The 461,373-nt window shown below is 45.0% G+C and carries 407 protein-coding genes, 1 other RNA gene, 7 pseudogenes and 2 other annotated features (1 of these 417 cut by a window edge); of the genes and pseudogenes, 346 read left to right on the top strand and 69 right to left on the bottom strand.

The window, feature by feature from the left end:
* Nucleotides 1-52: 52 nt before the first annotated feature.
* The 17 genes and pseudogenes from NLX73_RS00470 (at nucleotide 53) to NLX73_RS00550 (ending at nucleotide 18,786) form a co-directional block, all read left to right on the top strand.
* Nucleotides 53-583, top strand: a complete 531-nt coding sequence (locus NLX73_RS00470) for an FHA domain-containing protein (protein ID WP_254325068.1) — start codon at nucleotides 53-55, stop codon at nucleotides 581-583.
* 35 nt (nucleotides 584-618) lie between these two features.
* Nucleotides 619-1,449: a PP2C family protein-serine/threonine phosphatase gene (locus NLX73_RS00475; protein ID WP_254325069.1), complete on the top strand. Its 831-nt coding sequence runs from the start codon at nucleotides 619-621 to the stop codon at nucleotides 1,447-1,449.
* A gap of 22 nt (nucleotides 1,450-1,471) precedes the next feature.
* On the top strand, nucleotides 1,472-3,349 hold the full coding sequence (locus tag NLX73_RS00480) for a serine/threonine protein phosphatase (RefSeq protein WP_254325070.1): 1,878 nt from the start codon (nucleotides 1,472-1,474) through the stop codon (nucleotides 3,347-3,349).
* 47 nt (nucleotides 3,350-3,396) lie between these two features.
* Nucleotides 3,397-4,716, top strand: a complete 1,320-nt coding sequence (locus NLX73_RS00485; protein ID WP_103049361.1) for a normocyte-binding protein — start codon at nucleotides 3,397-3,399, stop codon at nucleotides 4,714-4,716.
* Nucleotides 4,713-5,402 (top strand): iron-dependent peroxidase, encoded by a 690-nt coding sequence (locus tag NLX73_RS00490; protein ID WP_103049362.1) that lies wholly within the window; start codon nucleotides 4,713-4,715, stop codon nucleotides 5,400-5,402. Before NLX73_RS00485 ends, NLX73_RS00490 begins: the two co-directional genes overlap by 4 nt.
* Nucleotides 5,403-5,433: 31 nt before the next feature.
* A complete protein-coding gene (locus NLX73_RS00495; RefSeq protein WP_254325071.1) occupies nucleotides 5,434-8,085 on the top strand; it encodes an Hsp70 family protein in 2,652 nt (883 codons plus the stop codon).
* A 62-nt stretch (nucleotides 8,086-8,147) separates the two neighbouring features.
* Complete coding sequence (locus NLX73_RS00500; RefSeq protein ID WP_367997083.1) at nucleotides 8,148-8,660, top strand: RDD family protein; 513 nt, start codon at nucleotides 8,148-8,150, stop codon at nucleotides 8,658-8,660.
* A gap of 68 nt (nucleotides 8,661-8,728) precedes the next feature.
* Nucleotides 8,729-9,307, top strand: a complete 579-nt coding sequence (locus NLX73_RS00505; RefSeq protein ID WP_254325073.1) for an RDD family protein — start codon at nucleotides 8,729-8,731, stop codon at nucleotides 9,305-9,307.
* A gap of 33 nt (nucleotides 9,308-9,340) precedes the next feature.
* Complete coding sequence (locus NLX73_RS00510) at nucleotides 9,341-10,117, top strand: DNA and RNA helicase (RefSeq protein ID WP_254325074.1); 777 nt, start codon at nucleotides 9,341-9,343, stop codon at nucleotides 10,115-10,117.
* Between the two features lie 25 nt (nucleotides 10,118-10,142).
* Complete coding sequence (locus NLX73_RS00515) at nucleotides 10,143-10,742, top strand: hypothetical protein (protein WP_254325075.1); 600 nt, start codon at nucleotides 10,143-10,145, stop codon at nucleotides 10,740-10,742.
* Complete coding sequence (locus NLX73_RS00520; protein ID WP_254325076.1) at nucleotides 10,739-12,151, top strand: phage tail protein; 1,413 nt, start codon at nucleotides 10,739-10,741, stop codon at nucleotides 12,149-12,151. The genes NLX73_RS00515 and NLX73_RS00520 overlap by 4 nt, the downstream gene beginning before the upstream one ends.
* Nucleotides 12,148-12,795, top strand: a complete 648-nt coding sequence (locus tag NLX73_RS00525; protein ID WP_254325077.1) for a hypothetical protein — start codon at nucleotides 12,148-12,150, stop codon at nucleotides 12,793-12,795. The genes NLX73_RS00520 and NLX73_RS00525 overlap by 4 nt, the downstream gene beginning before the upstream one ends.
* Nucleotides 12,777-13,301: a hypothetical protein gene (locus NLX73_RS00530; RefSeq protein ID WP_254325078.1), complete on the top strand. Its 525-nt coding sequence runs from the start codon at nucleotides 12,777-12,779 to the stop codon at nucleotides 13,299-13,301. Before NLX73_RS00525 ends, NLX73_RS00530 begins: the two co-directional genes overlap by 19 nt.
* Before the next feature lie 15 nt (nucleotides 13,302-13,316).
* Entirely contained in the window at nucleotides 13,317-13,709 is a 393-nt protein-coding gene (locus NLX73_RS00535) for a DUF4280 domain-containing protein (RefSeq protein ID WP_013311459.1), read from the top strand.
* 21 nt (nucleotides 13,710-13,730) lie between these two features.
* Nucleotides 13,731-16,478 (top strand): hypothetical protein, encoded by a 2,748-nt coding sequence (locus tag NLX73_RS00540; RefSeq protein WP_254325079.1) that lies wholly within the window; start codon nucleotides 13,731-13,733, stop codon nucleotides 16,476-16,478.
* 34 nt (nucleotides 16,479-16,512) lie between these two features.
* The gene (locus NLX73_RS00545; RefSeq protein ID WP_254325080.1) at nucleotides 16,513-16,956 is read left to right on the top strand and encodes an SUKH-3 domain-containing protein; all 444 of its coding nucleotides are present in this window, start codon (nucleotides 16,513-16,515) and stop codon (nucleotides 16,954-16,956) included.
* Between the two features lie 900 nt (nucleotides 16,957-17,856).
* A pseudogene (locus NLX73_RS00550) lies at nucleotides 17,857-18,786 on the top strand (DUF2167 domain-containing protein).
* Nucleotides 18,787-18,961: 175 nt separating this feature from the next.
* Here NLX73_RS00550 and NLX73_RS00555 read toward each other — a convergent pair.
* Nucleotides 18,962-19,992, bottom strand: a pseudogene (locus tag NLX73_RS00555) (PocR ligand-binding domain-containing protein).
* Nucleotides 19,993-20,181: 189 nt separating this feature from the next.
* On the opposite strand from NLX73_RS00555, the gene NLX73_RS00560 reads away from it, so the two are divergent.
* The 4 genes from NLX73_RS00560 to NLX73_RS00575 all read left to right on the top strand — a co-directional run bounded on the left by NLX73_RS00560 (nucleotide 20,182) and on the right by NLX73_RS00575 (nucleotide 25,582).
* The gene (locus NLX73_RS00560) at nucleotides 20,182-21,315 is read left to right on the top strand and encodes a glycerol dehydrogenase (RefSeq protein WP_061828720.1); all 1,134 of its coding nucleotides are present in this window, start codon (nucleotides 20,182-20,184) and stop codon (nucleotides 21,313-21,315) included.
* A gap of 1 nt (nucleotide 21,316) precedes the next feature.
* Nucleotides 21,317-23,077 carry a dihydroxyacetone kinase subunit DhaK gene (gene dhaK, locus NLX73_RS00565; protein ID WP_254325082.1) on the top strand — a complete coding sequence of 587 codons (1,761 nt, stop codon included), beginning with the start codon at nucleotides 21,317-21,319 and terminating at the stop codon, nucleotides 23,075-23,077.
* Between the two features lie 223 nt (nucleotides 23,078-23,300).
* Nucleotides 23,301-23,552 carry a hypothetical protein gene (locus NLX73_RS00570; RefSeq protein ID WP_254325083.1) on the top strand — a complete coding sequence of 84 codons (252 nt, stop codon included), beginning with the start codon at nucleotides 23,301-23,303 and terminating at the stop codon, nucleotides 23,550-23,552.
* Between the two features lie 407 nt (nucleotides 23,553-23,959).
* Complete coding sequence (locus tag NLX73_RS00575; RefSeq protein ID WP_254325084.1) at nucleotides 23,960-25,582, top strand: cellulase family glycosylhydrolase; 1,623 nt, start codon at nucleotides 23,960-23,962, stop codon at nucleotides 25,580-25,582.
* Between the two features lie 321 nt (nucleotides 25,583-25,903).
* On the opposite strand, the gene NLX73_RS00580 is transcribed toward NLX73_RS00575, so the two are convergent.
* Nucleotides 25,904-26,908 (bottom strand): LLM class flavin-dependent oxidoreductase, encoded by a 1,005-nt coding sequence (locus NLX73_RS00580; protein WP_235308923.1) that lies wholly within the window; start codon nucleotides 26,906-26,908, stop codon nucleotides 25,904-25,906.
* A 152-nt stretch (nucleotides 26,909-27,060) separates the two neighbouring features.
* Here NLX73_RS00580 and NLX73_RS00585 point away from each other — a divergent pair, with 152 nt between their 5' ends.
* Nucleotides 27,061-27,384 (top strand): DUF3817 domain-containing protein, encoded by a 324-nt coding sequence (locus NLX73_RS00585; protein ID WP_025723814.1) that lies wholly within the window; start codon nucleotides 27,061-27,063, stop codon nucleotides 27,382-27,384.
* 168 nt (nucleotides 27,385-27,552) lie between these two features.
* On the opposite strand, the gene NLX73_RS00590 is transcribed toward NLX73_RS00585, so the two are convergent.
* On the bottom strand, nucleotides 27,553-28,503 hold the full coding sequence (locus tag NLX73_RS00590) for an acetylxylan esterase (RefSeq protein ID WP_254325085.1): 951 nt from the start codon (nucleotides 28,501-28,503) through the stop codon (nucleotides 27,553-27,555).
* 36 nt (nucleotides 28,504-28,539) lie between these two features.
* Nucleotides 28,540-28,802 (bottom strand): annotated as a pseudogene (locus NLX73_RS00595) (YkgJ family cysteine cluster protein).
* A 296-nt stretch (nucleotides 28,803-29,098) separates the two neighbouring features.
* On the opposite strand from NLX73_RS00595, the gene NLX73_RS00600 reads away from it, so the two are divergent.
* Nucleotides 29,099-29,356, top strand: coding sequence for a GlsB/YeaQ/YmgE family stress response membrane protein (locus NLX73_RS00600; protein WP_023989828.1), 258 nt, complete (start codon nucleotides 29,099-29,101; stop codon nucleotides 29,354-29,356).
* A gap of 128 nt (nucleotides 29,357-29,484) precedes the next feature.
* On the opposite strand, the gene NLX73_RS00605 is transcribed toward NLX73_RS00600, so the two are convergent.
* The gene (locus NLX73_RS00605; protein ID WP_254325086.1) at nucleotides 29,485-30,786 is read right to left on the bottom strand and encodes an MFS transporter; all 1,302 of its coding nucleotides are present in this window, start codon (nucleotides 30,784-30,786) and stop codon (nucleotides 29,485-29,487) included.
* 278 nt (nucleotides 30,787-31,064) lie between these two features.
* Here NLX73_RS00605 and NLX73_RS00610 point away from each other — a divergent pair, with 278 nt between their 5' ends.
* From NLX73_RS00610 to NLX73_RS00620, 3 genes are all read left to right on the top strand, one after another.
* Nucleotides 31,065-31,916: an amino acid ABC transporter substrate-binding protein gene (locus NLX73_RS00610; RefSeq protein WP_254325087.1), complete on the top strand. Its 852-nt coding sequence runs from the start codon at nucleotides 31,065-31,067 to the stop codon at nucleotides 31,914-31,916.
* 73 nt (nucleotides 31,917-31,989) lie between these two features.
* The gene (locus NLX73_RS00615; protein ID WP_013311442.1) at nucleotides 31,990-32,658 is read left to right on the top strand and encodes an amino acid ABC transporter permease; all 669 of its coding nucleotides are present in this window, start codon (nucleotides 31,990-31,992) and stop codon (nucleotides 32,656-32,658) included.
* Between the two features lie 14 nt (nucleotides 32,659-32,672).
* Entirely contained in the window at nucleotides 32,673-33,425 is a 753-nt protein-coding gene (locus tag NLX73_RS00620) for an amino acid ABC transporter ATP-binding protein (protein ID WP_061828725.1), read from the top strand.
* Nucleotides 33,426-33,545: 120 nt separating this feature from the next.
* On the opposite strand, the gene NLX73_RS00625 is transcribed toward NLX73_RS00620, so the two are convergent.
* The 3 genes from NLX73_RS00625 to NLX73_RS00635 form a co-directional block, all read right to left on the bottom strand.
* On the bottom strand, nucleotides 33,546-34,700 hold the full coding sequence (locus NLX73_RS00625) for an MFS transporter (protein WP_254325088.1): 1,155 nt from the start codon (nucleotides 34,698-34,700) through the stop codon (nucleotides 33,546-33,548).
* A gap of 262 nt (nucleotides 34,701-34,962) precedes the next feature.
* Nucleotides 34,963-36,243 (bottom strand): AAA family ATPase, encoded by a 1,281-nt coding sequence (locus tag NLX73_RS00630; RefSeq protein ID WP_254325089.1) that lies wholly within the window; start codon nucleotides 36,241-36,243, stop codon nucleotides 34,963-34,965.
* Between the two features lies 1 nt (nucleotide 36,244).
* Nucleotides 36,245-37,702 carry an RtcB family protein gene (locus tag NLX73_RS00635; protein ID WP_254325090.1) on the bottom strand — a complete coding sequence of 486 codons (1,458 nt, stop codon included), beginning with the start codon at nucleotides 37,700-37,702 and terminating at the stop codon, nucleotides 36,245-36,247.
* A gap of 546 nt (nucleotides 37,703-38,248) precedes the next feature.
* Here NLX73_RS00635 and NLX73_RS00640 point away from each other — a divergent pair.
* The 5 genes from NLX73_RS00640 (at nucleotide 38,249) to lpdD (ending at nucleotide 49,132) form a co-directional block, all read left to right on the top strand.
* The gene (locus NLX73_RS00640) at nucleotides 38,249-38,578 is read left to right on the top strand and encodes an ArsR/SmtB family transcription factor (RefSeq protein ID WP_061828729.1); all 330 of its coding nucleotides are present in this window, start codon (nucleotides 38,249-38,251) and stop codon (nucleotides 38,576-38,578) included.
* 29 nt (nucleotides 38,579-38,607) lie between these two features.
* On the top strand, nucleotides 38,608-40,389 hold the full coding sequence (locus NLX73_RS00645) for a SulP family inorganic anion transporter (RefSeq protein WP_254325091.1): 1,782 nt from the start codon (nucleotides 38,608-38,610) through the stop codon (nucleotides 40,387-40,389).
* A 519-nt stretch (nucleotides 40,390-40,908) separates the two neighbouring features.
* Nucleotides 40,909-42,534: a S8 family serine peptidase gene (locus NLX73_RS00650; RefSeq protein WP_069290144.1), complete on the top strand. Its 1,626-nt coding sequence runs from the start codon at nucleotides 40,909-40,911 to the stop codon at nucleotides 42,532-42,534.
* Between the two features lie 566 nt (nucleotides 42,535-43,100).
* Complete coding sequence (locus NLX73_RS00655) at nucleotides 43,101-48,605, top strand: S8 family serine peptidase (protein ID WP_254325092.1); 5,505 nt, start codon at nucleotides 43,101-43,103, stop codon at nucleotides 48,603-48,605.
* Between the two features lie 179 nt (nucleotides 48,606-48,784).
* The gene (gene lpdD / locus NLX73_RS00660) at nucleotides 48,785-49,132 is read left to right on the top strand and encodes a prenylated flavin chaperone LpdD (protein ID WP_023989817.1); all 348 of its coding nucleotides are present in this window, start codon (nucleotides 48,785-48,787) and stop codon (nucleotides 49,130-49,132) included.
* Between the two features lie 11 nt (nucleotides 49,133-49,143).
* Here lpdD and NLX73_RS00665 read toward each other — a convergent pair whose 3' ends face one another.
* Nucleotides 49,144-49,731: a hypothetical protein gene (locus tag NLX73_RS00665; RefSeq protein WP_254325093.1), complete on the bottom strand. Its 588-nt coding sequence runs from the start codon at nucleotides 49,729-49,731 to the stop codon at nucleotides 49,144-49,146.
* Nucleotides 49,732-49,954: 223 nt separating this feature from the next.
* On the opposite strand from NLX73_RS00665, the gene NLX73_RS00670 reads away from it, so the two are divergent.
* The 5 genes from NLX73_RS00670 to NLX73_RS00690 all read left to right on the top strand — a co-directional run bounded on the left by NLX73_RS00670 (nucleotide 49,955) and on the right by NLX73_RS00690 (nucleotide 53,486).
* Nucleotides 49,955-50,326, top strand: a complete 372-nt coding sequence (locus NLX73_RS00670; protein WP_025720792.1) for a DUF4190 domain-containing protein — start codon at nucleotides 49,955-49,957, stop codon at nucleotides 50,324-50,326.
* 93 nt (nucleotides 50,327-50,419) lie between these two features.
* A complete protein-coding gene (locus tag NLX73_RS00675) occupies nucleotides 50,420-50,647 on the top strand; it encodes a hypothetical protein (protein WP_254325094.1) in 228 nt (75 codons plus the stop codon).
* Between the two features lie 67 nt (nucleotides 50,648-50,714).
* Nucleotides 50,715-51,311: an RNA polymerase sigma factor gene (locus NLX73_RS00680; RefSeq protein WP_250260722.1), complete on the top strand. Its 597-nt coding sequence runs from the start codon at nucleotides 50,715-50,717 to the stop codon at nucleotides 51,309-51,311.
* On the top strand, nucleotides 51,286-52,488 hold the full coding sequence (locus tag NLX73_RS00685) for a DUF4179 domain-containing protein (protein WP_254325095.1): 1,203 nt from the start codon (nucleotides 51,286-51,288) through the stop codon (nucleotides 52,486-52,488). Before NLX73_RS00680 ends, NLX73_RS00685 begins: the two co-directional genes overlap by 26 nt.
* Nucleotides 52,489-52,529: 41 nt before the next feature.
* Nucleotides 52,530-53,486, top strand: coding sequence for a DUF5643 domain-containing protein (locus tag NLX73_RS00690; RefSeq protein WP_103049391.1), 957 nt, complete (start codon nucleotides 52,530-52,532; stop codon nucleotides 53,484-53,486).
* Nucleotides 53,487-53,674: 188 nt separating this feature from the next.
* Here the strand turns inward: NLX73_RS00690 and NLX73_RS00695 are convergent, their stop codons facing one another.
* Both NLX73_RS00695 and fabV read right to left on the bottom strand, forming a co-directional pair.
* Complete coding sequence (locus NLX73_RS00695) at nucleotides 53,675-53,827, bottom strand: DUF1540 domain-containing protein (protein ID WP_013311427.1); 153 nt, start codon at nucleotides 53,825-53,827, stop codon at nucleotides 53,675-53,677.
* A gap of 298 nt (nucleotides 53,828-54,125) precedes the next feature.
* Nucleotides 54,126-55,313 (bottom strand): enoyl-ACP reductase FabV, encoded by a 1,188-nt coding sequence (gene fabV / locus NLX73_RS00700; RefSeq protein ID WP_254325096.1) that lies wholly within the window; start codon nucleotides 55,311-55,313, stop codon nucleotides 54,126-54,128.
* A gap of 189 nt (nucleotides 55,314-55,502) precedes the next feature.
* On the opposite strand from fabV, the gene NLX73_RS00705 reads away from it, so the two are divergent.
* From NLX73_RS00705 to NLX73_RS00725, 5 genes are all read left to right on the top strand, one after another.
* Nucleotides 55,503-61,229 (top strand): WIAG-tail domain, encoded by a 5,727-nt coding sequence (locus tag NLX73_RS00705; RefSeq protein ID WP_254325097.1) that lies wholly within the window; start codon nucleotides 55,503-55,505, stop codon nucleotides 61,227-61,229.
* A 157-nt stretch (nucleotides 61,230-61,386) separates the two neighbouring features.
* A complete protein-coding gene (locus tag NLX73_RS00710; RefSeq protein ID WP_254325098.1) occupies nucleotides 61,387-61,893 on the top strand; it encodes a hypothetical protein in 507 nt (168 codons plus the stop codon).
* 168 nt (nucleotides 61,894-62,061) lie between these two features.
* Entirely contained in the window at nucleotides 62,062-62,772 is a 711-nt protein-coding gene (locus NLX73_RS00715; RefSeq protein ID WP_061828739.1) for a response regulator transcription factor, read from the top strand.
* Between the two features lie 2 nt (nucleotides 62,773-62,774).
* Complete coding sequence (locus NLX73_RS00720) at nucleotides 62,775-64,154, top strand: sensor histidine kinase (protein WP_254325099.1); 1,380 nt, start codon at nucleotides 62,775-62,777, stop codon at nucleotides 64,152-64,154.
* Nucleotides 64,155-64,368: 214 nt separating this feature from the next.
* Complete coding sequence (locus NLX73_RS00725) at nucleotides 64,369-65,436, top strand: ABC transporter ATP-binding protein (protein ID WP_013311421.1); 1,068 nt, start codon at nucleotides 64,369-64,371, stop codon at nucleotides 65,434-65,436.
* Nucleotides 65,437-65,582: 146 nt separating this feature from the next.
* Here the strand turns inward: NLX73_RS00725 and NLX73_RS00730 are convergent, their stop codons facing one another.
* Nucleotides 65,583-66,866: a pectate lyase family protein gene (locus tag NLX73_RS00730; RefSeq protein WP_254325100.1), complete on the bottom strand. Its 1,284-nt coding sequence runs from the start codon at nucleotides 66,864-66,866 to the stop codon at nucleotides 65,583-65,585.
* Nucleotides 66,867-67,228: 362 nt separating this feature from the next.
* On the opposite strand from NLX73_RS00730, the gene NLX73_RS00735 reads away from it, so the two are divergent.
* Nucleotides 67,229-67,966 carry a cyclase family protein gene (locus NLX73_RS00735; protein WP_165178643.1) on the top strand — a complete coding sequence of 246 codons (738 nt, stop codon included), beginning with the start codon at nucleotides 67,229-67,231 and terminating at the stop codon, nucleotides 67,964-67,966.
* A 151-nt stretch (nucleotides 67,967-68,117) separates the two neighbouring features.
* Here the strand turns inward: NLX73_RS00735 and NLX73_RS00740 are convergent, their stop codons facing one another.
* Nucleotides 68,118-68,531, bottom strand: a complete 414-nt coding sequence (locus tag NLX73_RS00740; protein ID WP_250266444.1) for a DUF4183 domain-containing protein — start codon at nucleotides 68,529-68,531, stop codon at nucleotides 68,118-68,120.
* 465 nt (nucleotides 68,532-68,996) lie between these two features.
* Between NLX73_RS00740 and NLX73_RS00745 the strand changes: the two genes are divergently transcribed.
* On the top strand, nucleotides 68,997-69,668 hold the full coding sequence (locus tag NLX73_RS00745) for a DUF4183 domain-containing protein (protein WP_302055241.1): 672 nt from the start codon (nucleotides 68,997-68,999) through the stop codon (nucleotides 69,666-69,668).
* A gap of 50 nt (nucleotides 69,669-69,718) precedes the next feature.
* On the opposite strand, the pseudogene NLX73_RS24880 reads toward NLX73_RS00745, so the two are convergent.
* Nucleotides 69,719-69,928, bottom strand: a pseudogene (locus NLX73_RS24880) (oxidoreductase); the annotation flags it as partial.
* Between the two features lie 181 nt (nucleotides 69,929-70,109).
* Here NLX73_RS24880 and NLX73_RS00755 point away from each other — a divergent pair.
* A complete protein-coding gene (locus NLX73_RS00755; RefSeq protein WP_254325102.1) occupies nucleotides 70,110-70,694 on the top strand; it encodes a TetR/AcrR family transcriptional regulator in 585 nt (194 codons plus the stop codon).
* A gap of 74 nt (nucleotides 70,695-70,768) precedes the next feature.
* On the top strand, nucleotides 70,769-71,350 hold the full coding sequence (locus NLX73_RS00760; protein ID WP_235308961.1) for an NAD(P)H-dependent oxidoreductase: 582 nt from the start codon (nucleotides 70,769-70,771) through the stop codon (nucleotides 71,348-71,350).
* A gap of 434 nt (nucleotides 71,351-71,784) precedes the next feature.
* Here the strand turns inward: NLX73_RS00760 and NLX73_RS00765 are convergent, their stop codons facing one another.
* Together NLX73_RS00765 and NLX73_RS00770 are read right to left on the bottom strand one after the other, a co-directional pair.
* Nucleotides 71,785-72,420 (bottom strand): LysE family translocator, encoded by a 636-nt coding sequence (locus NLX73_RS00765; protein WP_254325103.1) that lies wholly within the window; start codon nucleotides 72,418-72,420, stop codon nucleotides 71,785-71,787.
* A 302-nt stretch (nucleotides 72,421-72,722) separates the two neighbouring features.
* On the bottom strand, nucleotides 72,723-73,916 hold the full coding sequence (locus tag NLX73_RS00770) for a glycoside hydrolase family 5 protein (protein ID WP_254325104.1): 1,194 nt from the start codon (nucleotides 73,914-73,916) through the stop codon (nucleotides 72,723-72,725).
* 338 nt (nucleotides 73,917-74,254) lie between these two features.
* On the opposite strand from NLX73_RS00770, the gene NLX73_RS00775 reads away from it, so the two are divergent.
* From NLX73_RS00775 to NLX73_RS00820, 10 genes are all read left to right on the top strand, one after another.
* Nucleotides 74,255-75,277 (top strand): substrate-binding domain-containing protein, encoded by a 1,023-nt coding sequence (locus NLX73_RS00775; protein ID WP_061828751.1) that lies wholly within the window; start codon nucleotides 74,255-74,257, stop codon nucleotides 75,275-75,277.
* A gap of 325 nt (nucleotides 75,278-75,602) precedes the next feature.
* A complete protein-coding gene (locus NLX73_RS00780; protein WP_226887745.1) occupies nucleotides 75,603-76,847 on the top strand; it encodes a PTS ascorbate transporter subunit IIC in 1,245 nt (414 codons plus the stop codon).
* 74 nt (nucleotides 76,848-76,921) lie between these two features.
* A complete protein-coding gene (locus tag NLX73_RS00785) occupies nucleotides 76,922-77,263 on the top strand; it encodes a cupin domain-containing protein (protein ID WP_023989787.1) in 342 nt (113 codons plus the stop codon).
* A 216-nt stretch (nucleotides 77,264-77,479) separates the two neighbouring features.
* On the top strand, nucleotides 77,480-77,923 hold the full coding sequence (locus tag NLX73_RS00790; RefSeq protein WP_013311410.1) for a HEAT repeat domain-containing protein: 444 nt from the start codon (nucleotides 77,480-77,482) through the stop codon (nucleotides 77,921-77,923).
* A gap of 213 nt (nucleotides 77,924-78,136) precedes the next feature.
* Nucleotides 78,137-79,129, top strand: a complete 993-nt coding sequence (locus tag NLX73_RS00795; RefSeq protein ID WP_254325105.1) for a Gfo/Idh/MocA family protein — start codon at nucleotides 78,137-78,139, stop codon at nucleotides 79,127-79,129.
* A gap of 279 nt (nucleotides 79,130-79,408) precedes the next feature.
* On the top strand, nucleotides 79,409-81,175 hold the full coding sequence (locus NLX73_RS00800) for a cache domain-containing sensor histidine kinase (protein ID WP_254325106.1): 1,767 nt from the start codon (nucleotides 79,409-79,411) through the stop codon (nucleotides 81,173-81,175).
* A gap of 2 nt (nucleotides 81,176-81,177) precedes the next feature.
* Nucleotides 81,178-81,978, top strand: coding sequence for a response regulator (locus tag NLX73_RS00805; protein ID WP_254325107.1), 801 nt, complete (start codon nucleotides 81,178-81,180; stop codon nucleotides 81,976-81,978).
* A 134-nt stretch (nucleotides 81,979-82,112) separates the two neighbouring features.
* Nucleotides 82,113-83,456 carry an extracellular solute-binding protein gene (locus NLX73_RS00810; RefSeq protein ID WP_254325108.1) on the top strand — a complete coding sequence of 448 codons (1,344 nt, stop codon included), beginning with the start codon at nucleotides 82,113-82,115 and terminating at the stop codon, nucleotides 83,454-83,456.
* Between the two features lie 32 nt (nucleotides 83,457-83,488).
* Nucleotides 83,489-84,370, top strand: coding sequence for a carbohydrate ABC transporter permease (locus tag NLX73_RS00815; protein WP_039273005.1), 882 nt, complete (start codon nucleotides 83,489-83,491; stop codon nucleotides 84,368-84,370).
* Nucleotides 84,371-84,425: 55 nt separating this feature from the next.
* Nucleotides 84,426-85,307 (top strand): carbohydrate ABC transporter permease, encoded by an 882-nt coding sequence (locus NLX73_RS00820; RefSeq protein WP_254325109.1) that lies wholly within the window; start codon nucleotides 84,426-84,428, stop codon nucleotides 85,305-85,307.
* A 472-nt stretch (nucleotides 85,308-85,779) separates the two neighbouring features.
* On the opposite strand, the gene NLX73_RS00825 is transcribed toward NLX73_RS00820, so the two are convergent.
* The gene (locus NLX73_RS00825) at nucleotides 85,780-86,202 is read right to left on the bottom strand and encodes a hypothetical protein (RefSeq protein ID WP_061828757.1); all 423 of its coding nucleotides are present in this window, start codon (nucleotides 86,200-86,202) and stop codon (nucleotides 85,780-85,782) included.
* Between the two features lie 372 nt (nucleotides 86,203-86,574).
* On the opposite strand from NLX73_RS00825, the gene NLX73_RS00830 reads away from it, so the two are divergent.
* From NLX73_RS00830 to NLX73_RS00845, 4 genes are all read left to right on the top strand, one after another.
* Nucleotides 86,575-87,537: a helix-turn-helix transcriptional regulator gene (locus tag NLX73_RS00830; protein ID WP_254325110.1), complete on the top strand. Its 963-nt coding sequence runs from the start codon at nucleotides 86,575-86,577 to the stop codon at nucleotides 87,535-87,537.
* Between the two features lie 113 nt (nucleotides 87,538-87,650).
* The gene (locus NLX73_RS00835; RefSeq protein ID WP_254325111.1) at nucleotides 87,651-88,277 is read left to right on the top strand and encodes a type 1 glutamine amidotransferase family protein; all 627 of its coding nucleotides are present in this window, start codon (nucleotides 87,651-87,653) and stop codon (nucleotides 88,275-88,277) included.
* A 51-nt stretch (nucleotides 88,278-88,328) separates the two neighbouring features.
* Nucleotides 88,329-88,853 (top strand): VOC family protein, encoded by a 525-nt coding sequence (locus NLX73_RS00840; protein ID WP_254325112.1) that lies wholly within the window; start codon nucleotides 88,329-88,331, stop codon nucleotides 88,851-88,853.
* A 620-nt stretch (nucleotides 88,854-89,473) separates the two neighbouring features.
* Nucleotides 89,474-90,598, top strand: coding sequence for a serine hydrolase (locus tag NLX73_RS00845; protein ID WP_254325113.1), 1,125 nt, complete (start codon nucleotides 89,474-89,476; stop codon nucleotides 90,596-90,598).
* A 551-nt stretch (nucleotides 90,599-91,149) separates the two neighbouring features.
* On the opposite strand, the gene NLX73_RS00850 is transcribed toward NLX73_RS00845, so the two are convergent.
* The 5 genes from NLX73_RS00850 to NLX73_RS00870 form a co-directional block, all read right to left on the bottom strand.
* On the bottom strand, nucleotides 91,150-91,509 hold the full coding sequence (locus NLX73_RS00850) for a putative zinc-binding protein (protein WP_013311396.1): 360 nt from the start codon (nucleotides 91,507-91,509) through the stop codon (nucleotides 91,150-91,152).
* Between the two features lie 664 nt (nucleotides 91,510-92,173).
* Nucleotides 92,174-92,872, bottom strand: a complete 699-nt coding sequence (locus NLX73_RS00855) for an Imm3 family immunity protein (protein WP_254325114.1) — start codon at nucleotides 92,870-92,872, stop codon at nucleotides 92,174-92,176.
* Nucleotides 92,873-93,156: 284 nt separating this feature from the next.
* Nucleotides 93,157-93,282, bottom strand: coding sequence for an immunity protein YezG family protein (locus tag NLX73_RS25040; protein WP_367997071.1), 126 nt, complete (start codon nucleotides 93,280-93,282; stop codon nucleotides 93,157-93,159).
* Between the two features lie 431 nt (nucleotides 93,283-93,713).
* The gene (locus NLX73_RS00865) at nucleotides 93,714-94,283 is read right to left on the bottom strand and encodes a hypothetical protein (RefSeq protein WP_254325115.1); all 570 of its coding nucleotides are present in this window, start codon (nucleotides 94,281-94,283) and stop codon (nucleotides 93,714-93,716) included.
* On the bottom strand, nucleotides 94,276-97,416 hold the full coding sequence (locus tag NLX73_RS00870; protein WP_254325116.1) for a zincin-like metallopeptidase toxin domain-containing protein: 3,141 nt from the start codon (nucleotides 97,414-97,416) through the stop codon (nucleotides 94,276-94,278). Before NLX73_RS00870 ends, NLX73_RS00865 begins: the two co-directional genes overlap by 8 nt.
* Before the next feature lie 671 nt (nucleotides 97,417-98,087).
* On the opposite strand from NLX73_RS00870, the gene NLX73_RS00875 reads away from it, so the two are divergent.
* The 12 genes and pseudogenes from NLX73_RS00875 (at nucleotide 98,088) to NLX73_RS00930 (ending at nucleotide 114,120) form a co-directional block, all read left to right on the top strand.
* Nucleotides 98,088-100,562: an ATP-binding protein gene (locus NLX73_RS00875; protein ID WP_254325117.1), complete on the top strand. Its 2,475-nt coding sequence runs from the start codon at nucleotides 98,088-98,090 to the stop codon at nucleotides 100,560-100,562.
* Between the two features lie 19 nt (nucleotides 100,563-100,581).
* A complete protein-coding gene (locus tag NLX73_RS00880; protein WP_254325118.1) occupies nucleotides 100,582-102,465 on the top strand; it encodes a hypothetical protein in 1,884 nt (627 codons plus the stop codon).
* 114 nt (nucleotides 102,466-102,579) lie between these two features.
* Nucleotides 102,580-104,262: a DNA adenine methylase gene (locus NLX73_RS00885; RefSeq protein ID WP_254325119.1), complete on the top strand. Its 1,683-nt coding sequence runs from the start codon at nucleotides 102,580-102,582 to the stop codon at nucleotides 104,260-104,262.
* Between the two features lie 269 nt (nucleotides 104,263-104,531).
* Nucleotides 104,532-104,837, top strand: a complete 306-nt coding sequence (locus NLX73_RS00890; protein WP_254325120.1) for a hypothetical protein — start codon at nucleotides 104,532-104,534, stop codon at nucleotides 104,835-104,837.
* A 440-nt stretch (nucleotides 104,838-105,277) separates the two neighbouring features.
* On the top strand, nucleotides 105,278-106,672 hold the full coding sequence (locus NLX73_RS00895) for a TldD/PmbA family protein (protein ID WP_254325121.1): 1,395 nt from the start codon (nucleotides 105,278-105,280) through the stop codon (nucleotides 106,670-106,672).
* Between the two features lie 3 nt (nucleotides 106,673-106,675).
* Complete coding sequence (locus tag NLX73_RS00900; protein ID WP_254325122.1) at nucleotides 106,676-108,019, top strand: TldD/PmbA family protein; 1,344 nt, start codon at nucleotides 106,676-106,678, stop codon at nucleotides 108,017-108,019.
* A gap of 215 nt (nucleotides 108,020-108,234) precedes the next feature.
* Nucleotides 108,235-109,626: a threonine synthase gene (gene thrC, locus NLX73_RS00905; RefSeq protein WP_254325123.1), complete on the top strand. Its 1,392-nt coding sequence runs from the start codon at nucleotides 108,235-108,237 to the stop codon at nucleotides 109,624-109,626.
* Between the two features lie 381 nt (nucleotides 109,627-110,007).
* The gene (gene gdhA / locus NLX73_RS00910) at nucleotides 110,008-111,384 is read left to right on the top strand and encodes an NADP-specific glutamate dehydrogenase (RefSeq protein WP_254325124.1); all 1,377 of its coding nucleotides are present in this window, start codon (nucleotides 110,008-110,010) and stop codon (nucleotides 111,382-111,384) included.
* Nucleotides 111,385-111,666: 282 nt separating this feature from the next.
* Nucleotides 111,667-112,059 carry a MarR family winged helix-turn-helix transcriptional regulator gene (locus NLX73_RS00915; RefSeq protein WP_025718154.1) on the top strand — a complete coding sequence of 131 codons (393 nt, stop codon included), beginning with the start codon at nucleotides 111,667-111,669 and terminating at the stop codon, nucleotides 112,057-112,059.
* A 44-nt stretch (nucleotides 112,060-112,103) separates the two neighbouring features.
* Complete coding sequence (gene dmpI / locus NLX73_RS00920; protein ID WP_254325125.1) at nucleotides 112,104-112,286, top strand: 4-oxalocrotonate tautomerase DmpI; 183 nt, start codon at nucleotides 112,104-112,106, stop codon at nucleotides 112,284-112,286.
* 100 nt (nucleotides 112,287-112,386) lie between these two features.
* Nucleotides 112,387-113,148, top strand: a pseudogene (locus NLX73_RS00925) (transposase); the annotation flags it as partial.
* A gap of 318 nt (nucleotides 113,149-113,466) precedes the next feature.
* Nucleotides 113,467-114,120 (top strand): nitroreductase family protein, encoded by a 654-nt coding sequence (locus NLX73_RS00930; RefSeq protein ID WP_254325126.1) that lies wholly within the window; start codon nucleotides 113,467-113,469, stop codon nucleotides 114,118-114,120.
* Nucleotides 114,121-114,254: 134 nt separating this feature from the next.
* On the opposite strand, the gene NLX73_RS00935 is transcribed toward NLX73_RS00930, so the two are convergent.
* The 3 genes from NLX73_RS00935 to NLX73_RS00945 form a co-directional block, all read right to left on the bottom strand.
* Nucleotides 114,255-115,409, bottom strand: coding sequence for a VanZ family protein (locus NLX73_RS00935; protein WP_254325127.1), 1,155 nt, complete (start codon nucleotides 115,407-115,409; stop codon nucleotides 114,255-114,257).
* A 7-nt stretch (nucleotides 115,410-115,416) separates the two neighbouring features.
* Entirely contained in the window at nucleotides 115,417-116,760 is a 1,344-nt protein-coding gene (locus tag NLX73_RS00940) for an amino acid permease (RefSeq protein ID WP_254325128.1), read from the bottom strand.
* A 269-nt stretch (nucleotides 116,761-117,029) separates the two neighbouring features.
* Nucleotides 117,030-118,295, bottom strand: coding sequence for a VWA domain-containing protein (locus tag NLX73_RS00945; protein WP_254325129.1), 1,266 nt, complete (start codon nucleotides 118,293-118,295; stop codon nucleotides 117,030-117,032).
* A gap of 179 nt (nucleotides 118,296-118,474) precedes the next feature.
* On the opposite strand from NLX73_RS00945, the gene NLX73_RS00950 reads away from it, so the two are divergent.
* Nucleotides 118,475-120,469, top strand: coding sequence for an ABC transporter substrate-binding protein (locus tag NLX73_RS00950; RefSeq protein ID WP_254325130.1), 1,995 nt, complete (start codon nucleotides 118,475-118,477; stop codon nucleotides 120,467-120,469).
* 116 nt (nucleotides 120,470-120,585) lie between these two features.
* On the opposite strand, the gene NLX73_RS00955 is transcribed toward NLX73_RS00950, so the two are convergent.
* Entirely contained in the window at nucleotides 120,586-121,638 is a 1,053-nt protein-coding gene (locus tag NLX73_RS00955) for a 2,3-butanediol dehydrogenase (RefSeq protein ID WP_028542246.1), read from the bottom strand.
* A 340-nt stretch (nucleotides 121,639-121,978) separates the two neighbouring features.
* Between NLX73_RS00955 and NLX73_RS00960 the strand changes: the two genes are divergently transcribed.
* A complete protein-coding gene (locus tag NLX73_RS00960; protein WP_023989739.1) occupies nucleotides 121,979-123,016 on the top strand; it encodes a LacI family DNA-binding transcriptional regulator in 1,038 nt (345 codons plus the stop codon).
* A gap of 65 nt (nucleotides 123,017-123,081) precedes the next feature.
* Nucleotides 123,082-123,732 carry a hypothetical protein gene (locus tag NLX73_RS00965; RefSeq protein ID WP_254325131.1) on the top strand — a complete coding sequence of 217 codons (651 nt, stop codon included), beginning with the start codon at nucleotides 123,082-123,084 and terminating at the stop codon, nucleotides 123,730-123,732.
* Between the two features lie 160 nt (nucleotides 123,733-123,892).
* On the opposite strand, the gene NLX73_RS00970 is transcribed toward NLX73_RS00965, so the two are convergent.
* Complete coding sequence (locus NLX73_RS00970; protein ID WP_254325675.1) at nucleotides 123,893-124,822, bottom strand: AraC family transcriptional regulator; 930 nt, start codon at nucleotides 124,820-124,822, stop codon at nucleotides 123,893-123,895.
* Nucleotides 124,823-125,021: 199 nt separating this feature from the next.
* Here NLX73_RS00970 and NLX73_RS00975 point away from each other — a divergent pair, with 199 nt between their 5' ends.
* From NLX73_RS00975 to NLX73_RS00990, 4 genes are all read left to right on the top strand, one after another.
* The gene (locus NLX73_RS00975; protein ID WP_254325132.1) at nucleotides 125,022-125,300 is read left to right on the top strand and encodes an Atu4866 domain-containing protein; all 279 of its coding nucleotides are present in this window, start codon (nucleotides 125,022-125,024) and stop codon (nucleotides 125,298-125,300) included.
* 39 nt (nucleotides 125,301-125,339) lie between these two features.
* On the top strand, nucleotides 125,340-126,077 hold the full coding sequence (locus NLX73_RS00980; protein WP_254325133.1) for an SDR family oxidoreductase: 738 nt from the start codon (nucleotides 125,340-125,342) through the stop codon (nucleotides 126,075-126,077).
* A gap of 222 nt (nucleotides 126,078-126,299) precedes the next feature.
* The gene (locus NLX73_RS00985; protein ID WP_013311367.1) at nucleotides 126,300-126,578 is read left to right on the top strand and encodes an ArsR/SmtB family transcription factor; all 279 of its coding nucleotides are present in this window, start codon (nucleotides 126,300-126,302) and stop codon (nucleotides 126,576-126,578) included.
* A gap of 72 nt (nucleotides 126,579-126,650) precedes the next feature.
* Entirely contained in the window at nucleotides 126,651-127,823 is a 1,173-nt protein-coding gene (locus NLX73_RS00990) for an MFS transporter (RefSeq protein WP_254325134.1), read from the top strand.
* On the opposite strand, the gene NLX73_RS00995 is transcribed toward NLX73_RS00990, so the two are convergent.
* Nucleotides 127,813-128,475, bottom strand: coding sequence for an acetyltransferase (locus tag NLX73_RS00995; RefSeq protein WP_254325135.1), 663 nt, complete (start codon nucleotides 128,473-128,475; stop codon nucleotides 127,813-127,815). The two genes, NLX73_RS00990 and NLX73_RS00995, sit on opposite strands and share 11 nt — an antisense overlap.
* A 453-nt stretch (nucleotides 128,476-128,928) precedes the next feature.
* On the opposite strand from NLX73_RS00995, the gene NLX73_RS01000 reads away from it, so the two are divergent.
* Complete coding sequence (locus NLX73_RS01000; protein ID WP_061828782.1) at nucleotides 128,929-129,300, top strand: hypothetical protein; 372 nt, start codon at nucleotides 128,929-128,931, stop codon at nucleotides 129,298-129,300.
* Nucleotides 129,301-129,529: 229 nt separating this feature from the next.
* On the opposite strand, the gene NLX73_RS01005 is transcribed toward NLX73_RS01000, so the two are convergent.
* Nucleotides 129,530-130,534 (bottom strand): chitosanase, encoded by a 1,005-nt coding sequence (locus NLX73_RS01005; RefSeq protein WP_254325136.1) that lies wholly within the window; start codon nucleotides 130,532-130,534, stop codon nucleotides 129,530-129,532.
* Between the two features lie 268 nt (nucleotides 130,535-130,802).
* On the opposite strand from NLX73_RS01005, the gene NLX73_RS01010 reads away from it, so the two are divergent.
* Genes NLX73_RS01010 through NLX73_RS01025 form a run of 4 tightly spaced genes read left to right on the top strand, consistent with a single transcriptional unit; the run spans nucleotide 130,803 to nucleotide 132,988 of the window.
* Complete coding sequence (locus NLX73_RS01010) at nucleotides 130,803-131,585, top strand: isocitrate lyase/PEP mutase family protein (RefSeq protein ID WP_254325137.1); 783 nt, start codon at nucleotides 130,803-130,805, stop codon at nucleotides 131,583-131,585.
* 42 nt (nucleotides 131,586-131,627) lie between these two features.
* Entirely contained in the window at nucleotides 131,628-132,188 is a 561-nt protein-coding gene (locus tag NLX73_RS01015; RefSeq protein ID WP_254325138.1) for a bifunctional transcriptional activator/DNA repair enzyme AdaA, read from the top strand.
* A 25-nt stretch (nucleotides 132,189-132,213) separates the two neighbouring features.
* Nucleotides 132,214-132,699: a methylated-DNA--[protein]-cysteine S-methyltransferase gene (locus tag NLX73_RS01020; protein WP_254325139.1), complete on the top strand. Its 486-nt coding sequence runs from the start codon at nucleotides 132,214-132,216 to the stop codon at nucleotides 132,697-132,699.
* Between the two features lie 13 nt (nucleotides 132,700-132,712).
* Nucleotides 132,713-132,988 carry a hypothetical protein gene (locus NLX73_RS01025; protein ID WP_250260768.1) on the top strand — a complete coding sequence of 92 codons (276 nt, stop codon included), beginning with the start codon at nucleotides 132,713-132,715 and terminating at the stop codon, nucleotides 132,986-132,988.
* An 86-nt stretch (nucleotides 132,989-133,074) separates the two neighbouring features.
* Here NLX73_RS01025 and NLX73_RS01030 read toward each other — a convergent pair whose 3' ends face one another.
* Nucleotides 133,075-133,632: a YdhK family protein gene (locus tag NLX73_RS01030; RefSeq protein WP_165178607.1), complete on the bottom strand. Its 558-nt coding sequence runs from the start codon at nucleotides 133,630-133,632 to the stop codon at nucleotides 133,075-133,077.
* A 289-nt stretch (nucleotides 133,633-133,921) separates the two neighbouring features.
* On the opposite strand from NLX73_RS01030, the gene NLX73_RS01035 reads away from it, so the two are divergent.
* The 3 genes from NLX73_RS01035 (at nucleotide 133,922) to NLX73_RS01045 (ending at nucleotide 136,759) form a co-directional block, all read left to right on the top strand.
* Nucleotides 133,922-134,761 carry a MetQ/NlpA family ABC transporter substrate-binding protein gene (locus tag NLX73_RS01035; protein ID WP_053325891.1) on the top strand — a complete coding sequence of 280 codons (840 nt, stop codon included), beginning with the start codon at nucleotides 133,922-133,924 and terminating at the stop codon, nucleotides 134,759-134,761.
* A 69-nt stretch (nucleotides 134,762-134,830) separates the two neighbouring features.
* Nucleotides 134,831-136,006, top strand: a complete 1,176-nt coding sequence (locus tag NLX73_RS01040; protein WP_254325140.1) for an aminotransferase class I/II-fold pyridoxal phosphate-dependent enzyme — start codon at nucleotides 134,831-134,833, stop codon at nucleotides 136,004-136,006.
* Nucleotides 136,007-136,048: 42 nt separating this feature from the next.
* A complete protein-coding gene (locus tag NLX73_RS01045; RefSeq protein WP_254325141.1) occupies nucleotides 136,049-136,759 on the top strand; it encodes a 5'-methylthioadenosine/adenosylhomocysteine nucleosidase in 711 nt (236 codons plus the stop codon).
* Nucleotides 136,760-136,777: 18 nt separating this feature from the next.
* On the opposite strand, the gene NLX73_RS01050 is transcribed toward NLX73_RS01045, so the two are convergent.
* The 4 genes from NLX73_RS01050 to NLX73_RS01065 form a co-directional block, all read right to left on the bottom strand.
* Entirely contained in the window at nucleotides 136,778-137,263 is a 486-nt protein-coding gene (locus tag NLX73_RS01050; protein ID WP_254325142.1) for a DUF5381 family protein, read from the bottom strand.
* Nucleotides 137,256-138,092, bottom strand: a complete 837-nt coding sequence (locus tag NLX73_RS01055; protein WP_254325143.1) for a hypothetical protein — start codon at nucleotides 138,090-138,092, stop codon at nucleotides 137,256-137,258. Before NLX73_RS01055 ends, NLX73_RS01050 begins: the two co-directional genes overlap by 8 nt.
* 33 nt (nucleotides 138,093-138,125) lie before the next feature.
* Nucleotides 138,126-139,211, bottom strand: coding sequence for a WXG100 family type VII secretion target (locus NLX73_RS01060; RefSeq protein WP_069290106.1), 1,086 nt, complete (start codon nucleotides 139,209-139,211; stop codon nucleotides 138,126-138,128).
* A 272-nt stretch (nucleotides 139,212-139,483) separates the two neighbouring features.
* Nucleotides 139,484-140,230 carry an MORN repeat-containing protein gene (locus NLX73_RS01065; RefSeq protein ID WP_254325676.1) on the bottom strand — a complete coding sequence of 249 codons (747 nt, stop codon included), beginning with the start codon at nucleotides 140,228-140,230 and terminating at the stop codon, nucleotides 139,484-139,486.
* 311 nt (nucleotides 140,231-140,541) lie between these two features.
* Here NLX73_RS01065 and NLX73_RS01070 point away from each other — a divergent pair, with 311 nt between their 5' ends.
* From NLX73_RS01070 to NLX73_RS01090, 5 genes are all read left to right on the top strand, one after another.
* On the top strand, nucleotides 140,542-141,120 hold the full coding sequence (locus NLX73_RS01070; RefSeq protein ID WP_254325144.1) for a cell division protein ZipA C-terminal FtsZ-binding domain-containing protein: 579 nt from the start codon (nucleotides 140,542-140,544) through the stop codon (nucleotides 141,118-141,120).
* Between the two features lie 11 nt (nucleotides 141,121-141,131).
* A complete protein-coding gene (locus tag NLX73_RS01075; RefSeq protein ID WP_254325145.1) occupies nucleotides 141,132-141,842 on the top strand; it encodes a DUF1963 domain-containing protein in 711 nt (236 codons plus the stop codon).
* Between the two features lie 100 nt (nucleotides 141,843-141,942).
* Nucleotides 141,943-142,248, top strand: a complete 306-nt coding sequence (locus NLX73_RS01080) for a DUF6097 family protein (RefSeq protein WP_254325146.1) — start codon at nucleotides 141,943-141,945, stop codon at nucleotides 142,246-142,248.
* A 20-nt stretch (nucleotides 142,249-142,268) separates the two neighbouring features.
* Nucleotides 142,269-142,736 (top strand): hypothetical protein, encoded by a 468-nt coding sequence (locus NLX73_RS01085; protein ID WP_039274394.1) that lies wholly within the window; start codon nucleotides 142,269-142,271, stop codon nucleotides 142,734-142,736.
* A gap of 78 nt (nucleotides 142,737-142,814) precedes the next feature.
* Nucleotides 142,815-143,612 (top strand): hypothetical protein, encoded by a 798-nt coding sequence (locus NLX73_RS01090; protein WP_254325147.1) that lies wholly within the window; start codon nucleotides 142,815-142,817, stop codon nucleotides 143,610-143,612.
* Between the two features lie 29 nt (nucleotides 143,613-143,641).
* Here the strand turns inward: NLX73_RS01090 and NLX73_RS01095 are convergent, their stop codons facing one another.
* Nucleotides 143,642-144,064 (bottom strand): hemerythrin domain-containing protein, encoded by a 423-nt coding sequence (locus NLX73_RS01095; protein ID WP_025718091.1) that lies wholly within the window; start codon nucleotides 144,062-144,064, stop codon nucleotides 143,642-143,644.
* 169 nt (nucleotides 144,065-144,233) lie between these two features.
* On the opposite strand from NLX73_RS01095, the gene NLX73_RS01100 reads away from it, so the two are divergent.
* From NLX73_RS01100 to NLX73_RS01230, 28 genes are all read left to right on the top strand, one after another.
* Nucleotides 144,234-145,022, top strand: a complete 789-nt coding sequence (locus NLX73_RS01100) for a YwiC-like family protein (RefSeq protein ID WP_254325148.1) — start codon at nucleotides 144,234-144,236, stop codon at nucleotides 145,020-145,022.
* Nucleotides 145,023-145,036: 14 nt separating this feature from the next.
* Nucleotides 145,037-146,152: a TIGR04053 family radical SAM/SPASM domain-containing protein gene (locus NLX73_RS01105; protein ID WP_254325149.1), complete on the top strand. Its 1,116-nt coding sequence runs from the start codon at nucleotides 145,037-145,039 to the stop codon at nucleotides 146,150-146,152.
* The gene (gene hemG, locus NLX73_RS01110; RefSeq protein ID WP_254325150.1) at nucleotides 146,136-147,557 is read left to right on the top strand and encodes a protoporphyrinogen oxidase; all 1,422 of its coding nucleotides are present in this window, start codon (nucleotides 146,136-146,138) and stop codon (nucleotides 147,555-147,557) included. The genes NLX73_RS01105 and hemG overlap by 17 nt, the downstream gene beginning before the upstream one ends.
* A gap of 109 nt (nucleotides 147,558-147,666) precedes the next feature.
* Nucleotides 147,667-148,386, top strand: coding sequence for an iron-sulfur cluster repair di-iron protein (gene ric / locus NLX73_RS01115; RefSeq protein ID WP_254325151.1), 720 nt, complete (start codon nucleotides 147,667-147,669; stop codon nucleotides 148,384-148,386).
* A 29-nt stretch (nucleotides 148,387-148,415) separates the two neighbouring features.
* The gene (gene modA / locus NLX73_RS01120; RefSeq protein ID WP_254325152.1) at nucleotides 148,416-149,267 is read left to right on the top strand and encodes a molybdate ABC transporter substrate-binding protein; all 852 of its coding nucleotides are present in this window, start codon (nucleotides 148,416-148,418) and stop codon (nucleotides 149,265-149,267) included.
* Nucleotides 149,264-149,941: a molybdate ABC transporter permease subunit gene (modB, locus tag NLX73_RS01125; RefSeq protein WP_254325153.1), complete on the top strand. Its 678-nt coding sequence runs from the start codon at nucleotides 149,264-149,266 to the stop codon at nucleotides 149,939-149,941. The genes modA (NLX73_RS01120) and modB (NLX73_RS01125) overlap by 4 nt, the downstream gene beginning before the upstream one ends.
* Before the next feature lie 198 nt (nucleotides 149,942-150,139).
* Entirely contained in the window at nucleotides 150,140-153,814 is a 3,675-nt protein-coding gene (locus NLX73_RS01130) for a nitrate reductase subunit alpha (RefSeq protein WP_254325154.1), read from the top strand.
* Nucleotides 153,804-155,381, top strand: coding sequence for a nitrate reductase subunit beta (narH, locus tag NLX73_RS01135; RefSeq protein WP_028542275.1), 1,578 nt, complete (start codon nucleotides 153,804-153,806; stop codon nucleotides 155,379-155,381). Before NLX73_RS01130 ends, narH begins: the two co-directional genes overlap by 11 nt.
* Nucleotides 155,374-155,940 (top strand): nitrate reductase molybdenum cofactor assembly chaperone, encoded by a 567-nt coding sequence (gene narJ / locus NLX73_RS01140; protein ID WP_039274409.1) that lies wholly within the window; start codon nucleotides 155,374-155,376, stop codon nucleotides 155,938-155,940. The genes narH and narJ overlap by 8 nt, the downstream gene beginning before the upstream one ends.
* On the top strand, nucleotides 155,940-156,623 hold the full coding sequence (narI, locus tag NLX73_RS01145) for a respiratory nitrate reductase subunit gamma (RefSeq protein ID WP_081330765.1): 684 nt from the start codon (nucleotides 155,940-155,942) through the stop codon (nucleotides 156,621-156,623). Before narJ ends, narI begins: the two co-directional genes overlap by 1 nt.
* A 45-nt stretch (nucleotides 156,624-156,668) precedes the next feature.
* On the top strand, nucleotides 156,669-157,121 hold the full coding sequence (locus NLX73_RS01150) for a GAF domain-containing protein (protein WP_029515512.1): 453 nt from the start codon (nucleotides 156,669-156,671) through the stop codon (nucleotides 157,119-157,121).
* Nucleotides 157,122-158,186, top strand: a complete 1,065-nt coding sequence (locus NLX73_RS01155) for a PAS domain-containing sensor histidine kinase (protein ID WP_039274412.1) — start codon at nucleotides 157,122-157,124, stop codon at nucleotides 158,184-158,186. It abuts the gene before it with no gap.
* A gap of 7 nt (nucleotides 158,187-158,193) precedes the next feature.
* On the top strand, nucleotides 158,194-158,841 hold the full coding sequence (locus NLX73_RS01160; RefSeq protein WP_023989699.1) for a response regulator transcription factor: 648 nt from the start codon (nucleotides 158,194-158,196) through the stop codon (nucleotides 158,839-158,841).
* A gap of 22 nt (nucleotides 158,842-158,863) precedes the next feature.
* Nucleotides 158,864-159,394, top strand: a complete 531-nt coding sequence (locus NLX73_RS01165; RefSeq protein ID WP_254325155.1) for a hemerythrin domain-containing protein — start codon at nucleotides 158,864-158,866, stop codon at nucleotides 159,392-159,394.
* A 165-nt stretch (nucleotides 159,395-159,559) separates the two neighbouring features.
* A complete protein-coding gene (locus tag NLX73_RS01170) occupies nucleotides 159,560-160,714 on the top strand; it encodes a nitrate/nitrite transporter (RefSeq protein WP_103049478.1) in 1,155 nt (384 codons plus the stop codon).
* Nucleotides 160,707-161,726 (top strand): ThiF family adenylyltransferase, encoded by a 1,020-nt coding sequence (locus NLX73_RS01175; protein WP_254325156.1) that lies wholly within the window; start codon nucleotides 160,707-160,709, stop codon nucleotides 161,724-161,726. The genes NLX73_RS01170 and NLX73_RS01175 overlap by 8 nt, the downstream gene beginning before the upstream one ends.
* An 85-nt stretch (nucleotides 161,727-161,811) precedes the next feature.
* Entirely contained in the window at nucleotides 161,812-162,255 is a 444-nt protein-coding gene (locus NLX73_RS01180; RefSeq protein ID WP_039274531.1) for a molybdenum cofactor biosynthesis protein MoaE, read from the top strand.
* Nucleotides 162,248-162,481: a MoaD/ThiS family protein gene (locus NLX73_RS01185; RefSeq protein ID WP_069290094.1), complete on the top strand. Its 234-nt coding sequence runs from the start codon at nucleotides 162,248-162,250 to the stop codon at nucleotides 162,479-162,481. Before NLX73_RS01180 ends, NLX73_RS01185 begins: the two co-directional genes overlap by 8 nt.
* 37 nt (nucleotides 162,482-162,518) lie before the next feature.
* A complete protein-coding gene (gene moaA, locus NLX73_RS01190) occupies nucleotides 162,519-163,535 on the top strand; it encodes a GTP 3',8-cyclase MoaA (protein ID WP_254325157.1) in 1,017 nt (338 codons plus the stop codon).
* Nucleotides 163,536-164,121: 586 nt separating this feature from the next.
* Nucleotides 164,122-164,955, top strand: a complete 834-nt coding sequence (gene licT, locus NLX73_RS01195) for a BglG family transcription antiterminator LicT (protein ID WP_069290091.1) — start codon at nucleotides 164,122-164,124, stop codon at nucleotides 164,953-164,955.
* 106 nt (nucleotides 164,956-165,061) lie between these two features.
* Nucleotides 165,062-166,975, top strand: coding sequence for a beta-glucoside-specific PTS transporter subunit IIABC (locus tag NLX73_RS01200; protein ID WP_254325158.1), 1,914 nt, complete (start codon nucleotides 165,062-165,064; stop codon nucleotides 166,973-166,975).
* A 31-nt stretch (nucleotides 166,976-167,006) separates the two neighbouring features.
* Nucleotides 167,007-168,464: a glycoside hydrolase family 1 protein gene (locus NLX73_RS01205; protein WP_254325159.1), complete on the top strand. Its 1,458-nt coding sequence runs from the start codon at nucleotides 167,007-167,009 to the stop codon at nucleotides 168,462-168,464.
* 227 nt (nucleotides 168,465-168,691) lie between these two features.
* Nucleotides 168,692-168,814 carry a hypothetical protein gene (locus NLX73_RS24885; RefSeq protein ID WP_302055246.1) on the top strand — a complete coding sequence of 41 codons (123 nt, stop codon included), beginning with the start codon at nucleotides 168,692-168,694 and terminating at the stop codon, nucleotides 168,812-168,814.
* Between the two features lie 80 nt (nucleotides 168,815-168,894).
* Complete coding sequence (locus NLX73_RS01210) at nucleotides 168,895-169,527, top strand: methyl-accepting chemotaxis protein (protein ID WP_254325160.1); 633 nt, start codon at nucleotides 168,895-168,897, stop codon at nucleotides 169,525-169,527.
* Nucleotides 169,528-169,640: 113 nt separating this feature from the next.
* Complete coding sequence (locus tag NLX73_RS01215) at nucleotides 169,641-169,958, top strand: hypothetical protein (RefSeq protein ID WP_254325161.1); 318 nt, start codon at nucleotides 169,641-169,643, stop codon at nucleotides 169,956-169,958.
* Nucleotides 169,959-170,076: 118 nt separating this feature from the next.
* Nucleotides 170,077-170,883, top strand: coding sequence for an alpha/beta fold hydrolase (locus tag NLX73_RS01220; protein WP_254325162.1), 807 nt, complete (start codon nucleotides 170,077-170,079; stop codon nucleotides 170,881-170,883).
* Between the two features lie 24 nt (nucleotides 170,884-170,907).
* Nucleotides 170,908-171,891 carry a sensor domain-containing diguanylate cyclase gene (locus NLX73_RS01225; RefSeq protein WP_254325163.1) on the top strand — a complete coding sequence of 328 codons (984 nt, stop codon included), beginning with the start codon at nucleotides 170,908-170,910 and terminating at the stop codon, nucleotides 171,889-171,891.
* 140 nt (nucleotides 171,892-172,031) lie between these two features.
* The gene (locus NLX73_RS01230; RefSeq protein WP_367997073.1) at nucleotides 172,032-172,997 is read left to right on the top strand and encodes a helix-turn-helix domain-containing protein; all 966 of its coding nucleotides are present in this window, start codon (nucleotides 172,032-172,034) and stop codon (nucleotides 172,995-172,997) included.
* An 89-nt stretch (nucleotides 172,998-173,086) separates the two neighbouring features.
* Here NLX73_RS01230 and NLX73_RS01235 read toward each other — a convergent pair whose 3' ends face one another.
* A complete protein-coding gene (locus tag NLX73_RS01235) occupies nucleotides 173,087-174,334 on the bottom strand; it encodes an S-layer homology domain-containing protein (protein WP_254325165.1) in 1,248 nt (415 codons plus the stop codon).
* 306 nt (nucleotides 174,335-174,640) lie between these two features.
* On the bottom strand, nucleotides 174,641-176,401 hold the full coding sequence (locus NLX73_RS01240; protein WP_165178575.1) for a methyl-accepting chemotaxis protein: 1,761 nt from the start codon (nucleotides 176,399-176,401) through the stop codon (nucleotides 174,641-174,643).
* A 380-nt stretch (nucleotides 176,402-176,781) separates the two neighbouring features.
* Here NLX73_RS01240 and NLX73_RS01245 point away from each other — a divergent pair, with 380 nt between their 5' ends.
* The gene (locus NLX73_RS01245) at nucleotides 176,782-177,984 is read left to right on the top strand and encodes an MFS transporter (RefSeq protein WP_254325166.1); all 1,203 of its coding nucleotides are present in this window, start codon (nucleotides 176,782-176,784) and stop codon (nucleotides 177,982-177,984) included.
* A gap of 80 nt (nucleotides 177,985-178,064) precedes the next feature.
* Here the strand turns inward: NLX73_RS01245 and NLX73_RS01250 are convergent, their stop codons facing one another.
* The gene (locus NLX73_RS01250; RefSeq protein WP_254325167.1) at nucleotides 178,065-179,225 is read right to left on the bottom strand and encodes a hypothetical protein; all 1,161 of its coding nucleotides are present in this window, start codon (nucleotides 179,223-179,225) and stop codon (nucleotides 178,065-178,067) included.
* Nucleotides 179,226-179,534: 309 nt separating this feature from the next.
* Here NLX73_RS01250 and NLX73_RS01255 point away from each other — a divergent pair, with 309 nt between their 5' ends.
* From NLX73_RS01255 to NLX73_RS01315, 13 genes are all read left to right on the top strand, one after another.
* Nucleotides 179,535-180,545, top strand: coding sequence for an ABC transporter permease (locus NLX73_RS01255; protein ID WP_254325677.1), 1,011 nt, complete (start codon nucleotides 179,535-179,537; stop codon nucleotides 180,543-180,545).
* A gap of 36 nt (nucleotides 180,546-180,581) precedes the next feature.
* Complete coding sequence (locus tag NLX73_RS01260) at nucleotides 180,582-181,490, top strand: ABC transporter permease (RefSeq protein ID WP_061829644.1); 909 nt, start codon at nucleotides 180,582-180,584, stop codon at nucleotides 181,488-181,490.
* 35 nt (nucleotides 181,491-181,525) lie between these two features.
* A complete protein-coding gene (locus NLX73_RS01265) occupies nucleotides 181,526-183,118 on the top strand; it encodes an ABC transporter substrate-binding protein (RefSeq protein WP_061829645.1) in 1,593 nt (530 codons plus the stop codon).
* A gap of 134 nt (nucleotides 183,119-183,252) precedes the next feature.
* The gene (locus NLX73_RS01270) at nucleotides 183,253-184,524 is read left to right on the top strand and encodes a M20 family metallopeptidase (protein ID WP_254325678.1); all 1,272 of its coding nucleotides are present in this window, start codon (nucleotides 183,253-183,255) and stop codon (nucleotides 184,522-184,524) included.
* 13 nt (nucleotides 184,525-184,537) lie between these two features.
* On the top strand, nucleotides 184,538-185,473 hold the full coding sequence (locus NLX73_RS01275) for a DUF1177 domain-containing protein (protein WP_254325168.1): 936 nt from the start codon (nucleotides 184,538-184,540) through the stop codon (nucleotides 185,471-185,473).
* A gap of 63 nt (nucleotides 185,474-185,536) precedes the next feature.
* Nucleotides 185,537-186,526, top strand: coding sequence for an ABC transporter ATP-binding protein (locus tag NLX73_RS01280; protein WP_061829731.1), 990 nt, complete (start codon nucleotides 185,537-185,539; stop codon nucleotides 186,524-186,526).
* Nucleotides 186,510-187,511 carry an ABC transporter ATP-binding protein gene (locus NLX73_RS01285; protein WP_254325169.1) on the top strand — a complete coding sequence of 334 codons (1,002 nt, stop codon included), beginning with the start codon at nucleotides 186,510-186,512 and terminating at the stop codon, nucleotides 187,509-187,511. Before NLX73_RS01280 ends, NLX73_RS01285 begins: the two co-directional genes overlap by 17 nt.
* A gap of 214 nt (nucleotides 187,512-187,725) precedes the next feature.
* Entirely contained in the window at nucleotides 187,726-188,169 is a 444-nt protein-coding gene (locus NLX73_RS01290; protein ID WP_250266386.1) for an Hsp20/alpha crystallin family protein, read from the top strand.
* Between the two features lie 339 nt (nucleotides 188,170-188,508).
* Nucleotides 188,509-189,516 carry a phosphotransferase gene (locus NLX73_RS01295; protein WP_254325170.1) on the top strand — a complete coding sequence of 336 codons (1,008 nt, stop codon included), beginning with the start codon at nucleotides 188,509-188,511 and terminating at the stop codon, nucleotides 189,514-189,516.
* An 84-nt stretch (nucleotides 189,517-189,600) separates the two neighbouring features.
* Nucleotides 189,601-190,752, top strand: a complete 1,152-nt coding sequence (locus NLX73_RS01300) for an immunity 26/phosphotriesterase HocA family protein (RefSeq protein ID WP_254325171.1) — start codon at nucleotides 189,601-189,603, stop codon at nucleotides 190,750-190,752.
* A gap of 35 nt (nucleotides 190,753-190,787) precedes the next feature.
* Nucleotides 190,788-191,306 carry a hypothetical protein gene (locus tag NLX73_RS01305; RefSeq protein ID WP_254325172.1) on the top strand — a complete coding sequence of 173 codons (519 nt, stop codon included), beginning with the start codon at nucleotides 190,788-190,790 and terminating at the stop codon, nucleotides 191,304-191,306.
* 36 nt (nucleotides 191,307-191,342) lie between these two features.
* Nucleotides 191,343-192,002: a DUF2625 domain-containing protein gene (locus NLX73_RS01310; RefSeq protein ID WP_250260801.1), complete on the top strand. Its 660-nt coding sequence runs from the start codon at nucleotides 191,343-191,345 to the stop codon at nucleotides 192,000-192,002.
* A gap of 56 nt (nucleotides 192,003-192,058) precedes the next feature.
* Entirely contained in the window at nucleotides 192,059-192,595 is a 537-nt protein-coding gene (locus NLX73_RS01315) for an SMI1/KNR4 family protein (protein WP_254325173.1), read from the top strand.
* Between the two features lie 79 nt (nucleotides 192,596-192,674).
* Here NLX73_RS01315 and NLX73_RS01320 read toward each other — a convergent pair whose 3' ends face one another.
* Nucleotides 192,675-193,259: an RBBP9/YdeN family alpha/beta hydrolase gene (locus NLX73_RS01320; RefSeq protein ID WP_061829653.1), complete on the bottom strand. Its 585-nt coding sequence runs from the start codon at nucleotides 193,257-193,259 to the stop codon at nucleotides 192,675-192,677.
* A gap of 287 nt (nucleotides 193,260-193,546) precedes the next feature.
* Here NLX73_RS01320 and NLX73_RS01325 point away from each other — a divergent pair, with 287 nt between their 5' ends.
* Nucleotides 193,547-195,292 carry a methyl-accepting chemotaxis protein gene (locus NLX73_RS01325; protein ID WP_254325174.1) on the top strand — a complete coding sequence of 582 codons (1,746 nt, stop codon included), beginning with the start codon at nucleotides 193,547-193,549 and terminating at the stop codon, nucleotides 195,290-195,292.
* A gap of 114 nt (nucleotides 195,293-195,406) precedes the next feature.
* On the opposite strand, the gene NLX73_RS01330 is transcribed toward NLX73_RS01325, so the two are convergent.
* Complete coding sequence (locus NLX73_RS01330) at nucleotides 195,407-195,976, bottom strand: DUF1697 domain-containing protein (RefSeq protein WP_254325175.1); 570 nt, start codon at nucleotides 195,974-195,976, stop codon at nucleotides 195,407-195,409.
* A 33-nt stretch (nucleotides 195,977-196,009) separates the two neighbouring features.
* A complete protein-coding gene (locus NLX73_RS01335) occupies nucleotides 196,010-196,660 on the bottom strand; it encodes a hypothetical protein (RefSeq protein ID WP_254325176.1) in 651 nt (216 codons plus the stop codon).
* 212 nt (nucleotides 196,661-196,872) lie between these two features.
* Here NLX73_RS01335 and NLX73_RS01340 point away from each other — a divergent pair, with 212 nt between their 5' ends.
* From NLX73_RS01340 to NLX73_RS01395, 12 genes are all read left to right on the top strand, one after another.
* Nucleotides 196,873-197,865, top strand: coding sequence for a hypothetical protein (locus NLX73_RS01340; protein ID WP_254325177.1), 993 nt, complete (start codon nucleotides 196,873-196,875; stop codon nucleotides 197,863-197,865).
* A gap of 2 nt (nucleotides 197,866-197,867) precedes the next feature.
* Nucleotides 197,868-198,059 (top strand): hypothetical protein, encoded by a 192-nt coding sequence (locus NLX73_RS01345; RefSeq protein WP_081112441.1) that lies wholly within the window; start codon nucleotides 197,868-197,870, stop codon nucleotides 198,057-198,059.
* Between the two features lie 129 nt (nucleotides 198,060-198,188).
* Nucleotides 198,189-199,127, top strand: coding sequence for an ADP-ribosylglycohydrolase family protein (locus NLX73_RS01350; RefSeq protein WP_254325178.1), 939 nt, complete (start codon nucleotides 198,189-198,191; stop codon nucleotides 199,125-199,127).
* A gap of 233 nt (nucleotides 199,128-199,360) precedes the next feature.
* Nucleotides 199,361-201,748: a polyprenyl synthetase family protein gene (locus NLX73_RS01355; RefSeq protein WP_254325179.1), complete on the top strand. Its 2,388-nt coding sequence runs from the start codon at nucleotides 199,361-199,363 to the stop codon at nucleotides 201,746-201,748.
* Nucleotides 201,749-201,976: 228 nt separating this feature from the next.
* Nucleotides 201,977-202,516, top strand: a complete 540-nt coding sequence (locus tag NLX73_RS01360; protein ID WP_254325180.1) for a CueP family metal-binding protein — start codon at nucleotides 201,977-201,979, stop codon at nucleotides 202,514-202,516.
* 284 nt (nucleotides 202,517-202,800) lie between these two features.
* Nucleotides 202,801-204,864: a methyl-accepting chemotaxis protein gene (locus NLX73_RS01365; RefSeq protein ID WP_254325181.1), complete on the top strand. Its 2,064-nt coding sequence runs from the start codon at nucleotides 202,801-202,803 to the stop codon at nucleotides 204,862-204,864.
* Between the two features lie 309 nt (nucleotides 204,865-205,173).
* Nucleotides 205,174-205,872 (top strand): tyrosine-type recombinase/integrase, encoded by a 699-nt coding sequence (locus NLX73_RS01370; protein WP_254325182.1) that lies wholly within the window; start codon nucleotides 205,174-205,176, stop codon nucleotides 205,870-205,872.
* A 133-nt stretch (nucleotides 205,873-206,005) separates the two neighbouring features.
* Nucleotides 206,006-206,767, top strand: coding sequence for a hypothetical protein (locus NLX73_RS01375; RefSeq protein ID WP_254325183.1), 762 nt, complete (start codon nucleotides 206,006-206,008; stop codon nucleotides 206,765-206,767).
* A 183-nt stretch (nucleotides 206,768-206,950) separates the two neighbouring features.
* Nucleotides 206,951-207,571 (top strand): hypothetical protein, encoded by a 621-nt coding sequence (locus NLX73_RS01380; RefSeq protein ID WP_254325184.1) that lies wholly within the window; start codon nucleotides 206,951-206,953, stop codon nucleotides 207,569-207,571.
* A gap of 6 nt (nucleotides 207,572-207,577) precedes the next feature.
* Nucleotides 207,578-207,919: a hypothetical protein gene (locus tag NLX73_RS01385; RefSeq protein ID WP_254325185.1), complete on the top strand. Its 342-nt coding sequence runs from the start codon at nucleotides 207,578-207,580 to the stop codon at nucleotides 207,917-207,919.
* A 197-nt stretch (nucleotides 207,920-208,116) separates the two neighbouring features.
* Nucleotides 208,117-208,872 carry a DUF4145 domain-containing protein gene (locus NLX73_RS01390; RefSeq protein ID WP_254325186.1) on the top strand — a complete coding sequence of 252 codons (756 nt, stop codon included), beginning with the start codon at nucleotides 208,117-208,119 and terminating at the stop codon, nucleotides 208,870-208,872.
* A gap of 322 nt (nucleotides 208,873-209,194) precedes the next feature.
* Entirely contained in the window at nucleotides 209,195-210,436 is a 1,242-nt protein-coding gene (locus tag NLX73_RS01395) for a hypothetical protein (protein WP_254325187.1), read from the top strand.
* 192 nt (nucleotides 210,437-210,628) lie between these two features.
* Here NLX73_RS01395 and NLX73_RS01400 read toward each other — a convergent pair whose 3' ends face one another.
* Entirely contained in the window at nucleotides 210,629-210,916 is a 288-nt protein-coding gene (locus NLX73_RS01400) for a DUF6809 family protein (protein WP_179033033.1), read from the bottom strand.
* Between the two features lie 153 nt (nucleotides 210,917-211,069).
* On the opposite strand from NLX73_RS01400, the gene NLX73_RS01405 reads away from it, so the two are divergent.
* From NLX73_RS01405 to NLX73_RS01450, 10 genes are all read left to right on the top strand, one after another.
* Nucleotides 211,070-211,294 (top strand): helix-turn-helix domain-containing protein, encoded by a 225-nt coding sequence (locus tag NLX73_RS01405; RefSeq protein ID WP_254325188.1) that lies wholly within the window; start codon nucleotides 211,070-211,072, stop codon nucleotides 211,292-211,294.
* 181 nt (nucleotides 211,295-211,475) lie between these two features.
* Nucleotides 211,476-212,114 carry a COG1361 family protein gene (locus NLX73_RS01410; protein WP_254325189.1) on the top strand — a complete coding sequence of 213 codons (639 nt, stop codon included), beginning with the start codon at nucleotides 211,476-211,478 and terminating at the stop codon, nucleotides 212,112-212,114.
* 165 nt (nucleotides 212,115-212,279) lie between these two features.
* The gene (locus NLX73_RS01415) at nucleotides 212,280-213,095 is read left to right on the top strand and encodes a hypothetical protein (RefSeq protein WP_220029944.1); all 816 of its coding nucleotides are present in this window, start codon (nucleotides 212,280-212,282) and stop codon (nucleotides 213,093-213,095) included.
* Between the two features lie 186 nt (nucleotides 213,096-213,281).
* On the top strand, nucleotides 213,282-214,103 hold the full coding sequence (locus tag NLX73_RS01420) for a DUF6602 domain-containing protein (protein WP_254325190.1): 822 nt from the start codon (nucleotides 213,282-213,284) through the stop codon (nucleotides 214,101-214,103).
* 207 nt (nucleotides 214,104-214,310) lie between these two features.
* Nucleotides 214,311-215,042 carry a hypothetical protein gene (locus NLX73_RS01425; RefSeq protein ID WP_220029942.1) on the top strand — a complete coding sequence of 244 codons (732 nt, stop codon included), beginning with the start codon at nucleotides 214,311-214,313 and terminating at the stop codon, nucleotides 215,040-215,042.
* Nucleotides 215,043-215,264: 222 nt separating this feature from the next.
* Nucleotides 215,265-216,683 carry a caspase family protein gene (locus tag NLX73_RS01430; protein WP_254325191.1) on the top strand — a complete coding sequence of 473 codons (1,419 nt, stop codon included), beginning with the start codon at nucleotides 215,265-215,267 and terminating at the stop codon, nucleotides 216,681-216,683.
* A gap of 219 nt (nucleotides 216,684-216,902) precedes the next feature.
* Complete coding sequence (locus tag NLX73_RS01435; protein WP_209943039.1) at nucleotides 216,903-217,556, top strand: hypothetical protein; 654 nt, start codon at nucleotides 216,903-216,905, stop codon at nucleotides 217,554-217,556.
* Between the two features lie 136 nt (nucleotides 217,557-217,692).
* On the top strand, nucleotides 217,693-218,223 hold the full coding sequence (locus NLX73_RS01440; protein WP_254325192.1) for a hypothetical protein: 531 nt from the start codon (nucleotides 217,693-217,695) through the stop codon (nucleotides 218,221-218,223).
* Between the two features lie 146 nt (nucleotides 218,224-218,369).
* Complete coding sequence (locus tag NLX73_RS01445; RefSeq protein WP_254325193.1) at nucleotides 218,370-218,834, top strand: hypothetical protein; 465 nt, start codon at nucleotides 218,370-218,372, stop codon at nucleotides 218,832-218,834.
* 174 nt (nucleotides 218,835-219,008) lie between these two features.
* On the top strand, nucleotides 219,009-219,404 hold the full coding sequence (locus NLX73_RS01450; protein ID WP_254325194.1) for a hypothetical protein: 396 nt from the start codon (nucleotides 219,009-219,011) through the stop codon (nucleotides 219,402-219,404).
* 365 nt (nucleotides 219,405-219,769) lie between these two features.
* On the opposite strand, the gene NLX73_RS01455 is transcribed toward NLX73_RS01450, so the two are convergent.
* Nucleotides 219,770-220,519 (bottom strand): SDR family oxidoreductase, encoded by a 750-nt coding sequence (locus NLX73_RS01455; protein ID WP_254325195.1) that lies wholly within the window; start codon nucleotides 220,517-220,519, stop codon nucleotides 219,770-219,772.
* A gap of 239 nt (nucleotides 220,520-220,758) precedes the next feature.
* On the opposite strand from NLX73_RS01455, the gene NLX73_RS01460 reads away from it, so the two are divergent.
* From NLX73_RS01460 to NLX73_RS01515, 12 genes and pseudogenes are all read left to right on the top strand, one after another.
* Entirely contained in the window at nucleotides 220,759-221,328 is a 570-nt protein-coding gene (locus NLX73_RS01460; RefSeq protein WP_254325196.1) for a TetR/AcrR family transcriptional regulator, read from the top strand.
* Nucleotides 221,329-221,456: 128 nt separating this feature from the next.
* A complete protein-coding gene (locus NLX73_RS01465) occupies nucleotides 221,457-221,669 on the top strand; it encodes a hypothetical protein (RefSeq protein WP_250260822.1) in 213 nt (70 codons plus the stop codon).
* Between the two features lie 218 nt (nucleotides 221,670-221,887).
* Complete coding sequence (locus tag NLX73_RS01470) at nucleotides 221,888-222,337, top strand: GNAT family N-acetyltransferase (RefSeq protein WP_250260823.1); 450 nt, start codon at nucleotides 221,888-221,890, stop codon at nucleotides 222,335-222,337.
* Nucleotides 222,338-222,425: 88 nt separating this feature from the next.
* Nucleotides 222,426-222,839 (top strand): GNAT family N-acetyltransferase, encoded by a 414-nt coding sequence (locus NLX73_RS01475; RefSeq protein WP_250260824.1) that lies wholly within the window; start codon nucleotides 222,426-222,428, stop codon nucleotides 222,837-222,839.
* Nucleotides 222,840-223,009: 170 nt separating this feature from the next.
* The gene (locus NLX73_RS01480) at nucleotides 223,010-223,594 is read left to right on the top strand and encodes a hypothetical protein (RefSeq protein ID WP_250260825.1); all 585 of its coding nucleotides are present in this window, start codon (nucleotides 223,010-223,012) and stop codon (nucleotides 223,592-223,594) included.
* A 510-nt stretch (nucleotides 223,595-224,104) separates the two neighbouring features.
* Nucleotides 224,105-224,554, top strand: a complete 450-nt coding sequence (locus tag NLX73_RS01485; protein WP_250260826.1) for a hypothetical protein — start codon at nucleotides 224,105-224,107, stop codon at nucleotides 224,552-224,554.
* Between the two features lie 110 nt (nucleotides 224,555-224,664).
* On the top strand, nucleotides 224,665-225,162 hold the full coding sequence (locus NLX73_RS01490; RefSeq protein WP_076264712.1) for a GNAT family N-acetyltransferase: 498 nt from the start codon (nucleotides 224,665-224,667) through the stop codon (nucleotides 225,160-225,162).
* Nucleotides 225,163-225,369: 207 nt separating this feature from the next.
* Nucleotides 225,370-225,987 (top strand): hypothetical protein, encoded by a 618-nt coding sequence (locus NLX73_RS01495; RefSeq protein WP_104411475.1) that lies wholly within the window; start codon nucleotides 225,370-225,372, stop codon nucleotides 225,985-225,987.
* Between the two features lie 191 nt (nucleotides 225,988-226,178).
* A pseudogene (locus NLX73_RS01500) lies at nucleotides 226,179-226,436 on the top strand (GNAT family N-acetyltransferase); the annotation flags it as partial.
* A gap of 105 nt (nucleotides 226,437-226,541) precedes the next feature.
* Nucleotides 226,542-226,997, top strand: coding sequence for a DinB family protein (locus tag NLX73_RS01505; RefSeq protein WP_250260829.1), 456 nt, complete (start codon nucleotides 226,542-226,544; stop codon nucleotides 226,995-226,997).
* 21 nt (nucleotides 226,998-227,018) lie between these two features.
* Nucleotides 227,019-227,645, top strand: coding sequence for a class I SAM-dependent methyltransferase (locus tag NLX73_RS01510; RefSeq protein ID WP_250260830.1), 627 nt, complete (start codon nucleotides 227,019-227,021; stop codon nucleotides 227,643-227,645).
* Nucleotides 227,646-227,739: 94 nt separating this feature from the next.
* A complete protein-coding gene (locus tag NLX73_RS01515; RefSeq protein WP_250260831.1) occupies nucleotides 227,740-228,105 on the top strand; it encodes a hypothetical protein in 366 nt (121 codons plus the stop codon).
* Between the two features lie 299 nt (nucleotides 228,106-228,404).
* On the opposite strand, the gene NLX73_RS01520 is transcribed toward NLX73_RS01515, so the two are convergent.
* Together NLX73_RS01520 and NLX73_RS01525 are read right to left on the bottom strand one after the other, a co-directional pair.
* Nucleotides 228,405-229,253: a sulfurtransferase gene (locus NLX73_RS01520; protein ID WP_254325197.1), complete on the bottom strand. Its 849-nt coding sequence runs from the start codon at nucleotides 229,251-229,253 to the stop codon at nucleotides 228,405-228,407.
* A 75-nt stretch (nucleotides 229,254-229,328) separates the two neighbouring features.
* Nucleotides 229,329-230,273 carry a DMT family transporter gene (locus tag NLX73_RS01525; RefSeq protein WP_254325198.1) on the bottom strand — a complete coding sequence of 315 codons (945 nt, stop codon included), beginning with the start codon at nucleotides 230,271-230,273 and terminating at the stop codon, nucleotides 229,329-229,331.
* A gap of 234 nt (nucleotides 230,274-230,507) precedes the next feature.
* Between NLX73_RS01525 and NLX73_RS01530 the strand changes: the two genes are divergently transcribed.
* The 7 genes from NLX73_RS01530 (at nucleotide 230,508) to NLX73_RS01560 (ending at nucleotide 237,530) form a co-directional block, all read left to right on the top strand.
* The gene (locus NLX73_RS01530) at nucleotides 230,508-231,416 is read left to right on the top strand and encodes a hypothetical protein (RefSeq protein WP_254325199.1); all 909 of its coding nucleotides are present in this window, start codon (nucleotides 230,508-230,510) and stop codon (nucleotides 231,414-231,416) included.
* Nucleotides 231,417-231,628: 212 nt separating this feature from the next.
* Nucleotides 231,629-232,342 (top strand): 2,3,4,5-tetrahydropyridine-2,6-dicarboxylate N-acetyltransferase, encoded by a 714-nt coding sequence (gene dapD / locus NLX73_RS01535; RefSeq protein WP_013311259.1) that lies wholly within the window; start codon nucleotides 231,629-231,631, stop codon nucleotides 232,340-232,342.
* A 182-nt stretch (nucleotides 232,343-232,524) separates the two neighbouring features.
* A complete protein-coding gene (locus NLX73_RS01540; protein WP_254325200.1) occupies nucleotides 232,525-233,661 on the top strand; it encodes an N-acetyldiaminopimelate deacetylase in 1,137 nt (378 codons plus the stop codon).
* 76 nt (nucleotides 233,662-233,737) lie between these two features.
* On the top strand, nucleotides 233,738-234,847 hold the full coding sequence (locus NLX73_RS01545; protein WP_254325201.1) for an ABC transporter ATP-binding protein: 1,110 nt from the start codon (nucleotides 233,738-233,740) through the stop codon (nucleotides 234,845-234,847).
* Complete coding sequence (locus tag NLX73_RS01550) at nucleotides 234,837-235,649, top strand: ABC transporter permease (RefSeq protein ID WP_254325202.1); 813 nt, start codon at nucleotides 234,837-234,839, stop codon at nucleotides 235,647-235,649. The genes NLX73_RS01545 and NLX73_RS01550 overlap by 11 nt, the downstream gene beginning before the upstream one ends.
* Nucleotides 235,639-236,460: an ABC transporter permease gene (locus NLX73_RS01555; protein ID WP_254325203.1), complete on the top strand. Its 822-nt coding sequence runs from the start codon at nucleotides 235,639-235,641 to the stop codon at nucleotides 236,458-236,460. The genes NLX73_RS01550 and NLX73_RS01555 overlap by 11 nt, the downstream gene beginning before the upstream one ends.
* Nucleotides 236,457-237,530, top strand: a complete 1,074-nt coding sequence (locus NLX73_RS01560; RefSeq protein ID WP_028542540.1) for an ABC transporter substrate-binding protein — start codon at nucleotides 236,457-236,459, stop codon at nucleotides 237,528-237,530. Before NLX73_RS01555 ends, NLX73_RS01560 begins: the two co-directional genes overlap by 4 nt.
* A 523-nt stretch (nucleotides 237,531-238,053) precedes the next feature.
* Here NLX73_RS01560 and NLX73_RS01565 read toward each other — a convergent pair.
* Nucleotides 238,054-239,217 carry an aminotransferase A gene (locus NLX73_RS01565; protein ID WP_254325204.1) on the bottom strand — a complete coding sequence of 388 codons (1,164 nt, stop codon included), beginning with the start codon at nucleotides 239,215-239,217 and terminating at the stop codon, nucleotides 238,054-238,056.
* 183 nt (nucleotides 239,218-239,400) lie between these two features.
* Here NLX73_RS01565 and NLX73_RS01570 point away from each other — a divergent pair, with 183 nt between their 5' ends.
* The 11 genes from NLX73_RS01570 (at nucleotide 239,401) to NLX73_RS01620 (ending at nucleotide 254,509) form a co-directional block, all read left to right on the top strand.
* Nucleotides 239,401-242,781: an S-layer homology domain-containing protein gene (locus NLX73_RS01570; protein WP_254325679.1), complete on the top strand. Its 3,381-nt coding sequence runs from the start codon at nucleotides 239,401-239,403 to the stop codon at nucleotides 242,779-242,781.
* Between the two features lie 115 nt (nucleotides 242,782-242,896).
* Nucleotides 242,897-243,298, top strand: a complete 402-nt coding sequence (locus NLX73_RS01575; RefSeq protein WP_061829696.1) for a VOC family protein — start codon at nucleotides 242,897-242,899, stop codon at nucleotides 243,296-243,298.
* Between the two features lie 109 nt (nucleotides 243,299-243,407).
* A complete protein-coding gene (locus NLX73_RS01580; RefSeq protein WP_061829697.1) occupies nucleotides 243,408-243,938 on the top strand; it encodes a GNAT family N-acetyltransferase in 531 nt (176 codons plus the stop codon).
* Between the two features lie 200 nt (nucleotides 243,939-244,138).
* Nucleotides 244,139-245,548: an aspartate ammonia-lyase gene (aspA, locus tag NLX73_RS01585; protein WP_103049539.1), complete on the top strand. Its 1,410-nt coding sequence runs from the start codon at nucleotides 244,139-244,141 to the stop codon at nucleotides 245,546-245,548.
* 174 nt (nucleotides 245,549-245,722) lie between these two features.
* A complete protein-coding gene (locus NLX73_RS01590; protein ID WP_254325205.1) occupies nucleotides 245,723-246,313 on the top strand; it encodes a restriction endonuclease in 591 nt (196 codons plus the stop codon).
* Nucleotides 246,314-246,484: 171 nt separating this feature from the next.
* Nucleotides 246,485-247,489, top strand: a complete 1,005-nt coding sequence (locus tag NLX73_RS01595) for a BMP family lipoprotein (RefSeq protein ID WP_254325206.1) — start codon at nucleotides 246,485-246,487, stop codon at nucleotides 247,487-247,489.
* A gap of 27 nt (nucleotides 247,490-247,516) precedes the next feature.
* Nucleotides 247,517-249,172: a methyl-accepting chemotaxis protein gene (locus NLX73_RS01600; RefSeq protein WP_254325207.1), complete on the top strand. Its 1,656-nt coding sequence runs from the start codon at nucleotides 247,517-247,519 to the stop codon at nucleotides 249,170-249,172.
* 214 nt (nucleotides 249,173-249,386) lie between these two features.
* Nucleotides 249,387-251,792: an AraC family transcriptional regulator gene (locus tag NLX73_RS01605; RefSeq protein ID WP_254325208.1), complete on the top strand. Its 2,406-nt coding sequence runs from the start codon at nucleotides 249,387-249,389 to the stop codon at nucleotides 251,790-251,792.
* A gap of 165 nt (nucleotides 251,793-251,957) precedes the next feature.
* Nucleotides 251,958-252,965: a tripartite tricarboxylate transporter substrate binding protein gene (locus NLX73_RS01610; RefSeq protein ID WP_250260846.1), complete on the top strand. Its 1,008-nt coding sequence runs from the start codon at nucleotides 251,958-251,960 to the stop codon at nucleotides 252,963-252,965.
* Between the two features lie 48 nt (nucleotides 252,966-253,013).
* Nucleotides 253,014-254,015: a 2-keto-3-deoxygluconate transporter gene (gene kdgT / locus NLX73_RS01615; RefSeq protein WP_254325209.1), complete on the top strand. Its 1,002-nt coding sequence runs from the start codon at nucleotides 253,014-253,016 to the stop codon at nucleotides 254,013-254,015.
* 140 nt (nucleotides 254,016-254,155) lie between these two features.
* Nucleotides 254,156-254,509, top strand: a complete 354-nt coding sequence (locus NLX73_RS01620; protein WP_013311244.1) for a hypothetical protein — start codon at nucleotides 254,156-254,158, stop codon at nucleotides 254,507-254,509.
* Nucleotides 254,510-254,591: 82 nt separating this feature from the next.
* Here the strand turns inward: NLX73_RS01620 and NLX73_RS01625 are convergent, their stop codons facing one another.
* Both NLX73_RS01625 and fdhF read right to left on the bottom strand, forming a co-directional pair.
* On the bottom strand, nucleotides 254,592-255,074 hold the full coding sequence (locus NLX73_RS01625) for a helical membrane plugin domain-containing protein (protein ID WP_061829711.1): 483 nt from the start codon (nucleotides 255,072-255,074) through the stop codon (nucleotides 254,592-254,594).
* 12 nt (nucleotides 255,075-255,086) lie between these two features.
* The gene (gene fdhF, locus NLX73_RS01630) at nucleotides 255,087-258,029 is read right to left on the bottom strand and encodes a formate dehydrogenase subunit alpha (RefSeq protein ID WP_254325210.1); all 2,943 of its coding nucleotides are present in this window, start codon (nucleotides 258,027-258,029) and stop codon (nucleotides 255,087-255,089) included.
* Nucleotides 258,030-258,669: 640 nt separating this feature from the next.
* Between fdhF and moaA (NLX73_RS01635) the strand changes: the two genes are divergently transcribed.
* The 9 genes from moaA (NLX73_RS01635) to NLX73_RS01670 all read left to right on the top strand — a co-directional run bounded on the left by moaA (NLX73_RS01635) (nucleotide 258,670) and on the right by NLX73_RS01670 (nucleotide 266,220).
* Nucleotides 258,670-259,683, top strand: a complete 1,014-nt coding sequence (gene moaA / locus NLX73_RS01635) for a GTP 3',8-cyclase MoaA (protein WP_254325211.1) — start codon at nucleotides 258,670-258,672, stop codon at nucleotides 259,681-259,683.
* 40 nt (nucleotides 259,684-259,723) lie between these two features.
* A complete protein-coding gene (fdhD, locus tag NLX73_RS01640) occupies nucleotides 259,724-260,536 on the top strand; it encodes a formate dehydrogenase accessory sulfurtransferase FdhD (protein ID WP_165178516.1) in 813 nt (270 codons plus the stop codon).
* Between the two features lie 133 nt (nucleotides 260,537-260,669).
* Nucleotides 260,670-260,918: a MoaD/ThiS family protein gene (locus tag NLX73_RS01645; RefSeq protein WP_165178515.1), complete on the top strand. Its 249-nt coding sequence runs from the start codon at nucleotides 260,670-260,672 to the stop codon at nucleotides 260,916-260,918.
* 55 nt (nucleotides 260,919-260,973) lie between these two features.
* Nucleotides 260,974-261,705, top strand: coding sequence for a molybdenum cofactor biosynthesis protein (locus NLX73_RS01650; protein ID WP_165178514.1), 732 nt, complete (start codon nucleotides 260,974-260,976; stop codon nucleotides 261,703-261,705).
* Between the two features lie 63 nt (nucleotides 261,706-261,768).
* Complete coding sequence (locus NLX73_RS01655; RefSeq protein WP_185156298.1) at nucleotides 261,769-262,848, top strand: thiazole biosynthesis adenylyltransferase ThiF; 1,080 nt, start codon at nucleotides 261,769-261,771, stop codon at nucleotides 262,846-262,848.
* 102 nt (nucleotides 262,849-262,950) lie between these two features.
* Complete coding sequence (gene modA / locus NLX73_RS01660; RefSeq protein WP_165178513.1) at nucleotides 262,951-263,772, top strand: molybdate ABC transporter substrate-binding protein; 822 nt, start codon at nucleotides 262,951-262,953, stop codon at nucleotides 263,770-263,772.
* A 27-nt stretch (nucleotides 263,773-263,799) separates the two neighbouring features.
* Nucleotides 263,800-264,465 (top strand): molybdate ABC transporter permease subunit, encoded by a 666-nt coding sequence (gene modB, locus NLX73_RS01665; protein WP_165178512.1) that lies wholly within the window; start codon nucleotides 263,800-263,802, stop codon nucleotides 264,463-264,465.
* Between the two features lie 248 nt (nucleotides 264,466-264,713).
* The gene (locus tag NLX73_RS25190) at nucleotides 264,714-265,043 is read left to right on the top strand and encodes a right-handed parallel beta-helix repeat-containing protein (RefSeq protein WP_483311695.1); all 330 of its coding nucleotides are present in this window, start codon (nucleotides 264,714-264,716) and stop codon (nucleotides 265,041-265,043) included.
* Nucleotides 265,006-266,220, top strand: coding sequence for a right-handed parallel beta-helix repeat-containing protein (locus NLX73_RS01670; RefSeq protein ID WP_483311696.1), 1,215 nt, complete (start codon nucleotides 265,006-265,008; stop codon nucleotides 266,218-266,220). The genes NLX73_RS25190 and NLX73_RS01670 overlap by 38 nt, the downstream gene beginning before the upstream one ends.
* Nucleotides 266,221-266,466: 246 nt before the next feature.
* Here the strand turns inward: NLX73_RS01670 and NLX73_RS01675 are convergent, their stop codons facing one another.
* Nucleotides 266,467-267,777 (bottom strand): amidohydrolase family protein, encoded by a 1,311-nt coding sequence (locus NLX73_RS01675; protein WP_254325212.1) that lies wholly within the window; start codon nucleotides 267,775-267,777, stop codon nucleotides 266,467-266,469.
* A 156-nt stretch (nucleotides 267,778-267,933) separates the two neighbouring features.
* On the opposite strand from NLX73_RS01675, the gene NLX73_RS01680 reads away from it, so the two are divergent.
* Together NLX73_RS01680 and NLX73_RS01685 are read left to right on the top strand one after the other, a co-directional pair.
* Complete coding sequence (locus tag NLX73_RS01680) at nucleotides 267,934-268,362, top strand: MarR family winged helix-turn-helix transcriptional regulator (protein WP_250260857.1); 429 nt, start codon at nucleotides 267,934-267,936, stop codon at nucleotides 268,360-268,362.
* Nucleotides 268,363-268,481: 119 nt separating this feature from the next.
* Nucleotides 268,482-268,829, top strand: a complete 348-nt coding sequence (locus NLX73_RS01685; RefSeq protein WP_134903409.1) for a Na-translocating system protein MpsC family protein — start codon at nucleotides 268,482-268,484, stop codon at nucleotides 268,827-268,829.
* A gap of 110 nt (nucleotides 268,830-268,939) precedes the next feature.
* On the opposite strand, the gene NLX73_RS01690 is transcribed toward NLX73_RS01685, so the two are convergent.
* A complete protein-coding gene (locus NLX73_RS01690; RefSeq protein ID WP_416381845.1) occupies nucleotides 268,940-269,374 on the bottom strand; it encodes a DUF4395 domain-containing protein in 435 nt (144 codons plus the stop codon).
* Between the two features lie 235 nt (nucleotides 269,375-269,609).
* Between NLX73_RS01690 and NLX73_RS01695 the strand changes: the two genes are divergently transcribed.
* The 3 genes from NLX73_RS01695 to NLX73_RS01705 are packed head-to-tail and all read left to right on the top strand — an operon-like array spanning nucleotide 269,610 to nucleotide 271,349.
* Nucleotides 269,610-270,053: a tRNA(His) guanylyltransferase Thg1 family protein gene (locus NLX73_RS01695; protein ID WP_254325213.1), complete on the top strand. Its 444-nt coding sequence runs from the start codon at nucleotides 269,610-269,612 to the stop codon at nucleotides 270,051-270,053.
* A gap of 2 nt (nucleotides 270,054-270,055) precedes the next feature.
* Nucleotides 270,056-270,508 carry an AAA family ATPase gene (locus NLX73_RS01700; protein WP_254325214.1) on the top strand — a complete coding sequence of 151 codons (453 nt, stop codon included), beginning with the start codon at nucleotides 270,056-270,058 and terminating at the stop codon, nucleotides 270,506-270,508.
* A 10-nt stretch (nucleotides 270,509-270,518) separates the two neighbouring features.
* Nucleotides 270,519-271,349, top strand: a complete 831-nt coding sequence (locus tag NLX73_RS01705) for a siderophore biosynthesis protein (RefSeq protein WP_254325215.1) — start codon at nucleotides 270,519-270,521, stop codon at nucleotides 271,347-271,349.
* 37 nt (nucleotides 271,350-271,386) lie between these two features.
* On the opposite strand, the gene NLX73_RS01710 is transcribed toward NLX73_RS01705, so the two are convergent.
* Nucleotides 271,387-271,875 carry a hypothetical protein gene (locus NLX73_RS01710; RefSeq protein ID WP_165178503.1) on the bottom strand — a complete coding sequence of 163 codons (489 nt, stop codon included), beginning with the start codon at nucleotides 271,873-271,875 and terminating at the stop codon, nucleotides 271,387-271,389.
* Nucleotides 271,876-272,180: 305 nt separating this feature from the next.
* Here NLX73_RS01710 and NLX73_RS01715 point away from each other — a divergent pair, with 305 nt between their 5' ends.
* The 3 genes from NLX73_RS01715 to NLX73_RS01725 all read left to right on the top strand — a co-directional run bounded on the left by NLX73_RS01715 (nucleotide 272,181) and on the right by NLX73_RS01725 (nucleotide 279,503).
* Nucleotides 272,181-273,653 (top strand): Ig-like domain-containing protein, encoded by a 1,473-nt coding sequence (locus NLX73_RS01715; protein ID WP_254325216.1) that lies wholly within the window; start codon nucleotides 272,181-272,183, stop codon nucleotides 273,651-273,653.
* A 203-nt stretch (nucleotides 273,654-273,856) separates the two neighbouring features.
* On the top strand, nucleotides 273,857-274,735 hold the full coding sequence (locus NLX73_RS01720; RefSeq protein WP_254325217.1) for a hypothetical protein: 879 nt from the start codon (nucleotides 273,857-273,859) through the stop codon (nucleotides 274,733-274,735).
* Nucleotides 274,736-274,928: 193 nt separating this feature from the next.
* Complete coding sequence (locus NLX73_RS01725) at nucleotides 274,929-279,503, top strand: fibronectin type III domain-containing protein (RefSeq protein WP_254325218.1); 4,575 nt, start codon at nucleotides 274,929-274,931, stop codon at nucleotides 279,501-279,503.
* Nucleotides 279,504-279,552: 49 nt separating this feature from the next.
* On the opposite strand, the gene NLX73_RS01730 is transcribed toward NLX73_RS01725, so the two are convergent.
* Nucleotides 279,553-280,062, bottom strand: coding sequence for a discoidin domain-containing protein (locus NLX73_RS01730; protein ID WP_250268874.1), 510 nt, complete (start codon nucleotides 280,060-280,062; stop codon nucleotides 279,553-279,555).
* Between the two features lie 793 nt (nucleotides 280,063-280,855).
* On the opposite strand from NLX73_RS01730, the gene sigK reads away from it, so the two are divergent.
* Nucleotides 280,856-281,557 carry an RNA polymerase sporulation sigma factor SigK gene (gene sigK, locus NLX73_RS01735; RefSeq protein ID WP_013311218.1) on the top strand — a complete coding sequence of 234 codons (702 nt, stop codon included), beginning with the start codon at nucleotides 280,856-280,858 and terminating at the stop codon, nucleotides 281,555-281,557.
* Nucleotides 281,558-281,883: 326 nt separating this feature from the next.
* On the opposite strand, the gene NLX73_RS01740 is transcribed toward sigK, so the two are convergent.
* Both NLX73_RS01740 and NLX73_RS01745 read right to left on the bottom strand, forming a co-directional pair.
* The gene (locus NLX73_RS01740) at nucleotides 281,884-282,858 is read right to left on the bottom strand and encodes an alpha/beta hydrolase (RefSeq protein ID WP_254325219.1); all 975 of its coding nucleotides are present in this window, start codon (nucleotides 282,856-282,858) and stop codon (nucleotides 281,884-281,886) included.
* Nucleotides 282,855-283,484: a TetR/AcrR family transcriptional regulator gene (locus tag NLX73_RS01745; RefSeq protein ID WP_061830394.1), complete on the bottom strand. Its 630-nt coding sequence runs from the start codon at nucleotides 283,482-283,484 to the stop codon at nucleotides 282,855-282,857. The genes NLX73_RS01740 and NLX73_RS01745 overlap by 4 nt, the downstream gene beginning before the upstream one ends.
* A 188-nt stretch (nucleotides 283,485-283,672) precedes the next feature.
* Here NLX73_RS01745 and NLX73_RS01750 point away from each other — a divergent pair.
* A pseudogene (locus tag NLX73_RS01750) lies at nucleotides 283,673-283,818 on the top strand (sigma factor); the annotation flags it as partial.
* Nucleotides 283,819-283,991: 173 nt separating this feature from the next.
* Entirely contained in the window at nucleotides 283,992-284,453 is a 462-nt protein-coding gene (locus NLX73_RS01755; protein ID WP_061830393.1) for a 2-thiouracil desulfurase family protein, read from the top strand.
* Between the two features lie 103 nt (nucleotides 284,454-284,556).
* Here NLX73_RS01755 and NLX73_RS01760 read toward each other — a convergent pair whose 3' ends face one another.
* A complete protein-coding gene (locus tag NLX73_RS01760; protein WP_254325220.1) occupies nucleotides 284,557-285,306 on the bottom strand; it encodes a YdcF family protein in 750 nt (249 codons plus the stop codon).
* 217 nt (nucleotides 285,307-285,523) lie between these two features.
* On the opposite strand from NLX73_RS01760, the gene NLX73_RS01765 reads away from it, so the two are divergent.
* The 5 genes from NLX73_RS01765 (at nucleotide 285,524) to NLX73_RS01785 (ending at nucleotide 291,224) form a co-directional block, all read left to right on the top strand.
* A complete protein-coding gene (locus NLX73_RS01765) occupies nucleotides 285,524-286,411 on the top strand; it encodes a DMT family transporter (RefSeq protein ID WP_104497103.1) in 888 nt (295 codons plus the stop codon).
* 242 nt (nucleotides 286,412-286,653) lie between these two features.
* On the top strand, nucleotides 286,654-287,430 hold the full coding sequence (locus NLX73_RS01770) for an NAD-dependent epimerase/dehydratase family protein (protein WP_254325221.1): 777 nt from the start codon (nucleotides 286,654-286,656) through the stop codon (nucleotides 287,428-287,430).
* Nucleotides 287,431-287,664: 234 nt separating this feature from the next.
* On the top strand, nucleotides 287,665-288,660 hold the full coding sequence (locus NLX73_RS01775; protein ID WP_061830390.1) for an ABC transporter permease: 996 nt from the start codon (nucleotides 287,665-287,667) through the stop codon (nucleotides 288,658-288,660).
* A gap of 18 nt (nucleotides 288,661-288,678) precedes the next feature.
* Nucleotides 288,679-289,572, top strand: a complete 894-nt coding sequence (locus tag NLX73_RS01780) for a carbohydrate ABC transporter permease (protein ID WP_061830389.1) — start codon at nucleotides 288,679-288,681, stop codon at nucleotides 289,570-289,572.
* 110 nt (nucleotides 289,573-289,682) lie between these two features.
* Nucleotides 289,683-291,224 (top strand): extracellular solute-binding protein, encoded by a 1,542-nt coding sequence (locus NLX73_RS01785; RefSeq protein WP_254325222.1) that lies wholly within the window; start codon nucleotides 289,683-289,685, stop codon nucleotides 291,222-291,224.
* A gap of 126 nt (nucleotides 291,225-291,350) precedes the next feature.
* Here NLX73_RS01785 and NLX73_RS01790 read toward each other — a convergent pair whose 3' ends face one another.
* Nucleotides 291,351-293,612: an AraC family transcriptional regulator gene (locus NLX73_RS01790; RefSeq protein WP_069290038.1), complete on the bottom strand. Its 2,262-nt coding sequence runs from the start codon at nucleotides 293,610-293,612 to the stop codon at nucleotides 291,351-291,353.
* A 225-nt stretch (nucleotides 293,613-293,837) separates the two neighbouring features.
* The gene (exlX, locus tag NLX73_RS01795; protein ID WP_254325223.1) at nucleotides 293,838-294,551 is read right to left on the bottom strand and encodes an expansin ExlX; all 714 of its coding nucleotides are present in this window, start codon (nucleotides 294,549-294,551) and stop codon (nucleotides 293,838-293,840) included.
* Between the two features lie 351 nt (nucleotides 294,552-294,902).
* Between exlX and NLX73_RS01800 the strand changes: the two genes are divergently transcribed.
* Nucleotides 294,903-295,619, top strand: coding sequence for a metal-dependent hydrolase (locus NLX73_RS01800; RefSeq protein ID WP_254325224.1), 717 nt, complete (start codon nucleotides 294,903-294,905; stop codon nucleotides 295,617-295,619).
* 99 nt (nucleotides 295,620-295,718) lie between these two features.
* Here NLX73_RS01800 and NLX73_RS01805 read toward each other — a convergent pair whose 3' ends face one another.
* Nucleotides 295,719-296,798 (bottom strand): M42 family metallopeptidase, encoded by a 1,080-nt coding sequence (locus NLX73_RS01805; protein ID WP_061830384.1) that lies wholly within the window; start codon nucleotides 296,796-296,798, stop codon nucleotides 295,719-295,721.
* Between the two features lie 185 nt (nucleotides 296,799-296,983).
* Here NLX73_RS01805 and spoVAC point away from each other — a divergent pair, with 185 nt between their 5' ends.
* The 15 genes from spoVAC (at nucleotide 296,984) to NLX73_RS01880 (ending at nucleotide 309,878) form a co-directional block, all read left to right on the top strand.
* A complete protein-coding gene (spoVAC, locus tag NLX73_RS01810) occupies nucleotides 296,984-297,490 on the top strand; it encodes a stage V sporulation protein AC (RefSeq protein ID WP_025723396.1) in 507 nt (168 codons plus the stop codon).
* Entirely contained in the window at nucleotides 297,487-298,509 is a 1,023-nt protein-coding gene (gene spoVAD / locus NLX73_RS01815) for a stage V sporulation protein AD (protein ID WP_023989537.1), read from the top strand. Before spoVAC ends, spoVAD begins: the two co-directional genes overlap by 4 nt.
* The gene (gene spoVAE, locus NLX73_RS01820; protein ID WP_013311204.1) at nucleotides 298,506-298,862 is read left to right on the top strand and encodes a stage V sporulation protein AE; all 357 of its coding nucleotides are present in this window, start codon (nucleotides 298,506-298,508) and stop codon (nucleotides 298,860-298,862) included. Before spoVAD ends, spoVAE begins: the two co-directional genes overlap by 4 nt.
* A gap of 213 nt (nucleotides 298,863-299,075) precedes the next feature.
* Nucleotides 299,076-300,035, top strand: coding sequence for an AAA family ATPase (locus tag NLX73_RS01825; protein WP_254325225.1), 960 nt, complete (start codon nucleotides 299,076-299,078; stop codon nucleotides 300,033-300,035).
* A 3-nt stretch (nucleotides 300,036-300,038) separates the two neighbouring features.
* On the top strand, nucleotides 300,039-301,286 hold the full coding sequence (locus NLX73_RS01830; RefSeq protein WP_254325226.1) for a DUF58 domain-containing protein: 1,248 nt from the start codon (nucleotides 300,039-300,041) through the stop codon (nucleotides 301,284-301,286).
* Complete coding sequence (locus NLX73_RS01835; protein WP_254325227.1) at nucleotides 301,283-303,529, top strand: transglutaminase TgpA family protein; 2,247 nt, start codon at nucleotides 301,283-301,285, stop codon at nucleotides 303,527-303,529. Before NLX73_RS01830 ends, NLX73_RS01835 begins: the two co-directional genes overlap by 4 nt.
* Nucleotides 303,530-303,674: 145 nt before the next feature.
* On the top strand, nucleotides 303,675-304,205 hold the full coding sequence (locus NLX73_RS01840; RefSeq protein WP_013311200.1) for a YqeG family HAD IIIA-type phosphatase: 531 nt from the start codon (nucleotides 303,675-303,677) through the stop codon (nucleotides 304,203-304,205).
* On the top strand, nucleotides 304,198-305,325 hold the full coding sequence (gene yqeH, locus NLX73_RS01845; RefSeq protein ID WP_039272319.1) for a ribosome biogenesis GTPase YqeH: 1,128 nt from the start codon (nucleotides 304,198-304,200) through the stop codon (nucleotides 305,323-305,325). Before NLX73_RS01840 ends, yqeH begins: the two co-directional genes overlap by 8 nt.
* A 105-nt stretch (nucleotides 305,326-305,430) precedes the next feature.
* The gene (gene aroE / locus NLX73_RS01850; protein ID WP_254325228.1) at nucleotides 305,431-306,300 is read left to right on the top strand and encodes a shikimate dehydrogenase; all 870 of its coding nucleotides are present in this window, start codon (nucleotides 305,431-305,433) and stop codon (nucleotides 306,298-306,300) included.
* A gap of 68 nt (nucleotides 306,301-306,368) precedes the next feature.
* Nucleotides 306,369-306,665 (top strand): ribosome assembly RNA-binding protein YhbY, encoded by a 297-nt coding sequence (yhbY, locus tag NLX73_RS01855; protein WP_013311197.1) that lies wholly within the window; start codon nucleotides 306,369-306,371, stop codon nucleotides 306,663-306,665.
* 17 nt (nucleotides 306,666-306,682) lie between these two features.
* Nucleotides 306,683-307,273 (top strand): nicotinate-nucleotide adenylyltransferase, encoded by a 591-nt coding sequence (gene nadD / locus NLX73_RS01860; RefSeq protein WP_071641885.1) that lies wholly within the window; start codon nucleotides 306,683-306,685, stop codon nucleotides 307,271-307,273.
* Nucleotides 307,257-307,853 carry a bis(5'-nucleosyl)-tetraphosphatase (symmetrical) YqeK gene (gene yqeK, locus NLX73_RS01865; protein ID WP_039272316.1) on the top strand — a complete coding sequence of 199 codons (597 nt, stop codon included), beginning with the start codon at nucleotides 307,257-307,259 and terminating at the stop codon, nucleotides 307,851-307,853. Before nadD ends, yqeK begins: the two co-directional genes overlap by 17 nt.
* The gene (gene rsfS / locus NLX73_RS01870) at nucleotides 307,850-308,197 is read left to right on the top strand and encodes a ribosome silencing factor (protein WP_025723405.1); all 348 of its coding nucleotides are present in this window, start codon (nucleotides 307,850-307,852) and stop codon (nucleotides 308,195-308,197) included. The genes yqeK and rsfS overlap by 4 nt, the downstream gene beginning before the upstream one ends.
* Nucleotides 308,194-309,102, top strand: a complete 909-nt coding sequence (locus NLX73_RS01875; protein WP_254325229.1) for a CvfB family protein — start codon at nucleotides 308,194-308,196, stop codon at nucleotides 309,100-309,102. The genes rsfS and NLX73_RS01875 overlap by 4 nt, the downstream gene beginning before the upstream one ends.
* A gap of 2 nt (nucleotides 309,103-309,104) precedes the next feature.
* Complete coding sequence (locus tag NLX73_RS01880; protein WP_103049581.1) at nucleotides 309,105-309,878, top strand: class I SAM-dependent DNA methyltransferase; 774 nt, start codon at nucleotides 309,105-309,107, stop codon at nucleotides 309,876-309,878.
* Between the two features lie 72 nt (nucleotides 309,879-309,950).
* Here NLX73_RS01880 and NLX73_RS01885 read toward each other — a convergent pair whose 3' ends face one another.
* Nucleotides 309,951-310,340, bottom strand: a complete 390-nt coding sequence (locus NLX73_RS01885) for a tautomerase family protein (RefSeq protein ID WP_254325230.1) — start codon at nucleotides 310,338-310,340, stop codon at nucleotides 309,951-309,953.
* Nucleotides 310,341-310,524: 184 nt separating this feature from the next.
* Nucleotides 310,525-310,781 (top strand) — a binding site (T-box leader).
* Between the two features lie 61 nt (nucleotides 310,782-310,842).
* Here NLX73_RS01885 and leuS point away from each other — a divergent pair.
* Nucleotides 310,843-313,281, top strand: coding sequence for a leucine--tRNA ligase (gene leuS, locus NLX73_RS01890; protein WP_250260885.1), 2,439 nt, complete (start codon nucleotides 310,843-310,845; stop codon nucleotides 313,279-313,281).
* Here the strand turns inward: leuS and comER are convergent.
* Entirely contained in the window at nucleotides 313,262-314,107 is an 846-nt protein-coding gene (gene comER / locus NLX73_RS01895; RefSeq protein WP_254325231.1) for a late competence protein ComER, read from the bottom strand. The two genes, leuS and comER, sit on opposite strands and share 20 nt — an antisense overlap.
* A 295-nt stretch (nucleotides 314,108-314,402) precedes the next feature.
* Between comER and NLX73_RS01900 the strand changes: the two genes are divergently transcribed.
* The 8 genes from NLX73_RS01900 (at nucleotide 314,403) to holA (ending at nucleotide 323,088) form a co-directional block, all read left to right on the top strand.
* Nucleotides 314,403-315,050, top strand: a complete 648-nt coding sequence (locus NLX73_RS01900) for a ComEA family DNA-binding protein (protein WP_254325232.1) — start codon at nucleotides 314,403-314,405, stop codon at nucleotides 315,048-315,050.
* 88 nt (nucleotides 315,051-315,138) lie between these two features.
* Nucleotides 315,139-315,657, top strand: a complete 519-nt coding sequence (locus tag NLX73_RS01905; RefSeq protein ID WP_025723414.1) for a deoxycytidylate deaminase — start codon at nucleotides 315,139-315,141, stop codon at nucleotides 315,655-315,657.
* A 180-nt stretch (nucleotides 315,658-315,837) separates the two neighbouring features.
* Entirely contained in the window at nucleotides 315,838-315,990 is a 153-nt protein-coding gene (locus NLX73_RS25045; RefSeq protein ID WP_254325709.1) for a hypothetical protein, read from the top strand.
* The gene (locus tag NLX73_RS01915) at nucleotides 315,920-318,493 is read left to right on the top strand and encodes a ComEC/Rec2 family competence protein (protein ID WP_254325680.1); all 2,574 of its coding nucleotides are present in this window, start codon (nucleotides 315,920-315,922) and stop codon (nucleotides 318,491-318,493) included. The genes NLX73_RS25045 and NLX73_RS01915 overlap by 71 nt, the downstream gene beginning before the upstream one ends.
* 126 nt (nucleotides 318,494-318,619) lie before the next feature.
* Nucleotides 318,620-319,609, top strand: coding sequence for an iron-hydroxamate ABC transporter substrate-binding protein (locus NLX73_RS01920; RefSeq protein WP_254325233.1), 990 nt, complete (start codon nucleotides 318,620-318,622; stop codon nucleotides 319,607-319,609).
* Between the two features lie 228 nt (nucleotides 319,610-319,837).
* A complete protein-coding gene (locus NLX73_RS01925; RefSeq protein ID WP_013311184.1) occupies nucleotides 319,838-320,386 on the top strand; it encodes an RNA polymerase sigma factor in 549 nt (182 codons plus the stop codon).
* Complete coding sequence (locus NLX73_RS01930; RefSeq protein ID WP_254325234.1) at nucleotides 320,383-321,843, top strand: zf-HC2 domain-containing protein; 1,461 nt, start codon at nucleotides 320,383-320,385, stop codon at nucleotides 321,841-321,843. Before NLX73_RS01925 ends, NLX73_RS01930 begins: the two co-directional genes overlap by 4 nt.
* Before the next feature lie 213 nt (nucleotides 321,844-322,056).
* Nucleotides 322,057-323,088, top strand: a complete 1,032-nt coding sequence (gene holA / locus NLX73_RS01935) for a DNA polymerase III subunit delta (RefSeq protein WP_254325235.1) — start codon at nucleotides 322,057-322,059, stop codon at nucleotides 323,086-323,088.
* Nucleotides 323,089-323,230: 142 nt separating this feature from the next.
* Here holA and rpsT read toward each other — a convergent pair whose 3' ends face one another.
* The gene (rpsT, locus tag NLX73_RS01940; RefSeq protein ID WP_013311181.1) at nucleotides 323,231-323,503 is read right to left on the bottom strand and encodes a 30S ribosomal protein S20; all 273 of its coding nucleotides are present in this window, start codon (nucleotides 323,501-323,503) and stop codon (nucleotides 323,231-323,233) included.
* Nucleotides 323,504-323,701: 198 nt separating this feature from the next.
* Here rpsT and gpr point away from each other — a divergent pair, with 198 nt between their 5' ends.
* The 6 genes from gpr (at nucleotide 323,702) to NLX73_RS01970 (ending at nucleotide 330,842) form a co-directional block, all read left to right on the top strand.
* The gene (gene gpr, locus NLX73_RS01945; protein ID WP_039272306.1) at nucleotides 323,702-324,703 is read left to right on the top strand and encodes a GPR endopeptidase; all 1,002 of its coding nucleotides are present in this window, start codon (nucleotides 323,702-323,704) and stop codon (nucleotides 324,701-324,703) included.
* A gap of 223 nt (nucleotides 324,704-324,926) precedes the next feature.
* A complete protein-coding gene (locus NLX73_RS01950) occupies nucleotides 324,927-326,186 on the top strand; it encodes a stage II sporulation protein P (RefSeq protein ID WP_254325236.1) in 1,260 nt (419 codons plus the stop codon).
* Nucleotides 326,187-326,213: 27 nt separating this feature from the next.
* Complete coding sequence (locus tag NLX73_RS01955; protein WP_254325237.1) at nucleotides 326,214-326,726, top strand: hypothetical protein; 513 nt, start codon at nucleotides 326,214-326,216, stop codon at nucleotides 326,724-326,726.
* Nucleotides 326,727-326,797: 71 nt separating this feature from the next.
* Entirely contained in the window at nucleotides 326,798-328,612 is a 1,815-nt protein-coding gene (lepA, locus tag NLX73_RS01960; protein WP_029515362.1) for a translation elongation factor 4, read from the top strand.
* Nucleotides 328,613-329,020: 408 nt separating this feature from the next.
* Nucleotides 329,021-330,208 carry a radical SAM family heme chaperone HemW gene (hemW, locus tag NLX73_RS01965; RefSeq protein WP_039272303.1) on the top strand — a complete coding sequence of 396 codons (1,188 nt, stop codon included), beginning with the start codon at nucleotides 329,021-329,023 and terminating at the stop codon, nucleotides 330,206-330,208.
* A gap of 157 nt (nucleotides 330,209-330,365) precedes the next feature.
* Complete coding sequence (locus tag NLX73_RS01970; protein WP_013311174.1) at nucleotides 330,366-330,842, top strand: N-acetyltransferase; 477 nt, start codon at nucleotides 330,366-330,368, stop codon at nucleotides 330,840-330,842.
* 83 nt (nucleotides 330,843-330,925) lie between these two features.
* On the opposite strand, the gene NLX73_RS01975 is transcribed toward NLX73_RS01970, so the two are convergent.
* Nucleotides 330,926-331,492, bottom strand: a complete 567-nt coding sequence (locus NLX73_RS01975) for a hypothetical protein (protein WP_254325238.1) — start codon at nucleotides 331,490-331,492, stop codon at nucleotides 330,926-330,928.
* Nucleotides 331,493-331,819: 327 nt separating this feature from the next.
* Here NLX73_RS01975 and hrcA point away from each other — a divergent pair, with 327 nt between their 5' ends.
* The 10 genes from hrcA (at nucleotide 331,820) to NLX73_RS02025 (ending at nucleotide 342,859) form a co-directional block, all read left to right on the top strand.
* Nucleotides 331,820-332,851 carry a heat-inducible transcriptional repressor HrcA gene (gene hrcA, locus NLX73_RS01980; RefSeq protein WP_013372178.1) on the top strand — a complete coding sequence of 344 codons (1,032 nt, stop codon included), beginning with the start codon at nucleotides 331,820-331,822 and terminating at the stop codon, nucleotides 332,849-332,851.
* A 122-nt stretch (nucleotides 332,852-332,973) separates the two neighbouring features.
* The gene (grpE, locus tag NLX73_RS01985; protein ID WP_013311172.1) at nucleotides 332,974-333,546 is read left to right on the top strand and encodes a nucleotide exchange factor GrpE; all 573 of its coding nucleotides are present in this window, start codon (nucleotides 332,974-332,976) and stop codon (nucleotides 333,544-333,546) included.
* 87 nt (nucleotides 333,547-333,633) lie between these two features.
* The gene (gene dnaK / locus NLX73_RS01990) at nucleotides 333,634-335,478 is read left to right on the top strand and encodes a molecular chaperone DnaK (RefSeq protein WP_013311171.1); all 1,845 of its coding nucleotides are present in this window, start codon (nucleotides 333,634-333,636) and stop codon (nucleotides 335,476-335,478) included.
* 247 nt (nucleotides 335,479-335,725) lie between these two features.
* Nucleotides 335,726-336,856 (top strand): molecular chaperone DnaJ, encoded by a 1,131-nt coding sequence (dnaJ, locus tag NLX73_RS01995; protein WP_023989511.1) that lies wholly within the window; start codon nucleotides 335,726-335,728, stop codon nucleotides 336,854-336,856.
* A 156-nt stretch (nucleotides 336,857-337,012) separates the two neighbouring features.
* Nucleotides 337,013-338,668, top strand: coding sequence for a DcuS/MalK family sensor histidine kinase (dcuS, locus tag NLX73_RS02000; protein WP_254325239.1), 1,656 nt, complete (start codon nucleotides 337,013-337,015; stop codon nucleotides 338,666-338,668).
* Nucleotides 338,661-339,368, top strand: a complete 708-nt coding sequence (gene dcuR, locus NLX73_RS02005) for a two-component system response regulator DcuR (protein ID WP_069290023.1) — start codon at nucleotides 338,661-338,663, stop codon at nucleotides 339,366-339,368. The genes dcuS and dcuR overlap by 8 nt, the downstream gene beginning before the upstream one ends.
* Before the next feature lie 121 nt (nucleotides 339,369-339,489).
* On the top strand, nucleotides 339,490-340,836 hold the full coding sequence (locus NLX73_RS02010) for a 2-hydroxycarboxylate transporter family protein (RefSeq protein ID WP_254325240.1): 1,347 nt from the start codon (nucleotides 339,490-339,492) through the stop codon (nucleotides 340,834-340,836).
* 63 nt (nucleotides 340,837-340,899) lie between these two features.
* Entirely contained in the window at nucleotides 340,900-342,096 is a 1,197-nt protein-coding gene (locus NLX73_RS02015; RefSeq protein ID WP_103049596.1) for an NAD(P)-dependent malic enzyme, read from the top strand.
* A gap of 178 nt (nucleotides 342,097-342,274) precedes the next feature.
* The gene (locus NLX73_RS02020) at nucleotides 342,275-342,649 is read left to right on the top strand and encodes a hypothetical protein (protein WP_013311164.1); all 375 of its coding nucleotides are present in this window, start codon (nucleotides 342,275-342,277) and stop codon (nucleotides 342,647-342,649) included.
* Between the two features lie 24 nt (nucleotides 342,650-342,673).
* Nucleotides 342,674-342,859 carry a YfhD family protein gene (locus tag NLX73_RS02025; protein WP_069290020.1) on the top strand — a complete coding sequence of 62 codons (186 nt, stop codon included), beginning with the start codon at nucleotides 342,674-342,676 and terminating at the stop codon, nucleotides 342,857-342,859.
* An 84-nt stretch (nucleotides 342,860-342,943) separates the two neighbouring features.
* On the opposite strand, the gene NLX73_RS02030 is transcribed toward NLX73_RS02025, so the two are convergent.
* A complete protein-coding gene (locus NLX73_RS02030) occupies nucleotides 342,944-343,363 on the bottom strand; it encodes a hypothetical protein (protein ID WP_039272296.1) in 420 nt (139 codons plus the stop codon).
* Between the two features lie 195 nt (nucleotides 343,364-343,558).
* On the opposite strand from NLX73_RS02030, the gene prmA reads away from it, so the two are divergent.
* The 5 genes from prmA (at nucleotide 343,559) to NLX73_RS02055 (ending at nucleotide 348,055) form a co-directional block, all read left to right on the top strand.
* Nucleotides 343,559-344,524, top strand: coding sequence for a 50S ribosomal protein L11 methyltransferase (gene prmA / locus NLX73_RS02035; protein WP_069290019.1), 966 nt, complete (start codon nucleotides 343,559-343,561; stop codon nucleotides 344,522-344,524).
* Between the two features lie 2 nt (nucleotides 344,525-344,526).
* The gene (locus NLX73_RS02040) at nucleotides 344,527-345,219 is read left to right on the top strand and encodes a site-2 protease family protein (protein WP_254325241.1); all 693 of its coding nucleotides are present in this window, start codon (nucleotides 344,527-344,529) and stop codon (nucleotides 345,217-345,219) included.
* A gap of 187 nt (nucleotides 345,220-345,406) precedes the next feature.
* Nucleotides 345,407-346,171 carry a 16S rRNA (uracil(1498)-N(3))-methyltransferase gene (locus NLX73_RS02045; protein ID WP_254325242.1) on the top strand — a complete coding sequence of 255 codons (765 nt, stop codon included), beginning with the start codon at nucleotides 345,407-345,409 and terminating at the stop codon, nucleotides 346,169-346,171.
* A 1-nt stretch (nucleotide 346,172) separates the two neighbouring features.
* Nucleotides 346,173-347,516: a tRNA (N(6)-L-threonylcarbamoyladenosine(37)-C(2))-methylthiotransferase MtaB gene (gene mtaB / locus NLX73_RS02050; RefSeq protein WP_103049601.1), complete on the top strand. Its 1,344-nt coding sequence runs from the start codon at nucleotides 346,173-346,175 to the stop codon at nucleotides 347,514-347,516.
* Between the two features lie 104 nt (nucleotides 347,517-347,620).
* Nucleotides 347,621-348,055 carry an NUDIX hydrolase gene (locus tag NLX73_RS02055; protein WP_013311157.1) on the top strand — a complete coding sequence of 145 codons (435 nt, stop codon included), beginning with the start codon at nucleotides 347,621-347,623 and terminating at the stop codon, nucleotides 348,053-348,055.
* On the opposite strand, the gene NLX73_RS02060 is transcribed toward NLX73_RS02055, so the two are convergent.
* The gene (locus NLX73_RS02060) at nucleotides 348,045-349,067 is read right to left on the bottom strand and encodes a Na/Pi cotransporter family protein (protein ID WP_254325243.1); all 1,023 of its coding nucleotides are present in this window, start codon (nucleotides 349,065-349,067) and stop codon (nucleotides 348,045-348,047) included. The genes NLX73_RS02055 and NLX73_RS02060 overlap by 11 nt on opposite strands.
* Nucleotides 349,068-349,424: 357 nt before the next feature.
* On the opposite strand from NLX73_RS02060, the gene NLX73_RS02065 reads away from it, so the two are divergent.
* The 32 genes from NLX73_RS02065 (at nucleotide 349,425) to rnpB (ending at nucleotide 390,819) form a co-directional block, all read left to right on the top strand.
* The gene (locus tag NLX73_RS02065; protein WP_254325244.1) at nucleotides 349,425-350,804 is read left to right on the top strand and encodes a class I SAM-dependent rRNA methyltransferase; all 1,380 of its coding nucleotides are present in this window, start codon (nucleotides 349,425-349,427) and stop codon (nucleotides 350,802-350,804) included.
* Between the two features lie 237 nt (nucleotides 350,805-351,041).
* Nucleotides 351,042-354,608, top strand: coding sequence for a helicase-exonuclease AddAB subunit AddB (addB, locus tag NLX73_RS02070; protein WP_254325245.1), 3,567 nt, complete (start codon nucleotides 351,042-351,044; stop codon nucleotides 354,606-354,608).
* Nucleotides 354,605-358,615 (top strand): helicase-exonuclease AddAB subunit AddA, encoded by a 4,011-nt coding sequence (gene addA / locus NLX73_RS02075; RefSeq protein ID WP_254325246.1) that lies wholly within the window; start codon nucleotides 354,605-354,607, stop codon nucleotides 358,613-358,615. The genes addB and addA overlap by 4 nt, the downstream gene beginning before the upstream one ends.
* A gap of 28 nt (nucleotides 358,616-358,643) precedes the next feature.
* Nucleotides 358,644-359,828: an exonuclease SbcCD subunit D gene (locus NLX73_RS02080; RefSeq protein ID WP_254325247.1), complete on the top strand. Its 1,185-nt coding sequence runs from the start codon at nucleotides 358,644-358,646 to the stop codon at nucleotides 359,826-359,828.
* Nucleotides 359,825-363,220, top strand: a complete 3,396-nt coding sequence (locus NLX73_RS02085) for an AAA family ATPase (RefSeq protein ID WP_254325248.1) — start codon at nucleotides 359,825-359,827, stop codon at nucleotides 363,218-363,220. The genes NLX73_RS02080 and NLX73_RS02085 overlap by 4 nt, the downstream gene beginning before the upstream one ends.
* 261 nt (nucleotides 363,221-363,481) lie before the next feature.
* A complete protein-coding gene (locus NLX73_RS02090; protein WP_254325249.1) occupies nucleotides 363,482-363,886 on the top strand; it encodes a hypothetical protein in 405 nt (134 codons plus the stop codon).
* A 329-nt stretch (nucleotides 363,887-364,215) separates the two neighbouring features.
* Nucleotides 364,216-365,559, top strand: a complete 1,344-nt coding sequence (locus NLX73_RS02095) for an aminotransferase-like domain-containing protein (RefSeq protein WP_254325250.1) — start codon at nucleotides 364,216-364,218, stop codon at nucleotides 365,557-365,559.
* Nucleotides 365,560-365,721: 162 nt separating this feature from the next.
* Nucleotides 365,722-366,081, top strand: a complete 360-nt coding sequence (locus NLX73_RS02100; RefSeq protein WP_025722131.1) for a histidine triad nucleotide-binding protein — start codon at nucleotides 365,722-365,724, stop codon at nucleotides 366,079-366,081.
* A gap of 171 nt (nucleotides 366,082-366,252) precedes the next feature.
* Nucleotides 366,253-366,426 (top strand): 30S ribosomal protein S21, encoded by a 174-nt coding sequence (gene rpsU, locus NLX73_RS02105; RefSeq protein WP_005547957.1) that lies wholly within the window; start codon nucleotides 366,253-366,255, stop codon nucleotides 366,424-366,426.
* A gap of 16 nt (nucleotides 366,427-366,442) precedes the next feature.
* Complete coding sequence (locus NLX73_RS02110; RefSeq protein WP_013311146.1) at nucleotides 366,443-366,886, top strand: GatB/YqeY domain-containing protein; 444 nt, start codon at nucleotides 366,443-366,445, stop codon at nucleotides 366,884-366,886.
* A 280-nt stretch (nucleotides 366,887-367,166) separates the two neighbouring features.
* Nucleotides 367,167-368,534: an NfeD family protein gene (locus tag NLX73_RS02115; protein ID WP_254325251.1), complete on the top strand. Its 1,368-nt coding sequence runs from the start codon at nucleotides 367,167-367,169 to the stop codon at nucleotides 368,532-368,534.
* A 43-nt stretch (nucleotides 368,535-368,577) separates the two neighbouring features.
* Complete coding sequence (gene floA, locus NLX73_RS02120) at nucleotides 368,578-369,579, top strand: flotillin-like protein FloA (protein WP_348620123.1); 1,002 nt, start codon at nucleotides 368,578-368,580, stop codon at nucleotides 369,577-369,579.
* A gap of 44 nt (nucleotides 369,580-369,623) precedes the next feature.
* Nucleotides 369,624-370,202 carry a hypothetical protein gene (locus tag NLX73_RS02125; protein WP_254325252.1) on the top strand — a complete coding sequence of 193 codons (579 nt, stop codon included), beginning with the start codon at nucleotides 369,624-369,626 and terminating at the stop codon, nucleotides 370,200-370,202.
* Between the two features lie 422 nt (nucleotides 370,203-370,624).
* Complete coding sequence (gene bcaP, locus NLX73_RS02130; protein WP_254325253.1) at nucleotides 370,625-372,034, top strand: branched-chain amino acid transporter BcaP; 1,410 nt, start codon at nucleotides 370,625-370,627, stop codon at nucleotides 372,032-372,034.
* Nucleotides 372,035-372,413: 379 nt separating this feature from the next.
* Nucleotides 372,414-372,707 (top strand): sporulation protein YqfC, encoded by a 294-nt coding sequence (gene yqfC, locus NLX73_RS02135; protein WP_254325254.1) that lies wholly within the window; start codon nucleotides 372,414-372,416, stop codon nucleotides 372,705-372,707.
* Nucleotides 372,704-373,897, top strand: coding sequence for a sporulation protein YqfD (yqfD, locus tag NLX73_RS02140; RefSeq protein ID WP_254325255.1), 1,194 nt, complete (start codon nucleotides 372,704-372,706; stop codon nucleotides 373,895-373,897). The genes yqfC and yqfD overlap by 4 nt, the downstream gene beginning before the upstream one ends.
* A 6-nt stretch (nucleotides 373,898-373,903) precedes the next feature.
* Complete coding sequence (locus NLX73_RS02145) at nucleotides 373,904-374,875, top strand: PhoH family protein (protein ID WP_029517794.1); 972 nt, start codon at nucleotides 373,904-373,906, stop codon at nucleotides 374,873-374,875.
* 95 nt (nucleotides 374,876-374,970) lie between these two features.
* A complete protein-coding gene (locus tag NLX73_RS02150; RefSeq protein ID WP_039272278.1) occupies nucleotides 374,971-377,217 on the top strand; it encodes an HD family phosphohydrolase in 2,247 nt (748 codons plus the stop codon).
* A gap of 55 nt (nucleotides 377,218-377,272) precedes the next feature.
* Nucleotides 377,273-377,770 (top strand): rRNA maturation RNase YbeY, encoded by a 498-nt coding sequence (gene ybeY, locus NLX73_RS02155; RefSeq protein ID WP_254325256.1) that lies wholly within the window; start codon nucleotides 377,273-377,275, stop codon nucleotides 377,768-377,770.
* Nucleotides 377,770-378,144: a diacylglycerol kinase family protein gene (locus tag NLX73_RS02160; protein WP_039272277.1), complete on the top strand. Its 375-nt coding sequence runs from the start codon at nucleotides 377,770-377,772 to the stop codon at nucleotides 378,142-378,144. Before ybeY ends, NLX73_RS02160 begins: the two co-directional genes overlap by 1 nt.
* A 49-nt stretch (nucleotides 378,145-378,193) precedes the next feature.
* Nucleotides 378,194-379,096 (top strand): GTPase Era, encoded by a 903-nt coding sequence (era, locus tag NLX73_RS02165; protein ID WP_039272276.1) that lies wholly within the window; start codon nucleotides 378,194-378,196, stop codon nucleotides 379,094-379,096.
* Between the two features lie 512 nt (nucleotides 379,097-379,608).
* On the top strand, nucleotides 379,609-379,746 hold the full coding sequence (locus NLX73_RS02170) for a YqzL family protein (protein WP_254325257.1): 138 nt from the start codon (nucleotides 379,609-379,611) through the stop codon (nucleotides 379,744-379,746).
* Nucleotides 379,747-379,788: 42 nt separating this feature from the next.
* Complete coding sequence (gene recO, locus NLX73_RS02175) at nucleotides 379,789-380,541, top strand: DNA repair protein RecO (protein WP_254325258.1); 753 nt, start codon at nucleotides 379,789-379,791, stop codon at nucleotides 380,539-380,541.
* Nucleotides 380,542-380,944: 403 nt separating this feature from the next.
* A complete protein-coding gene (gene glyQ / locus NLX73_RS02180) occupies nucleotides 380,945-381,832 on the top strand; it encodes a glycine--tRNA ligase subunit alpha (RefSeq protein ID WP_023989480.1) in 888 nt (295 codons plus the stop codon).
* A complete protein-coding gene (gene glyS / locus NLX73_RS02185; protein ID WP_254325259.1) occupies nucleotides 381,825-383,900 on the top strand; it encodes a glycine--tRNA ligase subunit beta in 2,076 nt (691 codons plus the stop codon). Before glyQ ends, glyS begins: the two co-directional genes overlap by 8 nt.
* A gap of 120 nt (nucleotides 383,901-384,020) precedes the next feature.
* A complete protein-coding gene (locus tag NLX73_RS02190; protein WP_254325260.1) occupies nucleotides 384,021-384,497 on the top strand; it encodes a YaiI/YqxD family protein in 477 nt (158 codons plus the stop codon).
* The gene (gene dnaG / locus NLX73_RS02195; protein ID WP_180984627.1) at nucleotides 384,490-386,364 is read left to right on the top strand and encodes a DNA primase; all 1,875 of its coding nucleotides are present in this window, start codon (nucleotides 384,490-384,492) and stop codon (nucleotides 386,362-386,364) included. The genes NLX73_RS02190 and dnaG overlap by 8 nt, the downstream gene beginning before the upstream one ends.
* 43 nt (nucleotides 386,365-386,407) lie before the next feature.
* A complete protein-coding gene (gene rpoD, locus NLX73_RS02200; RefSeq protein ID WP_007431230.1) occupies nucleotides 386,408-387,541 on the top strand; it encodes an RNA polymerase sigma factor RpoD in 1,134 nt (377 codons plus the stop codon).
* 87 nt (nucleotides 387,542-387,628) lie between these two features.
* Nucleotides 387,629-388,468: a hypothetical protein gene (locus tag NLX73_RS02205; protein WP_254325261.1), complete on the top strand. Its 840-nt coding sequence runs from the start codon at nucleotides 387,629-387,631 to the stop codon at nucleotides 388,466-388,468.
* Nucleotides 388,465-389,226, top strand: coding sequence for a tRNA (adenine(22)-N(1))-methyltransferase (locus NLX73_RS02210; protein WP_254325262.1), 762 nt, complete (start codon nucleotides 388,465-388,467; stop codon nucleotides 389,224-389,226). The genes NLX73_RS02205 and NLX73_RS02210 overlap by 4 nt, the downstream gene beginning before the upstream one ends.
* The gene (locus NLX73_RS02215) at nucleotides 389,202-390,317 is read left to right on the top strand and encodes a Nif3-like dinuclear metal center hexameric protein (RefSeq protein ID WP_254325263.1); all 1,116 of its coding nucleotides are present in this window, start codon (nucleotides 389,202-389,204) and stop codon (nucleotides 390,315-390,317) included. The genes NLX73_RS02210 and NLX73_RS02215 overlap by 25 nt, the downstream gene beginning before the upstream one ends.
* A 103-nt stretch (nucleotides 390,318-390,420) precedes the next feature.
* Nucleotides 390,421-390,819: RNase P RNA component class A (rnpB, locus tag NLX73_RS02220), an RNA gene on the top strand.
* A gap of 414 nt (nucleotides 390,820-391,233) precedes the next feature.
* Here rnpB and NLX73_RS02225 read toward each other — a convergent pair.
* Complete coding sequence (locus NLX73_RS02225) at nucleotides 391,234-392,454, bottom strand: aminotransferase-like domain-containing protein (RefSeq protein ID WP_254325264.1); 1,221 nt, start codon at nucleotides 392,452-392,454, stop codon at nucleotides 391,234-391,236.
* Nucleotides 392,455-392,570: 116 nt separating this feature from the next.
* Here NLX73_RS02225 and pdxR point away from each other — a divergent pair, with 116 nt between their 5' ends.
* Together pdxR and NLX73_RS02235 are read left to right on the top strand one after the other, a co-directional pair.
* Nucleotides 392,571-394,046: a MocR-like pyridoxine biosynthesis transcription factor PdxR gene (pdxR, locus tag NLX73_RS02230; RefSeq protein ID WP_254325265.1), complete on the top strand. Its 1,476-nt coding sequence runs from the start codon at nucleotides 392,571-392,573 to the stop codon at nucleotides 394,044-394,046.
* Between the two features lie 88 nt (nucleotides 394,047-394,134).
* On the top strand, nucleotides 394,135-394,365 hold the full coding sequence (locus NLX73_RS02235; RefSeq protein WP_081112406.1) for a hypothetical protein: 231 nt from the start codon (nucleotides 394,135-394,137) through the stop codon (nucleotides 394,363-394,365).
* A 57-nt stretch (nucleotides 394,366-394,422) separates the two neighbouring features.
* Here the strand turns inward: NLX73_RS02235 and NLX73_RS02240 are convergent, their stop codons facing one another.
* Entirely contained in the window at nucleotides 394,423-396,303 is a 1,881-nt protein-coding gene (locus NLX73_RS02240; RefSeq protein WP_254325266.1) for a S8 family peptidase, read from the bottom strand.
* A 186-nt stretch (nucleotides 396,304-396,489) separates the two neighbouring features.
* On the opposite strand from NLX73_RS02240, the gene NLX73_RS02245 reads away from it, so the two are divergent.
* The 6 genes from NLX73_RS02245 (at nucleotide 396,490) to thiI (ending at nucleotide 401,296) form a co-directional block, all read left to right on the top strand.
* Nucleotides 396,490-396,996 (top strand): YpuI family protein, encoded by a 507-nt coding sequence (locus NLX73_RS02245; protein WP_029517778.1) that lies wholly within the window; start codon nucleotides 396,490-396,492, stop codon nucleotides 396,994-396,996.
* A gap of 187 nt (nucleotides 396,997-397,183) precedes the next feature.
* Nucleotides 397,184-397,411 carry a DUF1540 domain-containing protein gene (locus tag NLX73_RS02250; RefSeq protein WP_061828536.1) on the top strand — a complete coding sequence of 76 codons (228 nt, stop codon included), beginning with the start codon at nucleotides 397,184-397,186 and terminating at the stop codon, nucleotides 397,409-397,411.
* A gap of 44 nt (nucleotides 397,412-397,455) precedes the next feature.
* Entirely contained in the window at nucleotides 397,456-397,848 is a 393-nt protein-coding gene (locus tag NLX73_RS02255; protein WP_061828535.1) for a hypothetical protein, read from the top strand.
* 221 nt (nucleotides 397,849-398,069) lie between these two features.
* Nucleotides 398,070-398,762, top strand: coding sequence for a lytic transglycosylase domain-containing protein (locus NLX73_RS02260; protein ID WP_069289995.1), 693 nt, complete (start codon nucleotides 398,070-398,072; stop codon nucleotides 398,760-398,762).
* A 157-nt stretch (nucleotides 398,763-398,919) separates the two neighbouring features.
* Entirely contained in the window at nucleotides 398,920-400,068 is a 1,149-nt protein-coding gene (locus NLX73_RS02265; RefSeq protein ID WP_254325267.1) for a cysteine desulfurase family protein, read from the top strand.
* 1 nt (nucleotide 400,069) lies between these two features.
* The gene (thiI, locus tag NLX73_RS02270) at nucleotides 400,070-401,296 is read left to right on the top strand and encodes a tRNA uracil 4-sulfurtransferase ThiI (protein WP_254325268.1); all 1,227 of its coding nucleotides are present in this window, start codon (nucleotides 400,070-400,072) and stop codon (nucleotides 401,294-401,296) included.
* 71 nt (nucleotides 401,297-401,367) lie between these two features.
* Here the strand turns inward: thiI and NLX73_RS02275 are convergent, their stop codons facing one another.
* Nucleotides 401,368-402,063, bottom strand: a complete 696-nt coding sequence (locus NLX73_RS02275) for a TerC family protein (RefSeq protein ID WP_025722107.1) — start codon at nucleotides 402,061-402,063, stop codon at nucleotides 401,368-401,370.
* Nucleotides 402,064-402,280: 217 nt separating this feature from the next.
* Here NLX73_RS02275 and NLX73_RS02280 point away from each other — a divergent pair, with 217 nt between their 5' ends.
* The 5 genes from NLX73_RS02280 (at nucleotide 402,281) to NLX73_RS02300 (ending at nucleotide 408,548) form a co-directional block, all read left to right on the top strand.
* Nucleotides 402,281-402,940, top strand: coding sequence for a TerC family protein (locus NLX73_RS02280; protein ID WP_254325269.1), 660 nt, complete (start codon nucleotides 402,281-402,283; stop codon nucleotides 402,938-402,940).
* Between the two features lie 160 nt (nucleotides 402,941-403,100).
* A complete protein-coding gene (locus tag NLX73_RS02285; RefSeq protein WP_103049630.1) occupies nucleotides 403,101-403,592 on the top strand; it encodes a hypothetical protein in 492 nt (163 codons plus the stop codon).
* A 292-nt stretch (nucleotides 403,593-403,884) separates the two neighbouring features.
* Entirely contained in the window at nucleotides 403,885-405,726 is a 1,842-nt protein-coding gene (gene typA, locus NLX73_RS02290; protein ID WP_061828529.1) for a translational GTPase TypA, read from the top strand.
* A gap of 126 nt (nucleotides 405,727-405,852) precedes the next feature.
* Nucleotides 405,853-406,914 carry an LCP family protein gene (locus NLX73_RS02295; protein ID WP_254325270.1) on the top strand — a complete coding sequence of 354 codons (1,062 nt, stop codon included), beginning with the start codon at nucleotides 405,853-405,855 and terminating at the stop codon, nucleotides 406,912-406,914.
* Nucleotides 406,915-407,216: 302 nt separating this feature from the next.
* On the top strand, nucleotides 407,217-408,548 hold the full coding sequence (locus tag NLX73_RS02300; RefSeq protein WP_023989462.1) for a PhoH family protein: 1,332 nt from the start codon (nucleotides 407,217-407,219) through the stop codon (nucleotides 408,546-408,548).
* Between the two features lie 99 nt (nucleotides 408,549-408,647).
* On the opposite strand, the gene NLX73_RS02305 is transcribed toward NLX73_RS02300, so the two are convergent.
* Nucleotides 408,648-409,733: a hypothetical protein gene (locus NLX73_RS02305; protein WP_254325271.1), complete on the bottom strand. Its 1,086-nt coding sequence runs from the start codon at nucleotides 409,731-409,733 to the stop codon at nucleotides 408,648-408,650.
* 297 nt (nucleotides 409,734-410,030) lie between these two features.
* Between NLX73_RS02305 and NLX73_RS02310 the strand changes: the two genes are divergently transcribed.
* The 37 genes from NLX73_RS02310 (at nucleotide 410,031) to NLX73_RS02490 (ending at nucleotide 451,511) form a co-directional block, all read left to right on the top strand.
* The gene (locus tag NLX73_RS02310; protein WP_254325272.1) at nucleotides 410,031-410,681 is read left to right on the top strand and encodes an RsfA family transcriptional regulator; all 651 of its coding nucleotides are present in this window, start codon (nucleotides 410,031-410,033) and stop codon (nucleotides 410,679-410,681) included.
* Nucleotides 410,682-410,807: 126 nt separating this feature from the next.
* Nucleotides 410,808-411,767 carry a ketopantoate reductase family protein gene (locus tag NLX73_RS02315; protein WP_254325273.1) on the top strand — a complete coding sequence of 320 codons (960 nt, stop codon included), beginning with the start codon at nucleotides 410,808-410,810 and terminating at the stop codon, nucleotides 411,765-411,767.
* A gap of 4 nt (nucleotides 411,768-411,771) precedes the next feature.
* A complete protein-coding gene (locus NLX73_RS02320; RefSeq protein WP_165178389.1) occupies nucleotides 411,772-412,161 on the top strand; it encodes a DUF3397 domain-containing protein in 390 nt (129 codons plus the stop codon).
* A 153-nt stretch (nucleotides 412,162-412,314) separates the two neighbouring features.
* Nucleotides 412,315-414,015 (top strand): peptide ABC transporter substrate-binding protein, encoded by a 1,701-nt coding sequence (locus NLX73_RS02325; RefSeq protein WP_254325274.1) that lies wholly within the window; start codon nucleotides 412,315-412,317, stop codon nucleotides 414,013-414,015.
* 197 nt (nucleotides 414,016-414,212) lie between these two features.
* The gene (locus tag NLX73_RS02330) at nucleotides 414,213-415,145 is read left to right on the top strand and encodes an ABC transporter permease (RefSeq protein WP_023989458.1); all 933 of its coding nucleotides are present in this window, start codon (nucleotides 414,213-414,215) and stop codon (nucleotides 415,143-415,145) included.
* Nucleotides 415,146-415,149: 4 nt separating this feature from the next.
* Nucleotides 415,150-416,100 (top strand): ABC transporter permease, encoded by a 951-nt coding sequence (locus tag NLX73_RS02335; RefSeq protein ID WP_013311103.1) that lies wholly within the window; start codon nucleotides 415,150-415,152, stop codon nucleotides 416,098-416,100.
* Nucleotides 416,101-416,111: 11 nt separating this feature from the next.
* The gene (locus NLX73_RS02340; RefSeq protein WP_013311102.1) at nucleotides 416,112-417,050 is read left to right on the top strand and encodes an ABC transporter ATP-binding protein; all 939 of its coding nucleotides are present in this window, start codon (nucleotides 416,112-416,114) and stop codon (nucleotides 417,048-417,050) included.
* A 122-nt stretch (nucleotides 417,051-417,172) separates the two neighbouring features.
* Nucleotides 417,173-418,804, top strand: coding sequence for a bacillithiol biosynthesis cysteine-adding enzyme BshC (gene bshC, locus NLX73_RS02345; RefSeq protein WP_254325275.1), 1,632 nt, complete (start codon nucleotides 417,173-417,175; stop codon nucleotides 418,802-418,804).
* A 63-nt stretch (nucleotides 418,805-418,867) separates the two neighbouring features.
* Nucleotides 418,868-420,133, top strand: a complete 1,266-nt coding sequence (locus NLX73_RS02350) for an adenosylhomocysteinase (protein WP_165178386.1) — start codon at nucleotides 418,868-418,870, stop codon at nucleotides 420,131-420,133.
* 331 nt (nucleotides 420,134-420,464) lie between these two features.
* Nucleotides 420,465-420,902, top strand: coding sequence for a division/cell wall cluster transcriptional repressor MraZ (gene mraZ, locus NLX73_RS02355; RefSeq protein ID WP_013311099.1), 438 nt, complete (start codon nucleotides 420,465-420,467; stop codon nucleotides 420,900-420,902).
* Between the two features lie 17 nt (nucleotides 420,903-420,919).
* Nucleotides 420,920-421,870, top strand: a complete 951-nt coding sequence (rsmH, locus tag NLX73_RS02360; RefSeq protein ID WP_061828520.1) for a 16S rRNA (cytosine(1402)-N(4))-methyltransferase RsmH — start codon at nucleotides 420,920-420,922, stop codon at nucleotides 421,868-421,870.
* A gap of 24 nt (nucleotides 421,871-421,894) precedes the next feature.
* Nucleotides 421,895-422,275 (top strand): hypothetical protein, encoded by a 381-nt coding sequence (locus NLX73_RS02365; RefSeq protein ID WP_254325276.1) that lies wholly within the window; start codon nucleotides 421,895-421,897, stop codon nucleotides 422,273-422,275.
* Nucleotides 422,276-422,335: 60 nt separating this feature from the next.
* On the top strand, nucleotides 422,336-424,690 hold the full coding sequence (locus tag NLX73_RS02370) for a penicillin-binding transpeptidase domain-containing protein (protein WP_254325277.1): 2,355 nt from the start codon (nucleotides 422,336-422,338) through the stop codon (nucleotides 424,688-424,690).
* An 81-nt stretch (nucleotides 424,691-424,771) separates the two neighbouring features.
* Nucleotides 424,772-426,688 carry a stage V sporulation protein D gene (locus NLX73_RS02375; RefSeq protein WP_069289990.1) on the top strand — a complete coding sequence of 639 codons (1,917 nt, stop codon included), beginning with the start codon at nucleotides 424,772-424,774 and terminating at the stop codon, nucleotides 426,686-426,688.
* 55 nt (nucleotides 426,689-426,743) lie between these two features.
* Entirely contained in the window at nucleotides 426,744-428,231 is a 1,488-nt protein-coding gene (locus NLX73_RS02380; protein WP_069289989.1) for a UDP-N-acetylmuramoyl-L-alanyl-D-glutamate--2,6-diaminopimelate ligase, read from the top strand.
* Nucleotides 428,231-429,634: a UDP-N-acetylmuramoyl-tripeptide--D-alanyl-D-alanine ligase gene (locus tag NLX73_RS02385; RefSeq protein WP_254325682.1), complete on the top strand. Its 1,404-nt coding sequence runs from the start codon at nucleotides 428,231-428,233 to the stop codon at nucleotides 429,632-429,634. Before NLX73_RS02380 ends, NLX73_RS02385 begins: the two co-directional genes overlap by 1 nt.
* Before the next feature lie 22 nt (nucleotides 429,635-429,656).
* A complete protein-coding gene (gene mraY, locus NLX73_RS02390; protein WP_254325278.1) occupies nucleotides 429,657-430,625 on the top strand; it encodes a phospho-N-acetylmuramoyl-pentapeptide-transferase in 969 nt (322 codons plus the stop codon).
* 4 nt (nucleotides 430,626-430,629) lie between these two features.
* On the top strand, nucleotides 430,630-432,051 hold the full coding sequence (gene murD, locus NLX73_RS02395; protein ID WP_254325279.1) for a UDP-N-acetylmuramoyl-L-alanine--D-glutamate ligase: 1,422 nt from the start codon (nucleotides 430,630-430,632) through the stop codon (nucleotides 432,049-432,051).
* Nucleotides 432,052-432,100: 49 nt separating this feature from the next.
* A complete protein-coding gene (spoVE, locus tag NLX73_RS02400; RefSeq protein ID WP_061828513.1) occupies nucleotides 432,101-433,198 on the top strand; it encodes a stage V sporulation protein E in 1,098 nt (365 codons plus the stop codon).
* Nucleotides 433,199-433,204: 6 nt separating this feature from the next.
* On the top strand, nucleotides 433,205-434,314 hold the full coding sequence (gene murG, locus NLX73_RS02405; RefSeq protein WP_061828512.1) for an undecaprenyldiphospho-muramoylpentapeptide beta-N-acetylglucosaminyltransferase: 1,110 nt from the start codon (nucleotides 433,205-433,207) through the stop codon (nucleotides 434,312-434,314).
* Nucleotides 434,315-434,460: 146 nt separating this feature from the next.
* Nucleotides 434,461-435,366, top strand: a complete 906-nt coding sequence (gene murB, locus NLX73_RS02410) for a UDP-N-acetylmuramate dehydrogenase (RefSeq protein ID WP_061828511.1) — start codon at nucleotides 434,461-434,463, stop codon at nucleotides 435,364-435,366.
* Nucleotides 435,356-436,666: a UDP-N-acetylglucosamine 1-carboxyvinyltransferase gene (gene murA / locus NLX73_RS02415; protein WP_250260937.1), complete on the top strand. Its 1,311-nt coding sequence runs from the start codon at nucleotides 435,356-435,358 to the stop codon at nucleotides 436,664-436,666. The genes murB and murA overlap by 11 nt, the downstream gene beginning before the upstream one ends.
* A 56-nt stretch (nucleotides 436,667-436,722) precedes the next feature.
* Nucleotides 436,723-437,487 carry a cell division protein FtsQ/DivIB gene (locus NLX73_RS02420; protein ID WP_061828510.1) on the top strand — a complete coding sequence of 255 codons (765 nt, stop codon included), beginning with the start codon at nucleotides 436,723-436,725 and terminating at the stop codon, nucleotides 437,485-437,487.
* Nucleotides 437,488-437,686: 199 nt separating this feature from the next.
* Nucleotides 437,687-438,958 carry a cell division protein FtsA gene (gene ftsA, locus NLX73_RS02425; protein ID WP_013311085.1) on the top strand — a complete coding sequence of 424 codons (1,272 nt, stop codon included), beginning with the start codon at nucleotides 437,687-437,689 and terminating at the stop codon, nucleotides 438,956-438,958.
* A 67-nt stretch (nucleotides 438,959-439,025) separates the two neighbouring features.
* Nucleotides 439,026-440,150, top strand: a complete 1,125-nt coding sequence (ftsZ, locus tag NLX73_RS02430) for a cell division protein FtsZ (protein WP_013311084.1) — start codon at nucleotides 439,026-439,028, stop codon at nucleotides 440,148-440,150.
* A gap of 188 nt (nucleotides 440,151-440,338) precedes the next feature.
* Nucleotides 440,339-441,325, top strand: a complete 987-nt coding sequence (gene spoIIGA, locus NLX73_RS02435; protein ID WP_250260938.1) for a sigma-E processing peptidase SpoIIGA — start codon at nucleotides 440,339-440,341, stop codon at nucleotides 441,323-441,325.
* A gap of 106 nt (nucleotides 441,326-441,431) precedes the next feature.
* On the top strand, nucleotides 441,432-442,172 hold the full coding sequence (gene sigE, locus NLX73_RS02440; protein ID WP_013311082.1) for an RNA polymerase sporulation sigma factor SigE: 741 nt from the start codon (nucleotides 441,432-441,434) through the stop codon (nucleotides 442,170-442,172).
* 96 nt (nucleotides 442,173-442,268) lie between these two features.
* The gene (sigG, locus tag NLX73_RS02445) at nucleotides 442,269-443,051 is read left to right on the top strand and encodes an RNA polymerase sporulation sigma factor SigG (protein WP_007431182.1); all 783 of its coding nucleotides are present in this window, start codon (nucleotides 442,269-442,271) and stop codon (nucleotides 443,049-443,051) included.
* Nucleotides 443,052-443,163: 112 nt separating this feature from the next.
* Nucleotides 443,164-443,508 carry a YlmC/YmxH family sporulation protein gene (locus NLX73_RS02450; protein ID WP_172828260.1) on the top strand — a complete coding sequence of 115 codons (345 nt, stop codon included), beginning with the start codon at nucleotides 443,164-443,166 and terminating at the stop codon, nucleotides 443,506-443,508.
* A gap of 82 nt (nucleotides 443,509-443,590) precedes the next feature.
* Complete coding sequence (gene pgeF, locus NLX73_RS02455) at nucleotides 443,591-444,475, top strand: peptidoglycan editing factor PgeF (RefSeq protein ID WP_254325280.1); 885 nt, start codon at nucleotides 443,591-443,593, stop codon at nucleotides 444,473-444,475.
* An 8-nt stretch (nucleotides 444,476-444,483) separates the two neighbouring features.
* Entirely contained in the window at nucleotides 444,484-445,185 is a 702-nt protein-coding gene (locus tag NLX73_RS02460; RefSeq protein WP_254325281.1) for a YggS family pyridoxal phosphate-dependent enzyme, read from the top strand.
* Complete coding sequence (locus NLX73_RS02465) at nucleotides 445,176-445,628, top strand: cell division protein SepF (RefSeq protein WP_013311078.1); 453 nt, start codon at nucleotides 445,176-445,178, stop codon at nucleotides 445,626-445,628. Before NLX73_RS02460 ends, NLX73_RS02465 begins: the two co-directional genes overlap by 10 nt.
* 7 nt (nucleotides 445,629-445,635) lie before the next feature.
* Nucleotides 445,636-445,893, top strand: coding sequence for a YggT family protein (locus NLX73_RS02470; RefSeq protein WP_023989436.1), 258 nt, complete (start codon nucleotides 445,636-445,638; stop codon nucleotides 445,891-445,893).
* Nucleotides 445,894-445,901: 8 nt separating this feature from the next.
* Nucleotides 445,902-446,684, top strand: coding sequence for a YlmH family RNA-binding protein (locus NLX73_RS02475; RefSeq protein ID WP_254325282.1), 783 nt, complete (start codon nucleotides 445,902-445,904; stop codon nucleotides 446,682-446,684).
* 172 nt (nucleotides 446,685-446,856) lie between these two features.
* Nucleotides 446,857-447,366, top strand: a complete 510-nt coding sequence (locus NLX73_RS02480) for a DivIVA domain-containing protein (RefSeq protein ID WP_254325283.1) — start codon at nucleotides 446,857-446,859, stop codon at nucleotides 447,364-447,366.
* Nucleotides 447,367-447,528: 162 nt separating this feature from the next.
* Nucleotides 447,529-447,808, top strand: a binding site (T-box leader).
* Between the two features lie 79 nt (nucleotides 447,809-447,887).
* Nucleotides 447,888-450,977, top strand: a complete 3,090-nt coding sequence (ileS, locus tag NLX73_RS02485; RefSeq protein ID WP_254325284.1) for an isoleucine--tRNA ligase — start codon at nucleotides 447,888-447,890, stop codon at nucleotides 450,975-450,977.
* Between the two features lie 186 nt (nucleotides 450,978-451,163).
* Nucleotides 451,164-451,511, top strand: coding sequence for a DUF5665 domain-containing protein (locus NLX73_RS02490; RefSeq protein ID WP_165178377.1), 348 nt, complete (start codon nucleotides 451,164-451,166; stop codon nucleotides 451,509-451,511).
* A 22-nt stretch (nucleotides 451,512-451,533) separates the two neighbouring features.
* On the opposite strand, the gene NLX73_RS02495 is transcribed toward NLX73_RS02490, so the two are convergent.
* Nucleotides 451,534-452,268 (bottom strand): TraR/DksA C4-type zinc finger protein, encoded by a 735-nt coding sequence (locus tag NLX73_RS02495; protein ID WP_069289977.1) that lies wholly within the window; start codon nucleotides 452,266-452,268, stop codon nucleotides 451,534-451,536.
* Between the two features lie 235 nt (nucleotides 452,269-452,503).
* On the opposite strand from NLX73_RS02495, the gene lspA reads away from it, so the two are divergent.
* From lspA to carB, 7 genes are all read left to right on the top strand, one after another.
* Nucleotides 452,504-452,995 carry a signal peptidase II gene (lspA, locus tag NLX73_RS02500; RefSeq protein WP_254325285.1) on the top strand — a complete coding sequence of 164 codons (492 nt, stop codon included), beginning with the start codon at nucleotides 452,504-452,506 and terminating at the stop codon, nucleotides 452,993-452,995.
* Between the two features lies 1 nt (nucleotide 452,996).
* Complete coding sequence (locus NLX73_RS02505) at nucleotides 452,997-453,968, top strand: RluA family pseudouridine synthase (RefSeq protein WP_069289976.1); 972 nt, start codon at nucleotides 452,997-452,999, stop codon at nucleotides 453,966-453,968.
* Between the two features lie 505 nt (nucleotides 453,969-454,473).
* Nucleotides 454,474-455,040 carry a bifunctional pyr operon transcriptional regulator/uracil phosphoribosyltransferase PyrR gene (gene pyrR / locus NLX73_RS02510; protein WP_023989428.1) on the top strand — a complete coding sequence of 189 codons (567 nt, stop codon included), beginning with the start codon at nucleotides 454,474-454,476 and terminating at the stop codon, nucleotides 455,038-455,040.
* Nucleotides 455,037-455,951, top strand: coding sequence for an aspartate carbamoyltransferase catalytic subunit (locus tag NLX73_RS02515; protein ID WP_061828498.1), 915 nt, complete (start codon nucleotides 455,037-455,039; stop codon nucleotides 455,949-455,951). The genes pyrR and NLX73_RS02515 overlap by 4 nt, the downstream gene beginning before the upstream one ends.
* A 58-nt stretch (nucleotides 455,952-456,009) precedes the next feature.
* Entirely contained in the window at nucleotides 456,010-457,332 is a 1,323-nt protein-coding gene (locus tag NLX73_RS02520) for a dihydroorotase (protein ID WP_254325286.1), read from the top strand.
* A gap of 61 nt (nucleotides 457,333-457,393) precedes the next feature.
* The gene (gene carA, locus NLX73_RS02525) at nucleotides 457,394-458,530 is read left to right on the top strand and encodes a glutamine-hydrolyzing carbamoyl-phosphate synthase small subunit (protein WP_025718621.1); all 1,137 of its coding nucleotides are present in this window, start codon (nucleotides 457,394-457,396) and stop codon (nucleotides 458,528-458,530) included.
* A gap of 1 nt (nucleotide 458,531) precedes the next feature.
* Nucleotides 458,532-461,373: the 5' portion of a carbamoyl-phosphate synthase large subunit gene (gene carB / locus NLX73_RS02530; RefSeq protein ID WP_254325287.1), read on the top strand. It continues 374 nt past the right edge of the window; the window shows 2,842 of its 3,216 coding nt (coding positions 1-2,842); the start codon lies at nucleotides 458,532-458,534; its stop codon lies off the right edge, out of view.

The following is a 461,373-nucleotide window of genomic DNA, read 5'->3' on the forward strand; positions in this document are numbered from 1 at the left end:
AATCCTCAGATCGCTGAAAAGACAATCATGACAATGGGGGAAGGAACCGACTATGAGTTTGACAAGATGCCCGAACGGACACATGTTCAGTACACGAAAGCACGGAAATACGTGTCCTTATTGCAACACGGTAGTAAATGTAGCTGCACCCAAGAGCGCAGAGCCAGTGGCAGCGAAAACAAACGTCGTAGGAGATAACGACAAAACAATGCCGTATTTGGGCGAGACGGTGGGCATTCATCCGGTAACCGGATGGCTGGTATGCATCGAAGGAGCACAGGTGGGTCAGGATTATCGCATTATGGCGGAGAAAAACTTTATCGGGCGCGCAGAGGAAATGCATGTCCGCATTATCGGGGACAACACGATTTCCCGTAGAAATCATGCGGTCATTGTGTATGATCCGAAGAAACGTAACTTTTACTTGTTGCCAGGCGATTCATCAGGTTTGGCGTACCACAATAACGAGGCGGTATATTCACCAGCAGAGCTGGCTGCCTATGACGTGATTCAGCTGGGACACAGCAAATTTATCTTTATCCCGCTGTGTGGCGCCCATTTTGAGTGGGATAACGAAAACTAGGACGGAATTGGGCAATGGTGCAGGGAGGTAACGATATGCAGCCTTATTTTGTTGTAAGTGGAGCTGCGGTACTATTCGCTGTTCTGCTCATGATCCGTATACGACTGACGCGAAGTTCCGGTAGCCGTATCATGAGTGGAATTGAGATCGGAAATGGTCAAACGATCGGGAGCCGGAGCGAGCAGGATGATTATTTCTCCAGTATGACGACACCTGTCGGTACGCTGGCTGTTGTCGCAGACGGTATTAGTGGACTGGCCAATGGACGTATGTCCAGTACCTTGGCTGTGACGACTTTTACGAAGGCGTTTGCCAAGCTGGAAGATGCAACGAATTTGAACGGATATTTTGCAGAGGCGGCAACTCAAAGCAATCGCGGCATTTTGCAAAATTTGAATGGACAGGGCGGAGGAACGACGCTGGCTGCGGTCATTGTGTGCGGCTATCAGCTGTATTACGGAGCAGTGGGCGACAGCTTGATTACGATTTACCGCAATGGTCATTTCCAAACAGTCAATTCCAAGCATACAGCAGAAACACTGCTGGAGGAACGAGTGCTTGCTGGACAAATGACCTCGGAGGAAGCCAAAACGAGTCCAGTGCGTAATCAACTGGTCAACTACTTGGGCTATGAGGGCTTTGAGAGCATGGAACTGGGTAATGCACCGATTCGTTTGTATTCAGGCGATCATGTGCTGCTGTGCAGCGATGGCATTCAGGAGGCGCTGACGGAGATTGAATTGGAAGAGATTATGCGCAAGGGTGGAACACCGCAGGAAACAGCGGATGCCATGATCGATGCCATCAATGATAAAGGCTTTAAAAGTCAGGATAATGCGACAGTACTTATTTTAGCGATAGGATGAAACAAGAAAGACGGGGGTAGCGATGCGCAAGGACAACAGCGATTTTAGTACCGCCTTTGTGTCGGAAGCGGGCTCTTACATAGACAACCGGGACTATTTTGCATTCATGGAGACGGACGACATGGCCTGTTATGTCCTCGCAGACGGTCTGGATTCGGATCAGGAGCTGCGCAGCGCAGAAATGGTTGTCAAAACGGTGCTGGAAAACTTCATGGAGAAGCCTTCCATGTCCAAACGGCGCTTGATGAGAGATCTGCGTGAAGCGCAGGAATGGCTGCAATTTGAAAGCCGTCGTGTTCGGCTCAAAGCCAGTCTGCTGATGGTAGTGACCAACTATAACAAAATGGTGTATGTTTCGTGCGGTAATGTGCGGCTATATCATTTTCGCAATGGAAGGCTTAATTTTCGCAGTAAGGATCATAGTCTGGCTCAGTCATTGGCAGATGATGGACGCATTCCAGCCGAAGCGACCAGCACACATGAGGAACGAGGTAATCTGCTGGAATACTTGGGAAATCCGAATGGAGTTCATGCCCATTACGCCAAAAAGACGCAGCTTGCAGATGGAGATGTAATCCTGCTTGCCACATCAGGGATGTGGGAGGATGTTGAGCTGGCGGAAATGCTGGGGGCGCTGGAGGAAGCGAAGGACCCGGTCATGCTGACGGACACCTTGGAAGAGGTTCTGCTAAGCAAACAGCACCGGACGGTGAATAATTACACGGCTGCGGCCATTTATGTAAATAAAGTTTTTCAGGAAAAGCCTAAAAACCGCCGCAAGTTGATCAAACGGATTTTGATTGCGTTGCTTGTTTTTATTGTTGTGGGCGGGGGAGCATGGATTACGCTGGCTCGTATGGCTGCGAATAAGGCAGCTGCACTGGAAACGATGATCGAATCAGCCCAAGCCGCAGACGATTATGCAAGGACAGGAGATTATGCGAAGGCGCTCAAGTCCTACAGCGAAGCGAAAAACGCGGCGGTTAAAATTAACGATAAGATTCATAAGCGACTGTATACAGCCGAGCAGAAACTATCTCAATTGCTGGTGGACGGAGACGGCTACGTGGAAAAGGCGGACTTTACCAAAGCTGAAGCCAGCTACGAGAAAGCACGGAAAAGCGCCGGGCTATATCCACCATTTAATGTGAAGGATATTGAGCATAAAATCGACCAATTGGACAGCTATGCCGAGACGGCGAGCTGGATGAAGGACGGAGATTTAAAATTTCAGGGCGGCGATTACACGAATGCGCTTAAGCTATACAAGAAAGCAAACAAGGCTGCGATGGAATCCGGTTATACGTCCGCGCAAAAAGAACTGGAGAAGAAAATTACCGAGGCCAACGATAAATTGACAGCTATTCAGCAGCAGCTCAAGGAGATTCAAGCTGGAAAACTTCAGGCCAAAGGGGATCGGATGATGAAGGATCTCGATTATGAAGGAGCCATTGATGCCTATAGCGGGGCACAGGAAATTTATCAGGAGATTGATAAGCTCGAAAGTGTTCTGGCATTGGAACGGAGCATTGCCAAGGCGGAGGAAAAGCAGAGCGCGGAACAGCAGAAAAATGGTCAGCTTCCTGCTGGATTGGGATTGTCTGACGGAGCGTTGAACGACACGGACGCAGGGGACACAGCGAGTGAAGCTTCATCTTCCGCTGCTGCAACCCCTGCTGCAGAATCGCAAACGAAGGCTGCGCCAACGGCTTCAGCGGGAACTACACCCGCGAAGAAGGAAGCCACTTCAGCTGCAAAGAGCATGGGTACAGGCGATGGAACTGCCCCTTCGGCCAAGGTGGATACCAACAAAGAGCAAGGAACTGCTGATTCCGCTTCTAAAGCAGCAGGGGCGTCTGATTCAGAGAACCAAGATCGGGCTGCTGCGAACGGAGGTTAAGTTTTTCATGTTCAATGAATGCTGGAGCCGGAAAGGAGTGAGACGTCGTGAAAGAGCTGGTACAGGACCGTTTGAGCAAGATGGACGATTTAGAGCAGAGACGTTTACTGAAAAATATGATGGCGGGGGTATTTATGAACCTCGTCGAATATCAGGAAGAAATGACCCGCCAGCTAGAACGGCGGGTATTTGAGGAAATTGAGAATACAGAAGAAAAGATTGATGTGTACGTGTCATTGACATCGCGTGAGGACTATGACCCGATTCATGAATTTTTATATCCTGTGTTACCGTCTGATACGGAGGAAAAGCAGATGGACATCAGCCGTGTGGCAGAGGTGGTACGCGAAGGCGGTGCGATGCCGCTGTTTACGCTTTTTCTTGAGATGGAGACCGAACGTATCTCAGCGCTGGTGCGCAGCAAGCGTATTTTCTCAGGAATGTTGGTCACGGAAACTGGCAATTATCCGATTCGTTTTCGTCTGGAGCATAACCGTTCTTATATTTTGGAGATTGAGCAGTTATATCACACGTTTATGCAAAATGGCATGCCATGGAAAACAATTAATCACCCGTACGCTTATAAGTTTGTGGACTGTGTATTGATTGGTGGAGACGGCGAGCCGGCCGCCCATGAAGAAATTCATGAAATTACAATTTCATTGGAGGAATTCGACGTTTTTAAGAAGGGCGACGTTTTTCCGCTTTGGAACATTGAAAGGCTATCTCTAAAGAACAGCGGTTTTCCTATACCCGCTATGGATCGTGTGAACTATGAGCATGTGCTGCCTTTGCGAAAAACAGGTCCTGAGCATGGTTATTTGATTGATGGGACTGAAGGCGATATCCGGTATATCAAGCGTACAGAAGAGGAACTGACGATTGTCACACCACGTGATAAGTCTGGCGAATGGAATGTGTTGAAGGTTACGAAGCCTGTTACAACGAGACTTAGTCGTCAGACTTATCCGTTATTGTCCAATCGGCGACAGGACAGCTTTTTGGGCCGCTATGCAGGAAAACAGGCCGTGATTGTCCGTGCCAAGGCGGAAATCATGCGTATCGTAAACTCGTTTGAAGCAGCGCAGGGGCTGGAGCTGGAACGTGTGGACATCTGGGGAGGTGCAGGGAGAAATGATGTAAGCAACCTTGTAACCAAAACCCAGACGTATCCGTTAAATCCGTTTGTCAGCGATAACGTACGTACAGAGGAAGGCAAGCAGATTATGCGTTTGGGGTTCAGACGTGGTTCTGACGATGTTTTGCCCACCGCGCCTGCTTATATTTTATCCGATTTAATGAGCTTTCTGGTATCGGAAGTGCAGATGTATTTTCCAGAGTACAAGTGTGAAGGAGAATGGGTGTGAATTACGTCTGGGATTTGCTCATGCGAGCGAGAGAACAGGGGCTGGATGTAGATAAATTCCGCTTCGTACCCGCTGTCAGCTACTCTCCGTATATGGAGCTTAGTCTGGCAGAGTTGAATACTTCCCATTTGGAGCAGGTAGTGGAAATCAATCCGTACTACCGCTTTTATTCTATTTTTCGGGATCTGTTTCCACCGGATGCTGAAGAGTATCTGGAGCTGAGAGAATCGCTATTTGATATTATGATGCATTTTCTGGCGGAAATGGACTTGTATCAAGGGATGAATCGGCGGGAGTACCATATCCAGTTTGTTCGGCGTGATATTGCAGAGGGCATTTTTGGCCCGAAGGTAAAGGAAGGCTTTGGACAATTAAACCGTGAGGATCAGGACGCGATTGCTGAAGGATTGCTGCGCCTGTATGAGACGGGAGAAGCCGTACATCTGCTAAAAGAAACGATGCGGCGCGTCTTTCATCGCTCAATCATTTATACCAATTGTGAGGAAAAGGACGAATTACTCATCTATATCGGCCAAGAGGAGACGCCGTTGTCACGGATTAAGGTGGATTTGATTCTGGATCTGTTTCTTCCGGCACGTTTTACGACGGAATTGTATTGGACAAGTCATTTCGGCATTTTAGAGGAAGATCCTACGATGAAAATAGACGCTATCGCCCTCTATTAAGGCTAAATGGCTAAGAAAGGACATGTGAACGATGAACGGACCCTATACATACAGGTTGCTAGACCCGCTCACCGATCGAAAAAGCATACGCTTCACGGCGAAATACACGCGGGCGGAATTGGAGCAAATGACGACCTTTCAGTTACGCGGGATATGCGATAAGGAACGACTGGTCGAGGGATTTGCCAATCGCCTGGCACGTGAAGAATTGATTCGCGTGATTTTGCGATTTCGGAGTGCGGAAGAGCATTTACTCATCACAAGGCCGAACCCTGGCGGTTTTGAACGCATGGAATCGGCACTACAGCGAAACTGGAATGACCGTCGGCAGGAGAGCAGCGGTATCCGGGTTCCCGCCAAAATCACACTGTATCAGGGTGTACGCACAGGTCGCATGGACAACTACCGGATTGAATCCGATTTGCCTTGGCTGAGCTCATCTAATGTGCTTCTGGTGAATGCGACAGGAGAACTGTGCGGTGTTTTGAATTTGGTGAAGGATGAGGGACGAACAGGCGTATATTATCTTTCTCGTCATCGTGATGCTGAACTGCGAGAGACGTCCAATCATAGTTATAGCCTATTATTTCTGCGAAGACAGGAATCAGAATATTTTTATAACCTCTACTATGGAGATAAGCCAATGCTGCCGCTGAAGCTTCAAGGTCACCGGATTCCGGTGGCAGAGCTGATCATTCGGGGTACGGAAACAACAGATGCGGTACTTGCGATTGATTTTGGCACCTCGAACACCACAGCAGGTGCTTATTTGGATAGCTCCTACGTTACGGCTCCTGATACAGGTATGAGCAGCACGGTAAGGCTGAACGCCATCAATTATGTGTCATTCCCCGGCCCAGAAGGGGCAGAAGGCGACTGGATCGAAGTATTGCCGACTGCTATTCGCGTCGCAGACTGCTCCAATCCAGAACATATCCTTTATGTATTTGGGGAGGGTGCACTACGTGGATCTGACGTGGCAGGCAGCCGTGCGACAGTATTGCGAGGGATCAAGCGGTGGGTCAACGATTATAAGCGAATCGAGGAATTAATGGATTCCGAGGGGAATACAGCAACCGCTTCCCGCAGTGATATTTTAGCTGCTTTTATCCGTTATGTGATTGCTACAGCCGAGCAGCAATTTAAGTGTCGGTTCCGCAACCTGCACTTTTCTGCTCCGGTCAAGCTGCAGCCCCAGTTTATAGAGATGTTTAGTGATATTTTGCCTGATTACCAGATTGAAGCGGAGGATGCGCTGGACGAAGGGCTGGCTGTACTGTACAACACGCTGGCAGACCAGATGGAACGAGGGACTTTTGCGGACGGTGAGGAGTATCAGGCACTTGTCATTGATTGTGGTGGAGGCACGACAGATTTGTCTTCCTGCCAATTCCGAATTGAGGACGGACGTATTGCTTACAAGCTGGATATTCACACAACGTATGAAAATGGGGATACCAATTTTGGTGGAAACAATCTGACGTATCGGATTATGCAGTTTATGAAAATTGTATTTGCAGGTTATTATGCTGCCGAGACTCGTTTGCCTGACACCGATATTGATGCCCTGATCGGCATTCCTTCGGGAGATTTGTACCGTCATGTGGATGAGTTTGGTGTAGATGCTGTATATGCGGGACTGGAGGAACGCTACCGTGAGGCAGAGGCCATTTTGCCTACCGCGTTCAAACAGTATGAGCATGCTACACGGGATGAATATCAGCGGGTACTGAGTAATTTTCATCTGTTATGGGGCGCGGCAGAAAATATGAAAAAGGAATTTTTTCTACGTACGGGGATCTTGCGCAGTCGCTTCGAATCTGAGCAGGTATTATCTGCTGAAAGCGACCTGAACATTGCAGTGATGGACCGTTGGCTGGTATCAGTCATCAAGAACGGACGGTTTCGTGATGAATATGGTTTGCCTGATGTAGTGTTTAACATTCGGGAAATACAGCAGCTTCTTAAGGCAGACATCTACAATATTGTGCGCAAGTTTTTGGATGAATTTTATCTGGAGGGGCGCTTGCAGGAGTATTCGATTATCAAGCTAACCGGGCAGTCCTGCAGGATTGACGTATTTCGCGAAGCACTCAAGGAATTTGTACCAGGGCGCAGTATTGAGTTCCGTCAAAAGGCAGAGGACCTCAGCCGGGTACCTGAGTTGAAAATGGCCTGTCTGCGCGGGGCTATCCGTTACCTGAACGCTAAAAAAATGGGCACGATTGAGCCTGTTATTACCAATCATATTCCGGCTATTCCGTACACGGTCAGCGCATGGACGCATACGGGACGCGAGAAGGAGTTGATTGCGAGTTTGGAAAGCAACCGGGTACGCGGTTCCATTTCCCGGCCGTCTCATGCGGCTGAGGTAGAGTTCTTCCTGACGGCCGACGGCGGCAAGCTGCGTCAGCGTCATGTGTACCGTAGTCGGCCAGAAGCTTTTGAACCCATGCCGTATGAGGAAATTGCCGTGCTGTACGGGCGGAATATCCCGCAGGATGATACGGACTCCATCCGTAATGGGGAAACGAAATATTTTGTTTTTGTCGGAGATAGCCGCTGGGGCTTTTATGTAGTCCCGATTACCCGCCGAGATGAATTGCTGCATCTGGGACCCAAACGCTTTTTTGCTTTCGAAAATGATCTCTCCGAGCTGGATTTCTTTGACGGCACGAAATAGTAAATTAAGGATCTCACAAAATGCTGAAATCAGAAAAGTACACAACACTTGGAGGGGATAACGTGCTGTATGCAGGTTTTTGGAAGCGAACTTTGGCTTATATCATTGATAGCCTTATTTTAGGATTTGTATTTATGATTATTGGATTGATCTGGGGTGTAATTCAGCTTTTTGGGAACTGGGCGCCATCTCCGGCAGAAACCTCTATGCTGACAGATGGGTCGACTTATATTTTTACAATGAAAACAATAGGACAGACCTTGCTGAATTGGGGAGCTATATGGCTATATTATGCGCTTATGGAATCGTCCAAATGCAAAGCAACGGTGGGCAAGCTGGCTCTCGGCATCGTTGTGGTAGATGAGTTTAACCATAAGCTCAGCTTTGGACGTGCAAGTGCACGCTACTGGAGTAAGCTTCTATCAGTCATCATTTTGTTCGTCGGTTTTATCATGGCAGGCTTTACGGCTAGGAAACAGGCTCTTCACGATCTGATCGCCCGTACCTATGTTGTGGACAAACGCGAGCTGGACTATATCCTTCGTGAGCAGGCTGATCGCGGAACCGGGATGTGATATTTAGGTTGGCACACAGATTCAAAGATTCTGATGAACAGCAGGCTTTAAACAGGAGGAGCAGCAGGATGTACGCTGGTTTTTGGAAAAGATTTTTAGCCCATTTGCTAGATTATACTATTTTATTTGTGACTATTCGTTTGATTGATACGTTGCCGTTTGTGACGATAGGGTTTGTCTCTGCGTTCGTAAAAATGCCGAATTTTTTGGAGTTTGTTTCACACTTAGACGATGTGTCGGTGAGAATTTTGGGAGCTATTATTATTTTTGGCCCTCTTTTATTGGATTGGCTTTACCACACCATCATGGAATCATCAAAATGCAGAGGAACGGTCGGCAAGCTGGCTGCGGGGCTTGTCGTTGTGGATGAAAATAATGAAAAAATATCTTTCGGACGGGCCAACGCCCGCTACTGGGGTAAGATCATTAGCTTGGTCACTATATTTGTCGGTTACATCATGGTGGCCTTCACAGCGAAGAAGCAGGCGCTGCATGACAAAATCGCTTGTTCCTATGTGGTAAACAAAAAATGGCTCAATTACTCGGAGTATATAAAGCTTAACTCACAGATTCCAGAGGTGACTGTTCCGGCTCCTGCGCCCGGCGTAAATCGGTTGTCCGTTCCCTTGAATAAAGAAGAGCAGTAATGACGTCGCAGAGCGAAGAGAGGAGGAAACCACATGTTAACGCATATCGTTCCGAAGTTTGAGAAGGGCCGTATTCTAAAAACCGAAATGCTAGAAAATTTGCGAGACTATCCTCGCAGTTTTCTGGATATCCGGTATCAGGATTTTTCGGATGGTATTATCACCGGAATGAACGTAACTGTCGGGGAGAACACGCTGACCATTGGTAGAGGCATCGTGAAGCACAAGGATAGATTATACCTGCTGGAGCAGGAGCAGGAAGTACCGTATACAGCCACCGGGCGACTGTCGGTGTTGAAAATGCTCTTTTTGGAACAAACAGATCGCCCGGATTTCACCGCTCATCATGCAGATATCGTGCTGGAGGATGAGGCAGAGATCGGTCTGGATGAGATAGAGCTGGGCCGATTCAAGCTCAAAGATGGAGCCGTGCTTCGCTCGGATTATCAGGATTTTGCCGACATGGCAACCGAATTCAATACATGGAGTGATATTCATGCTCCTTTTGCGGGTTTGAAGCAGAGTACATTGCGCCCAGAGACGATGCGCTACTTCGCATCTGAGCTGCTTAAAAGTGGTGCCACAGATCCGATGGATTGTATGTTTGCGCTCATATGCCTGAACTCAGAAGCCGTAGACAGAGCTTCCATTCAGCATTACATTGCAAACCGAAATGGTGCGGAATACAGAGATTATTCTCATGCTCAGTTGCATAGACAGCTAGTTCTTATTCTAGAAGGCGCCGGACGTGGAAAACGAACAGCAGGCCGTTGGCAGGGCGGCGGCGCCGGACGGATGATTGTGGATTAGAAAATCAGGTAGAGGAGTGTGCATTATGAAATATGAGGATGAAAAGATTTTGGATCAGCTCCGCGAGATGGAGAAGCTGAAGAGGCCTAACAATATTTTAGCAGGACCCATAATCATTGACGGTCAAACCTATGTGTTTGAAGAGCGATCTTTCTTTAAAGATCGGCTGAAAATGCATGTCCCCTCTATCTTTAGTCCAATGCCCAAGCATTTGCAAAAGATTAAATATCCTCATGAGCAACGTCCAGAAATGATTTTGACGAATGATTTGGGCAGTGTGGATGTTACCCTGAATCGGGTGGACCAGACGCTACAAGATGAATGGGTGGAACAGCTCACTTCTGGCATGAAGGCAATGATGAAAAATATGAATCCTGCCCATGTATTTTATGAAGAAAAAATAGTAGAGGTACATGGTAAGCAGATTGGCTATTTTGACTTTAAAAGTCCTGCGCTAGACCAGCCCATCTACCACAATATGTTCTACTTTGAGCTGGAAGGAAAGACGGTCATGGGAACATTTTGTTGTCCGTATAAGCAGTATGCTGAATGGCGGGATGTCGCCCTGCAGATGATTCGTACCATTCAAACGGTTGACGAGGCAGAAAAGGAGGGATATGAATGAGTGACCCCATTTACACCACAGCAGATGTTCAGGTGGCCCCTTATCAGTTTCAGCGTGTATTAAGTATCCATCTCATTAAACAGTTAAACGAACATGTGAGCTTCTGCATACGTGGAATTGTTTCGGAGGACAAGCTGGATCAATACGTAGAAAAAGCAGATGAAGATGAGCACATCGAAGTCTTCTTAAAAAGTGAAGGCAAGGAGATTCGTTTTTTTCAGGGAATCGTCACGAATATTGCTGTAAAAGCTGTAAACGGAGTACGCGAGCTTACGATTGAGGCTAGCAGTGAAACCTTAATGATGGACATTCGCCCCAAACGTCGTTCATTCCAAAAAACAGGCGATTCATATAACAATCTATTTTCGCATGTTACAAGTTCATATACTGATGCAGAAGTGATTGATGAGGCTTCTCATGGCGCAGCTATCGGTGAATTATTAGTGCAATACAATGAAACAGACTGGGCTTTTGTCAAAAGAATTGCTTCTCGGCTACATGCTGCTTTAATTCCAATTACGATGCAACAAGGATTGAAATATGTGATTGGTGTCCCCCATTCTAGTGCCCCTCAACCGCTGAACGAACATAACTATTCCATAAAAAAAGACTTGAAGGAGCACAAGCTCATGTCCCGTAACGGACTGCCGGAATATGGTGAGTCTAACAGCTTGAGTTATGAAGTGACCAGCAACAAAGTGCTAGAGCTCGGTAGCTCCGTCATTTTTCATAAAAGAACGCTTTACATAGCTAGGGCGGAGACGACCACAGAAGGAAATCTGATTGTTAATCGTTACATTTTACGGGATGCACATGGGTTAAAATGCCCAACCGTCTATGCCTATGATCTGTCAGGAGCCTCTCTGTTTGGCAAGGTGATTGATATTTCCAAAGAAAAAGTGAAAATCAAGCTGGAAATTGATCAAGGCTCGACTGCATCCGGGGCTATGTGGTTTCCCTATTCTACGGTTTATTCTTCTCCTGATGGCAGCGGCTGGTATGTTATGCCGGAAGCAGGGGATCAAATTCGTCTGTACTTTCCGGATGAACGGGAGCAGCATGCTTTTGCCGCCAGTTCTGTCGATCTTGCCTCCTCTGATCCCGTTAAAAGAAGTGATCCTGCGGTCAAAAGTATCAGCACCAAGTACGGCAAACAAGTCGTTTTCAAGCCTGGTGCAGTAGAAATTATCAACAGTGGGCAAATGCTCATGCGCCTCACGGATGAAGGCGGGATCGAAATTAACAGTAACAAAAAAATAACCCTGTCTGCTCAGGAGGATATCCAAATTACAGGTGGAGCGAAAATTATTATGGAGGGGAAAGAAGGCGTGAGTTTTATTCAATCCGGAGCCAAACTCGACATCATGGACGATGTGAGATTAACCGGGGGTAAGGTGAACATTGAATGAAGCTCATGGATCGGGATGCTGCGTTGCAGGATTTGCTGGAAAAGCACGTATTCACGGAATGGATACATGATTTGGCTCTTATTGAAAACAACTTTCTGACGCGCCAGCAAGCCATTGAAGACGAGCTTATAGTAGCTTTAGAGTCGCTATGCCAGCTCGCTACCCTTCAGCACGAGCAAGGTCGTAAGGGGGATATTCGATATATTTATATCTCCTTACTCAGAACTCGTGTTATGAAAAATAAAGCGGTTTATCGTATAGATGCCTATGATGAAAATTGGTTTCTGGATGAGACTGAATGCGCTGTGGAATGGTCGGCAGACTTTGTTTTCGAGCCTCTGTTCAATCGCATGACTAAGCTGGAACAGCTTAAATCAGATTATGCCCGTAAGATCACGACGATGGATATTGAACAAATTCAACAAATTGAGGCGGTCAAATACCATCTGCTTACTGTTGAGTTCTTGAAAAGCCAGATGCCAGTTTTTATCGCTTCCCCTTCGTTAGAAAGGATGCCAAAAGCAAATGCATGCACGATATTTGCTGGAGAATATCGAGATGATAGCGAAATATTGTGCCGTTTTACGCATAGTGAGGGAGCCGAGACACGAGAGGGGGAATCTTCATGGATTATTTCCTCTTAAAGCAGGATGTGCGGTATACCCATGTTCCTACGCTACAAAAGGTGATGGAAACGATTGATCCGTGGAAGCTGTATGATTTGCAGCCGGAGGATATTGTCAAGCCATTGATGTTTCACGTGAAGGCAGATGCAGAAAGTATTTTTATTGATTATCTAGAAAGTCCCATTCCACTCATTTCAGATGCTTTAAAACGCCTTGTCCAGGCCTATGTGCCAGAGCTGCCTATGAAATTAACGATACTTACTCAGATCGAACAGAGGATACAGAAAAATTACTATATTCCTTTTATGGAGCGGCTTGCAGCAGTACATCCAGAAAGCGAATGGAATTTAGATCAAAGTGTGCTTAGAAAGCTGGTATTACGTGCAGATGCTATTCGGAGCCACAAGATATTTACAATCCAGGAGAGTTCTACCCCGATGATCATCGTCCGTTTGGATGTGGCGGAAAGTATATTGCGGCGTGATTATACCGGGATCGCTTTGGAGCAAGTCGAGGTGAAATAGGGAGGGAAAGGGAACATGTCAGATAATGAGTATTATGTCGTACGGGGGGCCTGTATGCGTTGCACTTGCGGGACACATCCTCGAAAGATCAATTTGCCGAACAGCCACGGGGCTTTTGTTAATGGTAAACCCATGATGAATGAAGGAGATTATTCTCCTGAGAATGTCCCTCATTTTGGAATTTGTACCAGTCCAGAACAGCCGAGTGCCGAGACTATATATCTGATCGCCGAAGATGGCTCCACAATCTCAGGGAAGCCATGCCTACCAATGCTGACGGATAAATGGAAAAACACAAAAGAACCGACAAAGGTGGAAGGCCAGCCAGCCTTGACGACCTCTTCATTTCAGACTTGTTTATATCATGGATTTATCGAATTTCATACGAATGGCCAGCAGGAGGAGTAGCTGGAAGGGAGGTTTGAAAACATGATAGGATATGATCAGATTCGAATAAATTCCCCCTACCCCATTCAGGTCTTAAAGGATGTTCAGATCGAGTGGAAGCCGGGTGAGCATGGGCGTATTACACTCACAGGCATTTGTAAGGAGTCGAGTCATGCCACGGCTGCGCTAGATGCGACCTCAGAGGATCAGCTACATGTGTATGCGCAGAATGGACAAGAGGAAATCAGCTTATTTAAGGGTGTCGTCCATACGGTGGAAGTTGAGAACCATAATGGAGTATATACACTTACACTGGAAGGAATCAGTGGCTCATTTGAGCTGGATATTGTCAAAAGAAAGCGGTCTTTTCCTGAGGAAAAACAAACATATAAACAGTTAGTGAGTAAGCTTGCTCAAGGCTATGAGCGAAGTGATGTCTTGTTCCAGACCGGAGAGCAGTCGGTAGGCGAAGCCATTTTACAATATGATGAAACCGACTGGGAGCTTATGAAACGGATGGCGAGCCGTTTACATACAGTGGTGGTCAGCGACATATGGGAGTCCGCAGCGCCGAAGCTGTATTTCGGCATGCCAGCTGGCACCCAGCGAACGATTCGGAAGGATACGCCTTATACGGCAAGTAAAGATTTAAAGGGCTATCAGCGGGCAGGCGGAACGTCAGCCGGGCTACATGATACCGACTTTTTCAAATACGAGATCGAAAGCGGAGAACGGTATGCTCTTGGAGACGAGGTGCAATTTCGCCAGAAAACGATGATTGTAACTGAATTGCGAAGCCGCATGGAAAAGGGGCATTTGCTATTCAGTTATGTGTTGGCCCGTGCGGAGGGCATTCACAGCGATTTCATCCCCAATCCCAAAACAATCGGAATTTCTCTGGAAGGAGAGGTTCTGGCGGTGCGGGGAGAGGAAGTGAAGCTGCGGCTGGCGATTGATAAGGATGATGGAGTATCTGAGCCGCATTGGTACCCGTTCGCTCCCCCAACGGGAAGTGCGATGTACAGTATGCCGAAGGTGGGAACACAGGCCAGTCTGTATTTTCCAGATGCGTCTGGTTCCAGAGCAATGATTTTGGGTGCGGTTCGTACAAATGGAGACGGTTGCGCGAAAACGAGTAATCCCAATGATCGATATTTTGGTACGGAGCATGGAAGTGAGCTGAAAATGGCACCGGGTCGCATCCATATCATGGGTGATCCGGGTGGGACATTGCAGATGAGTCTGGACGATGCTACTGGGATTGAAATAACTAGTCCCAAGAAGTTATCGTTAGAAGCAGAGCAGGAAATCATTCTGAATACGCCGAAGAAAATCATTATTGACGGAACCAGTCAGGTCATGGCGTATCAGACGGGAGGAAGCACGGGGCTTTCGGTAGAAAACGAATACCACGTGTTGGGAGGAAACGTCTGGGCGGACGGTAGCGACCGAACTGCATACCCGCCGTTTGATGATGAACCGAAGGAAGGCGAGCCACCTCCACCGCCGCCACCCCCTGAACCGTTTAACTGGGGCAAGCTGGGGATGAATATTTTGGGCGGTTTGGCGGTTGTGGCAGCTGTAGCCGTGGTGGCGGCCATTACGGTAGCGACGCTTGGAGCGGGTACGGTGGTCATTGCGGCGGTAGCCGGAGGAGCACTGCTTGCAGGCGGCTTGGGCGTAGCGAGTTTGGCGGCATCGGATATCGCCCGAGGGGAAGTGAGCGACTTTAGTGACTATGCCCTGACCGGCTTAAAAGAAGCGGGGATCGGGGCAGTGTCTGGAGCGATCTTTGGTCCACTCGGTGTAGGAGGAACGTTGCTAAGAAAAGCAGCGATCGGCGGTGTAACAAATGCCGCGGAAAATTTGGCGAGTCAGGTGCTAAGTGGTGAAAAGATCAACTGGGGTTCAGTAGCAAAAGACGCAGGACTGGGTTTTGTCACCGTGGGCGTACTGGATTCCAAAGTAGGCAAGGCCATCGGCGGATTCGCGGAAAAGGTAAGCAGCAAGGTTACACCGCAATGGATTAGCAAAGGTGTAGATGCGGTCGGGGCAGGCTTTGGTAAAGCTGTAACCAAACTGGAGCAGACCGGCAGTAAACTGGGTCAGAAGTTCAATGAGCAACTAAGTAAAATGGCAGACGGCCTCAACCCCGGGAAGTTGGCCACAGCCAACGGAGCGCCAGTTCCGCACGTTAATAAGATGGACAGTGGACCACTTCCACAGACAGATGTGCAGAAGAATTACAACAAGGTCATGAAGGAAATGGAAGAGAACTCGGCGAAAAAGGTTGAGGGGCCAGTAGGAAGTAAAGATATAGAAGAAGCTAAACAGGCTGCAAGAGAAAAATTGAATAAGGAACTGAAAGAATTAGATTCTGGGAAGTATATTGATCCGGTAACAAATGAACCTTATCAACCTCATGTTATTACCGCCGCTACTGACGTTAAGAGCAAAGAAATTTATATAGGTTATAATGGTGTCGGGAAAGATACTAGGACAGGAGTTGAGAGGTTTAATCCTTCTGCATCTAATGAATTAGACCCTCGACTTGCAGAGTTAGTGAAGAAAACTAAGCAAGCTGCAAGAGAACAAAAGGGAAAAGAGAGTTTCGAAAAGTGGGAAGTTGAAAACTGTGCAGAAATACAGGCAGTTAATCAAGCATTAAAAAATGGAGCTAAAATAGAAGATATTCTGCTCAATACCATTTCATTCGAGACTGGTAAATTTAAAAAAATGTGTAAAAATTGCAAGGAAACATTCAAGGACTTTATGGTTGATAAATGGTAACTTAAATGATAAATAAACTGAGTGAGGTTAACATATGAATTTTTCACAAAGAACTATTGATATTTTAAAGGATGCTGGTTGGTATCCCGAAAGAAAAGTAGAGATCAGCTCAACAATAAACTTTTTAGAAAAAAAGGGATTTGAAGTATTTGATCTTGCTAAAGAGGCATTTGAACATTTCGGAGGACTAGAGTATTCAGTGCCTAGTGACGAATCAGATGACTTTCAGATAGGTCCTGAATTTTTAAGGGAAGGAATCGAAAGGAAACACTATAGCAGGTATGAAACGATAATTGGAGAAGAGCTAGTTGTGATCGGATTGGCATATGACGATAATGCAACTATGTTTATGTCTAAGACTGGGAAAGTGTACGGTATCATGGACGATTATTATATTTGGAAATTTGGCAATAATATATATGAAGCTATGAATAATTTATGTGAGAGTAAAGAGCTAAAGGTAATTAGTGAGGAATAAAGCTAAGTATTTAACAAAGTCAACTAAGCAACAAATAACTTCAGTTTTAATAAACTTTTAAAGCTTATTCCGTTATGAATCAATGAAGGAATAAGCTTTTTTTTCTGTATGCCCAAAATAAAAGGGTAAGGAACAATAAGGCTAACGTATTAAGGGGATTTGGAGGGATAAAGTATAGCTTTAATCGACCTAATGGAGATAAAGACTCATTTCATATAATTCCAGAGGAAACTTATGGGGATTACTATGAAAAAGAAGACTTCGAAGAAATAGAAATGCGAGCTAATGAATCATTAATTGCAATTGGTCAAGCGAGAGATGATAATATGCTGATGTTTATGTCTAAAAACCACCTTAGGGGTGTTTTTTCAATAATTAGCTTATTTCTAATCAATCAACCTTATGAAAGCCTATACATTCTTTTAAATAAAAAAGTTGACATATATCTAAAAACAGGTAAAAAGTCACTAAGACTAAAGTCGCTTGTTAGATGAATTATACATTCCTTAATTTGCTGGAATTCTACATTTTTATGCAAGACGGATGTGTTCGGAATTAAGCTAGAAGTCAACGGGGTTGTCGTATCAAGGAATAAGCCCTTTTTAGGAATTCATAAATAGGAAGCTAGAACGGATAAGTAGTGCCATTGCACAATTGTGCTTGTCCTTTATGAGTTTTTCTTATCGCTCATTCACATATTATAAATTCAGTTCGTTTAGATTAGAATATTTGCATACATATGTATAAAAATGAGTATTAAGTCTCGGGAACTCCCTTTGCTACTGTGAATTGACAAAATATAAAGCGTGGCTAATATGGTTGGGAACACGGGAGATATTGGAATTTATAAAGGGGTAATGAGTTTTGAACAAGAGACTAGATAACAGAGGTAGTAGCAAAATGAAATGGGGCCAAACGATTTTTGGAGCGCTGTTGGCGCTTAGTCTGGTGTTACTCAGTGGGGGTAACGCGTGGGCCTTATCCAATGAACAATTAAAAGGGATTGAGGGTGGCCGAAAGGTAGACTTGGGAAAAATGGCTGCGGTTGAACTGAACTCATCTCTTCTTTTCTTGGATGCAGCTAACACAGCAAAGGTAAGCGAGATGAATCATGAGAAGCCATCCGGCAAGGAGATTGGGAGTATATTCCCGAAAGATGAAAACCAAAATTGGGAAGTTGTTTTTGAATATTATGAACTTGGACACATCAAGGATGATGAAAAAGAAGACATCGATGCGGATGCCATTCTAGATAGTTATAAAGAGGGTACGGAAGAGAGTAACAAGGAAAAAGCGGAAAGTGATCGTCTGTATGTTACGGGCTGGGATGTGGAGCCTTTTTATAATGAATCGACCCATAATCTGACCTGGTCTATGTTGGCGGAGGATGGGAACAAGGAAAAGTTGATCAATTATAATGTTCGTTTGCTCACCCGTCAGGGTTATATCTCTGCAATATTAGTGTCCGATCCTGCGCATTTGGACGCAGATAAGAAGTTTTTGAATGAGAACATATTACCCAAGCTGACAGTCAAATCAGGTGAGCGGTACGAGGATTTTAATGCTTCAACGGACAAAATTTCCGAATACGGCCTAACCGGATTGATTTTGGGAGGAGCAGGCTTGGCAGTAGCTAAAAAAGTAGGCTTGTTGGCATTACTCATTGCTTTTTTTTAGGGCGCGGGAATTAAGGTTATCATACTTATTGGTGCTGCTTGTGCAGGTGTGTTTGGTGTGATAGGCAAGTTTTTTACCAAATTATTTCGCAAGAAAAAATCAGCCATGCACAATGAAACGAACGTTCAGGATCAGTCAGAAACACTACAGTAAAGATAAAAAAACACTCCAATATAAAATTGCTGATAAAAAGGGGATGGTGATTGAGCGCAAATCACAATCTCAGGCAGCCTGAGAAGCACGACATGGATACGTAACTTGAGTAGAACAATATGAACAGATGATCATGGTGACGTTAGACTCGTGAATCATCTGTTTTTCGTTTATTTTATCCTTTGTAATACTTTCGGTACACCGCGGGCGTTGTGCCTTCATACTTTTTGAATATTTTGATGAAATACCCCGGCTCATTGAAGCCGAGCTCGCTACTGATCTGGGATACCGGAATATCTGTAGCTTCGAGCAACTGCTTCGCCCATTTAATCTTCAGGCGGGAAAGATAGCTGGAAAAGTTCTCCCCCGTTTCCTTCGCAAACAGCCGACTAAAATAGCTTGGGCTAATGTGGCACAAGTCAGCCATGGCTTTAAGAGAAAAAGTTTCACCCTTTGTACAAAAATATATTCAAAGGCGGGTTTTAGTACGGGATTTCCGCACGAAATATCCACATCTCCTGAGGAATTCAGATAGGCATCTGCTAAGAAATTATTCATTTCTTTCTTAAGGTTTTCGATATGCTCCAACGAGTAGCCAGGAAGGATCTCGGACAACTGCGGAGTGGACTGTGTGGCCGACGCCTTCTCGAACATTTCTGCGAGAAGATTTTTGTTCATCGCTTCTTCAACAATATAATTACACAATAAGGATAACATGCTGGAGATCGTCTGAATTTCCTGATAGGTCATGGACGGCAGATCGGCGTAGTCGTTCTTAAGTTCTTCCCATTTGGAACTGTACAGTTTTTCATTTTTTGAGGTGAGGATTTGCTCGAGCTGTAAGGCGCTCGAAGGATCGGCTAAACGTACCTGACCTGCCATGACGGCGCCGATGTACTTATCGTCGATAATGATCGGTACCGCGATGTCGACGATGTCATAATGACAGAGATAAATATAAGGTTTGTTGGAACGCACCGCTTCAAGTCCACCGCGAGAATCACATTTTTGGCAGTAGGGAAGGAGATTCTCATCCTGGCGAACCTTTTTGCAGAACGATTGGCATTGGCTGTGGCTAGTTACGGGATTCCCTTTATAATCGACGGTGAGAATGGCTAATTTGGTAACGGATGCTAATGAATCCTGCAACTGCTCCCACTTTTTCAAATCAAAGATTTTCTGGATGCTCAAATGTTCACGTATCAAGATTCTCATCCCTTAATGGTAAATTATCCTGTAAGCAATAACAAAAAAGTACAATTCGTGATCTTCAGTGCAAAAAAATACGATTGTAGATTATAATATATTCCTTGATTCCTCCAATGTAAAGTTTACATGGTTCGGTTATAGTTTTAATCAGAACGAAGCCAACACGATCATAAGGAGGAATTATAGATGAGAAAAGCTTTTATCAGCCCAAGCAAATATGTACAAGGTGAAAACGAATTGTTGAATTTGGGTTACTATGTGAGCACTTTCGGCAAATCCGCTTTACTGATTGCGCATCCTGATGATGTGGCGCGGGTAAAAGATAAGCTTGATTCCACTTTGGGTAAATATAACGTAACCTTTATTGAAAGCGGTTTTATGGGTGAGTGTTCCAGACAGGAAGTGTCTAGACTTCAGGAAATTGCTACTGCGAATGGATGCGATTGTATCGTAGGTCTCGGCGGTGGGAAAGCGATCGACGCGGCGAAATGCGTGGCTCAAGGGGAAGCGCTAATCATCTGTCCGACGATTGCTGCGACGGATGCACCGACAAGTCACTCGGCCGTTCTTTACACCCCAGAAGGCGCTTTCGACGATTACGCCTATTTTAAGCAAAGTCCGAGTGTCGTATTAGTCGACACTACCGTTATCGCTAATGCACCAACCCGATTCCTTGTATCAGGCATGGGTGATGCACTGTCAACTTACTTTGAAGCCCGTGCGACCTCCCGTTCTTACTCCAGGGTCAATGCCGGACTGCCTAACGGAGTGCGCGAAGGACAGTGTGCGCCAGCAGTAGGTACAAATGCGGCGATTGCACTTGCAACGCTATGCTATGAAATGCTGTTGAAAGACGGTGCCAAAGCAAAAGCGGCATGTGATGAAAACCAAGTTACGCAAGCACTCGAAAATATCATTGAAACTAATATTTTACTCTCAGGCCTCGGCTTCGAAAGCGGCGGACTTGCGGCGGCCCATGCAATTCATGATGGACTCACGATTTTGGAAGGCACGCATCATTATTATCATGGAGAGAAAGTTGCATTCGGCACGATCGCACAGCTGGTGCTCGAAAACGCACCGACGGAGGAATTGCATCAGGTACTTGATTTCTGTTTAGCCGTCGGTTTACCGGTCTGCTTGGCTGATATTGGCGTCGATCATATCAGCCAGGAAGAACTCATGGAAGTAGCTGCAAAGGCCTGCATTCTGGAGGAATCGATTCATTCCATGCCGTTTCCGGTCACAGTGGAGCAGGTTGCAGCGGCAATCGCTGCGGCCGACCGTATCGGGAGCCAGTACAAAGCGGAGGTAAAGTAGCATGAAAAAGGTCATCAACCGTGCGGAAAATTTGGTCCTTGAGATGTGCAGTGGTATTGCACTTGCGCATCCCGAATTGGAATTTCTGCCAAAATACAAAGTGCTCAAGAAAAAGGAATTGAACGCGGAGAAAGTAACGCTCATCAGCGGCGGTGGCAGCGGGCATGAGCCCGCCCACGCCGGCTTCGTTGGCAAAGGGATGCTCGATGCCGCGGTCTGCGGTGATGTCTTCGCCTCTCCTTCACAAATTCAAGTATATCAGGCCATCCGAGCAACAACTGGGAAAAAAGGTGCGCTGCTGATTATTAAAAATTACAGCGGTGATATTATGAACTTTAGAAACGGCGCCCATTTGGCCACTGAAGACGGTCTGGAAGTGGGCTATGTAAAGGTTGAGGACGACATCGCTGTAGAAGATAGCCTATATACAGTCGGACGGCGCGGGGTGGCGGGAACGGTACTCGTCCATAAGATCGCGGGTGCAGCGGCGGAAGAGGGCCGGAGTCTAGCGGAAGTTAAAGCAGTGGCCGAGAAAGCCGCTGCGAATGTACGCAGTATCGGATTCGCATTGACTTCGTGTACCGTGCCGGCGAAGGGCACGCCAACATTAGAGCTCGGGCATGATGAAATCGAGTACGGCGTCGGCATTCACGGCGAGCCTGGGACCAGCCGCGAGAAGCTGACGGATGCGGATACGCTGGCAGGCAGAATGGTAACCGATATCCTTCGAGACATGCAGATCGAAACTGGCTTCAGCGGAGAAATTGCCCTGTTGATCAATGGTTTCGGCGGTACGCCTCTGCAAGAACTGTACCTTTTCAACCATTCGGTCACTCGCGAACTAGCAGCGAAGGGGATCACGATCGATCGCACTTTTGTCAACAATTATATGACGAGTATCGATATGGCAGGTATCTCGGTTTCCATCATGAAGCTGGACAACGAACTGAAAACGCTCCTCTCTTATGAAAGCAACGCACCTGCGTTCAAGGTGGCTGGACCTGTTGATCATGTCGAATTCACGGATATTTCAACTGTAGCAGACGAAAATCGGCAAGTATCCTTTGAGGTAGAAACGGACCCTGCCTTCGCGGTTATTGAGAACAACAAAGTTACGTTTAACAATCTTATCTACCTAGTCGATAAGATGAGTGAGGTTATCATCAAGAATGAAGTATCTTTCTGCGATCTTGACTCTCATGCAGGCGACGGCGACTTTGGCATGAGCGTTGCTAAGGGATTTCGTCAGCTGAAACGGGAATGGGGAGACATCCTGAATCAAGATTCTTTGACGATGGGAGCCTTTCTTCATTCATGCTCGCTCGTCATCATGGAGTACTGCGGTGGCGCTTCGGGTCCGATCTGGGGCTCAGCATTTCGGGCAGCGGCACGATCTGCGGGCGAACGAACCGAACTCACCGTTTCTGAATTCGCAAATATGATGCAGGCTGCGGTGCAAGGCATACAATCGACAGGCGAACGTTCTTTCGGTAGAGGAGCCGTCGTTGGCGATAAAACGCTTATAGATGCATTAGTGCCATGTGCGGATAGCTGGGTGGAGAGCGCGAAATTAGATTTTGACGTGAAGACAGCCTTTATAAGAGGTGCTCAAGCCGCTGTATCAGGGGCCAAAAAGACGGAAGACATCGTGGCGCGCATGGGCCGTGCCGGAACGGTAGGAGAGAGAAGCCTTGGTTATCCAGACGCAGGGGCTTATGCCCTTGGGGTGATTTTTACGGAACTCGCTGAATGTTTGAACTGATTCTTTATATATCCAAATTTACTGTCGCGAACACTTCGTTTAGATATCCATTCTGTAACACTCGCTAATTCTTAAAAATTCAAGGTTTGTTCATTGCAATTGATGTGCATTAGGTTTATAATTTCAGACGGATTCAAAGGGCTTATCCCGGAATCCATGGGAGTTCATCCCATCTGAGCTAGCTTACTGCATGCTCAAATATGAATTAAGCGAGGGATTTACAATGAAAACCTGCTGCACCATCCAAGTTGACGAAGACAGTTTAGTTATTGATTTGCCAGAAGAAGGAACCACGCTAGAGTCCCTGCTCGGTGATATTGAGAGCTGTGGAGGTAGTGAAGAACCTTGGCTGCAACTTATTGACAAGGTAATAGGTAACTCATCTGAGACTGTACTGACAGATCAAGCGACGGATGGCGGCGATATGAAGGAAGATCAGACGACCAAAGAACCTCAAGCAACTGCTCAGAGGTAATAGGGAGATCCTACGTTAAGACGAAATTTGTAACATTAATCGATCACATATAAGATCATCTATAAGACTGCTATACCGAGCCAAGGCATCGGGAAGCAGTCTTTTTTTATCAAACAACTAAAAATTCTCCGAATTTTGCAATCGGTAAATGAGTCTTTTGTCCCTTTAGTATTCTATAGTAGCCAACCAAGCAGAACACATCCCAAAACCGTGACTTCCTGTTCATTTTTTATCATAAAGTCGAAATGTAACATGAAACTAACTATAATAGTAGTATCATCCATATACAGGTAAGTGACATCGATGTTTGGACCTGATCCTCTTGTTGTATGAAGGAGGGGGCGAAAGAGCGGAGAACAACGTACTGATAAGTCTCATCTACTTTATAAAAAGGAAGGAATGTGTAAATGATGAATGGGCAATGGGTCCTGCCAAGGATCGCAAAAAGAGTAGCGGTGATGCTAACAGCAGTATTGCTATTAACGTTAACGAACGGATTCAACTGGAATACGCAAACAGCAGAGGCTGCCAGGACGACCCCTGTGGAACGTTACGGACAACTTTCGGTAAAAAATGGTAAACTGGTGGATAAAAACGGTAAAACTGTACAACTCAAAGGGATTAGCTCTCACGGTGTCCAATGGTTTGGGGATCTGGTAAATCAGGACTCTATGAAATGGCTACGGGACGATTGGGGCATTTCCGTATTCCGGGTTGCACTGTACACTGAAGAAAATGGTTATATTGCCAACCCTTCTTTGAAAAATAAAGTGAAGGAAGCGATTGGGGCAGCACAGAAACTGGGCTTGTACGTCATTATTGACTGGCACATTCTTTCAGATGGCGATCCGAACATTCATAAAAATGAAGCCAAAGCTTTCTTTAATGAATTTTCGACTCAGTACGGCCATTTGCCTAACGTAATCTATGAACTTGCCAACGAGCCGAATGGGAATGTGAACTGGAACAATCAAATCCGACCTTATGCGTCTGAGGTATCTCAGGTTATTCGAGCTAAGGACCCGGACAATATTATTATTGTAGGAACAGGCACATGGAGTCAGGATGTACATGATGCAGCAGACCATCCACTTCCAGACAAGAATACAATGTATACCGTACATTTCTATGCGGGTACGCATGGACAGTACTTGCGCGATCGGGTCGATTATGCGCTGAACAAAGGAGTGGGCATATTTGCTACCGAGTGGGGTACAAGCGATGCTTCGGGTAACGGTGGTCCGTTCCTGAATGAATCCAAAGTATGGACTGATTTTCTTGCAAGCCGTGGAATCAGCTGGACTAACTGGTCGCTGGCAGATAAAAATGAGACCTCTGCTGCGCTGTTGCCTGGTGCTGACCGTAAGGGCGGATGGCCTGATTCGCAATTGTCGGCTTCCGGCAAATTCGTAAAACAGGCGATTCTGGAAGGCTCCAGCAACAATGGTGGAGGCGGAAACAACGGTGGGGATAACGGCGGAGATGGCAATACTGGCAATACTGGCGGTGATAACGGTGGTGGCAACAACGGCGGCAATAACGGCAACGGAGGAAGTACACCCGGCAGTAACGATCAAGGGATTGTGCTTCAGTATCGCACTGGTGACACGAACGCCAAGGATAACGCAATCCGTCCTGAATTTAATATCAAAAACACAGGAAAAACAGCTGTGAAGCTGAGTGATCTAAAAATTCGCTACTATTACACAGATGAAAGCAAACAAGCTCAACAGTTTTTTGTGGACTGGGCTAGGATTGGCACTGAAAAGGTAAAAGCAACTTTTGTAACATTGCCGAATCCAAAGGCCAAGGCTGATAAATATGTGGAGATTTCTTTCACAGATGGAGCGGGAACGATTCAGCCCGGCGGGGAAAGTGGAGAAATTCAACCCCGGATTCATGCTGCAAATTGGAGCAATTTTGATGAGACCAACGATTACTCCTATGGTGCTACCCAAACAGCATTCGCAGACTGGGACCATGGCACTGTATATCAGCAGGGTAAGCTGGTTTGGGGTATAGAACCTTAGAATTTAACCGTTACTAACTTTATCAAAACGAGTAAAGATATGGGACTTTAGGGTGCAATCTTTCCAAGCTTTGGAGTATAAAGCATACGTCTTTGGTATATGGATACTGGAACTTTAGGAGTGGATGACCCACCCTTTAGTGTCGGTTTATGTACTACCAAAGTACCATATGATATTCGACTTTTGTGGTGCTTGAATTACTTCCATAGTGCAGAGGGGTTGGTTCCAATGAACCCTTCTTTACGACAAACCCCCGCTGTTGCCATCATAGGCACGCGGGGGTTTTAATGTTTCAGAAACTCAGCCTCCGTTCAATTGCGTCTATACCAAAGCAAAAGCTTTGGCCAGCAGACGGTAGGACTGAATACGTTTATCAAAGTCATGAATGGATGAAACGACCAGTAACTCATCGGTACGATACTGCTCAGCCAGTCTTAGCAGCTGTTCTTTACACTGTTCAGGGGTACCAACAACACGCCAGGCTGCAGACTGACGCAGCCGCTCACGATCCAACTCCGTGTACGGATAGGACATTGCTGTTTTCACCGACGGAAGAGAACTCATTTCTTTACCTTGCATGAGCAAAAGGAAATACAAACTAGCACTGGACGCCAGCTGCTCAGCTTCCTCTTCGGTTTCCGCGCAGGCCACCGTAACTGCCGCCATGGAATGGGGTTTATCACCCAGGATCGAAGGCTGGAATTGCTCGTGGTAACGTGCGGTAGCTTCTACACCACCTGGAGTCCCGAAAAATTGGGCAAAGGCATAGGAGGCACCCATCATCGCGGCCAATCTGGCGCTCTCTCCGCTGGAGCCGAGCAACCATAATTCAGGAACGGTCGATATCATCGGGGAGGCATGAAGACCGGCAAATCGATGATTGTCAGGCACCGAATCATGGAAGTAATCGATTAAATCGAGAATCTGCTGTGGATATTGTTCGACAGATTGATACTTGCCTTCCTGCAGGGCACGAGTAGCCAGGGGTAAACCACCGGGAGCACGTCCTATTCCCAGGTCGATGCGTCCTGGATGAAGCGCCTCCAGCAAGCGGAAGTTTTCGGCGACTTTATACGCGCTGTAGTGTGGCAGCATAATACCGCCTGAACCCACACGAATGCGTGATGTGTGAGCAGCCAAATGCGCAATCAGCACTTCAGGGCTGGAGTGCGCTAGTGTTTTGGACGCATGATGTTCGGATACCCAATAACGGCTATATCCCAGTTGATCAGCTTCACGCGCTAAATCTGTTGTATTGGATAATGCATCCTGAGCAGTACCGCCTTCAGGAATATGAGACTGGTCCAGTATACCCAGTTTAAGCATTTATAATCACCTCTTACACAACTGTATCAGACACAACTCATTAGGTCAAAACTCAAAAATGGATAGGTTGGAGTTTGGGGACCTTTTCGTTATAATAAAGGATGTGTAAAGGATGAGAGAACATCCTTGCTTATGGAGAGGGGATTAAATTTGTGTTAAGAACACCTTTGGGGCGTGTCCGACTCATGCTCTGGATTCAAGCAATAGCTTATTTGGCGATACTATTCACCCACCAGCCCCTGCAAGCTGCGGGCATGACCCAGGCGGTTATGGTGATTGGTAACATATACCGGGTGAGCTTTTTGTTGCTCCTCGTTGCTTTAATCTATGGAAAAACAGCACTGCACTGGTCTATACGGCGGCCTCTTTTTATTATGTTTGCCTCCTTCATCCCGTTTGGTCTGATGATTATGGATTTTGTTTGGGTGCGAAAATGGACAGGGGATTCGGCAGCAGAACAGCGAGCTGCATCGTAATCTTAGAAGATTTGTTTCGTGTGAGTTGTCGAGGAGTCTGTCGGGCGTAAGCGGGACTGGACCCGATGCAGTAGAAAAGAACATTACGCAGTTTGATGCGTGGTGTTCTTTTTTTGTGCACCGGAGGAATCATTCTATATATTGTACTTTCGAGCGTTGGAAATCGAATTAAGAAAAATGCTGAACTAAAAATTCTGCCGTTTTGCGTCTTTGAAAGCCTTCAACCCAATGTCCGGTAAACGGATAAATTTCAATCGTTTTCGGTGATTCAATACGGTTATAAGCGGCGAAAATCGTCTCTGGCATACACACCGTATCCTTGAACCCTACCGATACCATGATCGGGGTACGAATGCGATGAGCCAGATTCATCACGTCAAAATAACTTAATGTATGTAGTACCTGCTCCAAATGCTCCGGAAATCGGTTGGCGAATTCAGCTGCTTCCGTCAGTGAACTGGTAGAATTCATCATACCAAAATCCATATGACACATATTGGGGATATCCGCTACCGTAATGGCAGCTTTATCGCTGAGCGCAGCCACCATTAATGAAAGTCCGCCGCCCTGACTGGCGCCACTGATTGCGATTTTAGCCGAATCGACATCCGACTGCTCCGCTACCCAATCTACGGCTCTAAGGGCATCGGTTGTAATCGTTTTGTAGTAGCAGGTATCCTTGTCCAATATTCCTTTCGTTACCCAGCCTTTAACCGTACCATGAGGATCACCCAGACGGTCTCCCGTTTCTCCTCCCTGGCCACGCACATCTACGGCCAATACCGCAAAGCCAAGCATGAGCCAGGAGGAATAATCTTCAGGATAGCCTTTTCCGCCTGTATAGCCATGAAACAGAACGATACACGGCAGTTTTTGATCTCCGGCAAATTGGGGGCGTACATACCAGGCATGCAGAGGCGTATCATCAACACCCTCAAAAGTAACCCTATAGGCAAGCATATGAGGATATGGTGTTTCTACGGGAGCTTTGAACGCACGTACAGGTTTGGTGTGGACTTCTTCCAGTGTTTTGGCCCAGAATAAATCGATATCCTTCGGGGCGGTAAGATCGGGCCGATATTGCTTCAATTCGGCAATTCTTTTTTCAATAACATTCATAATTAAAATTCTCCTTCATATAGAATGAACTTCTCCTTAAGCTTTACCCGGTAAAGTTGACTCCTCCAGCTCTCTCAGCAGTTCAAATGCTCTTTCATTAGTGCTTCCACACGTATCCTCATCAGCATGGAATCCACTGCATACAACTGGCGCTCAGGTTTGCCAAACAATCGGCAACGGTAATCGGAAGTTAGCTGAGGGCAAGGAACACCAGCTGGTTTTCCATCTGGCATGCCGGGAATAGGGGAAGAAATCGTAATGGCAATACAGCAGGCGGCACATCCTACTCGACACTCCAGTTGGGGTCACTCCTTAAAATCTGTTATTTTTGTAACTTATGCATGAAGTGACATTAATGAAGCCATAATGTGAGGATGGCACAAAAAAAGTAGGAATACAAGGATAAACGCATATGAGACACACTTTTCACACAAGGGGTATAAATAGTCGTAGAGGCACGTAAGATGGTATCAAGTCCCTAAATCAGTGTTTCATTCGGTGGTAATATTAACCAATTGTCTTTTGTGTGTTCAAAAGGAGTTCGAGTGGTTAATAATAGAACACAACGATAAAAACTTAAACGAGGTGACGCAAAATGAGTTGGTTATGGGCATTGATTGTTGGTGGTATTATTGGTTGGTTGGCAGGAATTATTGCAGGTCGTGATGTTCCGGGTGGCGTGATCGGTAACATCATTGCTGGTTTTATCGGCGCATGGTTGGGTAGCTTGATTCTGGGAAACTGGGGTCCTGAGATCGGATCGTTCTACATCGTTCCTGCATTAATTGGTGCGATTGTGCTGGTCGTGATTGTAAGCTTGATCTTCCGTTCCGTTGGACGGAGTAGAGGCTAACTTTACGAATCATTGAATAGACTAGCCCCTATGGGGATTAGGACTAAAATGAAAAGAAGCTGCTTCCGCAAGGTTCGAAAATGAACCTGTGGGAGCAGCTTTTTTTGAGGAAAAGTGGCGAATTTTTCCTATTGAAAACGCCTGATATGAGGAACACTTAGAACGCCCAGCACGATACACATGCCGATGGTTGCAAACATGCCAATTGTGAACATACCACCAAGCTTATCCGCTACAGCACCTACGGCCAGATAGCCGACAGGGAGCAGGGCAAAGGAAAACATTAGATCCAGACTAGCTACACGTCCAAAAGACTCGGACGGGACTAATTCCTGGAGGCTTGTCTCCCAGATAATCGCAAATATCATAATGCCAAATCCTTCGAGCATCATGCTCATAATCAGTCCTGGCATCCAAGTGACTACAGACAACAGTAGTAAAGCAAGACCGCTGACAAAAGCTCCTAAGTATGCGAGTAGACCGCGATGCTTCCAATGCTTGCGTGATCCATACACAAAGGCCCCCAGCATGGCGCCAATGCCGCTACTTGCCATCGCAATGCCGTATACGACTGGACTGTAGCCATGATGAACCTTGAACAGCCACGGAATGAGTACAGCGATAATGCCTGAATAACAAATATTAATGAAGGAAAAGGCAAGAATCGTAATCCATAGCCAGGGGTGGCTTTTGAGGATGGTAAAGCCTGCGATAAAATCCTTGAGAAAATGCTGTCCACCCTGATCTTGCTGTTCTGGATCTACCTGACCTTTGCCGATGATGGAGGCCAAATGAGCGCTCAGCATCCAAAAACAGGCGAAAGATATGAGATAAGCGATAGAATCCAGTCCAAAGCCGATGCCCGGTGAGGAAAAAGATACAATGAAGCCTCCTAACGGAGGGCCAAGTAGACGGACGGCTTGTATACTGATCTGACTAAGCGCGTTGGCTGCATTACGTATGTCCGGTGTGAACACCTGTGCACGTAAGGCAGAATAAGCAGGATTAAAGATACCGTCCATCAATCCGTACAACGCTAGGCCAACGAATAAAACCGGCAATTTCATTCCGCCTGTAAACATCAGCACCGCCGCAATGAACATCAGTCCAAACCGGGCGATATTCGTAAACAGAAGGAGACGAATTCGGTCAATTCTATCCACGATCATGCCTGCGAAAGGCAGAATAAGTACGTTAGGCAACATATAAACAGTCATCGCCAGTCCCATAATAGTAGTAGAGCCTGTTAGGGAATAGATAACCAGTGGCAAAATGACTGTGGTGACTGAGCTCCCCAACATTGCGATCCAATGTCCAAGCCACAACAAAGTGAACGCTTTGGATTGTTTTAAAGGTGAAGTGAAGGTAGCCCAGGCCGAGTGACTTCCTTCAGGTGATGTAGAGGATAAGGTTGATTTTTGGGTATCCATGATCACACTCCGGTATATTTCTAAACTGCATATTAAAACCTATTATACGAAATCTCTAACGTAAGGGTACAGAAAAAGTTGCAGTGAGGGGAGTTATAATGAATAGCCTGCCAATGAAAGAGTCAACCTAGAATAACTTTAGGCTGCAAAGATATATAGCTTACCTTTTGCATAGGGATTATTGGATAAAAGCATTGACGCGTGAAAATGAATGATGTACTATTCAATGACCAGCCGCGTGCTAGGTTATCAAGAAAAAGGGAAAGAGTGTGGATACCATGAAAAAATTTAGTTTTTTGCCGATTGTACTCATCGTGATGGCATTGCTAATTTCGGCCTGCGGTAACAACGATAAAGGCGCCAGTAACAATAATGCATCTACCGGAGATAACGGATCTAATAATGGAAAAGCAGATACTACTGCTACAGCTACTCTTGAATCTGTAAAAGCAAGCGGCAAGCTAAGAATTGGCACGGAAGGCACCTATGCTCCGTTTACCTACCACGATGCTGCAGGTAAACTGACAGGCTTCGATGTCGATATTGCGACTGAAGTGAGCAAACGCCTGGGTGTACAACCGGAGTTTATCGAGACGCAATGGGACGGCATATTCGCAGGGTTGAACTCCAAGCGGTTTGACACGGTGTTCAATGAAGTATCCATTACAGATGAGCGCAAGCAAAAATATGATTTTTCTGATCCGTATATTGTCTCCAAGGCAGTTCTGATCGTAAGCGAAGACAATACAGACATCCAGAAATTTGCTGATCTAAAAGGGAAAAAGGCTGGTCAGTCCCTGACCAGTAACCTGACTCAAATCGCGAAAAGCAACGGCGCAGAAATTGTGGCAACAGAGGGATTCAACCAAGCCATTGACCTCCTGACTTCCAAGCGGGTGGATGCGACCGTCAATGATGGATTATCCTATCTTGATCTGAAGAAGCAAAAGCCTGACGCACCAATTAAAAAGGTGGACGAATCTTCAGATGCTTCACACAGCGCAGCTGTATTCAATAAGGGCAGCGAAGATTTAATCAAGGAAGTAAACAAAGCGCTGGCTGATATGAAGGCTGATGGTACGTACCTGAAAATTTCCGAGAAATATTTTGGAGCTGACGTATCCAAATAATAAATGAAGACCCAACGTTCGCCAAGTCGAACCGAATCTTCCCAAACCTATCTTTTCAAAGGATGTCTGTACAATGGATGATCGCCAAATACAAATCATTATCGATTCATTATTGCCTCTGCTTAAAGCAGGGGTTTCTTTTACGATTCCGCTCACGCTTATCTCCTTTGCTCTTGGACTCGTGCTGGCGCTGATTACAGCGTTGGCCCGGCTGTCCAAATGGAGAATACTCAAGCTGATTTTCGGCTTCTATGTATGGGTGATTCGAGGAACTCCTTTGCTGGTGCAATTGTATATCATTTTCTATGGTTTACCTTCCGTAGGTATTACACTGGACCCGTTTATTGCTTCAGTGATCGGCTTTACTCTCAGCGTAGGGGCTTATAGCTCTGAAATTATACGTGCGGCTATCATATCCATTCAGGAAGGCCAATGGGAGGCGGGGTACTCCTTGGGGATGACGCGATGGCAAGTATTGCGTCGTATCGTGCTTCCGCAAGCATCCCGTGTGTCCGTACCTCCGTTGGCTAATTCATTCATCAGCTTGGTGAAGGATACCTCACTGGCTGCGACCATCACCTATGTGGAAATGTTCAGAACGGCTAACCAGATTGTAGCTACCACATACGAACCGCTATTGGTGTATACCGAGGCGGGAGTTATTTACCTGCTGTTTAGCACCATTTTGACTGTGCTGCAAAATTACCTGGAGAAGCGACTAGGCCGTTTTTCCGTCAGATAAAGGAGATTGTACCGGTGATCCAAATTCGGAATATACACAAATCGTTCGGCTCGCTGGAAGTGCTTAAGGGTGTTGACGTGACGTTGGATAAGGGGAAAGTGCTTGTTATCATTGGTCCTTCCGGCTCTGGTAAAACAACGCTTTTACGCTGCTTGAATTTGCTGGAGGTTCCTGACCAAGGAGAGATCCAAGTAGGGGATATTGCACTGAATTTTGCGAAAGGAACGAAGCTCCGGCAAGAAAACATTTTGGCGCTGCGAAAGCGGACAGGGATGGTATTTCAATCCTACAACCTCTTCCCGCATATGACAGCCGTACAAAATGTGATGGAGGGACAAGTCACGGTTCAGAAAAAGAGCAAGGACGAGGCGCGCAAACGTGCATTGGAATTGCTAAAAAAAGTGGGGTTGGCTGATAAAGCGGAATCCTATCCTCATCAGTTATCGGGAGGACAGCAGCAACGAGTCGGTATTGCCCGGGCAATGGCGGTCGAACCTGAGGTACTATTGTTCGACGAACCGACCTCTGCGCTTGATCCTGAGTTAGTAGGTGAGGTGCTTAAGGTCATAAAGCAACTGGCTGCTGAAGGGATGACCATGGTTATTGTCACCCATGAAATGAAGTTTGCAGCTGAGGTGGCGGACCATGTGATTTTGATGGATCAGGGTGTAATCGTTGAGCAGGGTACGCCGCATGAGGTTTTGGAGCAGCCGACCAGTTCGCGGGCTATTCAATTTTTGAATCGTCTAAGCGGGGAAGCAGAATAAAGGGAATTTGAGTGTTTGTTAAATATAAGCGATTAGACTGAATAAAAAGGCAGCTACAGGCGGGCGTTGAAAAATAAGCCCCGCACCCGTAGCTGCCTTTTACTCATCATTTGTCCTCTTTTATTTCATTTTTAATGTAAGCAAAAAAGTACCCAATAGAATACAACAGCCTGCTATGAATGGTGCGAACATATTTGTATCAAATAAAAATCCCGCTAGAGTGGGGCCGACAATATTTCCGACACTCATATAGGCATTATTCATACCAGCTACATATCCTTGCTCATTCCCTGCCATCTTCGATAATTGTGTATTAAGAGCTGGACGAAGCATAGCGGTAGCAAAGAAAATAAGGGAAGTGAGAAGGAAGATACTCCAAAAATCTATGGTGAAGAGAAACAAAATATAAGCAGCTGAGGTGAAAAGAAGCGAACCTTTGATCACCCTTTGTTCACCAAACTTATTAATTATTTTAGCAACAACTAGTGCCTGCATACCGACTCCGATCACAGCACCTGCGGTTAGAATAATTGAAATATCTTGCGGCGAGAATTGGAAGCGGTTCGTTACATATAAACCAAGAACAGATTCAAAATTAGCGAGTCCAAAGGTCATCACCAGAACAAGTACAAAGAGCATCGCATACTTTGACTTTAACGATCTCACATATTGTTTGTACATAGATTCCTTCCGAGTAATTCTTGCCCGAGCTGCCTTCATTTGTTCTTTCGTCAAACTTTCAGGTAAACAAATCATTGAAAAAATAACTGCAATAATAGCCGCACCCGTTGCTATATACAGCGGCACTCTCGTTCCATATCCTGCAAGAAGACCACCAAGTCCAGGACCGATGACAAATCCGAATGACATGGCTGCGGCTAGCAGGCTATTTCCTTTGGCGCGTTCTTCGGTTGTTGTAATATCCGCCACATATGCCATCATGGGCGGAATAATCAGGGCTGCTGCCATTCCTTCCAGAAGTCTTGAGGTATACAGCATCCATAACTCATCTCCGATAGCAAAGATAAATTTAGCTACAGCAAAAACAATGCCACCTACGACGATGAATGCTTTTCTCCCATATCGATCAGACAGTTGCCCAGTCATTGGAGAGAGCAGGAATTGTGTCACTCCATAGGCTGCTACCAATAAACCGATCGCCCGCCCACTGGCACCAAATTCAATGATCAGTTCTGGCAGGATGGGGGTAATTAAACCAACGCCCACCATAACGATGAAGATATTAATCATTAGGATTCCAAGTATTCTTTTCATGCAAAAAACCTCCTGATCCATTGGTTTCTGGATAGGAGGTAGACGTACGAACAAGAAGATACACTGCTCCCGTCAAAGAAGCAATGCTCTTATCGTTAATACCCAAAAGCCTACACTAATCCTATCCAGAAAATTCGTAAGATTACGATTTTTTTCTTTGGTGGAATAGGATTAGTAGATCATTGGCTTAAGGTCACCCTTTCGATACTTTATTGTTTATCAACGTAACATAAATTTCTTGATAAGGCAATGAAAGGATAAATCAGAAGAACCCGACTCGTCCTTCGGCCACATTTTTTAGCCAGTCCTGCTTACGGCTCTTATCGAGCTCGCCTCGCATACCTTTAATAATCAGCTCAATATCGGCTTTTCCCTGCTCATGCCACTCCAGAGCAGTGCTGACATACAGTTCTCCGAGCTGAGCCAAGGAAAAACCGTCAGTCATGGCTGCCGCCTTCTGTGTACCTGTTTCCCCTGCAAAAACAAGGAAGTTACGCAGCTTGAGATATGCCAGTCGCAGCGCTTCGTCAGGCAAACTAATTTCATAAGCCCGGTCGAAACGCCCTGCCCGGTTCATCAGACCCGGGTCGATTTTTTCGGGATAATTGGTCGTTCCGATTAGGAAGATGCCCTCCTTGGATGTAGCACCGTCGAGGGTATTCAGGAAAAAGGAACGCACCTCCTGAGGCATGGAATCAATGTCCTCAATGACTAGCACCATTGGAGCCAGGCGAGTAGCCGCCTCGAACACCTCTTTGACCGATTCACTGGTTGTATACTCCGTAATTTGCCAGTAGGCTGCCGGACCCGGTACACTGCTGGCAATAGATTTTACAAGTGTTGTTTTACCGTTGCCCGGATGGCCATATAGCAAAATACCACGCTTATAAGGAATGTTATAAGTCTGATAGAAGGTACGATCCGCTTCAAAAAACTGATCGAGTGATCGGAAAATATCCCGTTTGATTTCCGCTTTCAAAATCACGTCATCCCTCGTAATTGCGCGGGTTATCGGCTCTGCCTGCCGAGAAAGTCCACGGCTTGTGTCGGTAAAAACGGTGACACGCATCATATTCTGCTTACGTTCACGACCGCGTACTCCCGCGAGGAAGCCTTGCAGCTCCTGGTCGCCTATCGCAAATACGTAATCTTCATTGTACACGCCATTCTCACGGAAAAAGGGAACTCGCGCCAGCGCGATGCCCCACTTGGGATAGGCGAATACATTATTACGCATCGACAGATGCACGCCGTATTCAGGAGTCGGTCCGTCATCGTCATACTGGATGGTGCGTTCCTCCAAACGATCGAAGACTCGTGCCACATGCTCCAGATCGGGACTGCCTGAACGAATGTCCTCCTCCAGCAGATCCCAATACTCAATATTGGGATCATCGCTGGCATACAGCACGTATTTTACGCCGTAGCGGTTATAGAGTGCTTCACTGATACCGTCAATCAGACGAGCATAAGCGGCATAACCGGTAATGCGTCCATCTGTACGTTCATCAAATTCGTAAATAGCTGGGATGTCTATACTCAAATTATTTGGCTCCTTTCAGGGCGGCCAGCGGCTTGCATTTGGCTACAACTGCTGCGAGTCCTGCCCCGGTGACACTTTCGATAATATCATCTACATTTTTGTAGGCCTGTGGAGACTCGTCGATAATGCTTTCCAGTGATGCCTGATTGACCACAATTTCATCGTCTGTCCCTACACCCAGGGCCCCTGCAAAATCGTCCACACTGACGAGTCGTTTGGTCGCAGAACGCGAGCGAATCCTGCCTGCTCCATGGCAAATGGAGTGGAAGTTATCCTGACCGCCCGGTAAACCTACCATAATATAAGAGGCTGTCCCCATAGAGCCGGGGATCAGGGCTGGATGCCCTGTCGCCTGATAAGGCCGCGGATTGTCAGGGTGTCCTGCTGGAAGAGCACGCGTAGCACCTTTACGATGCACAAACACGCTGCCGTGATCCGGATGGGATTCCTCCCAAGCATAATTGTGCATTAGATCGTACAAAGTACGCAACTCGCACTTTGTACCAAAGACATCGCGGAAGGCTTCACGCACGGAGTATGCGATGAGATGTCGGTTCACCACAGCATAATTCAGCGCCGAATACATCATATCGACATAATGTGCAGCCTCGGGGTGATCCAGCGGTGCGAATACTAGTCTCGGGTCGGAGGTACCGAGCCCGAGACGGCTCATTGCCTTGGCAATGGCAGATGAACTGGCCTGGCTGACTGCTCCCCCCCAAGCCCGTGATCCCGAATGAATCATCACAGCCACCTGACCGTCGAACATACCCCAAGCTTCAGCTGTTTCGCGGTTTTCCTCCGCGATTTCAATCGCCTGGATTTCGACGAAGTGATTGCCTCCACCCAGCGTGCCGAGCTGTCGGTGAGCCCGATGCCACGTACGATCTTCGACAAGATTCAGCACCTCCTCGTCAAATGAGAACTTACTGTGTTCTACATGGGTGAGTGAGGTGGATTTCTTAGGAGTGTAGCTGTCCGGAATATATTTGTTGGGTAAGCCGTGCAGACCCTTGCGTACAATATGCTCCAGTCGGATATCCGAATAATGCCCGCGCTGGTGGGCTTCCATAGGCAAGTATTTGTCGATGGCTTTGACCAGCTTACGGCGCAGCTTGGTTTCCTTCAAAGCATCCTTGTGCAGATTGGTCAGGTGTACGCGCATGCCGCAGCCAATATCACTGCCAACGATGGAGGGAGATACATAGCCGTCCTCTATTCCCCATACAGCAGTCGTACCGATGCAGGTTCCGACGCCTACATGTACATCTGGTGTGTATCCCATATAGCGGATACCCGGAATTTGTAAATTGTTATTAGCCATCTCGAACACCTTGTAATCTAGTGAGGAGAAAAGTTGCTGAGAAGCATATACGGTTAGATCACCTGCCGGAAGCTTCATCAGATGGCTGTATGGTCCTTTATGCAAGGACGAGTCGGTTGTATGTTGTATATTCATATAAATGGGTAGTTCCCTTCTTCAAGTAAATTCATAAATACTTGCATAAAAAGATATAAAAAAAACAAAAAAGCCGCAGACTTGTCGTCTACGGCTTCCTGCACCGAAAGTGTCATTACATTTTATGATCAACACATCATAAATACGTAAAATAACCTGTTCTTCCAATAGCATAAAAAAATAAAAAAGCCTGGCTAATCACGCCGTCAGACAGCGTGATATCACCCATCATGTCGCCCGAACGGGGCCGATGAGACGAAAACTCAAATATGTGGTTGTGCTATGCTGCCTGTCTGTCGTTATCATGTAAAGCTCAGTCATGTCTGTCGGCCCCCTTTTCTTAAAGTTAATTGCTATGTTAATGGAAACCTGTGGAAGCTGTCAACCCTGAAAGGTAGAAGTGTGGGGAAATGTGACTTTACTCACGGTGAAGTGTGAGTAACATCATAGTTCAATTGGCCCAAAGCTGATATTGTACTAAATATTCAAATATTCAGATATTGTTGAACGTTTATAGGACAATTCTGTGAGGGGGACGGAGCAGGCATGGAAGGAGATCTCCAGAAATTTAAGGCCGACTTTTTCAAAGCATTGGCTCACCCTCTGCGCATCCGCATTTTGGAGGTGCTGAGTGAAGGGGAACGGAATGTGAACGAGCTACAGACTGCGCTCGGTTCCGAAGGTTCTGCCGTATCGCAGCAATTGGCCGTTTTACGAGCCAAAAATTTGGTGAACAGTTTCAAGGAAGGTACATCGGTCGTGTATTCACTACGTGATCCGCTTTTGAAGGAGCTGCTTGCGGTGGCGCGGCGGATTTTTGACAATCATTTGGTCGAAGCGATCTCGTTGCTGGAAGGTATACGTAACGAGAAGTAATGCTATTACAGAAAAGAAGGGTTACAGGAATGAAGTGGATAGGAAGGTTCGAAGGCTATAACGCAGGAGCTTTGCGTAAGGATCTCATTTCCGGAAGTATTGTAGCGATTGTGGCGATTCCGCTTGGTATGGCGTTTGCCATTGCATCAGGAGTAAAGCCGGAATATGGGCTGTATACGACCATTGTTGCGGGAATTTTGGTTTCGCTACTGGGAGGGTCAAAATTCCAGATCGGAGGACCTACGGGTGCATTTATTCCGATTTTGCTGGCTATTGTCATGCAATACGGTTATGAGAACCTACTCATAGCCGGTTTTATGGCGGGCATTATGCTCATTTTAATGGGTGTGCTAAGGCTGGGGGCACTGATTAAGTTTATTCCCAAGCCAGTAACAATTGGCTTTACGGCCGGAATTGCCGTGACGATATTCAGCGGTCAGATTGCTAACTTTCTCGGCTTGCGCGGGGTAGAGCGGCATGAAACTTTTCTGCCTTCCATGGCAGAGCTCATCCATCGACTTCCTTCACTGAATGTATATAGTATCCTGACGGCTTGTATCTGTCTTGCCGCGCTTATTTTGGTGCCTAAAAAATGGCCCAAGATACCCGGCTCACTGGTTGGTCTACTCTTGTCAACACTGGTGGCAGCTTTACTTTTTCCAGGGCAGGTGGCTACGATTGGCTCTGCGTATGGCGCAATTCCAGCATCTTTGCCTGAGCTACATATTCCTGTGATGACGTGGGATTTGATCGTGAAACTCTTGCCGCCAGCACTTGTTATTGCAATGCTGGGAGCTATTGAATCTTTGCTTTCAGCGGTGGTAGCTGACGGTATGACGGGAGCCCGGCATAACAGCAATCGTGAACTGGTAGGACAAGGGATAGCTAATTTGCTGACACCGCTGTTCGGTGGCATTCCTGCGACAGGTGCAATTGCCCGCACCGCCACAAATATCCGTAACGGTGCTGTTTCTCCTATGTCAGGCATCGTACATGGGTTCGTGGTGCTCCTCATCCTGGTGCTTTTCGCACCTTATGCGTCCAACATTCCGTTGGCCAGTATGGCTCCGGTGCTGATGGTAGTAGCTTGGAATATGAGTGAGCGCAAGCATTTTGCACACATTCTCAAAACGCGGACAGCGGATTCTATTGTGCTGGTTGTCACCTTTTTGCTGACAGTTTTTACGACGCTGACAACGGCTGTGGAGGTAGGTTTAATTCTGGCAGTTGTATTGTTTGTTAAACGCATGAGCAGTACACTTTCAGTAGATAAGGTACTTCCTGATCCTTCTGTAAAACATGAAAAAGTAGGAGCCCATATGGTCACAGATCAGCATGATTGTCCACAGGTGGCTATTTACAATGTGGAAGGCCCTTTATTTTTCGGTGCAGCCTCGGTATTGGAAAACTCAGGTGTGGGAGGTCGGACTGACCACCTACAAGGGATTTTGTTGTTGCGTATGGGGAAGGTCCCTTTTATGGATATGACGGGAGAAGGTAACTTTACCGCATTAATTCAGAAATACCGGCAGTCTGGCGGAACGGTGCTTGTTTCCGGGCTTCAGCCTCAACCGCTGGCATTACTACAGAAAACCGGATGCTACGACATGATTGGACAAAAGCATTTTTTCGAACATACAGGAGAGGCCCTGACGGCTGCCCTTGCGCTGGTCAATCAGGATCATTGCTGTGGATGTAGGCAAATGGCTTTCCGAGAATGTACGAGTCTGTGCCGCAGATCGCAGCAAACCAAATCTTCCTTTCCAGATGGAGCCGTTTCGGTTCCCATACCTGTAAATAGCGGCAGATAACACTCTTTTAAATTTGTTGCTGAATGCCGAAAAATCTCTTCTAATCCTTGAAACCAAGTGCATAACAAAGACTTGCATTTGCTTCGAAAATGGAAGAGATTTTTCTCTTCTTCAAGAAAAAAAGGAATAAAATTCAAAAAAATGCTTGAATATCTGATTTTATGACACTATACTAGATTCAAAAGATACCATATGTTTCATTCTTTTGTTTTAAATTGTATTTTAATACTTGCACATTAACCTCCTCGATTACTTCTAAATTTCTTATCCTACCTTTCTCTTCATTTTTTTCACTTATCATTTTCAAACTTGTCCACCTGTTTCTACCCGATGCTCGTTCTTTACGGTCTGCACCAAGGGTTGTTCACCTCAGAATGATGACCTATGGATATCACCTCGGCGGAATCTATATTTTTTAAAGGAGGTGAGTACCAGAGGCTATTTTGTGAGCTTTTGACGTAGCTGCCCGGAAGGCTGTCCTTGAGAATTAAAAAACCAAGTAAAGGGAGATGGAAAGTATTGATTAAGTCGAAAAATATCAAAAAGACGCTGTCGGTCAGTTTTACCGCTCTTCTTGCTTTTTCTCTGATTTCTCCGGTATATGGTGATTCCAGCACAACCACCTCAGCAGGAGCATCGACGATTTCCGCCAAGGTTTCTGCCAAGCTGAACCAACAATTCAGTGCCAGTGAGTATGTCACCTATCTGGTTAAATTAAAAGATCAGGTGGATACGGAGTCAGTTGCCAAGCATGCTTTTCAAAAGGCCTCTGCAGAGCAAATTTCACCCGCTGCTGCTAAGCTTTCTGTACGTACAACGGTTGTGAACTCTCTCATGGATACAGCAGAAAAAACGCAACAATCCGTGGAGGAATACTTAAAGAAGGAAGTCAATAACGGAAACGTCAAAAAGTACAAGAGTTACTTTATCGTGAATGCATTTGCGGTAACCAGCACGAAAGAGGTCATGGATAATCTCGCCACACTTCCTGAGATCGACAAAATTTTACCGGACGAAAAGCGGGAACTGCAAAAGGTAGAAATAGATAAGGATGCCCAGCCCGTAGTTGAGGAATCTACAGCTGACCAAGCGGTTGCAGATCAAGCCGCTGTAGATACGGCTGTGACCGAAGAGAATGCGCAAAAATCAGTGGAAGAATCCGTGTATAAGGATGCTGTAACGCCGAGCCGTGTCGAGTGGAATATCTCTAAAATCAAAGCACCACAGGTTTGGGCCAAAGGCATCGACGGCAAAGGCATTGTAGTCGCCAATCTGGATACAGGCGTTGAATATACTCACCCGGCGTTGAAAAGAAAATGGCGTGGTCTGAACGCTTCCGGTCAGGTCGTTAATCCAGAACTGAGCTGGTATGATGCGGTTGATGGAGCATCACTGCCAACTGATTCAAATGGACATGGTACACATACGATGGGTACGAGCGTTGGATCGGACAGCAACGGTACGAATGAAATCGGTGTTGCCCCTGGCGCCAAATGGATTGCGGTTCGAGTATTCAATCCAGATACGACCGACTCCATCTTACTGGACGGTGGACAATGGATTCTTGCTCCTGTAGATAAAAACGGTAAAAAGCACCCTGAGCTTGCACCGGATGTGGTGAATAACTCTTGGGGCGGCGGACCTGGTCTGGATGAATGGTATCGTCCAGTCACCAAGGCGTGGAGAGCGGCTCAGATTTTCCCTGAGTTCTCCGCAGGCAACACAACATTGTCCAATCCGGGCGGACCTGGGTCTGTAGCCAATCCGGCAAATCTGCCGGAAGCCTATGCGACAGGAGCCACGGACATTAACAACAAGCTGGCCAGCTTCTCACTGCGCGGTCCTTCTCCTTATGGCGAAGTGAAGCCTGAAATTTCGGCTCCTGGTGTCAACATCCGTTCTTCTGTACCGGGTGGAGTGTATGAGGGGGGATGGAATGGTACCTCCATGGCAGGTCCGCATACTGCTGGATTAGCGGCATTACTGCTTCAGGCCAAGCCATCTTTGACTGTGGATCAACTGGAGGATGTTATTTCAAAAACAGCGACGCCGCTGACAGATAGCCAGTATCGGACTTCACCGAACAATGGTTACGGATATGGTCTGATCGACGCGCTTGCTGCGGTGAACTCCGTACTTAAGTGAGGATTTTGCAAAAATCCCATAAGCGACTTCCAATGAACAAGATATAGAGCGAAAGATAGGATTAAGAAAGACCCCCGAAATCCCTTTGAGCGGCTCGTACAGAGATTGCATACACCTGTTAACCGTGTAATGCACTATTACGTAGCCGCAAAAAAGGGGTTTCGTACATAAAAGAATATAAAAGTCATAGAATTTCAAGAAAAATGCAAAAAAATGACTTGTATATCTGTTTTGATAACTTTATACTATTCCATAATATATGATTATATATCAATTTTTAATATAAACTGTAATGATATAACATGTCTTTTCTTCGAAGTTCTCCTGCTTTTTCTCCTTGGTTTCTACTAAATTTCATCGCTTCCTATTGGGATTGTAAACTCACCTATGAAGTACCACCATCTATGAACAGCCAAATATTTTTGTGCCTCTATATTCTATGAAGGAGGTGGTCGCCAACCACATCGTGTTGCGCAACCCGTGTGTTTGATGTGTAAGGTATGAGGTCTTACTCTGTACAGGTTATTCCAGAAACATTAAACCTAGTAAAAGGAGTGGAGAAGTAATTGATTAAACCTAAACGATTCAAGAAACCACTATCTATCGGACTATCTTTGCTAATGGCCTTTTCCTTTGTTCAACCTGCTTTGGCGAATAACACACCGGATGGCTCCAAGCTGGAGCTGAAATCCGCCTCGCACAAGGTCACGACCGCGAAGGTGTCCCCGAAACTGACCAAACAGTTTGAGGAGAATAACTATGTTACCTATCTGGTCAAATTAAAAGAACAGGTAGACACCAACAAGGTTTCCAAAAATGCACTCCAAAAGGCCTCACTTGAGAAAATAACACCTTCCGCTGCAAAAATGGCTGCGCGCAGCCATGTGATCAGTTCTCTGCGTGAAACGGCTTCAAGAACCCAATATGGGCTTGAAAATTATTTGGATAAGCAATCAGAGAGCGGCGGAGTGAAGGAATATAAAAGCTTTTTTATTGTCAATGCATTGGCTGTAACAAGCACCAAGGAAGTGCTGGATCATATTTCGCAGCTGCCTGAGGTCGATAAAGTCTTGCCGAATGAAACGCGTTATCTGCAAAAGGTGACGGTTGACAAGCAAGCAGAGGGAGCAAATGCCAAAACGGCTGAAACAGCCACAGCAGCAACGGCGAAGTCTGCAACGGTAGAGAAGGCTGTTGAGCTGGAGAAGGACGATGGCAAAACATCGGCTAAGCCTGGCAATGCAGGTAAGAACGCTGTAGACCCATCTACGGTGGAATGGAACATATCCCATATTAACGCGCCACAAGTGTGGGAAAAGGGAATTGACGGAACCGGAATCGTGGTTGCCAATCTGGATACAGGTGTAGATTATACACATCCGGCCCTTCATCGTAAATGGCGGGGTTTGGACGCGGCAGGCAATGTCGTGAATCCCGAGCTGAGCTGGTACGATCCGCATAGTCATGCGACGCTTCCGGTCGATCAGGAAGACGATTCCCATGGTACACATACGATGGGCACGATGGTCGGCTCTGAGGAAAACGGAACGAATCGAGTTGGCGTTGCACCTGGTGCGAAGTGGATTGCGGTTCGGATTTTTAATCCGGAAACGACGGATGCGATTATACTGGATGGTGGTCAATGGCTGCTTGCGCCAAAAGATGCTCAAGGGAATCTTCATCCCGAGCTTGCTCCAGACGTAGTGAACAACTCGTGGGGAGGTGGACCGGGTCTTGATGAATGGTTCCGCCCTGTGGTTCAGGCATGGCGGGATGCTCAAATCTTCCCCGAATTCTCCGCAGGTAATACCTCTCTTTCCAATCCGGGCGGACCTGCCTCGGTAGCCAATCCGGCGAACTATCCGGAATCCTTCGCTACTGGAGCCACGGATAGCAATGATAATCTGGCCAGCTTCTCATTGTTAGGACCATCACCCTATGGTGAGGTGAAGCCAGAAGTTTCCGCACCGGGTGTTAATATCCGGTCATCTGTCGCTGGTGGCGCCTATAAAGGCGGGTATAACGGTACTTCCATGGCGGGACCTCATGTTGCGGGCCTTGCAGCTCTGTTGCTGCAAGCGAATCATTCGCTTACCGTAGATCAGCTTGAGGAAATTTTGATGAACACAGCTACACCGCGCACGGACAGCACATATCCTACTTCGCCAAACAATGGCTACGGACATGGTGTCATTAATGCGCTGGATGCAGTCGGTTCGGTCATGCAAGGTCTAGGTTCCGTGTCTGGTAAAGTTGTAACGGGTGGCGACGATCTGGAAGCACCTGTTCTCGAGCATACACCGCCCGCAGCGGCATTCGAGGGTATTGATATACCTCTGACTGCTCATGTAACGGATGATGTCGGCGTGACAGCCGTTGAGGCATTTGCCAAAACAGCAGGTACGTCAAACTATGTATATATTCCGTTGGAACGGACCTCCGGCGACAGCAAAGATGGTACATATCAAGCGTCTATCCCGACTTTTTTGGTGGACAGCGCTGGTCTGGAATATTATATTCGTGTAAATGATTATGGTAATAATGGATTTGAAACTGAAGTATACAAGGTTAAAATCTCCAAAGGCGTAAAACCAGGCTACACACAAGACTTCGAAAAAGACATTGCCGGTATTAATATCGGTGGACAGGGCAGTGTTTGGAAATGGGGAACTCCGACAAGTGGCCCTAAAAGCGCACATTCGGGTACAAAGGTCATCGCGACTAATCTCGAAGGCCAATATCAGGCCAACTCCAACAGTTATTTTATGGCCCCTCCGATTGATCTGACCGAGAGCTCAAAAGGGGCACTGGTCAGCTTCAAGCATTGGTACGATCTTGAAAACAATTCTGATTTCGGCAAAGTGTACGTAGCGACCACAAACAATCAGAATGCGTTTGAGCAGGTATTATCGTTTACTGGCACCAGCAACGGCTGGAAAACACAATATCTTGATTTGCGGGCATTCGCGGGTCAAAAGGTATACCTCCTGTTCAACTTTACGAGTGACAATACGGTTGTGAAAGATGGCTGGTATATTGACGATCTGTCGATTCAGGAGCCAGACACCGTTGCACCTGCTGCGCCGAGCAATTTGACTGCTGAAGCAGATACTGTGGGCAACGTCACACTGGCCTGGAATGCTTCCTCCGATGATGATGTAAAGCAGTACAAGGTGTATCGTTCTACCCAATCAGGCAAAAATTATACTTCCATCGGTACAACCTCAGCACTGACACTCACAGATACCATCACGGTCGGTGGAGCGACCTATCATTATGCAGTGGCGGCTGAGGATTATAGTGGCAATGAAGGAATCAAGTCGAATGAGGCTTCTCTGAGAGTAGACGTGCCAGATACGCTGTATAGCGATCATTTTGACGGCAGCTCGGATAATGGCTGGACTCATTCCGGTACCAAGGATGAGTGGGAACGCGGCATTCCCAAGGAAGTAGGACCAGAGAGCGCAGCGTCCAGACCCAATGTGTGGGCAACCGATCTTGATAGCAATTATGAGAACGGAGCTGAATTTTCGCTGGTTTCTCCCAAAATTAATTTGCAGGCTGTACGCAACGCAACACTGACCTTCAATCACTGGTTTGAAATTGAGGCCGGCTATGATTACGGTTATGTGGAAGTGTCCAAAAACAATGGCGACACGTGGAGCGAGCTGGGCAAGTTCTCTCACAACACGAACGGGAAAAAGTGGACTCCAGTTTATTACAATCTGGATAGCTACACCGGCAATGAGATTCAAATTCGCTTCCGTTTGAAATCGGATAACAGTGTGAACAAGAACGGCTGGTACATTGACGATTTCCGTGTGCTGGGCATTCCAGCTGCGACAGTGACCAAGGACATCGTACCTGAGTCGAATATCAAGCTGGAAAAAGCGGAAGAACAATTCCCGCTGTACAAAATTACAAGCACTGAAAAGAGTGAATTCCAGGAGAAAGTGAAGCCGGCAGAAACAACGGTGGATAGTGGACGTGTCGGGCTCGACAGTCTTCCAGCCAGCGCTACGGTTACGGTATTGGAAACCGGACGTTCGGTGAAAACGGATCCGACCACGGGCAAATACAGCTTCACCCATGTAGCGGGCGACTATACGCTGAAGGCTGAAGCCTATGGTTACGTGCCTCAGACGAAATCAGTCACGATTGAGAATAACAAAGTCATCAGAGCAAACTTTAGTCTTCAGGCCGTACCTCACGGTACGATTCACGGGGTCATTACCGACAAGCAATCCGGTGAACCGATCCAAAAAGCGAAAGTGTTGGTGCTGGAGGATGCACGTATTGCTCCGGTAGAGACGAATGAGGCTGGAGAATTTACGCTGGACGTGCTGGAAGGAACATACACATTGTCCATTTCAGCTGAGAATTATTATAGCGACAGTGTATCCGTTACTGCTCCTCCGAACGGTAGTGTGGAAGCGAATGTCACGTTGAAACCTTTCATCGGGTTCCAAGGAGGCATTGCCTACGATGACGGGACAGGAGAAAATGCTAGAGCCTTTAACGCGGCAGGCAATTCATGGGCAGTCAGAATGACGCCTGAGTCGGAAGTGGCTCAAGTGACAGGAGCATCGCTATTGTTCTGGAACTCTGCCTTTCCGAATCCGGGAGGAACGGCATTCCAATATTCTATCTATGACGCCTCCGGTGCGGCAGGAGCACCTGGACGATTATTGGCTGGTCCATTCGACGGGACTGCCGTAAGGGATGAGACACAATGGACGACGGTGCAGCTTCCAGAGCCGGTGACGGTTCAAGGTGACTTCTACATCGTATATACACAGTCTGCTGTAGGCACACAGTCGCCGGGTCTTGCTACAGATGAGAGTGGCCCGAATGCACTTCGCAGCTGGCAAGGTGTAAGCGGAGCATGGAGCCAATCACCTGAGGAGGAAGGGAACTACATGATCCGGGCTATCGTCAGATATCCGGTGAATGCTCCAACGATTACGACTCCTACGAAGGCTACGTATACGCAGGAAGAGTCGATTACCGTAACAGGAACTTCCCCGGCAGAAGGAGCCGATATTCAGCTCTTTAACGGTAAGGAGCTGGCTGGCACAACGAAAGTGAAGGATCGTCAGTTCAGTTTGTCGGTTGATCTTCAGCCAGGTGCTAATCCGCTAAGTGTTCAAGCAGCGGTATACGGCAAATTAACGGATCGTTCCGAAACGGTAGTTGTGACGCTCGATCAGACTAAACCGGGTCTGATCCTGACTTCTCCTGATGAAGGAGCCCGTACGAACGCGGGTGTAGTTAGTGTTATCGGTACCGTGTACGACGAGTTCCTCACCGAATTGTCGATTAACGGTGAGCCCGCTGAATTTGGAAGTGATGGAAGCTTTAACAAGCGATTGCTTATCAACGAAGGCGAAAATCAAATTACGGTGACGGCCAAGGATCTTGCCGAAAACGAAACAACCGTTACGCGCTCGGTGTATGTCGATTCAGCTCTGCCGAAGCTTGAAAACATTAGCCCTGCGGAGGATGTGCGTATTACTCCAGGGCAGCCGGTACGAGTATCCTTTGACAGTGCATCCGGTTTGGAGGCGTCCTTCCATGTGGAGCTGCCTTTCAACCTGTCCACTTTGGGCCGCAACGATATTCCATTAAATGAAACTTCGTCAGGCCACTATGAAGGCACTTATTTCACTTCATCTTCTCTGAACCTGGAAGGCGGAGTCATCGTGATCCGGGTAAGGGATGCAGCGGGAAATGAAGTGGAGACGGAGGCGCCAGGAAAATTGTATGTAACCAATGGTGGAGGACAGAACCCTGATCCGAATCCACCTACATCCAATGAAAAGCCAGTAGCCATTATTCAGGCTAATGAATCAGCTAAGAAGAACAAAAATGTACAATTTAACGCCAAAGCTTCCCGTGATATAGATGGTGAAATCGTCAGCTACAGCTGGAATTTTGGCGATGGCGATACGGCGGTCGGTTCCAAGGTGAAGCATAAATTCACCACAGCTGGAACGTATACCGTAGAGCTAACGGTGACGGATAATGACGGCGCAAGCGGTAAGACTGTGCATACGATCACAATCCGTTAACAGCCAGTAGGAAAGGGAAGGCTTCTTTTAGAATAGCAATGAAGGCCCACAGCAAGCCACGGTTTATAGAGGCTGCTGTGGGCCATTTTTAATTGTCGAGCCGTTCAGGAAGCGATACAATGAATAATGCTCATAAAGTGAATCATTTCACAATAATATTTTTAGCAGGAGAGGATTATATGATTCATTTGCAAAAAGAAAGCGGACGTATCCGTCTTGTGCTGGATGCCTATTTTATGGGGGAAGATATCATTGTACTCATTTCTGGCGGTGATCAGCCGCATTTGGGAACGATTACAGCAGGGGCTAGGCTCGAGCCGATTCAAACTGTGCAATTACAAAACCATAAGGAATTTTATATTACCGAAGAAATTGCAGTTCGCTTGCGAAAAGAGTTTGCGGGCAATTTTGCCATTTGCTGCGGCGCACATTTGGACCATGCAACCAAGGACGAAATCAGAGTGCTGACAGATATGGCTATACAACTGGGAAAAGAGCTCATTGGAGAACTCAAGCAAGCACGCTAGTAGCGACCTTTTTAAGTGAACTCCTGAAAGAGCAGATTGCGATAGGGATACTTGCTAAAGGGATACTTAAAAAGCAAGGCAAAGCCATCATCCTCAATTTGTACGGATTTCAGTGCAGAGGATGGAATCAAACTACGGATCATGACATGAACTGCACGCTGGTCTTGCCTGTTGATCGCTTTAGCTAAGGCAGAAGCAAAACATGGATTACGTGCCAATTCGCGATACAGCGGAAAAACGGCTTTTGCGATGGCACGATGAACTCTCGGCTCAAACGTAAACTGCACAGTCCCCGGTGGAATCGTCGTTCCATTCGTATAATAGAGCATCGGTGGCTGAGCTAAAAAGGAAATGAAGTAGCCGATGCCATTTGTGCCTAAGCCTTGTTTGGCGGCAAATGGCGCTACTGAGCAGAGAAGGGATTTCATCCGATCCAAATTGCCCTGAACGACAGCTCGTGACCATTGGACGGCAAAAGCACGTCGGGTTGCAATAGCTTTGTAAAAGGGTAGCATGGCAACGGATATTTTCCTAAGTGTATCTGCATTTAAACGTTTGTGAGGCGAGCCCTTTCTACGGGATGTTGCATGATATAACATAGCTCCGACCTCCTTGGCAGGATGCTCTCATGGAGCGCAATTGATCTGTAACAGGTAAAATACTGTATGCCCGGTTACCTCAAAAAGTGCTAATATCGCTAGGTTTCTTCTTTTTAACGTTCTAATTTAAAAAATTGAAATAAGTACTGTCCTGATTTGTAAGATTGTGGTACCCTAGAACTTATATAATTGCTATTTTACTTATTGGAGTTGAATTTAACGGATGAGTGATTTGTACAAGGAGCCTCGATCTTCCGATCCTTTTCAGGAGACGAACGATTATAACGCCCCATTTAACCCGCCCCCAGTAGTTCCACCTACGAATAGTAAAGCTGTTGCCTCGATGGTGCTCGGGATTTTATCTGTGGTCATTCCCTATATCGGGTTGATTATCGGAATTGTGGGTATTATTTTGTCCAGTCTTTCCCTGAAGGAAATTAACCGTCATGGCGAGCAAGGCAGAGGTATGGCCATTGCTGGATTGGTATGTAGTATTATCGGTACACTGATTTATACACTGATCATCATTTTTATAGTTATTGTTTTTATTGTAGCGGCCTCCAGTGGCGATCCGGATATTTTTTCAGACATTTAATGAATTGAAGAATGCTTGAGTCAGACAAACCATTCACGATTTGACTATTGGATGTTATGATAAAAGGAGTCCAATGAAGGAGAGTGAAGCCGTATGGCACGTACTCAAACACAAAAAGCGCTGAGCAAGGCAAAACGCGCTGGAATCTATTGTGCGGCACAGAGCCGCAAAACGAATGACCATTATGGCGAGATTTCACAGCACATACGAATGAAGCCGACCAAGCAAGAACAATTACAAAAGGTCAAGCACAAGAAGCGAATCGTTCAGAGCGACGCTTCTTTTTTTTTGTCTTTAGCGAGAATTTTTTTGATTTTATAGAAGTTGTCACAATCAGGAGACAGTATTCGTTATACAGATAATGACGGACACACAAGGAGGTGATCCTATGGAACGGTTCAGCCCCGGGGCCAACGACCATACAGAACATGTAGAATCCGTCGTGGAACGCGTCAAAGCTGGCGATCAACAGGCTTATGCCACCATCATACGTACTTATGAAAAGCAGATATATATGTACTGCTATTACATTCTGAAAAACCGCGAGGAAGCGGAGGATGCGGTACAGGATATATTTATCAAAGTATATCAGGCAATAGGTAAATATAGACAGCAGGTTTCCTTTTCGGCGTGGCTTTATAAAGTAGCGTACTATCACTGCCTGGATCAAATTAGGAAAAAAAGCCGCTGGCATCGATTAATATCGATCCAAAAAGAGCAACAGCAACAGCAACATCTAGATGATTACTATCCATCCGATGATGAACGCGAAGTCGATGAGCTTCTAATGAATCTGAATTCGGAAGAAAGAAATCTTGTGCTGTTGAAAGCTGTTGAGCAGTACAGCTTTGAGGAGATCGGAGAAATTATGGATTGCAAGCCCGCGACTTTGCGAAAAAAGTATGAACGGTTACGCAAAAAGCTGATTCAGCAGAAAATGAAAAAAGGAGGGCTAACGAATGAGCGCATGGCAGGATCAAACTGAACACGAGCAAATGGAGCAAATCCGTCGCACGGTCCAAAATAAGAAGATGCCTCAGGTTAGCTATACGGATGATATTATGAAGAGGTTGGGGGAAATGGACGGGGGGAGCGGGAAGTTAACGTACAAAAAAGGCACATGGACCAAAAGAGTGGCCGTTAGTGCGTCTGTAGCGGCAGTGTTGGGAGGACTGGTGTTGGGAAGCGGTTTTGTGTCCCCAGCTATGGCCGAAACGTTAAAAAACATCCCGTTGATCGGCAGCGTATTCCAATATAATTTTGACAGAAGCTTGCAGCAAGCCAGTAAATCTGGATTGACGACGACACCCCATTTGAGTGTATCCCGCGATGGAGTGACCTTGAACATCAAAGAGGTTATGTTTGACGGAACACGGCTGGTGTTCATGATTGAACGCCAAGGGGTAGAAGATGAGAGGATTATGTCCCCTTATTTGCCCGAGGAAGCCGTGAGTGTCGAGGGGAATACATTGGAGAAGGTACCCGTGGAAAAGCAAAAAAAGGGGTATTTGTTCACACCTAAGGTCTTTATTGAAGGACAAAAGATGGTGTACGGTTCGTTTACGGACGCGGTTGGCAAAAAGGAAGACGGCAAGCTCATCGACAATATGGCTATGTTTGAAATCACCAAAGGACTGTCGGAGAAAAATCTATCTGACGAATTTGAGATTACAGTAAAAGTGAATGTGAGCGGCTTCCATGAGCCATTTGAATTTCAGGTGCCGGTGAAGAATTTATCCAAAAACAAAATTTTGCTGAAGCCTGATAAGACACAGGGCAGCGGAACGTTCAGTTACACGGTGAAGCAGATCGAGCTGACTACGGTAACAACCCGTCTTATTGTGGACAGCAAGGGCAAAGTACCGAGCACCGCGGAGCAATCAGGCGATTTAAGTGCGACTAAAATGTATTACGACATTGTGGATCAGGACGGAAATCAGCTGGAGCAACATATGTTAGGTCTGTTCCATCGCAGTCCTGATTCCGAATACCATGAGGATGAAGCATACAGTCCATTTACAAAAACACCGACCTCCATTACGATCAAGCCGTACACTATGACGGTTAAGAAGGACTGGTCTGTGATAGAGGATCAAGAGGGAAATTGGGCCAAAACATATCATAAGGATTTGGAAATGACGATCCCAGTCCCATCTCAATGATAAAACAACCCAACCCGGACGATAAAGGAGAGGAAATACGAATGAAGCAATATATTAAAGTGAAGCGTATAATATTCAAATCGGCTATTCTAGCTTCAGTAACTATGATTATGGGTACAGGAGTGACGATTTCCGATACTGCATGGCAAATCCAGGCAGCAGCTGCACAATCAACTGCCCCGGCGGCAAGCGCAAGCAGTCTGACACGGGATGGCGTCACACTGACGGTCAAAAAGGTGAAATATGACGGGATTCGTCTGACCGTGCAAATTGAACGCAAGGGGATCAACAAGATCAGTACAATGCCTCCTTTCAGCAAGGACAAATCCCGGAAGTTAGAAAAGGGTTACCTAATAGATCCTCAAATATCTATTAATGGAGAAAAAATAAGTTTATTGAGAGTCTCAAACGCGGTATTCGACGAAAATAAAAAAATGTTGGATAATACATTAGAAATCGCAATAGACAAAGGATTATCTGAAAAAAATCTGCCAGACTCATTTGAAATGGCATTAAAAATCAATGTTAGCGGCATTAAAGAACCATTTTCATTTAAGGTGCCTGTGCAGAATACGGTGAAGGACAAACTGGTCCTTAAGCCGGAAAAAACGCAGAGCAGCGGAGATTTCAGTTATACCGTCAAGCAGATTGAGCTCTCCTCGGCCAATACCCGGATCATTATTGACAGCAATGGTAAAGTGCCGAGTACATCCAAACAGACTGGAAATTGGAGTGCAACCAAGATGTATTATGACATTGCGGACCCGCAAGGCAAACTGATTGCTCAAGAATTGATGGGAATTTATAACAAGGCTCCGGCGCTCAATTATCACGAAGTTGAAATGTATGCTCCGTTTGCAACCAGACCCTCTTCCATCACCATCAGGCCGTATACGCTGACCGTCAACAAGAAGTGGACGCCTATGAAGGATGCCCGGGGTAAAGAGGTCAAAACATACCATAAAGACTTAGAAATGGTAATCCCGTTGAGTAATTGACCTTACAGAAAAACAAAAGAAGCGGAGCGAATCGTTCAGGCAACGCTTCTTTTGTGCTTCGAAAGATTCAATCCATTACTGCGAAAAAGGACTTGATAATAATTATCATTCTTGTTAGAATATCATAAGAAAGAAGGAACCCGGGCATGGGCTCCTTCATTATAAAGCTTAGGCTTGAAATCAAAGATTTACTTGGCTTCGAAGGTTTTGCAGTCTGTTTCTTCGGATTTGTGAGTGTCTTCAGGTCTGTTGCTTACGATATAAATGGAGCTAGCGCTACATTTATTTTCTTGGGCCCAGTACGTACATGAATTGACTTCACACAGAACGTCTTTTGCCATGTTGTACACCTCCTTATATGGATGTGATGGGCTGAGCAAATAGTATCACGGTCAGTCAAGGTAGGACTTGTCCAACTGTGTTTACCCTCTTGTCAGGAAGAGGGATTTTGCTATGCCTACTTGTACAATATCAAATGAAATTTAAAATTGCAATGTTTGCTTCATTTTGCAGTTCGAAGCGGACACAAGTGTCCCTTTTAATTAAAAAACAAAAGCTGTCCTCCATGCAGAACGAAATGTTTCTCTGCTGGAGAACAGCTTTTTTTGTTTTTCTGACATAATGACGATATGAAAAGACTTAGCGCACGTTAGGAATATTTACGATGGGATCGATGTCAGCATCATAGTCTACGCCCTCGAACTCAAAGCCGAACAGTTGGAAAAATTCGTGACGATATCCTTCAAGATCTGACAATTCGTAGATATTGTTGGTCGTCAGCGCCTCCCATATCTTCTCAACCTCTGCCTGTACGTCTTCGCGCAGTTCCCAATCATCAATACGAATACGTCCTTCTTCATCTACAGGAGTTTCTGGTGCGTACAGACGCTCAGCAAACAGGCGGTAGCTCTGTTCTACGCACCCTTCATGCAGCCCTTTTTCCTTCATTACCTTATATAAAGCAGAAATATACAGAGGAACGACAGGGATAGCGGAGCTAGATTGGGTAACGAGTCCTTTGGTGACTGCGACGAAGGCGCGTCCGCCTGTAACTTTCAGCTGATCGTTCAGCTGATGCGCTGTCTCCTCCAAATGATCCTTTGCACTTCCGATACTGCCTTCTCTGTAGATGGCTTGCGTAATATCTGAACCAATATACGAAAAGGAGAAGGTTGTTGCAGTATCAGCCAATACACCGCCTTCACGCAAGGCGTCAATCCACAATTTCCAGTCCTCACCACCCATAACCTCTACCGTTGCTTGTACTTCTTCTTCTGTTGCGGGTTCAAGCGTCACGCTGCTGACTTCCCCGGTGTGGAAGTTAACGGTCTTGTTTGTGTAAGGCTTACCAATAGGTTTGAGCACGGAATTAAACGTTTCGCCTGTGCGAGGATTTGTACGACGACCTGAAGCGACACTGTAAACCACCAGATCGACTTGTCCCAGTTCTTCGCGAATGGCTTCCACCGTTTTGGCTTTGATCTCATCCGAGAAGGCATCGCCTGTCACGCTTAAGGATTTAAGCCCAGCTTCCTGAGCAGCTTTTTCAAATGCAGCAGAATTGTACCAGCCTGCCGATGCTGTACGTGTGGCCGTAGCATTACTAGGGCGATATACACCAATTGTATTGGCACGCGCACCGAAGGCGGCAGTAATGCGAGAAGCCAACCCATATCCGGCAGATGCCCCGATCACAAGTACATTACGGGGTCCCTGGATAGCAGGACGGGCCTGTACATAGTCAATTTGCTCCTGAACATGTTGGGCACAGCCCACCGGATGAGCAGTGGTGCAGATAAAGCCACGTGTTCTTGGTTTGATAATCATGTTATTGTAATTCCTCTCTTCTTGTAGCGATCTTCACCCTTACTATTTTAACTTTTAACTATTTTTTTTCAAACGTGGATTTCAGTAAGTATCCTTTTTACCCAAAAGTGTATCCTTGCACGGGGTGGCAAGTGCCTAAGGGCCTGCATATGATGCTGTAACGATAAATACGAGAAGGGAGAGAGCTGCTTGAAGAATAAGAGCCGCAAAACCATAAGAAACAAAAAGCCGCTCTATAGTGTAATTGACCCGGATATGAATGAATTAAGTATGATACAGCGCGTGAAGCCACAGCCTGCGGAGAGGGAGACAGAAGCAAGACTTCATCAAGTTGCTTCTCCGCCTCCCCCAACCAAAGAGGAGCCGGAGCTACAGACAGTTGTCGAACCTGAAATCGAGGTTTCGCATGAGACAGAGGTTGAAGGTGCGGATGCAGAGGAGACTCAAGTGTCAATGGAGGAACCCCAAGAGCTAGAACCAGAACCACAACCAGAGCCGGAGCCAGAACCAGAACCTGATCCAATTGATGTGGAGGAAATTTTGAGCAATAAGAAGGCCCCACATGTAAACAATGCTTTCATCTATACAGACGATTTGAGCGATTTCGCTGTGACGGGTGAGAAGATCGCTCCCGCTTCCATAGATTTCAGCAAGCTGAAACAAGAGAGCATCCACACGGAATCTCTGGCGGATTATGCCGTTCAAACGATTAAGATAGCCGACGGTGCTGTGACTTCTTCGAAGATTGCCGCAGACTCCATTACGGTGGAACATCTGTCGGACGCATCGGTGTCAGGCAGTAAATTGCAGGATCGCTCCATCGGTGGTGAAAAGCTTCGAGATGGCAGCATCACTCCTGAGAAGCTGGCTGATAAGATTATCAGCGGTGATCATATTGCGAATGGCTCCATTGAGAGCCGTCACTTCAAGCAATGGATCGTGTCTTCAGATATGCTTCAAGATCAGTCGGTCACCTCGGATAAAATTCGCAGTGGTACGATTCAATCGAACAATTTGGCTAATGAAGCTGTCGACAGCTCCAAGCTGGGCGATCAATCTGTGACCACTTCCAAACTGCGGGATGGTGCTGTGGATGGAGCTAAAATCCAAGCTGGCAGCATTGAGAGTGCACACCTGACCGAGCATGCCGTTCATGCAAGGCATCTGGCCCCCGGTTCGATTAATCGCAAGCAGCTATCCAATGGAATTGTGGGTAAGGAACAATTGGAGGAAGGCGTTGTTAGCGGGCGCCATCTGGAGTCTGAGGCAGTGACCAGTGCGCACATTCAGGCTGGAGCGATTGAAAGAAAGCATCTGAGTCCTGGCTCCATCGGGGAAGAGCAGATTGGAACGGGCCAAGTGACAGCCCGCCACCTGGCGGATCGGAGCATTCAGTCCAATAAACTGGCAGATCAGTCTGTAGGCTCATTGCAAATTGTCGATCAATCCGTCACTTCATCCAAGATATCGGATCAGAGCATTTTACCACACAAAATTGCCGACGAGGCGGTACTTACCAGACATATTGCTACAGCAGCCATACAAGGTCCCCAAATTTCTCCGGAGGCAGTCTCTTCCGTACACCTCCAGTCGGAAATCATTCGAAAAGATCATATTGCATCGGAGGCGGTTACGGAGCAACATTTGCATTCCGGGGCTGTGACGAGCGAGAAATTAGGGAAGGGGGCAGTGTTGGAACACCATGTGGCGAATCAGGCTGTCAAGGAAAATCACATTGCCTCGAGCGCGATTAAGTCTGACAAAATTGCTGACGAAGCAGTGACAGAACCTAAAATTGCCACAGGAGCGGTAACTGGAAATAAGATTGCCCCTCAAGCCATTACACACGCACACATTGCAACGGGGGGGATTCGTGAAAACCACCTTGCCGACAACAGTGTGGGTGGAAAGGCATTGCAGGCTCAATCTGTCGATTCGACCCATTTGGCCCAGAGTTCTGTGCTGAGCAAACATCTTGGGGAAGACAGTGTTGGAACCTCGGCTTTGCAAGAACAGTCCGTTACCGCAGACATACTAGGGGAAGGCGCTGTTCAAACCGCGCATTTGGCCAGCGGAGCGGTGTACTCCCATCATTTGCAGGACCATGCCGTTACTTCACTGAAACTATCGCCGGAAAGTGTGGCCACGGATAAAATCAATGATTTGGCGATTACGGCTCCTAAGTTAGCTGAGGGTAGTGTCACTTCCTCTAAGCTGTCTGCTCGTTCCGTGCAGCCGTGGCATATTACGGATAAAGCGGTGCAGAGTAACCATCTGGCTGTTGAAGCGGTGGAGGCGAATCATCTCGCTCCAGAATCGGTCACCTCTAATCATTTGCAATCTGCATCGGTCCAAACCAAACACCTCGCCCCCGACAGTGTATCCGGTCATGCACTTCAGTCAGAAAGTGTCACCTCTGAGAAGCTAGCGGCCCGTGCTGTGCAGGCTTCTAATCTGGCAGAAAACAGCGTGGGTCCCGGACATTTGGCTGCGCAAGCCGTACACACTCAGCATTTGGCTGCAGGAGCAGTGCAGGAGACGGAATTAGCCCAGAACGCTGTAAAGTCTGTACATCTTGCGCCCGAATCCATCCAATCGGAGCACTTGCAAAGCGGGGTCATTCAGGGAGAGCATATCGCATTGCAGGCTATAGCGACTCCGGCCTTACAGGATGAATCGGTCACCTCTGCCAAACTGTCGGAGGGAAGCGTAACTCCCACCAAACTGTCTGCCCATGCCGTGCAGTCCGGACATATTATGGACGAAGCTGTACAAAGCAACCATTTGGCTGTGGCGGCCGTGGATTCGGCACATCTGGCTGCAGGAGCGGTCACCTCAGTGCATCTACAGGCTTCCTCGGTGCTCACGAGACATTTGGCCCCGGATAGTGTGTCCGGTCGTGCGCTTCAAGCGGAAAGCGTCACCTCGGAAAAGCTGGCAGCCCGCTCGGTACAAGGAATGAACCTCGCGGAAGGCAGCATCGGCCCTTCACATCTTTCTGCGCAGTCGGTGCACACTCGGCATCTGGCAGCTGGAGCAGTACAGGATAGAGCACTGGCAGAGGGTGCAGTGAAGTCCGTGCACATCGCACCGGAATCCATCCAGCCACATCATCTGCAAATTGGAACCATTCAGGGAGAGCACATCGCGTCACAGTCCATATCAACCGATGCTTTGCAGGATGAGTCTGTTACGTCCGATAAACTGGCGGATGAGGGTGTGACTGCCGCCAAGCTGTCAGCCCACTCGGTCCAGCCGTGGCACATTACAGACGAAGCGGTGCAAGCCAAACATCTGGCAGAAGAAGCCGTCCAGTCCAATCATCTGGCCCGGGAATCTGTCACCTCTGCCCATTTGCAGGCTTCAGCGGTGCTTGCAAGCCATCTGGCTCCAAATAGCGTATCTAGTAGTGCGCTTCAAGCAGAAAGCATCACCTCGGAAAAGCTGGCGGCACACTCGGTGCAAGCGACGAATCTCGCGGAAGGCAGCGTTGGCCCTCCACATCTGTCCACGCAAGCGATACACACCCGGCACTTGGCAACGGGCGCAGTACAGGACAGAGCGCTAGCAGAAGGGGCAGTGAAATCCGTGCACATCGCACCGGAGTCCATCCAATCGCATCATCTGCAAACGGGAACCATTCAGGGTGTGCATATCGCCTCACACGCGATATCGACCGATGCTTTGCAGGATGAGTCCGTTACGTCCGACAAGCTGGTGGATGAGGGCGTGACTGCCGCCAAGCTGTCAGCCCACTCGGTCCAGCCGTGGCACATTACAGACGAAGCGGTGCAAGCCAATCATTTGGCAGAAGAGGCTGTCCAGTCCAACCATTTGGCCCGGGAATCCGTCAGATCTGCCCATTTGCAAGCTTCGACGGTGCTTGCGAGCCATCTGGCCTCGGATAGCGTATCCAGTAGTGCGCTTCAAGCAGAAAGCGTCACCTCGGAAAAGCTGGCGGCACACTCGGTGCGAGCGTTAAATCTCGCGGAAGGCAGCGTCGGCCCTTCACATCTGTCTGCGCAGGCGATACATCCCCGGCATTTGGCACCCGGCGCAGTACAGGACAGAGCGCTGGCAGAGGGGGTAGTAAAGTCCGTGCATATCGCACCGGAGTCCATTCAGCCGCACCATCTGCAAACGGGAACCATTCAGGGTGTGCATATCGCCTCACAGGCCATATCGAACGATGCTTTGCAGGATGAGTCCGTTACGTCCGACAAGCTGGCGGATGAGGGCGTGACTGCCGCCAAGCTGTCTGCCCACTCAGTCCAGCCGTGGCATATTACAGACGAAGCGGTGCAAGCCAATCATTTGGCAGAAGAGGCCATCCAGTCAAACCATTTGGCCCCGGAATCCGTCACCTCTGATCATTTACAGGCTTCCTCGGTGTTTGCGAGACATCTGGCCGTGGACAGTGTGTCCAGTCGTGCGCTTCAAGCAGAAAGCGTCACTTCGGAAAAGCTGGCGGCACGCTCGGTGCAAGCGACGAATCTCGCGGAAGGCAGCGTCGGCCCTTCACAGTTGTCTGAACATGCCGTACACCCCCGGCATCTGGTACCTGGCGCAGTACAGGATAGAGCGCTGGCAGAGGGAGCAGTGAAGTCCGTGCATATCGCACCGGAGTCCATTCAGCCGCACCATCTGCATCTTGGAACCATTCAGGGTGTGCATATCGCATCCCAAGCAATATCAACCGATGCTTTGCAGGATGAATCCGTTACGTCCGACAAACTGGCAGATGATGGTGTGACTGCTGCCAAAATATCTCCTCATTCGGTCCAGCCGTGGCATATTACGGACGAAGCGGTGCAAGCCAATCATTTGGCAGAAGAGGCCGTCCAGTCGAGCCATCTGGCTCCTGAATCTGTCACCTCTGCCCATTTGGAGGCTTCGGCAGTGATGACCCGGCACATTGCCCCCGGGAGTGTATCGGTTCACGCGCTCCAGGCAGGCAGCGTGAACGCTGAGAAGCTTGCGCTTCGGGCGGTGCGTGCTTCGAATCTGGCAGAAGCCAGCGTAAACTCCGTGCATTTGACGGAGCATGCCGTACACGCTCAGCATTTGGCCGATGGGGCGATCCAAGGGTCCGCACTGGCAGAGGGCGTGGTGCAGTCCAGGCATATCGCGCTGGATTCAATCCAGTCGGAACATCTGCAAGCAGGGGCAATTCAGCCGCAGCATGTAGGCTGGCAGGCGGTGGCTGAGGATGCTATACAGGAAGGAGCGGTGACGTCCAGCAAGCTTGCAGATGGAACGATACAGTCCCGCCATGTGGCTGAGGAAGCTATTGAAAGCCACCACATTGGAGAGGAAGTTATTGATTCGCATCACCTAAAACCGGGCTCGGTGACACTGGCTCAGCTGTCCACAGATATTCATCTCTCCGGACTTTTGCCAGAGGAAGGTGTCAGTGGCGACAGACTTCAGGCAAACAGTATATCTCGCAGCCATCTGCAAGCTCAGGCCGTCGACAGCGAGGTACTGAGCCCGGAAGCTGTGGGTCCAGAGCATCTGCAGGCTGCTGCGGTACAAAGCCATCATGTGGCAGAGCAGAGCATTGAAGGTCATCATCTGGTGGAAGGCTCTGTAGGCTCACGTGAGCTGGAGCTAAACGCAGTGAAGCCGGAGCATTTGAGCATCACTCCGGTCCGTACTTGTGCGAATCAGCCCGCATTGCAGCAGTTTGGCAGAGCGCCGTTTCTTTTGAAAGGTAGTGAAGGAGAGACGGAAGTGACCATTGTATTCGGGGAGCCTTTTGTAAACCCAGACTACACGTTGGTAGCGATGACGAACCACCCTCTCTTTCATGCAACGCTGAAATCTCAGACACCGAATGGAGCAGTGATCGTCGTAACCAAGTGGAACGAAACCGCGCATAATTATGGTATTATTTCCTGGATCGCCATTGGCTAGTGAAGATGGTTATTGTAGAACTCATAGCGTGCAGACTCATGTATTTTCTAAATACAGGGCTGCACGCTTTTTCATATACTTTTCACACATTTGCTCCACAATTATCCCGAATTCTCCTGATAAGCTAAAGATACTTTAAAGGAGAGGTGATTCAATCATGAAAAAATGGACTAAAAATGCAGCAGCCGTATTGACCGTAGTAAGTGTACTGGGAGGAGCAAGCAGTGCATTCGCCGCTACAGCAACAACGACTCCAGCGAGCACTGCACCAGCGATCAAAGCTCCTGTGGTTACGACTCCGGCTACCAAAACACCGGCAAAAGCACCTGTGACGAAAACACCTGTGGTGAAAGCACCTGTTAAAAAAGCTGTAACAGCTCATAAAACAACAACCAAAGCGAAGAAAGCTCCTGCTAAAAAATCCGTTGCGAAAAAAGTGGCTAGCCACAAAACAAAAGCAGTGAAAGTGCAGCACCGTACAGTTAAACATCATGCAAAAAAACATAATGTTGTTAAACACAAAGCAACAGCTCATAAAACTCGTGCACATCATGTCGTAGCTAAAAAAGTGACTCACAAAGCTCCAGTTAAAAAAGTAGTCCCAGCAAAAACAGTGAAAACAGCGCCAAAAACAGCTGCTAAAGTAGTAACAACCAAGAAATAAGATTGATGTGTAATTAGCTTTCAGCTCGCCTGGCATATACAGCAGCGATTCATGATAAGAAAGACGGGACCGGGAACGGTATACCCGTCTTTTGTCTATTCTGCTGGGCTTCTGTTAAGCTTAAAGAGAGGATGGAAGCATCCAGAACAACGGCAAGGGGTTAAGGCCATGACAAAAATAGTAGTAGTGGATGACGATGTGTTCATTTTGCAATTAATATCTGAATATTTGAAAAAAGAATCCTACGAGGTCACTTCCTTTTCCAGTGGTAAAACACTGGTAGAGCATATCCGTACGAACCGTCCGGATTGTCTCGTTCTTGATATTATGATGCCTGGCATTGATGGGCTTTCTCTACTGACTCAGCTTCGTGATTTTACAGAAATGCCGATCATTATGATCTCTGCCCGTGGAGAAGAAAACGACCGTATTCACGGGCTGGAGCTGGGATGCAGCGATTTTTTGACCAAGCCCTTTAATCCAAGAGAGTTGGTAGGAAGGGTTAAAGCGATGCTGAGACTGAGCAAGGCCGGAATGTCTGCATCGGACGATAGGCAAGCGGCAGGAAGCGCAGATCTTTGCCATGCGGGCAATCTGTGTATTTTTGCTGACTTTCGTAAAGTCACAGTGGACGGACAAGAGCTAAATTTGACCTCACGTGAATTCGACCTGCTGCTGTTTCTTGCGAATCATCTGGAAAGACCTTTTGGCAGGGAACATCTGATTCAGCAGGTGTGGAGCTATGATTTTATAGGTGATGTGAGAGTCGTGGATGATCTGGTCAAACGGATTCGTAAAAAGTTAGCTGAATATCACTCTACGCTCGTCATTAACACCGTATGGGGTTTCGGATATAAAGCAACGGTTCAGGAGTTATAACCATGCGTACGATGAGAGCTAAAATACTGCTTTCCCTGTCCATCGCCATGCTTATTACCGTCTGTATTACGGTCGTTTTATTCATCAGGCTTATCGACGACATTCTGGTGAATCAGGCTAAATCCAAGCTCCATGAGCAGGCGCGCAAAGCCGTCCATATTATGAGCGACGGAGGCTTTGATCGACTGGATAATGCTGAATTCAACTATGTTATCAAGGGCGTGCTTTTATCTGCCGACTACTTTATTTTAAGTACGGATAACCGTATCATCGACTCAAGCGTCTCTGGAATGGAAGGCAAAAAGATCGAGCGTTTGCTTTTGATCCGCCAGGGATTTTTTGCATCGGTTCATCCGTCTCTCCAGGATCTGACCGCTACACATGAAGGGGTAGCTGTGCTTCAAGGTAAAAAGGTACTGTTTACGAATGAGGAATTGCCCGGACAACCTTTTCGTATTTTTGTATACTCACCCTTATCTTCCTTGAGAGCACTGTATGTACCGTTAATGAGAACCACATTACTGTCTATCATCGCGGGTTTTTTGGTGATTCTCGTCATTGGTCTGATGGTTGTCTCACGTCTGGTGCGTCCACTCAAACGATTGAAAGAGGCGGTAGGCAACTACGAACCGAATCAGCCACAGGATAGTGATTTTCCGCAGGCGGATAAAAGTGAGATTGGCGAGCTGATCGGTACCTTTCATTCCATGTCCGCCCGTATTCAGCAGCACCATCAGGGTCAAATTGAATTTCTACAAAATGTATCTCACGAGCTAAGGACACCGTTAATGTCCATTCAAGGCTATGTATATGCCATTCAGGATCAAGTGGTATCCCAGGACGAGGGGCTGAGTATCATCAAAGTGCAGTCCCAGCGGTTAATTGATATGGTGGAAAAGCTGCTGCAGCTATCAAGGCTGGAAGCGCTGAATGAGGAATGGCCTGTCTCTCTCGTTGATCTTAGAAGCATGGCGGAGGATGCTGTTCATCTATTGATGCCGGTGGCTGCTGAACGTTCTATCTCGCTTCGAGTGGAGGGAGAGGGCCTGCATGTGGCCGTTCCGGCCGAGCAATTGTTCCGTATAATGTTGAATTTGTTGCAAAATGCAGTTCGGCACACCTCTACGGAGGTTGTCATTCATTTGGAGACAGGGACAACACCGGAGGTTGTATGGGTTATGCATGTGGATGATGATGGAGGAGGGCTGACCGAACAAGAGGCAGCCGAGGTGTTCGGAAGATTCTATGCGGGCTCGAATGGTGTCACAGGTCTTGGATTGGCTATTTGTCGTCAAATTGCTACCCGATTGAACGGAGAACTACTCTGCACCCGTTCGCCATTGGGTGGAGCACGCTTTAGCTATATCCAGCACATGTTATAAATGAGTACAGAAATGGGTAAAAATGATCGTTTTTTCGGCCTAATATCCCATTTATCTAACATAGTATGAGAGGTTTTTGGTGATATTTTAGATATAGCTTGACTGGTAGGTACAAAACTGAGTAAAATTAATCGTATATACCTTGACTCCTGGACGTCGTTTTTTTAGATAGTGGTCAATAATAGTGATGAATAATAAATGAAAGAGTGATGAGATGAACCGCCTTTTGGAAGTGAAGGACTTAACGATATCTTTCAAGACCCGTCAGGGACTAGTGCAGGCCATTCGTGGCGTAAACTTTCATGTCAATAAAGGAGAGACGCTGGCGATTGTGGGCGAATCCGGCTCAGGCAAAAGCGTAACCTCACAAGCTGTTATGAAGTTGATTCCGACCCCTCCGGGCATCTATCAAAAGGGTCAAATTATGTTTGACGGACAAGAGCTGATTAATAAAACAGAAAAACAGATGCAAAAAATTCGTGGTAAGGAAATTGGCCTGATTTCTCAGGACCCAATGACTTCGCTTAACCCTACGATGAAAGTCGGCAAGCAGATCACGGAAGTGCTTTTCAAGCATGAAAAAATATCCAAGGATGCTGCTCGCAAGCGGGGTATTGAGTTGCTGAATCTGGTAGGTATTCCACATCCTGAACAGCGTTTTAACCAATATCCGCATGAATTTAGTGGCGGTATGCGTCAACGTGTCGTCATTGCGATGGCATTGGCTGCTAATCCGAAACTTCTGATTGCCGATGAACCGACGACAGCGTTGGACGTAACGATTCAAGCTCAAATTTTGGAGCTGATGAAGGATCTTCAGAAAAAGATCGATACTTCCATCATCTTTATTACGCATGACCTCGGTGTTGTGGCGAAGATGGCGGACCGTGTTGCCGTTATGTACGCAGGACAAATCGTGGAAACAGGTACGGTTAATGAAATTTTCTATAACCCGAAACATCCATATACATGGGGCCTTCTCGCTTCTATGCCAAGTTTGGACAGTCATGGTCAGAAGCTGGCAGCTATTCCGGGAACACCTCCGGATCTGCTTCACCCACCTGTAGGGGATGCTTTTGCAGCCCGCAGTTCTTATGCTATGAAAATTGACTTTGAGAAAGAGCCTCCACTCTTTCAATTATCCGATACGCACTTTGTAAAATCATGGTTGCTGCATCCAGATGCGCCTGCGGTTGAGCCACCAGAAGCGGTAAAGGCTAAACTTCGCAAGCTGGATAACGCATTTGAAAAGCCGGTTTTGGTAGAACAATACGGCAGTTAATGCGCAACGTAATTTATAACTAAACCAATGAGAAATAAAAAAGGGCTGTTCTCTCCGTGTGGAATCATTCTACGGAGGAAACAGCCTTTTTGGTGTAATATCGCAGGTTGTATGCGCCTGTGGTTATTGGTGTTAGCGGGCAGTGCTTACAGCTTACCGGAACCAGCTTGGGAAGTGACTTCTGTCTTCACACTGGCGGATGGGGAAATTTTATCGTTCAGCGATGGTTTCCAGCCTACAGAGGAGCTAAGACCCGCGCTGGAGCCTGCGTTAACAGCTTGTCCATTCAGGATTGTGCCCGTATCTGACAGGGCAGTTCCTCCAAAGACAGTCACGATTTTAGCTGCAGATAAACCGGCAACGTCAATGACATTGTTTTCGGCGAAGATTTTGGAGGATTTACCTGCACCCCATATATACAGTAAAGGATATTCGGAGCGTTTTACATCACCTGTATAGTAATTGTTGTACAGATGGACTTGTCCATACCGTACACGTGGTGTGCGTTGTACCGTGTTTTCATAATAGTTGTGATGCAAGGTTACACGTAAAGCTCCTTCATCTGCTGTTTTGCTGTCACTGTTGCCAATAATCGACGATTTATCATGATCGTAAAAATGATTGTAAGAAACCGTAACCAGATCGCCTTGGTTAATCACATCGAGAAGTCCATCATGATGCTGGTATTCTTGACCGTAAAAGGTACCGTTTTGGCTATCGGGGTGAGACCCATCATTGAAGGTATTGTGATCTACCCACACATGTGTGGCGCCGTTAACTGTAATACTGTCATATTCCGAATTCCAATTGCCTGTGCTGCCGTCTGTTGGGTCCCACTGAGGGAAATAATCGTAGGCATCCTGAAATTCAATATTACGGATAATAACGTTGTCTGTCCCTTTTTTTAGCTGGAGGTTTGCGCCGTTAATGACGGCGTCGCTACCCAGCCCGACAATGGTTGTATTGGACGGAATATCAATAATGACACGACTGGCTTGATTTTTTTGTGAAGCTTCGCGTGCCTTTTCCAAAGTGCCGGACGGAGCCTTTTTACCCCAGGTGGATGGGTCATACGCTTTGAGGTAGGCGTCAAAATTATATTCAGTGTCCTTGTAGTCGTCCAATCCTAACGGTTTATTATTGTCATCGACGTTGGCATTGATCGTGCCTTTGACATAAATAATTTTAGGCACTGTGTTGCTGCTTTTGCCTAAGGCATCGACAAGTTGCTTGCGATTCGTTACGGTGAAAATATTGGAGGTAGTCGCCGTAGCTCCACCTGTTGTGCCTGTAGAAAAGGCTGCCCATCCGTTTTTGCTGCCGAGCGTCTCCTTGCCAATATCGCTGGCTGCATGAGCAGGTGCACCTATAGGAGCCAGAGTAGTGAACAGTAGAGCCGCTGCGATTCCGAGTGAAAATCTCTTTTTCATAAAATACCTCCGTATATTGGATTAATGGAGTAGATGAACGAAGGGAGTCCCGGGTGCTCCTGTGGTTTCTACATTTTCTATCATACTTCGTGTTCCAGTATTTGTTAATATAATAAAAGTTACATACTAAAATTTTTGTCGAATTTTTTATATAATTCAATAGACCCCTTCTTTTTCCAATCAAGACGTATATGTAATAATGAAAACGTTAACAATCACACGGAATAGGAAATGTATATATGAATATATGGAATTGTTTATGTGTTTTTCTCAGAATGTTAACGATTTCATTTCGATTTATAGATTTTTGAAGAATCCTCAAGTAAAATGGCTTGTAATAAAGCTGAGGAGGAATGGGCATCATGGCAGAGCATTTAGCAGATATCTTGAAGTTGTTGAAGCAAAAAGAGTGGGTAGATTTGTCCCACGCTTTTTATCCTGAAATCCCTCATTTTCCCGTATTCGATAATGTTCAGGTGGATACCCTGTTTACCCACGACGATGGCTTTTTTGTAAAACAATACTGCTTTCCCGGTCAGTATGGGACTCATATTGACGCACCCGTTCATTTTGTGAAGGGCAAACGTTACTTGCATGAGCTTTCGTTGAAGGAACTGGTTTTGCCGCTAGTTGTCATTGACCGTTCAGCAGCCGTTGCAGCCAATTCTGACTATGAACTTACGGTTGCGGATATTTTGGACTTTGAGAAAGAGCATGGACGCATTGCTGATCAGTCCTTTGTCGCTTTTCGCAGTGACTGGAGCAAACGTTGGCCTGATTCAGATGCCTTCTCAAACAAGGATGACGCTGGAGATGCACACTGTCCGGGCTGGTCGCTGGAAGCGCTACGCTTTTTGGTAGAAGAACGGAATGTAGCTGCCATTGGACATGAAACACTAGATACTGATTCCTCTGTAGCTTATCGCAATGCTGGCAAGCTGGTAGGGGAATATTACATATTGGAGCAGGATCGGTATCAAGTTGAGGTGCTGACGAATTTGGACAAGCTACCCCCGACGGGCGCGGTCATATATAATATTGTTCCGAGCGTTCAGGATTCCCCTGGATTTCCGGTGCGCTCCTTTGCTATTTTGCCTTAATCATACAGTACCCAGTCATTTGAAAAAGATTATATAATTTAAAAGACCGATTCAGATATCGACATCTGAATCGGTCTTTTCTAGCTTATACGGGGTAATGTACAGCATAAATGACCGTTCAGTCCATCTTGAATCAAAAATATGAAAAGTGTTAAGTGATAATAGTGACCGTAGGCGCAGAGATGGTAGGCGGAGTTGTGATAGTAGAGGTCGTGCCGCTAAAGTCGGATATTTCTATAACAACTGGGACACCTGGTGTAATATCTACGGAGGCAATGACCAAACTTGCTGTGGTTAGAGTGAATAAGGAGCTCTGCTGAATAACTCCGTTAATATAATAATTAGAAGAATCCGTAGCCGCTAATGTCGGCAAAGCAACAACTGGAGCATCTGCGTCATCAACAAAGCTTGCGGCAGGAACAGTTGTTGTTGTTGCGCCGATCATCCCGGCTGTAATGGTTGCAAAAAAACGAGTCACGGCTGGGGTTACAGTCGTGGTTACGGCACCACCAGTTGCTACGGGAGCAGTAGCTACTGCTGTATATACAGGTTTTATGATTGGCATGGTTCTTATCTCCTTTCTTTGTGGTATGAACCATTTTGCTGGCTCTTAATCAATAAATGATTTTTTAACCTATTTGGAAACGGCATATTAACCTTTCTATTAATAATAGGGTAAATGGAGAAGCCCTATTTTGCTACAAATATAAATGGAAGCGGATACTTGGGATCGGCATGCTACAAATGCCTAAAACCCTAAAGGGGGATATGCATACAATACATAGCATGAGAGAAGGAGGTGCATACGGCTGGTATGAGGAGACGCGATTCATCACTAAGAAGGCAAGGAAAGAGAACCGTACATTGTAAGATCATCAGTCGAAGTAAGATTATCAATCGAAAAAAATGTAAAACAAGTCATCCACTCAAAGGCAGAAGAAAAAGAGGACTCCATGCCCAAAAGCATCCAAAGCTAAACATACAACGACGGTATTACAATATTCATGGACGGCATCGGAAGAAAAGGAACTTGGTAGATGCGCGAGAGATCAAAGAGCTGGATGGTAAGCACAGGACTGCTGGTTTAAGGGGAGAACAAGGCATTCCCGGTTTGACAGAACAGCAAGGTCAAGCCGGAACGACAGGAGCACCGGGTGTTCAAGGTTTGGCAGGAGTGCAGGGCGTACCAGGTCCAGCGGGAGCACCGGGAGTCCAAGGAATACCAGGAATACAGGGTCCAGCAGGAACACGGGGAGCGCCAGGAGTGCCAGGTCCGGCTGGAGTCCAAGGCAGTCCAGGTACAACAGGTGCACCTGGCCCTACTGGAGCGCAGGGCATGGCGGGTCCTACTGGAGCCCGAGGTATAACAGGGCCAACCGGCCCGGCAGCTGACATTTCAAATATTGAAATTGTTCCTACGACTGAGCGGTATTTTTATTTTGCTCCTGACCAGATTGATTCTTCAGTCACGATTATGGCGGATCAATTTTCTGTAGATGGTGTGCAGAAGGCTTTTCAACGGTTTAATGTCGGAAGTAACAGTTATGCCAATCTATACATTAATGGAATGATACAAGAAAGCACATTGTACAGCCTGACACCTGCATCGCTGACGATTCGCCTTAACGAAGGGGAGGCAATTCTCTCCGGCACACCTATTATTGTGGAAATTGTTCGGTTTAGTGTGCGATCCAGTGGATGATACTGTTCGCGGTGAGGCAACCCAGAGGCAGATATAGCTGTTTCTTGGGGCAACGAGCCTTTGCGTCCGACATGCCAAAGCTGTAGACTATCTTTGGAGCCTTGGTCATGGATGGCTTGCACGACTTTTTGCAGCGGGGAAATGTGCTCGTCGCTCCATATACCGAGACTGCCTGAGTCTTTTCCCTGCTGGGTGACTGCATGCACCTCAAGCATAATGAGTCCCACCTGTCCTAGTGCCCGTTTTATTCGGTTACATATCTATTTTATATGAATAAAATGTGGTGATACACGTATGATTTAAGGTGTTCATAACTTAATCACGTATAAAAACATGGTGTATTAGGTTAAAATCAATATATTTTAAATGAAGGTATGAAGAGGGAATGAGCCTGCATAAATATAATTTGCATTTTAGTTAGTTATCGCTTACTATAAGCTTATGAATAAGAAAACACATATAGACAGCAAAAAGAAAGATATTCTGCAGGCAGCGATGTGCTTATTTGCAACCAAAGGAATTGACGGGATTTCGGTCAAAGAAATTGGAGAGGCTGCCGGTGTGACGGATGCCGCGATTTATAAGCATTTTAAGAGTAAAGATGCGATGGCCTTGGAAGTATTCGGGCAGTATTGCAATAGCTACACCACATTAATTGACTTCTATCGCAAGCAGAGTGGGAGCTTCGTCAGTCGTTTCCATCAACTGGTGGATGAAGTGCTGAATATGCATGATGAGGACCAGTATGGTTTGCTTCTACTATCACAGCATCATGAGCTGTATGTTGAAGCAAGCCAGAGCCAGAGTGTGCGTCAGCCGCTGGAGGCGTTGACTGAATTCATCGAACAGGGGATTCAACAAGGTGAACTGCCGAAGCAGGATGCTCAGCTATCCGGTGTGCTCATCATTGGAGCTATTACACGCTTGTCCGTGTCCAGCCTGGAAGGTGAACTTCCACAGCAGTTGGTCCCATTTGCAACAGAGGTCAAACAACGTTTAACTGCTTTATTAAGTAAAGGTCAGTAGTGACCTTTTCTTTTTAAATATAAAGTTAGTGTTTTCTAACTAAAATCATAATATGAAGGTAGGAATTGGTTTATATGTCTAAAAAAATATTGGTAATTCAAGGGAATCCTGTCGCTGGCAGTTATGGAGAAGCGTTGGCTCAATCCTATGTAAAAGGAGCGAAGGCTGCAGGGGCAGAGGTTCGTTTGTTGCAGCTATCCGAGCTTGATTTTAATCCAAATCTATTAGGTGGATATCGTAATAAATTGCCGCTGGAGCCTGATTTGATCCAAGCACAGGAGTCGATTAAATGGGCAGAACATCTCGTTTTTGTCTTTCCGATCTGGTGGGGCAGCTTGCCTGCATTAATGAAAGGATTCATTGACCGTACTTTTATGCCGGGATTTGCGTTTAAGTATCAAAAAGGAAAACCCCTGCCTGACAAGCTTCTAAAAGGAAGAACGGCCCGCCTCATTACAACGATGGACGGTCCACACTGGTACTACCGATTTTTCCAGGGACAGCCTGGGCATCGAATGATGAAGGATTCCACGCTGCATCTATGTGGTGTCAAACCAGTGCATTCTACTGCGATTGATCTCATGAATAAATTATCGGATCAGCAGCGCAACGATTGGCTGAGCAAGGTGGAGCAGCTGGGGCGAAACATGAGCTAGATTTTCACCTGCCTGCCCCAAATCCATTGGCTACAGGTAAACCATGGTGGTATCTGATCATAATTGACCTGCGAAAAGGAAAAAGACCACAATGGGAGCAACTGGCTCGCATTGTGGTGTTCGGAATAGCTTATGTTTGCAATCAACGTTATATAAATATCGATGCAACGATTAAAATAAATCCGATCGCTAGACCGGCAGGGCCCCAATAATGCATAGGGATAAAAAAACAGACTGTGCTGGGTTCCCATTCGATGGGGAATTTACAATGTGTAAAACTGGAAAGAAGGCGTCAAGAAGGGGAGGAAAGCTTAGCTGTTATTGTACTGTGTTGATTCTTGAAAAAATATGACCACCATTTAGCTATGTAGGTGGTCATATGATGAATTCAAAAATGTTCCTGTTAGTGGAACACTGTGAACAATTAATCAAGTTTATTGAGGAGCCTTTGCTCGAAGTAGATTTAATCCTAATCCAATGAAGATAATCCCGGTTATTTTGTTTAAATAGCTGCCAAGCCTTTGGTTGACTTTTATTTTTTGGGTAATGTAAGAGGAAAAATAGGCAATAAACAAGCACCATAATAATCCGGTGAACGAAAATGTAAGTCCTAAAATGATAAATGGAATGGGACCAGAAGCCTTTGTATCAATAAATTGTGGAAGAAAGGCAATGAAAAACAAAGAAACCTTGGGATTGGTAAGACTGGTCAACATCCCTTGTAGATATGTTTTTCTGTTGCTGTGTTGTTTATTGGATTCAGATGCTCTAAAACTTGCATTTGTTTTATCTAATAGCATTCTAACCCCTAGATAAACTAAATAAATAACTCCAATTATTTTAATCATGTTGAACACGATAATTGACTTTGTAAGTATAATTGATAAACCAAAAGCAACTAACAACGTATGGATCAAAGAACCACTAATGATACCGAAAACAGAATACACACCGGCTTTTCTCCCCTGTGCAATGCTTTTCCCAATTATATACATTGTGTCTGCACCAGGAATTAGATTTAGGAGGATTCCAGTAAGCAAAAATACTTCATAATTTACAATTCCAAACATTTTTGAGCACCACCTCTTCATTATGAAATACATTAAAAGGTAATGATAATTTAGTAAATAGCTCATTGTCAATCTTCAATATCTGTTATACGTTTATGTAAGTTTACCTAAAAAAACCGCTTTTCACCCCTCCATAGGTCTGGCATGACCTGATCCTAAAGGAGGGAAAGCGGCTTTTACAATGAGAGTATACTACGTAGTTACTCACTCACGATAATCAGCAAAAAACATGGGCAGCCTGTCCTGTGTCAAATGCCCAAAGGATGGGCCGTTGTCATATACCCGTGGAGCAGGCGACAGGCCTATTCTGCGGTTGCTTTCGCTTGTTCCGCTACGAAAACAACAGGCTTCATAATTCGACTCAGCATATCTTGCTTCGGACGATTCCAGGTAGTCCAGTCATCCAGCAGCAGACCGCCTGTGTCACCGCTATTCGGATTCAGGGACCAGTACGTAAAGTACAGGTTGTTGGCACCAATATAGTCTACGAGTGCATTTTGCCATTTCCCCTCAGAAGAAGACAAATCAACATTACGACCGCCGAATTCACCAACCAGCACCGGAGCTATGTTTTGCTTGCTGATGTAGCCCCAGGTTTGATCCCAGATCGCTGGCAAGTTGGACGGGAAGGCCGGATCGTTGAACCATGGCTGCGAAGACACACCAGGGCCGTAATCATGTGGAGAATATACGACACGGTTCGGTACGTCCAGAACGACAGGATAGTTGGCTACACCTGTCAGGTTGCCACCCCACCAGTATTGGCTATTGTTGCCTTGTACATTGTGGTCTACACCTTCTACGAGAATCAGCCAATTCGGATTCACGGACAGAATCGCATTCCCTGCACGTTGTGCCGCCAGACGCCAGTCTGTGGAGGCATTGCCTGTGCCCCAGCTTGCTTGACCGTGTGGCTCATTGTGTAAATCCGCACCAATGACGGTAGGGTTTTTTTTATAACGATCAGCCAACATTTTCCAGTCGCTAATCCAGCGAGACTCAGGGTACTGGGATGTGTACCACAGCTCGGATTGCCCACCTGAGCTTGGACGGTGACGGTCAAGGATAATCTGAATACCGCGTTGTCCAGCTTTTTCGATCAGCTTGTCCATAATTTGAATCGGAGTTAATCCGACCAAATCAGGGTTTTTGTGATAATCAATACTGTCTGGACGGGAACTGGAATCGAATAACTGATTGCTGTAAGGCAGACGAATCAGATTGTAGCCTTCTTTCTTCACTTGATCTAGCATGTCGTCCATTGAGCGGCTCCACAGTCCATGCAAGGTGTAATTAGGGGTTTCCAAACCGAACCAGTTCAGACCGTTAAATGCCGCCTCTTTCCCGGATTCGTCTACAATCTTGTTTCCTTGGGTATGATAATATCCTTTCACACTGGCTGCATCTGCTGAAGCGGGAGTATAGCCATACAGTGTGAAGCCCATTACGAGGGAGGCAATGACGAAAAATGTTTTTTTCATTCCTTTTTTCTTCATAATTCTGCTTCCTCCTTTATTTAAAAGAAATTGTAACCGATTACATTTTTATTTTATGTTCAAATCTTCCATCAAACAAGTTCATAAAATTCGTATCTTTCTAAGATTTCGTTCGAATTCAATAGAGTCGTAACAACGGATGGTTAAGCTAAGTGTCCAGCTTTTGTGGGAGCGGTTGTTTATGGGCTGGATGGCACGCTCTAACTCTTTATTTATTATATTTTCCTGCTGTAAAAGAAGGTATATAATAAAGTGAAATTCACTTTACATACAGGTTGCAGAATATATATATTTGAAAATTAACACGCATGACATGCAAAAAAGAAAGGAGGGTAATTATGGTAACAACGATGAAGGAAGTTGCAGAACGTGCCGGGGTGTCGAAGAGTACAGTTTCGCAGTTTCTACAAAAGAGATACAACTATATGAGTGAAAACACCAAGAAGAAGATCGAGCAAGCGATTGAGGATCTCAGTTATATACCCAATGAGGTGGCACGTAGTCTCAAGCAGAAGAAGACCTTCATTGTGGGAGTTATTTCTTCAACCATTTTATCGAGATTTACTACAGAAGTCGTGCGTGCCATTGAAGATGAATGCCAACTGGAAAATGTCCAGGTCATTGTCTGCAATACCGATGATGATTCGCTCAAAGAGAAAAAGTATGTCCAGTCGATGATTGCTCGGCAAGTGGATGGACTTATCATTTTCCCGACGGAAGAGAACAAGAAATTATATGTTTCCCTTGTCAAGAATGGCTATCCTTTCGTGTTTGTGGACCGGAAAATCGATGAAATCAGCGTAGATACGGTGCTATTGAATAATGAAAAGGCCAGCGAGCTTGCGGTTGAAGCACTCATTGAGCATGGTCATAACAACATTGGGATTATCACGTTCCCCTTAGGCAAAAAAGCGATCACTACACGAAGTGAGCGACTGTCAGGTTATCGAAATACGTTGGGCAAACATGACATCCCAGTGAATGAAAACTACATCAAAAGCGGCAGGTTGGATGAAATGCCCAATCTGATTGGACAACTATTCCACATGGAGAATCCGCCCACTGCAATTATTGCTACGAATGACATGATTTTGGAGCAGGTACTGATTTATGCCAAAAACAATCATCTGACCATACCTAATGACTTTTCCTTGATTGGCATAGATGATGTATCCTTTGCATCTTTTTATAATCCACCGATCACAACCGTTTCCCAGCCGAGTTTTGAAATGGGGAAAAGAAGTGCGAGGCTGCTGCTGGAGAAAATTGATCAAAAAGAACAGGATCATGAGGAGCTGTCAGAAATCATCCGAATGAATCCGGTCATTAACCACAGAGAATCTGTCCAAAAACTGAACTGAATAATTGAATAAGTCCTTTTTATCTTTTTGAAAACGTTTTTATGAATTCTATTGTAAAAAGAAAATAAAGAGCTATAATGGTCTTATGATTCGAGTCATGAATACCCTTTCATTTATGTATGTCCTGATTTTAGTGATGTTGCGATTGAAGAGAGGGGAGGAATGGAGCTTAGACGAATAATGTATGGAGTTAGTTGTGATTTAATTCACAAAAATGATTCTGCTTCTTTTTACATTCCCGGAAGGGAAATTTTTTTCGTGTATTACTAAATCGATTTAGTAAGAATGGAAAATAAATAAAAGAAAGTCGGAGATCACTATGGAAATGTTTATGAGCATTATCAGGGAGCCATCCATCATTATCGCGATTGTGACATTACTCGGCCTTATATTCCAGAGAAAGAAAGTATCAGAAATTATTACGGGAACTACCCTTTCTTTTATGGGCTTCACCATGATCAAGGTCGGCGGCGGCATTTTAGGTGGCGTTCTCACTAACTTCAGCCAAATTTTTTCTTATGCGTTCAACCTTAAAGGTGTCGTACCCAGCAATGAAGCCATTATGGCACTGACCATTGATCAGATCGGGGCGGATGCTGCGCTCATTCTGCTCTTTTCCATGATCCTTAACATCGTGCTTGCACGCCTGACCAAGTTCAAGTACATTTATTTGTCTCTTCACTTGATTTTGTTTATGAGCTTTGCCGCTACAGCCGTTATGAAAGGTCTGGGTCTCAGTTCGCTGACTACGATCATCGTCGGTTCTTTGGTAATTGGGAGCTATATGGCGGTGTTTCCTTACCTCCTCCGGAATGCCAGCAAAAACATTATTAAATCGGATGAATATACGATTGCTCATGCTTCCATGACCTCTTACATTCTAGGTACCTATTTAGGGAAAGTTTTTGGCAACCGTGAAAATGACACCGAAAATGTGAAAATTAATGACCGCATCAGTTTTTTGCGCGACCCCAATGTTGCAACGACCTTGACGATGCTTGTGCTTTTACTGGTATCTGGACTGGTTGCTGGTTCTGATTATGTCAGCAAATTATCGGATGGGAAAGAATATATCGTCTTTATCCTCGAACAGTCAGCTATTTTTGCTGCCGGCTTGTATATCGCAAAAGCAGGTGTTAAGCTGTTCACAACTGAAATTGTACCCGCTTTCAAAGGCTTCTCCCAAGTGTTCGCACCTGGAGCAATCCCTGGTGTGGATGTTCTGGTACTGTTCGATAAATCACCCAATTCCGCGTTGGTAGGCTTCTTGGTCAGCTTCTTCACAGGCGTTGCCTGCGTCTTTCTTTTCCCGTTTATCGGATTGCCTGTCATTGTGCCGGGGATCATGGCCTGCTTCCTTGCTGGTGGTGCAGCCGCGATATTCGGCAATTCCAGCGGTGGTTTCAGAGGAGCTGTTATTTCCAGTTGTCTTAATGGATTCTTGCTCTGTCTGCTGCCGGCTCTCACCTTGCCGCTCTTTTCTTTTTTGGGTGCCGAAGGGGTAACGTTCGCCGATCCCGACTTTACTACCCTTTCCGGAGTACTTTGGCTTATTTTTCGCTGGTTTTAAACTAAATCGATTTATGAGTTTTTTCAAAATAACTTATCTAAATCATTTGTGCTTAAAAAGAGGAGGAATTATCCATGTTTTTTAACGACCAAGATATTCAAATTGACATCGTTGACAGTAATACCACCCGGAAAGTGCTGGCCCACAGCGACCAGCTTATGTATGTCAAAGTGATGTTTGCTAAAGCCCAAACAGGGGAGATCCTGTTGCATAAGCATGTCCATGAGCAAGTCACTTATGTAATAAAGGGAAGTTTTAAGTTCATGATCGATAATGGCGAAACCAAGGAAGTCCAGACCGTCAAAGAAGGAGACAGCATCCATTTTCCATCCGATACTCTTCATGGCTGTATCCCACTGGAGGATGGCGGTATTCTGCTAGATGCATTTACACCAGCACGTGCAGATTTTCTGTAAATCCCCTTACAAAATACGGTTTATCTACCCCGAGATCTGGAGGGATTTACGAAGCCTTTCCGCGGCAACCAACTGAGGCGGATGATGCCTTCTGGCATGTCCAATACATTTCATTTTTATCTTTTTTAGAAGAAGACCTGCAAGTATGTTATATTTAACAAACGGCAATCGTGATGAACAGTAATATAGTGATTTTTAGAAAAGGATGAGATGATTTTGGAAAACAACGAAACTCAGCAAGAATTTGCAGAAGTATATGAGCAGCTTAAAGTAGCTGCAAACCGAACCTCCGATTGGAAAACACGCCTAGCCGCGGTAAATGATCTGGGTGCATGGAAGAACCAGCAGACGATTGACTTGCTGACACACCGTTTGAATAATGATACGGTATATGCCGTTCAGGAAGCCGCTTACCGCAGACTTCAGGAATGGGGCGAGAATGTACAGCCGCCTGTGCGCAAAGAGGGTGAACTTGTTAAGGGTCTGACGAAGATTCTGGTGCGGATTAAAAAAAGCCTGCCAGCCGACCATACCTATAACGATTTTCGCGAGAAGCTGCACAAGATGAGAGTCGATATTTATGACATCTATGAAGGCGACAAGGGTGCTGAATTTGATCAGTGGCTGGAGCAAAAATGGGCTTCGTTATCTACAAGATAATGTCTGAACCCTGTAATTGAATGTGTATTTAAGGATCAATACTGGTGATGCAGACAGAGCCTTAACAAGGATAAGGGATTATCTTTGTTAAGGTTTTTTTAGCTTGTTCTCCTTAAGAATCACGCCCTTTATCTTTATGCCACTGTATATATACTTCGGCAATATGGTACGATGGGATCGGATTATTTTAGTGTGTACATGGGAGGGACTAACATGAGCAAGGCGAAGCTGTGTTTTATCGGGGCGGGCTTTCACGCTTCAACCAATATATATCCTGCTGTTATTGGGGCAGGTGCTGAAATTCAGGCGATTGCGACTAGAGATCTAAGCAGATCGAAGACAGCACTTCAGCGGTTTGGAAGCAGCGGCACACCTTATGACAATTACAAGGCTATGCTGGAGCAGGAAGACTGTGATGGAGTTGTCGTGATTGCACAAGCGGCAGATCATCCTTCGCTCGTACTAGACTGCATTAAGGCTGGAAAACATGTCTTTGTAGACAAGCCACTGGGTTGGAATGCGGAGGAAGCGGCCCAAATTGCAGATGCGGCAGAAGCAGCAGGCGTTGTTCTGATGGTCGGCTTCATGAAGCGCTACGCACCTGTATACATAAAATTAAAAGAATGGATTGAGGGTGGCTCGCTTGGAGCCGCACGCTCATTTCAGGCGAAATTTCTCGTGGACAGTACCCTGTTTTGTAAAACCGGCGAAGATTTCATGAAGCTGGCGGCGGTCCACATGGTCGATCTGGTACGTTATTTGTTCGGGGAAGTGGTACAGGTTACCGGATTTGCGAACGATAACGGTGAGTGTATTTCCCATACGATTGCCCTGAAATTTAAAAATGGTGTAGTGGGCAGCGTATACTTCGCAGGTATGACAGCATGGACACGCGAGAGTGAAGGGATCACGGTAACCTTTGATCACGGTTTTGCGAACGCGGATGAAGTGAACACACTGATCATTCACAAGTCGGAGAGTCATACAGAGCTTCCTTGGAAATCCCTTGCGGAAAATGATACGGTTCTGACACCGTCAGCCTCCGCGATGTCGGGCGGATACCGTGATTTGTACTTGCGCGGTTTTGTTGGTGAAATCGCACATTTCATGAACTGCTGCCAAGAAGGACGGACGCCTGATTCAAGTGGACGGGACAACGTGAAAACGATGGAACTGTGCGACCGCATTTTGGCTGCGCTCCAATAGGATACCCATTTCATATACAAGTTTCGGAGCCTGGACGGTACCTTAGTTTGGGTGATTTGAAAGAAGCTTCGGTTTAACTGGTCAGTAGATGGCTCCTGCATTTGTCGGGAGTCATTTTTTTCGTTTACCCTACGATCTTTCTATTTCATAGCATTCCTGCCCATTTTAATTAATCTCTGCTGAAAATACGCCAACAAAGACGAATGATGCGATAGAATAAGAAAAGGAAAGCGTTATCATCACCCATTTTTTCTGCGATGGTTCAGGGGGAGAAGGCATATGCGTTCAAGGTCAAGGTTTCAACCATTAAACACATTACGTAATCAGATTTTTATCGGATTTATACTAGTGATGCTCATTATGATGAGTGTAGCAGGGGCGTTCATTTATCTCAATGTATCTCACCTGTTAAAAGACAGTGCCGAGCGACATATTGGTCAGACCGCGGTACAAGCAAGCGGTAGGCTGGATGCATTAATCGGCCAGATGGACAGCTTGACGGAGCAGGTCGCGAATCACCCGTCTGTTCAGCATATTTTGCTGGAGGAGCGTAACGGGGGCAAGGTAAATTTTGGACAGCGTCAATCCCTACTGCAAGTGATGCATAGCTATCAGGCATATATGCCGAGTGTCGGCTCACTGGAGCTGTATACCGCCGAAGGAAAGATGTTGTTTCCGATTAGAGAGGGCAGCCTGGAGGAACGTATTGGACAGGCAGACATCCGGGAAGCGAATCAGATGAAAGGAAGACTGGTCTGGATCGGTATTGATCCCGAAGACCCTCGGTCACTGCTGGCAATTCGGCAGGTGAGCCTGGTGGATCGCTGGTTCTCACGAGGAGGGTACTTGATTACCCGTATGGAGCGAAGTTATTTTGGACTGAATGGTGCGTCAACAGTCAATGAAGAAGCGGATGAAACCATGCTGCTTGTAGATCGTCAAGGCCAGCTGCTGTCGGGTGAACCAATGAACCAGACGGATTTGTCAGGTGTACTGCATAGCAAGACACAGACGGTTCATATTGGGGAGCGGGAATATGTGAAGGCGGTTCAGCAGTCGGAGCGGACGGGCTGGTCGCTGCTGATCCTGATTCCAGTTAGCGTCGTCACAGACGGAATTACGGTTTTACGGACTACACTTATCATTTCTGCGTCTCTTGGTGCCGTGCTATTCCTATTTATGTCCTTTATGTTGTCTACGTTGATTACAAGACCGATAGGTCACTTGATTCAGGCGATGCGTCGTTCACGGGAAGGGGCATTGGCCCTGAATCCAGAACCGGCAGCAGCAGTCGAGCTACGAGAATTGAACGCAGAGTACAATACGATGATTGTCGATATCAATGAATTGATCCGGGTTATTTGCGAGAAGGAGGTTTTACAAAGCCAGACCGAGCTTAAAGCTCTGCAGGCACAGATCAATCCGCATTTTCTTTTTAATACGCTGGATGCTTTCAACTGGTCGTTACAGGAGAAGGGAGAGGAGGAGCTTGCGGGACTGATGGTGTCCATGTCGCGGCTGTTTCGTTATGTTATCGAACCGGCTCATCATGACTCTTGGGTGACCCTCGGGGAAGAAATGGCGCAAATCCGTCGTTATCTGGAACTGATGGAGATGCGTCTGGGTGAACGTCTGAGCTGGCAAATTCATATGCCTTCAGAGGCAGCCAGAATTCCGCTTCCTAAACTGCTGATCCAGCCTATTCTAGAGAATGCCATTTTGCATGGTGTCGAAAATCGCATCGGCAACGGCCGCGTTGAAATCAGTGTCACTCCTTCGACCAGATCGGGTTGGACCAAGATCGCGGTCATAGATAACGGACCTGGAATGACAATGGAAGAACTTGCAGCTGTGCGTACAGCGTTGATGGGGGGAGCAGCCTGCCAGAGCAAGGGAACCGGTATGGGACTAGTGAATGTGCAGCGCAGGCTCACGCTCTATTATGACAGCGCATCTTATCCAACGGACGGTGTGCTGATACATAGTGCTGAGCAGGAAGGAACTGTGGTCGCTTTTGAAATTCCTGATGAATATGGAGGGCGGTAGGAATGAGTGTTTCATCCAAAACCATTGTCATTGTAGACGATGAACAGCGAACACGTCAGGGGATACACCAGACATTGGAGCAATGGGCCGCCGGGAAATACCGGATTGTGACATTCGATAATGGTTTGGAAGCATTAACTATACTGCGAGCGGAGACGGTTCATCTGTTGATTACGGATGTCCGGTTGCCGGAATTCAGTGGGCTGGATTTAATCCGCTCTCTGCAACGAGATTCACGACGACCAGCGATCATTGTCATCTCGGGTTATGCGGAGTTTGATTATGTCCAGCAGGCTCTTCGTCTGGGAGCCGTCAATTATTTGCTCAAACCGATTGATAAGCAGGAGCTGCTGAATGCGGTCAATGAAGCGCTTCGGCTGGAAGAGGAGCGGCAGCGGTACGAGAAGCTGGACAAGCTGGCAGACCCTGTTCTGCTAGAGCTTGATCTCCAGGCGGCTACTCTTAGTGATGCGGTACGACGTGCCTTCACCTATATGGCGGAGCATCTTCACGAATCCATTACGATGGCGCAGACTGCCGCGCATTCACACCTGAATGCGAGCTATTTTAGTGTTTTATTCAAGGAGCAAAGTGGTTTGTCCTTCAGCGAATATCTGCATCGACTGCGGATTCAACGAGCCAAGGAGCTGCTGCTGCATACCCAGTTGACGATTGCCCAAATCGGCGAGCGATCAGGCTACCGGACAGATAAATATTTTATTAAAGTATTCAAAGCGACCGAGGGGATAAGTCCTAGCCGCTACAGGCAGCAGATGCGTACAGGACCAGAGAATATTGACTGACAGTAGGCAGATCAAACCCAATAAAAGTGGAATTATACCCAATGAGTGTACCCTGTTGGAAGCAGGAATGAAGTGCTAAACTTACAAATGATAACGGTTACAAAAATATAAATACAATAAACGGAGGTCTAACGATGTCCAACGAGTATGGTTTGCGTAAGCGCTCACATCAAAAATGGTTTGCTGGGTTGACCCTGCTGCTGTCATTTATACTGGTGCTATCCGGTTGCGGTGCTGGCAAGGATGGTCAAGGCGGTTCCAGTGGAGAAGGGGGAAAGGTTACACTTAAAATGATGCACCTGTGGCCAGAGGGAAGTTCGGCACAGCAGAGCAAGCTTGTGACTCAGATTATAGATCAATACCAAGAGGATCATCCGAATGTCGTCATTCAGCAGGAAGTGCTGGAGAATGAACAATATAAAAACAAACTCAAAGTCCTGTCAGCTTCCAATGAATTGCCGGATATCGGCATCACCTGGGCAGCGGGTTTTATGGAGCCTTACGTTAAAGGTGGATTATTTACGCCGATGGATGACCTGTTGAATGGTTCCAAGCTGAAGGACAAATTCGTACCGGGAACGACCGAAGCTTATGCGCTGAATGGCAAAACGTATGCGCTTCCGATTGAATTGAACATTACACCTATTTATTATAACAAAGCCATATTCCAAAAATACAACTTGAAGGTACCTGCGACATTTGACGAATTTAAGCAAGTTGTGAAAACACTTACGGATCATGGAGTTGCACCGATTGCATTGGGCAATAAAGACCGCTGGACCGGCTCGCTCTGGTATATGTATCTGGCGGACCGTATAGCAGGTAACGAAACGCTGAAAAAAGCGATTGACGGCTCAGGATCGTTTGATGACCCTGGTTTAATTCAGGCGGCCTCCGAAGTCCAGACGCTTGTGGATATGAATGCCTTTAACAAAGGATTTAACGGCTTGTCCAATGATGAGGGAAAATCCGAGTTTATGAACGACAAAGCGGCTATGTATTTAATGGCTACTTGGGAATTGCCGAATTTTACGACCAATCCTGCAATCCCGCAAGCATTTAAAGATCAAATTGGCTTCTTTAAATTCCCGATGGTTGAAGGCGGCAAGGGCAACGAGAACAGTTGGGTAGGAGGTCCGGGAGTAGGTTTGTTCGTTTCGGAAAATTCCAAGGTAAAAGAAGAGGCCAAAGCGTTCGTTGAATACTTCGTAGTCAAGTGGGGAGAGCAATCGGTCACACAGGCGGGCGTAATTCCGGCGACGAAAGTGGACACCTCCAAAGAAAAATTGCCCAAGCTGTATGTCGATTTGCTGAACGGACTGAATCAAGCCAGCAGCATTACATTGTTCGCCGATGTACAGATGAAGCCGAATGCAGCGCAGGTACATTTGAATATGATTCAGGCGTTGTTTGGTAAAGCGGTGACACCGCAACAATTTGCCGAGCGGCATAAGGCTGCCATCGAGAAAGAAAATTGAAACTGAAATTGACCACCTAAGGAGGTCCGACCGTGGAAAAGGTCATGTCCAATAAGCTTGTCATTGCTCTATATGTATTGCCTTCTCTGCTGCTGTTATTCGCCGTAATATATGTACCCATCGTACTGACCGGCTATTACGGCCTGAATCAGTGGAATGGAATCGGCTCTATGACTTTTGTGGGGCTGGACAATTATCAACATTTGCTCACTGACAGTGCATTCTGGCAAAGTGCCTGGCATTCGCTGCTGTTGGCCTTGTTTTCAGGCATCAGTCTGATCGGTTATCTGGTCATTGCGATGATTTTGTCAGGAAAAATCAAGGGAGCGAATCTGCTGCGGAAAATTTATCTGATTCCCATGCTGTTGTCATCTGTAGCGATCGCACAGCTGTGGCTCAAAATGTATCATCCAACGAACGGAGTGTTCAATTCCATACTGGCGTCGGTCGGAGTCCACAATCCGCCTGAATGGTTAGCTAATCCGTCCTTGGTGCTGTTTGCTTTGTTCATTCCGATTATTTGGCAATATGCAGGCTTTTATATCCTGATCTATTATGCCGGGCTGAAAAACATTCCCGAAACGCTGATGGAGGCTGCCCGAATCGACGGGGCCAGTGCCTGGCAGATTGCGACTCGTATCAAATTGCCCCTGCTGCGCGAGGTGATTAACGTTACGATCATATTGTCCATTGTCGGCTCGCTCAAATATTTTGACCTCATCTACGTCATGACGGACGGTGGACCGAATGGAGCCAGTGAAGTGATGGCCTCTTACATGTATCACCAGGCATTCCGCAGCTTTGATTTTGGATACGGCAGCGCCACAGCCTTTGCCCTGCTGCTCATCTGTCTGATCGCTACGTGGCTGATTCGCAAGGTTACGGCTACGAGTGACACCATCCAGTATTCATAATGCAGTCTTGCTAATAGATGAGGGTAACAAAGGACAGGAAGAGGGAGGAACGGATATGAAAACCCAGGCAGCCGCCAACTATCCGCTTAGAGTCGCTACCCGCGGCAAAATGTTAATTCGGGTCGGTTATGCCGCTTTGTATATCATTTTAATCATCTTGGCGGTGACGCAGCTTTTACCGCTGGTGTGGCTGATGTTGTTCTCGCTTAAAAATAATCAGGAAGTGTTTAACCTTCCGCCGTTTGCACTCCCGTCCCAGCCGCATTGGGAGAACTATATGAATGTGTGGACCAGCGGCAATATCGGGCGGTATTTTTTCAATAGTGTGTGGATTACGGTCATATCCGTGGCGTTGACGGTGCTGCTGGCCAGCTTTGTAACGTTTGCCATTACGCGTATGCGGTGGAAAGGAAGTCAGCTGGTTCTCGGGCTATTTATGGTCGGACTAATGATTCCAGTCCATTCCACCTTGATTCCGTTGTTCAGTATGTTTCTCAAATTGCATTTAACAGATACTTCACTCTCCATCATCCTGTCGTATGTTGCTTTTAATCTACCGACAACGATGATGATCTTGCTGGGCTTCTATTACGCCTTGCCCCGTGAAGTGGAAGAAGCGGCCGTTATGGACGGCTGCTCCGTCAACCGGATGTTCTTCCGAATCGTGCTGCCCATGACAACCCCTGTCATGGCAACGACATCTATTATTAACATGATCTATAACTGGAATGAGTTTATTTTCGTTAATACGTTCATCAGCTCGGACGAAAACAAAACACTGACCGTTGGTGTCCAGAACTTTATCGGACAATATACGACCGACTGGGGAGCTATCGGAGCTACGTTGATGATCAGCATTTTGCCCATTTTGCTAGTGTTCCTCATCATGAGTGACCGGATTGTGGAAGGGATCGCGGCCGGGTCGGTTAAGGGGTAAAACAAATTCCCCTGATTAGAAGAGCACCCTCTAGTGTAGACATTGGAACAAACCTCTTGGTTTGTCCGGTGAATACTAGGGGGGCATTTTTGTGTAAGTCTGGTTTTGAATTGAAGGGAATACTTAATGAAGTAGCTCCATAATTTTAAGTCCTTTCAGAAATTAAATGGAAAGCAAACGAACGTGTTGATATTTATTTACCGACCAATTGTGTGAATGGATCAGAGGTTATGATGTGGTTGGTAACCCTGATAGGGAGGAATGGCAAGTTGTGTTATACATATAGGAATTGGGATTCATTCTGCTAATTGACTGCTTATTTTTGGCATGAAAAAGGCACATTCCTACTCGTATCTCAAGTGGGACTGTGCCTTTAAAAGGCTATCATATTTGTGTTAAGTTGTTGGTTTGCATATCTGTTAATATTATAAATTAAATTTGTCCGAAGTTATTAACAAGCTATTGACATGGCTTATTTGAATCTTTCTAAACCATGATATGGATTCGAAATATTTTCACCAACTTCCTCAATTGCTTCTATTATTTCTTCCAATATTAATTTATTTATATTCTTATCTTGATTTATTGAATCTTTAATTTTTTGAAAGCAATTCTTTAGTCCGAGGTTTACAACAATTGAAAGAATGATATCTACATCATCATAAGAATCAGTATTCCATAACCTGTGAAGAATCTTATCTATACTATTTCTTACTTCACTTTCCAATAACTCGTAGGTCATAACTTGTCTATCTGTTAATTGGCTAAGAATTAATAAAAAATCCTTTTTCTCAATTTTACCAGTATTAAATTCATTCAATACGTTTTGAAACATCAATGCTAATGTTTCTGTTGGTAATACATCTGGTAATTTCTCAATTTCTTTAAGATTCATTTTTTTATTTCCCCTCTATGGGTATTTCCAAGTAAAGCACGTCATCTTGCATTCGTTTCTGATTACAGAAGCAGCAGATGAGTACAAACTGTGAGTCAAGATAGATATGTAATGTATTACGGGGGTTGTTTGGTATTAAGAAACGAGAGGTGATATTTAATAAACAACCCAGCATATGTATTTATCGGTTAAAAGAGAGATTTAGTTTACAGAATGAACCATTGGAAGCGGTATTTACAATGTGTATTTCTGGAAGTAGGAGATACCGGAGGGGAGTTTTGAGTAGAAAAAAGCATATAATAGGTAGTAAGAGAGAGTATAAAAAGATATTTATAAAAGATTGAACTTTAATGAGAGATGAGGGTTCATATTATGCCAAAAAACGATAATATGCTGGCCATTCTATGGATGCTGAATTCGGGCGTAAAAATGACTGCAAAACAAATATCCGAAAAGTTAGAAATAAATATAAGGACAGTTTATCGTTATATTGATGCACTATGTGCCAGTGGAGTGCCTATAATATCCGACCCAGGTCATAATGGCGGGTATAGCTTGCTGAATAATTTTATCAGAGCGCCTCTACTATTTGATATGGAGGAAAAAAAGGCACTCCTTCATGCTGCTATTTTTGCAAAAGAGGCTGGATACCCTTTGAGTGAGGCATTAGGCAATGCGACATCAAAATTGAAAATGTATTCGAATCAAGAGCAGGAAAGTATACTTAGCCGTCATTTAGCCGGATTTGAAGTGATTAACCGCATGGGAGACCCTTCTCTTCAGCCGATATTGGCGGAATTGGAGCAAGCTGTAGCCAACGAATTCTCTGTAGAAATGGATTATCGCACAAGCCATGAAGAACAACCCAAGAATAGGGTGATAGACCCCTATGGAATGGTTTACTGGAACAACAAATGGTACACTGTTGCATTTTGTCACCTAAGAAATGAGATCCGTAGCTTTCGGGCAGATCGGATTCTACAAATCAAGCGTACTCCAACCCTATTTAAGCGTTCCGAAGCTTTTTCGGCCCGTGAATTTTTTATGCACAATCTGTTACCTGATTTAGTAGGCAAGGACGGTTTAATTTCTTTAATGATCGAAGGCAGGCCAGAGGCATTGGATGACTTATGTCTGCATTGGTTTTTGGGGCATCATCTGAAAGAGCGGACATCCAATCAAGCCATCTTTTTGCTTGAGGAAAAATCACTTCATACATATGTCCCTTATTTACTCCTACCCTACGGGAAGTCCATTCAAGTCATCGAACCACAGAGTTTGAAGAAAAAGCTTGTTGCTGTTGCGTCGGAGTTAATGGAATACTATCAACGTTAATAGCTTCACTGACAGCAGATGTCAGTGAAGCTTTTTTATAATGATGATAATCATTGATTACCGAAGGATGATTGGTATCACTTGATAAATTATAAAATAAGGAGAACTTGCAAATGAATAATACAGTATATCTTTATGTGTTTGACACAATGGCAGACTGGGAGATCGGTTACTTAACTGCCGAACTGAACTCGGGAAGGTATTATAAAAAGGGGCTGGTCCCATCCAAAATAGTTACCGTGGGAATGGAGAAGACTCCTGTCACTACCATGGGCGGATTGAAAATCCTGCCTGACATCACACTGGATGAGTGCAGCATTGAAAGTACAGATATACTGATTTTACCTGGTGGTAATACATGGACAGAAACCATTCACCAACCCATCTTAAAAATCGCTGAGAGGTGTTTAGAGGAAGGGATATGGGTTGCAGCGATTTGTGGTGCTACCATGGGACTTGCCCAGGCAGGATTGCTGAATTCACGTTGGCATACAAGCAATGATCTGGAATACCTTAAAATGATATGTCCCACCTACACGGGCGAAAATTATTACAAAATGGAGTCTGCTGTAACGGATGGAAAACTGATCACTGCATCTGGAACAGCTCCGTTGGAATTTTCCGTACACGTTTTGAAAGCTCTGGGTGTGTTTTCTTCTAAAACATTAGAAGCCTGGTATAGTCTAAATAAGACTCGCGCATCCAAATATTACTATGAGTTGATGAATTCAATCCAATAAAGGTATAAGCATAAAATTGAACTGTTACGATCATTTAAAGGAGGAGTAAAAATGACTGAAAGCAGAGAATATGTGGGAGTGTCAGGTAAATATACAAAGAAGGGAATACCCAACGGTTTTACGTCTATTACCCCGTTTATTACAGTGAAGAATCCTTCGGAAGCAATAGAGTTCTATAAAACGGTTTTCAATGCAAGGGTTAAGGATATTACTGAATATCCTTATGAGAATGGCAATAAAATAATTGTTCATGCTGAATTAGATTTTGGGAATGGTTTTTTGCAGCTGGGAGCAGCGAATCCGACATATCAATTGGTCTTGCCGCCAGATGCAGAGAATGCGTGTTATTCTTTCGGAATTTACGTAATGAATGTTGATCAGGTAATTGAAAATGCGGTAGCAAGAGGAGCAAAAGTAAGGGAACCAGTTACAAACTTTGTTTCAGGTGATCGATTCGGAAGTATATTGGATCCTTGTGGAGTAAGATGGTCTATTATGACCAGGATCGAGGATTTGTCCGAAGAAGAAAGTAGTCGTAGGGTTGCTGAATGGGCCAAAAGCTTTAGTGGAGAATAAATGCAATCACTTTTTTGATGAAAAGTGTTAAAAGTGACTATCTGCTAAAATGATGTTAAGGAAAGATTGAATATAGGAAGCATTGGTATTTTGCTCTTCAATGAGGATCTAGTTGATAAATGGAGAGAGGCTCTTCAAGTCTGGTACATAAGGCTTGAAGAGCAATAATAACGATTAATGCATAGCAGAAAAAGTTTGGAAAAGGGGTTCGATTTGAAAATATAAAAAGTTATACCATTTTATAAAGATCAGTTTCCGGAAAATATCAATTACAATTCGAAGAAAAACAAGAAGATTAGGATATGTAAGCTTTCAACACAAACAAATTCTGGTTTTCTATGATGGTTGGTGTCCTGTTTGTTAATGAATTAGAAAGGCGAATGCATAGTTTCTAACTGAATGATCCCAATAAAATACAACGCGAAATTGACTCTGTTGCACAAATTTGTACAATAATACCATATCTATGGTGGGCGGTTCCCTTTATAATTATTTTCAAAAAATGGGTATAGGCGGTTATTTGTATGATTATATAGCTTCTAAAAGAAAAGTGATCCCTGTGGGGAACTGTGATGATTTATGTGAACTTCAGCCTAAGCGTGTCCATTAAGGAGCAAAGTATGAAAATAATTTTATTGTTAGTAGCTATAATTTTAATATTTGTTCTCATATGTATCCTGTTTTTGTTCATTGCGAAGCGCCAAAATAATAAGAAAACAGAAATGGATGTTCTGAACTTTTTAAAGGAAAATCCGAGTAAAGCATCTTTGTATATGGTCAAAAATGGTATGGAGAAAATCAGCTATAACTCAGAAGTTAAAATGCCGCTTGCCAGCACGGCCAAAGTGATCATTGCTATCGAATTTGCTCGCCAAGTTGCGGCGGAAATATTAGACGAGCAGGAACTTGTTCCTTTAGAGGAATTAAATAAATTTTATATCCCTGGTTCCGATGGTAACGCTCATCATAACTGGATCAAATCCATTCGCGCAAACCATAAAGAGGTTCAAGGTAAAATTACGTTATTGGATATTACTCACGGTATGTTAGCATATAGTTCCAATGCTAATACAGAATTTCTAATGGCGAAAATGGGTTTGGATAAGATAAATGAGAATATTATGAAACTCTCACTTTCTTCTCATGATAAAATCTTTCCTTTTTCATCTGCGGGATTCATGTCTCCTTATATCCAAGAGACCGAAAACATAGGCTTTAAAGAGTCGATACAAAAGATAAGTGAGATGAGCTACGAGGAATATATGAAAAAATCTATTGAAATTCATCAGATTTTAAATCGTGATCAGGGGTTAGAATGTATTCAGAAATGGAACACCAGGCAGAATTATGTACGAAAGCTTCAAGTGCTGGAATCGCGCAAGCTTCCTCGTTCAACGACTAAAGAATATGCTTACCTCATGAAGCTCATACACAAGGAGGAGTTGGTTCCTTCTACTATAAATCCATATCTAAAAATGCTAATTCAGCGACAAGTGGATAACTCCAAGTTAATAGAGTTCGGAAACAAAGGTGGATCTACCATTTCTGTTCTAACAGAGGCTTTATATTGTACGGATCGGGAAGGAAATGACATTCAACTAGCCATGTTTATTCAAGATGATTCTGGGGTGGATCATATTTGGCTCAAGCAGAAGCTGGATTTGTTTTTTTACAAATTATTAACGGATACTGCATTTCAAGAAGAGGTAAGAAGCAAATTATCATATGATAAGGGAAGTAATTGAATGTTTTTTTATTTTGTAAAAATGCTGCTGATTCCACTTATACTTTACTGGATCATGGCTTACTTTCCATTTAAAAATCGTATTTCGTGTCTCTTTATGGTTTATTAGCGATGTATCAAGTTTTTATTTGTATTTTATTTAGTATTTCATACATTATCTCCACTCCTTTAAAACGACGGTTTGAGAATTTGTGTACCAGGTTTCTAGGGGCTGCAGTAAATACCACTACGATCAATGGAACATTACATGTTGACATTAAGAAATAAAGCTTGATAGTTTAGGAGTAGTTAACAAACTAATTGCTCTTTAAGTCTGGTACATAAAAAAATCTTCTTTTGTACAAGGACGCATAGGAATTTTGTCAATTTTAAATTGTGAGACAAATTCATTTAAACATTCGATAATTATTCTCTTATTAAAAAGATGTTGCTGTATAAAAAAATACTGGTGGCCCTTAAAGATGTGTTAGGAGCCACCAGTAAAAACTAATTTATGATATTGTTACATAATAAGAGCCATCTTTCGATACACACCTTAATTTTGACTAAGAATTATTGTCCAATTTGTTCTAAGATTTGTGTGTAAGCATTCCTATAATGATCGGGGTTAGGATCTTCACCTATTATCTTGGGTACGTCAAAGTCAGACAGCAAGAAATGGTGTTTGGGTTGAACTTCATGCCTTGCTAAGCAACTCTTGCAACAGGACAAGGGACAGCCGTCAATTGCAATAATGTCACGTCCCGATTTTGCTGTTCTGACAAGTGGTTTGACATCACCACCAACACCAGCTATGCAGGACATTTCAGCGACTTTTTCTCGATCCATTTGTATAGCGATCATGTTAGCGGTTTGTGCTGCGGAGGAACATCCAGAACATGAATAGACAAGAGGTAAATCAGTTCTTTTCATCTTTGTACACTTCCTTGTTTTTTCTTTGTGATCCATCACAGTATCTTTGGTTTTAGATGAAATAAAATTTAAAATTGTTTGTATTTTAACTTAAATTTACAGTCTAAACCGTGATCATGATCACGACAACATTTTGTAAAATCCTTATAGGGCTAACTGTGTGTATACAATTCAGCCAGATCCCCCTTTTTAACTTTAATTTTTCTAATAGAGAATTAGCCCTATCTAAATATAAATCTGGATAGTCTTCCTTAATCACCATTAAAATTTCTTTAAGTAAGAAATTACTAAATCTTTTGAATTTAAAAGTGTCCGACGGATTCTCTCTGCCCAAAATTCTGCATGGGGCAACATTTTGAAAGTACCCAAAGCCAATTTTGGTGAATAGATGCTCATCTTTTGATGAACATGAATTCTGTTGTTCGCTGGCGTAGTGCTTCCTTAAACCAATCTGGCCAATTTGACATAACATATTTGCCCACCGTAGTTTAGTGTGTTTATGTTAAACTCTGATGAGGAGAGATAACAAGTCATTGTTTTTGTGTAAAAAAAGCTCATCCCTACTCAAAGATTCAAGTTGGAATAAGCTTTGGAAAATTTTCGTTTAGTTATGGGGGAATTGTAGTAGTAACTGATCAATGAAGTTTTAAACCATCTATTACTACTATGAGGAAACTTGGCTTAATACGTTTTTAATTCGCTTATCTAGTTCTAATTTTTCTTTTTCTAACAATTGTTCTTCAAAAATATCTGCTATGTTAAACTGCTGTAATTCTTGTTTAATTAGTTGTAGCCCATCAATCTTTGATAGCCCTTGGTCTAATAAGTTTTCAGCTAGTGTTGTGTACACGATTAATTTTTCACTTAATGTATTTTTACAATCACGTTCAAATCGCTGAAATACACTAGAAATAACTTCATCCGCCAAGACATTTTCTTCGTTAACTTGTTTAAAGAAAACATTAACTTCATTTGTCAATTCATCGTAATACCAACATACTCTTGGATAATAGTCTAATATCTTATTTTCCAACTGTTGTAATACAAAATTCTTACGATTAAATAAGTCTCTGTATTGCTCGGAGGTTAATTTTTGTTCTTGCTCAATTAAATTAAAATCTAGTTCAGACAATCTTTTGCTTAAATTGTTTTTAACAGTATACAAAACTCTTGGAAGAGTTAATAATATTTCCCCGTAAACGACATTAATTAAAGCTTTGTCTGTTTCACTTCTATTCATCAATCCTTCAAAATCATAGAATGTTCTTGCAATTGCTTCTTTACTACTCATCATTTCTTCATTTTTATAATCTTGGTAATTTTCATTGATGTATTCTAAATATTCTTCATATCCATAAACCATTTATAAAAACCTCCAGAGTTATCCTATCTATACGCAATATTATTTAATATTTCATACTTTGTTTCAGCATCTCTTAAGCAAATATTTCTAGCAGCATCAGGAGCCTCTCGGTTGCCTTAAATATTGGATTGTCAGGTTTAAAAGGAAATTCGTCAGTTTGTATAAGTGGTTTGACTTGTAACTCTAATAACAAGTCATTATAAACTTTCTCACTTACGCTATATGTTTCAGGGATATCATGGAAATATATAAAATCTCTATTCTTAAGAAGTATTAAAATAAAATTATGCATTACTAGAGTCGTCTAATATTTCAGTATACCAATAAATCTCATGCCATTTGTCGTCAGGTATCATATCTAAAGCATGCTCTGCAACTTGAGGATACAACCGATCCATTTGGTTCTCCATAACTTTCTTGACCTCCACTTTTATTTTTTACTGTAACTTTTTGAGTTCTACCGCCATTTATTGAGTACGTACTCACTATTAACTAACGGATCTAATAGAATTATGACTGTATTTATGAAGGGGAGGGATGGTAAGTTACTATTTTGTGTAGGAATTAACTTGCTATGTTATGTAGTTACTAATTTTGACATGCAAAAGGCTTATTCCAACTCATTAGATTGAGTTAGAATAAGCCTTGAAATTTTACCAAGCATGTTTGTCAAGTTGTTTTATGTTTGGTTTGTTGTATTATACGATCTTGCTCTCACAATGTAACTGCCGTGTAATACTACAATAGATTCCGTCCGTTTTTAAAGAAAGTTTTTAGCTCTGCTATTCAACCAAATAGGTTGGTAGTGACACATTTCAAAAAGTAGCATACAAAATATTTCTTAATCATCTTCATCTTCATCATCTTCTAAATGAGGGGTAACCGGGTACCCTGAAGGATCAAACATATATTCAACGCACTCTTTTTCATCTGAAAGAACAAGACTTATCATATCACCACCACCAAACGGTGAAGGTGGTACTTTTATATCAATAATCCAAGAGTACCCTTCAACACCTTCAAATTTCTCATAAAAAGCTATTGACTCGCCAGAATTGGAATTGATTACTCCCTCTAATTGGTACTCGTCATTATAAATTCTAGAAATTTGGAGCAATCTGTCTATGGTTAATTGAGTATATATTTTAGGTAGTTTATTTCTATCAATCCCTAATATAGAAAAGGAAATTACCTTTTCTTCATCAGAAATAACCAGAAACTCTTCAAAATCCTTGAAGTCTACCTCAACAACCCAAGCACCACCAGTCAATGCAAAAAAATTATCATAATACTGAACAGATTTGTTTGTGTCACTATCAATAGTCCAATGATTGTAGTTATTGTTACGTTTGTTGATGTACTCTTGTGCAACATTTAACGCTTGCAATGCAGAAAATTTTGGATTACTCATCTAAACACCCCCTAAATATTTCAGAATTTGCAGGTGGCCATCCAAATGGCGCCTTACGTCCATTATTCCTCAGTTTATAAATGTATCGTTCAGTAGCAATTAACTCAGCTCTTGTAAAATTCTTTTTATTCTCCATTATTATTTTGTAGACATGTTCTTCTCTTTCTAAGATACTTTGTTTTAAATATTTATTTTTACCCAATTCTAACCATTGCTTTGCATGTACGCTTTCATGAAAGGCCGCTATTTGAGATGGTTTTCCTCTAAAATACATGATTCCTGTTTCAGGGTCAAAACCTCCAGCTTTATTTTTTGGTACCTTTTCTTTGTCAATTACAACTTTAATCCCTGATTGATCCATATCTTTTTTGAATTTTTTAAAGTCTGATGTACGTATTTTTCTATTACCATATTCGTCAATTTTAAAAACATTTCCACTTACTCTTTTTGTGTCCCATTCTGCCTGATCCAGATCAGTAGTCCGAGCCTTGATACCACCATTACGAGTCCCCTCATCAATTGGTCTGTTTACACCTGGACCACCTTTTGGTTTGGGTTTTACAGGCGGATTCTCTACAATAGGTGGCTGGCTGGACCTAGAAGAAGACCTTCCCGCAGTCCCCATACCGATACGAGCTGTTACAATCCCATAAGTCGTGTCTTCGACTAAATCGCTTAAGCCTGTCCTTTCCATGTAATCTCCAGATTTTTGTCCAATAAAGCCTTGATTGTATCGAGTAATGAGTGCATCCATTTTCTCTTTGTCCAACTCAATAGCATTTGTAGAGTCCACACCCATCGCTACTAAACCATCTTCAATGGCATTGAGAGTTCCTTCATCCCATACGTGTGTGCGTTTTGCATTGACGATACGCTGGATGGCGGCCAATTTATTAGGATCTTTAATATCATACAGTGATAGTTTGCGCTTCATTGTAATTTCAGTGCGCAGTGCTTGCTCTGCTTGTTTCAGCTTAGTTTCATCCTGCCACCAGTTGGCTGTAAAATAATCAGTTTGATTCCAATATGAAGTATATTCACTAGTTTTTCTTTCTCTCCATAATGCAAGTTTTGGATTCTCATGTTTCTGCGTTTGTGCTGCTTGAAGGCGTTGTTTTTCCTCATAGTCTCGGAGCCATTTCTTCTGAATGTTTTTAGGAACTTGCTGATACGCTTGAGCCATGGCATTTGACTCTTTCAGCAGGTTTTGAATCAGTTCTAATGGGCCACCAGAATGCACTATATGACGTGCACTCGTAAACACTTTCCCCAAAATCCACTTGCTATAATAGGCTTCCTTAGCCCGCTCATGCTCGTATTGGCTTATTAGCCCTTGGAGCGCTAAACTAGCCAGATGCTTCAGTGGATGCAAACCACCTTTAGGAGCACTACCACCAGCGTGACTTGTTCCTTTGCTCCGAACGGGGATCATTGCGGTTGCTTTCAGAATGACACCCGTCGCAGGCCCACCTAAAGCTCCCGCAACAACGCCAGCCACTTTTCCCATCACTGGAATGGAGCCTAATAGCTTGGACACCGTACCCAACAAAGAATTGGCTTGTTGAAGTGCAGCTGGACTTGTCACTTTGGCGGTAGGAGTGCTGTTTGATGATGTCTTAGCTGTCGATGGAGCTTGCGCCGCCTCGTATGCTTTGATGCTCATCAATGGCGGCTCAGGTACAGGAGGGAGGTCGGCTACGAAAACAGGTGCCTTCACCGTACCTTCCTGATATATCACCGGAGCTTTAGTATCCGTTTCACCATCCAGTACCATGCTGCTGGCTCCGCCTTTTAGATATAGCGCCGTTCCAGCTTCTAGTGAAAGCTCCTCGCCAGCATTGAGTTTCACGTGACCACCCTGAATCTGCACATTCCCCGGACTGTCGATGGTAATGCCGCTACTTTCATGCAGTGTAATGGAAAATTCACCGGAGGTGGATAGGGTCAGCTCATGCTCAGACATTTCTACGCCGCTACCTTGCACATGTTGCCATACCTTCACATTCGGCTGTCCATTTGCGTGGCGTTGTTGTCGCAGTGAATCCGTGACATAGGCATCTTGTTCACGGTGGGTAGGCAGATACAGTTCCACCTGTTCCCCGATTTCAGGCATATCGTACCAGCCACTATGTTCTTCGGCGACATAACGGGTGGACACCGGAAACCAGCACGCTTTGGCAGGATCTTGCTTCGGGTCGATGTCCAGTTGAAGCTGTACAAAATCCTGCTGTACCTTCAGTATCGTTCCTGTCAACGAAATCCCGGTGGCCTGATCGTTTTCGTACCGGGCATAGCGGATATCCTGTTCGGCTTGAAGATCATAACGGGTGCGCAGTAAGCCATCTGCTAAGGTTGTCACTGCTCGAACCACGACCAGTTCTTTGCCTTGTCCAATGGGTAACGTGATGAGGTCACCCAGCGCATAGTATTGTAGGCTTTCGATCATATAGGTGACATACGAGCTAGCACGTTCTCCTGGCTTTTCCGTATCCAGCTCATGAAACGTTTTTCGTACTCGATAAAATACATCCCGCTCCACCTTATGCTGCTTGCCTTCGGGCATCCCGAAGAAAACCTTGGGCGAGGCTGCGGTTACCTCTGGCACGAGTACGGAGCCAAAGCGAGAAGCGAGACGTTTTAAAAACGCCCAATCGGTCTCCTCATATTGTAAAACAAATGTCTCTAGTTTGGCAGAGTTGCTTACCGTATCAATGGCATCTCCGTATTGATATTTTCGAACCAGCGCAGTGACCAGATCATCATAAGTACGGTGAATATCTTGATAGGAGCGTCTTTTACGTTTAATATCCATCTGGTATGAATGGGAAGCGGCCTCCAGTTCAAATGTATACACGCCTCGCACACAGTGTACGGACATACGTGTAACAATCCCATGGAACAGCCTTCTCAGTGATTGTCCCTGATCGTCCAACTGACGAATCACAATGGGCTCTTGCTCCATATTTTGACCGATACAAGCTGCTCCCTGTTCTTCGGAGAGTATGCCACTGATATGTAGAAAGGCATGATCATTAATGGTGCGTGTTATTTGAAGTTGTTCGATGTGTAGTGGCTGAAAGAGACCATAAAAGCGTAGGCTTTCATATCCGATCCCATCTGATAATACGTTCAAGTGAGTTCATAACTCCTTTCTAGATGCGATGGGTATTTCCAAGTAAAGCACGTCATCTTGCAATTGCTTCTGATTATAGAAGCAGCAGATGGGTACAACGGTGAGTCAAAATAGATATGTATTACAAGGTTTGTACGCTATAAAGGAACGAGAGGTGATATTTAATAAGCAACCCAGCATATGTATTTATCGGTTAAAAGAGAGATTTAGTTTACAGAATGATCCATTCATTGGGGGATTTTCAATGTGTTTGTAGTAGGAGATTTGGTGGAAACGTAGAGCAGAGGATATATGTTCCTTCCGTCATCTCAATAGACGAAATATATTGAGAGAGAACGTTAAGTTAGATAGTTTGGGAAAAAGTTGTATAGCAAACAATCACAATTATATTAATTAATGTAGATCGTAGGTCGTACTATTTCGAAATTTTCGGTGTTACATTTTTTATATTTTTTCATTGATCGTATTATGTAAACGTATGAAACTATTGTATGAATATAAAAAATCAATTCGTTCTATTCGTCTGGGTAATTAGTCTCAAATTTTATCGAGGAAGTTATACTCTATCTAGGTTGAATATGGTAAAGTAAGTGTATTCGTATTTACATAGAGTCTTGTGGTATGAGAAAATTTTCTATGAATTTAGCAAACCGGAGGGTTGGGTGATATCCATGGATGAGTTTGGTAATAATAATGATCTTGTACAATTAGTGGAGACTGATCCTATTGAAGAGGAACATGGTGTTAGTGTCGCTGCTAGAATTATTTATCAATTGGGAGAACAGCTAATTTCAGATGAGTTTGTGGCACTAGCTGAATTAATAAAGAATTCTTATGATGCTGATTGCACATCAGTAAAAATTAATATAAATACCACTGTAAAAACTCCGCATGGTCAAGGTCGTATAGTGATTGAAGATAACGGAAATGGGATGACGAAGAGCCTAATGACTCAAAATTTTCTGAGAATCTCTACTTCTTTTAAAAAGAATTTTAAATACTCGCCACATTTTAATAGACGCACACTTGGTGAAAAAGGATTAGGAAGGCTGTCAATTCAAAGATTAGGAAATTATCTTAGTTTGGTGACAACACCACGTATTGAGAGAATACAAGGCATTGTATCAGAAGAGGATGTTGAGTTTTCAAAAAAATATAACCAATATAAACTAGAAATAAACTGGAATGAATTTAAAGAGTCTGAAGGAGATTTATCCAGCATTAAAGCTAAATGTTCATACTTATTTACTGATAGTCCTCGTTATGGGACAAAAATCATTATAGAGGGCATAAGAAATCTTGATTTTTGGTATATCAACAGAAAATTACAAACAAGAATAAATACTGAAATATTTGGAATGGTGAATCCTTTTGTTCAAAATAACAAACAAAGGTTCCAAGTAAATATTGAGATTGACGGTATCCCATTTTCTAATAGTAAAATTGATGAAAATGTATTGGATAAAATGAGCGATATTATGGTTGAATTCTTTTTAGAAAATAAGATTCTTAAGATAAACTTGCTTTTTAAAAAACGGTATATAGATCGATTATTAAAAGACTTTATTAATAGAATGATAGATCGTGGTTTTACAAAACATAAAATAAAGGAGGAGTATTTTGGGAAAGATGAGAAAATAGTAATTGATTTAGAAACTGACGAGTTAGGAATTGAATTCCCGTATTTAAAAGAAATTAAACTCCAAAAACATTATGATACTAAAAAAGGAATTGAGGAATTAGCCTATCCGGGCGATTTTAAGGGTAAGTTGTTTATTAGTGATCAATCAGGAGAAGCATATAATGAGTCGCTATTATTATTGCAGCAAAATAATATGGCTTTTAAAACAATTAAGGAACTAAAGTCGATTTGGCAAGCTGCAGTAGGAGTGTATTTGTTTAGAAATGACTTCCGAATATTTCCTTATGGTCCAGACTATGACTGGTTGGGTGTAACTACAAGGTCACAAAGATTAAAAGCTAATGCATTAAAAGAACATACTATTTCTGGTTATGTTCAACTTGACAGCATTAGTAGTGAAAAATTAACTGAACAGACAAATCGTTTTGGACTTATAGAAGATGAATATGGAAAGAATTTTTTTACATTAGTACGCTCGATTATTGCTGAAATTGTTACAAGACAGGATATAAAGTTAAGAGCTAATTTTAATGTTCAAGAGATTAAAGAGAACTCGACGAAGGTTGAATCAATTGATAAAAATATAATTTTTGAAAGATTAACTAATAGAGTTGAACTTAAACAAAATATCTTATCACATGTTAAACAAGTTACAAATGACTTGAGTGAAAAGGGTGTATCGAATGATAACACTTTTCAGATAAAGCTAAAAGAAATTGAAGGTAAAATCAGTCAACTTGAAAAACTAAATGAAGAGGACGAAGAAGAGCGGAAGCAAGAGAATTTCACCATAAATCAGCGGATTATTGATTTACAAGCACTTGTAGGCTTGGCAGGCCAAGGAATGATTGTTGAGTCTTTAACACATGAATTACATCGTATTGAGTCTAATATTCGTTATTATGCTAAAAATTCTAAGGATATCATTATGAAAAATGATGATAATAAAGATGAATTATTAGATTACCAAGATAGTATTATACAAGAAGTTGTTTATTTGCAACAACAATTGGAACATCTTGAACCAACATATAAGAAGAATAGTCTTATATTAGAATCAATTGAGATTACTAAACTTCTGAAGAACTTGTATATTGGAAATAATCCAATGGCGAAAAAGGCATCGATGAATAAGGTCTCGGTAAATGTGATAGGAAATGATTTTGTTATAGCAGCTAATAAAGGTTTGCTAATCACTATATTTGATAATTTATTTTTAAATTCTTTATATTGGGTTTCTATGGCAGGAGAAGAAAAGAAAATTATTTTTGAAATAGATGATCTTAATAAAACAGTGGTGGTTTATGACTCAGGTCCAGGCGTTCATAGAGACATAGAAGATATTCTATTCCAACCATATGAAAGTATGAAACAAGATGGAAGAGGGTTGGGCTTATATATAGTTAAGGAACTCATAAGTTCAATTAATGCAACTATATTTTTAGATAAAACTAATAAAAATAAATTCGGTAATTACTATAAGTTTATACTAGCTTTTAAATGAAATTAGGAGTGTTTTTTATATGATGATCCATCCGATGGAAAAAAAAGAAGATGTGGAGAAAGATCCATATATGAATGAGTTAGACGAATTGTTGAAAAATTTGGATATTAAACATATATTTTCGTATGACGATGAGTGGAGTAATGAAAGGCTAGAAGAAGAAATGGAGGAGAAAAAGAAAAAATTAATAACATTAAATTATAATGAATTTTCAGCTAAGTTTGCAATAAAAATATTAGCTCCAGAGGAAACTTATTTATTGAATGAAGACCTTTCAACTGTGGATGAAATACTAAATTCCACTGGAAAGGAAATAGAGAGACTAAAAAAAATGTTTCTTAAAGTTATTAACAAAGAAAGAGAAAGTAATCCTTTGATCATGTTAAAATCAGTTCTTGATAAGGTAGAATCAAGCAAACAGGTTTCAGTTAAAACATTCGCAAATAGATTTGATCTCGCTAACGTTAAAGATGTAGATGGAAGAATTTTGTTCTTATTGGATATGAACATGGGGGAAAGTGATCAAGAAAAAGATGTAGTTATTAAAACGATAATTGATATTAATACATCTCGCCCTAATTGTCACGATATTGCTGTTGTATATTCTCATGAAAAACTTGAAATGTATAAAAAACATGACACAAAAGTAAGTTACGTTGAGTCATATATAGAGCAGAATAATTTAAGTCTTCATCCTGATAATGAAGCAAGTAAATATTTAATACCTTTTCAGTTGTGGGCCATAAGTAAAGGAGAGGCTGATGGTGAATTAATAAAGACTATCACATCTACTCTTGAAAAAGCAGCATTTGGATATTCGTTACATGATTATTTGGAGAAAAAGCATGAGATAACTCAAAAGGCTACTCTAAATTTAATAAAATTGCCTGAGGAAACTTTTGAAGTCCTTTATGGAGACTCGTTTGTTGAAGGTGAAATTTTTCTTGATGTTTTAGAAAGAACTCATCAAAGTGTTTTGAATAAAATTGAATTTGAGGCTGTTCGCAGTAATCCACAAATATATGAAAATTTACTAGCATTATCAAAAATAAAAAATGAAAAAATATCTGCGGAAATAAAAGCTCAAGGTATTAAAAATTACCGCAATAATAATGCCAGAAAGAAAACAGATCCTAGTATTTTTAAGGGGCTGCCCGAGTATGGATTAATAAACTATACTATAAATGCTACTTATACTGATATAATGACTGGTGATGTGTTTGTGTTTGATACTTATGAATCTAGTGATAAGAAATATGGGATATTAGTGACAACTGATTGTGATTTACCGATTAGGCCAAAGGGTAATGAAATTAAAGAATGTGGCAGAAATACAAAATTAGTAACGTTACTACTTTGCGATTGTCTAGTATTTTCTAAAACAGACGTAAAAGCTAAAGGGAAAATTGAAGATGGGGAAGGATTATGGCCAGTACTTCTTAATGGAGAGCATTGTTTACTAATCCCTGACACAAAAAATACCCTATTAACTATTGATTCTAGGATTTTGGATCTATGTTCATTAAATAGTGAGGGTTGGGCTGTCTTACCAGATGATATTACGGATATCGAATCTTTTAAAACCTATTATTTTAACGATTACTATAAAAATAATTTATCTAATTGGATTGATAATGTTGACAAATTAACAACTTATATTCCTGAAAATATAATGTTACCAGAGGTGGCGGCTACTTTATCTGGTGAAAAAATGGGTGATCATACACAACGCCTAGTCAATATCATGGCTGGATTAAAATATACAGTGAGACTTAGTCTTGAAAACAGGAAATTTGAAATAAAGAGAGTTGGAAGATTAGAAACCAGAAGGACGTTGCAGTTAATTCAAACAAAAGTTAACCACATGAGTAGAATAGGCTTAACATCTATTCCCGGAGCATAAATAGCTTTTAGAAAGTAATTATCTTTGATAAAATTATTGCTAGAATGGCCGTACACATGGATTAAGTGTACGGCTTAATCCTGGAGCGCACTCCAGGCAAGGAGATGGTTTAATTTGAATCGAGAAAGTGTTGTTGAAAGTAAGAAATCTGATATTTGGAATTTAGATTTAAATTACTCAGGAGAGAATAATTACACATCATTTTTTTCTTCAACTGGAAACATTCATTCTTATCCAGCTAAGGCTGTCCCAGATATGGTTCATTCTTTACTTTTAAATCTAAAAGAGCATTACAATGTTTCAACTGTACTGGATCCGTTTGTTGGGAGCGGAACTGTTGCTTTAGAATCAAAGGTGTTAGGATTAGATTTTTTTGGTTCCGATCTAAATCCTCTTGCAGTAATGCTATCTAAAGTAAAAGTACTATTAATTGAGAATACGGGGTACATTGAGCAACAAATTAATATACTTCTTGAGGATTTATCAAGTTTACAATTGAATAAAAACACTCCATTTATTATTGAAAAATTCGAAAATATTGAGTTTTGGTTTAAAAGGGAGAATATAAGGGAACTTTCTTTTATTAAGGATAAGATTAATCAATTTTTGAAAAAAAGAACTAAAAAGTACAAAGGAACATTTGCACTTATCTTATTAATTGCTTTCAGTTCTACTATAAGAACAGTTTCTTTAACGAGAAATGGAGAATTTAAGTTATACAGAATATCCCCATCTGATTTAGAAAAATTTAAGGTTGATGCAGTTGAAGTCTTTAAAGAAAAGATGAAAAATCTTTTGGAATTGTTAGAAAAAGCAAATAAACAATATAAAGAACAAACTATCTCAGAGATACATCTTGCTAATGCAAAGGATTTATTTTACTTGAAGGATAAGCGAGTTGACTTGGTACTAACATCGCCTCCTTATGGGGATTCTAAAAGCACAGTAGCATATGGTCAATATTCAAAGTTATCACTGCAATGGATGAAAGATTTAATGGAAGTACATTTGGGAATAAAGGTTTATTCTGATAATTGTGACGAACACCTCTTAGGAGGGAAGAAATCTGATTTTACTTTTGATGATGAAAGAATATTAAGCTCACAAACGATGAGGAATCTTATAGAGGAAATGAATATAATTACAAATAAAAGAAAGAAGAAAATAACTGAAACTCTCGATAGCTTAAATCTGATGATCGAGAACAATAATAGATATTCATATATTATTGAAGCACTTAATAATGAAGAATTAAAAATATTGATTACTGAAAGAGTAAGGCTTGATATATATAGAAAAATAAAAAATTCCGCTAAGCACCTTTCAGATAAGAAAATTAAGCAAATTGCTAAATATGAGACTTCTAGATTTATACTAGATTTACTTGATAATAGGCATAAAGTACGTTATCGGAGGACTCAGCAGCTAAATAATAAGCTTCCTTATGTTAAAGAAACAATAATTAGGAAGATGAAATCTCAACCTAAAAGAATAGTTGAAGTTATAAATTTTTTCAAAGATTTATACAAAGTTGTAATAGAGACAGATAGTATCTTGTTACTCGGTGGACTACAAGCATGGATTGTTGGGCATAGAACAGTATTAGGTGAAATTAATGTCAATATGGCTCAAATCCTAAATGATTGGTTTAAAGATTTAAATTATAAGCAAATTACTTCTTTGCAGAGACAATATTCATTTAAAAGAATGCCACACCATATCAATTCCACAGCTACAAGAAATAGTGAAATAAAGACAATGATGCAGGAACATATTTTGGTAGTTCAAAAACAGTAGTATTACAAGTTGTTGCCTTGTAGGGACATACTTTTTTAATTGAGCGCTACTGTGAAGTTACTTAAATTCCATGTTCTAAGACCTAGTAGTATACTAGGTCTTTTAGTCATGTACATTCCACGCCTGGTCATAATTCCTTATTATTGAGAGATACGATCATCTGATATATTGTTCTATTCGATTCTCTATTATTCTCTCATTGTTACGTATCCACGTACCACATCCAGCATCATCCTTTGCTACACTTTGAATAAAAAGGAGATGATAACTTGGATACTCTACCCAAGATACTAAAGAGCGTGGAACATACGAAACCATCTGAAAATACTACTGAGCAATACGAAAGTTTGGTACAGCAGGAAGATGAACACATAGAGAGACTTAAAACATGCACAAAGCTCATTTGGGATGCGCTAGCTATTATTTCTCAAAAGGCAAGCGTACTTCACATGGAAACCGTCAAAGAAGCAGCCGACCATCTTAATATCATGGAACTGGACCTTCGCAGGGAATTGTTTAAAGTTCGTTTGAAAAAAAGTATTTTGGCGAACAAAATGAAGCAAACCCAAGCATAGCAGCGGAGGGAACAAAGCCGTCCTGAAGAACCGAAGCGTTCGGCTGAAAGCTTTCCGTAAGAAAGCTGCTTCGTTAGCATAACCGCCGCTGGATTTTCGCCATTAAAATACAGTTGAAGATCTGGAGGCTACAGCGATCGAAAGAATGATCGTCCCCCTAGCGGTCTTAAATGCACATACGTTCTCAATCCAGCTACTAAATCCTTTTTCAATGAAGAAACCCGACATGACCCTTCACAGTCTGATCGGGTTTTCTCATTTCAATCCCTCCATCCCCGCGCATAAATCTTCACTCCTTCCAAACCACTCGCCACCCAGATAGTTACACCCACTCCCAAGATCATGTATAGTAAAGTTATGGGAAATAAACATGAACCCGCATAAGATTTTGAACGTTTAACCGTACAATAAGAAACATGGCAAAAACGAGGAGGAACGTGATGATACATCCAACACAGATTCAGGATATGCTGCAAGCCGCGCTGGAGACGGGCGGAGATTTTGCAGAGGTGTTCGTCGAGGACCGTACCAATGGACAACTGGGCATGACCGGGGGCGTCGTGGATACGGCGCTGTCAGGCCGGGATTTTGGGATTGGTATTCGGATCATGAAGGAGCACTTTTCGGTGTATGCCTACACCAGTGATATGAGCGACCAGAGCCTGATCCGACTGGCCAAATCGGCCGCCAAGGCCATTCGCGGAGGTGGAGCACCAGGTACACACACCATTACACTCCACCCCCATGCGATCCCTAACCAACATCCGATTACGATCATTCCTGACGGTTCACAGAAACGCGCCAAGATCGACATGATGAGACGGGCGCATGAGGCGGCAAGCCAATACAATCCTTCCATTACGCAAACCTCCATTGGGATTAGCAACTCGATCCAGAACGTGCTGATCGCCAATAGTAACGGGCTACTGGTGGAGGATACCCGTACGTATACACGTATGAGAATAAGCGCGATTGCGACTGATGGGGAGCATAGACAATCTGGCTTCCGTGGGCCGGGAGCGTATGCAGGGACTGAATTCTTGGAGAATCTGAATATCGAAGAAAATGCGAGACACGCCGCTCGTATTGCGACCACGATGGTCAAAGCGGGATATGCACCTAGCGGCAGACTGCCTGTCGTGATTGAGAATGGCTTCGGCGGCGTTCTTTTTCACGAAGCATGTGGACACGGATTGGAATCTACGGCGGTGGCTCATGGAACCTCAGTGTTTGCCAATAAGATCGGGCAGCAGGTGGCTTCACCGCTTGTCACGGCTATAGACGATGGAACGATTCAGAACGCGTGGGGCTCGCTCAATATCGATGATGAAGGAGCGCCGACACAGCGCAACGTACTGATCGAGAACGGTATTTTAAAAGGATATCTGATCGACCGCATGGGCTCGCGCCAGATGGGTGTACCTGCGACAGGGTCAGGACGAAGACAGTCCTATAAATTTTCGCCTGCGTCCCGTATGAACAACACGTTTATTGCGAATGGTGATTCGACCCGTGAAGAGATCATTGCAAATACGGAGTACGGGATCTATGCCAAATCGCTGGGCGGCGGTTCGGTGAATACCTCGACCAGCGAGTTTAATTTTGCGGTTGAAGAGGCGTACATGATTCGCAACGGCAAAATTGCCGAGCCGGTCAAAGGCGCAACGCTAATCGGCAAAGGGATTGAAACCCTACAAAATATTGATATGGTCGGCAACAATCTGGATCATGGTCAGGGGATGTGCGGCTCGGTCAGCGGAAGTCTTCCGGTCAACTGCGGACAGCCGACAATTCGCGTGTCCGAAATGACCGTCGGCGGACGGAAGGGGGAATAGGCGATGAATATTCAGCAATTTCAGGAAGCGTTGTTCACAAAAGGCCGGGAAATCGGCTACGCGGATATGGAAATCTACTATGTCAATGGACGTTCTACCTCGGTGAAGGTACTGAAGAGAGAAATTGACCAATATACCATCGTGGAGAACGGTGGACTTTCCTTCCGGGGCGTCATTAACGGGAAAATGGGCTATGCCTCTACGGAGAAGCTGGAACCGGACGTGATCGACTTTTTATTGGAAGAAGCACGAAGCAACGCGGACATATTGGAGAGCGAAGAGCAGGATGAGCTGTTCGCAGGCTCTGAGAGTTATCCTGAGCAGCCTGCCTATACCTCAGCGTTGGCCGACACCGCTCCTGAGATTCTGATTGAAGCGGCGCTAGAAATGGAGCGCACAGCGCTTGCCGCAGATCCAAGGATTGTGATGGCTCGGCATTGCTCGGTCAGCATTCGTGAAAATGAGGTTTTGATAGTAAATACAAAAGGACTGCACTGCCATCGTCGCAAAAGTCTGGCGAGCGCTTATGTGTATGTGATTGCAGCAGATCATGACGAGACCGTTACCGGGGGTTGGCATGATTATTCGCTGCGAAGTGTGGAAGAAATCGATATTGCGGATGTGGCGCGTAAAGCCGTAAAAGAGGCTGTTTCCAAGCTGGGTGCGCACACGATCCAATCGGATAACTATCCGGTCATTTTCCGTCATGATGCAGCAGCGCAATTGCTGGCTGCGTATACGTCGGTATTTTCAGCGGAGTCGGTGGATAAAGGCTTTTCGCGATTAGTTGGGAAACTAGGGCAAAAGGTGGCAAGTGAGCGTATTACGCTGATTGATGATCCGCTGATGGAGAACGTTCCCGCAGGCAGTACGTTTGATGCCGAAGGCAGCGCAACTCATCGTAACGAGATCATCAAGGACGGGGAACTACGGACGTATTTCCATAACCGCAAGACAGCCCGTAAGGCTGGGGTGGAAAGTACCTCTAATGCTTCCAAGGGAAGCTATAACGGTAAAATCGGTGTGTCGTATCATAATCTGTATGTGGAACCAGGGACGTCTACGTTGGAGGACATGATTCGCAAGACGGATCGCGGGTTGATGATCGTCGAGCTGCAGGGGCTGCATGCGGGTACGAATACGGCGTCCGGTAATTTTTCGCTGGCTTGTCTGGGATACTGGATTGAACAGGGGCAAGTGGTCAGAGCAGTCAATCAGATCACCGTATCGGGCAACTTCTTTGATGTGTTGCAACAGGTAGAGGAAGTAGGCAACGATTTGCGTTTTACGGGAAGCTGCACATCGCCTTCGCTCAAGCTGGCTGCACTCTCGATTTCAGGTTCCTAATGACTGGAGCAGCCTTCTTTTTTCAGACTCACGGGCTGTTCCTGACGTTTTAATTGCTTAGCGATGACAGATGCCTGATGCATCGAGGTATGGTAAAGTAGGAGAAAGTCTTTGAAATATGAAAAAAAGGCTTGGTTACAGCACCGCGACAGGGTATTATAGACAATAATATATTCGAAAAAAGGTTCGAATTGAATTTTTATTGGGGGATGTATATGAGATATATAAGCACTAGAGGTCGAGTAGAAGCCAAGGGATTTATTGATACCGTGCTCATGGGGTTAGCTGACGATGGAGGTCTGATGGTACCTGAGCAGATTCCGACCGTGTCGGCATCTACGCTGGAGCAATGGGCAACATTGAGCTACAGAGAGCTGCTGCTGGAAGTTTTTGCGCTGTATATCAATGATGAGATTCCTCGTGAAGATTTGGAGCAGCTAGTGGAGCGCAGTTATGCGAGCTTCCGTCATCCAGAAGTTACGCCAGTGAAGAAGATCAATGATTCTCTGTCTATTTTGGAGCTGTTCCACGGACCTACGTTTGCGTTCAAGGATGTGGCGCTGCAATTTATGGGTGAGTTTTATTCCTACGTGTCCAAAAAGCAGAATGAGATCATTCACATTTTGGGTGCAACCTCAGGCGATACCGGGGCAGCGGCGATTCAGGGTGTGCGTGGCAAGGAAGGCATTAAAATCTGTATTTTGCACCCACACCAAAAGGTGAGCAAGGTACAAGAGCTGCAAATGACGACGGTTGACGATGAAAATGTATTGAATCTGTCCGTAAAAGGGAACTTTGACGATTGTCAGAAGGTCATTAAGGACCTGTTTGCCGATCTGGATTTCAAAGCTAAACATCATTTGCGGGCGATTAACTCGATTAACTTTGTGCGTATCTTGGCGCAAACCGTATATTACTTCTATGCTTATTTCCGGGCGCAGGAGTCTGCGGGTACAAAAAAAATCAATATCAGTGTGCCATCTGGCAACTTCGGCAATATTTTTTCCGGATTTCTTGCGAAGAAAATGGGCTTGCCGATCCATAAGCTGATCATTGCAACCAATGAAAATAATATTTTGGAGCGCTTCGTGAAGACTGGCGAATACAAGCCAGGCGACTTCAAAAGCACATACAGTCCTTCGATGGACATTCAGGTGGCGAGCAATTTCGAAAGATATCTGTATTACTTCCTTGGAGAAGATGCAGCCAAGGTATCTGAATACATGAATAACCTCAAAACCGAGGGACGGATTGTGATCAGTGCAGAGGATTTGAAACGGGTACAGCAGGATTTTGAAGCGCTCGGTGCTTCGAATGAGCAGTGTCTGGAACTAATCAAAAAATATAAGGCCGAATACGATTATTTGCTCGACCCCCATACGGCATGCGGTATTGCCGCGTATGAGGCGTATAATGGCGCGGACGAAGTATGTGTGACCTTTGCGACAGCGCATCCGGCCAAATTTGATGAAGCCATCCGTCTGGTGGACATCAAGCAGGAGTTCCCGGCGCAAATTGAACAATTGTTCTCCAAATCGCAGCATCAGCAGGTGGTAGAGCATGACGAGGCAGAAATTGTGCGTCAGCTTAAAGCCTTTTATGTGTAAAAGAATGGGAAAAGAGGCTACGCCCTGCGCGCAGCCTCTTTTTCTTATTTCCATATTCCAGACATAATGTATGTTTTAGTTTCAATTTGTTCACATTATAATGCCATGTAGGGTAAGGTGTTAGGGCCTTAGAAATCGTGAGAAAAGCCCGTGAATCAAGGGATTTAGCTTTAGGAAACTAACAGACAATGAGAGGTTCATAGAGTTATTTAATGAAGGATACAAAAATTTTTTATAGGCGAATTAGATGTATTATTATAAAAAATCATGTATAGTTAACTAAATTTTATGAATACATAAAGTTCCACTCTCGAAGGTGCAGAATAAAGTCGTTCCGTCATTTAACAGAGGGGCTAATTATAAAAGGGGTGTATTAAAAAAATGACCATGATCCGTCCAGAGCAGAGTCAACAAGCAGCAGCCGAATATGTGCAGTCCGTTTTTGAGAAGGTTATCGCGCGCAATCCTCATGAGAATGAATTCCATCAGGCCGTCAAGGAAATATTGGATTCGCTAATTCCGGTATTGGCTAAGCATCCTAAGTATATGCAGCAGGGGCTTCTGGAACGGCTAGTGGAGCCGGAGCGAGTCATTACCTTCCGTGTACCTTGGGTGGATGATGCAGGGGTTGTACAGGTCAACCGTGGCTTCCGCGTGCAGTTTAACAGTGCGATAGGGCCTTATAAAGGTGGACTTCGCTTCCATCCGTCTGTATATCTGGGAATCGTCAAATTTTTGGGTTTTGAGCAAGTTTTCAAAAATGCATTGACGGGTCTTCCCATCGGTGGTGGTAAAGGCGGCTCGGATTTTGATCCCAAAGGGAAATCAGATAACGAAGTGATGCGTTTTACACAAAGCTTCATGACTGAGTTGTATAAATATATAGGTCCAGATGCCGACGTTCCGGCAGGGGATATTGGTGTAGGCGGACGTGAGATCGGATACATGTTCGGGCAGTACAAGCGGATTCGCGGAGGACATGAAGGTGGCGTCCTGACGGGTAAAGGGATTCATTACGGAGGCAGTCTCACACGTACAGAAGCGACTGGCTACGGTTGTGTATATTTTGTAAACGAGATGCTGCAGGCTCAGGGATCGTCCTTTGAAGGAAAACGCGTCGTCGTGTCCGGCTCGGGGAACGTATCTATTTATGCGATTGAAAAAGCACAGCAGCTCGGTGCTACAGTCGTGGCATGTAGTGACTCGAATGGCTACATCTATGATCCAGACGGTATCGATCTGAAGCTGGTGAAGCAGCTGAAAGAAGTGAATCGTCTGCGGATTAGTGAGTATACTCAAGAGCGTTCAGGCGCAATCTATACAGAAGGCTGTTCGGGGATCTGGTCGATCCCATGCGACATCGCACTGCCATGCGCCACACAGAATGAAATTGACGAGCAAGCAGCCCAGCTGCTGGTAAGTAATGGCGTAAAAGCTATAGGCGAAGGTGCCAATATGCCATCCTCGCTACAGGCCATTGAAGTGTTTTTGGACAATGGAGTTCTGTTTGGACCAGCCAAGGCAGCCAATGCAGGCGGAGTAGCGGTCTCAGCGCTTGAAATGTCGCAGAACAGCATGCGCCTGTCATGGACCTTTGAGGAAGTGGATGCCAAGCTGCATGATATTATGAAAAATATTTATGCTAACAGCGTGAAGGCGGCCGAGGAATACGGCGTGCCGGGCAATCTGGTTGTCGGAGCCAATATCGCAGGATTTGTGCGTGTGGCCGACGCAATGCTGTCCCACGGGATTATTTAGCACAACGGAACATCTTCTTATCTCCTATTGCATGATGATTTCTAAGTAAGCTAATAAAGTTAAATTGAAGCTGAGCGGCTCTTGTGCGAGTCGCTCAGCTTTTATTTGCAAAGAGCACTTTATTTTTCTCAGGGACTTGATTTATTTTTAAAGAGGATGTATATTACTTGATAGATCAATAATTGATGGATCAAAGGTCGGATCACGAAGCCCAGCGATATGCTTAAGGGAGGAGAGATTGATATCACCCAGACACCATCCGAGCCTGAGTATATTTTTGACATGCTGTTGTTGCTGAACAAGCAGATTAGCTCCAAGTTTGAGCGTTGCGCAGGAGTCAGCGCATCCAGATTGCAGTTATTGTGCAAGTTGTATCAAGTGGAGGAGATTAGTCAAACTCTGCTGCAAAAAGAGGTTGGCATTGACGCTGCAGCCGTAACGCGCCATTTGAAACAACTGGAAGCGACAGCTATGGTCACACGACGCACGAAGCCAGAGGACAACAGGGTTACCTTGGTAAGCCTGACCGATTATGGGCGTGCACGCATTGTCATCTTTAAGCAGGAGCGCTCGCAGTTTGTAGCTCAGCTGCTACAGAGCTTCGATGAGACCCAGCGGCACCAACTAGCTGATATGCTGCAAGTAATGAATAGTCATATATCCGATATGGACTGACCCCAATTACATTATACCCATAGGGGAAACAAGGAGGAATTTACATGCCAGTAATTACTATTGAAGCAGGCAAATTAAATAAAGAACAAAAAAGATCGTTGGTCACTGAACTTACCACATCAGCTTCAACCATAATGAATGTACCCGAGTCGGCTTTTATTGTTTTGATTAGGGAAAGCGAAAAAGAAAACATTGGTTTGGGAGGAAAATTATTATCTGATCGCTAATGTCAGAAGATGAAGTGGGTTCATTCATTTTTAAGGTAAGGAGCCATTTCTGTAATGAATTAATTTGAGATTTGAACAAAAAAAGCGCCTCCTGTATGCACGGGTACAGAACTGGCAGGATCGCTTTTTTCCAGAGTACACGCAGGTATTTAAAGACTGGGAAGGGAAAGCTTCGCGCATTACCTTGCAGGAGTTTCCAACGCCAGGTGAGATCGTAGAATTAGGTGCAGAAGCCATCGTCCAGCGCTGGAAGAAAGACGTGAAGCGAGCCCGGCAACTGGTGGAAACGGCGAGAAGTTCCATCGGTCTGACCGAAGGACTTCCAGCAGCAAAAATAGAGATTAAAACACTTCTGGAACAGTACGACATGTTCGCCAGACAGCTCGAAGAGATTCTAACCGAGGTGGAACGTCTACTCTCACAAATCCCAGGAACGAAAGAGATGCTCACTGTGCCAGGCGTGGCTGTGGTCACCTTGGCGGGGTTCCTGGCGGAAGTGGGGGATCTAAGGGGTTACGAGCATGGACAGCAGATTATACGGCTGGCCGGACTGAATCTCAAAGAGAACAGCTCGGGGAAGAAAAAAGGAAAATCCAGTATAACCAAACGAGGACGCGCAAGGCCAAGAGCGCTACTGTTTCGGGCCGTGATGCTCATGGTGGCGAAGAATGCGGAGTTTAAGGCACTGCACCAATACTTTACCAAACGAAGCCAGAATCCACTGAAGAAAAAGCAATCGATTGTAGCGTTGTGCGGGAAGCTGATTCGCGTTCTTCACACGCTCGGCACCAAGCAAGTTCGGTACGATGCAAACGACGTTTTAGGGCCAGTACGTGAGGCCCAGTTACAGAAGACAGCTTAAGAAAAACCGGATTCATGTTTCTCATCGGACAGGAATAAGCAGAGACAAAGGAAGCACGGAGCAGCCGCAGGAATCATTTCCATAAGGGCAATGGGAGGGTAAGCCGTCAAGAGTCAGGAGTGGATATCCAAGGTGCGATTATAGAAGTCGATCCATAGATTGGGAAAAATGTCTCAACCTCTATCCTGCCACCGGCTCTTCCGGAAAATAATGACATCCTTACATGACTTCTCCAGTGCTCGATATGTCAATGGCTGAAAACCGAAGAACGAGTGAGAAAACATGAGAAAATATTAATTTATAGTGGGAGAGATTGGAATGAATAATACGAATACATCCAGTACAGTAAAAACGAATGATTTTAAAGAAATCGCCCTGGGACGCCGTTCTGTAAAAGTATATGATCCGTCCGTGAAGATCAGCCGTGAGGAAATGACAGAGATTTTGACAGAAGCTACACGCGCACCATCTTCCATTAACCTGCAACCTTGGCGTTTCCTCGTCATTGACAGCCCTGAAGGTAAAGCTACACTGGCACCATTGGCCCGTTTCAACCAACGTCAAGTAGAAACATCTTCAGCAGTGATCGCTGTATTTGGGGATTTGAATAACTTTGATAATTTTGAACAAATTTTCGGAGAAGCTGTAGAACTGGGCTATATGCCAAAAGACATTAAAGAAATGCAACAGGAAAAAGTGGCAGCTCATTTTGCAGCGCTTGATCCAGTTGTGAACAAAGAAACGGTCCTGATTGACGGTGGTTTGGTATCCATGCAGCTTATGCTGGTAGCGCGCGCTCATGGTTATGATACTAACGCTATTGGCGGTTTTGAAAAGGATCAAATTGCTGAAGCCTTTGGTCTGGAAAAAGATCGTTATGTCCCTGTTATGCTCATTTCCATGGGTAAAGGAATCAACGAGGGTCATCCGTCCACACGATTGCCTATTGATCAAATTGCACAGTGGAAATAAGGGAAACGAACTAATATCTATGCGCAAAATAAAAAACAGGCGGACAAAGGAAATCCTTTGCTTCGCCTGTTTTTTTATTTGCTTAGATGCAACGTAGATCGCGGGTGCTTATCACGTTCTCAGTCTTTCGGTTATCATGTCACGGTATTTGCTCCCGGCGGCTCTGTCGGATCAGCGGTGTCATTCTGAGGATGATGATAATGCTTGGGCCATATAATTTGGTGCGAAGTATGGCTAAGCTCCTCATAAAATAACGGGGCTTTCTTGATTAGACGTATGACCAGATGGAAAAAGAACCATCCATTCATCACCAACAACAAAAGGCTGATCAGAACACTTACCCATGGAGAGACTTGAGACCACAGCACGGGTCCACCCAGTACGTAATTAAGTCCAAAATACAACCAATACAAGAGACTGTAACGCTTGATGAGCCCCCACAGGGAAATCCGTTGTCCCGTTCCTGTAAGATGAATACGCACCAGCCATTTCCCAGGAGTTCGTCCATTCGTCAGGTAAGGGACCCCCATAAAGTAGACCCCACTGGAAACCCAGAAAGCAGCAGGAACATGCAGAGACTCCATGATGCCGAGCAGCCCGGTCCAAATGATAGAATCCATGAAAAAGGCTACGCCCCGTCGGGTATAGGACACTCGCTTCGTTGCCATGTCCACATGCTTGTCCAGATGTTCCAAGCGGGGCAGGAAGCGTGAAAACCATTCGCCTAATAGAAAGCCTAGCATACCGCCCAAGGTATTAGCCAATAGATCGTCCACATCGAACACGCGATACGCATGGTCAAAAAATCCATACAGTCCTGTCAGCTGCGTCACCTCAAAGAAGAGGGAGAGGATAAAGGACAGAATCAGACACCATCCCCATCGTGCACGGAAATAATAACGTAAGAACATACCGAAAGGCACGGTCATCACAACGTTAAAAACGACTTGCAGAAAAGCGCGCTCCTTCAGCAAATGAACATAGCTGGAGGGATGGGCGGGTGAGACGGATGTTTCTCTTATAATGTCATGAACGAACTGCAAGGGTATCAATTGTAACGCCCCCCCAGCTAGTGCAGCATTATGACGCGATGCCGGAAGTGGGAGTATGACCAGAAAGAAGGCGTTCATCAAGTATAAAAGCATCAAGTAAAGCAGCCATGCTCTAGCCTTGTGAATATAGCCATGCCTGCGATATTGCACGATTAGAAAAGGCAGTGTAAACAATAAGGCAGCAAAAGGAAACGCAAGAAAGGCATACGAAACAGGAAATAGATACGATTGAATCATGTGCTGCTTACGCCTGCTTTCTCCGGAATTTCACCAAAGACCAGATGATTAGAAATGCCATGAAAGCCACGCACACGCTAATGCTGATGCGATTTTGCGGGTCAAGCAAGAACAGGAACGCAATTACCCATAGGCATCCCACTGTAACCGCCGTTACATAAGGGAATCCCCATATCTTGAAAGTAGGCTCCACTGGATAAGATTTGCGCAATTTCAATTGGGACAGACAAATGCAGCTCCAGACGAGCAGCACGACAAAGCCAGGTACAGCCATCAAAATACGGAACAGCCCGTCCTGAGCGATATAAGCAACCATGGAACCGACAATCAGGATTACAGCGCACAATTTGAGACTATTCACCGGAACCCCATTAGAAGATACGCGGGCGAGTGATTTGGGACCTTCTCCATTGACAGCGAGCGAATGCAGCATACGTGTAGCCCCGTAAATCCCCGAATTGGCGGCAGACAGTACAGCGGTGATCAGAATAAAGTTCATGACATGAGCTGAGCCTTGAAGCCCTACGGAAGACAATACCTGTACAAACGGGCTAGTATCCGCATCCAGTTGGTTCCAGGGAATCAAGCCACAAATGATGAGAATCGGTAACGTATAGAACAAAACAACGCGAAGAATAAAGCTTTTAACCACTCTAGGCAGTACCTTTTCCGGATTTTCTGTCTCCGTCAACGTCAGTCCAATCAGCTCGGACCCGCCGTATGAAAAGGTAACGACCAGCAGCGCTGAAAAGATAGCGAGCCAGCCATTGGGGAGAAATCCGCCGTGCTGCGCGTAGTTGCTTAGATAAGGTGGAGTTTCAGTGGGAATAATCCCGAACAGTATACAGCCACCCAAGGCGATGAAGATAATAATCATGGCAATCTTAATACCCGCAAGCCAAAATTCTAGCTCCCCAAAACCGCCGACACTCAGCATGTTGACGACAATAATGAAAGCCGCACTCACTAAACTGAGTACCCATAGAGGAACATCTGGCAACCAATATTGCAGGAAGCTTCCCGCAGCAATGACCTCAATGATACAGACGGCCAGCCACATGAAGCAATACAACCAGCCGATAATAAAGGACAGTCGTTCTCCAAAAGCTTTGCGAATAAAATCCTTCATATTCATGTTGGGATAGACGGTAGCCATCTCGGCAATTGCGCCCATAACGACCAAGAGCAGGAGTCCCGCGAAGACATAGGATAAAATAACTCCAGGTCCCGCCAAGCTAATCGTTTCGGTACTTCCTTTAAAAATTCCCGTTCCGATGACTCCACCCATAGCCATAAAGGTAATATGCCGTGGGAGCAGCTTTTTGTGCAAAGTTGCTTCATTTGATTTCAATATGAAATCCTCCTTCATATAGTGTATAGCTTCAGCATAGCCCAAACAGGGTTACTTCAATTAGACTTATACTACATGAAAATATCCAATTAGGAAATGAAAGAAATAGGATCTGGTAGGGAGATTGAAATCGATAGAGGACAAACTGAAGAAAACAGAGGCAGAATGCTGGCGCTGATGATTGCTCTATCTGCGGTCATTCTGCCTTTATTGCTCTGCTCGGTGGATATTTAAGTGATCATGTAGGAGTATCGCATTGCGGTGAAGGATTAGCTCCGCAATATTCCTTTAGCCCGCACTTGCTTGAGCCAACCAGGAAACTCATTCAGCAGACGGTCGTATAATTCGCTGTCCGTCACCGAGTCGAAGTCATCCAAGGCAAAGAAATCTGCATTATCCACTACGCGGCCGCGCATCTTATCCAACTTTCGAAGGATTCCGTAATCGGCTTGACCAAGACCTACAAATTGCCAGAAAATCGGGGCGCTTGAGCTTTTAATCAGCAGTTGTTCTATTTTTTTCTGTTCATAAATACCTCCATCACTGAAAAAGATAATGTAGGTCGGGATTATATCGTTGGGATCTTCTTTTGTATATTTTAGTATGATATCCTTCATGACTTCTGGTTCGTTATTTCCCCACCCTAGCTCACTATCTTCACTAGGCTCAGCATAATTCATATGAATGTAATTCTCGAAATTCCTCTCTGTGACGCTTGTAGCACGCTTGGCTTTGTCTGCAAAAAACCATACATCCATTTCACCATTGTCATCCATACAGGCGGCTACAGCCAACACACGTTCGCAGGCTTTTTGCACCGTCCCACCCGTGTACAATTTGAACATAGAAACAGAAGCATCGAATACAACCGCTACTCGTGCTTTTTCACGGTCTATCTGCTTCTTTTGGAGTGAAATTTGTACCTTCTGTTTAAGCAGATTAATTCTTCCATTCACAGGAGAAGGCTCCTTCACGCCGGCTTTATCCGCTGACGGTGCTGCTGGCGATTCTGTCTCCTCCACGGTGACACCGTGAGCCTCGGCGAGCGGCTTTAGTCCTCCGTTGAAACCACGCCCAACTGCGCGAAGCTTAAAGCCAGACGTATGACGATACACCTCTGCCAACACAAGCGATGTCTCACTGGTGGCTTCGGTGATGCTGTAGGTGATATGGGATTGCTTGCCTTGAGCAGTAACTGAGCAGCCGACCACATCGGCAAAAGTACCTGGGCCGTCCAGTGTGGCCGCAAACACACATTTTTCCACCCCGGTTCGTTCCAGTTCCTGGAGCGCTACAGTAAACTCAGTGGTTCTGTCATTTGGACGCTGTAACCGTACATGGCCGTGCGGGTCAGCGGGTTGATTGTAAAAAACGAAATAGTCATCTGAGGAAACCTTTCCGTCCGCTCCTACCATAAAACAGCTAACATCCAGTTCGGCAGGTGCATGCTTCCATGTAATGGTGACCCGCACCGTATCTTCCTTACCGAATGGTGCATTAGCTCCTGTACTCAATGCAATGTTGGGACTGCTCATGCTGTCAAACCCCCTATGTATTTTAAATCTTGTATTTATACAAATTGTACCATGGAAATGGTATATACACCTTGTTTCGTGCAGGAATATTTGTCTCATGGTAGAGGCAGTAAAAGATGATATATAATGAGGTTGATTTGGAAAAAAAGTATGATATTTATGAAGCGGAGGCTTGATACGTGAAGCAGGATCGGCAAAAGCAGGCAGGTTCCTATATCGGGATGAGCAAGGGACATGAAGCTGATGAGTTAAACAAACTGCTGTCCCTATGGCTCCATTCGTCGATCCGTGTCATGGATGTCCGGCATATTCGACTGGAGCCGGAAGAGTTGCTTCAACCGTATCGTCTTCCAGCGCAGGCTTTTGTATTTGTATTGCAGGGTAGCGTGCGTTTGGATGGTGATTGGAAGGATACGCCACATTCAGGGTACGTACTGCATGGCAGCAAAGGCTTTGAACTGAATATGAAACCCTCGCAATGCGGGATTGAATATATCCTTGTACTATATAAAGCGACTTCTCTATCTGGACATACGGTGTATAATCATCCTTCGATAGCTCATGGTTTTATACCGCCCTATCCGGTTATACTGTATCAAAAGCTGCAACTACTGGATGAAGCATGGCAGGATCAAGAGGCGCTATCCAAGATTCAGGCTCAGGGTCGGTTCTATGATTTTGCATATGAATGTATACGGCAATTGCAGGAACCGAAGGCTCGAACTTCTACGCGTGATATCGTGACACAGGCGATTCGATTTATGCAGGATCATTATGCGGAGTCCGTAACGCTGGAACGTTTGGCCGGATTGTTGGAATGCAGTCCGAGACATTTGACCCGGTTATTTAAAAAACAAACGGATTGTAGCCCGATTATGTACTTGATTCAACTGCGAATGGACAAGGCGAAGGAGCTTTTGCGGAAGACGGATGCGACTTTGCAGGATATCGCTGTCAGTGTGGGGTACCCGGATGTCTATTTCTTTAGCCGGGCATTCAAAAAATATACGGGTGTATCCCCGGTTCATTACCGGGACAGCCTATATTCATCTGCTTTTGTGAGAGATACCAGTCTGGATAATCCATTAAGCATGTCTGAATGTTCCATTGATTCGATAAGTGGCGCCCTGCATACTGTTATTGAGGATAATAATCATTATCAAAATCATGATGAAGGGATTTTACGAATGAATAGTAACGCAAAGCATTCCATGGCATTTATTTTATTGCTTAGTTTTACCCTGCTGCTCAGCGCGTGCTCAGGCACATCAAGTCCTACGGCAACCGATGGCGCTTCGCAAGGGACCAATAAAACATCAGCGGAACCAACATCACAGGAAAGGGTGCTGAAGGATGCACTTGGTCATGAGGTGAAAATTCCGGCTCAGCCTCAGCGTGTGATCGCTTCTTATCTGGAGGATCATCTGGTTGCGCTGGGGGTCAAACCTGTAGCCCAATGGTCGGTAGGCAAAAATTCAGTTCAAGGTTACCTGCAAAAAGAACTGAAGGACGTTCCTACCATTGCTTCAGATCTTCCGTTTGAGGCGGTTCTGAACTTCAAACCTGATTTAATCATTATGGACAGTGCGAGCATGGTGGAAGGCGACAAATATAATCAATACTCTAAAATTGCTCCAACCTACGTGGTAGGCACTAATATGAACAATGATTGGCGTCAAGAGCTGCTGACCGTGGGTGAGGTGCTGAATAAGAGCAGTGAAGCGAAGCAGGCATTGAGCAACTACGACAAAAAAGCAGCAGAGGCTAAAGCCAAGCTGAGTCAGACGGTAGGACAAAAAACTGCGGCTGCATTGTGGGTAACGGATAAAAATGTGTATGTCGTAAACCAGAATCTATCCAGCGGTGATGTATTGTATAAGGATTTGGGATTCAAGATTCCACAAGTCGTACAGGAGATTTCCAAAACGGCTAAGGCGAACTGGAGTAATTTATCGCTTGAGAAGCTAGCCGAGCTGGATGCGGATTATATCTTTATCGTGAACAGCAAAAACGTAAGTAAAGAAGATATTGTAAAAGATCCTGTATGGGCGGGAATTCCAGCCGTTAAAGAAGGCCATGTATACGATTTTGGTAAGGATTCCAGCTGGTTGTATACAGGTACAATTGCAAACAGTCAAATGATCGACGATGTTCTGAAAAATGTAACTCAGTAATCCAAATGGTAATCAAAAAACGCTACTCATCTTGACGACAGTATGTCGCAGGAAGGAGAGCGTTTTTTTATAAAAAGATGTCTGCATAGGAGCAGACATCTGGTTTGTTTTCGATATTAGGCTTGCGGAGATACTAGGATTTTAACCTGATTTTTCTCTTTCAGGAGACCTTCAAAACCTTGCTCAATCACTTCTTCGAGTTTAATACGTTTGGTAACCAGCTTGTCGGCAGGGAAATAACCTTTTTCCATCAGGCTGATAACAGCTGGGAATACATCACGGTAGCCGATAATACCAGTCAGATTGCGTTCCTTCATAACGATATTGTTAGGCTTGATCGGAGCTTCTTTTTCAAAAATGCTGACGATCATGATTTGTCCGCTGATCTTAGTGGATTCGATAGCTTGAGTCAGCACAGGAGGTACTCCAGTGACTTCATAGGCTACATCTACGCCGCCGTTGGTCCGTTTGTGCAGTTCTTCCACCACATCATAAGTTTTAGGATCAATCACGATAGCACCCAGCTCTTCAGCTTTAGCTTTACGCTCCTCGGAAAGCTCTACTGCATAAATCTCAGATGCGCCCGAAGCTTTCAACGCTTCAATAACCAGCAATCCGATAGGACCAGCGCCAAATACTACAGCTTTGTCGCCGACTTTCAGTTGGCTTTGACGAACAGCATACAAAGCAACGGCCGAAGGCTCTACCAATGCGCCTTGCTCGAAAGATACGCTTTCTGGAATTTTGTGAACCATGTGCTCGTCAGCTGCGACATATTCAGAAAATCCACCACCGCCGCCTGCCAGACCGAGGAAGCCCATTTTATCGCAAAGATTATATTTGCCTTGTTTACATGCATCACATTCTCCACATGCAAACACCGGTTCTACAACTACACGGTCGCCAACTTGAATCTTGGTTACACCTTCGCCGATTTCGACAACTTGTCCAGAGAATTCATGTCCCATTACGATCGGCGCTTTTTCGCCAGTCAATGGATGCTGAGCATCTTGGGGAATGAAGATCGGTCCTGCTACATATTCGTGAAGATCACTTCCGCAAATGCCGCACCATTCTACCTTGATTTTTACTTTTCCTGCCAGAGCAGCGGGCTGCTCAATGTTTTCCAAACGTAAGTCTTTTACTCCATGCCATCTCAATGCTTGCATGTTTGTCATCTCCTTGAAGAATATATAATCATTGCCTCTATAAAAGTGAATGAATTAGGAAACGTTTCCGAAAGATAATATGTCACAATTTTTACACATTGTCAAACCAATTTAATGCAAAAAGCACTTGATTTTTTTGTGAATATAATCACTTGTGACTACAGTGCTATATTTGGCTCGTTACTTTTAGATAAAGAGATTTTGCGAATTTTTTAGGTGAAGCAAAGACAAGAAGAAAACGACTTCAATTTTTAGACACTCATTCTGTGGTATAATATCAACATTAAGACTTTATTTTAGAAAGTCAGAAAACGATTCCGTTCTTGAAAGGATTTTGGGCGTGACAGATCAAAAGAAAGTAACCATAGAGGATGTAGCCAAGCGGGCAGGAGTCGGTATTGCGACTGTCTCCAGAGCTATTAACGATAGTGAGGGCATCAGCCCGAGAACGAAAGCCTTGATTTTGCAAGTGATTGAAGAGATGGGGTTTACGCCCAACACCTCGGCTCAGAGCTTGAAAGTTCGTCAGACACGACAAATCGCACTGGCCGTGCCAGACATTCGTAACGCGATTATTCCGGAGATCGCTTGGTCCGTAGAGCAAGCCGCCAAGCAGCATGGTTACCGGGTCGTGCAAATCAATACCGCCGGGAATGCCAGAATGGAGCTTGAAACAGTTCGTGAGGTCAAGAAGCTGCATGTCGACGGGCTCATCATTATGCCGCTGGCGTATCCCAAAATGTTGGTAGATCTGATTAACAAAGCCAGCGTTCCCGTGTCCATTATTAACTATGGCAAGAAGCTGGGCGAAGATGTCAAAGCGGATATCGTCAGTCTGGCCCGACAAGAGGGAAGACTCGTGATGGAGCATTTACTTAAAATCGGCAGAACAAGAATCGCCTATGCAGGCGCTGCGAAGGACAAAATCGAGGAGAGATACTTCGCTTATGAGCAGTCTCTCCAGCATGTGGACCCTTCACTCGTTTATTTTGGCGATGATTTCTCCTTTGAGACAGGGCTGCGTGCAGCCGATTATTTTTACAGCCTGAAACATATGCCGGATGCTATTTATGCGGTTAATGATATGGTGGCGATAGGGATCGTCAATCGATTTAAGGATTTGGGTGTAAAGGTGCCAGATGAGGTTGCTGTAGTCGGTATTGATAACAATTTGTGGGCTATGGTAACGACCCCTCAGATCAGCTCAGTTTCCATCATGGGGGAAGAGGTGGCACGGTTGGCTGCGGAGCTGCTGCTCAAGCGGATTCAGGAACAGACACCTGGGGATTATGAGCGTGTGCAATTCGAGCCTCGTCTGATCGTGAGGGAATCGAGCGTCTCTGTGATCCGTAAGCCCACGGTAGGGCGTGATGAGTAGTAGGGTATGATTGGATTTTGGGCAATTATAACGACCATTGTTTGTTCAGACAGGAGAGTGGATTCATGTTAAAAGGTAATGGGTTTGTATCTGTAGCTTGTACTGCACTATTGCTGGCTGTAACCATAGGGTGCACTCCCCATCCAGTGGGACAGGATGCTGAAACTGCGGCGCCGTCCGGGGCAAACAATGGAGAGTCCAAGCAAACTGCAGTCAATACGCAGCATACCCAGCAAAGTAAAGAGGAGCTAGTGCTGTCCTTTTATAAGGATTCATCCCTCAGTGATGAAGCAAAAGTCCGTCATATGACGGACCATTTAGCAGGAATTCAATGGGGAAAGATGAACAAAATCAATGAACATCAAAGCCTGGAAATTATCGAATATCTGTATAGGCAGCGCGCTTTTATTCCATCGGAAAGCTTTCCAAATGTGATCCAGGCTTCTGACGGATTGGATGGAGCTTTAAGCGAAAGCTATGCTGGTCTTATGGGAGATTTGTTTACAAGAGACAGAACTGCGATGACTCGAGCATTGGCAAATATGGACAAAACCAACCGCACACAAGGTATAGGAAGCATCGGGTATGCTCTCAGCTATAGAGAACCCAAGGAAGTCAAGAAAGAGATTCAACAATGGCAGGCAGGACAAAAGCTTACTACGGCAGAGAAGGATGTCATTCGAGCCTTGTTCGTCAAGCTGGATAATCCGTATTGATGCTCAAATAGTGATGACCACATGCATAGAGGAATATATTGAACAGCCGCGTCTCTACCGGTGGAGCGGCTGTTTTGTGCTGTTTTTTTACATTCTGCCATGTATGATTGGGATAAGCGTTAGTAGGACCAGTAGTTTTAGATGTTCATCTAACAACGGTTCAAATGGTCGGGTGATCCTGATCCGAGCGCAAGCGTTTGATATCACTAATTGGAGGCAGGCCGAACAAGCGGGCGTATTCACGGCTGAATTGGGAGGGGCTCTCGTAACCTACCTGAAAACCGACATCTGCCGCATCCGCTGATTCGGATAACAACAGGCGGCGGGACTCTTGTAGACGTAATTGTTTTTGATATTGCATTGGGCTCATAGCCGTAACCTCTTTAAAATGTCGATGTAGTGACGAAGGACTCATATTCGCTAGTTTGGATAATTCCTCAATACGCAACGGCTTATCATAATCCTGCTTAATCCGCTTTATGACTTCTGCAATCCGGTTGGAATGGCTGCCGGTCATGACCAGTTGTTTTAAGGATTCCCCCTGATTACCCTGTAAAATCCTATACAGTATCTCACGAATGACTAATGGAGCCAGCACCGGAACATCCTGCGGGTTTTCCAAAAGATGCACTAGCCTTATCACGGCATCCAGCAGTAGAGAGTTGGTTTGGCTTACATACAAGCCTCGTTTGGAATCAGGCATTGGGCTTGTGGGAAGAGCAGATTCCTTGATCAGATCCAAAACCTGATGTGGATCAAAATTGAGCCGAAGGCACAAATAAGGAGCTTCTGCTGACGCTTGGATAACCTGCCCCGAGATCGGCAAATCCACCGACACAACAAGGTAGTCGGATGTGCCGTAATGGTAACTTTCCTCTGCGAGCATCACGACTTTTCTGCCTTGTGCCACAATACATAAGGCAGGTTCATGGACTTGATGTATCGGAACGGTTGTATTTGAACTTCGGACGAAGTGAAGCGAAGGTATGGCTGTAGTGAGAACTCCGTCCTGATGTGAAAATCGTTCTATAAGCCTTGCCAACTCGGCTTGTTTTTCCATGGTAGAACCCTCTATTTTGGTTGCCCCCATCATGACACATCCCTTCTTTGCAAAGTAGCCCGTTTTCATTTTCAGTAGTTTATTACATATTAAGGGTCTTTGGAGGATTAGGCAATAATTTGCTCTGATTCTTCTACCGGGCTGATGGATATTCCTCTCATAATAAGATGCAGATACAACACCTAATGAGCAATTAAGAAAAAAATAGAAGGGCAAAGGAGTGGGAGTCATGGAGAGTAACAAAGCGGAAAAAAGTGTACACGCTTCGCAGCATCCCTATATAGGGATGTGGGTAACTGAAGACGGAGATATCTGTCAAGAACTCTTGCCTAATGGCCGTTATGATGAAGCACGGGGGCAGAGACAAAGTGCCTATACAGGCAGCTATATCATAGAAGATGACTATATCGAATATGTGGACGACACCGGATTTACGGCAGATGGTGTATTCAAAAATGGTGTTTTGTATCATGCAGGGATGGTTTTTTACAGGGAAGTAACAAAGTAATCTGTTTCAGTCCGTTTTTAAACTAAAGGAGGAATAAGCATGTTGGATATTAAAGGGAAAGTCGTAGCTATTACGGGGGCAAGTAGTGGGATCGGGGAGGCTACTGCCCGTTTACTTGCTCACCATGGGGCTCATGTAATATTAGGGGCCAGACGCACAGAGCGACTAGAGGCTCTGACATTCGAGATTCGTTTGAAAGGTGGATCGGCTGATTATCAGCAACTGGATGTGACTAAGAGGGACCAGATGGAAGCGTTCATTAAGTACGCGGAAAAAACATTTGGGCGTGTGGATGTAATTTTGAACAATGCAGGAGTGATGCCTCTTTCAAAATTAGAAGCCCTGAAGGTAGAGGAATGGGATCGCATGATTGATGTAAATATACGGGGCGTTCTGCATGGGATTGCGGCAGGGCTTCCGATTATGAAAAAGCAAGGATTTGGTCAGTTTATCAATATCGCCTCTATTGGCGCGTATAGTGTAACCCCAACTGCAGCGGTGTATTGCGCAACGAAGTATGCGGTTCGGGCAATTTCTGAAGGGTTGCGTATGGAGGTGGGGGGAGATATTCGTGTGACGCTGGTATCGCCAGGAGTAACCGAATCTGAGCTTGCTGACAGTATTTCAGATGAAGAGGCCCGGCAAGGAATGAAAGAGTACCGTCGTATTTCGATTTCGCCTGATGCCATAGCCCGTTCCATTCTGTATGCCATGGAGCAGCCAGCGGATGTAGATGTTAATGAAATTATTGTCAGACCCACGGCAAGCCCGAATTAACGCCATGGCATCCATGATTCTCCCTCTCTACTCAGATCAGTTTTCCCTCCATCCTTTATGGATGGGGGATTATTCATCGGATGAGAAAGAACATCATTCCCATCTCAGAGTGTAAAAAAGCTGTACCTTTATAATAAACAGGTTTACTTTTACAAATGTTTGTGATAACTTAATTTCGACAAACATCGAAATTAAGACTGGAACAGAAGGGAGCCGAACAGGGTGAAAGATACAACAGAGATGCAGCAAGCTGTAAAAATATATAAAGCACTTGGAGAACCCACTCGTCTCAAAATAGCACTTCTGCTAAAAGAGGAAAGTGACCAATGCTGCTCTGTGCTGGGCGAGAAGCTGAACAGTGTAGCTATTTCAACACTATCGCACCATCTGAAGCAAATGGCAGAGTCGGGGCTGCTCACATACCGTAAAGAGGGGACGTTTATTTATTACAGCTTGGATGTGGAAGCAGCGCAGAAATATGCCCCGTTCCTAATAACATAAATTTTTTTTAGTCTTAATTTCGATATTTGTAAAAATATAAAAATATCAAAAGAAAAGAGGCGTTATTTAAAAATGCAGAGCACGTGGAAAGTGTATATTTTGGCAATTGTTAGTTTTTTGGTAGGCACATCCGAGTACATTATCTCAGGCATTTTGGATCAAATTGCGACAACTATGGCGATTACGGTGTCCGCAGCGGGCCAGCTGATTACAGTCTTTTCTCTTGCTTACGCGATTGGCACGCCGATTCTGATGGCAGTAACCGCTAAATGGGACAGACGCAAGCTGCTCTTGAGTTCGCTCGGATTATTTGCAGTAGCTAATGTCCTCTCCTTTATTCTGCCGGGTTTTGGAATGTTTATTGCCGCACGTATTCTTATGGCCCTCGGGGCGGGGATGGTCGTGGTTACAGCATTGAGCATTGCAGCAAAAATTGCCCCAGCCGGCAAGCAGGCCAGTTCTATTGCTACAGTCACTATGGGTTTTACAGCTTCGCTGATTATCGGGGTGCCGCTTGGGAGAATGATATCTTCTGCATATGGCTGGAAAACCGTATTTCTCGGCATCGCGTTGACAGGGATTATTGCCCTAATTGTTATATCTATGACAATTCCCCGCTTAAAAGGAGATCGACCAGTCCCCTTACTACAACAGTTTGCTCTTCTGAAAAAGCCTGAAGTTGCTTTGGGATTAGGTATTACCTTCTTTTGGCTAGGAGGTTATTCACTCGTGTATACTTACATCTCACCGTATTTGCTGAATGTATCAGGTGTAGGAGAGGATATGCTAAGCTCAGTATTGCTCGCCTTCGGAATTGCCAGTCTAATCGGATCAAAAATTGGTGGGTACAGTGCGGATAAAAAGGGTATACCCTTTACATTATTAGGGGGCATGGTGTTGCACGGTATTTCCTTACTCTTACTTCCTTTTGCCGCTCATTCCCTGATCGCAGTATTTGCTTTATTGATCCTTTGGTCGTTCGCAGCCTGGACAACTGGACCTACTCAACAATATAATCTGGTCACACTTGTGCCTGAATCTTCCGGTGTGATGCTGAGTCTCAATCAGTCTACGATGCAGCTTGCTATGGCAGCCGGAGCCGGAATTGGCGGTGTAGTTGTTGGTCAGGTTTCGCTGGCTTCCATCACTTGGTTTGGAGCAGCCGGTGTCGTCATCGCCATTGTAGCTGTATATTTACTTTCACGAAGATCCTCAGTTCACACGGGATTGGGTGTTACGGAGTAAAGTGCATAGATAAGTGAAGAGGAGGCCCAGCGATGGATAACATTGCGGGCCTTGTTTGATTTGAATGAGCAATATTAGCCATGGATACGGGCATGTTATTTACTATCCAAAGGTACAAATTTCCTGTCCTGATGGTCTTCTCCGCAACCGATATTTGACTAACCGGATCAATAGAACTACCTAAAGCCTCTTCTGAAAAACCAGCTAGAAACTGGGCAACTAATTGTACATCCTCTGTGATGGATTGTCGGATCATTCCCTCAACGCCCGAGGGCTTTTTATATTTAGGACAGAAATAAGATTCCATGACCATGTGGGTATGTACCTGAGCAGCATGACGCTGTGCGTAAGCATTTGCGAACTTCTCGACTGTTTTGGCATCACCACATACACCTGATAGGGTGGTTCCTTTTAAATAACGTAAGAGTTCTTCTATATAGGTCAACTTATGATTATCTGTGATTTGTTGTGAGCTCCATAGCCAAGCCTTATGTCTGGGTGATTGAGCAAAGATCATATTTTTATCAGACGTTTTGAGGCATGTTGACCCTTCTGACTCACAAATTCGATGGATCAAATTGTATCGAACTTCATCAGCCAAAAATTGATTTTGATTTAATATATCGTCGTTCGGGACTAGTAGCTCAATCATGACTCTGCCTCCTAAAAATGAGCTATGACACAAGCACTTTTAAAGTGCTATGAAAAGTAAAATGCTATGAAGATCCAGTTGTTATATCTACTAGGATTTAAACTTCCGCGCTATAAGCTTCTTATTTTTTTGTCGCCAAATCCATCTTTCGATAAAGTTTTTTTCTTTTCTTTCCTGAAGTGTTTCCTTCATACCCTTAATAAGAAATTCGGATCTTCGCTTGTCGTTTCTGCTAATTTCACGTAGTTCCTCAATAAATTTATCGTCCATGTCCGCATCTCCGTTAGTTCAGGATTTTCCAAATTGCTAAGCTAGATTATACAGAACATATGTTCCTTTTTCAAGTCTACATCTGCTCTATTAAATCACATAACTATTTTTAGATGGATGCTGCGAGGCCCGCGCCAATCGGATGGTGAAGCATAAGATAAAGTTGAAAGGAGGAATTACAACATGGACAACAAAGCATATGTATCTCAAACGTATCCACGTCTTACAGTCTACAACGAAGAAAATTTTCGGGGTTCCAGGAGAGTATTCAGAGGAAACCTAGGCATTCGTAATACCGATAACATTCTCGACGGCATCGAAAGTCTGCGTTTCTTTTCTACCAGCAGCAATGCTACACTTGTACTCTTTACTGGCACGCGGTTTAGAGGTAACTTCCGTGTGTTTAGAGGCAATCGCAACATCGCCGACCTGGATGATCTGATTCGCGGGAATGATGTGGAATCTATTATCTCTACCAATCAACGTTTGACGTTGCAGCAAATCCGTAATATCCGCAGTAGCGGTAGACTGCCATCTGGCTATCGAATCATCTAACAGCCTTATTTCGACTTCATAAACCATTTTACAAGACTGTTTCAGGAGCTTGCAACTTTCGGGCTTCTGGGACAGTCTCTCTATTTGTACACGCGACCTACATACTCGAATGATGAGAGGAACTGTATGGGAGAATGGGATGTTGTTAGCAGTCATCGCCAACTCAATGTTCATGAAAAATAGATAAAGGAGGACATACGATATGCCCTCCTAATGACGTATATTATATTTACTTCAGTTCCCAATTAGTTGCTTTGATCACAGCTGCATCTGCGTTCTTAAGATCTGTTTCGCCAGAAGCTAAGAGAGAGCTCCATTGTTTCACACGATTCTTACCATTGGGAGGTTGGTTATAATCATTGGTATCGACAACCAATGTACGCTTAGCATAGAAGCTAGTCATGAACTTCTTCTCATTCGTACTACTGCCTGAGCGTGAGAGGATTCCTTCAAGACTACCTGAATCACCAGTAGCGCCTTGATTGAGTGCTGTGTCGACAAATGATCCAATCGTCAGAGCAGTATTAAATCCGCGTTTCTGTGCTTGCTGTACACTATATTCGATATAGGTGTCATAGAACGTACGCCACATGGCTTCTCTCCAAGCTTCATTGTTTTGGAGAGCGTTGATCTTCTTCTTGATTACACTATCGCTATCGCTGAGTTTTAGAATCGAACCACTCATTTTCCCCTTCAGACCAGCACGTGTTAATCCACCTGCAATGGAAGGGTTGCTAGCTCCACTAGCAGCATCAAAAGCTTTGAATAAGTCCGGACCATCGGGTCCTGTATCATTTGAGCCGCCTGTTGTTGCTCCAAAGATACCGATTGTGTATCCGCGATTATCACCGATATCTTCAGCATAGCCATAGAATTCAGTCCATTTCAAAGAATCTTGCTCTGGTTTGTTCACTAGCTTCATAATATTATCCCATTGCTCACCGTCGAGTCCTGTATTAGCCTTCAGAAACTGAAGTGTTGAAGGTGAGAAATTAGCATCATGATCAATAGCTGTAACCGTTGCTTGGCTAGTAGCTTCTTCGCTGGTAAGGGATAATGGCTCTATACTAGCTTCATTTGAATGGTCGAAGCCCTCATTTAAATCGATCGTTTTCTGCACCGGAGTCCCATTCTCTTCAGCAAAAGCCTTGCTAGGTGAAGGGCTGGACAAGCTAGAGAAAGAAGCGATTACAGTAAAGCTTAGCAAGATCATAAGGAACTTTGTTTTATACATATAACTCCTCCTATAATAATGTAATTGTGAAAGACTACAAGCGTAGATTTGCATCTAACTCGAATTGATTTAGCAAGAGTATAGATAAGAAGCATAGGATTGAATAGAGCTTAAATAACCGTTTTTTTTCAAAAAATTATGGTTTATATGTGAATAAATGGACCTAGTTGTTCCTAGATTCCTACAGACCATAAGTGCAAGAATGAGGACGAAACAAAGATAGTCTCTTGATAAAATGAGATACATCACATATCAGGAGGCTATATTTATGAACAAAATTCATCAGTTTCATGCACTTCACACATCAGAGGAACTTTTATTTTTAGGGAACGCCTGGGATATGCTATCTGCGGTGGCTCTGGAGAAGGCAGGCTTTAAGGCGATAGGTACGACGAGCTGGGGAATTGCCAATACGCTTGGATTCTCAGATGGAGAGCTTATTGATTTTGACCAGCATGTAAGCGTTATTCGGACGATTGCTGAGCATGTTCAAATTCCAGTGTCGGCAGATATTGAAGCAGGATATGGGGAGGATACGGCAACGATTGTTGAGCATGTTTTAAGGGTAGCCGATGTGGGAGTTGCAGGGATTAATATTGAGGATTCTTTGAAAACGCAAAAGGGACTTCGAGAAGTGGGCCTGCACAGTAACCTGTTGTCCAAAATAAGAACAGCATTGGATGCGCGTGGGTTTCAAAAGTTTTTTATAAACGCAAGAACGGATACATATTTGCAGATGGATGCCCCACTTTCAGAGACCATAGAGCGGGCCAAAGCGTATGTGGATAGTGGTGCGAGCGGAATTTTTGTTCCAGGATTAAAGAGTGATGAAGAGATCAGGGAAGTTGTGTTTCATGTACATGCTCCGCTTAATGTTTTATCCCTGCCGGGTCTGACGAATGTCCACCAGCTTCAGCAGTTAGGTGTTAAACGGTTTAGCTTTGGAAATGCATTTTCTGATAAGATAATAGTTGCTTTGCAAAAGAATGCCGAACAGTTGATAGAGCTTCAAGATACATCACATTTATATGAGGATTTTGCAAAATCCTGAACTAGATGAATATGAACTATAGAAAGGACAGAGCATTCGATCATGGCTAACATCAATCTTTCTTTTGAAGAAATGTGGGAGAAAATTATAGCATGTGATCGTAAGTATGACGGGTTGTTTTTTACTGCTGTGAAAACAACTCGCATATACTGCCGACCTTCCTGTCGATCCAAAAAGCCGAAAAAAATAAATGTGGAGTTTTACTTTGATTTGGACAAAGTGGAAAAGGCGGGTTTTCGTGCTTGCAAAAGATGCCAGCCCCATACAGACCATTCGCCGTATATCAGACTTGTGCAGAATGTAGTAACCTTCTTGGTCAATCATTACAAGGAAAAAATTGTATTGCAGGATATTGCGGATCATATCGGAATAAGCTCCTTTTACTTGGATCGGATCTTTAAACAGGAAACGGCCGAAACCCCGCGTACGTATTTGGAAAAAATAAGAGTAGATAAGGCAGCCTATCTTCTTAAAAGTACAAATCTTACGAATCTTGAGATTTGTTATGAGACGGGCTTCCAAAGTCCCTCCCATTTCTATAAGGCGTTTCGCAGCTTGAACCATTGTTCTCCTAGTGAGTATAGAAAGTTGAGTAAGGAATAGATAAAGAAGGAGGTTGTATCCTTTTATGAGCGAACTATACGTATTGAAGTATGTATCGCCGATTGGAGAGATAGAGATACAGGGCACAAATGAGGCTGTCTATTCTATTATGTTCTCTAATCGGAATGAGCCCTTAAGGAGGGCTATAGAAGAGGTTCCAATCCAAGTATTAGCGGAATGCGCTACCCAGCTTGACGAGTATTTTAAAGGGGAGCGCTTTGAGTTTACGTTTCCTTATGCCTTTGAAGGTACGGATTTTCAGCAAAAAGTATGGAATGCACTGGTGTCCGTGGGGTACGGTAAAACGACAGCTTATAAAGATATTGCTCTTGCTATTGGAAATGAAAAAGCGATCCGAGCCGTAGGCAGTGCTAATGGAAAAAATAAGCTGAGCATTGTGATTCCATGTCACCGAATTATCGGTTCCAATCAGAAACTAACGGGCTATGCAGGAGGGCTATGGAGAAAAGAATGGTTGCTCCAGCATGAGAAGCGTTGTCTGAGGCCCTAAGGAGGGTTCGTAGATGAGAGACATATATTTGAAAGAGTTTAAGCTGGAGAGCTGGGCCAACATGGTTCAGCTCTATCAGGAGCGGTATGATCAGGTAGATCCGGCTATAAGAGTAAAAGTGGCCGAAAGTAAAATTCCAAAGGAGATTCAGATGGTGCTGCTGCCCGATATGGGGGAGTATTTGCTGACTTGGATGGATCGAAAAGTCCCCGCACTTGGCCACGAAACACCGTCGGATTATTTGAAAAGTGAAGAATCAGATGGCATGAACTTCATTTTAGCGAAGTAGGTTTGTCCAAACTCAAATAAAGCCGTATAAAGGGAGCCGATGTCAGGCTCCACTTTGCTATCATAAGCGCCTGTGTTGTAAGAGTTCTAATGGGCTGAAAGCTCACTCTCCGTCACCCATTTATGATTTTTGACAGGCTCTCCTCCTGTAGTCGGCGTATAATCTACCATATATACGGTCGTTGGTTCTGCGGAGTCAATGGTAGCCTTAGCCCCATCCATCCCTTTCATATGATCTGCTGTAAGGATAACCTCCGTTCCCGGTGCATAGGGCTCGCTGCCTGCATCTTTAATCTCTTCATGAATAACCCACTTATGATTATTCACTTTTTCTTCTCCAGTGGTTGGAGTATATGAGACCGTATAAGCAGTAGTCGTATAAGCACCAACAATCGTGGCAGTGGCCCCATTCATGCCTGCCATATGGTCAGCTCGAATAGTCGCTTGGCTACCAACTTTGAAGGCTGGATTTTCAGCTTCTTTTAGTCCGGTAGGAAGCTCACTGGAAGTGGAATGGTTCATATCCGATGTGTCGTGCTGTTGACTGCTGTTTGTCGTGTGCTCCTGGTTCGGCGTGTTACTGTTTCCGCACCCACTCAAAATAATCATGATTGTACCAGCGAGCAAAGCCCATTGCATTCTCATATTTACAGCTCCTTTAGGGTTTTAATTACATATTTTAAATGTACCCCTATGGGGTATATTTAAAACGGAAGTATATGACAAACGTGTGAAGTGTTTTGCTTTCAAGGGGATCTCCTGTTGTGCCCCTTTTTTGCTATGCAGAAGATGCGTAATTAAATGTTGTTGACAGTGAATAAAAAATCATTGTAATATCTATAAAACGCATCAAGTTACTTGGTGTTTTGAGCGATTGTAAACATTCTAACTCACCAAAAGTAGATGATATCAAGGAGCAGGGGGAGACATCAAAATGAAGAAACCATGGATTTCATTTATATTGCTGCTGGGAGCAGTTGTGCTTTTTATTTCAGGCTGCGGCAGCAAGAATACGTCGGGCAACGCTGCGGGTGAAGAAAAGAAAACACTGCATATCAGCTTTAATCCCGGTCCATATAGCGATCAGTTTAAGAATGGTGTGGCTCCATATTTGGAGAAGAAAGGCTATACGATTACATATAAAGAGTTTACAGACGGTGTTCAGCCCAATGTAGCCGTGGCTAAGGGGGATATTGATGCTAATGTGTTCCAGCACTCGCTCTACCTGGATTCTATGAATAAGCGGGAGAATATTGATCTGATTGGTGCTGTGCAGGTTCCGACTCCTCCGATGGGATTGTACTCCAGCAAGCATACTAGCCTTGACGAGATCAGTGAGGGAGCCCAAATCAACCTGCCCAACGAGCCAGTCAATATGCTGCGTGCGCTGAATATTTTGAAGGAAGTAGGCTGGATTACGTTAAAGGACAATATTGATCCATTGCAAACCTCGGTGAACGACATCACCTCTAATCCGCATCATCTGCAATTTGTTGCTACCGACCCGGCACAGGGGCCACGTGCACTGGAGGATGTTGATTTTGCGGCTATACAAGGGAACTTTGCTGTATCGAATGGAATAAAGCTGACCTCGGCATTAAAGCTTGAAAATATGACAGATCCGTTCACGAACGTGGTCGCTGTGGACAGCAAGAACAAGGATAAGCCCTTCGTCAAAGACATTATTGAAGGATATCATTCAGATGAATTCCAAAAGTACATCCAATCGAATCCTGATTATGAAGGCTACAAGCTGCCAAGCTATTTCAAATAATATGGGGTATTATCTTCTGCGGGCTGACGTTGTCAGCCTGTATCTTATGGATAGAAGGTGGAGATGAACGTGATTTTTTCATCCTCTGATCTCGTCAAGGCTCTGCCTGACAACTATTTTAGTGCAATGGATGACAAGGTGAATCTGTATAAAAGTAAGGGAATAGATGTAATCAATTTGGCAGCCGGCAACCCGGATCAGCCGACACCGGCGCATATCATCAGCACTTTGAAGGAAGCGGTCGATCAACCGATCAATCAGGGCTATCCGCCTTTTCATGGAAAAAAAAGCACGCTGGAGGCTGTCGCCGCGTTCTATAAACGGGAGTATCACGTGGAGCTGGATCCAGACCGGGAGATTGCCATATTCAACGGCTCAGCCATAGGCGTAATGGGGATTCCACAGGCGCTATTGAATCCAGGTGATTGGTTATTGACTACCGATCCGGCATATCCCCAATATTATTCCGCTGCTGCGCTGGCAAGAGCCCATATTCATACGATTCCGCTTGATGAGAAGCATGGCTTCTTGCCTGATTATACAACCGTGCCGGAAGAAATTGCAGAGCAGGTCAAATTGCTCATGATTAATTATCCGAACAATCCGACTGGAGCAGTAGCTACTGCAGATTTCCTGACAAAGACGCTGAATTATGCCGCTCGGTACCAGTTTCCGGTTATGAATGATTTTGCTTACGGTGCTCTTGTATTTGACGGGCATAAGCCGATTAGTTTATTGCAAATCCCCGGCGGCAAGGAGTATGGCGTCGAGACGTATACGGCTTCCAAAACGTATAACATGGCTGGATGGCGCTTCGGATTTGCAGTGGGAAATTCGTCCATCATTGGTGCGCTCAAGCATTATCATACGCATGCCTACAGCACTGTTTTTGGAGCGGTACAGGATGCGGGAGCTGTGGCATTGCTGGGCACGCAGGAACCGGTACGGGAGCTCGCGGCGTTATATGAGCGGCGCCGTGATGTTCTCATTGCAGCGTTACGGGGTATTGGCTGGGATGTAGCTGCTCCCCAAGGGTCTTTTTTTGCCTGGTTTAAGGTGCCAGAGGGGTATACATCTGCTTCCTTTGCAGACTTTTTATTGGACGAGGCGCATGTTGCGGTCGCTCCTGGAGAAGGCTTTGGTCGTGCAGGAGCTTCTCATGTGCGGGTCAGTCTGGTAAACAGTGAGGAAAGGCTGCTGGAGGCGGTGCAGCGCATCGCAGCAACGGGTGTTTTTCAAGTATAAGCTGGAATACAAGGAATTCATGGAGGGAGCGGGAAAAGAACTTTGAGTATAGCGATTATCGGAGCTATGGAGGAAGAAATAGCAGATTTGAAAGCGCAGATCGAAGGGATAAAGAGGACCCAGATTGCGAACGGGATTTTTTATACGGGCCAGCTTGAGGGCAAGGAAGTTATTCTGCTGCAATCAGGAATTGGCAAAGCGAACGCAGCCTCGACTACGGCGCTGTTGATTGAGCGATTTAGCCCGGAGCTTGTCATTAATACCGGATCTGCGGGTGGGCTCGATCCAGCGCTGCATGTTGGCGATGTCGTAGTGGCGACCGAGCTGACTTACAGCGATGTGGACGGAACGGCGTTCGGCTATACCTACGGACAGGTGCCACAGATGCCGGCAAGTTATCCTGTCGATCCAGCGCTGCTTGCTTTTGCGACAGAAGCGCTGGCGGAGATCAGGATTGAGGGGCAGATCGTCAACGGTTTGATTACGACGGCAGACTCTTTTATCTCCCAGGCTGAGCGCGCCCATTTTATCCGTAGCCAGTTTCCTGAAGCGAAAGTGACGGATATGGAAGGGGCCGCGGTCGTTCAGACTGCGTACCAGTTTGGTGTTCCATTTTTGGCTGTCCGTTCTTTGTCTGATCTTGCCGGTGTAGAAGCGGCGGATTCTTTTGACTCCAATCTTGATTTGGCTGCGGCCAACTCGGCAGCAGTGGTTGTGGCTCTTGTAGCTGCATATGATAGAGACAAGCTTTGATATATTCAATGGCACTATTCAGGAACGTTTTTTCTTTGGCTTGCCATGCTGGTTAATGAGAGTTCGAAGTTGTTTCCCTGCTTGGTTCAGCTCCATATCGTTCAACACATAATCGGTGCTGACTTCCCAGGTGCTGCGGTCATTCAGATGAAAAATAAAGGCGGGAAAGCGAGGGCGCAGCCATTTGCGGATGGAGGCCCCTTCGAATTCGACTTTAGTGATTGCAGACCATGGGACAGTTCGAATACCATCGGAAATGCTGTGTTCGTCAAAGATGAACAGGTAGGTATCCTTACGAAGCGTTCTGCTCAAACAAACCACAAGATAGCTACCGAAAAAAGGAAGTCCGACAATGGCGGACGTAATAAAGAAGAAGATTTGTAGAGCTGAGATATCTTTGTCGATAAAAATGAGCAGCAGCAAAAACAGACAAATCAGCACAAACATCAAGCTGCCCATAGCCTTCCAAAATGCCAAAGATCTTCGATATACAATTTTATCCACGGAATACCGCCTCGTCGCGTACAAACTCCTGAATGAAATATGTTATCCGTTCTCTCCAGTCAGCTTCGGTCATACTTTCAATTCGCAGACATGGAGTGGCCTGCATGTTCAGTTCTGTATTTCTTACGATCCACACATCATTCGTTCCTTTAAGAACAAATAGCAGATTTGTAACGGAAGGTCCATCTTCATCTGTATCCGCGTATACCATTTGGCTCAAATTATCAAGGCTACACTGATTGCGATCAAAATCCTCTCGCCAGTCTTGTATTATTTGTTGAGCCGACTCATGAAGCTTCCACGTTGTCATTTGCTGCATGCTGAAGTTGGATGAGGTTAACTCATTCCACTGTTCTTCAGTCAGATCGACGTATCGGCTGTGCGCATTGAAGTTCGAAGCAAGCAGGCCGAACAATTGATCAATGTCATGATGCCAGTCTTCTGGGGAAGACCAGCGAAAGAAATGGAGTTCATTGTGACTGGAGAAATGATACAGAAAACGTTCATTTCCATGGTGTATCGTTAATGTATTTTGCTTATCCTGTTGCTCCTTGTAGCCACGTAGCATCTGACGACTTTGTACCAGATGAGCTAGCATTTCAACAATGAACTCATCAAATTCGAGCTGTTGTTGCTCGTCATCCCGTTGTTCCATCAGACCCTTGGATATCAGGCTATGCGTTGCAGCATGAAAAAGCAGTTCCCAGCGATCTTCGGTTAGTTCCCCGTAATAAGATTGGAGCAGACCAGAAGCCATATCTTCTGCGCCCAGTGCGGTCAAGGCAAAGCCTAGTTCCTCAAGCGTTAAAATTACCGTTTGTTTATCCATAGTCAGGCTCCTTCTCCATCTGTTAGGTGTATGTCATTTAAATAGTTTGCTGGCCCAACGTATCCCTTTTTCGGCGAATTTGGCGACTTTTCCACCTGCCCAGCTTCCCACCGTACCGCCGACATAAGCACCGACGGCTGCACCGACCGGACCACCGATAGCGCCGCCTACGGCTCCCAAAGCGACAGCACCGCCATAAGTTGCGGCGGTTTTAATCGCTACGTTAGAAGCAGATACAGCCACATCCGTTCCGGTAAGCTTCCCGCTTTTCCATTTTCCAGCCAGACTGATACCCTCGCCCACAATATTCATGGTGGCATTAATAGGGTACAGCTTTTTGGCAATCATGCCGGGAATTTGGCGGGTGGCTATGCCATATCGGCCTTTTTCCACCCCGGCGATGACGTTCCGCGTCCACTGAGGAAAGCTGTTGGCTTTATTGAATCCGAGGCCGAGCTTACCCATTTGAAGCTTTCCAGCTAGTCGATCAAAGCCCTTTAACCCCTTCATCACAATACCGGGTTTGGCGAATTGGCGGTTTAGGCTTTTGCCTAAATTACGCATAAAAGCATTGTTACCCTTGCCTTTCACCCATGCCGCATTATGTATAACCGCTCGAGTGGGATTCTTCAGACTTTTCTTGAATTCTACTGTTTTGGTGAGCACAAGTGTGGAAGCCAGACCGCTATAGATAGCTGTTCCGGCAAATCCCAGTTGCCCGCGCCATTTATTGGCTTCTGAAATGCTGTTAATGGCTATATCTGCTGGATCGGGTCCTTTTTTCCCGGAAGTTGTCCCTTCACTGCTGCCGATCTGTCCGCTGTGATCTCCTTTATTAATACCCGTGTCTGCTTGGGTATCTGTTTCCTTGAATTTTACTGCAATGGAACGCAGCTCTGTGCTGACAGAACCGACAGTTTGAGTGAAAGCATCCATTTGTCCACGAGCTTTATGAAAATCCTGATAAAAGCGCTGCTGTGTTGTTCCTGCCCAGCTATTTTCCAACATCTGAATATGCTGTGACAGTTGTCCGCAAATTTGTGCCCCCAGCTCACGTGCCTGTGCGAACTGCCTGGAAACCGCCTCTAGTTTCTCAGGAGGAACCATAATTTTAGCCATGATGTCCACCTCGGATGATTAAAATAATTACTTATATTTTAGTGAATCTAGTGGGGGTTAGCAAAAAAAGGAGGGGATTTAAGTGAAAAATAAGTCATTTGTATGAGTTCCTGAGGATTCATAAGGGAGAATAGTAGGAGGTGTTATGATCCGAAGTTCTTATAAGTTATTCATAACGAAAACGAAAAAAGCCCCTCTTTTCAAATGGAGCTTTCCATTAGAAAGAGAGGCCTTCTTGCGTAGAGGCTAATACATGTTTCGCGTCGTATTAATTATTTTAGCGGAATCTGCTTGGACAGCTTTTCAAACTGCTGCAAGTGAGGAGTGACCTTGGCGGTAATTCCTTTGAAATACTTGATGGACGCTTGTCTTTGTCGTTCTTTGGTAGCAGTCTCTTCAGGGAACATGGAGTATTCCTTTTGGACAGAGCCATTTTTATAATTTACGGAGAAGAGCTCTCCTTTTTGCCACCTTTGGACCAGATCTTGATTACTGTGCAAGATATTTAACACTTCTTTTCCATTTTTATAAGTGAAGCTGTAGTCTGGATCGGCCACAGCGTGGATCACTTGGTAGCCGTTCTGTAATCCATTGTTCTGAAAAGTACCTACTTGAATCTCGTTCGAACGTACGGTTCCGTCCATTTGTGTCACTTTTTCAGTCTGCGTACCCTTGCCGCTCATCGTGTCATTGTTCCATGTGCCGTTGTATACGATTTTATGATTTTGTCCATCTGCATCCGTATATTGATTTTTATATTTTCCAGTACCTGAACGCTTGCCATTCACAAAATCACCCGAATACTGCTTATATTCGCTCCATTTGATCGTACCACGTCCGTTGGGCTGCCCATTCTCAACCTCTCCATAGTAAGTCGTCTGACCAGATAGCTGAAGCAATTCCTTGGTTGCAGCCGCATTCGCCGCAGGTGTACTTACAGACAGCGCTCCAGATATCAGCGATGCGGACACCATAATAGGCAGAGACAGAGCTTTCCCTTTTTGCCAAAGTTTTTGCATCATGATTTCTCCCCTTTCGAAGCTTTGAAATTCTAAAAAGTTATGTTCAACAACCCAGCACCGTTTTTATACTATTTTGTGCTTGGTGATTTATAGTTTAATATAGATTGAGAATTATAGGAAACTGTAAAGTGAAAACAGCTAGTTAGGAGAGAGATTCATGAATTTACCTGAACATGGGAGTGAGGATGTATCTAGCATCCTTGCCGTGGAGTTGGAATATGAGCCTCTGAAGACCATAAAAGGAATCCATCAAGTGGAGCCTGATGCTAATATTTATTGGCTGATTGATGTGGAATTCAGCAGACTTTATGAACACACTGCCAGCGCGTTTTCAGGAGAAGGGCACCGTTCATGTGCTTCCTCGGGAGGATGCTGCCCATGTACGTACAAAAGCGGAAAAACTTAAAGCATTTACAGATCAGGAAGGTGAAAGGGAACACGCTGTGATGCTTAGGCTGGTGGCGGATCAAGGCCAATCTTACCGTGGAGCGGATATCTGGGATGTCATGCTGAGCCTCGGAATGGAGTGGGGAGATATGGATATTTTCCATGCACACCATCACGGGCCGGGAGGCTATGATGAACTATTTAGCGTACATACGGGAACCGAGCCTGGCTTTTTTGGGTTGAGTACACTCGCGGAGGTTCGCTTTGCAGATTTGATTTTCAGTATGGATGGGGTACGGACCGTGCAGCCGCAAACTGTGTTTGAGGCAATGTGGAAAAGTGCCGAATATGCGCGCGCCAGACTCGGCGGGACATTAGTGAATGAACAGGGTCTGCCAGCCATGCCGGAAGATTATCTACATCAGATTCAAGAGATGGAAGATCGATTAAGTGAGTTTGGATTTAAAGCAGGCGAGGATGTTGTTGCGTTTCTATTCTAGATTAGAAAGGAATGATTTCGTTGTCCAGCAACTCTATTGAGAAGCTAAGAACGATTCTAAAACGTAAAGCTACTATTTTTCATACAGGGGGTCGCAGACCGTTGGGTTCCCTTGAACAGAGCTGGATTGGTAGAGTTACAGTGGCTTTGCCAACGGAGGAACAACCCATTGATGTACAGGGGAATGTTATGGCTCCGATCATGCAATTGTATTTGCCTGCCTTGCCCTTTGTCCCTGAAGCTATGCACAGTGTCAAGCTGTTGACGGTCTTCCTGTCTCCCGATGTACTGGATCATGAGGACATGGAAGGATATATGTGTATTCGTGAGTATACGTCGGTAGAGGATTTGGTTGAAAAAAATTTTGGTCCGGCATTTATGCAAATCAAAGCATTTCCGCTGTTCCCCGAACTTAAAGAGAAAGATTATCCGGTCTGGGACGGTGAAGATATCCCTGAGGAATACGGCGATGTTCTCAACCAGATGGACGAGGAGGAACCCGACTATTTTGAGGACATCGTAGAGGAAATATATGCGGTTCACAAAATCGGTGGCTATCCCAGCTTTATTCAACCAGGCATCGACTTTGGCGAGGGCTATGAATTTGTGTTTCAGATTGCCTCAGATTCAAAAGCCCAATTGAATATTGTGGATGGAGGCAGCTTTTATTTTGCCAAGCATCAGAATGAAGGAGTCTGGCGGGGGTACTTTGATTTTTACTAATAGGCTCATTTAGAGAGCAGTCTGGAACCGATCGTTTTGTAGAGCATGGCAACCCAATATACTCGTAGTTTAGAAGCTATCGAAAATGGAGTGAAAAGATATGAATGTTTTAGGTCAGCTAGGTTCTGCTATCCAGAGTAGTCTATTTATTCAATCCGAATTGAAGAAAGCACATGCATTTATTCAGAAGCTCGACCTGCCTGTAGAGCAGGTGGAAAATGATTTTCACAAGCAAATCATCGTGCTGGAGCAATATGCGGGAACTCGCGTTTTTCAGCGAGGGCTTGCCAAATACAAAGTAATCAATGCAATGCTTATGATCATATCTGTGATCATATTGCTGGCAGGCCATTTTCAATCATGTGGACAAATGAGGACAGAGAGTAACTGTAGGAGATTGGCATAATAGCTGAAGGAGTGACAGCAATGAATGACTGGGAATCGGGAATCATTCAGGTCGATGGTGAGCGTGCTATCTACTCATCTTTAACGGAAGATCAGTTGTTAGAGACCACTTGGTATTCGAAATATTTTCATTCTGTAAGAAAGCTAGGGAATGACTACATCTGGTATCATTTTGATCAGGTTTCTTTGCTGTGTCGGCATTTTTTTGTGTCTGTATGCTTTAAGGATACAAACCTAATTGTCGTGGAGATTTCGCTCCAGGGAGATGAATTTCCAACTTCGTGGGATAATTGGTCTGAGGAAGGAGAGAGAAAGCGACAAAGGGAGCATGATCGTTTGTTACAGCAACATTTGTCCGTAAAGCCAAGCTATCGTCAAACAAAGCCTTACCCCTATATGGAATATGAACTGAACTGGGGGAAAATCTCTTCTTATTTTGACCCCCGGTCGGGAAATACGGCCATTGCTTTTAAGTATAAAGATGAATAGTGATCTTACATAAAATACACGACAACCCTGCGCTTTGTGCTGAAGGTGAGGGTGTTGGATGAGTAAGGGAGATGTGTTGTGGATAAAAAGGCGAAAAAAATACTGATGAACACATTCTGGTCCTCTAGCGGCTGGAAGCAGGAGCGGGGATCTTTTTCGGGTGAGGATTTTGAATATGCCAAAAGTAAGGGCTTGATGTTCGATCCGATCACCATTACACATAACGAGATTATAAACAGGCTGCATGAGCTGCACCAGCAAAAGGCTACAAAAGAGCGAGTGGCAGCAGCGTTTTTGCACAGTCTTTCCACGAAAAAGGTTCATTTACGAAGCGCCTTATCGAGCTGGGCATTAACCGCAGGGCTTCCTTTGCACACCTATGGGGAGCGGCCTGTCGTCTTGCCCAATTACAGTAGCTGTGGGGATTGTAATTTTAATAAATTGATGTCTGATAAGGAATATGTCAATGAAGATTTGAATGTACTGAATTTTGAACGAATCAAATGGGGCGGTATTCGTCTGAACCACCTTCTGTATTGCTGGATGGACCTTGAATTGTTCAGTCAAGAAGAGGCTGTTCAGATTTCCGATGAGGATCTGACTATACTTCATAACATGCTCGAAGCTGTTCAGAACTGTGATGCTCAAAGCAGTGCACGTCAATTGGAAAAGCGCTGGAAGGATGTGTTTCCATCCAGCAAAAACGAGCGTGATGTAGTCATGGAGGTGTGGGGATATGCCGGACTGCTGGTTCCACAGGACACGCCTCGTAAACGACAGCACGGCAATCATGATTTTTATTCCGTAGCAGCTTGGCAAGGAGATGACGGATACTCGCAGGAGGCGTTGGACTATTTCTTCGGTACGTTTTTATAGAGAAAGTGAATCGTTATGCCACATCTTGATCATGACGGTTCCTCAAACAACAAACGTTCTTCTTCCCGACTATGGATGGCATTGACAACCAGAAGCGCGTGGAACTGCTGAAGAACTTCAGGCGTAAGCCCTTCTTCACGGATCATGGCTTTGAGCTCTTTTACAATGATTCGGAGCAGATCATGATCCCGTGTAAGTTTGACGACAGCCTCCTGCAGTTCCGGTTTTTTCTCGACCATTTCCTGATAGAATCCTTCCTCTTCTGCATCAGCATGGCTAAGAATGCGGGTTTCCCAATATTCGATCAAGTGGTCGGCAGCCTGGCGCGCCACCTTGAATTCTTTTGCTTCGAGTAATTCCTCTACTTCTCTCGTCTTATCTAGAGCGCCAGATAGCCCGCCTTGATGAATGGCATGATGAGCATGCAGTTGACGTAAAGAAGGTCCTCCCATAACAGTTCATCCTTTCTTTGTACCCTTTTTTAGTACAGTATAGCATAAGAAAATAGCGTTATTTTTCCGGTTAGGATTTTCCCCCCTAAGGAAAAGGGAACTCCCTAATTGGTTCAATTTCATATAATACTTAGAATGAAGTTAGAAGATAAAACTCAATCTTGGGGGAATGGATGATGAATCGATTAACCGAAATAACAGACATAAAAAAGATTGTGAAAAAAGGATCAAGGGTTTGAAGGGGATGAGCAGATACATACCCAATCAACATGGAGCTTGGGCCATGCTCATTCTTCCATTTTTATTCGGTTTAGCTGCTTCTCGAGGAGAACTCATTCATATCCCCCTATTTGTGTGCTGGTTTTTTATCTACTTATTCAGTTTTCCTGTCCTCCAATGGATCAAAACAGGCAGCAGTGAAAGATACCGCAAACCCGCCGTTGTATACGGAGTGATATTACTTCCTTTGTTAATTTCACTGATATGGTTTGAGCCTGCCTTGATCTGGTATGGAGCTCTTTTATTGCTCTTTTTTATGGCTAATATTTATTTTGCAAAAACGAAAAATGAACGTGCTTTACTTAATGACATTGTTGCAATTCTACTCTTTTGTTCTTTTATATACCCTGTTATTTATATGGGGGGAGGAGAGGATTGGGGAGTAGCAACAGAGCTATTCTTACTTTTGGTGCTTTACTTTATCGGAACTGCTTTGTATGTCAAAACGATCATTCGTGAAAGAAAAAATATACGTTACCATTATGCTTCCGTCATCTATCATTTGGTGATTTTGTTGTTTGCTACTTGCTTAAAGTTACCTCTGTTTATTCCTTTTTTGATTTTTTTGATACGGGCCATATGGCTTCCTAAACTCGGATTAAAGGCAAAACAAGTTGGCATGGCGGAAATTGGATTTTCAATGATGCTCTATGTTTTTGTGTTGTTTTTATACTTCTAAAAGGAGAGACATCAATGATATCTTTGAAAACGCCGCGTGATTATCATACTGATCCGTTTATAGTCATCTGGGAGGTTACACGAGCTTGTGCTTTAAAGTGTCTTCACTGTAGAGCGGAAGCTCAGTACAAACCTGATCCTCGCCAGCTGACACTAGAAGAAGGTAAGAAGCTGATAGATCAAATCGCTGAAATGAATCATCCGTTGGTTGTGTTCACAGGCGGAGATCCTTTGATGCGTCCTGATCTGTTTGAACTGGCTCGATATGCAATTGAAGAGAAAAATCTGTCGGTTTCGATGACCCCCAGTGCCACACCTAAAGTGACACGAGCAGCGGTAGAAAAAGCAAAGCAAGTTGGGTTATCTCGGTGGGCTTTTAGTCTGGACGGTTCATGTGCAGACATTCACGATCATTTTCGGGGTACGGTGGGTTCTTACGATACAACCATGCGAGGAATTGGTTATTTAAAGGAACTGAATATCCCTATTCAAGTGAACACTACGGTGTCCCGGTACAACCTCCATGATCTGGAGCAAATTGCAGAAAGGGTAAAGGAAATGCAGGCCGTGTTATGGAGTTTATTTTTCCTTGTTCCAACCGGACGTGGCATGGAGAAAGATATGATTACTCCTGATGAGCATGAAGCCGTAATGAAATGGTTGTATCAAATACAGCAACAGATGCCGTACGGTGTGAAGGCTACAGAAGCTCCCCACTACCGGAGGGTCGTACTGCAGCAAAAGCACAAAGCAGGTGAGAGCAGTGTAGCAGACGGACAAAAGAGGGCAGATGTTTTAGGACGTGCTCCTAAAGGCGTAAATGATGGAGATGGATTTGTTTTTATTAGTCATATCGGAGAAGTATACCCGAGCGGTTTTCTGCCTCTTATGTGCGGGAATGTACGAAACGATAGCCTGGCAGATATTTATCGCAACTCTCCGATCATGATGAATCTTAGAGATAAGTCCCTACTTAAAGGTAAATGTGGAATCTGTGAATTCAAGGCCATCTGTGGGGGCTCCAGAGCAAGGGCTTTTGCAATAACAGGAGACTATTTGGAGAGTGACCCTTATTGCGCTTATATACCCGGGGTTGGAGAGGAAAAGTGTTTTCATGAAAAAAAGTTCTAAAAAAGTCGTTATTCTCGGTGGAGGAATAAGTGGTTTAAGTGCTGCCTTTTATGTGAAAAAGCTGGCTGAGGATCGGCAGCTTGAAGTGGAGATTACACTGGTGGAGAAAAGTGAACGTCTGGGAGGAAAGCTGCAAACCGTTCGCCAAAACGATTTTATGATCGAAAAAGGACCGGATGCTTTCTTGGCCAGAAAGACGGCAATATTGGATCTGACCATGGAGTTGGGGCTGGAAGCAGAGCTGGTATCGACAAACCCGAAAGCCAAATCTGCTTGCATTTTGCATAAGGGCAAACTTCATACGATGCCGATGGGCTTCATTCTGGGCATCCCAACAAAGCTGACCCCTTTCATTCGGACAGGACTTATTTCTCCACTGGGAAAAGCACGGGCAGCCCTGGATTTAATCATTCCGGCGAAGAAAGGTGATGCGGACGAATCTCTAGGTGATTTTATCAAACGGCGTCTTGGCAAAGAAGTTCTGGACCAGATTACAGAACCTCTGCTGTCTGGAATTTACGCTGGGGATACTCATTCTCTGAGCCTTATGTCAACTTTCCCTCAATTTAAACTAATGGAACAAAAGCATGGAAGTTTGATTAAGGGTATGTCTAAAGGGGCGGGGAAAAAGCCAGCAGTACAAGACAAACTGCCGGATATCGCTAAGAAAAGTATGTTTCTTTCTTATCGGCTAGGATTATCTACGATCGTGGAGCGGCTAAAGGAAAGGCTGGATACCGTACGTTTTGTTATGGGGCAAGGTGTAGTTGAAGTAAGGAAGGAAAGCGGTTATCAGGTCATTTTAGAACACGGACAAAAAATAGATGCGGATGCGGTGATCTGCGCTGTTCCAGCTTTTGAAGCGGCTACATTATTTTCCGGCGTTGCAAGTGCTAGCTGGTTACACAAGATTCACTATGTTTCTGTAGCCAATATTGCTCTTGCTTATAAAAACACAGATCTTAATTTTGCTTTTGAGGGAACGGGATTTCTAGTCCCTCGCAAAGAAGGCAAAAAGATTACGGCATGTACTTGGTCTTCGACGAAGTGGAGCCATACTGCTCCTGAAGGATATACGCTTTTACGGACCTACATCGGACATGCAGGCGCACAGGATTGGATTCAGATGACAGACGATCAACTTGTGGATGCCGCGCGCAAAGATTTGAAAGATTTAATGGGCCTGGAAGCGGAACCGGAATTCGTTGAAGTCAGTAGGTGTGATCGATCGATGCCGCAATATCCGATTGGACACAAAGAGCATATGGCGAAGATGAGACAGGACTTCGCACAGTATTTACCGGGTGTTTTTCTATGCGGTGCCGGCTATGGGGGCGTTGGAATTCCAGATTGTATCGCTCAAGGGAAAGAAGCGGCTGAACAGTTGCTTTCTGATTTGTTATAATCAGGCTCTTTCCACTAGTGAAAGAGGGAACCCCCTGATTGGTTCGGGTTTAAGGGAGACGTAGAATGAACGTTGAGTATAAAATCGAAGTAAAATGGAGGAATGGAAGATGAGCCAGTTAACGGAAGAAACATGGGTGGCGGACATCGTGAAAGCAGTACCCAAAACGGGAGATCTGTTCCGCAAACTGAGAATTGATTTCTGCTGTGGAGGGGAAATATCGCTCCGTGAAGCAGCAGCCAATCGAGGCCTCCACGCTGGTGAACTGCTGACGCAGATACATGAAGTGGAAGAAAAGCAGGCACAGCATAAGCAATTGCAACCTCCTTCACTCGAACCAAAAGAACTAATCGCCTATATTCAAAATGAGTATCATACGAAGCTTCGGGAAGAACTATCGGCCTTAACGCCGTATGTAACCAAACTAACGCGGGTTCACGGTGAACGTTATTCGCATCTCAAGCGAGTTAATGAACTGTTCACCTTGCTTAAACAGGAATTATCGGAACATATTCAAAATGAGGAGGACCTTGTGTTTCCGATGATTGAAGCATTTTTACAAGAATCAACAGTGGAACGAGCAGATGAGTTGAATCCAATTTTGTCCAAGTTGCAAGACGAACATCAAACGGTGGTGGAATTCCTGAAGGAAATGCGCTTGATCACAAACGGCTTTGAGCCGATGCAGGAAGCTTGTGGTACGCACCGACTCGTATTGAAGCGGTTAGAAGACCTGGAAGCAGATATTTTTAATCATATTCTACTTGAAAATTGTACACTGATCGAACGTACGAGACAGGCACAGCTAATAGCGAAACCGATTAATTGATGATGAACTAACATGAGGAGCCGAACCAAATGCATAAATTAATTAAAAGTAGCACTGTTTTCGTTTTGGTTATGTCCATCATTTTATTATTATCAGGATGCGGTACGAAACAACAACTAGATTCAAATGTTGGCAGTGCGGATCAGAACGGATCTTCCAGCCAGACATCTTCGAAAACGGCTGAAACTATTGAGCTTACCATATCCGCAGCAGCAAGTTTAACGGATGCGCTCAAAGAAATTCAGCATTCATACGAATCAACCCATACAGGCATCAAATTGAATTTTAACTTCGGCGGCTCTGGTGCGTTGGAAAAACAAATTGAGCAAGGAGCGCCGTCGGATTTGTTTTTGTCCGCTTCGACCAAAAACATGAAGTCCCTTGTTGATCAGCAGTTAATAGATACGAAAAAACAAAAAACGTGGCTGACGAACGAATTGGTCGCGGTTATCCCTGCAGACGGGACGATGAACATCGCGAGTGTAACCGATTTAACAAAAAAAGAAGTGAAGAAAGTTGCGATCGGAATTCCTGAAAGTGTTCCAGCGGGTAACTACGCACAGGAAGCGCTGACGAAAGCGAAGCTTTGGGACACGTTACAGAGCAAGCTGGTTCAAGCGAAAGACGTTAGACAAGTGCTGCAATATGTGGAAACTGGGAATGCAGATGTCGGATTTGTATATAAAACAGATGCATTGACTTCACAAAAGGCAAAAATCGCCTTTGAGGTGAATCCCAAAACCTATTCACTTGTTGAGTATCCAATCGGGATTGTCAAAGCTACAAAGCACATTCAAGAAGCCGAAGACTTTTATGCATACTTACAATCGCAAGAATCTCTGAATATTATGGATAAGTATGGATTTACCATACCGAAGTGAGCATGCAAGATATAGATTGGAATGAATATTGGCCTCCTATCCGATTATCGTTGCAGGTTGCACTGTTATCCAGCATTCTGGTAATCATATTAGGCTTGCTTGTGGCATGGTCAATGTCGCGATTAGGATTATTTAAAGGGAAAACGGTCGTTGAAACCATGCTTATGCTGCCTTTGGTACTCCCACCGACGGTTGTTGGTTTTTTACTGCTCATATTACTTGGACGAAAAAGCGGGTTCGGACGGTTTGTGGAGCAATGGTTTGGCGAGCCTATTATATTCTCGTGGTGGGCAGGGGTTATAGCAGCGGTGGTAGTAGCTTTTCCTCTAGTCTATCGGACGCTGAGAATGGGATTGTCTTCTGTTGACCGGGACTTGGAAAACGCGGGACGTTCGATGGGTGCAAGTGAATGGCAGGTTTTTCGATACATCACCTTCCCTTTAATTTTCCCTTCTTTTAAAGCTGCCTTCATACTCGGTTTTGCCCGCGGCCTGGGCGAATTTGGTGCTACGCTGATGATTGCCGGAAATATTCCGGGTAAAACACAAACGATTCCGACGGCCATTTATATTGCAGTGGATGCTGGTCATCTTCCTATGGCGTGGGCGTGGACATGCTCTATCATACTCATTTCTTTTATCATGCTCCTGTTAACAGGTCAAAAGAACAATTAATTACTTCATACAAGCTTCCCTTTAGCAGGGGGAGGCTTTTTTGTATCTTTCCATAGAACGAGGGATTTCCTGTAGCGCTATAGGACATTCCCTAATGGGAACAGAGATGAATGAATTACATAATGAGAGTAAGCGAATGAGTCTTCCCTTGGAACTTGCGTTGGGATGATTCTTTCTAAAAAGGAGTGTTGGTCATCGATGAAAAAGAAATACAACCTCAACTTTTTTAAACCGATCGAAAGCTATTCGGGAAATTGGTCAATCCTTGAGGAAAAAAATAGAGAATGGGAAAACGTGTACCGTCAGCGTTGGTCTCATGACAAAGTGGTTCGGACGACTCACGGAGTGAACTGCACCGGTTCCTGTAGTTGGAAGGTTTTTGTCAAAAACGGCATCATTACCTGGGAAAATCAACAGATCGATTATCCTTCCTGCGGTGTAGATATGCCAGAATTTGAACCGCGGGGATGCCCGCGTGGGGCTACATTTTCCTGGTATGAATACAGTCCATTACGCGTGAAATATCCTTATATGCGCGGTAAGCTGTTGCGGCTTTGGCAGGCGGCCATCCAGGAGCATGCCAATCCGGTGGAAGCATGGGCAAGCATTGTGGAAGATCCGGAGAAAGCCAAGCTCTACAAATCAGCTCGCGGAAAAGGCGGTCATGTCCGTGTCACTTGGGACGATGTCCTGCGTCTGATCTCGGCACAACTCATCTATACCATTCGTAAATACGGTCCTGACCGGATCGCGGGCTTTACGCCAATCCCGGCGATGTCAATGATAAGCTACGCTTCAGGAGCTCGATTCATTTCGCTACTGGGTGGGCAGATGTTGAGTTTTTATGACTGGTATGCCGATCTTCCTCCTTCATCTCCTCAAATTTGGGGTGAGCAGACGGATGTACCGGAATCTTCTGATTGGTACAATGCGGGTTACCTGATTATGTGGGGATCGAACGTACCGCTTACCCGGACGCCAGACGCTCATTTTATGACGGAAGTACGATATAAGGGAACAAAAGTCGTATCAGTGGCTCCCGACTTGGCGGAGAATGTGAAGTTCGCTGACAACTGGCTTGCCCCAAATCCGGGTACAGATGCTGCCGTAGCCCAGGCTATGACGCATGTTATTTTGGATGAGTTTTACAAAGAGCGTCAAGAACCGATGTTTATTAACTATGCCAAACAATATACGGATATGCCGTTTATGATTCTGCTTGATCCACACGAGGGAGCCTGGAAAGGTGGACGTTTTCTACGGGCGAGTGACCTGGGGGATGCTTCGCCGCATGCGGACTGGAAGCCGGTCATATATGACGAAGCGGCGGGGGAAATGCTGGTCCCGAACGGTACGATGGGACAGCGCTGGGAGCAGGATAAGAAATGGAACCTGATTCTGGAACGGGAAGATGGAACAAAGGTTGAGCCCGCGCTCACTGTGGAAGGTCATGGCGAGCAATGGGAAGAAATTGTATTCCCTTACTTTGATAACGCCGGTAATGGAACGTTCAAACGTGTAATTCCGGCCCAAAAAGTACGCTTGGCAGATGGCTCGGAACGTTACGTAGCAACTGTGTACGATTTGATGATGAGCCAGTACGGTGTCGCACGCAATGACAGCCCTCATAACGCCAAAAATTATTACGACGAAGCTTCGCATTATACCCCTGCCTGGCAGGAGAAGATCACAGGTGTGAAGGCGTCTGTTGTGGTACAGATTGCTCGGGAATTTGCCCAAAATGCTATCGATACTAAAGGTCGCTCCATGATTATTATGGGTGCGGGTATCAACCACTGGTTCAATAGTGACACGATCTATCGGTCCATCTTGAATCTTGTCGTGTTGACTGCTTCCCAAGGTGTAAACGGTGGAGGCTGGGCGCATTATGTGGGTCAAGAAAAGCTCCGCCCAATCGAAGGCTGGTCAACGATTGCTTTTGCAAAAGACTGGCAAGGGGCGGCTCGGCAGCAAAATGCTACATCGTTTTTCTACTTTGCAACAGAGCAGTGGCGTTACGAAGAAAGTGGAACAGACACCTTGAAGTCACCGATTGGCGGGGATGTCAGTTACAGACATCCAGCAGACTACAACGTGCTCGCAGCACGTCTGGGTTGGCTGCCTTCTTATCCACAGTTTAATAAAAACAGTCTGCTGTTCGCCGAAGAGGCTGCACAATTAGGCAAGAAGTCCAACGAGGACATCATCAATCATTCTGTGGAAGAGATTAAATCACGTAAGACACGCTTCGCTGTAGAAGATCCTGGGGCAGCCGAGAACTTCCCGCGTTCACTCTTTGTTTGGCGGTCAAATCTGATTTCCAGTTCGGCGAAGGGACAAGAGTATTTCATGAAACATTTACTCGGAGCATCTGATGCCTTGCTTGCCCGGCCGAACGAAGAACAGAAACCTGAGGAAATTGTCTGGAGAGAAGATGTAGAAGGAAAGCTTGATTTGATGGTTGCACTTGATTTCCGGATGACAACAACTCCATTGTACGCGGACATCGTGCTTCCGGCGGCAACCTGGTACGAAAAAACAGACTTGTCGTCAACAGACATGCATCCTTTCGTGCATCCGTTTAATCCGGCTGTTAACCCTCTGTGGGAATCTCGCGCGGACTGGGATATTTACCGCCAGCTTTCCGAAGTCTTCTCGGATATGGCTAAAGAGTACCTGCCAGGCATATATAAAGACCTTGTGACTGCGCCGCTTGCACACGATAGTATAGGCGAAATTTCACAGCCCATGGGTCTTGTAAAGGATTGGACGAAGGGCGAGATTGAAGCGACTCCGGGTAAAACCATGCCGAATTTCAGCATCATCGAACGCGATTATACTAAAATTCACGATAAATTTATCTCACTCGGTCCGAATTTGACTAGTGGGAAAGCAGGTGCGCATGGCGTCAGCTTCTCCGTAGCGGACGAATATGAGGAAATGAAAAAGTTGAACGGAGTTTATTACGATGAATCCATTAAAGACGGGCTGCCCAAAATCCAGACAGCTCGCCAAGTAGCCAATGCAATTCTTCACCTTTCATCCGCGACTAATGGACGGGTGTCGCAAAAGGCTTATGAGCAGGCAGAAGAGCTTCACGGTGTGGAACTCAAAGATATCTCGGCCGATCGGGCAGCGGAAAGGATCACTTTCCAAAGTATAACGGCACAGCCACGGGAAGTTATACCGACACCAGTATTCACTGGATCGAACAAGAAGGGACGCCGTTATTCACCATTTACAACGAATATTGAACGTCTCGTTCCGTTTCGTACTTTGACGGGAAGACAGCATTTCTATATTGATCATGAGATTTTCCAACAATTTGGGGAATCATTGCCGATCTACAAACCGACGCTGCCGCCAATGGTGTTCGGCCCTCGCGATCGGGAAATAAAAGGCGGGCAAGATTCACTCGTGCTCCGTTATCTGACACCGCACGGTAAATGGAATATTCACTCCACCTACCAGGATAACCAGCACATGCTTACACTGTTTCGCGGAGGTCCTACGGTGTGGATCAACAACGAAGACGCAGAGGCACACGATCTTGCCGACAATGACTGGGTAGAGGTATACAACCGTAACGGCGTCGTAACGGCCCGGACTGTTGTCAGCCACCGGATGCCAAGAGGAACGATGTTCATGTACCATGCTCAGGATAAGCACATTCAAGTGCCAGGCTCCGAAATCACGGATACACGCGGCGGTAGTCATAACGCACCTACAAGAATTCATCTCAAACCAACCCAGATGGTCGGTGGATATGCTCAGCTTAGTTATGGATTCAACTATTATGGTCCGATCGGCAACCAGCGTGATGTGTACGTTGCGGTACGTAAAATGAAGGAGGTTAACTGGCTTGAAGATTAAAGCTCAAATTGCCATGGTCATGAACCTGGATAAGTGTATTGGCTGTCATACGTGCAGCGTGACCTGTAAAACAACCTGGACGAACCGCAAAGGTGCGGAATATATGTGGTTTAACAATGTGGAAACCAAACCGGGTATCGGTTATCCGAAGCGCTGGGAAGATCAGGAATTATATAAAGGGGGCTGGCAGCTCCGCAAAGGGAAACTGGAACTGAAGTCAGGCAACAAGCTGTCCAAGATAGCACTGGGTAAGATTTTTTACAATCCAGACATGCCGGAAATGAAAGATTATTATGAGCCCTGGACTTATAATTACGAGCAACTGACCAACGCTGGCGAACAGAAGCATTCACCTGTGGCACGCGCGCATTCTGCGGTAACGGGTGAAAAAATGGATTTGGAATGGGGTCCAAACTGGGAAGATGATCTGGCGGGTGCGCATGTAACGGGTCCGCTTGATCCAAATATTCAGAAAATCGAAGAAGAGATTAAATTTAACTTTGAGAAGTCTTTCATGGTTTATCTCCCACGGCTTTGCGAACATTGCCTAAATCCAAGCTGTGTCGCGTCATGTCCTTCGGGCGCCATGTACAAACGGGACGAGGACGGAATCGTGCTCGTGGATCAGGAAGCCTGCCGTGGCTGGCGGTATTGCATGACGGGCTGCCCATACAAAAAAGTGTACTTTAACTGGCAGACGAACAAAGCGGAAAAATGTACCTTCTGTTTCCCACGTGTGGAAGCCGGCCTGCCGACAGTCTGCTCCGAGACATGTACAGGACGAATTCGCTACCTCGGCGTTATGCTGTATGACGCGGATCGAGTGCTTGAGGCCGCTTCTACGCAGGATGAGAAAGAGCTTTATAAAGCGCAATGCGACCTGTTCATGGATCCAAGTGATCCGGCAGTGATTGCTCAAGCGAGAAAAGACGGTATCTCGGAGGACTGGATTGAAGCAGCGCAGAACTCGCCGGTCTACAAGCTTGCTATTGAGCACAAGCTGGCATTCCCGCTTCATCCGGAATACCGCACATTACCTATGGTCTGGTATGTGCCACCACTTAGTCCGATCATGAATTACTTTGAAGGGAAAGACTCGATTGAGAATCCCGATATGATCTTTCCGGCTATCGAAGAGATGCGCACCCCTATTCAGTACCTTGCCAATATGCTGACAGCGGGCGACACGCAAACTGTGAAGGAATCCTTGCAGCGAATGGCTATGATGCGCTCCTATATGCGTGCCCAGTCCACAGGACAATCTTTCGATGAAAGCCGTCTTGAGCGCATCGGCATGACACCGCGGCAGACTGAGCAGATGTATCGACTTCTGGCGATTGCCAAGTATGAGGATCGTTTCGTCATTCCGACATCGCATAAAGAAGGATATTCGAATCCGTACCGGGCTCAAGGATCTGCTGGTTACGGCGATACCATGGGAAACATGGGTTCTGGCTCTGGATGTGATGGCTGTAGTATGGCAAGTTCGATGGGGATGGAAGAGCCTTTGAAAACGGGCAAAGAAATGTATGAAGAAAACTTCTACGGGGGTATTTGGCGTGATTAATGTAGCGAAGTTGTATGAATGCAAGCCATCATTCGGGTTTTTCGCTCAGCAACTCATGTACCCAGAAAAGCTGGATTTTCATCCGGCTTTTCTGGAAGCATCGTTTGATCCGAACCATCCGGCATATACGTATGCGAACACCTACTGGTCCCTTATGCAAGAGTTCAGTATGGAAGAGATTCAGGAAATGTATACGGAAACCTTTGATTTTCAAAAGAATTGTGCACTATATATGACTTACTTTAAATTCGAAGATGCAAAAGAACGGGGACAAATGTTGGTCAAGTTAAAGGTGCTATATGAGATGTACGGTCTTGAAATGCCAGATGGAGAGCTGCCAGATTACCTTCCGCTCATGTGTGAATTTCTGTATGCCGCCGAATGGGCGCAAGATCCGAAGACGACAGAAAACTTCCGCATGCCAATCGCGATCCTGGAAGACGGCACATATCATTTGCTTAAAGCGCTGGAAAAAATGGAAAGCCCGTATTTTCATCTGGTGAAGGGACTGCGCGAAACGCTTAAAGCTTGCGTAGAACAGGAGGCGGCCGCGCAATGATGATGCTAGAGCAGTTTTTATGGGTCATTTTCCCTTATATGTGCGTGGTCGTCTTTATTGTAGGCCATATTTTCCGCTACAGAAACGACCAGTTCAATTGGACAGCGAAATCAAGTGAGTTTATTGAAAAAAAACAATTGATGATCGGAAGCCTCTTGTTCCACCTGGGTATCATCCCGGTTATTATGGGGCATGTGTCCGGTCTGGGCATACCGAAAACCTGGATGCATGCACTGGGTGTAAATGATCATCTGTATCATATTGGGGCAGTTTATATTGGTGGTATATTCGGAGCCATGACGTTCCTCGGTATGTTGATTCTCACCTCTCGCCGTTTTACAATACGCAATGTGCGCCGTTTAAGTACAGCGTCTGATTTGATCGTAAACGTATTGCTTTTGGCCATTGTATGCATGGGGATGTTTGCGACTCTCGTAACGAATGCGGTACAGCCAGAATTCGATTATCGAGAGACGATCTCAATCTGGTTCCGCGGTTTATTCATATTCCGTGTCGACCCGACACTGATGAGAGACGTACCGATGTCCTTCAAGCTTCATATCCTTATGGCCTTTGCGATTTTTGCATTCTGGCCGTTTACCCGGCTTGTACATGTGTGGAGTGTTCCGTTGAATTATGTGCGTAGAAGTTATATCCTTTACAGAAGACATAAATCGAATTAGGAAAGCGGGCTCTGCCTTCTTTCCTAATTCTATTAGGAGAGAGCGATGAATAATAGGATGGATTATCAAAGGGAGCTTGAGCGAATACGCGAACATTTCGGTTATGATTTCATGGCGCTTGCTCTGGTTGAACCGGCCGAATATCAATACGTAATTAAATGGAAAAATGCAGCCGGTAATTTAAATGATCGCTTTAAGCGAATTGTACTGCAATCCGGAAAGGGCATAGCAGGAGTCGTGTTCAAAACTGGGAAATCCGTTTTCATTCCATCTGTTCATCAATATGTGGGGGCAGACAACCTGTTTAACTACCCGATCGTTCAATCCGAGAAGCTCAAGAGTCTCGGGGCTGTTCCCCTATGGAATGATGCTCGCGTCGCGGGCGTACTGCTTGGTGGATTTCGGGAAGAACTGCTGATGACCGCAGCCATGATGCGTGATTTGGAAGCTTTGGCGCATAGGGGATTTGGAGAGTTGAACGGGAAGGAAGTGATGTAATTGACATTATCTGTAGGGACTGGCTCTTTGAATGCGCTAATGGTGAAGTTGTTTGAGAACAGTACAGAAGCCATTTTCTTTTTTGATGGGCAAGGGAACACCCTAGCTATGAACCCGGCAGCGGAGGAGATTGTGAGCGATGACGTCCTCATTCAACTCTATGAAGGGAAGGAAAAAGCTTTGTGTGGAACATGCAGGGGCTATACAAGCGAAACGGAGCCCCGTACCTGCCTTGATTGTTATTTCAATATGCCAGAATCCAAGGATTTCGCTTCTTTTCAGGTTTATCTGGAAACAAAGAGCAACGGAATGATCCCCTATGCCGCTTCTTTTCACACCATTGATTCTGAACATGGAACAAGGGTGTTGATGTTGAGGGACTTGACTCCGCAATTTCAGACGCAGGAAAAATTGTATCAAAACAAAATGATGAAGCATGTCATTGAAGCGCAGGAAAATGAGCGTAAACGGCTTTCCAGGGAACTGCACGACAGCGTCGCCCAGGAATTGATGAGTGCGGTTGTTGAGCTGCGGGTGTTAAAATACATGACGAATGATGAACAGCTCATCAAAAACATGAAGCAGACTGAAGCATCCATGACGCGATTGCTGGATGATATCCGCAACCTGTCTGTGGAACTACGCCCCGCCACACTTGATGATTTTGGGCTTGAAGCGGCATTTCGTTCCCACTTTAAGAGGGTTGAACAAAGCTTTGGTCTTGTCGTTGAATTTGTGTCGGATCTTCCCCAAAAGCGATATGGAAGTGAAAAGGAAACGGTCATTTACCGTGTCTGCCAGGAGGCTGTTCTCAATGCCTTGAAGTATGCCCAGGTAGATATGGTTAAAGTTTCTTTGTCTGAGCACGATCATACGCTTCGTTTGACTGTAGAGGACGATGGGGTTGGCTTTGAAAAGGGGAGCAATCCTATTGGAACGGGACTTGGTTTATATGGCATGCAGGAGAGAGCAGAACTGGTAGGTGGAAGTTTTGGCGTTCTTTCAAATGTTGGTCAAGGAACCAAAGTATTTTTAAAAATTCCGATTGGACATGAGGAGGAGTAAAGACGTGATCAAAATTGTGTTAGCGGATGACCATGCAATTGTACGGAGCGGATTTTCCATGATTTTGAACTTCCAATCGGATATGGAGGTTGTTGGAACGGCTGCAGACGGCATTGAAGCGTATACAATGGTAGCTAAATATCGTCCAGATATTCTGATCATGGACCTCAGCATGCCCCCAGGCGAGAGTGGATTGATCGCCACAGGCAAGATTAAAGAGGACCACCCTGATACTAAAATTCTGATTCTGACCATGCATGACGATGAAGAATATCTTTTTCATATTTTGAAGAATGGTGCTTCAGGGTATGTTTTGAAAAATGCTCCAGATGAGGAGCTATTACTTGCCATACGAACCATTCATGGGGGTGGGACTTATATCCATCCTAAAATGGCTACTTCTCTCGTTCGTGAGTTCATCAAAAAAGATACAACGTCACAATCAGAAGATCCTTATGAGATCCTGTCCAAGCGGGAACTGGAGATTCTGCCTCTGGTCGCAAAAGGTTACGGTAACAAGGAAGTTGCGGAAAAGCTGTTCATCTCTGTCAAGACGGTGGAAGCGAACAAAGCGAAAATCATGGAAAAATTGAATTTAAGAAGCCGGCCTGAACTGGTCCAATATGCATTAAAGAAAAAAATGCTGGATTTTTAGCCGATGAATGGAGGAAATCCGCGTGCTGGAAAATGAGAAACTGCGCTTTTCCAAACCTGCCATGCGTATTCTTGAAAATGAGCATCGATATCTAACCTATCTGATGGATGAATGGCATGCCATTGTATTGTGGTTTGAGCAGCACAGAATACTAGATTTGGAAGAAGGCCGCAAGCAACTGGAAAAACTGAGAATGCAGATTATCGACTTTAGGGTACCCCTCAAGAAACATACCGAAAAGGAAGAAGAACACTTCTTTTCTATGCTAGGAACCTACATTGGTTTTGAGCAGGGACCGCTCGTCGGTATACAGGAGGAGCACCGTGAAATAGAGGGCTATATCGATCATTTTCTTTATCAAACGGAGGGCGATCTGAGTTTGCTCACGCTTGATGACATTCAAGAGGCAGCCAAGAACGCGGGAGAGGCGTTCGAAGTGCTGACTGTACATTTTATAAAAGAAGAAACTGTACTTTTTCCTATGGCAGAGCAACAGATCAATCGGAATGATCTAACCAAGTTATGTGACAAATTAAATACACTTATCTCTTAAAAAGACCAAGTCGCTTCTTATAGAAGCGGCTTTTTATATTTTCAGGGAGTCCCCTGTCAGGTAAAGGGGAGTCCCCTATATTCGAACAGATCGACTAGCGGCTACAATGGGGACATAAATTCAAATCAATAATTCGACAGAAAAAACGTTGAAAAGGTGAGTTAAATGATTAGAAAAATGCAGTTGCCGCTACAAACATTGAACTTGATTCTTGGATTCATGGTATGGGTTATCATTTCTTCTCTTATGCCGTTCATTACGGAGGATATTGCTATTCCACCCGGAAAATTGGCCATGGTTACGGCGATTCCGGTCGTGCTTGGATCGATTCTGCGCATTCCGCTTGGTTATTATGCCAACATCGTTGGAGCAAGAATCGTTTTTCTCGTTAGCTTTATTTTGCTTTTGTTTCCCGTCTACTACATTAGTGAAGCTTCTACGATGACGGATTTAATTATCGGTGGCTTGTTCCTTGGGATTGGAGGAGCTGTGTTCTCGGTTGGGGTGACTTCGCTACCGAAGTATTATCCAAAGGAAAAACATGGGTTTGTAAATGGAATGTATGGTATAGGGAATTTGGGAACAGCCGTCACTACCTTCTCGGCCCCTATTGTGGCTACACAAATTGGCTGGGCCCTTACAGTGAAGCTGTATCTCATTCTGCTGCTTGTTTTTATCGTTTTGAATTTCTTCTTAGGGGATCGTCATGAAGCTAAAGTAAAGACGCCTATTATGGAACAGATCAAAGGGGTTTACAAAAATGAAAAGCTTTGGTTTTTCTCGCTCTTTTATTTTATTACATTTGGCTCATTTGTAGCGTTTACGGTGTACTTGCCGAATTTCCTGGTATCGAATTTTGAGCTGGCTAAAGTGGATGCAGGGATGCGTACAGCAGGCTTTATTGCGATTGCCACATTCTTCCGTCCCATCGGTGGCTGGCTGGCGGATCGGTTTCAGCCCCTGTTCCTGCTGGTAGGCACGTTCACAGTTTATACGGTCGCTGCGATTCTTTTGGCTTTTTCACCAGGGATTACCCTGTATACAGTAGGCTGCTTGGCGATCGCTGTAAGTGCTGGAGTGGGGAACGGCGTCATTTTCAAGCTAGTTCCATTTTATTTTAATAAACAAGCAGGTATAGTTAACGGAATTGTATCCATGATGGGCGGTCTCGGTGGCTTTTTCCCTCCGATCCTGTTATCGACGATTCATGCCGCTACTGGCCAATATTCCATTGGATTCATGCTCCTCTCCCAAGTGGCGCTGGCTAGCCTGATCCTCGTCATATGGCTGTATTATCAAGGGACAAAATCTAATGAATGAACGTTATTCCAGACAGATCTTATTTAGACCCATTGGTGGCGAAGGGCAGCGTAATCTATCCGCTGCTGTCGTCACCATTATCGGTTGCGGGGCACTGGGTTCCGCCATTGCCGAAACATTGGTAAGAGCGGGCGTTGGAGAGCTGCATCTTGTTGACCGGGATTATGTAGAGGTGTCGAATCTGCAACGTCAGCAGTTGTTTACGGAGCAGGACGCTGCGGAAATGCAGCCCAAGGTCATGGCAGCCGAAAAAAGGCTGAAAGCCATACGAGAAGACGTGGGGTTGCACACATATCTCGATAACTTGGATGCCGAGCTTGTTCAAGAACTTGCCAGCAAAAGTATATTGCTAATGGATGCTACGGACAATTTCGAAACTCGTCTACTTATCAACGATGCTGCACTGAAGACAGGAATTCCATGGATTTACGGAGCTTGTGTTGGAAGCACAGGCGTTGTTTTTCCATTCGTGCCGGGAGAGTCTGCTTGTTTACGCTGCCTCCTGCCATCATTGCCTGCGATCAATCAGACCTGCGATACGGCTGGAATCATCTCACCCGCAGTCCAGGTGACAGCTGCCCTCCAATGTGCAGAAGCCATGAAGTGGCTGAGCGGCAGACGTGATAAGATGCGCCGCAAGGTTCATCTTTTTGATCTATGGGAGAATACGCAGATGGACATAGGGATTTCCCGCATCCGTAACCAAGATTGTCCAACCTGTGGAGAGCATCCAACGTTTCCTGCACTGACAGCATCACGTCGCTCGGCGTATGCGGCTCTGTGCGGACGGAACGTGGTACAGGTTCTTCCAGACCCACAACGTCCGATCACGCTCGATGATGCAGAGAAAATGGGCAGGCTTATAGCAGATCGTGTAAAAAGAACCCCTTATTTCGTTGAATTTTATGCTTTTAAGCATCGAATGATTTTATTCAAAAACGGAAGGCTTCTCATACACGGTGTACGGAGTGTTGCCAACGGTCAAAAACTATATCATCAGCTGTTCGGTTAAATGAGATGTAGATACAAAAAGCAGAAACATTTAAAAGAGTCTGTCACCGGAGAGTGGCTTGTCCGGTGGCTGGAAGGTGGAAAAGATGAGTGTATTTGAAATCGTAACGGAGCCCATTATCCCGCAGGCTTATGCGGATTATGTCCTAAGGCCGGAAGCAGGAGCGGTGACTATTTTTACAGGGCACGTACGAGAATGGACTCAAGGCGTACGGACCTTATACCTTGCTTATGAGGCCTATGTCCCCATGGCCCAAAAAAAACTCACAGAGATTGGTCGCGAAATCGAACAGAAATGGGAAGGGACGCGAGTGGCAATCGCGCACCGCATTGGCGAGCTTCAAATCGGTGATATCGCCGTTGTCATTGCCGTTTCTTCACCTCACCGTTCGGATGCGTATGAGGCAAATGAATACGCGATCGAACGAATTAAAGAAATAGTTCCTATTTGGAAACGAGAGATTTGGGAAGATGGAACGCAGTGGGTCGGAGGTCAAAAGAAAAAGCCGGGGGAGATCAGTCATGATTAAGCTGTACTACTTTGCAGGACTCCGTGAGGTGACGGGAAAAACAGAAGAATTGGCAGATTTGGCGGGCCAAACGGTAGGCGATTTATCCAATTGGATAACAGATCAATATCCAGATATGCCAATCCAGTCTGTGCGAATTGCGATAAACGAAGAGTATGCGTTGTCTACGGATGTATTACAGGATGGAGACATTGCAGCCTTCATTCCCCCAGTCAGCGGCGGCTAATGATAACGATGTTAAACAACTAGAAAGGAGGGGGCGTATGAATTTTCATCCACTGAAAGACAAGTTGCAGCGGCCCATTCGTGATTTGCGTATATCGGTTACAGACCGCTGCAATTTCCGCTGTTCCTATTGCATGCCTAAAGAAATTTTCGGTGACGATTACGCCTTTCTTCCCCAAAATGAATGTCTGTCGTTTGAAGAGATTCACCGGCTGACGAAGCTCTTTGTATCCCTGGGCGTAAAAAAGATCCGACTCACGGGCGGTGAACCATTAATGCGCAGGAATCTATCCGACCTGGTCTCCCAAATCCTGTCCATTGACGGAGTGGAAGATGTCGGCTTGACCACCAACGGTGTGCTACTAGGACAGCAGGCTAAGCCTCTCTATGACGCGGGGCTACGACGGCTTAATGTCAGTCTGGACGCTCTCGACCCCGAGCTATTTGGGCGGTTGAATGGCCGGGGGATTAAACCTGATGTTATTTTGAAACAGATCGAATATGCAAGAGAAATCGGCTTTAAAATCAAGATCAATATGGTAGTTCAAAAAGGTGTTAATGACTCGGAGATTTTGCCGATGGCTGCTTATTTTAAGGAGCAGGGAATAACCCTTCGCTTTATCGAGTTTATGGATGTAGGTAATGACAACGGATGGAGCTTCAAAAAAGTACTAACCAAAAAAGAAATCGTTGAACGACTTAAGAATGCGTACGAGCTGGAGCCGATGGATCGGGATTACTTTGGAGAAGTGGCAAAGCGTTATCGTTATAAAGACAGCGACGCACAGATTGGTTTTATTACTTCGGTTTCTGAATCGTTTTGTTCGTCTTGTACACGTGCCCGCTTATCGTGCGATGGTAAGTTTTATACATGTTTGTTTGCTTCAGGCGGATTTGATTTACGCCAGATGCTTCGCAACGGGGCGAATGACCAGGAATTGCTCGATGTGATTACTTCAGTATGGGAACAACGCACAGATCGGTATTCCGATGAACGTACGGAGCAGACAGCCAACAACAAAAAAAAGATTAACATGTCCTACATTGGCGGCTGACATTTTACACCATGATAGTGTGCTGTATTTGATGTGGTTGCTCCGAAAAAGAAAGCGCAAACATTTTTGTTGGCAAAACTTAAATTCGATGTTATTATGATTTTGGGATTGTTACTGAAAAGGCAAAACCCGAGGCATGGAATTCAATTTCCATGTGTTGGGTTTTGCCTTTTCTTTTTAGAATACGAGCTTTACGATATCCTGCATGATATGAATATCTGCCCAGCCATAACGCAGAAAGGTGAGTGATATAAAGCCTTACAAGTGCTGAACAACAAAGATGATGACGTCGACCAACGAATCGACATCCGAAAAATGATGTCATGGGACGTGGTTAACCGACTATATCCATTTTCAGAACGGAATATCAGATCGGTTTGGGAGCACTCAAGATCAATGATGGAAAACGTAAGGCTTGTGTCTCTTATTATGAATGCGTTTTCATAACATAAAGTTGTAAATCAATACATTTGAATTTGATTTACGACGAAGATTTGATCGGCTATTACCGTCTTGTGACCTATCTGAAATTTCGCCCAGCATCTAAATCCTTTTTTAAATTTGATGGGATAAGGGGGGCAGTTAGATGATCATAACGAAGATATTTAATAACAACGCCATAATAGCCAAAGATCAAAAAAGAGATGAATTTGTTGTTATGGGTCGTGGTATTGCATTCAAAAAGAGTGCAGGCGAACAAGTAGAAGAGCATCTAATTGAAAAGGTCTTTGTGCTTAAACATAAAGATGCTTCAGAGAAATTCAAGTTATTGTTAGAGGATGTTCCATCAGAATATGTTTCGTTATGCTATGACATCATTGAATATGGAAAAAGCATATTAGAAGCACAATTGAGTGATTATATATATGTTTCGCTTACGGATCACATGAACAATGCATTTAAAATGTTTGATGAAGGGTTTAAAAATGCAAATCCGTTAATTTGGGAGATCAAAAAATTTTATCCCAAAGAATTTGCGGTTGGCTTAAAAGCACTGGAGTTTATTGAAGAAGAAACAGACAAACGATTGTCAGAAGATGAAGCAGGTAATATTGCTCTTCATTTAATCAACGCTCAAGTAAACAGCTCCTACAACAAGGTAGCAGACGTTGCTCAGCAAACTCAAAAAATACACGACATCTTGAATATTATTAAATACTCTTATAATACCACCATAGATGAACACTCGATCAGTTATGAGCGATTTATTACACATTTAAGATTCTTCTTTCAGCGATTAAATAAAAAAGAAAAAGTAGAACTGGAAGACGATTTTTTGTGGAGGCAAGTGAAAGCAAAGTACAAAAAGGCCTATGGGTGCATGCTGAAGATTGAGAAATACTTGGATACGGTATTGTCAGATGAGGAGAAGCTGTATATAACGATTCATATTCAGCGTGTGACCCAAAGACAAAATTGAATAACCCTTGGATTGTTACTGGTAATGCAGGCGAAACCAACCTAGATCGAATTTGATCTATTTGGTTTCGCCTTTTTTTATAAATACAAATAAAGGGGAAGTTACAATGAAGTATGAGACATTAGCAAAAGACATCATCAGAAATGTCGGCGGCAAAGAAAATGTGAATAGTCTAACTCATTGTATTACACGCTTGCGCTTCAAACTAAAAGATGAAAGTAAAGCCAATACAGAGGTTTTGAAAAATATGGATGGTGTTGTCACTGTGGTAAAGAGTGGCGGGCAATACCAGGTTGTTATAGGTAACCATGTACCTGAGGTTTATGCTGAAGTTACTGCTGTAGGCGGTTTTCAGACAGGAGATTCAGAAGAAGCCTCAGGTGAAAAAGCGAGTTTGTTCAATAGATTCATTGATACCATTTCAGGTGTATTTACACCCACGTTGGGTGTCTTAAGTGCCACGGGTATGATTAAGGGCTTCACTGCCTTATTTGTAGCTTTGGGCTGGCTGGCCACTACATCGGGTACCTATCAAATTCTCAATGCTTTAGGTGATTGTTTGTTCTACTTCTTTCCTATTTTCCTGGGGTATACGTCAGCTAAAAAGTTCAATGCCAACATTTTTATAGGTATGGCTATAGGTGCATCGCTTGTATACCCGACATTTAGCACGATAACAGCTTCGGGCAAACCACTATACACTCTATTTAGCGGGACTATATTTGAGTCACCAGTATATATCACCTTCTTAGGTATTCCGGTCATTCTGATGAGTTATGCGTCAACCGTTCTTCCGATTATCATATCCACCTATGTAGGCTCAAAAATAGAAAACTTCTTTAAAAAGGTAATCCCTAGCGTCGTGAGAACATTTTTGGTTCCGTTTTTCACATTGTTAGTTATTGTACCCTTAGCATTGATTGTGATTGGACCTCTCTCGACTTGGGCAGGTCAACTGCTTGGGGCAGCAACCCTCTTTGTGTATAACTTAAGTCCAATTATTGAAGGCATAATCATGGGCGCTTTCTGGCAAGTGTTTGTTATCTTTGGATTACACTGGGGACTTGTTCCTATCGCTATGAACAACTTAGCAGTGCTTAAATTCGATCCCATTCTTGCGGCTACGCTGGGAGCTTCCTTTGCTCAGACAGGCGTCGTACTGGCGATTTTGTTTAAAACCAAAAATGTAAAACTAAGATCACTTTCCATTCCAGCTGTCATCTCCGGGATTTTTGGTGTGACAGAACCAGCGATTTACGGGATTACATTACCACGTAAGAAACCATTTATTTTAAGCTGTATAGCATCTGCAGTAGGCGGCGGTATTATAGGAATGATGGGAACTAAAGGCTACATCATTGGTGGATTGGGTATTTTCGCTATCCCGAGCTATATCAGTCCGGCAGGAATAGACAACGGATTTTATGGGGCTGTTATCGGTATTCTGGTAAGCTTTGTATTAGGTTTCTTGCTTATGTTCTTTGGCGGATTTAAAGATGATGAAGTGAAAGAAGCAAAAAAGGAAGACAGCACACCAGGTGCAGCCAAAGGAGAAGTTTTAGTAAAACAAGAGACGGTGATGAGTCCATTAAAAGGTGAAGTGAAGTCTTTATCTGAAGTAACAGATGAAGCCTTTTCGACAGGTGCTCTGGGTAAAGGGATTGCCATTGAACCTTCTGAAGGTAAGGTCGTTTCACCTGTAGATGGTGTATTAACATCATTATTTTCGTCAGGTCATGCGATTGGAATTACAAGTGACCACGGTGTTGAGGTCCTCATCCATGTAGGCAAAGATACGGTCAAATTAAAAGGAAAACATTTTTATCCTAAAGTGAAACAGGGAGATGCTGTTAAAAAAGGCCAGCTGCTTATGGAGTTTGATATGGAAGCTATAAAAGAGGCTGGTTATGTTTTGACCACACCTATTATCGTTGCCAATACTACGAATTACCTGGATGTCATTGAAACAGAGAAGAAGGCAATTGAGTATCAAGAGGATTTATTGACCGTCGTAGTCTGATCTTAATTAAATGTTGAGGAGGAATTAAACAATGAAAAATACAACTGAATTGGAATTTCCACAAGGATTTTTATGGGGAGGTGCAACGGCTGCCAACCAATTTGAAGGTGGATATAATGAAGAAGGTAAAGGCTTAAGCACTGCTGATGTGATTACGGCTGGAACGCATACGACTTCCCGAAGAATTACACCTATACTGGAAGAAGGAGTGAACTATCCGAGTCACGAAGCTATTGATTTTTTCCACCGCTATCAAGAGGATATCCGCTTATTTGCGGAAATGGGATTCAAGGTCTTTAGAATGTCCATTGCGTGGTCAAGAATATTTCCTAACGGAGATGATGCAGAGCCGAATGAGCAAGGCTTGCAGTTCTATGATCGTGTATTCGCAGAATTGAAAAAGTATAATATTGAGCCTTTGGTTACGATCTCACATTATGAAGCACCGTTTCATTTGACCCAAAAATATAATGGTTGGTCAGATCGCAGAGTTGTAGATTTTTATGTGAGATATTGTGAAGTGCTTTTTAACAGATACAAAGATGTCGTAAAATACTGGTTAACCTTTAATGAAATCAATATTTTAACCTTGTCATTTGGCGCGTTCATGGCTGGAGCTATGATGCCGGAGGGGACTGGAGAGCTTGCCCATGCTACAGTGAAGGATGAGCAGGTTCTGTATCAGGCGTTGCATCATCAATTTATTGCCAGTGCAAAGGCTGTAAAGCTGGGCCATGAAATCAACAAGGACTTTAAAATCGGTTGTATGATTGCTTATATGTGTTCCTACCCACTTACATGTCATCCTGATGATATTCTACTGGCTCAACAAAAGGATAACTTAAGTAATTTCCTATGCTCAGATGTTCAAGTAAGAGGAGCTTATCCGGGATTTGCCAAACGCTATTTTAGAGATCATAACATTCAAATCAAAATGCAAGAAGAGGATGAGGACATCTTAAAAGAAGGCTGCGTAGATTTCTATACCTTCAGCTATTATTCCTCTACTTGTGTCAGTGCCGATCCTAACCAGGAGAAGGTGGGAGGGGATTTATCTATGGGCTTAAAGAATCCTCATTTGAAAGCAAGTGCCTGGGATTGGCAGATCGATCCACAGGGATTGAGATGGTCCCTCAATAACATTTATAACCGATATGAAATCCCGTTAATGGTTGTTGAAAATGGCCTTGGCGCCGTAGATACAGTGGAAGAAAACGGCTCCATTCACGATGATTATCGAATTGATTATCTGAAGCAACACATTGAGCAAATGAAAGAAGCGATTGCTGATGGAGTAGACCTAATAGGGTATACGCCTTGGGGATGTATTGATCTGGTAAGCGCGGGAACCGGTGAAATGAAAAAGCGTTATGGGTTTATATACGTCGATAAGGATAATGAAGGCAAAGGGACACTTGCTAGATCCAGAAAGAAGAGCTTTTATTGGTATAAGAATGTGATCGAAACCAATGGAGAGCAGCTGGATTAATGCTTAGTGTGTGGCTTCAAAAAGTGATGCAGTCAGCGCGTGCCTATTCAGTAGGCATGCGCTGTTTGGATTTAAAAAACGACTTCCCTTCAGGAAACTACGGTAAATGTATACAGATTAGGGACTCAACCTAGCCAATAGTATGTTAATTCACTAAACACATGGGATGAAAATGTCGAAATAGAGGATAGGACTTATATCAAAATATAAGGAAGTGGATACATATTATGAATCAAGTAGAAGCTGTTTTGACCGCCATGCCGTTTATCAGAGAAGCTGCACGACAAGATGTTTTAATTTCCGTAATGGATAGGGAAAATTTCTATTCTTTCAGTCGGGTAAAAGTTTAGTCTATGACTTCAAGGCAGGCGAAGCTCTTCCTGATGTACACAAGAACTTCAAAATGCTAGTAGGCGGAGAAAAGACCAGAGTGCGTTATGATGCCGAAGTTTTCGGGTTTGCTGCCGATGCTTACTTTCATCCGATTAAGAATGAACAGAATGAGATCGAGGCAGTAATGTGCATCACCTATAGTATGGATGATCAAGATCAATTGAAGAAGTTGATGAGTCAAGCAGAGGATGTTACAAGCAAGCTAGTTGAAGGGATTCAGCATGTGGCGGCTCATTCGGAGGAGCTTAGTGCGACGGCCGAGGACATTTTAAGCAATACGAAAAAGGCGGTTGAGGACTCTGGTAATGTGACTGAGGTGGCAGGCTACATCAAGGATATTTCAGAGCAGACAAACTTGCTTGGATTAAATGCAGCCATTGAAGCTGCTCGGGTGGGTGAGGCAGGAGCAGGGTTTGGAGTTGTCGCTGCAGAAATCCGCAAGATGTCTACGGGCACCAAGGAAGCAACTGGACGAATCGAGCAATCCTTGCAAGCTGTCAGACAATCCGTTTATAACATGGAACAAGAGATTACGCAGATTACTGTATCTTCCCAAGAGCAGGCCAAGCTTGTGTCGGAGTTTATGAATATTATCGATCAATTAAATGAAACCAACCAAGGTTTGAGAGGTTTAATAGAGAAAATCACGAATGATGTTGATGTAAAATAAAGAATGAAAAAGAAGTCTCGGTCTGTGAATTGTGCATTCCGTCATGGAAATGTAGATCACTGGCCGAGACTTTTTTACGTTTATTTAATGAATAACTTGGAGTGGATACATGTATGAATTTGAATGGGTTGAATGAACAGAGTTACACAGAACTAGAGGATTATTGGGTGCGTGTATTTCTAAATGTAGTACAAGATCAGGATAAGGAGAACTGGGTGATTCCTTATTACAACACCTCCTTTTCTAATGGTCAGAAAATCATGGATATGAACCCCATTTTTTCGGCTAAGTCAGAAATAAGTCATAAATCCATCAGAATCATTCATGAAACGGTTAATGAAGAGGATGACGTTCACCATTGGTTAGATACGATGGGAAAAACGAATTGGTTATTATTTGTTCCTTATCACAGCAACATGTGCAAAGAGTAAAGGGGATCATTGAACGCTGGATTTATGAATGAGAGTCATTATCCATAATCGAAACTTTTCCGATATAATAGGGAAGAGAAGCTATAGAACAGATACTACCTCAGAGAGGTGATTCACAATGACCGTTGATATTCTCCGACGTAATAATGTAAAAGTAATAGGCACAGGCAGCCAGACGATTGTGTTTGCTCACGGCTTTGGATGCGACCAGGATATGTGGCGTTATATCGTCCCTAGCTTTATCGACAACTACCAAATCGTCTTGTTTGATTACGTAGGTTCCGGAGATTCTCAAATTAAGTACTATGATTCAGAAAAATACAGCGACTTACAAGGGTATGCCCAAGATGTGCTAGATATTATGGAAGCGCTAGAATTAAGAAATGTCATATTCGTCGGACACTCCGTTAGCAGCATGATCGGAATGCTCGCCTCCATCCGCAGCCCTCAATATTTTGAGCGCATCGTCATGCTCGGTCCCTCTCCTCGGTATGTAAATGACCTCCCCCATTATTATGGAGGCTTCGATAAGAGTGACATCGATGAATTGCTTGATATGATGCAAATGAACTTTATTGGCTGGGCTAGTTACCTGGCACCCATTGTTATGCAGAATCCTGAACGACAGGAATTAACCGAAGAGTTGGAGAAAACCTTTTGCTCAAGAGACCCTCATATTGCACGACAATTTGCGGAAGTGACTTTTTTTTCGGATTGCCGTGTCGATCTCCAGCATGCTTCGGTTCCTACACTGATTCTCCAGTGCTCGGACGATAGTATTGCTCCGATTGAGGTAGGGGATTATTTACACACCCATCTTAGAAATAGCAGACTTCAGCAGATGAGAGCAAAGGGGCATTATCCTCATTTAAGCCAACCAGGAGAAACGAGCGATTTAATCAAAGAATATTTAGCCAGTGTGTAATATCGAATGAAAGGCAGTCATGCAATGGATATTCAATTAGATAAAGCTCCCTGTGGATACTTTTCAATTTCGGACGCTGGGATCATTCAATCGGTAAATCAAACTTTATTGGACATGCTTCTTTATGAACACGATCAATTGCTTGGACGGCCGATTGAAACGACAATGTCTGTTACGAACAAGCTATTTTTTCATACTTATTTTTATCCCTATATCCAGTTGTACGGGCGTGTCGATGAGATGTACTTTTCGTTTCGGACAAGTGATCGACAGGATGTGCCTGTACTTCTAAACGGGGTTCGTCAGGAACGAAACGGAGAAGCTGTTATTGATTGTGTAGTGCTAATGATGCGTAAGCGAATTGAACATGAAAAAGATATACTACAGACCAAAACCAAGCTTCAGGAATTATATCAGGCTACAAATGAAGCGAACCAGAAGCTTGAACGGTTGCACGAAGAATATGAAATCAAGCAGCAGGAACTGGTACGGATCAATCTCCAGCTAGAAACGATGGCTTCAACCGACCCGTTAACCGGGCTTAAGAATAGAAGATATTTTCAAGATCAATTACTAGTCAGTCTAGCCTCCTTTCAAGAGACTGGAATACCTTTTTCGCTGCTGCTCATTGATATTGATCATTTCAAAAGCATTAACGACACTTACGGTCATCCGGTGGGCGATCTGGTGCTCACTAATCTGGCTGAGTTACTACAATCCATGTCACGGGAGATAGATATTGTCGCTCGTTATGGTGGCGAGGAGTTCGTTATTATTCTTCCGGGCAACGATCAAGAGGAAGCCATTCGTACAGCAGAAAGATACCGCTCCACGACAGCCTCGATGGATTGGGGAGAATATACCATTACTGTGAGTATTGGTGTGGCAACGGTTACGCAAGAGGATACGGAACAAACGATTGTTCATCAAGCGGATTTGGCTCTGTATGCTTCCAAAAGTGGCGGGAGAAATCGGGTCACTCATTCAGCAAATCTTGTAAAGAGATAGTATAGAGGCTTCTTAAACTGAATGAAGAGTTGAGGTTACTCCAATAGGTATGGTCAAACCATTCAAATTCGGCTACTATTATTGATAACGATTCTCATTTGAATCATCAGAATGAATGAAAACCTTTGAGGTGGACGCTTGTGAATTCAAATTCGTTATCATTAATATATCAGCATTATTTAGAAAAAACTCCGTTTAGAAAACAAAACGAGCATACGTATATGATGTTACCTGAAGCGGGCAACGGATATATTTACCGAGTTACAACTTACAGCGGAATTGAAATTGTATATTCGCACATTCAATATCACGAGCCGTATCCGACCAATTTTTCTTCCAGAGGACAAATGATTGAACTTCAATTTGCGCTTTCCGGTCAACGTCATGTGAATGTGGCTGGTCTGGATTATACACTCCCGATGGGGCAGGGTGCTCTTATTTTTTTACAGGATTTCAAGGCATGTTTCCATCCTCCGGTTAACGAACAATACCAATCATTTGCACTTGGCATTCCTGTTTCGTTGTTTAATTATGCGGCTTCACAGTTAGCGGCTCGTCGGCAGGTAGCTATTGAATTTAATCAAATTCTTAAGGGAGCTGCATTCCATCACTTTAGTTTTGAACTGGATCACAGAAGTATAGTGATGATTGAACATTTGATCAAAGACTTGAAAAGTGTGCATAAATCGCCTTTGTTAATGGAAGCAGCGGCACTTGAGATTTTAAATCGATTTATGATTCAATTATTTGATTTAACACCTATGCCCGAAGGTTTGTCTAAAGAAGATGTCAGAAAGCTACATATGGCTCGGGAGATCCTTGAATCCAGCATGATTGATCCACCCTCGCTGATCACATTATCCCAAAAGGTTGGATTAAACGATTTTAAATTAAAAAAAGGATTCAAAGCCTGCTTTGGAACTACTGTATTTGAATATTTGCGCCAAATTCGTCTCGATTATGCGATGAAGCTGCTCCGAAGCCAAGAAAGCAATGTGACTGAAGCTGCGATGGCTGTAGGATATAGCAATGTGAGTGCATTTTCAGAGCAATTTTTCCGGGAATACGGAGTGAAGCCATCCTCCTTAAAGAAGAAGTTATTTTAAAATTTATTTTTTGACCGTTTTTTTTAAGATATCAGGTAAATAAAAAGCTGGAACCCTGTATAGAAAGGATTTCAGCTTTTATTTGGTGCTTAATTCACGATAGTTTCAGTACCCTCTGAATTGATGGTTGAAGTATGGGTACGAGACGCTTCCTCAATATTTTTAAATGCCCAGTAATCTGCGGGTACATCCTTCCATGTAGCCTGGGTCGTACCTTCCAGGGGTCCTCGTTTTAAGATGGTGTTCAAAATTGTAACGGTTTCTACTCGTGTTATATATTGATTGGGTTGGAAGCTTTTCTCGTTATAACCAGTAAGCCATCCTGCTTCAGCTAGCGCTTCGATTGAATCTCTTGCCCAATGCTTTTCGATATCGGTATAAGGAGATGCTGCGGTTTGCGTTCCTTTAAGCTGCTTCCAGGATGCGAGTATTGCTGCCATTTCTGCACGGGTAATGGGTTGCTCTGGCCGAAATGTTCCATCTGCATATCCATTCATGAAGTGTTGTGTCGTGAGTGCTATAATCGAATCCTTCGCCCAATACGTGCTAGGTACATCTTTGTATGCCAATGAGCTTTCTTTTGTTTCCAACTTCATAATTCTAGCCATCATCGCGGCAGTTTCAGCTCGTGTAATCGACTGGTCCGGTCGGAATGTGCCATCCTGATAACCGGTTATATATTTTTCATGCACAACCTCTGGTTGATCAACTGGCTTGATTTCCAGAGTCGTCGGCAAATCTGTCGGTAAAACCGATGGTGATGAAGGTGTGGTTGTTTCGCTAGAAGAAATAGACTCACTACTATCTGTACTATCCTTCTTATCTTTTTTACTGCTACTGCTGCCGTTACCAGTAGTAGCACCAGTTCCGCCAGTATCCCCAGTGTCTGCATCTCCATTTACAACTTGTACATACGCTTCAGAGGTACTCGAAGCAAATCGAGCATCCCCACTATATATAGCAGTAATCGGGTGACTTCCCACACTTAAATTGCTTGTGGTATAGGTCGCAGTGGCATATCCATTTGCAATCCCATTTGGCGTTAACGTAAGCGTATCTAATATATTCGTACCATCCATAAGAACCACGGTGCCAGTTAAATCCTTCGTAATTTGTGGGGGTGAGATGGTTTTGATGCTAAACGTTACGGATTGACCTTGTTTAGAAGGATTTGTCCAACTCGTTACCGTGGTTTCAGTAGCATATACAGCATCTGTTACACTAGGTACTGGTGAGGAGGTCGCATACACAGCACTCCCAGAAAAACTCCATGTCCAGGTCCCAAATAGGACGATAACAGCAAGATAAGATAAACAAAGAGACTTGATTTTACTCATAAACCTCCTCCATAAATTTCTGGTGTCACGATGAACAGACTAAGATACTCCATGATGACTAACCTGCTAATATGATTTCTTACACTACTGGATTACTATACTAAATGCTTCTGAACCAATTCTGAACAAAATCGACAAAAACCATGCCCAATTAACAGATCACGATTTGCGAGCCCTTCATAATACGAATGGTCAGTTTAGCGCGACGTTTTCGGAAAAAAATGAGCCTTCTTACCATGAACTAATGCTAATCTCACGGTAAGAAGGCTTTTAATGAAACCATATTGGAAACTACAGTTTATTCCACTAGTATTTAAATTTGACCGTTAGATCCTGTAACTTCTGTGACATATCCGACAAGGTCGTTGCCAGGCTGGTGATCTGCTGCATCGAAGCCAGCTGCTCTTCTGCAGACGCTGCAATATTCTGCGAGTTGTCCGCCGCTTGAAGCGCCAGACTCGATACGTTTTCACCGCTTGCTGAAATTTCCTGGACACTTGCGGTTATTTGCTGCGTGATGCTCGCGAGCTCTTCTGTTTGCTGTGCGATATGATTGGTGGACGTCACAATTTTGTTAAACTGCTGCTCCGTCTCACTGGCAATTTTAATACCAGAGTCGACATCCTGTTTTACGCGTTCCATGGTCTTAAGCGAATGCTCCATATCTTTGCGCATATTCTGAATCAACTCGGAAATCTGCCCGGAAGACTGGTTCGATTGTTCGGCCAGCTTTCTTACCTCTGAAGCAACGACGGAGAAACCGCGGCCTTCTTCGCCTGCACGAGCAGCCTCAATCGAAGCATTTAAGGCAAGCAGGTTGGTCTGCTGTGCAATATCCGTAATGGCATGCAGCATCGTGTCGATCTGTTGAGTGCGTTCATCCAACATTCTCATAACCGCATCGGTTTCATTGACGGAATGGTTAATCAGGTCCATTTGCTTCACCGTATGTTGTACAGCAGTACCACCAACGCTCGCCATTTCCATCGCGTCTGCAGACGAATCAGCAATGGCCAAGGAGCTCTCCGTGATCCGCTGCATACCTATTGAAATTTCTTCAAGCGAGCTGGTTGTCTTCTGGAGCATCATCTGCTGCTCCTTCGCACCGGCCGCCGATTCTTGAATCGCGATGGTGATGTGCTCGGTTGCCTGTCCAGTGTGCTCTGCTCCAAGGGTCAATTCTTTCGAGGAAGTAGCTACCTGTTTTGTGGACAGATTTACCTCACCGATCAGAAATCTAATATTTTTAATCATATGATTGAAGTCCTGTGCAAGCTCGCCGATCTCATCTTTTGAATGAATTTTGACTTCTTCGACCGTTAAATCACCGTCCGCAACTGCGTTAAGCCGCTTTGCAATCATGATGATAGGCTTCGTAAAACGTCCCGAAACAAAGCTTACGATAATTGCTCCCAGAATAACCGCAACAGTCGTAATAATCAGGACAATATAAAGGACTTTGGTCGCTCCGCTGTTAAATTCGTTAAAATATGCTCCAGAACCGATGATCCATCCCCAATAAGGATCCTTTTCAACATAAGAAATTTTCGTCTCCACTTGATCTGTACCAGGTAAAGCCCATTTATAAGTGACGAATCCCCCGCCGTTTGTACCGACTTCTACAAACTCTTTTCCCACATGCACACCGTCTTCCGACACGGCATTCATTAAATTCTGGCCTTCATTTGAAGGGTTCATCATTGAAACGGCATCTTGGTTGACTGCCCACGGATAACCTGTTTTACCTACAGTATATTTAATCTTTATCGGTCTTTTGTTATTAGCATCTTTTACACCGAGCAGCTCGATGCGCAGTTTTTCCTGTGCTTCCTCCAATGTTAAATTACCGGCTTCGACTTGCCCATTGAGGAAACTAATCATACCAATTACCATTTGCACACTATTCTTAAGTGCCACTTTGCCTGATTCATTCATTTCATTCTTGGAAACAAAATAAGAACTGATTCCAATTACGAATGTGGGTACAATTAAAATAATTAAGCACATTATGGTTAACTTCGTTCTTAGTGATCTCACCTTCATATTTGATCCTATCTTTGTTTTCACTGCATTTCCCCCTTAGACATCGATATACAGACTCAACCCACAACTGCGCTAGTTACTAAAGGGTAAAAAGACTGTACATCATATATCGTAATAACATGTCAGGAAATTAAGCCCTTTCATCTTGTCAGCGATGAAACCGTCTAAACTTCGTATCATGTTACGGCCCCCAGGTGAACTATGCGTCAAGGCCACTATAATCAACGGAACCCATTGGATCATAGAATTAAGATCATCTTATACTGTCCTGAAGGCTGGCCGCTGTTTTATATGCTAAATTAAATCCGTTTAACCGCAAATTTATCCGTATACAGGCAGTAGTTTCTTGGTATGCTCCGTATACTTCTGCATAGAGAGAATCTATACCAGAGGAGTGTGCGAGGATGAATAGAATCAAAGGGAGCATCTTTTTCAGTGTTTTTGTGGCTATGCTAGGGCTCATGCTCATTGCTCCAATTATGCCGCCCCTTATTCGTGAGCTGGGGTTAAGAGAAAGTCATTCTGGGTTAATTATATCGCTTGGCTCCATAACGATGGCCTTAATGGCTCCAATTTGGGGGAATCTGAGTGATGCAAAGGGACGCAAGCCTGTGATTTTGCTTGGATTCATAGGGATGTGTGTAAGCTGCTTGCTGTTTACGCTTACTCTTTTTGCAGGATTAAAGGGTTGGCTCAGCGGGGGAATGCTGTTAGTCCTGCTGATTGTTACACGCGGCTTGATCGGCGGGTTTATTCCGGCGGTATTGTCATCCTCCCAAGCTTACATGGGAGACGTGACCGAGGGCGAAGATCGAGGTAGTGGCATGGCTATCATTAGCGCGGCCAATGGACTTGGATTAGTATTTGGGCCCGCTATTGCAGGCGCCTTTACTTTAATAGGCTTGCTGTGGCCTCTCTATTTTGGAATCGTGATTGCGGCTGTAGCATTTGTAGTGGCCTTGCTGGCAATTCCGTCTGCCAAGCCCGTTATTCAGCAAAAGCCAGCTCGGATTAATCCTTTTCAACCTGGTCTACGAATGTATTTGTTTGCAGGTTTGGTTACGATGATTAGTATTGTGACCATCCAGGTTATAGGTGGATTTTATTTTCAAGATCAATTAGGCCTTTCATCCGAAGAAACAGCAAGAGTGGTTTCCTTTGGGCTTATGTTTTCTGGAACAGCGATGTTGATTGTACAGATCGTTCAAATGAAATGGCTTAAATGGCAACCCAAGCCGATGATTTTGCTCGGCTCTGTGTTCCTTATTGTCGGTATGCTGCTATTCCTCATGTCAGCCAGCATGGTCGTTTACTATTTTGCGTTCTTTATGTTTGGTATAGGTACAGGCTTGCTAATGCCAGGATTTATGGCCGGGGCTTCTCTTTCTGTCAGTAAAGAACAGCAAGGAGGAGCCGCTGGTCTGGTGGCCACTGTCCAAGGCATTTCTGCGATTATTGCTCCTATTTTGACAACGACGCTATATCGGGTGGATAAATATATTCCTTTTGCTCTTATAGCAGTTCTGGTAGCTGTTATGGCCGTCATTATGTTGGGGATAAGAAAGAGAAAAGGGAATAGTGAACTGGTATCTCAGAAGGCCAAATAATTTGATGAACCCATAGGCTTTCGCGCTATATTCACGAGAAGCCTATTTTGTTTGCTGGTTTGAATGATAGTCAAAAGGTCTCAATTGTCTATTGGTGGCGAAGATGCGGTGAAGTGGAGGGAAGGAATGTACAGGGTACTGGAAGAAGAGGAGCGTGCTGCGGAATGGTTCGAGCTGTAGCCGAAGACAATACTGGATATACCTTTGAACCGCTGCTTCGAGGGGCGACCGAACGGCGAGCGCTGAGTCGAATGCTCGTTCCTTAACCTCTGCTCCAATTTGGTATCTCCCATAAATTTGCTAACAGATACAGCAAGCTGATATTGATCGGTCCCCATATGGTTAGCGGCAGGTTGAAGAATCTCTTTTATCGTTTGCCATAACGAAGCGGCCTGCCGGCTTTCTGCTCCAAAATGGAAAATGATGTGGATAGAGGCCGTAATAATATTGCGACCAAGTCCGTACAGAAACCATTCTTCTTCCTTAGTAATAAGCGGAATAATGGTTTCCATCATTCCCCATGCCTCATTTAATCGTCCTGCTTCAATGAACTTCTCTGATAGGCTAGATGCAGTAGAACAGTAGTTATGATGATTCCCTTCGGTTTTCTCTATTTCGGTCAGCTTTTTAAGAGCTTCAATTTCACCTTCTGCATGGTTGCGCCATCTCTCATGATAAACGAGTGTCTGCAAATTTTCTTTGTTCCAATCCGTCTGATCCTTGATCCACAAATCGATAAATAATGATAGATAAACATCTTCCCCGAGCTCGCTCGCGATATTGATGCAATCCTCGATATTAGTTGCATCTTTGCTGAATAAATAATTTTCCAAAATCAACTCTGGGTCAAACCCGGCATATGTATCGAAATTGGCCTCCTTGGCCTGCTGGAACAAGATTTGGTCCTGCTCACGCTCATACTTTTGCAGTAAAAAAACGGCGTAATACAGAGCATCGCCAATCCCCTGAAAACTGTTCGTTTCCCTGTCTATAATCTCATTAACGAGCAACCTTCTAACAATCGGTTCGTAATACGGGGCATATCGATCCTCGCGATTATACAAAGCCAAAAGCACCTTCAAGCGATTGGTATAATTGGCATCACTCTTTCCATATTTCTCACTGTGCTTTTCCAAATAATCGACCTTCGAAAAATCGGCGTGATTACCTATTAGACTCTGCAGCATTTCATCATAGGGTGTCATCATCTGATCCAACAGCTTTCTGTAGTTCGTTTCCAATACTGTAATTCTCCTTTCCTGATCGACCTAATACTACAATCCATATTTACAAAAAACAAGCGATTTCCTTTTAAAAGGGGATTGCCTGTTTTGTATTATGCTGTTTTTGATTTCTCAAACCGGATGCATACATAACATTTAAACTACATATTGAGTCACTTTAGTGCACGGACGACAAATTTCGTCATTATTTTTAGTTATTCAGGACGTGGAAACCGTTCTTCTTCCTTAGTACAATGATAAAAATAACAAGTGATGAAAAGAAAGATGACAGAAAGACGAGGGATTACGGATAAGGGGGGACGGGCTGTGGCCGTATACACACTACGTAGATTGGTACAAATGATTCCAGCACTGCTTGGTATTGTCGTCATTACATTCATGATCTCAAGAGTGCTTCCAGGTGATCCTGCTGTGATGCTTGCGGGGGAACAGGCTACACCCGAGACGATTGAAAATATTCGCAGCAGTATGGGACTGGATCAACCGAAGTACATTCAATTTTTCCATTATGTAGTTGGATTGTTCCAAGGTGATCTGGGTCAGGCTTATCACACCGGACAGTCAGTGGCAAGCGACTTTGCTACCCGGTTTCCAGCAACCATCGAGTTGGCACTGGCAAGTTTGGTTATTGCGATCCTGGTGGCAATCCCGATCGGTATTCTGGCGGCAACCCGTAAAGAATCGATTGTTGATCACATTTCACGCGTGTTTTCCTTGATCGGTGCATGTATGCCCATTTTCTGGATTGGACTGTTATTCATTTATATTTTCTATGCTAAATGGGGCATCGCTCCTGCGCCGATGGGTCGAATTAGCGGTGACATCAATCCGCCGACGCACGTTACGGGACTTTATGTATTCGATAGTCTGATGACCGGTGATTTTGTAGCTTTAAAAAGCAGTTTATCCCATTTGGTTCTGCCAGCTGTCTGTCTCAGCACAGGCACCATGGCGATTGTGGCACGGATGATGCGCTCCAGCATGCTGGAAGTCATCGGTCAGGATTTTGTTCGCACAGCCAGAGCCAAAGGTCTGCGCGAAGGAATTGTCATCTATAAGCACGCACTCATTAACGCTTTTATTCCAACGCTTACCGTACTTGGTTTGCAGGTTGGGTACCTGATTGGTGGAGCCGTTATTACCGAAACCATTTTTACCTGGCCAGGAGTGGGCAGTTATGTGACGGACTCCATTTTGGCAGCTGATTACGCACCGATTCAAGCATTTACCCTCGTAAGTGCGCTGATTTACAGCTTTATCAATCTTGGAGTCGACTTGGTTTACGGATTGATTGACCCACGTATCCGGTACGAGTGATAACAATGAAGCACAAAAGTAGGGGGAGGTACTCGGATGAGCACTGCAAGTGATTTGGTGGCAAAAGCGGCTGTACCTCAGCCCAATGCAGCCGCTATACCGAAACGTAAGACCTTTTGGCGATTACTGTTTGGCAATAAACTCGCTTTAATCGGATTCATTTTTATCGTTGGCTGGACGCTCATTGCCATCCTCTCATCATGGATCGTTCCACATGATCCTTATGTAACCGACCCGGCGAACAAGCTGCTGCCGCCAAGTGTAGAACATTGGTTTGGGACCGATAATTACGGACGCGACATTCTCAGCCGTGTTATTTACGGAGCCAGAATCAGCATATGGACCGGAATGATCGCCGTGTCGATCTCATTTATCATCGGCGTACCGCTTGGAGCCATCGCAGGTTTCTATGGCGGTCGAATGGGTAGCATTATTATGCGCTGTATGGATATTCTGTTGGCTTTCCCGTCGCTGGTACTCGCCATGGCCATTGCTGCAGCGATGGGACCAGGACTGATGAGTGCACTTATCGCCGTGGGTATTGTAGGCATACCCGAATTCGCCAGGCTGATTCACGGACAAACCATCTCTCTCCGGGAAAAGGAGTTTGTTGAGGCCAGCCGGGCGATTGGTGTAACGAACGGAACGATTCTGTTTCGCCACATCTTGCCTAATGCACTTGCCCCACTGCTTGTGAATGCAACGCTTGGAATGGGCTTCGCCATCCTGACCTCAGCCAGTCTCAGCTTCCTGGGACTCGGTGTGAAACCCCCAATAGCTGAATGGGGCGCAATGATTTCAGAAGGGCGAGCGTATATCATTTCCGGTGAGTGGTGGATTGTAACCTTCCCGGGTCTTGGAATTGCGACAGCTATTTTGGGCTTCAATTTGCTTGGAGACGGTTTGCGGGATGTTCTTGATCCAAGACTGCGCTCTAGCAAATAAAAATAAATAGATCATTAAAGGGGAGAACGTAAGCCATGTTGAAAAAAAGTCTTTCTCTAATTGTCGTCTTGTCTACGTTGCTATGGACGGCAGGCTGTGCGAGCAATGCTAACAGCCCGTCCGCTTCATCTGGAGAGAAGGGCACAGATGCCCCATCCCCACCAAAGACGATTACACTTGCTTACTCGGAGGGAGGGTCAACCATGGACCCTGCTGAAGCAAGTGATCTTACATCGGACACCCTTGTGCTTGCGCTCTATGATCAGCTTGTGACCTACGGCAAAAAGTCTACGGATAGCGGCGAAGTGGCAGATACGGAAGCCATTAAGCCCATGCTGGCTGAAAAATGGGATGTGTCCGCGGATAACATGACTTATACGCTCCATCTGCGTAAAGACGTTAAATTCCAAAGCGGCAACCCGCTGACCGCCAATTCTGTGTTGTATTCCTTTGAGCGGCTTAAAAATTCCGATTCCGGTAGCTTCCTGTATGGTATGAGCTCCATTAAAACCGCTACAGCGCCAGATGAGCACACCGTTGTCGTTACATTGTCCCAACCCAATCATATGTTTCTGCAAATCCTGTCATTGTACAACTTCTCCATTGTGGATGATGTGCTTGTCAAAGAAAATGGCGATGGTGACTATTTGAAAACACATGCGGCAGGTTCAGGCCCGTTTAAGCTTGAAAAATGGGACCCTGCGACAGAAGCTGTCTTTAATGCTAATGACAGCTACTGGCAAGGAGCGCCAAATCTGAGCAAAGTAACGATGAAGTTTACCAAGGAAGCTTCCAACCGTGTACTTTTGCTGGATAAAGGCGATGTCGACATGGCGATTGAGATTCCTGCAAAGGATGTTTCGAAGCTGGAAACCAACGCCGATCTAAAGGTTCAATCCAATGCAAGTAACCGGATTCTGTATTTCGCCATGAATAACAAAGTCAAACCTTTTAATGATCCAAAAGTGCGTCAAGCAATTGCTTATGCCATTCCTTACGACCAATTAATCGACGATGTCATGTACGGTCAAGCGAAACAAATGAAGAGTTCTGTAGCGAGTAACACGCCTGGCTACACCGATGCGGGCTACAGCTACAAGCACGACTTGGACAAAGCAAAACAGCTGCTTACAGAAGCGGGTTATCCTAATGGGTTTAATTTTGACCTGACACTGGGTTCCGGCTTCCAGGACTGGGCAGATGATGCTGTATTGATTCAAGCTGAACTTGCCAAGATTGGCGTAAAGATGAATGTTGTCAATGTTGCTCGTGCACAGTTCCTTGAACAGCAACGAGAAGGCAACCTGACAGCATACATTTCCAAATGGACTTCCTTCGTCAACGACCCTGGTTACCATCTCGGGTTTCTGATGTACAGCGGCGGTTCATCGAATTATATGCATTACGCTAATGCAGAAGTGGATAAGCTTTGGGAGCAAGCAGGCAAAGAGCAAGATGAAAATAAACGTAAAGAGCTGTATGGCAAAGCACAAGAGCTTATAAATCAAGATTCGCCATGGGCGTACCTGTATGAATACAATCGGGTTGTTGGCATGAGCAAAGACGTCACTGGATATGTTTACTACCCAGATGAGGTTATCCGATTCTATTCATTAAATAAAGAGTAAGTTGTGATCTTACCTTATGCCTTCGGTTTTTACAGCCGAAGGCTATCATTTTACACCTGAAGGATGAAGCTGATCCCGATGGATAGTAAAAATTGTAGTTAGCTAAATGGAAAACGTGAAGGGACTGAATGGAAATGACAGATTGGAAAACGTTGGTTCTTGATGAAATAGATAAACGGCAGGACGAATTGCTTGAGCTATGCTCGCGGTTGATTCAATTTCCTTCGGAAAATCCTCCAGGTGATTCACGCGAAATTAGTCAGTTCATTATGGACTATCTTAAAGAAGCAGGTATAAAAACAACGGTGCATGAATCCGGGCCGAATATGTGGAATCTCATTTCTGATTATGGCGCTGAAACGGCGGACGGAAAAAAACTGATTTTCTGTGGGCATACAGACGTTGTGCCGGCAGGGGATCGTACTCGTTGGGATTTTGATCCGTTCTGTGGTGAAGTACGGGATGGCTATCTCCTGGGTCGCGGTGCTTCAGACATGAAAGCCGGCCTGGGCGGATTAATATTTACCGTTGCGCTGTTCTCCAAACTAGGCGTACCACTCGAAGGTGCGTTGTCGTTGCTTGTAGTTCCAGACGAGGAAACCGGCGGACATCTTGGAGTACCTTGGGTGCTGGAAAGAAAACTGATTGAAGGAACGGCTGCTGTGATCGCCGAGCCTTCAGGCCCGCAAAACCCGACCATCGGGCAAAAAGGAAGCTGCTGGTTTGAATTTACTGTTGAAGGCACACCGGGTCATGGCAGTTTGCAGCCAATTGCAGGTGAAAGTGCTATTTTGAAGGCGGCAAAAGGGATTGAAGCGCTGCAACAACTGTGGGACATCAAGCCGGACATCCCGGAAGAAGTCAAAGAGATCATTGAAATTTCCAAGCATTATGCAAGCGAACGAGAGAACCCAAGCTATGGACAAGCGTTTGATCATGTAACAGTAAACATTGGTACGATCCAGGGGGGCACGAAAGTCAATGTGGTTGCGGACCGTTGCACAGTGCAAGTGGATTCCCGTGTTCCATTTGGCGTAGACCACCGGGATGTACTGGCCAAAGCCAAAGAATTGCTTGCAAGTGTTGGCATTGACGCGGAGCCCAAACAATTCGGATTTTATGGGAATGCCAACTGGACCCCGCCCACCGAGCCGATTGTACATGAGCTTGTGGAATCTATCGCTGAGGTCAGCGGTAAAGAGGCCTATGGTGTACTGCAATGGGCAACCAGCGATGCACGTGCATTCCGCAAATATAACATCCCGGTATTGCAATACGGGCCTGCCGAACTGTCGACCATTCACAATTTTAATGAAAAAGCTCCAGTATGGCAGATCATTCAATCTGCGAAAGTATACGCCTTGACGGCGCTTAAATATCTGAAAACAACACAAAAAGAAGCATAAGGGGATCTGTCGCATGATGAAACAAGTATTTGAAGTTTATGACCTTTTGGATAATCCGTTCGCCAGCGGGGCAGAAGTCAAAGCTTATTTGGACCAACTGGGTCAAGCGGAGATTACGGTCTCCACCGTGCAAGGTGAAAAGGGAACTACGGATTTTATAAAAATTGTCATTGCCGGTAAAACGGGTCGCATTCAGGGGGGCGATTCTCCAACCTTGGGTGTAGTAGGGCGACTTGGTGGACTTGGAGCACGGCCGGAAATGATCGGATTTGTATCCGATGGTGACGGTGCGGCAGCGGCAATTTCTGCGGCGGCTAAACTTTTGAGCATGCAGTCCAAAGGAGATGTGCTTGATGGAGATGTGATTATCTGTACACATATTTGTCCAGATGCACCCACTCAGCCCCATGATCCGGTTCCATTTATGGATTCACCCGTAGATATTTTGACGATGAACAAATATGAAGTGACACCCGAAATGGAAGCGATCCTGTCCATTGATACGACCAAAGGGAATCGGGTCATTAACCATAAAGGTATTGCCATTTCCCCAACGGTACGTGAAGGCTACGTACTACGCATTAGTGAAGACCTCGTCGATATTGTGCAGACCGTTACTGGCGAACCGTGTGTCACGTTTGCTGTAACTACGCAGGACATCACACCTTATGGTAACGACCTGTATCACATCAACAGCATTTTGCAGCCAGCGGTGGCCACTTCCGCTCCAGTGGTTGGTGTAGCCATCACGGCCGCTGCTCCTGTCCCAGGCAGTGCAACGGGGGCCAGCCACGAAAGCGATATTGCGCTGGCGGCCAAATTGGCTGTAGAAACAGCCAAAGCTTATGGACGTGGGCAATGCTCTTTTCATTCGGAAAAGGAGTTTCAACATATTACTAAATTGTACGGTACCATGAAGCATCTGCAAACGATGGGTAAGTCTGAATAAGCTTATTCCCTAAGATAAAAAGAACATGAAGGTTCAATGATGGACAAGGAGGAGGAAGAGGGCATGGCACAACTGCTTGAAGTAACCAACCTCCGGACGGAGTTCAAGACTGCGGCTGGCACCATCCGGGCTGTGGACGGCGTCGATCTATCGGTTGGCAAAGGCGAAACACTCGGAATCGTTGGCGAATCCGGGTGCGGCAAGAGCATTACCTCCCTTTCTATTATGCAGCTCCTCCCCAAGGGACTTGGGAAAGTAGCCGCTGGCGAAGTACGGTTTAACGGTGAAAACATGCTGGATTTTTCGGAGCGGAAAATGCGCTCGATTCGTGGCAACGAGATGGCTATGATTTTTCAGGAGCCCATGACTTCGCTAAATCCTGTGTTCAAAATCGGCAAGCAAATTGCGGAGTCTGCCCGCTACCACCACGGTGTAAGCAAACACAAAGCAAAAGACATGGCTGTGGAAATGCTGACGAAAGTAGGAATTCCACGTCCAGAAAAAGTAGCCGCTTCTTATCCGCATGAACTCTCGGGCGGTATGCGCCAACGGGTGATGATTGCGATGGCGATGGTGTGCAATCCGAAGTTGCTGATCGCCGATGAACCGACAACGGCACTCGATGTAACCATTCAAGCACAGATTCTTGACTTGATGCGTGAGCTACAGAAGTCCGAAGGAACTTCCATTCTGATGATTACTCATGATCTTGGTGTCGTTGCTGAAATGTGCGATCGGGTCGTGATTATGTACGCCGGACAAGTCGTAGAAGAAACGGACGTTAAAACTCTGTTTAAAGATCCCAAGCATCCGTATACACAAAGTTTGCTAGCCTCATTGCCGCAATTGAACAGTGATCAGGAGCGTCTGGCTTCCATTCCGGGCCAGGTTCCCAACCCGCTCGATATGCCAAAAGGCTGCCGCTTTGCACCACGTTGTCAGTTTGCTAAGGAAATTTGCCGTGCAGAGGCCCCGGAGCTTACAGAAGTGGAACCCGGACACAAAAGCCGCTGCTTGCTACAGCAGGAGGGATATCATGAGTACACTGCTTGAAATACGTAATTTGAAAAAACACTATCCGATCAAAAAAGGACTTTTTTCCAAACAGGTGGGAGCAGTCAAAGCGGTGGATGGTATTAACCTGACTGTACAGCAGGGTGAAACCCTGGCAATCGTGGGGGAATCTGGCTGCGGCAAATCCACAACCGGACGGGCAATACTCAGATTGATCGAACCGACGGATGGAGAGATTCTGTTTAATGGCACGGATATACGTAAGCTAAACACAGAGCAGCTGCGCAAATTCAGAACGGATATGCAGATGGTGTTTCAAGATCCGTTTGCTTCGCTTGATCCCAGATGGACAGTACAGCAGGTGCTGGAAGAACCGCTTATCACGCATGAAAAGCTAAGTAAAACGCAGCTCAAAGAGCGGGTGGAAGAGCTGCTCGAAGTGGTCGGATTGTCTCCTTATCACGCGCATCGTTATCCGCATGAGTTTTCAGGTGGTCAACGCCAGCGGATCGGGATCGCAAGGGCACTGGCGCTTCATCCCAAATTTATCGTGTGTGACGAGCCAGTCTCGGCCCTCGATGTGTCGATTCAGGCGCAAGTGCTCAATCTGATGAAGGACCTGCAAAAACAATATGACCTGACGTATATGTTCATTTCCCATGATCTGTCGGTCGTCAAATTTATCAGCGACCGCGTGGGTGTGATGTACCTGGGCAAGCTGGTCGAACTCGCACCGACCCAAGCAGTGTTCAGAGAGCCGCTGCACCCGTATACAAAGGCGTTAATGTCTGCGGTACCTGTAGCTGATCCGGGAGCGGAACGTGATCGGATTGTACTTAAAGGGGATGTGCCCAGTCCAGAAAATCCGCCAAGTGGTTGTGCGTTTCATAACCGCTGCCCGGCAGCCATGGAGATATGCAGCAAAGTACAGCCCATCTTTGCCGAAGCTGCACCGGGGCGGCAGGTAGCCTGTCACTTGTACCCAGCTTCTACACCGGAACAAGCGATAGCCGGACAGGCATAAGCCAGCTGAAAAAGAATATGTAGTCTCTTGTGAAGTCAAAAGGTCAAAAAAGGTCAAATTGATTGAAATCTAAAACTATTTTTGACAGATCGCTTAGGATCGGGTTATTTCGGTATTTTCAGCCTCTTTTGAACTTTGAGCCTCGCTCCTTTCGGTACTATAATATGAATCGTAAGAAACACAAACAACAACCAATTAAAAGGAGCTGATTTTCATGTTTGATCTGGTCCCATTTCGTAAAAGAAATGAAGACTTCTTTGGACAAATGTTTAAATCCTTCAATGGTATGGTTGATGACCACTGGCTTGCTCCATTTGGCAGCAACTCTCAGACGTTTCGGACGGATATTCGTGAAGAAAACGACAGATATCTGGTGGAAGCTGAGCTTCCAGGCATTGCAAAAGAAGATATCGACATCGATATTGCCCATAATTATTTGACGATCCGTGCTAAACGGAATGAATATCATGAAGAGAAGGATGATACGAATAAAATGATTCGACGGGAGCGCCGTTCTGGGGAATTTGTCCGACGCTTCTATGTGGATCATGTTGATGAAGAAGGCATTAAGGCAAAACTGGATCAAGGCGTATTGAAACTTGAAATTCCTAAACGTCAGGGTGACGATCGTTCCCGCAGACAGATCCAGATTGACTAAAGGGGTATGATGTAGAAGACAGGGCTGATTAATCAGTCCTGTTTTTTTGTGTACGTCCTGTTTAAAAAGACTCGATCACATTGTAATTGAGCCTTTTAACTGTCTAATATTACTGGAAAAACGTAGAATAAAACTTTGGACAAACACAGTGACGCTTAGCTTGCGGAGGAGGTATCCCTCCTTCGGTTTAAATTCTTGTGAATTAGAGTCGCCCTCTGCTATAAAATAGGCTATCTGCTATGCTAAAATAATGAAATTACCTGTAAAGCTATTATAACCATACTTCTCGCATGCCGGAATCAGCCGATGCTATGGACACGAAGAAGGGAGGATACATCCTTGGAAGCAATACTAAGACGTCACTGGCCGGAGTGGAACGGAACGCTACAGAAACGAACCGGGGGTTGGAATAATACGACGTATTTTGTTAAGAGTGGTGGACAAAGCGGGGTGCTGCGCGTCTACGATACACACAGGGATCGGGATAAAATTGAATTTGAGCATGCGGTTTTGCAGGAGCTGAGTAAGCATTCTCTATCATTCAGGATACCCCAGCCTATTCCAACGGTCACGGGAGAGACGCTTGCTCAATTGGAGAAGGAAAGCGGCAAATATGTGTGTTTGTTCAAATACATAGAAGGCATATCACCCCTGAAGCAGGATTCAAGCTTTGCCTATTCTTTTGGCGAGGCTACGGGCGAATTATTGGCTGTGCTTGCGACATTCAATCTTGATATGACCCCAGTCTATCGACCGTATTATGCTTTGCAGCAATCCTATCCATTGTGTAACCGGGAAACGGTTCAAGGCTTTTGTTTACATCCGCCTGAGCCTCTAAAGGATTTACATGAAGAGCTGCGATTGATAGGAGAAGTTTATGAAGAGATTACAGATTCGCTTCATGCATTGGAAGAGTTGCCGCATCAGCTTGTACATGGAGACTTGAACGCTTCCAATTTGTTAGTAAAGGATTCGGATCATAGTCTAGTAACTGCACTGCTTGATTTTGAATTTTGTACGCTAGACGTTCGGGTCATGGAGCCGGCGGTCATCTTATCAGGATTTTTGGGACAATCGGAGGAGGAGACAGCAGTTCGGGATTTTTGCCGGGGCTTCAGTCGCCAGGTTCATTTAAGCCACAACGAGATTGATGCTTTGCCTGTTTTGATGCTGCTTAGGAAGGTAGACGTATTTCTTCATTTTTTGAGTCGCTTTCTGGAAGGAACGGATCAATCACACGTGTTGCAAGAGCAAGTCAAACAGATCTCTGCTGATTTGCTCCAACTGTCTACCAAAAGTAGCTGGATTCAGGAGGAGTTGATCCAAGCTGGAACAGTGTATGAATAAACGAGCTATATGCCGTGCTATGTTATAGTCTCTGGAAAAATTGAGCCTAAGTCCATTGAGATGTACTCGGAACTGGAGGAGTAGATGAATCGTTGGTTAACGAACACGTTACGACCGTACTTCGGGCTGAAGGCGCTGGAAGAACATTGGGACGTGGTAGAAATTAAAGATGGATACTTTATTTGTATGGACGGGGATGTCATTCGCAAGCGAATTTCTTTCACTGAGGATACCTATGGAGAAACCGATGTAGAGATTCTTACGCGTGACCGGGCATTTGTTTTGCCTAAAACGGCTCGTGGCAAAGAGAAAAAGCTGAATTACACAAGTGTTTCGAGCATCAAGGCAGAAGGCGTAACCTTTTCAGCAGGCATTCGAAGGGATCGTCCTCTTAGTTATGTTACTATTGTGAATAGCAAAACGGGTGTGAAACTCCCTATTACGGGATGTGAGCATTTACATAGTAAAGAAGAGATCATCGATTGGCTTCAGCAATATCCGTCACTTGTGCCCAAGGATTACGATCACAGGTTGCACCGACTGAAGCATATGAAAAATCAGCGTTATAAAACAATCCCGGGAGACATCTTCCGCGTGGAAATAGACCTTTTCACAGATGGATATGTACTGGTCATTGGAGATCTGCGCCAAATGCAAAAGGATCAGTTGTTTGCGGAGGAAAGCATTTGGAACAGTGTCATGACCATGCCTTTATTCGTGCGTCCGTATTTGTTTACGAGTCGTGACCGTTCAACAGCTTTGGAATCCATCACAGCCGCCCCATTATCCGAAACGACCTGGATTGTTATGGATGATTCCTTTATGCGGGGGGCCTATGAGCGGGTAGGGCATAAGCTGTTGGTGGAAGAGGATATTGTGTTCCCCATCGGCTATGGCTGTAGTACGGATAGTAGAAAAGAAAGAACGTATAGTCTATCCTGGGGAACGGGCACGGTTTGCAAACCGGAAGGGGGTACAGTGTTCAAGTCTTCGCGAAAATTTTTAAATAATGGTGTGTATTCAAGTGTCGTTGCCGACTGCTTTGGACCCTGGGAAGAGCGGGAGTGGCACAAAACGCTGGATAATCCGTTATATCAGGATGAGCGTCGAAAAGCACTGGCCGAATTCGGATTCCCGGAGGACATTTCGTATGATGAGTTCAACCGTCAAACGGGAGGACTGACGCGTTCGGAATATCTCGCATATTTGGCAAGAACCTATGGCGGGAAAAAGTGATACAAACGAATTGAATTTTTTAATAGGAGGGGCCAATGAAATATCTTAAAGATTGTCCGGAACCAGGCATGGGAACCTGGTATTTTGAAATAGATTCGGATGGAATAGCCTATCGACAAATTGTCATCCAGGATGATGGCACGTATATCGCCTCTAATCGCAAGCACGAGCAGTATCATTTCTTATTAGCTGAGAAAGCGATTGATGATACAGAGCCCTATTATACGCAAATTACAAAAAAAGAGTTTGAAGAAATCTGGTCCAATTATCTTCACACCTTCAACCAGGAATGGCACCAAATCAAAAATGCACTGCCCGTTGGGACTAAGGTAAAGGGTTATATTGAAGCATTTTTCCCACACGGTACGCTTATTCATATTTTCCAGCATCATGCGGTCGGATTGTCAGACACTCGTACATATGAGGAAAAGAAACCATCCGAGTGGATGTATCCGAAGCATGAGGTCACGGCAATTGTAAAAGGATACGACGAAGTGAATCAGTGGGTGATTTTAGATCAAACGCAGGTTTTCAAACATCAGTTCGCGGGTTGAAAGGGAATTTTAGGATATGCGGGAAGGGGAATGAACATGCATACTTTAACGGTTGATGAACTGGTGGATAAGGATAACCATGCATGGGAAGAGGTCACAAATATTCTGAAAGAAGGCCGGAATTCTCATCACATTGTATCGTCCAAATCGGAATCCGCTCCAGGGGACACGCTGTACCGTTTGCAGGTGAGTACGAAGTCGTATTTGGGAACAGTTGCCTATGAGACAGGAGGAATCGTGTTTGATTACGGTTGGATCACCTTGCTGGGTGCAGGTGGCTCTGGAATTTTTGGTAGCTTAACCTCATGGAACGGGCTTCAAGAGCCGGAAAGTGTTCCTGCGCTTGAGGGGATGCTGATTGTGGCTTATGATGCAGCAGGTGGATTTTTTGGATTGGATACAGGGAAATTCGGACGTAGTGGTCATATCTACTATTTTGCACCAGATGCATTGGAATGGGAATCCACAGAGCTGGCCTATTCCGGTTTCTTGGGCTGGTTGGCTGAGGGAGATTTAGACTTGTTCTACCAGACATTCCGCTGGAACGGTTGGCAGAAGGATATGGAGCAACTTCAGCCGGGAGAGGTATTTGCATATTATCCGCCGCTATGGACTCAGGAAGGTGGAGGGGAGACCAGCAGCAAGTCGCCTATAGACATTACAAAAGCATGGCAGGCGGTAGTGGATAAGGAATAGCTTGCTCGGTAGAAATAACAACTCTTAGAGGCATCGAGGTATGGAGGTTGGCTGATATGTGGAGTATTCACTTTGAACAGCAGTTTGTAAAAAGTCTGGAAGCAACGGAAGAACAAATCGTAAATTTTTTGAAAAGATGGAACATAAAGCTATCGGAACAAGAGATTCACGAAATCAAGCAAAGACAAGTGAACCCTTTTCCAAAGTCGTCTCCATTCTATGATCAATATAAACCTTTAGATCCTGTGAGCTGGCATCTGCCCCAAGGGCAATTTCCTGACAGCTATATGGATTTTTTGAGATACTCTAACGGCGGGGAGTTTCAAAATGGAGAACGTTATTTTCAGTTTTTTAATACCGAAGATTTGAGAGAAATGAACCTTGCCTACGAGTTACCGGAATATATGCCGGGTGCTGTATCGTTTGCGATGGATGGGTGCGGAAACCACTATATGTTTGATATGAGAGAGGAAAAAAGAAACAATGAGTATCCCGTTCTTTTTGCTCATTCTGGTAGTTTGGGATATGACGAATGTGAACAGGTTGCCCATTCATTTATAGAGCTGTGTACGGAAAAATGGGCATTATATTGATGTATTGAACCCGCAATAATGAACCCTTCGCCGGTTCCATTTTGCGGGTTATGTAAGTTTTCAAACTAAGCCTGTCATGCTACTTATTTGCATTCATCATTTCAATTAACACTTGATGTACCATCGGTAAGGTGGTAAAACCGTCACTTTGTAAAAAGTGTCCTCCATGGTCTACTTCATGGAAATCGGCTTGGATGTCTTCAGCTAGTTTCTTACTGAGTGCAAAGGGCACAATTGTGTCATCCTTTGAAGCGATAACTGAACGCGCTTTTAGCGAATCCATGATTTGCTGATAATCCAAATGGCCATTTGTAAATTCATCTAATGAAGGTAGACTCGGCACTGGATCAGTAAAACCGGAAACGAAAACGAGACCACCAAGTGGTTCTGGGATACTTACTTGCTGTAGGTATCTTAATATGGATACACATCCCAAGCTATGACCAATAAAATAGGTGTCTTTATGTAGAACTTTAATATTTTGTAATAGATGCTCGATCCACTCATTAAGTTTGGGGGATTGCGAGTTGGGCATCTCCAGTATACCTACCGATACTCCATCTTCCTGTAATTTGTCTTGTAACCAAGGGAACCAATGATCGGCTGGCGAAGCTGTGTATCCGTGGATTATATATACTTGTTTTTTATTTTGTATGTTTGTCACAATACTTTCTCTCCCATCATTCAGCGTTCATTGTTTATATGTGCCCCACTTCGTGTAAGGACTCCTCTTCTAGTTTAACAAATTCTTTAAGCCCATGAATATCTAAAATTTTGAGTTACATAGCAAGTCCAAATATGAAGTTGCCTACTATAATATTCTTATTTTTGCAGTACCGTTATTTTACTTATAAATTTAAGCGCTTTCTACCGATATATAGATATATATATCATCACGTTCTGTGATCTGCAGCGTGAACTATTATCCATAGACGATCTGGAGGGGTTTGGATGAGTAACAAGCTATCAGACAGGACTAAAAAAGGAAAAGGTTTTAGAGATTTAAAGGTTACGACAACGATGATCTCCATGATTGTAATCAGCTTAGTGGGTTTACTCATTGTATCGTTGGTAGGGGTTATCGGTATGTATCAAGCTAAAGAGGGTCAAGGTATTTTGTATGTAGATCGCTTTCAACACCAAACGAATATTCTTGAAGTCAAAAGTGATTTCTATAATATGCGGGCTAATTATACCAAAATACTCGACAATAAGGAGTACACAGATAAACAGTATAAGCAAGTGCAGAAAGGAAAAGATAGCGTTACAACCGGACTAAATGAATTCTCACAAAGGAATTTGGATGCTAAGGAACAGAAATTGTACGAGGAACTACGGGGGAGTATAGACACATATTATCAGGATATTGAGCAAATCATGGCAGTCAAAAAAAATAGCGGAACGTATGACACGGAAGAGAGAGGCCGGATTAATAAATCCAGTACGGCAATTGTTACGATGTTGACTACGATTTCAGATTATAACAATGAGCAATCCGCCAACTTATATCAAAATACGCAAAATGAGATTAAAATGCGTACAATTGTTTTGATCACGGTTCTGGCCCTCGTGCTGGCTATTCTTATCACCATCTCCTTTGCGGCTATTCGAAATATCCGTTTTCGGATGAGTACAATTACGAAATACTGTGAGGAGATTACCCAAGGGAATTTAACGGCAGCACTTGATCCTACCTTGCTCAAAGGAAATAATGAGATCGCTGTCATTGCTCGTGCCATTCAACAAATGACAGATTCAACCTCAATGGTCATAACGGGGGTTATCAATGAGTCACGCCAAATTAACCAACTGAGTGACCAGACGAATCATAATATGACAGATCTCAATGAGCGGATTAGAGATGTATCTGCCACGGTCGAACAGCTGTCAGCAGCTATGGAAGAGACTTCGGCATACACCGAAAATATGAACCATTCTGCGGAAGAAATGCAGCGGGCAGCGGAGTACATTTCGGTCAAAACTCAAGAAAGAGCTCAGTCTGCCAATGATACAAGTGTAAAAGCCGAAACATTGAAGCAAGCGGCTAGTGAATCCAATAAAGCAGCCAAGGAAATTTACCGGAAGGCCAATGAAAAGATGAAGGAAGCGCTAGAACGAGCCAAGGGCGTAGACCAAATTCGTTTACTTTCTCAGTCCATCTTAGAAATTACGGCACAAACCAATTTGCTGGCTCTAAATGCATCCATTGAAGCGGCTCGTGCGGGTGAGTCAGGTCGAGGGTTTGCGGTTGTGGCTAACGAGATTCGCAAGTTGGCAGACGGCTCCAAACACGCGGTAGACCAAATTCAGAGTGTTACTCAAGAAGTTGTGCAATCTGTTGAGAATTTAACAACTAATGCCGAAGAATTACTGCACTTCCTGCAAGCCCAGGTAGGCAAGGATTATCAGCTGCTTGAGGATACAGCAGGACAATATTACAATGATGCTGTGGAGCATACGAACACGGTCAATGATTTGAACGCCACCTCTAAGCAGGTGAATGAAACGATCCAAACCATGGTAAGAGCAATCCATGAGATTGCAACAGCCAGCGAACAGTCTGCTATATCCACTCAGCACATTGCAGAGAATATGGTTTCATCGACGGAGAAATCTCTTGAAGTGGCACACCAGTCTGATCAGGTGAAGGAAAGCGCGGCCCGACTGAATGAACTGGTCGAAGGTTTTAAAATTTAACGAGGCCAATACACAAAGACTAGGGAAAACATTACATCGAAGAAAAACAGTTGGGGAGCCGTAAAAAGGCTCCCTTTTTGAGTTTACTCTTCTAAGGTTGCTTTTGGACTACAGTCAGGAGTCCGTATCCCGTAGTTCTTCCTGTTCAGCCATTTGCATTAGCTTATAGATCTGACGAGTTGTGTTCACATTCCGCACCGTCATTTGCTGATACAGCTTGGAGCCGACTAATTTCGTTAACCCGCTTTTTGTGACTTGTTCTTTGCTGACAGAAAACAGAACGGCCCCGTTCGTATATATTACATGGCCTATTCCCGGTTTCAAAGGAAGCTTGTCCAGAACGGAAATATCGTTAATTTCATCCCACAGGAACATTACATCACTTTTCATCTGTGTATCATTAGACCATTCATTCGGCAGTGCCTCTATAATGGTCTGAATCTCCTTCATATTACGAACGATGACGCGGATGGGTAAGCTAAAATCCTCCAGAATCGCCTGTTCCAATATGAGCGATAGCTCCTCGTTGGACTGACCTTGACTGGAAAAGATGATGTTTCCAGAATTGATGTAAGTCGTCACCTGCCCCATACCTGCATGTTCAAACGTTTGCTTGAGCTTCTTCATCTCGATCTTGTTATTGCCGCCAACATTGATGCCCCGCAGTAATGCGATATAGATCATATAAGCTCCACCTCTCTTCAAAAAAAAGGATTTCTAACAAAGGGATAGGTATTCCATTAAATACGTGGTTTGATTTTCGCTCAACAGCGGATGCAGCAATGGTTTTACGTGCTCGATATATTCTGTTTTGGTTTCGTATGTTTCTTCATCTTTCACTTCTCCCTTAAAGGTACAGGCACCATCAATCAGGATGGAAAGAGCAGTAAAGAAGTTAGCCAAAGAGTCAGCCACCTGCTGCGGCGCACCGCCTTCGAATGCAGCATATACAGGGGAATCGGGTCCGCTAGTATCGACAATGACTGGATCGTCATTAAAAGTGGCAATCACGACATGATGGGGCGGCCACGAAGAAGATTCTTGGACAAGCTCACCAGATGTAATCCAGCGATAGCCTAGTTGTTGGCGATACAGGTGTTCTGGTGCAGCAAAAAAGAGGACAGCAGCATCCCCAATTTCAACTGCCGCATTTTTCAATTTGTGTGTACCTGCTGCCTTAGCATCGATCATTTCATAATGGCTATACAGATACTCAAGTTCGGGGGATACAGGAATCTGGCTGTCCCAGCAATCTGAAATTTTCTCCATCCGGGGCTGGATGTCGTGGTTTTGGAACAGCCCGTAGGCTTCATTATATAAGTTTTGCTGTTGTACAAAACGGGCCAGAGCTTCACTTAATTGTTTCATAGGTTTGCATTCCTTTCTAATTTTAGGCTATGACCTCCGACAATAACGTTTCATTTCTAGCCTAAAGATATCATAATACAGACATGGAGAACATATGTTTCTGTAATTGTGCCACCTTGCCAGTCTAACCAGATTAATTTTACAATATAGGAGTTCGAACATGTTTTGTGCTTAGTTTAATATGCTCAGGCTTACTTGTAAGGAGGATAAGCATGTCATTTTCTAAAATATACGATTACAAATTAAGAGCTTATTTTAATGAGCGTATTTCTGATTTAAGTCATGAATATCTATTTTATTCTTATCCCGATCAAGAGCAAAATTTAAGAATATTAAACCTGAATATAAACGAGCAGGATTATGTTTCTCTAGTGCGATGGCATGATCTGTTTGACAGGTCGCTATTTACAAAAATGGATCATGTCATTCGAAGCGAACTGGATGCTGAACGCCTGATTCGATTGCTTTCGCTCATTTTTAATGTTTTTGATATACATAAAGATGTTGCTTATAGGAGAAAAAACTTATTTTGTTTTTATTATCAATATCAAGTTTCACATCTAGCAGAGAGAGGCAATGAATTCACGTTTGCTCAGGACAGACTATTTTTCCTTCAACATCTTTTATTTGAACTGGGTTTAGGTGACGACATTTATGATCGTTTAACGATTGAAAATAATAGGATCATGTACAGAATGGAAGACGCACAATATTATGATCTGCACATTCTTATTAACATTTTGCATGAGCATATTCACAAAAGTAAGATGGATATGGATACACAAGCAGCGCTGGAAAAAATAAAATTTTTACAAGGCCAATGGGTTAACTTCATTCTGGGTAGTCATGATGTATATGATTTTCCATTCGATGATTTCAACAAGCCGTTTGTAGAAGCAACGATGTTTATACAAGCCTACAAATCTAATAAAAATAGGGTGTTAGAGGTGCTGATAGACTGTATCAATGAGCATCAATCTCCAACAGAGCAGTTCATCTCCCATTTGATCTTGATGAATTACTCCTATTTTGTTCTCAAAAGAGATCCTAGCGAAATTACATATCTTAAGTTGTTTTGCAAGAAAAAACCGGGAGTTTTTATGAAAGTATTGACTGCATTGCTTGATATCAGATTTTTCGTTGATAAATCCAGCTTCATAAATGCGGGTATAAATTATTATTTATCCAGAATAAAAGGGGTTTAATGATGCCATTCCATCACGTTTCTTTACCTGATTTACCACCGTCCATCGGACGCCTTACAGCCATTCATCCACTACAGGGTGACTCTCAGGAAAGCATAACCCTGCTGGCACTAAACACACAAGCAGAACTGTGGAGACTAGAACTTCGCTCTGGCAGCACTCGTTTACCATCACGAGGCGGGGATTTTCATTGAATTAAAACCGAATAGCCGTTGTACAGCCTTGATCTACGAATAAAAGGCGTTACCGCATTTTTGCTTCCTTCCTATTGTATGGAAAAATATGTGTTAGTTATTACATTTGAAAAGGGGCGTAAAACCAAAATGGCACTTATCAAGGATCGTTTTTTGGGATGTCTGGTTGGGCTGGCTGTGGGCGATGCTTTGGGAACCACTGTGGAATTCAGCAGTCCAGGTACATTTGAACCTGTAACGGATATCGTGGGCGGCGGTGTATTTGGGTTAAAGCCGGGCCAGTGGACAGACGATACGTCGATGGCGCTCTGCTTGGCCGAGAGTATGGTACGTAAAGATGGCTTTGATCCGGCAGATCAAATACGCCGATACACCAATTGGTACCACTTGGGATATATGAGCAGCACGGGAACGTGCTTTGATATCGGTGGTGCAACGAGAGCAGCACTGCATCGCTTCGAAGCTACCGGAGATCCGTACAGCGGGTCCGTTGACCCCATGACTGCCGGCAATGGCTCTATTATGAGGCTTGCACCTGTGGCTATGGCCTATGCGAACCGTCCGGAAGAGGCGGTGAAGTACGCTGAGATGAGCTCGCGAACCACCCATGGAGCAGTCGAAAGTGTGGAGGCTTGTGCTATGCTTGCTTCAATCCTTGTGGCAGGTCTGCGAGGAGCGGACAAAGAATCCATGTTATTGGCGGAGGTCTGTTATAAGTGGCGGCAGGACGAGCCCGCTTATTCGGCAGCCATTGAAGAAATAATTCGGGGATCTTACCGGCATAAAGGGCCGCCCGAAATACAAGGAACCGGGTATGTCATTCGTTCCCTTGAGGCTGCGTTGTGGGCATTCCACCATTCGAATTCATTTGAAGAGGGGGCACTACTGGCAGTGAATCTGGGGGATGATGCCGATACGACCGGGGCGGTGTACGGGCAAATTGCAGGAGCTTATTACGGAATAAGTGGTATCCCGAGTCGTTGGCGCGAGAAGCTGGCGATGAAGGAGACGATAGATGAACTGACTGAGGCTTTATGGCAGAAGGTCGAGAAGGACCAAACACTCTAAGGAGATATCTATAAAGATCAAGCTGGGCTGCTATTCTTATGAAGCAGAACCCAGCTTTTTTTGTTCACTATTTTCATGACGATTCACCTCTTGGGATTACTTCTTATATCGCTCGACCCCATTAAATTTCGTAACCTCACAGATTTTTTTCCGTATAAAGATAAAAACATGATCCGAATTCGTTCCCTCAGGGAGAAATGCAACCATGTTTAACAAAATGAGAAGTAGAGGTAATGCATCATATGAATGAAAAATTACAAGCCAATACAGGATATCAGCTGGCTGAGCGGAAGGCGATTCAGTATTTTGCATTACTGTATGATCAGGTCATAGACAAATCTTATGTGACTACCCTGACAGAAGATATTCAAAAGTGGAAAAAAAATCATCTTCAACATTCCTCATGGTTATCCTTTTTTTCGCGGAGAAAAAGAAAACCTGATACTCGGGACTATAATAGATACATTCAATGGCTAAATTATACAGGCAAATTGGATGATTATCTGGACCGAAGTGTCTCCTATATTTATATGAGGGACCTAGGCAAAGCTCTGGATTCTCCTGACACACATACCCGGATTCAGCGTGTGATTGCAGACGTAAAAAAACACTTGATCCAATCCACCCGTGCAAATGGGGGAGACCAACCGGAATTTATGAATTTGGCCGGGGTGTATCGGTGGGCCCAGAGGGAAGGTATAGAGACCGCGATAATTTGGGTGATCAACAAACTTAGATCCGTATCCTCCCATATTCCCAAGGAGATGGATGCCGAGCAAGCCCAGCGCAAACTGATTAAGATCATTGTCGGGGTTATTCTGCATGTGATGGAAGAAATGGACGATACAGTGTCGCCTGTGGAACGTGCTCGCAGACTTGATGAAGCCATCAGGCTTGGGTACTCCTATGGTCTAACCTATCCTTTCATCGATGATCTTCTCGATTCCCAGGTTCTGAACGTTCAAGAGAAAGAACAATATTCCCGTATGATACGTGCCGCGCTTCTCAGTGGATCTGTGCCTGAGTTGGGCAATTGGACTGGAAATCATATGAAGTTGATTCAATACATACATTCGGAGCTCTCGGATGCATTTGAGTATATTAAGGAACATCAGCGACCGGACACACAGCAAACCTTTTTCGAGCAGGCCTATGTCTTTTTTCATTCTCAAGATATTGACCGTGTTAAGGATCTAACGCGAGCTACTTATACCAATGAAGAGCTTTATATACCCGTTATTTTGAAGTCCTCTTCGTCCCGCTTGATTGTCCGTTCTGTGATTAGTGCTCCTGCGGATGAGGGCTTTGAGCAACGAACATTCTTTTATGGTATCTATAACCAGCTTGCTGATGATTTTGCGGATATGGTTGACGATATGAGAGACGGTGCGGTAACACCTTATACCTACTATTTAAAATATCATCATCAGAGACCGGATTTGATCAATCCCTTTGAATTATACTGGGCGGTTATTTCCTATTTGATCCACAACGTATATGACTCCGATGCCATGGCTCGTGAGGTGATACTGGATCGTGCAATGAATGGACTCAAACGTTATAAAGAACGTGTAGGTACAGAAAAGTATAATGAAACGATGGAGATCTTTGCATCCGGAAATCCGGAATTTAATAATCTCATTCAGAAGATGGTACAAAAAGCGGATGATGTAGATTTCTTAGATAAGCTGCTTCGGGACCAAATGATTACCCATCTGAAAAACGATGCAAGGGAAAAGGAAGACTTTTTTAATACGGTCAAAATGGTCCGTGAGCAGATTAACAACCAATTGAAAATTACCAAGCCTCAAGGGATTCCGGCCATGAAGGAACAGCTTATTGAGGCTGCAAATTACAGTCTTGAAGGGGACGGGAAGCGGATACGGCCTATATTGACTTGGGTCATGGGCGTGAACGAATATGGATTAGATGCATCGGCAATCGTGCCACTTCTGAGATCACTGGAGTATATGCATACCGCATCCCTGATCTTTGATGATCTTCCTTCCCAGGATAATGCGTCTACCCGTAGAGGGCGTCAGACCTTGCATCAGGTGCACAATAGCGCTACCGCGGAATTAACCGGTCTGTATCTGATCCAGAAGGCGATTGGAGAACAATCGTCCCTTGACCAGTTCAATGCTGAAACGGTGCTTTCTTTGATACAATACTCGGCCCAGAAAGCAGAAGATATGTGTATGGGGCAGGCGATGGATCTGGATTCCAAAGGAAAGGCACTGACCTTGGAGCAGCTGAATATGGTGTGCTTTTACAAAACAGGAGTGGCGTTTGAGGCTTGTCTGGTTATGCCAGCCATGCTTGCACAGGTCAAGGAGTCGGAAATTGCTGCTTTGAAGAAATTTGCCTATCATATGGGGATTGCTTTTCAGATTAAAGATGATTTGCTTGATGTGGAAGGAGATATGCTCTTACTCGGAAAACCTGTTGGTCAGGATTCGGATAACAACAATTCGAATTTCGTGTCCATCCTTGGTCTAGAAGGTGCCAGTAAAGAGATGTGGGAACACTATTGCCTCGCGATGGAAGCATTAGAAGAGATCCCACGCAATATTGCTTTTCTGAAGCACTTAATACATTATGTCGTGAACCGGGACCGTTAAAAAACGAATGTACCCCATTGCTCCACAAGAGTAATGGGGTGTTTTTACGTTGAGACAGAAGAGCTGCTCATGTTCCTTCGTTCATCGGTAATCCTCTAATGTGATATAAATATGTCTGAGCACACAACACAGATATGTGAATATCTGGTGACTTCAGTACCCCATTTTGCCCATTATGGTGCATTCTCCCTTATAATAATACAAAACAGACGAGGAGATGAACTCCAGATGAAAAAAGGAATCTTAGTCGCTTCAGGGTTGGTTGTTGCCGCATTGGGGACGTACCTAATTGCAGGGAATATTCAGAGAGAAGGGACGGACAACCCGGGGAAGACAAATATCAAGCAATTGGTGCATGATATCAGTGCAGGCAAGGCAACAGCCCAGTCCGCTTCCATTAATTCCAGTCAGTTGATTGTCACAGAGGACGATACTCAGACCGTGAATTATGATTTGCCTGACAACGAGTTTTTTGTTTCGATTGCACCATATGTGGAGCAGACCCACCCTTGTGCAACTCATAGTCTAACGGGCTGCCAAGGCGAAATAAAAAACGGAGCGTTCAATGTGACCGTTCACGACTCCGAAGGGAATGTCATTATGGAGAATGCCGCCATGAAATCACAATCCAATGGTTTTATTGATTTATGGCTACCGAGGGATAAAACATACCGCATTAGCGTGAATCATGAAGGTAAAACGGCTGAAACTGAATTCTCTACATACGAGAAAAACGATACGTGTATCACAACGATGCAGTTGAGTTAACGACGGAGGATGAGGGTTGAGCTTACGGATCGCTGAAACGCTCTAAATCCGCAAAACCCTGCGTTCTCATATGTAGCTTTTAGTAAAGAGCCTACGTCTGACGGAGGCTCTTTGTGCTGCCCTAATCTTTTGCTGGAGTTAACGAACAGGTTAGGAGGGAATCTATGAGGAATCAGATAGTAAAACTTTAAATTGTGTATACTAAAAACCTATTAAAATAGCTGCAAACTTCCGACATATTATCTAAGAGCTTTTCGCTCAATATTCCTCGGGGAGATGGCAGCATGTCACAAAATATAAAAAAGCGGGTAATCAGATCATCCAGCATCGCGAACACATTAGCCATGGTTTTGTTAATCATTATCGTTGTCGTCTTTGCAACCTTGGGGACGTTCATGTTTGCAAGCACGCAAAGCATACTTGTCAAGCAGCAAGAGGCCATGCTCCAGACCAAGACGCAGGCCGTTGTCACTCAATTCGATGCGTTGTTTAAGGAAAAGGGATCACTTGTCAAACAAATGTCAACAAACAATCTTTTTAAGCAATATTTAGAAACCACCCCATCGGCAGAAATGGTGAAAACTTCTCCTTATGCTGCCGAAACAGTAGCGACTCTGGCAGCCATTGTAAAGGCAGAGCCATCTTTTGCCGACGCTTGGATTGCAGGAATATCTGGTAAAGGCTTCTTTCTTCAGAATGATGGTGTTGCTTCTAAACCGGATTTTGATATCCATACACGCCCATACTTCAAGCCAGCTGTTGAAGCAGACGGTTTATACTACTCAGAACCCTATAAGGACGTCAATTCGGGTAATGTGCTCATGGGCATTTTCTATCCGATTAAAGATAGCAGTAATCAATTAATCGGATTTGCTGCTGTCGATATTGCTTTCAAAGACATCCCTGCCGTTATGCAAAGCTATTCGCTTGGAAGCACAGGTTATTCGATTCTTGCATCCAAAACAGGTGATATTTTGTATCACCCCGATCAAAATAAAGTGCTGAAAGAAAAGATTAACGAAAGCACAGGTGATCTTGGGGAGATCGGAAAGAAAATGATTGCCGGCGAGTCTGGAGTACAGCTAATTAATGATAATGGGGAACGTCGTTATATCGGGTATGCAACCAGTAAAGATACGGGGTGGTCTGTAGGCTTAACCATTTCTGAAGATGAGGTGCTCTCAGAATTAAAAGCGTTTACCTGGATTACCATTGGCGGTTTTGCGGCAGCCACCATTCTGCTCGTTGTGATTTGTTATATAACGCTCCGTTATCTGTTGAGATCAATCCCGAAATTGCTTGCAAAAATCAAGCTGATTGAAAATGGAGATTTGACCGTTCAGTTTGATACGCATTCCAACAACGAAATCGGGCAAATTTCTCAAGGAATTTACAATATGGTTCAAAAAATTCAAGGCATGCTCCAAATGGTGGGCGGCTCAGCTCAAGTCTTGAATCAGTCTTCAAATGATTTGCAATCCATTTCTTCCAGAACCGCGATCACGATGAACGATACGGCGACAGCAATTAATGAGATTGCCAATGCAACGAACTACCAATCCATCGAAACGGATAACATTTTACAAAAAACCGGAGCATTATCCGGCCAAATTGACGAAATTGCCAATGATGCCAAAGCCATCGAAACGATGGTGCAGATCTCTGCTGAGCAAAGTGGACAGGGGCTTGCTGTAGTAGATCAGTTATCCAGATGGGCTGAAGAAAATCATAATTCCACACAAGCGATGTCGTCGATTATTCAGGATATTGATCTGAGCCGTCATGAGATTTCCAGCATCGTGGATACGGTCAACCAAATTGCAACGCAGACCAATCTGCTGGCGCTCAATGCTTCCATTGAAGCTGCACGTGCAGGAGAACAGGGCAAAGGGTTTGCTGTTGTTGCCGGAGAGGTTCGCAAGCTGGCTGAGCAGACGGCGCTGGCGACACAGGAAATCTACAAGAAGGTACGTGTCATTGAAGAAAAAACCAGTGTATCGGTTGAGCATACAGTTCATGGGCTGAAAATTGCAGAAGAAAATGCGAGATCGGTGGAGGACACGAAGCAAGTATTCTTTAGCATTAACAAGGATTTGGAAGATTTGAAATTGCGAATGATCCAGATCAGCAACAACACCTCCAAAGTCCACAAGCACAAAGATGAGATTTTGCAGGCGTTGGAGATCATCTCTTCTACCACAGAAGAGAATTCCGCTTCAACCGAAGAGGTTAGCGCCAGCACGCAGGAACAATTGGAGAGCTTCGAACAGGTTGCTGAACTATCCAAACAATTAAACCAATTGTCCAATAAGCTTCAAGACGAATTAAAACAGTTCAAGGTGGAGTAACATGGTAGGTGGCGGCGATGCTATGGGATGATGTGACGGAGGAACTGGACAAGTAAAGGCAAGACACTTTATGATGATGAAAATTGGACTTAATGGATCAATAATTCACTCTGAAAGAATCAGGGACTTAAGATGAATATCCATCTTAAGTCCCTTTTTTTGTGTAAAATTAGATTTCCAATTTTTTGAACGGCTGATATACTAAGGAGGCAAGGGGACAGCAGCAGACGATTAAAGCATACATATCGCAAACGGAACGCTTTTTTTGCCGGATTGCAAGGGACCGAAGCAAGCATAAATGATGCGGTGGTGCAAAAATATGCGCTGGTGCTGCTCGAAAAAGGTCTTTCGCACGCTTATGTTAACCAAGCGATCAGCGCGCTGAAATTTCACTTTCGCCATGTGCTAAAGCAGCCCAAATCCGCAGCCTATGTTCGTCCGAAAAAGGAGAGTAAACTGCCAGATGTGCTGTCCCTGAATGAGGTTATGCGTCTGTTGAAAGCAGTGAAAAATCTAAAGCATAAGGCTATTCTGTACCTGACGTATACATCCGGGCTGCGGGTAAGCGAAGTGGTGAGGTTGCGTCTTGAAGACTGCGACCGTGAACGGAAAGTACTGAAAGTTCGTCAGGGAAAGGGCAGGAAAGATCGGCAAACGCTGCTATCCGAAGCGGCTTTTGCGGTGGTCGAGCAGTATATAGGGGTGGAGCAGCCAGCAGACTGGCTGTTTCCTGGGCAGAGGGAAGGCCGCCACCTGACGGAACGTTCAGCGCAAAAAGTGTTTGAAAAAGCGCTGGTTGAAGCGGGCATTCGCAAACAGGTGAGTATCAATTCGCTGAGGCATTCCTTTGCGACCCACTTGCTGGAGAATGGGATTGATCTTCGCTATATTCAGGAACTGCTGGGGCATCAGAGTGTGCGAACAACGGAGCGCTATACACATGTGAGTAGGCGGGACATTGGGCGAATTCAAAGCCCACTGGATCAGATGGACAGGCTGGAGGATTGAAACGCAGAAAGTGCGGGAATAAGGAGAAAAGTGCAGGATTCACGAAGTTCGTGAATATGACGAAGAGAACATTCTTTCGGAAGTTCGTAAATAAGACGTTATCCGAAACCACTTAAAGCCGAGGAGATGAATAATGAAAAAGTTTATTGAATACACAGCATATTCGAATTTACCTATATCTAAAGAAGTATTAGAGATAGATTTCTCGACAAGGAAAAATGAAATTGAGCACATATCTATAACTTTTGATAATAAAGAAAACAAGGGAATAGTTATTATCAAAATCGATTTTACGGACGATATTGAATTTGAGCTAGCTAAGAGAATTGCAGAAAAAAAGATTGACCAAATCATAAAAGGAATAATATTTACTAGTGGAATCCAGGTTCATGGAATAGAGCAAACTTTACATAATTTTGCTGAATATAAGAGTGGTTTTAGTGATCATTCAATGGTACTTACTGTTCCGTTTAAATTTAACCTTACCCAGTTAGATGAAATAAAATCTTTGACTAAATCTGATAAGACAAATCACGTTTATTATGATCTGTATCGTCAAGCGATTAATCACGATGATGATTTAGGGAAATTTATGTTTTTGTATAGTCTTTTAATGCTAGTTCTTAAGACTGATTATCAGTCGGAAGTTGATAAATTTATTGTGAAAGCAAAGAAAGATGAAAAAAAATTAAAACAACGATCAACAAAGCTAATTGAACAAAAAGACGGTACTCGCAAGAGAAGTACGAGGCTTGAAACTAGATTTACTTGGTTAAGAAATCAAGTCGGCCACACACAAGAAGATAGCGAAATCACAAAAGCTATCAATGAAATGAAAGATTGTTACAAGGTGCTGAAAGAAATAGTTAAACAAGCTATCAAAGAGAATATATAGTTCAACTATTCAAAGAAAAGTGGCATCGGATAACATAATATTCAAGCAACGGCTCCTCATGGAGCCTTGGTCTGCTGGAAGGATTCCGATGAGGCATTTCAGCAGACAACCCCTTTGGGGTTCATGAATACAGGAACGTTATGTGAAAGTGCCAAATAACTTTTAAAGAGAGGCTAATAATAAATGAACATATCATTAAATAAAGAAGCAAACAGAATAAGAAATCTTACTATGTTTAAAGGTTGTGTGCATAAAGATAGTAAATGCAACGGTATAACTTCTAAAGCCCATTCGATACAAAATAAAAAATATTTAAATAGGATTTCAAATGAAAATGGTGAGGTACTATGTATCGATTTTGGAAAAGTAGGATTAAGCAAAAGGTCAAAATTACATCTTGTTGGAAAAGGCAAAGCTTCTATATTTACTGGTTTTTGTAATCATCATGATCGAGAAATTTTTCAGCCGATTGAACAAAACGAGTACAAAGTAAATGATTTAGAACAAAATTATTTGTTTGCATATCGAGCATTTGCTTTGGCATATTATGAGCGGCATAGCACGTTTGGCTTTATGAAAGAACACTTTGAAATCAAGAAAAAAAGAGGAGAAAATACAGAAGAAATTGAGAAAAAGATTCGTTTTTACAAAAATCATTTGGATTTTATAGAGAGTTTAAAAAATAGCATGAATAACAATTTGGATAATAAGAAATTCGGAAGAATTAGTACGGAAGTTTTAGTGTGGCCACGTAATTATGGAATAGCAGCTACTTCTATGTTTTTTGTAGATAAAGATGTATAAGGGAATATGATAAATAATCCTCTTTATTATATTTCTCCTTTCTTTTTTACTATTATACCTATGGAAGATAGTACAGTTGTTTTAATGAGCTACCTTACAAAAGACAGAAATAGGTATAAATTTTTGAAAGACCAAATTGTCAACACTGAATTAGATCAACAAAAAATTTTGATATCTAATATCCTTGCAATGAACGTAGAGAATTTTTTTATTTCGCCGGAACGGTGGAGCAAAACTCCTGTTGAAATCCAAAAACTGTATACTAATATTTTTGAAAATACTATGGGACGAGAGAAGCCGAGAATAGGTTTTTTCAAAAACTTAAATATCTTTGTAGACATTGATTAATTGTAGGGTACTCATAGCTGTTGACACCTTCACATAACATAATATTCACGCACCGAGCATACGCCCTAGGTCCGGCAGTCGCCGGACACCCAGCATACGCTGGGTCGTGAATACAGGAACGTTAGGCGAGATTTCAGAGAGTAGGATACCTTTTTAATCTTATTTGTTTTTAAAATTATTGAATGGAGTCTGATAGCATGACTGAAACAAGAACAGCAAAGGCATATTGTAGTCATTGTAAAGTTGAAACAAATCATATTTCAATTCAGAATCCATATAAAAGACAAACTGAATATGGTGACGAAATTCAATGGGAAGAATTTTATTACGTAGCAAGATGTATGGGATGTGACACAATCGCTTTCATTCGAGAGTATGGTGATGAAGACATGTGGAACGAAAGCCCTTATATTGATGGTGAAAGAGATTATTATACAACAATTACTGTATACCCTGAAAAACCTAAAGAAGATCCTACACTAAAGGACCCTATCCTAGTAATCCCTGCATTACAATTGAGTCCTAAAGAGTTTGAAAAACTTCCCGAAGATATTCTGGAGTTATATAATCAAATAATTCATGTCTATAATTTGAAATACTACTTGCTGTGTGCATTTGGTTTAAGAACTCTTATTGAAGCAATATGTAAAGAAGTTGGTGTAACAGATGGTACATTGTTTGATGAGAACAAACAGGCTATTTTAAAGAAAGATGGATTAACTAAATGTAAATCTCAAAGTCTTGAAGGAAAAATATACGGTCTTTATGAAAATGACTACATTCTTTGGAGACATGCTTTAATTCTTCAAAAAGTTCGCGATGTTGGGAATTCGGCAGCGCATGAAATAAAAACTCCGACCAAAAAAACAGTGAAAGACAGCATTGGGATAATTGAAAAAGTACTTGAAGACATTTACGATTTAGATAAATACCAAATAATACCTAATAATTAAGATGTTCAAAACATCTCAGACTGTTTTAGGAAGTTTAATTGAATTGAAACCTCGCCTAACATAATATTCAAGCTGCGGCTCCTTACGGAGCCGTGGTCTGTTTGATGAATTTCGAGGAGGAATTACAGCAGACACATCCGACTTTGTCGGACGTCATGAATACAGGAACGTTATGCGAAACCTTTTAAAAATCTAAAGTCAACAATGATGTGAAAAATAAAGAATTTCTTAAAATCATTTATAACTTTAAATCATTAAAGTGAGTCGAGTGAGTTTTATAATTGATTGCGAGCAGAATGAAATAATAGTGGAGGTAATCAAAATGAATTTTCAACTATATGATGAGCTGTTTAACAGAAATAATTACCCTGTATTTTCGCCAAAAGACCATTTGCCTATGGATGATAAAATGTGTGTTTGTCTAAGTGGAGAACTGTACGAAAATTGCTGCAAAAAGGAAGTTGAAGAAGCGGCAATCAATAGAAAAAAAACGCCTTATGTAGATGAAATGCTAGAAGAGATATATTCTAAAAAAGATAAAAAGTTATTAAGTTATATTACAGAAGATAAATCTCTTAATAAAAAGAATATTAGCTACTGCGCTGCTAATAAGGTGTTCGGCGATTGTGACAATAAAAATCATATGAGACGATCTCATACGCTCTCTAGAGGTATTGTTTTAAAGAATCTAAGTGATGGTGAAAAAGTAATTCGATTTAATGACCATAAAGTTATTTTAGGAGAAGGCAAAGACTTTTTGCGTAATGCGATAACACAAAGTGGTTACTCTGAGATTGATATTGAAGATGCAAGCGTCACAGTTTCTTTTTGCAAAAAACACGATGTAGAACTTTTTTCTTCAATTGAAACAGATGGGAATGGGAACTATTCAGGTAGTAATATTCAAAATTTGGAGTATGCCTTAAAGGCGATTAGCTTTGATATATATTACAAAATAATGAATATTAAATTTCTTTCGGAATTGATTAAAGAAACTAAGTATGTTGCTTTTAATCCAACTGGTTCAAAATCCACTTTTTTTCGTGATTATAGCGTACTAGTTAATTCATTATTTGAATTGTATCCTCTTATGCTGAAAGTATTGGAGGAACTCAAGCTACTCTTAAGAGATAACATAGAGCCTAGTTTAGAAACCATATCTTTTGAATTGCCACTAAGTAAAGTGAATTTTTCTCTTTCAGAAATTATGGTTATTGAAGATACAGTTTGTTATGCAAATGTTATCAATGCAGAAAAACCTTATATTATTATTTCTTATTATAAAAATAATGGAAGAATCATTAGTCTTGATAAATTAAAAGAACAATTCGATTTGAATCATTCCAACAAAAGGGGGAAACTCAAGTGTTTATGGCCTCTAATTAAAGGAGAATTTTTAATTAATGCTCAAAACATATATTTTAACAAGAAAGCATTTAAAAAATTCTCAGATGATGTAAAGGTATACCTATACTTGGTTCACAGAGAAGGTACTAAGGATATACCAGATAAAGTAGAAAGCGAATGTGATAAGGAATTAATGAGAATCTTGTATGGTGTGTAGTGAAAGTGAAACTACTGAATGGAACGAGATCTGAAAAGCTAGGGCATCGCATAACATAATATTCACGCTGGGGCATACGCCCTGGGTCCGACATTCGTCGGACACCCGGCATGCGCCGGGTCGTGAATACAGTGAACGTTATACGACAGAATCAGAAGTAATAGAAATAGAAAAAGAGGATCATATGATCCTCTAAATGCTAGAGTTTTTCAATTCACTAAAGAGTTGTAGAGCGTCTTTGAAACCTTGTATGTAGATGCTTCTTTCTAAGATGGATTGGAGAGAAACTTGAGCATCTTCGTACAGAAAAACCGTATGTTGAAGTTGATCGGGTAACGCTTCGCGAAGCGTTCTAAAGTATCGATCTGTCTCCGAAGAAAGCTGATTGTACTCCGTATGGTACTCCAGAAGCTCAGCAAAGAGTAATTCTAAACGTATTCTTATAAGTGGCTCTGTCAATGATTCTAATGCATTAATCATATGATGTTCCTCCTTTAACTAACTTCATAGAGTTATTATATAACCTTGTAGAGTTAATTACAAGGTGAATATTTAACTTTGTAGAGTTAAATCTTTGCTTTTCGTTGATGATTACTGATATGGGAGATAAGATAGAATTATGGAGGGGAAAAGATGACCGTAATCAAGTGCAATATAAGGGAACTCATGGCAGAACATCGAATAGATGATATAACAGAATTGATGGCGAAATCGGGATTGAGTCGGAATTCAATTAATAAGCTATATAGGGAAACGAATATAGAAACAACAAAGCTGGAGACTTTATTCAAGCTTTGCGATACATTTAACTGTAAATTATCTGATTTGATTGAATATCTACCTGGAGATATTCAATAGTGAGGGCAGATTCAAGAAGCGAATCCGTCGTATAACATAATATTCAAGCAGCGGGCTCCTTCGGAGCCTTGGTCTGCGGATGGATTTCGGGGAGTAATTTCAGCAGACAACCCCTTCGGGGTTTATGAATACAGAAACGTTATAGGAAATTGCAAAACCCGAAAATACAAGAGGAGGATATATGTCTAAATTACTAATGGATATAATTCAGGTATCTGCAAATATTGCGATTGTATTAACTTTTATAATTACAATTTATATTTTCAGAGAAAACATCTCTTCCCGAAAAACCTCAATTAGACCTTTGTTGATGCCAGGTAGGGTTAATCAATTTTTTAATGATGATAATTTGTTTGCTGGAAATTACGAATATCCACTGACTGATGATGTAGGAACAACCGCGTTAGTTCATTTTGGAATAAAGAATGCAGGAAAAGGAGTTGCGAAAAATGTAAACGTGCTTAACTTTAGAAGTGAAGAAGAAGAACCTATTGAATTTAGAGTGGGGAACAATTCAATTAGTATACCTGAGGGTGAACATGTACCATTTGTAATTAAAATTGCGAGAAAAGATCCTACTGATTATTACTTCATTACATACAGTACAACGGTTTCTTACGAAGATATTTTCGGGAAAAAATTCTATATAAGTATAAGACTATGGGTTCAAGAAAGTGGCGTAATAGTCATTGAATACAATGATACTCAAATACCACAATGGAAAGAATTTATGACTGTTGTATCAAGAGAAGTTGAGTTAAATGGATTTTTTGAAATGAGGCAATTAGAAGAACGTATCAATGATAATAAAAGAGAGTAAATAAGAACAAGCAACATCCTATAACATAATATTCACGCTGCGGCTCCTTTGGAGCCTTGGTCTGCGGGATGGATTTCGGAGAGGCATTTCGGCAGACAACCCCTTTGGGGTTCATAAATACAGGAACGTTAGGTGAAATCATCGTGAAAGGAAAAGGTGAAGATATTGTCAGACAATAATATTAATACACGAATAATGGATTGGTTAAATTCTCAGGGCTATCCATTAGAGATGAGTGTGGCAGAAGTTTTACTGAACTTAAAATTTAATGTTATTCAATCGGAGTATTTTATTGATGATGAGTCAACTCAACAAAGAGAGATAGATATAGTTGCAAGTCTTCAAAAAGAGATTGGTAATAAACTTGTTAGAATAAGCCTTATAATTGAATGCAAAGTATCGAAAGATAAACCATGGATAATATTTACCTCAGAGAATACAAGATTAGCTCCTCCAGCTAGAATAGCTCAAAGAGCTGGCTCAAGAATTGGAAATATTGTATTGGGAAACTTAGCACATAAAAAAGAAATTCAAGACCTTAATCTATTTAGCTTACCAGAACGCCCCGGTTATGGACTTACACAAGCTTTTACAAACGGGAATGATGTTGCATATAATTCATGTGTTTCGGTTTCTAAAGCAACTAGAGCTATATCAAAAAGTGTAGATTCAAGAAAGAATGATAGATATGTAAGGATCTGTTTGCCTGTAATAGTAATCGACGGTAAACTATTTGAAACTTATTTAAATGAAAGTAATGAGATGTCTGTAATTGAGGTTTCTAAAGGAGTTATGGTATGGAGAAACCCAATTGTTGGGATGCCGCATACTGTAATAAACGTGATTACTAAGGAAGCAATAGATGAGTATTTTTCAAGTGTAAAAACAGACATTATTAAGATCATCGATTTTATAACAAACGACCCATCAATAATTTCTAATGAACCTCAGGTAACTCTTAGAACCGATGACATCACCTAACATTACATTCCTACAACGTCGCGTCCTCGGTCGCCAAGAGGGATTTCGGAGAAGTTAATTCTGGCACACATTCAATCGGCTAAGTTTAACGACCCGTTCCCTATGGTCACTTAAGCCGCTTGAACGTCAGGAATGTGCGAACGTTATGTGAAATTGCAGAAAACTTGATAAGGATGTGTTGCAGGGATGTTACTAAGACATATAAATGAAATTGAAAATACTTTATTACAAATCTCAAGAATTCCCGCAAATGCTGGACATACATTGCATCGGGGAACACCACGAGAAGCATTTATTAGAGAATTTCTTCAGAATCACTTGAGTGAGTTAATTGGGTTTGGTACAGGGGAAATCATAGATTGTAATTCAGAGCCTCGTCAACTGAGAAATCAAATTGACATCCTGCTTTATAAGAAAAATTATCCTAAACTAAACTTTGGGGGAGATATTAACGGTTTTTTTGCTGAATCCGTTGTTGCGACTATAGAAGTGAAATCTCTATTGACGGAGCAGGAACTCATAAGTGCATTTAATTCAATTAGAAACACCAAGAGTTTGCAAAGAAATGTAGTAACAAGTTTTCATACTGGTTATCAGCCACCAGGAATCCTATCAATCATTGTTGCCTATGATGGTCCAGCGAATATGTCTACGATTCATGGTTGGATTAACAACTATGTTAATAATAAAAGGGTTATAATACCCTCAATGCCGTTAACTGGGAACGAAAGGAATCAGATAAGTAGTCCAGTTGCTGATTTAATAGTAGTTTTAGGTAAAGGGGTCATTCAATTCGACAATAGCCCAATCTCCTTTATTAATGATGAAAATCGGCGACAAAACCCAAATGGAAAATGGCTAGTGATGGATAACAATACTGGAAGCTTATTGATGCTCTTTTCTCAGTTAACACTTGCATTATCAGGTGTATCAGCGAATTGGATGGATATGATGCCTTACTTGAGAAATTTCAATTTACCAAATGGTGCCGCAAGGTTTTTAGATTAAGAGATCTCGTGTGCTAATTCTACGATGCCTGCAACTTCACATAACATAATATTCAAGCTGCGACTCCTAACGGAACCTTGGTCTGCGGGAAGGATTTCGGAGAGGAATTTCAGCAGACAACCCTTGTGGGGTTCATGAATACAGGAACGTTATACGACAAAATCTAAATGATATTGTTGAAGAATCAACTTTACAGAAGGAGAAATTATGCAAAAAAACTTAAATGTCGATAAAATTCTTGGAGTAATGTTGAAAGAAATACAAAATGAAACAAGGAAATGGCTAGCTGGCAGACCATGTAGTGAGGAAGCATTTTTAAACAGACTTACTGAGGTTTTAGCAAAGACGAGAAGGAATTGCGATGTAGGAAATACTGAAGTTTATAAAGTAGAGGTTAAACAGTATATTTTACATAGAAAAGGTAAAAATCAAACGGATAAATATGGCTCAGATCTAGCAGTTACAATTTCTATCCCAGACCTCAAATTCTCAAAAACATCGTTGCTCCAATTAAAAAAAAGTGAAAATTATAAGGCACAACTTTTGCGAGACCAAATACAACAAGCATCACAATTCGAACCCATCAAGCAAAGAAGTTTTGTAATGACAGTAGATGAATCACGAGGCGGCATTAAAGTCAATTCTATTACTAATATTGAGAAGGATATACCTATTGGACAAACTAGTAAGACTTTTGAATGTGAAGAGTGGGATACACTTTCAGAATGGATTATTAAATGGATGAGTTGTAAAGTAGGAGCTGGAAATAAGGCTAATGATCCAATGCCTATTGAAAAATTATTAGAAAAGCAAATTATAAATGATGGTGAGATTGACCAACTTGAACTTGATGATATTTATGATTCAAATGAACTTAAATTACCCGAAGATTTCTTTTTAACTAAGAGTTGGATAAAGTATACTTTTAGAAAAGAATGACTCCAAAAATAGAGTTAAAGAAAAAAAGAATATGTTAGTCAATCAGAGAAGGGATTCTGTCGTATAACATAATATTCAAGTAGCGGCTCCTAACGGAGTCTTGGTCTGCGGGAAGGATTTCGTGGAAGCAGATTCAGCAGACACATCCGACATTCGTCGGACGTCGTGAATACAGGAACGTTATACAACAGAATCAAAGTTAAAGAAAGGGAGAATTACATCATGAAAAATGTAGCTATAGTAATAGCAGTATCAGATTACGAAAATATCACGCCACTACCAGGGTGTAAAAATGATTATAAACTTATATCAGATATTTTAAAGGCAACAAATAAATACACAGATGTTTTAGAAATATATGAAAAAACCGATTCTCTGAATGTAAAAGAAAGTTTAACGAGTTTCTTCTCTGGTATAAGAGAGGAAGAGATTGGGGAACTTTTCTTTTACTACACTGGACATGGAACTTATGATGGGGAAGAGGAGGATCTTAGATTTGTTCTAACAGACTATTCAAAAGAAAAATATAATACAACTACTCTTTCAAATAATTTTATTGATCAACAGATTAGAGGAGTTGATCCAAAATTAACTGTAAAAGTAGTTGATGCATGTAATTCCGGAATACCTTATATCAAAGGAGATTTAGAAGTTACTCAAATCTTCGAACAAGAAAAAGCAATTAGTAATTTGTACTTTATGTTCTCTTCTCATAGCCATCAGTCTTCCTATGTAGATACGATTAGTCATTTTACAAAAAGTTTTGCTGAAGCCATCTTAAATTACAAAGGAAATGAAATCAGCTATGCAAGCATTATAGAATACATTAAAGATAAATTTGCTCAGTCAAGTAAGCAAACTCCTTATTTTGTTACTCAAGGCACTATGAGTGATATTTTTTGTAATATTACAGATATCATAAAAAATATTGATATAAAAAAATATGAAAAACAAATTCTTGATTATAAAAAAGAAGAAACTTCATTGACTGAAGCAATTAAAAGATTATCTAAATCATATTCATCTAAAGATGAGATTGATAAGATTTTAAGTGAGATGAAAGAAGCATTTGCTGAAATAATTAATATTGACTTTCTTGCAGAGATATTTTCTTTAGATGTTATTGAAGTATCAAATTATACAGAAATTTTAGACATAGATGCAGTAGCTAGGTGGATTGATAAAAATCCTAATGATTATTTTATTGAAGTAGAGAAAGAAGAGATCAGTAATAGTAACAATATTTATAATAATATTTATGGAAATCTCATTCCAAATTTGTTTAAGCCAAAAGTTGAGTTTACAGGTATTTCTACAAGGTTGAATACTACTTTTGACTCTCTTAAAATAAAATTAAATCCAAGTTATCCGGCAACTTTCCCTTACCAATGTAATGTGGTTTTTTTAATTTCACGTTATAAGATTACCGTTTTTTATAAATTCATCACGTATCATGAAACTGGATGGGAAATATATGAATATGGTGATAGAAGTAAATGGAAGTATTTCGATTTGAGATATGCCAATAAAAGTGAAGGAATGAAAAGAATTAAGAAAATCAATAATGAATTTTTTGAATATATTAAAAGCAGTATACAAGCACGCTTGGAAGTACAAAATTCCTCGAATAAACATGATTAAATGATTCTGAAAGTTAAATAGGTTAGAGCGTTGAAAAAATATAAATGAGGCCTAATCGAAGAAGTAATTCCGTCGTATAACATAATATTCAAGCAGCGGCTCCTGAGGGAGCCTTGATCTGCGGGAAGGATTTCGAAGAGGAATTTCAGCAGACAACCCCTTCGGGGTTCATGACTATAGAAACGTTATATGAAATCCTAAAAAATGAGAGGAACAGAAATGACAACACAATTTAATTTTAATAAATTGAATAACATTTATGCAGAGGCTATCGCATCGGATGATAAAACATTAATCTTTGAAACCCAAGTTGGAAAAGGAAGATTCTTATTTATGATGTTTTTATCAGATGAAGACAAAGATTCAAAAGACAAATTATTTATATATCTGAGAAACACCAACCTTATAAAGCCTGTAAAGGTATATGGTAACCATAGTAAAGGTCAGTTTGAAGTATATATAAAAGATGAATTGAAAGAAGTTCTGATAAAGGAATTACAGCTAAATTCAAGTTCAGGTTCTTTTGATTTTAAGAACTTTCTTGAACAGCTTAATAGTAGCATTCCTCAAAGCATAAATCGTGACAACAAAATTACTGAATTAAGAAAAAGTAGAAGCATAATAAGCGAGTTAAAAGTAGTAGATGAAGCTGATAAAACAGTGTTAAAGCACGAAGTGAAACTTCCTGAAAACAAAAAGCCTCAAGATAAAACTTTAAGAAAATTATATGTTTATACTGATGGAGCTGTTGAAGATATAGCCGAGTTAATTCAACTGCTCAAGAAATTTAATATGACTGTGGCATGGACAACAAAAGACAAAGAAAATAACACTTCAAGTGTAAAAGCATTGTTGGGTAAGCTAAACAACTAAACGGACTTCATATAACATAATATTCACGCTGCGAGCCTACGCCCTGGGTCCGGCATTCGCCACCCAGCCTACGCTGGGTCGTGAATACAGGAACGTTAAGTGAAATTCCGAGGCAAAATTGAAAGGAAGCTAAAGGATGATTGATGGAGATCAAATAAGTGAATTTGAGACTGCAAAAAAGTATCAAGAAGCCTTTTTGTCAATGAAAAGTGAGTGGGACAAAGGAAAGCGTGACTTGAGTATATGCTTGAATTTAGGTTTTATATCCTGGTATCTGAGCGTCGAATCTGGAAATACGTTTATTACTCAGGGGCTTAATGATAACGATTATGAAATCATTGAATTGACATTAAGCGAAGTTACAGAAGAAGGGATACGTAATTTCTCGACAGAGACGCAGTTTTTATTGATTTTCGGTTACATGATCACTTTGTTTCCTCATCATTTTGGAGACTATGAGCATTGGGAAAGCATAGGGAAAAACATGCTTTCAAAAGCATACGAGCTGGAACCAAGTGATCCAATAATTGAAATGGTTTTTCTTGCGGACAATATGAGAAGTGAAGGTTATAGAAATGCTTGTTTAAGATCTAAAGAACATATTAAAGACAGATTTAAGAATAAAGGATTAATGGATAAATATTTTCAAGACGTATTTGATAGGTAATTCAGAGGAAGATCACTTAACATAATATTCACGCTGCGGACATTCGTCCTTGGTCCGGCAGGAGCCGGACACCTCAGCATATGCTGAGGTCGTGAATACAGGAACGTTATCTGAAAGACTAGCATTTAAGAAAACAGGTGAATAGAATGCCATTAATTCATGAGTTTCTTATAGCTCCTAAAATTGGCTTTGAATTAAATCAAATTGTTAGGAATAACAATGGGAGAATTAATAAAAGAAAATCAGGTATCGATTATTTAGTTGAATTAGATGATGAACTCTTTCAGTATTTTTCAGATACATTAAAGTGGATACCAAATGAAACTGAAAATAGATTCGGTTTGAATTACTGTGGGTTAACAGTTATGTATTCAAATGGAGCGAGTGTACTAAAGAAAATTATTACAGGTTGGTATGAGATATTTAAAAATGCTCCAAATGAAATAAAGTTAACAGGGAATTATTTTTGGAGAGACCAAATCGATAAAGGTGAATATGAAAAAATTGAAGTAAGAAAAGCTAATTTATTAAAAATTCTCTCTGAACTAATTACCTTATGTAATCTAGTTGAAGATAATGACGACTTAATAATATTAAATCTAGGGATTTGACACTTTGAAAGAAGTTCTAGTAAGTTATTAGGTGTCAAGCACAGAAGCATATTCAGATAACACACGACCTGACCTAAGATAAGCTATCTAGGGTCAGGTCACGTCATAGAGGCGGAACCGTTAGATGAAAGCACCCAGATAAATAAAACCATCTAAAAAGGATAAGAAGAAAAAATGATAAAGTCTATTAGTATTGATGAATGGAATGGGACCACATTCAATGAAGAAATAGTTATGAATCCTACGTGGGCAGACACTTTAAGTTTTTTAAAAAAACTCGATGGAGATAAATTTACATTAGTTTTTTTTGAGGTATCAGATACAGATTCAGATTCAGCATTGGTTGGAGGCGGACCGGAATATTTTATAGTGTCTATTACAATTGATGGTAATATATATACTCTTATGAACGATAAACAGGGGAACAGAGAAATTCTTCTGGTTGCTGGTGGTCAGTTAGGCAATTATTGCGATAACATTTGTATAGAATTAATTCCTATGCTTGAAGTAATAAAGTATTATTATGAAACTGGAAAACTACTCGAAACACATAAATGGAAACAAGAATAATAATTACTTTCAATGCAACTCTAAGAAGTGGGTGACACATCATCTAACATCGCATTCAACGCAGCGGTCGGGACAAGCCCAACCCTTGGCCCGGAAGAGGCGTTTCGGAGGAGCGGATTCACCGGACACATTCGACCTGTTAAGTCTGACGAGTATTCCCAATGGTCACCTTAAACTGCTTGAACTTCAGGAATGCCCAACGTTATGTGAAATCAACGAAATTATTTAAGAGGTAAACATGGGTGTGACCGCTTGGCACTTTTTCTTACTCCACGTGCAAGTTGCAATAAAATGAACATGAAGTAGACGGAGCTGAGTGTCTACTTCATGTTCGCTTAAATTTTAAAAACTGAATTACAGATGGATCAATGGATCTTTGGAGGTTCAGAATTCATCCTATCGTTAAGCTGGGTCACAAAAACACCTTCGTTCGGGCCAGGGTTATTTCGAAACATTTTCGCTTCTTCCACCAGAACTTCGTCTGTATCTGTACCAAGTATCTTTATTGTTGCATCAATGAATGAAGCAAGTGGCATCGCACGCGGTTCATCGTTGTTGCTTTGAACCCATAGGGGCACAATTTCTATTACTTTGACCGATGTGTCTTTAAGCATGTACCTTTGGGACAGCGTATAGGTATGAAGTGCTGCCTTCGTCGCGGAATATACAGCAGTTGTTGCTAACGGTACAAATCCAAGTATTGAAGTCGTGTTGATGACGACCGCTTCTTCTTTGGACTTCAAATGCTCGATGAATGCAGAAGTCAACCGAATGGGACCTAGCAAGTTTGTAGTGACAGTCGAAATCAAAACATCCTCATCGATCACACCCGCCGCGTCATCGGACTGTATGATGCCAGCGTTGTTAATCAAGACATTAACATCCGGGTATTCTTCGATTAACTGCTTGGCGACCGCCTTTATGCTGGCAGGATCTTGTACATTCAATTCCACTGCGGACATGCCGGGATTCGCTTTGATCGTCTCCTCCAGACGCTCTTTACGTCGACCGGAGATAATAACTTTGTTTCCAAGATTGTGGAGAGCTTCTGCTAACGCACGTCCAATTCCCGAACCGCCGCCTGTAATAAAAATCGTGTTTCCTGTAAGTTTCAATTTTTAAACCCTCCTAATTCAATGTAAATTAAATTATCCAAACATTGTAAAACAATAGCTTTCATGAGTATGGCTCCTCTAAAATTGAACATATGTTGAATCATCAACATAAATTTTATAAAGTGAATGTATCAGAGCGGTATATGGGGTTCAATGGTTAAAACAAGCGTGGTTGTTGATTCTTCAACAGAGGACTTCGAAGTGTTCATTTTTTCGGATGGTACAAAGGGGAGAAGGATATGGACAGGCGTATTCAAAAATCGAGGCAAGCCATTATTGATGCTTTTATGAGGCTGATGTCAGAAAAGGAATTCGAGAGAATCACGATCAATCAAGTTGCGGAGGAAGCGAATGTCAATCGCGGAACGGTTTATTTGCATTTCGCTGACAAGTACGATCTACGCGATCAATGCATGGAAGCTCAAATTAACGAGTTACTGCGCAATTGTATGTCTGAAGATAATTTCTTTCATCTCCCTTCCAAAACCGCACTACTGCGCACGTTTGAATATTTGGAGCAGCATGCTTCATTCTACTCTAGAATGCTAACAAACAAGGGAAGTACGGTTTTTCGGAACCAAATGGAGACCATGTTTCGGCAAAGTCTGAGCGAGCATCTGGATTCGATCAACCTCGATCAGGAAATGAACAGGGACATTACGGTGCAATTTTTAATTTCAGCAGCGGTGGGGGTAGTGGAATGGTGGATTACCCGTTCGATGCCATATCCGGCATCGGTCATGGTTGAACAATTTTGGAATTTGCTGAACTGTGGTGTCGAGGGACACGAACGAACATCGTCCATATGAGCCTCTAATTTAGAGGCTTTATACACAAACGTTATCAGAAATTCTTGAATTACTAAAACATAATAATAAGATCTCAAAAGTACTAAAAGCTATAGTATAAAGAACGCGAAAGAACTGGAGGTCACTTTATGAATATACTCTTTGCCAATTATGGGATTAATATAATTCGAAGAGATGGGGGAATATTCATTATTTTTGATGCTGGTGGAATAGTGGTTCAAATGATAGAAATAGAAATAACAGAAGAAGAGTCACTAAAAGCTCAGAAAAGTGAAAGAGATGCATATGAACTAATAATCAAACTACAAAATGAAAAAAGACCATATAAGAAAATTCGCTGATAAAAAAATTTGCAGATTGATTTTGAATGCATAGTGAAGAAGTTCGGTAACTTCTGATAACATAATATTCAAGCATCGAATCCTCACGGAGCTTTGGCCTGCTGGGATGGAATTCGGGGAGGCATTTTACCAAACTACCCCTTTGGGGTTCATGAATACGGGAAGGTTAGACGAAACCTGTGCAAGGAAATAATAAAAAGACAATGGAGGTATGTTTGGTGCTGACATTAGAAAAAGCTAGAAAAAATGATGCACAAAAACTTGCTGAAATACAAAAGGCCAGTTTTGAGGATGATTCAAAGCATTTTAAGAATAACGAAACCGTTGGGCCAACAGGATATGACTCCATAAGTTGGCAAGAAGAGATGATGCAAAATTGCGAATATTTCAAGGTACTCTTTAATGGAGAAATAATCGGGGGAGCAATGATATTCGTAGAATGTAATCAAGTGCATAATCTAGGAAGAATCTTTATTGATCCAAATTTTAAAAATCAAGGAATCGGAACGAAGGTGATGGAGAAAATTGAAAGTAAATTTCCAGACAGCACTGAATGGTGGCTGGATACTCCTAGCTGGAGTGTGAAGAATCATCACTTCTATTCAAAGTGTGGGTTTACTAAAGTTAGAGAAGAAGGTGACTTATACATTTTTAAAAAGACTTTATAAACTTATGTAATGTACAAACGTTATGAGACATCAGTGCTAAGTGTTACCAAGAAGATATTCAATGAGAAGAGTGAAGGGAGGATTTACAATGAAGATTGATTTTGCGATTGAATCAGATTATGAGTATATCTCGTTAAGAGACAAGCACATACATAAGACACTGATAAGACCAAAAATAAAAGAAAATGAAATTCTAATAATTAGAGAATCCAATCAAGAAATAGGTTGGATGAGATACGGATTTTTTTGGGACAACACACCATTTATGAATATGATATGGATAGATGAGGAGTATAGAGGAACAGGTATTGGTAAAAAAGTTGTCCACTATTGGGAAGAATTAATGAAACAAAAAAGATTTGAAATGGTCATGACCTCAACACTCTCAAATGAAGAAGCTCAACATTTTTATAGAAAGCTTGGATATAGAGATGCTGGATGTTTAATGCTTGAGAACGAACCTCTGGAAATAATACTGACAAAGGAGTTGAACAAAAATTGACGTTGAGTAAATCATGGAAGGCACTGACATCTGACAACATAATATTCAGGCTGCGGCTCCAATGGAGCCTAGGTCTGGTTGGATTTCGAGAAGGCATTTCAGCAGACAACCCCTGACGGAGCTCATGAATACAAGCGTTATAGAAAAGGGACGCAAACCATAAAAAGAAGGTGTTTAAGTTGTTTGGTTTATTTAAGCAGAAGAAAATAATATTTGAAGATCAACTAAACAAACTTTCTGAATTGGGCATCTTCATGAGTGCAGATTTAAAGAAAGAATTACTTTTGGAAGAATTTTCGAGAAATGAATATGAAGAAGATCCCTACAACTTGCTACTACTTACTTTAGGTGGAGAAGTTGAAGTGAATGGTGAATTTATAAATGTATCTGAGGAAATTTGGTATTTAGATACTGAATGTATTGAGGACCATGGAGACTATGCAAGAATAATAATACGATTAGAGAATATGACAAAACTTAATTTAAATAATATAACGGATTACGTAGATATTCAGAATGATACTGCATGGGTCTCTTTTGAATATATGAATGAACTTATCAGATGGGAAATGAAAGTAGATGATGATTGGTTGGATATGGAGATATTCAAGAAATTTAACGAACTAATAAAGACTGAACAATCCATGGAATTGTATATTTCAATTTTAGATCAAGGTTGCCTAATGGGCTATTTTAATAAAGAACAAGTAATTGAAATAAATAAATTAACAAAATATAAATTTGAAGAATATTAGTAAGTATATCAGTAGGCGTCCCTATCCTATAACAACATATTCAACGCTGTGCGGCTATGACTTCTTGGTCCGGACCGAAGTTTAAAGTAGCGGTTTCGAAGAAGTAGATTCATTAGCAGGAGAGTATATTCAGCCGGATAACCCTTTACTGCCTAACTGCGTCGCAGCCGCTCCTTTCGGTTGGTTGAGGCAGTGAAGGCCGTGAATACATGACGTTATATGACAGTATGATGAATAACTCTCAAGGAGATGCTTCATAGATGACAAACAATGATTATAAAATTCAAGTCGAAAAAGAACATGGGAAAATACTTAAAGAAATAATGTATTTTGAAAGTAGTCCAAAGTACCGTCATATAACATCATATTCAAGCAGCGGCTACTGACGGAGCCTTGGTCTGATAGGTCGATTTCGAAGAGGAATTTCAGCAGACACCCCCTTTGGGGTTCATGAATACAGGAACGTTATGCGAAACCTCAGTAAATTAAATACGGTATGGAAGTGAATTGATGGAGGGACCAATCATAACTTGTATGAGTATAGGCGTTTATGCTCATGCACTTACAAGAGGCAATAAATACATCGTAAAAAAAGAAGATAGGGACAAGTATAGAATTATTGGAAACCATGGAAAAGCAGTTTGGATATCAAAAGCTCATTTTATTGAAGGAAATATAGAAGTGCCTTTTTTAGAAAGATGGAAGTTTGATGATGATCCAAAGGAATTTGATTTGGTGGAGGTGACCCTTACTTTTTCGGATGGAAGTGAACGTTGGAGTTTGGTGACAACCCCTCAAAAATTAGTAAATCACTTTAAAAAAGAAATGGAACCACCAGGCTTTAATATTAAACATCTAATTATAACGAAAACAATGGACCACGACGATATTGAAAAAACATTGAAATATTTAGAGGTAAATGATGAATTAACAGAAGCAAGCCAATCTTTGGAACGTTGATTCGGAGAGGATGGAGGAATTGCATAACATAATATTCAAGCTACGGCTCTTATGGAAAATATAGAAACGTTAGGTGAAACCTTTGAGAATCTAGAAATGAGGTAACTTCAATGATACAATACAGAATCCGACCAATAATAGAAGATGATGTGTTTTTTTTATGGGAGATGTTATATGAATCATTATTTGTCCCAGAAGGTCAAGAGCCATTCGATAAAGCGATAATAAAAGACCCTTATATATCAAAGTATATTGAAGGTTGGGGAAGAGAGGGGGATTTTGGATTTATAGCAATGAACCATGAGGGTGAACCCGTCGGATCAATAACAGTTCGATATTTTAACGAGGATAATAAGGGATTTGGATTTATTGATAATGATGTACCCGAACTAGGAATGGCTTTGTTAAAAGAATACAGGGGGAGGAAAATCGGAATGGCCTTAATGGATGAATTATTTAAAGAAGCTAGGAAGAGGAATATAAAAAAATTATCCCTCAGTGTTGATCCGAGCAATGCAGCGGCAATGAAACTCTACGAGAGATTCGGATTTAAAGAAGTTGGGAAAGTTGATTCATCAATCACGATGGTTGTTGATTTGAGAAGTTAAAATACAGTAGTAATAGGGATTATTTTAAGGAACTCAAAAGAGATCAAGGGTATCGCCTAACATCATATTCAAGCAGCGGCTCCTTACGGAGTATGGGTCTGCGAGGTGGATTTCGGAGAGGAATTTCAGCAGACAACCCCTTAGGGGTTCATGAATGCAAGAACGTTAGCTGAAATATGACTAAAAAAACAAAAAGGAGCCAAAACAATGAGTGAATTTACTTCAGGAAGCTTATCACTATTGAAATATAAAGAAGCAATTCTTGAGCATGATCCTATATACGCGGAGGATTTAAATGACAAATGGTTTGTTTTCGTAACCAAAGATACAGAAGAAAGTGAAGAAATTCCAGAAAGTCTATTTCAAATTTCAGAAAAAATCCCAGTGTTATATTTTTATAATTTTGAAGATCACTGTTGGGGATACCGTGTAGTTTACAATTCACAAGAGATAGCAAGTCTTCATATATCATATGTGTTATTAGATACTTCAATTATTAAGCTTGCAGAAGAAAGATATCCAGAGGAAGATCACATTGAATTTTTATATGTCGACCCTAGAGGGGACAAAATCAGAACTGAATTAATTGAAGAAGTACTGAGATCTAATGAATACAATGAGAAAATAGCAAAACAGTTTACAAATTGCAATCTAAAAACATTTAGATTTTTTGAACTAGATAATGAGCGAATAAAACAATTAGACGATATTTTGAATAATAATTACTATACACAACTGGAATCTAAGCATCAGTTAGTAGAAGAGTTTAAAGAATTATTAAACATTGAGGAAATGAGCTGGATAGGATACGAGCAGATAGAATGAATGAAGAATAGAAGGTCGTAGTAGTTCTACTATGTATTTTTCTGCACCTAAACAATCCAAAACTCGGGAGTCAAGGGTTAAAAATGTATGCAGAAAATTCTCAATGGAGAGGGTTTAAATGATCGTTAAAAGTAATTCAGGCAAAGGCTAAATAAACGTATCAGAAGTGATAATTATTAAGAGAAAACAATAAAATGATAGGACACATTTATTTTAATCAAACCGTATCGTTTGAGTTTTTAACATGGGAAATAGGATACATATTCAACCCAAGATACTATGGAAATGGATATGCTACTGAGGCAAGTAGAAGAGTATTGCAATATGGATTTGAAGAGTTAAAGGCTCATCGGATTATTGCGATGTGTAATCCAGAAAACGCTTCATCGTTTGGAGCGCTTGTTGATGCGAAAAGAAGGTCACCATATCAAGAAAGCATTTTTTTATAAAACGGAAGAAGGACAACCCATTTGGCATAATGTATATCAATATGCGATTTTGGCAGATGAATGGCAAAGGAACAATGAATAATTTGAAAAAAGGAGTGTGAAACCATGAATGAGAAGTCGAGGTTACTAGAGGAGTTCAAAGAATGGATCCGTTTTGTTTCTGAGATTCGTGACATGGATTGGCAAATAACGATTGCTGAAGGTAAATGGTCAGTTCAGGATATCGTAAGTCATATACTGCTGTGGGATAAATACTTTTTTGAAGCAGCAATAAGTCCCATATTAAACAATACACCTTTGACATTAACACATATGGATTTTGAACAATTTAATCAGGATGCTATTGAATATGGAAAAACAAAAACGAAAGAAGAATTAATTAAAATGACTATTCAGTACCGTAACATGATATTGGAGAGTATAGAGAGTTTTGAAGACGATAAGTTTACTAAAGAATATGCTGACGGGAACTTTACTGTAATATCATATTTAAGAGATTTTATCTGGCATGATCAACATCATATCAGACAGATTGATGAGCTTAAAAGAAGAGCTATGTGAGTATATAGGCGGGTGAATCATATGGGGGATTATTGGAACAAAAGATTTACTGAAGAAGGGATGATTTGGGGTTGTGAACCAAGTCAAACTGTAACCCAAGCTATAGATTTGTTTAAACAGAATCATGTACATGATATTTTGGTTCCTGGTGCTGGATATGGAAGAAATACGAAGGCGTTCTCTTCTTATTTTCAGGTTGATGGAATTGAGATATCTAGTTCAGCTATAAATCTAGCAAAAGAATGGGACTTAAAAACGAATTTTATTCAAGAATCGGTATTAGAGTTTAGTACATGCCAAAGGTATGATGGAATATATTGTTATGATTTATTGCATTTATTTTTGTTAGAAGATCGAAAAAAACTGATACAGAATTGCGTGAAGCATTTGAAGGAATTGGGAGTAATGTATTTCACATGTTTTTCTGATTGTGATTTTAATAATGGTGTGGGTAGGGAAATTGAAGAAGGAACATATGAATACAAGAAAGGTAAATATGCTCACTTCTTTACTGAAGAAGATTTAAAAGGACATTTTAATGATTTGAATATATTAGAAACGGGTTCCATAAGAGAGACTCTGATATATGCAGAAAAACAACAGAAAAAATATGAATTAAGATATATATTTGTTCAAAAGATTGGATAGCTATTCTAAGAAGCAAGCAACTTCTACTACATCGAAGGCGCTGGGACGTTGTGAATATGGAAACGTTATATGAAAGACCGAAGGGAATAAAAAAATGAGAATGCAGGATAAACCGATAGTAAGTATTATAGGCTTGGGATTATTTAGTCTGACACTAGTGGTGCACATTTGTTTTAGATCAATAAAAACAATGGATGTAGGAATGGGTATATTATTGTCTCTAGTAAATGCCGTATTTTTAGTCTTTACATTGCTATGGGGAGTATTAGGTGCAGTAGAATTCTCAAGATTAATGAGTTGGAGAGAGAAAATAAAGAAAAGAGAAGTGAACGAAGAAGTAGATTTACATAAATACAAGAAAAAAATTAAAATATATCTATGTATAAACGTAATTTATTTATTACTAGTTATATGTCAACTCGGCTATGTTATTTATAGATGGGATGAGGTGAACGTATAGCACATAGAGCAATGCGATGCTATTCGAAGGCGAAATAAGTTCCAGTAATAACGTATTTTTGTACCGGCTATCATCTCAATCTGGCAGAAGAATTTCGGGAGAAGTGGAACCAGTCAGAAACTTACGCCAAATCGTCAGGACGTAGAAAAAAATCAGCTTTGGAATTCTGTATAAGGTCGCTTCACTCGGCTCAAGTTGATTTTTTGTGTACTTTTGAACAAAGCAAATACACTGCCGTAAGCCTAATCGCTTAGGACAGTGTATTTGTATTTAGAACCTGTATATCCGTTGAAAACTTTTTATTCCTCTCCGGTCGCCACCGGATTTTCCTTATAACTGATCCAGTCGCTCCAGCTTCCCGGATATAAACGGACCTTACTAAATCCAGCTTCATTCAGGGCCAGTACATTAGGACAGGCGGATACGCCGGAACCGCAGTACACGATAATTTCTGCGTTTGGATCAAGGTCAGCAAAGTGCTGCTGCAATTGTTCCGCATTTTTAAAGCTGCCTTTTTCGTCCAATACTTCTTTCCAAAAGAAATTCACCGCACCTGGGATATGCCCCGCTGCTTGATCAATGGGCTCCTCCAGCCCCAGGTAGCGAGGCCGCTCTCTCGAATCAATCAATATGGAAGAGCCACCAGGAAGCGAATCTTTGGATACACGGTGCACCTCTTGCATACTTGTGAGCATTTGCGGCTGTACATTCGGTGTGAATGTACTTGGAATGCGAATCGGCTGGTCTGACGTCACCGGGAACTTCGCTTCTTTCCAAGCGCTGTAGCCTTCTTCCAGCACATATACCTGCTCATGCCCGAGATAGCGCAGGAGCCACCAGAAGCGGGAAGCCATCATACCGCCTTGATCATCATAAGCGACGATGCGTGAAGATGCGTTGATCCCGGCACGACTCAGACGTGCGGCAAGTGTATCCACATTAGGTAATGGATGGCGACCACCATGCTCACCAAGAGGAGCGGTAAGGTCTTCTTCCAAATCGAAGTGAACTGCCCCTGGAATATGGTCTTCATTAAATTGAGTCCGTCCAGCCCCGGCTTGTCCGAGCAGGGAACGGCAGTCGGCAATGATCATGTCCGGCTCATACAATCGGGCCAGCAGCCAGCGTTTGGATACGATGGATTTCATAGAGGATTCCGCCTTCCTTTATTTAACAGTAAATTTAATCCATTGAGTATGGTTTATGAAAATGGGGTAAATAAGTTAAGAGCTGGCCTTCAAGGGATGCTCAGTGTCGGGCAACTCACTTTGGTGGATGACTTTCTTTTTAAAATCCGCCCCGTATCGGATAAAAATCCATACCCCGAATAGGATAAAAAAGCCTGCACCAAATTGTAAGGCAGACAGCCTTTCACCGAGCAGCACCCAAGCTAGCAGGGAAGAAATAACAGGTTCGCCGAGTACCGCCATCGACACCGCAGTGGCGTTAATGTATTTGAGCAGCCAGTTAAACAGGTAATGTCCGAACAGCGTAGGCACAATGGCAAGCAGCAGGAATAGTCCCCATTCCCGTGGAGCGTATCCGGTAAAAGGAATGGCATTGACCATATTATACAGCGCAAGTGATGTGGCTGCGATGGCGAAAACCCAAAAATTATACACAAACGCGCTCAAATGCTCGCGTAGATGCTTGCCCATTAGCATATGGATGGACACGGCTACCATACCCAAGAAGGACAGTGCGTCCCCGAGCAGGGCTTGTCCCGAGACATGGAAGTCTCCAGCTCCGATGGCCAGTGAGCCGATAAAAGCCATACCCATTCCGATGAGCATAGCGCGATTCGTGCCCGTCCGGAAAAACAAAAAAGAACCGAGCATGACAAGGATCGGCTCCAATGTCATAATAACGGTAGAGCTTGCAACGGTGGTCAGTCGCAGTGAGCCCATCCAGAGCAAAAAATGCAGCCCCAGCGCAATACCGGACCAGAGGATCAGCATCCACTGCTTGCGGGTCAGGCTAAACAGATCAGTGCGGTACTTCCAGACCAAAGGCAGCATGATCAGATTGGTTAGGTACAAACGGTACATAGCGATGACGGACACCTCGGCTTCAGACCATCTTACGAAGATCGAGGAGAACGAAATAGCGATAATACCTATGATGTACAATAACTCAAAGGAAAACGACGGTTTGTGTGCTTGATTCATGTGGCAGCTCCATCCGTATGGAAGAAAGTAAATACGTCTATGTTCCTTCCAAGCGGTATCTCGAAAAATAGGTTTAATACAGCCCATTATACCGTACCTGACATTCCCGTGGTATTAGGATTTTGCAAAATCCTGAGAATATTATAAACGGGAGCAGGAGGTAGGATTTTAAGTGAGATGCTGCGTAGAACTTTTGCTGCACAAGCTCGTCTATCATATGTGGAGGTGGATTTTATGAAAAAACAAAACACATTTTCAATCATACTACTGACTGTAGTGGCAGTGCTGGCTCTGTCAGCCTGTGGAACGAAACCGCAAACCAATAACAACGCACCTCAAGGGGCAGACCAACCGCAAACGCAACAGCAGCCGCAAGTTAAACCGGAGCCAGTCGCTGAGCCGGAGGTTAAAAAAGGCACAGGTGTATACAATGGAGCTGCTGACCCGCATACGGTAGAGATTGAAACCAATGGCGAAGCCCAATCCTTCCAATTGGGGGAGGGACTGGACACGGTAATAGCTGGACTTAAAGAAGGCGATACAGTGGCGTTTGAATACAACGAAAAAGCAGTAGAGGGCGACGCGACGGCGAAGCAACTGACTTTAACGAAAATACAAAAAACAGAGGCTGCAACAGATGGCAATCAAAACGGAAGTTCTGGTCAAGCAGTAGGCGGAGAACGCTCGAAGACTCAAACTTTTGAGCTTACCCTTGAAGGAAAAAAGGAAAAGCAGACAGCAACATTGGCAAAAGGAGAGGGATATTCACTGTATGTGTTTGATCCGATGTCCCTGTTTCCCGATCAAAACCGTGTTGCCTTGGCTGTAGATGATAACTATTATGCTGAAATTACGAAGCTGCCCTCCGACTTTAATCTGGATGAGCTTCAAAAAGAAGGCGAAAAGGATCTAGCTTCCATCGGCAAGGTGCAAAAGCTGGACAAAGCAGCCGTACCTCAAGCGCTGTCCAGTAGCCGTCTGTTCTTACAAGCGAGCGGTTCGAAGATGACACAGCAATATATTGTTGTAGAAAATAAAACAGGCGGTTTCATCGTGAAAGTGAACATTCCACAAGGTGAACCTGCTGAAGGATTCGAATCCTTCATTTATACATCGCTGGAGAGCCTGCAAGCTAATAAATAACCCTACTTTGATGTGAGATGGTCGGCGACTTACAATTATGAATTTAAGGCAGTCATGCCACTGGAAATTGTTATTTTAAGGGCTAGGTTAGAGCTATAAGGGTCTAATCTATAATTGCGAGACCTGCACTTTTGTGCTATAAAGGATGAGAGAATAAGATCATTCCGGCTTGCGAAGTCGTATGAAGCGATGAAGGAGTTGTTAGATTTACTATGTCCATCGAAATGAATACACAAGAAGTCATCAACGTGATTAAAAACAGCAAGAAAAAGACGCCTGTTAAAGTATATGTAAAAGGAGCTTTGGCTTCCGCATCTTTTGGCGAGAATGTTCAAGCTTTTATTTCTGGAGACAGTGGTGTTGTATTTGGGGATTGGGCTGATATCAAGCCTGTACTGGATAGCGCAAACGCGAAAGAAGAAGACTATGTGGTGGAAAATGACCGCCGTAACTCTGCTGTTCCTATGCTCGATCTGAAAGGCATCAATGCCCGTATTGAGCCAGGCGCATATATTCGTGATATGGTTGGCATCGGTAACAACGCAGTCATCATGATGGGTGCAGTGATTAACATCGGCGTTACGATTGGTGAAGGCACGATGATTGATATGAATGCTGTGCTGGGCGGTCGTGTTAAAGTAGGTAACATGTGTCACATCGGTGCAGGCGTTGTCCTGGCGGGTGTCATTGAACCACCATCTGCACAGCCAGTTGTAGTAGAAGACGATGTATTGATCGGTGCAAACTCGGTTGTATTGGAAGGCGTGCGAATTGGTAAAGGTGCAGTTGTTGCAGCCGGAGCTGTCGTAACTGAAGATGTGCCTGAATACTCCGTAGTGGCGGGTACACCTGCACGTGTGATCAAACAGGTCGACGATAAGACCAAATCTAAAACTGAGATTTTGAAAGAACTGCGCGTTCTGTAAGAAGGCAAAAGTTTTTTAATGTACCAAAGGTGAACGATTCCTTGTCAGAAGCATGATGCACTGACAGCATAACTTAGGGACGAAGCACAACGGACAAGGCTCGGCGGCTGCGCCGGGCTTTTGTCCTTTTGTTCTTTTGCCAGATAAGAGCTGATGAGCTATAAAGAGGAGGCGTAGCAGCAATGAGTACGGTCGACTATCGTTCTTTTGTCCAAATACGAAGGGATTTACACCAAATTCCCGAACCGGGTTTTGAGGAATACAAAACACAACAATATTTGCTGGATTATTTGGAAACGCTCCCTCAGGAGCGGTTGGACATTCGTACATGGCGTACGGGCGTGTTAGTGTTCATTCATGGAACAGCTCCTGAACGCCGCTATGGATACCGTTGTGATATGGATGGTTTGCCGATTGAAGAAGAGACAGGGTACGATTTCCGTTCGACCCATCCCGGCTATATGCATGCTTGTGGACATGATTTACATATGACGATTGGATTGGGAATTGTTACTCACTTTGCAAGCCATCCGATTAAGGATGACCTGGTTGTGTTGTTTCAACCGGCTGAAGAAGGGCCGGGCGGAGCCTTGCCTATGCGGGACAGCACGGAGCTGGCAGATTGGATACCCGATGAAATTGTCGCGCTACATGTTGCACCTGAATATCCTGTTGGCACAATTGCGACTCGCCCGGGCATCCTATTTGCCAATACGTCGGAGCTTTTCATCGATCTGAAGGGTATGGGTGGGCATGCTGCGTATCCACACAAGGCGAATGATATGGTAGTGGCTGCTTGTCAGCTGGTGGGACAATTACAGACGGTTGTAGCCCGTAATGTGAATCCACTCGATGCAGCGGTCATTACCGTGGGTAAGGTTAGCGGAGGCACGAAGCAAAATATTATCGCGGAAACCGCCCGTTTGGAGGGTACGATCCGAACGTTGTCAGCCGATACGATGAAGCTGGTTAAATCACGGATTGAAGCACTAGTGCGCGGTGTGGAGGCTGGATTTGAATGTCATGCCGAGATTCATTATGGCTCCAATTATTTGCAAGTGTACAATGAAGCCAAGGTGACCGAGGAATTCATGAACTGGGTCCGTAATCGGCAAGATGTGCAGCTTATTGAATGCGGAGAAGCGATGACCGGAGAAGACTTCGGGTATTTTCTGGAGCGAATTCCCGGTCTGATGTTCTGGCTTGGTGTTGATACGCCTTATGGTTTGCATCATGCCAAGCTGGAGCCTGCGGAGGAAGCGATTGGTGTAGCCATTCGTGTGCTGACAGACTATTTTACCTGGAAGTCTCAAGGGTAAATGATACGCCCTGAATAAATAGGTTTAATGAAAAGAATGAAATGGAATGAAGTCGAATTTTTTGAAGGAGGGTGTTATGGGAGAGCAAACCATCATCCGATTTGAACGGGTGACCAAGCAATATGACAACGATCCCCCAGTGCTGGCGGACGTCAGCTTTGAGATTGAGCGTGGTAAATTTTATACACTGCTGGGGCCTTCCGGCTGTGGTAAAACGACGATTCTGCGTATGATTGCAGGTTTTGCGGAGCCGACAGAAGGCTCTATTTATTTAAATGGAAAACTCATTAATCGTGTTCCAGCCAATGAGCGGCAGGTCAATACGGTTTTTCAGGATTATGCGCTATTTCCGCATCTGAATGTGTTTGAAAATGTAGCTTTCGGCCTGCGAATCAAAAAGATGAACAAAAAGGACATTCAGGAGAAGGTGACACAGGCGTTGTCCTTTGTCAATCTGGAAGGCTACGGTGAGCGGGAAATTTCTGAGATGTCCGGTGGACAGCGTCAGCGTGTAGCGATCGCACGGGCTATCGTCAATGAACCTGATGTTCTCTTGTTGGATGAACCATTGTCTGCACTGGATTTAAAGCTGCGTACAGAAATGCAGTACATTTTGCGCGAAATGCAGCAGCGCCTTGGAATTACTTTTATTTTCGTTACGCATGATCAGGAGGAAGCACTGGCCATGTCGGACGAAATTTTTGTTATGAACAAAGGTAAGATTGAGCAGAGTGGTACGCCTAATGATATTTATGATGAGCCGATCAATCGGTTTGTTGCTGATTTCATCGGCGAATCCAACATTGTCCCAGGACGGATGATTGCAGATTATCGAGTGGAATTTAACGGTCGACAGTTTGAATGTGTCGACGGCGGATTACGTCCGAACGAGCCCATTGAAATTGTGATCCGGCCGGAGGACTTGGAGATTACGAATGTTGCTGAAGGCAAGCTGCGTGTGAAGGTAGATACCCAATTGTTCCGTGGTGTTCACTATGAAATAAGCTGCTATGATGATTCGGGTCAGGAGTGGCTCGTGCATTCTACCAAAAAGGCGGAGCTGGGCAGTGAAATCGGTCTGCGATTTGACCCGGAAGCGATCCATGTGATGCGGTTTGGGGAAACAGAAGAAGAATTTGATCGGCGTCTGGAAGCCTATGAAGAGGTGGATCAGCATGTCCGGTAATACAAGAGCAGCGTATCTGCTGCCTTACTATTTATGGATTGTGCTGTTCGTGGCAGCTCCGGTTGTACTTGTGTTTTACTATTCACTATTTGATGTGGATGGTCATCTCACATTCAGCAACTATGCTCAGTTTCTGACACCCGTTTATTTGAGCATGACGCTCAGCTCGTTTTGGTATGCATTTCTGATCACTGTATTTTCACTATTAGTTGCTTACCCGGCGGCATATTTGCTTACACGTACCAAACATAAGCAGCTGTGGCTGCTGCTCATTATTTTGCCGACCTGGATTAACTTGCTGCTCAAAACGTATGCTTTTATCGGGATATTTGGTACCTATGGCCCGGTGAATGCGGTGTTAGGTATGGTTGGGTTGGGAGGTCAGCAATTATTGTTTACCAGCTCCAGCTTTGTGTTTGTATCGGTTTATATTTTTGTGCCTTTTATGATTTTGCCCATCTATAACGCGCTGGAAGGGTTAAACCCTTCATTGCTGGATGCTGCCCGAGATTTGGGAGCCTCCAAGTGGACCGCGTTTCGTAGGGTTATTTTCCCGTTAACGCTTGCGGGTGTGCGATCCGGTTGCATGGCTGTGTTTATTCCAGCGTTGTCGCTGTTTATGATTACCCGCCTGATTGCAGGTAACCGTGTGATTACACTGGGGACGGCGATAGAGCAGCATTTTCTGGTTACTCAGGATTGGGGGATGGGCTCTACGGTTGCCGTGTTCCTGATTTTGGCGATGGGGATTATTATGCTGCTCACCTCGGGAACGAAACGGAGGGTGCGGCATGGTAAATAAAAATCGATTCGGGAATATTTATTTGGTGATTGTTTTTCTCGTGTTGTACGCACCTATTTTGTATTTGATGTACTATTCCTTCAACAGTGGCGGGACGATGCATGAGTTTGAAGGTTTTACCCTTCAATATTACAAAGAGGTGTTTGCAGACACTCGCTTGATCATTATTGTCATTAACACCTTGGTGATTGCTTTGCTGTCGTCTGCGTTGGCTACGATTATTGGCATCATGGGTGCGCTGGCTATTCATCAGATGCAAAACCGTCGAGTCAAAAATACGCTGCTATCGCTCAATAATGTATTGATCGTGAACCCGGACGTCATTATAGGCGCTTCCTTCCTCATTTTGTTCACGATGGTCGGGATTAAGCTGGGTTTCTACTCCGTTTTATTATCCCATATTGCATTTAGTGTGCCGATTGCGGTCATTATGATTTTGCCGCGGTTGCAGGAAATGAGCCCATCTCTGGTCGATGCCGCGCATGATTTGGGTGCCAGCCGAATGGATGTGCTGACCAAGGTGATTCTACCCTTTATCAAGCCAGGGATTTATGCGGGCTTCTTTATGGCGTTAACGTACTCGCTGGATGATTTTGCGGTGACCTTTTTTGTGACAGGCAGTGGCTATTCGACCTTATCGGTGGAAATATACTCACGTGCCCGGCAAGGGGTTTCCCTGTCCATCAATGCGCTATCCACGCTCATTTTCCTATTTACTGTGCTGCTGGTGGTGGGTTACTACTTTATTATGCGCAAGGCGAATCGTAATGGTAAAAAAGAGCCTGCGGCAGAAATGGGGGTGCCTAGATGAAGTCACTTGTGCGCGTGTTTCTGTCGATTTTCATCATCTCGTTTGGGCTGATGGGGGTGGCCGCATGGTTGAATTCCAGTCAAGGCTACTCCGGTGGTAACACACTGACGGTGTACAACTGGGGAGACTACATTGATCCTGAGCTGCTGGAACGGTTTCAAAAGGAGACGGGGATTACCGTCATTTATCAGACCTTTGACTCCAATGAGGCGATGCTGACGAAAATCGAGCAGGGAGGAACTTCGTTTGATGTAGCGGTTCCCTCGGAATATGCTTTGGCTAAAATGAAGCAGGAGCACTTGTTGCTCCCGTTGGACCACAGCAAGCTGCCGAATTTGAAGCATGTGGATTCTCATTTTCTAAACCTTTCGTTCGACCCGAATAATGAATACTCAGTGCCGTATTTTTGGGGTACAGTCGGGATTGTGTTTAACCCAGAGCTGACGAAAGGCATTGATTTTCATAGCTGGAACGGTCTGTGGAATCCAAAGCTGCGTAATAATCTACTGTTGGTTGATGGTGCGAGGGAAGTCGTAGGGATGTCACTGAACAGCCTTCACTATTCCTTGAACGATACGAATGAGGCACATTTGCAGCAGGCTTTGACGAAGTTGGAGAAATTAGCGCCCAATGTCAAAGCGGTTGTCGGTGACGAGATTAAAATGCTGCTGGCAAACGAGGAAGCCGCTGCTGGGGTTGTATGGTCCGGTGATGCGTCTGAAATCATGGATGAGAACGAGAAGCTCGATTACATCGTGCCAGATGAAGGCTCCAACTTGTGGTTTGATAATATGGTTATTCCAAAAACCGCTACCCATGTGGATGCGGCCCATAAGTTCATCAATTTCATGATGCAGCCCGATGTAGCCGCTCAAAATGCCGAATTTGTAGGATACTCCACACCCAACGAGGATGGAAAGAAGTTGTTGCCTGAAGATATCTCTGGTGACGAGCGTTTTTACCCTCCGTCCGAAATTACAGACAAGCTGGAAGTATACAACAATCTAGGCAAGCGCATGCTCGCTCATTACAATGAATTGTTCCTGCAATTCAAAATGCATTTAAAGTAGGGGAGTGGCGTTGGGATTAGGGGTTGGTGCTTTAGAGGTCGCTGCGGTGGCGGATGGTGCTTACCATCGCTGTTAAATTCCGATTTTTATGATTTGAAGTATAAAGGTTAAAATTGGAATTTAAAGGCGACCGCTTCGCTTGTCCAGCACCATTCCGCCCCCTCCGCTGCGCCGTGCTTAAAGCTAGTCACCCATGAATCCCTACGCCGATAGCCGTGGGAGTAGTGGAAGAGCGAAAAGGCCTCTGAGCCACCCGTAGGGGTGGCACAGAGGCCTTTTTTATGTTTACTCACCGTGCGAGGCGGGTGAGTATTGTACTTCCGCTCCCCTTACTCTATACACATGTTAGCGGAATGGGGGACTTTAAGGCGGGTAGTGAGCGAAGTGGGCCATTTGAATCTGGAGAAGCGGTAGCGTTCGCCTTTGCTGTGGGATTCTTACCTATAAATGTTTTATCCAATCCAAGCATCCCCCAGCAACAGCGATCGGAAGATCAAATGGACTGTGTAGCGCCTCTCCCACCTTAACTCCTCACAATTCCCCTAACAAACCTCTCTATTTTATCCAACCCTTGCTCCAGCACATCCTGTCCGTAAGCATAGGACAAGCGAATGTATCCTTCGCCATAGGAAGAAAAAGCATCTCCAGGTACGACAGCCACTCCATGCTCTTCCAGCAGCTTCAAGGTAAAATCCATCGAGCTTAATCCAAAATGGGCGATAGAAGGGAAAAGGTAAAAGGCTCCTTCGGGTTTCTCCAGCGGGATACCCATGTCTGTCAGCCTACCATGTACATAATCACGACGCTTGCGGTATTCCTCACGCATCGGGAGTGCATCATCGACACCAACAGTCAAGGCTTCCAGGGCAGCATATTGGCTAATCGAGCTAGCACAGGTTACGTTGTACTGATGGACTTTGACCATGTGCTGTGTAATTTCAGTGGGTGCAAGTGTAAAACCAATGCGCCATCCCGTCATGGAATGTGATTTGGACAGACCGTTAATGACGATGGTGCGCTCCCGCATACCTGGTAGATCTGCAATGGACACGTGGGGTGTTTCGTAAATAAGTTCACTGTATATTTCATCCGAAATGATAAACAGATCGCGCTCCTTCAGTAAATCCGCGACCGCTTCCAGTTCTTCACGACTCATTACTCGTCCGGTTGGATTCGAAGGATATCCGAGAATGACTGCTTTTGTCCGTTCGGTCAGATAAGGCTCCAGCACCTCGGCCGTGAGCTTGAAGCCGCTGTTGCGGGTGTCAGCAAACACTGGAATGCCGCCTGACAAGCGGATCAATGGCTCGTACCCTGGGTAGATCGGCACTGGCAGAATGACTTCATCGCCCGGTGACAAAATCGTGCGTAAGGTAATATCCAGCGCTTCACTGGCTCCGTTCGTTACGATCACCTCATCCTGTCCACGGTAATTCAGGCCGTATTTACGAGCTACAAACGCCGCTGCGGCTTCTCGTAATTCCGGCAGTCCCGGATTAGGTGTATAGGAGGTGCGTCCTTCGTTAATCGCCCGATGGGCAGCTTCCATAATATGCGCAGGGGTAGGGAAATCCGGTTGTCCGATCGTTAATGACAGGGTTCCGGGTAATGCTGCAACTTTGTTGGCGATTTTGCGGATGCCGCTGATTTGAATGTTTTTAACCTGATCGTTAAGCAAATGCTCCATAGCGTATGTGCCACCTTTTTCTGTATTAGAACAAGTTTACAATAATTTGATCTGAATATGCTACGGCAAGAAGAATTCATTTTACATAATTAAGGTACTAAATTGACTAATTTATGGTATCTTAAAAGATGAATATATTTGTAAGCGTAATCATAGTAAAAATGGGGAGGGGAGTATCTTTTGATGAAACAAGAATACATAGAAAAAATATTACCTACGAAATTAAAAAGGTTCGGGATCACATGGCTCAGTGCCATACTGGTGCTTTCAGTTGGAGGACCGGGAGGGTTGTCCAGTGGAAAAGCTTCGGCAGAGCCTGCATCTTTTGCAGGAAAAGAGGTGCAACCTTCACCCGTAACTGTAGGGGCAAGTGTATATGCAGATGTCTATTTTCCTAAAAAGCTTCGCATCCACGATGTACAGGGGGCAGCACACCGTTCTCCATATGAGGGACAAAAAGTAGCGGATATTGAAGGCGTTGTCACGATGGTGAAGGGGAGCAGTTTCTATATCCAAGAGTTGGATGCTCAAGTGGATCAGGATGAAAAAACATCCGAGGCCATTTTAGTGTACAAGCCTAGTCACGGTGCACAGGTAGGGGATGAGGTAAGGGTTAGCGGTTCGGTAAAGGAATACACGGAAAAAACATATGCAAGCAAGCCAATCGACTTGACGACCACAGAAATTGTGGCTTCTTCGGTTAAGGTAATTGCCAATGACCGTCCATTGCCAGCTCCAATTTTGCTAGGTGAACAGGGGCGTGTGATGCCGACATCTATTGTGGATCATGACGGAATGACGGTGTTTGATCCACAGGAGGATGGCTTGGACTTTTTCGAAAGCCTGGAAGGCATGCGTGTAGAGTTGAAGGATGCCACTGTAATTGGTCCTTATGGCTATGAAATTCCAGTCCGAATTGATAACGGTCCAAACACAGGTGAGGTTGTAACGGAGGCAGGCGGACTCATGCTGACAGAAAGAAGTCTGAACCCGCAACGGATTCTGATTGATGCGAAGCCTTCGACACCGTTGAAAACAGGCGATCGTTTTGCGGGTTCTATCACAGGTGTGGTGAGCTATAGCTTTAGCAATTATAAGCTGCTGCCTGAGCGTATGCCGGATGTTGTACCTGGCGGCCTCCAGCCAGCCAACACGCGTTTGATAGGGGATGATCGTAAGCTGACAGTAGCTTCTTTTAATGTGGAAAACTTCGATCCCGGTGATGGAAAACGGATAGATCAGCTGGGGCAGGCTATCGCTGTAAATTTGAATCATCCGGATATCATAGGATTGCTGGAAGTGCAGGATAATAACGGTGAGAAAGATAATGGCACCACAGACGCTTCCGAAAGCTTCCGTGTGCTCATAGAGGCGATTCGTGCTCATGGAGGCCCGGAATACAATTTTACAGATATTGGCCCTGAAAATAATAAGGATGGCGGTGCCCCCGGTGGCAACATCCGTGTTGGCTTCTTGTACAATCCGCAACGTGTTACGCTGACCGACAAGCCCAAGGGGGATTCAGTTACGTCTGTCACTTATGGAGTGCAGGGACTTTCCCTCAACCCGGGTCGGATTGATCCCCTGAATGCATCATTTGAAGACTCGCGCAAGCCGTTGGCCGCTGAATTTGAGTTTGAAGGCCAGCAGGTGATTGTGGTCGCTAACCATTTTAATTCCAAAGGGGGCGATCAAGCGCCGTTTGGAGGAATTCAACCACCTGTGCGAAGCAGCGAAATACAGCGTGCGAAGATTGCAACGATTGTGAATGGCTTTGTAAAGTCGGTACTGCAAGTAAACCCTAAGGCCAATATAGTGGTGCTCGGTGACCTGAATGATTTTCAATTTTCGGAAACGCTGGCTTTGCTACGGGGGCAGGAATTGACCAATCTGATTGACCATTTGGATGAAAAGGAACGGTACTCTTATATTTATGAAGGTAATTCGCAAACATTGGATCATATACTGGTCAGCCCGTCACTGAGCCAAACATCCGTGCTGGATATCGTTCATATGAATGCAGACTTTAGTGCGGCGGACGGGCGGGTCAGTGATCATGATCCGTTGGTTGCGCAAATAGATGTGCCGCGCGAAACGGAAGAACCACCGACAGATGGTGGGAATGGCCGAAATGACGATGATGAGGAGGATCAGCAGGATAACGAGGGAAACGCCAACGTTGGAAATGGCAGTAGCGGTAACGTGAATGGAACGGTAAATGGGCAGGGTCATCCCGCCAGTGGTGAACCCAATGGAAGCAGCCTGTCTGGTACAAATGTGGTGCAAGTTAAGTCTGTGATGATCGGAGTGGAGCAAAATGGACTGAAAAAGGTAGTTGCTCAAGTAACAGCTGCTGAAATACAAAAGGCCATTCAAAATGGTGCGAAGGGTACGCTTGTGATCCGTGCAGGGGAGCAAGTAGAAGCGGGGACGTACGAGGTTCATTTAAACGGGGAAGCTTTGGGAGCCGTCTTGAACGACCGTATTCGTACCCTTCGAGTGGAAACGCCACAGGGTGGATATGAAGTAGCAACAAGTCGTTTGTCTCTTCAGAAACTGGCTGATACCTGGCAGGTGCCTGTAAAACAAATTTCTTTGAATTTTTCCATCGCTTCGAACGAAGAGCTGGCTAAACGCTTGGATGTTCCAACAGGGCGCAAACTGTTACAGGCTTTGGATATCGCCGCTGAGCTGAGAAGCGAGGATGGACGGAAACAGCTTTTGGCAGGTAACGGAGACTCTGGTAGAGGGTATGAACGTTATCTGTTACGTGTTCCTGCAATGGTCGATACAGACCAGCTTGCTGTAGTGAAGGTATCATCGACCAACCAAGTCGGACAGCTGTCCTATCAACCCGTTCCTTTTCACACTTCGAGTGAGGAAATAACCGTGTATGGACGTTCGGGAGGGACTTACGCTGTGCTTGATGGCGGGTCTTCTGGTGAAGTCAGATCGTTCATGGATATATCCGGCCATTGGGCGCAGCAGGACATTACACGGCTGGCGACTCGCCTGCTTGTGACGGGGACCCATTCAACAGCGTCTACAGCTAGTGCGACTCGTGAAAGGGACTTAGCGAACGTGCATTTTGAGCCTGAAGGCCAGGTACGACGCTCTGAACTGGCAGCGATGCTGGTTCGTGTGCTTGGACTGGAGCGTACAGATCGCACGCTGACGAGCTTTGAAGACGTTCAACCCGAATCGTGGTATGCGGCTTCCGTACGTACCGCAGCAACAGCTGGGCTGATCAACGGCTATACTGACGGAAGCTTCCGTCCTGATACCCCGGTATCGAGGGAGGAACTGGCTGTGATCATAGAGAGAGCCTTGCGCTTCGCTGGGAACACAGAAGAAAAAACAAGAGAAGTGAGTGAAAGTATATCCGTATCATTGTCGGATGCGCAGGAGATTTCTACATGGGCAGCTCCGGCTGTGAAGAATTTGTCTGGACTAGGCATTCTGAGGGGAGACGAGAAAGGCCGTTTTGGCCCGGCTACATCCGTGACGAGGGCAGAAGCTGCGGCTGTATTATCTCGCACGCTGGATAAGCTTCATTGGGAATAGGAGATTTCCCTATACAAATGTCAGATTGATTGACTTTATACGATAGTTAAGTTATCTTTTGTGGAGAGGTAGTATGATAAAGTAAAATGAATGACGAATGAAGAGGTGAAATGTCGTGGGAGTAAAAGCTAAACAAATTTTTGTGAATTTGCCAGTTAAAAATCTGCAACAGTCCATTGATTTTTTCACTACCATCGGATTTGAATTCAGTGCTCAGTTCACTGATGAACATGCAACCTGTATGGTTGTTAGTGAGCATATTTTTGTCATGTTATTGGTTGAAGAACGTTTTAAAGCGTTCACGACAAAGGAAATTTCAGATGCCACAAAAAGCACAGAAGCAATTGTTGCCTTATCGGTGGAGAGCCGAGAAAAGGTAGACGAGATCGTCCACAAGGCTTTGGAAGCGGGCGGCAAGCCCTCAAACGAACCTCAAGATCATGGTTTTATGTATGGATGGAGCTTTCAGGATTTGGATGGTCATCTGTGGGAGTTCTTTTATATGGCAGAGCAGTAATGGAAATGAGAATGATGAAGTAAGCGAAGTATTATGGAAAGTAAACTATCCTAAAAAGATAGTTTGCTTTCTTTATTGTATATTATCGAACTCATCGGGAGGAATCACAATGTCTAACGAAATGAGAGTCTACCCTGTTCAGGCTTTGGATGAAGCCCTGGTAGATTCGCTAAGTCGACTGTTAATCGACGTGGTTGCAGACGGTGCATCTATAGGTTTCTTACCCCCATTAGGTTATCAGGAAGCAGCAACTTATTGGAACAATGTACTTGAGGACGGCGTAGTTCTGTGGATTGCCGAGAAGGACGGAGTACCTGTAGGGACGGTCCAGCTTCATTTGGCTCAAAAAGCTAACGCTATTCATCGTGCGGAAATTGCAAAGCTTATGGTACATCCGTCCGGTCGCAGGCTGGGGATCGCACGACAGTTAATGAAGGCAGCGGAAGAAGAGGCACTAAGTCAGGATAGAACGTTACTGGTGCTAGATACGCGGGTGGGTGATCCCTCCAATGGACTATACGAGTCGATCGGGTTCGTAGAAGCTGGTGTTATTCCAGGGTATGCTCAATCAGCCGATGGTCAGCTTCATGCCACTCGATATTATTATAAGCCATTAAATCCGTATTCAAGTCATAGCTGAGCATTTACCGAATAAGTGTGGTATATACGGGTAATCATAACTTGTCATAGGATTACATAGCTTTTTCCGCGTTTATTCAACTGGAAAAGCACGGGAATAGAAACGTATAATGAAGAGGGGGATCAGAGAAGGTCTTTTTATGTCAATTTGGCTGTACTGAATTGAAGAACGTAGCAAACACAGCGGAGGAATCAGAGAATATGAGGTTGGAGCATGATTTTTTAGGTACCAAGGAAGTGCCATCAGATGCCTATTATGGTGTACAAACGTTGAGGGCAAAAGAAAATTTTCCAATTACAGGCCAAAAACTGCACCCTGAGTTGATTAAAGCCATGGCGATTGTAAAAAAGGGAGCAGCGACGGTAAATATGGAACTAACCCGTTTACACCGCCCCAAAGCAGAGGCCATTATTCAGGCTGCTGATGAGATTATACAAGGACAGTTGCATGATCATTTCATCGTCGATCCGATTCAGGGCGGCGCAGGCACATCCATTAATATGAATACAAATGAAGTGATTGCGAACCGCGCGTTGGAGCTGATTGGCAAGCAGCGCGGAGATTATCAGGAGATCAGTCCTAATAATCATGTTAATATGGCGCAATCGACGAACGATGCTTTTCCTACAGCCGTACACTTGGCTGTATTAAGTATGATTGATAAGCTGTTAGCTACCATGAGTGAGCTTCAGGAAGCATTCTCCCGCAAGGCAAATGAGTTTGATAGTGTGATTAAAATGGGGCGAACTCACTTGCAGGATGCAGTGCCGATTCGATTAGGGCAGGAGTTTCAGGCTTATGCGCGTGTGCTGGGTCGTGATATCGGACGCGTCCGTGCGACCAAGCAGCACCTGCTAACGATTAATATGGGTGCAACTGCGGTGGGTACTGGCCTGAACGCAGACCGTCGTTATATTCAGCGTGTCGCAGAGGTACTGGCAGACGTCAGTGGCTTCCCTGTGGAAGCTGACGAAAATCTTGTAGATGCTACACAAAATACGGATGCTTATACTGAAGTGTCTGCCGCCTTGAAAATTTGTATGATGAATATGTCTAAGGTGGCAAATGACATCCGTTTGATGGCTTCCGGACCACGTGCGGGTCTGGGGGAACTGAGTCTGCCTGCCCGCCAGCCAGGGTCATCCATTATGCCGGGCAAGGTAAATCCGGTGATGTGTGAGGTCATTAACCAAATTGCTTTTCAGGTCATTGGTAATGATCATACAATCTGCTTGGCTTCAGAGGCTGGTCAGCTCGAGCTGAATGTAATGGAGCCCGTACTGGTGTACAACCTACTGCAATCGCTGGAAATTATGAAGCAGGGCTTCCACGTCTTCCGCATTCATTGTGTAGAAGGAATTGAAGCGAATGTGGAGCGTTGTCGTGAATATGTAGAGAACAGTGTAGGCATTATTACAGCGCTTAATCCGCACCTTGGATATGAGGTGGTATCACGCATTGCTCGCGAAGCAATTACGACTGGGAAATCGGTGCGCGAGCTGTGCTTGCTGTACAATGTACTGACCGAGGAGGAGCTGGACATTATATTAGACCCGTACCAAATGACTCAGCCTGGTATTGCCGGAGAATCTTTGCTGAATCGCGAATAATGATGCGGAGTATGGAGTTTAGACAGCTTTGAGGCAAGACGAAGATAGCCCCGTCGAATCTGGCGGGGCTATTGTTATGTGATAACCCAGATGTAATACGGGAGCCAGCCTGCATAGGGGAGTTCCCTGTTAAGGATGATACGGCTACGCTTATGGTAGAAAAGGGGGAGTTGGATGTTGCTAGAGAAATTATTGGCATACAAGGAATTAGGAATAGGACTCATTGTACTTTTAGTGTTGTTTGCGCTCATCATCAGAGGATTGATACGTGGTCGCAGAAATCGGATTTTACGTGATCTGGACCCACGTAAAATTGGAATTCAGGATATAGATCGTATGGAGGATGGTTCGGAATTTGAGCTTTATTTGCAGCGGTTATTATCCGCGCTTGGCTATAAGGACATCTATAAAACAACCAGTAGCCGGGATTTTGGAGCGGATCTGGTTTTTACAGACCGTGAAGGCGTCAGAGTTGTCATACAGGCCAAACGTTATGGGGTACAACATCCGGTAGGTTTGGGCGCGGTGCAGGAAATTTATACCTCCATGCGTTATTATGCGGCCGACAAGTCTGTCGTCATCACCTCCGGCCGTTATACGGAATCCTGTAAAACACTTGCTGCTGTCAACGGGGTTAAATTATTAGACCGCAACGACTTGATCGACATGATTAATTTATTCAAGACGAAACGCCGCGAGGAAGTCATGGATCTCATAGAAAGTAAAACCGAAGTGATTGCTTCCAAATGGAGTGAAAGTAAATAAGATTGGGGACTGATTGTTAGGCGATGTTATTCAAGCCTGGTGGTCAGTCCCTTCTATTTTTTCATAATAAAATAGAAGAACTGAGTTTACAGAAATTATTATGAAAAAATATGCTTTTATAACCGATATAAAGATGTTGGGGATTTCCAAATTATGCTGAGGTGATATGTCATGAAGAAGCGAGCTGTATTATTAAATTTTAGGTGGATTCCCATTGTCACAATCCTTGCATTATTGCTAAGTGCATGTGGGCAATCGGCAGCACAAACCAAGGCTCAGCCCATTAAGGTGGGAATCGTACTGTCAGATATTGGTCTGGGTGACCAATCTTACAGCGACGCTGCTTTCCGAGGTTTGGTCAAAGCACGGGATGAGGGGAAAATTGTTTTTGAATACCGAGAAATAACGGAGACCAAGACGTATGATGCGGCTTTTGAACAGCTTGCTGAGGAAAAGGCTGATTTAATCATTGGGCTGGGTTACATGGTGAAGGACAGTTTGGAATCCATTGCTAAAAAATATCCAGACCGTAAATTTTTAATCGTGGATGAGAAATCAGATTTACCGAATGTGGCCTCTATTAGCTTCAAAGCAGAAGAGGGCAGTTTTATGGCTGGAGTCGTTGCGGGTTTGACGAGTCGCACCGAACAGGTGGGTTTTCTCGGAGGTGCGGAATCTCCTCTGTTGAAAAAATTTGAAATTGGGTATCGCGCAGGGGTGCAATCAGTCAAGCCTAATGCCAAAGTTACTGCAACGTATGCAGGAGATTTTGGAAAGCCGGAACTGGGTACGGAAATTGCAGATGACATGATTAATCAGGATCAGATTGATGTCATCTTTGCAGCCGCAGGTCTTACGGGCGTAGGTGCGCTGCAGGAAGCGCAAAAGCAGCATAAATTCGCCATCGGGGTCGATAGCGACCAGTTTTTTATTGCGGAAAAAGCGGTAGTGACCTCGATGTTTAAAAATGTAGACATTGCAATTTATACAGCAGTCAAAGGATTTGCAGATCATCAAAGAAAATTTACGGAGAAGGATATGGTGTTTGGTCTTGCGGAAGATGGTGTAGGTTTGGCGCCTATTCGTGTCGTGACACTGAGTCCGGATCAGCAAAAGTTGTTGGATGATTTAAAGGAAAAGATCAAATCCGGCACACGGACTGTTCCCACCCAATAAATTTTCGCAAACGGAGGATGAAAGCTGATGAAACTGCAAGGTAAACTGGTGCTGAACGCGATGATTTCCTTGATCGCTTGCCTGGCTTTAGTGGCTTATATCATTTTTGAATTAATTCGTATTAACTCGCAAAGTAGTAATCTGGTTCCGGCTATGTTGAATGTACAGCAGCTCAATGCCTATTTGATTCAGTCAGGGCAGGCACTGCAAAATTATTCAGCTTCCATGACGGAGAGCAACAAAGCCGATGTGCAAAATCAACTGACTCAGTCTGAAAAGACGATTGCATTGCTTTCACAGGGTATGATGCAAACCGAAGCGCAGCAAAAGCGACTGAATACGATTAAAACAAAATTCAGCCAATTGAAAGTAGCAACGGAGAAAGCCATGAGTACCCAAAACAGCCCGGAGTCCAAGCGGGAGGCCATGCGTGCCCAAGGGATTCAGAACGATGTATTTATGCTGGATCTGCTGACCAAGGCACGTTATGACCAATACACAGAAGATTTGACCAAGAGCATTCGTTTTACATGGCAATTGGCCTTGGCAGGTGCAGTTATACTTCTGGTGGCGGTTGGGCTATATAATACATATACCTCCAGGCAGCTTGCCCTTAGAACACGCAAGTTAACGGATGCCGCAAAGCAAATTGCTGAGGGGAATCTGACAGTGCAGCTTGCCCAAACCAAGGGACGCGATGAGCTGGACGAGCTTAATGAATCTTTCCGGTTGATGATCGGGAACTTGCGCAGCATTGTACTCTCCATTGATCAGGCGGGTAATCGTGTCGATCTGATGGCTCGGGATATTGATCAGCATAATGAGGCCATGAAGGAAATTGTGACACAAGTCAGCACGTCAACAGAGGAACTGGCAATAGGCAGTCAGAAAATTGCTGAGGATCTGTCGTCGACAGTTGGCGTTGTGGACGAGATGCAGCAGAAGTTTGAATCGAATCTACTGGAGACCACACAATCGACCGCGTATAGTGAGGATGCTTTGCGTGTCATTGAGCAGGGTACGCGGGTCATGAGCGATCAACTGCGTATCGTTGCAGAAAATCGTTCAGCCATGTCCGAAGTGGAGCAGACGGTCAAGGAGCTGGAGGCTAATGCAGCCGAGATTACAACCATGACTGGATACGTATCCGAAATTGCCAGCCAAACATCGCTGTTGTCCTTGAATGCTTCTATTGAGGCTGCACGTGCAGGTGAAGCAGGAAAAGGTTTTGCTGTTGTTGCCAATGAAGTGAAAAAGCTGGCGAATCAATCAGAGTCTGCTGTAAAGAAAATTTATACTGCTGTTGACAGTATCACTCAGGCTATGGATAAGGTGAAGACTTCTGTGGCGCAAAGTCAGGAGCTGTTCCGTGAGCAGGAGAAGGCAACCTCCTCGACTGGAGAATCGTTTACAGAGATTAGTGGCAAAGTGCAGCAAATTGCCAGCCAAGTCAGCAAGCTATCAACGGACATGAATGTATCGCGAGAACTGAGCGTACAGGTGCAGCAAGCTATTGAAAATATCAGCGCAATCACTCAGCAGTCCGCCGCAGGCAGTGAAGAGATTACGGCTTCCACAGTGGAGCAGAAGCGTTCATTTGAGGAATCGGCTGAGAAGGTAAAAGAGCTTCGTCAGATTCGCGAAGAGATGCAGCGGGAGCTGGATCGTTTTCAGGTGGAATAGACTAGCTAAAACCTGTGCAGCGAGTATCTGTTTTTGCTGAATAATGATACAAGCAGTGCCAAAGAAGGAGTTCTACCTTGTACAGTACAGGGAGGCTTCTTCTTTTTTATATGAATCCTTATATTAAGTTTGATATACATAGGCAGGGAATTCCAACTCTTACGTCAAATAGATTTAGGGAGAATATGTCACCACGTATATTGGCAAGAGGAAGATGGACAACGAAGTCCGGAAGGATGAAGTTACGGGAATGTTGCGACTTAAGCTTCGATTGATATTGAAAAATAAACAGACAAGATTGATTCTACTGCTCACTCTGTGCGTGTCGCTTGTAATTAGCGTGATCGGCTTGCTATCGTATTCACGATACCGTGAAGGTTTGGATACCGAGCTGAACACACCCAATATAGAATTGCTGCAAATCAATCTGGATGTGACCAATCGGGCTTTTCGTGAGTCTGATAACAAGGCGCTGGACGCAGCATATCATCCAGACGTAGAGGCCTTTGTACGTGTCCAAACAGATGGGGAATCGCTGGAAGACAAGGCCTCCGTCATAGATCGGCTTCACAAATACTTGAAAACCCTTTCTTCGCACGAAGAAATTTACTCGGTTGAAGTTATTTCTTTGGACAATCATGCTCTCGTATCCAGCAATTATGGTTACAGGCCTGATTGGAAGCAGGCACCGGATACCACATGGGTTCCCTGGATTCAGGACATTCAAAAAAAGCCGTTGTTGATTAAGCGGCGATGGTACGGCACCGATCGTGAGCAGGGGGCGGTAGAGCTGCTTTCACTGGCCAGGCCCATAGTAGAGGATGGTCAGGTCATGGGTGCGGTGCTAATCAATCTGGATTATGACCGTTTTTTCTCCAAACTATATATTCATTTATCCAACTCGCAATACGTGTATGATCTGGAGGGCGAGTTGATCTATCCCAAGCTGAGATCGTCCTTACCCTTAAATGATATGGGCAGGATTTTAAAAGAACTGGATGTGAGTCCCTATGCTTATGTGGAGATAGGGGACATGGAATATATGGCGAACCAAACCTTTTCTGATGTAACGGGCTGGCGTCTAGTATCGCTCGTTCCGATGGACAAGCTGCTGAAAAATGTAAAGCTGGCGCGCAATATGATGCTGTGGCTGGCCTTTATCTCCATACTGGCTGGGTGCTCAGCAGTTTACTATTATAATTATGCAGCTTTTCGTCCCATGAAAAAAATTAATAGCCTATTGAATTCGGGCAATAAGGGAACGCGCCAAGGAGGATTGTATGACCTGGAACCTGTGATTAGCAAACTGGTTGGAGAGTTTCACCGCAAATCATTGGTGGTAGAGCGAAGCCTGCCGGAGCTGCGTTCCAAATATATGGAAGATGTCATCCAGCGTAGAATGGGCATACAGGAAATGCGTATGAAATGGGAACAGTATTTTTCCGATTGGGACGGCCATTCTTTGTTTGTCATGGTCGTGTCCATTGACCGGTATTCTGCGTGGGCCGCAAGCTTTCCAGAAGAAGATAAAATGCTGCTCAAGTATGCGCTGAACAATATTTTGCTAGAGATGCTCGAACCTCACTGGAAAGCAGTATGCTCGCCGGAGGAGGAAAGTGGTTTTATTGTGCTGTTACAGTTCAGCGAGAGTTCGAATGAAGTTGGTACAGAGACTGACCTCCAAGAGAGCATTTTGCTTCAGAAAAGCGTGGATAGGCTGATTCAGGTTGTCGGTGAGTATCTTCCTTTGACCATTTCTATAGGAATTGGCCATATGGTCACGGATATTCGAGAGGCACGGGCGTCTTTTATAAAAGGAAAAGAGGCCCTTAATTTGCGTTTGTATGAGGGGTATGGACGTTCATATACGAATATAGACAGCAGTATAAGTGTGAAAAAGGATAATACGGTAGATGAACAGTCAAAGGAGCAGATTCAGGATTCAACATTGCTGGACAATCGGCGTGTGGAAATGATTCGTGCCCTGGAGTCACAGGAACCTGGTGCAAGTGTAAAGCTAATCAGCCACTGGGTAGAAGAACTTCGACTCCACAGAACATCCCCAGCTCAGGTCTACTTGTTTGTTCATGAATTGCTGGAAGATTTGCTAAAATGGTGTGCCACTCAGAGTGTGACACCGCCGGATCAGCTTGCTGATTACCACTGGAATCAGATTCTGACGCTAGACCTTCAAGACATGGAGGTATTGCTGGTCATTATGTTGACTGATATTGAAGAAAAATGGAATGGACGCATCCAGTCCAAAGATTTTGTGCGTGTACAAGAGATGATCGAGTATATGGAACATCATTTACATTTGAACATCGGGCTTCAGGAAATTGCGGATCATGTTCACATGAGCGTGTCCTCAGTGAGTAGCATGTTCAAGGAAGAAACGGGGACCACCGTTTACGATTATTTGACTGGATTACGCGTAAAAAAGGCATGCACATTACTAAGTGAAACCCATTTGAAAATCGGTGAAATTGCAGAACAGGTCGGATACCGAAATGAGAACAGCTTTATCCGGGTATTCCGCAAGCACAAACAAGTGACCCCAGGGAAATTCAGACAAATCAGCAAATCTTCCAATGAATATGCAGATCGGTCAAAAGGTTGATACTTTGGCGAAATAGAAGATAAATACGAAGATTAAGCGATAGCTGTAGTCCTCCACGTTGCGGTACATTGACTTCATGTAAACGCAAATAACAAGACCGAAAACGTTGGAGGTGAAAACGGGCGCATGACGGGCCCAGTTCATTTTTAGAGAAGAGGAAACGTAATGAAGAAAAAGCCATGGCAAAAATATGTGCTGGTTGCGGCGGGAGTAGCTATGCTTTCTGCCTTGAGTATCAGTGAATATGTGGATCACCACACCTTGCAGGATCACAGCCGTATATTTCCTACGAAGCCAATAACACTCGTCGTTCCTTATGCAGCCGGAGGCGGTACAGATATTACCGCGAGAGCGTTGGCGAAAGCCGCCGAAAAGCATCTCGGTCAGCCGATCATCGTCGTTAATCGAACGGGAGGAGGCGGTTCTGTCGGGCTAATGGAAGGGGCTGAGGCGCAGGCGGATGGTTATACCGTAACGTATCTGGTCGCTGAGCTGACTACGTTGCCTCATTTGGGACTGCTACCGCTCACCTATGAGCGATTTAAGCCGCTGCTTCAAACCAATATGGACCCTTCCGCCATTACGGTCCGGGCGGATGCACCATGGAAGACAGCGGAGGCATTTCTGGAGGATGCTGGGGCCCATCCCGGTAAGCTCAAAATGGGGAATGCAGGCACAGGGAGCATATGGCACCTTGCTGCCGCGATGCTGGAGCAGAAAAGCGGAGTTCGCTTTACCCATATCCCTTATGAGGGAGCAGGCCCAGCCGTCTCCGCTTTAATGAGCGGATTTGTGGATGCTGTACCCGTCAGTCCCGCAGAAGTGAAGAAATACGTGGACGAAGGGAAACTTCGCATACTGGCGATCCAGGCAGACACTATTTCGGAAGCGTTTCCAAAAGTGCCGACACTACAGCAATCCACTGGGCTACGTGTACATTTTATCGGCACTTGGAGAGGGCTGGCTGTACCCAAGGATACACCGGATGAAGTTGCTCAAACGCTGACGGATGCACTGATCAAGGGGACGAAAGACGAGGAATTCAGGGAGGAAATGCGTAAGCATGGGTTGGGATTGCGTGTACAGGATGCAGAAGCATTCGCGCGGCAACTGAAGGAGAGCCACGATACCTTCGCGAGACTGATTCCCGAGCTCGGCTTGAGCCGCAAGTAACACGGCCTTGTTTTTGCATTGGCAAAAACGAAAGGGTTGAACGAAGTTATGAAAATCAAACAAAACATTGATAAAATTCCAGGGGGCATTATGCTGGTGCCGCTGTTTATTGGCGCACTTTTTCATACATTTACTCCATGGGCAGGCGACTATTTTGGATCTTTTACCAAGGGGCTGATGACAGGTACGGTACCCATCTTGGCAGTGTGGTTTTTTTGTATGGGTGCTTCTATAGATGTGCGAGCGACGGGTACTGTATTGCGTAAATCAGGAACGCTCGTATTGACTAAAATCGCGGTCGCGTGGGTAGTGGCGATCATTGCATCCAGATTGCTGCCTGTTGGTGGTATAGAAAGTGGGCTATTTGCAGGTTTGTCGGTGCTGGCGCTGATCTCGGCTATGGATATGACGAACGGCGGGTTATACGCCTCTATTATGCAGCAGTATGGCTCCAAGGAAGAGGCAGGAGCATTTGTACTGATGTCACTGGAATCGGGTCCGTTGGTGACCATGATTATTTTGGGTAGCACCGGGCTGGCCGTTTTTGAACCGCAAACATTTGTGGGAGCGGTATTACCATTTTTGGTCGGATTTATGTTGGGCAATCTGGATCATGATTTCCGAAAATATTTTGGGAACGCAACGCAAGCTTTGATTCCATTTTTCGGTTTTGCACTTGGTTGTTCCATTGACCTGAGTGTCATTGTCCAGACAGGTATGCTTGGTATTTTATTGGGCATTTTTGTCATTATCGTTACAGGTATTCCACTGATTTTGGCGGACAAATATATCGGTGGTGGCAACGGAACAGCAGGAATTGCAGCCTCCAGTACAGCAGGTGCAGCAGTAGCCAATCCAGTCATTGTCGCCAACATCAAGCCTGAGTTTCTGCCTGTAGCGCAATCTGCAACGGCCTTAGTTGCTGCTTCGGTCATTGTGACCTCGATTTTAGTACCTATTCTGACGGCATACTGGGCCAATTATATGAAGCGTAAGGGGAAATCCCAAGGAGCAGGGCCTGTAAAACCAGGTGTGAATTTGCCTAAATAAAGTTTGGATGAATGATGGCTCGACTTATGGACCTTTCCATTACCCGGGAAATGCTGTTACAGTTATATCTTTAATCCTAAGATTACAAAACTTGTCCTAAAACGCTTCTGCAAACATACATATGTAAGCAGAGGAGCGTGATGGGATTGGAAAACAAGGTGCGTCGCTACTACCAGTTAAAGCAAAAGCAAAAAGAAATTGAAGGTGAACTGACTGATTTGCGTAATGACATTACCGCACATTGTGCACAGCAGGAAGTGTCAGATTGGGAAATTGGCAACTACCGAGTCAAGATTATACAGCAGCACCGCAAGGAATACGATCATACAAAGCTGTATGATTCACTGCCTGATCCGCAGCTATGGCGCTTGTTTTCCAAGCCGGATACGTCGAAGATTGCCAGTTTGCTTAAGCTCAAGGTCATCGCAGAGGAGCAAATAAAAGATGCCGTTTCTCTTAAAACGGTGACGCTATTACAGGTGGATAAAAAATAAATAAAAAGAGCTGTCCCCGTTTTCGGAGCCAGCTCTTTTTATTGTCTGTTGTTACTAGTCTTCCACCTTCACGCTCAATGAGCTATTTATCAGACAAACTCTTTCCCACTCCTTTGAGAAAATGAATGCCAAATCCCATTGCCCGGTTTACATCTGGATCATTCATCGCCTTCATAAGATCGCGCAGACGAGTCTTTTTATTCTGCTTTAGATGTTTATCGGCTTCGTTCAGGCCATTAGTAACGCTGTTTGCCAGCTTTTTCATCAGCTCGGGGTCTACCTCAGACAGCATCCCTGCTGCTCCCATGAGATTATTGATGATGTTCGTCACAGGCTTACGCGTCGCTTGTCCTACAGCGATTTTGGCGATGCTTTCTTTAGCCTTTAGCATAGACTGAGCTGCTTCGAGAAGACCACTATCGTGCAGTTCACGTACGATTTCAAGTGTCTTCTGCAATGCCGCCCCATTGTCCGCCAGATCAGCAGTAAGCTGATCCAGCGATTGTTTTTGCCGTTCTTCTTCTGTCAAAATGCGTTTTCTCACAATTGAAATAGGCTTAGCCACGGCTTGACCTCCTTATTTTTGATCCACTAAATCGACGTAACCGGGACGATTCCACTTACGGTCCACTTCAACCCCATTTTGCGGATGACGCTTTTTGTAACGCGGATTGATACGTGGTAGTGGATTTTGACCGTCTACTTCCAAAATTTGCATCCGTACTTTGGCTTGTTTATAGGCCGGTGTACGGGTGACCACATCGAACGCTCCACCAGTTAACAGATTGACCGCACCATCATGGCTGGTAGAGTGCATCGGCACATAAATTTCAGTTCCCTGCACCCGGTCTGTAACCAGAACGCGTAGCTTGACCGCACCATAAGGGGATTCCAATCGAACTAGCGATCCATTATGGATTCCGCGCTCTTCAGCCAATTCAGGTGACACTTCTACAAATACTTTTGGAAGTTTGAGCTGAATACCCGCTGATTTGGTTGTCATATTTCCTTCATGAAACTGTTCGAGCAGTCGACCATTATTTAAGGTCAGATCGAATTCAACGGGGTACTCTTTCGGTGGCACATATTCGAAAAGTCCCAAACGCGCTTTTTTATCTGGAAAGTTAAAGCCGTTGGTGTGCAGTAGCGGTGTATTGCTACCATCCGGCGATCCCCAGTGGAAGCTGTTCCAGCCTTCCAATACGTCATAATTACATTGGGAGAAAAATGGAGTGAGCGACGCCATTTCCTCAAAAATTTCACTTGGATGGCTGTAATCCCAATCAAATCCCATGTGCTTGGCAAATTGGCTGAAAATCCACCAATCCGGTTTACTGTCTCCCATAGGGCGGAGTGCTTCATATAAACGCTGGACACGACGTTCGGTGTTCGTAAAGGTTCCGTCTTTTTCGAGTGAAGGTACGGCTGGCAAAATGACATCGGCGAATTCAGCTGTTTTGCTCAGAAATACATCCTGAACGACAAGGAAATCCAAATTCGCCAGCATTTCTTGGGTATGATTGGAGTCGGCATCCACCCATGCCATCTCTTCTCCAGCGATATACATCGCTTTGAGTTTACCTGTTTCAATGGCTTCCAGCATCTGAATGTTGTCTAGTCCGCGTTGACCTGGAATTTGTACGCCGTAGGCCGCTTCGAACTTGGCACGAACGACATCGTTCGTCACGGGCTGATAGCCCGGGAAAATATCCGGCATTGTACCCATATCGGCAGCACCCTGAACATTGTTATGTCCGCGAAGCGGATATGCGCCTGCACCCGGACGCATAAAGTTTCCAGTCACCAGCAGTAGGTTGGCAATTGCAATCGAAGTGTAAGAGCCTGCGATGTTTTGCGTCACACCCATGCCCCAGCAAATGGCAGTGCCGTCGGCTTCGTGAATCATAGTCGCTACCTGAATCAGTGTCTCTTTGGAAATACCAGTTTCCTGTTCGGCAAATTCCAGGGTGAAACGATCTAGCAACTTCAAATATTCAGGATAGAAGTTTACATGCTCTTCAATGAATTTTGCATCATGCCAGTTTTGCTCAATGATGTATTTGGCTACAGCGGATAACCATACATAATCCGTACCTTGCTTCGGACGAATGAACAGATCTGCGCGTTCTGCCATTTCATGCTTGCGCAGGTCGACCGAGATCAACTTTTGACCGTGTAGCTTATGCGCACGTTTGATACGAGTAGCCAGCACGGGATGTCCTTCTCCCGGCGCGCAACCGACCAGCATGACCAAACCTGCTTTGGCAATGTCTTTAATCGTACCGCTGTCCCCACCGATGCCTCCGGTGTATTGCAGCCCCCATGACGCAGGAGATTGGCAATACCGTGAGCAATTATCGACGTTATTCGTTTGGAAGACCTGACGAGCCAACTTTTGCATCAAATAGTTTTCTTCATTGGTAAATTTGGACGAAGAAATAAAGCCGAGTGCCTCACCGCCGTAAGTTTCTTGAATAGCTCCCATTTTGCTGGCCATCAGGCTCAAGGCTTCTTCCCAGGTAGCTTCCACAAATTCGTCACCTTGACGAATTAAAGGGGAGGTCAAACGCTGATCGCTGTTCACAAAATCCCAGCCAAATTTCCCTTTTACGCATGTCGAGATACCGTTAACAGGTCCCTCAGAGGTAGGTTGTACCTTCAAAATTTTGCGGCCTTTGGTCCAAACCTCAAAGCTGCAACCTACACCGCAAAACGTACAGACGGTTTTCGTTTTTTTCGTACGGGTTTCACGCATTGCTGCTTCGACTTCGGAAATAGCAAAAATCCCACTATAGCCCGGCTCCACTTCCTTTATTAAATCCACCATCGGATTTAATAAATCCTTTTTCATGCCACTCATGAAGCCTGCTTCTCCCAGCATGGATTTCTCCATCAAGGCATTGCATGGGCAGACGGTTACACACTGACCGCAGCTGACGCAGGAGGAATCGTTAATCGCAACCCTGTCATCCCATATGACGCGAGGGCGTTCAGCTTCCCAGTCGAGGGACAGCGTTTCATTGACCTGAAGGTTTTGGCATACCTCTACGCATTGGCCGCATGCAATACATTGATTGGGGTCATATCGATAGAAGGGATGAGACATATCTACTTCTGTCGGGTCAACTTTCGGTTGATACGGATATTTTTGATGTTCAATCTCCATAAGCTCTGCTGTATTATGCAAAGTACAATTACCGTTGTTGTTATCGCACACTGTGCAGTAGAGGAGATGATTTTCTAGCAATCGGTCCATAGCCTCGGTTTGAGCTGCTTTCGCGCGATCCGAGTGTAAATGAATATTCATTCCATCCGAAGCCAGTGTTGAGCAGGAACGCATAAGTTTTCCGTCCACTTCCACGATACATGTGTCACAGGTGCGGATCGGATCGACTTCGGGAACGTAACACAGCTGGGGATGGGCGATGTTGTTTTCGTTAATCACTTCAAGAATCGTTGCGCTGTTCTTCGTTTTCAGTTCCTGTCCGTTTAATGTAATTTTGATCGTACTATCAGTCACGGTTCAGGCTCCTTTCAGATTTTAAATTTAAAAATTAGGAATAAAAAAACTCCACCATAAACACAAGTGCTGAAACACGAGCACTTGTGTTTATGGTGGAGTAGTGACCAAGCTCTAGGTCCTGGAGGCCAATCCGCCATTTGAATATGTATTAATAACAAACAGTACGCACCGTCTGTATATCAATAACTTCTGAATAACTTAGATATGTCATTTTCTGCATGTCATCTCGTGTAACTATAACGTAAAATTTAAGATAGTTCAACGGTACATTATTAATTTTTTAATTGATAATGATTATCGTTTGAGAAATCGAAAAATCATTGACAAACGTTCCAGGATTGCTAACAATAGGAATGTAATCTATTTCAGAGCAATCGTAAATGGAGTGTGCGTGGGAACCGCGTATATTTTATTTGTCGCAGCGCTTGTTAGTTTGATTTTTCTATATCACATGAAGTGGGATTCGTAAAATCCTGATGTAGATAAATTAACCGGCATTTAGCAGATTCTTCGATATTCATAAGCGAAGAAGTTGTTGTGATGCCGGTTTTTTGGTTCAGTATAAAATGAATGGAAATACCGTTCCAATTTAGAGTGTAAAGAGTTTTATTAATGAAGACGGATTGAGGTGAACAGGATGGCGAACCGGAGCGACGATCAATGGAATCGTCCGTTACGGGACTTAAGAATATCCGTCATAGACCGATGTAATTTTCGGTGCCGATATTGTATGCCGGAAGAAATATTTGGCCATGACTATCCGTTTTTGCCAAAAGAAAAAATATTGACCTTTGAGGAAATTACGCGCCTTTCCCGTATTTTTGTCTCGCTGGGCGTTACGAAGTTGCGTATTACTGGTGGTGAGCCGTTGCTGAGGAAAAATTTGTCCTTGCTTATTCATTCGTTAACTCAACTCGATGGCGTTGAAGATATTGCAATGACGACAAACGGCGTATTTTTGCCTAAATATGCTGTAGCACTGCGAGAGGCGGGACTGAAGAGAGTGACGGTTAGTCTGGATTCGCTCGATGACGATCGGTTCCGTCAAATGAACGGGGGCAGAAGCAGTGTAAAGGCGGTGCTGGATGGTATTGAGGCTGCGGCTCAAGCAGGGATGCAAGTGAAAATAAATATGGTCGTGCAAAAGGGTTTTAACGATCAGGATATTGTTCCCATGGCTGATTATTTCCAAAAGAAAAAGCATATTTTACGTTTTGTTGAGTTTATGGATGTAGGCAACACCAATGGCTGGAAATTGGATCAGGTCGTTTCCAAGCAGCAGATCATCGAAGCCATTCACGAGCATATGCCGTTAGAACCTGTTCCACCCCAGTACAAAGGTGAGGTGGCGACGCGCTACAGGTATCAGGACAGAGACGGGGAAATCGGCATTATTTCGTCTGTTACGGACGCCTTCTGCTCCACATGTACACGAGCGAGAATTTCTGCTGAAGGCTCCTTGTACACGTGCCTGTTTGCCTCTCAAGGGTACAAGCTTCGCGCGATGCTGCGTTCCGAACAGTCTGATGACGAGATTAAAGCTTACATTGAGCGTGTTTGGAGAGAACGTACCGACCGCTATTCAGAGGAACGACTGAATCATACACAGCAAGCAACGTCTAAAATTGAAATGTCACACATCGGCGGGTGAGCCGAAGAGCCCGCCTGTCAGAAACAAGGGAGTGGAGCACATGGAAAAGCCAGCTGAGGTAAAACGTGAGATTCTACGTTATCGTGACGGTCAGATCAAGCGTTTTGAAGACACTGTGGTGACGGAGCATCCGGTGACCATCAAAATCAATCAGCAGGAATTTGCTACCATGGTTTGTACACCAGAGTATGTGGAGGATATGGCAGTAGGTTTTTTGGCCTCTGAAGGCGTCATTCAACGGTACGATGATATTGAAGATATTTGGGTTCAGGAAAAAGAAGGTTTTGTTCATATTAAAACCCGTCGAATGAATGAGTTTTATCAAAACTTTCATTCCAAACGGTACATTACCTCCTGCTGCGGAAAAAGCAGACAGGGCTTTTATTTTATGAATGATGCCAAAGTGGCAAAAAGAATGAATGACACCCATGTTACGCTGTCTTTTGACGATTGTTTCCGCTTGATGAATTTAATGCAAAGCTCGGCACTTACGTTCCAAGAGACCGGTGGTGTTCATAATGCAGCGTTGTGCGATAAAGACGGGATGATCCTGTCCAGAATAGATATCGGCCGACACAATGCGCTGGATAAAATCTATGGGCATTGCCTAAAACATGATATTGTATTACAAGACAAAATCATAGTATTCAGCGGACGCATTTCGTCTGAAATTTTGTTGAAGGTTGCGAAGATTGGCTGTGAAGTTGTGTTGTCCAAGTCAGCTCCCACAGAGCTTGCACTTGAGTTGGCTGAGGATCTGGGAATTACAACCGTCGGCTTTATACGCAGTCATTCTCTGAATGTATATACGCATACCGAGCGGATTGATGAACTGGTTGAATCTAAAATATAATATACAAATCCTCATTGTACACCGTCATAGTTAACCAGCATGGAATAAAACCTTTCGGGGTATTCATTCATGTTGGTTTTTCTTGGTACATATGTGGTGGACAGTCACTGTACTGAAAAGGAGGGGATGTTAAATGAACTATCATATTCAAGTATTTGCCGGACTTGCGGAACAGATGGGAGGGCCTACAATCACGGTGCCTACTGATCAAGAAACGATGAGCGTTGCCGCGTTAAAAGACTTGCTATCCGAGTGTTTCCCTGAAGCAGCAGCCCAGTTGCAGGGTTCTTTTGTTGCCAGAAATCAAGCCTACGCCGCTCCTGAGGACCTCGTAAGTATCCATGATGAGATTGCGATTATTCCTCCGGTTTCAGGAGGGTAAATTCTATTAATAGAATAAATGAATTTGATAGAATAGGTGCAAGGGGGCAGATCATATGCAATACCGTATTCAGCTATTCGCAGGTATGGCGGAGCAACTTGGTGATGTGATCACGGTAGAACTTTCACAGGAAGCGGTGACCATTGCAGACATTCGAAAAAGGCTGAATGAGCTGTACCCGGAAGTGACTTTACAACTGCCAGGTTCTTTTTTTACCCATCATAAAAAGTTGGCTTCTCCAGATGAACTTGTGCTTCCGTCAGATGCAATTGCTCTTCATCAGTCAGCACCCGGGATGGAGACGGTCGTTTCAAAATGTGGCTTATTTGCCATTACGTACGACCCGATTGATGCCGATGAAGTAACCTCAAAGGTGCTCGACCCTTCTCATGGCGCCTCGCTGACCTTCAATGGTACGACTCGGGAATTTACGCAAGGTCAGCGAACGGTGCTGCTTGAATATGAGGCGTATGTCCCGATGGCCATGAACACGATGAAGCAGATTGGTGACGAAATTGCAGAGCGTTGGCCTTCTACACGTACTGCGATTACACATCGGCTTGGTACGGTAAGAATTGGAGAGACGAGTGTGGTGATTGCTGTCTCTGCTGCACACCGCGATACTTGCTACGAAGCCAGCCGCCATGCCATTGAACGGTTAAAGCAAATCGTACCGATTTGGAAAAAGGAAGTGTGGGAGGACGGCTCAGAATGGAAGGGGCATCAGCTGGGTGGCTGGAACCCTCAAAATACTCCAAAGCTTTCGCATAAGGGCGAGGACATTTGAACTTTTAGCTTGTCTGATCAACTTGTAGCTATCAATGGATAAGTATGGAGGCGTAAATCAACGATGTCAGAAATGGACAAAAATCAGAAAATAGAAGTTGATGCACAAGCAAATGCGCATACGTCTCATGCCCGTTATTCTAGACAGGAATTATTCTCGAAAATTGGACCGACAGGCCAGCAAAATATCCGTAGTAAGCATGTGCTGATGGTGGGGGCTGGCGCACTGGGCACTGCCAATGCTGACATGCTGGTGCGAGCGGGCATCGGACGGCTGACGTTGGTAGACCGTGATTATGTAGATTGGAGCAATTTGCAGCGCCAACAGCTCTATGACGAAGCGGATGCCCGTGGTCAGATCCCCAAGGCAGTGGCCGCGCAGAAGCGATTGCAGCAAATCAATTCGGACGTGGACATTCGTGCTCTAGTCCGGGACGTCTCGCTGGAGGAAATCGACGATATCGCAGCAGGGGTGGATCTTATCGTAGATGCCACCGATAATTTCGATACACGTCTGCTTATGAACGATTATGCGGTCAAGCACCGAATTCCCTGGATTTATGGAGCGTGTGTAGGCAGCTACGGGACAACCTTTACCATCGTGCCAGGACAGACACCGTGCTTGCATTGCCTACTCGGGACCGTACCGCTTGGCGGTGCAACCTGTGATACGGTCGGTGTGATTAGCCCGGCTGTACAGATGGTGGCCGCTTATCAAAGCGCCGAAGCATTGAAGCTGCTCACCGGGGACGATTCGGCTTTGCAAAATAAGCTGATTTCTTTCGACTTGTGGAACAATCAGCATCAGGCGATTCAAATCAGCGCCATGAAGAAAGCCGATTGCCCAACGTGTGGTGAGCACCCAGTGTATCCTTTTTTACAATCGGAGCATCAGGCTAAAACGGCTGTCTTGTGCGGACGAGATACGGTTCAAATCCGCCCTGCCCCGGGTACTGTACGTGATCTGAATGAAGCGGCACGTTTGTTATCCCGTCAGGGGGGCAAGGTGGAGCATAATCCATACCTGGTATCCGTTGTTATCGGAACGCATCGAATTGTTCTTTTTCAGGATGGACGCGTCTTAATTCATGGCACGAAGGACATCGCCGAGGCGAGATCGATTTATCACAAATATTTGGGTTGACCCAATAGATTCGACCGGTTATGAGATGTACAATGTTTCCTTATTTTCGCTATCACATTTCGTCATCTCATTTTGGAATTTATAGGATAGGGGAAAAACAAGTTGAAAAAGAAATTTGGGTACATATTCACGTTCGTTGGATTGTTGGCATGGGTTCTGGCGGGCTGCTCGTCTCCGACTGCTGTACAATCGGCACAGTCCGCACCCAAGACAGAACTAGTTGTATCTGCCGCTGCAAGTCTTCAAGATAGTCTGAATACGCTCAAAGGCAAGTATGAGAAACAGCACCCAGATATCAAACTTACCTTTAACTACGCTTCATCTGGTACATTACAAAAACAGATTGAGCAAGGCGCACCCGCTGACGTATTTATTTCGGCAGGCATGAAGCAAATGAAGGCATTAACCGATGCTTCATTGGTGGAAAAGGATAACGTGCTGCTTCAAAATAAACTGGTTGTGGTTATTCCGCAAGATAAGGCGAAAAGCACAGATAACAAAAGCATTACGCTCAATGACTTGATGGGTCCTTCTTTCCTGAAAGTGGCTGTTGGGGAGCCTACTACCGTTCCCGCTGGACAGTATTCCAAAGAATCGTTAACGAAGGCTGGACTATGGGACAAGCTGGAATCTAAGATGGTATTCGCCAAGGACGTAAGACAGGTATTAAATTATGTTGAAACAGGCAACGCCGATGCAGGACTCGTCTATTTAACGGATGCCAAATCATCCGATAAAACGGTCATAGCACTGGAAGTGCCCGAGGAATTGCATGCACCCATCCTGTATCCTGAAGGCATTGTAAAAGCAACCAAACATAGCCAGGAAGCAGGCGAGTTTCTTGATTTTCTACGGACAGATGAAGCAATGAGTGTGTTCAGTAAAGATGGATTTTCAGCCCCCACAGAAATGACGGGAAAATAGAATTCACAGATAAAGGAGGGGGTCCCGTTGGATTGGTCAGCTTTTCTTCCTCCGGTTATCGTATCTGTTAAAGTCGCTGTCGTCGCCAGCATCATCGTCTTTTTATTAGCTACTGTGGTAGCGCGAATGATGGCGAACTGCACGCCGCGGAGGGGGACCAGCGTGATCGAGACCGTCCTACTTCTTCCGCTCGTTTTGCCTCCCACTGTTGTCGGCTTTATTTTGCTCATCTTGCTGGGAAGGAAAAGCTGGATCGGCACAGCCTTCGAAAGCCTGTTCGAGCAGACGATTGTATTTACGTGGGGAGCTGCAGTGGTGGCGGCCGTAGTTGTTGCTTTTCCACTGGCTTACCGTACGATTAAAGCAGGATTTGAAGCTGTAGACCCGGAGGTAGAGCAGGCTGCACGTGCGCAAGGTGCCAACGAATGGCAAGTGTTTCGCCACATTACGATGCCCCTTGCCTATCGACCGCTCATATCAGGATACATTCTCGGATTTGCCCGAGGGTTAGGGGAATTTGGCGCTACGCTGATGCTGGCAGGTAATATTCCTGAACAGACCCAAACTCTGCCTACAGCAATTTACACTGCGTCCGAGGTCGGAAATATGACACTCTCCTGGAGCTGGGTAGCCGTCATCATTTTATTCTCTTTTATCATGTTGATGCTTTCTAATCGACTGGTAAAGGATTAGTCCGTCTGGAGTAAGAACATGCGCAGTCTGACGATAGGGCAGCTGCGGCAACGTTATAGAGCAGCTTAGATCACCAAGAAACCCTGCGATTACTAAAACGCAGGGTTTCTTGTTCCTTTCGACAGCGATTACGGTGACCTCCCGGTCCTTGGTATCGCGCATTAGGTTGCACTAATGGCCGATGCCATAGAACAGATTTAGTAGAATCATGGTACAATTTACAAGAAAAACAAAGGGGGATGAGGAACATGAAGAAATTCGGGCAAATGTTTCTGGTAGGTTTATCCATGGCTTTCGGACTTGGTCTGGTGGCCGGAAATGTGCAACCTCCCGCCGCTTCCGCGGCCGGTACAGAATATTATGTGGCCACGAGCGGCAGCGACTCTAATGCCGGAACGAACGATGCGCCGTGGAAGACGTTGCAGCACGCGGCCGACGTGGCTCCTGCGGGCAGCACGGTTTACGTCCGAGGCGGAGTGTACAAGCAGAAATTAAAGATTACCCGCTCTGGCTCCGCTTCCCAGGTCCCAGGGTCCCATTGTGTTCACCAACTATGGGACAGAGACCGCCATTATTGATGGCAGCGGACTTTCGGTTAGCGGGAACGAAGGGCTGATCGAACTGGCCGATGTCAATTACGTTACTGTTCAGGGGTTTGAAATCCGCAATTTTACCGCTGCTTCCAAGAACGTGGTGCCTGTAGGTATTTATGTCCACGGTTCGGGCGGCTTCATTAATCTGTCCAACAACAAAATCCATGACATCAAAAACACGGTCACCCCGATCGGCAAAGATCGGCTGGGTCGGGATGCTCACGGTATCGCTGTTTACGGCACGAAAGCTCCGGCTTCGATTCACGACCTTACGATCAGCGGCAATGAGCTGTACAATCTCGTGCTGGGCTCCAGCGAATCGCTCGTTTTGAACGGCAACGTGGATGGCTTTGTGGTGACCAACAACCTCATTCACGATAATGACAATATCGGGATTGATTTGATCGGCTTTGAGGGAACTGCGCCGAATACCGCTTACGATCAGGCGCGGAACGGGTTGGTGAAGGGCAATCGGGTATATAATAATTCAGTTCAAAATAACCCATCTTACAAGAGCGATGACAACTCGGCCGGCGGCATTTATGTAGATGGAGGCAAGGACAGCATTATTGAGCAGAACTACAGCTACAACAACGATATCGGCGTCGAAATTGCCTCTGAGCACGCCGGTAAAGCAACCAGTAATATTACGGTCCGCAGCAACGTGATATATAACAACCGACTGACCGGCATTGCCATGGGCGGTTACAATGAGGAGCGTGGCTCCACGGTAAACTGCAAGATCGTGAACAATACACTATACAAGAACGATACGTTTGACGACGGAAGCGGTCAGCTTTTGGTTCAATATGATACGCGAAACAACGTGATCAAAAACAATATTTTCGTGGCCAGCTCCACGGATATGCTGATCTCCAATGGATACACCAAAAATTCCGGCAATGTTGTGGATTATAATTTATATTTTGCTCCAGGCGGTAGCTCAGAGGCCAATTGGACTTGGAAAAATAAAGAGTATACGGGATTCTCCGCATATAAATCAGGAACCGGCAACGATACGCATTCTCTATTTGCCGATCCTAAATTCGTGAATGCCGCGAACAACGACTTCCATTTGCAGTCTTCGTCACCTGCGATCGATGCCGGGAACACGGACCGTGCCATCATTGGAACACTGGATATCGACAGGGAGCCGCTGTGAACATCGGTGCCTACGAGTAATTCCTATATTTTATGACAAACAGTGCATGGCGAAACTATGCGGTGCCATTGCTTGTACGTTTTTAAAATTTTAAAACACCTTCAAAGTGAAACCCCATGTCGTAAGATATGGAGATAACCTTGAAGGTGTTTTTGCGTTGGCAACAAGATTAAGCTGTCCTCGGAAAGTAAAAATGGAAGTCATACAAATGAGATTAGAAAGTTGTTCCTGTTCGATAGGTTCCGATTAACGTAGTTGTTGCACACCTTTTAACCATACGGATTTGATCGACAAAGTATCCGAGATGTTGGTTGTCGGATCACCGTTTACTAGTATAAGGTCAGCGAGCGAACCTTCGGCAATACAGCCGCGATCGTTAAGCCCAAAGCAACGGGCCGGTTTCGCGGTAGCCGACTGAAGCGCTTCTATGGGAGTAAATCCGGCCTCAACCAGCAATTGCATTTCATGATGAACGCTGGCTCCATGAGCAAGGCCGCCAAGATTGGGAACAGGAACGGGGGCGACATCCGTCCCGACCAGAATATCCACACCGGCACGGTGAAGATCCATCACATTTTTAAAGCTATTCTCCAAATTGCCTTGCGGGAAAGTATGGAAGCTTGAGTTCAAAATATCGATCCATTCCGGACTTAATTTGGAATAAACACGTGAATCATTCGCCAATTCTGATGCCGGATTCCCCAGAATGGATGAGTTCAATACCAAGCACGGTATAACAAATGCGCCTGAATCCGCTATGGATTTCACCAACTCAGATGTGTATTCGGGCCTGTCGAGAAATAAGTGACCCAATCCGTCGACTCCCATATCGATGGCGGTTTGCGAAGAGTGAGCCGTCAAGACGTGAGCTATGACTATTTTATCGAGCTTATGGGCTTCTGCCACGGCTGCTTTTAAAATCTCGTCGCTTAAAATAGGCAGTCCAGGGGCACCCAAGACCGTCCCTTCTTCAATCATGATTTTAATAAAGTCGGCGCCACTCTCCACCTGGGTATGCACATGTTTGATCGCTTCTTCTACTGTCGTCACTTGGGGCACTTTTTCGTGATCGTGAGCGTAGGCGGCTAGCATAGCTTCCCGGTCTTCCTTGGGTAACTTCTCCAATTCCTTTAATACGAACTCAGGAATTTCATCCTCATCCTGCAATAATTCATCCGGATGACCACCTGGAGCAGTGATCGCTGTGCCGGCGGAACGGACTTCGGCGACGTCATTCACGTTTTTTAACTGGATCTTGCGCCCTCTTTCTGTAAAACTGCCGTTCATTTCGAGTTCTGTCGTGACGCCGAATTTTAAAGCATCTCGTAACCCACCGATTGAAGTGTGGACATGCGCATCAATCAGGCCAGGCAATAATGTCGCATTTTCCCCATCGATGATCGTTGCATGCGTGGGAAGGTCTCCGCCTACCGAAATAATGGTTTCCCCCTGGATGACAACATTTCTGGGCTCAATAACTTTTTCTCCATCGAAAATACGTACATTCGTAATCGCTGTAACTTTTTCTACCGTAGAGCTTTGAGTTACATTCTTCATGTCGTTCCTCCTTAGTGTTCAGTTTCAAACACTTAGAATTCTAACTATTAGTTTTATAACTGTCAATAAACTGATTTTCATTTGACAAACAGTTTAGAGATTTATATAGTTTATTTATTGACAATTAGACTTCTAATAATTTGAGGAGGTACGATTATGAAAACCCAAAAGGATACGGTTTATCTGGATTTGTTTCAGATTATTGGTCTTAAGTTAAAGAAAAGAGCGGACGAGAGCATAAAAGAGTTGGGATTAAATGCTCAACAAGGAAAAATGATTAGATATATCTACGAGAATCAAGAAAATAATTTAATTCAGAAGGATCTGGCCGATCGGTTTCATCTGCGCGGAGCCAGCATTACAAGCATACTTCAAGGTCTTGAGCAAAAAGGATTCATCGAGCGCAAAATCCCGGCCAATAATGAGCGGCAAAAAAATATTTATGTTTTACCAAAAGCCATTGAATTGATTGAAGCTTTTAGCGACTCTTTTCAAAAGGTGGAGGACGAAATTGTTCAAGCCCTGACCGAAGAGGAGAAGCAAATCTTAGAGGAAATGTTAAACAAAATTAATGAACGTTTATAATTTTAGATAAAATCATGTTCCAAAAATCACTTTCGCTAGTCTCTGTTTTATAGGAGAGGAATCGGTTATGATGGATATAGTAATAGGAATTTTAGTAGATTTTAGGAGAGCGGTGCGATATGAGAAGGGAAACGGGTTTTAACGAAATTATTCGAAAAGTACGTAAAGAGCTGTTTGGGAAAGGCCCGGAGCGCATACATACAACCTTTGTAGATAATATGGCCATCACGATGCTGTATGGAAATTTAACCCCATCTGAAAAGTTTCTGGCACAAGAAGAATCTGGGAAAGAGATGGTGCATGCAGCTCGAACCAAAATGGTTCAAAAAATATATCCTACACACTTCAATAAAGAACTAGAGGATTACATGGGTTCCCGGCTGCTGCACCTCTTTTCAGATATTAAAGTGGAGGAAGATATAGCCATCTCCGTTTTTGTATTTGAAGATAACATTACCGCAAAATAAAAAGAAGGCGGAACCGATATAGCATCCATATTGTTGGAGAGTTCGGCTACACCCTCGATTTAATTAACGATGTCCTAATTGGAATGGAATGAATAGAGAGTTTTTTCTGTTTACACGTTTTTTCTTCTTCGATATTGATATTGGGACCATTGGTACAGAACAAAACATCCTATGCAAAAACCAAGGATAGCCACCAAAGCCGCCACTAGGACCATGGCCGAAAATACATAAGCGACAATACTCCACTGGAGCATAAATCCTACCCAAGCGACCAGCAGAAAAAAGACGGCAAGAAGCTGATTAAACCTTTGCTGTTCTCGGTTCTCCTGCACATATGAGGAGGGGCTTTTCTTCAAGAAAAGCTTGGCTATCCGCATTACTGGATTGAAGTTAAAAAGGACGCCGAGCAACCCCGCGATAAGAGGAATAACTAGCACCCCATATCCCCCTGTAATCCAAGTAAAAACTACAGATAAAACAATTACCCATTGATTAGCCCTGACTAACGGGCGCGGAATGGATGGATTTTGGCTCAAATATATCATCCTTTTCATATCGGAATAAATTCAAAGATGGAAATATTATAGCCTAACATTTGGGGAATAGATACCAAAAAACCAAAGACTCTGCAAGCCCATCTGCTAAGGTTTTTTGTCTTGCTTAATTCCTAGCAATGCATAATCCAATTTGTTACAATTCTTATATACGCCTATTGGGGAAGATAGACATTGTTGTACTCTATGCGCAAATCACGGATCAGGAAAGGGACCTACATAGTTTATGAAAAAAAATGATTTTGGAAATAGGATGAAGGAATATGAAAATGCCTATAGATTAAGCCTACCACGCCGTTTACCCGTAATTATCAGAATTGATGGTGCGCATTTTCATACCTTTACACGTGGGATGACGAAACCTTTTGATGAGAAACTAATTTTTGCATTATGGGAGACGTGTAAATATTTGGCCTATAACATTATGGGGTGTAAATTGGTGTATCATCAGAGCGATGAAATCTCACTGCTTCTTACGAATTATGATAAATTAACGACGCAATCCTGGTTTGAAAATAATCTTCAAAAGATGGGAATTTGCATTACCAAACAACAGTACAACAAAGGCGAAGCCGTCAGAAGCAAGTGGGATGTTGATCATGAGACACCGATTTTTTCACAGAATAGAGATTATATTAACCAATATGTATACTTGGACAAGGATGTGTAGATTTGGAGTGTGTCATTTTTATAGGAATTCAGGCTTCGGGCAAGTCGACATTTTATAAAGAACATTTCTTCAAAACACATATGCGAATAAACCTTGATATGCTTAAAACACGGAATAGGGAAAATATTTATCTACAAGCCTCCATCGAAACCATGCAGCGCTTTGTTGTAGACAATACAAATGCTACCGTTATAGAACGGAAGAAATATATAGATGCTTGTAAAAATAAGGGATTTAAAATTATTGGCTACTATTTTGAACCCGATTTTGCAGAATCTATTAAGCGTAATGAGCAGCGTACAGGCAAAGAGTATATTCCTGAAATCGGTATTAAAAGTGTTATGAGTAAACTAGAGGTCCCAAGCTACGAAGAAGGATTTGATGAACTCTATAGCGTGATTTCCATTGAAGGAACGTTTCAGATCAAAAGGCTACTGGAAAACCATACAATATAGGGGGACTACCATGAACATACCTGAGAGATTCATCAAACGTTTTCCAGCATACGAAGATGTATTTGCCAGCGATCTTGAACATCATCGCAAGCACTTTCTGCCGATTTGCTCGATTAATCTTCAGTTTTTATTCCCGGAGCAGGACGAGTGGCTGCATTTTGTTTCCGTAAAAGAAATCTACGAAGGCTGTGTGGGTGAAAATACTCAGCAATTTCATACCTCATATACCAAGGAAGATATGCTGGGTTTCGATGTAATTGACGGCAAATACAAATTCGAAGCAGACTGGAATTATTTTAGTCTCCATCAGAAAGAGCAATTGGAAGCTACCTATGAAGCGCTGAAATCTACCGGGGATAAAGCGTACCTACGTATGAAGAGAGAAGTCATGGCGTTGGACGGACTGGAACAGGTGTACATGGCTAATGAACAAGACTACCAAGCTCGCAAAGCATTTTTCCTAGAAAACAATAAAATTTATCCATATTCCTCCTTTGGAGAGGCCAAAAAGTCTGTGGAAGAGCTCATCCGTGATTTTGAGGAAAAGCAATCCAGCGGTTGGGGGCTGAGTTTCCCTGAAGTTAACGGTATTTTAGAGGATATCGCATTTCAGTCTGACAAGGCTCAAAGTTTTATCAAGGAATATGACGAATCTCTGGAAGAGATGCTCCAGTTCGAGCAAACCAATCTGCTTCATGTGCCTAAGCGTCCCAATGGTGAGACATTTACCTATATCGGTTCCATTACCGGATATTATTTTCAAGCATGTGGGGCGGATACCGTATATTTATTTTACGACCAAGAATTAAGAAAAGCGGTAATTTGCTTCGAATATTCATAAGTATATAAAAAAACTCCCATCAAGGGAGTTTTAATATTTATTTCTTATTCATCTCCACATCATGCTCTTTGGCAAGTGTGTTGACCTGTTCACCAAAATCTCTGAATAGCTTTCTACCTTCGCTGAGCTTAGTGTTACTTTCATTGATTAAGTTCAGATCCTGTTTATCCAATGCATCGAGCATCTTAATGAAGGCTTCCTTTTGAGTACTAGCGGCCTTGATGTAGGTTTCGTGGACGGCTCTTACCTCAGGAGTTTCCGTCTTTACAGCTTCTAACTTATCAACAAATTTAGTGTATCCCGGGATGATATCATCTTTTAAAGCATTATATAGTGTTACATCATCTGTAAAGTTATCTCCAGTCACAGCTTCATACTTTTCAGTAACTGCTTTTTCATCTTGTGCCAAAGGAAGCATTCCATCATTGACATACGTAATTAAATCTTTTTTTATCGGATCGGTAGAGCAAGCTGCCAAAATAGAGAAGCAACATAATACTAACATAAACACGCTAAGTTTTTTCATCTGTATTCCCCTTTTTTATGTATGTTATGGGTAATTCGATTCTTTCAATAGTCGGAAAGAACTATCCATATTATTTAATTATATCGTATAAATAAGAGAATGGTAGGATTTTTATGGTAAAATAGTGTCAAAATTAAGTTGATTAACCTAAACCTATTCATTCGTATTACAAATAAGAATATTTTAAGAAGTATATTCCATTTGAACCAATAGTGTATTATGATAGAGCCATACAGCCTAGAAATCGCCCTGGTTTATCCGGGGATAGCGGGAATTCCTTAAACCATTTGAGAGGGGATTTCAGTATGAAGAAGTTCAAAAAGGCTATTGCAGTAATGTTAAGCATGATGCTCCTGTTTGCTTTCGAAATGACTGCGAATGCGAGTGAAAACACGGAGGCTGCATCGGATCAAGCGATTAAAGCGGAATCTGAGATTCAGCTAACAACTGTCAATGAAGACGTAATTAAGCGTTTAACACGGGCAGACAAGACAGACAGCGTTACGTCTTCGGTTTATGTCATGCAAGAAAATCTCAACTTCAATACACCAGAGACAACCTCATTGAAAAGGGAATCCATTTCTTCGCTGAAAGCAAGCCCAATGGCTGCTTTAGCCACAGCTTCTTCTGCTACGTATTCCGGTACGATTACGCAAGAGGGAGGCACACAATTTTTATATCCGATTTATTTGCAGCCTGGTGAATTGTTGCAGTCCCAGTTGGATGGTCCATTTTCAGCCCAGCTTGACTATGACTTATACTTATATGAGTTTGATATGACGACAGGTGACATTAATCCTAATGCCATTGACGCATCTACCTATGGTACTTATTTTAACAATTATGAACAGGGTGCTGCCTCACTTCCTGAAAACGTAGGAACCCGTAACACTGCCGGATATGAAAAGGCATATGCGATTGCTGTCCATGCCAAAAAGGGTTCCAGCATCAATGATCCTTTCTATCTAACGGTCGATACAAGTTCCAGCTACGATGCATATGAACCAGATGAGAGTGCTTTCCATGCCTATAACTTTACCTTTAGTACGGGTGGTTCGTCGCTTAATTCACGCTCCATTCATTCAGGCATTGATAACGACTGGTACCAAGTTACGATCCCTGCCAGCCGCAATTATGACGCTTTGAACGTAAAGCTTGACAATGTTTCGGACGGCTATGGCTACAAAGCGGAAGTCTACGGAGCTCTTACCGGAAACCAAATGGTGCTTTTGCCGCAAACGAATCATAATGTTAGCTTAAATACAGGAACCTACTATGTGCGAGTGTACACAACAAATCAGTTTTCAGCTGACCATTCATATGCACTCACACTTAAACCGGTGCTTCGGGCTGGGAAAGTTGTAATTACCGGTTATGATTCTTCTAAAAATGGGCCTAATGACTACCCAACCTATTCTTATGGGCGCCATTATCGAGTTAATGGAAGTAGTAGTTTTACTGTGAAGGGTGTGGTTACTACAACTGACAATTATCCAGTTGCAAATGCTCCTGTTGACGTAACATGGTTGAATCAAAACTGGAGCGAAAGCAGCGGAAATCGCACTCGCACAGGTACTGCATATACGGATCAGAATGGAGTTTTTAGTGTTACTCTTTCCCTGCCACCTTCAACTGGAAGTATTGCAGAATATCTGTCTGGAGCTATCAGTTTCACACACTATTTTGATCTTTCAGGGGTAGCTGCTCAGGTGAGAGGTACTTCGAATATAGCCACAGATGTTGTATATCACTTTGCTTACAGTATTTATGGAGGGTGATAGATGGGGTTATAAAGCAATTACTTAAGGTGAATTGTTGCTTGAATGAAATAAAAGTAGTTTGTTTCAATATTTGTTCATTATTGGGACAAAGCGTATATTCATTCCATATATGCTTTGTCCGATATATATAGAAACAGGGTCACATTACACTATACATACGCCTTAGATTGCCTGTTACAAACATGACAGGAGGAAATAGAATGAATTTTGGACCTCTTAGAGCACAGCAAGCGATTCTTAATGCAAGTAGTTTACGGATCAATCCGACAAGCAAGCAAGCTCCACCACCCCAGCTTCATGAAGAACAGGTCTCCAGAGTGGTAGTTCAAGACTCCGTGGAGATTAGTGAAGCTGGTAGACAGTTGGCCGAAGGGGCTATTGTATCACAGGCTGCCAAGTATTTCGGTACAACACAGATTAATGATTCATTAAACCGGGTTTTGGAAGGTCAGCCAGAAGAAGTGTCTAATGCAGTGTACAGTATGATTCAATCTAATTTTATCGTCGACGGAACAGTAACGGATGAGAGTCAGCGAGCTGTGCTGCTGGAGATGGGAGTTACTCAATCCAAGTATATTGCTGATCATTACATGGAAGGCGACAAGGCCAAAGAATTTCTCGAAACCATGAACCAGATCGCTGGTATTGCTTTAACACGATCCACTGATCTAGAGACCGGAGATATTAGCTACACGACTCCAATAGATCGTCCGTCAGGTGCTCCTGAGGATTATGTCAAGCTATCAGAAGTGATGAAGCAGGTCGATCCTCAAAAATACACGGCGTACATGAATGATATTAAAGGTGGAGGAAATGGGCTGAGCCAACTGTTAAATTTTGCGCAAAAGGTTCCTCAACATCCCGATTGGATTGAGAAATACAAGGAACGCACGGGACAGAACGCAGAGTTGCTAAATAACACACCGTTAAACAATCGGTTTGACAAAGCTAATACGACATCAGCTTCTGGTTTTATGAACAGTATGCAAAATCTTCTTAAGGAATCTTCCGCTACTCAGGATTCTTACATGCAAAATATGCGAGGATTTTTTCGGAACTTGGGCGTTCAGATTCATTAGTATCCTCAAATAATTTGTCAGTTCTGTTTACATCCTGCTAGGAACGAAGTATAATAGCTTCAAAACATACTCGTGATATAGAGGAAGCACCTCAAACCTAGGCATTAATGCCTTCGTTTGAGGTGCTTTTTCTATTTTACCCGAAGCGAGTTTGTAAAACTTTTTGAAAATAAAATAAAGTAAGGAGAAGTGTATGTATCGAAAAAATAAGCGAAAGGTAAGGAAGTGGGGGTATGGATTTTTGGCTGTAGTCCTACTATTAACGATGATTCCCATATTTCCGGAAAGGGTATCAGCTGCTGCTCAGGAGATCATGGGGGGCCCTTTTTGCCAAAACAATTTGCCGGGTGGAGGCGATAGTTGGGGTTCTTGGTCAGGAAATGGGATAGGAGCAACGGAAGTATATACTGGCATGGGTTCGGCCAGGTATAAATGTGATGGTACTACGCAGCCGACAAATCGTTTTATTGATATTGGAAGATCCATTAAGACTTCGGATTACAGGATTTTTGTTTACATTGAAGGGTCTTATCATACTGATATATATGCATCTAATAACGCAGCAGGCGACAGTTGGAGGCCTAATGGAACGAACTTATATACATGGACTAATGTAACGAAATTCTATGCGGATAGATATTATCAGGGAAAATGGTTAGATATCACCGACTCTATTACATTAAGAGATGTTCGATATTTCAGAGCGGTGGGAGATAGCCAACAGACAAGTGCTGAAATATCCAAGTTTGGAATCCGTGTTATTCCCAAATCGGACCTAATGCCTAAACCACCTCAGATCCATGCAGGTACAGAGGGACAAGCGATCACAGGATGGACCAAAGAACCTGTAACCGTGTGGATAAATGGGGACGTGGCTCCTGAAGGACTAAAATACTATGAATATAGCCTGAATGGAGGAGCATTTCAGCAATACACCGGGCCTTTCACTGTCTATGAACATGGTGTAAATACAATCTATGCCCGGACGGTGGACGTAAATAATCAGTATAGTGGTCTTTCTTCTGGGAATGTCCGAATAGACAAGATGCCTCCAACTCCACCCACCCTAAGCGCAACGGGAAATAGTAATGACCACACCATTTCATTACAGCCGGGAACAGACGATTATTCTGGACTAGCCCATACTCAATTTCGTTTGACGGGCGTTGTGAATCAAGATTGGCAGGACTATGTTGGAGTGTTTCATGTGAATAAAGATGGCAAAAGCACGGTTTATGCACGCTCCATTGACAGCGTCGGTAATGTGAGCCAAGAAGTAAGCAAAGAAATCACGATTGATAAAAAGGGACCGACTACTCCTGTCATCCGGGCTAGTGAAACAGGTCCAACGAACCGTGATGTAAATATAGCTATTGATTCAGGAAGTGACTCTACAAATGGAATTAAGATGACACAGTATCGCTTGGGTCCATTAGGGGAATGGCAGACATACAATGGCACTTTTACATTAAACGCAGAAGGGTCTTACGAATTAGCAGCACGGACGATCAATAATCTCGACGTGTCTAGTCCAATCGTGACTCAATCGGTTATGATTGATCGAACCCAACCAACCCCTCCAAAAGTGACGTTTTCCGAGGTGACGACACCTACTCGATATACCAATAAGCCAGTGGAGTTTGCTCTATCGGGTGCGACGGATACTACAGCAGTACATTATGAATATCAATTGGATTCTGGCGCTTTTGTGTCTGATTCATCAGGAATATTAAAGAGTTCAGGGATCATACAAGTGACTGCCCAAGCTGTAGATGCAGCTGGAAATCGAAGCGATCCGGTGTCCGTAATGTCTTATATTGATTTGGAGCCACCGACGATCCAACTGACGCCGGATTCGCGTGAATGGAAAGATACCCCTATTCATGTGAGGATACGATATTCCGATCAGCATTCGGGGATTGAGTCGTCGACAATGCAGTATAAAATCACGAACAGCCCTGATTCACCTGGAAACTGGGATACTGCAGCCGATACAACAATCCAGATGGATCTTTCAGATGAAGGTGAATGGTATGTTCATGCCAAGGTCAAAGACAGGGTGGGTAACATTTATGAAACGGTTAGCAGTGCACTTCGCATTCAAAAGCAGCCCCAGTCGGTTGTGCTCTCTGCGACATCCGTACGAAATACGGAAGCTGATTTGCAGTGGACTCTCCCGTCTGGCCTTGATGATGGTTACGTTTATACAGTCCGAAATCTAACAACTAATGAGGTTTGGGATGTTACGCATCCAACAAATTCTTTTACAGTTAGGGGGCTACAAGAAGGACGGCAATACGAATATGAAGTGCGTTCCAGTAACCATGTAGGAGGCAATGCATATTCCAATCGAGTCCATGTATTAACGTTACCTGATGCTCCTGATCATATCCAGTTACAACCTGTCTCTCGTCATTCTACAGAAATCATGGCTGATTTTACGCCAGTTTTCTCAGCTAACAAATATAACATTACAGCAGCGGACGTAAGTACGGGAGAAATCATATTTAGGAATACCGTTACACAGGATGTGTATAATCCAATTACAGGAATGAAGCCTGGTCAATATTACGATGTTTCTGTATCAGCTATTAATGACACTGGAGAGGGTACAGCAAAGCATGTATCTTTTCTAAGCCTACCAGACAGCCCGAACGGATTCCGGAATGTAACTGTAAGAGAAGATGGAATCGATTTGAAGTGGAATTCTGTAATCACTGCCACCTACTACGCCCTAGAACGTGACGAAGTCTCGGTTTATAACGATGTGTATACAGAATTTACCGATACTGATCTTCAGGCAGGAACAGAGTATGGTTATAACGTTTCCGCTGAAAATGCAACAGGATTCGGAGACTATGCCCATCTAGGAGTCATCACTTTACCTGATCGAGTAACTACAATATCAAGTGTGACGAAGGATGTGTATGCTATCGGTGTTGCGTGGCAGGATGTGCAGGGGGCTGAAGGATACATCTTGAATGTTAACGATGAACCGAAGGTGCGGGTTGCACGTGGTATCCATTCATATACTTTTGAGGGCTTGCCTGCGGGTAGATCTGCCAATATTAAAATACGAGCCTACAATCGAAGTGGTACAGGTAAAGATACATCTATCAACGCATTAACACTACCTGATTCAGCTGTGCAACTTGCAACTGAAGATGTTCGCGAGCACGATGCCACGTTGATATGGGCCCCGGTTGATGGGGCAACTCAATATAAGGTAACGATCAACGGTCAAGATTATTATAGTACGGAACCACGTGTGGTTGTATCTGGTTTAACAGGTGGGAGAAACTATGATTTTCAAGTGAGCAGTGGGAACAGTAGTGGTTTCAGCCAGCCAGCGTTGGGTAAGCTGCTGACACTTCCTCCTCAAGCACAAAATGTTAATGTTACAGAACTTGAGGATGGCCAGATTTTACTGAGCTGGGATGAAATCAAGAGCGCTTATCAATATACTGTAACCCGTAAAGATACGGGGGAAGTTTTTAACACCAGAGATACTCATATTAAGCTTTCAAATATCCAGCCTGGTATGATTTACTCGTTTGGTATACAGGCCGTGAATACAACGGGGAGAGGTAATATAACTCCCTTTACGCATCGCGCTTTGCCAGGTCAAATACCAGACAATAGATTGACTGTGAAAGAAGTAACAGATACCGATTTGGTTGTTACGTGGAAAGAAGCTCCGGGTGCAGATGCTTACAATGTCTACCAAAACGGGGGGCTTATCGGTCATACGACCTCCCATGAATTTAAAGTAGATGGATTGGATAGTTCTACATTGTACCGTATTACCGTCAAGCCATTGAACACAAGTGGTGAAGGTAAGCAGACAGAAGGTCAGGTCGAGACGCTGCCGTCTCCAGCGTTTGCATTTTCGAAGACAGAAACAACGAATAGTGAGTTTATCATCCATTGGGAGTCAGACCATGAGAATGATATTTTCGTCCTCGCCAGTGAAGGAGTAGAACTATATCGTGGTAAGGAACGAAGCTATATCTGGAGAGAACTTAAAGAGAAGCAATTGTATAAAGTTCAACTATGGGCAGAAAATAGTCAAGGAAAACGCACAGAGGCAAAACAAGCGAATGGAAAAACAACGGGTAATACTGCGGACGCAGGGGGTGGAGCAGGAGGGGCGGAGAGTGTAAGACTGATTCAGCCTGTTGTAAAGGAATCGTTAGAAGCAGAGTATATTCAAGATTCAACCGTTGAGAAGAAGCCAAATCATTTTAGCGACATTGATCGGATATTTAATAAAGAAAAAATAAATGTGCTTGCCGATTTGGGTATAGTAAAGGGAACAACCCACACGCTATTTGAGCCGAACAGACCTGTAACGCGTATGGAGTTCACTTCTATGCTGGTCCGTTCCTTGAAATTACCGCTCGAAACGGATGTGAATTTAGGCTTCGAGGATATCAATCCATCGGCGTGGTACGTTGATCTGCTCAAAACGGCGATTAAAGATCAGGTCGCTCGCGGGTTTAGTAGTAGAGAATTTGGCCCAGATCGGGTCATTAACCGTGAGCAAGCGGCTAAAATGGTGAATAACATTATTAAGGCTACACCACAGCAAGAAAGCAGTGCATACTCGGATTCCTCTCAAATTGTAGAGTGGGCCAGAAAGGATGTACTTGGTCTAACCGAGATTAATTTAGTACAAGGATATCCAGATGGTAGCTTCCGTGCCAAACAGGAGGTCACACGGGCGGAAGCGGCTGAGATGATTTATAACATGCTACAAATGAAATAGAATAAATCAAGGGGCGGCGTTGGCCAGCCCCTTTTTTGTGTGTAGTAACTTATTCCGCAATAGCGGGGTTTATATTGGATGCTCTGTAGGCAGGAACGCCATTAATGAGTGCGGTTCTTAGCTGAATATATCGTATACCATAATAGGAGGTTGTACTACTCAAGCCGGATGAAAGTACAGTTATTTTATAATATGAAAAAGGAATCTCATTACTAAATTGATAAGTTGTTTTTGCAGTGGTTGGCAAAGTTTCGACTTCACCTAACCTAAACCAATTTTCTCCGTCAATAGAGCCGTGAAAAGAAAATGAAAGTATAAAAGCTCGAGAAGATGGCTGAGCTAAAAGAATATCATTGATCGTCTTGCCTGTATCTAATTTGAAGATGATTTCTCCACCTTTACCGCTTAAACTGCTCTCCCAATAGAGATTATTATCGACTAAAACATTTTTCGGAAAAGTATTTTTAGAATCCCCGTTGGTTGAAACATTTTCCTCTGCTATAACAACAGGATCTACGGAAAAAGTATAGTTATCTGGATTTTGACTGAATTTTGCCATGTTGAAATTCCTCCTTAAGTTTAATTTTTGATTGTGGTGAAAAGGTTGATTTATATCATTTATATGGAACTCTCTATGAATATATTCCTTGATGATAGAATGCACACTAGTGTTTAAGCGGTCCAACATCATAATAGCAAGCTCATTTGCGGGCGGGGAGTTGCATGTTTAGAATATAAATAACTAATTGAGGTGCGAGAAAGGAAATGGATAGAATATGAAAATATACACTTATTATTTGGGAGACGGCATATTCCCTTTGGATTGGGAAGTTTGTTTTAGTACTGTTGAGGAATATAAAAGAAAATTATTTGAGAAGTACACGGCTTCCCAAGAATATAATGATTTTGTAATAGGTGGATTTAATGTGCTTACCGACAAAATAGATGTGATTCTGAATTGAGGCGATGAAAGTAATGGTGCTGAGTTTGCTATTTTTTTTAAAACGAGATGAAGATGGAGATACAATGGTCTATTCCCCACTCCCATTGTCATATTTAGAAAGAAGTTAATACTCTGCTGAAAGAAAAGGAGGAAACCAAGTGATGAATAATGTAAAGCTATCCCGGGTTTCCCTCTGGCTATATGGAGTGCGTTGATTTGTGTCGAAGAGATCTCTACGTTTCGAATTAAGTATCGGAGGTTGCTCCAGAAAGGTATCTGGCAAATTGTTACGGAGCAGTTTTCGGAGTACAGGCACGGATGGGCACCTGCCTACATACAATAAACAGACCGCAAGCCCGGTAAGTAACAAAGGCCGGTAAGTTCGCAACTACCTCAGGAGGTGTCATCCGTGCCCGGACTATTTAGCGCTATCGCTCTGTTCATCAAGGAATTGACGCTGCTCGTTTCCTACGTGAAAAACAACGCCTTTCCGCAGCCATTGACTGAGAAAGAGGAAGCTCGACACCTAAAGCTGTTTGCCGAAGGCAACGCACACTCCCGTAACACACTCATTGAACATAACCTACGGCTGGTGGCCCATATTGTGAAAAAATTCGATAACACCGGCGAAGATTTGGAGGATCTTATATCCATCGGTACCATCGGACTGATCAAGGCCATTGAAAGCTTTCAGACTGGGAAAGGCACCAAGCTGGCAACATTTGCAGCCCGTTGTATAGAAAATGAAATTCTTATGCATTTACGATCCCTAAAAAAAACACGCAAAGACGTATCTCTCCACGATCCTATAGGGACTGATAAGGAAGGCAACGAGATTACTTTGATTGATATCCTCGGCACCGAGGCGGATGATATTGTAGATAAAGTACAGCTCAAAATTGAGAAAAGTAAAATCTATCGCAACCTGGATATTTTAGATGAGCGTGAAAAAGAAGTGGTGATCGGCCGCTTCGGCCTGGAAGCCGGAGGAGAAGAACGAACACAGCGGGAAATTGCACGAGAACTGGGAATTTCGCGCTCGTACGTGTCACGAATCGAAAAGCGCGCGCTGATGAAGTTGTACCATGAGTTTTACAAGCAGAAGGGGTAATGGATAAGGAGATATATGAAGCCGCTTGAGGCCCTTAACAGGGCCTTTTTAGGTCTTTTTCATAATTCAATTACTTGCTTCTTTTCAGAGGTGTGTTTAAATTGCATCCCCCTCTACCATCCAATATTCTTATCTAAGGCTATCTTATAAAAACAACTGCCCCTTTTCGCTTAAATAATAACTATTTTGCTATGTGTTTTCATTTAAAACGCAAATAAAAGCCTGTAGTGGTTTTCTACACTACAGGCTAAAAATGCTTGATATTATTGGGTGTTTATACTTCGTCAGGACAAGTTCCTTCGCTAGTCGGCTCTCTTGGATTGAATTTATTTTCCTACATACTCATCCAAAAAGCGATCTACTCTTTTGAAATACTCAGTGGGGTAATGGTTGATGGCATCGATGTGCTCCGTATTTTGCGGGTACCATACTTCTGCTTTTGGGTTATCTTTTAAGGACTCGTAAATAATTTCTGTATTTTTATAACTAATTTGCTGATCTCCAGTACCATGAATGAGCATAACTGGCTTGTCTTGCATCTTTTTTACCGCATCCATAGGAGATATGGAATCAAGATCAACCTTAAAGGCCCAATTTGCCATCCATGTCGATGTATAACTGAATGGAAACGCAGGTAAACCTGAAAAGAAGGGCAAACCCTCTCTCAGAAATAGACCAGCATTACGAAAAGGACTATCCGCAATTACGGCTTTGATGTCATCACTTTCACTTGCGGCTAGCAAAGAAGTAGCAGCACCCATTGAAAAGCTGATAACTCCAATCTTATCACCCGTATGGTCTCTGGATTTTAAATAGCTTACAGCTCCTAGCAAATCGTATTTTTCATTGAAGCCCAGTGTAATCAAATCACCATCGGATTTACCTTGTGAGCTGAGGTCAAATGCCAATACATTGTAGCCTTTCGGAACGAAATGCTCTACTAACTTTTGGGTCCGCCCTTTGACTAAACGATTGCTCGTATATCCATGGACGACAATAATTGTCTTATTGCTTGCTTTACCAGAAAGACCACTTGCAGGAAAGAAGGAACCTCTAATCGTATTATCATTTTTCAAACTCTTGAACTCGACCTCTTCGTAGGGAGTTTTATCGATATTCAATCCGTAGCTGACATTAGTATCTCTAGGATGGTGCAACAAGGTGTCTACTACTTTATAAGATATAAAAAATACAAGAGCCATTACAAGCAAAAGCACGATCCCTAGGCTCCATAAAATTTTCCTTCGTTTTTTCACACGAACGTTAAATGTCAGCTCGGGTTGTAATGATGCCTGACTCATTCAGACTCCTCCAGTTTTTCTTTAGGTTGTATGGGGGCGAACAAATAAAAGGCATGCCCCTTCAGATTTTCCCACTCGGGATGATGAATAATACTTTCTCCAAGAGTTAAGCCCACTCCATTTAAGAAAGAGATATAGGCACGAGAGATCATTGCTGGAGAAAAGCTTTTGTTGAATTCTCCCATTAACTGTCCCTTGGCATAGACGCATTCGATCGCATCTGTCATTACCTTTATACTTTCAAGGACCTTCTGTGTAAGTTCAGGGAATCTTATTCGTTGCCCTAAGACAGATTGAACAAGCCGCAATTCATTTATATAGAAGTAGATATGGTTGAATTGTTCTGCCACCATGTTCTTAATCAATACACCCGGCGTCCCCTCTTGTTGTAGACAAGCAAGCGATTTAACCTGAATATCAGCAAGCGGCTCAAGGACAGCGGCGTAGTATAAAGCTTCTTTGCTGGGGAAATATTGAAAAATGGTTCCAGGAGTCACTCCCACACTCTGCGCAATGATAGCCGTTGTGGTATTAGAATATCCACTTTCTGCGAACAGGACAACAGCTTCTTCTAGGATACGTTTACGCCGCTCCAGTCTTTTTTCTTCATTGATGGGTCTTGCCAAATGTATTCCCCTCTCTTTAAACTAAACTTTATTAATTAAATAATTGATTATTTAATTAATAATATATCTTAAATTACGACTTATAGCAAGAGTGAATTTATCTTACTTGCGAGCAGGATGAACCTTAACAAATAAAAAACCAACATGCGCCTCAGGCTTGTTTTTATCAGGTTATTTTGGATGAATACATTGAAAGCTTTCGAACCGGGAAAGGCACCAAGCTGGCAACATTTGCAGCCCGTTGTATAGAAAATGAGATCCTGATGCATTTACGTTCCCTGAAAAAACACACAAAGACGTATCTATCCGCGATCCTATAGGGACTGATAAGGAAGTCACGAATTGAAAAGCGCGATCATGATTACGATTATGTCATCAGCTGGAAGAATATCCTTACGGAACGCGGACGTAGTGGCGAGTCAAAATTTTCGTACGATGACTCTACTAGAAAATTTGTTTATACTTTAACTACTTAATAGTGAATGCAATGGATATGAGGTGGAACTAATGATTCTGGTAAGTTCGTGTTTGGCGGGCATGAAGGTACGATATAACGGGACGGATAGCCTGGATGTACATATTCAGAAGTTGGTAGAGGAAAAGAAAGCTGTGACGATCTGTCCTGAGCTTTTGGGGGGCTTTGTGACTCCGAGAGAGCCTGCTGAGATTGTTGGAGGGACAGGCGAGGATGTGCTGAACGGCACAGCTAAGGTGGTCGAGTTCTCAGGCAACGATGTTAGCGATATGTACATTAGAGGTGCGTATGAAGCCTTGAATATAGCCAGAGAGGTTAACGCAACACTTGTTGTTTTAAAAGAAAACAGCCCGTCCTGCGGATCAGCAGCAATATATAATGGGTCATTCGAAAATCGTAAAATAGCAGGTAACGGGGTAACCTCGGCTTTGTTAAAAAAGGAAGGCTTTAAGGTCATATCGGAAGAACAAATATCAGATATTTTCTTGGATTAGAATATGTAAGGGTAGATCAAGCGCCTTGCTAGCTTACAGGCTTATACCTGCGAGCGCAAGACGCTTGTTTGTGCTATGTGCCGCTATACGATTAGACATCACATTATTTAAGCTTTAATGCAAGAATTCCTAGGTATTCCTTGAGGGCTGTTCCGGTTGTAGACATGGCCCCAGCAGACGGCGAGAGCTTGCCAGCATACAGTGACAGCTTTTCACTTGCCAGATAGTCGGTAGGATAAGCTATGACCTGCATGCCTGCACGCTGAAATTCCAGTGCAGCACGTGGCATATGGAAAGCGGAGGTCACCAGAACAGGTCTAGTGAGTTGATGTTTTCCCAAAATTTGCGATGTATATACGGCATTTTGCTGTGTGTTCAAGGAACGGTTTTCGATCAGGATATCCTTTGCCGGAATACCGAGTCCTAGCAGCTGCCTTTGCGCAATATTCGCTTCATTTCCACTGTCTCCAAACACTTGCCCGCCGGAAAAAAGAATGGGTAAGCCTGTTGCTTCGTGCAATCTGGCCGCAGTGAGCAGTCGATTGGCTGCAGATCCTAGCAGATTGCCTTGTCCATTGATGTCGGGGGTTCCCTGTGTGGCTCCGCCCCCAAGCACGACAATGACATCGCCTTGAACGGTACGGGGTTGTGGGTACTGTTTTTCCAGGCTACTGATTAACAAATCACCAGCCAAATTGGTCGAGGAAACGTACAGCAGCAATGTGACAAGAAGCAGTACGACCGCAGGTATACGTGCCCTTTTCCATAGCCAGATCACGAGCCCTGCCATCACGAGGATGAACAAACCGGGAGGGAGCACAAAGCTGTACAAAAATTTGATGATATAAATCAAGTGCAGACAACCTCCTATCCTTATAAGCTTTATAACTCTTTTTGGTATATTGTAACATAGGCAAATGACTGGATTCCTCTGTCCGAAGACATACCTCGATGAACAAGCGGGCATGAAAGGTGGAGCTTTCCAATACATATTTTTTGTTTGATAAAGTTGTTCTGTAGGCGTAGTATATAAAGTCTAGTGATTTTTTTCATAGAGGAGCGATAGCGTCATGGGAGAGTTAACGACAGCCAAGCGGATGATGATGATCGCGCTACTGGTTGTATTGTGGGGCATTTCTTGGCCCATTTATAAAGTGGCATTGGAATTCACACCTCCATTGTTGTTTGCAGGGCTACGTACACTGCTGGGCGGTCTGCTATTAGGAGCAATTTTAGTACCGAGATGGAATCGCATTCGTTGGAAAGAAAATTGGCGGGTGTATGCTATTTCAGGTATTTTTAACGTGGTACTGTTTTATGGCCTGCAAACAGTGGGACTGATGTACGTCCCCTCCGGCTTGTTTTCTGTGCTGGTATATCTCCAGCCTGTGCTGGTCGGTATTTTTGCATGGATGTGGCTGGGAGAAGCGATGTCCAGACTCAAGGTGATTGGATTGATCATCGGATTTTTGGGCGTTGCAGCTGTCAGTGTGGGCGGATTTTCAGGGCATGTGGCTGTGGCAGGTGTAATCATCGCCATTATTACTGCCGTGAGCTGGGCATTGGGAACGGTATATGTGAAAAAGGTAAACCAGCGTGTGGATTCGCTGTGGCTGGTTGCATTTCAATGTACACTGGGAGGCATCGTGCTGACGGGAGCTGGAACGGTGACGGAAAGCTGGTCAGATATCGTATGGAATGTCCCGTATGTGTCAGGGCTGATATTCGGCACGGTGCTGGGAATTTCACTATCCTGGCTGCTGTATTTCACGCTGGTCAATTCGGGGGATGCCAGTAAGGTCGCTTCCTATACGTTTTTGGTGCCTGTGATTTCAGTATTTGTCAGCTCGTTGGTGCTGGGCGAAGCGATTACGGCTTTCCTGCTTATCGGGTTGATCTTAATCGGGCTTAGCATTTATTTGGTTAATCGCAGAGCGAGAGTAGTACGACAAGCTTGAGCGTAGTAGTTGAAACAAAGAAATTGAAAGATAGAACTCGAAACATAGAATCTGAAACAAAGTAACAACAAGGGACTCTTGCACAATAGCAGGGTCCCTTTTTATATGCCGACAGGTGACACAGTTAAGTGGGTTATGACATACCGAAATCGAGAGTTTAAGGGGTTTCCTCCCTGGGGAGTTGGTTAAAATTATGATATGGATGACAGCATACAACCAAGCTAAGAAGGGAGATGCGGACGATGGCACGAAAATTATTGATTACAGGTGCGGCAGGAACAATTGGGAAAGTATTGTATGAAGGGCTACAAGCGGAAGGTAAATATGAAATAACCGCTGCTGATGTGAAGAGCGATGAAGAGGCAGGGATTGTGGAAATGGATATACATGATGCTGCACGACTGGATGAGCTGACGCGTGGAGTGGATACGGTACTGCATTTTGCATGGATCAAGGATGAAGGGGATTTTCTCGGCAAAGTGCTGTCTGGCAATGTAAGCGGAGCCTACAAGCTGTATGAAGCTGCGGTCAAAAATGGGGTAAAACGCATTGTTTTTGCCAGTTCCAATCATGCCACAGGGTTTTATAAAGTAGGCGAAAGTATAGATGTAAAAGATCCCTACCGACCAGACAGTTTTTATGGATTGAGTAAGTGTTACATTGAACTGTTGGGACGGCTGTATGCCGATCAGGGCAAAATATCTTCAATGAATATCCGTATCGGAAATTTTCCTGGGGATGATCGGCCCCATTCGGAGCGCGCCGCTCATATTTGGATTTCCGAGCGCGATATGATCCGTCTGACCGTCTGCTGTATCGAAGCTCGTCCGGAGATGAGTTATCTTAATTTGTACGGTACATCAGCCAATACGGATAATTATTATGACATTGGCTACTTGGAAGAACTAATCGGATATAAGCCGCAGGATAATGCCGCTGAGCTGCTGGAGCAGGCCAAGAAAATCGGATTTCGGGTGAAACAGGATGAAACCACTTTTCAGGGTGGACAAAAGGAATAGAGTAGATCGTTCAAATATGCTTTGTGAATGGGCTCAAGGCGTCGATCAGGCGCCTCATATTACATAAAACTTCACAAATATCCGAATTGTTCACTCCTCCGGACACTCCTTTGTTCATGAAGCATAAGAGGCTTCACTTTTCATTTTGAATGCGCTTACATAAAATACAGTTATACGGCGGCGGTGCTACAAACCTTGCTGTCGGTAACGTACACAGAGGGGGAGTGACTCACATTGAATCAGCCTATGCCCAAAAATTCTGCAATGCTTGCAACGGATTCCCGCCTGAACGGTAAGAGGCTGGGAACGGGTAGAAAACACGGTTTTTTCTATGAACTGTTCCGCAATCGGGTATTATTTTTGATGTTGTTGCCCACTTTAATTTTTTTCTTCATTAATTCCTACATTCCTATGGTGGGTATTTATTATGCATTTACCCAGTTCGACTTCAATACCAGCCTGTTTGATGCCAAGTTCGTCGGACTCCAAAATTTTCGCTTTCTATGGCAATCCGGCACGCTGACAAAACTGACATTGAATACGGTCGGATACAACGCAGCGTTTATTTTACTTGGCAACGTGTTAGCGATTGTTCTCGCTATTTTGCTGAATGAGCTGCGAGGCCGCTACTTTAAAAAGATCGCTCAATCCGTGATGTTCCTGCCTTATTTTGTTTCTTTCGTTATTCTAAGTGTCATCGTGTATAACATATTTAATTATGATAATGGTTTTCTGAATACGCTGTTGCTGCAATTTGGTGGTGAACGCGTGGATGTATACAACAAACCGTGGGTATGGATTTTCCTGATTATCCTGTTCTATTTATGGAAAAATCTCGGCTACAGTATGGTGATCTATCTGGCAGCAATTACAGGGATCAGTGACGAATATTATGAGGCAGCTAAAATGGATGGAGCCAACATTTTTCAACGAATCTGGTACATTACCGTTCCGATGCTTAAATCGACATTCGTTGTGCTGCTGTTGTTTGCGCTTGGTAGTATTATGAAAGGACAATTTGATCTTTTCTATCAATTAATCGGCAACAATGGGGTGCTGTACAATACGACGGATATTTTGGACACTTATGTGTACCGTTCCTTGAAAGTGACTTTTGATGTGGGTATGGCTTCGGCAGCAGGCGTGTACCAATCCTTGTTCGGTTTTGTACTGATCATGACCGTGAACTACATCATCCGTAAGTTGAACGACGAATATGCCTTATTCTAGAAAGGAGGACCCAAACGGATGGCAATCAAAGAGGATGTATACACTCGAATTTTTAAAATCATCTCTTATGTGATTATCATTATTGCTTCCATTGCTTGTTTACTCCCGTTCCTACTTATTATTTCGGCTTCACTGACCAGTAATGAATCGATTATCAGGGATGGATATCACTTTATACCACAACAATTCTCACTGGAAGGTTACCGGACGGTGTTCACCTTTCCTGAAGAGGTGTTAAGGGCGTATGGGGTGACAATTTTTACCACGGTTGTAGGCACGACGTTGGGCCTGTTCCTGATGACGATGGCAGGATATGTGCTGGCACGCAAAGATTTTAAATACCGCAATGCGTTTTCATTCTATATTTACTTTACGACGCTGTTCGGAGGCGGGTTGGTGCCTTGGTACATCATGCTGACGAAGTATTTAGGATTGCTTGATACGTATACAGTGCTTATTTTCCCGGGATTGATGACTCCGTTTCTGATCATTTTGATGAAAAACTTCATTCGTTCTTCCATGCCGGAAGAACTGTTCGAGTCCGCTAAAATTGACGGTGCGGGTGATTTTAAAATTTACTATCGAATTGTGCTGCCTTTATCTACACCGGGTATTGCCACTGTGGGGCTGTTTCTGGCCTTGGCTTACTGGAATGACTGGTTCTCATCCTCACTCTTTATTAACGATCCGCATAAATACCAGTTGCAATATTATCTGTATAATGTAATTAACTCCATGCAATTTATCGCTCAAATGGGTGCAGGTACTGGTGTGTCTCTTTCCAATGATATGCCGACCGAATCGACCAAAATGGCAATGGCGATCGTGGTTACTGGACCCATTTTGCTGCTGTACCCGTTCATTCAGCGTTACTTTGTTAAGGGGCTGACCATAGGCGCGGTAAAAGGCTGAAGCGGCACTAAAGGGCTTTGATGGCATAACGTGCTGACGGTATGCCATCAAAGCAGCAATTTTTGTAAGCGTTTTAATAAACAGACTACCATTTCAAAGGGAGGATTCACATGACATTCACAAAGAAAAGAAAACAACGCATGTCCATCCTGATTGCAGTAATGGTCATCATGGCGCTATTAGCCGGATGTGGAGGCGGTAGCGGAAACAGCGCACAAAAAGCAAATGGAGAGGATGATAAATCCCAAAAAGTTCAGCTGCAATTTTATATGCTGGGGGATGCTCCTAAGGATCTGTCTATCATTGAGGCAGAGATTAATAAATTGGCGGAAAAAGATCTGAATGCCACCGTCAAATTTAACTATACGACGTGGACAGACTGGGATCAAAAATATAAGCTGTTATTGTCTTCGGGTCAGCCTATCGACCTGATATTCACTGCAGATTGGACGCAGTATCAGGCCTATGCCAAGAAGGGCGCATTCCTGCCGCTAGACGATCTGCTGCCTAAGGCTGCACCTGCCTTGCAAAAATTTGTACCTCAGGACATGTGGGATGGAGTTAAAATCGGAGGCAAAATTTATACCGTGCCTGGCACGTATAAAGAGTATGTCACTAACGGTTTTGTATGGCGTGAGGATTTACGAGAGAAGTACAATTTGCCTAAACCGACAGATATCAAAAGTTACGAGGCTTATATGGATGGGATACGTCAGCATGAGCCAAATATGAAAACCGTATCTCTGAACAGCGATATCAAGGGAAATCTGCATGACCGATATACCGAATTAGTAACGAAGAGTGTTGGTGCCTTGCCTTATGGCATTGGTATTAAATATGAAAAACCAACAGAAGTTTATAAATATTGGGGCTCGGATGAACAAAAGGAAGAGCTGAACACTTACAAACGCTGGGCCGATAAAGGATTCATTCCCAAAAATGTATTAAACGTAAAAGATACGCTTCAGGATCAAGTGACTTCTGGTAAAGCAGCGAGTATTTTCGGTGATAATCCAACCCGGTTTAATGATATGGTCATTAAGCTCAAAGCATCTCACCCGGACTGGAAGCTCGAGTATTACCCATTCCCTTTGACGACAGGTTATGCAACTCCAGTGCATCCGATTCACAACGGCTTTGCAATTCCAAAAAGCAGCCCAAATCCGGCGCGCGCATTGGCTTTTTATGAAAAGCTTGTGACGGACAAACGCTATAACTTGCTCACGCAATATGGTATTGAAGGCAAAAACTATGAAGTCAAAGATGGTTACTACCATATGATAGGTAGCGGCAGTTCTAATGGATTTTCACGCGAAGGTATGAACAGTTGGGCTTGGCGTAATCCGGAATACATGCTGTTTGATTCTGGCTTTGACCGTGTGAAGAAAATTTTTGCCGAGCTGGATAAAATCCAGAAGCCTGACCTGTTTACCGGCTTTGCAGAGGACTACACAACCTACCAAGCAGAAAAAGCAGCTCTAGAACAGGTTGAGAAGCAATATCTGTATCCGCTCCAAGCTGGACTGATCGACAATGTAGATCAAGGCTTGCAGACCTTCTTGCAAAAGGCAAATCAAGCTGGTTTGGAGAAAATCCAAACCGAATATACAAAACAATGGGAAGCTTACGTAAAGGAGAAGGGTATTAAATAAAACATAAAGAATTGTGATAAAGAATAAAGCAAGTCTCCAGAAAGTTGGAGGCTAGCTTTTTTAATGTCAGTTTATGTTTTTGGGAGCAATGTTCCGTTCTCAGAGCTGTCGTGTAGAGCAGTCTACTTATTGCGCATTTGCTTTAGAACGACGAAAATCTGTCGGTGTTACGCCCAAGCTACGCTTGAACATGCGATGGAAATAAGAGCTACTCGCAAATCCGGTTTGTTCTGCTACGTCAGCTACAGACCAGTCGGTCTGTTCCAGCAGCTCACAGGCCTTGCGAATACGGAGTTGTTGGATGACGTCCACGATGGTAGACATGGTCTGCTGCTTATATAGCCTGCTGACATAGATCGGCGACATATCCAGCTCTTCCGCAATCTGATTGAGACAAAAATTGGGATCCGTATAGGCTTGCTCTATTCGTTCATTGATTTGCCGCACCAATCGTTCCTGCTTCGTGTTTCGTTTTTCCGATAGACTGGAGCGAATATGATCAAAGACCAATTGATAATGATCAATAAGATTCTCAGCGGTCTCTAACCGATCTGCGGATGGTAATTCAGGTTTAGTTTCTATAGCAAATCCATTGAGCTCACTGATATGCCGAACAGCATTATTCACACTCATGATGAGCCGGGATATTGCCACTTGAACGGAGGAAAACGGATATTTTTCCATATGCATCAACAATTCTTTGAACATACTGTGTGCATCCTCCGTATGACCAGACAGCAGCGTATCCAGCATTTTTTTCTCTTTATCGGCTGGATATACGTAAGTATTTTGGATATCCTCGTCTGTAGTGTTTTGCGCATTAATAATGCAGCCATGCCCCTGAAAAAATCGGTGCATAGATGCGTCTTGTACCTGGCGGTACAGCAAATGCAGCCGTTCTGGTTGACTTGTGATGGCACTGTAAGTCAGTGAAACGCTCAGCTTCAAATATTCAAAGCAAGCTTCACGTATTTGGCGTAATAAGGTTTCTAGCAGTACAGTGTCTGTATGCTCTGCGGGATCGAGAATGTTAAGCATCAGCAGTACACTGTCCTCATCCATATCAACGGTCTCCACCCGGTACGTTTGTCCGCATATTTCAGAAGCAATGTTCATGATTGCAAACTTATAGGGTAGCAGATCAGGTCCACGTTCGCTTTGCCATCGGGTATATTCATCTATGCGCAGCAGCACAAGGCGGTAGTCTTTGTCGAACTGGAACGTAATCCCAAGCTCACGTAATCGTTCCGGTTCTTCACCGGCAGGAAGATTTCGGATTCCTCGGATCACATTCCGTAAAATGTTTTGCCGGATTGTGTACATGCTGTTTCGTTTCTCCGATTCCAGTGAATTCATATGCACAACAATTTGGCCAATAGGCGTATACAGCATTTTGGATAGCAGCCACGAAGCCACGAATCCTGCCAATGCAATGATGGCGGCTATCAGTAACATCGCATTACGAATAACACTCGCCATTTTGATAACGCTTTCATATGGTGTGACACTAATATACTGCCAACCTAGTCCGTCCGGGGAGGTGTAGGAAATGAGTGATCTTTTACCATGAAAGTCTTCTACAAAATAGCCTGTTTCTTGTTTTTTGACTCTCGTGTGCAACCATAGCTGCTCTTTTTCGTTCAAAGTTTCGTCTGTCAATGTTGTACCAGACAACAGTCTGCCCTGATCGTCTAAAATATAAGCGGTCCCGCCTGAGATTGGATTCGCCGCCATTTCCTTGTTCATCCAGGCCGCCGACACATTCACAATCACAGCCGAATTTATCGCTTCGTTCGAGTTAATTGCGTCATAACATAAATACGTATAGGCTGCGATATCTGGGCTTGCTTGCTCTACTCCAGCTCCAGAGTCTGAGGCCGACAGCAGCGGATACGTGCGTGGAATAGGGGTAAAGGGTTTATAGTCCTGATAATGATCCAGCACGCGAATGATATCTGTATCAGCCAGTTCATGTTTGCTGAATAACCCGTTTTGACCTTGTGAGGACGCAATGTAGAAGGTGCCGCTTTTAGGGTTAAACACGTAGATGGATTCAATATACGGCATGGAGTTAAGATAATTGTTCAATTCGGTCATAGCAGCGGTTACATCATATACATTAGGTTTTGGATAATACAACAACTTGGACAGGGTACTGCTGCGATACATTTGAAATGCCAAAGATTGAGCAATAGATGTCATGTTAATAACTTCTTTGCTTCTCAACGTCAAGCTGTTGTGATTGGCCTCGAATGCCTGCTCCTTTTCCACGCGAATATAGTAAAAATAATACACAGTGGTGGATACCAGCAACGTTAGCGTAATACATAACGTAATGCTGACCAGCAATTTGCTGTGAAGCTTGTGATGCTTTTTGAAATTGCTCATATGAACAGGCCTCCTGTCTGTGTGCACGTAGCTGTAAAGTACACCCTATTTATGTATTCATTATACGTGTGATCTTGTGAACAGGACAGTGAACAAACCGATTCTTTGTGAAAAATAATGATTTTTTCGTAAAAAGGCCAGGAACACTTATACGCATTGGATTGCGTCGGTTCCCGGCCGGGTTTGTGTATTCAAATAAAAGAAGGAAAGATGACGGTACTGCAATTAGTCAGGAAATTGAACGTTACCATTAACGATATAGGCTCCGCCTGTACCATTTTCCGCTAGAGCTGGGATTGTATCGTTTAGCACGACACCGCGAATGTCCGTAATCCGTATTTTCAGAGGTTGTTTTCCTAAGTTAGTACCTAGAAAGTGGTTGTAATCCTGTTTTTCGAGATTGAGCCATTGTCCGTTTTGTTGGACTTCCATCTTCAAGACCGGATATTTATGATTGCGTACTTGAATGGCTGCCCACCATTGGCTGCTGCCTTCTTTAATGCGGTAGGAGACATTGCCGTTAACCGGAGCTTTGACAACTTTCCACGAAATATTAATTTTTCCGTCTATTTGATTGCCAATCAGGTTGAACGCGTTTGGGGACAGATCGAGTGCGCCACTTGGACCTTCAGGGTAAAGATCAGTTACATATACGGTTGTTTTCCCTTTGGGACCTTGAACTTCCAAATAGGCTCCAGCTAATGCAGCTTTGATTCCGTTATAATTCAGTTGTGTGCGGTTAAGCGCTGTAATTTTGGCATCCGAAGGGATGGGATCGAGCAGTAATGCCCCTCCAGAGTAACCTGATCCTGTATATGTGGCGTACCCCGTGTATGTATCATTCCAAGCAGCTGAAGCGGGAAGGGCGAATAATACAAGACTTAGCAACGATGTTAGACCGATGGTTTTGAACTTTCGGAACGTCGATACTTTTTGCATAACATTTCCTCCTTATTCATTTAATAGATTCATATAGTAAATATAAACACTATATTACCTAATATTTCAAATTGTACAATAGGACTTTGAGGCAAAAAGAAAATATTGAAGATGTTTGTCAACATACTCATAGGCCATATGGCGTGTTTTTTTAGAAATGGTTGTACAGATAAAGAATAAGGGGAGGATTAAGTAATGAGGACGAAACTAGGACTTTTGGATGAAGTCTTTTAAATAGAATAAGCGAACTATTGTTCTCCTTTTGTTTGTCGTATACAATCGAATCATGCTGATTCAAATGGAGTGATGTTGAACTCTGTTGTATGCTGCAACGAAAGGATGTTTTGCACCATGATGGGAAGAGCCCATTTGATTATTGGAACCGGGGTCTCCCTGTCGGTATTAGCTTTAGGTGGATACGAAGTGACCCCGGCTGCCGTGGCAGCTGCTGTGGTCGGTTCACTGTTGCCGGATATTGACGAGCCTAACTCCATGCTCGTGAGCCGTGCGCTGCCAACCAAAATGCTTAGGCTTATACAGCTTCTAATGATTGGGGCTGCTGGTTGGGTATTTTTCACCCGTTTGGCTCCACCGCCATGGAATCTTGTTTTGGCTTTGCTGATGATCAGTGCTTCTTTTATGCCTTCACGATCCATGCGCAAGGTTATTATCTTTCTAATTGGTATCGGCCTAGCCTTGTATGGAGAATCATATGCACCGTGGAATTATATCGCCGGGTGTCTGCTGATCATTTGTACGTTAGTCCCACACCGGGGGTTGACCCATACGGTATACGGGACAGTCGCATGGACTGCGTTGCTTTATGGTACGACACGTTTGCACGGTGACAGCATATGGCTGGCTGGAGGTCTAGCGTACTTGCTGCATTTACTGGCAGATTCCTTGACGAATAATGGAATCAAACCTTTGCCGCCGTTCAAATGGAAGCTGCGATTTAAATTGATGAGTACCGGAACCCGGAAGGGAGCTAAGATAGAAAACGTCTGTATTGCTTTAACTACTGTACTTGTAGTGATTGCTTTGCTTCGTTATAAGCATTTGATTTGATATATTCTATCTTTTGTTTCTATTAAATTAAAAAAACAGTCAAAGCACGTTGTACGTGTCTTGACTGTTTTTTTATAGATTGCGATTCTCTGTTACAACTTAGGCTCGTTCAATAATGGTATTCAGCGTTGTACGATCCAGATTTTGAACCAGCTTGATGATCAGCTCTTTGGCTGCATCATAATCATCAGTGTGAATAATAGACGAGGAAGTATGGATGTATCGTCCACAGATGCCTATGACGGTGGATGGCACGCCAATTCCGCTCAAGTGCACTTGACCTGCATCGGTTCCCCCTGTGGAGATGAAATATTGATATTTGATTTTGTGAGTTTCCGCCATGTCTTGCACGTATTCCACAATCCCTCGATGTGTAATCATACCCGGATCAAATACCCGCAGCAGTGCGCCTTTACCGAGGTGCCCGTAAGCATTCGGGTCGCCGCCCATATCGTTGGCTGCACTGCAATCCAGTGCAAAGAATATATCCGGCTGAATCAGATTGGCCGCTGTGCGTGCACCACGCAGTCCCACTTCTTCTTGAACAGTGGCCCCTGCATACAATGTATTGGGAAGCTTGTCTTTTTCTTTATGTAATGCTTCAAGCAGTTCAATAGCCAAGCCTACACCGTAGCGGTTATCCCATGCTTTAGCCATGATTTTTTTAGGATTTGCCAGTGGAGTGAAATCACAGATCGGCGCAATGGCCGTTCCTGGTACGATCCCCAGATCTTGCGCTTCTTGTCTGCTGTCTACGCCGATATCCAGATACATATGCTTGATGTCCATAGGTTTGCTGCGTTGCGATTCATCCAGCAAATGAGGCGAGACAGAGCCAACTACACCAATAACTGGGCCTTTTGGAGTCAATACTTGAAGACGTTGTGACATAATGGCTTGGCTCCACCAGCCTCCAACCGGCTGAAAACGAATCATTCCAGTTTCCGTAATACCATTCACGATAAAACCGACTTCATCCAGATGGCCTGCCACCATCACACGTGGTCCACTCTCTTGACCGCGTAGCACCCCAAAAAGACTGCCCAGTCGATCTTGCACGATTTCATCGGTATAGCCGGATATCCGTTCCTTAACCCATGCCCGCAACTCACGCTCATGTCCAGGAATGGAAGGAAACTCCGTTAAGGTTTTAAACAATTCCAATGTTTTTGATTCCATGATGTATACCTCACTCCTTATTAATTAACCAGTGGTCGTCATGTATTCAGTATGAATGGATTTGTATCGAATGTCCACGATATCATTTTCCTGACATAACATTTCTCCAAAAAGCTCATAATGAAAAAGACCCAAGCAATTCGAACCGCCAAGCGCGAAAACTTACAGATAAGGGGTGGTGAATGATGCCAGCTAAATCCGGGCAGCGCGGTTTTCGTACCAATACGTCGCCGCTGTCCATAAATGAGAAGGACTATCAGAATATTTCACAAAAGCATGAACCCTCGAGAAAAGTATTTGCCAATTGTGTGCGCGCTTTTCTGGTTGGAGGCGGGATATGTGTGATTGGACAGGCGATTCAAGAGGCTTTTATGGCAGGAATGCACATATCAGCCAAGGAGGCCGCCCCGCCGACCTCATCGATGATGATCTTGCTGGCGGTCATATTAACCTGTATCGGGGTTTACGATAAGGTTGCTCAATGGGCAGGAGCAGGAACCGCTGTTCCCATTACAGGCTTTGCTAACTCGATGTGTTCGGCTGCATTGGAATATCGTTCTGAGGGACTAGTGCTCGGAGTAGGCGCCAATATGTTCAAACTTGCAGGCTCGGTTGTCGTATTCGGGGTGGTGGCTGCATTTATCGTAGGCGTTATATATGCCATCCTTGGTGTGGGAGGCAATCACTTATGAGAAGACAGGGCGGACAAACCTGGAAGTTTGAATCGAGACCGCGCATCATTGGAAGTGCCACTGTTGTGGGCCCAGATGAAGGAGAAGGGCCGTTGTCCACAGATTTTGATTATATTTATGACAATATAGAAATTAACGAGAAAACGTGGGAAAAAGCGGAACGTAGATTGATTGAGCATTCTACAGAGCTGGCGCTAATTAATGCCAATTTGAACAAAGAAGAAGTGCAGTTTTTTATTAGTGGTGATCTGATGAATCAGATTATCAGTAGCTCCTTTTCGGCTAGCAAGCTGGCTATTCCCTATTTGGGTGTTTTTGGAGCCTGTTCAACATCAATGGAAAGCTTAGCCTTAGCCGCACTTATTGTGGACTCAGAGGCCGGTGACTACGTGATGGCGGGTACGACCAGTCATAACTGTACTGTAGAAAAACAATTCCGCTATCCTAATGAATACGGATCACAGAAGCCCCCTACGGCTCAGTATACTGTTACCGGTTCCGGCGCCGCAATTGTAGGACATGCCAAGTCAGGGACGGTGGTGGATTGTGCTACCATTGGACGTGTAATGGACATGGGCATTAAAGACCCTTTTAATATGGGTGGAGCCATGGCTCCCGCGGCTGCGGATACGCTGTTGTCTCATTTTCGAGACACTGGCCGTGACCCTGGTTACTATGATCTCATTGTAACGGGCGATTTAGCCTCAGTGGGGCTACCAATTGCCAAGGAGTTGCTCAAAAAAGATGGGTTCGATATGAATCAGACGGAATTTAATGATTGCGGTTTACTGATTTACGACATCAATAAGCAAAAGAAAGTCATTGCAGGAGGCAGTGGTTGTGGCTGCTCGGCTGTTGTAACCTACGGGCATTTGTTGAAGCGGATCGAAAAAGGAGAGCTGCAAAAGGTACTGGTCGTGGCGACCGGAGCGTTATTATCTCCTTTGACTACACAGCAGGGTGAAAGCATTCCTTGTGTTGCCCATGCTGTAGCTTTTGAAGCGGGAGGAACAGTATGATATTTCTATGGGCTTTTTTAGTGGGTGGTGCCATTTGTGTCGTGGGCCAGTTGATGATGGATGTGTTCAAAATGACGCCGGCACATACGATGAGTACGTTGGTGGTTGCAGGTGCAATTGCTGATGCTGTTGGGATATACGATCCGCTTATTAAATTTGCAGGGGCGGGTGCGACCATTCCAATTACCAGTTTTGGTAACTCACTTGTACACGGCGCATTAACCGAATTGGAGAAGGACGGATGGCTGGGTGTCATTACAGGGATCTTTAGTCTGACAAGTGCAGGAATTTCCTCTGCGATTATTTTCTCTTTTCTGGCATGCTTGTTTGTTCGTCCAAAAGGAAGCATATAAAAGCAGCGTACTTTAGATTTGACATAAAAATAAATGATTATATATATGTGCCCTTCGGATCTAATGACCGAAGGGTTTTTAATTGTTCTGCACATGAAAGATCGAAAGAAGGATGGAGTTTGAATAATACGGGCAGGGGGTTAAGTGTACTCTGTGCCCACCTTCATGTACAATAATAGGAAACATGTTGCTATCTAGGAGGTTTACAGAGCTATGCCCGTACGTCAAGAATCTGTGCAGATTGTATCTGCAATCCGTTCTAATCTGGAATCATGTATATTAGGTAAATCCTTTGAAATAAAATTACTGCTTACGGCTATGCTGGCGGGTGGACACATTCTGATCGAGGACGTTCCGGGTACGGGAAAAACGCAAATGATCAAGGCTCTTGCCAAATCCATGCGCGGTGATTACCGCCGTGTTCAATGTAATCCTGATATTCTCCCGAGTGATATTACAGGGGTATCCATATTTCATCCACGGGACGAGCGTTTTTATTTCCGTCCGGGTCCTGTGATGACTAATATTTTGCTGGCGGACGAAATTAACCGAGCGACGACGAAAACCCAGTCGGCTCTGCTGGAGGTTATGGAGGAACGCAGTGTGACAGTGGATGGGGACACTCATATGTTGCCTCATCCTTTTATGCTGTGTGCGACACAAAATCCGATTGATTTTGAAGGCACTTATATGCTGCCGGAAGCACAGTTAGATCGTTTTATGCTCAAAATCAGCTTGGGTTATCCTGACATGGAGACGGAGCGAAACATGCTGCTTCATCATCAGGCAGGCCAGCCAGCAGACCGCCTGGAGGCTGTAGCTCATATGGAGCAGATTGCTGACATCCAGCAGGAAATTAGAGGGATTTATATGGACGAAGCAGTGACGTCCTATTTACTTGATATCGTTCGTGCGACAAGAGAACATCCATCCGTGCTGCTGGGAGCTAGCCCTCGGGCGGCGCTTGCTTTTGTAATGGCTGCGAAGGCATACGCTTTTCTGGACAACCGTGACTATGTGCTGCCTGATGATGTGAAGGCGCTGGCACCTTATGTGCTAACGCATCGTTTGTTGCTGCGTCCCGAGGCGCGTCTGGACATTTCCAGTGCCCAGTCCGTGCTGCAGGCTGTCCTTCGGCAGGTTCATGTACCCGTACGAATGGAGCGTCCTTAGGGAATGAATATGGTCAAAAGGAAGCGCAGGCTTCCACGGCTGTCAGGCCGCATCTGGCTTCTGGTGGTCATATGGGTGGTGTGCCTGCTTTATTTGTTGTTTCAGGGCGGCAAGACGTCGGTCATGCTGTTTTCTATGGTTACGCTGTTAATCGTTTATTTATGGATCGTTGGTCTGAGCGGAGTTCGCCGTGTGCAAGGCTCCCGGCAGCTTTCGCAAGGCTCGCAGTTTGGAGAACTGCTGCATGCGGGAGATCAGGTGCATGTAAAGCTGAGCCTCAGTATACCTGGTTTTCTTCCGTTACCCTATGTCATTGTTCGTGAGGTCCTCAAGCGACATACAGGTGAATCCTGGTCGTTTGAGGACAGTGTCATTCCCAGTCTAAAAGGGGGCGGTCAGCTTACATTTCAGACTCCTGCTTTAGAGCGAGGAAGCTATCACTTTGAGGAAACGGAATGTGTGAGTGAGGACATCTTCGGTCTGTTGGAGCACAAAGGCAGCTTGAACGCACGCGGTGAATTTCGGGTGCTGCCCCGAACGGTATTCATTCCATATTGGCAGATGAATGACCGTCGCTCAAGGATGTCTGGACCGCAGACCGTTCAAACTCGAACGCGGCGTGAAACGACACAAATTAACGGTGTACGTGATTATGTATATGGAGATCGGTTTTCGCGCATCCACTGGAATGCGACGGCGCGTACAGGTAGCTGGAAATCCAAGGAATTTGAGCATGAGACCGTTCCTAAAACGATGCTTGTGCTGGACGTACACATGAAGCATTATGTAAACGCCGAACAGTTTGAGCTAGCTGTATCCTCTACCGCTTCATTGCTGGAATATGGTGGACGAGAGCGAATGGGGGTTGGATTGTGCACAGCTGGAGAGAAAGGTACCGTCTTTCAGCCAAGTGAGCAGACAATGGAACGACAACGAATGATGCATCACTTGGTAGACATACACACAACTTCACAAGGTAGCTTGAAATCCGCTGTAGAAAGCAGTGTACGACAGTTTCCGCAAGGCTGTTATTTTATACTGATTAGTCCGCTGAAGGATTATCAGGCGATGGAGCTTCTTCGCTGGGCCGATACCCGGGGGATGACTCCGTGCCACGTCTATATCGGAGAAGGTTCTGCTGAGGGAGAAGCTGAAGAATGGATGAGCATGCTTCGTGCAAGAGGAATCAAGGTCTACGATGTTGAGAGCCTTGGGGAGCTCCCGGCTGTAATGGGGGGAGGAACACTATGAAGAGCTGGTTACAATCGTTAAAGGGTTCCTGGGCCCCCGCTTTTACATTTTTATGGATTATTATTATTGCCATGCAATGGGTTTCTTTTGCTTCCGAATTATGGCTGGAAGAGACAAGAGCACTTGTACTGATGACCATTACGATGCTGGCTCTGGTGAAGATTGTACTACCATTTCGTCCTTGGATTGAATTTATTGTTAAGGCGGCGGCGCTGTTTTTTATTTTGTATCGGACATTGGTGTCTTACTCCATCATTATCCCCTTCGGAGGGGTAGCCAATCGCCTGGACCAATTTATATCCAATATGTCTCCTTATATTTGGTTTTCCCTCATCGCTTGGCTAGTTATTGAAATGGTGCCGCTCATCGTTACAACGAAGCAGCGGATTCTTGTTTTTGTGGGTATTAATATCGCCGCGCTGGCAGTGCTTGATTCCTTTACGCCAACTGTGCTGTGGGAGGAGGTTGCCTGGATCGTCTTTGCTGGTATGGGTTGGCTAGTGACACAGCATCTGCAGTATTTTCGGCAGCATTATCCTCAAGGATGGAAACATATTCGGCGCTATCCATATAAAATAGCAGCCAATATTGCGGTCATTTTTGCGCTCATTATTATGGCTGGTGTCAATATGCCCGAGGTACAGCCAGCTTTGACGGATCCCTATACAGCGTGGACCCAGAGAGATAGCTCAACCACCGCTGGGATCAGCAATGGATCTGGGGCACTGAATCAACGGATGAACACCGCATCGGGTTATAGTCGCCAGGATAATCGGTTGGGTGGAGGTTTTAATTTTGATTATTCTCCTGTCATGACCATCACGACCACTCAGCGAAGCTATTGGCGGGGGGAAACGAAACGAACCTATTCTGGTACAGGCTGGAGTGATGGGGGCAACGATGATCAAACGCTAAATGATGTGCCGATGACCGCAGAGCTTGAAAACACACAAGAAACGCGGCATTCGACTGAGCAGGTCGTTCAGACCATTACGATGCAAAACGACCAGAGCTATCCTGTTTTGTTTGGCGCTTATTCGGTGCAGCGTGTTCAATCGGTGGACAGAGATTCACGGGCAGACGGGTTACGTTGGAATCCGGAACAGGCGGAACTGCTTTGGAATCCATCCTCCCGAAGAACTGCTTATCCTAAAACGTATACTCTGGTATCGCATGTCCCTGTGATCCCTGAGAAAGAGCTACGCACAAAAACTTTTAATGAGTTGTACGGAAAAAATAAACAGGAAGCCTATCTACAAATTCCAGATGAGTTGCCACAGCGGGTTCGTGATTTGGCTCAGAACGTAACGTCAACGGCGAAAACGCCGTATGAAAAAGTCGGATTACTACAGCAGTATTTGCAGCAAAATTATGCATATACGAACAATCCGGACCTCTCACGGAAAAGAAGCAGAGATTTTGTGGATGCCTTTCTGTTTGAGATTCGGGAGGGCTATTGCGATTATTATTCCACCTCATTAGTCATGATGGCTCGCTCTGTTGGGGTTCCAACCCGCTGGGTTAAAGGGTATGCACCTGGTCAGCAGACGTTTTCAGATGATGCAACAACGGGCGAAAGTGACGAAAATATGTCCTCTTACTCCGTGACAAATGCGGATGCTCATTCCTGGGCGGAAGTATATTTAGGTGAATACGGTTGGGTCCCTGTAGAAGCTACGCCTGGCTTTGATATGCCACTGCTTACGGAACAGGAGGATTCAAAGACTCCAGAAGCCCCTGAGGTTAAAGATCAGCCTGAACCAGAACAGCCTGAGCAGACCCCGCAGACTAATCCGGAGGAAGGTTCAAAGATTCATCCTGTAATTATAGGTTTTGCTGCTGCAATTCTGCTGCTGTGGGCTGCTTATATCGTCTGGCGTAATCGGGCAGACATTCACTTTTACCTGCTGCGGTTACGCAGAGGTAAGCCGCTGACTCCGGATGAAAAGGTGGTCGTCGAAACTGAGCACTGGTTAGGGTACATGCGAAGAAGGGGATTTGTCCGCGCCAGTCACGAGACGCTGAGGGAATCAGTTGATAGATGGTCGCTAGAAGTACCGGAATACGCTTCAATTTTACATCAGCTGCTTGGCCGATTTGAACAAGCGCGTTATAGCCCCTCATCCGTAACCGCAGAAGATTGGCATATGGTTCGCCAGCAGGCATCTCTGTTACACAAAGAAGGATGGATAAAACGATGGGCTGGACGAAAAGCTGCGTCGGATCATAAGGATCAAGACTAGTCTATTTTTGATTAGGTTCAAACGCCGTCTATTTTAATCTTTAGCTATATATTTAGTGAAAAAGCTGTCCGTTTGTTGCGGATAGCTTTTTACTAAGCCATAGTAATATGGTATAGTTTGTCGTATGAAACTGAGGTGACCGACGTTGTTTGAAATGCTGATGCCCAAATTACGGGTGAATACCGTCTTTGATATTGATCTTGAAGGCTTGTATGCTCAAGGATATCGCGGCATTATTACGGATCTAGATAACACGCTGGTCGGTGCAAAAGCGCCGAATGCGACTCCCGAGCTGGTGGCCTGGTTTGAGAAGGTCAAACAGGCGGGTTTTAAGCTTGTCATCGTGTCTAACAACAATATGGACCGTGTATCCGTGTTTGCTACGCCTTTGGACATTGAATTTATACATGCCGCACGGAAGCCCTCCAACTCGTCTTTTCGTAGAGCCATCCGTATGATGGGGCTGACTCCGGAAGAGACTATTATGGTCGGGGACCAAATGTTGACGGACGTATTGGGAGGCAACCGACTGGGATTGCATACGGTGTTGGTGCTACCGATATCCATTCATGATGAAGGAGTCATGACCCGATTTAATCGGCGGTTGGAGCGAATCGCGCTCACAAGGTTACGTAAGAAAGGCTTATGGCTTGAGGAGGAAAAGAAGAATGACTGAAAGACCTGACGGCGGCACTGCCGTCAAATGTAGTGGTTGCGGTATCACCGTGCAGACCACTAGCCCGGAGCTTCCGGGATATATTCCTGAAAAATTGCTTACTCGCGAACCTGTCATCTGTCAGCGTTGCTTCCGGATCAAAAACTATAATGAGACGTCTTCAGTGACGGTGGATCAAGATGAGTTCTTGAAGCTGCTCAGCCAGATTGGCGACAAGGATGCGCTCGTCATCCACATTGTAGATATTTTTGATTTTGAAGGTAGCTTGATTTCCGGTTTGCAACGCTTTGTAGGCTCCAATCCAGTTATACTGGCTGTGAACAAGACCGATTTGCTGCCTAAGGTAACGAATTGGAACAAGGTACGTAACTGGGTACAAAAGCAAGCGAAGGAGCAAGGACTTCGCACGGAAGAAATCGTACTGTGCTCAGCTAAAAAAAATCAGGGCTTTGACCGTCTGTTGGATGTGGTATCTGAGCTCCGTGGTAACCGCGATGTATATGTAGTCGGAGCGACAAATGTGGGTAAATCGACGCTTATTAACCGCTTGATTCGTGATTATAGCGATATGGAGCAGGAACTCACAACGTCCCGTTACCCGGGAACTACACTCGATATGGTGAATATTCCGCTCGACGACGGCAAGCACATTATTGATACTCCGGGTATTGTATACCCTTGGCGATTCAGTGAAATCGTCTCCCGTCAGGACTTGAGCGCTATTATGCCGGACAAGCCGCTGAAGCCTGCTGCATATCAGCTTGATGCCGGACAAACATTGTTTTTCGGCGGTATGGCCCGATTTGATTTTGTGGAGGGTCAGCACCAATCATTTACCTGCTACATTAACGGTGGTCTTAAGATACATCGCACGAAGCTGGAGCGAGCTGATCAGTTGTTCGCTGATCATGCCGGGGAATTGTTATCTCCGCCAACACGCGATCAATTGGCAGAGATGCCGGAATGGACAAGACATGAGTTCCGCGTTCCACGCAAATCTCCATCGGACATCTACATTTCCGGTTTGGGATGGATTAGGGTGAATAGCGAGAACGGAGCTCTGATTGCGGTTCATGCTCCTCGGGGAGTCCGTGTGCTTTTGCGGCCTGCGTTGATATAACGTTGCTGTAACCATGTTATAGGGCGGCAAGGAACAGGTACTGGTTCCTGCCGCCATTCATGTATTTGTGCGGCCTAATATTTTGCAATATGGGGGAGAGCAACGATGAACAGCGGGGAGTCTGAAGCGACCGAACAAGGTCTTGTACTATTGGGCGTATTGGGTGATCCGATCAAGCACTCCAAATCGCCTCTTATGCATAAAATAGCTTTACAGGCAGCGGGGATTGAAGGAGATTTTGTACCTCTTCATGTCAAACCGGATCAGCTGGAAGATGCCATGAAGGGGATTCGCGCTTTGCATTTCCGCGGAGTCAATGTGACGATTCCCCATAAAGTTGAGGTTATGAAATATCTGGATGAGATTGATGAAGGGGCCAGACTCATTGGCGCTGTCAATACGATAGTGAATGACAATGGACGTCTTAAGGGCTATAACACGGACGGAATTGGCTACGTACGTTCTCTCAAAGAAGAGACTTCTGTCGAGTTGAAGGGCGCAAGAATTGCTGTTCTTGGAGCCGGAGGGGCTGCTCGTGGTGTGATTCATGCTCTGTTGGAGGAGCAACCGGAATCGGTTATTATTTTGAACCGAACACGTGACAAAGCTGAGCAACTGGCATTAGAGTGGACGACGAAAGCGATCCCAGTGAGGGGTTATTCCGACGAAGATGCCAAGAGCGTGCTCGCCACAGTGAATGTGTTGATTAACACAACCTCGGTGGGAATGTCTCCTTTAGCGGATGAGCTTCCACTGGAAACGAGCTTGATTCCGGAGGGAATCATTGTGAGTGATTTGATCTACAACCCGCTGGAAACGAGACTTTTACAGGAAAGCCGTGAACAGCGCGGCTGCACTGTACATGGGGGTTTGGGCATGTTCGTGTACCAGGGGGCTGTGGCTTTTGAGTATTTTACAGGGGTTGTCCCTGCTGTAGAGCAAATGAGAGCGGCTGTGCTGAGTAGCCTGTCGTAAGTAAGATTGTACATTAAAATTATGGAAATGCTGCATTGCATATGTGGCGACGAAGGGGTTAAATATACATGTTAACAGGTAAACAAAAAAGATATTTGCGTTCAATGGCGCATCATTTGGACCCGGTTTTTCAAGTAGGCAAAAACGGTACGAATGAGCATCTTATGCGTCACATCAACGATGCGATTGAAAAGCGTGAGCTGATGAAAGTGCAAATTTTGAACAACTGTTTGGACGACAAGCATGAAATTGCGGAAGAACTGGCCGCGGAGACAGGTTCTGAGCTTGTTCAGATCATCGGGAGCACTATTATTTTGTACAAAGAATCCCGTGATCATAAGGAAATTGAGTTGCCTAGAGGATAATACGCGGGGAGAAAATTATGAAAATCGGTATTATGGGTGGTACATTTGACCCGATTCATATTGGACATCTGCTGGCCGGAGAAGCGGCAAGAGATGCCTATGGGCTGGATCAAGTATGGTTTATGCCTTCTCATATTCCTCCGCACAAGCATCAGGCGGGGGCGAGCGGTAAGGAGCGTCTGGAGATGACGAGTGAAGCGGTAGCGGGTCATCCTGCTTTTGAAGTGCTGGATATTGAAGTGCTTCGCGGGGGAGTATCCTATACCATTGACACGATCAAGGAGCTTCAGGAGTTGCACTCTGCCGTGGATTTTTATTTTATTATTGGTGCGGATATGGTGAACTACTTGCCTCATTGGCAGGGAATTGAGGAGCTGGCGCAGCGAATTTGTTTTATTGGTGTTCGGCGCCCAGGATTCCAGCTTGCGTTGGATGAGTTGCCGCATTATTTGCAGGACAAGGTACTGCTGGCGGATATGCCGGTGGTGGATATTTCGTCGACGGATATTCGAGAGCGTGCTGCGGAAGGGCGCACTATCCGTTATCTTGTGCCTGATCGTGTGCATGACTATATTACAAGGGGCGGTTTGTATGAAGTACAGCCGTGAGCAATTAATGGAAGCCGTATCTGGTCAAATGCCTGAAAAGCGCTGGAAGCACACACTAGGTGTTATGCATACCTCAGTGGAGCTTGCGAAGCGCTATGGAGCAGATCCGGATAAGGCAGAACTGGCGGCTATTTTGCATGATGTAGCAAAATATTGGCCTGTTCAGCAGATGGAAGAGGTGATTCGCAGTCATCCCGAATGTGATCAGGAGCTTTTGGAACATGACAAGCAGCTCTGGCATTCAGAGGTAGGATACTGCGTTGCAGCAAGAGATTACGGAGTGGATGATCCGGAAATAAGGAATGCGATTCGCTGGCATACGTCAGGACGCGTAGGTATGAGCCTGCTGGATAAAGTCGTGTGTCTCGCTGATTACATCGAACCGGGACGGGATTTTCCGGGGGTTGAGCATATCCGTAAACAGGCAAAGAAAAGCTTGGAGCAGGGCCTTATCGCTGGATTCGACTCCACGATTTCATTGTTGCTGGAAAAGAAAAAGGTTATTTTTCCACTAACAGTCTTGTCGCGTAATGACTTGATTCAACAACTAAAACAGAGAAAAACGGAGGTTCATGAATGACCCTAACTAATGAGCAATTAATGCAAACAGCGGTTGATGCTGCAAATGATAAAAAGGCAATGAATGTTGTCGCACTGGATTTGCGGGGAATATCACTAGTAGCTGATTATTTTGTCATCTGCCACGGTAATTCGGATACACAGGTACAGGCGATTGCAACAGAAATTCGCAAACGCGCTCATGATGAAGGTGTAACCATCAAAGGAATCGAAGGAATGGATTCCGCCCGTTGGGTTCTAATGGATTTGGGGGATGTCGTAGTGCATGTCTTCCATCGCGACGAGCGCGAATACTATAACATTGAACGACTCTGGTCGGATGCTAAGGTTGTGGAAAAGGTATGAGTTTGATCGCCGGTACTTATGTCACCATTATGGTGGATCGTGAGGTATCTCCTTTCGGCTACTTTCTCACTGTTGGTGAGCAGGATGTGCTGCTGCATTATACGGAGCTGACACGTGAAATTGAAGTTGGTGAACGGTTGGAGGTATTTATTTTTCACGATACAGAGGACCGCTTGGCCGCAACCATGAAAAGGCCGTTCTTGTCGTTGGGCGAAATGGCAAAGCTTGAGGTGGCCGATGTGCATCCGCGTTTGGGTTGTTTCCTAGAGATGGGATTGGGTCGTCAGCTTTTGCTGCCGATTCGTGAGTTGCCAGAAAACCGAGATTTACATCCTCAGGTGGGCGACTACGTATATGCCATTATGGAGCATGACAAGCAAGGCAGACTGCGGGCTAAGCTGGCAGGGGAACAGGAGCTTGCTCCGTTGTGCTTCCACGCCCCTGATTCGTGGCTGAATACGTGGGTGCAGGCGACGGTGTACAAGCCGCTTCAAATGGGTACATTCGTTCTGGTGGACGGAGGTGTGCTTGGTTTTGGCGCGATTGGGATGATTCACTCCTCGGAACGCAACCGGATGCTTCGCTTGGGCGAAGAGGTCAAGGTACGGGTCACACTTGTTCGCGAAGACGGTCGGGTCAATCTGGCGATGTCGCCACGCAAGGAAGTAGGCCGTGATGAGGATGCGGAGCGGTTGATTGCTTTTCTGAAGGAGCGTCCGGGTGGCGGCATGCCTTACTCCGACGCAACGCCGCCGGATATTATCAAGCAACGGTTTGGTATTAGTAAATCCGCCTTCAAGCGTGCGATGGGCAAGCTGATGAAGGAAGGAATGGTTACACAAAAGGAAAACTGGACCTACCTGGTGGAGAAAATGCCGAAACCGAAGGACGGGAATGGGGAATAAAAATGGCTTCTTACCGGAAGTTTGCCTATGTGTATGATGAGCTGATGCAGGACATGCCGTACCCGGACTGGTTACGCTTTGCACGGCAGGCTTGGGATCAGTACGGTATGCCGCATACGGTGGCTGAGCTGGGCTGTGGAACGGGTTCGATTACGATTCCCCTAGTTAACTCGGGCTTCGAAGTGTCTGGAATCGACTTATCCTCTGACATGCTGGCAGTAGCCCGTCGCAAAATGGAAACCACTCCCCAGGGACAGCGATTGTTTCGTGAGGGAAGCGTTCGCTGGATACAGCAGGATATGAGAGAATGGATTTTACCCGAGCCTGTGGATTCTGTAATTTCTTTTTGCGATTGTCTGAATTACTTGTTGGAGGAAGAAGATATAATTTCTACTTTTCGTAGAACTCATGCTGGTCTGAAGCCTGGCGGAACCTTCTTGTTCGATGTACATCATCCGCAGACGTTTTTACGTTATGATGAAGAGCAGCCATTCGTACTGGATGATCGCTCTATCTCATATATCTGGACATGTGCGTTGGACACTCCCCGTTGTGAAATTGAGCATCATCTTAGTATCTTTGCGAAAGCAGAACATGAAGGACGCGATCTGTATCAGCGTTTCGAGGAAATACATGTACAGCGTGCCTATGATCCAGACTGGATGAAGGCAGAATTGTCCAAAGCAGGTTTTCGTGATGTGAAGGTATATGCGGATTTTGAATGGGTAGAAGCAGAAGATGACGCGGCGAGACTGTTTTATGTTGCTGTAAAATAGTGAAGACTCATTGAGCAAATTTAGGAAAAGAAAGACGCTTTTCATGATGACATGAAGGGCGTCTTTTTGCACTTATATATTCACTTTATAGTTCAACTGAAGCTCATCACCCGGTACACCCCGAATACCCCAGTTCTGTTTGGGCGTTTCAAATATAGTAATCTCAAGATCCTGTGGAGCAATGCCAAAATGGTCCGTAATTCGTTGGAATAACAGCTGGATGAGCTGCTTCTTAGCTTCTGTCGTTCTGCCTTCAAAGATACTGATTTCAATAATGGTGTACGCCTCAGAGCGACCATCGGCATATATAAAGTCTTCCTGATCCATAGGGAAAAAACGATGAAACCTCTTGTCTGGAGGATATTTGAACGCATCCACCACAGCAGAATGAATCACCTCTGATAGTTGCTTTTTGATTGGATTTAGAGTTTCTTTTAATCCAAAAATTTTAATCTGTGCCATGTCTCAGCTCACCTTTCTTATCTCAACTCAACTCAATTTGCATCAATTTAATTCGAAGTTATTATAAAACATTCGTATGCATGTGTCATGAACAATTAGTATGAAGAGGGTCTTTAACACCAAAGCTAGTCCTTATTTGACTTTTTTCGCGGTTTTCAATATAATAGTGCCATTATTAACGGTTAAACAATCGCTGATGAGGAATAGTAGCTTTGTCTGGACATATAGAGAGCCGGCGGGTGGTGCAAGCCGGTTGACAGCGCAAAGTGAACTCGCCTCGGAGATATGCGTCCAACGCAGGAACGCCTTTACAGGTGCTTGTATCCTGTTATTAACCCGCATCGGATCACCTCCGTTATCAGGTGCAAAGGGAGTAGAACGCGAAGAACGCTTTCTGCTAACTAGGGTGGTACCACGGGAATATAACCTCTCGTCCCTAGCGCTGACACGCTACGGGATGCAGAGGTTTTTTTGTTGCATACCGTTTGAGGAGGAAAAGACAATGACAGACACACAGCCGAAGCACGGCTATCAACCGCAAAGTATTGAACCAAAATGGCAGAAATATTGGGATGAGAACAAGACGTTCCGCACCGGGGAAGAGCCGGGCAAACCGAAGTTTTATGCTTTGGATATGTTTCCGTACCCATCTGGAGCCGGCCTGCATGTAGGCCACCCAGAGGGCTACACAGCTACGGATATTGTTTCACGTTATAAAAGAATGCGCGGCTACAACGTACTGCATCCGATGGGTTGGGACGCCTTCGGTCTGCCTGCCGAGCAGCATGCGCTGGATACAGGGGAGCACCCACGCGAAATTACGGTGAAAAACGTAAATAACTTCCGCCGTCAAATCAAATCGCTCGGCTTCTCCTACGACTGGGATCGTGAAATCAGCACGACGGACCCTGATTATTACAAATGGACACAGTGGATCTTCATCCAGCTGTACAAGCGCGGCCTTGCATATGTAGCTGAAGTACCCGTGAACTGGTGCCCAGCGCTGGGAACAGTGCTGGCGAATGAAGAAGTTATTGACGGCAAGAGTGAGCGTGGCGGTCATCCGGTCGTCCGTAAACCAATGCGTCAATGGATGCTGAAAATTACGGAATACGCGGATCGTCTGCTGGATGATCTGGAGGAACTGGATTGGTCTGAGAGTATTAAGGATATGCAGCGGAACTGGATCGGTAAGTCTACCGGGGCAGAGGTTCGTTTTCCAATTGAAGGCTATGACGAGCAACTCACAGTATTTACAACCCGCCCAGATACACTGTTCGGCGCAAGCTACTGTGTGCTGGCACCAGAGCAGGAATTAGTGGATATTATCACTACGCCTGAGCAAAAGGATGCTGTACAACAGTACCGTGAACAAGCTGCTCGTAAAAGCGATCTGGAGCGTACGGATCTGGCCAAGGATAAAACAGGCGTATTCACAGGAGCTTATGCAGTGAACCCGGTGAACGGCGAAAAGCTGCCGATCTGGATTGCTGACTATGTACTGGCAGGCTACGGAACTGGAGCGATTATGGCTGTACCTGCTCACGATACGCGTGACTGGGAATTTGCCAAGCAATTCGGATTGAATATCATTGAGGTTGTCCAAGGTGGAGATGTGGCTAATGAGCCATATACTGAGGATGGACCGCACGTCAATTCAGGCCCGCTGAATGGACTTACCAATGAGGAAGCGATTCCGAAGATGATTGAATGGCTGGAAGCCGAGGGCAAAGGACACGGCAAAGTCACCTACCGCCTGCGTGACTGGCTGTTCAGCCGTCAACGCTATTGGGGCGAGCCGATTCCGGTAATTCATCTGGAGGATGGAACGATCAAAACGGTTCCTGAGGACCAACTTCCGCTCGTACTACCGGAGATGGACAATATCAAGCCTTCAGGTACAGGTGAATCCCCGCTGGCGAACGCAACAGATTGGGTGGAAACCATTGATCCTGAGACAGGTATGAAAGCACGTCGCGAGACGAATACAATGCCGCAATGGGCAGGAAGTTGCTGGTATTACCTGCGCTTTATTGATCCGAAAAATGACAAAGAGCTTGTATCCAAAGAGAAACAACGTGAATGGATGCCTGTTGATTTGTATATTGGCGGAGCGGAACATGCGGTTCTTCACTTGCTGTATGCCCGTTTCTGGCATAAGGTACTGTATGATATCGGCGTAGTGGAAACGAAAGAGCCTTTTTATAAGCTGGTCAACCAGGGTATGATTTTGGGCAACAACAATGAAAAAATGAGTAAATCACGCGGTAATGTCATTAATCCTGATGATATTGTCAATACATTTGGCGCCGATACGCTGCGTATTTATGAGATGTTTATGGGGCCGCTGGAAGCGACCAAGCCATGGAATGAGAATGGGGTAGAGGGAGCACATCGTTTTCTGTCCCGCGTATGGCGCCTGTTTGTTTCCGAGGATGGTAGCCTGAATGATAAAATTACAAATGACGGCGGTAGCGATGAGTTCAATCGTACTTGGCATAAAACGCTGAAAAAAGTAACCGAAGATCTGGATGCGCTGCGCTTCAATACAGCGATCAGCCAGCTGATGATCTTCACCAACGATGCATACAAAGCAGACCTTCTGCCGCGTGCAGCAATGGAAAACTTCGTGCAAATGCTGTCTCCGCTTGCACCCCATCTGGCTGAGGAATTGTGGCAGCTGCTGGGGCACAATGATAGCATTACCTACGCGGCTTGGCCTGCTTATGATGAAGCATGGACGGTGGACGCCGAAGTGGAAATTGTTGTGCAAGTAAATGGTAAAATCGTACAGCGTGCAACGATTGCCAAGGACCTTGATGCTAAAGCGATGGAGGCATTCGCTGTGTCGTTGGACAATGTTCAGCAGGCACTGGCCGGCAAAACGATCCGCAAGGTAATTGCTGTTCCAGGTAAACTGGTTAATATTGTTGCCGGTTAATCGGCTTTAAGCCGAAGGAGACATCTACCTTTTGCATGTCCTCTTCATACTTGTTGTGCGTGGCCTGTATTAGCTCGGGAAAGACGCTATGCAGGCTGATGTCCAACAATGCGAGAGCTTCGGCGGTAATACCTCCCGGAACCGCCACTCTGGCCTGTAACTCGGCTGGTGTCATCCCGCCTTCCGTGAGCAGCTTTCCAGTGCCGATGATCATTTCACCGGCCAGGGCGCATAGCTCCGTACGGTCTATACCTGTAGCTTGAACTGCGGCTTGAATCCACTGGTCCATAAAAAAGGCCAAGAAAGCAGGACCACAACTCGAAAAATCCGACGTGATCCGAGTATAAGATTCTTTAACCCGAATCGGCCTGCTGATGTGGGACATAAGCTCTTCCAGAAGGGTGCGATCCTCCTCTGTAATCCGGCTTCCATGGATGCACAGTGAGGCTCCGCTGCCCACTTGGTGGGTGATACTTGGAATAATTTTGGATACTTTGGCTTTCAGTGCATGTTCCAAAATACGAATCTGCACCGGGCTTGTGATAGATACGACGATTTGCTCTTCTGTAATGACGTTGCGTATTTCATCCGTTACGGCTTTTGATTCCAGCGGCTTCACACAGATAAACATAACATCGCTTTCCGCTGCCGTTTCACGGTTGCTTTGGGCTGCATGCAAACCTGGATAGCGACGGGCTAGCTCGGTTACTTTGGAATGCGTTCGATTGCTTGCTGATATTTGCTGCGGCTTGAGTGCGTTAGAATTAATAAAAGACTCAATTAGCAGACTTCCCATGCTGCCAGTCCCGATAAATCCAACTTTCATTGTTCAACGTCCTCCTTTCATACTTTGCGGTATAGACGCTGTGCTGTCAGCTGTCATTCTTCTTAGTGTATGCGCCTGGTCTTGGCCGACATGACGAATTTTATGTCTGAGGATGTTAGATCGTCCCCGGGGTCGTACCACTTTTTTGTGAAAATGCTCACAGCGAGACCGTATGGAGGTTGTTTGCACCCTCCGGTTTAACGGGAATTGGACAGACTTGCTCTGTTTGATTGAGACGGTGTTTTCAGTCGGCTCAATTTCCCGAAATCCATGTGGAGTAGGGGACGATACGGAAATGAAACGTGTTTGGACAGGAACAGCGATAACGCTTGCTGTAATCGGGAGTGGACTTATTTTATTTGCCGGAGGACAGCGCTCTGAGCCGCAAGAAGAGTGGACTTTACTTAACCATAAGGTGGAGCAGGCTGTGGCGATGGGGGCAGAGCCAAATGAGTCGCAGCGCAGCAGTGACTACGCCCAGAAAAAGCCTGGTGTAAAAGAACCTTCAGACAAAACTGAGCGCAGTAGGAATGCCGAAGCCGCTGACAATGTGAAACGTGATACTGTGCAGATTTCTACTGGTGTATCTGCTGCTGTGAGCGAAAACTCTATTGCGGGAAATTCAAGTACCGTAAAGCAGTCAGGTGTTGCGAATCCGAGCTCAGACACAGGTATTGTTAGTTCGAGTGGTGCAACGACGAGTAGGACCAATAGGGTAAGTGATTCGGTTACTGCACCCGATTCCGGCGAAAAAAAGGTAAACATCAACACGGCGACTGCTGCTGAGTTAATGGAATTACCAGGGGTTGGGGCTAAAAAAGCCGAGGCTATACTGAACTACCGTAATCAGCACGGGGCGTTCAAACGTGTGAACGATTTGGATCATGTAAAGGGAATCGGAGCTAAAATGTTGGCTAAAATGAAGCCGTATGTCAGTTTGTAACTTATATAAGCTTATAATGTACAGGTCCTGAGAACGGCGGTAGCGGATATGGTTTACGTTTTAACTTGTTTATACGGGAGAGATGGAAATGAGTGCAGATGTACGCAAGGACTGGGACACCTATTTCATGGATATCGCTTATATGGTATCCACCCGTTCGCGCTGTGCGCGGCGTCATGTTGGAGCCGTACTTGTACAAGGTAAAAAGCTTTTGGGGACGGCCTATAATGGAGCACCATCCGGGGTACCTGACTGTTCTGAGGCAGGCTGCATGATCTCAGAGGAGTATGAGGTCGTTCACCGTGATGGGCGCGAGGAAATGGTTAAGAAGCAGCGTTGTATTCGCACTATTCATGCGGAGCAGAACCTGCTGCTGTTTACTGACCGAATTGATCGTGAAGGCTCTTCAGTATATGTCACCGACCAGCCATGCTGGACGTGTGCCAATATGTTGGCGAACAGCGGTATTGTGGAGATTGTATACCACCGACCTTATCCCAAAGATGCCGACAAGGTTCGTGCTATGATGGAGGAAAAGGGAATCGCCTTTCGTATGCTGAAAACCTATCATCCACCAAAAGAAACGCTGATGGATGTAATGAATTAAAAAAGTAAACGAGGAAGAACCTCTGACGAATGCTATTTTGTCAGAGGTTCTTTTTGTTTTGTGTTTTTTGGACAGAAAGCAATGTTTGCTACCGGAAGGTGATTGTATTCAAGCTAAGCTTGTGTTAACTAGACCTATATTGACCCTTACTGTTTGTTGGATTACAGGAAGTGCGGGAGCATGTCTGTATTCTGGACATATGCTTTTGTTACTCTGGGCGGGGGTTACCCTGATCTTTCCGCTTATAGCTTTATGGATGAAAATCCCCATCCGGCATATGGTATTACTTTGGCTTGCATTCAGCGGTGGTGGATTTCATTGGTTTTGGCATGATACGCATAATGTTAGCAGTATTCCCGATGCTCTTCATGTATCGTCTTCTATGGTGGAAGACATGCCTGTTCAAATAGCAGGGCTTATCGCTTCTAAAGTGCAGGTAGATGGTGATCGAACACAGTTTGAGATGAGAGTCACCTCAATCAATCACTACGGAAGTCATTCGAAAAAGGATGAGAATCGTACACCAATTTCTGAACAGGCCATTGTTCATATCAAGTTGGCTGCCAAGCAGGAACAGCAACTTGCGGCAGCATGGCAGCGTGGAGATGCAATCCTACTGCGTGGTACCTTAAAGGCTCCTGCAAAAGCGGGGAACTTTGGCGGCTTTGATTACAGTGAATACCTGCACACACAGGAAATCCACTGGCTTTTCAAAGGCGATGGGGCAGCCTCGCTACAGAAGCAGGAGGCTTCACTGTGGAACCGCTACACTTTGTTCAGATGGAATGATCAGCTTAGGGAGAAACTAGGGCAGAGAATGGAATCGGCATTTACATCACTTCATCACGCAGGATATATGAAAGGACTGGTGCTTGGGGTAACAGATGAGTTGGATCCAGCAACGTATAACGAGTTTACGCAGCTTGGTTTAACGCATATTTTAGCAATATCGGGCATGCATGTGGCAGTATATGCAGCTACACTATTATATTTACTCAGGCTGTTACGAGTTAGCCGCGAGACATCTCTTACAGTCGTGATGATACTCATTCCGGCTTATGTCCTGCTGACAGGTGCTTCTCCCTCTGTTGTGAGGGCAGGAATTATGGCGATGATCGGCTTGTTTGCAGCCCGACGAGGTATGCTGAAAGACGGACTTAATATTCTAAGTATATCCGCGTTGCTCATGCTGATTTGGAATCCATATTATCTTCTTAGCGTCAGCTTTCAGCTTTCCTTTTTGGTGACAGGTGGGTTGCTCATTTATATGCCGCTTATGAAGCCGTTTTTCGCCAAATGGCCTTTCCTAATCGGAGGTGAGGTTGCGATTACAATTACGGCACAGCTTGTTTCGTTTCCAATGACGGTATTCTACTTTAATCAATTTTCGCTGTTATCATTTGCGGCCAATTTTGTGCTTGTACCCCTTATTACATATATCGTGCTTCCAATAGGTACGGTGGCGATGGGGCTTTCCTTTTTGTGGGGGGATGGGGCTCGTATTCTTGCGTGGCCGGCAGAGCAATTGAACGAATTGACCTTTTTACTAGTGAAATGGCTGAATGTGGATGATGCTTATGTGAGTATTTGGCCGTCTTCCTCCATCCTGTGGGTCATGGCGTATTACGCAGCTCTGTATAGTGTTCTGTACTGGCTTAAAACGTGGCTGACATCTCGCAGGCAAACAGACGATAATTCTGTTTTGAATTCCACTCCCATATCATCACCCGTGTATACGGGATTAGCGGCTTCTGCCGAATGGGCTGCTGTTTTGAATACAGCTCATGAACCTGAGGGAGCAGGGAAATTTGCGCGTCGACAGTGGAATGGTTATCGTCATTTGGCACTGGCTCTAAGTGTTATCGCCTGGCTTGGGATATTGTATACAGGTTACCAATCTCCTAGTGGAGGAAATACGGGAACTGTTCAATATCTGGATGTGGGCCAAGGTGACAGCATTTTAATTACCACGCCGGGCGGGAAACATATTTTGGTAGATGGCGGGGGTACAATGGACTTTGCTACAGGGAAAAATGCTTGGCGCAAACGCGCAGATCCCTACGAGGTAGGTGAAGATACGATTGTACCCTTGCTAAAGCAACGAGGTGTACATCGGCTGGACGCTGTCATTTTAACACACGGAGATCATGATCATGCAGGAGGACTACAGGCTGTGCTTGACCAGATTCCCGTATCTACCTTGTTTTTTAATGGTACCCTGACAGATAAAGCCCCATTCCGTAAGCTGTTGAACACGGCTTTAGACAAGCAGATTAAGCTGTACGGTGCACATCATAGTATGGAATGGGAGCCAGACCAGGCTACGAAAATCCGCTTTCTCTATCCGTTTACGCTACCGGAGGACGAATCTGAGCAGTTGCCTGTTATGAAGGAGCAAAATCATTACTCTGTTGCCATGATATTGGAGATGGAGGGAGCCTCTTTTTTGTTCACAGGAGATATGGATGATGCAGCAGAGTCGTCGTTGCTCTCTGAATTAACTCGTTTTTCATCAAGTGTGAAAGATAAGGGAGCAACGGGGGCTGTCGGGAAAGCTGTAGATGTCATGAAAATAGCACATCACGGTAGCAAGTATTCCACCTCGGAAGAGTGGTTATCCTACTGGCGACCGAAAGTATCCGTTATTTCGGTCGGTGCGACCAATACTTACGGACATCCGAATGAAGCGGTATTGGAACGTTTATCGGCAGTTGATTCTGCTATATATCGAACAGATACGATGGGAGAGATACAGATTCGAGCGCAGCAAGGAAAACTGAGTGTGAGGTACCAACGCAATCAGTACAAAACAGATACTAATACAACAACATACTAAAACGGGTGCTCACTCTCAGGAGTGAGCTGTTTGCTTTGAATCCAATCTGCATGGACAGTAGCTGTAAGCTTTGATAGAATCATATGAGTAATGAAAATGAGAATCATTATTAACTGGAGGAATATTGTGACTTATTTTAAATTTAGAGCATCAGCTTGTTTGTTCATCATTTCATTAATGCTGGTATTGAGTGCATGCGCTACAAGTGTGGGTGGGACTGTAACAGAAAGCGGTCAATCGACTGCTTCCAAGACCACATCAACTGGATATAAAGCTGCCACGCGTACATATGAAAGTGATAAAGGTACAATTACTCTTCCTGAGCATCCCCAGCGTGTCGTAGTGACAGTCGGTGATTATGTAGGTGATGTGCTAGCACTTGGTATTACACCTGTAGGGGCTCCAGACACCGTATTTGATGCTCCATATTATAAAAAATATTTGAATGGTGTTGCAAATATCGGTGACAGTTCCGCATTGTCCCTTGAAAAGGTGATCACCCTAAAGCCGGATCTGATCATTACCTATGATGAGAAAGCATATGAAAATCTGAAAAAAATAGCGCCTACTGTGTTTATTCCATATGGTAAATATCAATATAAGGATCGTCTGATGGAGCTGGGCAAAGTGTTAAACAAGGAGCAGGAAGCGAAGAATTGCCTGGCTGATTTTGCAACCAAAATTGCCGAGAAGAAACAGGCTTTGTCTGACGTCATTGATTCGGGTAAAAAAATCGCTATTTTTGAGATTACAGGAAAAGAATTATATCTATATGGAAAATCTTATGGACGTGGAGGAGCCATACTTTATGATGAGCTGGGACTTCATGCTCCTGAGAAGGTAGAAAAGGCAGCGTTCGAGAAGGGGTGGGCCAGCATTTCAATAGAGGCTTTACCGGAGATGCTGGGCGATGCCGATTTTTTAATGTTGGGTATTCGAGGCGACGGAGCAGACCAAGGAAAAGATATTTTATCTAAAAGTGTGTGGAAGAACCTTTCTGCCGTTAAATCAGGTAAAGTATATCAATACTCAATCGACGATTTTTATTTTCAAGATCCGATTGCTCTGACTTATCAATTAGAACTTATATCTGATTTTTTGGTTTCCAAGAAGTAACAATATGATCTTGCAGCTCGATAGGCTAGCATTTAGATGTATGTAGGAGCTAGGGGAAGGTGACTACCTTCCCTTTTTCTGTTATTCTAAGGGAGGATACGCTGGGGATTCTGGGCTTTTTGGTATAATTTTTTTTGTTAAAAAAATAAAATTAGTGTCAGACGTCTATCCTGCAACAATTTGCAAAATGGATACGTCTGTAATATTGCAGGGAGAGGGGGATCCTTTGTGGTAGAGCAGGGACTCATTCGAGCCGCTCAATCGGGCGATCGCGACGCTCTCATTACCCTATTAAGAGAGATAGAACAGCATGTGTACCGTACGGCATATTACATTCTAAACAATGAGCAGGACGCCATGGATGCTTCACAAGAAGCCCTCATACGGATCTATTCCAAAATTAACTCTTATGAGGAAAAAGCGCAGTTTAAAACCTGGGTCCAACGCATTGTAACGAATATATGCATCGACAAATTCAGAAGAACGAAGCCCTCGGTTTCCATTGACGAGCACGACATGATATTCAACGATCCCCAAAACGTGGAGGTCGAGGTGTTGACCTCTTATATGGCACAGGATGTTCGTGAGGCTATACAACAACTTCCGGAGCACCACCGGACGGTAATTGTCTTAAGATATCTGCAGGATTTTTCCTATAACGAGATTGCAGATTCTCTGGATTTGCCGCTAAATACGGTCAAGTCATACTTATATCGTGCAAGACAGCAATTGCAAGGGCTACTTCAGGAATATCAGAAAGGTGGTGTATCAGGATGAAGTGTGGGGAAGAGGTGATGGATTGGATGCAGCGTTATGTGGATCATGAGCTGGGCGAAGAAGAAACGTCCCAATTAATGAACCATATTGCGACTTGCCCGGACTGTGCGGAAAAATTTCTTATTCTTCAGACACTCTCTCGCGAGCTGGAGGAATTGCCTGCGGTTTCCCCGGCGTTCAGCCTGGTGGATTCCATCATGCCTCAGCTTGATGCCATTGACCGCGCACGTGAAGAGCAGGGAAGTGCGCTTCAGGAAATGCAGCCTGTGGCTGTAGAGCCTGGACCAGTGCCTAGACAGCGTACCCAGCCTACACCTTGGTGGAATCGAATGGCTGGGCGCGCTGCTATGGGCGTGGCTGCCGCTGCTGTTGTGCTGGGGATTGTAGTATTTAACTTCGAGCCTAAAACAGTGCAGGATGCGGAAGGCATACTTACAACCCAGTCGCCCGAAGTGACGAATCCGCAAAATCAGACGGAAATTACAGATATAGCCAATGGCAGTGAAGGCCGTGATGCAGCCATTGGTTCGGATTCTACACAGCAGCTGTCAGAGCAGGGGCAAGGAACGGATGCATCTCAGCCACCTGCGGATAAAGAACCTGACCTGAGCAAACAAGGTGCAACCAATGCAGACGATGAAAAGAACTCTTCCAAACGGGATGCTGGGAAACGTGACGATCAGCGAGCTGGGGAGGAAGATTCGACGAAGTCTGCACCAGCTGAACGTTCTTCTCGTCAGGAGGAAGGGCAGGGACAGCTACGTACGGATCGTCAGATGACAAAGGAAAATCCGTCTGCTGCAGATGCTTCTAAATCTGAGGACAAACAGTTAAGTCAGGAAAAATCTGATCAACCCACGATTGCTTCTGATGAACAGTTAGAACCGAAAATGGAAAAAGCGCCCCTAGCGGGTACGGGTACGGCTCAGGACGGTAATAACGATAGCACGAGTACGAATGATTCATCTTCGTCGCTTAGTCAGGAATTGAAGGTGCAGGAGCGGATTGCGTCAAACGAAACGTCGAAAGACACGACTTCCAAAAGCATCACTAAGGATTCGGGGAATGCCTTGGGAACGGATAGCAGCAATGCAGCTTCTAATGATCAGCAATCATCCGTGTCACAAGACCCGGTTCGTAAAGAAGGCTTTGTATCTAATTCACTGGTCTCTCCAGACAACGATAATGCTTCCAGCTATAGTGCCCAATCCGCATCTACAGATCAGCTCAACTCGCCTGATGGTAGCTATGCGGTGGCTATTGAGGGCAAAAAGCTGAAAGTGTATAAGCTTTCCGATAACGGTGTAGACCGAACAACCCTGGAAGTCCGTACTTTAAAAGGTGCCTGGGTCAAAGGAAGCTGGTCAGAAGACAGCCAGACCTTTATGTATGAGACGGAGCAGGATGGGACAGCAAGTAAATATACGTACACCGTCCCGCGCAGCACTGGAAAATAGTTTCCGTAAGTTGACACACTTTTAAAAACAGAGAATAAACTATATGAACCGACGTCGTATCCCGACGGCCGAAAGTTTCTAGAGCTTTCTGCTGCCGTGTTGATATAGATGGTGGTGAAGGGATCCTGCCTATAGGCAGGGTCCCTTCGTTTGTATCACGACTTGCCTTCCGTTCGGATGTCGGGTACGATCAGTGGGTGGGGGGAACGGAAAATGGATGTAAAAACAGCCTCTAAGGCTATTCGCAAAGGCGACATTTCGCCAGTGTATTTGCTATACGGCAGTGAAAAATATCAAATGAAGCAGTTTGTTGAGATGCTTAAAGAGAAAGTGGTGGAAGAGGAGCATCGTGACTTCGCCATCATTCCTTATGATTTAACCGAAACGCCCATTGAGGTGGTCGTGGAGGAGGCGGAAACAGCGCCTTTTCTGGTACCAAAGAAGCTGATTATTGTACGGGATACCAGTGTATTTGCAGCAGGCAAAGATAGCGGTAAGATAGAGCACCGGCTTGAGACGCTGTTGACTTATATGGATAACCCGACTGACTATAGCGTCATCGTTTTTACGGTTCAGGCTGAAAAGTTGGATGAACGGAAAAAGATTGTCAAAAAACTGAAAAGTGATGCTTCGGTTATTGCTTTTGCTCCAATGGGTGGAGATGATCTTGTGGCTTGGATTCATAAGCGTGCAGGAGAAAGAGAAGTGCAATTGGCTGCAGGAGCTGCTGAAAGCCTCATTCAATTCACAGGTACCGGGCTGCAATCCTTGGCTGCTGAGATAGACAAGCTCTGCTTGTACGCAGGAGCACAGGGAACCATCTCATCCGCTGATATAGAATCCCTGGTGCCTCGTAACACAGAGCAAAACGTATTTGCGATGGTTGAGGATCTGGCTAATTTGCGGCTGGATAAGGCACTCAGTATTTTCTATGAGTTGCTTAAGCAAAAAGAGGAACCGATCAAGATTGCCGCTTTGATCACGCGCCAGTTCCGTATTATGTTGCAGGTCAAAGAGCTGGTAGGTCAAAGCTATTCCCAGCAACAAATTGCGAGTCAGCTTAGTTTGCATCCTTATGGGGTGAAAGTTGCAGGAGACCAAGCGCGGAGGTTTCGCCCTGAGCAGCTGCGTCAGCTTCTCTACGAATTGGGCGAGCTGGATTATCATATGAAAACAGGTGTCGTTGACAAGGTACTGGGACTAGAACTATTTTTGATGAAAATGGGTGCGGGGGCTTCAATCTAATTCCCCCCATATGCTGTTATAGAGTCAGCTAATGTATCGTGAAAAGCTGACTCTATAAATTAATAAAAGTTATAAACTAAAAAAACCTGATCAGCCAAGGCTGGTCAGGTTTTTTTCATTAACGTATGAAAGTAGCTCTTGCTTACGCTTGAGCTGTAAGAGCGTTAAGTTTTTTCGCCAAGCGGGATTTCTTGCGAGCAGCTGCATTTTTGTGGATCAGACCTTTAGTTACAGCCTTGTCCAGCTTTTGGGAAGCTACTTTGAAAGCAGCAGCAGCAGTTTCAGCTTCGTTACCTACCAACGCTGTATCGGCAGCTTTTACTGCTGTACGAAGCGCAGATTTTTGGGAAGCGTTCAACGCACGGCGTTTGTCGCTAGTTTTAACGCGTTTGATAGCGGATTTGATGTTTGGCATTACATTCACCTCCTGTAAAGGCATTACTTATGAACACAAACGTTTCACAACTTAAAATATTTTAGCATGCCACACCTCAAATTGCAATAAGAAAACATTCTGAGGCGATGCGAATTACAGGATGAAAATGGATGTGCATAAACCTGTTGGGTGTCTCGCACACTATAGTCAAAGATGGTATCCAAGGAGGCTTAAAAGATGGATCTGGATTTGCAGAAGTATGCGGTACGCACGGATTTGGCATTAGAGGCAAGAGAACTGGCCGAACGGGATCAGCCTGTACCTCTGGCGGGCATAAGTGAGAACGTGGAGGAAGATAACGGAATCAAAATCACACGGCTGGATGTACTGAATGAAGAAGGAGCCAACCGTATTGGGCGGGTACAAGGACATTACGTCACGCTAGAAGTACCCGGCCTGCGTGAAGGCGACACGGGGCTCCAGCAACGTGTCGCTATTGCATTTGCAAAAGAAATGGAGCATTTTATACAAAAAATAGGAATCTCTAATACGGCAAAGGTACTGGTGGTAGGTCTGGGCAACTGGAACGTCACTCCCGATTCGCTGGGTCCGCTTGTCGTTGAAAATTTAATGGTGACTCGTCAATTTTTTGAACTGACACCTGATCAAATCAACCCGGGCTATCGAGATGTGAGCGCAATTGCACCGGGCGTCCTGGGTATTACGGGGATCGAGTCCAGTGAAATTGTTCAAGGCATCGTGGATCGCACAAAGCCAGAACTGATTATTGCCATTGATGCTCTGGCGTCACGTTCACTGGAGCGCGTCAACACGACCATTCAGGTGGCCGATATCGGGATACATCCAGGTTCAGGTATTGGCAACAAGCGGCGCGGTATCACCAAGGATATTATGGGCGTTCCGTGTATCGCTATCGGCGTACCAACCGTATGCTACGCTTCGACCATTGTCAATAACGTAATTGAACTGATGAAAACACATTTTACCAAAGAAAAGGCTTCTACAAAAGCAATCCTGGGGATGTTGGACGATATTTCAGAACCTGAGAGACTTGGGCTTGTGAGAGAGGTCCTACAACCGCTGGGGCATGATCTGATTGTGACTCCTAAAGAGATCGATGAATTTATTGAAGATATCGCGAACATTATTGCTACTGGATTGAACGCTGCTCTGCACGAAGCTGTTGATCCTGGCAATGTCGCCGCCTATACGCATTAATAAAGGGTTGGTAAAATCGTATTTCATACACAAAAGTCTCTATTTAACAGGAATCTAATCTCTTTCAAAAAGGGAGGTGATATATCTGTAGTAGAGATTTTTTGTGTTCTAGCAATTGTTCTCCGTTCATAGAGTTGAAGTATAAGAGATTTCCGTAGCAGATAGGAACCCTATGTTCCTAAATAAAGTGGGTTTCGACGGGACGAAGGAGGACAAGGCTCACATGAAAAAAATTCAGACCTGGAACGTCGGAAGATGGAGAAGAAAAGGTATCGAAATTTTGGCGATGGGACATACGCTTGTGCTGCTGATCATGGGCTCGGCGCTTTTATTTGTCGTTTTGGGGCTAGGGGGATTGGCAGAAAATCGTCTACAAACCTCTCCTGTTTCTTCCATGAAAGGATTGGCAGGATCGGTGTCTAGTGGTTTTTTTGCGGATATGCTAGGTATGGAAGTACCTCACTTGGCACAAAAGAAGCAGCAATCTTCGTTGTCGGGTGAACAATGGTCGCCTTTTGTTTTTCAGATGCTTACAGGTATTAATCCGCAGGATCCCAAAAGTCTCATTTCTCGTGAGATTCCTGGCATGTCTGCAGGAGCACCTGTCTTGCTGCGCAAGGGTTCGGGGAACACCAAGGTAGAGGGTCCTACGGACTATCAGCCTGATCAGGGGACGACGGATGCCCCTGGTGGCTCAGATGCATCTGAGAATCCACCGACTACTACGCCGGATATTCCGACAACACCGGAAACAGACCCGGTACGTGAGGATCATCCAGGTGATACAGCCAAAGGGGACAAGCGTATATTAATCTACCATTCTCATCCCAGAGAAGCATATAACCCACTACTCAGCAAAACCAGTTCCAATCCTAATTCAGGTTCTAAATCAGCCAATGTGTCAAGGGTAGGGGACTTTGTAAAGAAGAGACTGGAAAAGCAAGGGATATCCACGTTGCATGTAAACAAGGATTATGCCACTACAGTTCAAAATTACAATTGGAACTACTCCTATAAATATTCACGCGAAACAGTCAAGGAAGCTTTAGCTGGAAATAAAGGTTTAACTTATCTGCTTGATATCCATCGAGATTCACAACGTCACGGAAAAACAACAGCAACCATTAATGGGCTTTCATATGCCAAGGTATATTTTATTATCGGGCATGACAACAAAAATTGGCGCGAGAATGAAGCTTTTGCTGCTCGTATTCATGAAAAGCTGGAAAAATCGTATCACGGCGTATCACGTGGTGTATGGGGGAAAGATGGTGGCAAAGGCAATAACGGTGAGTACAATCAAAGCTTGTCTTCCCACAGTATTTTGATCGAAATTGGGGGTATTGACAACACCGAGGAGGAGTTAAAACGTACCTCGGACGTTTTGGCAGACATGATTGGTGAAGTGTATTGGGAAGATCAGAAAGCTCAGAAAGCGGGCACTAACGTATCGGATACAAAAAAGAGCAACAGCGGCAATTAAATGAGGTAGCGGTAAGGGGGAAGGGTAATGTCTGGACATTTTCGTAAGAAAGCACTTGGATTTGTACTGCTCATGGGGGCAGGCATTCTACTCGGTATGCAACTGGCAGGATCTGGCCTGCGTTCAGTGTATGGACCGGAATGGAACGGGGATACGTTTCAATCGGTAAATCAACAGAAAGTCGGATATGAACAGACGGTTATTGAGGATACACCCGCAGTTAACACTCGTGCATATAGCGGTACGTATAGCACAAGTGGAAATGTTAAGGTTGAGCCGACAACGGGAGTGGGTATAAACGAAGCTAGTGGAAGGGAAGAAAATGAGGAACAGACGGAGCACGGGGCATCCAGGTGGTATTCGACGACTGCGCAGCATGTCAATACTCAGGGCCTGGAGACACCGCGTGAACTGCTGGCCGTCAAGGAACAGCAAGCCTCGGTGGATACCATGGCAGACAAAACAGCTGGGTTGCTTCAAAACCTGTCGAGACAGGGCATTCGATGGGTCGTATCTGTATTTGATGGAGTAACAGAATAGAAATATTGCTGACCCCCCTTACAACTGCTATAATAAGCTGATTGACACTAGGCATTGTGTGGGGGTAAGGCATGACTGACATTTTGGCAAGACAACGTAAAATTCGGAACTTTAGTATCATTGCACATATAGACCATGGTAAATCCACGCTGGCTGACCGGATTTTAGAATATACCGGTGCACTCACTTCTCGTGAAATGCAGGAGCAAGTGCTTGACCAGATGGAGTTGGAACGGGAGCGCGGAATTACGATCAAGCTCCAGGCAGTGCGACTCACTTATAAGGCCGATGACGGCGAAGAGTACATTTTGAATTTGATTGATACACCGGGACACGTCGATTTTACGTATGAGGTATCCCGTAGTTTGGCAGCCTGTGAAGGTGCTTTGCTGGTAGTAGACGCCGCGCAGGGAATCGAGGCACAGACGTTGGCTAACGTATATTTGGCGTTGGATAACAATCTGGAGATTTTGCCGGTGCTTAACAAGATTGATTTGCCAAGTGCTGATCCTGAGCGGGTAAAACAGGAAATCGAGGATGTTATCGGCTTGGATACAAGCGAGACCGTACATGCTTCAGCCAAAGCTGGAATCGGTATCAAGGAAATTTTGGAGCAGGTAGTCAGAAGTGTGCCTGCTCCACAAGGTAATCCGGATAATCCGCTCAAGGCACTCATTTTCGATTCGCACTATGATCCTTATAAAGGCGTTATCGTATATGTTCGCGTCGTGGATGGTAGTATCCGAGCCGGTTCGAAAATTAAAATGATGGCGACTGACAAAACGTTTGAGGTTATTGAAGTTGGTGCTTTTATGCCGCGTATGAACATCGTGGACGAGCTGAATATCGGTGATGTTGGCTTTATCGTTGCCGGAATTAAGCATGTAGGCGATACGCGTGTCGGGGATACCGTGACAGATGCAAAAAATCCAACATTAGAACCGATGCCAGGTTATCGCAAAATAAATCCGATGGTTTATTGCGGTCTGTATCCAATCGAAACATCGGAGTATAACGATCTGCGTGAGGCGCTTGAAAAGCTACAGTTGAACGATGCTTCGCTCAGTTTTGAGCCAGAAACATCAAGCGCGTTGGGCTTTGGCTTCCGTTGCGGATTCCTTGGTCTGCTTCATATGGACGTTATCCAGGAGCGGATTGAACGTGAATTTAACATTCCGCTGATTACAACAGCACCAAGCGTTATTTACCGCATAAAGTTGACGAATGGGGAAACGATCCAGATCGACAACCCATCGAATTATCCGGAAATCGGACGGATTGAACATGTGGAAGAGCCCTATGTAAAAGCAGGTATTATCGTCCCTAATGATTACGTAGGTACGGTGATGGAGCTTTGTCAAACCAAGCGTGGAGAATACGTAAATATGGAATACCTGGATACGACACGGGTAACCATTACGTATCAAATTCCGCTGTCTGAAATCGTATATGATTTCTTCGATCAGCTTAAATCAAGTACCAAAGGCTATGCTTCCTTTGATTATGAGATTTCAGGCTATCGCCAGTCCAACCTGGTGAAAATGGATATTTTGTTGAATGGCGAGCAGGTCGATGCGCTGTCGTTCATCGTGCATAGAGATCGGGCTTATCATCGCGGACGTATTATCTGTGAGAAGCTGCGCGAGCTCATCCCGCGTCAAATGTTCGAGGTGCCGATCCAGGCATCTGTGGGAACAAAGGTTGTGGCGCGTGAAACCGTTAAGGCGATGCGTAAAAACGTCTTGGCCAAATGCTACGGCGGCGATATTTCTCGTAAACGGAAGCTGCTTGAAAAGCAAAAAGAGGGCAAGAAGCGTATGAAGCAGGTCGGTAACGTAGAAGTACCACAGGAAGCATTTATGGCGGTACTGAAAATAGATGAGTAAAGCTGCTTGAAGTATTCGTCCATTCTTTCATGGGGCATTTGCCGTGCATGGAGAATGGACGTTATTTATTTGAGCAAGCTATCCAGAGATGGAGTGTTTGTTATCTCAGTTGCAAAAATAGTATAACAACAGCATCTTTAGCGTATTTCTAAAGATGCTTTACTCTTACTGCAACACCTACACCACAAAAAAATGACCGATGGTGGTAGGCAGCAGCGGAGTGGATGGAATCGTTCTGAAGAAGCGTTAGCGTTCGCCTTTATCCCCGGATTTTACCCTATTAAGTTTATTTAGAAAGAAAAAATCCGGGGGTAACAGCGATCGGAAGAATGATCCATCCACGGAGCGTTCTCCCCCTCTTCGCCATTTTTTCAATCACCACACTCTGAATTGACAAGGAGGATCGGTATGACCGCATCCATACAAAAACATGAACATTCATCCGCCCCTCAAGCGGTTTACCTGCATATACCTTTTTGCACGAATAAATGCTTTTACTGTGATTTCAACTCTTATGTGCTCAAGGATCAACCTGTTATGGAATATCTGTATGCACTGGAACGAGAAATGGAACATACAGTCAAGCTTCACCCGCCAGGAGAGATTAAAACCATTTTTGTCGGGGGTGGAACACCAACAACCCTAAACCCGAAGGAAATGGAATATTTTCTGAAGAGTGTCCGAACCTATTTCCCACATTGGGCGGAAGATATTGAGTTTTCCATGGAAGCCAATCCAGGCACCACTGATTTTGAAAAACTCTCTGTGATGAAAGAAGGCGGCGTCAATCGACTGAGCTTTGGTGTACAGGCTTTTCAGAATGAGCTACTCACAGGCATAGGTCGTATTCACAGTACAGATGACGTATATCGTAGTTTGGAAAACGCCCGTAAGGTCGGCTTGGACAACCTGTCGATTGACCTGATGTTTGGTTTGCCGAATCAAACGGTGGACATGCTGCATGAAAGTGTGAGTAGAGCACTAGAGCTGGAGCTTCCTCATTACTCTATCTACAGCCTGAAGGTTGAAGAAAACACGCTCTTCCACACGCTGTATCAGAAAAATCAGCTACCGCTTCCACACGAGGATGATGAACTGGAAATGTATTTACTTCTCATGCGTCGCATGAAAGAAGCGGGTTATGAGCAGTATGAGATTAGCAATTTCGCAAAACCAGGTTTGGGGAGCAAGCACAACATGACCTATTGGCGAAATGAAGACTATTACGGTCTCGGCGCAGGGGCACATGGATATGTTGGCAGAGAGCGACATATGAACATTAAGGGTATTAACCCTTATGTGGAGGCTAGTCGTAATGGTTTGCCACGTCTGGATAGCTTTGAGGTGCCAGCGGCGGAAGCTATGGAGGATTTTCTTATGGTCGGTTTGAGAATGCTAGAGGGCGTTTCTAAGTCCCGCTTTGAAGCTCAATTCGGTCAGGCGTTGGAGGATACATTTACTGCTCCTCTCGGAAAAATGCTCAATGCCGGGTTAATCGAATCCATTGAGGACGGTTATCGTTTGAGTGAACGCGGCATTTTATTCGGAAATGATGTATTTGCAGAGTTCATCGGTTCTATCACGGTAAATTCATAAGTCGTAGGCTTCAGTACAGTACGTTTCAACTTTATAAGCTGGGACGATCATTTTATAACACCATTCTGTCACAGCAGGGTAAATGGAGTATTGCGATTCTATGCGTTATGTTGTATATTTATTCATTATATGCGGCAAGCGGCAGGAGGAGAGCAAGATGGCTTCAGTGTGTAAAGATGTATTGTGCAGAAGTGCGGTTCCTGAGGATGTGGAGCCTTTATATCAAATGATTAGCGGCTATGCAGAGCGGGGGATTATGCTGCCACGTTCGAGGGAAGTGCTTACGCGCCAACTGGAGCTGTTTATTGTTGCAGAGGTGGACGGCGAAGTTGTTGGTTGTGGTTCTTTATGCAAATTGGGCGCTGATCTGGTAGAGATTCGCTCCCTTGGCATCTCTGAGGGACATAAAGGTATGGGTATTGGCTCCAAGCTCGTGGAGGGCCTTATTATAGAAGCACGGCGGCAACGTATTCCTAAAATTATGGCATTGACCTACGAGGTCTCCTTTTTTATAAAAAACGGTTTTGATGTAGTAAGCAAAGAGATTTTCCCTGAAAAGGTATGGACCGACTGCATTCACTGTAGTAAACAAAACAATTGTGATGAAATCGCAGTGTTGAAAGTACTGAACTGACCTGTCAATAATGAGGTCAGTTCTTTTTTTCATCAGGACTTAATCATGCGTATATTATACAGCCTACATTGTTTAATCCTGATTCATTTCTCATATGTTTTGAGCAACCACCAAATGAATTGATGATGAGGATCCAGTTCGGAAGGTATTCCATTCAGGCTTCTTATGGGATGGTCCTTATGATAATCAGTATCATTATAAAAGTATGCAGTGCCGTCTAATGGAACTCGGTGTTTATATTTATACAAGGCGACAACATATCTTTCAGACTCTCCGCTTCTGCTTGGACTATATGTATATCCTCCCCAATCGGCTAGTGTTAAATCATCGTAATGTTGTATTGCCGATATACTGTATTTTATTTGCTTGGGAATACTTGGACTGAATTCTTGAGGGTAAAACAAAATGGTATTCCATATGCTTAAAAGTATTGTAGGAACCAAGATTAAGGTACAACACAGGGGGCTTAATTTACGAATTAAATGGATGACTGAAATAATAAGGGCTGCATTCAGGATGAATACCAATGGCAAAGCAACTATTCTTCCTAGTCCTGTATACGGAAACAACTCAATTAAAATCTGAAACATACAAATTGTAGGTAAAAGTGCGATCGATGCGTATAAAAGATTGCGGCGATTAGTTTTCAAATTTAATTCCTCCTCAAGGACAAAGAAGCTATAATGGTATGGAGACATAGTCTCGAATTTTTCTATTTTCTGTGTCACTATACATAAATACGGTTTTTATGCGCTGGATATTGAGATTTTTCGTGAAAAAGTGTAAACGTTGTGGATTCATTCCAGTAAACTAAACTGTTGTGATAAATCTTGTTTATTGAAAATACTGAACTGACTTGACAATGATCAGGTCGGTTTGGTATTTTTGTATTAACGGTTAGCACTCATCGCGAACGAGTGCTAATGATTCCATTTAACAATCATGCTATTATGGATAAACAACAAGGGGGGATTCGCTTGTTAACCGAACGTCAGAGACTCATTCTGAATGCGATTATTGATGACTACATTCGTTCGGCTGAGCCAGTGGGTTCCCGCAGCATATCCAAAAGGCAGGATGTCGGATTCAGCCCGGCCACGATCCGTAATGAAATGTCGGATTTGGAGGAACAGGGCTATCTGGAGCAACCCCATACTTCTGCGGGACGCATCCCGTCTCATAAAGGCTACCGCTATTATGTGGACCATCTGGTGCCACTGAATACACTGAAGCCTATGGAAATGCGGGAACTGAAAGCCTTTTACGCCGAAAAGCTGAATGTAATGGAGCAAGTGATCCAGCATGCGTCAGGCATTTTGTCCCATATGACCAATTATACTTCCATCCTGCTTGGGCCGGAGGTTTTTCATACTTCATTGCGTCATTTTCAGCTGCTGCCGCTCAACGAAACGACGGCTGTGGCGATAATCGTGACCAATACCGGTCAGGTGGAGAATAAAACGGTAGATATTCCACCGGGAATTTCAATTTCCGAGATGGAGAAGGTTGTGAATTTACTGAACAGCAAGCTGGTCGGTGTGCCGATTTATCAGCTTAAATCACGCCTATACACCGCACTTGGTCAGGAGATGGAGAAGCATGTGTCTCATTTTGAGGACGCTATGAAGGTGCTGGATAAAGCACTGGATAATGAATCGGATCAGCGCTTGTATTTGAGCGGTGCGACGAACATGCTCAATCAACCTGAATTTAAAGATGTAGAAAAGGTTAAACATATTCTCGATCTGCTGGAGGAAACACCAACGCTACTTAAACTAATGACACCTGTTGCCGGAGCACCTGAAATTCAAGTCCGCATCGGCACTGAAAATGATCATGAGGCGTTTGCCAATTGTAGCCTAATTACTGCTACGTATGCAGTAGACGGAGAAGCGTTGGGCACTATAGGCATACTGGGTCCGACACGGATGGAATATGCGAGAGTTATTAATATTTTGGGTATCCTGTCTAAGGATTTGACCGCAATGCTAACGCAGCGGTTTAAATAGAACAAGACCGCATAGGTTGCGGTACTACATGTTCCGCGCGGGGATACGGTTTGTATCCTGCGCGGGTGCATTGTTGCGTGTTTTTGTAGAAGGTAGTTATGACTTGAAGGAGGTGAAACATTTTGAAGGAAGAACAAGCGTTCCAAGAAGAAAAACAACAAAATGTAAGCACAGAGGAAGCCGCCGAAACGAGCCAGCAGGAAGAGCCGGTTAATGAAGCGGCGGCACTGGAAGACCAAGAAAGCGAAACAGAGCTCACTAAGCTTCGCGCTCAGGCGGAAGAGCATCAGCAACGGTTTTTACGCGCTCAGGCGGATTTTGATAATTTTCGCCGTCGTACGCTGAAAGAAAAAGAAGACCTTGCCAAATATGCATCTATGAAGCTGGTTACCGAGTTGGTGCCTGTTTTGGATAACTTCGAGCGTGCGCTGGCAACAGCACCGCAAGGAGCGGAGTCTGAGTCATTCAGCAAAGGCGTGGAAATGATTTTCCGTCAGTTTGAGAGTGTGCTTCAGGCAGAGGGAGTAACGGCCATGAATTCAGTGGGACAACCGTTTAATCCTGATTTCCATCAGGCTATTATGCAGGTAGAGAGCGAAGAGCATGAGGAAGGCATCGTCGTTGAAGAGGTACAAAAAGGATACATGCTGAAGGACAAGGTGCTTCGTCCAGCGATGGTAAAAGTGAGCATGTAGCTTTTTCAATATACATTAGAAATACATCATTTTGATTCAACCATTCTGGCCTGAGGGCCTCGTATATACAGAAGGAGGAATTGTCCGATGAGCAAAGTAATCGGTATTGACTTAGGTACAACCAACTCTTGTGTGGCTGTTATGGAGGGCGGCGAAGCGGTCGTTATTCCAAATCCGGAAGGCGCACGCACAACCCCTTCCGTTGTTGGTTTCAAAAAAGATGGAGAACGTACTGTAGGGGAAACGGCAAAACGCCAAGCAATTACGAACCCAGATCGTACAATCATGTCCATCAAGCGTCACATGGGTACAAATCATAAAGAAAGCATTGACGGCAAGGAATATTCCGCACAGGAAATTTCCGCTATGATTTTGCAAAAGCTGAAATCCGATGCTGAAGCTTACCTGGGACAAACGGTTTCTCAAGCTGTTATCACTGTTCCAGCTTACTTCAATGACGGTCAACGTCAAGCAACCAAAGATGCAGGTAAAATTGCCGGTCTGGAAGTTCTGCGGATTGTCAATGAGCCAACAGCAGCTGCATTGGCATACGGTATGGAAAAATCCGAAGACCAAACGATCCTCGTGTATGACCTGGGTGGTGGTACATTTGACGTATCCATTCTGGAACTGGGCGACGGTTTCTTCGAAGTTAAAGCAACAAGCGGCGATAACAAGCTGGGTGGCGATGACTTTGACCAAGTGATTATTGATTACCTCGTAAATGAGTTCAAAAAAGATCAAGGCATTGACCTGAGCAAAGATAAAGCTGCTGTACAACGTCTGAAAGATGCAGCGGAAAAAGCGAAAAAAGAACTGTCTGGCGTACTGACAACGACGATTTCTTTGCCGTTTATCACAGTAGCTGATGGCGTTCCACAGCATTTGGAGTTGAACCTGACTCGTGCGAAATTTGAAGAATTGTCTGAAGGTCTGGTAGAACGTACTTTGGGACCTACTCGTCAAGCGATGAAAGATGCAGGCATGAGTGCCAGCGACATCGACAAAATCGTTCTGGTCGGTGGTTCCACACGTATTCCGGCTGTACAAGAAGCAATCAAAAAGCTGACAGGTAAAGAGCCTCACAAAGGCGTAAACCCTGATGAAGTGGTAGCTTTGGGCGCGGCAGTTCAAGCGGGTGTACTGACTGGTGATGTGAAAGACGTCGTTCTCCTTGACGTAACTCCACTGTCCCTCGGTATTGAAACCGCAGGTGGCGTATTTACTAAAATGATTGATCGTAACACGACGATCCCTACGAGCAAATCGCAGGTGTTCTCGACGTATGCCGACAATCAGCCTAGCGTAGAAATTCACGTGTTGCAAGGTGAACGTGAAATGGCAGCAGGCAACAAAACGTTGGGTCGTTTCCAATTGGGAGATATCCCTCCAGCACCACGTGGTGTACCACAAATCGAAGTTACCTTTGATCTGGATGCGAACGGTATCGTGAACGTATCCGCTACAGATAAAGGCACAGGCAAAAGCCAAAAAATTACGATCACATCTTCCAGCGGCTTGAGCGATGAGGAAGTAGAACGTATGATGAAGGATGCCGAGTTGCATGCGGAAGAAGATAAAAAACGCAAAGATTTGGTAGAAGCGAAAAACGCTGCGGATCAACTGATCTACTCTGTAGACAAAACGATTAAAGATCTGGGCGAAAAAGCGGATGCAGGCGAAGTCGAAAAAGCAAATGCAGCTAAAGAAAATCTGCAAAAAACGCTGGAAACCGACAACCTGGAAGACATCAAAAAAGCTACTGAAGAACTGACTGAAATCGTTCAGCAATTGTCTGTGAAGCTGTATGAGCAAGCTGCTCAAGAAGCACAGGCTCAACAAGCTCAAGATGGCGCAGCAGACAGCAAAGGCCGCGACAATGTGGTTGACGCGGACTATGAAGTTGTTGACGAAGACCAGAAGAAAGACTAAGTTACGGATCGGGTAGTGGTAGCTTTACGGTACACCGATGCGTTATGATATACTGAATAGTAATTGCAGCGTAGCTGCCTTGATAAATAACAATTAGCCGAAGGGTAACAGTTATTTCCAAGATAAATAAGCATATTACGGGTTGTACTGCCTTGAAATGATGGGAAGGTCAAAGCCGGGTCATCCCGTGCCTTTGGCTTTCCTTTTATATGTAGTGCAGACACGTTGTAGGCATGGGGGTGGAACATTGGCTGATAAGCGTGATTATTATGAGGTGCTGGGCGTCGCGAAGGGCGCTTCGGATGAAGAAGTCAAAAAGGCTTACCGTAAGCTTGCGCGTCAGTATCATCCGGACGTGAACAAGGCTGCGGACGCGGAAACTAAATTTAAAGAAGTGAAAGAAGCTTACGATGTTCTCAGCGATGGTCAGAAGCGGGCAAGATACGACCAGTATGGTCATGTAGACCCGAACCAGGGCATGGGAGGCGGCTTTGGTGGTGGTGCCGACTTCGGTGGCGGGTTTGGCGATATTTTTGATATGTTCTTTGGTGGCGGCGGCAACGGTCGACGCGATCCGAATGCACCGCAGCGTGGGAACGATCTTCAATATACGATGACGATTGAATTCAAGGAAGCGGTGTTCGGTAAAGAAACCGACATTCATATTGAACGTACGGAAACATGTGATACGTGTCACGGTACGGGAGCCAAAGCGGGTACTCAACCACAAACCTGCTCCGTCTGCCACGGTAGCGGACAGGAAGAAGTGGTGCAGAATACACCGTTTGGTCGTATGGTTAATCGACGTGCCTGCTCCAATTGCGGCGGTTCCGGTAAAATCATTAAAGAAAAATGTACGACTTGTAGCGGTTCGGGTCGGGTACGCAAGCAACGTAAAATTCATATCCGTATTCCAGCGGGTGTGGATGACGGCGCACAAATGCGTATTAACGGTGAAGGCGAAGGCGGTGTCAACGGAGGACCGGCAGGTGACTTGTACGTCGTGTTCCGTGTGAAATCGCACGACTTCTTTGAGCGTGAGGGAGACGATATCTACTGTGAAATTCCGCTGACGTTCTCACAGGCAGCATTGGGAGATGAAGTCGAGATCCCAACGTTGACCGAGAAAGTGAAGCTGAAAGTTCCAGCAGGTACACAAACAGGTACTTACTTCCGTCTTAAAGGAAAAGGTGTGCCAAAACTGCGCGGCGTAGGTCAGGGTGACCAGCATATTAAGGTAGTTGTGGTAACGCCTAGTAAACTGAGTGAGGAACAAAAGGATTTGCTGCGTCAGTTCTCTTCGCTTAGCGGAGAGCAGACACATGAGAATGAGCAGTCTTTTTTTGACCGTGTGAAGCGCGCCTTTCGAGGCGACTAAGCCCAATTAGGAATCGCGGAGCTTCAACCATGAATCAAAGGAAACTATTCCGCAATTGCGGGATAGTTCCTTTTTTTATATTCACGTAAACACATACATAACCATTTTTGTATAGGCATGTTGAACTGTTGAAGACTTAATATCAAGTAGAAAGGGGTGAGTTCCATCGGAAATGTACAGCTCAAGCTGCGTCGGGGTAAACCGCTATTAAAGCTCAGAGGCTTAATTACACTGCTAGTATGTCTAGTTATGGCACTTGTGCTTCTGCCTGTAACCCTCTTATTTGCTGAGAGAGTGGAGCATGAAACTGAGAAGGGACTGGAAGAAAAGGCAATGTCCATCGCGCGTACACTCGCCCATACGCCGCTTATTGTCGAGCAATTGCAAGGGACGGGTTCGTCTCCTTCCATGCAGGAGTATGTGAAGAGGGTTTCAGCAGCAAATCACATCCAGTTTATCGTGGCAATGGATATGAAGGGAATTCGTAAAACGCACCCGGATGCTAGGATGATCGGCAAAGCCTTTGTCGGTGGAGACGAGTCTACTGCACTTCATGGCCATGAGAGCGTGTCCGTTGCGAAGGGAACATTGGGCTTGTCCATGCGAGCCTTTTCCCCCGTGTTCAGTTTAACGGGGAAGCAGGTAGGGGCGATTGTTGTTGGTATATCCATGCAAGATGTACAGATGGCTCAGGAAGGCAACAACCGCCTTATTGCGATAGCCATTGGCACTGGAATGTTGATTGGCACTGGAGGTGCGGTTGTGCTGGCTCGTAAAATCAAAAATATGCTAGTCGGTCTCGAACCGCCGGAAATCGCACGCTTGCTGGAGGAACGCAGCGCTATGTTGCAATCCATCAAGGAAGGAGTTATTGCGGTAGATGAATTCGGTTGCGTCATGCTGATGAATGCAGAAGCGATACGTCTGCTTAGACAAGCGGGGATTGAAGATTTCTCATTCTCCGGACAGGAGATTACCGTTTATCTATCCGCTTTTCGATTGCAAGAGGTCTTGGAAGCGAGTACTCCACAAATGGATGAGGAAATGGAGCTGGGTGGAATAACTTTGCTGACCACCAGTGTTCCGATACGGGTCAAGGGGGAAATTGTGGGGGCAATTGTAACCTTTCGGGATAAAACGGAGATGAACCAGCTTGCGGAACGTTTGACAGGAGTGTCCCTGTACACAGAAGCACTACGTGCGCAGGCTCATGAATTTATGAACAAGCTGCATGTCATTATGGGGATGGTACACTTACGAATGTATGATAAACTGGAGCATTACATTATGGATGCCGTCGAGCATCATCAAGTGGAGATTGGCTCCATCACCCGGCAGATCAGGGACCCAGTTATGGCAGGGTTTGTGTTGGGGAAATTAAGCCGGGCCAGAGAAGTAGGGGCGAATTTTGAACTGACTCCAGGTAGTTACTTGCCCGAATCCAGTCAAACTCAAACGACGCATGAACTGATTACTATTCTTGGCAATCTGTTTGATAATGCGGTGGAGGCGATGGAATCTTTGGAGCTCAAGCGGATTACCCTTTCACTTTATTATGAGGAAAGCCAGAAGAACGGTTATCTGACCTGTATCATGTGCGACAATGGTCCGGGTATACCGGAAGGGCTTGTAAAGGCTATATTTGAAAAAGGTTTTTCGACCAAGGGAGAGTCACGAGGAATGGGCCTTTATCTGGTGACGCAAAGCGTGAAAAGATTACAGGGAAGTATAAAGTTGATCCCAGCCGAGCAAGGGTGCTGTTTTCAGATTACGATTCCATACATTATAGCGGGGAATGATGAACATGATTAATGTCCTGATTGTAGAAGATGATCCGATGGTTGCGGAATTTAACCGCAAATATATGGAGCAGGTGGAAGGTTTTCGATGTGGGGGCTGGGCTTCTTCTGTGGAAGAGGCGAAGAAATATATAGCTGAACAGGCCATTGATCTGATACTGCTAGATGTGTATATGCAGGAAAGCAATGGCCTCGATTTACTGTCATTCATACGGGAGACAGGTGTAAATATAGATGTCATTGTCATCTCGGCTGCAAGTGACATGAACAGTGTCAAAAAAGCGATGAACTTCGGCGCGGTGGATTACTTGATTAAGCCGTTCCACTTTAACCGTTTTTTGGAGGCCCTCACGGGGTACCGAGAGCACATTAGCATCGTGCGTGAGCACAGTCTACTTTCCCAGGAGGAACTGGACCGACTGATTTATCATAAAAGCTTGACTAAAGACTTGGCACGGTTGCCCAAAGGCATAACTAAATCCACGCTGGCTATGATATGGAATTGTATCCAGCGGCATAATAAGGTGCTATTTTCCACCGAGGATATTGCGGAGAGCGCAGGGATATCCAGGGTGTCTATGCGCAAGTACCTGGCTTTTATGACAGAGATTGAGGCTCTTTCCATGGAAACCATATACGGTACCATAGGACGCCCTGTTTACCAATACCGAATATTGCCACAGGCAGAAGGCATCATGAATAGTTTTATTTAAATCTTCTTTCTGATTACTTTAATTACAAAAGTGAATGATTAGTTATAAAACCAAATAAAGCGTTTTCCAAGGTGTAGAATGGAAACATGATCATCATTCTTCACTTTATGGAGGGAGATTTATGGAAAATGCTACGAATCAGCCTGTCATTCAAAAGGGGCAAAGATGGAGTAAAAATTTTGTAGATGGCATCAGAATGCTGGGTAGGGTAAAGTTGGGGGTTATTCCTCTTCCACTCTATGCCGTGATCGCGCTGATTGTTTATGCAGCTGCAGTTACTGAAAGACTTCCAAACGATCTGTTGGGCGGGTTTGCCGTCATCATGATTTTAGGTATACTGCTCAGTGATCTAGGGGCCAAACTTCCGTTGCTTAAGCATATTGGCGGGCCGGCCATTTTATCACTTATGGTTCCATCGTTAATGGTATTTTGGAATATGTTTAGTCCATCTGCGATGGGTGCGGTACACACGCTTATGAAAACCTCGAATTTTCTTTACTTCTACATCGCATGTCTAGTAACGGGAAGTATTCTTGGCATGGATCGCAAAATGCTGATGAACGGAATTGTCAAAATTTTTGCCCCCATTATTATAGGATCTATTGCAGCTGTTGGCGTGGGAATGGTGGTGGGTATGGCTTTTGGCTATAGCGCCTACCATACATTTTTTTTCATCATCATTCCAATTATCTCCGGTGGGATTGGGGAAGGCATTTTACCGTTGTCCATTTCGTATGGATTGGTGCTGGGCAAGGATTCGGCAATATTCGTATCCCAGTTTATCCCGGCTGCAATTATCGGGAACATTGTTGCAATCATAGGTGCGGGTGTTCTGAAGAGATTAGCAGAGAAAAATCCAAAAACTTCAGGTAACGGGAGGTTACTAAAACTGGATAAAGATGCAGACAAGTTAGCCCCGGCAAGTCTGGAACAATCGATTTCTTTTCCATTGATGGGAGGAGGTCTGCTGTTGGCCTGTACTTTCTTTATTGTGGGAAAGCTGCTGGAGCCGTATCTCCATATTCCAGGTCCGATCCTCATGATTCTGGCGGCGGCATTAATTAAGTGTATTCAGATCATGCCGAACACATTGGAGCAGGGAGCTTTTCACTTGTACAAATGTATAACGGCAAGTCTGACGTGGCCCTTGATGGTGGGATTGGGTATTTTGTATGTACCTCTGGATAGTGTAGTTGGGATTTTAACGGTTCCTTATGCCATTACCTGCGCATCTGTTGTAGTTGCATTGATTGTTACAGGATACTTCACAGGAAAATGGATTCACATGTATCCCGTAGAAGCTGCTTTGGTGACTAGCTGTCGCGGTGGGTTAGGGGGCACGGGAGATGTAGCCATTCTGTCTGCGTCCAATCGGATGGAACTGATGCCTTTTGCACAAATTGCAACACGTATTGGCGGGGCAGGCACGGTCATTTTAGCAACTTTGTTACTCCAATTTTGGAGCTGATGAGTTTTATACACAGGATTGAGTTTCATATCCAAATAGAGACATGAAAGGACGGAGAAAAATATGAGCAGTTTAATAGACGAAATTAGAGAATTACATGCAGGTGGCAAAATGGAGACCTTACCAAAGAAGCGAATTGAAACGATGGAGGGGCTGTCCAAAGTGTATACGCCGGGTGTAGCTGAAATTTGTATGGAAATCGCCAATGACCCAGCCAAAGCGTATCAATTAACGATCAAAAAGAATACAGTAGCAGTCGTTTCAGACGGAACAGCAGTACTTGGATTAGGAGATATCGGACCGGAGGCCGCTATGCCTGTAATGGAGGGTAAAGCAGTGTTGTTCAAACAATTTGCAGGTGTCGACGCCTTCCCAATCTGTCTCAACACGAAGGACGCTGATGAAATTGTTCAAATTGTCAAAATGATTGCTCCTGCCTTTGGCGGCATTAATTTGGAAGATATATCTTCGCCACGCTGTTTTGAAATCGAGAGACGGTTGAAGCAGGAACTAGACATTCCAGTATTTCATGATGATCAGCATGGTACGGCAGTTGTTGTATTAGCGGGTCTGGTCAATGCATTAAAGGTATGTGGCAAAAAAATGGAGGATGTCAAAGTTGTATTTGCAGGGATTGGTGCGGCGGGTATGGCCTGCTCCCGTATGCTGCTTAAGGCAGGTGTGCGCAATCTGATTGGCGTTGATCGACAGGGAGCTATTCATCGTGACGTGGAGTACAGTAACCCGCATTGGACAGAGTATGCGAACATGACTAATCCGCACAATTTAAGTGGAAGTTTATCCGATGTGATTGTGGGAGCTGATGTATTCATCGGTGTTTCAGGCCCGAATATACTGACTGTAGAGGATATACAGAGCATGGCAACTGATCCTATTGTGTTCGCCATGGCGAATCCGAAGCCGGAAATTGATCCAGCTGTAGCCGCACCTCATGTACGTGTACTTGCTACCGGTCGCTCCGATTTTCCAAATCAGATTAACAATGTGCTGTGCTTCCCGGGAATTTTTCGGGGTGCTCTAGATTGCCATGCTACGACAATTAATGAGGAAATGAAACTAGCTGCCGGACTTGCCATCGCTGATGCGATCTGTCCTGAAGAGCTAAGTGAAACTTATATCATACCGAATGTTTTTAATCCGAAGGTGGTTCAAAAGGTACGGGATGCTGTTATTCGTGCTGCATGGGAGACAGGAGTAGCCAAGTCAGGTGAAGCTCCGACTGCTACTTTACACCCGTAAAAGTTATATTCTTCACAAACTATGGTTCACAGTCTTGGCTTGATGTTCTCGATACCGCCTGATCCGTCTAGCTTCGTAGGGAATATAAAATCGTGCCAATGAGCAGGATATAACAAAGCGTAACGCTCTATGCTCTTGAAGAGCAGTTGCGCTCAATACTACACAGGGAGATTTTGAGATGGGTGAAAAAAATATTTTGGCGTATTTCAAAAGTCCTGAGGAAGCACAGGGAGCCGCTAGAAAACTGGAAGCTCTCCGGGTAGCCGATGTGTCGATAGACCGATTTAGCCGGTATCCGCGGCAGTCTACTGGCAACGCCGGATTACCTGTATTTTCAGGACAGATTAGCAGCTTGTCCTCACTGACACAGGGCGTGGACTTTACAGATGCAACTCCAGCAATACTGGCTGCAGCTGATCCGTCCGCCAGTGGCATGAGTGATGGAGGACAAGGCGGACCGACAGGCCGCGATATTTTGTTGACCGCTGTGGTGGATGAATCCATTCATCACCAGGCGATGTCCATCGTGGAACAAGCGGGTGGAATGCTGTGAAAAGTTTGGAAGGAGCAGTGACCGATGTCCAAAAACAAACGGTTTGATAAAGTGCTGACCAAAACGGAGAAAATCAAACGCATGCAATCTGCTAAAAATGAAGATGTTGAGTTCTCGGCAGATCAGGCAGATGCTGAGGATCTAGAAGCGATCCGGCGTAGCGAAGTAGCTGACCGTCGTCAGCAGCGTATCATAAACGACAATGAGTAGAATTTAATAAAACGGGTTATCCCCATCAACAATGATGATTTTGGGATAGCCCGTCTTATTTGTGTTCTTTCCTCTTCCTATTCATTATCCGCTATATGCTGTTGCACTAAAAACAAGAGGACCGGAGACAAATGCAGTCGTCGCAGGCGTCTGATTTTCAATAATCAGTTGGTAGTTTTGCACGCCCAGAGGTGCAACGTCTACCGTTTCGACATTAAGAATAATATTGTTATCGAAGACATTGGATTCCAGTCCGTAATAAATTTCTTTGCCAGCTCTCCAAATCCGTACAAGTACTCTAATGTTACCGGCACCGACAAAACGTAGTCCAATCGAGGCTTTTAACTCTACTCGGTTGTTGACAGCTCCAGGAATAGCAGGATCAATAAATACAGACGTCGTAGCAATTCCAAGTCCGGCTGGAGAAATCGGAACAGGAAGATTTATACCATTAGTGATAGGTGTAATAACACTGGCATTATAATCTAACACCGTCTTTGCCATACTAAATCACTCCTTTTCTAGTATATTGTATTGTATGTACTAGAGTTAAGGGTGCTTGGACTAAAAGAGAGGACAACAAATACAAGCTCTACAAAAAATATTTTGAGCACCGATAATATTAGCTTTTTTGAACTCCTGTGCATGTATATAGTACAATGTAATGTATGCATGTGAAATGAGGAGGAAATGAAAACCATGTTGTGGAATGAAATTACAATACATACAACCGAAGAAGCCATCGAAATGATTTCGAATTTTCTGCACGAAGCAGGTGCAGGAGGGGTTTCCATTGAAGAATCTGGTTCGCTCAACAAGCCACGGGATACGTCCTATGGACAGTGGTATGATCGGCCTTTGAACGACATACCTGAAGGACAAGCGATCATCAAAGGCTATTTTGCCGAAGAAGTGGACATGGATAGTATTCGTTCGCAGATTGAGCCGCGCGTCGAAGAATTGAGAACTTTCGATATTGATCCTGGTGAGGTTCAGTATGAGCTGAAAACAGTTGATGAGGATGACTGGGCAAATGCTTGGAAGCAATATTTCAAGCCTTTGCGTGTATCGGACCGTCTGACGATTAAACCCACTTGGGAGGAATATGAGCCTGCGAGTGAAGAGGAAAAAATCATTGAGCTGGACCCTGGTATGGCCTTTGGGACCGGAACGCATCCTACGACATCCCTTTGTCTGAGAACGCTGGAGTCTGTGATTAAGGGTGGAGAAGAAGTTATTGATGTCGGCACGGGTTCCGGTATTTTGGCCATTGGAGCTGTAAAGCTGGGAGCGAAGCATGTACTTGCCTTGGATTTGGACCCGGTGGCAGTATCCAGTGCGCGGGAAAATACGCGTTTGAACGGACTGGAGGAACGCATCACCATTAAAGAAAGTGATTTGCTATCTGTGCTTAATGCAAGCGATCCAACGCTGGGTATCCAGTTACCGGTCAAGCTGGTGGTAGCTAATATATTGGCAGAGATTATTCTGCTGTTCATTGATGATGTATATAAAGCCCTGGAACCAGGTGGTATTTATATTGCTTCAGGGATTTGGAAGAACAAAGAAGAGGTTGTCGAAACTGCTTTGAAAGCAGCTGGCTTTGAGATTGCCGAAATAAGCCGGGATGAAGATTGGCTGGCGTTTGTGGCGAGAAAGAGGTAAGTATGGATTTTCTACAAAATATTTTTCGTGTAAATTTAAATGTTCTTCCCTTTTATTTACTGGCTGTGATCATATCGTTCACGGTTCATGAGTTTGCACATGCGTATTATGCCAATAAATTTGGTGACCCTACGGCCAAGCTACTTGGGCGCGTGACTTTAAATCCGGCAGTGCATATTGACCTGCTGGGTACGCTGCTGCTGTTGATCGGAGGCTTTGGCTGGGCCAAGCCAGTTCCGGTTAATCGTGACAATTTTAGCCGTCCGCGCCTCATGGGCATTATCGTATCGGCTGCGGGTCCGCTGAGCAATCTGCTGCTTGCATTTGTTACTACTTTGATCTATGCCGTGCTCCTTCATTTTCAAGTATTGCCGGGGATGGAGAACCAACGGGTAGCTCAAGCAATCTATTTGTTTATCAATGCTCTGATCAATTTAAATCTATTTTTGTTTATCTTTAATTTGATCCCACTGCCTCCACTGGATGGATACCGGATTGTGGAAGATGTGGCCCCCACTCCTGCACGCCGTAAACTTCAGCAATTTGAACAGTGGTCGATCTTTATTTTTCTGCTTATCCTGGTCATTCCGCAGGTTCGAGCTGTAACAATTGAACCTCTTTACACGCTGTCCCAGATGATTTATATACAGTTTTTGCAGTTCTCTTTTTATATCACTGGATTGTTTGGAGCCTAAGGGCTCCTTTTTTACGAGAATAGGTAGGTATAACCTGAATAGAAGAGGGAACAGACTGGTCATACAGGCGCAAAAGATGATATGATGTTGCTTGGTGATTTATTCGGATTTTGTACGGAACGCTAGTGGATAACAGTTATTTTTAGAATGAGGATTTTGCAAAATCCAGGAATAGGTGTGAGAGAGAATGCAGCGTTATTTTATTCCGGCAGAGCAATTTCTAGAAGATCACGTGATTGTCGCGGGTGAGGACGCGCGGCATATCGCTAAAGTCATGCGGGGCCGTAGTGGTGACAAAATTATAGTTAGTGACGGGGTATCTAAAGAAGCGCTGGTTGCTTTGGATACGATTGAGCAGGATCATGTTACGGCGACGATTATTGAGCCGCTGAAGATGACCTCTGAACCACATGTGCAGGTCACCATCGCTCAGAGTCTTCCTAAAGGAGACAAGATGGAGACGGTGATGCAAAAATGTACAGAAATCGGAGCAACCGGGTTTGTACCGTTTTTGTCCGAGCGTACGGTCGTGCAGTATGATGCCAAAAAAGAAGGCAAGCGACTGGAGCGTTGGCGCAAGATTGTGAAGGAAGCGGCTGAACAAAGCCACCGTAACCGGATTCCAGAAATTAGCGCGCCCATGACGTGGAAAGAACTTCTGGCTTCTTTTGCTGGGTATGATTTGATATGTTATTGTTATGAAAAAGAGCAGGGTAAACAGCTACGGGATGTAATCCAGCCTTTGGCAGGACAATGGGCGTCGACGGACATGCCGCGTGTTCTGCTAGTGGTAGGCCCGGAAGGCGGCTTTACTGAAGCGGAAAGTCTGGAAGCCGAGCAGGCTGGAGCCCAGTCTACAGGACTGGGAAGACGTATTTTGCGTGCGGAGACCGCAGGAATGGCTGCATTGGCATGCATTTTATATGAGACAGGAGAAATGGGAGGGGTTTAATATGCCGTCAGTGGCATTTTACACATTGGGCTGTAAGGTAAACTTTTATGATACAGAAGCGATCTGGCAGCTGTTTAAAAATGAAGGTTATGAACAGGTGGACTTTGATGAGCAGACTGCTGATGTCTATCTTATTAATACATGTACCGTTACGAATACCGGTGATAAAAAGAGTCGTCAGATCATTCGCCGCGCGATTCGCCGGAATCCAGATGCCATTGTGGCAGTGACGGGCTGTTACGCCCAAACTTCTCCTGCCGAAATTATGGATATTCCTGGCGTTGATCTCGTTATCGGGACTCAGGACCGGGACAAAATCATTCCGTTCGTGCAGGAAATTCAAGGGACGCGTCAACCGGTGAACGCCGTACGCAATATTATGAAAACGCGTGTATTTGAGGAAATGGATGTGCCTGATTTTGCTAATCATACTCGGGCCTTTTTGAAAATTCAGGATGGGTGCAATAACTTCTGTACCTTCTGCATCATTCCGTGGTCGCGGGGTCTATCCCGCAGTCGTGACGCTGCGAGCATTATTGCACAGGCACGTCAACTGGTACACGCAGGCTACAAGGAAATTGTACTCACAGGTATCCACACTGGCGGTTATGGTGATGACATGGATAATTATGACCTATCTGATCTGTTGTGGGATCTGGAGAAGGTGGAAGGGCTGGAGCGTATCCGTATCAGTTCGATTGAAGCCAGCCAGATTGATGAAAAAATGCTTGATGTGCTGAATCGTTCCACCAAGCTGGTTCGTCATTTTCACATACCGCTTCAGGCGGGGGATGACACTGTATTGAAACGGATGCGTCGCAAGTACACGACAGAAGAGTTTTATAACAAAATGCTTATGATTCGCAAAGCAATGCCAGATGTAGCGATTACAACGGACGTGATTGTCGGCTTCCCTGGGGAGACGGATGAAATGTTCCGCAATGGCTATGAGCTGATGAAAAAAATCGGTTTTTCGGAAATGCACGTGTTCCCGTACTCCAAGCGCAGTGGAACTCCTGCGGCGCGTATGGAGGATCAGGTGGACGAAGACGTGAAAAATGCACGAGTGCATGAGCTGATACAACTGTCAGAGCAAATGCAACTGGCGTATGCTGAGAAGTTTGTAGGTCAGGTGCTGGAGGTCATTCCGGAAGTTGCGCCGAAAGGGACCGAAGATAGCGGCATACTCCATGGATATAGTGACAATTATATTCAACTGGCGTTTGAAGGTACTGAGGATCTGGTTGGCAAGGTATGCCGCGTGAAGCTGACGAAGGCAGGCATTAATGAAAGTGAAGGCCAATTGGTCCGCGTACTAGAGAATGGGTTGCAAACAGCTCTGTAAGAACAAAAAAAGCCTGAACAGGCAATAGAGATGGCAGACAAGGATTTCGCCTTTCCTTACAGAGAGGACGGAATCCTTGTTGCGCAAGGAAGGGAGATTACAGGATGGCAGCAAAAAAGGAAATTTCCGCAGGCGGCGTTGTGTTTCGCAAACAGGGGGAGCAGCTTGAAATTCAGCTCATTACTGACCGATATGGCAAGGTATCCTTGGCTAAAGGGAAAATGGAGTTGGGAGAAACAATCGAACAGACGGCTTTACGTGAAATTCGCGAGGAAACAGGGTTGAACGGGCGGATTATCCAGCATGTAGATATGATTGCTTATACGTATCAGCATCCAGAATTTGGGGAAGTAGATAAAGAAGTACATTATTATCTCGTAGAGGCACTGGATGGGGATTTACAGGCACAGATCGAAGAAATTAAAGGAGTTGCGTGGCATACGCCTGAGGAAGCATGGCGTCTCCAGCGCCAGGGTGGATATGACAATAATGATGTCATTTTAAGCAAGGCGCTGTCCATGCTAGGAATTAATGTTTGATTCTGTGGGGAGATATACGATCCTCTAAACGCGTCCATACAGGTAGATAGCAGAGAGGCAAGACCAGCAGAGAGCTAATAACGTTAAACAGAGTTTGGGCATGGGCTACCTTGGCTCCGGGCTCGGTAGATATCCAGGCAGCGGCTATCTCCAGACCAGGGATCAACGGCATAAAGAGCAAGGCTCCGCCGACGTTCAGCAGCACGTGGGACCAGGCTACAAATTTGCCGGACACGCTGCCGCCAACAGCGGCAATCAGGGCGGTTACGCAGGTGCCTACATTGGAGCCGATGACGATGGCGATCCCCACATCGGCTGGCAAGGCTCCCGCAGCGGCAAGGCTAATCGCCATGCCAATGACGGCTGCGCTACTGTGAACCAGCGCGGTCAGGCAGGCTCCCGCAGCGAAGGCCCACCACATGTTGGCTGCAGCGTGATCAAGAAACCAACGGAATAGTCCGGCCTGCTCAATCCAGGGTCCGACCGACTGCATCACGCGAATACCCGCCAGAATCAGCGAAAATCCAGCAAAGACGAGGCTGATATATTGTACAGCCTGCGGACGGCTGAGCCCATGGGAGCCGGATGAAGCTCCGGCAGACACATACTGGCGGCTGGGGACAGCTTCACTCCACAGGACGGCAGTACTCCAGCAGAGCAGTGAGCCGCAGAGCAGCGGAACAGCCAGCTTGCCGAGCTGGAGCCCCATCAGCTCGGTGGTCAGGCAGGTGCCGATATTGGTGCCGAGAATGATGCCGAGCGTGCGGCCGTAGGTCAACAGCCCGGCGTTGACCAGTCCGATCGTCAGCACCGTTACGGCGGTGCTGCTTTGCAGCAGGGCGGTAATGCCTGAGCTGAACAGCATGCCCCGCCAAGGGGAAACGGTGGCGCGGTTCAACCAGCGGGTGAGGAAGGGGCCGGCCAAATGCCGGAGGGCTGCTTCCATCAGCTTCATCCCGCCCAAAAAAATAAACAGCCCACCGCACAGCGGGAGTATAACATGTATAAACACGGGCATAGCCCCCTTTTCTAGGTGAAAATACTTATGTAACAGCCTATGATCTGTCGGGGACAGCCATGACAAGCATGGCCGAGCTGTTTTTTTATAGAACGATAATTTTTGTAGTATCTTCACAAGCTTTAAAAGCGTGACGTCGATATACAGGCGGGCAGTAGCGGAGCGGTTCATTTGAATCTGGAGAAGCGCCAGCGTTCGCCTTTGCAACGGGATTCTTACCTTTAAATGTGTTACCTAATTCCAAGAATCCCGTTGCAACAGCGATCGTAAGATCAAATGATCCGCGGAGCCGCGCCCCTATCGAACAACGTTTTAACACTTTGAGTAATTCAAGAATGGGAGTGAAGGATTTTGCCTTCAGTAATATTAGAACGCAGCCGTAAAAAAAGGCTGGAGCACGCACACCCTTGGGTGTTTAAAAACGAAATAGCCAAGATTGAGGGTGACCCAGAGGCAGGCGATTTGGTCAGCATCGTTAATCATCAGGGGCGTTATTTGGCGACAGGTTACTATAATCCGGCTTCACAAATTACAGTACGTGTGATGTCCTATGAGCCGCTGGAAGCAATGGATCAAAACTTTTTTGCCCAACGCTTTCGCAAATGTCTGGAGCACCGCCAACGTTTTGTGACCGGGGGAGACGCTTATCGGTTGGTGTACGGCGAGGCTGATTTTTTGCCTGGACTGATTGTAGATCGATTTGGTGATGTGTTGGTCGTGCAGTTGTTAACGCTTGGCATGGATCGGCGAAGGGAAGAAATCAGGGATGCGCTCGTTGAAGTAGTGGGTCCTGTTGGTATATATGAGCGCAGTGATGTATCCATCCGTGAGCTGGAAGGATTGGAACAAACGAAGGGTCCTTTGTACGGTGATTGCCCGCGTCATGTGGTGGTGACGGAAAATGGCCTGCACATCAAGGTTGATATCGTAGAGGGCCAGAAGACGGGTTATTTCTTTGACCAGCGTGAAAATCGTGCGGCCATAGCACCATTGATGACAGGTTGGGGAGCACGTAGTGGAATTACGCTACAAGAAGTAGCTGCAGACTCAGGAGATGCGGGCACAACGGTGTTGAAGCCAGTGAATAAAAGTGGTAAGGTTGTTGAATTCCCATTCTGGGATGGCGCAACCGTATTGGAATGTTTTTCGCATACGGGAAGCTTTACGCTCAATGCATGTAAACATGGTGCTAAAAAAGTAACTTGTCTTGATATTTCTGAGCATGCGATTGAAAGTGCGCGGGATAATGTCAAGCTGAACGGTTTTGAGGAACGCGTCGAGTTTGTCGTCGACGATGCTTTTCAATATTTGCGCAATCAAGTGAAAGGTGTAGAGGAACGCAATGCACGAGCCGGGGGCAAAGGAGATACATCCAAGCCGCTGACAGCAGGTGGCGGACGCACCTTTGATGTGGTCATTCTCGATCCGCCAGCCTTTGCCAAAACAAAGAACGCTGTCAAAGGAGCTACACGTGGGTATAAAGATATCAACCTGCATGGGATGAAACTTGTCAATGAGGGCGGCTATCTGGTGACAGCGAGCTGTTCGTTCCATATGCGGCCAGAGCTGTTTTTGGACACTATTAAGGAAGCGGCGGCAGATGCCGGCAAAATCCTTCGTCTGGTAGACTGGAGAGCGGCTGGTAAGGACCATCCTCAAATTTTGGGTGTGGAGGAAGGCCATTACTTGAAATTCGCCATCTTTGAGGTGCGCAGCCGGACACAGCTTTAGGTTTCATACAAAGTCAAAGTCAATCGCCTTTTTGGTGATTAAATAGGTAAAATAGACTCATTTTAGGTATAAATCAGTCCTGTAGAGAAGGCATGCACCAAGCCAACCTGCGGGACTGATTTGTTTTTTAGGGGGAGGATGAATTGCTACAACATGGCAAACGTACGTTCTTTTCTCCCTTGCCTGATATGCTATACTGTTTAATAGAATGTTGTTCGTTGGAAAGGAGGCCGCATCATGTCGGTCCGCTTGTTGATTGGCCGCTCTGGTAGTGGTAAAAGTACGTTAATCCGCAATGAAATGACGTCTATGTTACGCAAGGAGCCGCTAGGTAAGCCTATGCTGTTACTTGTACCGGAGCAATCGTCATTTGCTTCCGAGCATGCGTTACTTACAGAAGCCGGAAACGGTATTCAGGGGTCGGTGCGCGCCCAAGTGATGGGATTTCATCGTCTTGCCTATTTAGTTATGCAGGAAACCGGGGGTTCAGCACTGGTGCCTGTAACGGAAGAAGGCAAGAAGATGCTTTTATATAAAATTATTCGTCGTCGCAAGGATGAACTGAGCTTGTTTAAGGATTCGGGAGACCAGCTCGGCTTTGTGGATCGGTTGAATACATTGTTTACGGAGCTAAAGCAGTATGGAAGTGATACTCGGTCTGTACCTGAGCAACTGGAGCGAATGAACGCTGTTGGAGAGTCAACTCCGATTTTGCGCGGCAAGCTCAAAGATATCAGTCTAATCTATGAGGATTTTGAACGAGAGCTGACGCTTAAATATATAGACGGTGAAGATACGCTGCGCATGCTGGCAGAACAGATTGCGGAGTCTTCCCTTGTGCGTGGAGCAGACATTTGGATGGATGGCTACCGTAGATTTACACCACATGAATACAAGGTGGTGGAGCAACTTATGCTGCATGCCTCTTCGTTGACGGTGGCGCTGACTTGCAACCGCAGCTACGAGGGCGGACAGCTTCCGCATGAGTTGGATTTGTTTCATCCTTCGGCGGCTACGTATGTAAAGCTCAAAGGAATGGCGGACGAGCTGATGATAGAGACGCAGACACAATTACTGCGCCCTGATCCGCTGCCGAGATTTAAGGAGCGTCCAGCGTTGGCATATTTGGAGGCTAACTTTGAACATCGTACAGGGTTACGGAATCAGGAACAACGGATGCGGCTGCAGCAGCTACGAGAGCAGTGGACAGAAGAACAGCCGGAGGGCATAAAACTGTACACTGCGGCTAATCGCCGTGCAGAGCTGGAAGGGGCTGTACGCGAAATGCGCCGTCTGGCCCGAGATGAAGGCGCGCGTTACCGAAAGATGGCTCTGTTTGTACGTCATATTGAAGATTATGAGCCATGGGTGGAACCGATATTCAAACAGTATGAGGTTCCAGTATTTCTGGATCAGCGAAGAAGTGTATTACATCATCCTTTGGTGGAATTGATTCGGGCTTCGCTGGATATCGTGCAGCGGCGTTGGCGGTATGAGGATGTATTCCGTGCGGTCAAAACAGACCTTCTACTGCCGCTGGACGGTCGGGTGAGCCGCGAGGAGATGGACCGTTTGGAAAACTATGTTCTGGCCTGCGGAATACAAGGCAGCCGTTGGACAGATGGTCGGCCGTGGCAGGCTGTGCCCAGCTTGTCACTGGAGCTGGAGGAGCAAGAACGGAACCGTAGGCGGGATGAAACGTTAGATTTGATGGAGCTATGCCGGGATGTGATCGTGACGCCTTTACGTGCGTTTGAGAAACGTGTGGGCAAGGCACGAACTGCACTTGAGAAGTGTGAAGCGGTATATCTGTTACTGGAGGATGCAGAAATCGGCCACAAGCTGGACGCCTTCATTCATCAGGCAGAGGAAGCAGGAAAACCTGAGCAGGCGAAGGAGCATCGTCAGGTATGGGATGCAGTGCTTGAACTACTGGATCAAATCGTCGAAATGATGGGTGATGAGAGGCTGGATACCTCTTTGTTTGCGGGTGTGCTGGAAACGGGATTGGCCGAGTTCCGTATGGGACTTGTTCCGCCGGCTCTGGATCAGGTTCTGGTCGGAAACACGGACCGTACGCGTGTATCCGGTATTCAACATGCCTTTGTGCTAGGTATGAACGAAGGTGTGATGCCGGCTGTGTTCCATGAGGACGGTGTGCTGAATGAGCAGGAGCGTACGGCATTAAATGAACGAGGCGTAGAGCTGGCGCCGGATATGACAAGACGTCTGTTGGACGAACGTTTTCTCGCTTATACGGCCCTTACCTCAGCCGGTAAAAGCCTGTGGATGAGCTATGCAGTGACTGATGAAGAAGGCAAGTCATTGTTGCCGTCTGAGTTAGTACGACATGTGCGGCACCTGTTTCCTAGTCTGGACGAACGTCCGTTGGCTGGATACCCTTTGCCTGGGGATGCTTGGACGACGCAATGGGAGTATGCTTCTCATCCGTCCGAGGCTTTGCCGCAGCTCACTGCGCAATTACGGCATTGGCGACGTGGCGGTGACATTTTATCTCCTTGGTGGGAGGTATATAACTGGTATGCAAGCCAGCAAGGGCGTGAGAAGGACAAGCTGCGTCAGCTGTTGACCTCACTTTTTTATGAGAACCATGCCGAAATGCAGAAGGAAACAAGCCGCCGTCTGTACGGTAGCAAGCTGCGTACCAGCGTATCTCGTATGGAACGTTTTGTTGCATGTCCATTTTCGCACTTTGCCTCTCACGGTCTTCGTTTGAAGGAACGTCAAATGTATCGCCTGAAGGCCCCGGATATCGGACAATTATTCCATGCAGCGCTTGGAGAGATGGCGATCAATCTGCGTAAACGCAATGTCAGCTGGGGCAGTCTCAGCACCGAGGAATGCCGACAAGAGGCGGAAAGTACAGTGGAGCGTTTGGCTCCTCGTCTGCAAGGCGAGATTTTAATGAGCTCCAAGCGGTATGGCTACATTTTGCGCAAATTGAAAGACATCGTGAGCCGTGCTTCGTTGATTTTAGGTGAACATGCGCGAAGAGGTAGTTTTGAGCCGATTGGGCTGGAGTTGGACTTTGGACCGGGTCAGCAGCTTCCTCCGTTAAGCTTCCGGTTAGATAACGGCGTTGTGATGGAAATTGTTGGACGGATTGACCGTGTAGATGTGGCAGAGGGAGAAAAGGGGTTACTTTTGCGTGTCATCGATTACAAATCTAGCCAAAAGGATCTCAAGCTGCATGAAGTGTACTATGGCCTGTCCTTGCAAATGCTCACCTACCTGGATGTGCTACTGAATGCGGCGGAGGAATGGTTGGGCGAGACAGCTTATCCAGCGGGTACCCTGTATTTTCACGTCCACAATCCGATGTTGCAGTCGCCTAACGGTCTTAGCGCAGAACAGGCCCGTCAGGAGCTTTTGAAACGTTTTAAGATGAAAGGATTATTGCTTGCAGATCGGGATGTAGTTGGACAAATGGATACAGCATTGGACAAAGGATATTCCTCTATTTTACCTGTTGCGGTGAAAGCAGACGGCAGTTTTTATAGCAGTGCTTCGGTTGCTTCGCCGGAACAGTGGGACAGTCTGCTAGCTTCGGTGCGTAATAATATTCGGACGATTGGTACACGGATGACAGAGGGCGATGTGGCCATTGAACCTTATCGAATCCAGCAAGAGACGGCTTGTACCTTCTGTTCTTTTAAGCCTGTTTGTCAATTTGACGACAGTCTGGAGGGCAGTGGCTACAATCAATGGGGTAAACCCGGTAAGGATCAAATCTGGAATCTGTTGGGTCATACACAGGAAGGGAAAGGAGGAATGGACCAATGATAGGCACGTCAAACACTAAAGACATGCCGAAGCCGGAAGGCAGTATGTGGAGCGATGACCAGTGGCGTGCCATTTCGGAATCGGGTAACAACATGCTGGTCGCGGCAGCGGCAGGGTCTGGTAAAACAGCGGTGCTCGTAGAGCGTATTATTCGTAAAATTGTCGATCCCCAGCTTGGCTTCAGTGTGGATCGGTTGCTGGTAGCAACCTTTACGAAGGCTGCAGCCGCCGAAATGCGTCAACGGATACGCGAAGCGTTGGAACGTGTGTTGGAACAGGAACCGGAAAGTGAGCATGTACGCCGCCAGCTGTCGTTGCTGAATCGGGCCTCGATTACGACGCTTCACTCATTTTGTATGGAGGTCATCCGCAGGCATTATCAGGCCATTCCTCTTGATCCTGGTTTTCGGATTATGAATGAGCATGAGACAGAATTGTTGCGTCAGGAGCTTCTAGAAGAACTGTTTGAGGAGAAATATGAGGCTCATGATGAAGGTAGTACATTCCGCAGACTGGTCGACTGGTTTAGTGGAGAACGCACCGATGATGCAATGTACGTGCTTGTTCAGCGGTTGTATGATTTTTCTCAAAGTCATCCTTGGCCAGAACATTGGCTGCGGGAGACAGCGGCAGCATTTCGTGTACAGGATGTAGCCGCTTTGGGAGAGACTCCCTGGGTTCGCAGCATTTTGGCGGATGCCGTACTTTCTTTGCGCGGAGCAGCGAGCTTGCTGGAACAGGCGCATGAAACAGCTATGCAGCCCGGCGGTCCTGCACCTTATGCCGTGACGCTGCAAGAGGATGCGGCGATGGTGAAGGGATTGCTGCAAGAGCTGGAGACACAGCCGTGGGCATCTCTATATGATCATTTTCAGGCAGCTGCCTTCGGTAAGCTCAAGCCGGTCAAAAAAGATCAGACTGAGCCTGCATTGCAGGAACGGGTTAAGACGCTACGCGAAGCAGCCAAAAAAATGATTACAGATATGAAGGCTTCCCTGTTTGGCAGGAGAGCAGAAGCCTATTGGGAGGAGCTACACGCCGCGGCTCCGCTGATGGACGAATTGGTAGAAACCGTGATTGTATTCGGGGAACGATTTCAACAGCACAAGCAGTCAAAAGGGTTGGTGGATTTCGGGGATTTGGAACATTATTGTCTGAAAATATTACGACATCCCGATTCTACTCCGTACAAGCTACTACCTTCCGACGCTGCACTCGAATACAAAGCGCAATTTGACGAGGTGCTGTTGGATGAGTATCAGGATACGAATACCGTACAGGAAGATATCGTTAGGCTGGTATCACGGGAGGAACCGGGTAACCGTTTTATGGTGGGCGACGTGAAACAGAGTATTTATCGGTTTCGGCTGGCGGAGCCGGGTCTGTTTTTGAATAAGTATCAACGGTACGGCATGCAGGAGCAGGAAGATGGCTTTTTAGTTGATCTGGCGCGTAATTTCCGCAGTCGGCAGGAAGTTGTCGATGCGGTCAATTTGGTGTTCCGCCAGATTATGAGTGTGGATGTGGCGGAAATTGAGTACGATGAACGAGCCTGGCTGGTACACGGCGCATCCTATCCCGACCCGTCGGATCAAGACACCGCATCTATATACGCACCTGAGCTGCTCTTAGTTGATAAGGGTGGACAGGGTCTTTCCGAGGCTTCGGAGCTGTCCGAAACGGGGGACGAATCTGCTCTACAGGAAAGTGAGCTGGCTGAGCTTGCGGAGCTAGAAACGGCACAGTTAGAGGCTCGTGCGATCGCGCAACGGATTAAAGAACTGACCGGAGACACTGGACAACCACTGTTGATTTACGACAGAGGATTAAAAGCGATGCGCCCGGCAGTCTACGGCGATATCGTCATTTTGCTTCGTTCCGCAAGCGTGTGGGCCCCCCTAATTGTAGAGGAACTGCGGCTTGAGGGCATTCCGGCTTCAGGGGAGCAGACGACAGGCTTTTTTAAAGCAACAGAAGTTGAGGTGATGTTGTCTCTGTTGCACATTATTGATAATCCGCAGCAGGACATCCCGCTTGCATCCGTGCTTCGTTCGCCGATTGTTGGCTTGACCGAAGATGAACTTGCACAAATTCGGTTGGAGAAGCCGGATGGATTATTTTATGACGCATTGCTGGCGGCGGCAGAAGCTGACCCACTGGAAGAAAGTGAAAAAGGGATCTCAGCTGACATCATGGAGTTGGATCTTTTCCCTAAGGACTCTTTATCTTCATCTGACTTTGGTAATAGAAATGACGGGAATACGTTATCTGCCCGACTACGTTCATTTTTGCGTAATTTGAAAGCCTGGCGGCAGGAAGCCCGACAAGGAAGCTTAAGTGCATTGATTTGGAATGTGCTGGAGGAAACAGGATATCTGGATTGGGTCGGTGGACTGCCTGGCGGCTCACAGCGTCAAAGCAATTTGCGGGCGCTATATGACCGAGCGAGACAGTATGAGACTTCTACGTCCAACCGAGGATTGTTCCGATTTCTGACCTTTATTTCCCGTCTACGGGAGCGAGGCGGTGATTTAGGATCCATTAGCGGGGGGACTGAACCCGATCAGGCTGTCCGTATTATGACCATTCATAAAAGTAAAGGACTTGAATTCCCTATCGTGTTTATTGCCGGGACAGCAAAAATGTTCAATCAACAGGATCTCAATGCGCCGTTTCTTATGCACAAGGAGTTGGGGTTTGGTCCTAAATATGTGGAGGAACAAAATCGTGTCAGCTACCCTACACTGCCTAATTTAGCGATCCGCCGACGCTCACAGCTGGAGCTATTGGCTGAGGAAATGCGGGTGTTATATGTGGCGCTTACGCGTCCGCGTGAAAAGCTAATTATGACCGGAACTGTGAAGGACCTCGCTTCGCGCGCAGCGGGTTGGGCACGTGCCAAAGAACATACGGAAACGGTCTTACCAGACTATATGCTGGCGGCAGGCCGCAGCTATCTGGACTGGGTAGGTCCTGCTTTGATTCGGCATCCTTCTGCTACTTTGTTGAGGGAAGCGGCAGGTGATCAGGATGGGTACTATCACAGGCTGGAACATATGCGGGGAACAGACTGGTTATTTAAAATCGTAGCCTCGGAAACACTTTCCGGCTCTCGTGTGAACTCAGATCATGAGGAAGAGGTGTCGGGCGAAGAGCGCCAAAAGAAGACAGAAGCACTGAGAAATGCGGAGCTAATCGACTTGAACGAAGAGAGTGAAACGGATATTGAAGCTGCTCTTTCCTGGATCTATCCGTATGAACGGGCTGGCAAGACGGCAGCCAATACATCGGTCACTGAGATGAAAAGATGGCTGGAAATGCAGGAGATGGGTTCGGACGATTGGCTGAATCTATCTACCTCCCTACTAGCAGAGTCACCGGAGGATTCTCACACTGGGGGAAGTCAATTACACTTGCGCAGACCTAAGTTTATGGGGAATCAGCGACTGACTCCAACGGAACGAGGAACAGTCTATCATACGTTGATGCTGCATTTGCCATTAGATGGGGGGATGAGCGCCGAAGTTATTGAGGAAACCAAGGCTCGTTTGCTCAATCAGCGTATGTTACTGGATGTTCATGCAAAGGCGCTAGATACGGATAAAATATTACGCTTTTTCACTAGTGAGCTGGGTAGCAGAATGCTGGGGGCATCCCATGTTCAAAGAGAGCTTCCGTTTACTTATACCATGCGGGCAATCGATTACTGGAACCACAGCTTACCATCGATGTCACCAGGACAAGAAACAAGTTCGGAAGGTGGACAGGATGGGGATAAAGTGCTGATGAACGGGATTATTGACTGTCTATTTGAAACTCCCGAAGGACTCGTGCTGGTGGATTATAAAACAGATCGGATATCTGAATATCGTACATTGTCCCATTTAACAGACCAATATCGTTTTCAATTGGAGCTGTATGCCCGTGTGATCGAAGAGATTACAAGCAAAAAGGTCGCTGAGAAGTGGCTGTATTTTTTAGAAGCTGGAGAGAGTGTACAGCTGTAGTTATATAGATAGGGAGAGGAGGAATAGCATGCGGATTTTGCATACAGGTGATTGGCATTTGGGCCGCACGTTGGAAGGACGCAGCCGTTTGAAGGAGCAGGAGGCGTTTTTGGAAGAGTTGGCGAAAATGGCTGACGATCAGCAGGCCGATTTGATTATGATGGCTGGAGACGTATACGACTCAGTCAATCCTTCGGCCGCAGCCGAGCAATTGTTTTATGAAACGTCTGCCCGTCTTACGGCTGGAGGAAGACCACTAGTCGTTATTGCGGGCAATCATGATCAGCCGGAAAGGGTATCCTCGGTCACACCGCTGGTGAGCGGGCGTGGAATTACGTTGCTGGGACTGCCCCATGGAGAAGCGGTACGCGTTCGTACACCGCGAACGGGTGAAATGGCATGCATTGCAGCCTTGCCATATCCGTCCGAGTCTCGTCTGAACGAGCTATTGTCTGAAGACGGAGATGAAACAGTCTTGCGCGAGGCATACAGTCGCCGTGTGGGCTTGCTGATGTCACAGCTGGGCACAGCATTTGGGCCTGACACCGTTAATTTGTCGATGAGCCATATTTATGTGCTCGGCGGGCTGGAGTCCGATTCGGAACGCCCGATTCAGGTCGGGGGGGCGTATACCGTAGATCCGTCTGCTTTGAGCATTGGGGCACAGTATACGGCTCTAGGACATTTGCATCGTCCCCAATATGTGAAGGGAGACGGGCTGATGCGTTACAGTGGCTCGCCGCTGGCTTATAGCTTTTCCGAAGCCGGACAAGCCAAATCGGTTACGTTAATTGACGTGGTTGCTGGCAAGCCTGCTCTGGTCGAGGAACTGTATATCACCAGTGGACGCCCATTAGTGAGGTGGCGCGCACGGGGAGGTCTGGAGGAAGTATATCGCTGGCTGGACGAAGGATTGGATGCCGATGCCTTTATTGATCTGGAAATTACGCTGGATGAAGCGATGTCGATGGGAGATATTCAGCGGCTGCGCAAAAGCCGTGAAGGCATCATTCATATTCGCCCCATGTATCCAGAAATGGCTGCCGCACAGTTGGAGCACCAACGATCAGAACTGCCAGTGCATGAGTTGTTCCGGGCATTCTATCAGCGGCAGACAGGTGGAGCACAGCCAGATGACGGATTAGTACAGTTGTTTCTGGAACTGGTGGAACAGGATGATGCAAGAGACCACGCTGAGGAGGATGACGAATGAAACCAATCCTTCTAAAACTGGCGGGGTTGCAAAGCTACCGGGAGTCGCAGGAAATTCGCTTTGACGATTTGACCGAAACTGGGCTGTTCGGAATATTTGGCCCAACGGGTAGTGGAAAATCAACGCTGCTGGATGCCATTACGTTGGCTATGTACGGTAAAGTGGAGCGGGCAGTGAATGGTACACAAGGCATTATGAATCATGCTGAGGATACATTGTCTGTTGCATTTACGTTTGAATTAATGTCAGCTCAAGGTCCTCGTCGTTACCGTGTAGAACGACGTTTCAAACGTGCTGGAGGCGTATCGGTTAATAATACGCTTAGCCGTTTTATTGCGTTAACAGAGGATGGCGAGGAAGTGCTTGCCGATAAGGTGCAGGATGTGACGCGCTGTGTGGAGGAGTATATCGGCCTGAAAATGGACGATTTTACACGAGCTGTCGTATTGCCGCAGGGAAAGTTTGCGGAATTCTTGTCCTTAAAGGGCAGTGAACGCAGACAGATGCTACAGCGTTTGTTCCATCTGGAGAAGTATGGAGACCAACTTGCACAGAAGCTAAGCCGTCGTGTGAAAGATAACGATACCGCACTGAAAGCGTTAGAGGCAGAGCAGCAAGGGCTGGGGGATGCCAGTGCTGAAGCGCTTGAACATGTAGAGCTGCGTCTCAAAGAGGCGATTGCCAATGCAGAAGCTTCGCGTCGTGAGCTAGAGCGTGTCTCACGTGAATGGGAGGCGCTAAACAAAACCCGTGAGCTGGTCGTCGAGCTCAGCCAAAGATCGAACGAGCTGGAGCAGTTGGCAGCACAGGAGCCGGGCATTGCTTTGCTGGAGCGCAAGCTTCGCCAAGCATCTGCAGCCGAGGCATTGCTGCCTGCGCTGACGGAATGGAAGGAAGCCATTGCTGAAGCGGAAAAACGGCAAAAGACTGCCGAAGAAATGGAAGTCTTGGCCACTACCGCGCAGGAGGCTGCGCTTGTGTCTGCGCAAGCAGATGAGCAGGCCCGGCAAGCACTCAGTGCCGAAGAACCGAAGCTATTGCTGCGGATCGACCAACTAGAGCAGGCACTTCAACTGGAGCGTGATACGGAAGCATTGCGTATTGAACGGGAACGTCTGGCGGCCGAGCTTGTGCAAAGCGAACAAACCCTTGCTGAACATGCAGAAGGACTCGCAAAGGAACAAGAGCTACAGACGCGAGGTTTGAAGCGACAGCAAGAGCTTCAACAAGAGCTAAAGCAAAATGAAGTGCGGGCAGATGAGCGGCGTATGCTGCAAGAGGCTGTGCAACGGTTGCAACAGCTGGAAATCGCGAATGAGCAATTGCGTGAAGCTGAACTGGAGTACACCGCTCAGGAGAAACGTCTTGCGCAAGCTGACGAACGTTTAAAGCTGACGGACCAGGAGACACAGGAGACAGAGGCATGGCGTTCTGCCTTTGCTGCACAGGCAGCTGATGGCATTGAGGCATTGCTGACGTTGGAGGCAGAGATCACCGCCGATATGTCGTCACTGGCCTCCGAGGAAGAACAACTGCGCCACGAGCTCCGTGCCGAGGAGCTGGGGCGTCTCGCACAGCATCTCGCTGCTGAGTTGCGCGAAGGCGAGCCGTGCGCAGTGTGCGGCTCGCTGCATCACCCCGCGCCTGCCGTCGTTGCGGCGCATAGCGCGGATGCCGCTGCGCCAGATGAGCTGCACCGCCTGCGGCTTGGTTTGCAGGAGCTGCGCCTCACACTGCGCCAGCAGTTGCACGAGCAGCGCAGCTTGCTGGCGCAGCCCGCCACCGCAGACAGCGGCGCTGCCGCCACGGGCGAGCCTTTCACGCCTGCGGCAACGCCAGTAGAGCCGCGCGGTATTGCCGCTTGGGTGGAGCGCTGCACGGCGCTGGAGCGTGCTGCGGCAGAGCTAGCCGCACGTGCGCATGCACTGCCTGCCGAGGCACAGGCGCTACGCGAGGCAGACGCCGCCGGACAGCAGCGGCGCATCCGTGCTGCTGCCGAGCAGGAGGCAGCAGCTGCAGCGCTGACGCAGGCACGCAGCAAGCGCGAGGCATGCACCACGCGCAGCGAGGGGCTACGCGCCGAATGGGCGGCGCAGCTAACGGATGTCGCTCCGAGCGAAGCTGCGGAGCGTTACCGTGCTATGCAGGAGCGCGACGGGCGTGCGGAAGAACTGCGGTCCCGGCTGGAGACGAGTGTGACCTTCCTCGAAGGAAAGGCGGCGCGTGTTCAACAGATACAGCAGAGTATCATCGAGGAGGACAAAATCATTATTGCCCGCCGTACAGGGCTCCAAAGTAAAGATGATTCGCTTCGTGAAAAGCTAGCACAGCTCCGAAAATGGGTTGGAGATGGCCAAGCGGCTTCATTGCTGGAAGAAGCGACCTCGCGACTGTTGGGACTGAAAAACGGAGCCGAAGCCGCGGCACGCCGCCGTACCGAAGCGGAAGAACGTAAGCAGCAAGCCGTTCATGCTTCACTGATTGCCCGGCAGGCCTCCGACTCGGCAGAAGAAAGACGTCAGATGGCAGAGTCCCGTTGGGGCAGCCGTCTGGAAGCATCCTCCTTCGCTACGGAAGCAGAGGTCATGGAATGCTGCCTGGGACCGGAAGAAGTCGCACGTTATGAACGTGAAGTGAGTGTGCATCGAGAACGGGAAAAAGAGCTGTCTTCCCGCTTAAAGCATGTCGAAGAGCAGCTGAATGGAGCAACGGTAACAGAGGAACAGTGGGAAACGGCCACTGCACAGCTACGTGATTGCCGTGCACGCGATGAAGAGGCGCTCCAGAATCGCGCCAAGGCTGAGCGTGATTTAGAGGACTTGCAGCATCGACACGTCCGCTGGATGAAGCTGGAATCCAATCGTATACATTTGCGTAGCGAAGCGGAAAAAATGTCCAAGCTCCAGTCTGTTTTTCGTGGCAATGCCTTTGTTGAATATATTGCCGAGGAGCAGCTCATGCAGGTCAGCCAGTCGGCTTCACGCCGCCTGCGTTTTCTGACCAAGCAACGTTACGCGCTAGAGGTAGATTCCAGCGGTGGTTTTGTCATTAGTGACGATGCCAACGGTGGGGTCAAACGTCCAGTATCGACCTTGTCCGGTGGCGAAACATTCCTGACCTCCTTGTCGCTTGCGCTTGCGCTGTCGGCTCAAATTCAATTGCGGGGCCAATACCCTCTGCAATTTTTCTTTCTGGATGAAGGCTTTGGAACGTTGGACCCTGAGCTGCTTGACACAGTGATCACTTCACTGGAAAAGCTGCACCACGATCAATTGTCTGTTGGTGTGATTAGTCATGTGCCTGAACTACGGGCCCGTCTTCCGCGCAAGCTAGTTGTTCTTCCAGCAGAGCAGGCTGGAGGCGGCTCACGTGTGGTTATGGAAACTTTTTGAAGTAATGTGATACAGGTCACAGATACAGTTTCAAACTATTGTTATAATACAGCCAAGCCGACAAGTTAATCATACAGCACCCCGGCGGACGTATGCTGCGGAAGAAATCTTCCCGTCATACGTCCGTTCAGAGGGGCTCTGCCAAGAGCTCCCGGGGTGCTTCTTTTTTTTGCAAGCCGGAATTCGCCCAATTTGATGTAGCAAATAGCCCGTTTTTGAATAACATACGGTATACATGCAAGAGCCTAGGAGGAAACAACCATGGAAAAAAGCATGACAACCGAAAAAGTTACAGCACCGGAACAGACGGATGTTAAAACACTATGTCAAAAACATATGCATCGTTATGTATGCGTATGGGTGAAGGACGGGACAATGTATGATGGCATTGTAGAGCATGTGGATGATGAAAAGATATACTTAGCCGTTCCTATGGGTGGAGACGAGATGGAGAATGTCAATGTTAATCTCCCATATCCGCCTAACAATTGTGGCTGCGGCTCCCGTGCTTATGGTGGCTATGCTTCTTATCCTCCGTATCCGTACCCGTACCCGTATCCAGTACCCGCTTATGCATATGGGTTCCCATACGGACGCCGTCGCTTTAATCGTTTGATTCTGCCACTTGCAGCGTTGACAGCGATTAGCTTGCTGCCTTATTACTAATCCTAATTCCTTAGTCGCCAGATATAGTGAATTCTCTGCTCTCTCCCGCCTACAGTTCTTGTACAGTACAAGTGACTTTAAGGCGCATCCATACATCATCACCATGCAAGGCTGTTTCTTCCATTATGAAGAAACAGCCTCTTTTTCACGTAAACCATCCCAAATATGATCCAATAATAAAAACTGTATCAGTACAGTTCAATGAAATGAGGTATCCTGTTTATCCATAAACCATGGTAACATCTAGCGTGTAAAGAAACATAAGACGGAATAAGCATGTAATGAAATGAGCATGTAATGAGTATGTAAAGAGCAGGTGGGAGGATATTGTGAAAAAATACGTTTCAATTTTATTGGATATAGAACTTAAAATTCGCGAGGGACAATATAAATCAGGTTACAAGCTGCCGTCGGTCCGTGAGGCTTCTGAATTATACAGGTGCAGCAAAAGCACGATTTTGCGGGCATACGCTGAACTTGAAAAGAAACACGCCATCTATTCCATACCGCAAAGTGGATACTATGTAGTGGAAAATTCGGGCGATTTACACCATAGCCATATGCAAGACTTCGTTGATTTTGCTTCGGCCTCCCCGGATTTAAATGTATTCCCTTATCTGGATTTCCAACATTGTTTGAATCAGGCTATTGACACCTACAAATATCATCTGTTCACTTATGGCGATTCGCAAGGACTGGAAACACTGCGTCATACGTTGGTTTCCCATTTGGCTGATACTCAGGTGTTTGCAAAAATGGATCGGATTATCGTTACTTCGGGTGTTCAGCAGGCATTAGAGATACTCGCTAAAATGCCGTTTCCCAATGGCAAAGAAAAGGTTTTGGTCGAGCAGCCAAGTTACGATATATATTTGCGTTTTCTGGAGGAAGAGAACATACCCGTCAGTACCATCGTCCGGACAGCGGAAGGTATGGATTTTCACGAATTGGAGAATCAATTTAAGAACGAGAGCATCAAGTTTTTTTATACCATGTCAAGATATCATAATCCATTAGGAGTCTCTTACAACACAGAGGAGCGAAAAGCGATAGCTGCCTTAGCCGCCAAATATGATGTGTACATCGTAGAAGATGACTATATGGCAGATTTGGGGGCCGATCATCTGTTTGATCCCATTTATGCATACGACCAGACGGACCATGTTATTTATTTGAAAAGCTTCTCGAAAATCATTTTCCCCGGCTTGCGATTAGGAGTTGCGGTATTGCCAGAAGCCCTATTGAAGACGTTTAATACCTATAAAAGATATGTCGACACATCTATTTTGTCTCAGGCGGCGCTTGATATTTATATTAAAAATGGAATGTATGAACGCCACAAGCACACGATATGCAAACTGTATTCGGAGCGCGTTCGTGCTCTTAACAAGGCTGTGGAACGATACAATCAGGCCGGATACGTTCAGACTTCAGCTGTAACCTCAGGAGTTTATATGCAGTTTAAACTGCCTCGGACGGTGAATTTGGAACGCTTGGTACAGTGTCTTTCCGCGAGGAACATCCAGGTTGTAGCTGGCAAAGGCTTTTATTTATCAGGCTATAGGGAACAAGAGAAGTTTTTGCGCATAAGTATTTCGCGCGCGCAGTTGGATCAAATTGATGCAGGGGTGAAAGCTATTATAGAGGAAGTTAGTAAGGGAAACTGGTATTAAGACCCTTTTTCCGTTATGATACATATAGAAACATAAGTATAACCAAACATGGCTGTATATGTTTCTATTCAGTGTGGGAAATACATAACTTTGAATGCCGAGAGCAAGGGCTGTTTATGCCTATTTACTTATGATCGGCTCACTGCCAAAGGAGGGTTTTGAATGGACGATCTGTTTTTGAAAATTGTGGATGGAACCATCCCCAGCAAAAAGGTGTTGGAAACCGACAATGTGCTCGCATTTCATGACATCCAGCCTGCGGCGCCAGTACACGTGCTCATTATTCCCAAAAAATATATTCCTTCGATGAACGCTGTGACGGAGGAGGATCTTCCTCTTATCGCGGAGATTCATCGTGTTGCGGTTGAGGTTGCGAAAAAGTTAGGAATCGCTGAGTCTGGCTATCGGTTGATTAACAACTGTGGCCCGGATAGTGGACAAGCGGTGGGGCATCTGCATTATCACTTACTGGGCGGCGCCAAATTGGGTGCCTTGACAGGTATTTCGGACTCACATTCTTAAAAAATGACAGAGCTTGTCTTTTCAGTAGTACGGAAGTGAATGGAGAAAAATGGCCCTTTATGTATTCATTTTTTCTTATAGGTTGACACCTGGTTTCCGTTTCACCTATAATAAAATTTGATGAACCGTGTTATTGCTCTTGGACGGTCTGGTCGGAGGGAGGGAAAACTGGTGTCTGAAACTAAAGTTCGCAAAAACGAGACAATTGATGCTGCACTTCGTCGCTTTAAACGTTCCATTGCTAAGGATGGCGTATTGGCTGAGGTGAAGAAACGCAAGCATTATGAAAAGCCAAGCGTAAAGCGCAAGAAAAAGTCCGAGGCTGCTCGTAAGAGAAAGTTCTAGGAGGATCTAAGCAATCATGAATTTGAGCGAACGATTGAACGAAGATATGAAGCAAGCAATGAAGAGTAAGGACAAGTTCAAACTCTCCACCATTCGAATGGTTCGTTCTACGATTAAAAATCTTGAAATAGATTTGAAACGGGATTTGGACGACAACGAAGTGCTTGATATTCTGAGTCGTGAGATCAAACAGCGAAAAGATGCCCTCCATGAATTTGAAAAAGCCGGTCGTGATGAACTTGCGACAAGCACTAAAGCAGAAATAGAGATCATCGCTCAGTACCTTCCCGAACAACTTTCTGAGGAAGAAATTAAAGTTATTGTACAGCAGACCATCCAGGAAACCGGTGCTTCTTCGAAAGCCGAGATGGGGAAAGTAATGACGGCCTTGATGCCTAAGGTAAAAGGCCGCGCTGACGGTAAGCTCGTGAACCAAGCGGTTCAGCAATTTCTGCAATAAACCTGCGACAAACAGGAAAACACAACACCCTCTGTTTACAGAGGGTGTTATTTCTATATAAGCGATGCCTACCATAGAATGTAATGATGAGAAGATTCTTATATGTAAGCGTTATCGTTAATTGTGTGAAACGTGATGTCCGTTGGGTGCGTAAAGTATCTGACAGCCGTCAGGATTAGCAATATACCCAATAATTTCACATTAAATCCTGAAAACTGTATAGTTTGTCTAACAAAGTTTGGTATGCTGTAACATAGAAAGATCGAAAGGGGGGAGAGAAATGCATAGAGAACATCACCACTCCAGTCGCAAATTGATCTTTTTAACGTTGTGGATTATGGTATCCGTTTTGCTGTTACCCTTAGTTCATTCCGAATCAGCGGCGGCCCAAACTAAAGGTGGAGCTGTGTTTGTTATACCAGTTGATCAGGAGATTGAGCAAGGTCTGGGCAAATTTATGGAACGTGGATTTGCAGAAGCAGCAGATTTCAAAGCAGGTCTGATTTTACTGGATATTAACACTCCCGGTGGACGGGTAGATACAGCGGAGAAGCTGGGCAAACTGATTAAAGACAGTCCAATTCCGACCGTAGCCTATATAAGGGGCGAAGCGGCCTCAGCGGGTAGCTATATTGCGTTGAGCGCAAACAAAATTGTTATGAAACCGGGGAGTATTATCGGAGCAGCAGCGTTAGTAGACGGCAGGGGGCAGGCTATCACAGATCCAAAAACGATAGCCTGGTGGAAGAGTAGCATGGCATCTGCCGCAGAAGCTGGCGGACGTAATCCGGATATTGCCAGAGGTATGGTCGACTCTAAAACGACCATATCTATTCCAGAGATGAACTTTAATAAGGAAAATGGTCAGATCATTTCTTTAACCAGTGAGGAAGCGCTGAAGTTGGGTTATGCGGATCACATCGCGTCTTCCGAACAAGAAGTTATCCAGTGGATGGGTTACAGCACGGATGATGTAATTCATGTGGAGCGAACATGGGCTGAAAAAGCAGCCGAGATATTGACCAACCCAATTGTGCAGACGTTGCTTTTATTTATCGGTATCGCGGGTGTCGTTATTGAGCTGCTCGTACCTGGTTTTGGTGTACCGGGAATTTTGGGCATACTCGGATTTGGGTTGTATTTTTTCGGCAATTATATCGCTGGTTTTGCAGGTTCGGAGACATGGTTGTTGTTTATTATCGGTCTGGCTCTGCTTATCCTTGAAATGTTCATCCCAAGCTTTGGTATTTTGGGCATTTTGGGTTCCGTCAGCCTTGTCGCCGGAGTTGTTCGCGCAGCATACAACATGCAGCACGCGTTTATATCTTTGGGCATTGCCTTTGCAGCTGCGGTTGCCGTGGTGGCGATCATCGCGGTTGTATTCAAGGACCGAGGGATATGGAACCGTTTTATACTTAAAGAAAGTTTAACGGCTGACCAAGGTTTTTCTTCAGTTGTGAACCGGGAAATGCTATTAGGTCAACGGGGTGTCAGTCTGACACCACTTCGTCCAGCCGGAACGGTGCTGATCGCTGATGAGCGAGTCGATGTTGTAACGAACGGCGAGTTTATTGCTACAGATATGCCGATTATAGTATCCAAAGTAGAAGGTGGGCGAATTGTGGTCAAGGCAGACACTAGCGTCTAAACTAGTAAACAACAAAGAATTAGATTAATGGAGGATGATGCGAGTGTTCGAATCAGGTATTGTCAGCGTTTTGCTGATAGCCGTTGTAGTGATTATTGTATTGAGCGTATTTTTCAGTTTCTTCCCGGTGATGCTGTGGATTTCAGCATTGGCTTCGGGTGTGCGCATTGGTATCATTACGCTGGTAGCTATGCGGTTACGGCGCGTCACGCCAAGCCGAATTGTCAATCCGCTCATTAAGGCAACCAAGGCGGGTCTGGGCTTGAACATCAACCAGCTGGAAAGCCATTTTCTCGCAGGAGGGAATGTAGACCGAGTGATCAATGCGTTGATTGCTGCGCAGCGAGCTAACATTCCGCTTGAGTTTGAACGTGCGGCAGCGATTGACCTTGCGGGACGGGATGTTCTGCAAGCGGTCCAAATGAGCGTTAATCCGCGTGTTATTGAGACACCTATTGTGGCTGCGGTCGCCAAGGATGGTATCGAAGTAAAGGTTAAAGCTCGTGTTACGGTGCGTGCCAACATTGATCGACTTGTTGGGGGTGCCGGAGAAGAAACGATTATTGCACGGGTCGGTGAAGGTATTGTTACAACCGTAGGTTCCAGTAACTCGCATAAGGACGTATTGGAGAATCCAGATTCAATTTCAAGAACTGTATTGTCCAAAGGTTTGGATGCCGGGACAGCATTTGAAATCTTGTCCATTGATATTGCGGACGTTGATGTAGGTAAAAATATCGGTGCTTTTCTGCAAACAGAGCAGGCGGAAGCCGACAAACGTATTGCGCAGGCAAAAGCGGAAGAGCGGCGTGCGATGGCTGTAGCGCAGGAGCAGGAAATGAAGGCACGTGTTGTAGAAATGAGAGCACGCGTGGTGGAATCCGAGTCCGAAGTGCCGCTGGCAATGGCTGAAGCGCTGCGTGGCGGGAAGCTTGGCGTCATGGACTATATGAATTTGAAAAATGTTGAGGCAGATACGCAAATGCGTAGCTCCTTAGGCAAACCGAATGAGAACTCGGGGAATGACAACAAGAACCGGGATTAATAACGGGACATAGCCGATGAATTACGGCAGCTAGGTGGTGAGTAATGAACTTTATCAGCTGGATCTTTGAACATTTGTATATCCTGATCGTGATTGGCTTTGCTTTGGTGTCCTTCTTGGGGAAAAGCATCCAAGGTACAGGGCGGAAATCACCGCCGCGAAAAGGTATGCCTACCTTTGGGGGTGATCATGGTTCTCGCGGGCCCTCGACGTCATCCAGACCCTTCACAACGGAACATGGGCAATTGCAGCGCCAGCAGGATGTTGCTGGTGAGTTGCAACGTCAATTTCCTAATGAACGACGGGCGGTTATGGAGGCTCGTCGTATAGAAGAAGTGGGCGATCGGTCGGAAACGGAAGAACGGATGGACCGGGATTCATTAGATAACGGTTCGACTCTAGAGGATCGGATCCGTGCTATGGAAGAAGAACGCAGATTGGTTTTAGCCCGTCTCGATCGTATATCCAACGCGAGGGAGTCAGGGGAAATTACAGATGCGCCAGAGATAGCTTCGCAAGACCGTAATACGGTGGATACGGCTGATCTGCGCAGAGGTGTGATTTGGGCAGAAATATTAGGTCCTCCGCGTTCCAAGCGCTACATGGGTGGAGGAAGACGTTAAAATGATAGTGGATCCGTCACGGCTTTGGCTGTGGCGGGTCTTTTTTTTTGTGATGCTTTAGGAATACATAAGCATGCTCAGAATAAAAAGTGAATTAACGACAAATGCTCTAATTACCTGACAACGAATGTGATAATCTCTTGTGTGCCCTAGGTTTCTAACATTTGCTGTCATCTAAAATGGCGGCATTTTGTCTAATTTAGGGCCTCATTTATGAAAATATATTCGTGAAAAATGATCAAATGTAACAATATGAATGAGGATTTCCGAAAGCAGTTTTCATTTTTTCTTTTTTATATATAATGTTCTCAATGATAGATACTTATGAAATTAACTCCATATTTAGCTAAAATTTGATTTAAATTGAGGTGATAAAACGAGGTTATAAAAATGAAAAATTAATTTTTAGGAGGATGGAATGGATGGGGAATAGCTTGTTCAGAAAGAAGAGCATTGATCAGTTGATTGCTGCTACGCGGGGGGAAAAAGCACTCAAAAGGGAACTGGGTGCGTTTGATTTAACGATGCTTGGAATTGGAGCCATTATTGGAACGGGGATTTTTGTGTTGACAGGTACGGGAGCAGTTACAGCTGGTCCAGGCTTGGTTCTTTCTTTTGTGATTGCAGGACTCGCCTGTTTATTCGCAGCATTGGCTTATGCGGAGTTTGCATCCACCGTTCCAGTATCCGGTTCTGTTTACACTTTTACATATGCAACGATGGGGGAACTATTGGCCTTTATTATTGGATGGGATTTGATTTTGGAATACATGCTGGCAGCCAGCGCCGTTTCCGCAGGTTGGTCGGGTTACTTTGTATCATTTTTGAATGGAATTGGCCTTCACATTCCGCTTGAATTCACTGCTGCACCTGGGGCTTTAAAAGACCAAACGACTTATTTTAATCTCCCAGCTTTTTTAATTTTGATGGGTATCACGTTCTTGCTTTATTTTGGGATAAAAGAATCAAAACGGATAAACAACATCATGGTAATCGTAAAAATTGTTGTTATTTTATTGTTTATCATCGTTGCTTTTAAATATGTGAAGCCAGATAACTGGACACCGTTTATACCGTTTGGGTTCAATGGGGTGTTTGGAGCCGCAGCTCTTGTGTTTTTTGCTTTTATTGGTTTTGATGCTGTTTCATCAGCGGCTGAAGAAACCAAAAATCCCGCTCGTGATTTACCGCGAGGCATTATTTTCTCACTTGTTGTTTGTACATTTTTGTATGTCGTTGTTAGCGCGATTATGACTGGTATAGTACCGTTTATGCAATTTGAAGGTATCTCTCACCCTGTGTCATTGGTATTGCAGGTTGCGGGTCAGAACTGGGTTGCAGGTATTATAGATATAGGAGCTATCTTAGGAATGACAACGGTCATGCTGGTTATGCTCTATGGTCAAACTCGCATTATGTTTGCTATGTCACGTGACGGCTTAGTCCCCAAAGTATTATCCAAGGTTCATTCCAAATATAAAACGCCCTACATTAACACGTTGTTTTTCGGTACTTTATCTGCATTAATGGGTGGGCTGATCCCGCTAGATGAGTTAGCTAGTTTGGTGAACATTGGAACCCTGTCAGCATTTATTCTGATTTCGATCGCCGTCATCGTTATGAGAAAAACACAACCTGATTTGCCAAGGGCCTTCCGATGTCCTGGAGTTCCGTATATTCCAATCCTGGCTATCGTTTCATGTGGGGTGCTCATTCTTAATTTGAATGGTCAGACATTTATTCGCTTTATTATTTGGCTTGTCATTGGTATGGCTGTTTACTTCTTATACTCTAGAAAAAACTCTCTTTTGAATCGAGATACCGAGAAATAACCGTGTCATATAATGAAAATTAAAAAAGCCAACCTTGTTTTCGATATGAAAACGAGGTTGGCTTTTTTGGTTATGAATTTTGAAAGAACCCATCTTTTGCCTCTGCAATATAGTAGCAGCTACGAATTGTAAGTTTAGCCTCATAAATGCGGGGGCTGGATCATAAAATGTACAGAACAGATATCTGTGGCGCTGGTGTAATGGTGTTCACTGATAATAAGAATATATGATGAAAAGCCAGCAGCGTAGCTGCCATGAAACATCTATGGGTCCGAATGGCAATAACAGAAGATGAAAAAATAGCAGCGTGCTGTCATCAAAACAACTATGAGCCGTTGGATAACAGATGTTTTGATGACGGGAAAGGAGATTTCGCCGTATGAGCAGGATGAGCCGCAAACTGCGAAAGTGGGCCAGCGAGACGCTGGAGCTTCCGCAGGACATTCTATTTGACTTGCCGCGGTTAACCCTCATCGGCAGCCGCCAGCTTTATGTGGAGAATCACCGGGGCGTGGTGGATTTCACGCCGGATCAGCTCGTACTTGCACTTGCGCAAGGCAGGCTGAGGGTGTCCGGCCATGATCTAGTCATTACGTCTATTCTGCCAGAGCAGGTAAGTGTGGAGGGACATATAACGGATATCCAAATGGAAGGAACGGAGGAAGGCTTGTGAAACATCCTGCTTTAGCAAAGCTGCATGGCACGGTTACCCTTGCTGTCAAGGGCGAAAGTGTGGAAGCTTTCATTAATTTACTCAACGATCAACATATACCTGTTTGGAACGTGCGGCCGATGGGTACTAGACATGCAGAAATGAACCTTCTGCTGCCGCACGTCTTCCTCCTACGCCCGCTTTTGAGAAGGACAGGCTGTAAAATGCATGTTCTGAAGCGGCAAGGGCTTCCCTTTACTGTTATACGACTTGCCAAACGTAAATTTTTTCTGGCTGGATTGGCTTTGTTCTGGGTAGGTCTCCTGCTGATGTCTTCGCTTATCTGGGACATTGAAGTGAAGGGGAATGATAAGCTCTCGACGGAATCCGTTCTCAAAGCCGCCCGACAGGAGGGGCTGTATCCGTTTCAATGGAGCTTTCGTCTTTCCAGTCAAGACAAGCTTTCCCGTGCGCTCATGCAGAAGCTTCCAGAGGCATCCTGGATCGGTGTGGAAAAACAGGGTACTTTGGTGACGATTCAGGTTGTTGAAGCTTCACAGCCTACCCCTGCGCCGCTCTACAGCCCACGTCATATCATCAGTAAGGCAGACGCGGTAGTCACTGAAATTTTTGCCGAGCAGGGTCGTCCTGTCGTGCATAAAAATACGCGTGTCAAAAAAGGAGCCATTCTCATCTCGGGAACGCTTGGAGATGAGGAGAATCAGCAGCAGGTCGTAGCCAAAGGAGAGGTTAAGGGTCTTGTATGGCATGAATACGAAATTAGCAGTCCCACGGTGCAACGCAGCAGCACGTATACAGGTACCAGTCACGACCGCTTGTATCTGGTGTTAGGCAACCGTGCGATACAATTGTGGGGATATGGGAAAATACCTTATTCTACACATAAAACAACAGTTGAACATGATCCGCTAACATGGCGTTCCTACAAACTTCCAATGGGTTGGATGACCGAAAGTGTGAGGGAGACAAAGATACAAGAGCAGAAGCTTACGGAAGCAGAAGCGAAAATGTCAGGAATAGAAGGCGCGCGAGCTGATATTTTAGCTAAATACGGCAAAGGAACGAAAATAATGAGCCAAAAAATTTTGCATGAGAAGAGAGAGAATGGTAAAGTTTATATGAAAGTGCTTTTTGAAGTGGAGCAGGATATTGCGGAAGAACTTCCGTTAGTTCATAACCAAGGAGAATGAGGCTATTTGGCAGAACAACAACGCAGCATACAAATTGCATTGAACAATGCGGGAGAAGGACAGGCGTTATTTGGCCCGCAGGATTCCTTTTTAAAATTAATCGAAGCCGCTATTCCAGCAAAAATAGCATCTCGTGAGGCAGAAGTTAATGTTTTTGGTAATGCACACGAGGTGGAAGTGCTCGAACAATTGTTCGATGTATTACTCCAGTTAATTCGCAATGGGTATATACTGACCGAAAGGGACGTCCATTATGCGATTGAATTGGCCAAAGATTTGCGCGCTGATCAGCTGCTCGATTTGTTCAAGGGTGAAATTACGACGACGTTCCGGGGTAAACCGATTCGCGTCAAAACGATTGGACAAAAGCACTATGTAACCACGATTAAGAAACGCGATATTGTATTTGGAATTGGCCCGGCAGGTACTGGTAAAACCTATCTGGCTGTAGTGCTGGCCGTAGCTGCCCTGAAGGAAGGTTCAGTCAAGCGCATTGTACTGACTCGTCCTGCGGTGGAAGCAGGTGAAAATTTAGGTTTTTTACCAGGGGATTTACAGGAAAAGGTTGATCCGTATTTACGCCCATTGTATGATGCCCTATACGATGTGATGGGCCCAGAGCAGACTGCAAAGGCACTGGAGCGCGGGTTAATAGAAATTGCTCCTTTGGCTTATATGCGGGGACGTACGCTGGATGATTCATTTATTATTTTGGACGAAGCGCAAAACACCACACCCGAGCAAATGAAAATGTTTTTGACTCGACTTGGCTTCGGCTCCAAAATGGTTATTACCGGCGATGTCACGCAAATTGATTTGCCTCGTGGCAAAAAATCCGGTCTGATTGAAGCGAATGCGATTTTACAAGGGATTGAGGAAATAGGCTTTGTCCAGTTTGCAGAAGAGGATGTTGTCCGTCATTCCCTCGTTCAAAAAATCATTGTTGCTTATGACCGTGTTGCCGAAAATCAAGGATAGCCATTCAATCACGAGTATGGTGTGTACGATCAGAAAAAGTATAAAATGAGCAGTGTAGCTGCCTTGAAAAAGATGATGGAGAGGGATTGTTTTAGATGACCTCGAAGGAATTATCTAAAGGGAAAACGTTCCAGCATAGAATGAATGGATGGAAGTATAGCGTGGCGACACGCTATCTTCTGTTTTTATTTTTGGTGGTTCTTTTTTATGTAGGCTTTGCGTCCAAGCTGCTTCCCGAGCGTTATGATATTCGGGTAAATCAACCGAGTGAAAAGGAAATTGTCGCCCCGATGCAGCTTCCTAACAGTAAGGCGACTTTGAAGGCTCAAGAGGAATCAGCTGAACGTGTGCAGCCCATGTATACCATTGTGCCCGTTCGCAACGATAACCTGATTACTGGTATTTTGGATCGAATTGAACGGCTCAATCAGGATGATCAGGTTTCCAGAGCAGATAAGATTTCGATTTATAAGGATGAGATTCCGCAACGTGCACGGGAATTTGTGCAAAATTTTGTGAATAACAGCCGTAATGCGGATGCCTACCCAGATAAGCTGCTGGATGAAGTGCTGGAAAAAACGAAAGAGCAAACGTACCGAATTCCAGAGGAGACATTCATTAAAATTCCGCGCCTTACATCTGAGGATATTGCTGAAATGCGGCCTGTTGCCCGTGAGATTGTGACAGGGTTGATGAATGATCAAATTACGGATGCTCAGACAGCCCGAGCGAAAGTAGCTGAGCGGGTTAGTACAAGCTCGCTTACTAAGCGTACTTCACGGGAGGTTGTTCAGGAACTTGCAAGGCTTGTCATTACCGCCAACAAGTTTTATGATGATACAGCTACGAAGGACGCCAAGGTACAGGCTCGTGAAGATACACCGACAGTTTACATTAAACAGGGTGAAGTACTCGTCAAGAAGGGTGAGATTATTACCCAGGAAATCTATACACTGCTTGATGAAAATGAATTGCTCAAGGATAAAATCAATTATTGGCCACAATTTGGGCTGCTGATGTTGTCTATGATGCTGGCATTGGGCCTGTTTATGTATATTCGTCAATTTCAATCACGAACACGAAACTTCAAGTATAATAATGCGCAGTTGCTCATGCTAGTATTAATCTTTGTGATTACAGTAGGAGCAATGATGTTAATTTCCATACTGCAGAACAGTGAACGTTCCTATCTTGGCTATCTGGCGCCTATCGCGCTTGGAGCTATGCTCGTAACGCTGCTGCTTGATATGTCGTTGGCTTTTGTATGTGCCGTTATATTCAGTATATTGGCAAGTGTTATTTTGAATGTCCGTCAGGGACAAATTTTTGACTTTAATTTTGGATTTTTTGCTATTGTGGTCTGTCTGGCAGCGATTTTCTCTACCCATCGAGCCAGCCAGCGTTCAACACTGTTCAAAGGGGCGATTATGGTATGCCTGTTCGGTGCCCTGTCTGTTTTTTCTCTGGCACTGATTGACCAAGGGAATTGGACTCAAACGACGACGCTCTATGGGGTAGCTTTTGCTTTTGCAGGCGGTCTGATAACAGCAATACTTGTTATTGGGCTAATGCCATTTTTTGAGTCTACTTTTGGTATCTTGTCGGCACTGAAGCTTGTTGAGCTGTCGAATCCCAACCATCCATTGCTCCGCAAGCTGCTTACGGAGACACCGGGAACGTATCATCATAGTGTAATGGTGGGTAATCTGTCAGAGGCCGCAGCGGAGGCTATAGGAGCAAACGGCTTGTTGTGCCGGGTTGGTTCGTATTATCATGATATTGGTAAAACCAAGAGGCCTTCGTACTTCATTGAAAATCAAAATGGGTTGGAAAATCCACATGATTCAATAGAGCCCAAGCTTAGCAAATCCATCATTATCGCCCATGCTCGTGACGGCGTGGAAATGCAATTGGATTACAAGCTACCCAAGCCAATTCGCGATATTGCCGAGCAGCATCACGGAACGACATTCTTACACTATTTTTATCACAAGGCGTTGCGTGAGGCTGAAGAGCGGGGGGTGGAGCCTGACTTCACGGAGGATGATTTCCGTTATCCGGGACCGAAGGCTCAGTCTAAAGAGTCTGCTGTGGTGGGAATTGCTGATAGTGTGGAGGCAGCAGTTCGTTCCTTACGGAAGCCGACGGTGGAACAGGTTGAATCCATGATTGAGAAAATTATTAAGAGCCGTCTTGATGATCACCAATTTAACGACTGCGAGCTGACCATGCGGGAGCTTGATATCGTGGCTCAAACCCTCAAGGAAACAGTAATGGGGATTTTCCATTCCCGTATTGAGTATCCAGAGGAAAGGCCCAAGTCTGAAAACGGAAAAGCTTAATATAACTTGTGCATGAAGCACGGGTAGAGCACTAGAATTAAAAGGAGCGGTTGGCATGGGCCTTCAATTAGCTTGGAATAATGAACAAAACGATATGGTAATTAACGAATCTTTAATTACGCTGCTGAACACCTTATTAGAGGGGGCAGGCAGAGTGGAAGGAGTCACAGACGGTGAGGTAGCCCTTACCTTCGTTAATGATGAGCAAATTCATGAGTTGAACAGGGACTATCGGGGAATTGATCGTCCCACCGATGTGTTGTCTTTTGCTATGAAGGAGACACTGGATGAAGAGCTTGAAATTATTTACGAACCGAATGAAGAAAATTCATTGAATGATGTACCGGATGTTCTGGGGGATATTATAATCTCTGTACAGACAGCGCAAGCTCAGAGCGAAGAATACGGACATTCCATTGAGCGTGAAATCGGTTTTTTGTTTGTTCACGGCTTTCTGCATCTGTTAGGCTATGATCATCAGGATGATGTGAGTGAAGCTGAAATGATGGGCAAACAGGAAGCTGTACTGGCTCAAGCGGGGTTGACAAGGTAATGAGACGTCAGCCTTGGAGAATGACCTTTCGCTATGCTGCAGAAGGCGTGATGTATGCTCTGCGTACGCAAGTCAATATGCGGATACATGTGGCCGTGGCGTTCCTTGTCATTGTAGCAGGCTTAACTCTGCACATCTCCCGGCTCGACTGGTTATTCGTCTGCGTGGCTATCGCTATAGTCATTGTAGCCGAACTGTTCAACACCGCTGTTGAAGCAGCGGTGGATCTCATCTCACCTGATATTCATCCGCTGGCCAAAGCGGCTAAAGACACCGCCGCCGGAGCCGTGCTCCTGGCAGCGGTTTTTGCTGTAATTATTGGTATATTTGTGTTTTATAGGCCTATGTTGACGTTAATTAGTTCGCTGTTTTAATGGAAAAACCAAAATAAAATAGGTGCTTAATCGCGCTGGAGGAAATGAAATGGCTAAGAAACACTTTAAATCAGGCTTTGTCGCAATTGTTGGCAGACCTAATGTCGGAAAATCAACACTGATGAACCACGTCATTGGGCAGAAGATCGCCATTATGTCAGACAAGCCACAAACTACACGCAACAAAATTCACGGCGTATTTACTACAGAGGACACGCAAATTGTATTTTTGGATACACCCGGGATTCATAAGCGCCAGTCAAAATTAGGCGATTACATGAATCAGACTGCTTTTAATACGTTGGGTGAAGTAGAAGCGGTACTTTTTCTTATTGACGCTGCTGAAGGTCTAGGCGGTGGCGACCGTTTTATTGCGGAACAGCTTAAACAAGTAAAAACGCCAGTTATCTTGGTGCTGAATAAAATTGATCGCATTGAGCCGGAAGCGTTGTTGCCCCTGATTGAGCAGTATCGCAAGTTGTACGACTTTGCTGAAATCGTACCGATCTCGGCCAAAATGGGCAACAATGTAAACACCCTGCTGGAGCAGGTGCAAAAATACTTGCCAGAAGGTCCGCAATATTATCCGGATGATCAAATTACCGATCATCCAGAACAGTTTGTTATTGCCGAGCTGGTTCGGGAAAAAATTCTGCATATGACACGTGAGGAAGTACCCCATTCTATTGCCGTTATGATTGAAGACATGAAAGTGCAGGATAATGGGGTAGTGCATATTATGGCTGTTATTTTTGTAGAGCGTGACTCCCAGAAGGGGATCATTATCGGCAAACAGGGAGCCATGCTCAAAGAAGTGGGCAAACAGGCCCGCCAGGATATCCAAAACCTGCTAGGCTCCAAGATTTTCCTGGAACTTTGGGTTAAGGTAAAAAAAGACTGGCGCAACCAGGACCGCGTCCTTCGTGACCTTGGCTTCCATCGCGACGCTTAAAAACAGAATTCGATTCTACGTTACTTTAGTTCAAGGGTTTATTGAGGCTAAAAAAATGGATATTAAATAAATATGTATAGTTGTTGTAAGCATCATAAAAAAGCCGTCCGATCTCTATGACTGAGATAAGTAACAGTCTTCTGGTCATTCAAAGCGCCGCGCATATGCGGCGCTTAACTCTTGCTCTTTTTTACCCTTTTCTTCCAGTGATGAAATAACGAACGTTTTAAAAAAAGGTTATCTGTATGCACGTTGTAGCGGAGGATTTGAATCTGAAGAAGCGATAGCGTTCGCCTTTACCCCCGAATTTAACCCTTTGTATGTTTGTACATTCAAATCAATTCGGGGGTAACAGCGATCGTAAGATCAAATCATTTGCGAAGCGGCATTCCAATCTACATACAGCAGCCTTTTTTAACGCAATCCATTTATTTCATCGCATACTTCTCCTCTCTTCGCATCATCCTATTTTTGAGATGCAAACGTCATTTCCGAAGAAAGGATGAATACAATTGCGAGATTTTTCGTGGAAGTATTTTGCGATGACTGGAGATGTCGGTGCGTATCTGTTATATCGGGAGAGCGCCGTGACAAGGGAGCAAGACACGGATAAGGGAGAGTCGGACGAGCATGAAGAAGCCCGTGAATAGTACAAGCCACTGGCTTCTTCGCGAATGTTTGGGGGAAGAGGCATGCTTTACAGGGTGGAAGGAATCGTCATCCGCAGCATGGATTACGGTGAGGGGAACAAAATTATTACGCTTTGCACCGAAAGCGGAGACAAAGCAGGCGTGCTGGTCAGAGGTGCAAAAAAGTCCAAAAGCCGTCACGCTGCTTTAACGCAGCCGTTTACGTACGGTGAATTCGTTTTTTTTCGAAACACAGGCTTAGGCACGTTGAATGCCGGTGAAATCATCCAATCCCACCATACATTACGCGAGGATATTACTAAGGCTGCTTACGCTTCTTATGCTTGTGAATTACTCGATCGGGTGTTACAGGATGAGGAAACAGGTGCGTTCTGGTTTAAGCAGCTAAAAGCATGTTTGGAGGCGCTAGAGAGTGGCAAAGATCCGCTTATCGTCATGAGTATTTATGAATTTAAAATATTGCAGGCGGCCGGATATGCTCCTCAGCTTGATGCATGTATTTCAAGTGGTCAACAATGTGCTGATGAAGATATGTTTGTCAGTCCGAGGCTAGGCGGAGTTTTGTGTCGGAGCTACAAGCATTTTGATCCAGCTGCATTGAGCGTGACTCCACGTACATTGAAGTTGCTGCGCTTGTTCGCCAGAATGGATTTGAATCGGCTCGGCAACATTGACGTGAAGGACTCCACTAAGCTGGAGATCAAACATGTCATGCGTCAGTTCATGGATATGCAGTTGGAGGTCAAGCTGAAATCCCGCAATTTCTTGGATCAGCTCGACAAGTACGATATGTGAAACGCCCTATTCTCTTGACTGTATTGCTGAAAACGTGTAATATCCTACTATATATCTCCTTCGGGAGCAGATGCATTGAACGAGAAAGTAGCGGGATGTATTCTCTGTAATTAGCGAGTTGGGGACGGTGTAAGCCCAGCGGGAATTCTTCGTGAACAAGGCACTCGGGAGCATCTGAATGGACACGGAAAAGAGGATTACGATCTGATTGGTGATGTAGGATCGCAATCAAGTAGGGTGGAACCGCGGGAGTCAGCTCTCGTCCCTACGTCTGTACAGGCGTAGAGGCGGGGGCTTTTTGCTGTCTCTAGCAAGGCTTTTGGGATAAAATAGCCCTGTACATACGAGCTTAATGAGAAGAAATCACCAACATTTGAGGGAAGTAGAAAGGGAGCGTGTACCAATGAATTTTCAGCAGATGATTTTAACGCTGCAACAATTTTGGGCTGAACACAACTGTATTATTGTACAGCCGTATGACACGGAAAAAGGGGCAGGCACGATGAACCCAATGACGTATTTACGTTCGATCGGACCTGAGCCGTGGAATGTAGCTTATGTTGAGCCTTCTCGTCGTCCGTCAGACGGACGTTATGGTGAGAACCCGAATCGCCTGTATCAGCATCATCAGTTCCAAGTAGTTTTGAAGCCTTCACCGGATAACATTCAGGAATTGTATTTGGAGAGTTTGAGCCGTTTGGGCATTAACCCTCTGGAGCATGATATTCGTTTCGTTGAAGACAACTGGGAAGCACCGACGCTGGGAGCGTGGGGCTTAGGTTGGGAAGTATGGCTGGACGGTATGGAAATTACTCAATTCACGTATTTCCAGCAAGTGGGCGGTATTGATGCCAGTCCGGTTGCCGTAGAAATCACGTATGGTATGGAGCGTCTTGCTTCCTACATCCAGGACAAGGAGAATGTGTTCGATTTGGAGTGGGTCAATGGAATCACGTACGGTGATGTTTTCCACCAGCCTGAATTTGAGCATTCCAAGTATACGTTCGAAGTATCTGACGTCAAAATGCTCTTTACTCTTTTTAATATGTATGAAGAAGAGGCAAATAAAGCGATGGCGCAGCATCTTGTATTTCCAGCCTATGATTATGTGCTGAAATGTTCTCATGCGTTCAACTTGCTGGACGCTCGCGGAGCGATCAGCGTGACGGAACGGACTGGGTTTATTATACGAGTACGTAATTTGGCGCGTCAGGTGGCTGCGACCTATCTGGAGGAGCGCGAGAAGCTGGGCTTCCCGCTGTTGAAGAAAGGAGGTGCGGCAAATGTCTAAGGATTTATTGTTTGAGATCGGGTTGGAAGAAGTCCCTGCACGTTTTATCCCGAATGCGATTCAGCAGTTGAAGCAGCGTATGACGGCGTGGCTTGACAGCTCGCGTATTGCTTATGGTGCTGTAGAGGCTTATGCTACACCTCGCCGTTTGGCGGTACTTGTCAAGGAAGTAGCAGAGAAGCAAGAAGATATTAACGAAGAAGTTAAAGGTCCTTCCCGCAAAATCGCACTCGACGAAGCTGGTAACTGGAGCAAGGCTGCACTAGGCTTTGCTCGCAGCCAAGGTGTTGATCCTGAACAGTTCACATTCAAGGAGCTTGGAGGCGTGGAATATATTTACGCCACTAAGAGCAGCATAGGTGTACCAACAGCGGATGTACTGTCCGAAGGTTTATTGCACATTTTACATGCCATGACATTCCCTAAATTCATGCGCTGGGCAAGTTATGACTTTAAATTTGTTCGTCCGATCCGCTGGTTGATTGCCTTGTTTGGTAACGATATTGTTAATTTGGAGATTGCCGGCGTGCAGTCAGGAAATGTGACAAGAGGGCATCGTTTCCTGGGACAGGATGCCGTTGTAGCAAGTCCAGCCGACTATGTTGAAGTACTTCGCAAGCAGCATGTCATTGTGGACATTGAGGAACGTCAAACGCTTATTGTAAAGCAAATTGAAGCGCTGGCTGCCGAAAAAGATTGGACGATTGCGGTCAAGGATGATCTGCTGGAAGAAGTGCTGTATTTGGTGGAAACCCCAACAGTACTGTTCGGAGGTTTTGATCCTGCGTTCCTGAACATTCCGAAGGATGTACTCATTACTTCCATGCGTGAACATCAACGCTATTTCCCAGTGCTGGATCGCACAGGAGAGCTGCTGCCATACTTTGTTACGGTACGTAACGGAGGAAGTCAATCGCTGGAGGTCATTGCTAAAGGGAATGAAAAAGTATTGCGTGCGCGGCTGTCTGATGCCAAATTCTTTTATGAAGAAGATCAGAAGCTGGAAATTAAAGATGCACTCTCCAAACTGGAAAGTATCGTTTTCCACGAAGAGCTGGGAACGGTTGGAGACAAAGTGCGCCGGATTCGTCGTATTGCTGATGCTCTGGCAGAGAAACTTCATGTTTCCTCAGATGCACAGGAATCGGTTAGTCGAGCAGCGGATATTTGTAAATTTGACCTGGTAACACAAATGGTATATGAGTTCCCTGAACTGCAAGGTGTGATGGGTGAGGATTATGCTCGTAAGGCTGGAGAGAAGGAAGAAGTGGCGAGAGCGGTGTTTGAGCATTACCAACCGCGTTATGCAGGAGAAACGGTTCCTTCAACGAATGCTGGAGCGATTGTAAGTATCGCAGACAAGATAGATACCATTACAGGATGCTTCTCCATCGGTATTATTCCAACAGGTTCACAGGACCCTTACGCGCTTCGTCGTCAGGCAGCAGGTATTGTGCAAATCTTGTTGGATCGTAAGCTTTCGGCTACGTTGTCTGATGTGTTCAATATCGCGCTCGATGTGCACGGCAACCTTGGAAATATGAAACGTTCCGCGGATGAAATACGTAAAGAATTACATGAGTTTTTCGGATTACGGGTGAAGAAACTATTGTCTGAGACACTTCGCTATGACGTTGTGGATGCTGTGCTTGCAGCTGGATATGACGATGTTGCTTCCGTTGTTAACCGCGGAACTGCATTAATGACTGCCGTACAAACAGGTGAGGTATTCAAAGCAACAGTTGAATCCTTTAATCGTGTAGGCAATCTGGCTGCTAAAGCAGTGTATAAGTTAGTTAATACGAGTGAGTTTACGGAGCAAGGCGAAAAAACGCTTTACGAAGCATGGTCTAGCGCTTATGAATCTTATAGCGTAGCTTTACAGGAAGGTGATGCGACACGAGCGTTAGCGCTTGCTTCATCCATTACCCCTGCGGTGACGGCATTCTTTGATTCCGTTATGGTTATGGCTGAGGATGATGCTGTTCGTAATAATCGTTTGGCATTGCTGGCTGCTATTGACTCAGAACTGAAGCGTTTTGCCGATTTTTCCAAGCTTGTAGTTTAAACGTCATTGTGGTAGTATGAACAACTTGAAAAAATGGGTATAAATATACGGAACGGTGTAAGAGTAATCTTGCAGCCGTTCCGTATTTTACTCGAATGCGGATGGAGATGGGGGATGCTCATGGAGGGAACCGGAACTTTACTGGATGTGCGGATCGTTGTTGACGGGGACGCTTGTCCTGTTAAAAGTGAAATTGCGGAGATAGCTTCCCGTTTTCATATTGAGGTTATTATGGTATCTTCATATGATCATCTCATTCAGGGCAGCGAAGGCGTAAGCGTCGTTAAAGTAGACCGAAGCGACCAAAGTGCCGATCTCTATATTGCCAATCATATCCGCCGCGGGGATATTGTAACCACCAATGATTATGGTCTTGCTGCACTTGCCTTGGCAAAAGGTTGTGAAGTGATGTCTTTTCGCGGAGCTATGTATCGAAACGATTCGATAGATTTCATGCTTGACCGACGCCATACTTCTGCCAAAGAACGGAAAAAAGGACGTTATGGAAAAGGTCCTAAACCGTTTACATTAGAGGATCGTGAAGTTTTTCAACATAAACTGACAAAACTTTTACTTCGCTTGCAGGAGAATGAGTAACGGTATCGAATTATATTTACGTGCTAAAGAGATGAAGGTGGTTAATATGAGTGCCGGACAAGGCAACATACCGGACGATATCATTGAGTCGGTTTTACAACATCATGATATTGTAGATACGGTAAGCAAGTACGTGCATTTGACCAAGCAGGGGAAATATATGAAAGGCCTCTGTCCTTTTCATTCCGAAAAAACCCCTTCATTCACCGTGACACCGGATCGTCAGATTTTTTACTGCTACGGCTGCGGCGCGGGAGGCAATGCCATCAAATTTATGATGGAAATCGAAGGACTATCCTTTCCCGAAGCTGTCAGGACAATGGCAGAAGAAAGTCATATCCCGCTCGGCGAATGGCAGGGACGTGATTCATCGCATCAGCATCCTGAGTTGGACAGGCTGTTGCAAGCGTATGAGTTAACTTCTAAGATGTACCATTTTTTGCTTAAAAATACGGAGCACGGCAAACCAGCCATGGAATACTTGCGCTCACGGGGATTCAGTGACAAGATCATTGATCAATTTCAAATTGGCTATGCACCCAACCGATGGGATACGATCGTTCAGTTTCTGGAGAAGCGTTCTTTTGATCCCGTGGAGATGGAAAAGGGAGGGCTTATTTCTCCCCGGCATGAGGGTGATGGATATGTGGATCGATTCAGAGATCGTATCATGTTTCCCATTTGGAATCGCAACGGAAAAGTTATTGCCTTTGCAGGCCGTATACTTGGTGAGGGACAGCCGAAGTATTTGAATTCACCGGAGACCAAGCTATTCAACAAGAGCCGAACGCTGTACAATCTCCATCATGCTAAAACCTCAATTCGCAAGCTACGCCAAAGTGTTCTTTTTGAGGGCTATGGTGATGTTATCTCGGCGTGGGAAGCTGGCGTACAAAATGGGGTGGCCGCCATGGGCACTGCTCTAACGGAGCACCATGCTACGATGTTAAAAGGACTGTGCGACGAGGTTATTATTTGTTATGATGGTGACCGGGCAGGACAAGCTGCTGCGCTTAAAAATTTTCCGCTGTTGGAAAATGCGGGGCTTCACGTGAAAGTAGCGCTGGTCAGTGACGGTATGGACCCGGATGATTTTATCAGGCAATACGGCGGCGAACGATTCCAGCGCCAAATTATCGAAAGTGCTGTTTCAACGGTGAAATTTAAGCTTATATATCTGAAAAAAAACCATATACTGCAAGAGGAAGAAGGAAGAATCGCGTATTCCCGCGAAGCATTAAATGTCATTGCACCTCTGTCATCCCCGACCGAGCGGGAAGTGTATCTGCGCGAAGTATCATCCGAAGTCAAGGTGGATTTTGAAACCTTGAAGCAAGAATGCAATTTACTCCGTCAATCCCTGCAAAAAAAACAGAACTTTGGGGATAATAACGAAAATGGGTGGAATAATGGTAGGCATAAAAAAGGGCAGGTCTCCACACCTAATCTGTTGCCAGCTTACCATGTGGCTGAACGCAGGCTGCTTCACTGGATGATGCAGGATTTAGAAGCTGCAGAGTATGTAGAAAAGCATCTGGGCGACGCCTTTAATATTGAGGATCATGCAGCAATTGCTGCTTATCTATATGCCTATTACGCGCAAGGGAAGTTACCGGATACAAGCCGTTTTATTTCATCTTTGCAAGACGACCGACTGGAGAAGAACGTAAGTTCGATCATGATGATGGATGCTCCAGGCGTATGGGCACCGCACATTTTGGATGATTATATTCATCAAGTGCGAAAATTTCCATTGCAGGAGCAACTGGATTTGAAAAGGGAAGAAATGAGAGCCGCTGAGCGCTTAGGTGACTTTTTGCGCGCAGCACAAATTGCAAGTGAGATTATAGCCCTAGAGAGACAATGAACACACAAAGGTCGGATGTTTCTAGGGAGGAGGGAGTCGAAAGATGGCGAATGATCAGCATACTGAACTGGAGACGGAACTAACACTGGATCAGGTTAAAGATCAACTGATTGAGTTGGGTAAAAAAAGTTCCTCTCTGAACTACAAAGATATCATGGAAAAACTGTCGCCGTTTGATCAGGACCCCGAGCAAATGGATGAGTTTTATGAGCAGCTGGGTGACTTGGGGATTGAGGTTGTGAATGACAACGACGAAGAAGTTACCAGATTGCGTCAAAATGACGACCCGGAAAACAATGATGGGGATGATTTTAATTTCGATGACGATCTGAGCCTGCCTCCCGGTATTAAAATTAATGACCCGGTCCGGATGTACTTGAAGGAAATCGGTCGTGTACCGTTGCTTTCTGCTGATGATGAGGTGGAGCTTGCCAAACGGATCAATAACGGCGATGAAGAAGCTAAGCGTCGGTTGGCAGAAGCGAACTTGCGTCTGGTTGTAAGTATTGCCAAACGTTATGTTGGTCGCGGAATGCTTTTCCTGGATCTGATTCAGGAAGGTAATATGGGTTTGATTAAAGCAGTAGAAAAATTTGATTACGAAAAAGGCTTTAAATTCAGTACGTATGCAACCTGGTGGATTCGTCAGGCCATTACGCGCGCAATAGCCGATCAGGCGAGAACGATCCGTATTCCGGTGCATATGGTGGAAACGATCAACAAGCTGATTCGCGTATCGCGTCAACTTTTGCAAGAGCTGGGGCGCGAACCTACGCCGGAAGAAGTGGCTGCCGAGATGGAGCTGAGCGTGGAAAAAGTACGGGAGATTATGAAAATTGCCCAAGAACCGGTTTCATTGGAAACACCAATTGGTGAAGAGGATGACTCACATCTGGGGGATTTCATTGAGGATCAGGAAGCATTGGCGCCTGCAGATGCGGCTGCCTATGAACTTCTGAAGGAACAGCTTGAGGATGTACTGGATACGTTGACCGAACGGGAAGAGAATGTTTTGCGTCTCCGCTTTGGTTTGGACGACGGAAGAACCAGAACTCTTGAAGAAGTGGGTAAAGTGTTCGGTGTTACACGTGAACGTATTCGTCAGATTGAGGCCAAAGCGCTGCGTAAGTTGCGCCATCCAAGCCGCAGTAAGCGACTGAAGGATTTCCTCGAATAGAAGCGTAACATTGCGGACCTTCTGCGGCTTGAAGCGCGCAGGGGGTCTTTTTTTATCTCATGGCAGCCTTGGTGGAGGGGAAGAAGCTTGGACCAGGAGAAAAAACGGGCAATACTGTTACATGAAATTGAGCATTGGCGGCGAAGTCGGCTGCTCCCTGAGCAATATTGCGATTTTTTGTCTAACCTGTATCGGGAGGACGAAGAGCCGTCGCAGAGCCAGAACCGTAACAACACCGGGCTGCTTACATATCTTAGACACGGGCATGGGATCGCCTGGCTTCTTGGTTTTGTCATTATTTCCTGCATTTGTTTGATCGGTTTTTATTTTACCGCTTTTCCGTTGGCAATGCAAATATTCTCGGCAAGTGCAGTTACTACGATTTGCTATGGAGTGGCCGCATTTTGGCGGTCTTCCGAAAAGAGTATGAGTGCGATGTTGAGCACTTTAGGCAGTGCGATTATGCTGGGTTCGGGTGTGTGGATCATTCAGCTCCATCAAGGTGAAGCTAAGGTTTGGTTTCTTTTTCTCGTAGGCCTATGCGGTGTAGTATGGTGTCTTGTGGGATTAACTTTGCGGATCAGCTTACTTCATTACTGTGGTCTTGCTGGGCTGCTTTTAGTGTACGCGGTCCTTATAGGCCGCTACTGGCCTACAGCAACTTTAGTGATGCTTGAGGCATTTTGGATTTTGCACGCAGTATTGTTGATCTGGTTAAGCTGGTGGGTACATCGCCGCTTTCCGCGTCTCGCTTTGGTTTATTTCGCTATAGGCATGACACTAGCATTCATGGCTGAAGCAGACATGATTATCCTGCGCCATCAAGCAGCGGGAGATGTGGTGTTTTACAGCATACTGAAGTTGGCATTTGTTGTAGGGATTTTATTTTGGACTCGAAAAAAATGGATTATGTGGGTGACGTCATGAAACTTTCTCAACGATTACAATATATTATGGAACAAATTCCTGCCGGGAGCAGACTTGCGGATATTGGCTCGGATCATGGACTGCTCCCTGTGGCTGCAGTGCGTAGTGGCAGAGTACCGCAAGCCGTGGCGGGTGAAGTCAACGATGGGCCGTTGCGTGCGGCTCAAAAGCAGGTGGCCGAAGCAGGTCTTACTGATCGCATTGCGGTTAGAAAGGGAGATGGCTTGGCTGTAATTAAGGCCAATGAGGTTGATGTTATTACAATAGCCGGCATGGGTGGTGCCTTGATCGCTTCCATTCTAGAGCAAGGGAAAGACAAGCTTGTTTCAGTAAAACAACTTGTTCTACAGCCTAACGTAGGCGAGGATATTTTACGCCGATGGCTCATTGAACATCAATGGGTACTAACAAGGGAACATATTATGGAAGAAGACGGAAAAATATATGAGATTCTGACGGCAGTACCTGATTCGGTAAGCCCACTGAAACAGGATGAGCTGTATCAACCATGGAAACTTCCCGATAGTTCGCTGGTACTGACACAGGATTTGTTAATGCAACTCGGGCCGCTATTGGTTAAAACACCGAATGAAATCTTTTTTTATAAATGGAAATTAGAGATTCGCAAGCTTCAGGATGTGCTGGCACAAGTGGCACGGTCAGATCAGGAATCCGCACAGCATAAGCGGGAACAATTGCGCAAGCAAATTGAACAGCTAGAGGAGGTACTTGCATGTTTGCCAAAGGACAGACAGTAATTAGCTACATGGAGCAGCTGGCTCCAAAATACTTGGCAGTTCCAGACGATAGAATCGGGCTTCAGCTGGGTAGTCTGCAAAAGGAAATCAAAAGCATATTAGTAGCCCTGGATGTTAATGATGAGGTTGTCGAAGAGGCAATCCGCATAAAAGCTGACCTCATTATTGCGCATCATGCGATTATATTCCGCCCACTTAAAGCTTTGAACACGGATCAGCCTGCGGGCAGATTGTATGAAAAGCTGATCAAGAATGATATTGCTGTCTACATCAGTCATACGAATCTGGATACGGCTGAGGACGGCATGAATGACTGGATGGCGGAAGCACTGGGTATTCAAAGTGAAGGTACGTTGGAGGATGTTCACACCGAGCAATTGTTCAAGCTTGTTGTTTTCGTACCTAAAACACATCATCAACGGGTACTGGATGCCGTACTGGGGGCGGGAGCTGGACATATTGGCAACTACAGCCATTGCAGCTTTAACATTGACGGCTACGGAACTTTTGTGCCGGGTGAAGGCACACAGCCGTTTTTGGGTGAGCCGGGTAAAATGGAACGTAGTGAAGAGGTTCGTATTGAGACCATTGTACCGCAGAGTGTACGCAATAAAGTTGTTCAAGCGATGCTGAAGGCTCATCCTTATGAAGAGGTGGCTTATGACCTGTACCATATGGATTTGCAAGGCCGTAGCTTTGGTTTGGGGCGGGTGGGCAAGCTCAAGGAAGCCCGCACGTTACGGGAGTTTGTCGATGTTGTGAAAAACGGTCTCAACGTCGAGCATGTACGTGTGGTGGGCGACTTAGATCGTACGATCAAAAAGGCAGCCGTGCTTGGGGGCTCTGGCAGCCGTTATGTGAACAAGTCGCTTTTTAAGGGGGCTGATGTATTAGTCACGGGGGATATTGACTATCACACGGCTCAGGATGCCCTTATGGCGGGGATTGCTGTTATTGACCCTGGACATAACGCTGAAAAGATTATGAAGCCTAAAACTGCAGAGTGGATGCGTAAACGATTGGCAGAAGGTCGATACTCAACGGAAGTACATGTATCTCAGGTGGAAACCGAACCTTTTCAATTTTTGTAAAATCTCAACGTCTATGAGAAAATAAAGGTGCTTTCTACTTTTTACAATATTTTCAGGGTTGTAACGTGCGCGCGTTCCCTGTATACTATGTAATGTTGTTCGGAAAGTTTGACAGACAATCGCTGGCGGCGTAAGCCGCGAGAGGAAAGTCCGGGCTCCATAGGGCAGGATGCTGGATAACGTCCAGTCAGCGCGAGTTGAAGGATAGTGCCACAGAAATGGACCGCCGATGGCCGCTTGCGGCACAGGCAAGGATGGAACCGAGGTGTAAGAGACCCCGAGGAACGCTGGTGACTTCGTTCCTGGTAAACCCCATCTGGAGCAAGACCTAATGGGACACAGCTTCTTCGCGAAGCAGCCTTAGCCCGAGGCGTGTCTAGGTTGGTCGCTGGAGCTGGATAGCAATGTTCGGCCTAGATAGATGATTGTCGCTTGTAGTGGGAGGGTAGTTCCCGTCTGTACCACGAATAGCACAGAACCCGGCTTACGGAAAACTTTCCCCACTGCAACACCTTAAAATGTATGAATTTAACTTTTGTAAATGACCTGTTTGCATGAAAGCCTTTAACCAAATGTATTTATTGAATTAAAAAGGGTGTGTCATATTCCTGTGGGAATCATGACACACCCTTTTTAACATACCGTATTTGCGCAGAAATAGTGCAATTTTAGAATGAAGCCCCCAGCATAATTACTGGAGGCTTTCATTTTAATTTTTACTCCCTCTACCGTAAAAACGTGCGAGGAAGAGGCACGTAGTCAGCGTAGCAACGCATTTGAATCTGTAGAAGCGAGGCATGCGCCTTTGTTCCAGATTCCACCATACTATTCAATTTCCAAACGAATCAGAGGGTGACAGCGATCGTAAAATCAAATGATTCGTGAAGCGGCTCACGTACGTGTCCTGCCAACTCCATCAGCGTACGCTTTTTACCACACTTTCCTCTGTGTACATCTTCAGTGCTCGATCCAATCGGTCAACTGCTTTTGGAAGCAGGGAAGGATCGGTATGCGTGAAGTTGATTCGCATATGGTTGCTGCCGCTCAGGTCAGCATAGAAGACTTGTCCAGGCACAAATGCGACTCCTTCCTGAATTGCGAGTTGCAGCAACCGGTCAGAACGGAAGCCCTCAGGGAGGGTAACCCACATAAACATACCGCCAAGTGCATCATTCCATGTGATTCCTTCCCATTGGCGTTCTTTCATCAGCGATGTGAGACGCAGCATACGAGTGTGGTACTCGGCGGACACGGTACGAATATGTCCGTCCAAGTCAAAAAAGTCCAGTAACTCATTCAAAGCACGTTGATCAATACTGCTGGAGTGCAGATCGGCAGATTGTTTGGCATTCGCGACTTTAACGACGATAGCTTGATCGGCTACCAACCATCCAGAGCGAACACCTGGAGCGACAGTTTTAGAGAATGTAGAAGTGTACATTACATGACTGTCTCCACCTAACTGTTGATCAATTGAGAAAAGGGATGGAAAGTTAAGGTTTTCGTCAAATTTAAGACGTCCGTAAGGATCATCTTCAAAAATCAAAGTGCCGTATTTACGGCATAGTTTAACAACGCCTGTTCTGCGTTCCATACTCCAAACACTTCCTGCCGGGTTGGAGAAGGTGGGGATGACATACACGAATTTAGGCTGATGTTTTTTGATCTTGGCTTCAAGATCTTCTAATTGCATACCGTTAGAGTCTGTATCTACACTTACAATGTTGGCACCATAGGAATTAAATACCTGAAGAGCCGCCAAATAAGTAGGGGACTCCACCAATACAGTATCCTGCGGATCGAGCAACACACGCGAAACCAGATCAATGGTTTGCTGTGAGCCCGTCGTCATAATGATATTATCTCTGGTGACGGAGATGCCTTGGGATGACATGATTGCTGCAAGACGTTCCCGTAGAGGAATGTAGCCCTCGGTTAGGCCGTATTGAAGAGCGGTAGTACCGCCGAGGCGAAATACCCGCTCATAGGCTTTAGCAACAGCTTCGATGGGGAAAAAGGCATCGGCAGGAAGGCCGCCTGCCAGAGATAACACATCTGTTCCCTGTGTCAGCTTTAAAATGTCCCTTACCATGGACGAGCCCTGAGTACGAGCCATACCCGAAAATTTGTGTTCCAATCCAATCATCTCCTGTGTTCTATACTGTACTATGAAATTTGTTGTATTATATCGATAATGAAGTATAACAGTAAACGTCTAAATGTAACAGTTGATTTTTGGAGGGGACAGTTCCGATGCATATTGATCTCAGCCGCAATAGCAGTGTCAAATTATATTTACAGATTGCCAAAACATTAGCAGATCGCATCCAGTCTGGATTGCTGCCTCAGGGCACAAAGCTTCCGTCTGTCCGTCATCTGTCCAGCCTACTTGCGGTAAGTCCCGTTACTGTAAGCAAGGCGTATGCTGAGCTGGAGTCTATTCATTTGGTTACCTGTACACAGGGAAAAGGTTGCTATGTAGCAGAGCCTTCGGTAGCTGTTCAACGAGAGGGAGCGCAGGATTTGTCATGGCAAATGTCGCTGATCGATTATTTGCCGCGCGCACAGCTATGGAGAAACTTTAACCATAGCAGACAGGTTCCCTATTCTTTTCATATAGCAGCAATTCAACCGGAGCTTCTTCCTACACGTGAAATCATTGCTGATACTCAACATCTATCCTCTGGAAATCCCGATGCAATGGCAGCATATGGGACTTTTGAAGGTGATTTAGCGCTGAGGGAAGTGTTTGTAGATCACTTGAACGAACGCGGTATATGCACAGTGGCAGAACAGCTACTCGTAACCAGTGGTGCCCAACAAGGGATTGACCTGGTGGCACGTACTTTTGTTGGTTCTGGAGATGTTGTCTACATGGAGGCTCCTACATATACGGGGGCCATTGATGTGTTTACCAGTCGTGGTGCCAAAGTAATTATGATTCCGATGGATGAGCAGGGCATGCGGATCGATATCCTCACACGTCTTTGCGACACTCATCCCCCAAAACTGATCTACACGATACCCACTTTTCATAATCCTACTGGAGTAACTTTAACGATGGCCAGACGCGCACAATTACTGGATCTAGCTCAAAGTTATCATTGTCTCATTGTTGAAGATGATCCATTTTCCGACCTTTATTATAAAACAAAGCCGCCACTCTCTATCAAGGCGCATGATCAGTCCGGACATGTGATATATATCAAAAGCTTTAGCAAAACCGTTGCTCCCGGTTGCCGTATAGCTTGTGTAGCGGCCACGGGCAGTGTAATGGATCGTTTGGTGGCTGCCAAGTCTACTACAGATTTAGGGAGCCCTCTATTAACGCAAAAAGCGCTACTGCCCTTTATCAAGAACCGACTTGATCAGCATCTTGTTTGGTTGCGGGAACAAATGCGGGATCGGTTGACAGTCGCATTGCACACGCTCCAGCGCTATGCTCCGCCAGAGGTCAGCTGGTATGCTCCCGAAGGCGGCCTAAATGTGTGGATTAAGCTTCCTCCTAATGTTGATATTCCAGAATTGGAGCGGCTGGCTGACCGAGAAGGCGTTTCCTTTTTACCTGGGGCAGTATGCTATGCAGGTGGTATGGACAGTAATCATATCCGTATTTCTTTTTCGTATGCGGACAAGGAAACACTTAAAATAGGTCTTCACAAACTGTGCCGTTTGTTGGGTGAACTGCTTGATCGTTCGGTCATTGTTGAGCGGAAGCCTATTTTATAAGGGATATTTGTATTAGGGGGTAAACATCCAAGCACAGCACCTGCCTTCTTAATATGCTGTACTAATTCACCGAAAGGAGTTGCACATTATGAGTCATTGCCCTTACGACCCGATCGTGTGCCCACCGATCCAATTTGTAAATCATCAATTTTTCCCACAAGTCGTGCCTGTGGTTCATCCGATTGAAATTGTAAATCAGACGCACATTGTACCTGTGCCTCATCACGTATTTCCGGTGAGTATAAAGGATCCTGGAGAACCTTGCTGTCATACTCGCAGCCATGGCAAGCGTTCTGTTCGCAGCAGTTCCAAGCGTTAATAAAGCCCAAAAAAGCAGCCATGGAGCAACATGGCTGCTTTTTTCCAATAAGGAATCTTACGTTTCCAGTTTCTTTAATATTGATTTTAACTTGTCACTTAAATGCTGTGGATAGAATTGCAAAGGAACATATGGACGTTGTGCTGCTTTCAACGCTTTATACACGTCAATTTGACCATACCCGAAATATTTGTCATGCCCTGGTGTGCCCAAGTCAATTACGCTGCTTCTCATTAATTCCATTACCTCTTTGTTGGTCAGATCGGGGTTAATGGATCGAATCAGTGCAGCAAGCGCTGATACATGGGGACTGGCCATGGAAGTGCCTGACAGTGCAGCATATTGATTCCCTGGGTACGTACTGGCGATACTTGCACCTGGAGCCATGACGTCTACATAATCTCCATAGTTAGAAAAGGATGCACGGTGCATAGAAGAATCTGTAGCGGAAACGGCAAATACTTCTGGATACGCTGCTGGATAGCCAGGTCGTTCCGTATTGTCATTACCTGTGGCTGCAACTAATACGACATCTTTATCATAGGCGTATTTGATCGCATCATGCAAAAATTCAGCTTGTGCGTAATTGCCTAGACTCAAATTGATGACCTTGGCCCCATGATCAGCTGCCCATATAATACCTTCTGCAACCGAGTAAGTCGTACCGGAGCCGGATTGGTCAAGAACCTTAATCGGCATGACTTTGTTGTACCATGTCATGCCAGCGACCCCCTCACCATTATTCACGAGGGCAGAAATGATGCCAGCGACGTGCGTTCCGTGACCGACGTCATCATAAGGTTTTTCAGACGGGTTTACCACGTTATGACCTGAAAGGATTTGACCTTTTAGGTCGGGGTGATCCAAATCTACTCCCGTATCTACGACAGCGACAATTACGTCCTTGCTTCCTTTGCTTAATTTCCAACCCCGGTTGGTTTCAGTAGCCGGCAGATTCCATTGATAGCGGGAAAAGAGCAAATCATTGGGGATAGAGTTGTCCGCTTTGATAGGTGTTTTCTCATTGGTTAGATACATATAGTGAGGCTCAGTATAAAGCGGGTTCCACTTTCTTGAAAAATATTGCTTTAGCTCCTTGAAGTTCATCTTATCCGAATGAAATACATAGGTATAACCAAGCTTGCGGCCTGGCGCACAGTGTAAATCTGCTGCAATTTCCTGCAGTTGTCGTGAATCAGGATTGTGACGGAAGCGAACGACAATTTCGTTTTCAAAATAATGACTTGCATTTTCGTTGTCGTGGCCCGTCTTGACAGTAATATCGTGCAATGTGTCGGGATGTACGGATTCGATTTTGTAGCTGCCTTCTTTTGGATAGGGAATCAACCGCAAATTCTTACGCTGATGCTTCTCCACGTCACGCAATACTTGCTGACTAACCAGGGCAGCAACACCACATGTTCCGTCAGCCGATGGTTCTGCCATGACAAAATATTTACCGCCTTCAGCCTGAAATGCAGCAGATTCGTAGGATTTATTTTGCATGACGGAACGGCGAGCCGCGGCCAAACTGCTTTTAATTTGAGGATGACTCAGCAGACGAGTTTGTGATTTACCGCCCGTATAGGTGCTCGTGTTCCCGTCGCGTGTGTGAATCCACAGTAACGTATGAAGATGACTGTGCGATTGCTGGAGCGTGCGGGTAAACTGCCTTTTCTGATCAGCAGTTTTACCATCAAGCTCCCGCATCACGTATTGAATATCCTGCCTTGCATCCATGCGTGTTAGGGTATCCGTAGCGGACAGGTCCAAAGCCAACATTCCTTTTTTGAGCTGCTTCTCTTGCTGTGGCACCATCTTGGCCGTATATTCGGGCTGCGGTGTATGGCGGTGATCACGGGAAGGCAGCATCAGTGTGATGAGAAGCACCCCGGCAGCTGCTCCGAGCAGGGGTTTTAACCATTTTCGCCGAGACATGGGACCGTCCTCCTTGAGTATTCATAAATTTATGGTTTAGCGTGAGGAGGTTGGCATGTTTTTATACCTTTCAATGCTCATTTGTGGTAGGATAAATACTGAAAATTACAGCTCTTTCGGTTAGAAGGGACTATTTTCGGGTAATCAAATTGATGAACAAGCAACAAATAAGGGGGAGCTGCCTTGATGTCAGCAGTCAACGTACAAAAATTATGTGAGTCGGCGCAGGAGAGACTGAAAACTGCCGTGAAACGGGTGGAAACATTCCTCAATGAGCATGCTCTGCCACAACTTGCTGCAGATGGCAATGAGGAGTCCGTACTTTTTTACAAAGGCTTTTTGTCGGATCTCCGTCATGTCCTTGTTTTTTCCGAAGTATCTTATGAAAAGCTGGGTGTGGCTTTACGCCGTGCCAATTTTGACGTCGATTTTGCGGAAAAGGCATTGTATAACGTTTACCATGACTGCGTGAACAGCTTTTTTTATCCCAAAAATGAATCTTACGCAGAGGATGGACGCTATGCGTATACGGGACAAGATGCTATTCGCTTCCGTAAAACGCCAGTGCCAGCCGCTCGCGAAGTGATCATGGACATTACGAAAAATTTTGAAGAATTGCGTGATGATCTGACTTATTATGAAAGTGACTATTTGACTCAGCGCCGGATGCAGACTCGACGTACTCATGCCTAAAGCATTCAACGGGGAAGATCATTTCTAATCAAAAACTAAAACAAGACAAGCAAGCCGTTTTCTACTTGCTTCCTGCCATTTTGGAGGAGGTGAAGGAAGCGGCTTTTTTCGTATGTCACCAACTGCCATATACCATGAACGCATAGGTGCAGGGTAGCGGGGGGACAATGAATCCGAGGTGATGATCATGAGCCAAGAGGCCAAGCCAATCGTTAAGTGTAGCGTAGCCAATTGCCATTATTGGGGAGAAAACAATTTTTGCAAGGCAGATTTGATCATGATTGAAGTTGATGGTCATGCCGGTAAGAAATTTAAAGAAGAATATGCGGGAGAAAGCTTCAGTTCAGAAGAACGTGATAAGGCTGCCACGTCAGCCGCAACCTGTTGCCACACTTTTAAGCCGAAGTCCGTGTAAATTTTATTACGCGATTCATTTCGCATTTGGAGGTGCAGTTTATTATGGAAGATCATGAAAATGACAAGCATCAGAGTAAAGAGCATGTTAGCCGCGAACGTGTAGATTACCCCCGTCACATTCATGAACGATCTGCCAAGCGCCGTAATGATCGTGAGGAATATGCAGCAGAGGTTGCTCCCGGCTCAGCTGTGACTCGACATGAGGTTAAGGGTGAAGAGCAGGTTATAAACAATAGTGGCCGTATTTCTGGCTATATTGGTCTGGCTGCAGGAATTGCCTCATTGTTTATGTGGTCAATTGTGCTGGGACCTATTGCTGCAGTTTTAGGTTTTTTTGCTTATGTGAATGGCAGCAAAACGACCGGCATTTGGTCGATTGGTCTGGGGGCGCTAGCGACATTGAGTTATTTTGCTTTTATCCCGTTCGTTCGTTGACCCTACTGGAGAACAAGCTCAGTTTTCTTTTGTATATCCGAGAAAAATCATCTTAGTGATATAATTACATTAAAGCTGATCTATAAAGCTCCGCTGTCTTTTCGACAGAAACGGAGCTTTTTTTCATTAAAAGGTATGGAAGTACATAGTAAAAAGTTGTATCATAGCAGTAATGACAAGCTATTTGGGATATAACAACTATAGAAAGTTGGGAACACCACATGCAAATTGATCCGCGCGTGTCCAAGTCCATGTTAGACATGCAGCTGTTAAATAATATGAGTGCTACAACCCAGACGGGTACAACGGACGCTTTTTCCGGATTACTGGAACAAGTAGGTCAGTTGGAAACAGATGGTGCTGTGACACGAGAAAATTCAAGTGATGTTACCAGAGACGAAAACGGTTTGCTATGGCTTCAATTGGGACCTTCGAGGGGGACGGCTTCGTCATTGTACCCCGCTCCTTCCAGCACAGCAACAGACGGACCCACAACACCTACAGCATATGATGATTTGATTAACGAGGCTAGCCAGAAATACGGCGTTCCAGTAGCGTTGATTAAAGCGGTTATTGATACGGAATCTTCGTTTAATCCGTCGGTCACTTCTTCGGCCGGAGCCAAAGGGCTTATGCAGCTTATGGATGCTACGGCTCAAGGCCTGGGGGTCAGCGACCCGTATGATCCTGTTCAAAATATTGATGCCGGTGTTCGTTATTTGTCCTACCAGATTAAACGATTTAACGGACAAGAAAATATGGCGCTGGCTGCATATAATGCAGGTCCCGGACGGGTGCAGCGGCTTGGTGTAAATAGTGATGAACAGTTAATGGCTGTACTGGACAAGCTTCCGGTGGAAACGCAAAGATATATTACCAAAATTCAAAATGCACGTGAAAAATATACGATCTAAGCCCTATAGCTTACAACGAAAAAAGTGCGTAATTTCAATTAGATTAGGTCCGCAGACAGGATCAATATGGGGAAAGGGTGTCGCTATAATGTAGCGGCCTTTCCCTGTTTTGGTCTTTTTTTGTTGCAGCAGTTATAGAGCGGAAAAGGGGAGTGCAATGAAATATTTTGATTATGCCGCGACAACTCCGCCTTTTGAAGAGGTGATTACAACAGTTGCCGAGGTCATGAGACGCCACTACGGGAATCCATCCTCGATGCATCGATATGGAGAGGATGCGTATAAGTTACTTAAGCGTTCGCGCGAAGTATGTGCTGCGGCTTTGGAAGTGCATCCATCAGAGATTGTCTTCACATCTGGGGCAACGGAAAGCAACAATCTTGCTATCAAGGGAGCAGCTTTGCAGTATCAGACCAGAGGCAAGCATATTGTTACTGTATCGACAGAGCACCCGTCTGTGTATGAAGCTTGCAGACAACTGACAAATCTGGGCTTTGAGGTTACATTTTTACCTGTCGATGCAGAAGGGCATGTGAGCGCCGAACAGGTTTGTGCCGCTGTCCGTAAAGATACGATTTTAGTCAGTATCATGCATGTCAATAATGAGACGGGAAGGGTGCAACCGTTGCATGATATCGGTGTTGCGCTGAAGAAACAGTTCCCCCGTGTATTATTTCATATTGACGGTGTACAGGGGTTTGGAAAGCTACCGGTTGATATCCGGGGATGGCAGGCTGATCTGTACAGCCTCTCTGCGCATAAGTTGCGTGGACCCAAAGGTGCTGGACTACTATTCGTTCGGGAAGGTGTAGAGCTTTTCCCACTGCATAGTGGCGGCTCTCAGGAGCAGGGTTTTCGTGCAGGTACGGAAAATGTACCGCTGCTTGTCGGTATGTCTAAGGCGATACGGTTGGCGGGCGAACGGCAAGTAGAGACAGCACGCCGTATGACCGAGTGGAGAGAACGAGTGGTCGCAGAAGTGAAGACACTCCCTCAACTGCGGCTGAATAGCGGGGAAGAAGCGCCGCATATTGTCCACTTTTCGTATCCGGGCATGAAAGCCGAGGTAATGCTGCATACGCTGGAGCAACTGGGTGTGGTAGTATCCACCAAATCGGCATGCTCTTCGAAATTGGCTGAACCCAGTCGGGTGCTGCTGGCGATGGGATGCAATGAGGCCGAAGCGTCTGGCGGCATTCGTATCAGCTTCGGTGATGAACATACGGAACAGGATATCGATGAGCTTATACTTGCACTGCGACAGGCTGTAGCCAGGCTGGAATCCCTTGAAAGGTGGAAACGTTAAAATGCACTATGATATGCTGTTACTTCGCTTCGGTGAATTTACATTAAAAGGGAAGAATCGGACTCGTTTTGAAAAGGCAGTACTGAATCACGTGAAGCTGCTGCTCAAACCCTTTCCCGGTGCTTCTTTGCGGAAGGAATTTGGACGGATTTATGTGGTTCTCGGAGGAGAGCCTTATGAACAGATCATTCAGGTGTTACAAAAAGTGTTTGGCATCACGACAATAAGTCCTGTCAAAATGGCTCCTGTTGAGCTGGGTGCTATCATTGAGACCGCTGCAGCTTTGATGCGTGAGCTGAATGTGACCGAGGGAACGACGTTCAAGGTAAATGCCCGCAGAGTATGGAAGGAGTTTGCTCATTCCTCACAAGAGATGAATCATTTAATTGGTTCTCCTATATTGCGAGAGTTTCAAGCGTTGAGGGTCGATGTACATCAACCAGATATTGAGTTACGTGTGGAGGTTAGAGAGCAGGCGGCCTATATATTCAGCGATGTTATTATGGCTGTAGGGGGCTTTCCGTTAGGAACGAACGGTAAAGCTATGCTGCTGCTGTCTGGTGGAATTGACAGCCCGGTAGCAGGATGGTCTTCCATGCGTAGAGGATTGGAAATCGAATGTGTACATTTTTATAGCTATCCATTTACAAGTGAGCGTGCGAAAGAAAAGGTTATTGATTTGGCAAGGGTATTAGCAGGCTATGCGGGTCGAATCAAAATCCACCTTGTACCGTTTACAGAGGTGCAGACGGCCTTTACGCGCACTGGACAGGATAATCTGATTATTACGCTAATGAGACGGTCTATGCTACGAATTGCAACGATGCTGGCTGAGCGTGAAGGAGCACTGGCACTCGTGACAGGCGACAGTCTGGGGCAAGTCGCTAGTCAAACGTTATCCAGCATGAATGTGATTGGCCGCTCGACAGAATTACCATTGCTGCGACCTCTCGTAATGATGGATAAACAGGAGATCACGGAAATCGCAAAGCAGATTGGCACCTACGATCTATCGATACTCCCCTATGAGGATTGCTGTACATTGTTTGTTCCTAAATCCCCAACGACCAATCCAAATTTGTGGGTTGTTCAAAAGATTGAAGCCTCTATTCGGGATTTAAATGTGTTGATTGAACAGGCTGTGGCTACAACAGAGACGCTTGTCCTGGAGGCAGGCGGAGCTATAGAGGGGCGCAAAGAGGAAGTTATACAGGAAGATTGGTTTTAAACAAAAAGGCAGACCCGCCAGCTATTTTGGGTCTGCCTTTTTATTTTAGTTAAAACAGTTTTTGAATGATTTTAGACGGCTTTTTCTCGACTGGACACTGCTCTGCGATTTTGAAGATATCCTGTGAGCAAAATACCTGCCATGACTGCGGCAATAAACAAAATACGCAGCGCAGGGTGCTCAGTAAAGTAGGGTTCCAGCTTACGTTCTTCAGTAATCATATTAGAGGCCGTATAACCAAGCACAGCCGATCCTAAATAGATAATCCAAGGGAATTTATTGATCAACTTGATAAAAAGAGTGCTTCCCCATACAACGATCGGTACGCTGATTAATAGTCCCAGCACTACAAGGAGCAAATGCTGCTGGGCCGCGCCAGCAACAGCAATCACGTTGTCCAGACCCATAGCCGCATCGGCTACAACAATCGTGCGGATAGCACCCCATAACGTTGTTCCCGCTTTGACTTCGGTATGGTCCTCCTGGTCTACGAGCAACTTATACGCGATCCAGACTAACATGACACCCCCGATGAGTAACAACCATGGTACTTGAAGCAGCCAGAGTACCACAATGGTGGCTGCTATGCGAATGAGGAGGGCACCACCGGTACCGTACAGTATCGCTTTTTTTTGCGTTGCAGGAGGCAGCTTTCTGGCGGCAAGTCCAATTACAATCGCATTATCTCCTGCGAGCAGAAGGTCAATAAATATCACATTAAGCAGTAGCCAAAAGAACTGAAGTCCGGACATATCAATCGTTCTCATCTCCCTGATTAAACATCCTAAAATCATTGTATGTTGTTTATTTTAATACCCGTTTTTCGGAAATACGATTCATTATATTGCTGTTTGTTATTGATTTCAAGGTCTTTGCTCAACAAATTTGACATCAATTTTTAATAAATAATGACTTATTTGACAAGGCTTATAAGCATAGCCTCGTCCTATTTCGCATACAAGTAGGATGGGGGTGTTTGTACACATGGAGCATATCATTTTGCTGTTGAAAATATTAATGATTAATTTGGTGTTAAGCGGTGATAATGCAGTTGTTATAGCCATGGCGAGCAAAAACTTGCCTGCAAGGCAGCGGAGTCAAGCTATATGGTGGGGGGCAGTCGGTGCAGTCCTCCTGCGCTGTGTTTTGACTTTTGTAGCTGTCATTTTGCTGGGCGTACCCTTTATTCAGGCGGCAGGCGGTCTACTTCTGTTATGGATTGCGTTTAAGCTGCTTTATGAGAATGAGGATCATGTGGGAGTAAGAGCAGAAACAACCATATGGAAGGCTATACAGGTGATTCTGGTAGCGGACTTTGTGATGAGTCTAGATAACGTATTAGCTATTGCAGCCCTAGCAGATGGGGATATCGCCATTATTGTCATTGGGATTGCGATTAGTATTCCGATTGTCGTCTGGGGCAGCAACGTGATTGCGATCTGGCTTCACCGGTTCCCTGTACTTGTTTTGCTCGGATCTGCAATCCTGGCTTTTACGGCAGGAGAAATGCTACTGCGTGATCCACGATTGGGTGTATGGTTAGCAGGTACGGGAGAGCTTATACATGCATGGTTACCGGGACTCTTGGCAACAGCAGTCGTCGTTGCAGGTATATATCGTCAGTTACGAGCTCGCCATATTTGAACGTAGTTTTTTTGGAAAACATCGGCTAAAATAGACATAGAGTTTTTGCGAATGCCAGGTTTACTCGGTTTTTGTAAAGACTCTATATTCACAAAAATATACTTAAAAACAATCACATTAAGAGACCTGAAAACAAATTCAGCAAACAAAGGAGACCACGATGAATTCCGGAAAAGAGCGTATGATCGGAGTGGGCATTGTTGCCGTAGGACTGATTATTTTGTTGGGGAAACTGGGGGCGTTCTCCTTTTTGGGACGAAACTTTTGGCCTTTGCTGTTTTTAATACCTGGAATCGTACTGCATGCAATGTACATGAAGCGTAAAGTTTCACCCTTTATGTTGCTGCCGGCAGGGATTTTGTCGGTTTATGGCTTCTTATTTTTGCTCTGCAATATTTGGGGCTGGCATTTAATGGCCTATTTATGGCCTTTGTTACTTCTAGGTGTGGCGATTGGATTATGGGAGTACGCCATTAATGATATTTCGCTTTCTCGCAATGTATATACAGGGGGCGTAATATTGGGCTTGGTATCGGTGCTTTTATTGGTTATTACCTCCCTAAGAACGGGTATCATATATGTTATTGCAGTTTTACTGATTGGCGCTGGAATCTGGTTGGTCCTAAACAACCGTGGCAAACGCAAAAGGTAAAACGACAAGCTGTGAGATTTTATGGCGGTAAATTACGGAACAGGCAATAATGTCTTGCTTTATGACATATTTCAACTATAATATAATGGATATGATAAGAGCGTCGGAATGATTTCTGACGCTTATTTTAAGGTTTTCACGCGAATCGGAGAGAGAAGCTGTCTGTACAAAGCCTGAAACATATAGAAGGCTGGCAGGGAGTGGGCCTAAAGAACGATTGTTAGCCTTGAATCAGCACTGCTTCAGGATAGAGACACTATTTTGATATACGGAAAGGATATGGATACAAACCATGCATGCTAGAGAAAACATTCGCAATATTGCGATTATTGCCCACGTCGACCACGGAAAAACGACGCTTGTCGACAAGCTGCTTCAACAGTCCGGAACATTTAGAGAACACGAGGCTGTTCAGGAGCGCGCCATGGACTCCAACGATCTGGAGCGTGAACGCGGTATTACGATTTTGGCTAAAAATACAGCTATCACTTACAAAGATTATCTGATTAACATTGTAGATACACCGGGACACGCCGACTTTGGTGGCGAAGTGGAACGGATTATGAAAATGGTTGACGGTGTTTTGCTCGTCGTTGATGCTTACGAAGGTTGCATGCCGCAAACGAAATTCGTACTGCGTAAAGCGCTGGAGCAAAATCTGACGCCAATCGTTGTAGTAAACAAAATTGACCGTCCGGCAGCTCGTCCGGCAGAAGTTATTGACGAAGTACTGGATCTGTTCATCGAGCTGGGTGCGAATGACGAGCAATTGGAATTCCCTGTTGTGTACGCTTCGGCGCTGAACGGAACATCCAGCATGGATGCTGAAAAGCAAGACGATAACATGCAAGCATTGTACGAAACAGTTGTAGAGCACATTCCGGCTCCAACTGAGAAAGTAGATGAGCCTCTTCAATTCCTCGTAACACTGATGGACTATAACGAATACCTTGGCCGAATTGCAGTAGGTCGTGTAAACCGCGGTATCATCAAGCAGGGGCAAGCAGTCACAGTTATGCAGCGTGATGGTAGCAGTAAATCAGCGCGTATTGAGAAGCTGTTCGGCTTCCAAGGTCTGAAACGTATTGAAACTGACCAAGCGGGCGCTGGTGACATTGTTGCGATTGCGGGAATTAAAGATATCAACATCGGTGAAACCATTGCCGATCCAAATCATCCTGAAGCATTGCCTGTACTGAAGATTGATGAGCCGACACTGCAAATGACCTTCCTGGTTAACAACAGCCCATTCGCAGGTCGCGATGGTAAGTGGGTAACATCCCGTAAATTGCGTGAGCGTCTTCTGAAAGAACTCGAAACGGATGTCAGCTTACGTGTTGATGAAACAGATAGTCCGGACGCCTTTATTGTATCCGGACGTGGTGAGTTGCATCTGGGTATCCTGATTGAAAACATGCGTCGTGAAGGTTACGAACTGCAAGTGTCTAAGCCGGAAGTTATCGTCAAGGAAATTGACGGTAAGAAAATGGAGCCAATCGAACGTCTCCTTATTGATATTCCGGAAGAAAGCATGGGCGCGGTTATGGAAAGTTTGGGCTCCCGTAAAGCCGAAATGGTTAACATGATTAATAACGGCACCGGACAGGTTCGCTTGGAATTCTTGATCCCTGCACGTGGTCTGATCGGCTACACTACAAACTTCCTGACTTTGACTCGTGGTTATGGCGTAATGAACCATGCGTTTGACAGCTATGGACCATTTGTTGGCGGTCAAGTAGGTGGACGTCATCAGGGTGTACTCGTGTCAACCGAAAACGGCAGCTCTACATTTTATGGTATGCTGGGCGTGGAAGATCGCGGTATTTTGTTCCTGGAGCCAGGTACTGAAATCTATGAGGGTATGATCGTTGGGGAGCACACACGTGATAACGACATTGTCGTTAACATTTGTAAAGAAAAACAACTGACAAACGTTCGTTCAGCAACAAAAGACGATACAGTTAAACTGAAAACACCTGTTATCTTCTCTTTGGAGCAGGCGCTCGAATATCTGAATGATGATGAGTATTGCGAAATTACACCTAACGCTATCCGTTTGCGTAAAAAGATCTTGAACAAAGGTGAACGCGAGCGTGCGGAGAAACAACGTAAAACAGCACAAGCAAATATGTAATTGATTGGATTGGTCTTTGGCCACAGCGGCGACGCCCGGGAACGGGATGCGCCGCTGTGTGTGTTTTAGGATTGTAAAACTTGGAGAAAGCTATATTTCTCAAAACGCAGGAAAAGGTGTTGAAGCATGAGTAATCTTTCGAACGGATTGCCTCCCCGGACACAAAGCGGGAAAAAATCCGCCAAACCGAAAAAAACGAAAAAGAAAAAAAGCTTTTTCAGATCGTTTATGAAGTTTGTCTTGTTTCTGCTTATTATAGGTATTTTGGCAGCAGGTGGTTATACTTACTATCTTTACAATCAGGTAGAGGAAGTTTTGGATACGGGGATCAACAAGGAAGTACCCAAAACACAATTGGCAGAAACTAAGCCTTTGACTATCTTATTGCTAGGAACCGATTACCGCCCTGATCATCCGACTTATTTGTCCGACGTTATTATGGTAGCTACATTGAACCCTAATACCAAATCGTCTACCATCGTGTCCTTACCGCGCGATACGCGTCTAGAAATGGATGGATATAAACCTCGCAAGTTGAATGAGTATTATCCGGTGTTTAAGGCTAGAGAGAAAGAATCTGGCGAAGTTGCTGAAGAACAAATGAAGAAGATGATTGGCAAATATTTAAACATTGATATTGATTATGTGACGGTTATTAACTTCCAGGGCTTTAGAGATGTAGTAGATAATTTGGGTGGCGTAGATGTGACGGTTGATAAAAACATGTGTTATCGTGACCGTGCAGATGGTACCGATATTAACCTGACAGTTGGAGCCAAGCATTTGAACGGTGATCAGGCTCTTGATTTTGTTCGCTACCGCAAATCGAATTGTCGTCCGAGAACAGCTGAATCTGACGATTTTGATCGTAATCGTCGACAAAATCAGGTGCTTCATTCCCTAATTGACCAAATGCAATCCTTTAACGCTTTGACCAAGTTTAGTGCAATTATTAAATCGGTTGATAAGAATATGATGACAGATATCGAGTCACAGCAAATGAAAAATATCGTACAAACCTATTGGAATATTTCCAAGCAAAATGTGAAATACAATCCGGTAGCAGGAACGTGGCGTAGCCCGTATGTGTACATTGATGAGCAACAGCTCGATTTGGCCAAGCAAGCGCTACAAGAGGAATTAGCTAAAAAAGCAAGCGACAATACCGCAGCTTCTTCCAATTCCTGAGTATGTATCTTTCTTCCCACTTATGTTATACTCGCAACGAGTAAAGCTCTTATATAACATAAGGGGGTTGAGGTATGTCTAAAGTTATAGTGAACCAAGTCTAGGTCCAGTGAGCAATCACTGGGCCTTTTGTGTCTAATTTCAAAAATGGACAGGCTCAGAGGCTATCTTCACTTACAACTTTTCGTTGTTTTATGCTGCTTTGGGGTTCTTTTTTCAGGGAATCAGCAAGTATTAGGTACCCGGTGAATAGGTATAGGTATGAAACACGAGATTGTCCACGCCGCTTTGGAGGGGATTTAATGAAGAAAATTTTTGTGCTGGATACGAATGTGCTGCTGCATGATCCGAAAGCCATATTTACCTTCAAAGAACATGAAGTTGTTATTCCAGCTGTAGTTCTGGAAGAAATCGACTCCAAAAAACGCAACGCGGATGAGATTGGACGGAATGCCCGCAATGTATCGCGATTGTTGGACGGGTTGAGAGAAGTGGGTCATCTGCATAGTGGTGTTCCACTTCCCCAAGGTGGAAGGCTTAAGGTTGAGTTAAACCACCGAAGTTTTTTGAAAGTTCAGGAGATGTTCGGGGAGGTTTCGAACGATAACCGGATTTTGGCGGTTGCCTTGAATTATCATCTGGAAGAGCAGGAGCAGCCTGAACCACGTTCGGTCGTTTTGGTCAGTAAAGATGTGCTGGTCAGGATCAAGGCAGATGTATTGGGACTGCTGACCGAAGACTACCTATCCGATAGAACAGGCGATCTAAGTGAGCTATATCCCGGATACTCGGCAATACAGGTGCACCCGTCCATCATAGATGAATTTTACTCTAACCGTTTTTTACCAATCAAGCCACTGGAACTACCTTATACGCTGTATCCACATGAATTTGTCATTCTGAAAGATGAAATGGGAACTGGAAAATCAGCTTTGCTGAAAGTAAATCAGGAGGCAGAGCGATTAGAGCCGCTGTACTTAAGTAACGAATCGGTATGGGGAATCAGCGCGCGTAATGCTCAACAGCGGATGGCATTGGAGCTTTTGCTTAATGACGATATCCCCCTCGTGACCATTACAGGAAAAGCGGGTACGGGCAAAACGCTGCTGGCGCTGGCGGCAGGTTTGCTTAAGGTAGAGGATGAACATCGCTTCAAGAAACTGCTGATTGCTCGGCCTGTTGTTCCTATGGGTAAGGATATTGGTTATTTACCGGGAGAAAAGGATGAAAAACTTCGCCCGTGGATGCAACCAATCTACGACAATCTAGAGTATCTGTTTGATGCCAAAAAATCAGGTGATATCGACAAAATTTTGATGGGCTTGGGCAGTATTCAGGTGGAGGCACTTACTTATATTCGCGGGCGTTCGATACCTGGGCAATTTATTATAGTCGATGAGGCGCAAAACTTATCCCGACATGAGATCAAAACGATTGTGTCCCGGGTGGGTGAGGGAAGCAAGATTATTTTGATGGGAGACCCGGAGCAGATTGATCACCCTTATCTGGATGCAGCCAGTAACGGTCTAACCTATGTGGTGGAGCGGTTTAAGCAAGAAGGGATTAGTGGGCATATCATGTTGGAAAAAGGAGAACGCTCCAAGCTTGCGCAGTTGGCAGCCGATCTGCTATAAAATCCCTATCGTTATTACAATAATAAAGACCTCGGGAATATCCCGGGGTCTCTTGTTTTGTATACGTAAAAATTCAGAACAATGAAAGTGAGCAAAAGCTTATTTAAAGTTTAATTCGAGCTTAACTTCAAGCATTCCTGCTAAAGTGCGTACTTCTGTGGCTTTGACATAGGAAATAAGCTGTTGTGGGTAGAAACCTAGATCAAAATCTTTTTCCAGCTTGTTGCGGGTCGTATCAGGGAGTTCCAGACCATTAAATACCAATCGATCTACATGAAATAAAATTGCATTTTTCGGTTCATTTTCTACCGTGTAGTGACCTTCTACTCTTAATTTCATCGTTCCCTGCTGACCTTCTACCATAATTCGATCCTGTGCAAATGTAAAGTTGAAGTGATTAAACAATTCATTTTCTGACTTTAAAAAACGGTTAAAGTCCTCTTCGCGAATGCTTATCGTAATCACTTTTCCATTTGTAACCATAGCACCTTGTTGTTGTTGAATGAATTGCGGTAAATCCTGCATAGCTTGAGCTAATGCTTTAAAGTGCTTATTTACCTCGTAGACACCTACATTCTCCCAATAAGCTGTCATTTCGCCAATAAGCTTGCGTAGGGTATCCGGGTCATTACTGGCGTTAACGCCGTCATTTACACGCGACTGAAGCAGGATAATGCGTTTGCGTTGTGCCAGTAAGTTTGTTTTGACTGTCTCCAATTCCATTGAGGCTTGGGTGACTTGTTGTTCTGTTTTTCGCATAGATTGATAATTGGATTCGTATTCTTGAAGCACATCCTGATCGTGACTAATTAATAATAAGTAGTAATCGTACAGAGAGAGAAGTTGCCTTATACTTTTCGCCCCTAGCACTACACTCAACAGCTTGTCCCTTTCTCCCATATAATACGATCGCAGCACAGAACCTGCACGCTTCCGTTGTATGGTCATTTGCTCTTGCTGAACGGTGAGATTACTTCGCAATTCCCGCTGACGCTGCAAAAGAGTCTGCTGCTCTTGACTGATTCGCTCAATTTCATGGTCTATCTCTACAATCGACAGGCTATCTTGTAAAATCTGACTTTCTTCATGGGAGGGAGCGGCCAGAGTAGGACGTACATATATGAAAGTTAGCAACATAATGGTGGCCAGCAGAGTGCTGATTGTGATTTTTACTCGTTTATTCATGTGGTTTCCCCTTTTATGTATTCCCGAAAAAAACTAATAGTAATGTATATGATCCTTTCTGTTTCTTTAACCATTCATTTTATTGTACAGCAGTCTGAGCATGCTTGAAACCCGAAACTGTTTACGTTCACGTATGAGTTCTTGCAGAAATGGAAATACAATTTAGTATCAAATAGATTCTATGAACTCTACGAGAGGCATAGGAATGAATAAACAGCTTTTATACCCTATTCAAATACCGGCAAGATCGGTTCATGAAGACGGTTATTTCAGGATGTTGTTAGGAGGGCTAGAGGCATGACTGCAATAAGACAAGATGCATGGAGTGTGGAAGATGACTTGATATTGGCGGAGGTGACATTGCGGCATATCCGTGAAGGTGGGACGCAGCTCGCTGCGTTTGAGGAGGTTGGTCAAAAAATCGGAAGAACCTCTGCAGCATGCGGCTTTCGTTGGAACAGCTGCGTGCGCAAACGTTATGATGAAGCGATTAGCATTGCCAAAGCACAGCGCCAGAAGCGCAGCTATATCCGTAAGCAGAACCCGGTAGGTGTATCACAGGTTGCGGCTTTTGCCTCGCTTGATACGGTCGAAGGTGGGTACAGAACGGATGGTACGAGTGAGGATACGTTATCTATTGATGCAGTAATTCGCTTCTTGCGTCAATGGAAGGGATCTGTCCAGGAAACGAATCGGCAGATTAAGATGCTGGAGAAAGATTTACGGGAAAAGGAAGAAGAATTGAATCAGCTTCGCTCCATAAATGACCGGCTGTCCAAAGAAGTGAATGAGGTGCAAACCGACTATCGTGTTGTGAATGATGATTATAAAGCTCTGATTCAGATTATGGACCGGGCTCGGCGCTTGGCTTTAATCACTGATGATGAGGAAGAGCTTAAATCCAGATTCAAAATGGACGCCAATGGGAATCTGGAGCGCATTGAGTAACAAGATTACTTCTGCAATATTGAAATAAAACGTCAACTAGCGCTTTGCTGTAGTTGGCGTTTTTTGTATTTCTTTAGAGTGCATATGATATAGTAGAAAAAAAGATGGGAGCGAGACGATACAAAGGTGATTGATATTATTGGAGCGGGTTCGCTGGGATTGTTGTTTGCCGGGAGGTTGTCTGCCTCAGGTACAAAAGTAAGGCTGTGGACGCGTACACTTGAGCAGGCACACATCATTGCTCGTGAAGGGATTACTGTGTTTGATAAGGAGGGACAGACGGCAGTACATGTGTCCGGGAATAAATTGAAGGTAGCGCCATTGGCAGATTGGCAACGGTTAAATTCACAGGCTCCGGCACGATGGATAATGCTTATGACCAAACAGGGGGCGATTGAGGAAGTATTAGAACAGATCCAGCCTGCAGCTCAAATGGATAGAGATACAGGAATTGTTTGCTTGCAGAATGGAATCGGCCATATAGAACGCATTAGAAAGGCTTGGCCTAAAGCTGTAGTATACCCTGCTGTGACGACTGAAGGAGCCAAGAGGCAGGGAGTAGCATCTATTGTACATGCAGGATCGGGTGTTACTGAAATAGGATGTTCGGAGGAAGAGGAGGAGTCGAAGAACAATAATTTTAATCAATGTGTGCTAAATCGGCTGGTTGCAGCAGGATTTGACGCTTGCTTGTCGAAAGAAATCGAGAATGGTATGTATCGTAAGTTGTTGATCAATGCTGTGATCAATCCGCTGACGGCGTTATGGCGAGTTCGTAATGGCGAGCTGCTTTTGGACCCTATTCGAATACATATGATGCGCAGGCTTTACGATGAAGGCATTCAAGTGTATGAAGCTCATGGTATCCACTGGGAAAACGCATGGTGGGAGCAAATTATGAATGTATGCCGGGCAACGGCAGAGAATCACTCGTCCATGCTAGCTGATGTACTTGCACAGTCCATGACGGAAGTTGCTTCGATTAACGGACAACTGGTGCAGATGGCAGATCGGGCTGGAGTTACTGCACCAACTCATGAGTTATTGTGGCAATTAATTGAAGGCATGCGGCTAAAAGAGGGGTGATCAGTTGAGTCTTATACAAGGTACTATTATCACTTTCAGTATTCTTCCCTTTTTTCCGTTTTTGATCGTGTTTGCGGTTTGTCGCTACATTCTTAAAATGGAAAAAAAGAAATCGTTACTTACTTCTATGGATATTACCACGTTTTTTCTGATATTTTCCGTCGCAGCACTCTTTAACGTCATTTTTACATCTCGATTCGGTTTTTATTTGATTCTACTGCTCCTATTACTGGCTTTGGGTTTAATTGGAGGAGCTCAAAATCGAATAAAAGGGAAGGTTGATGGTAAAAGATTATGTAGAGCGGTCTGGAGATTAACTTTTATGGCGATGACATTGGCGTATATTTTGTTGACTGTAGTTGGTATATTTAAGAATATATTCAACGCCATGTGATATAAGGTGACATGAAAAGGTGAAAAAATATGAATTAATCATGTTTTTTTGAAAAAAAAGCTCAATTTGAAGAAATGTAATGTAGATTTTTTTGACCGCTGGTTGTATAATCTATAAACATATACCACTTTAGAACTAGGGGGAAAACGCTAGATGAAAAGGAAAAGCTTTTTAGTCCTTTTGACACTCATTCTTGCAGTTGGCGCACTGCTCGCAGGTTGCGGCGGCAAGAACGATACCAATGGTAAGGGCGCACAAGAAAACACCTCGACTACGCCGGCTGCGGCCGACAAGCAAATTTTGCGCATTAACCTTGCATCCGAGCCGCCAACGTTCGATCCGGCACAAGCTCAGGATAGTCAAACTAACACGGTTCTGAAAACTTTGTATGAAGGTCTCGTACGTATGGGTCCTGACGGCAAAGAAATCCCTGGCGTAGCTGAATCTTGGAAAATTTCCGATGACGGCAAAACCTATACGTTCAAGCTTCGTGATACTGCAAAATGGAGTAATGGCGACCCAGTCAAAGCAAGCGACTTCGTATTTGCTTGGCAACGGGTATTGGATCCTTCCACGGCTCCTGCACCTCCATATGCTTACCAATTGTACTATATCAAAAATGCTGAGGGTTACAACCTGAGCACTTCGAAATCTTTTAAAGGCACTAAAGTTACAGACTTTAAAGATGTAGGTGTTAAAGCTGTTGACGATCATACATTGCAAGTAGAGTTGGAGCACCCAACTCCTTACTTCTTGGGATTGACTTCTTTCTACACTTTCTATCCTGTAAATCCTTCTGTTAAAGGTAATGATAAGTGGGCTGTTAAGAAAGATAGCATGATCACTAACGGACCTTTCACATTAACGACTTGGGACAGCGGTCAAAAGATCGAAGTAACCAAGAGTGAAAACTATTGGGGTAAAGATGAGATCAAGCTGAACAAAATTACGATGTCCCTTGTAAATAGCGGTGCAACAGAGCTGGCTTCTTATAGAAGTGGACAACTCGATTACGCAGGTATGCCAAACGGTGAAATTCCTACCGACCAAATTCCGGCTGTGAAAAAAGAACTGCCTAACGAATTTAAGGCAAAAGGGATTGCAAGTACGTACTACTATCTGTTTAATGTAACTGAAAAACCATTTAACAATGTTAAAATCCGTAAAGCGTTTGCAATGGCTATTCAACGCCAACCAATCGTTGAAAGAGTAACATTGGGCGGTCAAATTCCTGCATACGGCTTTGTACCTCCAGGTATCAAAGGAGTATCTCAAGAATTCCGCACTGAGAATAAAGATGATTACTTCAAAGAAGACTTCACTGAAGCGAAAAAATTGCTTCAAGAAGGTATGAAGGAAGAAGGCGTAACTACACTTCCTCCGGTAACATTGCTGTATAACTCCAGTGAGAGTCACCAAAAGATTGCTTTGGCAGTTGCTGATATGTGGAAGAAAAACCTTGGCGTTGACATCAAAACCCAAAACCAAGAGTGGGGCGTATTTATCCAAACACGTAACAAGCTGAATTTCCAAATCGCTCGTGGTGGATGGTCTGCTGACTATAATGATCCAATGACATTCCTGGATATGTGGACAACAGGCAATGGCAACAACAATGCAGGTTATGCTAACCCGGCATATGATGCTTTGATTGAAGCAGCTAAGAAAGAAACTGATCCAGCAAAACGCATGGAAGATTTTGCGAAAGCGGAGAAAATTCTGGTTCAAGATGATATGGTAATGCTTCCGATCTACTACTACTCAAATGTTTCTTTAACAAAACCGAATGTAAAAGACATTGGGCTTGACTTTAGTGGAGCAGTTGATTTCACAAGAGCGTATATTACACAGTAACTGAAGCTCGATTCTGAAGTTTGATAGTTACTTCGGGATATATATGTGGATAGAACCATATATATCCCGTTTTTTTTGTGTGTCATGGTCTTTTCCATCATCATGTAACCATGCAAATAAGTAGATTGGACAGTCCAATTCTATTTCGATAAAATCGAATGGTGTCGAAAAAAATTTATGGGGGGTGTAAACGGGCAATGACGCGTTATTTGATCAGTAAATTTTTCTACATGCTGCTATCTTTGTTCATTCTGATCTCTGCGACGTTTTTTCTCATGAAAGCAATTCCGGGTAACCCCTTCATGAGTGAAAAAGCGACTTCTCCTGAGATTCAAGCCCGGTTAATGGAGCAATATGGGCTGGATAAGCCTGTATATGTCCAATATTTTAAATACTTAGGTGATATTGCTTCAGGTGATTTTGGTATTTCTATGAAAAAGCTGAATCAAAGTGTAACTGACATTATCGGACAAACGTTTACGGTTTCCCTCAAACTGGGTTTTGTTGCCATAATCGTGTCGATAATTGTCGGTCTCTTGCTAGGTATGCTAGCAGCTTTGTATCATCGTAGGCTAATAGATAACGTTGCAATGGTGTTAGCTATCATGGGGATTGCGGTTCCCAGCTTCGTTCTGGCATCGTTGATTCAATTTTTCTTCGCTCAACAGTTAGGTTGGTTTAATGTTATGGGCTTTGACGGTCCGATGGACTACGTTCTGCCTGTTGCAGCTCTATCTGCTTCCCCAATTGCGTTTATCGCTCGACTAACGCGTTCTAGCATGCTGGAAGTGCTTCATGCAGATTACATTAAGACTGCCAAGGCTAAAGGTTTGAAATCCATTACTATTATGTTCAAACACGTTGTGCGTAATGCTATTCTGCCGGTTGTTACCTATGTGGGACCAATGACGGCCAATATTATTACGGGTTCAGTTGTTATTGAACGTATCTTCGGGATTGGCGGTATTGGTAAGGTATTCGTAGATAGTATTACAACCCGCGATTATACCATGATTATGGGAGTTACTATTTTTTACGGTATTTTGCTGATGGTGGCGCGTTTTATTACAGATATTGCATATGGATTTATTGATCCGCGGATTAAGCTTACTGGCGGGAAGGAGGGATAACTTTATGTCTGTTAAAGATAATGCTGTGAACTTGGATAAGCTTCAGGTGAAACCGGAAGATTTCCAGAAGGTCGGGGCGGATGAAAAGCAGTCTGAAGTTATTCAGCGCGAAAGCTTATCCGCTTGGCGAGATGCTTGGGAGCGACTTCGTAAAAACAAACTGGCTATGACAAGCTTGAGTGTTTTGGTTCTCATTGTGCTTGCTTCAATCGTTGGTCCGATGCTGTCCCCATACGATGACCGCACGAATGATTTGTTGAGCACCAATCTTCCTCCTTCGGCGGAACATTGGTTCGGAACAGATGATCTGGGGCGTGATATGTTTGTACGTACTTGGATGGGCGCTCGGATTTCCTTGATTATTGGTTTGGCTGCTGCAATGATTGACTTGATGATTGGAGTTATTTATGGTGGAATTATGGGTTACTTTGGTGGCCGCGTTGATGAAATCATGAATAAATTTTCTGAAATCTTGTACTCCATTCCTTACTTGCTTGTTACGATCCTGTTGCTGGTTGTACTGGAGCCAAGTATCACTACAATTATTATTGCGCTCTGTGTAACGGGGTGGATTAACATGTCGTGGATTGTACGTGGTGAGATGTTACAACTTAAAAACCGAGAATTCGTACTCGCTTCCCGTTCAATGGGTGCAGGTGCTGGTCGTTTGCTGTTCCGTCACTTGTTGCCTAATGCGGTAGGACCAATCATTGTCACACTGACTTTGACAGTTCCAAGTGCTATTTTCTCTGAGGCATTCCTGAGCTTCCTTGGATTAGGGGTACAGGCTCCTCAGGCGTCGCTGGGTTCAATGATTGAATCAGCTCTGACCGGGTGGATGTATTACCCGTGGCGGATGCTTTTCCCAGCAGGTTTGATCAGTTTGATTATGCTTGCGTTCAACCTTTTTGGCGACGGCTTGCGTGATGCGCTTGATCCGAAGTTGAAGAAATAGGAGGTGAGATCATGGTGAGTAGCAACAATTTAATTGAGGTTGAAGGTCTTAAAAAGTATTTTAATGTTGGCAAAAACCGTGTGCTCAAAGCGGTGGACAACCTGAATTTCTATATTCGCGAGGGTGAAACGCTGGGTATGGTTGGCGAATCCGGCTGTGGTAAGTCTACAGCGGGTCGTACGATTTTGCGCTTGTATGAACCTACAGCAGGTAGCGTACGTTTTAACGGTACGGATATTTACAAATTATCACCAAGTAAAATGAAAGCAATGCGCCGTGATATGCAGATGATCTTTCAAGATCCGTATGCATCATTGAACCCGCGTTTTACCGTTTCTGATATTATTGGTGAGGCACTGGATATTCACAATATGGCGGGTAGCCGTGCAGAACGCAAGAAACGAATTGAAGAGTTACTTGATCTGGTTGGTTTGAACCCTGACCATGCAACACGCTATCCACATGAGTTTTCTGGTGGTCAACGTCAACGGATTGGTATTGCACGTGCACTGGCTGTTAATCCTAAATTCATCATTTGTGATGAGCCGATTTCAGCTCTTGACGTATCTATTCAGGCTCAGGTTGTCAACCTGTTAAAAGAGCTTCAAGAACGTTTGGGTCTGACATACCTGTTTATTGCGCATGATCTGTCGATGGTCAAGCACATCAGTGATCGGGTAGCTGTAATGTATATGGGTAGAATGGTTGAGCTTGCAGAAAGTGCTGAGTTGTATGCAAATCCGATCCATCCTTATACGAAAATGCTTTTGTCGGCGATCCCACTTCCTGATCCAGAAGTAGAAGCCAACAAAAAACGGATTATTATGCCAGGCGACCAAGCAGGCCCGATTCATGATGCATCTGGTAGTAAGACAGGGGCTTATAACCTGGAAAATGCCACGCTCATCGAAGTGTCTAAAGGACATTTTGTAGCTGAGCCTTACGCCTGATCTTGTTTTATGCACCAACCGCCGAGTTATTCGGCGGTTTTTTTTGTAGGAAGCTTTGACGTGGACATAGGCTTTCGGTACAATCAAGCAGTAAGGTTTTGGTGGAGACAGGAGGCAGACCCATGAAAATAATTCCGGAAACGCTTCGCGGAGGGTCGGCTTTGGCAGAAGATTATATACAGGGTACAGGACGCGCAAGCGACTTGTATGAATATAATGTGCTGCAAGCCGATGCTTATGCCCAACGGGCGAAGTGGCTGGATAAGACGGGGCATCTGCGATTAAACCGTAAGGATGTCGTAGCATGTCTTCGTATATACAATGAGAAATACAATTCGTATGAGGCGGTTCGTGCTTCATTGGACCGTCTGGAAAGTCCAGATGCTCTGGTAGTAGCTGGCGGTCAGCAAAGCGGACTGTTCACAGGTCCGATGTTGGTCATTTACAAAGCCGCTACCCTCATTAAGGCGGCGAGAGAAGCAGAGGAACGGCTTGGACGTCCGGTTATTCCCGTCTTCTGGATTGCTGGCGAAGATCATGACTGGGACGAGGTCAATCATACATACGTAATGGCAAATGACCCACAAGCCGTCAAAATCAAGCTGAATAAGCAACCTGAACGCCGTTCTTCGGTTAGTGCCATTAAAGTTGACTCTTTTGAATGGAAGCAAGTGATAGCGGATATAGAGCAAAGCTTGCCAGATTCAGAACATAAGGCTGATATAATGCGCATGATTGAGAACGGGATAACGGATTCATATGGACTGAGTGAAGCCTTTGCCAAGTTGCTGGGCCTTTTGTTCGGTACCTATGGATTAGTACTCTTGGATTCAGCAGATCCTTCGCTACGCAAGCTGGAAGCATCCGTTTTTAAGCGGCTGGTTCAGCACAATGATGAGTTGGAGCAGGCTTATCGGACGGCTGCCACACGAATCGTAGATTATGGATATCATTTACAAGCCGATGTGCATGAAGGTGGCGCGAATCTCTTTTATATCCATGAAGATGAACGCTTGCTGCTTTTCAAAAAAGCTGGACTATTCACGGATCGACACGGTCTGGTGGCGTTTACTGTGGATGAACTGCTTGAAGAGATAGATAGACATCCCGAACGTTTTAGTAACAATGTGCTAACTCGTCCTCTAATGCAGGATTCACTGTTTCCGGTGCTGGCATCTGTGCTGGGTCTAGGAGAGATTGCTTACTGGGCGATTACACGGGATGCTTTCGGGGTGTTGGAGATACAGATGCCGATACTGCTGCCACGGATGTCTTTTACGTTGGTAGAGCCAGGTGTGGAGAAGCATATGCTTAAGTATGAATTAAGTTTTGGTCAAGTTAGAGACGGACTTGAGAAACGGAAAAAGCAATGGATTGCCACTCAAGATCAGCTTGGAATGCAGGATCAGTTTTCCGGGGCTAAGGAAGCTTTTGTCCGCATGTACGAACCACTTGTGCAGCAGACAGGTTTGATTGAAAAAGGTTTGCTACGGCTCGGAGAAACCAACCGCGAGAAGATTCTGGCACAGATCGCCTATCTGGAGGCAAAAGTTCAGGAAGCGTTGCTTCGGCAAAATGAAACAGCACTTCGCCAGTGGGATCGTATTGAATGGTCGCTTTTTCCATTTGGACAGCCGCAGGAGCGGGCGTATACGGTCTATCATTTTCTAAATCGTCATGGTCTCAGCTTGATTGATACGATTATGAATGTACCATTGGATCTGACAGGTACGCATCGTGTTATTTATGTATGATTGTTATTTTATATAGGATTTATCATGGAGCAAATTTAACCAATATGAAGGAGGAAACAAAGTATGACTTCCCATTCTCTACAAAATAGCATAGTTCACGATCTTAAATTGGCCCCTGAAGGTCATTTAAAAATTGATTGGGTAGAAGCCCATATGCCGGTATTGAACCGTATACGTCAACAATTTGAGCAAGAGCAGCCTTTTGCTGGTCTGAAGGTAACCATCTGTCTACATTTGGAGGCCAAAACGGCTTACCTGGCTAAAGTGGTACAAGCAGGTGGAGCGCAGGTAACTATTACGGGGAGTAATCCTTTGTCTACACAAGATGATGTTTGTGCCGCATTAGTTGAAGATGGCGTTACAGTATTAGCTAAATACAATCCAGACCCAGAAGAATTCAAGAATTTGCAAATCAAGGCACTGGAAACAAAGCCGGATCTCATTATAGATGATGGTGGTGACTTGGTTACTCTGTTGCAATCCGAACGGCCTGATCTGATTTCTACGATCCGTGGGGGAGCAGAGGAGACAACTACTGGCATTATTCGTTTGAAGGCTTTGGAAAAAGAAGGGCAACTTCACTTTCCGATGGTGGCTGTTAATGATGCTTACTGCAAATATTTGTTTGATAACCGCTATGGTACAGGACAGTCAGCTTTCGACGGCATTATTCGTACGACTAATCTGGTTGTAGCAGGAAGTACAGTGGTTGTGGTAGGTTATGGCTGGTGTGGCAAAGGAGTTGCAATGCGTGCGAAAGGGCTGGGAGCTAACGTTGTTGTAACCGAAGTTGATCCGATCAAGGCAGTAGAAGCCCATATGGATGGTTTCCATGTCTTGCCGATGGTAGAGGCTGCCAAACTGGGCGACTTCTTTATTACAGTAACTGGAAACAAGGCTGTAATTACAGGAGAACACTTTGATGTGATGAAGGATGGAGCTGTGCTGTGTAACGCAGGGCATTTTGATGTGGAGGTTAGTAAGCCTGAGCTTGCTAAACGTTCCGAATCCATTCGTACGGTGCGTCGCAATATCGAGGAATATCGTTTTAAAGATGGACGTAAAATGTATTTGCTGGCAGAAGGACGCCTCGTGAATCTGGCTGCTGCTGATGGACATCCTGCGGAAATTATGGATACGACATTTGCGCTTCAGGCGCTTGGCTTGAAATATGTGAATGATCGTTACAATGAACTAGGCAAAGCCGTTATTAATGTACCTTATGAAATTGATGAGCAGGTAGCTCGATTCAAGCTTGATAGTCTGGGAATCCAAATTGACACGTTAACTGAAGAACAAAAGATCTATTTGGACAGCTGGAACGCGTAATCGGATTTTTCCATCACGATTTTCGCTGCAAAGTGTTGCGTTTTTAATGCAAGTATTTGTTTAGGTTGACATAATGGACAGAGAGTAAGCCCTTTATTCCGTGTTGTTTCGAAACCTGATGCATATTGTCGGGGGACGGCTTCATGGGATAAGGGGCTTTTTTGCATCTTGTGACGCGGAGCTACAATAACAGACATAATGGTATGGATCCGGCTTCTATCACTTTTTGGTAATGAAAAAGAGGTCTTTGATTTTTTAAAGCGAATCTATTATGCTTAGGTGGTGGAAAGTGGGCCAAAGTGGGAGAATGGGGTAAGGGGTGACGAAACCAATGTTTATGGGGGAGTTCCAACATAGCATTGATGAGAAGGGTCGGCTTACTGTACCGGCCAAGTTTCGTGAACTTCTCGGTGCCTCGTTCGTGGTTACCCGCGGGTTGGACCAATGCCTCTTCGTGTATCCCATGGATGAGTGGGCTGTCATGGAGAAAAAACTTAAAGCACTGCCTCTGATGAAGGCCGATGCGCGGGCGTTTACCCGTTTTTTTTTCTCGGGGGCGACTGAATGCGAATTGGACAAACAGGGCAGGGTAAATTTACCGGGGAATTTGTGCGAATACGCCAAGCTCACTAAAGAGTGCGTCGTATTGGGAGTGTCCACCCGTGTAGAGATTTGGAGCAAGCACACTTGGGAGCAATATTTCAACCAATCAGAAGAAGCATTTAACGACATTGCTGAGAAATTGGTTGATTTCAACTTTGAATTGTAATTTAGGAGGTCAGCCGTTTGTTTCACCACATTACCGTACTCAAAGAAGAAGCAACACAGGCACTAAACATCAGGCAGGACGGGATTTATGTGGACTGCACGTTGGGAGGGGCAGGACACAGTTCCGTCATTGCATCACAGCTTGGCCCTGAGGGAAGGCTCATTGCCTTTGATCAGGACGACTGGGCATTGAACAATGCGCGAGAGAAGCTGTCAGCCTATGAAGGCAAGATTTCATTAGTGAAATCCAACTTCCGCCACTTGCAGGACAAGCTGACCGAATTGGGATTGCCCGAGAAAGACGGCGTCCCGCAGGTCCAGGGTATTTTGTTCGATCTGGGTGTGTCCTCGCCCCAGTTCGATGAGGGGGAACGGGGATTTAGCTACAATCATGATGCGCCGCTTGATATGCGGATGGATCAGAGTAGCTCGCTTACGGCTTACGAAATTGTCAATGAATGGTCGGAAGCAGAGATTGCGCGTATTTTGTTTCATTACGGAGAAGAGAAGTTTTCACGGCGGATCGCAAAGATCATGATTGAACGTCGATTGAACAAGCCTATTCACACAACAGGGGAACTTGTCGATATTATCAAAGAAGGAATTCCGGCTGCGGCACGCAGAACCGGGGGACATCCGGCTAAACGCAGTTTCCAGGCTTTGCGGATTGCTGTGAATGATGAGTTGGGTGCATTGGAAGATACTTTGCATCAGGCAGTAAGATGTCTGGCTCCAGGAGGCAGAATTTCGGTCATTACATTCCATTCTCTGGAGGATCGGATATGCAAGCATATTTTCAAGGAGTATTTGGCGAAAAGCATCTATCCATCTGATTTGCCTATTTTGGAGGACAAAATGGAAGGCGATCTGAAGCTGGTGAACCGTAAGCCGATTGTGGCGTCGGAGCAGGAATTGGAGCTTAATCCACGGTCCCGGTCAGCGAAGCTGAGAGTTGCCGAAAAATTGTAAATTTAATGGAGAAGGAGAGGCGACATGGCTTATACACGCGGTAATTTGGCTGTAAAAGAAAAAGCCCGTCAGGAACAGGTTCAGCAACAACGGTATCGTGAGACCACCAAAGTCGTTACACGCCGCAGAGAGCTGCCGATTCGAGAAAAGCTGCTGTATCTATTGACACTTGTAGCGTGCATTGTCATTGCTGGTATGTTGATTAGCAGGTACGCTCACATTTATCAAATCAATTATTCGATTAATACGGCAAGCAAGGACATTTCCAAATTACAGACCAATATCGCCCAACTGAAGATTCAAAAGGAGCGTCTGGAAAATCAGATCGTGCCGACTGCAAAGCAACAGGGATATATCGAACCAACAAGAGAGCCCATTCGTGTAGAAAAGCAGGCTGCCAAATAGTTTAGGGCATAGCATCAAGCTATGCTCTGACGTACATTTTTTTGCAGAGAGGTTTGAGCTATGGTCAAAAGAATAAAGCTTCGCACACTGCTAATAGGGGGATGTATTACCCTCTTTTTTCTTGTTCTGCTACTTAAAGTATTTTGGATTCAAGTTGTGAGCGGGGAATACTGGCATAACCTGGTAGTTAATCAAGTAGAAAGAGATCAGGTGATTCAGCCCAAGCGTGGAACCATTACGGACCGTAAAGGAAACGTATTGGCTACGGATGCACCGGCTTATACGGTAGTTGTCAATCCTAGCATCATTCAGGAGTATGATTTGGAGAATGAGGTTGTAGCTAAGCTGCACCAGTTACTCAAAACGCCTGAGGATGAGCTGAGAGGGCATCTTTCTGCAAAGGATAAAAAGGGGAACTACTTAAAAAATCGCGAGATTCGTAATGGGGGCTGGAAGGTAGATCCTGAGGTCAAGGCACAAGTGGATACGTTCAAAGAGTATTTGAAGGATAAGTATGAAGTAATTGGAGCTGTGGACACCGTTCAAGAATCCAAACGCTATTATCCGGAAAATAAGCTGGCTTCCCATGTTCTTGGCTATCAAAGAAAAGATGGCACAGCAGGTATGGGGTTGGAAGCTTATTATAATAAAGAGCTCTCTGGGACGGCTGGAAAGCTTCTGTATCAGCGGGATCGGAAGGGAGTTCCTCTTCAAGGATCGGAAAGTGTCTATGAGCCGGCACAAAATGGTAAAAATTTAAAGCTGACGATTGACGATACGATTCAGTATTATATAGAGGATGCCATGCAGGAAGCTATTGCAAATTATAATCCGAAAACGATGACTGTGGTAGCGGCTGACCCTAAAACGATGGATGTTCTCGGTATGGCGACTTATCCGAATTTTAATCCCAATACATATGGGAGTACACCTTTGGAATATTTCCGTAATAATGCTACTCAATCTATCTACGAGCCCGGCTCCACGTTTAAGATTGTAACCTTGGCAGCTGCGGTTCAAGAAAAGGTGTTCAATCCAAATGAATCTTACCAATCTGGTATGATTCGGGTCGGAGGCTGGGATATTCGTGATGTAAGCCGCAACTGGGGAACGTTAACCTATCTTCAGGGAGTCAAGCGCTCAAGTAACGTTGGTTTCGTCCATCTGGGTCTGGATAAGTTGGGTGGCGAGAGACTGAAGAAATATATTAATAACTTTGGATTCGGCGTGAAAACGGGCATTGATCTTCCAAGTGAGTCTACCGGAGCTATTACGTTCCATACCCAGTACAAATCCGAGGTCGCAACCGCTTCATATGGACACGGACGTGTTCAGGTGACGCCAATCCAGCAGGTAGCTGCCATCTCGGCAATTGCTAACGGGGGGAAGCTGATGCAGCCTCATCTGGTGAAGGAAATCATCAACCCAGATACAGGCGAAGTTCAGACGATTCAACCGAAGGAAGTTCGCCAAGTGATTACTCGGGAATCGGCAGTCCAGACAAGCAGCTATCTAGAGCAGGTCGTATCTGACCAAGAAATTGGTACGGGACGCCTTGCTTATATTGACGGATATCGTGTAGCTGGTAAAACAGGTACAGCGACGAAGGTCGTCGGAAAAGTATATGACCATTCGAAGGATGTCGTGTCCTTTATAGGTTTTGCACCGGTAAATGATCCGAAAATAGCTGTTTTGGTTGTTATGGACGAACCTAACAAATCGGTAGGCGGCGGTACAGCAGCAGCACCTGTATTTAAAAAAATTGTATCCCAATCGTTGCAATATATGGGGGTTCCAAAAACGGGAACTAAAACGAATAAATCAGGTGCAGCTGTTGTAAAAACAGTGAATTTGCCAACGGTACCAACATTAACTGGTCAGGTGAAGAAGGATGCGCAAAATGCATTGCTCAAACAGGGAATTGCCTATGAAACGGTAGGCAAAGGCTCCAAAATTGTTCGCCAGTATCCTGAAGCAGGCGTCAAAATGAAACCCGGACAACGCATTTACTTGCTGACTGAGGATAGTGCCAACATGACTATTCCTGATTTTACAGGTGTTTCGTTGCGTGACACACTTCAAGTTCTGACGCTTATGAAGGTTGGTGTGCAGGTAAGCGGCGAAGGTTATGTTGTCTCTCAAAAGGCGCAAATGGTAAATGGAAAGCGGATTGTCAGCGTGACGCTTCAGCCGGCCAAAGAAACGGTGACCGGGGTGAAACCGGAGGAAACACAGGACTCGACCAATGGAGTTGCAGCTAACCAGACCGGCAGCGCAACAAAAACGGAGGTCGATACTAAAACCGATTCCAGTACTACTGCTGATGCTGGAACAGACTCGGGAGCTCCTAAGGGAGGAATATCTGCTGTTGCAGATGAGGAAAGTGCTGCTGCGATTAAAGGCGAGGATAACTGATAGCTTGTTCTAATGTCCGTTCTTTTGAATATTCATGAGGTAAGACATGTCATGAGTATTTGAGGAACGGAGGGAGCGCGTTTGAAAAAATCTAACGTGACCATGCGGCGGAGGCTGGTATGGGGGCTAATGGGATTATTTGTACTGTTTGCGGCCTTGTCGATCCGGCTCGCCTATGTTCAATTGGGTAAAGGAGGCGAGCTCTCGGCCAAGGCTGAGGATTCGTGGCGCCGCAATATTCCATTTGCCGCCAAGCGTGGCGAAATTTTGGATCGGCAGGGTACGGCGCTGACCTATAATGTCAGTTCGCCGACAGTCATGGCGATACCAGTACAAATTAAGAAGCCGGAAGAAACGGCACGCAGGCTGGCGCCCTTGCTGGATATGAGTGAAGATAAAGTACTCAAGCTGATTACCAAACGAACAGCAAGCCAAAAACTTCAGCCCGGCGGACGAAAAATTACGATGGAGAAAGCGCAGCAAATTCGTGATTTGAAGCTGCCGGGTATCGTTGTTGCTGAAGACAACAAACGTTATTATCCTTATGGTGATCTAGCGGCTCATATTCTTGGGTTTACAGGAATTGATAATCAAGGGCTGACAGGCGTAGAGAAGCAGCAAAACAGTAAGCTTCGGGGAATCGACGGAAGCATTGCGTATTTATCGGATGCAGGTGGTCGTCTAATGCCTGGTTCTTCTGAAAAATACATTGAACCGAAGGATGGACTGAATTTACAATTAACCATTGATAAGTCTGTGCAGTCCATTATGGAACGGGAGCTTGACCAAGCCATGGTCAAATTTCAGGCGAAGTCCGCATTGTCTATAGCTATGAACCCTAAGACGGGTGAAATATTAGGCATGGCTGGACGACCAAGCTATGAGCCAGCGCAATACAAGCAATATGCGCCTGAAATCTATAATCGAAATCTGCCTATCTGGATGACATATGAACCTGGGTCTACTTTCAAAATTATTACACTGGCGGCTGCCTTGGAAGAAAAGAAGGTCAATCTCAAAAATGATCGTTTTTTTGATCCGGGATATATTGAAGTCGGTGGAGCACGACTGCGTTGCTGGAAGAAAGGCGGACATGGAAGCCAAACTTTCCTTCAAGTGGTGGAGAATTCTTGCAACCCCGGTTTTGTAACATTGGGGCAGCGATTAGGTAAAGAAACACTGTTCAAATACATTCGCAATTTTGGCTTCGGCAGCAAAACGGGGATCGACATGATTGGTGAGGGCAACGGTATTTTGTTCAAGCTTCCTCAGGTCGGTCCTGTAGAGCTGGCTACAACCGCTTTTGGTCAAGGGGTGTCTGTTACTCCGATCCAGCAGGTTACGGCTGTATCAGCGGCAATCAATGGCGGTAATCTTTATAAGCCTCACATTACAAAAGGTTGGGTTCAGCCGGGAACCGGAAAAGTGCTGGAAAAAGTAGAGCCAGAACTGGTACGCAGGGTTATTTCAGAGGAAACCTCCCGACAGGTAAGGGAAGCGCTGGAAAGCGTCGTTGCTAAAGGTACAGGTCGTCCTGCTTTCATTGAAGGCTACCGGGTGGGAGGTAAAACGGGGACAGCACAAAAGGTGATTAACGGGCGTTATTCTTCCTCGGAGCATATTGTATCCTTTATTGGTTTTGCACCGGCGGATGATCCGCAAATCGTCGTTTATACCGCTGTCGATAACCCGAAGGGCATTCAATTCGGCGGGGTGGTTGCTGCGCCAATCGTGCAAAATATTTTAAAGGACGCGCTGATTGCCTTGAAAATACCGCCTCGCACCAATCAAATTGCCAAAGAGTACAAGTATGGAGAAAATCCAATCGAAACGGTACCTGATCTGGTAGGTGCTACTGCAGCTGATTTGTACGAAGATATGAATATGAACTTTATGCTCGTCAAATCTGGGTCAGGCAAGACGGTCGTGAGTCAGGCGCCGAAGCCGGGCTCCAGATTGGAGCGGGGATCAACGATCCGTATTTACATGGGGGATTGATAGGTTCATTTTATACCATACTATGAATAACGAGAGAGCAATGGAGGAATGAAAGATGCAGCTTCAACAATTGGCTTCACTGCTGGCCGTCTCCCGTGTGGTGGGTGACGGTACAGTGGATTGCCGAGGAATCGGGGCGGATTCACGTCGAGTGCAACAGGGAGATTTATTTCTATGTTTGCCAGGTTTTACAGTGGACGGACATGACTATGCTGAGCAGGCAATTGCGTCCGGGGCGGCAGCTTTGGTCGTTGAACGGGAACTGGATGTACCTGTTCCGCAGCTTGTAGTTAAGGATGCACGACATGCCATGGCGGTTTTGGCGGATTATATGTTTGATTCACCGAGCCGACGTATGCGCATGATCGGCATAACCGGAACCAACGGTAAAACAACGATAACTTATCTGATTGAAAAGATCATGAAGGATGCCGGGGTGAACACCGGACTGATTGGTACGATTCAAATGCGTTACGGAGGTCAGTCTTACCCAATGTCTGGCACTACGCCCGAAGCGGTGGAACTGCAACGTTATCTCGGAAATATGGCAGAGCAGGGGGTTCAATGCTGTGTCATGGAAGTATCCTCACATGCGTTGGAGCAGGGCCGCGTCAAAGGAACTGATTTTCGCACCGCTATATTTACAAACCTGACGCAGGACCACCTGGACTACCACAACACAATGGAGGAGTACCGTGCTGCAAAAGGACTTTTGTTCTCTAGGTTGGGAAATGCTTTCTCGCGGGATGCATCAGATAGCAAATATGCTGTTCTGAATGCAGACGATCCGGCTTCTTCCTATTTGCAGGCTCAAACTGCGGCCCAAGTGATTACATACGGCGTAGAAAAGGAGTCTGATGTGCAGGCATCTCGTATCACTATAGGTTCCAAGGGAACCTCCTTCCATGTGTCTACTTTTAAAGGAGATACCGATATTGAACTTCGAATGGTGGGCAAGTTCAATGTGTACAACGCACTGGCGGCCATTACCGCTGCTTTACTGGAAGGAATCTCGCTAGTGGATATCAAGCGCAGTCTAGAGTCTATCGCAGGCGTAGATGGGCGGGTAGAGCCTGTAGATGCGGGTCAGCCCTTTGCTGTTATTGTAGATTATGCCCATACACCGGACGGATTGGAAAATGTCCTTCGCACCGTAAAGGAATTTGCGGTCGGTAAAGTATGGTGTGTATTTGGATGCGGCGGTGACCGGGATCGTACAAAACGTCCGTTGATGGGGAAAATTGCTGCGCGTTACAGCGATCATTCGTTTATTACTTCCGATAATCCGCGAACAGAGGACCCGAAAGTGATTTTGAAAGACATCGAACAAGGGCTGATTGACGAAGGTGTACCCGCAGAACGATACGAATTGATCGTGGATCGCAGAACTGCAATTCATAAAGCTGTTGAAATGGCAAGCCCTGACGATGTAGTATTGATTGCGGGAAAAGGTCATGAGACTTACCAGTTGATCGGAAAAACGGTGCATGAATTCGATGACCGCATCGTAGCCAAAGAAGCGATAAGGGGTTTATCCAAGTGATGAAAAGAACAATCGGTCAGATTGCATCTATGTGTGGAGGAATACTTCACGAAGAAGCGGACGCCGAACGGATGGTCGAAGGCGTTTTTACAGATTCTCGCAGACCGCAGAGCCAAGGGTTGTTTGTTCCACTCGTGGGCGAACGGTTTGATGGGCATAATTATGTGCAGCAGATCGTAAGCGAGGCAAGTGCAGCTGCATTTTTATGGCAAAAGGATCATGGAGCACCTCCGAGCGAGAATGCTATTGAGGTAGAGGATACGTTAGAAGCCCTTCAGCATCTAGCAGCTGCATACTTGCGCGAAACCGGCGTTTCTGTCGTCGGAATCACGGGAAGCAATGGCAAGACGACAACGAAAGATATCGTAAATGCTCTGCTGGGCACGACTTTTAAAGTACACAAAACCGAAGGGAATTATAACAATCATATCGGTTTGCCTTTAACTGTACTGTCCATGCCGCAGGATACAGATATTCTCATTCTGGAGATGGGCATGAGTGGACGTGGAGAGATTCGTCTGCTGGCTAATATTGCCCAACCAGATGTAGCTATCATAACGAACATAGGCGAATCGCACTTGCTGCAGCTTGGTTCTCGTGCGGAAATCGCTCGTGCAAAGTTGGAGATCACAAGTGGCCTTAAGCCTGGTGGTTTGCTGATCTACAACGGGGATGAACCACTGCTTTCACAAGTGTTGGCGGAGTCTGAAACGGTCAAGCCTGAAGGTTTAAAATTGTTTACGTTCGGGCTAGCTACAGGCAACGATGACTATCCGACTGAAATCACTTCGGATCGAGAAGGTAGCTTATTCATAACAGCCCAATCTGGCAAAGAGGCTTTCCGGCTTCCCTTGCTTGGACAGCACAATGTTGTAAATGGGTTGGCAGCACTGGCGGTAGCGCGTCATTTCAATGTCGATGCAGACCATATACGTAAAGGGTTGTCGTCTTTAAAACTGACGGGCATGCGCATTGAGGTCGTGAACTGTCCTAATGGACTTACTGTGCTAAACGACGCTTATAATGCCAGCCCGGCTTCAATGAAGGCTGCAATTCAGACGTTGTCTGCATATAAAACGGACGGACGTAAAGTCGCCGTACTTGGTGACATGCTGGAGCTGGGACCTGAGGAAAAGCAATTCCATGAGGAGATTGGAATTTTCGCGGCAAAGCACGACGTAGAGGTACTGCTTACCTACGGTACGTTAGGCACTTCAATTGCGCAGGGTGCGCAAGGGTTGATGCCAACTGCTAACGTGCACGCTTATACAGATAAGCAAGAGCTGATCCAGCATTTGCAGGTTCATCTCCACGCCAATGATATTGTGCTGGTTAAGGCATCCAGAGGGATGCGACTAGAAGAAATTGTGGATGCGCTGAAAAACGGTCCGCTACAGAACTGATGTTGACGAGAGGGAGACTCCCATGGATATTCAATTATTACTGCTGACGATCGTCGTATCGTTTATACTGGCGGTCATTGCCGCTCCACTGCTCATTCCGCTGCTGCGGCGAATGAAATTCGGCCAGCAGGTCCGGGATGACGGGCCACAAAGCCATCTTAAAAAGATAGGTACGCCTACAATGGGCGGTATCGTGATTCTGGTGGCTTTTACGCTGACCTTTCTTAAGTTTTCAGCTATCAAAAATACGGACTTTTACGTTCTGCTGGTTGCTACGCTCGGTTTTGGGCTGATCGGCTTTTTGGACGACTATATCAAAATTGTATTCAAACGCTCGTTAGGTCTGACGGCGCGTCAAAAGCTGTTTGGGCAATTATTGTTTGGCGCGATCATGTGCTGGCTTCTGCTTAGCAATGATCATAGTACTGCGATCGGCATCCCTGGAACGTCATGGTCATTTGATTGGGGCGGCTGGTTTTATTATCCGTTCATCATTATCATGATGCTGGCGATTAGCAATGCTGTCAATTTCACGGATGGGCTGGACGGGCTGCTGTCCGGTACAAGTGCCATTGCCTTTGCTGCTTATGCCATTGTCGCGATTCAGGCAACCTCGCTTCCGGCAGCAGTATGCGCAGCGGCTATGATTGGCGCTGTACTCGGATTTCTCGTATATAATGCTCATCCTGCCAAGGTGTTTATGGGTGATACAGGCTCGCTGGGAATCGGCGGCGCCATAGGTGCCATTGCCATCGTTACGAAAAGCGAAATTTTGTTCCTCATTATCGGTGGTGTATTCGTAATTGAAATGCTGTCCGTAGTCTTGCAAGTAGCTTCCTTTAAAACACGTGGCAAGCGTATTTTCAAAATGAGCCCGATTCATCATCATTTCGAGCTGTCCGGCTGGTCCGAATGGCGCGTAGTTATTACATTCTGGGCTGTAGGACTGCTGTTGGCAGGACTAGGACTTTATCTCAACAAGGGGTTGTAGACAAATGAACCATCCAGACGCATACAGAGATCAGGAAGTCGTCATTATCGGTCTGGCTAAAAGCGGCGTGCAAGTTGCCAAGGTACTGCACCAGGCCGGAGCCAAGCTGACAGTCAATGATAAAAAGGATAGGGAACAATGTCCCGAAGCTTCTGAATTAGAGGCTTTGGGAATTTCCGTTTTATGTGGGGGTCACCCAGAAGGGCTAATTCATCCTGGAGTGAAGCTAGTTGTCAAAAATCCAGGGATTCCTTATACGGCCCCTCCTGTACAGAAAGCTGTCGAGCTCGGCATTGAGGTCGTGACCGAGGTTGAGGTCGCCTACCATCTATGTAAAGCTCCGATCATCGGAATTACTGGCTCCAACGGAAAGACGACCACGACCACTTGGGTAGGCAAGCTGTTGGAAGCATCCGGCATGAATCCAATCGTGGCTGGTAATATCGGTACGCCCGTATGTGAGGCGGCTGTGGATGCCAAGTCGGACGAGTGGATGGTTGTGGAGCTGAGCAGCTTTCAGTTAAAAGGAACAAAAGATTTCAAGCCCACTGTGGCCTGCCTGCTCAATGTAGCTGAGACCCATTTGGACTACCACGGAGGCATGGAGGACTACGTTGCATCCAAGGCGCGTCTATTTGCCAATCAAACGGCAACGGATACTGCGGTGGTGAATTGGGATGACCCCGTCTGCCGGGAGCTCGTACCCTATATAAAAGCGAAACTGCTTCCGTTCTCTATGACAGAACGTTTGCAGGAAGGGTTGTTCGCTGACCCGCCATACATACCGGATGTGACGGACGATATTGAACGTAGCATCGTATACCGCGATGGAAATGGTGTGCTGCATCCCATTATAGGCGTAGCTGAGATTGGACTTCCGGGTCGTTTTAACGTAGAAAATGCTCTTGCTGCTTGCGCAATCGCCATTGCTGCAGGCGCAGAACCAGCAAATTTGGCGGAACCATTAAGTATTTTTCGCGGCGTCGAACATCGGCTTGAATATGTTTTAGAACACGCTGGTGTAACTTATTACAATAATTCCAAAGCAACCAATTCGAAAGCAACAATGATGGCCTTATCTTCCTTTAAGCAACCCATTGTACTCATTGCCGGAGGATTGGATCGCGGCTCTGATTATACAGAGCTCGTACCTTCCTTGCAGGAAGGTGTGAAAGCCGTTGTGCTCTTGGGTGAGACACGGCATAAGCTGGCTGAGCGGGCCCATCAGGCTGGAATAGAGCATGTCAAGGTCGTCGATAATGGGGAGGATGCCGCCGCTACGCTCGTGGAGGCTGTGAACAAGGCTGCTGAATTTGCTGAGACGGGAGATGTAGTATTACTCTCACCCGCCTGTGCAAGCTGGGATATGTTCCGATCCTATGAAGAGCGTGGACGTATTTTTAAAGAGGCGGCGCATAAATTGTAAGTAGGGGGGTTGGATAAGCCCCTACTTTTATGCAAGGGGTGGCCTCCTGATGAAGCAATCTCGTCCAGCGCCGGATCTATGGCTTTTCGTTTGTATTGTAAGCTTATTAGCCATCGGCATGGTTATGGTATACAGTGCGGGCGCCGTCCTCGCTTTTCACGAGTACGGGGACTCCTACTATTTTGTAAAGCGGCAATTGCTGTTTGCAGGGCTCGGCCTTGTAGCGATGTACTTTACTGCCAGAACGGACTACCGGATCTGGCAGAAATATGCCAAGGTCGTGTTGTTGATCTGTCTAGCGCTGCTGGTTGCCGTATTAATTCCCGGCATTGGTGTAGTAAGAGGCGGGGCACGAAGCTGGCTCGGTATTAGCTCTTTCGGCATTCAGCCTTCCGAGTTTATGAAGCTGGGTATGATTCTTTTTCTCGCTCGTTGGCTCAGTCGTCCTGACTATGATATTAGCTCTTTTACGCGCGGCCTATTGCCCCCGCTTGGACTCATGGGACTGGCTTTTGGGCTTATTATGCTCCAGCCCGATTTGGGCACAGGCACGGTAATGATGGGAGCGTCCATGCTCATCGTATTTACGGCAGGCGCGCGTATGAAGCATCTCGGTCTGCTGGCTCTGTCGGGAGCAGCAGGGTTTGCTGCACTGATTGCAGCTGCGCCTTATCGACTCCAGCGCATCACCGCTTTTCTGGACCCTTGGTCCGATCCGCTTGGCGCAGGCTATCAAATTATTCAATCGCTATATGCGATTGGTCCTGGTGGGCTGGCGGGCCTGGGACTCGGCATGAGTCGACAAAAATATAGCTACGTTCCTGAGCCGCAAACTGATTTTATTTTTTCCATTTTGGCGGAGGAGCTTGGCTTTATCGGTGGAATGACGGTGCTGGGACTCTTTTTGGTTCTCGTGTGGAGGGGAATGCGTGTCGCTATAACCATTCCCGATACCTATGGTAGTTTGCTTGCGGTAGGTATTGTCGCAATGGTCGCCGTACAGGTCGTCATTAATATTGGTGTCGTTATCGGTTTAATGCCGGTGACAGGAATAACACTGCCCTTAATCAGCTATGGAGGTTCTTCTCTGACCTTAATGCTAACAGCTCTGGGCATTTTACTAAATTTATCACGTTATGCGAGGTGAACGTTTATGCGCGTCGTGTTGAGCGGCGGCGGCACCGGAGGGCATATTTATCCGGCGCTAGCCGTAGCCAGACAGTGCGAAGAGATTGATCCGGACGCTGAATTTTTATATATTGGCGGTCAACGAGGACTCGAAAGTAAGTTGGTTCCTCAGGAAAAAATTCCATTTGAGGCTATTGATATCACAGGATTTCGCCGCAGCTTGTCTGTGGAAAATATAAAAACGATCATGCGCTTTTTCAAAGGGGTTCGCAGATCCAAAGCATTATTAAAGAAATTTAAGCCAGATGTCGTTATTGGCACTGGGGGATATGTATGCGGACCCGTCGTTTATGCAGCTTCCAAGTTGGGAATTCCCAGCATTATTCATGAGCAAAATGCAATTCCAGGGTTGACTAATACATTTCTGAGTCGCTATGTGGATACAGTGGCTGTTAGCTTTGAAGGCTCAGAAGGAGCTTTCCCCAAAGCTAAAAATGTACTGTACACTGGGAACCCGCGTGCTACAACAGTTCGTTTGGCTAACCGGGATCGGGGATTTGCTACAATTGGGGTTCCGATGAACAGTTCGGTCGTCCTTGTGGTCGGTGGCAGCAGGGGAGCGAAGGCCATTAATGACGCCATGATTGCAATGGCTCCGCAACTTTCGCAACTGAAAGACGTCCATTTTGTATATGTAACCGGTGAATCTTATTATGAGCAAACGCTGGATAGCATACGGAATCAGATCGGCTCATTGCCCAATCATCTACATGTGCTTCCCTATATTCACAATATGCCAGAGGTGCTGGCTTGTACCTCATTAATTGTTAATCGCGCAGGTGCGTCCTTCTTGGCAGAGATCACATCTTTGGGCATTCCGTCCATTCTGATCCCATCACCTAATGTGACGAATAACCATCAGGAGGCTAATGCTCGTACACTTGAAAAGGCAGGCGCATCCGTCATGATTGTAGAAAAGGAACTGAGTGGCCCGGCCCTGTTTCAATCTATAGCGGGAATTATGAAGGATGAGGCACGGCGAAGTCGCATGGCAGAGTCGGCGTCTGCGCTCGGCAAGCCTGACTCAGCAGATATTTTAGTAAAAGAAATGGAACGTCTTGCCCATAAAAGGTAGTCTGCAGCGCAGAATTGGGCGGTTGTCACACACCGGATGGTATTTACATAGGATACCCTATAGATTGTGACCATCACTCAGGCTGCCGGTTGTCAGGTGAGAGCCTTATAACCATGTGGGGCAAGCAACAAGGAGGTTTCAGTACAATGCAGCAATGGATGCCATTATTAGCGGAGCATGATATCGGAAAAGTGCTGGAGCATGAGCCGCTGTCCAAATATACGACATGGAAGATTGGAGGCCCTGCGGATGCACTTGTCATCCCGGATACCAAAGAGCAGCTGGCAAGAGTTTTGAAGCTGGCTAGCGAGCACGGAATTCCCTGGATGCAGTTGGGGCGGGGCTCCAACATGCTCGTCTCTGACAAAGGGATACGGGGACTTGTGATCAAGCTGGGGCCAGGATTTGATTATGTTCATTTTGAGGATGAACAGATCGTTGCTGGAGGAGGCGTTTCACTGGTCAAACTGTGCGTTATGGCCAGCAAGCAGGGCCTGTCCGGTCTTGAATTTGCTGGTGGTATCCCAGGATCAGTCGGTGGGGCTGTCTACATGAACGCCGGTGCCCATGGGTCTGATGTGTCACAAATATTCCAGTCCGCTGAGATTGTGCTGGATACAGGGGAATTGGCTGTGTACGATGCTGACAATATGCATTTCAGCTATCGTCACTCCGTGTTGCATGAGCAACGTGGAATGGTGACAGAGGCAGTGTTTCGGATGAAGCGGGGCGATCGGGAGGAAATTTCATCAGCGCTTGCGGCTTTTAAAGACCGCCGTCGGCTGACCCAGCCGCTACAGTTAGCTTGTGCAGGAAGCGTGTTCCGTAATCCTCCAGGTGACTATGCTGCTCGTCTTATTGAGAGCGCAGGTCTCAAGGGCTTGAAGGCGGGAGGCGCTGAGGTATCTGTACAGCATGCCAATTTCATTGTAAATACCGGTCAAGCGACAGCAGAGGACGTGCTTACCCTAATGAAGCATATTCAAAGTACAATATCATCTCAAACCGGCATCAAGCTAGTTCCGGAGGTTTTCGTAGTGGGTGAGCGGTAAACTCGGAGGTGATACATTGGACAAATTGGTGATTGAGGGAGGCCGTCCCCTGTCAGGCACCATACGTATCCATGGGGCAAAAAATGCGGCACTACCTATTCTTGCAGCGAGCTTACTTGCACAAGGTAAGGTAGAAATTCGGAATGTGCCCCATCTTTTAGACATTAAGGTCATGCTGCACATCCTTGAAAGACTCGGCTGTACATGCCGACATGAAGAGGAAACGGTATACGTGGATACGTCGTCCGTCCGAACGTTCCAAATTCCGGAAGATTTGATGAAGCAAATGCGCTCATCTATCTTTCTGATGGGACCGCTGCTCGCCAGATATGGGGAGGTTTCCATTTACCAGCCCGGAGGCTGCGCCATAGGCGAGCGCAAAATTGATCTTCACCTAGAGGGCTTAAAAGCTCTTGGCGCGGAGATAGAGGAAAAAGACGAGCAAATTACGTTTCGAGCCCACAAGCTAATCGGCTCGGACATTCACATGGATTTCCCGAGTGTAGGTGCAACGGAAAATATTATGATGGCCGCTGCGTTGGCTGAAGGACAAACAACGATCACCAATGCAGCGAGGGAACCGGAGATTCAGGATCTACAAAACTTCTTGAATGCCATGGGAGCCCGCATTATCGGTGCTGGAACCGACACGATTACAATCACGGGGGTCAGTCGCCTCAATCCGTGTACGTATGAGGTCATTCCTGACCGCATTGTAGCTGGAACGGTTATGATCGCAGCTGCAGCTACACGAGGAAGTGTGTCGCTGACTCACTGCAATCCATCCCACTTGTCTGCTCTGATTCACGTCCTTAGGCGGGCTGGTGTTCAAATCGGCATCTTGAATGATATAATGACCGTAAGTTGTATGAGTCGTCCCAAAGCAGTGGAGAGGATCGTTACCTCCCCTTACCCGTCTTTTCCGACGGATTTGCAATCTCAGGTCATGGTTTTGCTTTCTTTGGCGGACGGATTTAGTGTCATGAAAGAGACCGTCTTCGAAAGCCGATTCAAACATGTGGATGAACTAAATGTAATGGGTGCTGATATTACGGTTGATGCAAATGCTGCTTTTATAAGAGGAGTTTCTCGTCTGTACGGGGCTACGGTAGAGGCTACCGATCTGCGGGCAGGGGCTGCGCTGGTCATAGCGGGTCTAGCGGCTCAAGGACGTACCATTGTCGAGCAGGTTCATCATATTGACAGAGGGTATGACCGGATCGAACGTCTTTTCCAGGGACTGGGTGCCCGAATGAGCCGTCAGTCTCCGGTGCCGGAGCACCTGGATTTCGTAAATTAATGCCTGTAATGTCCCTCCGTTAACGGGGGGACAAAAGGCTTTTGTGGAGAGAAGCTATGCCAAATGCTCAAATACCTGTTCTTAAAAAGAACAGAACGAAAAAAAGAACAAGCCGGAAGATTGCTATTCTTCTCATTTTGTTGTTTATCGTACTGCTCGCTGTTCTCTTTTTCCGTTCTTCGTTGAGTCGGGTTTCTGAAATTCGTTTTGATGGTAATGTATTTTCGACCCGAGATCAGCTTCTTAATCGAAGCGGTCTGGCTGTTGGAGATCAGTATTTCGGAGTCAGTTCATCCGACATCTCTGAGAAACTGCGAGAAATTCAATCGATACAGCAAGTCACAGTGGACAAGCAGTTTCCGGGTATTATTGCTATTCATATTAAAGAGTTTGCTACGGTCGCTTACGAGTTGCAAAGTGACGGGAGCCTTCGTGCTATTCTAGCGAATGGGACAAGCGTGAGCGTGGGAAGTAGCGGAATAGCTGTTGAGAAGCCTATTTTGACCAAATGGAAATCTGATGATCCGTACAAAGCGAAGCTGTGTGATGCTTTATCGCGCATTCCGGGGGAATGGACAGCCGATATTTCGGAAATCATTCCCGCACCGATTCCTTCTTTTCCGGATCGCATCAAAATGTACACACGTTCCCAGTTTGAGGTTATTACAACTGTTTCTCTACTGAATTCTAAAATCAGCTATTTGAACCAGGTGCTAGAAACAGAAGATCCAGGTTTGATCACCATGTTGGAGGCGGATTCCTACGTTCCGTTCAAACCGGATACGAGTGAAGAGGGCCAAGAAAAAGATACTACTCAGTGATGTGAAAAAATGCTAGAATTGATTTTATGGGTAATAGACTTGCCTCCTTCTTTTTTCTTCAAATTTTTATGTGACTGCAACCATAAATTGGCTTCTAAAAAATTTGTAGAAAAAAGAGGGAAAGCATGGAGTTTGTTGAATATGTACAGAGTGTGTTTAAAGAACGAAATTCATTTTGGAGTCAGGAGGTGCCACAGACTTGAGCAACAATGACATCATTGTTAGTTTGGACATCGGTACATCCAAAGTTCGGGCTATTATTGGGGAAATGAATAATGGAACCTTTAATATTATTGGAGTTGGATCTGCCGACTCGGAAGGGATTCGCAAAGGTGCAATTGTAGACATTGATCAAACCGTGCAATCAATCCGTAACGCCGTGGATCACGCAGAACGCATGGTTGGTATTCAAATAACAGAAGTGTATGTGGGGATTTCAGGCAATCATATTGGCCTGCAAAATAGTCATGGCGTAGTAGCCGTGTCCAACGAGGACCGTGAAATCGGTGAGGAGGACATTGAGCGTGTACTGAAGGCAGCTGAGGTTATTGCCGTACCACCGGAGAGAGAAATTATTGACGTGGTAGCCAAGCAGTATGTCGTGGATGGCCTTGAAGGCATTCAGGACCCTCGCGGTATGATTGGAGTTCGTCTCGAAGTAGAGGCTACGATTGTTACTGGAGGCAAGACCCCGATACATAATCTGTTGCGCTGCGTTGAGAAAGCCGGCTTGAGGATTAAAGATCTGGTCTTGCTGCCTCTTGGAGCCGGACAATTGTCTCTTTCGAAGGATGAAAAGGTGATGGGTTCAGTGCTGGTGGATATTGGTGCAGGATCTACGAATGTTGCCATTTTCCAGGAAGGAACGATTGTTGCCACATCAACACTTCCGATTGGTGGAGAATTTGTAACCAATGATATTGCCTACGGACTGAGAACCCTTACCGATCAAGCCGAAAAAGTAAAGCTTAAATACGGCTGCGCATGGTATGATGATGCGGCAGCCGATGTCGTCTTTAAAGTGACGCGTATCGGCAGTAATGTGGATAAGGAATTCAACCAGCAGGATTTGGCTGCTATTATTGAGCCGAGAGTGCAGGAAATTTTTCAACTCATTCAGGCGGAAGTTAAGCGCTTGGGTTACACAGAGCTTCCGGGAGGTTATATACTTACCGGAGGCACCGTCTCCATGCCTGGTGTACTTCAGGTGGCACAAAGCGAACTGGCCGCTTCCGTAAGGATCGCCGTACCTGATTTTATCGGTGTAAGGGATCCGGGCTACACGAGCGGAGTTGGAATCTTGCATAATGCTATTCGTTACTATCGCGGAAGATCGACTAGCGTTAGCAACAGTGGCGGAAGTACCAAGAAGCCGACTAACCGAACCAAAAGCAGTAGTCCCGCTGCGGAAGGCGAGCAAAAGCAGGGGTTGATTGAACGCTTAAAAAATATGTTCAGTGAATTTATATAACGTTCATTGCTAATTATGCCAATCATGGACGGGCCATCCATGCACATTGAGGGGGAGATGGAATAGTATGTTGGAATTTGATTTTGAAATGGAGAGCTTGGCTCAAATTAAAGTGATCGGCGTCGGAGGCGGCGGCAGCAATGCGGTTAACCGAATGATCGAAAATGGTGTTCAGGGTGTGGAGTTCATTACAGTCAATACAGATGCCCAGGCACTTCATTTAGCAAAGTCTGAGCATAAGCTTCAAATTGGGGATAAGCTGACCCGCGGTCTGGGTGCCGGCGCTAACCCCGATGTGGGTAAAAAAGCGGCTGAAGAGTCGCGTGAGCTCATTATGAATACGCTCAAAGGTGCGGATATGGTATTCGTAACGGCGGGAATGGGTGGCGGTACTGGAACCGGAGCGGCTCCTGTCATTGCTGAAATTGCCAAGGAATGCGGCGCGCTGACTGTAGGCGTGGTAACCCGACCATTCACGTTTGAAGGGCGTAAGCGTTCCAATCAAGCTGAACTTGGTATTGAAGGATTAAAAGAAAAAGTAGACACTTTGATTGTAATCCCGAATGACCGTTTGCTTGAAATTGTGGACAAGAAAACCCCAATGTTGGAAGCATTCCGTGAAGCAGACAATGTTCTGCGTCAGGCGGTTCAAGGTATTTCAGATTTGATCGCTGTACCGGGTCTAATCAACCTCGACTTTGCTGACGTTAAGACGATCATGACGGAGCGTGGCTCCGCTTTGATGGGGATTGGCGAAGCAACTGGTGAAAATCGTGCGGCTGAAGCAGCACGCAAGGCGATCATGAGCCCGTTGTTGGAGACATCCATTGAAGGTGCTCGTGGTGTGATTATGAACATCACTGGCGGCAACAACCTGTCTTTGTATGAGGTTAATGAGGCAGCTGAAATTGTAACATCGGCTTCCGATCCGGAAGTAAACATGATTTTCGGTGCTATCATTGACGAAGAGTTGAAAGAAGAGATCAAGGTTACCGTCATTGCCACTGGCTTTGAAGGCAAGCCAAGTCAACCGGCACCGGGACGTAAACCGGCAGCCAACCCGGCTACTTCCGAATCGGCGGAAAAAGGCTCTCCTAACTTGCGTCCATTTGGTAACACTCAAAGCAGTGACCAATTAGACATTCCTACATTCTTACGTAACCGTTCGCGCAATAATAATAACGATAACTAGTTTCAATTCGGATTGCCCGCATTCTCCCTGGAGATGCGGGCTTCTTTCTGTTTTCCGTATCCTGCAGTTCAGGCGCTTCTCCTCTTTCCGACAAAATTAGTCGGTCACCGTCCCCACCGTTAGACAGACTTTGAACAGCATGACTACTATACTTAATCCTATCCTGCAAACGCTGGGCGGGTGAAGCCTTGGTTGTTTATATCGACTTGATTTTTTTGGCCAATTTGTTCATTGATGCTGTGTTGCTGATGGTCACCGCTTGGATGAGAAAAATCCGTCCAGTGTGGTGGAGGTTGATGACTTCAGCTGGAATCGGCGCAATGTATGTGGTCATGATGTTTGTGCCGGAACTGTCCTTTTTATTTACGTTCCTGATCAAACTGGCATTATCGGTCATAATGCTGCTGGTGGCTTTTGGATTTGGCAGCATGCAAAAGTATCTTCGTACAATGGGTGCTTTTTACATGATTAATTTTGTAGCTGCAGGTGGCATTTTGGGGATGCATTATTTTCTCCAAAATACGGGGGAATTGTTTAACGGCATCTGGTACACCGCTTCGGGTGGAATGTCCTTTGAACTCAAAATCGCATTCTGGTTTATTTTATGCGCATTTGGCGGAGTGATGCTTTTCTTTCGTATTGTGCAGTCCTCAAAGCAGCGCACAGAAAGGATGAGTGGGTTTTTGGGACAAGTGCAGGTATGGATTGGGCAGGATCATATTGAGTGTACAGGCTTGTTGGATACAGGTAATCAGCTCTATGATCCTTTGACCCGAACCCCGGTGATGGTCATGGAGGCGGCCTTGTGGGAATCGCATTTGCCCGCCTCCTGGCTCCGAAAATGTTCTGAGGGTAATGCTGACCAACTGGTGATGGAACTGGGGGACGAACCGTTTAGCTGGCAGGATCGTGTTCGCCTCGTCCCCTATCGTGGAATTAACCGCAATCATTCCTTTATGCTCGCCCTTAAACCAGACCGGGTAGAGGTGGTGATGAATGGGGTTCATTTTGTACATCATCGAGTGTTGATTGGCTTGGACGGGGGGACATTGTCGGCAGAGGGTAAGTATCGCGCCATCATCCACCCGGATGTGACGGCACAAGAAGGGGGCAGTGCTGATACCAACCAGAAACAAGATGCACATATTGGTGAGCATTTTACAGAATCAGGATGACAGTGCATAAACACAAAATGATGTCTGAAGGCGACGAGAAATATCCAATGGTGAAATGGGCGGAGCACAGCTGGAATTGCACTATTTTCAAAAGGGGGAGAATGATATGCGGGAACAGATGAAATTGAAGATGAAAATTAGGTTAGCATTGCAATTGCAATATTATCGTATTTTATTTTTATTTGGGCTAAAAAGTGAAGAAATTTATTATATTGGCGGCAGCGAGGCGCTCCCCCCACCGCTGACGAGAGACGAAGAAGAATATTTGCTGGGAAAACTTTCTTCTGGAGATGCGGCAGTACGGTCGATGCTAATCGAAAGAAATTTGCGGTTAGTCGTATATATTGCCCGTAAATTTGAGAATACGGGCATCAACATTGAGGATCTCGTATCCATCGGTGCTATTGGACTAATCAAAGCGGTTAACACTTTTGATCCGGAGAAGAAAATCAAACTTGCCACATACGCTTCTCGATGCATTGAGAATGAGATTTTGATGTATTTGCGTCGCAATAGTAAAACGAGAACGGAAGTTTCTTTTGATGAGCCTCTGAATATAGATTGGGACGGTAATGAATTGTTGCTTTCTGATGTGATGGGCACGGAAAATGATACCATTTACCGTAATATTGAGGAGCAGGTGGACCGTAAATTATTGCATAAGGCACTGGATAAATTGACGGATCGAGAGCGTTTGATTATGGAGCTGCGCTTCGGCTTACAAGACGGAGAGGAGAAGACACAGAAGGATGTTGCTGACCTGTTGGGTATCTCGCAATCGTATATTTCGCGTCTGGAAAAGCGAATTATAAAGCGCTTACGAAAAGAATTTAATAAAATGGTATAATGCATGGGTATATCCGGAAGCGATGGAAATGGCGAATAAAAAAATGCCCTCAGGAGATAATGTACATTAATGTTGCTCCTTGGGAGGTAAGACACGATGACCCGAAACAAAGTGGAAATTTGCGGTGTGGATACCGCCAAACTGCCGGTATTAACCAATGCAGAAATGCGCGAGTTGTTCACATCACTTCAGCAAAATAATGAACGATCAGCCAGAGAAAAATTGGTCAACGGCAATCTCCGGCTCGTCCTGAGTGTGATTCAACGATTTAACAATCGGGGAGAGTTTGTGGACGATTTGTTTCAGGTAGGATGTATCGGCCTAATGAAGGCGATTGATAATTTTGACCTTTCGCAAAACGTAAAGTTCTCCACTTATGCGGTGCCGATGATTATCGGAGAGATCCGCCGTTATTTGCGGGATAACAATCCGATCCGTGTGTCTCGTTCGTTACGGGATATTGCATATAAGGCGCTTCAGGTGCGGGACAGTCTGACGAATCTGAACTCGCGAGAACCAACGATTTTTGAAATTTCAGAGGCACTGAATGTGCCTAAAGAAGACGTTGTGTTCGCGTTGGATGCGATTCAGGATCCGGTTTCGCTGTTCGAGCCGATATATCACGACGGGGGCGACCCAATCTATGTGATGGATCAGATCAGTGATGACAGAAATAAAGACGTCTCATGGATTGAGGAAATCGCTCTGCGGGAAGCGATGCATCGCCTGGGCCAGCGTGAAAAGATGATATTGTCTATGCGTTTTTATGAAGGAAAGACGCAAATGGAGGTTGCCGACGAAATCGGTATCTCTCAAGCCCAGGTTTCAAGATTAGAGAAGTCGGCTATACAGCAAATGCAAAAACATGTAAAGTCCTAATGAAATGAATGCTTGAATGATCCAACGATAAAAACGATCCTACTTGGATCGTTTTTGCGTTTACAGGACATTTTTTGGGCTCTTCCGCTCATATAGTGAAATAAAGGATGTGATGCGTGTGAGTGCACCGGAAACGTCAGTAAGAGCAATGAAAATTTCCGAGTTTCAAACCAAGGATGTCATTAACATTGTAGATGGACGACGCCTGGGACAAATCAGTGATTTGGAGATTGACGTGCGGCAGGGGAAAATTGAAGCCATTGTGGTTCCAGGCAGCAGTCGTTTTATGGGCTGGTTTGGAGGCGGAAGCGAGTTGGTCATTCCGTGGCGCAACATTGTGAAAATCGGTTCGGATGTTGTGCTTGTACGACTGGAAGGATTGCAAGAGCCGCCGGGTGAAGGGGAAGAAAAGTTGTATATCGAACGTCAAGAGCGGAGTGACCGAAGGGGCTTCTGAACTTGCAGATCTACGTATTTTAGTGTGTTGTGAAGACACGGCGGCGGCTTTTTGGTACACTGGGCAGTAGAGGTGAGAATGAATGGAACCATTTGTAGTGAATACCGAGGCTACGGGGGCAAAGCCAATGCAAGATGGCGGACGTCCCGTACCGGAGTTGTTATATATTCAATCTTGGGAGCGGCAGGTTCAGGGATTAACAGCGGGTTTTACAGGTCGTCATGGCGGTGTCAGTGAGGTGCCCTACGCTAGTCTGAACTGTGCGTTTCATGTAGGGGATGACACCGAGAAAGTCATTCGTAATCGGCAGCTCATTGCTGAGCAGCTTGGTTTTTCTGCTGAAGCATGGACGTGCGGTGAGCAGGTTCATGGTCATCATGTTGCTGTCGTCAAGGCTGCTGATCGCGGGCGGGGCTTTAGGGATCGTGCATCCGCTTTTCAGGACACAGATGGACTTTTGACGAATGTACCTGGCATTTTGCTGACGTCCTTTTATGCAGACTGTGTACCATTATATTTTTGTGATCCAGTGCGCCGTGTGATTGGGTTGGCGCATGCAGGCTGGAAGGGAACCGTTGCGGAAATCGCATTGAAAATGGTACAGACCATGCAGAACGAATATGGATCTCAGCCATCCGATTTGCTAGCAGCTATCGGTCCTTCCATTGGTTCTGAATCCTATGAGGTGGATGAGCACGTGATGAGCCAAATTCGGGTTTTGGAGCATGATTGCCCGGGTAATGATAAATGGGAAGGTTCTGTTTACTTCCCCTTAACCGACGGAAAAACACTACTTGACTTGAAACAATGCAATCGACACATTATGATGAAAGCAGGAATATTGCCGAGCCATATCGAATGTACTACCTTATGCACGAGTAGCCGTAGCGATTTGTTTTTTTCATATCGCAAAGAAGGCGGCGTCACAGGAAGAATGGCGAGTTGGATTGGTCTGGAAGAGAGGTGAGTCCTCCCGTGTCTTTGGAGGAACGAATTAAAGAAGTGAATGCCCGGGTAGAAGCGGCATGTGCCCGAAGCGGACGTTCGCGTGATGAAGTTAATGTGATCGCTGTCACGAAATATGTTTCGGCGGCGACAATGACATCTGTATTGGATAGCAACTTGGAGCATGTGGGCGAAAATCGCTGGCAGGATGCTGCGGATAAATGGAGCAAGTTGGGTGACCGGGGAACGTGGCATTTTATTGGTCATCTCCAAACGAATAAGGTTAAAGATGTGATTGGAAAATTTAAATTTATACATTCGCTTGACCGCTTATCGCTCGCTCAGGAATTGGACAAGAAGGCAGCCGCTCTAGGACTGCGAGTTAAAGCTTTTGTGCAAGTCAATATTTCTGGAGAATTGTCCAAATATGGCTTGTCCTCTGAGGCGGTTGCCCCCTTCTTGGAACAAATTCGCGAGTTGGAGCATGTGGACGTGATCGGCTTGATGACGATGGCTCCTCATGAAGAAGACCCGGAAAAAACTCGGCCTGTGTTTCGGGGATTGCGTGAATTACGGGATACGTTAAATGGACAAGCCTTGACCAGAGAACCCATCGTTCACTTGTCAATGGGGATGTCCAATGATTTTGAAGTGGCAGTTGAAGAGGGAGCGACCTGGCTGCGGCTTGGTTCCGTACTGGTCGGACGAGAGGAGGATTTCCATTGGGCGTAATGAATAAGTTCATGAACTTTCTGGGGCTTCAGGAAGAAGAGGAAGTTATAGAGCGAGAGGTTATGAATACGCCGGAAGATCAAGAAATTGAAACCCCAAGCTTTGATAAACGTAAGAACCAGAAGGGCACTAATGTTGTCAGCATCCATTCACAGAAAAATGTGAAAGTTGTCCTGTATGAGCCGCGTTCTTATGATGAAGCACAGGAAATTGCCGACCATATCCGTTCCCATCGCACCGTCGTAGTTAATTTGCAACGAATTCGCAAGGATCAGGCGCTGCGCATTATTGATTTTTTGAGTGGTACTGTGTATGCACTGGGTGGTGGTATTTCCAAGGTCGGGAATAATATTTTTCTGTGTACACCAGATACGGTTGAGATTCAAGGCTCTATTACAGAAATACTGGCTGACACTGAACAAGAACTTAACAGAATGAGGTGAACTTTTCTTGATCGAGGTAATTTACTGGCTATTTCAGATTTATTCGTACATGATCATTGCATATGTTCTGCTGTCATGGCTTCCTAATGCCAGAGAGAGTGTAATTGGTGATTTACTTGCCAAGTTTGTGGAGCCGTATTTGTCTCCTTTTCGCAGGTTTATACCGCCAATCTTCGGGATGATTGATATTTCACCCATCGTTGCGCTGATTGCTCTGCGTTTTGCGTCGTACGGTTTGATTTCTTTAATTGGTAATTTCGTCTAGGAGGAGTTATGCGAACTGAGATTTATGAGCATTTTCACCCGGATGAACGGGACTATGTGGATCGCGCTTCCGAATGGATCAGTCATGCGGGAGCTTATCATGAGCAGAAGCTGACTGATTTTTTGGACCCGCGCCAACAGTACATATTGGAGACACTTGCTTCGAAGGAAGACAAGGTCACGATTAGGGTAGATGGCGGATACATGGCTTCGGAACGAAAGCGGGCGCTGATTGCGCCCGATTATTCGTATTTGGACGGTGAGGAGATGGGGATTCAGGTCCTTTCCATCACATCTGACGATCATAAAATAGGTACCCTTGAGCACGGTGATTATCTAGGTGCCCTACTGGGGCTTGGAATCAAACGTGGGAAAATCGGGGACATTCATGTACTGGATGATGGGTGCCATGTATTGGTAGCTTCAGAGATTGGTGATTTTATGACGATGCATTTACAGCAGGTACATCGTGTTCATGTATGGACAGAACTGTTGCCTGTAGCGAGTCTGCGAACGAAGGAAGTTGCATTAGATGCGCTAGATCTGACGGTCGCTTCCTTGCGCCTGGACGGTATTGCCAGCGACGTGTACAAGCTAAGCCGAAGTAAAATATTAACACCGATTCGGTCGGGGCGGTGCCGGGTAAATTGGAAGGTGGAGGAGAATCCATCCACTCCACTTAAAGCGGGGGACGTTATTTCCATGCAGGGTTTTGGGCGTTTCAAAGTGCTTGAAACAGACGGGATGACAAAAAAGGGAAGATTCCGTGTCAAAATTGGTAAGTTTGTATAGCTGTAGGCAGGAATCACGAGCTTTCTGTCGAAAAAATTAAGCTATAGCGGAGAACTGGAACGATTTTGCTCTGTACAGTATTCACAAAACGGGGTATGATGACCGATAGATGATAGTGAGCGTCGTGACGCGGAAAATGTATTTTTTGTCAATCTTATAGGAGGTGGACGGCATGCCATTAACGCCATTGGATATACATAACAAGGAATTTGCCCGCCGGCTTCGCGGTTATGATGAGGATCAGGTTAATGAATTTTTGGATCAGGTGATCAAAGATTACGAGGGCGTTATTCGTGAAAATAAAGAACTGAGCACCGAGTTATTGAACGTACAGGAGAAGCTCGATCATTTCGCGACGATTGAGGATACGCTGAGTAAGACGATTATCGTAGCGCAGGAAGCGGCTGATGAAGTTCGTAACAACGCCAAGAAAGAATCCCAACTGATCGTGAAGGAAGCGGAAAAAAATGCGGACCGTATTGTGAACGAAGCATTGTCCAAATCCCGCAAGATCGCGTTGGAGGTTGAAGAACTGAAGAAGCAGGCATCGATTTACCGAGCACGGTTTCGTACACTGGTGGAAGCACAGCTTGACTTGTTAAGCCATGACGGCTGGGAAGCACTTGAAAACCGGGAACGCGAAGTACTGGAGCGCGAGCGTGAGATGAAAGAAATTTACTAATTTCATTTCTGACAAGCTTTTATTAGGCTTTGTTAGGGTTGACTTTTATCTTTAAACAGGCTATAACTGTAAATACTATACTGAATTCAATGGTTATCCGTCTGTCGGCTGATGATTGTTATTCAAGGCAACGATGTTGCTGATTTCGATGAATTTAACATGTTTAATTCGTTGATGGGAACGAGTACGTCATGATTTGTCCCTCAGAGAGTTGGCCTTCCGGTGCAAGCCAACGTTCAGAACATGACCGAAGATCCTCCCGGAGAAGTGAGCTGAAGCGCTTAAGATTTATGGCGTGTGTAAGCAATCACCGTTTGCCATGCGTTATAATGGCGCCCTGCTGTAGTTGAGTGGGGCTCAGAGAGCCGTGATGAGACTGTATTTTTAATGGTCTGTTTTTACGGAATCAGGGTGGTAACGCGAGCACAGTCTCGTCCCTTTACAGGGATGGGGCTTTTTTTGTTGCTTTTTTTAGGAAATGCTAGAGAAATCAATGATGAGCAGAGAGGGAGTATGACAGTATGAACAGAGTGGATGTTAAAGAAAAAGCACGGTCTCGTGACCTACGCATCCTGAGCAAATGGAAGCAGGAGGACACATTCCGTAAATCCATCACAAATCGTGAAGGAAAGCCAAATTTTGTGTTTTATGAAGGCCCACCAACAGCTAACGGTAAACCGCATATCGGTCACGTGCTGGGCCGTGTAATTAAGGATTTCGTCGGTCGCTATCAGACAATGAAGGGATACCGCGTCGTACGTAAGGCAGGCTGGGACACGCATGGCTTGCCGGTAGAATTGGGTGTACAAAAGCAGCTGGGAATCTCCCACAAACCTGAAATTGAAGAATACGGCGTTGAAAAGTTTATTAAAAAATGTAAGGCGAGCGTGTTTGAGTACGAGCAACAATGGCGTGATCTAACCGAAGCGATCGGATATTGGACAGACCTCGATAACCCGTACATTACATTGGATAATAACTATATCGAGAGCGTATGGAACATTTTGGCGACGATTCATGAAAAAGATCTGCTGTATCGTGGTCATCGTGTGAGTCCGTATTGCCCGGATTGTCAGACGACGCTAAGTTCTCATGAAGTAGCGCAGGGCTACAAAGATGTGAAGGATCTGAGCGCCACGGCCAAATTCAAGCTGCATAACAGTGGTGAATATGTACTGGCTTGGACGACTACACCTTGGACCTTGCCGAGTCACGTGGCGCTCGCCGTCAACCCTGAACTGGAATATGCACGTGTGAAGCAGGAAGACGGTGTATACATCGTTGCTAAAAATCTGGTTGAGGACGTCATTAAAGGCGATCATGAAGTGATTGGCACGCTATCCGGTTCAGAACTGGTTGGCCAAACGTATACCCCGCCATTTACGTATTTTCAGGTTGAGAAGGGTAATCAGATTCTGGGTGCGAAGTTCGTAACAGACTCCAGCGGTACAGGTATCGTTCATATGGCTCCGGCGCATGGTGAGGATGATTACCGGGTATGCCGTGAAAATGGTGTTGAATTCATCAACGTGGTGGATCTTCAAGGTAACTATGTAGAGGAAATCACTGATTTTGCAGGCCGTTTTGTGAAAGACTGTGATGTGGATATTGTTAAAATGCTGTCCGAAAAAGGTTTGCTGTACAGCAAGGAAAAATACGAGCATAGCTATCCGTTCTGCTGGCGCTGCGATACTCCATTATTGTACTATGCTATGGACAGCTGGTTTATCAAAACAACTGCGATTAAGGATCAACTGATTGCTAACAACAGCGAAGTCGAATGGTACCCGGGTCATATACGTGAAGGACGTTTCGGCAAGTTCTTGGAAGAACTGGTGGATTGGAACATCAGTCGCGATCGTTATTGGGGTACACCACTGAACATCTGGGTTTGTGAGGAAACTGGAGAACAGTTCGCTCCGCATAGTATTGCTGAGTTGAGGGAACGTGCGATCGGCGACGTACCAGCGGATATCGAGCTGCACAAACCATATGTAGATGATATCAAGGTTCGTAGCCAATGCGGTAAATACGAAATGACTCGTACACCGGAAGTAATCGACGTATGGTTCGATAGCGGCTCCATGCCGTTTGCGCAGCATCATTATCCTTTTGAGAATAATGAAACGTTCGAGCAGCAATTTCCGGCAGATATGATCTGTGAAGGAATTGACCAGACTCGTGGCTGGTTCTATAGCTTGCTTGCGGTTTCGACTATGCTGACTGGCAAAGCTCCTTATAAAGCTGTCATGGCGACAGGCCATGTACTGGATGAGCAAGGGCAGAAAATGTCTAAATCCAAGGGTAATGTTATTGATCCGTGGGAAGTGATTGACGAGTACGGTACAGATGCTTTCCGTTGGGCATTGCTGTCCGATAGTGCACCATGGAATAGCAAACGTTTCTCCAAAGGCATTGTAGGTGAGGCTAAATCGAAGCTGGTCGATACGCTTGTCAATACACACGCTTTTCTGACCTTGTATGCAGATATCGACGGATTTGATCCGGCACAGCATCCGTTCAAACCATCGGCCCATAAGTTGGATCGTTGGATTTTGTCCCGTCTGAACAGCCTCATTTTGGTAGTGGACAAAGCGCTGGCTGTAAATGACTTCCTGAACTCATCTAAAGCAATTGAATCGTTTGTGGATGAGCTGAGCAACTGGTATATCCGTCGTTCACGCGACCGATTCTGGGGCAATGGTCTTACAGAAGATAAGCTGGATGCATACCGTACACTGACTGAGGTGCTATTAACGACTGCCAAACTGCTTGCGCCATTTACACCACTGCTTGCAGAGGATATTTACCTCAACCTAAGCAACGGGGAAAGTGTTCATCTGGATGACTATCCGACTGCCAATGAGTCCTTGATCGATCTGGAACTGGAACGAGATATGGAAACGGCACGCCGTGTCGTTGAATTGGCGCGTAACGTCCGCAACGAAACGGGTTTGAAAACGCGTCAACCGTTGTCCGAGTTGATTCTGTCCATGGATCAGGACTTTGAACTGAGTGGCTATGAGGAAATCATCAAAGATGAGATTAACGTGAAGCATATTCATGTGGAGACGGACGATAGCGGCTTTGTAGATTTTACACTAAAACTGAATTTGAAAGTAGCAGGCAAGAAATACGGCAAAAATGTCGGTTTCCTACAAAACTTTTTCAAAGGAATGTCTGCTGAGGATACCCGTTCTGTTGTAGAAAAAGGAGTGTTAAACGTCGCTTCTCCAGAAGGTGAAGAACTGCAAGTTACGGCCGAAGAATTGCTGGTGGAGAAAAAAGCGAAAGAAGGCTTCGCTTCTGCTTCCGGTTATGGCTTAACGGTAGCGTTGAACACAGACATTACACCGGAGCTGGAGCAAGAGGGCTGGGTACGTGAAGTGGTTCGTGCGGTACAGGATTATCGTAAAAAACTGGATCTGCCGATTGAAAAGTATGTGGCGTTGACGTTGAATGTAGATAATGAGCTGCGTCTGGCCATCGAAAGCTTCGACTCTGTGTTGCGTGAGAACGTATTGGTTACTACTGTGACATTTGGTCAAGCCGAACCGGCAGAACATGTGGAAGTGAACGGTAAAACCATCGGCGTTCATATTGGGGAATAATTACAAGCCCCCTGTCCCATAATACAATAACAGGCAGCATATAAAAACGAGCCTAAGCATCGGAAACGGGTTTTCTCCGTTACGTGCTTCGGCTCGTTTGCTGCGTTCAGGGCAGCCATGGAAAAAAGGGGGATTGTGCATATGACGGCACGATCAAGGCGTAGACAGGGAAGGAGTCTCCGAGGTATGAACGGAGAAGGGGCTGCCATAGCCGCAGATAAAAGCAAAACAGGTAATCAGGCAGAGCAATTAAGTCGTGTTGAAAAGCTGATACGTGCTGTGTCAGAGCAGATGGAACGGACACGTATTGCAGATTACGCTTTGCTGCTGAATAAGCCTTGGCGATTACTCTGGCTAAATCTAATATCAGGCGTTTCCCGGGGAATCGGCATCGCGCTAGGTTTTACTTTTTTTGCCGCTACCATTATTTATGTGCTGCAAGTGCTCGGAGCGTTGAATTTGCCGATTATCGGTGATTATATCGCTGATATTGTACGGATCGTACAGCGACAATTGGAGCTTACCACCTATTAGGCAGCGATCTCCACTTTGAAGTTCACGATTCGTCTTCGTGCGTATCCGGCTCCAGTAGACCTTCGCCCTCGCCATCTTCGATATAACGCTGATAAATGGAGCTGCGAATAACAGATACATTTTGTCCATAAATGTCAGTAGCAATAAAGCTTTCGTATGGCTCTACGAAGCCCATATTATCGTCGCCTGCTTCAATTTCCATATCATCATAACTGTGGATTTCTCCACTTTCGGCCATGGCTGGTGTGTTAGAGGTACCCCAATTTTCGACGATCTGCCAAGCATCTTCACCGTCGAAGCCGTTTTGATCATCACGCTCATCTAGACTCGTTCTGCCGAACGAGGGAGCGAGAAATTCTTCCTCTACTGGGCGGCGGTTAGACACTTCTGTTTCGGGACTGTACTCTTTACAGTAAATGGTATAGGGAACAGCCAGTAGGCGCTCATAGGGAATGGGTTTACCGCTGGCGGCACAAATGCCATACGTCCCCTTTTCCATAGCCATCAGAGCTGATTCGATGCGTTCTAATTGGAATTCGTCGTGTTCCAGTAAGGAGATATCCTTGGCTCGCTCGTAGGTTTCGGTAGCCAGGTCTCCTGGGTGGTTATCAATAGGAGAAAGCTCGCCGGTTTGGTCGCGTTGGGAATCGCCGAGTCCGTAATGGTCGTTGTTTTGCAAACGATGCTCAATTTCTTTTTTGCGTTCCAGCAGTTCGTTACGCAAGCCCTGCAATTGTTGCTCCGTCAATGGGGACATGGAATCCTCTCCTTGTTCTAGGTTTACATGCGCATGCGTTGTGACGAGTATGCTCCATGTAGTTTGCACCGGGAAGACCTCTTTTACATAGGAAATTCTAATCAAATGCGAAGGAGTTCATTTTATGGATGATCTGTACTTGAAGCTTGCGGGATTCGTGGACGATCTGAGAATGCTTATGCTACAATAAATGGGTTCAACAACGGATATAAGCGGATCGGAGTGACGAGGGACTGTGATTTATTTTGGTATTGCGCTAATTATTTTTTTGATTGATCAGGGAGTCAAATATTTGGTGGCTACGCGGATGGAATTGTACGAACAAATACCAGTTATCGGCAATTTCTTTTTAATCACCTCCCATCGAAATCGTGGAGCCGCTTTTGGGATTTTGGAAGGTCAACGTTGGCTTTTTATCGTGATTACAATTGTAGTGGTGATTGGTATCGTCTGGTACCTGATAAAAACAGTCAAGGCTGGACAAAAGCTACTTCCTGTTGCGCTAAGTTTGGTGCTGGGGGGAGCAGTCGGTAACTTTTTGGATCGAGCTATTTCAGGGGAAGTAGTTGATTTTGCACAATTTAATTTTGGGAGCTATACGTTCCCCATTTTTAATGTGGCAGATTCGGCGATTGTCATCGGTGTAGCACTGATTATTTTGGATACATTGCTGGAATCGCGTCGGGAAAAAGGAAATGGCAATGATAGCATTGAAGGGAAGTCATAGCATGAGCGAAGTGAATGAAAACGGCGAAGCCGCAGGTCTGTCTTATGAGGACGAACTGGAGGGTGAATCTCTGGAATGGACGGCCGATTCCGGGGATGCCAAAACGCGTATAGACAAATATATCGCCGAAGAAATGAAGGAAGTGTCTCGTTCTCAGATACAGCTGTGGATCGGAAATGGTCGCGTGCTGGTGAACGGTACGGCGATCAAGGCGAACTACAAGCTGGCTGAAGGAGATCGGATTGTATTATCGGTACCGGAGCCAGAAAGTGTAGATATTGTACCGGAAAATATTCCGTTGGATGTCGTTTACGAGGACTCGGACGTTATTGTTATTAACAAGCAACGTGGTCTGGTCGTGCATCCTGCACCGGGACACTCTTCGGGAACATTGGTTAACGCACTGATGTACCACTGTCACGATCTTTCCGGCATCAACGGGGAATTACGTCCTGGTATTGTTCACCGTATTGATAAGGATACATCAGGACTGCTGATGGCGGCTAAAAATGATCAGGCTCACGCATCACTTGCAGCACAGCTTAAGGACCATAGTGTGACTCGGAAATATATAGCCTTAGTTCACGGTCATTTGAGCCACGATCAGGGAACGGTAGATGCTCCGATTGGCCGCGATTCCGGTGATCGCAAATTGTTCACAGTGACGGAACGTAACAGCAAGCATGCAGTCACCCATTTTCTCGTCATTGAACGGTTGGGGGATTATACCCTGCTTGAACTTCAATTGGAAACAGGACGCACACACCAAATTCGTGTTCACATGAAATTTATTGGACACCCATTGGTTGGCGACCCTATGTATGGGCGCAGCAAAGGGGTTCGTATGGATGGTCAGGCGCTGCATGCGGCGGTACTGGGCTTTAAGCATCCATCCACTGGAGAGTACATGGAATTCAACAGACCGATCCCTCCTGATATGGAGGATGTGTTAGCGTCCCTGCGTAGTCGCTAAAACAATGACAATTTGCATTCCCATTCACAAACCTGAATAAATTATTAAGTTAAACCGCCTAAATGGCGGTTTTTTTATTGTGGGATAAGGTATGGGTAAAAACAACTATGGATAATTATACAATGAAGTTGTATAATTATTAGAGTGCTTCCGGTGGTTCCGGTTGAACGGGTGTTGACACACGATTTTCAATCTGTCATACTTCTTGTAGTTGCGATGAACTTTGTCCAAGAGATGGCTAACCATCTCACACTATGAGAAGCAGGACAAAGGAAATCCTGAATAGCACCTTTAAATCAGTCCCGTGAGGCTGGCAAGGTAACGTGAATGGATCACTGATCAGTGCATCCGCTGCGGCGGTATGTCTTCAGTGTGTCCGAGAGATCGGAGAACAGTAGAAGACTGTTCACACGAGACTCCTTGCCAAACTTGGGCAAGGAGTCTTTTTTTGTATCCGAACACGGGACCAGGTCTGAAGGGAACATCACCTGAGGAGGCTGGAAGCATGAGTCATGAAACACATGTACTGATGGATGAAATTGCGATTCGTCGGGCATTGACACGGATTGCACATGAAATTTTGGAGAAAAACAAAGGTATTGACGATTGTGTGCTAGTAGGTATTCGAACACGCGGAGTTCATCTGGCGCAACGCCTGGCTGAAAAAATTGCTGAGATTGAAGGCGCACCAATTCCATGGGGAGAGCTGGATGTCACAGCCTACCGAGATGACCGGAGCAGCGTAGCCGAAGCTAAAGGAAATGGAAAAGAGCTTTTGATGAATCCTGCTGACGTATCGGTTCATGATAAGAAAGTCATTCTCTTTGACGATGTGCTGTACACAGGCCGCACCATCCGCGCGGCGATGGATGCATTGATGCACTGCGGACGACCGCAAATGATTCAGCTGGCAGTGCTAGCAGATCGCGGACACCGTGAGCTTCCGATTCGTCCGGATTACATCGGCAAGAACATCCCGACCTCCAAATCTGAGGAAATCGTAGTAGCCCTTCAAGAGACGGACGGTAAGGACGAAGTGACAATCATTCAGAACCGGGGGGAACAGCTATGATCACAACAGCCAGTCAACTTAAAGAACGTAGCCTGCTCGGGTTAAAGGAACTTAGCCGAAATGAAATCGAGTCCATTCTGGATCGCGCTCATTATTGGGAATCTCAACCAGAAAAACTGGTTCCAGTACTGCAATCACGCTTTGCAGCCAACATGTTTTTTGAAAACAGCACTCGCACCCGCTTTTCTTTTGAAATGGCAGAGAAGCGGCTGGGCGCTCAGGTTTTGAACTTTTCCGCTGCGGCTTCCAGTGTGGAAAAAGGGGAGTCCATTTACGATACAGTACGTACGCTCGAATCCATGGGCATTGATGCAGGAGTCATCCGGTTAAAGCCAGCCGGGGTGCTGCAAGAGCTCGCTGAGAAGGTCAGTGTTCCACTGGTTAATGCAGGGGACGGCAACAATGAGCATCCAACACAGGCTCTGCTGGACCTGTACACCATGCGCAAAACTTTCGGTGAGCTTAAAGGCTTGAGAGTATCCATCATAGGAGACATTCTGCACAGCCGTGTCGCTCGCTCGAATCTGTGGGCCTTGCAAAAATTCGGAGCCAAGGTTAGCTTCTGCGCTCCTGATAATATGCAAGCACCTGATCTTGCGGCGTACGCGCCTTATGTTCCAATGCAAGAGGCACTACAGGCGGACGTGGTCATGATGCTTCGGGTACAGCTGGAACGGCATGCCGAAGGGATGTTGCGCTCAGCGGATGAGTACCGAGAGCAGTACGGTTTGACAGAGAAAAGAGCAGCGAACCTGAAGCCCGGATCAATTATCATGCATCCAGCTCCAGTGAATCGGAATGTGGAAATTGATAGTGCAGTTGTGGAAAGCGAACAATCGCGAATTTTTCCGCAAATGGCAAACGGGGTTCCGATCCGCATGGCGGTTATGGAACGGGCAATGAAGCTGTAGAAGCTGTCAGTAGGATTGTAGGAAAAGTTGCAGAAAACTGAGCGGAGGAATATTTCAGATGAAACAATTAATTATGAATGCAAGCGTATTGAACGAGCAGGGCGAGGCTGAATTGAAATCCATCCTAATCGCCGACGGAAAGATTTTGGCTATTGCAAATGCGGATGCTGGAGTTAGCCTACTTGTAGAAGAAGGGGCATCTGGACAGGAGCGCGAAGTCGAAAAAATCGACGCCCAGGGCAAGCTGGTCATCCCCGGTTTAATCGATATGCATGTGCATCTGAGAGAACCTGGCTTTGAATATAAAGAAACGATTGAAACGGGCAGCTGCGCGGCGGTGAAAGGTGGATTTACCACGATTGCCTGCATGCCAAACACACGTCCAGTGACGGACAATGTCGACACAGTCCAGCTGGTATTGAAAAAGGGACAGGAAGCCGGGCTTGCCAAGGTTCTTCCTTACGCAGCCATTACGAAAAACGAACTGGGTCGTGAGCTGACAGATTTTGAAGCGCTCAAAGCAGCAGGTGCAATCGGCTTTACTGACGATGGTGTCGGGGTGCAAAGCGCGCAAATGATGAAGGACGCCATGGCGTGGGCCAAAGCACTGGATATGCCGGTTATTGCACACTGTGAAGATAACACGCTTGTTGAAGGAGCGGCTGTGACGGACGGCGAATTTGCCAAGCGCCACGGACTTAAAGGCATTCCGAACGAATCCGAAGCCATTCACGTCGGACGAGACATTTTGTTATCCGAGGCAACCGGGGCACACTATCATGTATGCCATGTCAGCACAGAGCAGTCAGTGCGGTTAATCCGCCACGCGAAATCTTTTGGCATCAAGGTAACGGCTGAGGTATGCCCGCACCACTTGGTATTGTCAGATGAGGACATTCCTGGGCTGGATGCGAACTGGAAAATGAATCCTCCGCTCCGCTCCCCACGTGATGTGCAGGCATGCATCGAGGGACTGGAAGACGGTACGATTGACATCGTCGTAACCGACCATGCAGCGCACAGTGAGGAAGAGAAGGCAAGAGGGATGGAGCTGGCGCCATTTGGGATCGTTGGATTTGAGACGGCCTTCCCGCTGTTGTACACGAAATTCGTAGCTACCGGACAGTGGACGCTGGACTTTCTGGTGCGTCGTATGACTGCTGATCCAGCGCGTGTCTTCCGCCTTGATACGGGACGCCTGGAAGAAGGAGCTCCAGCTGACCTGACCATGATTGATCTGGAGCAGGAGCAGGCAGTTGATCCACAAACGTTTGCCAGCAAAGGACGCAACACTCCTTTTACAGGCTGGAAGCTCAAAGGCTGGCCTGTGAAAACTTGGGTAGACGGCAAACTGGTATGGTCTGCTGACGAAGCAAAATAAATAGAAACCACTAAAAAAATAGAACCTTATAGCAGGAAACAATATAGAGGAGTGAGACGGGATGCAGGCAAGATTGTTACTTCAGGACGGCACGCTGTTTACAGGCACATCATTTGGTGCGGAAGGTGATAAAACAGGCGAGGTCGTTTTCAACACAGGGATTACAGGCTATCAAGAGGTGCTGACTGATCCCTCTTACTGCGGACAAATCGTAACGATGACTTACCCGCTGATTGGCAACTATGGAATTACTCGTGATGACTTTGAATCGGTACGGCCTTATGTCCATGGCTTTGCTGTTAGACATTACGAGCCAGCGCCAAGTAACTGGCGTGCTCAATACAGCGTGGGCGATTTGCTGAAGGAATATGGCATCATTGGCATTAGCGACATCGACACCCGCATGCTTACCCGGATTATTCGCCATCACGGCACGATGAAGGGCATTTTGACGACTGGTTCCCAGCCGCTGGAAGAACTGAAAGAAATGATGTCTGACTTGACCATTGAAGAACTGCGCAATCAGGTTCCTATGACTTCCACACCTCATCCGTACAGCAGTCCTGGCAACGGAGAGCGGATCGTATTGATTGACTACGGTGCCAAAAGCGGCATTTTGCGCGAACTTAACAAACGGGACTGCGATGTAGTTGTCGTTCCACATGATACGACGGCTGAGGAAATTCGTCGCTTGGACCCGGACGGTATCCAGCTGTCTAACGGCCCTGGAGATCCAAAAGACGTACCCCATGCTGTTCGTACGGTAGCTGAACTGTTAGGGGAATATCCGATTTTCGGAATTTGCTTGGGACACCAGTTGTTCGCTTTAGCTTCGGGAGCGGATACGGAAAAGCTGAAATTCGGACATCGTGGTGGTAACCATCCGGTGAAAGAACTGGAGAGCGGACGCTGCTTTATCACATCACAAAATCACGGCTACACGGTGAATGAGGATTCGATCCAAGGTACTGAGCTTGAAGTGACGCATATTAATAACAACGATAAAACGATTGAAGGTCTTAAACATACCAAGTATCCCGCGTTTTCGGTGCAATATCATCCAGAGGCTGCACCAGGACCTTACGATAATGGCTACCTGTTTGACCGCTTTCTGGACATGATCCGTGAGCACAAAAGAAATCATCCAAAGCAACCGCGTCAGGCTGCTATCGCCGCCGCAGTGAGAGGAGAGCGCTAATATGCCGAAAAATACAGAACTTAAAAAAATACTTGTGATCGGTTCCGGTCCTATCGTCATTGGTCAGGCAGCAGAATTTGATTACGCTGGTACACAAGCTTGTCAAGCGCTCAAAGAAGAAGGCGTCGAGGTAGTACTGATCAACAGTAATCCGGCAACCATCATGACAGACACCAACATGGCAGACAAAGTATACATCGAGCCGATTACACTTGATTTTGTAACACAGATTATCCGTCAAGAGCGTCCAGATGGTCTGCTTCCTACGCTGGGAGGACAGACAGGTCTGAATATGGCAGTGGAACTGGCTCGTGCCGGAGTGCTGGAGCGTGAAAACGTCAAGCTGCTGGGAACTCAACTGAATTCAATAGAAAAAGCCGAAGATCGTGATCTGTTCCGTGATTTGATGCGTGAGTTGGAACAGCCTGTACCAGAGAGTGTAATTGTAACAACCTTGGAAGAATCGTTAGAATTTGCTAACGAAATCGGTTATCCAATTATTGTTCGCCCAGCTTATACGCTAGGGGGAACAGGCGGTGGTATCTGCTCCACAGAAGAAGAACTGCGTGAAACCGTCAGCTCTGGCTTGAGATACAGTCCAATCGGACAATGTTTGGTGGAAAAGAGTATCGCAGGTATGAAGGAAGTCGAATATGAGGTCATGCGTGACGGCAATGATAACTGCATCGTTGTCTGTAATATGGAGAACTTTGATCCAGTCGGCGTGCATACTGGCGACAGTATCGTCGTAGCTCCGAGTCAGACGCTGTCAGATCGCGAATACCAGATGCTGCGCTCCGCTTCTCTGAAAATTATCCGCGCCCTCAATATCGAAGGCGGCTGTAATGTACAGTTTGCGCTTGATCCGCACAGCTATCAATACTATGTAATTGAAGTAAACCCGCGCGTAAGTCGCTCCTCGGCGCTGGCTTCCAAGGCAACCGGATATCCGATTGCTAAAATGGCTGCCAAAATTGCACTGGGCTACACGTTGGATGAAATTGTGAATCCGGTAACGGGACAAACGTATGCTTGCTTTGAGCCAACACTGGATTACATCGTGAGCAAAATACCACGCTGGCCATTTGACAAATTCATTTCTGCCAACCGCAAGCTGGGCACGCAAATGAAAGCAACGGGTGAAGTCATGGCCATCGGACGCACATTCGAAGAATCCATCCATAAAGCGGTACGGTCGTTGGAAATCGGTGTACACCGTCTGCATCTTAAGGGAGCCGAACAGCTGTCTGATGACGTGCTCAAGGATCGCCTGATTAAAGCAGATGATGAGCGGTTGTTCTTGGTAGCTGAGGCGTTCCGTCGCGGCTGGCAGCAGCAGGAGATTCAAGATTTGACGAAAATTGACTGGTGGTTCCTCGATAAGGTAGAGGGAATCGTCAAGTTTGAAGCCATCATCGCTGGAGAGTCTGAGCTCACCTACGAAACACTCTATCAGGCCAAACGTAAAGGTTTTACTGACCGCTCGATCGCCGAGATTCGCAGTATGGGCCAAAACGACAGTATGATAACCGAGCGTGAGGTACGTGAATTCCGTCTAGCTCAAAACCTGCGTCCGGTCTACAAAATGGTAGATACGTGCGCAGCCGAGTTTGAAGCCACAACTCCGTACTACTACTCCTCTTACGAGGTGGAAAATGAAGTGATTCCATCTAGCAAAGAGAAAGTTATCGTACTCGGCTCCGGACCGATTCGGATCGGGCAAGGGATTGAATTTGATTACTCCACCGTACATGCGGTATGGGCTATTCAAAAAGCGGGCTACGAAGCAGTGATTATCAATAACAACCCGGAGACGGTATCTACGGACTTTAACACATCCGACCGCCTCTACTTTGAACCGCTCTTCTTCGAAGATGTCATGAATGTCATCGAGCAGGAAAAACCGATTGGGGTTATCGTCCAGTTCGGTGGTCAAACGGCCATTAATCTCGCAGCTCCGCTGAGCGCGGCAGGCGTGAATATTTTGGGTACGAGTCTGGAAAGTATCGATGAAGCGGAAGACCGGAAAAAGTTCGAGCAACTTTTGTCTCGTCTGGCTATCGCACAGCCTAAAGGCAACACGGTCACATCGGTAGATGAAGCAGTGGGAACCGCACAGGCGCTAGGCTATCCGGTCCTGGTACGGCCATCCTACGTTTTGGGCGGGCGCGCTATGGAAATCGTGTACTCAGATACGGAATTGCTGCGGTACATGGAAGAAGCGGTTAAAATCAATCCAGAGCATCCGGTGCTTATCGACCGTTATATGCTGGGTAAAGAAGTTGAGGTCGACGCCATCTGCGACGGCGAGACAGTATTGGTACCAGGCATTATGGAGCATGTAGAACGGGCCGGGGTTCACTCAGGTGACTCGATCGCGGTGTATCCACCACAGCACTTGTCTGCCGAGTTGAAACAAAAAATTGTGGAAATTACAATCAGCATCGCTAAGGAATTGAAAACGATCGGTCTGGTAAATATCCAGTTTGTTATTCATCAAGACGAGGTGTACGTGATCGAGGTTAATCCTCGCTCCTCGCGGACAGTTCCTTTCTTGAGTAAAGTAACAAATATCCCAATGGCGAATCTGGCTACACAGGCTATTTTGGGCGGTAAGCTTAAAGATGCAGGTTATTCAGAAGGTCTATGGCCTGAAAGTAATTATGTCTCGGTTAAGGTTCCGGTATTCTCCTTTGCCAAACTGCGCCGTGTAGAGCCGACGCTGGGCCCGGAAATGAAATCGACAGGTGAAGTTATGGGACGCGACATTCAGTATGCCAAAGCCCTGTACAAAGGACTTGTGGGGGCTGGTATGAAAATTCCATCCACTGGAGCGATCATCA

Source organism: Paenibacillus sp. CH40 (genome assembly GCF_024213605.1).
Taxonomy (GTDB): Bacteria; Bacillota; Bacilli; order Paenibacillales; family Paenibacillaceae; genus Paenibacillus; species Paenibacillus polymyxa_B.

What these genes read in the sequence shown, in the direction of transcription:
- NLX73_RS00470 (WP_254325068.1), top strand. Translation starts at nt 53, where the DNA reads ATGAGTTTGACAAGATGCCCGAACGGACACATGTTCAGTACACGAAAG.
- NLX73_RS00475 (WP_254325069.1), top strand. Translation starts at nt 619, where the DNA reads ATGCAGCCTTATTTTGTTGTAAGTGGAGCTGCGGTACTATTCGCTGTT.
- NLX73_RS00480 (WP_254325070.1), top strand. Translation starts at nt 1,472, where the DNA reads ATGCGCAAGGACAACAGCGATTTTAGTACCGCCTTTGTGTCGGAAGCG.
- NLX73_RS00495 (WP_254325071.1), top strand. Translation starts at nt 5,434, where the DNA reads ATGAACGGACCCTATACATACAGGTTGCTAGACCCGCTCACCGATCGA.
- NLX73_RS00505 (WP_254325073.1), top strand. Translation starts at nt 8,729, where the DNA reads ATGTACGCTGGTTTTTGGAAAAGATTTTTAGCCCATTTGCTAGATTAT.
- NLX73_RS00510 (WP_254325074.1), top strand. Translation starts at nt 9,341, where the DNA reads ATGTTAACGCATATCGTTCCGAAGTTTGAGAAGGGCCGTATTCTAAAA.
- NLX73_RS00515 (WP_254325075.1), top strand. Translation starts at nt 10,143, where the DNA reads ATGAAATATGAGGATGAAAAGATTTTGGATCAGCTCCGCGAGATGGAG.
- NLX73_RS00520 (WP_254325076.1), top strand. Translation starts at nt 10,739, where the DNA reads ATGAGTGACCCCATTTACACCACAGCAGATGTTCAGGTGGCCCCTTAT.
- NLX73_RS00525 (WP_254325077.1), top strand. Translation starts at nt 12,148, where the DNA reads ATGAAGCTCATGGATCGGGATGCTGCGTTGCAGGATTTGCTGGAAAAG.
- NLX73_RS00530 (WP_254325078.1), top strand. Translation starts at nt 12,777, where the DNA reads ATGGATTATTTCCTCTTAAAGCAGGATGTGCGGTATACCCATGTTCCT.
- NLX73_RS00535 (WP_013311459.1), top strand. Translation starts at nt 13,317, where the DNA reads ATGTCAGATAATGAGTATTATGTCGTACGGGGGGCCTGTATGCGTTGC.
- NLX73_RS00540 (WP_254325079.1), top strand. Translation starts at nt 13,731, where the DNA reads ATGATAGGATATGATCAGATTCGAATAAATTCCCCCTACCCCATTCAG.
- NLX73_RS00545 (WP_254325080.1), top strand. Translation starts at nt 16,513, where the DNA reads ATGAATTTTTCACAAAGAACTATTGATATTTTAAAGGATGCTGGTTGG.
- NLX73_RS00560 (WP_061828720.1), top strand. Translation starts at nt 20,182, where the DNA reads ATGAGAAAAGCTTTTATCAGCCCAAGCAAATATGTACAAGGTGAAAAC.
- dhaK (WP_254325082.1), top strand. Translation starts at nt 21,317, where the DNA reads ATGAAAAAGGTCATCAACCGTGCGGAAAATTTGGTCCTTGAGATGTGC.
- NLX73_RS00570 (WP_254325083.1), top strand. Translation starts at nt 23,301, where the DNA reads ATGAAAACCTGCTGCACCATCCAAGTTGACGAAGACAGTTTAGTTATT.
- NLX73_RS00575 (WP_254325084.1), top strand. Translation starts at nt 23,960, where the DNA reads ATGATGAATGGGCAATGGGTCCTGCCAAGGATCGCAAAAAGAGTAGCG.
- NLX73_RS00580 (WP_235308923.1), bottom strand. Translation starts at nt 26,908, where the DNA reads ATGCTTAAACTGGGTATACTGGACCAGTCTCATATTCCTGAAGGCGGT.
- NLX73_RS00590 (WP_254325085.1), bottom strand. Translation starts at nt 28,503, where the DNA reads ATGAATGTTATTGAAAAAAGAATTGCCGAATTGAAGCAATATCGGCCC.
- NLX73_RS00600 (WP_023989828.1), top strand. Translation starts at nt 29,099, where the DNA reads ATGAGTTGGTTATGGGCATTGATTGTTGGTGGTATTATTGGTTGGTTG.
- NLX73_RS00605 (WP_254325086.1), bottom strand. Translation starts at nt 30,786, where the DNA reads ATGGATACCCAAAAATCAACCTTATCCTCTACATCACCTGAAGGAAGT.
- NLX73_RS00610 (WP_254325087.1), top strand. Translation starts at nt 31,065, where the DNA reads ATGAAAAAATTTAGTTTTTTGCCGATTGTACTCATCGTGATGGCATTG.
- NLX73_RS00615 (WP_013311442.1), top strand. Translation starts at nt 31,990, where the DNA reads ATGGATGATCGCCAAATACAAATCATTATCGATTCATTATTGCCTCTG.
- NLX73_RS00625 (WP_254325088.1), bottom strand. Translation starts at nt 34,700, where the DNA reads ATGAAAAGAATACTTGGAATCCTAATGATTAATATCTTCATCGTTATG.
- NLX73_RS00635 (WP_254325090.1), bottom strand. Translation starts at nt 37,702, where the DNA reads ATGAATATACAACATACAACCGACTCGTCCTTGCATAAAGGACCATAC.
- NLX73_RS00640 (WP_061828729.1), top strand. Translation starts at nt 38,249, where the DNA reads ATGGAAGGAGATCTCCAGAAATTTAAGGCCGACTTTTTCAAAGCATTG.
- NLX73_RS00645 (WP_254325091.1), top strand. Translation starts at nt 38,608, where the DNA reads ATGAAGTGGATAGGAAGGTTCGAAGGCTATAACGCAGGAGCTTTGCGT.
- lpdD (WP_023989817.1), top strand. Translation starts at nt 48,785, where the DNA reads ATGATTCATTTGCAAAAAGAAAGCGGACGTATCCGTCTTGTGCTGGAT.
- NLX73_RS00665 (WP_254325093.1), bottom strand. Translation starts at nt 49,731, where the DNA reads ATGTTATATCATGCAACATCCCGTAGAAAGGGCTCGCCTCACAAACGT.
- NLX73_RS00670 (WP_025720792.1), top strand. Translation starts at nt 49,955, where the DNA reads ATGAGTGATTTGTACAAGGAGCCTCGATCTTCCGATCCTTTTCAGGAG.
- NLX73_RS00675 (WP_254325094.1), top strand. Translation starts at nt 50,420, where the DNA reads ATGGCACGTACTCAAACACAAAAAGCGCTGAGCAAGGCAAAACGCGCT.
- NLX73_RS00680 (WP_250260722.1), top strand. Translation starts at nt 50,715, where the DNA reads ATGGAACGGTTCAGCCCCGGGGCCAACGACCATACAGAACATGTAGAA.
- NLX73_RS00685 (WP_254325095.1), top strand. Translation starts at nt 51,286, where the DNA reads ATGAGCGCATGGCAGGATCAAACTGAACACGAGCAAATGGAGCAAATC.
- NLX73_RS00690 (WP_103049391.1), top strand. Translation starts at nt 52,530, where the DNA reads ATGAAGCAATATATTAAAGTGAAGCGTATAATATTCAAATCGGCTATT.
- NLX73_RS00695 (WP_013311427.1), bottom strand. Translation starts at nt 53,827, where the DNA reads ATGGCAAAAGACGTTCTGTGTGAAGTCAATTCATGTACGTACTGGGCC.
- fabV (WP_254325096.1), bottom strand. Translation starts at nt 55,313, where the DNA reads ATGATTATCAAACCAAGAACACGTGGCTTTATCTGCACCACTGCTCAT.
- NLX73_RS00710 (WP_254325098.1), top strand. Translation starts at nt 61,387, where the DNA reads ATGAAAAAATGGACTAAAAATGCAGCAGCCGTATTGACCGTAGTAAGT.
- NLX73_RS00715 (WP_061828739.1), top strand. Translation starts at nt 62,062, where the DNA reads ATGACAAAAATAGTAGTAGTGGATGACGATGTGTTCATTTTGCAATTA.
- NLX73_RS00720 (WP_254325099.1), top strand. Translation starts at nt 62,775, where the DNA reads ATGCGTACGATGAGAGCTAAAATACTGCTTTCCCTGTCCATCGCCATG.
- NLX73_RS00725 (WP_013311421.1), top strand. Translation starts at nt 64,369, where the DNA reads ATGAACCGCCTTTTGGAAGTGAAGGACTTAACGATATCTTTCAAGACC.
- NLX73_RS00730 (WP_254325100.1), bottom strand. Translation starts at nt 66,866, where the DNA reads ATGAAAAAGAGATTTTCACTCGGAATCGCAGCGGCTCTACTGTTCACT.
- NLX73_RS00735 (WP_165178643.1), top strand. Translation starts at nt 67,229, where the DNA reads ATGGCAGAGCATTTAGCAGATATCTTGAAGTTGTTGAAGCAAAAAGAG.
- NLX73_RS00740 (WP_250266444.1), bottom strand. Translation starts at nt 68,531, where the DNA reads ATGCCAATCATAAAACCTGTATATACAGCAGTAGCTACTGCTCCCGTA.
- NLX73_RS00755 (WP_254325102.1), top strand. Translation starts at nt 70,110, where the DNA reads ATGAATAAGAAAACACATATAGACAGCAAAAAGAAAGATATTCTGCAG.
- NLX73_RS00760 (WP_235308961.1), top strand. Translation starts at nt 70,769, where the DNA reads ATGTCTAAAAAAATATTGGTAATTCAAGGGAATCCTGTCGCTGGCAGT.
- NLX73_RS00765 (WP_254325103.1), bottom strand. Translation starts at nt 72,420, where the DNA reads ATGTTTGGAATTGTAAATTATGAAGTATTTTTGCTTACTGGAATCCTC.
- NLX73_RS00770 (WP_254325104.1), bottom strand. Translation starts at nt 73,916, where the DNA reads ATGAAGAAAAAAGGAATGAAAAAAACATTTTTCGTCATTGCCTCCCTC.
- NLX73_RS00775 (WP_061828751.1), top strand. Translation starts at nt 74,255, where the DNA reads ATGGTAACAACGATGAAGGAAGTTGCAGAACGTGCCGGGGTGTCGAAG.
- NLX73_RS00780 (WP_226887745.1), top strand. Translation starts at nt 75,603, where the DNA reads ATGTTTATGAGCATTATCAGGGAGCCATCCATCATTATCGCGATTGTG.
- NLX73_RS00785 (WP_023989787.1), top strand. Translation starts at nt 76,922, where the DNA reads ATGTTTTTTAACGACCAAGATATTCAAATTGACATCGTTGACAGTAAT.
- NLX73_RS00795 (WP_254325105.1), top strand. Translation starts at nt 78,137, where the DNA reads ATGAGCAAGGCGAAGCTGTGTTTTATCGGGGCGGGCTTTCACGCTTCA.
- NLX73_RS00800 (WP_254325106.1), top strand. Translation starts at nt 79,409, where the DNA reads ATGCGTTCAAGGTCAAGGTTTCAACCATTAAACACATTACGTAATCAG.
- NLX73_RS00805 (WP_254325107.1), top strand. Translation starts at nt 81,178, where the DNA reads ATGAGTGTTTCATCCAAAACCATTGTCATTGTAGACGATGAACAGCGA.
- NLX73_RS00810 (WP_254325108.1), top strand. Translation starts at nt 82,113, where the DNA reads ATGTCCAACGAGTATGGTTTGCGTAAGCGCTCACATCAAAAATGGTTT.
- NLX73_RS00820 (WP_254325109.1), top strand. Translation starts at nt 84,426, where the DNA reads ATGAAAACCCAGGCAGCCGCCAACTATCCGCTTAGAGTCGCTACCCGC.
- NLX73_RS00825 (WP_061828757.1), bottom strand. Translation starts at nt 86,202, where the DNA reads ATGAATCTTAAAGAAATTGAGAAATTACCAGATGTATTACCAACAGAA.
- NLX73_RS00830 (WP_254325110.1), top strand. Translation starts at nt 86,575, where the DNA reads ATGCCAAAAAACGATAATATGCTGGCCATTCTATGGATGCTGAATTCG.
- NLX73_RS00835 (WP_254325111.1), top strand. Translation starts at nt 87,651, where the DNA reads ATGAATAATACAGTATATCTTTATGTGTTTGACACAATGGCAGACTGG.
- NLX73_RS00840 (WP_254325112.1), top strand. Translation starts at nt 88,329, where the DNA reads ATGACTGAAAGCAGAGAATATGTGGGAGTGTCAGGTAAATATACAAAG.
- NLX73_RS00845 (WP_254325113.1), top strand. Translation starts at nt 89,474, where the DNA reads ATGAAAATAATTTTATTGTTAGTAGCTATAATTTTAATATTTGTTCTC.
- NLX73_RS00850 (WP_013311396.1), bottom strand. Translation starts at nt 91,509, where the DNA reads ATGAAAAGAACTGATTTACCTCTTGTCTATTCATGTTCTGGATGTTCC.
- NLX73_RS00855 (WP_254325114.1), bottom strand. Translation starts at nt 92,872, where the DNA reads ATGGTTTATGGATATGAAGAATATTTAGAATACATCAATGAAAATTAC.
- NLX73_RS25040 (WP_367997071.1), bottom strand. Translation starts at nt 93,282, where the DNA reads ATGGAGAACCAAATGGATCGGTTGTATCCTCAAGTTGCAGAGCATGCT.
- NLX73_RS00865 (WP_254325115.1), bottom strand. Translation starts at nt 94,283, where the DNA reads ATGAGTAATCCAAAATTTTCTGCATTGCAAGCGTTAAATGTTGCACAA.
- NLX73_RS00875 (WP_254325117.1), top strand. Translation starts at nt 98,088, where the DNA reads ATGGATGAGTTTGGTAATAATAATGATCTTGTACAATTAGTGGAGACT.
- NLX73_RS00880 (WP_254325118.1), top strand. Translation starts at nt 100,582, where the DNA reads ATGATGATCCATCCGATGGAAAAAAAAGAAGATGTGGAGAAAGATCCA.
- NLX73_RS00895 (WP_254325121.1), top strand. Translation starts at nt 105,278, where the DNA reads ATGATACATCCAACACAGATTCAGGATATGCTGCAAGCCGCGCTGGAG.
- NLX73_RS00900 (WP_254325122.1), top strand. Translation starts at nt 106,676, where the DNA reads ATGAATATTCAGCAATTTCAGGAAGCGTTGTTCACAAAAGGCCGGGAA.
- thrC (WP_254325123.1), top strand. Translation starts at nt 108,235, where the DNA reads ATGAGATATATAAGCACTAGAGGTCGAGTAGAAGCCAAGGGATTTATT.
- gdhA (WP_254325124.1), top strand. Translation starts at nt 110,008, where the DNA reads ATGACCATGATCCGTCCAGAGCAGAGTCAACAAGCAGCAGCCGAATAT.
- NLX73_RS00915 (WP_025718154.1), top strand. Translation starts at nt 111,667, where the DNA reads ATGCTGTTGTTGCTGAACAAGCAGATTAGCTCCAAGTTTGAGCGTTGC.
- dmpI (WP_254325125.1), top strand. Translation starts at nt 112,104, where the DNA reads ATGCCAGTAATTACTATTGAAGCAGGCAAATTAAATAAAGAACAAAAA.
- NLX73_RS00930 (WP_254325126.1), top strand. Translation starts at nt 113,467, where the DNA reads ATGAATAATACGAATACATCCAGTACAGTAAAAACGAATGATTTTAAA.
- NLX73_RS00935 (WP_254325127.1), bottom strand. Translation starts at nt 115,409, where the DNA reads ATGATTCAATCGTATCTATTTCCTGTTTCGTATGCCTTTCTTGCGTTT.
- NLX73_RS00945 (WP_254325129.1), bottom strand. Translation starts at nt 118,295, where the DNA reads ATGAGCAGTCCCAACATTGCATTGAGTACAGGAGCTAATGCACCATTC.
- NLX73_RS00955 (WP_028542246.1), bottom strand. Translation starts at nt 121,638, where the DNA reads ATGCAAGCATTGAGATGGCATGGAGTAAAAGACTTACGTTTGGAAAAC.
- NLX73_RS00965 (WP_254325131.1), top strand. Translation starts at nt 123,082, where the DNA reads ATGTTAAAAGGTAATGGGTTTGTATCTGTAGCTTGTACTGCACTATTG.
- NLX73_RS00970 (WP_254325675.1), bottom strand. Translation starts at nt 124,822, where the DNA reads ATGGGGGCAACCAAAATAGAGGGTTCTACCATGGAAAAACAAGCCGAG.
- NLX73_RS00975 (WP_254325132.1), top strand. Translation starts at nt 125,022, where the DNA reads ATGGAGAGTAACAAAGCGGAAAAAAGTGTACACGCTTCGCAGCATCCC.
- NLX73_RS00980 (WP_254325133.1), top strand. Translation starts at nt 125,340, where the DNA reads ATGTTGGATATTAAAGGGAAAGTCGTAGCTATTACGGGGGCAAGTAGT.
- NLX73_RS00990 (WP_254325134.1), top strand. Translation starts at nt 126,651, where the DNA reads ATGCAGAGCACGTGGAAAGTGTATATTTTGGCAATTGTTAGTTTTTTG.
- NLX73_RS00995 (WP_254325135.1), bottom strand. Translation starts at nt 128,475, where the DNA reads ATGATTGAGCTACTAGTCCCGAACGACGATATATTAAATCAAAATCAA.
- NLX73_RS01000 (WP_061828782.1), top strand. Translation starts at nt 128,929, where the DNA reads ATGGACAACAAAGCATATGTATCTCAAACGTATCCACGTCTTACAGTC.
- NLX73_RS01005 (WP_254325136.1), bottom strand. Translation starts at nt 130,534, where the DNA reads ATGTATAAAACAAAGTTCCTTATGATCTTGCTAAGCTTTACTGTAATC.
- NLX73_RS01010 (WP_254325137.1), top strand. Translation starts at nt 130,803, where the DNA reads ATGAACAAAATTCATCAGTTTCATGCACTTCACACATCAGAGGAACTT.
- NLX73_RS01015 (WP_254325138.1), top strand. Translation starts at nt 131,628, where the DNA reads ATGGCTAACATCAATCTTTCTTTTGAAGAAATGTGGGAGAAAATTATA.
- NLX73_RS01020 (WP_254325139.1), top strand. Translation starts at nt 132,214, where the DNA reads ATGAGCGAACTATACGTATTGAAGTATGTATCGCCGATTGGAGAGATA.
- NLX73_RS01025 (WP_250260768.1), top strand. Translation starts at nt 132,713, where the DNA reads ATGAGAGACATATATTTGAAAGAGTTTAAGCTGGAGAGCTGGGCCAAC.
- NLX73_RS01030 (WP_165178607.1), bottom strand. Translation starts at nt 133,632, where the DNA reads ATGAGAATGCAATGGGCTTTGCTCGCTGGTACAATCATGATTATTTTG.
- NLX73_RS01035 (WP_053325891.1), top strand. Translation starts at nt 133,922, where the DNA reads ATGAAGAAACCATGGATTTCATTTATATTGCTGCTGGGAGCAGTTGTG.
- NLX73_RS01055 (WP_254325143.1), bottom strand. Translation starts at nt 138,092, where the DNA reads ATGGATAAACAAACGGTAATTTTAACGCTTGAGGAACTAGGCTTTGCC.
- NLX73_RS01060 (WP_069290106.1), bottom strand. Translation starts at nt 139,211, where the DNA reads ATGGCTAAAATTATGGTTCCTCCTGAGAAACTAGAGGCGGTTTCCAGG.
- NLX73_RS01065 (WP_254325676.1), bottom strand. Translation starts at nt 140,230, where the DNA reads ATGCAAAAACTTTGGCAAAAAGGGAAAGCTCTGTCTCTGCCTATTATG.
- NLX73_RS01070 (WP_254325144.1), top strand. Translation starts at nt 140,542, where the DNA reads ATGAACACACTGCCAGCGCGTTTTCAGGAGAAGGGCACCGTTCATGTG.
- NLX73_RS01075 (WP_254325145.1), top strand. Translation starts at nt 141,132, where the DNA reads ATGATTTCGTTGTCCAGCAACTCTATTGAGAAGCTAAGAACGATTCTA.
- NLX73_RS01080 (WP_254325146.1), top strand. Translation starts at nt 141,943, where the DNA reads ATGAATGTTTTAGGTCAGCTAGGTTCTGCTATCCAGAGTAGTCTATTT.
- NLX73_RS01085 (WP_039274394.1), top strand. Translation starts at nt 142,269, where the DNA reads ATGAATGACTGGGAATCGGGAATCATTCAGGTCGATGGTGAGCGTGCT.
- NLX73_RS01095 (WP_025718091.1), bottom strand. Translation starts at nt 144,064, where the DNA reads ATGGGAGGACCTTCTTTACGTCAACTGCATGCTCATCATGCCATTCAT.
- NLX73_RS01100 (WP_254325148.1), top strand. Translation starts at nt 144,234, where the DNA reads ATGGATGATGAATCGATTAACCGAAATAACAGACATAAAAAAGATTGT.
- NLX73_RS01105 (WP_254325149.1), top strand. Translation starts at nt 145,037, where the DNA reads ATGATATCTTTGAAAACGCCGCGTGATTATCATACTGATCCGTTTATA.
- hemG (WP_254325150.1), top strand. Translation starts at nt 146,136, where the DNA reads ATGAAAAAAAGTTCTAAAAAAGTCGTTATTCTCGGTGGAGGAATAAGT.
- ric (WP_254325151.1), top strand. Translation starts at nt 147,667, where the DNA reads ATGAGCCAGTTAACGGAAGAAACATGGGTGGCGGACATCGTGAAAGCA.
- modA (WP_254325152.1), top strand. Translation starts at nt 148,416, where the DNA reads ATGCATAAATTAATTAAAAGTAGCACTGTTTTCGTTTTGGTTATGTCC.
- NLX73_RS01130 (WP_254325154.1), top strand. Translation starts at nt 150,140, where the DNA reads ATGAAAAAGAAATACAACCTCAACTTTTTTAAACCGATCGAAAGCTAT.
- narI (WP_081330765.1), top strand. Translation starts at nt 155,940, where the DNA reads ATGATGCTAGAGCAGTTTTTATGGGTCATTTTCCCTTATATGTGCGTG.
- NLX73_RS01150 (WP_029515512.1), top strand. Translation starts at nt 156,669, where the DNA reads ATGAATAATAGGATGGATTATCAAAGGGAGCTTGAGCGAATACGCGAA.
- NLX73_RS01170 (WP_103049478.1), top strand. Translation starts at nt 159,560, where the DNA reads ATGATTAGAAAAATGCAGTTGCCGCTACAAACATTGAACTTGATTCTT.
- NLX73_RS01175 (WP_254325156.1), top strand. Translation starts at nt 160,707, where the DNA reads ATGAATGAACGTTATTCCAGACAGATCTTATTTAGACCCATTGGTGGC.
- NLX73_RS01180 (WP_039274531.1), top strand. Translation starts at nt 161,812, where the DNA reads ATGAGTGTATTTGAAATCGTAACGGAGCCCATTATCCCGCAGGCTTAT.
- NLX73_RS01185 (WP_069290094.1), top strand. Translation starts at nt 162,248, where the DNA reads ATGATTAAGCTGTACTACTTTGCAGGACTCCGTGAGGTGACGGGAAAA.
- moaA (WP_254325157.1), top strand. Translation starts at nt 162,519, where the DNA reads ATGAATTTTCATCCACTGAAAGACAAGTTGCAGCGGCCCATTCGTGAT.
- licT (WP_069290091.1), top strand. Translation starts at nt 164,122, where the DNA reads ATGATCATAACGAAGATATTTAATAACAACGCCATAATAGCCAAAGAT.
- NLX73_RS01200 (WP_254325158.1), top strand. Translation starts at nt 165,062, where the DNA reads ATGAAGTATGAGACATTAGCAAAAGACATCATCAGAAATGTCGGCGGC.
- NLX73_RS01205 (WP_254325159.1), top strand. Translation starts at nt 167,007, where the DNA reads ATGAAAAATACAACTGAATTGGAATTTCCACAAGGATTTTTATGGGGA.
- NLX73_RS24885 (WP_302055246.1), top strand. Translation starts at nt 168,692, where the DNA reads ATGAATCAAGTAGAAGCTGTTTTGACCGCCATGCCGTTTATCAGAGAA.
- NLX73_RS01215 (WP_254325161.1), top strand. Translation starts at nt 169,641, where the DNA reads ATGAATTTGAATGGGTTGAATGAACAGAGTTACACAGAACTAGAGGAT.
- NLX73_RS01220 (WP_254325162.1), top strand. Translation starts at nt 170,077, where the DNA reads ATGACCGTTGATATTCTCCGACGTAATAATGTAAAAGTAATAGGCACA.
- NLX73_RS01225 (WP_254325163.1), top strand. Translation starts at nt 170,908, where the DNA reads ATGGATATTCAATTAGATAAAGCTCCCTGTGGATACTTTTCAATTTCG.
- NLX73_RS01235 (WP_254325165.1), bottom strand. Translation starts at nt 174,334, where the DNA reads ATGAGTAAAATCAAGTCTCTTTGTTTATCTTATCTTGCTGTTATCGTC.
- NLX73_RS01245 (WP_254325166.1), top strand. Translation starts at nt 176,782, where the DNA reads ATGAATAGAATCAAAGGGAGCATCTTTTTCAGTGTTTTTGTGGCTATG.
- NLX73_RS01260 (WP_061829644.1), top strand. Translation starts at nt 180,582, where the DNA reads ATGAGCACTGCAAGTGATTTGGTGGCAAAAGCGGCTGTACCTCAGCCC.
- NLX73_RS01265 (WP_061829645.1), top strand. Translation starts at nt 181,526, where the DNA reads ATGTTGAAAAAAAGTCTTTCTCTAATTGTCGTCTTGTCTACGTTGCTA.
- NLX73_RS01270 (WP_254325678.1), top strand. Translation starts at nt 183,253, where the DNA reads ATGACAGATTGGAAAACGTTGGTTCTTGATGAAATAGATAAACGGCAG.
- NLX73_RS01275 (WP_254325168.1), top strand. Translation starts at nt 184,538, where the DNA reads ATGATGAAACAAGTATTTGAAGTTTATGACCTTTTGGATAATCCGTTC.
- NLX73_RS01280 (WP_061829731.1), top strand. Translation starts at nt 185,537, where the DNA reads ATGGCACAACTGCTTGAAGTAACCAACCTCCGGACGGAGTTCAAGACT.
- NLX73_RS01285 (WP_254325169.1), top strand. Translation starts at nt 186,510, where the DNA reads ATGAGTACACTGCTTGAAATACGTAATTTGAAAAAACACTATCCGATC.
- NLX73_RS01290 (WP_250266386.1), top strand. Translation starts at nt 187,726, where the DNA reads ATGTTTGATCTGGTCCCATTTCGTAAAAGAAATGAAGACTTCTTTGGA.
- NLX73_RS01300 (WP_254325171.1), top strand. Translation starts at nt 189,601, where the DNA reads ATGAATCGTTGGTTAACGAACACGTTACGACCGTACTTCGGGCTGAAG.
- NLX73_RS01305 (WP_254325172.1), top strand. Translation starts at nt 190,788, where the DNA reads ATGAAATATCTTAAAGATTGTCCGGAACCAGGCATGGGAACCTGGTAT.
- NLX73_RS01310 (WP_250260801.1), top strand. Translation starts at nt 191,343, where the DNA reads ATGCATACTTTAACGGTTGATGAACTGGTGGATAAGGATAACCATGCA.
- NLX73_RS01315 (WP_254325173.1), top strand. Translation starts at nt 192,059, where the DNA reads ATGTGGAGTATTCACTTTGAACAGCAGTTTGTAAAAAGTCTGGAAGCA.
- NLX73_RS01325 (WP_254325174.1), top strand. Translation starts at nt 193,547, where the DNA reads ATGAGTAACAAGCTATCAGACAGGACTAAAAAAGGAAAAGGTTTTAGA.
- NLX73_RS01330 (WP_254325175.1), bottom strand. Translation starts at nt 195,976, where the DNA reads ATGATCTATATCGCATTACTGCGGGGCATCAATGTTGGCGGCAATAAC.
- NLX73_RS01335 (WP_254325176.1), bottom strand. Translation starts at nt 196,660, where the DNA reads ATGAAACAATTAAGTGAAGCTCTGGCCCGTTTTGTACAACAGCAAAAC.
- NLX73_RS01340 (WP_254325177.1), top strand. Translation starts at nt 196,873, where the DNA reads ATGTCATTTTCTAAAATATACGATTACAAATTAAGAGCTTATTTTAAT.
- NLX73_RS01345 (WP_081112441.1), top strand. Translation starts at nt 197,868, where the DNA reads ATGCCATTCCATCACGTTTCTTTACCTGATTTACCACCGTCCATCGGA.
- NLX73_RS01350 (WP_254325178.1), top strand. Translation starts at nt 198,189, where the DNA reads ATGGCACTTATCAAGGATCGTTTTTTGGGATGTCTGGTTGGGCTGGCT.
- NLX73_RS01355 (WP_254325179.1), top strand. Translation starts at nt 199,361, where the DNA reads ATGCATCATATGAATGAAAAATTACAAGCCAATACAGGATATCAGCTG.
- NLX73_RS01360 (WP_254325180.1), top strand. Translation starts at nt 201,977, where the DNA reads ATGAAAAAAGGAATCTTAGTCGCTTCAGGGTTGGTTGTTGCCGCATTG.
- NLX73_RS01365 (WP_254325181.1), top strand. Translation starts at nt 202,801, where the DNA reads ATGTCACAAAATATAAAAAAGCGGGTAATCAGATCATCCAGCATCGCG.
- NLX73_RS01375 (WP_254325183.1), top strand. Translation starts at nt 206,006, where the DNA reads ATGAAAAAGTTTATTGAATACACAGCATATTCGAATTTACCTATATCT.
- NLX73_RS01380 (WP_254325184.1), top strand. Translation starts at nt 206,951, where the DNA reads ATGAACATATCATTAAATAAAGAAGCAAACAGAATAAGAAATCTTACT.
- NLX73_RS01385 (WP_254325185.1), top strand. Translation starts at nt 207,578, where the DNA reads ATGATAAATAATCCTCTTTATTATATTTCTCCTTTCTTTTTTACTATT.
- NLX73_RS01390 (WP_254325186.1), top strand. Translation starts at nt 208,117, where the DNA reads ATGACTGAAACAAGAACAGCAAAGGCATATTGTAGTCATTGTAAAGTT.
- NLX73_RS01395 (WP_254325187.1), top strand. Translation starts at nt 209,195, where the DNA reads ATGAATTTTCAACTATATGATGAGCTGTTTAACAGAAATAATTACCCT.
- NLX73_RS01400 (WP_179033033.1), bottom strand. Translation starts at nt 210,916, where the DNA reads ATGATTAATGCATTAGAATCATTGACAGAGCCACTTATAAGAATACGT.
- NLX73_RS01405 (WP_254325188.1), top strand. Translation starts at nt 211,070, where the DNA reads ATGACCGTAATCAAGTGCAATATAAGGGAACTCATGGCAGAACATCGA.
- NLX73_RS01410 (WP_254325189.1), top strand. Translation starts at nt 211,476, where the DNA reads ATGTCTAAATTACTAATGGATATAATTCAGGTATCTGCAAATATTGCG.
- NLX73_RS01420 (WP_254325190.1), top strand. Translation starts at nt 213,282, where the DNA reads ATGTTACTAAGACATATAAATGAAATTGAAAATACTTTATTACAAATC.
- NLX73_RS01425 (WP_220029942.1), top strand. Translation starts at nt 214,311, where the DNA reads ATGCAAAAAAACTTAAATGTCGATAAAATTCTTGGAGTAATGTTGAAA.
- NLX73_RS01430 (WP_254325191.1), top strand. Translation starts at nt 215,265, where the DNA reads ATGAAAAATGTAGCTATAGTAATAGCAGTATCAGATTACGAAAATATC.
- NLX73_RS01435 (WP_209943039.1), top strand. Translation starts at nt 216,903, where the DNA reads ATGACAACACAATTTAATTTTAATAAATTGAATAACATTTATGCAGAG.
- NLX73_RS01440 (WP_254325192.1), top strand. Translation starts at nt 217,693, where the DNA reads ATGATTGATGGAGATCAAATAAGTGAATTTGAGACTGCAAAAAAGTAT.
- NLX73_RS01445 (WP_254325193.1), top strand. Translation starts at nt 218,370, where the DNA reads ATGCCATTAATTCATGAGTTTCTTATAGCTCCTAAAATTGGCTTTGAA.
- NLX73_RS01450 (WP_254325194.1), top strand. Translation starts at nt 219,009, where the DNA reads ATGATAAAGTCTATTAGTATTGATGAATGGAATGGGACCACATTCAAT.
- NLX73_RS01460 (WP_254325196.1), top strand. Translation starts at nt 220,759, where the DNA reads ATGGACAGGCGTATTCAAAAATCGAGGCAAGCCATTATTGATGCTTTT.
- NLX73_RS01465 (WP_250260822.1), top strand. Translation starts at nt 221,457, where the DNA reads ATGAATATACTCTTTGCCAATTATGGGATTAATATAATTCGAAGAGAT.
- NLX73_RS01475 (WP_250260824.1), top strand. Translation starts at nt 222,426, where the DNA reads ATGAAGATTGATTTTGCGATTGAATCAGATTATGAGTATATCTCGTTA.
- NLX73_RS01485 (WP_250260826.1), top strand. Translation starts at nt 224,105, where the DNA reads ATGGAGGGACCAATCATAACTTGTATGAGTATAGGCGTTTATGCTCAT.
- NLX73_RS01490 (WP_076264712.1), top strand. Translation starts at nt 224,665, where the DNA reads ATGATACAATACAGAATCCGACCAATAATAGAAGATGATGTGTTTTTT.
- NLX73_RS01495 (WP_104411475.1), top strand. Translation starts at nt 225,370, where the DNA reads ATGAGTGAATTTACTTCAGGAAGCTTATCACTATTGAAATATAAAGAA.
- NLX73_RS01505 (WP_250260829.1), top strand. Translation starts at nt 226,542, where the DNA reads ATGAATGAGAAGTCGAGGTTACTAGAGGAGTTCAAAGAATGGATCCGT.
- NLX73_RS01510 (WP_250260830.1), top strand. Translation starts at nt 227,019, where the DNA reads ATGGGGGATTATTGGAACAAAAGATTTACTGAAGAAGGGATGATTTGG.
- NLX73_RS01515 (WP_250260831.1), top strand. Translation starts at nt 227,740, where the DNA reads ATGAGAATGCAGGATAAACCGATAGTAAGTATTATAGGCTTGGGATTA.
- NLX73_RS01520 (WP_254325197.1), bottom strand. Translation starts at nt 229,253, where the DNA reads ATGAAATCCATCGTATCCAAACGCTGGCTGCTGGCCCGATTGTATGAG.
- NLX73_RS01525 (WP_254325198.1), bottom strand. Translation starts at nt 230,273, where the DNA reads ATGAATCAAGCACACAAACCGTCGTTTTCCTTTGAGTTATTGTACATC.
- NLX73_RS01530 (WP_254325199.1), top strand. Translation starts at nt 230,508, where the DNA reads ATGAAAAAACAAAACACATTTTCAATCATACTACTGACTGTAGTGGCA.
- dapD (WP_013311259.1), top strand. Translation starts at nt 231,629, where the DNA reads ATGTCCATCGAAATGAATACACAAGAAGTCATCAACGTGATTAAAAAC.
- NLX73_RS01540 (WP_254325200.1), top strand. Translation starts at nt 232,525, where the DNA reads ATGAGTACGGTCGACTATCGTTCTTTTGTCCAAATACGAAGGGATTTA.
- NLX73_RS01545 (WP_254325201.1), top strand. Translation starts at nt 233,738, where the DNA reads ATGGGAGAGCAAACCATCATCCGATTTGAACGGGTGACCAAGCAATAT.
- NLX73_RS01550 (WP_254325202.1), top strand. Translation starts at nt 234,837, where the DNA reads ATGTCCGGTAATACAAGAGCAGCGTATCTGCTGCCTTACTATTTATGG.
- NLX73_RS01555 (WP_254325203.1), top strand. Translation starts at nt 235,639, where the DNA reads ATGGTAAATAAAAATCGATTCGGGAATATTTATTTGGTGATTGTTTTT.
- NLX73_RS01560 (WP_028542540.1), top strand. Translation starts at nt 236,457, where the DNA reads ATGAAGTCACTTGTGCGCGTGTTTCTGTCGATTTTCATCATCTCGTTT.
- NLX73_RS01565 (WP_254325204.1), bottom strand. Translation starts at nt 239,217, where the DNA reads ATGGAGCATTTGCTTAACGATCAGGTTAAAAACATTCAAATCAGCGGC.
- NLX73_RS01570 (WP_254325679.1), top strand. Translation starts at nt 239,401, where the DNA reads ATGAAACAAGAATACATAGAAAAAATATTACCTACGAAATTAAAAAGG.
- NLX73_RS01580 (WP_061829697.1), top strand. Translation starts at nt 243,408, where the DNA reads ATGTCTAACGAAATGAGAGTCTACCCTGTTCAGGCTTTGGATGAAGCC.
- aspA (WP_103049539.1), top strand. Translation starts at nt 244,139, where the DNA reads ATGAGGTTGGAGCATGATTTTTTAGGTACCAAGGAAGTGCCATCAGAT.
- NLX73_RS01590 (WP_254325205.1), top strand. Translation starts at nt 245,723, where the DNA reads ATGTTGCTAGAGAAATTATTGGCATACAAGGAATTAGGAATAGGACTC.
- NLX73_RS01595 (WP_254325206.1), top strand. Translation starts at nt 246,485, where the DNA reads ATGAAGAAGCGAGCTGTATTATTAAATTTTAGGTGGATTCCCATTGTC.
- NLX73_RS01600 (WP_254325207.1), top strand. Translation starts at nt 247,517, where the DNA reads ATGAAACTGCAAGGTAAACTGGTGCTGAACGCGATGATTTCCTTGATC.
- NLX73_RS01605 (WP_254325208.1), top strand. Translation starts at nt 249,387, where the DNA reads ATGGACAACGAAGTCCGGAAGGATGAAGTTACGGGAATGTTGCGACTT.
- NLX73_RS01610 (WP_250260846.1), top strand. Translation starts at nt 251,958, where the DNA reads ATGAAGAAAAAGCCATGGCAAAAATATGTGCTGGTTGCGGCGGGAGTA.
- kdgT (WP_254325209.1), top strand. Translation starts at nt 253,014, where the DNA reads ATGAAAATCAAACAAAACATTGATAAAATTCCAGGGGGCATTATGCTG.
- NLX73_RS01620 (WP_013311244.1), top strand. Translation starts at nt 254,156, where the DNA reads ATGGGATTGGAAAACAAGGTGCGTCGCTACTACCAGTTAAAGCAAAAG.
- moaA (WP_254325211.1), top strand. Translation starts at nt 258,670, where the DNA reads ATGGCGAACCGGAGCGACGATCAATGGAATCGTCCGTTACGGGACTTA.
- fdhD (WP_165178516.1), top strand. Translation starts at nt 259,724, where the DNA reads ATGGAAAAGCCAGCTGAGGTAAAACGTGAGATTCTACGTTATCGTGAC.
- NLX73_RS01645 (WP_165178515.1), top strand. Translation starts at nt 260,670, where the DNA reads ATGAACTATCATATTCAAGTATTTGCCGGACTTGCGGAACAGATGGGA.
- NLX73_RS01650 (WP_165178514.1), top strand. Translation starts at nt 260,974, where the DNA reads ATGCAATACCGTATTCAGCTATTCGCAGGTATGGCGGAGCAACTTGGT.
- NLX73_RS01655 (WP_185156298.1), top strand. Translation starts at nt 261,769, where the DNA reads ATGTCAGAAATGGACAAAAATCAGAAAATAGAAGTTGATGCACAAGCA.
- NLX73_RS25190 (WP_483311695.1), top strand. Translation starts at nt 264,714, where the DNA reads ATGAAGAAATTCGGGCAAATGTTTCTGGTAGGTTTATCCATGGCTTTC.
- NLX73_RS01675 (WP_254325212.1), bottom strand. Translation starts at nt 267,777, where the DNA reads ATGAAGAATGTAACTCAAAGCTCTACGGTAGAAAAAGTTACAGCGATT.
- NLX73_RS01680 (WP_250260857.1), top strand. Translation starts at nt 267,934, where the DNA reads ATGAAAACCCAAAAGGATACGGTTTATCTGGATTTGTTTCAGATTATT.
- NLX73_RS01685 (WP_134903409.1), top strand. Translation starts at nt 268,482, where the DNA reads ATGAGAAGGGAAACGGGTTTTAACGAAATTATTCGAAAAGTACGTAAA.
- NLX73_RS01690 (WP_416381845.1), bottom strand. Translation starts at nt 269,374, where the DNA reads ATGATATATTTGAGCCAAAATCCATCCATTCCGCGCCCGTTAGTCAGG.
- NLX73_RS01695 (WP_254325213.1), top strand. Translation starts at nt 269,610, where the DNA reads ATGAAAAAAAATGATTTTGGAAATAGGATGAAGGAATATGAAAATGCC.
- NLX73_RS01705 (WP_254325215.1), top strand. Translation starts at nt 270,519, where the DNA reads ATGAACATACCTGAGAGATTCATCAAACGTTTTCCAGCATACGAAGAT.
- NLX73_RS01710 (WP_165178503.1), bottom strand. Translation starts at nt 271,875, where the DNA reads ATGAAAAAACTTAGCGTGTTTATGTTAGTATTATGTTGCTTCTCTATT.
- NLX73_RS01715 (WP_254325216.1), top strand. Translation starts at nt 272,181, where the DNA reads ATGAAGAAGTTCAAAAAGGCTATTGCAGTAATGTTAAGCATGATGCTC.
- NLX73_RS01720 (WP_254325217.1), top strand. Translation starts at nt 273,857, where the DNA reads ATGAATTTTGGACCTCTTAGAGCACAGCAAGCGATTCTTAATGCAAGT.
- NLX73_RS01725 (WP_254325218.1), top strand. Translation starts at nt 274,929, where the DNA reads ATGTATCGAAAAAATAAGCGAAAGGTAAGGAAGTGGGGGTATGGATTT.
- NLX73_RS01730 (WP_250268874.1), bottom strand. Translation starts at nt 280,062, where the DNA reads ATGGCAAAATTCAGTCAAAATCCAGATAACTATACTTTTTCCGTAGAT.
- NLX73_RS01740 (WP_254325219.1), bottom strand. Translation starts at nt 282,858, where the DNA reads ATGAGTCAGGCATCATTACAACCCGAGCTGACATTTAACGTTCGTGTG.
- NLX73_RS01755 (WP_061830393.1), top strand. Translation starts at nt 283,992, where the DNA reads ATGATTCTGGTAAGTTCGTGTTTGGCGGGCATGAAGGTACGATATAAC.
- NLX73_RS01765 (WP_104497103.1), top strand. Translation starts at nt 285,524, where the DNA reads ATGGGAGAGTTAACGACAGCCAAGCGGATGATGATGATCGCGCTACTG.
- NLX73_RS01770 (WP_254325221.1), top strand. Translation starts at nt 286,654, where the DNA reads ATGGCACGAAAATTATTGATTACAGGTGCGGCAGGAACAATTGGGAAA.
- NLX73_RS01780 (WP_061830389.1), top strand. Translation starts at nt 288,679, where the DNA reads ATGGCAATCAAAGAGGATGTATACACTCGAATTTTTAAAATCATCTCT.
- NLX73_RS01785 (WP_254325222.1), top strand. Translation starts at nt 289,683, where the DNA reads ATGACATTCACAAAGAAAAGAAAACAACGCATGTCCATCCTGATTGCA.
- NLX73_RS01790 (WP_069290038.1), bottom strand. Translation starts at nt 293,612, where the DNA reads ATGAGCAATTTCAAAAAGCATCACAAGCTTCACAGCAAATTGCTGGTC.
- exlX (WP_254325223.1), bottom strand. Translation starts at nt 294,551, where the DNA reads ATGCAAAAAGTATCGACGTTCCGAAAGTTCAAAACCATCGGTCTAACA.
- NLX73_RS01800 (WP_254325224.1), top strand. Translation starts at nt 294,903, where the DNA reads ATGATGGGAAGAGCCCATTTGATTATTGGAACCGGGGTCTCCCTGTCG.
- NLX73_RS01805 (WP_061830384.1), bottom strand. Translation starts at nt 296,798, where the DNA reads ATGGAATCAAAAACATTGGAATTGTTTAAAACCTTAACGGAGTTTCCT.
- spoVAC (WP_025723396.1), top strand. Translation starts at nt 296,984, where the DNA reads ATGCCAGCTAAATCCGGGCAGCGCGGTTTTCGTACCAATACGTCGCCG.
- spoVAD (WP_023989537.1), top strand. Translation starts at nt 297,487, where the DNA reads ATGAGAAGACAGGGCGGACAAACCTGGAAGTTTGAATCGAGACCGCGC.
- spoVAE (WP_013311204.1), top strand. Translation starts at nt 298,506, where the DNA reads ATGATATTTCTATGGGCTTTTTTAGTGGGTGGTGCCATTTGTGTCGTG.
- NLX73_RS01825 (WP_254325225.1), top strand. Translation starts at nt 299,076, where the DNA reads ATGCCCGTACGTCAAGAATCTGTGCAGATTGTATCTGCAATCCGTTCT.
- NLX73_RS01830 (WP_254325226.1), top strand. Translation starts at nt 300,039, where the DNA reads ATGAATATGGTCAAAAGGAAGCGCAGGCTTCCACGGCTGTCAGGCCGC.
- NLX73_RS01835 (WP_254325227.1), top strand. Translation starts at nt 301,283, where the DNA reads ATGAAGAGCTGGTTACAATCGTTAAAGGGTTCCTGGGCCCCCGCTTTT.
- yqeH (WP_039272319.1), top strand. Translation starts at nt 304,198, where the DNA reads ATGACTGAAAGACCTGACGGCGGCACTGCCGTCAAATGTAGTGGTTGC.
- aroE (WP_254325228.1), top strand. Translation starts at nt 305,431, where the DNA reads ATGAACAGCGGGGAGTCTGAAGCGACCGAACAAGGTCTTGTACTATTG.
- yhbY (WP_013311197.1), top strand. Translation starts at nt 306,369, where the DNA reads ATGTTAACAGGTAAACAAAAAAGATATTTGCGTTCAATGGCGCATCAT.
- nadD (WP_071641885.1), top strand. Translation starts at nt 306,683, where the DNA reads ATGAAAATCGGTATTATGGGTGGTACATTTGACCCGATTCATATTGGA.
- yqeK (WP_039272316.1), top strand. Translation starts at nt 307,257, where the DNA reads ATGAAGTACAGCCGTGAGCAATTAATGGAAGCCGTATCTGGTCAAATG.
- rsfS (WP_025723405.1), top strand. Translation starts at nt 307,850, where the DNA reads ATGACCCTAACTAATGAGCAATTAATGCAAACAGCGGTTGATGCTGCA.
- NLX73_RS01875 (WP_254325229.1), top strand. Translation starts at nt 308,194, where the DNA reads ATGAGTTTGATCGCCGGTACTTATGTCACCATTATGGTGGATCGTGAG.
- NLX73_RS01880 (WP_103049581.1), top strand. Translation starts at nt 309,105, where the DNA reads ATGGCTTCTTACCGGAAGTTTGCCTATGTGTATGATGAGCTGATGCAG.
- NLX73_RS01885 (WP_254325230.1), bottom strand. Translation starts at nt 310,340, where the DNA reads ATGGCACAGATTAAAATTTTTGGATTAAAAGAAACTCTAAATCCAATC.
- leuS (WP_250260885.1), top strand. Translation starts at nt 310,843, where the DNA reads ATGACAGACACACAGCCGAAGCACGGCTATCAACCGCAAAGTATTGAA.
- comER (WP_254325231.1), bottom strand. Translation starts at nt 314,107, where the DNA reads ATGAAAGTTGGATTTATCGGGACTGGCAGCATGGGAAGTCTGCTAATT.
- NLX73_RS01900 (WP_254325232.1), top strand. Translation starts at nt 314,403, where the DNA reads ATGAAACGTGTTTGGACAGGAACAGCGATAACGCTTGCTGTAATCGGG.
- NLX73_RS01905 (WP_025723414.1), top strand. Translation starts at nt 315,139, where the DNA reads ATGAGTGCAGATGTACGCAAGGACTGGGACACCTATTTCATGGATATC.
- NLX73_RS25045 (WP_254325709.1), top strand. Translation starts at nt 315,838, where the DNA reads ATGTCTGTATTCTGGACATATGCTTTTGTTACTCTGGGCGGGGGTTAC.
- NLX73_RS01930 (WP_254325234.1), top strand. Translation starts at nt 320,383, where the DNA reads ATGAAGTGTGGGGAAGAGGTGATGGATTGGATGCAGCGTTATGTGGAT.
- holA (WP_254325235.1), top strand. Translation starts at nt 322,057, where the DNA reads ATGGATGTAAAAACAGCCTCTAAGGCTATTCGCAAAGGCGACATTTCG.
- rpsT (WP_013311181.1), bottom strand. Translation starts at nt 323,503, where the DNA reads ATGCCAAACATCAAATCCGCTATCAAACGCGTTAAAACTAGCGACAAA.
- gpr (WP_039272306.1), top strand. Translation starts at nt 323,702, where the DNA reads ATGGATCTGGATTTGCAGAAGTATGCGGTACGCACGGATTTGGCATTA.
- NLX73_RS01950 (WP_254325236.1), top strand. Translation starts at nt 324,927, where the DNA reads ATGAAAAAAATTCAGACCTGGAACGTCGGAAGATGGAGAAGAAAAGGT.
- NLX73_RS01955 (WP_254325237.1), top strand. Translation starts at nt 326,214, where the DNA reads ATGTCTGGACATTTTCGTAAGAAAGCACTTGGATTTGTACTGCTCATG.
- lepA (WP_029515362.1), top strand. Translation starts at nt 326,798, where the DNA reads ATGACTGACATTTTGGCAAGACAACGTAAAATTCGGAACTTTAGTATC.
- hemW (WP_039272303.1), top strand. Translation starts at nt 329,021, where the DNA reads ATGACCGCATCCATACAAAAACATGAACATTCATCCGCCCCTCAAGCG.
- NLX73_RS01970 (WP_013311174.1), top strand. Translation starts at nt 330,366, where the DNA reads ATGGCTTCAGTGTGTAAAGATGTATTGTGCAGAAGTGCGGTTCCTGAG.
- dnaK (WP_013311171.1), top strand. Translation starts at nt 333,634, where the DNA reads ATGAGCAAAGTAATCGGTATTGACTTAGGTACAACCAACTCTTGTGTG.
- dcuR (WP_069290023.1), top strand. Translation starts at nt 338,661, where the DNA reads ATGATTAATGTCCTGATTGTAGAAGATGATCCGATGGTTGCGGAATTT.
- NLX73_RS02010 (WP_254325240.1), top strand. Translation starts at nt 339,490, where the DNA reads ATGGAAAATGCTACGAATCAGCCTGTCATTCAAAAGGGGCAAAGATGG.
- NLX73_RS02015 (WP_103049596.1), top strand. Translation starts at nt 340,900, where the DNA reads ATGAGCAGTTTAATAGACGAAATTAGAGAATTACATGCAGGTGGCAAA.
- NLX73_RS02020 (WP_013311164.1), top strand. Translation starts at nt 342,275, where the DNA reads ATGGGTGAAAAAAATATTTTGGCGTATTTCAAAAGTCCTGAGGAAGCA.
- NLX73_RS02025 (WP_069290020.1), top strand. Translation starts at nt 342,674, where the DNA reads ATGTCCAAAAACAAACGGTTTGATAAAGTGCTGACCAAAACGGAGAAA.
- NLX73_RS02030 (WP_039272296.1), bottom strand. Translation starts at nt 343,363, where the DNA reads ATGGCAAAGACGGTGTTAGATTATAATGCCAGTGTTATTACACCTATC.
- prmA (WP_069290019.1), top strand. Translation starts at nt 343,559, where the DNA reads ATGTTGTGGAATGAAATTACAATACATACAACCGAAGAAGCCATCGAA.
- NLX73_RS02040 (WP_254325241.1), top strand. Translation starts at nt 344,527, where the DNA reads ATGGATTTTCTACAAAATATTTTTCGTGTAAATTTAAATGTTCTTCCC.
- NLX73_RS02045 (WP_254325242.1), top strand. Translation starts at nt 345,407, where the DNA reads ATGCAGCGTTATTTTATTCCGGCAGAGCAATTTCTAGAAGATCACGTG.
- mtaB (WP_103049601.1), top strand. Translation starts at nt 346,173, where the DNA reads ATGCCGTCAGTGGCATTTTACACATTGGGCTGTAAGGTAAACTTTTAT.
- NLX73_RS02055 (WP_013311157.1), top strand. Translation starts at nt 347,621, where the DNA reads ATGGCAGCAAAAAAGGAAATTTCCGCAGGCGGCGTTGTGTTTCGCAAA.
- addB (WP_254325245.1), top strand. Translation starts at nt 351,042, where the DNA reads ATGTCGGTCCGCTTGTTGATTGGCCGCTCTGGTAGTGGTAAAAGTACG.
- addA (WP_254325246.1), top strand. Translation starts at nt 354,605, where the DNA reads ATGATAGGCACGTCAAACACTAAAGACATGCCGAAGCCGGAAGGCAGT.
- NLX73_RS02080 (WP_254325247.1), top strand. Translation starts at nt 358,644, where the DNA reads ATGCGGATTTTGCATACAGGTGATTGGCATTTGGGCCGCACGTTGGAA.
- NLX73_RS02085 (WP_254325248.1), top strand. Translation starts at nt 359,825, where the DNA reads ATGAAACCAATCCTTCTAAAACTGGCGGGGTTGCAAAGCTACCGGGAG.
- NLX73_RS02090 (WP_254325249.1), top strand. Translation starts at nt 363,482, where the DNA reads ATGGAAAAAAGCATGACAACCGAAAAAGTTACAGCACCGGAACAGACG.
- NLX73_RS02100 (WP_025722131.1), top strand. Translation starts at nt 365,722, where the DNA reads ATGGACGATCTGTTTTTGAAAATTGTGGATGGAACCATCCCCAGCAAA.
- NLX73_RS02110 (WP_013311146.1), top strand. Translation starts at nt 366,443, where the DNA reads ATGAATTTGAGCGAACGATTGAACGAAGATATGAAGCAAGCAATGAAG.
- NLX73_RS02115 (WP_254325251.1), top strand. Translation starts at nt 367,167, where the DNA reads ATGCATAGAGAACATCACCACTCCAGTCGCAAATTGATCTTTTTAACG.
- NLX73_RS02125 (WP_254325252.1), top strand. Translation starts at nt 369,624, where the DNA reads ATGAACTTTATCAGCTGGATCTTTGAACATTTGTATATCCTGATCGTG.
- bcaP (WP_254325253.1), top strand. Translation starts at nt 370,625, where the DNA reads ATGGGGAATAGCTTGTTCAGAAAGAAGAGCATTGATCAGTTGATTGCT.
- yqfC (WP_254325254.1), top strand. Translation starts at nt 372,414, where the DNA reads ATGAGCAGGATGAGCCGCAAACTGCGAAAGTGGGCCAGCGAGACGCTG.
- NLX73_RS02150 (WP_039272278.1), top strand. Translation starts at nt 374,971, where the DNA reads ATGACCTCGAAGGAATTATCTAAAGGGAAAACGTTCCAGCATAGAATG.
- ybeY (WP_254325256.1), top strand. Translation starts at nt 377,273, where the DNA reads ATGGGCCTTCAATTAGCTTGGAATAATGAACAAAACGATATGGTAATT.
- NLX73_RS02160 (WP_039272277.1), top strand. Translation starts at nt 377,770, where the DNA reads ATGAGACGTCAGCCTTGGAGAATGACCTTTCGCTATGCTGCAGAAGGC.
- era (WP_039272276.1), top strand. Translation starts at nt 378,194, where the DNA reads ATGGCTAAGAAACACTTTAAATCAGGCTTTGTCGCAATTGTTGGCAGA.
- recO (WP_254325258.1), top strand. Translation starts at nt 379,789, where the DNA reads ATGCTTTACAGGGTGGAAGGAATCGTCATCCGCAGCATGGATTACGGT.
- glyQ (WP_023989480.1), top strand. Translation starts at nt 380,945, where the DNA reads ATGAATTTTCAGCAGATGATTTTAACGCTGCAACAATTTTGGGCTGAA.
- glyS (WP_254325259.1), top strand. Translation starts at nt 381,825, where the DNA reads ATGTCTAAGGATTTATTGTTTGAGATCGGGTTGGAAGAAGTCCCTGCA.
- NLX73_RS02190 (WP_254325260.1), top strand. Translation starts at nt 384,021, where the DNA reads ATGGAGGGAACCGGAACTTTACTGGATGTGCGGATCGTTGTTGACGGG.
- dnaG (WP_180984627.1), top strand. Translation starts at nt 384,490, where the DNA reads ATGAGTAACGGTATCGAATTATATTTACGTGCTAAAGAGATGAAGGTG.
- rpoD (WP_007431230.1), top strand. Translation starts at nt 386,408, where the DNA reads ATGGCGAATGATCAGCATACTGAACTGGAGACGGAACTAACACTGGAT.
- NLX73_RS02210 (WP_254325262.1), top strand. Translation starts at nt 388,465, where the DNA reads ATGAAACTTTCTCAACGATTACAATATATTATGGAACAAATTCCTGCC.
- NLX73_RS02215 (WP_254325263.1), top strand. Translation starts at nt 389,202, where the DNA reads ATGTTTGCCAAAGGACAGACAGTAATTAGCTACATGGAGCAGCTGGCT.
- pdxR (WP_254325265.1), top strand. Translation starts at nt 392,571, where the DNA reads ATGCATATTGATCTCAGCCGCAATAGCAGTGTCAAATTATATTTACAG.
- NLX73_RS02235 (WP_081112406.1), top strand. Translation starts at nt 394,135, where the DNA reads ATGAGTCATTGCCCTTACGACCCGATCGTGTGCCCACCGATCCAATTT.
- NLX73_RS02240 (WP_254325266.1), bottom strand. Translation starts at nt 396,303, where the DNA reads ATGTCTCGGCGAAAATGGTTAAAACCCCTGCTCGGAGCAGCTGCCGGG.
- NLX73_RS02245 (WP_029517778.1), top strand. Translation starts at nt 396,490, where the DNA reads ATGTCAGCAGTCAACGTACAAAAATTATGTGAGTCGGCGCAGGAGAGA.
- NLX73_RS02250 (WP_061828536.1), top strand. Translation starts at nt 397,184, where the DNA reads ATGAGCCAAGAGGCCAAGCCAATCGTTAAGTGTAGCGTAGCCAATTGC.
- NLX73_RS02255 (WP_061828535.1), top strand. Translation starts at nt 397,456, where the DNA reads ATGGAAGATCATGAAAATGACAAGCATCAGAGTAAAGAGCATGTTAGC.
- NLX73_RS02260 (WP_069289995.1), top strand. Translation starts at nt 398,070, where the DNA reads ATGCAAATTGATCCGCGCGTGTCCAAGTCCATGTTAGACATGCAGCTG.
- NLX73_RS02265 (WP_254325267.1), top strand. Translation starts at nt 398,920, where the DNA reads ATGAAATATTTTGATTATGCCGCGACAACTCCGCCTTTTGAAGAGGTG.
- thiI (WP_254325268.1), top strand. Translation starts at nt 400,070, where the DNA reads ATGCACTATGATATGCTGTTACTTCGCTTCGGTGAATTTACATTAAAA.
- NLX73_RS02275 (WP_025722107.1), bottom strand. Translation starts at nt 402,063, where the DNA reads ATGAGAACGATTGATATGTCCGGACTTCAGTTCTTTTGGCTACTGCTT.
- NLX73_RS02280 (WP_254325269.1), top strand. Translation starts at nt 402,281, where the DNA reads ATGGAGCATATCATTTTGCTGTTGAAAATATTAATGATTAATTTGGTG.
- NLX73_RS02285 (WP_103049630.1), top strand. Translation starts at nt 403,101, where the DNA reads ATGAATTCCGGAAAAGAGCGTATGATCGGAGTGGGCATTGTTGCCGTA.
- typA (WP_061828529.1), top strand. Translation starts at nt 403,885, where the DNA reads ATGCATGCTAGAGAAAACATTCGCAATATTGCGATTATTGCCCACGTC.
- NLX73_RS02295 (WP_254325270.1), top strand. Translation starts at nt 405,853, where the DNA reads ATGAGTAATCTTTCGAACGGATTGCCTCCCCGGACACAAAGCGGGAAA.
- NLX73_RS02300 (WP_023989462.1), top strand. Translation starts at nt 407,217, where the DNA reads ATGAAGAAAATTTTTGTGCTGGATACGAATGTGCTGCTGCATGATCCG.
- NLX73_RS02305 (WP_254325271.1), bottom strand. Translation starts at nt 409,733, where the DNA reads ATGAATAAACGAGTAAAAATCACAATCAGCACTCTGCTGGCCACCATT.
- NLX73_RS02310 (WP_254325272.1), top strand. Translation starts at nt 410,031, where the DNA reads ATGACTGCAATAAGACAAGATGCATGGAGTGTGGAAGATGACTTGATA.
- NLX73_RS02325 (WP_254325274.1), top strand. Translation starts at nt 412,315, where the DNA reads ATGAAAAGGAAAAGCTTTTTAGTCCTTTTGACACTCATTCTTGCAGTT.
- NLX73_RS02330 (WP_023989458.1), top strand. Translation starts at nt 414,213, where the DNA reads ATGACGCGTTATTTGATCAGTAAATTTTTCTACATGCTGCTATCTTTG.
- NLX73_RS02335 (WP_013311103.1), top strand. Translation starts at nt 415,150, where the DNA reads ATGTCTGTTAAAGATAATGCTGTGAACTTGGATAAGCTTCAGGTGAAA.
- NLX73_RS02340 (WP_013311102.1), top strand. Translation starts at nt 416,112, where the DNA reads ATGGTGAGTAGCAACAATTTAATTGAGGTTGAAGGTCTTAAAAAGTAT.
- bshC (WP_254325275.1), top strand. Translation starts at nt 417,173, where the DNA reads ATGAAAATAATTCCGGAAACGCTTCGCGGAGGGTCGGCTTTGGCAGAA.
- NLX73_RS02350 (WP_165178386.1), top strand. Translation starts at nt 418,868, where the DNA reads ATGACTTCCCATTCTCTACAAAATAGCATAGTTCACGATCTTAAATTG.
- mraZ (WP_013311099.1), top strand. Translation starts at nt 420,465, where the DNA reads ATGTTTATGGGGGAGTTCCAACATAGCATTGATGAGAAGGGTCGGCTT.
- NLX73_RS02365 (WP_254325276.1), top strand. Translation starts at nt 421,895, where the DNA reads ATGGCTTATACACGCGGTAATTTGGCTGTAAAAGAAAAAGCCCGTCAG.
- NLX73_RS02370 (WP_254325277.1), top strand. Translation starts at nt 422,336, where the DNA reads ATGGTCAAAAGAATAAAGCTTCGCACACTGCTAATAGGGGGATGTATT.
- NLX73_RS02380 (WP_069289989.1), top strand. Translation starts at nt 426,744, where the DNA reads ATGCAGCTTCAACAATTGGCTTCACTGCTGGCCGTCTCCCGTGTGGTG.
- NLX73_RS02385 (WP_254325682.1), top strand. Translation starts at nt 428,231, where the DNA reads ATGAAAAGAACAATCGGTCAGATTGCATCTATGTGTGGAGGAATACTT.
- mraY (WP_254325278.1), top strand. Translation starts at nt 429,657, where the DNA reads ATGGATATTCAATTATTACTGCTGACGATCGTCGTATCGTTTATACTG.
- murD (WP_254325279.1), top strand. Translation starts at nt 430,630, where the DNA reads ATGAACCATCCAGACGCATACAGAGATCAGGAAGTCGTCATTATCGGT.
- spoVE (WP_061828513.1), top strand. Translation starts at nt 432,101, where the DNA reads ATGAAGCAATCTCGTCCAGCGCCGGATCTATGGCTTTTCGTTTGTATT.
- murG (WP_061828512.1), top strand. Translation starts at nt 433,205, where the DNA reads ATGCGCGTCGTGTTGAGCGGCGGCGGCACCGGAGGGCATATTTATCCG.
- murB (WP_061828511.1), top strand. Translation starts at nt 434,461, where the DNA reads ATGCAGCAATGGATGCCATTATTAGCGGAGCATGATATCGGAAAAGTG.
- NLX73_RS02420 (WP_061828510.1), top strand. Translation starts at nt 436,723, where the DNA reads ATGCCAAATGCTCAAATACCTGTTCTTAAAAAGAACAGAACGAAAAAA.
- ftsZ (WP_013311084.1), top strand. Translation starts at nt 439,026, where the DNA reads ATGTTGGAATTTGATTTTGAAATGGAGAGCTTGGCTCAAATTAAAGTG.
- sigE (WP_013311082.1), top strand. Translation starts at nt 441,432, where the DNA reads ATGCGGGAACAGATGAAATTGAAGATGAAAATTAGGTTAGCATTGCAA.
- sigG (WP_007431182.1), top strand. Translation starts at nt 442,269, where the DNA reads ATGACCCGAAACAAAGTGGAAATTTGCGGTGTGGATACCGCCAAACTG.
- NLX73_RS02450 (WP_172828260.1), top strand. Translation starts at nt 443,164, where the DNA reads ATGCGTGTGAGTGCACCGGAAACGTCAGTAAGAGCAATGAAAATTTCC.
- pgeF (WP_254325280.1), top strand. Translation starts at nt 443,591, where the DNA reads ATGGAACCATTTGTAGTGAATACCGAGGCTACGGGGGCAAAGCCAATG.
- NLX73_RS02475 (WP_254325282.1), top strand. Translation starts at nt 445,902, where the DNA reads ATGCGAACTGAGATTTATGAGCATTTTCACCCGGATGAACGGGACTAT.
- NLX73_RS02480 (WP_254325283.1), top strand. Translation starts at nt 446,857, where the DNA reads ATGCCATTAACGCCATTGGATATACATAACAAGGAATTTGCCCGCCGG.
- ileS (WP_254325284.1), top strand. Translation starts at nt 447,888, where the DNA reads ATGAACAGAGTGGATGTTAAAGAAAAAGCACGGTCTCGTGACCTACGC.
- NLX73_RS02490 (WP_165178377.1), top strand. Translation starts at nt 451,164, where the DNA reads ATGAACGGAGAAGGGGCTGCCATAGCCGCAGATAAAAGCAAAACAGGT.
- NLX73_RS02495 (WP_069289977.1), bottom strand. Translation starts at nt 452,268, where the DNA reads ATGTCCCCATTGACGGAGCAACAATTGCAGGGCTTGCGTAACGAACTG.
- NLX73_RS02505 (WP_069289976.1), top strand. Translation starts at nt 452,997, where the DNA reads ATGAGCGAAGTGAATGAAAACGGCGAAGCCGCAGGTCTGTCTTATGAG.
- pyrR (WP_023989428.1), top strand. Translation starts at nt 454,474, where the DNA reads ATGAGTCATGAAACACATGTACTGATGGATGAAATTGCGATTCGTCGG.
- NLX73_RS02515 (WP_061828498.1), top strand. Translation starts at nt 455,037, where the DNA reads ATGATCACAACAGCCAGTCAACTTAAAGAACGTAGCCTGCTCGGGTTA.
- NLX73_RS02520 (WP_254325286.1), top strand. Translation starts at nt 456,010, where the DNA reads ATGAAACAATTAATTATGAATGCAAGCGTATTGAACGAGCAGGGCGAG.
- carA (WP_025718621.1), top strand. Translation starts at nt 457,394, where the DNA reads ATGCAGGCAAGATTGTTACTTCAGGACGGCACGCTGTTTACAGGCACA.